The following is a 461,373-nucleotide window of genomic DNA, read 5'->3' as shown; positions in this document are numbered from 1 at the left end:
AGTATTTACTACGTTCTGGTTGTTGCTGGCATGAGCGGAACCATGGGTAGTGTGGCGCTCTCCTTCTTCTGGGAAAAAATTACAGGAATGAAGACTAATGCAAACCAATAAATTTCGGTTTAGCCAGCGCAGTGAGAACAACTTGAAAGGCGTTAACCCGGCATTAGTGAAAATCGTTCGCCGTGCCTTGGAGTTATCGCCTGTTGATTTTGGTGTAACTGAGGGGCTCCGAACTGTTGCCCGACAAAAAGAGTTGGTAGCCAAGGGTGCCAGCCAGACCATGAATAGTAGGCATATTACTGGCCACGCTATCGACGTATTTGCTTACCCTACCGCAAGTGGCTCATGGGAATGGAAATACTACGAACAGATAGCGACGGCATTCAAACAGGCCGCTAAAGAAGTTGGCGTTCCTATTGAGTGGGGCGGCGACTGGAAGACACTAAAAGATGGGCCTCACTTCCAGCTACCACACAAAGAATATCCGGCATGAATCGGGTAACGGCAATACTCATCGCTATGCTGTTTTTGCTTTCATTCGGTGTCTACTACTACCAAGACGCATACAGTAAAGCTGAACACAATTTGACGCTGGCGAAAGACACAATCACCGACATGCAAACACGTCAGCGTGATGTTGCCGCGCTTGATTCGAAATACACGAAGGAACTAGCTGATGCTAAAAGCAAGCTTGATGATTTGCAGCGCTGCGTTGCTGCTGGCAAGTGCGGGTTGCGTGTCAACGTCGTCAAGCAAGCCACCGCCACCTCCGGCATGGATGATGCAGCCAGCGCCCGACTTACTGACTCCGCTCAACGGGATTATTTCACTCTCAGAGAGCGAATCGGAATTGCAACCAGCCAAATAAGCGGCTTACAGGACTACATCACTAACGTGTGCCTGGCTAAGTAGAATTCCCCCAACAAGGAATAGATAGCTTCTCTCGATGGAGGTGATCGCCTGTTTCACAGGGCCATTCTTGCTGACTGGTAAGCCGTAAGTGGTGTAGCAACGCCGAGAGGAGTAGCAAAGCCGCGAACAAAGAACATGAAGGCTCAGTTTAACGACTGGGCCTTTTTTATACCCGTAATACCCCGCGCACCGAAAGCGCAATAACCCACCGAAGAACCTGTTTAGGAATGAAGCCTGTGGATCCCAGCATGACTGGCGAGTCTCTTCGGGCTGCTATCCATTTCGGCAGGCTTCATCTCTAAAAAGGTAATCGCCATGCAATATCCAGTTAATGACCAAGTAATGTCTATGACCAGCATTGAAATAGCTGAGATGGTAGAAAAGCGACATGACAATGTTAAACGAACTATCGAAACGCTGATTGAAAAGGGCGTGATAGCTTCTCCTCATTTTGAGGAAAAGCCCACAGCAGGACGGCCATTGTCTATTTACGTTTTTGAAGGTGAGCAGGGGAAGCGAGACAGTATTATTGTTGTCGCCCAACTATCACCAGAATTTACCGCCAAGCTAGTAGACCGCTGGCAAGAATTAGAAAAGGCTGCAAATCAACCCATTCGAATACCTCAATCTCTGCCAGAAGCCTTACGTTTGGCCGCTGACCTAGCCGAGCAGAAAGCCCAACTAGAAAACAAGTTGGCTATTGCCGCTCCAAAGATTGATTTCGTTGATAACTACGTCAATGCATCCGGTTCATTTGGTTTCCGTGAGGCTTGCAAGCTACTGAAGGCGAAAGAGCCAGATTTCAGGGCGTTCCTGATTGCTTCGAATGTTATGTATGTTCTTGGTGGAAAGATGACACCTCGCGCTCCGCATATTGATGCAGGCCGATTCACTGTAAAGACAGGTGAGAACCTTAACAACGGGCATGCATTTACCCAGGCTAAATTCACACCGAAGGGTATTCAGTGGATAGCGGGGTTGTGGGCATCGTGGCAGTTGAATAATCAAGCCGCATGACTCCTTGAAACCAAGGAAACCAAGGTTGAGAGCCACTTTCACAACGGCTCTCAATTTATAAAACTCTGCAAAAGGTTCTCACAAGTGCCTTTGACAGAATCTTATAGATGTTTTCACATGTCTAGGTGTCGGCCAATCAGCGGCTGAGACTTTACCAACCAGCGGAATATTCTGTTATGGCTAATTCAGACACACAAATGAAGCGGCCATATCCGCCATTGTCATTCGTCAATGAGTTCAGACCGCACATTGAATTAGTCCCCGCCACTGAAGTTCTTGAGTGGGTTAACAGCCAAATACTCAGTGACGAAGGCGAGCTACACAATCCCGACCACGGACACTTAATTGACGCTGACATAAAAATCATGTGGGCATCATCTGCGTTTGAAAAGCAGGGTAGAACTGTTCTTGGTCAAGCTGAGCAGGTAGCAATGAGAGCTGGCGGCTGGCAAAAAGCCCGAATGGAACAGCAGATGTACGAATGGTTCGGCGATGTACCGACATTCATCATTACCCTGGCTGCGGATTACTGTGCTCAATGTTCTGACCTTGAGTTCTGTGCGCTGATAGAACATGAGCTTTATCACATCAGTCACGCAAAGGACGAATTCGGAGCACCCAAGTTCAACAAAGAAGGGCAACCGACATTGAAACTTCGCGGACATGACGTTGAAGAGTTTGTCGGTGTAGTTCGCAGATATGGTGCGAGCATTGAAGTACAAGAAATGATTGATGCGGCAAACAAACCTGCGGAGGTAGCCCATCTTAACGTTGCCAGGGCGTGTGGAACATGCCTGCTGAAACTGGCCTGATTAGTTACATTACGTTAGTCATGGAGGATGCCAATGGCTGCACTAAAACCAGAGGTCAAAGCCTTCATCGTTCAAGCCTTGGCCTGCTATGACACTCCATCGCAAGTGGTCGCGCAGGTGAAACAAGAATTCAACCTCACCTTGACTCTTCAGCAGGTTTCTTCATACGACCCGACAAAGGCCATCGCGAAGAATCTGGGGCAGAAATGGATAGACCTATTCAACTCAACTCGCACTCGATTTCAAACCGAAATATCTGATATTCCAATCGCTAATAAAGCGTACCGGCTCCGCGCCTTGAATCGTATGGCGGCGAGCACTGAAAAAATGAAGAACTTCGGAATGACCGCCCAGCTAATGGAGCAGGCCGCGAAAGAGGTTGGCGATGCGTATACCAATAAACAGAAAGTTGAGCACTCAGGTGGGATGTCTATTAGCTCAGTAGCATCAGTAATGGATGAGATAGGAGATGATGACCTGTAAGGGGTGGCTGTGTTAACTGATAAACAGAAAAAGCTGCTAAAGGACAGGTTCTGGCGTCTTAATCACCTCTACAAAATCAAAGATAAGAACGGAAAGTGCGTCACTTTCAAAATGACTCCTGAACAATTGGAGTATTTCGACGGTATGCACGACCGAAACGTGATCCTAAAGGCAAGGCAATTAGGTTTCACGACAGAGGTTTGCATCATCCAGCTTGATCTCGCACTGTTCCATAAAAAAGAATGTGCACTTATCGCTCACTCCCTTCCCGATGCAGAGCGCCTGTTTCGAAATAAAACCCAGTACGCCTACCGGCTTTTACCGGATGATATTAAGCGAGCAAATCCTTTAACCAAGGAAACGACGAGCGAATATGTGTTTGATAAAGGTGGCAGCGTAACGGTATCCACATCGTTTCGTGGCGGTACGCTATACAGCTTGCATGTTTCGGAGTTTGGCAAGATATGCGCGAAGTACCCAGAGAAGGCCAAAGAGATAGTAACTGGAGCCTTTGAAGCTGTGCCGCTGGGTGGAAAGATAACCCTTGAGAGCACCGCCGAGGGACGCGCTGGCTATTTCTACGATTACTGCCAGGATGCAGAGAAATCGCAACTCCAAGGGAAGGAACTTTCAAATCTCGACTGGAAGTTCTTTTTCTTCTCATGGTGGAAGAATCCACAGTACGCAATCGACCCGGTTGAGGCTTTACCGCAACGCCTTGTTGATTACTTTGCTGAGATGGAAGCTAAGCACTGCGTTCATCTTAACGAGCGCCAGAAATCCTGGTACTACGCCAAAGAAAAGACACTCGGCGATGACATGAAGCGGGAATATCCCACTATCCCAGCCGAAGCATTCCAACAGTCTGTTGAGGGTGCTTACTACGCCAAGCAATTCCGCTGGCTTTATACCAACAAGCGGATCTGCAAATTACCTGATAACTCACATCTGCCGGTTCACACGTTCTGGGATATCGGCGTGGGCGACTCCACAGCCATCTGGTTCGTGCGTGAAGTTGGCGAAGAGTTCCATGTCATCGACTACTACGAAAACTCCGGTGAAGGTCTACGGCACTATATGAAGGTGCTGAAAGACCGCGGCTATACGTATGGCGATCACTGGGGTCCGCACGATATCGAAAACCGTGAATTCGGCTCTGATGCCAAGTCTCGCAAAGAACTGGCGCGGGAAGGCTATGAAATCGATGGGAAAATTTACTCCATGACATTCAAAGTGGTGCCGAAAACTGGCGTTGATACTGGTATCGAGTCAGTGCGTGAAATTCTGCCTAAGTGTGTCTTTGATGATGAGAAGTGCGCAGAAGGTATAACTCACCTCGAAGGATATCGCAAGGAATGGGACGACAGGCGCGGTTGCTGGAAAGACAAGCCACTTCACGATCACACCTCTCACGGCTCTGATGGATTCCGTTACTTTGCTGTAGCGAAGAACAACAAGCGCCAAGAAGCATTCAGTATTAACATGAGAACCGCATTCTAATGGCTAATAACGACATCACATTTATCCGGCCTGAACATGGGGCCGCAAGCCCGTTATGGGAAACGGTTCGCGATGTTTGTCGTGGGCCAGATGCGGTTAAACGTAGACGGCATAAATATCTGCCAAAGCTTGACCCAACAAACAATAGTGAAGAGAACAACCGGCGCAATGATGACTATCTTCGCCGTGCTGTCTTTTATGCGATTACCGGTCATACCAAAAATGGATTGATTGGTATGGCATTTCGTCGCGACCCAACAGTGACTATTGTCGATAGGATGGAATATCTGAAAACCAACGCCAATGGCGCGGGTATCAGTATTTATCAGCAGGCGCAGTCAGTTCTTGAATCTGTATTAGAAGTTGCCAGAGAAGGGTTATACGTCGATTACAGCGCTGATATGAAAGGGGCCATCATTCTTAATTATCGCGCTGAGGACATTATCAACTGGCGAACTGAGCGGATAAATGGGCGTGATAAACTGGTTTTGGTCGTGCTCCGTGAGTGTGTTGAAGAGCCGGATGGCTACGGCTTCAAGGATCGCATTCAATACCGTGAGCTGGCGATGGACGGTGGTCGGTTCGTGTGTCGCGTCTGGCGTAACGTAGGGCCGAAAAAGAGCGGCGTATATGTCGTTGATAGCGAATATTACCCAGTGATTCAGTTTGGCGGAGCCTGGGATGAAATACCCTTTACCTTTGTTGGCGCGCAAAACAATGACCCATCAATTGATGAGTCACCGTTATTGGCACTGACTGAAATCAATCTCGGCCATTATCGTAACTCGGCCGACTATGAAGATAGCCTGTTCTTTTGTGGGCAGGTGCAGCCGTGGATCAGCGGATTAACCGAAGAATGGCGTGATTGGTTGCAAAAGGCCGGAATTGCTCTTGGCTCTCGTTCGCCAATATTACTGCCAAAAGATGGCGCATCAGGATTTAACCAGGCGCAGCCGAATATGATTGCCAAAGAGGGGATGGATTCAAAGCGTGACTACATGATCTCTCTTGGCGCTCGATTGGTTGAGCAAAATAGCGCGGTAAAAACAGCAACGCAGGCAACGGGTGACCAGGCGGCATCTACCTCTGTTCTTGGCATCTGTTGTGCCAACGTTTCAGAGGCCTATACGCAAGCGCTGCTTTGGTGTGCGAAATACATGGGGAATAAGGGCGCAGAGGTTGCGTATTCCATCAGTCAGGAATTTATTCAGCGCGTTGCCGACTCAGGGATGTTGGCTGCGATTGTTGCAGCGTGGCAGAGCGGTGCAATTCGTGACGCGGATATGATCCGGGCAATGCAAAAGCTGGATATTATCGACCCCGAATCTAATCCCAATGATGTTCTGGACGAATTGAAAAATCAGAGTCCCAGCCTGACAGGTGGCTAAATGGCAACGATTAACGAAAGGCTGCGTGATGAAGCAATAGCACATAGTCTGTTTCAGTCCCGTTATGGTGCTGGTGTTGCCCGTAAAATGGTTAAAGTACTTAACGAGAGCGACGCAGAGCTATCGGCTCGTCTTATCGTGGCACTTGATGATGTTAATCCAAACAGTGTCACCGTGAAGCGCTTAGAAGGCTTGCTGGTTAGTGTTCGTCAAGTGAACAAGCAATCTGTTGATGCGATGTATGCATCTCTGTCCGACGAGCTGCTGGACTTTGCGAAGCATGAGGCAGGTTATCAGCTTAGTTTGTTTGACTCCTTATTACCGGGGCTAGTTTTAAATCGGTTCCCGCTAGCATCAATCACTCAAGAGCAGGTTTACGCCGCTGCAATGGCTCAGCCGTTCCAAGGGCGATTGTTGCGAGACTGGGCTGAGAATATCGAAGCCGATCGGATGAAACGTATTATCAATACGGTGAAAAACGGTTACCTGGCTGGCGATACTGTTGAACAGATGGCGCGGAAGGTACGCGGTACAAGAGCAAGAAGCTATCAAGATGGCGCAATCGAGGCGGGACGGAAGAATGTTACCGCGGTGGTGAAAACGGCCGTCACTCATATGGCAGCCGTAGCGCGGGATAAATTTGCTGAGAACAACAGCAATATCATTGATGCTAAGCAATGGCTCAGTACCTTGGACAATAAAACCTCTCACGATTGCATCATCCGTGATCGGCTCAAATACACACTAGAAGGTAAACCCATTGGTCACAAGGTTCCGTATCTTCAGGGGCCAGGCCGCATTCATTTCTGTTGTCGCTCGATGGAAACCTTAATCACCAAATCATGGCGTGAGTTGGGGGTCGATATCGACGAAATGGATGAAGGCACTCGCGCTAGCATGGATGGACAAGTTCCAGCGGGAACTACCTATAGTGAATGGTTGCAACGGCAATCTTACCGCCGACAAGTTCAGGTTCTGGGCGAGACTCGCGCCAGACTGATGAAAGATGGCGGCATGCGAACTGATGAATTTTTCACTGATAAAGGGGAGTGGCTGACGTTACAGCAGCTTCGCGATATTGACGGTCGGGCATTCTCTGATGCAGGCCTGTAGAAAACTACGCTCTAACAATTACCGCCAACGGTAAAAAACTGAGTTATCCAAAATATGAGCCTCGCCATCGTGCGGGGCTTTTTAATGGGCTAGGCCCAGCAATAAATCCCAAGGGGACAGCATGCTATTCCGAAATATCGCACGTAAATATTATGCCGAGGCTAGTGAAGGTGGCGAAGGTGGTGGCGGGCCAGCCGCAACTATCACACCAGAGATTCAGGCATTGATTGATGCCAGGGTTAATGAATCTGTCACTGGACTCAAAACCAAAAATAGCGAATTACTCGGCAAGCTCAAAGAGCAAGGCGAGAACCTGAAACGCTATGACGGTATCGACCCGGACGCGGTGAAAACTATCCTGCAACGATTCTCTGACGACGAAGAAGCCAAGCTGATCGCCGCTGGAAAGATTGATGAGGTACTGGATAAACGTACTGAGCGATTACGGGCTGATGTTGATAAAAAACTCAAAGTTGCCAATGACCGCGCTGATAAAGCCGAAAGTTTCAGCAAAAAATTCAGTGACCGGGTGCTTGGTGATGCCATTCGCTCCGCCGCATTGAAAACTGGCGCATTGCCGGGTGCTGCTGACGACATCATCCTGCGCGCAAAAGGCGTATTTACTCTCAACGATGAAGGTGAGGCCGTCGCCGTTGATAAAGATGGTTCAGCCCTACTGGGAAAGGATGGGAAAACACCACTCACCCCGCACGAATGGGCTGAATCACTGAAAGATGTTGCTCCGCATCTCTGGCCGCAGGCTGAAGGCACCAACGCTGGCGGTCATAAGCAGAATGGCGGAGCACTCAAACGATCAGCAATGACCGCAGCCCAAAAGGCGGAATTTATTCGTGCTAACGGGCAGCAGGCATTCTTAAAACTTCCGAAAGAATAAGGATTTATAATTTATGACCACAACCGTTAACTCTGACCTGATCATCTATAACGATCTGGCTCAGACATCCTATCTTGAGCGCCGACAGGACAACCTTGACGTGTTCAACGCCTCTTCAAATGGCGCGATTGTGCTGGATAACGCCTTGATTGAAGGGGATTTCCGTAAACGTGCTTTCTATCAGCTTGGTGGCAGCATCGAGCACCGTGATGTTGATTCAACTGGGAAAGTCACAGGCAAGAAAATTGGTGCCGGTGAATCAGTTGGCGTTAAGGCTCCGTGGAAATACGGCCCTTACCAGACGACTGAAGAGGCATTTAAACGTCGTGGCCGTGACGTGTCTGAATTCTCCGAAATTGTGGGCGTAGATGTCGCCGACGCTTCACTGGAGGGGTTCATCAAGTACGGCATTCAGGCATTGAGCGCTTCCATTGGTGCCAACCCAGACATGGTTGTTACTGCCAACATTGAAGTTGATGGCAAGAAAACCCTGACCAAAGGTATGCGCAAGTACGGTGATCGCTTTGGCCGTATCGCGCTGTTTGTTATGCACTCATCCACCTACTTTGACATCATTGATCAGGCGATTGCAGCCAAGATTTATGAAGAGGCTGGTGTTGTAGTGTATGGCGGTCAGCCTGGTACATTAGGTAAGCCGGTTCTGGTTACCGATACTGCGCCAATTGATGCCATCTTTGGGTTGTTGCCGAACGCGGTGGTTATTACCGAGTCGCAGGCTCCTGGATTCCGTTCATACCCAATCAACGATGAGGAAAACCTCGGCGTTGGTTATCGCGCAGAAGGGACAATTAACATCGACTTGCTGGGCTACAGCTGGGATGAAACCAACGGCGGCAAGAACCCGAGCCTGACCGAAATTGGCGCAACCAATAGCTGGAAAAAACATGCAACCAGCAACAAAGTTACCGCAGGTGTGATGATTAAGCTGATTGCTGAAGATGTGGCGGCAACAGGGGTCACTCTGAATAAATCAACAACTTCATTGGTTGTTGGTGCAGATGAAACTCTTGTTGCTACCGTTGCGCCATCTGATGCAGCCAATAAAGCCGTTATCTGGACCTCATCCGCTGCTGCAAAAGCCACAGTTGATGCAAATGGTAAGGTGACTGCTGTTGCCGCAGGAAGCGCAACTATTACCGCTAAGTGCGTGGACGGCAACTTCACTGCGACTTGCGTAGTGACTGTTACGGCTGCTTAAGTTGGATAACTATAGGGGCTTAGGCCCCTTTTCTATTGGAGGATAGGATGTTAGTAACCGATCCAACCTCACCAGATTTTAACAGCTATGCATCACTCGAAGATTTAGTCGCGTTCGCTTTGGCGCGCGTAGTTAACTTACCTTCTGAAACAGAGTCATTACTGATTAAGGCGATGGACTACCTGAACGGGCTTAATTGGTATGGAAGCAGAACCAAACTAACCCAGCCATTACCCTGGCCGAGATCGGGTATCACTTTCGACGGATTTAGTTACCCATCAACTAATATCCCTCCACAACTTATTACAGCGCAGTGCATGCTTGCCGTGGAAGCTATTGAAGGAGATTTACTGGGTTCGAATAGAGAGGCGGCAATAAAGTCTGAGGCTGTATCAGGAGCTGTGTCGATCACTTACGCTGTATCTGATGCCGAGTCATTCACTCCCAATTATCCGGCCGTGATGGCAATTCTACGCGGGTTTGCTGCGGGTAACGGCTTTGCTATTAACGCAACAGCGAGGCGTTTATGACTGCAAAACTTAACATTGTTCAGTTTACCAGAGACGACAAAGCTGAACACAACAAAGCCAATGTCATCAGATTACTAAAAGAAGCGCTAGCGTTTGCCGAAAATGGCAGCCCCCAGAGCCTTGCGGTGATAATGATCAGCAATGGCGATGTTATGGATTGTTATCACCATGGTGGCGCGCCATACATGATGGTGGGTGCGATTGAATCACTTAAAACTGGCTATATTCACGCTCAGATAGAAAGGCGATGATATGGCTATCAATTACCCACGAATGCGAGCGACAGCAACACGATTGATTACCGAGAATGGAGCGACCTACCAACTATCTCGCGGTGGTGGCGTCGAGTTCGTCGGCGGTGTTGAAGTGGAAATCCCTCTGGAAACATCTTCCATTGTTGGTGTTATTTCCAGTTACTCTCCCGGCGAGATTGATGGCACCTTAATCCAGAACGGTGATGTGAAAATGTCGGCTACGGCTGATGTGGAAATTCGCATCGGCGATCTGATTATGATTGATGGCAAAAAACACCGAGTCATTAAACCTAATCCAGCAAAACCCGCCGCACTGCTGATCTGCTACAAACCACAACTGAGGGCGTGATATGGCTGAAAACTCCAGCTTCATGGCTTCGATTAATGCGTTTATTGAAAAGGGTAAACGCAATCAGGAATTGGTGGTTCAAAAAGCAGGGATCAAAATTCTTAATCGGTTAGTCACGATGTCTCCAGTTGGTAACCCTGACTTATGGGCAACCAACAACACTGCCGTTTCTTATAACGATGCTGTTTTCGAGCATAACGAAGAACTAAAGAAAGATTCAGCTAACTTAACCAAAACAGGGCGACTGAAAAAACGGGCTAGGGTGACTGATAGCATGGATGTCAAAGCACCTGCTGGCTATACCGGTGGGCGATTTAGAGGTAATTGGCAGGTTGGCCTAGATGTTCAGCCTGACGGTGAGACAGGGCGTATCGATAAAAGTGGCAATATGACAATGGCTGTGGGCAATTACATGCTTGAGCAGTTCAAGGTCGGCACCAAGGCTATCTACTTCACCAACAACGTCCCTTACGCTTACCGGCTTGAATTTGGTCATTCATCACAAGCCCCAAACGGGATGATCCGCATAACCGCCGAGGACGCTGTTAAATACTTTACTGAAGCAGCTAATGAGGTGAATAAGTGAGTACTCAACGAATCACGGTATTGCTGGAGAAACGGCTTGGCGAATGGGCGGCGATTAAAGGCATTCCGTTGGCTACCGAAAACGTTAGCTTTGATGATACTGGTGATATGTATCTGCAATCGCATGTCATGCCAGCCACAACAGACACTATCGATTTAGCGCAGGCTTCCCGCGTATTCAAAGGTGTGTATCAGATTAATATCAACGCCAAAGCAGGTAGCGGTAAATCAAAATCACATTCCATTGCTGCTGAGTTAATAGAATTGTTTAACCTCAATACTGAGCTTACAGACGGGGTGGTAACCTGCTATATCAACAGTGTTCCCAGCCAGTTTCCCGGCATTACTAACAACACCACATACACAACACCAGTCAGCATGAGCTATCGCGCTGACGTCATTTAAACCTCAATCAATCCCACATCACCGGCCTATGCCGGTTTTTTTATATCCAAAATCGGAGAATTACCATGGGCTTTGCTCTACCTAATGGCGCGGGTATTTACCTGGCTAAAACATATGAAACCGAAGTTGCGGTAACGGCAGTTTCCAATGCTGTTGATGCAGTTCTGACGGTAGCAACGGGGCATGACATTGCCGAGGGCGATATTGTGCAGCTAACCTCAGGCTGGGCCGCGTTGAATGACTTGGTTGCAAAAGTAACAGCATCCACCGCGACTACTTTAACGCTCGGCTCTATTAACACCTCGAACACCGATCGTTTTGCCGCGGGTGGTGGTGTGGGTACGGTTAAGAAGGTCGAAAGTTGGATTGAAATCCCGCAGATCACCGAGGTATCGAACAGCGGTGGTGATCAGCAGATGATTCAAATTCAGTTTCTTAGCGATACTCGTCAGCGCAATCTCAATACGTTTAAGGCGGCTCAATCTCAAACCCTGACGTTGGCGCATGATTCCAGTATGCCTGTTTATCCGGTGCTACGTGCTGCGGATGAGTCAGAGCAAACACTGGCAACCTACATGTATGTGCCTAAAGCCAAAGAGAACCGCTACTCGTCGGTGAAAGTGTCCTTTAACGATATTCCAACTACGGCGATCAACGCCATTGAGACGGTTGCTGTGGTGCTTAACCTGCAATCGCAAGCGACGACTTTCTACAAGTCTAGTGCACCAGTGGCTGTTACTGGCGTCACTTTGAATAAAACTACTACCACTCTTGCCGTGGCTGCCACTGAAACCTTGACGGCAACCGTAGCGCCAGTAAACGCAACTAACAAATCAGGCGCTTGGTCATCATCAGCACCAACCAAAGCTACCGTTGACCCGGTAACTGGTGTTGTGACTGGCGTCGCTGCTGGCAGTGCCAATATCATTTACACCACCGCAGATGGCGCGAAAACCGCTACTTGTGCCGTCACCGTCACCGCATAAGGAACATGAACCATGGCAGTAAAATTCACCCTGGTACCGTCACCAACATTTAAAGCAGATGTGAAAATCCCTCGGGCCGGTCTGGATGACGGCGAGTTAACGTTTACCTTTAAGCATTTGCCGCTTAATGAAGTATCGAATATCGAGAAAGCAGAAGGGCAAACAGGGTTAGATTTCGCAGAGAAAATTATCCAAGGCTGGGCGCTTCCCGACGCATTCAACCGCGAAAATCTGGAAGTGCTTGCGAATAACTACCCGAAAGCTATCGAGAATGTAATCAGTGCGTTTTATCGCGAACTGCTTGGTAACCGCGAAAAAAACTAACCTCGGTTGCCACAGCCCTCTATACCCCTGAACCCACCCGCGAAGAATTGGCAGGCAACGGCCTGACACCTGATGATTTCGACGATGTGATTATCGAGATATGGCCGGATGTTTGGCCTGCTTTCAATGTGATTAGAGCAATGTCCACGCAGTGGCGTACCGGCATGTCTGGGCCTACTGGGTTGGACTACGGCTGCCTATCACAAGTCATGGATTGGGTGGGTGTAGAGAGCAAAGCAACCGTGTTTGATGACATAAGGCACATGGAGAGCGTTGCGCTGTCCGTTATTCACAAGCGGAGCAAGTAAATGGCAGATATCGCAACAATCGTACTAAACGTAAACACGTCTAGCCTGGAGCAGGGTGATAAAGCGTTAGACCACTTCGGGCAAACAGCGGAGAAGGCTACCAAACAAGCGGATGGCTTGAATGAGTCCAATACTAAGCTGGCTTCATCTTATGATGAGGCCGCTAAGTCCCTAGCTAACAATTACAAAGCGACAACCGATTATAACGAAAGCGTTGAGCGTAGCGCCAAATCTTCAAAAACGGCCACTGCCATTATTGAGGAGCAAAAGGCTGGGTTAAGCGCGCTACTAGATAGAATCAATCCAACTAACAGAGCATTTTCTGAGCTGGATGAAATATCTAAAAAACTAAGAGCTGCTAAAAATTCTAATCTGATAAATTCAGAGGAATTTGAGCACTACAACTCAATTCTATCCACGACAGCAGATAGGATAAGCAAAGTTGCTGATGCACTAACCGAAGAAGGCAGGGCTGCCACTGCTCAGGCAGCGGCAGACAGAAAGGCCACTGAAGCAAAAGAGGCTTTTCTTGCCAAATTGCGCGATCAGAATGCTTTGTTCAAAGCATCTGCTTCTGATTCAGCCACCTATCGTGCGGCGCAGTTAGGCATTACAGCCGAAGCTGCTCCAATGATAGCCGCCATCAAGCAACAGGAAGATGCCACCCGCCGCGATGCGGAACAAAAGAAATTAGCCGCAATTGCAGCTCGCGGATTAAAGGAATCAATCAAGCAACTTGAAGCTGAAGAACGGGCTGCCACACAAGCAACTAAAGCTCAGGAGGCTGCGGATATTTCTGCGGCAGCCGCTAAGGCGAATTTTGTTCAACGCTTGCGGGAACAAGTGGAGCTGCAAGGGAAAACGGCTTCAGAGGTTCAGGCATATAAAGCTGCGCAAATGGGGGTTACAGAGCAAGCCGCGCCATTCATCGCAAGACTGAAAGAGCAGGAAGATGCCTGGAAGAAAGGTACTGTCTCTGCTGGTCAATATCGTATGGCTATGCGCCAATTGCCCATGCAATTCACGGATATCGCCACCTCAATCGCCGGTGGTATGCCGTTGTACATGATCGCCATTCAGCAGGGCGGTCAGATTAAAGATAGTTTTGGCGGTATTGGTAATGCCAGCAAGGCGCTATTGAGCCTGATCACTCCGATGACGGTAGGGCTAGTTGGCGCGGCGGCCGTAGTCGGGGGGCTGGCGCTCGCTTACTACAAAGGCGCGGCAGAAAATGAGGAGTTCAATAAGCAACTCATCCTTACTGGTAATTATGCAGGACGAACAGCCTCACAGCTTCAGGATATGGCTAAAGGGCTATCTAGTAATGGGTTAACACAATCAGCACTTTCCGCCGCCATGGCAAAAGTGGTCGGCACCGGTTCGTTTGATTCTTCACAAATTGAGATGGTTACCCTGGCTGCCGCCAAGATGGAACAGGCAACCGGCCAATCCATTGATGCAACTGTTAATAACTTTAAGCGCCTTCAGGATGAACCGTTAAAGGCAGCAAAAGAGCTTGATGATCAGCTTCACTACCTAACTGCTTCCGAATATGAGCAAATCTCTGCGATGGAGCGCTCAGGAAACACCATTGGCGCAGCTAGAGTAGCGATGGAATCGTACTCTAAAGCAATGCGTGAAAGGGCTGATGAGGTTGTTAATAATGTCGGCTATATGGAGAAGGCGTGGTTAGGTCTTAAGGGTGTTGTTCTTTCGACGTTTGATGCGATGGCTGACATCGGGCGAGATAAGTCCCTTGATGATCGGTTGGCTGATGTAAATGCCCGAATGGCAGAAAGTCAGGCTAATCCGGGGCGTTATGACAACAATAAACTTGCCGCCGAAAAAGCGCTGCTTACCGAGGAAAAATATCAGAGAGATGTCGCGGCTGCCCGAAAGAAAGCCAACCAGAATGCTGAGGAACTGGAGAAGAACAGCCTGCGGGTTATGGATGGTTACCGCGACCAATACGCAACGCGAGAGCAGCAACGGACAAAGGAACAACAGAAGTTTAATCAAATTGCGTACCGGTTCAGCGCTGAAGAACAAGCACGTATCCGTTCTGAGATAGATGCTAAATATAAGGACAGAGCGACACCAAAAGGTCGCGCAGCCGCAGCTTATCAAGACGATGCAGCCACCAAAGCATTGCTTGATAGTGAAGCGCGAATCGCAGTTTTAAGAGAACAGTCAAAAGTAACTGAATCAATGACGGAGCAGGAAAAGCAACTTTCGTCATTCACTCAGAAAATCGCTGACCTGAAAAGCAAAACCATCCTCACTGCTGACCAAAAATCACTTCTGGCCCGTTCTGGTGAAATCACTGCCAGTATGCAGCTTGAGGCCCAACTTTCACGCGAAAACGTTGAGCGCAAGAAGGCCACTGAAGCCCTGAAAAAGATGGAAGAGTACACGGCTTCTATTGCAGCAAAGAATAAGCAGAACCAAGATCGCTTTGGTCTGACTTCTAAGCAGGCAGGAAGGGTAGATCAGGAAGCTCAGCTTGATAACACTTTCCGTAAGGATACCAAGGGCATCAATGATGCTGAACAACTGGCGAAAATCACAGCAGAGTACAACAAGGCAAAAGCTGAGTTGCATGCTGGATTTGAACAGGAGGATTTGAATGAAGGTGACTGGTTAGCGGGTATGACTCAGGGGCTAGAACAGTACGGTGAAACCGCCAATAACGTTTTCTCTGCTACCGCGCAACTGGCCCAAACCACAATGGGTAGCATGACATCCATGGCGACCCAGATGATGACAACCGGCTCCGCTAACGTGAAGCAATTTGCGACCAACTTCCTGACCAGCATTGTCGATATCATCAACCGGTTACTGATTGCCCAAGCCATTCAGGCTGCTATGGGCTGGATGAGTGGCGGGGCATCGGCTGGCGCAGGCGCAGCGGCCAATAGTTCATTCTCCGGTGGGGCGTATAACAACCTCACATTTGCCTATGACGGCGGATACATTCCGCAATATGACCGTGGTGGCTATACTGGTGACGGCGGTAAATTCGAACCGAAAGGCGTGGTTCATGGTGGGGAGTTTGTCTTTACCAAAGAAGCTACAAACAGAATTGGTATCGATAATCTCTACCAGATGATGCGGGGCTATGCCGATGGTGGGCTGGTCAGTAATGCGGTAACTGCCACCGCGCCAATGCTTGGCATGCAGGGCGGCGGTAATAACATTACTGTTGGTATTGGTGATGTAGTCATCATGAGCGATAGCCAAAAAGAAAATAATGCTTCAAATTCACAAGATATTGGTGCCGGTATACAGAAGCAACTAAAGCCAGCAATAGTGGCTACTATTAGTGAGCAACTGAGAATACCTGGCACTCCATTATGGATGGCTATGAATGGTAATAGATAACGAATTGAGGGAATTATGAATTTAAAAGCAACAAATTTCAGAATGTATTCAGCAACACCTGAACAGAGTGCGTCTGTAGTTGTCAGTGTTGACGTTTTCCATGATAACGATGATGACTCCATCATGGGGAGGCACATCAACCTTCCATTTAATCCGAAAGATACATTTGAGTCAGTCGGCGACAAAGCGATTGCTATTGTTAAAGCCGAGCTATTGTCCCTTGCGAAAGATATAACTAAATTTGAGTAATAGAGTTGCGTTGATCTTATGTAGCCGCCAATGTGCGGCTTTTTTATTGGGGTATATATGGCGATTGAAACATTTCTTTGGCGAACGCAGGGTGTTCCTGAAGGTAGCTTTAACCAGCGAGTCAGGACTGCTCAGTTCGGTGATGGCTACAAGCAAGTCGCTGGTGATGGAATCAACCCTGAAACGCAGTCATGGCCGTTGACTTTTCAGGGTTTGGAAAAAGACATGATGCCAATCCTGGCGTTTGTTCGCAGGCATACCACCAAGTCCTGCCAGTGGACTGCACCCTATGGGGTTGTTGGCCTGTGGCGCGTCACTGCTGACTCTATCAAGGCCGTTCCAGTTGGCGGTAATGTTATGTCTGTCTCTTTCACTTTCGAGCAATCTTTCAAGCCTTAATATCGAGTAACCCAATATGGCAATTAATACTGACTTGCAACGACTGGAGCCGGGTAACCGCGTTCGCCTGTATGAAGTTGATGGTTCTAAGTTTGATGGGCCATTGTTGCGTTTCCATGCCGATACATTACCCCATACCCCAGAAGAGATTGCGGCGGCCGGTGGCGACGAAACCAAACTACCAGCTAAATCTATCTGGTGGCAGGGAGAAGAGTATTCAGCATGGCCGGTACAGGTTGAAGGCATTGAGATGTCCAGTGATGGGCAGAGTGCACAGCCAAAGTTATCGGTAGCGAATCTTGATGGGAGCATCACCGCGCTGTGCCTTGCATTTGACGACATGGTGCAGGCCAAGGTTATCGTTCACGACACATTCAAACATTATCTGGATACGGTGAATTTCCCTGATGGCAATTCTGAGGCTGACCCGGAACAGGAGAAAGTACAGGTTTACTATATTGACAGTAAATCGACAGAAACTAATGAAACTGTTGAATTCTCTCTTTCCAGCCCTGCGGATTTGCAGGGACTGCTTATCCCCACCCGACAAATTCACTCACTCTGCACCTGGTGTATGCGCGGTGATTATCGCTCAGGCAATGGCTGCGATTATGCCGGAACGCTTTATTTCGACGTGAAAGGCAATCCGACAGATGACCCGAGCAAAGATAAATGTTCAGGGCTATTGGTCGATTGCAAAAAGCGATTTGGTGCCGACAACCCGCTGTCGTTTGGTGGATTCCCCGGCTCAGCTCTAATCAAGAGGTAGTCATGAGAGACAAAACGATTAAAGCGATATTGGCCCACGCCGAAGCGGAATACCCGAAAGAGTGTTGCGGGGTTGTGGCGCAGAGGTCGCGAGTAGAGAAGTATTTTCCTTGTATTAATCTGGCTGCAAACCCGATCGAACAGTTTCACCTCGACCCTGAAGGTTATGTAGCGGCAGAAGATTGGGGGACCATCACAGCAATTGTACACAGTCACCCAGATGCCACTACTCAGCCATCCGAATTGGACATGGCCCAATGCGATAATAACGAACTACCCTGGCACATTGTGAGCTGGCCCGAGGGGGATTTACGGACTATCCAGCCGCGCGGGGACCTTCCGCTAATTGGTCGTCAGTTCGTCCTAGGCCATACAGATTGCTGGGGCTTGATAATGTCCTACTTCAAGAAAACGCATGGCATTGAGTTGAAAGACTATCGCGTTGACCGGCATTGGTGGGAGTCAGGCACAGAAAACTTCTATATGGATAACTGGTATGAATGCGGTTTCCGTGAGTTCAGTGGCTCAGCGCAACCCGGCGACCTGATCATCATGCAAGTCTCAGCCCCAGTAGCTAATCATGCGGGGATTTTGCTGGACGATGGGATGATGCTGCACCACCTATACGGACAGCTTAGCCAACGTGTGCCTTATGGCGGCTACTGGCAGGAAAGGACGGTTAAGGTGGTTAGAATTTTGAAAAAAACTTAATTCTTACATCATCACATTGTAGGTATTAATAGTTTAAACCGTATTGCTATCACAACTGATTATATGTACTGTATATAAATACAGTTAATGTATTCTTCTTGATCAACTCATCTCTAAGCTAGTAGATTGTTCTAAACAAAGCCACTGCTAGGGATATTAAAGTGCTTTCAAATTTAGAGCGTTGGGTTTCATTTTATGACTTTTCAATCAAAGCAAGTCATGACGAAGGGCCTGATATCCCTCTCGTTCAGATCATTCCAAGAGTTGACGCTCTTTTCAAAAGAGGGGCAGCAGTTAAGCTTTATAATTTAAATACGCGAGCTTTGAGGATTTCAGGATGGGATCATGATGAAGAAAACCAAACATTAACTATCCTCATGCAACTTTGCGATCAACGAGTGGCAGACCCTGTATTTGCTCAGCTTGAAAATGGGCAACTAAGAGTAGAACCAAAGCTTGCTGGCGAAGGTATTGCTGTTTCAGCACATTTTATTGTTAAGACCATTCCTAACATAGATTCGGTCGATCACTACACCGCTCTTGTGGAGTGTGTGCCCGGAATAACAAAAAGTGTTTTTGAGCCTTTCTTGAATGCGATCTTCCGTAGTGCTTATGAAAATGAGGAATTTATCAGCGAGGTGAGTCGAAGAACTTATAAGTTACGTCCAAATCTTAACGTTATATCTCATGGGGCACAAACATTAGATGAAAGTTTGGCGGGTTCTAGGCTACAGGGAATAAGGCTTATTAGTACAAAAAAAGTAAAGGAAATGGATAAAAATCCGTATACAGATGTTGTTGAGAAAGCCATAAAGTTGAAAGTGGTAAAGCAACCTGGTAGGACTGGTCGGCGTCGTTTGATTGCCACATTGAGAGAAAGGGGCCGACGAGAGGGATTTAACAAATTGAGTATCAGTTTTTCAAAAGAAGGTCGGCAATCAAGCATAGATCTTGATATTTTAGAGGATGCCGCCACTAAATTATTCACTAAAACAGAAAAAGTAATCCTCCCTGATGGTATTGGGCAGTGTGAGCCTGTAATTCATGAGGATTTAAAAGCAAGGATGACTGTAATATTACTGACTTAAGTGCAGGAGCATTAAATGAAATTGCTAGCGCCACTAAATTATTTGAGAATAAAACATGCGGAGAAGCGTCGTTATGACTTCCTGTATCCTCTCATTGGTGCTGTCGTTGTTACTCTTTGCTACTGGTTAATGAGCCATCCATTCAGCATCTTTGGTAAGGCGGGGTTAGTTACGCAAGTGAATGGTTTGCTTCAAGTGCTAATTGGTTTTTACATTGCAGCATTGGCAGCTATTGCCACATTCTCTAATCCTACTATTGACCAACTAATGGCTGGAGATCCTCCAACGATTAAAGAGCGATTTCGTGGGCGCTTGGTTGAAGTTGAATTAATTAGGCGAAGGTTTCTATGCTACTTGTTTGGTTATCTAGCCTTGGTCAGTTTTATCGTGTTTTCTTTTGGTGTATCAGTATCACTGATAAGTGAAAATCTATTAAGTTTCATTCAGAACTCAGGATTATCTAACTTTATGATATTATTTAAAATATCATTTGTATTTGTATATACTTTTGTTCTGTTTAATGTTGTGACAACGACATTACTTGGTTTGTATTACCTGGCGATTAGAATTCACCAAGGCGACCACTAAACCCGCTCCGGCGGGTTTTTGCATTCTAGCCCACTCAGGTGGGCTTTTTGTTGTTACCTTTTTCCATATGTTCGCCGAGAAGTTTTATGAGTCGAAGATTATGCTCCTCAGTTTCTCTTAGAAGCACCGCAGCAAAAGGGTCCTCTTCCTCTAATTTTTTAAGGTAAGCCATTTTTTCGTCTAAGGTTTGGCTAATATTTAGTTCTTCCTCGTATCTACCAAATCTTTCAGTGTCAGCGTTTAGTTGCTCATCAGCCAGTGCATCCTGAAGTATCTGAACAATTTCAGAATTCATTGATCTGCCATTTTTCTTAGCTCGACCTGCTATGGCATCACGCATTCCGTCAGGCATCCTGACCGTAAATCGCTCTATAAAGTTTGGGTCATCTTTTTCAGTCATTTTCAGGGGCCGTAATTATTTATATAAAACACGGTAGCATCATATTGACATTACCCACAATGACATCATAATGATGTCAGGCATCAAAATGATGCTATCTGAAAGAGGAGAAAGTAAATGCAAGATGTTCTTTATACCGGGCGTAAGAACGATAGCTTTCAGCTTCGCTTGCCTGAGCTAATGAAGGAAGAAATTCGCCGTATGGCTGAAATGGATGGGATTTCTATCAATTCTGCGATTGTGCAGCGTTTAGCGCGGTGTCTGCGTGAGGAAAGGTCGAGTGCATCATCAAAATAGTGAAGCCCTAACTACTTGCAATAGTCAGGGCCTCGATTTGTCAGCAACCTTAAGCGAGTCAACCGACATGAAAAGTATAGCGAATAATCAACTGACATTCCATAGCACTACTTTCTCTTATATGGAAATGGCGGGGCAAATCTGGCTGACGGCGGCAGAAGTTGGGCAGGCTTTAGAGTACGCGGATGATAAAGCTATTCACCGAATTTTCAATCGCCACTCTGATGAGTTCACGACACAAATGACAGGGGTGGTCAGGGTGACCACCCCTGGCGGGATGCAAGATGTACGGGTGTTTTCCCTGCGCGGCGCTCATCTGATCGGTATGTTTGCAAGGACAGCTAAGGCCAAAGAGTTTCGCCGTTGGGTTCTGGACGTATTGGATAGCCAAATATCCACATTTCCAGTACCGGAGAAGCGCCAATTCACAGATGAAGAATTATGCACTCTCTGCTGGTTGTGGAGAAACGCGGTTTCGATGATCAGTAATTCCGCTGATGTTTATCCAATTTTACGCGCAGCAGAACACCGGCTAGCTGGTTCAGTATACTCAGCGGCCCATGAATATCCTCGCAACACCAACAAAGTGAGAGCGTTACTTGAGCGTGAGACGGCGCACATAAAAGCGGGACCGTTCACTGATGATAATTGGCGGGTGCTTAACCGTTTGAGGGTGGGGCAGTTGCTTAACTAACTTTGCCGGAACACAGGCAATAAAAAACCGCCAGTTAGAGCTGGCGGTCATGTCAAATAAAACTGTGAGGTCTTTAATGACTGATTTAACTTTAGCAAATAAATCTCTGCCTGTCATCGCTGGTGTTGAGATTAACACTGATACAGAAGGGCGCTTTAACCTGAACTCGTTACACAAGGCCAGTGGTAAGGGTGAAGATAAATCACCTAGCCAATGGATGCGTCGGGCTACTACTAAGGCACTGGTTAATGAGCTAAGTGTAAATTCGCACTTAGGTTATGAAGTAATCAAATCAGTTAAAGGTGGCATCGCTCCAGGCACCTTCGCCCACGAACTTCTTGCTGTCGAATATGCTGGGTGGATTTCACCATCATATCGCCTGAAGGTTAATCAAACTTTCCTCGACTACAAGGCAGGAAAACTGAAACCAGCATTCGACCCGATGGCAGCATTAAATGACCCTGAGTTTTTGCGCGGCACATTACTGACCTACAGTGAAAAGGTGATCGCGCTAGAACATAAGGTAGAAGAAATGACGCCGGATGTTGAAGCCCTGGAGCGAATTGCTAAGTCAGATGGTGCTCTGTGCATTACCGATGCTGCGAAAAACTTACAGGTACAGCCTAAATTCCTTTTTCGCCTGTTGTCAGAGAATCGCTGGATTTACAAACGACTTGGTAGCAAAACTTGGGTCGGATATCAGGACAAAATTCAGTCGGGATATCTGGAGCACAAAGTGCATACAGTAGTTCGCAATGATGGCAGCGAGAAAGTGACAGAGCAGGCTCTCGTTACCGCTAAAGGACTTACCAAACTTTCCAAGATGCTTGGCATCAATGGTGTAGCAGCTTAAATAGCACCAAAATAATTTAAAGAGTAACCAAAACCCAACCCACTTAACTGTGGGTTTTTGCGTTGCCTTGCAGCATCCCCCTGCTATCATGTAACGAACTGTTACTCATGGAGGGTAAACGATTGGAAATTATCATAGCGGCGATTTTTCTTGGGTTAATACCGGCGATTATAGCAAATAGTAAGGGGCGATCATTTGGCCTGTGGTGGCTATACGGGGTTTTACTGTTTATTGTGGCTCTGGTTCACTCAATAGTTATGAGTGCCGACAATAAGACAATAGAACAGAAACAAATAGACAACGGAATGAGGAAGTGTCCGTTCTGTGCTGAGTTAATCAAACCTGAAGCCATGAAGTGCAAACACTGTGGGAGTGAGGTTAAACCAGTAGATGAAAATATCACCTCAAATTTAGAATACGGATTTAATCCATCCAATCTACCATTTGATTCTTTCTTCATACGTAGAAAGGTTGGATTTGATGTTAATGATCATGCAATTATGGAAATGGTTAATAAACTAAAAAGGGTAAACCCAGGTGTTCACCCTATGAATATTCAGACCCGATATGCTAATGACTTGGATAAATTAAAAAACAAACTACCTAGCAGTATTAGGGATGAGTTTGAAACTAGATACAAACACTGGCTGAATAGCTGAATAGCTGAATGAAATTATGAACATATCCAACCACCTTCGGGTGGTTTTTTATTATCTGGAGAAAAGTAAATGACGGTATTTGCACAAGAGATAATGACTCCAATCAAATTAAGTGGGTCATTAGCCACGCGGTTTGGTCGAAATCATCAGCGCTTGATTAGCCACACTAAGGAGGCGTTTAAGGCATTAAGCGTAACTATTCCCGGCTTTGAGGAATATCTGATTACCGCCAAGAAAAGAGGGTTAACGTTCGCCATCTTCAAGGGTGGTAAGAATATTGGTAAGGATGAATTAGACTTAGCCAGTGGCGGGCAAGAGATACGAATAGTACCTGTAATTATTGGCAGCAAAAAGGCGGGTGTTTTTCAAACAATCTTAGGTGCTGTTCTCGTCGTCGTGGGCGCTGTCATGACGGTAATGTCTGGCGGCACGGCAAGTCCATTAGCTATGGGCTTTTTCCAAGTCGGTGGGGCAATGATGCTCGGCGGTGTAGTCCAAATGCTTTCCCCCCAAGTAGGCGGCCTTGCATCCAGGCAATCACCGGACAACAAGCCAAGCTATGCATTCGGTGGCCCGGTTAACTCTACGGCTCAGGGTAACCCGGTGGGCGTACTCTACGGCAAGCGTAGAATTGGCGGAGCGGTTATATCTGCGGGTATTTATGCTGAAGATCAAATGTAAGAGTGGTTACATTAATTAACGCCGAAAGGCAGGAGTGAGTTATGACGCAAGAACAACGAATTGAAGCGCTAGAGCAGCAGGTGTCAGACATGCAACGGCAGATCACTAGCATCCAAGAGGCAATAATTCATTATCAAGATTCAAATCAGGCCAATTTTAACGATATAAATGCGGCCATATCTCAGGCCGCGATAAGCACAAGCATTTACAGTATGAACCTAGGGATTAATTTCGATTCCCAAGTTTAAGATTAGACACCCATTGCTGTACTGACTCAGATTTAATATCGGAAAGTTCATTTATTAGCTGTTCCCTTTCCTGTTCGCCTAATTTATAAGCGATAGCCAACATAATTAGCTTTATATTATTTAACTCATTAGCTATCTCAGATGTTTTGCCTGTTTTTGAGCTTAATTTAATTATCAAATCTCTAAATCCTAGCATTTTTATTTCCTTATCCCAGAGTAAATCAGCCATTCCTCCGATAGATAAACACTCAAGCCGCGCATGGCTAGAGTAGGCTGACCTTACACAATAGAAGATCAGCCGGTAATCTCCATTGAGTTGATCAATAAACACGCCAATGCCCACGAAAAGTGGGTTTTTTTATGGGTGAAATATGGCACGTAAACAGATTAAAGGCCGTAAAGGTGGGAGTAGCAATGCCACTACACCTGTGGAATCTCCTGATAGTATTCAATCAACAGCGAAGGCGAAGATACTTCTTGCGCTTGGTGAAGGGGAGTTTGCAGGCGGTTTAGACGGGACTAACATATATCTTGATGGCACCCCAATTAAAAACCCCGACGGTAGCAGTAATTTTACTGGCGTAACATGGGAATATCGGGCTGGCACCCAGGCTCAGGACTATATTCAGGGCATGCCGAATGTTGAGAATGAGATAACAGTTAATACAGAACTGAAATCAGATACGCCATGGGTTCGCTCTGTCACCAATACGCAATTGTCTGCTGTTCGGGTTCGCTTTGGCTGGCCCTCATTACAGCGCCAGGCTGATAACGGTGATGTTGGCGGTTACCGTATTGAATATGCGATTGATGTTTCTACCGATGGCGGAGCATATTCGACACTGCTCAATACTGCAATAGATGGCAAAACGACAACGCTTTACGAGCGCTCGCATCGAATCAATTTACCCAAAGCCACAACTGGCTGGCAGATCCGCTCGCGACGCATCACGGCGAACGCTAACTCTGGCCGTATTGCAGATAGAATGAACACAGAGGCTATTTCTGAAGTCATTGATGCCAAGTTGCGCTATCCGAATACTGCACTTCTTTATATCGAATTTGACGCGACTCAATTCCAGAATATACCCGCAATTTCTTGCGAGCCAAAGGGTAGGGTAATCCGCGTTCCGACGAATTACGACCCTGGCACCCGGAGTTACTCCGGCGTTTGGGATGGTTCATTTAAGTGGGCATATACCAATAACCCTGCCTGGGTATTTTACGACATTGTATTAGCTGAACGATTTGGGCTTGGGCTACGCATAGATTCAACGCAGGTTGATAAGTGGGAACTATACAGAATAGGGCAATATTGTGACCAACTGGTCCCCGATGGGCGCGGTGGTAGCGACACAGAGCCGCGCTTTATCTGTGACGTGTATATTCAATCCCAGGCTGAAGCATTCACCGTGTTGCGTGATTTGGCTGCTATCTTTCGAGGAATGACCTATTGGGGAAACAATCAGCTTTGTGCTTTGGCCGACATGCCACGTGATGTGGATTATATTTTCACGCGAGCTAACGTTATTGATGGTCGTTTCACCTATGGAGGTGGATCTGAGAAGAAACGTTACACGACAGCCATGGTTAGCTGGAGCGACCCCTCAAACAATTTTCAGGATGCAATAGAGGCGGTGTCAGATAATGATTTGGTTCGTCGCTACGGCATCAACCAGATAGATATGACGGCGATCGGCTGCATCAGGCAGACGGAAGCCAACCGGCGAGGTCGCTGGGCATTATTGACCAACAGCAAAGACCGGATAGTAAACTTCAATGTGGGGCTGGATGGTGCAATTCCTTTACCCGGTCACATTATTGGCATTGCAGATGAAATGCTATCTGGTAGAAAAACGGGCGGTCGTATTAGTGCCGTTTCTGGTCGAAACATTACCTTGGATCGCATTGCTGATGTGAATGCTGGGGACAGGTTGCTTGTTAACTTATCGAGCGGGGTATCTCAAGCTCGCACTGTTCAATCAGTTAATGAAGAAGTAGTTACCGTCAGCGTGGCATACAGCGAAACGCCAGTTGCTGAGAGTATTTGGTCTGTCGATGCAGATGATTTAGCCATTCAGCAATATCGGGTTACCGGTATTTCTGACAACGATGACAACACGTACAGTATCTCGGGTGTTCAGCACGACCCTGATAAGTATGAGCGAATAGATACGGGGGCTCGCATTGATGAGCGGCCCATCAGCGTAATCCCACCTGGCGTTCAGCCGCCACCAACGAATGTGGTAATCGATAGCTTCTCCGCGCTTTCACAAGGGCTCGCAGTAACTACCTTACGTGTTACATGGGAACCAGCAGCCAGTGCAATAGCATACGAGGCAGAGTGGCGACGCGATAACGGAAATTGGATATCAGCACCACGGACATCGGCACAAGGCTTTCAAGTCGAGGGGATATACGCTGGGCAATATCAGGCTCGCGTTCGCGCTATTAACCCCTCGGATATATCCAGTATCTGGGCTAATGCACAAGAAACCACATTAAATGGCAAAGAGGGCAACCCTCCGATGCCAGTGGGTTTCGCAGCCACCGGCATTCTCTTCGGCATCACCCTGAACTGGGGTTATCCAGAAGGGGCAGAAGATGCGCTAAAAACCGAGATTGAATATAGCCTGTCTGCTGATGGCACTGATCCATTATTGTTGAGTGATGTACCACATCCGCAACGAAACTACACTATGCAGGGATTAAGGGCGGGGCAAGTGTTCTGGTTCCGCGCGCGGATAGTTGATAAATCAGGTAATCAGTCGCCCTGGATAGATTGGATTCGTGGCATGTCCAGCAACGATACAAGCGCCATTCTCGAAGCGATTGGCGATGATTTCATTAATAACACCGTGGCGGGTCAGCAACTTCTTAATGATGACTTCATGAATGCTGAAGGTATTCTTGAAAATGCTGTCGCTAATAATAAAGGTATTGTGCAGCAATGGGCGCAATACGGAGAGAATAAAGCCGGTGTTATCCACTTAACCACCACCGTGGCTGATGCTGAACGGGCATTCGCTGAGTTTGAAACACTCGTTACAGCAACATTTGAGGGCCAGACCGCCGCGATTGACCAGAAGATGACGGCCGTTGTTGATGCTGATGGTGCCAGTGCAACTTACAGCTTGAGAGCGGGACTAAATTATAACGGTCAATTTGTCAGTGCTGGCATGGTAATCGGTGCTGAGTTTATTAATGGTGTAGCTAAATCCTCAATTGGCTTTACTGCTGATCAATTCATATTGCTCTCCGGCCCAACTGGTAATTTATTTTCGCCTTTTGCAGTGGTAAATGGTCAAGTATTCATGAATGACGCATTTATCGCAAAGGCATCAATTGGTCGAGGAAAAATAACAGATACCCTTGAATCAGATAATTATGTTCAAGGACTGTCTGGTCTAAAGCTAGATTTTAAAAATGGCAATGCTGAATTTAATAGTGTAAATCTCAGGGGGAATATAACTATGGATAATACGATTAATGGGATTCGTACTATATTAGATTATCGCGGACAAAGAACATATCACGCTAATGGGCAACCAGCATTAATAGCAGGTTACTTCTAATGGCGGAGCCTATTTTATATGTATCCCCCAGTGATGGGGGTAAAGGCGTATATATGACCTCTGGCATGCGTATGCTGTCCTATCTGGGGTATTACGATAACACTGTAAAGGATGGAGACACGACAAGATACCAAGATATTCCCAACTATAGAGGCGGGGAAATATGCATTGTACCCACTGATTTCGGTGGAGTGTTAAGCCCCGCTGGATCATCAACTTCTTTTGGGTGGTGGGTGACGGGGTATTATATGTCAGGTACGCGTTTACATCTTTCATTAAATACGTCTCCCATGGGATGGGCTAAGTTTTCAGCATTTGAGGTGTTGCCACCACAGGCTTTCGGAAGTTACGGTCTTTACATGCAGAACTCTACCAATGTCATGGCAATAACAGACAGTTCAGCATTGGGTTTTTGCACATGGCGTGGAAATGTAACGATAAACGGGTCGTGGGCTGTACCAGCAGGAGTTATAGCGCGAGATAATGCTATGGTTTTTGCTAATTGGACCGACTCTAATGTTTCTTTATATTATGATTCAGTAAATAAAGTAATAAATTGCTATCAAATAAACTCTACCGGTACAACGAGTAGTGGCTCAGTAAATGCCAATATTTGTGTATTCACTAGTGGTTTCTTCCCTCAACAACCCGACCCAGGTACGGCGGGATTGGCTATTTTCAACGTGAATGGGCAGTGCACATATTCGTCGCGGTACGCGCCTATGATACTTGCTGGATTTACATCACTGAGCAATCAAGCAAACGCGTGGGTAGACACCGGAGTAGCTCGCCCAATGATACCACTTCCAAGCGCTGGCGGACTTCCTGCGGGTAATGTGCAGAGTGGGAATTACAGGGCGTGGTATAGGTCTGCAATGAGGATGTCAGGGGCAAGCATAACTGCTGGCGCTGGGGCATATGTAAACAGCTCTAACACAGTTGATGCGCCCAGCGGAATATGCCCGATAAGGATGCCTGTGCTGGACACTAACACCTACTTTTAAACTGATTTAGGGAAATATTATGGCTTGGTACAGGTCAGGTACAGTCACGTCAGTGGCGGGGACAAATATTATTACGGGTACAAGTACTCAATGGAATAATCCAATATTTGGCATTGCTTCGGGACAAATGATTTTTGTTCCCGGGGCGGGTCAGGTTGTTATATATGAAATACTGGCAGTAGATAGCGATACTAAAATAAGAGTAACAAAAAATATAGCATCAGCAATCACCAGCTCTGAATACGCAATTGTCACGACCGTATCAAATTCAATGTCAGATTTAGCGCGGCGTACCGCCGTGCAACTGGCTCTATATCAAGGCTTGCTTGAGGATTGGCAGCTAATAACTACCGGAACCGGTAACGTGAGTATTATTGCGCCAGATGGTTCAACTGTTGTTATTCCTTCATTGACTCAAATATCACAAGATGTAAGTAATAAAGTTAGCCAACAGCAATTATCTGCGATTGGCATTGGGCTGCCAAATCAGCCGACTATTGAGAATTTTGACTGGCAGACATTTGTATACTCGTCTGGGGCTAATTACTTATCAAACTCAGGGAATTGGGTAAATACCCCGAGCGGGGTTGTATACGGAAATTATACGATTGGCATGACAGTAAATTACATTACTGGAAGTAATGTTAGTGTTACTTTAAGGCCAAATACAGTGAGCAATACTAACTTTAAAGTATATGAAGTTATTTCCTCTGGGATTGCAGGGTCAAGGACGTTTATAGTAAGGGAAATACCAACATCAGCCAACCCTATCCCAATCACCGGTGGGGGTCATGGCGCAACTACTTTAGCGGGGGCACAATCTGCGCTTGGAATAGTTGCTGATGCATTCGGGGCAAGCCAGGTTGCAAACACCGCGTGGATTAATGCGACCTTGCAAAATGGATGGTCTGCCGCGTCAGGGGGGAGGGCTGTATATCGCAAAGTTCTGGGTATAGTTTTCATTCACCTTAATCTTGTTCCCGGGACAGCTACTGACGGCACAGTATTATTTACCCTGCCTGATGGTTATAGGCCTGCATTTGCTACATCATTACTTTCTTTTGCGGCCTCATCTTCGGCACCGTTGCCCGCGAGAGTGAATATTCAGCCAAATGGACAAGTAACTATAACGCAAACAGCGGCCACATATGGCGTCACTATTATGTCCAGTTTCACAATTCAGTAGGATAAATGAATGCAAAAAGTTAATGAAATCACGGCGGATGGGTTCTATATCTGCGACCATATTGAAGGTGAGTTGCCATCTAATTGGACAATCGATCTTGCTGGGGATGGTTATTACAAAGCTCAATATCAAAATGGGTCACGCGACCCAGAAACGGGTGAATGGACAGGCGGAACGTGGGTGGAGACAAGCGGCCCATCGCCTGAAGATATCGAGAATGCAAGAGAGTCACTTATTGCTATTGCTAACGCTGAAAAATCATCACTAATGTCGCATGCATCTAACGTGATTGACGCGATAATAGATGAGATCGAGGGGTTGGAGGATAGCGATGATGTTGTACCGGATAAACTGCGCACTGATTTGAAAGTATGGAAACAGTATCGTGTAAAAGTGAAGAACATCGATGTTTCCCTGGTGCCAGATATTGAGTGGCCAGTAGCGCAGGATTGATGGGTGGGCAGGAATGTCTATTGTGGTGGTATATTGATGAATGGGCATATGAGGGGCAAAAAACTACCACAAAGTAACTCAAAGCAACATGCTCATTGAATCAGTTTGCAGTAATACATTGCTAAAACCTTAGATACAACTTAACTCACCGTAACATATTGATTTATGTTGGCACATACCTAAAGAGCAAGACTTGGCAAAGTTTTATTGCTAATTTATTTAGGTTTTTATAAATAGTTCCGAGATGGTTAATTTCATAATTTACGAATAGGATGCTTACCATGATGATTTACGTGCAACTTTCTGATGGAACCCCAAAAAGATTATTTAGTATATTTGGTGGGCCTCAGCCTGATTGGGGGGGCGATGGTTATGTAGAATTAGATATTGACCCTAATACAGCATATGCACTTAATGACTATTATAATCCAGCCGATAATAAATTTTATGTAGACACCGATTTTATACATTTATCTGGATGGATTGACCCGGTAAAGATATATAACATCGCACTTGACGGACTAAACTCAAATGGCGCGATTGCTTTCGGAGCTGTTTTAACACCAACCTCTGATTTTGGTGCTCAGACGTGGTGGTGCCAGTGCGACGAAGCAAACAGGTATCATGCAGATAATACTTTTTCAGCCCCATTGCTTACATCAATGGTTTCTGCTTCCAATGGTGAATTAACTTTGAATGATTTAGTTCAAAGTATCCTTACGAGCGAAGCGGATTGGAAAGTAGCGGCAGGTAACATTGCATGGCAGATTTATAATAAAAAATTAACCCTACAATATTTACGCGATGAGGTGATTGCAGGAACAAAAACAATTGAGGATATCCAGAATTTTGATTGTAGCATCATCATTCCACAGTTGAATTAACCTTCATGGCAATAATTTAATAGTTTATCAAAATGAGATCAAACCGGGCTTAATGGCCCGGTCTATTCGTTCGCATGGATAGTGGACAGGGATGCCCATTGAGATGGGTGTGGGGATAGAGACAAATTTGGGACTATCATTGCTTTTCATCGTGTACCAACGTTTGTCATCTTTTTGCATCTTGGGACGTGTGAGCGGCGGTTGATGCGGTAAGTTACTGGTTTAAATGGTAGTTCTATGCACTCTTAATCAATTGGTCGCAGGTTCGAACCCTGCACGACCCACCAACAAAATCAATAAGTTACACTAAATTTCATATGTTTTATTTATATTTTCGTGCCATATTTGTATCGGTAATATTTAATATTCCATCTGTTTATTTTATATGCTGGATTAAATTGATAGGTTAACCACGAACAAGCCTTATTAGTATCTCAATATCTTCTCTCAGCCTATTTCTTATGATATATAAATAGTAAATCTCGATTTAAATAATTGACTTTTTTATGTATATCTTAACCAGGAATATGGGTAAAACACGTTAAAACCCAAATGTTAATTGAGTAAATAAAGTTGAATAAACATCAATTATGATTATAGGCTTGCGCTGAATAGTTTTATTTTCTCCGTAGTTGTGATAATCGTAATGCTTTATTCACTAACATTGCACAATAAAAATCTCAATTTTCCATAATATCCAGGGGCCGTGATATGAGAGGTCTGTAAACAGTAAATACCTATGGTGGTCGAAAGCGGAAATCGCTCAAACGTTTGATACTACCTTTCCTGAGAATATTCTTTCGACTTTAGGCTAAACGTCGAGGCGTAATGGCTGTATGACTGCCATGTAGGGTGAGGATCAATGAGTCAAACAATTATTTTTTTGCGTATTAATACGACAATTTATTGTACTTTTTACCCGAGATAAAACAAAAGAGCCGCGCATTAGCGAGACTCTTTTAGTGGTTACTGAAAAATAAAATTGATGGTTCCAGCAACCAGTAGCAGAAATACAGTATATTGTAAGTAGTACGCAGACATTGCTCTCATTTCTTCCTCCTTGCTGTTATGGTCTTTAATCAAGCAATATTTGCGCCATATCTAACTAATTGAAAAATAGTTTATTTTTATTATGGATAACTAAATTAGTGCCCCTATTTAGGGAGTCGGCACCATTTAGGAGCATATCGGGTATATCTCTCCTGGCAGATTTATTGTTTAGGCATTTAGTTTTGATTTGATTAATTATTAACACGACGACTTACTGGTGCTTTGAGAAGTGTAATAACACATGACATTAACTCTTAGAAAAAGGGTTTTTTTTAGTGCGTAGCTCTAATTTATGCATGTACATGGATGAATCGGCGGCGGCGAGTAGTTCATTAATCGGTGTATCTTTCTCTAAATTGCAATTAGCGTACCCCACGCTAAAATCAATATTATAACCACGCAATTCTTGGCTATTGCGTAATTCTAACGCATTCTTAAAGCGGCTTAATATTGCTGGCATATCACTACAACCTGATGCCGTGAGTAATGTGACAAATTCGTCGCCACCCAATCGGGCGACAACATCTGTGTCACGGAAGAAAAACTGTAACTCCTCAGCGAAAGTCACTAATGCCTTATCACCTTCAGCATGACCATAACTGTCATTTATTTCTTTAAAATCATTTAGATCAAAGAAAATCAAAGTGGCAGGAATATTATTATGTGAGCAAAATGTTAATGCATGCTGAGCCAGAATTTCAAAGCCTCGACGGTTGGTTAACTGTGTTAGTTCGTCAATAGTTGCTAATTGAACGGCAGCAATTTCTTGCTCAGCCATTTTCGCTAAGTCACATAAAAGTTGTTGGTCGTATTCATCTAAAGAGCGCGGTTTAAGATCGATAATACAGAGTGTGCCAAGTTTACTGCCATTGGGAACAACCAGCGGACAACCCGCATAAAAACGAATGCCAGGATCGTCGGTAACGAGTGGGTTGTCACTAAAACGAAGGTCGTTAAGGGCATTGGGTACCAAAAGGATATCGTCACCTAAAATCGCATGACCACAAAAAGATATATCCCTGGGGGTTTCGCTGGTTTCCAGTCCGGGATGTGATTTAAACCATTGCCGGTTTACGTCGACGATAGATATAAGCGCTATTGGCACATTAAATAAACGTTTAGCTAAGCGGGTGATACGATCAAAGCGTTCTTCGGGAGAGGTATCGAGAATATTATAAGAGCGTAATGTAGCAATTCTCTTAGCCTCATCTTGAGGTATCGGGGGAGCTTGCATATTCATCGTCTCCTGTTACTTGTCTTATCCACTTAGCGCGAAGTGTCGCTAACAAAGATTAGCAGTAGTGACCAAAGACTACTGGGTGTGGCTACAAAACAACATCAAAAATAAATTTAACGCATTGAAAAATAGTTATTTTCTCATCAGTGAGATGACATTTTACAGACGTAAAACTCAATCCAAGAAGCTATTTATCCGTATCACAAATTACCAACTGTGGATCGGGTAGCTTTTATTACCATCAGTCTCAATTCCCAGGCCAAATGATCGCTTGTGCTGCAATTATCGTCTTTTTCTCTGGGTCATAAGCGATTGATTGTGAGCCGTATAATACATAGCCAAGCTTCAATTGATCAGACACTCGGTGACAAAATGATGAATCATCTGGTCCGGTAATCAGCCGGTATATTGGTAATCCATCTGGCGGCACAGTGTTCATATACATCCCCCATTTTGTTGATTAGTCGTGTGTATGCTTTTGTACATTCTCTCTGGCTGCGGCTTTGGCTTCTTCAGCCAACTGTTCAATTTGCTCTTCGGTAAGTTGTTCTGAAGCTTCATGAATTTTAGCCAAACCTTCATTAACTGTTGTTTCTTCGTGATTTTTATTAGACATAATGGATCCCATACAGCGTTGCATTTAATTTATACTATAGGTCATTTAACCCTATTAAGGGGTTTTATAATGAGTTAGTGGTTTTTAGGCTCGCCGAGTCAATATCAAACAGGCGCTGGGGGAGTAAACCTCCCCAAGAGTCACGAGTTGATGCAGGAATTTTTAATAAAAACCATCCCGATTTCTATTCAGGTTTCTTCGCAGAAAGTAAAAATAGCATAGGGCGTTCTTTCTCTTCATCCAATTCAGGATAATCTATAATTTGCTGTGTTGTTGGTCCCCATTCTTCGACATGCGTAATTATAAAACCTTGTTTTATCAAAAAATTAATATAAGTCCCTAATGTCCGATGCTGCTTGATAACGCCTTCTGCCAACCAGTTTGTTATACGTTCCCCTTCCGCCTGATAACTGTTCACCGGCCAGGATTTTTGCCCATTATCGGCAATTAACCAACCAGGTTGCTTTGCTGCGGTAAAGATAGGGTGTTCGGCGGAAAAAACAAAACTGCCCCCAGGAGTTAGTGCTTGATAAATCGTGGCAAACAGTGCTGGCAGTGCTTTTATATAATGCAATGTGAGTGAGCTATAGGCTAATTGGAACAGCTGTGGTGGTAGATGCAAATGTTCCAGGTCTTCCTGACGGTAAATAATGTTTTCGTCAGTGGTCATCTCTTTAGCGTGGTTTAACATTCGCGTTGAAACATCCAGACCTAAAACTTCGCTGGCACCTTGCGAGCGTGCGTAGCGACAAAACCAGCCATAGCCACAACCCAGATCTACAACTTTGCTTCCTGACAGCGACGGCAGCATCTGGCGAATGGCTTCCCATTCTGGCGCGCCAGCCAATCCATCAACTGAACGGGGAAGTTGTGCATACCCTGAAAAAAATGCCTGATTATCATAAATATTCTGAGTCATTTCTCTTCTCCTTTAAATTAACTTTTTACTCCTGAATAAAAAACATCGACAGTTTAGCACTAATGAAAAGATATTGAATATATCAGAGCAGCCGCCAAATGTTATTCCTTTGTTATAAATACAAATGACTGAGATTAGCTAAAGCGATATTGAGATGTAATAACGGATAGTTAAAACTATTTAATATGGAGTGCGGAGTAAATTAATATTATGCGGATTCTGTTATTTATTGAGAAATAGCCTAAACTTTATACAGTACGTGTTGACGGACTTCGTTAACCGTTCGGGAAGGGTCACCTTCTGTTTGGTGTTGCCAAAGACTGATAAAGCGTGAATATACTGCGAGAGCAGGTAGCCACTATGCCAGATTAAGGCACTTTATCCCTGATTAGATGCTTCTCTTGAAGGAGATAGCGATGACTCCCGTACAAATACTGATTATTCTGGTGCTAACACTTTTTGCATTGTACCGCCAGTCGGTCAGCCACGAGGTGTCTTTAGGCCCCGCCCGTTTTAAATGGGCCTGGGTTTACGGGATGGTCGGCCTGGTAGTCGGTGGAACATATATGCCCGCTACGATGACTTCCTGGGTAGTTTTAGGTAGCGGAGTTTTATTTAGTATTGTTGTCGGTGTTTTGCAAGGTCGCCTTATAGAGATTTGGCGTGAACCTGATGGACGTATTTTTTGCAAGGGAACACCACTGACGATAACTTTATTTCTGCTATTGGTTGGTTCTAAATGGATTATAGGGACACTGCAATATCTTTATAATCAACCAACGGAACAAGGCGGGTTTGGTGAAATCCTGATCATGATTGCAGTCATGGCAGCATTTCAGGTCGAGATTGTCAGACGACGTATTCGGGTTTTATACCCGGATAACCCCGTTGATTCATTACCTGAAGGGCAGTAACAACGTTTATTTCAGCTAACAGCCGAGGACTGGCTGCTAGCTGAATATAAAGGACTCATAGACATCTTCGAAAAACGTGATCAGTCGACAATAAAAAGTCTGGCCCCTGAGATTGTAGATGAACGATGTGCTTCGGCGCCATCGGCAACCTGATAACTCATACCTGCCTTCAATATAAAGCTTCGCCCATCGTCCAATTCAGTGCTTAGTTCGCCTTCAAGGCACAGCAATATATGCCCTTTAGAACACCAATGGTCAGCTTTGTATCCAGCACTGTACTCAACCATACGGACTCTAACACGACCAAAAAGTTGTGTTCGCCAGTAGGCAACCCCTTGCTCCCCCTTATGCTCAGTTGTTTCTATTTCTGACCAATCGGTGATACCGAAGGGGATATCCACTATTTTCATTTAAATTACCTCTTTTTAATGCTGGCCGACCTTACATTAACTCACTATTAAAACGAATACACAGTCTATTACCTTATTGCCAATCCAACTTTTATAAAGTGGGCCATACTGTGAGATATACGGTTAAATGGAGTTATCAAGCCTATGAATAATCCCACAATCTTCCAGTTTTTCCATTGGTACTATCCTGATGGCGGTAAATTATGGCAGGAGGTCTCAGATCAAGCCGCACATATTAGCCAACTTGGAATTAATATCGTTTGGCTTCCCCCCGCATATAAAGGTGCCTCAGGAGGATATTCTGTAGGATATGACACCTATGATTTGTTTGATCTGGGGGAGTTTGATCAGAAGGGGACTCAGTCGACTAAATATGGCGACAAAGAAGGATTACAGAATGCGATTAACCGATTGAAGGAGAATGGCATAAAAGTTCTTTTTGACGTCGTATTCAATCACAAGATGGGGGCGGATGAAAAAGAACAGGTCAGTGTCCGTAAAGTTAATCCTGATAACCGGACTGAAATGGACGATGATATTATCGACGCCCTTGCCTATACCCGTTTTACGTTTTCTGGCCGCAATGAAACTTATTCATCCTTTGTTTGGGATAAACAGTGTTTTACCGGTGTTGATTATATTGAAGAACCCTCAGATGAGGGGGTTTTTAAGATAGTAAACGATTATAGCGATGAGGGATGGAATACAGAGGTTGATGATGAGTTAGGTAATTTTGATTATCTGATGGGGGCGGATATTGATTTCCGTAATCCTGCCGTTATGGATGAGTTAAAATATTGGGGAAAATGGTTACTGGAGTCACTGCCAATTGATGGTTTTAGATTGGATGCAGTAAAACATATCCCAGCATGGTTTTTTAAAGCATGGATAGAATATATACAAAATGAAACAGAACATGATTTACTGATTATTGCGGAGTATTGGTCCCCTGATATCGAAAAATTACAACAATATCTGGCACGGGTAGAAGGCAATGTAATGTTGTTCGACGTTGCTTTACATCACAAGTTTCACGAAGCGTCGAAACAGGGCGAAGATTTTGATTTAACGCAAATATTCAATGGCTCATTAATTGAAGTTGACCCGTCACATACCATTACGTTGGTGGCCAATCACGATACTCAGCCACTTCAGGCCCTGGAAGCACCTGTAGAACCTTGGTTTAAACCTTTGGCTTACGCGTTGATCTTAATACGAGAACAAGGTATTCCCTGTGTTTTTTACCCCGATCTTTTTGGTGCCAATTATGAAGATAACGGTGAAGATGGGGGGACTTATCAGATAGAGATGCCGGTTGTTGCTGAATTGGAGAGGCTAATTCAAGCCAGACAACGCTTCGCTCATGGCGCACAAACCGATTATTTTGATGATAAAAACTGTATTGCTTTTGTTCGTGCTGGTACGGCGGAGGCACCCGGTTGTGTGGTGATTCTTTCGAATGGCGCAGAAAGTGAAAAAACAATCGTCCTTGGTGAAGGTTTTGAAAATAAAGAGTTTGCTGATTACTTAGGTAATCGTCAGGATATTATTACTACAGATGAAGATGGTGGGGCGACATTTCCTGTTAATGGCGGGAGTATTAGCCTTTGGGTACAGAAAGAACTTCTGTAATCCGTATAATGAATATGTTCTTCAGAGAAGATGCCATATCATCTTGAGCTAGGCACTAAGTTGCTATGATTCACACAACTTAGCGCTTAGTCATTATTTCCTTAGCTTAATGATGGCTGATTAATTTGAAAGAAACGGATAATCTGGCGCAACTCCGCGCCTTGCTCCGTTAATGATTGTGCGGCGGCGGCGGCTTGTTCAACCAATGCGGCATTTTGTTGCGTAACTTGATCCATCTGTTCTACAGCGATACCGATCTCTTGAATACCAATGTGTTGCTCGTGTGATGCCGTCGATATCTCGCCAACGATATGAGCAACTTTCCCCACCGAGTCGACTATCTCGCCCATCGCTTGACTGGCATGGTCAGCGCGTTCTGAACCCGCATTAATTTTCTCAACCGTACCAACAATTAATTGCTTTATCTCTTTGGCTGCATTTGCACTTTTCTGTGCCAAAGTGCGTACTTCGCTTGCGACAACGGCAAATCCCTTACCTTCGGTGCCCGCTCGGGCGGCCTCAACTGCAGCATTTAACGCTAATATATTGGTTTGGAAGGCAATGCCTTCAATAACAGCAATAATATCGACGATCTTCCTTGAGCTTTTGGTGATTTCTTGCATACGAAGTAGCATTTCATCAACAATAATTCCGCCTTCTGTGGCGGTTGCTGCTGTATTAACCGCTAACTCACTTGCTTGCCGTGCATTCTCCGCATTCTGACGTACGGTTTGGGTGAGTTCCTGCATATTTGCTGAGGTTTGAATCAGAGAGGATGCTTGTTCCTCGGTACGTTGTGATAAGTCAGCATTACCCTGAGCAATCTGATTCGACGCCACAGAAATTGATTCGCTCCCATGCATGATCTCATTAATCGTTTTCTTCAACTGCCGGTTCATGATATTCAGGGAAGCCAGTAAGCTATTATTATCACCTGGGCGAAGTTTTATTTCAGTGGATAAGTTTCCGGCGGCGATATGGCCCATAATAGCCACAGCATAGGCCGGTTCCCCTCCCAATAAACGAGAAAAGTTGCGGGCAATCATGACAGCAAGCAGTGCAGAAATGAAAACAGCAAAGAGCAATAAAGCGATAAGTACGTTTTTGGCAGTATTAAAGCTTTGTTGACCATCCGTTGCAGCTTGTTCCCCACCTTGAACTTCCAGCACGACTAATTCAGCGAGGTCTTTCATCAACTGTGTGCGATATTTTCTTGATGTATCACCACTAACTTTAGTGGCTTCAGCTAATTGATTATTATTAACCGCATCAATAACGAGACTGTTTGCCTGAGAAAAGTGGTCAAAATCTGACATTATTATCTTGAATAGTTCGGAGTGATTGTAACCTTCGGGTAATTTCAGAAATCTATCTTGCGCGGCACGAAAGTTGTCTACGGCTTGTAATATCTCCAGACGGTGTCCTTCGCGCTCTTTTTCTGTCGATGAGGCGATATACTGAACCTGCTGCAGGCGCAATTCGGCTAAAACGCCTCGCATCTCTAATGCATAGCGAACACCCGGTAACCAACTGTCGCGATAGGCTTCCAGCCTGGCGTTATTACTGCTTAACTGTGATAGTGCCACAGCACCTAGCAATAACATCATAACAATAACAACCGAAAAGCCTGAGAGTAACTTTGTCAAAATGGATAGGTCGGAGAACTTTTTCATGAACATTACGTATATTAAATAAGAGGTGCAATGTATAACGGCAAATAAAATGAATTCTTGATGTAATAAAACTACTTAATTTGATTTTTTAAGCATTTTATTTGAATGTACAAAACACAGGATAATGTTGATTTTTGAGCTGAATTTATCATGTTTTAGATAAAGTCATAGATGATTTGTCTTATAATTTAGTTATCGCTTTATCTTATGCTATTTAATTGTGGATGTTCAATACGGTTCTTTTTTTAAATTAACTATTTATTAACTTCATTTCTGCTGTTTATGATGTTTTTAGACTGACATTTTATGTTTTCTGCATTCCTTTTTTTCTTGTAAGTGGGTCTTAATGGTTTTTAAGGAGTGTGCTAAGCTCGGACTATCAAAACTTTAGGTGGTTAATCATGGTCTTTGTCATTCTTTGGTTTGCTATTGCAGGATTAAGTGAGTACTTAGTCTGGGGATCTCCACTCTTGGCGGTGTCTCTGGCCTTGCTTTTTGTGGTGCTCGGCGGGTACTGGGTTTACAGAGTCAGAAAAATTCAAGTAAGTGATATACCTTCTGATGAAGTCAGATCAAAATCTATCAGTAATTTGAATCTCACCTTCTCTGTGGCGCTGTTGGCTATTCATGCGCTTGTTTTATTACTATTGCGCTGATAATGGTATGGTTTTCGTTAACTATGCCATTGGTTCCAGGCAGCTATAAGTATCCAGGCGGCGATGGCCCAACATAACACAGCCGCGGTCAATGCGAGTGGTAGGCGTAAATAGTCAATTAAAAAATAAAGCGATATCAAATAGATAAAGTAGGGAATGATAGCCCATAAACCGAATATAATTGTTATGCGCAGTGCTTCGATATTGCGCTCATGGCCAACAATATAGTGTGCGATGAGGGCGAAAGTAGGGAATAACGGGATTAAACCAGCAATATAGTAATTGCGCGTCTTCGATAATAGCCCAATCAATACCACAACTATGGCGCCGATCAGTGCTTTAAGTAACAGTCCCATCGCAATCCCGAAAAATTTAAAAAAGCTGCCAATAGAATATATTTCAATGAAAAACAAAGAAATTCCTATATATGGCAGCGGAGCAAAATAAGACTCTATATCTTGATAAGCTATTGACGATAGCCGTTCTTGATTTGTGCCAGGGTATTGGTGAAAACTTCAGCTTGAGCAGTGTCTTCGATACCGGCAATGGAACGTTCGATATTTAAGATTACTTTCCCAGCATCGGCTTGGCCGATCGCTTTTAGCAATAGAGTCAATGTTGCTTTCAAACATGCAACTTCATTTGCTAAAGTTTCTGGGTCAGCAGAAGTGGTAAAGTCTGGATTACTCATTTTTTTCCTGAAGTGATAGCTTACCTGTGAACAAAGTGATGTGGGCTAACCCAGTATCGCAGTGAACATTCGCGGCATTATTAAACAGTTATAGCATTATATCATAAACTGATGGTCAGCTTTGATAACATGTGCTTAATCTTTAGTTTGTGGCGCAAAATGTGGTCGAAGGCGAGCAGGGGATAGGTATGTCTGGAAGATGCTTCCTCTGACTATGTAAGTATTATCTTAATTAAGTGAGTTTTGTTCATAAAAATCATACCATTTCTGAATGAGTAATTTTGTGTCAAAAATCACTCATTTTGAGCGTGAATAAGAGATAAACAATAAATAAACAAAACTAAGAATAATTCCTATGCCGCAAAATTAGAACGGAAATAGCCGATCCTGTGTGGTATCAATATGTTGTGCTTTTTCATGTAAAAATAAGTTTCGGGATGTCAGCAATTACTGTTTGCATGAATAGCAGTGTAATGCCAAGAAAACTCTTAAAAAAACTTTTCTTTTTTATCATGTCGTTAATTGATATGTCAGCGATTTTATGTACATAGTCGAAATGATGATAAAAATAATATCTGTCAAACAATATAGATATGAATTTGCAATTATTCTGTATTCATTCTTTGGTCGAAAACAAGTAATATCATTGTCGTAAACAAAGCGTGATTAGGTTACTCCCTTATTTTTGGAGAATTTTCTTTGATTAGCGTTCTTCTTGTTGATGACCACGAACTGGTGCGCGCAGGGATTCGACGCATTCTTGAAGATATCAAGGGTATCAAAGTAGCGGGCGAGATGCAGTGTGGTGAAGATGCGGTAAAATGGTGCCGTAGCCATGTTGTTGATATCGTTTTGATGGATATGAATATGCCCGGTATCGGCGGGTTGGAAGCAACTCGTAAGATTTTGCGTTTTTCTCCAGATACTAAAGTTATCATGCTAACCATCCATACTGAAAATCCGCTGCCCGCAAAAGTCATGCAGGCTGGTGCCGGTGGGTATTTAAGTAAGGGGGCAGCACCTCAGGATGTTGTTACGGCTATCCGTGCGGTTCATTCGGGGCAACGCTACATTGCTTCTGATATTGCGCAGCAGATGGCCTTGGGTCAGTTAGAGCCTCCAGCCGAAACGCCTTTTAGTTGTTTGTCAGAGCGTGAGTTACAAATTATGCTCATGATAACGAAAGGCCAAAAGGTGAACGACATTTCGGAACAACTTCATCTGAGTCCGAAAACGGTGAACAGCTATCGCTACCGGATGTTTAGCAAGCTTAATATAAGTGGTGACGTTGAATTGACCCATCTGGCCATTCGCCACGGTCTGTTTAACGCGGAGACGTTGTCTAATAGTGACTGATTGTTTCGATTCTAAAGAGTTTTTGAAAACTGTCACCAGCCAACCTGGTGTTTACCGTATGTATGATAAGACGGGGACAGTTATTTATGTCGGCAAAGCAAAAGACCTCAAGAAACGTCTGACGAGTTATTTCCGTGCTCAGGTTGCCAGTCGAAAAACAGAGACCTTGGTTAAGAATATTGCTCAAATTGATGTGACCGTGACACATACAGAAACGGAAGCACTGCTGCTTGAGCATAACTATATCAAGCTTTATCAGCCTCGTTACAACGTACTGTTGCGTGATGATAAGTCATATCCTCTTATTTTCTTGAGTGCGGATACTCACCCGCGCTTAGCTATTCATCGCGGTGCTAAGCATGAGAAGGGTGAGTATTTTGGCCCGTTCCCGAACTCTTATGCTGTCCGCGAAACCTTGGCATTATTGCAAAAACTTTTTCCAGTAAGGCAGTGTGAAAACAGTGTCTACCGCAATCGTTCACGGCCTTGTCTGCAATATCAGATTGGCCGTTGTTCAGGCCCTTGTGTTGCAGGTCTTGTGAGCGATGATGAGTACCAACGCCAGGTTGATTATGTGCGTTTGTTCCTCTCGGGCAAAGACCAACAGGTACTGACACAACTGATTTCCCGGATGGAGGAAGCCAGTCAATCGTTGCATTTCGAAGATGCGGCGCGTATTCGAGATCAAATACAAGCAGTAAGGCGAGTTACTGAACAGCAATTCGTTTCGGGCGACAATGAAGATCTTGATGTTATCGGTGTGGCGTTTGATGCCGGGTTAGCTTGTGTCCATGTGCTATTTATTCGACAAGGGAAAGTGCTGGGAAGCCGGAGTTACTTCCCGAAAGTTCCTGCTGGGACTGAGCTCAGTGAAGTCGTTCAGACCTTTGTTGGGCAGTTTTATTTGCAAGGAAGCCAGGGGCGAACGCTCCCAGGTGAGATCTTGCTGGACTTTACCCTAGAGGAAAAGGATCTGCTGGCTTCCTCTCTTTCTGAGTTGGCCGGAAGAAAAATTCAGATCCAAAGCCGTCCTCGGGGGGATCGAGCGCGTTACCTTAAACTTGCGCGCACAAATGCCTCTACTGCGTTGATTACTCGTTTATCGCAGCAATCAACAATACATCAGCGAATGAAAGAGTTAGCCAAGATTCTTAATCTTGATGAGATCAATCGTATGGAATGTTTTGATATCAGCCATACGATGGGAGAGCAGACTGTCGCGTCTTGTGTCGTATTTGATGCAAATGGTCCTGTACGTTCGGAATATAGACGCTACAATATTAGTGGCATAACGCCCGGTGATGATTATGCGGCGATGTCTCAAGTGCTTAAACGTCGATATGGTAAGTCATTAGATGACAAAAAAATTCCTGATGTTATTTTCATTGACGGAGGGAAAGGCCAACTGTCTCAGGCTTTTGACGTGTTTGCTTCTCTCACCGTTGAGTGGGATAAGCAAAAACCATTATTGGTCGGCGTTGCTAAGGGAAGTGATCGAAAAGCGGGGCTGGAAACATTGTTCCTGGAGGCGCAAGGGGAGGGGTTCTCGTTGCCACCAGATTCACCAGCATTGCATTTGATTCAACATATCCGAGATGACTCGCATAACCATGCTATCACCGGACATAGGCAGCGTCGTGCTAAAGTAAAAAATACCAGTGCATTAGAAACGATAGAGGGAGTTGGCCCTAAACGGCGGCAAATTTTGCTGAAGTATATGGGGGGACTGCAACCTTTACTGAATGCTAGCGTCGAGGAAATTGCAAAAGTGCCGAGTATTTCACAAGCATTGGCAGAAAAAATCTACAATGCATTGAAACACTGAGGCTAATGTTGCACCATACTCATAATATCCACCCCAGCCAGATAGTTATCGTAGCATTATGCAATTGAATATACCGACTTGGCTTACCCTGTTTCGTGTTGTACTCATCCCATTCTTCGTTCTGGCGTTTTATCTGCCATTCGTTTGGGCTCCGATGGTTTGTGCCATCATATTTGTGTTTGCAGCAGCAACCGATTGGTTTGATGGCTTTTTAGCGCGCCGCTGGAAACAAACTACCCGTTTTGGGGCTTTTCTTGACCCTGTGGCGGATAAAGTTATGGTTGCCATCGCATTAGTGTTGGTCGCTGAGCATTATCATGTCTGGTGGATCACTCTACCGGCGGCAACTATGATTGCCCGTGAAATCATCATTTCTTCCCTGCGTGAGTGGATGGCTGAAATCGGTAAGCGCAGCAGTGTTGCGGTGTCATGGATTGGTAAAGTGAAAACCACGGCTCAAATGGGTTCGCTGGTTGGCTTACTTTGGCGCCCAGACCATAATGTTGAGCTCGCCAGCTTTGTTCTTCTCTACATTGCTGCGGTACTGACATTCTGGTCAATGTTTCAATATTTAAACGCCGCCTGGAATGATTTGCTCGAACCTTGATCGAAGCGCCGCAAAAAGCAGCAAACGAACACATTAGTCAGATAATTTTATTGACTCATTGCGTCAGGTAAGTAGAATGCATCGCATCAGACGGCAGCAACGAAATGTCGAAAGATAGCAAAAGAATCAGTAAGTTCTGATGTTGCGGGAATAGCTCAGTTGGTAGAGCACGACCTTGCCAAGGTCGGGGTCGCGAGTTCGAGTCTCGTTTCCCGCTCCAAATTAGTAGGTTGGCTTAAGGCGAACCTCAGCTGTAAAGGCAAAGAAGAATAAGGCGCGTTGGCAGAGTGGCCATGCTACGGATTGCAAATCCGTCTACCTCGGTTCGACTCCGGGACGCGCCTCCAGTTTTCCAGAGCCCGGGTGGTGAAATCGGTAGACACAAGGGATTTAAAATCCCTCGGCTTATGGCTGTGCGGGTTCAAGTCCCGCCCCGGGCACCATGGAAAATATTCTAAGTAAAACAAAGTAGTATGAGTATGTCGTTAACCGCCGAGAGGCGGTTTTTTTGTGCCTAAAATCACCTTTCATAATATCTCTTCATAATATTATTTCTGCTTTACTGGTCTCCTACCGCTGGCACTATCGCAATTTTACGATCATATCGTGCTGTTTGAGCTGCATTCTTGTGTCCTGATATCGCCTGTTTGTCACTGAGTGAACCCTCAAGATCAGAAACCCCTTTAGCTTTCAGGTCATGGAAGGTGAAATTAAAATCCAGCTCAGGGTGCGCTTCTTTTGCTGCTTCTTTGGCTTTGCGCCATCGACTATTAAAACCGTCGCGTGTATACCGCAGTCCCGTTCGTTGGCGAATGATGTAGATACTGCTGATACCCGGCTGTAAGGACAGGGACTCAGCCAGCGCGATAGCGTCACGTAATCGCTCCGACCATTCCTTGATTTGTTTTGCCCCTGTCTTACCCTGCCTGATGTATATACCTGACTCTCTGAATTGATCCTTGCGTAATGAAAGCACATCAGCCTGTCTTGCGAGGCACAAGTACGCTACCTGAATTCGTTGGTACCACTTGGGGCGATAGTGGGTTGTATGCCCTAGCTCTTAAGCGTGAGTTGCGGATCTGTAAGGGGCGGCTCGATGAGGTTATTAGCTGGCGGCAGAACGCCACCCGGAAGCAATGAAAAAGGATCGGACATTAACGTTATATAAATGGAGTTAATAACTTGTAAATAAAGGCTTGATAGCGTCAGCTTTTAACTGTATAAAAAAACAGGTCATTAATTTATTGTTAAGTACAATACGTTAATAATTAGAAAGATAATTAATTCACAAGGAGTGATTATATGGTAGTTCGCTTATCTGCATTAATTGTTGCTTTGACTGTATCGTTCTCTTCGGTTGCAGCAACTTCACAAGAAGATATCCAAGGAGCTAAGGTAGTGACTATGGCTACCGAAACAATATCCGGCCATCTTAATATTGCAAATGGCCGTAACTGTTTGGATGAGAATACCCAAGGTAAGCCCACCTTGTTAGCCTGTGATAGCGTGGCAAAGGCCAGTTCAGAAAAAAACACCGTCCATTACATCGTGTTGAAAAGTGGGCAGTGTTTGTCAGATGAAGGTGGCTCAACTCCGGTCATGGCAACCTGTGATTATCAGAACACAAAACAACAGTGGAAAGCTCTTCAAGGTGTTGGTTCGGATGTGCGAAATGTGGCGTCAAATAAGTGCCTGACAACTGCAGGGTTGGACAAGTCGGTGACGATGGCTACATGTGCTGGCCTGCCAGCTCAGAATTGGAAATTACCTCAGTAAAGTAGCATTACAGGTGGCATTCCTTGAGTGCCATCGATAATGGTGCGGATATATAAGATTTTCCTTAATTTAATGCCATTACCAATGGAAATAAGAATTATTATTAACAGCGGTTAAACAAACCAACTTATTTGATTGATTAGTGGACTTGATGAATTAATGATTAGGGTGGCTATTGCAGGTTATTAAAAGCAATCGTCGCATCGTCCGTCACTTTAGGCGGCTAATCATGGAGGAAGTTACGATGAAAGATATGTTAAAAGGCTTACTGTTAGTTAGTGTTATGTTGCTATCTGCGGGTGCTATGGCTGAAGAATGTAATCCATCCAGCAAGTGGTGGCCGTATTGTAATGATCCTGCAACGGGGCCTGATGTTGGCACTCCTGAACATGGACACTGTCAAGCTAACGGCGGATGCACTAATAATTAAATAGTTGAAGATTCCCTATATTGGGAGTCACATTTTATGTGTTAAATATTATTATCAAACCGCCTACGGCGGTTTTTTATTGGAGTAAACAAATGACCAAACCAGATTGGGAGGCCATCGAATCGGCGTACCGAGCTGGCTTGATGTCATTGCGTGAAATAGCCTCACAACACAAATGTCTTTGCCAGCGAGGGCGTGAGCGGCTTATCGTTGGCCCACATATGGGCCTCAGCCATGGTGTCAGCCAACATTTGCGTGGTACGGATGTAGTTTTCAAAGGCAAATAGCGGATAATCAGAGCAGGAGCGGGAACCCAAGAGGCGATAGCCATTTTTACGGATCAGGGTGGTAACATTTGTTATGGTGCCGGATTGCTACGCGCGGGCAGGTGATGGGGGCTGTGTGAGGGATAGCACAAAATAAGGTGGCACTATTACTGATTAAGTAATAGTGCCACTATTTATAGAAACAAATAAGGATGATTACATACTCGGCGCTGCACTTTTGTATTTTGCGTCAGGCGTCGGTTTTGCACCTAATGAACGACGGAACTCGTCAAGAGACATACAGGCACATATATCCCCATTTTTATTGACGCAAGCCACTTGCGCATAATCCGTTACCCCCAGACCACCCGAACTACCAGGATTACCACCTTTTTTAAATGCGATAAATGCTTCGACATAAATAATAAAAGCTCTTATGCCTTTACCATTTTTGATGACCTCATCTAGGGAGACTCCGGTTCTACCAGAGAAATAGGTTTGTGCCCATAGTGAAAATTCACCTGTGTAGAGCATGCCGCCATAAATCAGGAAATGATGACCATCAATTGCGGATAGAGCGCTTTGAGCCTGTTGATAATTAATAAACTTTGTTTTTTCGGATTCTAAGTCGGCCTTACTTCTTTTAAATTCAATTAATACCCATTTATTGCCCTGAGTAAATATATTGTCACCGGCTTTCTCGTGATTGCCATCTAATGGGGCTATAGCAGCTGTGTCACTCAAATATTTAGCCACGAAATAGTATTCAACGGTTTTTTCCCACCATATCATGGTGCCAGCGGTTTTATCTTGCCCGAACATTACAGCTCCTATTGCTGTTATCTGGATGATAAATATAACTATACATCTATTTTGGCAGCGTGTATTAACGGTATTTCTTGTGAGCTATTCTATGACAAGTGGCCAAGTGGAAACGATATAACCTTGATTCACCGCTTCAATCAAAAGCCACTGCGGTAGTTCGGGTAATTCAATCAGCGGCCAGTTTTCCGCTGTCGGCCATGCGCCGAGGCCGACGGCGGCGGGAAGTCATCAGAGAAAATGCCACGCAGCACAAAGGCTGTATCCAGTTCGTCACCGAGGGACAATATCAACACCTACTCACCCTCGGACGGTGCTCACCATGATCGCGATTGACCGGCGCGCAGCGTCAGCCAGTTTAACTAGCCGGTGGTATTGTCTCCTGTCGCCACGCGGCGCAGGACTTGGTCGAGATCGACCGCGGCCACTGTACCAATACGGATCAGGTTGTGCAGCAGGCGCAGAATTTCAGTGATTTGGATTTGAGTTTGCATGGGGGAAGCATGCTATCGGAGATGGTCTTCTTCAATCTGATAGGGTTGTAAGAGCTATAGCACAACAAATTTTGAAATAACTTGCTAATCACTAAATTGATAGTAATTTATTATCGATAAATTTTCAGTATCACATTTTTTATAGCTATCTTTATTTCTGGGACAATATAATAGAAGAAAAAGAATTCTTTAGTCATGGGGATGTATGGGTTACAAATGCTTGTTTACGGTAAGCGGTGCCACTTATGCAATGAATGGCGTTACATCAGTTAAAAAACTATAGACAAAGTACTCAAAGGTAGGCTCGGTTATTTTAGCTATTATTGGCGCTCTAGTTACATTTAACACTGGTGGTGAGGTTAGGATTATTGGAATATTAATTTTATTAACTGATGTCTTTTGGTTTAGAAAAATAAAACTAAAATATGTTGTCGTAAGAAAATACGATATTTTGCCATGACAACTCTGCAATAGTATTCACACTTGTTCAGTGGTGGCAATATATTAAAAAACATTTCACTAATGATGTAATAAAGCCTCAAATATTGTTATTGTCAATAAGATAGTGATTAATTTGACTAAATCGGATATTCCCATTGCCTTTAAATCATGAAACGTGAAATCAAAATCCAATTCAGGAAATGTCTTTGCGGCCAGTAATTTTGCATTGCGCCACCGACTATTGAAACCATCTCTTGTGTAGCCATGCCCTGACTTTTGCTGCAGTACATAAATACTGCTCACTCTTAGCGCTATTTCTATTTCATCGGCAATCTTGATGGCCTGCTGTAATCTTTCTGTCCATGCCTTGATCTGTTTCTTGCCTAGAAATGGATCCGGCAATAATGAAGTCAGAAATTTATGATAAAAGTGTCGGTGCGGCCGCAAAAAGTGCATTAGTGTGATAAGAATTGTTTGTGCAGTAGTGCCTAGCCAGCCAAATAAACCTCGCTTCGGTGGGGTTTTGTCGTTTTTGAACTTGGATTGGTGGGCTGAATAATCTGAAAAGTAACCTTGTTGATGGCGTGCTTATAAATTGATGCGTAGAATTCGCTCTGTAACCGCCACTAGCTCAGCTGGATAGAGCCGATAACCATAGTTGTTGTAGGTGCGAGGTTCGAGACCTCGGTGGCGGGCCAAATTTCAGCCCTTAGCTTAACGGTAGGGGCTTTGCCATTTTGTGAGTCATGCCCACTATAAAGTTGGTCATGTTTACTGTTTGTTTATAATTACAATGTAAATTATACGGTGCTGTGATAGTTACCTTGGTGCAAGGATTGCATTATCATTGGTACGGTTACAGGGTCAGCTATCACAGCACCAAATTTAAAGCCTCAGCTAATCGCTGGGGCTTTGTCATTTCTGGAGCTTGATAATGGATAAAAATAACCCCTCGATGTTCTGATATTTCGTCAATGAAGTAGTTTCAGATAACTTGATTAATAATGTTGTATAAAAAAACACCATTTATAAGAATGAGTGTTAGGACGTTATCTGAAAAAACCTACTAGAGAATATGATGAAAGCAAATATCGGTGGCTAGTTTGAGATTTGTGTTGCAGGCATGTATCGGGCACAAAAATTCTATGAAGCGGTCTTTAACACTAAACTAGAGAAACTGGGCGATGGTGAGACGGAGTATTTAATGTTTCCTTATAAAGAGGGGACTGAAGGGATTAGTGGGGCATTGGTAAAATGAAGGGTGTTACACCAGGGCCAGTGGCACGGTAATTTACCTGATATGTGATGATTGCTCGGTGGAAGAAGGTAGAGGAAGTGATTGTCCGGTTTTCAATACAAAAGGCCGCCACTAGCATCTAATTACTTGTAGACATGATGTTTCGTGGCGGAAGCAAGACCTAATCCATAACCTTTTACAGGGTCTCATAGCTTGCTTACAGGTTGACAGACATGAAAGCGCTGTGGATTTGGCACTAAAATGATTGATCAAAAAGTGATCAATTACAATTGATTTGAAATGACATGCATCACATAACCACAAGTATGCTCGCTAACTCGCTTATTTATATAACGAGGCCCACACAAGGTATGGGGAAGCAAGTAATATATGCAGAATACTTATTTTAACGTTGGTTTCTCAATGGCTGTTTGGGAGCATAGAAGGATTTCAACCTTCTCTTTAGCACTGCAAGCTGGAGGGAGGTTAAATCAGAGGATCATCATTTAATAATCATCCTCAACGTCTTTAGCTGCCGAGCGAAGAATGAGCCAGACTATCACCGCGATGATCACAACAATACCGGCTATTATCAACGTTATCTTCAATTCCAAAATTGCCTTATTCAAAGTGTTATTAATACTCATCGCGGTTGAGTAACTAATAAAATAGCGTATAACGCTCGACATTGCTGGATTGAGCGCTTTCTCCGATCAATTAAGTTATGTGATAGCGCTGGCAGGGATGCTAGCAGATATTAAAAGCATAATCGATATGCAACATAGTAATTAGGAGTATTGTTTAGTGGCGATGGTGAGTGTCAAATTTAATGCACGAAAACAGTGCATATCATCAGTAGATAGCCATTCTGATTAAATAGAAACCTTTATTTTATAAATTATTTGCCATGATAGACAGCTTCAATATTGTAACCATCTGGATCAAGAACAAATGCAGCATAATAGTTTTCATGATAATGAGGACGGTAGCCAGGCTCTCCATTCGATATTGCACCAGCTTCCATGGCAGCATTATAGAATTGATTGACCTCATTTTTGCTTGCAGCACGGAAAGCGATATGGCTTCTTGGGGTATAAGGTTTACCTTCCATTACCCAAAAGTCACCGCCGGGATCATCCCCATTGGCTGAAATTTTCACACCAAAACCACAGGCATCACCAAGGTTTAGACGTATCTCGTAATTGAGAGGTGCAAGCGCTACACTGTAAAAATCTTTACTTATTAATATATTAGTAACGTTAATCCCCGTATGGTCTATCACTCTTTATCCCTTCTATTAAATGCCAGCCATTAATCTCATTCGAGTATAGCTCACACAGAACATCTTATAATTTGATGCTAATCTCAATCCTTATTAAGACATTGCATAACTTGCAGCCACGCTGTTTCTGTTTCTTTTCCCAGTTGTTGGAATACCTGTCGTAGCAGTTGCATTTGTGTCTCTGTTAATTGAGATTCAAGCTTTTTACCGGCGGGGGAGAGAGATAACTGCCGCACTCTTTGATCATATTCGGCGGTGGTAACCGTGATTAGCTCCATTTTAACTAATTGTTTTAATGGTGCATTAAGCGCTTGTTTGCTGATTTTCAGAATTCCCAACAAGGCATTGATGGCGATATCAGGATTGTGTCCGACAAAGTACAGGATGCGGTGGTGAACCCGACCTAATCCTCGCTGAGCCAGTAATTTATCCGGTAGTTCAGTAAATGTCCGATAACCAAAATAGAACTGTTCGATGGCTTGATGCAGTCGTTGGTCTTCCTGTTGCGGGACGTTTTTGGAGGTTGCCATCGGATTTTTATCACAAATTAAAAAATAATTAGGTCAATACTATTGACGTAATCAGCCGTCCATTTTACTGTCCATAAAGGTCAAATATGTTGACCTTTATGGAAGGACTGCCATGAATAAGACTGTAGTGGATCAGAATAATCGATTTTCCTCACGGCTGCACGATCTTCACCCCTCGCCTATACGGGAAATACTCTCTGTTATTGAACGGCCTGGGATGATCTCATTTGCTGGCGGCTTGCCTGCGGTTGAAAGTTTCCCCCACTTGCACCTGGAAGGAATGCCGCAATCGATGTTGCAATACGGGGCCAGTGAAGGGGAAACAGAATTGCGCAGGCATATTGCGCAGAATTTATGTAGGCGCGGTTTATCTTGCACTGAGGAGCAGGTCCTGATTATTTCAGGCTCGCAACAAGGAATTGATCTGGTCGCTAAATTATTTATTGATGCAGGAACACCTGTCGCTGTTGAGTCGCCCACTTATTTGGCGGCATTGCAGGTATTTCGGTTCTTCGGGGCACAATTTGTGGCTTATGATTCGGCACAACCTGATATTGATAAACTCAAAACAGAAAAGCCTGCTTTTGCCTACAGCATCCCAACTTTTCAGAATCCAAGTGGTCACTGTCTTGATAGTACGCAGCGGGCCACATTAGCAAAGGCGTGTGATGACCTTATGTTGCCGCTGTTTGAAGATGATCCCTATCATGACCTGGTCTATGATCCGTGTGAGCGAAAGCCGGTATGTGCCTTATTACAGCACGCACCGTGGATTTATCAGGGGTCCTTTTCTAAAAGTTTATCCCCGGCATTGCGGTTAGGCTATCTGGTTGCTTCGTCAGAGTTAATTCCTTATCTGACACGGCTAAAGCAGGCGGCTGATCTACACAGTAGCCGAATCAGCCAATGGCTGGTATTGCAACAGCTAGGTGCCGCCAACCATGCTGAACATATGGACCAACTGGCCACATATTATAAGAGTCGTCGTGATGCATTTGAGATCTCTTTACAACGCCATTTTGGTTCTCTTGCCACTTGGGAGAAACCTGCCGGTGGGTTATTCTTCTGGCTCACACTTAATCATTGTATTGATACTCGTAAACTATTGCCTAAAGCACTCGAAAAAAATATTGCATTTATGCCGGGCGAATCGTTCCTGCCATATCCGTCAGAGGGCTGTGGCCAGTTACGACTTAACTTCAGTCATGCAACAGAAGAACAAGCTGATATTGGTTTACAGACGTTAGCTGCTTTGGTGAGAGAAGATTGTTAATATTCTAAAATAGCTTACAAATAGAATGGCGAGAGCCGCAATAATAGAGAAAATTAATTAATAGGCGGGAGTCTTTCCCGCCAATATATTTTTGTTATTAAATATGTCTATGTGAAAGGATGTTCTTTCTTTAGAATTTTATCAATTATATTTAATACGCCAGAGTCGTTATTTGATTCGGCCTGATACTTTGCTACATTCTTAATGTTGTCTGGAGCATTTGCCATGGCATAACCAAAGCCGGCGTACTGTAACATTTCAATATCATTGCCACCATCGCCAAAAGTTACGACTTGTTGATCAGTTACATCCCACATTTTTTGGAGTAGTTTAATACCATGGGCTTTATGAATTCCGGGTATTATAAGGTCTACAGAACCATGTCCACTTGATACCGGGGTCACTATATCTGCGAGTTCTTGCTCGATAAATTTCATAAAGTCTACCAGTTTCTCATTGGGTAAACTTATCGCAAATTTGAATGCAGACTCTGTTACTTGATCTAAGTTATCGATAATTTTAAGGCGATGGTAGTATTTACTCATTGTAGTGTAGAAATAATTATCTGAAGAGCTCAACATGTAAGCGCCATTTTTGCCACAAACAATGACATCAAGATAGGGTATTGGTAGTAATGTTTTTAGCACTTTATTACAATCTTCATCAGAGATTGAACCGCAGAAAATTTCAGTATTCTTGTTACTGACATAAGCCCCATTTTCAGCAACAAAAGCGATTTCATTGGCAATCTCAGGGAAGAATGAAATTAGCTGATAATATTGATTACCACTGGCAACAACAAATTTTATTCCATTTTCTTTTAGTTGTGAATATTGTGTAATAAACCGTTCCCTATCAAAACTCATCTGATCATTGAGAAAGGTTCCATCCATATCAACAGCAATGATTTTAATGCTCATACAATTTCCCTCTTTAACATCTTGGTTTGATAGAGAATATCTCGGCATAGTATACCTAAAAAAAAGCTAGCATAATTTTGCTAGCAGGTAAAATTACCATACTCAGTCACACTTTTATCTTCAAAAAACAGATTGACCCACTATCCACCGGCTTTATTTATCGGTAGATAAATGTTTAGTCACTGGAATATTTCAGTTTGAATGCCCCAACTGCTATGACAATAAATGTCAGGGCAACCACTGTGAATGCAGTGTAGAGGTCAGTTATATGTGCAATAAAACCGATCAGTGCCGGCCCCCCTAAAATACCGAAATAACCCAGCGTTGCGACCATGGCTACCGACATGTTCACGGGCATTACACTTTCCTGGCCAGCCAGCGTGATAAGTACCGGAACAATATTAGCTGCACCTATTCCTACCAGTGCAAAGCCAAATAACGTAAATTTCCAGTCAGGTATTATGACGGCAATGGCATAGCCGGTCATGGCGATGATACTGCTAAAAATCAGTACATGCTTGCGTCCCAAAATACTGACAACTTTATCACCAGTGAAACGCATTACAGACATGGTGCCACCGAAAATAGCAAACCCCCAACCGGCATGTGCTATGTCAAGGCCACGGTCATTGGTTAGAAATACGCCACTCCAATCTAATACTGCACCTTCCGCCATAAAACAAATCATGCACATAAGTGCCGTTAATATGAGCCTGAAGTTTGGGCGTGGTTTTATTTTTGGCTGTTGATTAGGTTCTTTATGATCGCCAAAAGGGATTAATTCCTTGAAAACGACTGAGGTAATTATAGCCATTATCACGACGGCAATCAGTGTTACGGGGAGGGGCATTAAGCCAAGAGTAAATAATATTGCACCGCCGCCAGCACCCGCAATTGAACCAATGCTGAATAAACAGTGGAAACCTGACATCAGTGGTTTATCCGAGGATTGTTCAACCAGAGAGCCTTGGACATTAACCGCAACGTCGACTAAACCAATGCCTGCGCCAAAAAAGAACAGACATAGTGCCATCAAAGGGAACTGATCAATAATTGCCAATGTGGGCAGGAAAACAGCGCTAACAACGATACCTAATAGTATTATTCTTCTACAGCCGAAGCGGCCAATCAGTTTGCCAGAGAATAGCATTGCCAGTAGGGAGCCTGTTCCCAAGCAAAGTAATAACATCCCCAAAGAGCCTGCATCAAAATGAAGTCTATTCTGTGCATAGGGCACCAACGATGCCCAAAGGCCCATAGCAAATCCAGCGACAAAGAAGATAGAGCGCGTAGATGTGCGTGTAGCCGGTGTATCCAGAGGGTAGTCGACGACATGGCTAGACATTTAAGCACCTTTCTCTGGTAAGTGGCAGCGAGCAAGTAATAAGTATAGTCACTTTATAAAAGACTTATATTAAGTTGTGAAATATACAGTGGGTACCTGGCTTGTCAAGAACATTTTTGCCTATCAAGGTGGTTTGCCGACTAGAGAAAAGGGCATACGACGGTTAGGATAGCCTGAAGGTGGGAGAGGGGGCTCTAGAAAAAGTTTCTCATCATAGATACCGCTGAATACTAGATCTCAAATACTCGAAAATTATTATAGGCATCAAGAGTGTATTCTGATATTCCATTGTGATAATCGTACTTAATGTTGTCGCGATAGACAAAATGGGGTATGTGTTTGCAATCAAATTTTTTGAGTAATTGAGCAGATAATTCTGCAATACAATTTTGACTGATATGTTCTCCTGAGATGGCTATGGTTGCAGGGTTAATCATGGCGATCAACGATGAAGTAATATAAATAAGTCGTTGTTGCACCAGTTCATGGTGAGAATTTATATTAGTCCCTAGATTGTCATAAAATGGCAGTTGCGACACTTCACCTGCAAATTGACTTGCACCACGTAGCATTTTACCTGAAATAACAATGCCACAGCCGGCACAATGTCTTGGTGGCATAAAAATATAGGCGATAGGTTCCTTTATATTACGGCAGTGATTACGATAAAAACCAAATGCGGTATAATTCATGTCATTCCCCACCTGAACAAAAATACCGAATCGGTTACTTAATAATTCAGTGATTGCCAATCCCTCCAAGCGGGTAATATCGCAAGTAAGTATTTTTCCATCCACAATGACACCGGGCAATCCTAGCCCTATTGCTTTGATATTATTGTATTTATCTGAAAATTCTTGAATTTGCGCGAGCAACATATCTTCAGTTAAATCAGAATATATTTTATCGTACTCAACAATGATTTTGCCATCTGCAGACCTTAGGGATGACGATATAACGCCGGAGGTATCGCTCCCTTCAATATAAATACTTAATATGCTAAAGTAATTTGAGTTGTATATATAGCGCTTTGCTGGTCGGCCACCACGTGATTCATCAATAGATTCTTCAATGATTTCGCCCTTTGAACATAATTCATTCAAAATGGTGCCACATGTTGCCAAGCTTAATCCAGTTTGAGCAGATATATCGCCTTTGGTTGCGGATGACAGCGATTTTAATGTGCTTGCAACCAACATAATATTTTTTTGTTTCATCTGCCGGGTGGTATTAAGCGGTACAGTAGTCATTTTCTTCACCAAATATTTAATTGAAATGAATATAACATGTTCGTATTTATGAAGAAATAATTATCATGGCATTTATCCGTATGGTTGTGGTGATTAAACTTTGCTATAAATGAGTACAGTTGTCGAGCTATAACCACCAGTGGTATTTTCTGTTTTCGTGACTCTCGCGTTTCACGATATTGATGCTTTAGAGGCTGCCTTGTAAAGGGACTATTTGATGGAACCATTACTGACGGATCGTTTGCTATTAATACCTTTAACCCTACAGGATGCTGACCAGATACAGCTAAAATTTCCGGTATGGGAAGTGGTGAAGTATTTAGATGCTTCTGCCGTACCTTGGCCTTACCCAGCCGATGGTGCCCTGACCTTTGTCCGTGATATTGCATTACCTAAGATGCAATGTGGTAGCCGTTTTTTCTGGTCAATCAGGCCGAAGGTTTCACCAGAGACCTTGATTGGTGTTATTAATTTGGCCTGTGATACAGACGATCACCGTGGCTTTTGGTTAAGCCCTGTGTGGCAAGGGCAGGGGTTAATAACGGAAGCCAGTGATGCAGTCACTCACTTCTGGTTTACACAATTGGACCAGCCTTATTTACGAGTGACAAAGGCCGCACCGAATAAGGCGTCAGCCGCCATATCACGTAAAAATGGTATGCGTTTGGTTGCAACGCAGGAGCGAGACTACGTTAGTGGGCATTTCCAGACGGAAATATGGGAAATCAGTCGCGAAGATTGGTTGAGAAATAAGCGCTGAACCATGGCATGCCAGCTTTGAGGTTATTAATGAGACTAACCGAATGAATAAAATCTGTGGTTGGGCGACAGACTCTTGTTGATAGGGTTGCTAACATGGTGCATATACCGGACAAAGGAGGAGTACAACGATGGAAAATCGCATCACTTTAGCGCGAGTTTACGATGTTCAGCCGCCATATCAAGCCAATACCTTTCTGACTGATCGGCTGTGGCCGCGAGGCATTAGCAAAACCCGGCTGTTAGGGGTGGTATGGTTAAAAGAAGTGGCGCCGGAAAATGCATTACGAAAATGGTTTCATCAATGTTTAGATTGGCCAGAGTTTGTGGTGCGTTATCAGGCCCAGCTTGATAGCTCAACGGCCTGGCAACCTTTACTAGACGTACTGAAACAACAGCCAATTACGTTGCTGTATGGCAGTCGCGACACGCAACAGAATCAGGCGGTAGTGTTACGTGATTTTCTGCTTAGCAAGCTATAGTATTTTCTCTTGTAATACCCATACTGCGGCTTCAACCCGCGATTTCAGCTTCATTTTTTTCAACAGATGTTTGACATGAACTTTAACGGTGCTCTCTGCAATCAGCAATTTCCGGGCAATGGTTTTATTCGGTAACCCTTTAGCGATCAGCTTCAATATGTCGCGTTCACGTGGGGTGAGGGTGTTAATATCGCGCTCATTATCAGACCGATTCTCGCGGAGGTTGATTGCCAGTATCGACATCAATGCGTCGCTGAGAACCATTTGTCCTGCTGCTGCATCATACAGTGAGACCAGCAAATCTTCAGGGTCCATATCTTTTAGCAGATAACCATCGGCCCCGCGTTTTAAGGCACTGATGACATCATCCTGATGGTCAGAAACGGTAAACACCACAATTCGCCCGGATAGTGGCTGCTGACGCAATCTATCCAGTGTTTCCAATCCATTCATGCCCGGCATGTTTAAATCCAGCATGATCAAATCAGGATCAAAATTGGTGGCGAGAATAATACCTTGAGCACCGTTGCTGGCCTCACCTGCGATGGATAACCCAGGTGCCATGCTGATTAATTGCTTAATACCGTGCCTTAGCATCGGGTGGTCATCAATCAACAGGATGGTCGCGGCGTCTTGTTCACTCATGAATAGTTCCTGTAGCTGAGAGGGTAAATACCTCGAACGGAAGGGTTGATCGATATTCTTCCTCATCCTTGACTATTACCCCATAACCAATAGGGAGTACCCCCTAATAGTCAACGGGTGTATTACTCGGTTTCAAGAAAACATTCACATCGGCAACTAAATGAAAAGAGGCTCTTTTTTACCAGTAAACCTACTACCCACAAATGATGTATGGGTATTGTTAGCTAAAAGTTAACTTCACATCCTCTTGATGTAAATCAACTTTGAAATAGCCTCTGGTGCCTAGGGTGACGCATTACTTCCCGTTTGTGGTCACCCTGACTGAGGTTTTTATGTCGCACTCTCCGACACCATTAACTAACTCATCATCTTCCGCTATCCCGGCAAAGTTAGCCGGTGGTCAATCAATACCGCAGTGGTACCCGGAAGATCCACAGTTCTGGCAACAGGTAGGGCATAGTGTTGCCCGGCGAAATTTGTGGATTTCAGTACCAGCATTGTTACTGAGTTTCTGTGTCTGGATGCTGTTTAGTGCGGTCGCAGTGAATCTGAATAAAGTGGGCTTTAACTTCACCACCGATCAACTGTTCATGCTGACAGCATTACCCTCAGTATCGGGGGCACTGTTACGTGTTCCATACTCGTTTGTCATACCGGTCTTTGGTGGTCGTCGCTGGACGGCTATTAGCACATTGTTTCTGGTTATCCCCTGCCTCTGGTTAGGTATCGCGGTACAGGACAGCGCCACCCAGTATGGAACATTTGTATTGATTTCATTGTTGTGTGGTTTTGCCGGTGCGAACTTTGCCTCTAGCATGGCTAATATCAGTTTTTTCTTCCCGAAAGCCAAGCAGGGGGGGGCGCTGGGCCTCAATGGGGGATTGGGGAATCTTGGCGTCAGTGTGATGCAACTTATCGCCCCTATGGCTATTTCGGTTGGGGTGTTCAGTGCCTTTATGGGCAGTGGCTATCCACAAGCGGATGGTAGCCAGCTCTGGTTGCAAAACGCAGCCTATATCTGGATCCCCTTTTTGCTGATATTCAGTGTGGCGGCCTGGTTTGGTATGAATGACTTGTCTGCTGCAAAAGCGTCGATTATCCAGCAATTACCGGTCCTGAAACGTGGCCATTTGTGGATTTTGGCGGTGTTATATCTGGCAACTTTTGGTTCATTTATCGGTTTCTCAGCCGGATTTGCCATGTTGGCAAAAACACAATTTCCTGATGTTGTCATCCTGCATTACGCTTTCTTCGGCCCGCTATTGGGCGCACTGGCTCGTCCAATGGGCGGTGCGCTCTCTGATCGCTTTGGCGGCATTCGCGTCACCTTCGTCAATTTTATCCTGATGGCAATATTTGCGGCATTACTCTTCCTCACCTTACCGGGAACCAATGTTAATGGCTCCTTCTTTGCCTTTTTTGGCGTATTCATGCTGCTGTTTCTGACTGCGGGACTGGGCAGTGGTTCAACGTTTCAGATGATTGCGGTGATCTTTCGCAAGTTAACGGTCGATCGAGTGACCCTCGCGGGTGGTAGTGATGAACAAGCGCAGCATGATGCCGTCAGAGAGTCAGCGGCGGCACTGGGTTTCATCTCAGCCATTGGCGCTATCGGCGGTTTCTTTATTCCTAAATCCTTTGGTACCTCGCTGGCCCTAACCGGTTCACCGGCCGGCGCGATGAAGCTATTCGTGGTTTTTTATGTGGTTTGCGTATTGATCACCTGGTTTGTCTACGGGCGCAAGCTTAACGCGGGTATGGCGACCAAAAAACCACGTTGACCGGTACGGTCCAATAAATAAGCAACATTGAGCAATGTTAATCCACTTATAAAAATAAATAGGGCCGTTATGTCCCCAATCAGGAGGTCTCCCGATGAGCAAATTTCTTGACCGATTTCGTTATTTTAAACAACTTGCCGAGCCTTTTGCACAAGGCCATGGCCAGACACTGGACACCAATCGTGATTGGGAAGATGGCTATCGTAGCCGCTGGCAGCATGACAAAGTGGTACGTTCAACTCATGGTGTGAATTGTACGGGTTCATGTAGCTGGAAGATTTATGTCAAAAATGGGTTGGTCACTTGGGAAACCCAGCAAACTGACTACCCGCGTACCCGCCCGGATTTACCTAATCATGAACCCCGTGGTTGCCCTCGTGGGGCCAGCTATTCCTGGTATTTGTACAGTGCTAATCGGCTGAAGTACCCGATGATGCGCAAGCATCTGTTGCAATTGTGGCGTGCTGCCAAAGTGCTGCACAGTGATCCGGTGGAGGCATGGGCTTCAATTGTTGGCGATAGCGTACAATCAAAGGATTATAAACAGGCTCGTGGCCGGGGGGGCTTTGTCCGTTCGACCTGGCAGGAAGTGAATGAACTGATTGCCGCCGCTAACGTCTATACCGCCAAACAGTATGGGCCGGATCGGATTATCGGTTTTTCACCGATTCCAGCGATGTCGATGGTTTCCTACGCGGCGGGCGCGCGCTATCTATCACTGATAGGCGGCGTTTGCCTCAGTTTCTATGACTGGTATTGCGATTTGCCTCCGGCATCACCGATGACCTGGGGTGAGCAAACTGACGTGCCAGAATCCGCTGACTGGTACAACTCATCCTATATTATTGCCTGGGGTTCCAATGTTCCGCAGACCCGCACACCCGATGCCCACTTCTTTACCGAAGTCCGTTACAAAGGGACCAAAACTGTAGCGGTGACGCCGGATTATGCAGAGGTCGCTAAACTGTGTGACCAATGGCTGAATCCGAAACAAGGAACAGACAGTGCCATGGCTATGGCAATGGGGCATGTGATCCTCAATGAATTCCATCTACAACGACAAAGCAGCTACTTTGTTGAATACATGCGTCAGTACACCGACATGCCGATGCTGGTATTACTTGAACCTCGTCATAGCGGCGATTATGCCGCCGGGCGGTTACTGCGCGCCGCCGATCTGGTGGATAATCTGGGAGAGGAGAATAACCCAGAATGGAAGACCATTGCCATTGACGCTAACAGCGGGCAGTTGGTAGCGCCGCAAGGGTCTATCGGTTATCGCTGGGGTGAAAAGGGTAAATGGAACCTTGAGCAGCGCGAGGGCAAAACGCAGCAGGAAGTCTCATTACAACTCAGTTTATTGGGTCAACATGATGCTATTGTTAATGTCGGATTTCCCTACTTTGGTGGCGAAATCAGTGAGAATTTTCAAAGTGTTGCGCTAGAGGAAATACTGCAACACAAGTTGCCAGTAAAACGGTTGCCATTAGCCGATGGCAGTGAAGCACTGGTGACCAGTGTTTATGACCTGATGATGGCAAACTATGGCCTGGATCGTGGTTTGGCTGATGACAACTGCGCCAGCAGTTATGACGATATAAAAGCTTACACTCCTGCCTGGGCTGAAAAAATTACTGGCGTTGCACGTCAGGATATTATCCGCATTGCGCGTGAATTTGCAGATAACGCCGAGAAAACCCATGGCCGTTCGATGATTATCGTCGGGGCCGGTATTAATCACTGGTATCACATGGATATGACCTACCGTGCACTGATTAATATGCTGATTTTCTGCGGCTGTGTCGGGCAAAGTGGCGGCGGTTGGGCGCACTATGTGGGGCAGGAAAAACTGCGACCACAAACCGGCTGGTTACCTTTGGCATTTGGCCTCGATTGGCAACGTCCACCGCGCCATATGAACAGTACGTCATTTTTCTATAATCACTCCAGTCAGTGGCGTTATGAGACCGTCAGCACCACCCAATTACTCTCTCCCTTGGCCGACAGTTCGCGCTTTAGCCCAAGTCTGATTGATCTTAATGTGCGCGCTGAACGTATGGGGTGGCTGCCTTCGGCCCCGCAACTGAATTGCAATCCATTGACCCTTGCCGCCAGCGCACAACAAGCCGGTCAAACACCGGTAGAATATACCGTCGATAGCCTTAAAAACGGGTCACTGAGATTTGCCGCTGAACAGCCAGATGATCCACAAAACTTCCCGCGAAACTTGTTTGTCTGGCGTTCCAACCTACTGGGTTCTTCCGGCAAAGGGCATGAATATATGCTCAAGTATTTGTTGGGTACGGAAAATGGTATTCAGGGTAAAGATTTGGGCCAGCAAGGTGGGGTGATGCCGGAAGAGGTTGAATGGCAGGAACAGGGAGGCGAAGGCAAGCTGGATTTAGTCGTGACATTGGATTTCCGCATGTCTAGTACGTGTCTCTATTCAGACATCATTTTACCCACCGCAACCTGGTACGAAAAAGACGACATGAATACCTCGGATATGCATCCGTTTATTCACCCGCTGTCTGCGGCGGTAGATCCTGCCTGGGAGTCTAAAAGCGACTGGGATATCTACAAAGATATTGCCGAAACCTTCTCTCGAGTTTGCGTCGGCCATTTAGGTCAGGAAACCGATGTAGTGACCTTACCCATCCAACATGATTCGCCAGCCGAACTGGCACAGCCATATGGTGTAAAGGACTGGAAAAAAGGTGAATGTGAACTGATACCGGGCCAAACCGCGCCGCACATTGTGGTGGTCGAGCGCGATTACCCAGCAACCTATGCTCGCTTTACTGCCTTGGGTCCCCTATTGGATAAATTAGGTAATGGCGGCAAAGGGATTAACTGGAATACCCAGACTGAAATTGATTTCCTCAAAAAACTTAACCATACCCAGCCTGACGGCCCTGCCGCCGGACGACCAAGAATTGATACTGCTATTGATGCCGCAGAGGTGATTTTATCCTTGGCCCCTGAAACCAACGGTCAGGTGGCGGTAAAAGCCTGGCAGGCTTTGGAACAACTTACCGGTCGCCAACATGCTCACTTAGCTCTGAATAAAGAAGATGAAAAAATTCGTTTTCGCGATATTCAGGCGCAACCACGCAAAATCATTTCCAGTCCAATCTGGTCCGGCTTGGAAGATGAGCATGTTTCCTATAATGCTTGTTACACCAACGTTCATGAGTTGATCCCGTGGCGCACCCTTTCAGGCCGGCAACAACTTTATCAGGATCATGAATGGATGCGTGCTTTTGGTGAGAGTTTGTTGTGCTATCGCCCGCCAATAGATACTCGTGCCGCCCAACCTTTGCTTAATAAGAAGCCGAACGGTAACCCAGAGAAAGCACTTAACTTCCTGACACCCCATCAGAAGTGGGGCATTCACTCAACCTACAGTGACAACCTGTTGATGCTGACACTGTCGAGAGGGGGGCCTATCGTTTGGTTGAGTGAAGATGATGCCAAAGATCTGCTGATAGAAGATAACGACTGGATTGAGGCGTTTAACAGTAATGGCGCATTAACTGCTCGTGCCGTCGTCAGCCAGCGAATTCCGTCAGGCATGACCATGATGTACCACGCACAGGAGCGCATTATTAATATCCCCGGTTCTGAAATTACCGGCCAACGTGGCGGTATTCATAACTCAGTCACCCGTATCAGTCCAAAACCAACCCATATGATTGGCGGATATGCGCAATTAGCCTACGGCTTTAACTACTACGGCACGGTAGGGTCCAATCGCGATGAGTTCGTGGTGGTGCGCAAGATGAATAAGATTGATTGGCTGGATGACGAACAGCAAAACCAGAGCAAAACCGGGGGCAAACTATGAAAATCCGTTCACAAGTCGGCATGGTTCTGAATCTGGACAAATGTATTGGCTGTCATACCTGCTCAGTAACCTGCAAAAATGTTTGGACCAGCCGCGAGGGTATGGAATATGCCTGGTTTAACAACGTGGAAAGCAAACCGGGGCTGGGTTATCCGCACGATTGGGAGAATCAGGATAAATGGAAGGGGGGCTGGATCCGCAAGATTAATGGCAAATTGACCCCCCGTATGGGGAGCCGAGTCGGGGTCCTCGCCAAGATATTTGCTAACCCTGATGTACCAGCATTAGATGATTATTACGAACCCTTCGATTTTGATTACCAGCACTTGCACAACGCACCGGCTGGAAAACATCAGCCGGTAGCTCGCCCACGTTCGCTGATTACCGGTCAACGAATGGAGAAAATCGAGAACGGCCCTAACTGGGAAGAGATTCTGGGCGGTGAGTTTTCTAAGCGATCTAAAGACCAGAACTTCGCCCATATTCAGAAAGAGATGTATGGGCAATTTGAACATACCTTCATGATGTATTTGCCACGTTTATGTGAACACTGCCTTAACCCCGCCTGTGTCGCAACTTGCCCCAGTGGGGCAATTTATAAACGGGCTGAAGACGGTATTGTGCTGATTGATCAGGATAAATGCCGGGGCTGGCGTATGTGTCTGACCGGTTGCCCGTATAAAAAAATCTATTTCAACTGGAAAAGCGGCAAGTCGGAGAAGTGTATTTTCTGCTATCCACGCATTGAGTCCGGTGAACCGACCGTTTGTTCAGAAACCTGTGTGGGGCGCATTCGTTATCTGGGGGTACTACTGTATGACGCGGATGGCATTGAACAAGCCGCGGCTACTACTGATGAGAAAAACCTCTACCAACGGCAAATGGATATTTTCCTCGATCCCCATGATCCGCTGGTGATTGCCGAAGCGCAGAAACAGGGGATTCCCTTAAGTGTCATTGAGGCCGCCCAACGCTCCCCGGTTTACAAAATGGCAGTGGAATGGAAATTGGCACTGCCGTTGCACCCCGAATACCGGACCTTGCCGATGGTATGGTATGTCCCGCCGTTGTCACCGATTCAGTCTGCGGCAGACTCTGGCGCGCTGCCCCACAGCGGGGTGCTACCGGATGTGGAAAGCCTGCGTATCCCGGTTCAGTATTTAGCCAACTTACTGACTGCTGGTGATACTCAACCGGTATTAATGGCACTGAAACGGATGCTGGCAATGCGCCACTATAAACGGGCTGAAACCGTTGAGGGTAAAACTGATCTCAGTGCACTGGAGGCCGTGGGGCTAACAGAGGCGCAAGCGCAAGAGATGTACCGCTATCTGGCGATTGCTAATTATGAAGATCGCTTTGTCATTCCATCCAGCCACCGTGAAATAGCCCGTGACGCTTTCCCGGAAAGTAAGGGGTGCGGCTTCAGTTTCGGCGATGGTTGCCATGGCAGTGACAGTCGTTTCAATTTGTTCAATAGCCGCCGCATTGATGCCGTTGATGTCACACGTAAGACTGACCAGGGGGCCATTCATGATTAGTTTGAGAATCATTTCACGTTTGCTGGAATACCCAGATATTGATCTGTGGCAAAACCGGCAAGAAGTTGTTGAGGCGCTCGACAGCGCCGACGAACTCACGACGGAACAGGTTCATCGGCTCAGGCAATTTATCAATACATTATGTCAGAGCGAATTGCTTGAGTGTCAGGCTAGCTATTGTGGCTTATTTGACCGGGGGCGAGCCACCTCACTGTTGCTATTTGAACATGTGCATGGTGAGTCGCGCGATCGTGGTCAGGCCATGGTGGACCTCATGGCACAGTATCAACGTGCGGGGTTAGTGCTTGACTGTAAAGAGTTGCCTGATTTCCTGCCACTTTATCTTGAGTATCTGGCTAACCAGCCAGTGCAGGATATCACCTTGGGTTTGCAGGATATTGCACCCATTTTGGCGCTGCTGGGGGCACGTTTACATCAGCGGGATAGCGACTATGCCCAGTTGTTTGATCTGCTGTTAGTGCTGTCTGGCAGTGCTATTCGCAGTGAAAATCTTGGCGATAAAGTGGCGGGTGAAAGCCGGGATGACACCGCCAAAGCACTGGATGCGGTATGGGAAGAGGAGCAAGTGAAATTCCTCGGCACGCAGGGGTGTGCATCAGCTCAGCAGGGGATGCCCCCCAAACACCTTGCCGATGCCGTACTACCACAATATCTCAGTATTCAGTCTGCCTCAGAGGGCAAAAAAGTCGTTCAGTCCCATGTGGTGACGGACCGTAAAGGAGCCATCTTATGAGCTTTTTGAATAAATTCTTTTTTGATATTTATCCTTACATGGCAATGGTGATTTTCTTTGTGGGCAGTTGGTTGCGTTACGACTATGGGCAATATAGCTGGCGAGCAGGTTCCAGTCAGATGTTAGATAAGAAAGGTGTATGGCTGGCATCTAATTTATTCCACATCGGTATTCTGGGGATATTCTTCGGCCATGTGCTGGGTATGCTGACGCCACATTGGATGTATGAATCGTTCTTACCGATAGAGATAAAACAAAAAATGGCGATGATTGCTGGCGGTGCCTGCGGTCTGATGATGTTAGTCGGTGGTGTAATGCTGCTACACCGCCGCTTGACTAATTCGAGGATCAGGGCAACCAGTACCCGGGTAGATATTCTGATTCTGATATTGCTGGTGGTACAAGTTAGCTTGGGGCTACTGAGTATTCCGTTTTCTGCTCAACATATGGATGGTAGCGAGATGATGAAATTGGTCGGTTGGGCGCAGTCAATTGCGACTTTCCGCACCGGAGCATCGGCCTATCTGATAGATGTAGCCTTGATTTTCAAGTTGCATATTGTCTTGGGATTGACCCTTTTTGTTTTATTCCCGTTCTCACGCTTGGTACATATCTGGAGCGTACCCATCGAATATTTAACGCGCCGTTATCAACTGGTGCGTAACCGCCACTAAGCGTGTCGATTCAGCCCGTAGGTCTCTCTATCAACCTACGGGCTAACGATGGGCTTTAACCGGTGGAGTTTTGTTCGCGTAACTTAGCCAGAGCCACTTCTGAAGCGTTTATATCTTCCTGCGGGCGCTGTTTGGGCATTGTATCTACCGGTGCGGCAGCTACCTCAGTGGCGCGCTTACGTAAACTAAACCAACCGGCAACCAATAACACGGCCACCACCGGCAATGTGGCGATAGTCCAGGTTCCATTCGGATAGTCGAAAGCCATCATCACTAAAACACCTGCCAGGAAAAACAGTGTCAGCCAGGATGTGACCGGCGCACCGGGCATTTTAAAGGATACGGGTTTTGCTGTTCCCTGCTTTATTGCCTGACGTAATTTCATCTGACAGATAATGATGAATGCCCATGAGCTGATAATACCCAAAGAGGCAATATTAAGAACGATTTCAAATACCTGTGATGGTACCAGATAGTTAAGTAGCACGCCGAAGACATAAATACCCACGGTAACCAATATGCCGGCGTAGGGAACAGATTGTGGGCTCATTTTGGACATGAATTTAGGTGCTGAGCCACCCATGGATAATGAGCGCAGAATACGACCTGTCGAGTAAAGGCCAGAGTTCAAACTGGAAAGTGCGGCAGAAAGTACCACGATATTCATGATGGTCCCGATATAGGGGACGCCTAAGTTACTAAAGAAGGTGACAAAAGGGCTTTGGCCGGCCTGATAGGCATTCCATGGCAGCAGACACACCAGTAGCACCACAGAACCGACGTAGAATAGGCCAATCCGCCAAATCACACTATTAATTGCCTTTGGCAGCATCTTTTCCGGGTCTTTACATTCACCGGCCGCCGTACCAATTAATTCAATACCGGCAAAGGCGAATATCACCCCTTGAACCAATATCAACGCGGGTAACAACCCGTGGGGGAACAATCCGCCATTATCGGTTATCAGGTGTATACCGGTGGGATGCCCGGCAACACTTTGCCCTGTGCCGAGAAAGATCACACCCACGACCAGAAAGATAGCAATGGCTGCGACTTTGATCAGTGCAAACCAAAATTCCATTTCAGCAAACCATTTAACGCCAATCATATTCATGGTGGCAACAATTGAGAGCGCACCCAGTGCAAATAACCACTGCGGAACATCAGAGAACGTCCCCCAATAGTGCATATAAAGGGCCACCGCAGTGATATCGACAATCCCGGTCATGGCCCAATTAAGGAAATACATCCATCCGGCAACATAGGATGCTTTCTCACCGAGGAATTCGCGGGCATAAGAAACAAAGCTGCCACTGGTTGGGCGGTGCATAACTAATTCACCGAGCGCTCTAAGAATAAAAAACGAGAAAATCCCACACACCAGATACACCAAGGCCAGTGCGGGGCCAGCCATTTGCAAGCGGGCGCCGGTGCCTAAAAATAACCCCGTACCAATAGAGCCACCGATAGCGATCATCTGGATATGACGTCGGCCCATACTTTTGTGGTAGCCAGTATCATGAGAGTCTAGCCAGCGTTTTTTGGCGGCGTGATGGGTCTTTGCAGTGTGTTTTCCTGACATCATAGCTTTCCCTATTTTCCTGTCTGTCGTGCAATCATCGTGAATGTATTACAGCAACTGATTGCTAAAGGTTAATGCATAAATAGCGTCTTAGCGCCTTCGATTATTATGGTTTCTATTGCTGCCACTGGATTCTGGGAGGGCATGCTATCGTTTCTATCGTGATGAGGCAAAAAAAATATTCACTTATAAATTATTTTTTTTGTTCTATTACCGGAATCAGTAATTGCAAATGAAAGGTTAAATTATATACAGGAAAAATGTTTTTATGGTAATGTATTACTTATGCTTATAGGGCGAAATATCAGTATTTCTTAACTCATTGTTACATTTATGAAAGTAGAATTTTTTTGGATCGGAGTTATAGATTGGCTGTATATTATTCAACGATAAACCCTTCTTAGATTGAGTGTATTTATTAAGATTATTGCTTCACATAAAATTGCAATTTATCTTATTATAGATAAAAATAATATATTGTTTTTCTAAGTGTTAATTTTAAAATTTATAATTTATTTTTGTGTAGCGCAGTTAATATTTACGATGATATTTATCAAGCAATTAGATTGTTGTATTAACGTGACTCAATCTAATAGGTAAGTTGCAGAAACTCTTATTCGAATAGCCTCGACTTAGTGCTGTGCATAAAGCGTACTGCGTAAGATGCAATATGAGATCTAACACACAGTTTTCCGAGAATGATATTGCATTTTCTCACCTTCAATGATGATACTAATAACGCAATAGTTATATTTATTGCCATAATTTTATTGAGGCGTGTTACTGGTAAAGCAGGCAAGACCAAAATAAAAGTGTCCCCCGTTCGCGGGTGCATTTTTGTTTTGGTCTTTTTTTTTGTTTTTTTTAAGTGATAAATTCAGGGGAATAGCGATGGATTACCAGCAGTTAGGATTGAAGATCTTAGCGTTGATCGGGGGGAAGCGTAATGTCAGTAAGTTAACACATTGCGCCACCCGCTTGCGTTTTGAGTTTAACGATGACACTAAAGTTGATGCTAAACAGATTGAAAAACTGGAGGGTGTGATCAGTGTGGTCGAGCGAGGAGGCCAGTTTCAAATAGTTGTCGGCAACAACGTGCAGCAAACCTATCGGACGATATTGAAAGAGATTGGCAGTGTGCCAACAGCAGAGAAGCAGGGCAATAAAAATAAAACCAAAAATGGTATTTTCAGCCAGATAATCAGTGTGATTTCTACCACCTTTACCCCTGTCATTCCGGCTATTACCGGAGCCGGGATGATTAAGGCGTTGCTGGCAATTTTGAAACTCACCGGTGTGATTACAGCTAGCAGTACCACTTATCAGTTGCTCGATACCATTGCGGATGCGGCATTCTTTTTCCTGCCGGTTCTGCTGGCATATGGTGCCGCGATTAAGTTTGAATGTAATCCTATTTTGGCAATGACGATTGCCGGGGCACTGTTACACCCTAATTTGGCACAAATGTTGGTAAAAGGTGACGCGGTTAGTTTTATCGGTATTCAGGTTAGATTGGCTGATTATGCCGGTTCGGTATTACCGATTATCTTTACCGTTTGGTTGATGTCTTATGTCGAGCGCTTTGCCGAGCGAATTTCGCCCTCGATGATTAAATTTTTTACCAAGCCAATGATTATATTATTGATTACTGCTCCTTTGGCATTAGTCGTGATCGGGCCATTTGGTATCTTTCTTAATGATATGGTGGGCAGTGGTGCTGCCATTATAAACACGAAAGCCAGTTGGCTTATTCCCATGTTAATGGGGGCGCTGCAACCCTTCTTGGTTATTACGGGCACGGCGTGGGCCATGACCCCGATTGCAACCATGCAATTGACTAAGCAAGGCTATGAGATGATCAATGGCCCCGGTATGTTGGCATCCAATATTGCTCAGGGGGCGGCGACACTCTGTGTCGCCTTCAAAACAAAGAATAAGAACTTGAAACAACTGGCATCTTCAGCAGGCTTCACTGCACTTTTGGGGATAACCGAGCCGTCATTATATGGTGTGACCCTGAAGCTGAAACGCCCGCTGGTGGCGGCAATGATCGGCGGGGGCTGCGCTGGTGTTTATGCGGGGTTAAGTGGTGTGGTGCGTTACGCCTTTGTATCACCAGGGCTTGCTGCATTACCGGCGTTTATTGGCGAAAACCCAATGAACATTGTGCACGCATTAATAACCTGCGTTATTGCTATTGTGGTCACTTTCGCCCTGACCTGGGTATTGGGCTTTGAAGACCCGGTAGATGAACAATCGCAAGTTGATGAAAGTGATAACGTTCCCTTGTCTGCCTCTGTGGCGAGAACTACGGGGACAGCGGTTCAGGCAGCAGTCATAAGTAGTCCATTAAGCGGAAAATTAATCCCATTAGGCCAGGTTAACGATGATGTGTTTTCTCTGGGATTGTTGGGGCAGGGGGTGGCTATTATCCCTGATGTGGGTGAAATGCGCGCCCCAGTAACAGGTGAAATTATGACGTTCTTACCCAGTAAACATGCCGTCGGAATTAAATCAGACGACGGGGCTGAGGTTTTGATTCATATCGGTATTGATACCGTCAACTTAAATGGTCAGCACTTCAGTTCGACGCTGCAAGTGGGGGATCGTGTCATGGTGGGCGACCTACTGGTGAGTTTTGATATCACCGCCATTACTCAGGCAGGCTACGATATCGTCACACCGGTATTGATTGTAAACAGTGATGCGTATTCGCAGGTTAGCAGTGTAGCTTGCGGGCCAACTCAGTTTGGTGAGCCGATTATTACTCTGGGTGCACGTGGTTAGGGGGCGGTTATGATTTATCAACAATTACAGAACTTCCCAGCAGGATTTCTCTGGGGCGGTTCCACCTCTGCCTATCAGGTTGAAGGTGCTTGGGATGAAGACGGTAAAAGTCCATCGATCATTGATATGTGCCAGCATCCAGCAGGGACGGCAGATTTTAAAATCGCCAGTGACCACTACCATCACTATAAAGAAGACGTTAAGTTATTTGCCGAATTAGGCTTAAAGGCATACCGATTTTCTGTCGCCTGGACCCGCATTATCCCTGATGGTTCGGGGGCGGTTAATCCTGCGGGGATCGCGTTTTATCAGAATTTGATTGATGAACTTAATCATTACGGCATAGAGCCAGTTGTCACACTTTACCATTTTGATTTGCCCTATTGTCTGGAGCAGCAGGGTGGTTGGGGGCATCGCGCCACGATTGATGCCTTTGTTGAATACGCCAAAGTGCTCTTTAGCCATTTTGGTAGCAAAGTAAAATATTGGCTGACGATTAATGAGCAGAACACCATGATCCTCCATCCTGGGGCAATTGGTACTCCGCCCAATGGTCAATTACCGGATAAAAAATCCTTATATCAGCAGAGTCACCATATGATGTTGGCACAGGCGCAGGTGATGGCGTTGTGTCATCAAATGTGCCCGGAAGGTAAAATTGGTCCGGCGATAAATACCACATCGATGTATCAGGAAACCTGTGCACCACAAGATGCTATCGCAGCCCATAACTGGGAAACATTACGCTGCTGGAGTTTTCTCGATGTGGCGGTGTATGGTCGTTACAATGCGTTGGCGTGGCGTTATTTGCAGGATCGTGGATTAGCGCCCACGGTGGAAAGTGGCGACAGTGAAATCCTGTCACAAGGGCGGCCGGATTTTGTCGCGATTAACTATTATTCGACGGCGACTATTGCTGCCAGCCGGGGCGATGCCTCAGATATCACGGCCCGTGCCGGAGATCAGCAGATCATGTTGGGTGAACCGGGAGTGTATCGCGCAGCAGAAAATCCGTTTGTGGATAAAACCCGCTATGGCTGGGTGGTCGACCCCATTGGTTTACGTCTCACGTTACGTAGGACGTATGAGCGCTACCATCTGCCCATCCTGATTAGCGAAAATGGTATTGGCGCACCGGATTCGCTGCAAAGCGACGATCAGGTTAACGATGACTATCGTATTGATTTTCTGCGTAAACATATAGAGCAAATGCAGTTGGCTATCAGTGATGGCGTAGAGCTAATGGGATACTGCCCGTGGTCTGTTATTGATGTTGTCAGCACGCATCAGGGCTATGGTAAGCGCTATGGCTTTATTTATGTCAATCGGACTGAACATGATTTACTCGACCTAAGGCGTATAAAAAAAGCCAGTTTTACCTGGTATCAACAAGTCATTGCCTCAAATGGTCAGTATCTTTGACCGTAGTTTGATATTCTGGGCGGTAGAGAACCGCCCATGGCACATGAACAGTTGGCATACTAGACAGCCCGGTAGACCGGGCTAATCATGATATAAAGTCATTGCGGCGCAAAGACAGGGGTGGCTAGAAAAATGGATGTCATTAAAGTATTGAATAACAGCCTGGTCTTATCTGTCGATGCCAACAATAATGAAGTTATTGTTATGGGGAAAGGTATTGGATTTAATAGCAAAATTGGTGATGCGATTGATGCTGGGAAAATAGAAAAAGTCTATGTGATACAAAACACTCAAACCAGTAGAGAATATGTTAGGTTGATCGAAAATACGCCAGAAGAGTATATATCTTTGGTGCAGAATATTATGAGTGACGCCAATGCCAGCCTGAAGGGAAAGCTTAGTGAACAGCTATTTTTTACTCTAACGGACCATATTACCTTTGCCATCGAACGTTTTCACAAAGGGATTTCAATCCAAAATAGATTGTTATACGAAGTAAAAAGATTTTATCCGCATGAATTTTCCATTGCGCAACAAGCAGTTAAATACTTAAATGAGAAACTCAATATTCAGTTACCTGAAGAGGAAGCGGGAAATATAGCTTTCCACTTGGTTAATGGTCAAACTGATATTCAGAGTATGGAAAGTACACTGCTCTCAGTTAAGATGTTGAAAGACATATTTAATATTATAAAATACCATTTTAATGTCGTAATTGATCAAGACTCGCTAAATTACCAACGCTTTTTGACGCATATGCAATTTTTTATCCAGCGAATGATTGAACGTAACCAGATAGAAACCAAAGATGACTTTATTTTTGAACAAATGATCCGCGAGTACCCTGGTGAGTACCGTTGCAGTATGTTAATCGGTGAATACATCAAAAACCTGCTCAGTATTACTCTCTCAAATGACGAAATGTTGTACTTAATCATTCATTTAGTTCGTATTGCAGGCTCGTCAATAGATGAAGAGTAGCACCAAATAACAACAGGTGGTATTTCAGTATAGGTTTGTCTGTCAGCGACAAAAAAGTATAACAGACAAATCTCACATCCTTCAGATTATTTAATTACAAAACACCAAGTTAAGTTAATTAAAATAAACTTGACGATAGCCTCGCAATTACAATACATCGTTGCACCTTAACTGTTCTTTTATTTTAAATAGAGTGGTAGTTTGCCATTCTATATTCACATTTGAATTTTTTTGTGTTGTTTTTAACATCAATAATAATTTTTAAGTGCCAGGTTGGTCGATGCCTCATTGAGATACATCAGTCAAAAAATATCAAATCACTATAACCGGCTAAAGCATTAGATCCGTTACCTCCCGTTCCTTAGGTGCTACCCAATAGTAGGTCTAAAATGAAAAAAATAAATCAGGATGTCGTGCTTACCCCCGTCGAACAGATTGACATGTCGGGGAAATCTGCAATCAAGAGAGTTATTACACACTTAAATCAGATGAACATAAATACTATGCCAATGGCATTATTTATGACTATTTCAGCTATTGTATTCATTTCGGCTTATGCCAGTTATTTACCCAAAAATATGATTGGCGGGCTGGCTGTAATCATGACGATGGGTTTTGTTTTATCACATATCGGCCGCCACATACCGGTGTTGAAAGATATCGGTGGGCCAGCAATTTTGTGTTTAATGGTACCCTCGGTTTTGGTTTATTTTGGTATTTTCCAAACCAACACCTTGGATACTGTCCACTTGCTGATGAAAGAGGCGAACTTACTCTATTTTGTTATCGCCAGTCTGGTGGTCGGCAGTATTCTTGGGATGAACCGCGTGGTGCTTATTCAGGGAATGACCCGGATGTTTGTCCCGCTAGTGGTGGGAACCATTACGGCGGTGGTTACGGGGTTGCTGGTGGGTAAATTATTTGGTTTTACTCTTTATCACACCTTCTTCTTTATTATTGTACCTATCATCGGTGGCGGTATTGGTGAGGGCATCTTGCCATTGTCGTTGGCTTACTCGGCTATCCTTGGTCAGGCTCCTGATGTGTATGTGGCCCAACTGGCACCGGCTGCGGTGGTGGGGAATATTTTCGCTATTATTTGTGCCGGGGTGCTGGCTCGTATTGGTCTGCGTCGCAAGGATCTCAATGGCGAGGGGATGTTAATTCGCTCGGCACAAGATAATGCGGTATTTACCGCCCAGGAAGGGCCAAAGCAAGCCGATTTCCAACTGATGGGCGGTGGGTTATTAATGACCTGTGCTTTCTTTATTGTCGGGGGCTTATTTGAAAAGATTGTCCACATTCCCGGCCCGGTGCTAATGATTTTGATTGCGGTGATGTGTAAATATGCGCAGGTTATTCCGTCGAAAATGGAACAAGGTGCGCACAGTTGGTATAAATTCGTCTCCACCACACTGGTATGGCCGCTGATGATTGGATTGGGGATGCTGTATGTTCCACTGGAAAGTGTCGTCGCCGTATTCTCTGTCGGTTATGTGGTGGTGTGTGGTGCGGTGGTGTTGTCGATGGCCGCAGTCAGTTTTATTATCGCACCCTATCTGAATATGTATCCGGTTGAAGCGTCGATCGTCACCAGTTGCCACAGCGGGCTAGGTGGCACCGGTGATGTTGCTATTCTCTCTGCCTCGAACCGAATGTCACTGATGCCATTTGCCCAGATAGCAACCCGTATCGGCGGTGCGTCCACCGTCATTGGGGCTACGTTACTGTTGGGTTGGATTATGTAAATAACTGCCCGATAAGACTGAGGTCATCAGCGGCATCCCTGAGCAAATGCCGCTGGTTTTTTATCAGGACAGTTTCTGTGCGTGCTGGTTGATAAAAACAGCTTCGAGGCAGTGCGGCTCATTACTGGCAATACTGCTTTAAGACTTCTTGCTGGCTGGGTAGCAACTTGTAGAGATAAACTGGCCGACCGGTCGCACCGTAAAGTACCTTAGTGCTTAAAACGTCGGTATCAGAAAGGTAAATCAAATATTTGCGACAAGAAACCCGTGAAATACCAATGGCGTTCGCCATTTGTTCGGTTGAAAATTCCCCATCCTGCATTTCCTGAATCCATTCACACACCGTGCGCAGTGTTTGTGCTGTCAGCCCCTTGGGTAGCTTCTTGCGCTCAGTTGGCGTCGCATTGCTACGCCGCAGTAATGAGTCGACATCTTCCTGAGCACAATATTCACGTTGCCCCAGCAAACTCTGTTTTTCCCGGTAAGTGGAGAGTGCCTCTTCGAAACGCGAAAACTGGAAGGGTTTAATTAAATAGTCCACTACACCGTATTGCAGCGCTTTCTTAATGGTATTCACATCGGTGGCAGATGAAATAACAATCACGTCAGTATGTTCGCTGAATTCACGCAACACTGGCAGCAAATCCAAGCCATTGTCTTGGCGCATAAAAACATCTAATAACACCAGGTCAATGGGGTGTTCTGTTGTCATCAAATGCTCTCTGGCTTGCTGTAAACTGGACACTGTACCGCAGCAGTTAAAGCCTGCCACTTGGCTCAGATAGCACTTGTTCAGCTCAGCTACCATTGCATCATCATCTACTATCAATACATTAATCATGATTTACCGCGCTGATGTTGTTTGAAGGAATGTCATTCGGTGTGATGTCGTAAGGAAGGCTGATAAAGAACTGGGTAAAAACGCCCGCTTCAGAATCAAATTCTATATTGCCACCAATACTCTCTAAACTCTGACGCACCAGGCTCAAACCGATACCGTGCTCATTTCCTTTAGTGGAAAAACCATTATCAAAAATACGGCTTTGCAATTCTGATGCGATACCCGGCCCATCATCGCTGACAACACAATGTAGCCGGCCATTTTGATAGTGGAAGCTGACATTGATCTCCCGTTGACTCAGGCTACCAATGGCGTCCATGGCATTCTCGATTAGATTACCCAACACCGTAATCAAAGTGGTGGTCACTTGCTCATTATCGGTATCGGGGAGCAGGCTTTCGTCACTGATGGATAGGGTTATCCCCAAATCGCGCGCACAGTTAATTTTCCCCAACAGGAAACCGGCTATCACCGGCGATTTTACTTTACGCAACAGCGATCCAATTTCTGCCTGATAATTATTGGAGGTTTTAACGATGTAATCTTCAAGTTGCTGATAATACTTCATATGCAACAGACCCAAAATGACATGAAGTTTATTCATAAATTCATGTGACTGCGCCCGTAACGCGTCTGCATAGTGCACCATACCGGTCAAGCGTTGCATCAGTTGGCTCACTTCAGTTTTATCGCGGAAGGTGGCAATAGCACCGATAATATCGCCTTTTACTATTACCGGCACGGTGTTGGTCAGTAATATGCTGCCATTAAAGTTTATCTCTTCATCACGGCGAGCGATGCCCGTTTCCAATACTTGCTGTAAGTACAAGCGCACCGGCCAATATTTGCTGGCATTACTTAATAATAAGTTCTCCATCGGCCCACTTTGTTTAAATAAGCGCTTTGCTTCATGGTTAACGACGGTAATGCGTGAGTTGGCATCAACCGCAATGACGCCTTCCTTAATGGATTGCAACATGGCGTTACGCTGTTCGAATAAATTAGATATTTCATACGGCTCGAAACCTAGCATAATTCGTTTAAGCGCTTTGACTAAAAACCAGGTGCCCAAGGAGCCAATCAAAGCTCCGAATAATATGGTCCAGGGAATGGTCCAGCGAGTTTCGCTCACTACCGAATCGATACTGGTCAGTGAGATACCAATGGCGACCACCCCTAACTGTTTGCCGTGCGGCTCATAGACCGGAATAAAAATACGTAATGCTTGCTCAAGGACGCCACGGTTTATCGCACTGTTCTCTTTCCCCTCAAGCGCAGGTTGCAGATCATTACCGATAAAGTGTTGACCGATCATTTCAGGATTAGGGTGTGAATAACGGATGCCTTTCATATCGGTAACCACGATGAACAACAGACCATTGGCTTTCTGAACTTCACTGGCATAAGCCTGAATCTGCCGTCCGGCAGCCGGGTCACTCAATCCGTTAATAATCGTGGGCGAGAACGATAATGTACGTGCTACGGCAACGGCCTTGTCTTGCAAACTATCCTGTGCCATTTGACTGAGCTGAATAAAGAACAGAGTGTGAACCACCAACAGCACCGAGACAATGACCCCAGAAACCATCAAGGTAATCGTGGTGCTGAGCCGTAACGGCACTTTTTGCTTTGCTGCCGTTGTTGCGTTGTTCATGTCATGCTCCAGAGACACTGACCAGTGTGATGCATCGACCGCTAGATTGAGGTAATAGGGGTGGGTGAATCAGCGGTAAGCTAAATAAACGGGTAAACTCAATTACCCTATAGTTTACGCCGTTTATTTATTAGGATGCTAAGACTTAGAATTACTTTAACTACATAACGATTTATATAATTATTCAAACTGAATGCTGTCAGGCGGTTGTCCCATTTGCCGCGCAAGGAACCGCTACAAGCGGTTTTATCATCAATTTGCCAAGCGCGGGACGGAGGCGATGATCAATTCAATCTCTTTATCGGCCAACTCGTCATGGGCCGCTGCCGATAAACTGCTATCAGTGATAACCACATCAAAATCAGTTAATGGTAATGCCAGATAGGTGGCTATTTTGCCGTATTTTGACGCATCAGCCAGTAGCACGCGCTTACTGCTGACTTCACAGACTGCCCGTTTGACCACCACCTTATCTTCGTCTGGCGTAGAGATACCCCGCAATCCCCAGCAGGACGCGGAAATAAAAGCGATATCGATGGACAAGTTTCGTAGGGCGCGGGCTGCTGCCTCACCGACACATGAGCGGTTTTCACGACACAGTGTGCCGCCGGAGTGAATCATTCTGCATTGGCAGGATTCAATCAGAAAGTTGGCGATCACAAAGTCATTAGTCACCACCAATAAATCATCTCTGGCTTCCAATTGGCGCGCCAATGCCAGTGTCGTTGTTCCCGCATCAAGATAAATACAGCTATTACGTGGAATATGCAGTGCGGCTGACATGCCAATGGCATTTTTCTGGCTGCTATACATCAGTGTCTTATCCAGATGCGAGGGTTCTGCGGCCAGCCGCTCGGTGGAACGCACCCCACCTGACACTGATAGCACTGCGCCTTGCTCTTCCAGCTTCTGCACGTCACGGCGAATAGTCATGTGTGATACGCCTAAACGATCAGTCAGTTCAGCAATGCTAACCACTCCACGTTCGGCAACCAGTGCCAGTATCTGTTGGTGACGTTCAACCGGTATCACGTTAACTCCTCGCCAAATTCACCCACTTGCGGGCTATAGGATGGTAATTAATGTGATTATACGTCAAGAGTGAAAATTTCTTTCTCATTTTTTAACGTAAATGTTACGCAGCGCGGTGAAATGGGTGATGTTACGGGTAAAAAAAGGCGGTAAAAATAGCTAATCGATTAATTTTGCTGCTGAATGCAGGGGTGAGCTACTGAATGGGTAAATGTGAAATGATGTGATTTAATGATTTTTGGTGTTAATTGTTGTGATTTCACTCACGATAACAGCCCTTACCTCCGGCTATGCTTAACATAAGAAATCAAATTATCACCAAAATTAACACGGAGAGAATATGACTCACGCAGAAACACTATCAGTATGCGTTATCGGGCTAGGCTCTATGGGAATGGGGGCCGCACAGTCTTGTATTAAAGCCGGGCTACAGACCTACGGCGTTGATCTTAATCCGCTGGCACTGGAAACCTTACGAAAAAATGGCGCGATAAGTGCCCAAGTCAGCGCGGATGATTTTGCCAAAAAATTGGATGCCGTTGTGGTGCTGGTGGTGAATGCTGCCCAAGTAAAACAGATTCTATTGGGCGAGCAGGGGTTGGCGGCCAAATTAAGGCCCGGCACTGCCGTTATGGTGTCGTCAACTATCTCAGCCCAGGATGCCAAATTGATCGAGCAAGGGCTGTTGGCACATAACCTCATTATGTTGGATGCGCCAGTATCGGGCGGCGCAGTTAAAGCTGCTGCGGGTGAAATGACGGTAATGGCCTCCGGTAGTCGTGCTGCTTTCGAAAAGTTACAGCCAGTATTAGACGCGGTAGCCGGGCAGGTTTATCGCATCGGTGATGAAATTGGCCTGGGCGCAACCGTGAAAATTATCCACCAGTTGTTAGCCGGGGTCCATATTGCTGCCGGTGCCGAAGCGATGGCTCTGGCCGCGCGCGCGGGGATCCCGTTGGATACGATGTATGAAGTTGTCACCCATGCCGCGGGTAACTCGTGGATGTTTGAAAACCGTATGCGCCATGTCGTAGATGGTGATTATTCGCCCAAATCGGCGGTAGATATTTTTGTAAAAGATTTAGGGCTGGTGACCGATACCGCCAAAGCGCTGCACTTTCCTCTGCCATTGGCATCAACTGCCTTCAACATGTTTACTTCAGCCAGTAACGCCGGTTTTGGTCAGCAGGATGACAGCGCGGTAATCAAGATTTTCAGTGGTATTACCTTGCCTGAAAAACAGGAGAATATCTGATGCGACTCGGTGTAATTGCGGATGATTTTACCGGTGCGACCGATATCGCCAGTTTTCTGGTGGAAAATGGTATGTCGACGGTGCAAATCAATGGTGTGCCTGATGCCGATTATCATGTGAATGCCGATGCGGCAGTGGTCAGCCTGAAATCACGATCTTGCCCAACGGCAACTGCGGTGGCGGACTCACTGGCGGCCCTGGCATGGTTACAAACGCAGGGCTGCCAACAATTCTACTTCAAATACTGCTCAACCTTCGACAGCACCGCGCAAGGCAATATTGGCCCGGTCACTGATGCATTACTGGATGCACTGGGTCAGCAACAAACCATCATCTCTCCGGCGCTACCGGTGAATGGAAGGACGGTATATCAGGGCTACCTGTTTGTGATGGGGCAACTGCTGGCGGAGTCGGGAATGCGTAATCACCCAGTGACGCCGATGACAGACAGCAATCTCTTGCGGCTGATGGACGCACAAGCGCGCGGTCGCAGTGGATTAATCAACAGTACAGTGATGGACCAAGGGGTTCAGGCGGTGAGATCACAGCTCGCTCACCTAAAGGAAGAGGGCATACGTTATGTGGTGCTGGATAGCTTAAACGAGAGTCACTTGCTCACGCAGGGTGAAGCAGTACGCGACATGGTACTGGTGACCGGGGGATCCGGCTTGGCCATCGGTCTGGCACGGCAATGGGCTGGTGATGAGTCCCATCAGCCGCAAGCCACATCTGCTGGTGCACCACAAGGCAAACTGTGTGTGGTGCTGTCGGGGTCATGCTCGGCGATGACCAACCGTCAAGTGGCTCGTTATGCACAACAAGCGCCTAGTCAATCGGTAGATATCGCCCGTTGCCTAAATGAACCTGAATCTTATGCTGAAGAGTTATGCGCGTGGGTAATGGAAAATGCGGGCGGTCCGTTGGCACCGTTACTGTATGCCACCGCTGAACCCGAGGTGTTACAAAAAATTCAGCAGCAGTGGGGGGCGGCTGCCAGTAGTGAGGCGGTAGAGCGGCTGTTCGGTACCATTGCACACCGTTTACAACAACTTGGCTTCCAGCGTTTTATCGTGGCTGGTGGCGAAACCTCAGGGATTGTTGCGCAGTCACTGGGTATTCAAGCTTTCCATATCGGCCCGGCAATCTCACCGGGAGTACCTTGGGTAAAATCCACAGATCATCCGGTTTCACTGGCGTTGAAGTCAGGTAATTTTGGTGACGAAAACTTTTTTGCCAGAGCACAAACGGAGTTCGCAGTATGAATGAGCAGCAAGCGCGGGAAGAGATGGTTAAGTTAGGCGCGTCCTTTTTCCAACGGGGCTACGCCACTGGCTCTGCGGGAAATCTGTCAATGAAACTGGCTGATGGCACATTATTGGCCACACCAACAGGTTCCTGTCTGGGTGAACTGCATGCGGAACGGTTATCAAAAGTCAGTTTGGAAGGTGAATGGATCTCAGGTGATAAACCGTCAAAAGAGGTCAGTTTTCATCGCGCAATCTATCTTAATAACCCTGCGTGTGAAGTGGTTGTTCACCTCCATTGCCTCTATCTGACAGCGCTTTCCTGCTTACAAGGGCTGGATAGCCGTAATGCCATCAAGCCCTTTACACCTTATGTGGTGATGCGGGTCGGCGATGTCCCAGTGGTGCCATATTATCGTCCAGGTGACACACGGTTGGGTGAAGAGTTGGCAAAGCTGGCACCCCATTATCGTGCTTTCCTGCTGGCAAATCATGGCCCGGTTGTGGTGGGTAAAAGCCTACGGGAAGCCGCTGATAATATGGAGGAGCTAGAGGAAACCGCTCGTCTGATATTTACGCTGGGTGACCGACCTATTCGCTATTTGACTGATGACGAAATTGCAGAGTTAAGGAGTTAAAGATGCCTAAGTTTGCGGCTAATTTATCAATGATGTTTACCGAGGTTCCTTTCCTGGATCGCTTTAAGGCGGCCAAAGATGCCGGTTTCAGTGCGGTGGAATTTCTATTCCCTTACGACTATCCGGCGGCACTTCTTGCACAGACACTGGCAGAAAACAGTTTGCAGCAAGTGCTGTTTAATACCGCACCTGGAAATACCAGTAGCGGTGAATGGGGGCTGACGGCACTACCTGGCCGGGAGCAAGAGGCGCGCCGCGATATAGATTTGGCGTTGGAATATGCATTAGTGCTGGGGTGCCCGTCAGTCCATGTGATGGCCGGTGTGGTGCCGGTGGGGGCTGATCGTGCAGTTTATCAGCAGACATTTGTTGAAAATATTCGCTATGCGGCTGACCGCTTTGCCGAACATAATATTAAGGTAATGATTGAGGCGTTAAACCCGAAAATAAAACCTAATTATCTTTTTTCCAGTCAGTATCAAACCTTGGAACTGGCTAATGTTATTGACCGCCCTAATGTATTTACCCAATTGGATCTCTTCCATGCGCAAATAGTGGATGGCAACCTCAGTCAGTTAATTACCTCTTTAGCTGGGCGCTATGGCCATATTCAAATTGCCTCGGTACCGAATCGTCATGAGCCAGATGAAGGGGAGATTAACTACCCGTACTTATTCGATCTACTCGATAGTATTAACTATAGCGGCTGGATTGGTTGCGAGTATCAACCACGGGCTAATACGATGGCAGGCTTAGGCTGGATAAAACCTTACCAATCATAGCTGCTGTCATCGAACACTTCACCGGGTTGTTTGAATCACAGAAATAATAATTACAGAGTCGAGAAAACATCGTGATGTCGTTTGGCGGCCGCGCGCTATTTCTTCGTTACTCGCATTAGGCGGGTGTGGCTCAGAATAAGATTAATAGAAAAGTGCCAATAAGCACATAACAAACAACCTATGTAATATTTTTTGTTATCGAGGTTTAAATAATGTCTACCTCCCTACTGCTGACTATTGCTGTTGCCAGCGTTTTACTTTTATTAATATTAGTCATTAAAGCCAAGGTCCATCCCTTTGTTGCGTTATTGGTTGTCAGTCTGTTGGTTGCAATAGCAACAGGTATTCCGGTCAGTAATATCATGAAAGTGATTATGTCCGGTATGGGCGGATTGCTTGGTTCGATAACCATAATTATTGTGCTTGGGTCAATGCTGGGAGGGCTGATTGAAGCCTCCGGTGGTGCGGAATCTCTGGCTCAACGATTTACTGGCTCATTGGGGATCAAGCGCACGGTCATGGCATTAACCCTGACTGCCTTTATTTTGGGGATCCCGGTATTTTTTGAAGTTGGCTTTATCATTGTTATCCCGCTTATTTATGGTTTCGCTAAAGTTGCTAAAGTATCACCCATTAAATTTGGCCTACCTATGGCCGGGGTCATGCTAACAGTACATGTGGCCTTGCCAACTCATCCGGGAGCAGCGGCGGCGGCTGGGCTATTGGGTGCGGATATGGGGCGGCTAATGATGATTGGCATCCTTATCTCTATTCCAGTCGGGCTGATAGGGTATTGGGTCGCGAAGAGTATGAATCGGCGTAACTATGCGCTTTCAATTGACGTTTTGGAGCAGTTGCAGTTGGCAAAACCTGAAACCGGGATTGCTGCTGAACCGGCGAAGGATATTCGTGACCGAATCCCGGGGGCGGGTTTAATTGCTTCACTTATCATTATTCCCATCGCCTTGGTCATGCTAGGTTCGTTGGCTGCTACCGAGTTGCCTGAAGAGAGCTTGCTGCGGGAGGTTATCGTGCTTATCGGTACGCCCGCCATTGCATTGTTAATTGCTCTGGGGTTAGCAACCTATCTGTTGGGTATTCGCCGTGGCTGGGGCAAGGACAAAATAGAACAGATTATGGGGGATGCTATTCCAACGTCGGCGGCGGTCATTATGGTTGCTGGCGCTGGTGGCGCTTTTGGTAAGGTTCTGGTTGAGTCTGGTGTTGGCAAAGCATTGGCGGTTTCACTGGAAGCTATCCACTTGCCTTTAATTCCCGCGGCTTTTCTGCTCTCGCTGGCATTACGTGCTTCTCAAGGCTCGGCTACCGTGGCAATCCTGACTACCAGTGGTTTGCTGACCCAAGCGGTTACCGGGCTTGATAGCATGCAGTTAGTATTGGTGACCCTTTCGGCGTGTTTTGGTGGCTTGGGGTTATCCCATGTTAATGATGCTGGATTTTGGGTGGTAACACGTTATCTGGGGCTTTCCGTCGCTGATGGATTAAAAACCTGGACAGTATTGACGACGCTGATGGGGCTAACCGGATTTGCTTTGGTATGGTTGGCATGGGTCTTGGTATAAAGAACAGCAGTCGATAGGAATAAACTAATAATAAGAGTCCACAGGCCAGGCGGATTCTTATTACATTCACTTTCCCTGTGGCGATTATTCCCCAACACTTTGCCAGTAATCACTCACTATTATGCTAATTTAATGTCAGCTTACCTACTAATCTACTACCGCTAATTAAATCATTCCTACGTCGTTACGCCTATCACATATCGCTAATGTCATGATACTGCAATAGTATCGTTGTTCTCTCGTCTGACCAAAAATAATCAATCTTATTGAAAACAACTGATATACAGCTTTCTAAACCTAAGCTATCTTAGCTTAAGAATTTCATGATTAATTGATAAAACCAAAGGTGAAAGAAGCCAGGATTCATTATTACCATTTTATATAAATTAAAATGTGAAAGTATTACTGTCGCCTAAAATAAGTGGTAGAGGCAAAAAAAAGACAGAAAAATAAACAAAAGGTAAACGGGAGGTAGCGAATATGCCTACAGATGATAGCAAAAATGGAATTATCGACTACGTATCCACCGGGCATCTACCTGACCCAGACACTGTGGTTAAATTGGTGCAAGAAGCTCATAAACGTTTTGGTGCAGATACCGAAGGTGTAGTTTCTAGCGTTTATCCTGCATTGGAACGCGTTTCGCCGAATCTGTTTGGCGTCTGCATGGTTGGCACCAACGGTAAAGTGCATTCTGCCGGTGATGTAGATGTTGAGTTTACCATCATGAGTGTCTCCAAACCCTTTGTGTTTGCGCTGGTTTGTCAGGCTATCGGAGCCAAAGTTGCACGTGAAAAACTGGGCGTGAACAGCACCGGTATGGCATTTAACTCCGTTACTGCGATTGAACGCACGCCAGATGGCCGCACTAACCCGATGGTGAACTCCGGTGCGATTGCCACCACCAGTCTGGTACCTGGATCAACCAGTGATGAGCAGTGGAAATTTATCTATGACGGATTGTGCCGTTTTGCCGGACGCAAGCTGACACTAAACGAAGAAGTGTATCAATCTGCTTGTGAAACCAACTTCCGCAACCGTGGTATCGCTAATGTGCTGCATGGTTATGGCCGTCTGGGGTGCGATCCTCTTATTGCTACCGACTTATATACCCGCCAATGTTCGCTGAATGTCAGCGCCAAAGATCTTGCGGTGATGGGCGCGACACTGGCTGATGGTGGGGTTAACCCACTGACTCGCGAGCGGGTGGTGGACAACGATGTATGCCATTACGCATTAGCGGTAATGGTAACAGCAGGGTTGTACGAAACGTCTGGTGACTGGCTTTATGACATTGGTCTGCCGGGCAAAAGCGGTATTGGTGGTGGAATTGTGACGGTGTCACCTGGAAAGGGGGGGTTAGGGACGTTTGCACCGCTACTCGACAGTGCGGGTAACAGCGTTAAAGGGCAACTGGCTGCCCGGTTCTTATCACGTAGTCTTGGGATGGACATGTTTGTTTCTGAGCCTTACACCGAAAAGAGTTGAGTTACACGATCTGAGCATTGCGCTGACAGTCATATTGTTTCGTGTGCAAGGTTGATTTAAGAACGAGAGTACTTGGTAGACGAAATTATCTCGCAAGCCAAAGGGCTCGAAAACAAGAATACATGTCAAAAGGACAGAGAATTTATGGCGAATCAATCAACTCACCGCGCTGGCGCGGAAGTTAAAGAATCCTGGGTGCCGATGATAACCATCGCATTAGCCCAGATTCTGATGTCATTCAACGTTGCTTCCCTACCGGTCGCATTGGGTGGGATGGTAAAAAGTTTTAATGTGCCACCCACCACGATCGCCACCGCGATTGTTATGTACTCATTATCTGTTGCGGGCTTCGTGATGTTGGGCGCCAAACTCAACCAACGTTTTGGGCCGCTGGTGGTATTTCGCAGCACAGTACTGCTGTTTGGTATCGCGCAGGTCATGATGACATTCAGCCCGAATGTTACTGTAATGATCAGTGCGCAAGCATTAAGTGGCTTGGCGGGGGCGGCTTTGGTGCCAGCTCTGGTCGCTTTGATTGCTGAAAACTACCGTGGTACACAACAGGCGACGGCGCTCGGTGCTTTAGGCTCAGCTCGAGCCGGTGCGGGTGTCGCGGCGTTTCTGATTGGTGGTGTCCTGGGTACCTATATCGGCTGGCGTCCAGCGTTCGGTATTTTGATTGTGTTATCGGCCGTGATCTTTGTGCTGAGTTTCCGATTGAAATCTGATAACGGTCGTCCTGAAGTGGGCATCGATGTGTTTGGGGTGGTACTGGCGGCATCGGCGATTATTCTGCTGTCGTTTGGTTTTAATAACCTGAACCGCTGGGGCTTCGGTCTGGTGCGTGATGGTGCGCCCTTTGATTTGTTAGGCTTCTCACCCGCGCCCTTCATGATTGTATTGGGTATTGTGCTGGGTCAGGCGTTTGTGGTTTGGACCCGTCGCCGTCAGGAACAAGGTAAAACACCGTTACTGGCACTGGAAGTGATTACCTCATCTACGGAAAAAGCGGCAGTATTCGCTATGTTTGCTGTGGTCGCACTGGAAGCGATGTTGAACTTCTCAGTGCCGTTGTATATCCAGATAGTGCAGGGCAGTACCCCGATGGCCACAGCGATTGCCATGATGCCATTTAACTTGTCAGTGTTCTTCTCCGCGATGCTGATAGTTCGTTTCTACAAGAAATTGACACCACGCAAAATTGGCCGTTATGGTTTTATCACCTGTACCATAGCCCTGTTGTGGTTGGCATTCGTGGTGCGCAATAACTGGAGTGAGTTCGCGGTACTGTTCGGTCTGGTGGTATTCGGTCTGGCACAGGGCGCATTGGTGACCTTACTGTTTAACGTATTAGTCAGTGCATCACCGAAAGAGTTGGCAGGCGATGTTGGTTCGTTGCGTGGTACGACTAACAACCTGGCAAATGCTATCGGTACTGCGGTTGCCGGTGCTTTGTTGGTCGGTTTGCTCAGTGCTAACGTGCTGCGTGGTGTGGCTGAAACGCCAATTCTGACGCCAGAAATTCAGGCTCAGATCAATATGGACAGCATCAACTTCGTCAGCAATGACCGCCTACAAGGTGTGTTAGCTCAGACGACGGCGACACCGGAACAAGTTGCCGAAGCGGTGCGAGTCAATGAAGAGGCGCGTTTACGAGCGCTGAAATTTGGCTTACTGATTATGGCGTTGCTATCACTGCTGGCTATCTTCCCAGCAGGCCGCTTGCCTGATTACTTACCGGGTGAATTGCCTGCGGATAATCTGGATCCTAAAGCCCGCAAATAACATGCTGTATTGATAGAAGAAAACGCTAAAAAGAACCTGGCAGTGTGCTGCGAAAACAGCCACTGTCAGTGTTCAACCCGCTTTAAATCCCATCAGCTATAATCTCATCGACAGTGCGCCTTGTGGCGGCGCTGATGACTGATGCTCGTTTTACAACTTCAATATCGTAATCGCCGCGAACTGCAAGTGATGCATAAACTCACGCAGGATCAGCAGGCGTGCGGCAAACACATTATCTGCCGGTATCCCTTCAGAGGCTGCGGGTCTACCCATCATTACCGCCGCCAGCCTGTCAAACACCCGCTCTACCGCCTCAAGTGATAAGTGCATTTCGCTCTGTAAAGGCAAACCCGCGAGCAGAGCTATCTCGGCTATCTCGCTATCGGTGGTGACTAATTGCGAGGTTTTATTCAGCGCAGGGCTAATACGGATAACTTCATCTTCAACCACCATAATGGCGGTTTCCATCTCATCAGCCGTTGGCGGATTGTGGCGGAAATAGCGCTGAGCTGTATGGGTATCACCCACGGTAAGTGGCCATTGAGCACCAGTCGGGTCAATAATTACCGTGCTTGCATCACGACCAATATGCAGCAGGGTGATGACCTGCGCGCTATTACTGAGAGATGCGCGGATAGTTTCATATTCGGTCTGAATGCTATGCATTATCTACCACCTAAAGGGCTAGCGTTACTCAATTAATCCATGTGGAACAACCAAATTACCCCGGAAAACCTGCGGATTTACATGTTTACCCGCGCGGGCATCAATTAAGTCGACCACCTTTCTCGCCAATGTTTCTAATGAATACTCGATTGCTGGCACTGCTGGGATACCGGGTAATTGCACTGAACCATCCAGGCTGAAAACCATCACTTTATCAGGAACGGTATGCTTGAAGACATGCAATAGCGAGATGGCCTTTTGCGCTTCGATTTCATCCATTACCAACAGCGCATTAAATTGTGCACCGTTATTCAATAGTGTCTGCAACGCCTCTGAAGAGGAGTGAACGTTACCCATCACTAAACTGCGGTTATAGGGAATCAGGTAATTCTCCAACGCCCGTTGATAACCCAGTAGCGTCTGTTCCGCCACCGTGCCAGAGGCATGATTTAACAGCGCAATATGTCGGCGGCCCTGACTGACCAAATAGTGACAGGCAGTTTCTGCTGCGAATGAGTGGTCGAATAAAATACTGTTAGGGGTAGAGGACTCAAGACAATCAATCATGATGATATTTTCATCATGAGATGGCAGCGCAAAGCGTGCGCCGATGATGATAATGGCATCACACAAACCATTGGCGAGCTCAGCGACAGCATTTGCTACCCCGATGCTATTGTCGGCAAAACGCAGTAATAAATGCTTTTGATGCTGGCTAAACTGTTTTTCCAAGGCAAACAGATAACTGGTTGTTTGCTGAATGTGTTCAGTAGCGCAAATCACACCGACACACCCGGTTGACTGTGCAGTCAGAAACTGGGCGATGACATTCGGTTTATAATTCAGAGTCTCAACGGCCTTCATCACCGCCAGACGGCTCTCTTCCTTGACGCCGCGTGTACCGCTTAACACCCGGGACACTGTAGCTTTAGATACGTTGGCTAACCGCGATACATCATTAATAGTCGACATAACTTCACTCCACTTTATCTGATCAATGGCCAGAGGGCCTGGTCAGTTCCCTATTTCCTTGGTTCCAGTCTTACTGCATCTATTCTATACCGCGATCATCATAACGGAAACCGTTGTTACCAAGGAGTATCCAATAAAACAGCTCCCAGTGCTTAGCTTTTTGTGACGTCTTTCACAACTGCATATCTTTCAGTGGTTAAATATTTGAGCGCGCTCTCATATCTATTCTGTTTGCATGGAAACCGGTTTCCATTTTGTTTCCAATGAGGCTCAATATGACAAAATTACTCTGAGGCGATACGTAATGAAAAAGATAATGTTGTGCTGCTCCGCCGGGATGTCTACCAGCATGTTAGTGAAAAAAATGTTGGCTGAGGCAGCAACGCGCGGACTTGAGGTTCAGATTGATGCTTTCGGTGCCAGTGAATTCAATGAACAGTTCAGCCGCTATCAGGTTGTGCTATTGGGACCACAGGTGAAATATATGCAACGTGATTTGGCGGCAATCGCTGAGCCTTTAGGGATCCCGGTGATGACTATCGACATGATGGATTACGGTATGCAACGCGGTGATAAGGTGCTCGACTTCGCCTTATCTCTTATTAATGCAGTGAAATAAAAGGTATCTGCCATGAGTTCTCTTTACCAAGCAATGGTTGGAATGATAGAGCAAACCATTACGCCACTGGCTGGGCGGCTGGGGCAACAAAAGTACATAATCGCCATTCGTGACGGGTTTACCTCGGCACTGCCGTTTATGATTATTGGTTCATTTATGCTGGTGTTCATTTTTCCGCCGTTTTCTGCGGACACCACATGGGGTTTTGCCCGTGGTTGGTTAAACTTCTCAAGTACCTATCGCGAGCAATTGATGCTGCCTTTCAATCTCAGCATGGGGGTGATGACCTTCTTTATCTCGGTGGGGATTGGTGCCAGCCTTGGGCGGCAATATAAGTTGGACCCAATCATGACCGGTCTGCTGGCATTGATGTCCTTTTTGCTGGTAGCAGCACCTTATGCTGATGGGCACATTTCAACCCAATATTTCTCAGGACAAGGGATTTTCACCGCCATCGTGACCGCGGTGTATTCCACGGAGTTGTATGCATTCCTCAAACGCCACAATATTACTATCCGCCTGCCGAAAGAAGTGCCGACCGGGGTTGCACGATCTTTTGAAATTCTGATCCCCGTAGTGGCAGTGGTTGCGACATTGCATCCACTGAATTTATTTATCGAATCCTCCACAGGAATGATTATTCCAGAAGCGATTATGCACCTGTTGGCACCTTTAGTTTCTGCCTCAGATTCGCTACCTGCCATTTTGTTGTCGGTTCTGTTATGCCAAATTTTGTGGTTTGCCGGTATCCATGGCGCATTGATTGTGACCGGTATCATGAACCCGTTCTGGATGACCAATTTGGCGCTAAATCAAGCGGCTTTAGCTGCCGGAGCGCCGTTACCTCATATCTATTTGCAAGGTTTCTGGGATCACTACCTATTGATCGGTGGTGTGGGTTCGACTTTACCGCTGGCCTTCCTGCTATTACGCAGCAAAGCCATTCATCTGCGTACTATTGGCAAAATGGGGATAGTCCCAAGCTTCTTTAATATTAATGAACCGATTCTGTTTGGTGCCCCCATCATCATGAACCCGGTGTTCTTCCTGCCTTTTATCTTCGTTCCGATGATCAACGCTACATTGGCCTATATCGCGACCAAATTGGGGTGGATAGCGCAAGTTGTGTCATTAACCCCGTGGACGACGCCTGCGCCAATTGGTGCTTCCTGGGCTGCCAATTGGGCGTTTAGTCCAGTAGTTATGTGTCTGTTATGTATGGTGTTCTCGGCGGTGATGTACTACCCATTCCTCAAAGCTTATGAGCGCAGCCTGCTGAAAGCCGACCAGGAAAAAGAGCAACAACTGAGTTTTGCTGAGTCAGCCGAAACCCGCTAAGTCGTGATTAGATTAATCTTTATGGAGAGTATGATGAAGTATCAATTTCCACATGATTTTTGGTGGGGCAGTGCCAGTTCAGCCCCGCAAACCGAAGGTGAAAGCTTGAGTGGTGGTAAAAGTGCCACTGTCTGGGACACTTGGTTTGACAAGCAACCGGGGCGTTTTCATCAGCAGATTGGGCCGCAACAGACATCAACGTTTTATCAACATTGGCAGCAAGATATTGCTTTATTGAAACAGTTAAATCACAACAGTTTCCGTACCTCCATCTCATGGGCGCGACTGATCCCCAACGGACGAGGTGAAGTGAATCCGCAGGCAGTGGATTTTTACAATGGTGTCATTGACGAACTGCTGGCACAGGGGATAACCCCATTTATCAATCTGTTTCATTTTGATATGCCAACAGTCATGCAGGAGTTGGGGGGGTGGGAAAGCCGCTATGTAGTGGACGCCTATGCTGAATATGCCGATACCTGTTTTCGTTTATTTGGTGACCGGGTACAACATTGGTTTACCTTCAACGAACCAATCGTGCCAGTCGAAGGTGGCTATCTCTACGATTTCCATTATCCGAATGTAGTGGATTTCAAACGGGCGGCCACGGTGGCTTATCACACCGTGCTGGCTCATGCTTTGGCGGTGAAAAAATATCGCCAACGTGAGTTAGGTGGTGAGATTGGCATTATTTTAAATCTCACGCCGTCGTATCCGCGTTCTGAAAATCCTGCGGATGTAAAAGCGGCTAATATCGCCGACTTACTTTTTAATCGCAGTTTCCTCGATCCAGTATTACGCGGCGAGTATCCGGCTGAGCTGACGGCATTACTGAAAGATTATGATCAGCTGCCTGCCTGCCAACCTGGAGACAGTGAATTAATTGTTGAGGGTAAAGTAGATTTACTCGGTATCAATTATTATCAGCCACGTAGAATTAAATGCCGCGATAGCCGGGTTAATCCAGAAGCCCCCTTCATGCCAGAATGGCTGTTCGATTATTATCAGATGCCAGGCTGCAAAATGAACCCGCACCGGGGTTGGGAAATTTATGAACCCGGTATTTACGATATCCTAACCAACTTACGAAAAAACTACGGCAATCCGCGCTGTTTTATTTCAGAAAATGGTATGGGTGTCGAAAATGAACAGCGATTCAGCCGCAACGGTCAGATAGATGATAGTTATCGTATTGAGTTTGTTTCCGAGCATTTAAAATGGGTTCACCGTGCTTTGGCGCAAGGGAGCCATTGCCTTGGTTATCATATGTGGACGTTTATTGATAACTGGTCATGGTGTAATGCCTATAAGAATCGTTATGGCTTTGTTCAGTTAGATTTGAAAACGCAGCAACGTATCGTGAAAAAAAGTGGCGAATGGTTTGCGGCAACGGCAAATAATCAAGGTTTTGATGAGGTAGAGCGAAATGATTGATTTGGAAGAGGCCGTAATGGAGATTATCGTCAATGCCGGTCAGGCCAGAAGTCTTTGTTTTGAGGCATTGCGAGCCGCCCGTGAAGGTGATTTTGTTCAAGCGCATGCACTGTTATCAGAATCGGATGGCTTTACCAAGGCCGCACATCGGATGCAAACCAAGCTTATCGAACAAGATGCCGGGGAAGCCAAAACACCGATGACACTGATTATGGTCCATGCTCAAGATCATTTAATGACATCGTTATTAGCCCGTGAATTAACCAATGAATTAGTATTATTATATCAGCGAGGATAAATCGCCTTGGGTAAATGAAATTCATTGTGTAAGTCAAAGAAATATTTAAATTAACTATTGCACTGAGGTCAAATATGAATATTTAACCATGGCTGGTTATTTGCCAAAAAGATACTTCTGGGTATAAAAATAAATAAATCATTAACTCTTTAAAAATGGGTGAGCTGAGTATCGCCTTTATTTTGAGAGCCTAATACTTTACTTCACATTATCCTAAATAGAGATGGTTATTATGAATAAGTTTATACTGGTTGGACTTACCAGTCTTTTATCATTGCCTGTATTCGCTGAAGTGTCCTGGGAGACCCCACAAGGGAATCTGAAATTATACGGTGATGTTGAGATTAATATGGATGCTGCCAGTAAAAGTGGGCAGCTCACTTCTCTACGCACCAGTGCAAATAAAGACTGGAAAGCGGGGAGTAGAGAGCAATGGGATATTAATGGCAGAATACTGATCGGTCTGGATGGTTATCGGCGTATGAATAATGGCAATTTCGCAGGTTTCACTGTACAGCCACTGGCTGATATTGGTGGTCATATGAACCTCGATGATGCAGCCTTCTTCTTTGGTCATGAGAAAGATTGGAAGGTGAAAGTCGGTCGCTTTGAAGCCTATGATATGTTCCCACTGAATCAGGATACGTTTGTCCAACACTCAGGTAATACTGCGAATGATCTTTACAGTGATGGCTATGGTTACATCTATATGATGAAAGAAGGCCGTGGGCGCAGCAACAATGGGGGTAACTTCCTGGTCAGTAAAACTCTGGGTAACTGGTATTTTGAAGTTAACACCATTCTAAAAGACGGAACCACGTTATTTGCCAATAATACTTATCATGGTAATACGCTGGAAAATGAAAAAAATGTGGCGTATGTTCGTCCGGTGATTTCGTGGAAACAAGATAGCCTTTCTGCGGCTATAGCAATGGAAAGTAACGTTATCAGTAATGCCTATGGTTATCGTGATGATCAGGGCCAGTTTCAGGACCAATCGAAACGTAATGGCTATGGGGCAACATTCACTTGGAATAATCAGGATAAAGATCCTGACAATGGTATTGTCGCTAATCTGAGCTCAGCTTATATGGATGCAACCAATGAGAAGAACTTCAGTGCCGGGGCTAATATCTTATGGCGAAACTTTGAAATTGGTTATATTTACGCACACAATGATATCGAATATTTCAACAGTGCAAATGCAGGGATAGTTACCTCGGGGATATTAACCTCGCCTGATAAATATGATGTTCACACGATCCACACCTCCTATAAAATTGCCAATATCATGGATATGAATAACTTTAATTTATATCTTGGTGCTTACTGGTCTAAATTGGAAGTGTCACCTGACAATAAAGTGGTTAATGCTGAAAACGATGACCGCTACGGTGTACGTGCCAGATTTAAATATTTCTTCTAATAGATTACTGGCGACCACATGAATTAAATTAGTTATTTAATATTTTACTCAGATTAAATTTCACTTAAATAAATGCCTGTCTGCGGAATTAGGTTATGCACGCCTGTGGTATTTCCGCAGCAGGCCAGGTTGTTTTCTACTCTTGTCCCCCTCAGAACCAGCGAATAAAAAACCTTCTATTTGAATTATTTTTGCACTTTCCTAAGAAGAAATTGCGTAGTGCGCCGCATTTTTAAACAAAAATTCAAGAAACTAAATATTTTTTGATGCGGATCAAGACACATTTCCTTTGTTTAGTGTTAATGTTAATAAATCTCATTATCAACTTCATGTGCGTTACTCATATTATGCGAACTTGGCACAAACTCTTTCTGCTTTGCTGCTGTTGGTGGCTATCAGCCTCATTAGCCTGGGCTGCGACGGATTACCCGCAGTTGGTTAATGATATCCAATCCCGTCTCGATAAAACGTCTCAGTTGTACCAACAACAGAACAATGATGAAGCCCGTACTACGGTGCAGATGGCGTACTTTGAAGTTTTCGAAAACCTCGAAGGCCCGATTCGTATCAATATCTCTGCCCAGAAGAGTTATCAGATGGAAGCCGCTTTTGGTGAAATCCGGCGCATGATTGGGGAGGGCAAGCCGCAAGCGGAAGTTGATAATAAAATTAATTGGCTTAAAAGTGAACTCACTGCGGTACTGCCTATACTGACCGATGGGCATAAACTTAATGCAGAACAGCAACATGCAGCTTATGAAAACAGTGAAATTGCACTGTACTGGCAGCAGAGTTTCAAGATCATTGATGACTTACTGGCACAAGCCATAAGCGAATATCAAGAAGGGAAGTTCGCCGCGGCCAGCGAAAGCGTGCAACAGGCTCATTATCAGGGTTTTAAAAACTCTGAAATGGAAATGTCAGTGCGGGGCAATCGTTCCGCACAAGCAGCAGCGGCAATTAACCAACAATTTGCCGCATTAATCGATCTCACTCGCAAGCCAGACCAAATAACGGAAGTTGCCTATCGTGTCACCGGTTTACTACAAACTATCGAAGACACCCTTCCAGGCTTACCCACAACGCGTGAACAGCAACCCGTCACCGCAGATCAAGCCAACGTTGGGCAATCTTCGGCATCGGCTGCTAGTTCTGACGGACAAGCTAATGCCGATTGGGCGGCTGTTTCCAGTAAGATAAATCAGGCCATCAGCGATGCTATTAGTCAGTACCAAAAGGGGCAGACTACACCGGCAATGATGGCTGTGCAGGATACCTACTTTGATTTGTTCGAAGCCAGTGGCATGGAGAATAAAGTTGGTTCACGTGATGCTGCATTTAAATCGACGTTAGAGGGGCATTTCACTCGTTTAGTCAGCCTGATGAAAGCCGGTCAGCCAGTCGAACAGTTACAAGCCGAAGCCGTCGCGTTGCAAAAGGATTTGGCCAGTGCTGTAGAGATGCTCGGTGGGGGGGATGAAACCAACTGGAGTCTGTTCATCTACAGCCTGCTGATTATTGTGCGTGAAGGGCTGGAAGCTTTACTGATTGTTGCCGCGATAGTGGCTTATCTGGTGAAAAACAACCATCAGGATAAATTACCGCTCATTCGTCAATCCGTTGTAGTGGCCTTAATCGCCAGCGTGCTAACCGCTTTCGTCTTCCAGTGGTTATTTGCTAATTCAGGGCAAAGTCGTGAGTTATTAGAAGGTTTCACCATGATGATTGCCGTGGTGATGCTGTTCTCAATGAGTTACTGGTTATTGTCGAAGACTGAAGCACGGCAATGGAAAGCTTATCTCGAAGGGAAATTTTCTAAATCACTCAGTAGTGGATCGATGGTCGGGTTATGGCTGACAAGCTTCCTGGCGGTGTATCGCGAAGGTGCTGAAACTGTACTGTTCTATCTGGCCCTGATGGGCGATGCCAGTACCACTAGCGGCCACTTGTCGATTCTGGCAGGTTTTGGCGTTGGCTGTGTATTCTTGCTGGCAGCTTATCTGGTCATGCGCTTTACCGTAGTCAAATTGCCACTCAAACCCTTCTTTATGTTTACCGGTGGCTTTATGTACCTAATGGCGTTTGTATTTGCCGGTAAGAGTGTTCTTGAACTAATTGAAGGTAAATTGTTTGAGCCGACATTGCTACCGGGCGTACCTGAAATCAGTTGGTTGGGGATCTATCCATATCTGGAAACATTGATTCCTCAAGGGATATTACTGATTGCTGCGCTGGTTGCTCTTTGGGTAATGCAACGGCGTGGTCGTACTGTCTCAGCGTAATGGTCCGGCATGATGCCGGTGTGAATAACGACAATGTAATTATCATTTGATACCAGAGGGTGTGCTACATGACCATGAAGAAAACGATTATTGCCAGCAGCATTATCGCCAGCATTTTTGCAGCGCCTGCTGCTTTCGCCTTTAAAGAGTATCCGGCTGGCGAGCCTATCAAGATCAACGATATGGAAATTGCTGCAGTTTACTTGCAGCCAATCGATATGGAACCGCGTGGCATGGGTTTGCCTGCCGCGAAAGCTGACATTCATCTGGAGGCAGATATCCATGCCACCGAAGGCAATAAGAATGGATTTGGTGCCGGTGAGTGGATGCCGTACCTGACTATCGCTTATACCTTGGTGAATACGGATACTGGTACCAAACAAGAAGGCACATTCATGCCGATGGTTGCCAGTGACGGTCCACACTACGGTGCCAATATTAAAATGATGGGTGTAGGTAACTATAAAGTTACTTACCATATCAGTGAGCCATCTAAAGCCGGATTACATCGCCATACTGATAGCGAAACGGGTGTTGGCCGCTGGTGGAAACCGTTTGATGTGAGCTATGACTTTAAATATACCGGTTTGAATTGATAACAATGGCCGCGATGACTAAAACAGTTATCGCGGCTTTTTCTTAATGCTGGATGGTCAGCGCGTTTTTATCCGCGCGATGTAAAAGCTGATCAGTGATAACTGGCAGGTGTTGTGATTATCTTGCCCAAGGTGTGTGCTAATGAGTTATTTTTTTGTTTCCGTGCTACAAGCCTTTTTACCGGTAGCGTTGTTATTGGGGTTAAGTTGGGCATTCAGGCCAGCTCCTGCATTGAACCGGGTGGTATGGATAACGATACTCATGGCTATCTTGGGTATTTGGGCCGGTACCCATTACCCAAAATCGCAGCAATTGCAGTTAGTTCTGGCGGGGGGGCAACTTCTCGCACTGCTGTTATTCTTGTTAAGTCAATTTACGCTCCGCCGATCGTTAGGTTATGTCTGGCAAGCCCTGTTGGTATTGGGCGCGGCATTCAATTGGGGTAATAACCCGAATCTCGGTGCCTTTACCAATACCCATGTCATCAACACCGATTTACTGCTTAATTTGGCGGCTATTGTCGTGGCATTTGGCTGGGTGATTTTCAGTGCCGTATTATTGCTGATGATGGTCAGGCAATTGCCTCGTTGTCGTTGGCCACTATTGATACTGATAACGGTATTACTGATTTTGCCACTCAGTGGCGACGGCATTCTGTTATTAATGAAGTTACAGGTTGTGCCACTGACCAAATCACTACTCAGTTATGTCGCTTTAGTTACCAATGGGCATGCCTGGTTGAGTTACATTTGTGCGCTGCTTCTGGCATTTACGACGCTGTGTTACTTGATACCGTTACGGAATTCCCGCCGGATCGTCGGTGAAAATTCAGACCCGATTGCTCACCGTAAAGCATTAGCTGATTACCGTAATGTACGCCGAATCTTTGTTTTTTCCTTGCTGGCATGGGTAATAGCCGCAGGTGCTCAACTCTACTGGGATAAAGTCGCTTCTCAACCGCCCCAGTTGTCCGAGGCTTTACCCGTGACACTCTCGGCTGATGGTTTAGTCCGTATTCCAGTAGAGCAGGTACGTGATGGTAAGTTGCATCGTTTTGTCTGGGTCGCCGATGATGGTAAAGCAGTACGTTTCTTTATTATTAACCGTTATCCCGATCGTCTGCGCCTGAGTGTGGTTTTCGATGCCTGCTTGTTGTGTGGTGATCAAGGGTATGTCATGGAAGGCAATCAGGTCATTTGCGTTGCCTGCGCCGTGCATATTTTCATTCCGTCGATCGGTAAAGCAGGGGGCTGTAACCCGATACCGTTGGAGGGGTGGAAAAGTGACGATAAAGAGTTAGTCATTCCCAAAGCCTCTTTGGAGGCGGGTGTCAATTACTTCACCACGGTAGTAACGCTTGATGTAATTGATCCGGTTGATAAAACTCGCCTCACCAATCAAAAGGCCGAATATAAGTACAGTTATGGCGAGAATACCTATTTCTTCTCATCTGAGGCGAATTACAACCGTTTCCGTGAACACCCGGAGCAGTTTGTGACGCCGGTTGCCAGTAGTGAAGACAGTGACACGCAGGAGAATCCATAATTATGTTATGGCGCATGCTCAAGCAGTCTTGGTTCAGGAATGTCCGGCGTAAATCCCTGGCGGTATTTACGGTCTTCCTTGCTGCCGGACTCATCTCGTCATTGTTGGCGGTATCGATAGATATTGGCGATAAAATGTCACGTGAGTTGAAGTCTTATGGTGCCAATATTTTGATTGAACCTGCTGGGCAGGTGGCACTGCCGTCATTATTCGGCGAGCAGAGTAACCCACTTACCGGGCAGGATTTCCTCGATCAAGCTGAGTTACCCAATATCAAAGATATTTTTTGGCGTAACAATATTGTCGGTTTTGCGCCATTACTGAGCGGCGAAACTGATGTTAAGGGGCAAATTATTCCGCTGCTGGGGACCTATTTTAATCAGCCGGTTGATGTACCCGATGAAGAGGACTATCACACTGGTCAGCAAATTATCAGCCCGTATTGGCAGGTTAGTGGTAACTGGCCGCAGGAGCCAGTTAAAGCCGATGCGACAACGGCTGAGGCATTGTTAGGTAAACAACTGGCACAGCAAACTGGTTGGAAAGTCGGTGATGAGTTGCACCTCAACGGTGCCTCTGGCCCACTAACGGTGAAGATAAGTGGGGTGCTGAGTAGTGGTGGTGAAGAAGAGAGCCGCCTGGTATTACCCCTAAGCGCAGTGCAATCACTCCTCGGCTTGCCAGGAAAAATCCAGGCAGTGCGGGTTTCAGCATTGACTGTGCCAGAAAATGAGTTGTCGCGTAAAGCGCGCGAAAACCTTGAAGCCCTTAATGCCGAAGAATATGACCTGTGGTATTGCACTGCTTATGTTTCTTCAATTGCACACCAATTGGAAGAGGCTATTTCTGGCTCCGTAGTGCGGCCAATTTGGCAAGTTGCTGCATCTGAAGGGGTGGTGATTGAAAAGATACAACTGCTGTTGGCGGTGGTTACGCTGGCGGCGTTGATTGCTGCGGCAATGGGGATTGCATCGCTGATGACCAGCACGATTATGGAACGCGCGAAAGAGATTGGTTTGATGAAAGCATTGGGGGCGCGTCAGTGGCAAATTTTGATGCTGTTTTATCTTGAAGCAGCAATCAGTGGCTTGATTGGTGGTCTGGCAGGCTGTTTGGCTGGCTGGGGCTTGGCAAAAACCATTGGCCTGATGTTGTTTGGCGCTCCACTCAGTTTTGCCTGGATGGTGGTGCCCTGTGTGCTGGTGATATCCGTGTTGATTGCCGTCATAGGTACCTGGTTCCCTGCCCGGCGTATTGCCAGTCTCTATCCGGTGGAGGTGCTTTATGGCCGTTAATCATCGGGCAATTCAGCATAAAGGCAGTAATAGTATGTTCTGGCGATTAGTATTACGTGCACTGCGCCTGCGGATGCAACGGGTCAGTGTGGTATTTGCCGCACTCACTGTTGGTGCAGCGATTGTCACCGCAATGTCAGCAGTTTATTTCGATATTAATGCCAAAATGAGTCAGGAGTTACGAACCTTTGGTGCCAATTTCTATATCGGCCCAGGGCATGGTAACTCTTTTGAACAACAGCGATTTCAGCCAATTATAGATGCGGCACCCAAAGGGCTTATCAATGCTTCCAGCCCCTATATTTATGGTATGGCCCGCACCGAATTGGAAAAAGTGGTGCTGATGGGGGTATGGTTTGAATCCCTACAACAGCTCGTTCCCTACTGGCAAGTCACCGGCAACTGGATCGGCGTCAGTTTTGATGATCGCAATGCCATGATTGGTGTCAAACTTGCCGAACGCTTGCACGTCAAAGTAGGCGATACCATTACATTGGTGAATGGAGCGACTCGCCAGCGTCTTCAGGTCAAAGGTATTGTTGAAGCGGGTGACGCCACGGATAACATGTTAATCGTCAATCTTGAACTGGCACAAAAATGGCTCAATCAACCGGGGCATATCAGCAATGCGCTCCTTAGTGTCAGTAATGATGTGGGGCAGGTTGAAACATTTGCCAGCCGCCTGCGTGAGCAATATCCCGATCTTGAAATTCGGCCAATCCGTAAGGTTTCGGCTTCTGAAGGACAAGTGCTTGATAAAATAAAAGGGCTGATGGGGCTGGTCTCGGTGGTGATCCTCATTTTGTCATCACTGTGCGTTAACACCACCTTAATGGCGATAGTGGGTGAGCGTTCAAAAGAGTTCGCCTTGCAAAAAGCATTGGGTGCCAGTGGTGCCGATATTATTCGTCAGATGCTGACTGAAACACTGATTATATCGCTGGCTGCCGCAGTCTGTGGTGCTTTGCTTGGGTATGTGTTGGCGCAAGTATTGGGCCAGACGGTGTTCAGTGCGGCAATCGCTTTGCGAGCACCAGTACTGCCATTGACCCTGATATTGTCATTGTTAGTCGCCGCCGTGGCGGCCATTGTTCCCACCCGTCGGGCTATTCATATCGAACCCGCTAAAGTCCTGAAAGGAGAGTAGCAAATGACATCGCCATTAACACGGGTGAAACCTGAATACACCGCGGATGCCGTCATTGAAACCCGACATTTATATAAGCGTTTTGGTCAAGTTACAGCGCTGGAAGACATTAATATTCGCATTAATCGTGGTGAGTTTGTCGCGATTATGGGGGCGTCCGGCTCAGGTAAAACAACATTAATGAATATCCTGACCTGTCTGGATACCGTTAGCGAAGGGCAGGTGTTACTTGACGGTATTGATGCCGCAGGCTTAGACGAAGAAGGCCGCAGGCAGTTTCGGGCTGACAAGATAGGGCTGGTTTTTCAACAATTTCACCTGATTCCTTACCTGACTGCGTTAGAGAACATTATGTTAGCGCAGCATTATCACAGTGTGGTTGATGAAGACGCCGCGCGGCAGGTTTTAGAACAGGTCGGGATGACACCACGTATGGGGCATCTGCCTAGCCAACTCTCTGGTGGTGAGCAACAGCGAGTGTGTATTGCACGTGCGCTTGTTAATCAGCCCCCTATCATTTTTGCTGATGAACCGACCGGCAACCTTGATGAAGAGAATGAACAGCGGGTGCTGGATCTGCTAAACCATATTCATCGTCAGGGTAGAACCATTGTCATGGTTACCCACAATCCAGATTTAGGGTGTGTTGCTGATCGGATAATCCGGCTCCAGCACGGTAAATATCTTAATGAAGAGAGCCGTCATCATGTGGCGTAATCGGTTAAAAGTTATCGGCATGTGTGGTGTGTTATTGCTACTTAGCGCGTGCAAACAAGAAGAGTTGGTGGTGGGTGAAGCGGCCCCGCAATTGGCAGCTTATGACCTAAAAGGCAAGCCGGTGGCACTTGATCAATGGAAAGGTAAGCAGGTGTACCTCAATTTCTGGTCAGCTAGCTGTGGCGGTTGTCTGGCTGAAATGGCGGCACTGGATAAACTGAGTCAGGAATATCGGGATGATATCGTGGTTGTGGCGATTAACACCGATCCTGAACAGGTGGATATCAATCCGGTGTTGGCACAGCGGAATATTAGTTATCCGGTTATTCGTGATCAATTAGGTATCACACAAGAACGCTACCAGGTTATTGGCACCCCGACTTCTTTTCTGATTGACCGCAGTGGTAAAGTGACGCAATTGCATCAGGGCGCGCGTAATGAGCAGGCGCTGGTTACGTTGTTCCAACAATGGGCGGCGGGTGCATAATGAAAGCAGTGCTGTTGTTAAGCGTGGGTGTCCTGCTGCTCAGTGTCACGGCTCAGGCGGCCACTGACGGTGAGCATATTTATAAACAAACCTGTTCAAGTTGCCATGGGCGTTCGGCTGATCGCAAAGGCTTGGATAAGGCACCGCCACTGATATCGTTATCGCGTGATGAAATTGTTGATGGTCTAACTGCTCGCCGCGATGGCAAGATTGTTGGCCGGGGTAATAAGGCCAAAGCACATCTGACGGATGACGATATTCAAAAACTGGCCGACCATATCGAAAACTTAAAAACGATTAAACACACAATGCCTTGATGTAATATTATCTTTTATTTCAATTTGTTGATTGATTTAAATAAACCAAATCTCGTGCCGAATTTGTTTGTTCCGACGGCTTCATTTGATAATGTTAATGCTGTATTATATGTTGCATATTAAATACATCTTTAAGTTATCTGAGGAATATCAGTATGGGAAATGCATCAGCACTGCTGTGTTATAAAGAGTTACCTGTCTGGAATAGTACCGCTGTACCGGCGATGTTCCGGGAAAAACACAATACCAAGGCAGGTACTTGGGCCAAACTGACCATTCTAAACGGGGAGATGGATTTTCTGATCCTCGATGAAGCGGGGAATACTTTGGCGAGGCATAGCTTCTCTTGTGAGCAGCAGCCACCCTTTATAGAACCCCAAGTCTGGCACCGTATTGCCGCATGTTCAGATGACCTGCAATGCCAACTCAGTTTCTATTGCACGGCAGAAGATTTTTATCATAAAAAATACAATTTAACCCCGACGCACTCTGAAGTCATTGAAGCCGTGAAAATGGTTAAACCGGGTAAAGCATTAGATTTAGGTTGTGGTTCTGGTCGTAATTCTTTGTATTTGAATTTATTGGATTTTGATGTCACGGCGGTAGACAAAAATAGCGATAGTATCCATAATTTACAGCAGATTATAGTACAGGAAAATCTGCAAAATATTACCGCCAGCACTTACAATATTAATGAAGCCAGTGTGGACAACCGCTATGATTTTATTTTATCGACTGTGGTCCTGATGTTCCTACAACCGGAAAGAATTCCCTCTATTATTAATAATATGCAGGAGTGTACCTTGTCCGGTGGTTATAATTTGATTATCTCTGCCATGTCTACGGATGACTTCCCTTGTACTGTGCCGTTCTCCTTTACATTAAAGTCGGGTGAGTTAAGCCATTACTATAAAGATTGGGATATTATTAAGTACAACGAAGATGTTGGGCAATTACATAAGACCGACGCCGAAGGTAATCGGATAAAACTGCGCTTTGCGACACTATTGGCGAAAAAACGGTAATTGCACCGTAGGTACCTAACCTGCGACTTAGTTGGGTTTAATACAGCATATTAAATCGCGGGTAATTTAACCGCCGCGGGGGGTAAGTTGGGTTCTTTACGCAAACAACTGACAATATAATCAATAAATACGCGCAGCTTGGGGGGTAAATAGCGGGTTGGCGGGTAGAGTAACCATAAGCCACCGCTGTACGAACTGATAAAGCGCCATTCTGGTAATACCGGTACTATCAGTCCCTGTTGCAATGCTGTTCTGGCCGTAAAATAAGGTAGGCTGCCGATACCTATATGCTGCAAGACAGCATCTAGCCTGACACCGGTATGGTTAGCTGCGTAGCGGCCCCGTACCGCGACAGTTACCGCTTTGCTACCTTGACGGAATTTCCAGCGGGCGTCTCCCGGCGTCTCTCCGAGATAAATACAGCTATGGTGCGCTAAATCATGAGGATGCAGGGGAACCTCATGGGCGGCGAGATATTCGGGTGTGGCGCACAACAAATGTTCGATAGTCATCAATTGCCGGCCAATCATTCCAGCAGGGGGTTGGTCAGTAATACGAATTGCCAAATCGATATTTTCATCAATTAAATCAACGTAGCGGTCATCTAAGATCAGTTGTACATCTATTTTACTGTGGCGGCGCAAGAATTCAGGGATATGCGGGTGAACGACAAAACGGCCAACCGCTTTTGGTACACTGATACGAATAAGCCCTTCCGGTTCCAGATTGTACTGGCCACTGACTTCCATCACTGAATTGGCTGCACTAAGCATCGCATGACAGCGTTTAAAAACCTCTTCGCCACTTTCGCTCAATCGCAATTTACGCGTAGTTCGTTGCAATAAGCGCGTAGCCAGCGCTTTTTCGAGTCGGCTGACGCTACGGCTGATTGCTGAAGGTGAAACGCCTAACTGGCGTGCAACTGCCGAGAAACTGCCGGTTTCTACCACTTTAACGAAAATAGCCATTTCGCTTAGCGGAGTCAGAGGCGTATTTATGCTCACAGCGCAACAGTCCTTTGAGGTTATGACGGATTATCACGATAGACTGACATTAATATAATCATAATGGAAATGATAAAAGGATAATGATTGTGACTACTCGTCTATTTTTTGATAACGATACGCTGGCTACGGATGTAAATGTCCTGAGTTGTACTCCTGATGGTGAGCGATTTGCTTTAATATTGCAGGCTACTATTTTCCATCCACAAGGCGGTGGGCAACCTTGCGATACCGGTATGATTGGCGGCAGCCCGGTATTACATGTGGTGCAGCAGCAACATCAATTAGTTCATTATGTGGCGCTGCCCGTTGCATTAGGGATACAACCTGCGTGTATCGACAGTGACCGGCGTTTTCTGAATGCACGCATGCATTCCGCTGGGCATATCATTGGCAATATTGGCGAAAGTTATGGCTGGTTGCCAATAAAGGCACATCACTGGCCGGGTGAGGGCCGAGTCTCATTTAAACGAACTGAAAATCCGCATCCAATTGATATTAATACTGTTCAGATAGCTTTAGAGCAGTTTATTCATCAGGATTTAGCCCGACAGACGTTGATCCAGGGTGATTTTCGCGAAATCGGATTTGGTGAATTGCCCGCGTATGCCTGTGGCGGAACACATGTTAGTTCGCTGCGCGATGTGGGAAAGGTTGTTGTTCAGTCCATTTCGGAGAAAAAAGGAGTGATGTCGGTGAATTACACGATTGATTAGTCGGTAATAAATTGTCCTGGCTCTGCACCTGCAACTTCAATGACTTTAGGTATATTATTCAGATCACAGATAAAATAAGCCTTGAAGGAAAGTTTGGTGAATAAAGAAAAGATTGCGCATTTAGACGCGGTAAGCCGCAAAGCCCGTACGGTAATGGAGCGAGAAGGGCTTGATGCTCTGGTGGTCACCGTCTGTGATAATTTCTACTATCTCACTGGGTTCGCCAGCTTCTTTATGTATACCTTCCGCCACACTGGTGCGGCGGTGGTGATTATGTTCCGTGATGCAGCAATTCCTTCGCAAATCATCATGAATGAGTTTGAGGCAGCCAGTGCCCACTTTGATATGCCGAATATGGTGCTAAAAACCTTTCCGGTGTGGGTCGATGTCGACTCTCCACGCAATCCCCTTAATCATCAGACCAAGCGTGAGCGGCCGATTGGCCCGCCAGTTGAAGCTGTTTTTAGTTTAGTCAAAGCAGCGCTTGAGGACGCCGGGGTGCTGGGTAAGACCATTGCCATTGAATTACATGCCATGTCTAACGGGGGAAAAGGTGTTCTGGACAAAGTAGCGCCAGGGCTGAAATTGGTTGATTCAACGCCGTTATTTAATGAAATCAGGATGATCAAAAGCCCGTGGGAGATTGAACATCTGCGCAAAAGTGCTGAGATAACCGAGTTTGGTATTGCCCGTGCAGCGAAAGAAATTCGCGTCGGTTGTACTGCGGCACAATTGACGGCGGCATACAAAGCCGCAGTAATGACGTTCCCGGAAACGAACTTCTCCCGTTTCAATCTTATTTCGGTTGGCGATAACTTCTCGCCTAAAATGCTGGCGGATGACACCCCAGCTAAGCCGGGAGACTTAATTAAGTTTGACTGCGGTGTGGATGTTGCAGGTTATGGTGCCGATCTGGCGCGAACTTTTGTTCTGGGGGAGCCGGACCCACTAGCAAAGCAGATATATGACACCATTAGAATCGGTCATGAACATATGCTCTCAAGGGTGGCACCGGGGGTTAAATTAAAAGATGTTTTTGATTCCACCATGGACGTCATTAAAAAATCGGGCTTGCCACATTATAATCGTGGTCATCTAGGGCACGGTGATGGTGTATTTTTGGGATTAGAAGAAGCACCTTTCATCAGTACATTAGCGACTGAAACGTTCCAGCCTGGGATGGTGTTAAGCCTTGAAACACCCTATTACGGTATTGGGATCGGTTCGATTATGTTAGAGGATATGATTCTCATTACTGATAATGGTTATGAGTTTTTAACTAAACTCGATCGCGGCTTACAACGTTGTGACTAATCTGCGCTGAACATCTCACTTTATGTGAATTAAATTCATCTTGCAAAATAGACTCTAGCTATTTTAGCTGAGCCTATTTTTCTTAGGTCAAAATCGTATATGACAAACATTCAAATAGTTATAAAAATTATTCATATAAAATAATGAGTTAAATTGTAGAAGTGTTTTAATAGTTTGGTTACGGGCATTTTGGCAGTAAGACCTGATTTTCAATCAGTTCATTCTTAATGATAACGGTAGTGATAATCTACTATTGCTAATAATAGCGGACTTATTTTCTAGTTATAAGATAAATAATATTTTAGATATTAAAATTAAAAGTAGTAAAAAAAACAGGCTAAAACAGCCCGAAAATCAAATCGTGCTACCCTTTTGCAGACGACTGTATCGCAGGATTCCCTTAGTGAAAATATTTCGTCGCTAAATTTTGCCTTTTTAAAGAGTTTTCTTCTAAGATTAATCTTAATTTCATTAAAACTAACCGCTATAACACATTTTCACCTCTATTAATCGCTGGAATAACAATATTCTATAATAATTCGACAACAGTATTTTCTTTCAACTATCCTATGTAACATGCTGTAATACATTCTAAGGACTTCATTTCATCATAATTCCATAATGAAAAATGGATGTTCGTGAAGTAGCTTTCCTTGATCATCAAACAAGTTGCTGGCTTAAGGGTTATATAATGTATAACGCATTTACAGCACTACTGCGCCCGTTGCACCGGCACAGAATAACTTTATTAGCGCTATTAATTTCCGGCCTTTCAGTTAATCCAGTTTTGGCAGATACACAGTATGATTCGTTAATCATCCAAGCCAGATCAGGAGATACCGCGCCGGTCCTTGACTACTTACAAAAAGAATCCAAATCTGGCCCTCTCAATAGTGGGCAGGTAGACGACTGGCTACAAATAGCCGGTTGGGCAGGGCGTGATCAAGAGGTCATTGACGTTTACGAAAGATACCACTCTTCAATGAATCTCTCTTCGCGGGGCTTAGCGTCAGCAGCGCGTGCATATCGCAATGAAAAACGTTGGGATCAGGCGTTGGCATTGTGGCAAAGCAGTTTAAAGAAAGACCCAACCAACCCAGATCTTATCACTGGCATGATAATGACTCAGGCGGATTCCGGGCGCGGTGGTGAAGCTTTACAGCAAGCGAAAGACCTGGCTGCGCGTGACCCTTCTGCAAAAAACTATATGACCCTCTCTTATCTTAATCGGGCAACCAACCGCAATTACGATGCTTTACAGGCCTCGAGTGAGGCGGTACGACTGGCACCGGAATCTGAGGAAGTATTAAAAAATCACCTCGAGATTCTGCAAAGAAACCGTATTGCCGATCCTGCGTTGCAGCTTGCCAAAGAGAATCCAAAATTAGTGACCGCAGAGCAATATCGGCAACTTGAGCGAGATGCTGCAGCGGAACAAGTCCGTATGGCGGTACTACCAACACGCAGCGAGACGGAGCGATTTTATATTGCTGATCAAGCGTTGGCTGATTATCAGGATTTGTTAGCCCGCTGGAGCAAAGATCCCGAAGCGCAGGCCGATTATCAACGTGCTCGTATCGATAGATTAGGCGCGTTATTGGTTCGCCGTAATACCGAACAACTCATTAAAGAATATGAAGGCATGGAAGCCGAAGGCTACAAGATGCCGGATTATGCACGTCGCTGGGCGGCATCTGCTTATATCGATCGCCGGATGCCAGAAAAAGCAGCGCCCATCTTGACCAGTTTGTATTACGCCGATGGCAAAACATTCCGTAATAGCGATGATTTACTTGATGCAGATGATCTCTATTATTCGTTGAATGAAAGTGAACAATTGGATAAAGCACATCAATTCGCTAAAAACTATAGCGAGCAAACGCCGTATCAGGTTGGCGTTTATGGTCTGCCAGGTAAAGAGCCGAATGATGACTGGATGGAAGGGCAGACTCTGCTGGTTCAATCCCTGGTAGCACTCAATGATCTGCCTGCGGCGCAGAAAAAACTGGAAACGCTATCCAGTACTGCTCCTGCTAACCAGAATTTACGTATTGCTCTGGCCGGTATCTATTTGGCAAAAGATTTACCACGTAAATCTGAACAAGAATTGAAAGCAGTAGAGTCATTGGCGCCACGCAGTCTTATTCTGGAACGTGCACAAGCTGAAACTGCGATGGATTTGCAGGAATGGCATCAGATGGAGTTACTCACTGATGATGTGATTACCCGTTCTCCTGAAGATGTTCCCTCTCAGGAGCTCGATCGTCAGCGCAAAGTGCATAACATGTATGAATTGCGTGTAACCGGGAATCGAACTATTTCTTCCAACAGCCCAATCAGTGGTAACAAGGATTTTGGCGTTGAAACCTTGCTGTATAGCCCCCCGATAGCTGAAAACTGGCGGGTATTCGGTGGTGGCAGCTACGACAATGCGCAATTTGAAGAAGGAAAAGGCATTAATCGTGCGACACGGCTAGGGGGCGAGTGGACATCCCGTGACCATTGGGTTGAGGCTGAAGTGAATAATCAGAATTACGGTTTTGGTAACAAAACCGGTGCTCGGTTATCGACTTGGTACGATTTTAATGATCACTGGCGCGTTGGCGGGCAGGTTGAGAGACTGGCCAAAGATACCCCATTGCGGGCATTAAAAAATAATATATCCGCTAACAGTGCGTCAGCATATGTGTTCTGGAAAGCAGATGATCGGCGTGATGCTGAAATTAGCGTGACACCGTCACGTTTCTCTGACGGCAACAACCGTTGGGAATACGAGTTCAACGGACGCCAGCGTGTCTGGACGGGCCCTTACCTGACGGCAGATCTTAGCTTAGGGTTAGCGTCGAGCCATAACACCAAAGAGGATGTGATTTACTATAACCCGAAAAGTGATTTCACTTACGTCCCTGCCATTACCCTAAACCACATTATGTATCGCCACTATAAAACCGTCTGGAGCCAACAAATTCAGCTCGGTGTTGGCGGTTATTGGGAGAAAAACTTCGGTAATGGTCTGGTAACCACGGCAGGTTATGGGCAACGCATTCAATGGAATGATGTCGTGGATACTGGGATAGCAGTGACCTACGATAAGCGCCCCTATGATGGTGTCCGTGAGCACGATCTCTCGCTCGCTTTCGATTTGAATTACCGTTTCTAAGGGATCAGCGCCATGGCGAAGATACTATTTTTTATACGAATACTTGTAGTAGGAATGATAACGGTGCTGGCCTCGGTGTGTTATGCAGAGAAACCGGTATTCGTTCCACCCGCTGAGCGGGCATTGCCGCTAAGTGAAAGGCCGTGGCAAAAAAATACCTTTGTGGTTATTGCTTATCACGACGTTGAAGATGAATCCGCAGACCAACGCTATCTGTCAGTAAGAAGCAGCGCATTAAGTGAACAATTGGCCTGGCTAAAGGATAATCGTTACAACGTGGTGTCTGTTGATCAGATTTTAGCGGCCCGTAATGGTGGCGCACCGCTGCCTAATAAAGCCATTTTACTGACCTTTGACGATGGGTACAGTAGTTTTTATAACCGTGTTTACCCATTGTTAGAAGCCAATAATTTGAGTGCAGTACTGGCTCCAGTGGGGACTTGGATCGATACGCCACCGAATAAGAAGGTGGATTTCGGTGGTTTAAGTACTGATCGCGATCGTTTTCTTACCTGGAAACAGATCAGCGAAATGGCTAAATCAAAACTGATTGAAATCGGTGCACATACTTACGCTTCCCATTACGGCGTGATAGCAAACCCGCAGGGGAATACCGAACCGGCAGCAGCCAACTTGATTTATGACCCTAAAACGAAAAAATATGAAACTGAAGCGGCTTTCAAGCAGCGGATGGAAAAAGACGTTACCTTGATAACTCAGCGTCTTATTCAGGCAACGGGCAAGCAACCGAGAGTCTGGGTTTGGCCATACGGTGCAGCCAATGGAACCGTGTTAAATATCTTACGCCAACACGGTTACCAGATGGCTATGACACTGGAGCCCGGTATTGGTAACGTCAATGATCTGATGAATATACCGCGTATCTTGATCAGTAATAATCCGTCGTTGAAAGACTTTGCCCAGTTGGTTACCTCTGTGCAGGAAAAAGACATCATGCGGGTGGCGCATGTTGACTTGGATTATCTCTACGATCCAGACCCGGTACAGGAAAAGGAAAATCTCGACAAACTGGTACAACGGATTTCTGATTTACGCGTCACCACGGTGTTCCTGCAAGCATTTTCTGATCCGAAAGGGGATGGCAATATTCGTCAGGTATACTTCCCTAACCGTTGGATACCAATGCGCCAGAACTTGTTTAACCGCGTTGCCTGGCAACTAGCATCACGCCCTGATGTGGATGTTTATGCCTGGATGCCGGTGTTGGCATTTGAGATGGACCCGTCGTTACCACGGATTAAGCGTATTGACCCAAAAACAGGGAAAACCAGTATCGATCCGGATCAATATCGTCGCCTATCGCCATTTAACCCGGAAGTCAGACAGCGCATCATCGATATTTATCGCGATATGGCCTATAGCGCACCGATTGACGGGATTCTCTATCATGACGACGCGGTAATGTCTGATTTTGAAGATGCATCGCCGGATGCTATCCGTGCATATGAGAAAGCCGGTTTCCCAGGTTCGATTGCTACCATACGCCAAGACCCGGAAACCATGGCCCGCTGGACGCGATATAAGAGTAAATATCTGGTTGATTTTACTAATGAGTTAACACGTCAGGTGCGTGATATCCGTGGTCCACAAGTAAAATCTGCCCGTAATATATTTGCTATGCCGATCTTAGAACCGGAAAGTGAAGCATGGTCTGCGCAGAATCTTGATGATTTCCTGGCTAACTATGATTGGGTTGCCCCGATGGCAATGCCGCTAATGGAGAAGGTGCCGTTATCAGAGTCTAATGAGTGGCTATCGCAATTAGTTAATAAAGTTGCAGAGCGCCCTGGGGCCCTGAATAAAACCGTATTTGAACTGCAATCGAAGGACTGGACCAAGCCTGAGGGCAGCAATGCCATCAGCGGCCCGATACTGGCGGGATGGATGCGCCAGTTGCAGTTAAATGGCGCGCAAAATTTTGGTTACTATCCGGATAACTTTATCACTGGCGAACCACCGCTAAAAGATGTCCGCCCTGTGCTATCTTCTGCCTGGTACCCTTTATATGATCGATAGAATTATTGCGTTACTCATCCTATGCCTAGTACTGAGTATACCTGCGGGTATGATCCTGCTCTTTACTGGTGATGTGTTGCTGAATTTTGTTTTCTTCTATCCGCTCTTTATGTCCGGTATTTGGATAACCGGTGGTGTCTATTTTTGGCTACGCCGAGAAAGACACTGGCCGTGGGGCGATGATGTTCCCGCACCGGAGCTAAAAGGTAATCCGTTAGTGTCTATTTTAATCCCTTGTTTTAATGAGGGAGAGAATGCGCGGGAAACCATTCACGCGGCATTGGCACAGACTTACACCAATATTGAAGTGATCGCCATTAACGATGGCTCCAGTGATGATACTGCACAAGTGCTGGATGGCCTGTTGGCTGAGGACTCGCGGTTGCGTGTTATTCATCTGGCTCATAATCAGGGTAAAGCTATTGCTCTGCGTATGGGAGCAGCAGCGGCACGTAGTGAATATCTGGTATGTATTGATGGTGATGCCCTACTGGACAGCAAAGCGGTGCCTTATTTGGTCGCGCCGCTGATTGCGAATCCACGCACGGGTGCGGTTACCGGTAACCCGCGAATCCGTACGCGCTCAACGTTGGTTGGCCGTGTGCAGGTTGGTGAGTTCTCTTCTATCATCGGGCTGATTAAACGGACACAACGTGTCTATGGTCAAGTTTTCACCGTCTCTGGTGTGGTTGCTGCGTTCCGTCGCCGAGCACTGGCGGATGTGGGCTACTGGAGCCCGGACATGATCACGGAAGACATCGATATCAGTTGGAAATTACAAATCAGGCACTGGTCAGTATTCTTTGAGCCTCGCGGTTTGTGCTGGATTTTGATGCCGGAAACCTTACGTGGTTTATGGAAGCAACGTTTGCGTTGGGCGCAGGGCGGGGCTGAAGTTTTCCTGAAAAATATGTTTAAGCTGTGGCGCTGGCGTAATCGCCGCATGTGGTTACTGTTTCTTGAATATTCACTGTCGATAACCTGGGCGTTCACTTACCTGTTCAGTATTATCCTGTTCCTACTGGGATTGGTTATTACTTTACCGCCAGGTATCCATGTACAAACAGTCTTCCCACCGGCCTTTACCGGGATGGTACTGGCGTTGACTTGCTTGATGCAGTTTGCGATAAGCTTGGTCATTGAACGGCGCTATGAGCCTAAACTGGGTAGTTCACTGTTTTGGATTATCTGGTATCCCATGGTCTACTGGATGCTGAGCTTGTTCACCACAGTGGTTTCGTTCCCCAAAGTCATGCTCAATACCAAGCGTAAACGTGCGCGTTGGGTTAGCCCTGACCGTGGGATCGGGAGGGTTAAACCATGAGTGCACCTCTTATTCACACTGAACAGCGGCTGATACCGCGCTGGATCGACATTATTATCACGGCATTGGCCTGGATAGGTTTTATCTTTCTGTTCGTGAAAGGTTTTCTCGACATGATTGGTAGAGCGCCGAATATGGGGCCGATTCCGTTCAGAATGTATATTATTAGCGGCCTGACAACCTTGGCATTGTATGCGGCGATTGCGGCATTCAATGCCGTGGTAATCATCGTCTGGGCTAAATACAATCAGGTGCGTTTTCAGGTAGAACGTCGTGGGCATCGACCACATCTGAATGATGATGAGTTGGCTAGCAGTATGGAACTTTCAGCGGAGGTGGTGGCTCAGCTTCAAGCGGGTTCCTGTCTCACGTTATATAATGATGAACATGGGCAATTACTGGACGTCAAAGAAGGACTACAGCTTCCCACCGTTGCACCGGTAGTTAATCTACGCCGGGGGTGATGGGCCATCATCTCTGAATACCTGATAGTAAGTTATTCTGTACTTATATCGGGTATTCAGACCCTGCTTGCTATTATTTCAGCTATTTCCCGCCAAAAAACGTCACTTTGTTTTGCCATTCTTGCCTTATATATTGCTATGATTTGGCAGGAATTACCGCGCGTGAAATCATTGAGTATCGTAATAATTGATATTCCTCTGCCAGTTGTGTTTAAAAGGAGCATACAGTGAAGCAAAACTATTTTGGGCAAACTATCGGCACTGAATTACCGCATTGGCAATCAGCGCAGCAACCTCAGCGTGAGATTTTACCCGGCCATTTTTGCTATCTCGCGCCAGTGAATGCAGACAAGCATGAAGCGTCGTTATATCAGGCGTATCACATGGCGAAAGAGGCCGATGACTGGACTTATTTTTATTGTGAACGACCTGAAAATGAAGCTGATTTTCATCTCTATCTGCAAACCCTGATCAATGCACCGGGGGCTGTCCACTATACGGTTATTGATGCACAGACGGGCCTTGCATTGGGGACGGTTGGCTTACAGCGAATTGATGAGAATAATGGTGTTATCGAGATAGGTTCAGTGAATTGGTCGCCACGTTTAAAACGTAACTCGGCAGGGACAGAGGCAATATATTTACTATTACATTATGTCTTCGATAAATTAGGTTATCGGCGCTGTGAGTGGAAATGCGATTCATTGAATGAACCCTCAAACTCTGCTGCGTCTCGTTTTGGTTTTCAGTATGAGGGCCAATTTCGTCAGGCGATTGTGACTAAAGGGCGCAATAGAGACACCAATTGGTATTCCATAACTGATCGTGAATGGCCATTAATTAAGCAGGCATTTAATGATTGGCTGGCTCTGGAGAACTTTGATAGTGAAGGCCGACAAATAGCACGTTTACAGGATTTAAGAATCAGCCGTTAGAGAGGATCTGGTTAATTACATTTGAGTTTATTCTATTGTATTAATGATGTTTTTTTATTTTCGTCTTTACTTATAACCCAAATAAAAAAGGTAAAGGCGAAATTACGAAGCTCGTTTGATGCAGGGAGTAAAACAGGGCTTAATAGTATAGCGCGATGCAAAAAATAATCAGAGCAAAAAATGAGCAAATAAAAAAATTATATTTTTTTACATTTTGAGATCGCGAAACTTAAGAGTGTCATTATACTGTAATCATCTGGCGGTATTTTTCACACGGTGCATAGCTTAGGCTGTTGTTTATCACTGCGGGGATCGCTAATGCTAGAGTCCATGATTGGGCTGTTAAGACAAGACCACTGTTTTACCCAAGCAACTCGTTGTTACGAGGGCTCCCCCTCCGACTCTCATTTTCCAGCAGTACTGTCATTATCTATCCCTGATATATTTTTGTCTCCAGCGTTATTGTTTCAAGTATTCATGTCACGTAATAACTCCCTTGCGATATCGTTCTCACCCCAGACCTGTTTTTACCCAAGTCATTTTGGGGCCTGGGTGTTGACGCTACTCGCATTTTTCATTGGCTATTATTGGCTGCGAAGGAAGCCAAAAACCTCATCCGTATGTGAAACATATACCCAAAGTAATTCGAGTTGCAGGAAGTCAACACACATGCAGCTTGAAGTATGACGGATATAATCGCGCAGGCAACCGCTGCTGCGGTAGGTGAAACAAACTGTAAGGTGCCACTATGGGAAGACAGAAAGCAGTGATCAAAGCTCGTCGTGAAGCGAAACGCGTAATTAGACGTGATTCACGTAGCCATCGTCAACGTGAGGAAGAAAACGTGACATCGTTAGTGCAAATGGGCGGTGTTGAATCAATAGGTATGGCACGGGATAGCCGTGATACCTCCGTTATTCAGGCGCGTACGGAAGCTCAAGGTCATTACTTATCAGCCATAGACAATAAACTGCTCATCTTTGCGACCGGCGAAGCTGGGTGTGGTAAAACCTTTATCAGCGCGGCTAAGGCCGCAGAAGCACTGATTCACAAAGAAGTTGATCGGATAATTGTGACGCGACCTGTACTACAGGCTGATGAGGATCTGGGGTTCTTACCTGGTGATATCTCTGAGAAGTTCGCGCCTTACTTCCGCCCGGTGTATGACATTCTGCTGCGCCGGCTCGGCTCGTCTTTCATGCAATACTGCCTGCGCCCAGAAATCGGCAAAGTGGAAATTGCGCCTTTCGCCTATATGCGCGGGCGTACCTTTGAGAATGCGGTAGTGATCCTCGATGAGGCACAAAATGTAACCGCCAGCCAAATGAAGATGTTCCTAACCCGTCTCGGTGAAAATGTTACGGTCATCGTTAATGGCGATATCACCCAATGCGACCTTCCGCGTGGTGTGAAATCAGGTCTCAGTGACGCGCTGGAGCGTTTTGCTGAGGATGAAATGATTGGTATCATCCGCTTTGATAAACAGGACTGTGTCCGCTCTGCACTCTGCCAACACACTCTAAATGCCTATTCATAACTCAGTGTTATGAATGGATGACCCGATAAAAAAGGGCAAGCGCGATAAACGTTTGCCCTTTGCTTATCCCTTGGCGGGCATGAAGTTACAGCATGATAGTCATCATATAAGCGGCAAATAGCGCCAGATGGGCGGTACCATTAAGTACGTTGGTTCTGCCGGTGGAAAATGATATTTGCGACAAAATCAACACGCTGACCATCACCACGATATGTGGCGCTTCCAGACCAAAGTTCAACTCTTGCCCGGTGATTACCGCAATCAAGGTAACCGCAGGAACGGTCAGTGAAATGGTTGCCAGCACTGAGCCGAAGAACAGGTTCATCGCACGCTGTACCTGATTAGCCAGCACCGCTTTTAACGCCCCTAATCCTTCAGGGGAGAGGATTAGCAGAGCAATCAGGAAACCGGTAAATTTAGCCGGTGCATTTAACTCAGTAAGCAGTGCTTCTAATGGGTTGGCATCAAATTTGGTAACGGCTATTACTGCTATTAAATGAATTAACAACCAAAATGTGTGCCACAAGCTACTGTGTGAGGATGGCTTACCATGGTGAGGGTCACTCGGGTCGTCACCTTCATCCTCATGTTCATACACAAATAGACTTTGGTGCGTTTTGGTTTGAATCAGCAGAAAAACACCGTACATCGCGGCTGAAATTGCTGCGACAACCAGTGATTGAGCCACGCTAAAGTTGCCGCCGGGCAGGGTACTCGGTAGCACCAACACAATGATAGCCAGCGGGAATATAGCCATCAGATACTGTTTAATGCCTACCAGATTGACATGCTGGGTAGCAAATTTTCGACCGCCGAGCAGCAAGGAAACACCGACCAATCCACCAATCACAATCATGATGATTGAATAGAGCGTATCGCGCATCAGGGCGGGTGCGGCATCACCTGTTGCCATCATGGCTGAGATCAAACTGACCTCAAGCACAACAACCGACAGACTGAGGATTAAAGAGCCATAGGGTTCTCCCAGGCGGTGTGCTAATACGTCGGCATGGCGCACTACGCTAAAAGCACTGCTCAGGATACCCACAAGTGCGATCAGGTTGATAACAATAACAGCAGCAAAATTGCTGGTATCACCCCAGATATTAAGAATGACCAATGCAATGATCGGCAGGATGAGGGAGTATTCGTGATGGCGAGATTTAGATCGGCCAGGATCATTTTGCGACTTCATTTCGAGAGCGCTCCTAATAACTTTACTGCATTAAACGGGCATTAGAGCCATTTAATGATAATTAAGTGCCATATTGTAGGCTAAGTAGCTTTAAGACTAACAAATAACAGGGAATTGTCGCAGAAAATTTACAAGGTTTTAACTGGAAAGGGTAAAAAAAATAGCTATGAAAACGGACACTACAGGGTAATGTCCATTGATTTTACAGATATTAATTAATCTTACTCGTCAATATTGTCCATAACTTCATGGCGCTTATGGTGATAATCTTCTTCATTCAGCCCTTCGCGCCAGTAGGGTACAGCATAAAGTTGCTGCCGCTCACACCCTTTTTCTCGGCGCAGATAACGGCGCAATTGCACCACCATGCTATCTTCTCCAGCCAGCCAGAATGTTGACTCTTCCATCAGCAGATTCAGCGCACAGAATTGGGTTATCACATCACCTGTTTTTTCCGTACCCCCAATGACCCAACTCAGTTCCAACCCGGCAGGTTTAATCAGATTCAATACATCTTGCGGGCTATCTACACGGATGATGGCATGGCCTTCGGCATTTGCAGGCAGGGTTTCCAGTAAGGCGGCAATAGCGGGCAGTGAGGCGGGGTCACCCACTAGATAGCTGTATGCCGCTGCTGGCAACATAGTTTCCGGTCCACCAGGATTGGTAATCCCTAACCAATCACCGACTTTGGCATTGCGGGCAAAATCGACCGCCGGACCACGGTGATCATGAATAGCAAACTCAATATCCAGCTCACTCAGTTCTGGGCGAGAAGCACGAACAGAATAGGTTCGAACAATCGGACGGACCTCGGCGGCAGGCCAGATTGGACCTTTTTCACCAAGTACTGGCAGTTCCGGCTGAGTTTGGCTCGCCAAAGGTAGGAAGATTTTCAAATGAGCGCCCGCGCAATCAGACGGGTAATTCTGCAATGTCGGGCTATGGAAGGTGATTCGACGTAAATGCGGTGAGGTATCCACTATCTTTTTCACCTGAATCAGACGCGGTGGAACTGGGCGATGTGTGGGTTTTGCTGCGGTTGATCCTGTGGTCACAGTTTATCCTTCTTATCCTATGATGTTTTATTCTTGGTCATCAGCCAGCAGAGGTTGTGGCTTATAAAGGGATAAACTATAACATCAACCAATGTTAATGATAATTATTTGCATAAAAAGAGTGCGATAGGCTGCAACGGCGCATTTGCCCCACAGATATGTAGGGCAAGATGAATTGATTGCTTAATTGATGGGTTTTACAATTGCCGTTCGACGGAAATGCAATCTTAAACGCAACATAGTGACCAGTGCGATAACCATCACGACCATTGCAGCCAGCGGAAGTTGCTGTAATTGCAGACCAAAAGCCAGCAAGGTGCCACCGAACCAGGCGCCCAATGCATTACCTAAATTGAACGCGCTTTGGTTAAAGGTTGATGCCAGATTAGGGGCGTCACGGGCCTGATCCACTACTAATAGTTGTAACATTGGGCACAAGGCAAAAGCCACAATACTCCAGATAAACAATGTCAGTAGTGCCGGTAAATAGAAACCAATGGTGTAATGCAGCGCCAGCAGGATAGCTATCAGTATGGCGATTAGTCGGGTCATGGATCCCACCAGGTTTTTGTCGCCTAAACGACCTCCCATCACGCTGCCGATGGACAACCCAACCCCAAGAATCAATAACACCACAGTAACGCCATGTTCAGAAACTCGCGTCACCTCACGCAATAATGGTGCAATATAAGTGAAAACAGTAAACAGGCTGGCATTGGTTAATACTGATAGCAGTAAGGCGGTTTGCACTTTTTTCTGCATCAGGGTTTTGAATTCCAGCTTAGGACTGATTCTCTTCATCGGAATATTATTCGGTAACCAGGCGATTACCGCGATGATAGCTACAATACCAATAGCACTGACACCCCAGAAAGCGGCTCGCCAACCAAAAGCTTGTCCAACTGCTGTACCTAATGGCACACCAAGTACATTTGCCAGTGTGACACCCATAAAGACTAATGCTATTGCCCGCGCCCGGCGGTTAGGTTGGACCAAATCAGTGGCGACCACCGATGCCAAACCAAAGAAAGTGCCATGGCAGAGCGCTGCAATAATACGGGCAGCCATCAATAAGTTATAGGTTTGTGCCAATGCACACAGGACATTGCCAATAATAAACAGGACAATTAAACCCAAAAGTGTGGATTTACGCGGGATTCGCGCCGTTGCAATAGCCAATAAAGGTGCGCCGATTACCACACCCATGGCATAAACAGAAACCAACATCCCGGTTTTAGGGATACTGACCCCCAAGTCATGGGCAACTTCCGGCAATAACCCCATAATTACAAACTCGCTGGTACCAATGCCAAAGGTAGCAATGGTGAGTGCGATAATAGCCAATGGCATGAGTAACTCCTGAACAGCCTTACATACATAAAAGGCTGAATAACATCAATGTCAACTCACTCCCTGGCATGAATATGAAGGAGATAAAGTCTTGGCAGATGAATTTTATTAAGCGATTTTAGCACCGAGCCAAAAGGGCGTCTAACGGCAAAGTACGATCCTCTGGGTAACTGACGCATCAGTAGGGGAGTCGGCGCTCTACCGGCAATACCAATAGCTCTGGGTATATTAAAAAGTAATTAAATATAGCTGATTTTAATTTCTCCCCCAAAATTAGAAACCCCTCTATTTCCCCTATCTTTTTGATAAATTGGGTTATTTCAATTTTTACCACCATAGTATAGTGATTTACGTATGCCATAAGCTTTACTTAGCACAAAAAAACATAAGCAACGGTTTTTTTGTATTTGTTGGTGGCCATTTTCCCCCGTAAATCTATCTACCAAATAGAGTGAAATCAAAAGGGGCTAAATGTGAATTTCCAGCAGCTTAAAATTATTCGGGAATCAGCCCGTTGCAACTATAACCTGACCGAAGTGGCTAATACTTTATTTACCTCACAATCGGGTGTTAGCCGGCATATTCGCGAACTAGAAGAAGAATTGGGTATTGAGATCTTCGTTCGACGAGGAAAACGGTTGCTCGGGATGACTGAACCGGGCAAGGAGTTGCTGACAGTAGCCGAACGCATGCTGAATGATGCTAATCAAATCCGCCGTCTGGCTGATGTATTCAGCAATAATGATAGTGGACAGTTGCATATTGCTACCACACACACTCAAGCTCGCTACAGTTTGCCTCGGGTGATTAAAGAATTCCGCCTGTTATACCCGCAAGTTAAGTTAGTTATTAGCCAAGGGAACCCGCAAGAGATTGCAGCCATGCTGCATTCCGGTGAAGCGGATATTGGTATTGCTACTGAACTATTAATGAGTGACGAGTCTGTCGCCACGTTTCCTTATTATCGCTGGCACCACGCTATTGTCGTGCCGGATAATCACCCGCTAACACAAGACCCTAATATCACCCTTGAAACGCTGAGTACGTTGCCATTGATTACCTATCGTCAGGGGATTACTGGCCGCTCACGTTTGGACAATGCCTTCAAAAATGCTGGACTGACACCCGATATTGCACTCAGTGCACAAGATTCTGATGTAATTAAGACCTATGTTGAACTCGGCATGGGAGTCGGCATTCTGGCGGATATGTCCTACGAGGCACATCGTGATAAAGGGTTAGTACGACTAAATGCCGAACACTTGTTTGATGCTAATACTGTTTGGCTAGGGCTAAAACGAGGTCAGTTACAACGTAACTTCATTTGGTTCTTTATACAGCTCTGTAATCCAACACTTTCTTTGCATGATATTAAAGAGAAAGTGTTGGCAGAGGCAGCAGATGAGGTGGTGATTGATTACCAGATCTAGCCACGAAGCGGTAGAGATAGGCCATCTGGACAGAAAGCATCAGTCAAGAGAGTCATTATCTGGAGCAAATCGCACCTGAACTTCTGTTCCGCCATCGTCCCGTTGGCGGATGTTACAGTCACCATTCAGGCTATTTGCCCGATCCTGCATAATGATCAAACCGTAATGATTAGGCCGCTCGCTGGCCTGTCCAATCCCACAGCCGTTATCGCGGATGGACATGATGACATCACCTTGCTCAACAGTAACCCTGACTGTGGCCATACTGGCGTGAGCATGCTTATAAATGTTGTTCAGTGCTTCACGGGCAATGTTAACCATATGAATGGCTTGATGGTCGGGGACACAGTCTGACGGCAAGTTAAACTCGAGGGTAATGGGTAAACTGGCTCGCTCGCTGAATTCATTTACCAAAGTCTGAAGTGCCGCTTGTAATGTTGCCTCATTTAGCTTCAGGCGGAAGGTCGTCAGTAATTCACGTAGCTGGCGGTAGGCGATGTTAAGTTCATCGCGCATTTGCTGTACTAAAAGTTTACTGGGTTCCGGCATGTCGGGCGCTTGCATCTGCAAACAACTGATTTGAATTTTGAGGCAGGAAAGCGACTGGGCGATGGAGTCATGCAGTTCCCGGGCAATGGCTGAACGCTCTTCCATCAATAATAATTGCTGCTGATGCCGGGCTTGGCTTTCCAGAGCCAATGTACTGCTCAGTTGCTCCACCAGCATATTGACCAGTTGCTGCTGATCTGAATTGAGTGATTTATCAGTGGGTAGTTTTGCCAGTAGTAACCCATATTGACCAAGCTTATCACTCAGACTCCAACTCAAAGATTCCCGCAAAACAGCACTACTCACTCCGCCAGATGAGCTGCTAATAGTGAGTTGTGCCGGGCTGTTTTGGGGCGGCAGATATTCGCCATCGGCGTTATCAGCGAGATGATCGCGATAAAGATGATTTTCATATAAACAGATCTGCACATTTTCCAATGGTGTCAGTGTTTGTAGCTGCTCGATAATTGGAACTAAGCGCTCGCTTAATGGTTGGTGGGTATGTAATTGACGGCTACTATGATATAGAAAGGCTAATACTTGATTTTTTTGTTGTAAATCAGCGGTTTTTTGAGTAACTCGTTGCTCCAAGTCACTGTATATCAAAGAAAGTTCCTGCGACATTCGATTCAATGCGGTACCCAGCATTCCCATTTCATCTCGTTGATAAGACAGCGTATAGCGTTTGCTGAAATCACCGCGACCAATCGCATTCGCCATGGAGATTAATTGCAGCCATGGACGCAGTATGCGGCGGCGCAAATAATAGATAGTGGCCAATAGTAAACTCATTGTCAGAACAATGAACACCAGTTGAATCATGGTAACCAATAACAAGCGTTGTTCAGTTTTATGGTCAATGGCTAATACCAGAGCATCTAGCTGGTGGACAAAGTCTGCCACGTTGACGGCAACGTCATCGGGATGTTTAGCTTGTAGCAACTGTGGTTTTAGCGTGGTTTGCCAGTAACGCTCTATTTGTTGATATTGGCTGGTTAACCCTTCTCGCTGTAACGCATGTTGTAAGTCGCTACTGGTTTTATCCTGCTCGAGTGCAACCAGGTAGGGCAAATCACCATTATTTAACGGTACCATTGAAAGCAGCCGGTAGCTTTGCATGCGTAGCGAGCCTGCTTTGTTGATGGCATGCGCGTTACCCTGAATACTTTGCGCCATCCATGACGAGATAGTCATACCGGCAAGGCCCAGTAAACCCAGTAGCATCATCAGTAAAGCTATCTGATTAACCAAGGGGATGAGGTAACGTTTCATAACATAATATTCCTTTGACCAATAAACGTGGCAACCTTACCGTATGTTCATCGTGTCATGTAAGCGTTAATGGGACTTCATGCCGGCCGCAGTCATCATCATACGAAACAACATAGAAACTGCGAATAAAGTCAGTACGCTACCGCACCAAATAAGTAACATCCAGCCGATCTTCTTCCACCAAGGCGATTTTAGCTGTTCAGTTGGCTGAAGGGCTGTTTGTGATTTTATCGTTTTATTTTCAGACATATAAGTCTCATGCATACAAATTCTAATATTCACTATAAGAACATATCAGGGCCAGCGAACTAGCCCATGATTGTCATTATCCACTTGGTACTTAGTGGTAACCTTGATCGTGATGGATTTTCCCTCGGAATACGTAGTAGCTCCAGAAGGTGTAAACCAAAATAATAGGAATAATAAAGAGTGCGCCGACCAGCATAAAACCCAGACTTTGCGGCGGAGCTGCCGCTTGCCACAAAGTAATGGATGGCGGAATAAGATAAGGCCAAATGCTAATACCCAAACCGCTATAGCCAAGGAACACCAGCAATAACGTCAATAGGAAGGGGGCATAATGCCCACCCCGTTTAACTGAGCGCAGTAATACCCAACTAGCCAGGACTACCAATAATGGCACCGGTAAGAACAAAAACAGATTGGGTAGCGTAAACCAGCGTGCCGCAATTTGTGGATGTGCAAGCGGTGTCCACAGGCTAATGATGGTAATAACGAGCAGCATTACACATGTCAGTGGTGTGGCTAGCTTATGCATGACCTGTTGCACATGTCCTTCGGTTTTCATAATGAGCCAGGTACAGCCGAGTAGTGCATAGGCTATAACCAGACCGAAGCCGCAAAACAGAGCAAAAGGTGTCAACCAGTCAAATGGGCCGCCACTATAACTCCGCCCCGTTACCGGGAAGCCGTGAATAAAAGCACCGACCACTATGCCCTGAGTAAAGGTGGCAATCAATGACCCACCGATAAAGGCTTTATCCCAGATATGCTGTTTTTCAGCGCTGGCTTTAAAGCGAAATTCGAAGGCTACGCCACGGAAGATCAAACCCAATAACATTAGGGTAAGAGGAATTGCCAGTGCATCCAGAATAACTGCATATGCCAACGGGAAAGCACCTAATAAGGCCGCCCCTCCAAGAACCAGCCAGGTTTCGTTACCATCCCACACGGGGGCGACGCTGTTCATCATCAAGTCCCGATCACGGCTGTGTTTTACCAGTGGAAACAGGATCCCGATACCCAAATCAAAACCATCCATCACTACATACATCATGGTACTGAAAACGATAATGACAAACCAAATCAGTGGAAGATCGATACCCATAATTAGCTCCTGCTTTGGTGGTTGTCAGAACTAAATGACTCACTTACTGCCGACAGTGGCCGTGATGGCGTATTCGGCTGACCGGGTCCGCCGGGTTGTTGCTGGGTACCTTCATGCGCTTTTGGCCCTTTACGGATAAGCCGCATCATGTAAGCGTAACCAACCCCAAATACCGAACCATAAACCACAATAAAGACCAGCAGGCTGATACTCATATGCATTTCGCCATGAGATGAAACCGCATCACTGGTGCGTTGCAAACCATAGACTATCCACGGTTGGCGGCCGACTTCGGTGGTGAACCAACCGGCCAGAATAGCAATTAAACCCGACGGTCCCATCCACAGCACAAAATAGAGGAAAGGGCGCGATTGGTATAAGCTGCCACGCCAGCGTAGCCATAAACTCCAGATACCGGCCAAGATCATCAACATGCCTAATCCGACCATAATACGGAAGGACCAGAAGACAATGGTTGAGTTCGGACGATCTTCCACTGGGAAAGATTTCAATGCTGGGATCTGTTTTTCTAAGCTGTGAGTGAGGATCAAGCTGCCTAAATAAGGAATTTCCAGCGCAAAATGGGTTTTCTCCTGCTTCATGTCTGGCCAACCAAACAGAATGAGTGGCGTGGGTTCTCCGGGCTTGTTTTCCCAGTGCCCTTCAATCGCCGCAATCTTAGCCGGTTGATATTCCAGTGTATTCAAGCCATGGGCATCGCCAATAACCGCCTGTAGTGGGGCAACGATCAACGCCATCCACATTGCCATTGACAGCATTTTCCGCATCGCGGGTGTATCCCGTTTACGCAGTAAATGCCAGGCGGCAGAGGCGCCGACAAAGAATGCCGATGCAAGGAAAGCAGCCGTGGACATATGCAGTAACCGATAGGGGAAGGATGGATTGAATATCACTTTCAACCAATCGACAGGCACCACTTGCCCATTAATAACTTCAAAGCCTTGGGGGGTTTGCATCCAGCTATTGGAGGCGAGTATCCAGAAGGTAGACATCAACGTGCCTAATGCCACCATGCAGGTTGCAAAGAAATGCAAACCCGGCCCAACGCGGTTCCAACCAAAAAGCATCACCCCGAGGAAACCGGCTTCAAGGAAGAACGCGGTCAGTACTTCATATGTCAGCAACGGGCCGGTGATACTGCCGGCAAATTCTGAAAAAAAGCTCCAGTTAGTGCCGAATTGATAGGCCATGACCAAACCAGATACCACACCCATACCAAAGTTAACGGCAAATATTTTTGACCAGAAATGATAGAGGTCGCGGTAATCCTCATTTTTGGTTTTTAACCATAAACCTTCTAACACCGCAAGAAAACTGGCCAACCCAATAGTGATGGCTGGAAAGATGATATGGAATGAGATGGTAAAAGCGAATTGGATTCTGGCCAACTCTAGAGCGGTTAAGCCAAACATAGTGACCTCGCTGCAAACATGGTGCTGCCTCATTAATCTATAAAATGAATCACGCCGGTATTAGTTATCCCGATAACAGGTAGTGACAACAGGCGATTATTTGGCGGAGTAAACTTGGCAGTTAGTTAACCATAAGTTAAAGTGGCTATAATAGTGACAATTAATTCAATCTTACCTATAACAGTTGGCTTATGACTCGATATGAACAGTTAGCTCAGCAAATCCGGGCACAAATACAATCCAAGGTCTGGCAGGCGGGTGACAAGCTGCCTTCGTTGCGGGAAAGTTGTAAACAATCAGGATTAAGTCTGATGACCGTAGTGCAGTCCTATCAGCTATTAGAAAGCCAAGGTTGGATCGTGGCCCGGCCGCAGTCGGGATATTATGTTGCTTCACGGCCGACACAATTACCCCAGCCACAGCGAGGGAAAAAACTGCATCTGGATGAACAGGTAGACATTAATGCCTTTATTTTTGATGTACTACAGGCAGGGAAAGACCCAGCAATAATGCCATTTGGCTCGGCATTTCCCGATCCGAGTTTATTGTTACAACCCCGATTATCACGGGCGCTGGCCAGCGTCGCACGTAAGATATCACCACAAAGCTCTGTGACTAACTTACCACCGGGTAACGAAAGTTTGCGGCGCAATATAGCTCAGCGTTATGCCGCCAGTGGAATGAATGTCTCCCCTGAAGAAATTGTTATCACTGCGGGTGCGATGGAATCACTAAGTCTGAGCTTGCAAGCGGTTACGCAGCCCGGAGATTGGGTAGTGATTGAGTCACCCGCATTTTATGGTGCATTACAGGCGATCGAGCGTTTGCGGCTAAAAGCGATTGCCATTACAACCCACCCACAACAGGGTATGGACCTCGATGCGCTCGAACAGGTGATTAACCAATACCCGATCAAAGCTTGTTGGCTGATGACACATTTTCAAAATCCATTGGGTTGCACGATGTCCTGGCCGCAGAAAGAACGGCTCGTAGCCCTGCTACAGCAGAATAATATCTCGTTGATTGAAGATGATGTTTATGGTGAGTTGTACTTTGGTGCGGAGCGGCCGTTGCCAGCCAAAGCACTCGATCAGCATCGGCAAATTCTGCATTGCTCATCGTTTTCTAAATGCCTGGCGCCGGGATTCCGTGTCGGTTGGGTCGCAGCAGGGGAACATGCGCAGCGAATTCAGCACTTACAACTGATGAGTACGGTTTCGGCCAGTGTGCCGACTCAGTTAGCGATTGCAGATTATCTCAGTCAGGGGGGATATGACATTCATCTGCGCCACCTGCGCCGCTTAATGGAACAGCGGCTCAATACGCTGCATCAGGCGGTTATTGAGCATTTTCCTAAAAATGTCAAAATCAGCCATCCTGCGGGGGGATATTTCCTTTGGCTGGAGTTGGAACCGCCGTTTAATGCCAGTGAGTTATATCGGCGGGCGTTGGCGCAGGGGGTTAGCATCGCGCCGGGGAGAATGTTTACCACGGGCAGTCAGTTTGATCACTGTTTTCGCCTGAATGCTTCGTTTGCCTGGTCGGAACAGAGCGAACAAGCCATCCGCATACTGGCGCAACTGATTAATCAACTCACCAGCGTCATAGATAATAGCCGCTCGCGTCGATAACCATCTAATTTCCGCTATGAGTATATTTACCTGGCTCCAGAAAATGGAGCTATAACAGCATTATCTTCTGCCGCTATTTCTGCAATATCCCTCATTCCATTATGCATAAACGGAGTAAATCCTTTCGTATCACCGGCCTTGTTAGCAGGAGAAATGCACTTAATTGATGCATTCACTGCCCATTTATAGGGCGTTGGAAAGCTTAATTGTTATTTTTGTGTTGCTGTAATGTGATCTGACAGAGCAAAAATCAAAATTGATGTCAAATGCATATAATTTCTACTCAAACCCACGAAAATGGCTTTTCTCTTCGCTAAAGTTCAGTATGAATGCGAGTGTTTTGCATAACTATGCAATTTAAATTATTGTTTTAATGGAATTTGTACATTTTATTCACATTGTGACTGGTGTGGCATGAAAGCTGCTGTACACTTTATATCAGGTGAATATATTTCATTCTTTATTGTTAACAGAATAAGAGATTTTTGTTGGGGTATGGTGACCTCAAACGATGACTCTCTCAACCCCATATTTACGCTGATCAAAGAGGCCACTATGGAACACCCAATCCCCGTTACCCGACAGTCTTTTGATGAATGGATCGTGCCAACCTATGCACCAGCAGATTTTATTATCGTGCGAGGGGAAGGCGCGACACTGTGGGATCAGCAGGGCAAATCTTATATCGATTTTGCTGGTGGTATCGCCGTAAATGCCTTGGGACATGGGCATCCGGCAGTAAAAGCAGCACTGATTGAGCAGGCAGAAAAAGTATGGCACTTGGGTAACGGCTATACCAATGAACCGGTACTGCGCCTGGCAAAACAATTGATTGATGCCACTTTCGCCGAGAAAGTTTTCTTTTGTAACTCTGGGGCTGAAGCCAATGAAGCGGCACTGAAACTGGCCCGTAAATATGCGTTGAATAATTTCGGTAATAAGCCAGGGCTTGCCGGCGAAAAGAACCAGATTGTGGCATTCAGGAATGCATTTCATGGCCGGACGCTGTTTACCGTTTCTGCGGGCGGGCAGCCGAAATATTCGCAAGACTTTGCTCCGCTACCGGGGGGGATCAGCCACGGTATTTTCAATGATATCGCCTCAGCGGAGGAACTGATTAATGACCGAACCTGTGCTGTCATTGTGGAACCGATTCAGGGGGAAGGTGGTGTGCTACCCGCTGATAGCGAGTTCTTACATGGCTTGCGAGCTTTGTGTGATCGTCATAACGCATTACTTATTTTTGATGAAGTACAAACCGGGGTTGGCCGTACCGGAGAACTTTATGCCTACATGCATTACGGTGTAACGCCTGATGTGCTGACCAGTGCCAAAGCACTTGGGGGCGGCTTCCCGATTGCGGCAATGTTAACGACGACCAAATATGCCAGCGCACTTAATGTCGGCAGTCATGGTACTACCTACGGCGGTAATCCACTGGCTTGTGCCGTGGCGGGTACTGTTTTGTCTCTTATCAACACACCAGAACTCCTCGCAGGCGTAAAAGAGAGGCATCAGTGGTTCTTGGCTGGATTGGCTGAAATAAACGCCCGCCACAAAGTCTTTTCTGAAATCCGTGGGCGCGGGTTGCTGATTGGCTGTGTGCTTCACAAGGATTATGACGAGAAGGCCAAAGAGATTGTTCAGGCTGCCGCACAGTACGGGCTTATTGCTTTGATTGCGGGTCCGAATGTGGTGCGTTTTGCTCCGTCCCTGATTATTTCTCAACAGGATATTAAAGAGGGCTTAGCCCGGCTTGCCATGGGTATTGAACAGGTTTGTCGACAGGTTAAGTCATAACATTGATGCAGTAAGCAAGGGACCTTGACTATGATGATAGTTCGCCCGGTAGAACGCCGTGATCTGGCCGATATCCTTGAATTGGCAGGTAAAACTGGCGTTGGCATGACTTCACTGCCACAAAATGAAGAACACCTCGCCGCTCGAATTGAGCGCGCGTTAAATACCTGGCAAGGTTCTTTGGCTGCGGGTGAACAGGGCTATTTGTTTGTTCTGGAAGACAGTGAGCGAGAAAAAGTGGTGGGCGTTAGTGCTATTGAGGTGGCTGTTGGTTTGCATGACCCTTGGTATAACTTCCGTGTCGGCACGTTGGTTCATGCATCCAAAACACTCAATGTGTACAAATCGGTACCGACCCTGTTTTTAAGCAATGATCACACTGGGTATAGCGAACTCTGTACCTTGTTTCTCGATCCTGAATACCGTAAAGATAAAAATGGCCCCTTCTTATCAAAAGTACGTTTTCTCTTCATTGCCGCATTCCGCCAGTATTTCTCCCGCAAAGTGATTGCGGAAATGCGTGGCTATACCGATGAACAGGGGCGTTCGCCATTTTGGGAAAATGTGGGGCGGCACTTCTTTGCCATTGAATTTGCTAAAGCTGATTATCTCAGTGGTACTGGGCAGAAAGCGTTTATTGCTGAATTAATGCCAAAACACCCGTTATATGTGGATTTTCTGGCAGAAGAGGCGCGGGCCGTCATCGGGCAGGTCCATCCACATACGGCTCCCGCACGTGCAGTGCTGGAAACCGAAGGCCTGCAATATCAGGGATATGTGGATATCTTTGATGGCGGTCCAACACTGGAGGCCAACACAGATGAAGTGCGGGCGGTGCGCGACAGCAGTAAGCGAATCGTGGTTATTGATGACATCGATATTGACCCGAGTGGCACTGCCTATTTAGTGGCTAATGACAGCTATCAATATTTTCGCTCAATATTGATTACTACTCATCTTTCAGACGAGCTACTGCATTTAACGACTAAAAATGCGGCAGCGCTGGGTGTCGTAGCCGGTGATACGGTTCGGATAGTCAGCCTTTTTGCCCCGGAGATTAAAAAATGACTCACCCAGCACTGTTTATTCAAGGGGAATGGCGCACCGGTAACGGCGCGCATTTCGACAAACTTGACCCCATAGATAGGCAATTATTGTGGCAGGCGCGCGCCGCAGACAGCCATGATGTCGCAATGGCTTGTCGTGCGGCACGGCAGGCTTTCCCTGCTTGGGCGCGTACATCGCTGGAACAGCGGGTCGTGGTGATACAGCGTTTTGCTGCATTACTTGAGCAGTATAAACAGCAACTGGCCTGCACTATCAGTTTGGAAACCAGTAAGCCACTCTGGGAAACACTGACAGAGGTGCAAGCAATGATTGGCAAAGTGGCTATCTCGTTGCAAGCCTATCAAAGCCGAACCGGGAGTAGCCAAACACCGATGGCTGATGGTATGTCCGTGTTACGACACCGTCCCCATGGTGTATTAGCAGTATTTGGCCCTTACAACTTCCCAGGGCATCTCCCTAATGGGCATATCGTTCCTGCATTGCTGGCCGGTAACACGGTGGTATTTAAACCCAGTGAGCTAACACCAAAGACGGCAGAAGAAACCGTCAAATTGTGGCAGCAGGCAGGTATGCCTGACGGGGTATTAAACTTAGTACAAGGTGGGCGTGAAACAGGCGAAGCCCTTGCTGCGCAACATGATATTGATGGTTTGTTGTTTACCGGTAGCGCCCATACCGGTTATCACTTGCATCGCCAACTGGCCGGCCAACCGGAAAAAATCCTGGCACTGGAAATGGGTGGCAATAATGCATTGATTGTTGAGCAGATAGCAGACTGTGATGCGGCAGTAAATCTTGCTATTCAGTCGGCTTTTATCTCAGCCGGTCAACGCTGCACTTGTTCGCGCCGTCTACTGGTTAAATCTGGCGCTGAAGGCGATGCATTTTTACAGCGTTTTGTCGCTATTGCCAAAGCCCTGCGTATCGGGCGCTGGGATATGCAGCCAGCACCCTTTATGGGAGCGGTGATTTCATCACAAGCAGCAGAAAAAATGCTGGCAGCGCAACAACATTTGCTGGATTTAGGTGGCAAGCCATTATTAGCCATGACCCGCCCAGATAGCCAAAGTGCAGTGCTGACGCCGGGGATCATTGATATTACTGGTATCAATGTCCCTGACGAAGAGTATTTCGGCCCACTGGTCAGCGTTATTCGCTATGGCGATTTTACGCAAGCATTACACATTGCTAATCAAACCAGGTTCGGTTTGGCGATAGGTCTGGTTTCTGAGGACCGGCAACAATTTGAACAACTGTTATTGGAAGCCCGAGCCGGTATTGTTAACTGGAACAAACCGTTGACCGGCGCATCAAGTGCTGCACCCTTTGGCGGGGTTGGGGCATCAGGTAATCATCGACCAAGTGCCTTCTATGCTGCCGACTATTGTGCCTGGCCAATGGCATCACTCGAAAGCGAAAGTTTGACGCTACCAGCAACATTGTCGCCGGGTATCTCTTTCGATTTGCCCGATAGCCATTGAGCCATGAATGGAGAATACGATGGCAGGATATGAGGTTAATTTTGATGGATTGGTTGGGCTGACACATCACTATGCTGGATTGTCATTTGGTAATGAAGCCTCTACTGCGCATCAAAACAGTATTTCCAACCCTCGCCTGGCTGCGCGGCAGGGGTTGCTGAAAATGAAAGCATTAGCCGATTTAGGTTATAAACAAGGTATTTTGCCACCACAGGAGCGACCAGCCATAGGCGTTTTGCGTCAGTTGGGCTTTAGTGGTTCAGATGAACAAGTATTGAGTGAAGTGGCACGTAAATCTCCACGTCTATTATCTGCGGTAAGTTCCGCATCATCAATGTGGACGGCGAATGCGGCGACGGTCTCACCTTCTGCGGATAGCGCGGATGGGCGAGTGCATTTTACTGTGGCCAATTTAAATAACAAATTTCACCGTGCAATTGAGGCCGAAACCACGTCGGCTTTACTCAAAGGCGTTTTTAATAACCATCGTCACTTTGTTCATCACGATGCACTACCTGCTGTGGAATTGTTTGGTGATGAAGGTGCGGCTAATCATAATCGTCTGGGGGGAGAATATGGCTTGCCAGCGGTTCAGGTCTTTGTTTATGGCCGCAACGCACTGGAAAACGGAGTAAATCCTAGCCGATACCCTGCTCGCCAAACGCGAGAGGCCAGCGAAGCAGTGGCTCGACTGCATCAACTGGCACCAGACCGAACTGTTTTTGTGCAACAGAACCCCGCAGTGATCGACCAAGGGGTTTTTCACAATGATGTCATCGCTGTCAGCAATCAGAATGTGTTATTCCATCATCAGCATGCATTCATTCCTGGCATTCAAGCTATGGATGAGATTCGCCGTAAAATGGGTAGCATTGAACAACAGTTGATCAGTATAGAGGTCCCTGACGCGCAGGTGTCGGTTGCTGATGCAGTATCAAGCTATCTGTTTAACAGCCAGTTATTGAGTAAACCGGATGGTAAAATGTTGTTGGTTATTCCGCAGGAGGCACAAGAAAACCCGTTCGTGTGGCGATATCTGTCGGAATTAATCAATAGCGGTGGTCCGATTGACAGTGTCAAAGTATTCGATTTACGCGAGAGCATGCGTAATGGGGGGGGGCCTGCTTGCTTACGCTTGCGTGTTGGCTTGACCGATACAGAGTTACAAGCTGTTAATAGTCGAGTAATGATGACACCGGCGCTGTTTGTGACGCTGAATAATTGGGTCGACCAACATTATCGTGATCATTTGCAATTTAAAGACTTGGCTGATCCGCAGTTATTACAAGAAGGGCGGCAGGCATTGGATGAATTGACACGGATACTTAATATTGGCTCGGTATATCCGTTCCAGCAGAATTAGAAGGAACGATGATGCTAGATTTCCTGGCGATAACACTCTCGGGCCATCCGCCAGAACAGACCCGTGGCGCGACGCTGAGTATCGAGTGGCAATGGCTCGATGACGGGATACTGATGTTGACACCTTCTGGCAATTACACCCAGTCAGTGGTGTTATCTGCCGGTATCCACGGAAATGAAACGGCCCCGATTGAGATTTTGAATCAATTGGTGTCAGATTTGTTAGCAGGTGAATTAACGCTGGCCGTCCGTTTGTTAGTCATATTTGGCAATCCAGCGGCGATAAGCGCCGGCAAACGTTTCCTCTCAGCAGATATCAACCGTATGTTTGGCGGGCGGCACCGGCGTTATCCTTCCAGTAATGAAACCCGACGGGTTGAAATTATTGAGCAAGCTGTGTCGGCGTTTTTCCGAGCAGAGAGTCAACTGACGCGCCAGCATTACGATTTACACACGGCAATTCGTGAATCTCATCATACTCGATTTGGATTGTTGCCTTATCAAACAACACCCTATAGCGCAGTAATGCTACGGTGGTTACAAGATATTCAACTGGATGCATTAGTGATGCATACCTCGGCAGGGGGGACCTTTGCTCATTTTAGTAGTGAGCACTGCCAGGCCGCAAGTTGTACGCTTGAGTTGGGAAAAGCGCTACCATTTGGCGAAAATCAGTTGGCTGAATTTACGCATATAGTCGGGGGATTACGTTCATTAGTTAGTGGGGAACCATTGCCTGTACAACCCTCAGGAGGAATGGTGTTTTATCGCGTGGTGAAATCACTGCTAAAACAACATCCTGATTTTAAACTGTGGGTTGACAATGATACGGTTAATTTTACTCGTTTTAAGCAAGGTACACTGCTGGCGGAGCAATCCGGTGAGTATTACCGTGTTAAACATGAAGATGAGTGGATCTTGTTTCCAAACCCTCAGGTAGCCCTTGGATTACGTGCAGGGATTATGTTGGTACGAATGGATAAGAGTGAGGTACCAACGGTATAAATAAGGCCGTGTTACCAATACCGCCATAGATAGTTACTTGAGGTAATATCACCACCAGAACTACAACTTAAGCCAAATTTTAAGTGGTATATTGTTTCTAACCTATAGGAAATGAGCTTTTAGCTATGGAAGTTCATTTTTTATGCATTAAATTAAAGTTTTTCTTATTGCGATTTTTATAAAAAATACACTTCCAATGAAAATACCGATAATTAATAACCAAACAAAGTCATACTTTCTATAACCCTATTAACGTCCCTAATGTTTAATTTTTATGTTATTGCACCAAAGGTGACATGACATTACTCTCTATTTGTACTTTAAATAGTCATCTAATTACTTTAGATATATAAAAAATCGCATTGGAACTGTGATATTCGATCCATTTCACAAATATGATATCCGAATAGAACAAAAAAGAAACAAACTGAAATTTTTTCGCACCATTTTGGTGCTTATGCACTATTTTGGTTATATATAATTACCTAAAAATAAATATAATCAATCAGTTACGGAAAGTTCCATTAAACACATTTTGTTACAATTGATTACCTGTTTATACCTATGTTTCTACAAGTTTACCGTTTTAACTTTTTGTGCTTAATGCTAATGTCTCTTCGCTTTACAAGACAGGTAACTATAAAAAATTAAAAACTAACTTTTATGAGGCTGAAAATTTAATTCAGCCCGATGGGTTTGTTTTATTAAAATTTAAAGGAAAATTAATGATGAAGCGCAGTTTACTGGCCTTGGCGGTCACCTTGAGTATCGTTCCTACTCTTTCAAATGCAGCAGAGATTTATAATAAAGACGGCAATAAGCTGGATCTTTATGGCCGCGTAGCCGCTAAATATCTTTTCTCAAACCATAATAACGCTGACGATACCTATGTGCGTTTCGGTTTTAAGGGTGAGACACAGATTAATAGCCAATTGACCGGTTTCGGCCAGTGGGAATATAACGTAGCCGCTAAAAATGCAGAATCACAGGGCGACAAAGGCAATAAAACCCGCTTGGGTTTTGCTGGTCTAAAATTTGCTGAGTTTGGCTCTTTCGATTACGGCCGTAACTATGGTGTAGTTTATGATGCGCTGGCCTATACCGATATGCTGCCAGAGTTCGGTGGCGACTCAATCGCTTATACCGACAACTACATGACAGGTCGTTCTACTGGTTTGGCAACTTACCGTAACTCTGACTTCTTCGGCCTGGTTAAAGGTTTGAATGTTGCAGCTCAGTATCAAGGTCGTAATGACGATGGAGATACCACTAAGAATGAGCGCGCAATCCAGAAGGCTAATGGCGACGGTTTTGGTTTGTCTGTTGATTACCAAGACATCGAAGGCAGCGGTATCGGCTTTGCGGGTGCATACTCTTCTTCCAATCGGACCTTAGGCCAAAAAACATTGGCTGACAGTGCGACAGGGGATAAAGCTCAGGCTTGGGCTACTGCACTGAAATATGATGCAAACCAAGTTTACATCGCAGCAATGTACGGCGAAACGCTGAACATGACGCCATATAAAGCACTGATTGCGAATAAAACCCAGAACGTTGAATTGGTCGCTCAATACCAGTTCGAAAATGGCATTCGCCCGTCCATCGCTTATGTCCAGTCTAAAGGTAAAGAACTGGCAGTTGTTGGCGATGCAGATTTGCTGAAATATGCTGAAATCGGTGTGACTTACTATATTAACAAAAACATGTTTGCCTATGTTGACTACCAGATTAACTTACTGGATGAAGACAACAATCCACTGGGCCTGGGCACTGATGATACTGTTGCAGTTAACTTGACTTACCGTTTCTAAGTTAACTTAGCAGTAATTATTACCCTTTTCTGTGTCGGAAATAGGTGAATTAAAAAGGCGGGATTAACCCCGCCTTTTTTGCATTTATTACCGACTGAAAACTCAGTGAGTGGAATGTTACGTTTCAGCGTTGATAGTGCTGTTCACCCCATGACAACATGATATGAATTAACTGTTCGAGTAACTGCTGCAAATGCGTGGCTCGCTCAGGTCGGTAGTGATAAGGCTCAGTTTCAGACATATAGTTTAACTGGGATAATTCCAGTTGCACGGCGTGTTGCTGATTCTGGGGCAGACCATATGCCCGAGTTATATGACCACCTTTAAAGCGCCCATTCAATATATGGCTGAAGGTGGATTGATGTTGACAACATTCAATTAATTGCTTGCTTAATGATGGGTCACAACTGACACCACTATTGGTACCAAAATTCAAATCGGGTAATTGTCCTTCAAATAATCTCGGAATAACTGATGCAATTGAATGTGCATCTAACAGCAATGCATAGCCAAACTGTGCTTTAAGCCGGTCCAATTCGGATTGAAGTTGCTGATGATAAGGACGCCAGATATGTAACAGGTAAGATTGACGCTCCTGCGGCGACGGTGTTTTGTCTGAGATAAAACAAGGTCGCCCATCGAACAACGTTTCGGGGAATAAGCCAGTTGTTGCTGTGGTATACAGTGGTTGATCGTCCTCTGGGCGATTAAGGTCAACGACTAAGCGAGAGTAATTACCTATTAGTAAGCTGGCCCCCATATTTCGGGCAAAATCATAGAGACGAGGAATATGCCAATCAGTATCTGATAAAGGGCGTGCGGCAGCTGTTAGGCCAGCCTCCACCACGGGGGTTAGTCGGGTGCCGGCATGAGGAATGCTGATTAATAAAGGCAGTTTACCGGAGTGAAAACTTAACGGGTCAGTTAGATTCATGGGCGAACCTCTCCTTGGAAAACGACAGTTGCAGATAATTGGCCACCTAGCCAGTAAGCTAATTCGGCCGGGCGGGATAGTGGCCAATGGACCCAATTTGCCAGTTTGCCAATTTCCAATGTGCCTTGAGTCTCTTGCAGACCAAGTGCCTGAGCGGCATAGCATGTGACACCCGCCAACGCTTCTTCCGGTGTCATACGGAATAAGGTGCAAGCCATATTGAGCATCAAACGCAAAGAGAGTGCAGGGGAGGTTCCTGGGTTGGCATCGCTGGCCAAGGCCATTGGCACACCATACTGGCGAAACAGTTCAATGGGGGGGCATTGTGTTTCACGTAGCAAGTAATAAGCACCTGGTAGCAATACCGCCACAGTACCCGCATGGCACATGGCTTGAACATCTGACTTCGTGGCATATTCAAGATGATCGGCCGACAATGCATTAAATTTTGCTGCAAGAGTACTGCCACCAAGTGCCGACAGTTGCTCGGCATGCAGTTTGACCGGCAAACCGACTTTCTGGGCGGCCAAGAATATGCGCTCGACCTGTGCCGGTGAAAATGCCAGGTGTTCACAAAATGCGTCAACGGCATCGGCCAACCCCTCTTCAGCTACCCGAGGAATGACGGTATTACAAACGAAATCAATGTAGTCGTCTGCTCTGCCGGCAAACTCAGGTGGTAAAGCATGTGCTGCCAAACAGGTTGTTTTAACTGTAATGGGGAGTAATTCACCCAAACGGCGGGCAACCCGCAGCATTTTTATTTCACTTTCAAGACTAAGGCCATAACCGGATTTTATCTCTATGCAAGTCACGCCCTCGGCAAGAAGAGGTTTCAGCCGAAATAAAGCTTGTTCGAGCAATTGTTCTTCACTGGTATTCCGTGTTGCCCTAACCGTCGAGATAATCCCACCACCATTAGCGGCAATCTCTGCATAGCTGACCCCATTAAGGCGTTGCTCAAATTCAGCACTGCGATCACCGCCAAAGACGAGATGTGTATGGCAATCAATTAAACCAGGGGTAATCAGGCCACCTTGAAAGACGATCTCACGTGAGGCATGGAGTGCTGGTAACTCTTTATGTGGCCCAATCCAGACTATTTTACCGCCTGTGACCGCTATTGCTCCTTGCGGTATCAGATGATATTCCCCTCCACACATGGTCACGATATCGGCACCGTACCACAAACTGTCACAGTGAATTACTGACACCATCTCACTCCTTCAAGCTATACCCTTTATACCCGACGCCACAGCGCTATTCACTGATTGAATCACTGGCGTAAGTCAGTGCTCCGAAATTGATTTGTTGCTATAGCGTTAATGATGGCGAGTACACAGCGAAATTAAGTTGTATATACAATCATGGACAACCTAGCGCATAAAGTCACTATCAGCAAGATAGAGATTTAAACAATTGCGTAACACTTCGCAGTTCTCACAGAGAAATAAAATTGATCAGGACGTCACGGTGCCTTGTGGGGTAAAACGACCATAGAGTTGATAGCGTGAGCCTGGATACAGTAATTGCGCCGCAGTGACGACGACTTTTCCATACCAGGTTCTTCGGCGAATCAACAGACAAGGCTCATGCTCATCCAATTGCAGCAGTTGTCGCTCAGTCTGGCTCGGGATCACGGCTTCAACAATATGTTCACCTTCAGTCAGAGGCGCGGCTTGTGTGAGATAGCTGTAAGGAGTTATGTGATTGAAATCCTGCTTCATATAGTCGGGGGCCGTGCTTGGGTTAACACAGCGATTTTCGACTTGAACAGGGAAGTCATTCTCATAATGCACAATTTGCGAGTAGAACAACTGTTGACCGGGCAGGATCCCCAACGCTACCGCTTCTTCAGGGGTTGCCGGGCGAGCTTCTAGTTGCAGAATTTTACTGCTGTGGCGATGACCTCGAGCGGTTATCTCGTCAGCAATGTTATGAACTTCAAGTAAGGCACTGTGCGCTTTTGCTTCAGCAACAAAAGTTCCCACGCCTTGCATACGAATAAGGAAACCTTCATTGGTTAATTCACGTAACGCGCGATTGATGGTCATACGGCTGACCCCCAGCTCAGCAACGAGCTCGCTTTCTGAGGGAACGCGTTGATGGGGCTGCCAGACCTCGCTTCTGATCTGGTGGATAATGGCCAACTTAACCCGTTGATAAATTGGCGCAGGAGTATCGTCCATTGCGGCACTTAATTGTAAGACTTTTTGTTGTTCCGCCACGGCGTTAACCTCGTCAAATAAAAAGTTTATATGCTAAGTCTACGGTTGAATTTAGCGTATGTATATGTATATACAAGTGAGTGGTTTAATTAATTGACGCCGCTGCTGCTTAGCGCGTTTGACTCTGAACAAAATATTGGGATATCGCTATGCCAGTTTATTTTACCGAGCGTGCTTTCTTACCGAGTGGATGGGCAGATAACGTACAAATTACTGTTGACGAACAGGGGTATATTCAGCGCATTGTGACCGGCAGCAGTGGTACTGGTTGTCAGGTTTTATCCGGCCCAATAGTACCAGGCATGCCGAATCTTCACTCCCATGCCTTTCAGCGCATGATGTCTGGATTAGCCGAAATCGCCGGTAACCCACAGGATAGCTTCTGGACTTGGCGAGATCTGATGTATCGACTGGTACAGCAATTAACACCGGAAGATGTTGGTGTGATTGCCCGTCAACTGTATATCGAGATGCTGAAAGGTGGCTATACGCAAGTCGCAGAGTTTCATTATTTACACCACGATCCCGACGGTAATCCATACAATTGCCCAGGTGAAATGACCGCTCAACTGAGTCAGGCCGCGCAAGAGGCGGGTATCGGGATGACATTGTTACCCGTATTGTACAGCTACGCGGGGTTTGGTGCTCAGCCTGCTCAGCAGGGGCAGCGCCGTTTTATTCAGAGCACCGATAGCTATCTCAAACAGCAGCAGGTTATTAGTAAACAATTGGTTAATCAGCCATTACAAAACCAAGGTTTATGTTTTCATTCTTTGCGCGCCGTAGAACTCAGCCAAATGCAGGAGATCCTACAAGCTTCGGATAATCAATTACCGGTACATATTCATATTGCTGAGCAGCAAAAGGAGGTCAACGACTGTCTGGATTGGAGTGGGCAGCGCCCCGTTGCATGGTTGTATAACCATTTGTCAGTCGACAGCCGCTGGTGTCTGATTCATGCGACACATCTTGATAAATCCGAGCTTGTTCGTTTGGCAGAAAGTCAGGCTGTGGCAGGATTATGCCCGACTACCGAGGCTAACCTTGGTGATGGTATTTTCCCTGGGGTCGATTATCTGCATTATCAGGGGCGGTGGGGTATCGGCTCAGATAGCCATGTTTCATTGGATGTGGTGGAAGAATTACGTTGGTTAGAATATGGTCAGCGCCTGCGTGATCAACGCCGCAATCGTCTGACGAGTGAGCAATATCCTGCCGTGGCTGATTTGCTTTATAGCCAAGCTTTAGCGGGAGGACGACAGGCTTGTGCCAGCAAAATTAGTCAGTTAACCGAAGGCTACCGCGCTGACTGGTTAGTATTGGATGGCGATGATCCTTATATTGCTGGTACAAAATCGGCATCTTTGTTGAATCGGTGGTTATTTGCGGGGGGCAAATCGCAAATTCGCGATGTTTATGTGGCAGGCAAAGCGGTAATAGTGGATAGATATCATCCAATGCAACAGCAATCTGCACAGGATTTTCTGACGGTATTGAAAGCCTGTCAACAGGAGGTCTGATGAGCTTTACCCTTTTTGATTTTGCCAGCTTACCCGTTAGCCGTTGGCGAAATGGCGGCGGCGAAACCCGTGAAATAGCATGTTGGCCCGTTGGTGGAGATGATTTTGCCTGGCGTGCCAGCATTGCTACAATCGAACAGGATGGCCCGTTTTCAATGTTTTCGGATATCGATCGGTCAATTACGCTGCTATCAGGTGAAGGGGTTGAACTATCCAGCCCAGGCTGGGAGGCACATACTCTTTCCAAGCCGTTGCAGCCGTTTGCTTTCCCCGGTGATATCCCTATTCATGCGCGTTTATTAGGGGGGAGTAGTCAAGACTTTAATATTATGACGCGGCGCGGTTGCTGGCAGGCATCGGTATCGTCGGTGAGTTCGGCACAAAAACTCCCTGTTTCCCATAGTGGATTGATCTACGTTGTGAAGGGAAACTGGCTTGTTTGCCATACCGAAACACACCAACTTACTGCTTCGCAAGGCTGTTGGTGGTTGCCTGCAATTAAGGGAGGGCAATTACAGCCTCTTACTGCGGATAGCCATTTGCTATGGGTTGATTTATTTCCTTGGCGGTAAAAGGGAATGTTTTTTGTAATTTTCATTACAAACCAAAGTGATGCAATTCTTTGGGGTTACTTTTTCACATGCAAGACTGCTATAACTGATGCTCACATAGATACTGTGGGCATCACCGCTATACCTGTTACAATTTCCCTCTGCCACACAAACTGCAACTAAGAAGATTTCCTCATTGCCAAGGCATGTGCTTGGTTACTCGATAGTGTTCAAATTACCAGCATTTGTTAGATCCATGTCATAGTTTTGTTATTTGCTCTGCGCAAAACACACATTTCGGTTGTTTGGTATTAAAAATTTCAATAATCTTAATTATGAAATAAATATTTAAAAAAAGAGGTGATAGATGGAAGAATAGATAATAAAAAACTAACCAATTGTTTTATATTGATTATTTGTGAATTTCAAGCCGGGAATGGGGCGTTTGCATTCACGGAAGTGCATTGAAGTGCCTAAAATAACTATTTTTATCTTCTGCGAGTCATGCAGTTATAAAAAAATATTTTCAATAAGCAGGCGCTGAGATGTTAATGCATTCCACTTTTGAAGGGTATAGTTCATGAAGCTGAAAAAAATCATTATCGCCTCACTCGCTATTTGTCTGTTGCCATTGGGTGCTTATGCTAAAGATCTTAAAATTGGCGTTTCCATGGCTTACTTCGATGATAACTTCCTGACAATATTACGTCAGGCTATGCAAAACAAAATGAAAGAAGAAGGGAATGTCACTGGGCAATTCGAGGATGCAAAAGGGGATATTGCCCAACAAATTCAGCAGGTAGAGAATTTTGTCAGTCAAGGGGTCGATGCCATTATTCTGAATCCGGTAGATACTCAAGGTGTAAAGCCAATGATCAAATTAGCTGAACAGGCGAAGATACCATTGGTTTTTGTGAATCGCCGTCCTGAAATAACGTTACCAGCTGGTATGGCCTATGTGGGATCAGATTCTGAGCTTGCAGGTCGTCTACAGATGGAGGAATTAGCGAAGCTGATGGGGGGGAAAGGTAACGTAATGATCCTGATGGGGGAACTCTCGAGTGAGGCTACTCGTGATAGAACTCGGGGAGTAGAGAAAGTTGCAGCTCAGTATCCAGATATTCATATCATTGATAAGCAAACTGCAAAATTTTTCCGCAAAGAAGCGGTAGACGTTACCACTGATTGGGTTTTGTCTGGGCAACAAATAGATGCCATTGCATCAAATAATGATGAAATGGCCATTGGGGCTATTTTAGCCTTAAAACAAGCGAAGAAAAATGGCGTAGTAATTGGTGGCATTGATGGCACACCCGATGCGCTTGAGTTTATTAAGAAAGGCGATTTGAATGTCAGTATTTTCCAAGATGCTAAAGGTCAAGGAGAAGGCGCTGTAGAAACTGCGATTAAATTAGCCTCCGGCCAGAAAGTTGAAAGCAGTGTTATGATTCCTTATCAACTCATCACTAAAGATAATTACCAAGACTTTGCTAATAAAAATAAAAAGTGAAAACAACCTTTTCCCCTGGCTAATAGTTAATTATAAAAACACAGAAATAAGTTAACTTTTCAAGTCAAATTTTTATACATGAAAAATCAAATATTCATTAAATATATTTTAATGGATAGGTGGTGCCGTATTTATTGTTATCACTTTTTTGATAAGTACGGCGCTTACCCACTGAGCGTATTATGATGACCAAGGAGATGATGATATGTATCCTTACATTCTCGAGGCTGAAGGCATCAGTAAGCAATTCCCTGGTGTCAAGGCATTGAATAAAGTGGGCATTAAAATAAAAGCAGGAAGTGTCCATGCATTAATGGGAGAGAATGGCGCAGGAAAATCGACCCTGATGAAATGTTTGATAGGAATATATCATCCTGATGAAGGCTCAATAAAAGTAAAGGGCGAAACGGTTAGCTTCAGTGATACATTAGATGCACTCCATGCTGGTATTGCAATGATTCATCAAGAGCTAAATTTAGTCCCGCATATGACGGTGGCAGAAAATATTTGGTTGGGGCGAGAGCCCGTTCATTATGGTTTTGTTAACCACGATTTGCTCAACAGCAAAACCAAGGATTTATTAAAGCATTTAAATATAAAATTGAAACCAGATATGCTGGTTGGTGAATTGAATATTGCTAGCCAACAAATGGTAGAGATTGCTAAGGCTGTTTCTTATGATGCAGATGTTTTAATAATGGATGAACCGACATCAGCGCTGACCGAAGGTGAGGTTTTTCATCTGTTTGCGATTATTACTGAGTTAAAAGAGCAAGGGAAAGGCATTATCTATATCAGCCATAAAATGGATGAAATATTCGAAATTACTGATGAGGTAAGTGTTTTCCGCGATGGCATGTTTGTTGCCACAGATAAAACGGAAAACCTGACAAAACAATCATTAATCACCATGATGGTCGGTCGTGAACTTACTCATATGTTCCCAAAATTTAATAATAATATTGGTGAAGAAGTTTTGCGAGTTAATGAGTTACGGCGAGATGGGTTATTTCGCAATATCTCATTTTCCGTAAAACGAGGCGAGATATTGGGTGTTGCTGGTTTGGTTGGCGCAGGTCGTAGTGAGGTTATGGAAAGCTTATTTGGTATGCATCCTGCGGACAGTGGTGAAATTTTTATCGATGGTCTGCCAGTCAATATCGACTCCCCATCAAAGGCTATTGAACAAGGATTGGCTTTTCTTACCGAAGACCGAAAGAAGTCAGGGTTATTCTTAGTCTTGTCTGTGGTTGAGAATATGAGCATCGTAAATCTTTCTGAGTACATTAATACAAAAGGTTTTGTCAGTCATGGACAAATGGCTCAAGACTGCATGGAGCAGATTAAAAAATTAAACATCAAAACACCTACGATGGATCAAATAATTAATAATTTAAGTGGCGGTAATCAACAAAAGGTGCTCATAGCACGCTGGTTATTAGCTCAACCCAAAATACTTATTCTGGATGAACCCACTCGAGGTATTGATGTTGGGGCAAAATCAGAAATTTATCGTTTAATTAGTGAACTGGCGAACCGTGGTGTAGCCATTATTTTAGTTTCCTCTGAGCTACCTGAAATTCTTGGTATGAGTGATAGAGTTATGGTCATGCACAGCGGACACATCACTGGAATATTAGACAAACAAGATGCTAGTCAAGAAAAGATAATGGCCCTGGCCTCAGAATAATTACTGGAAGGTAACGATAATGAGTAATGTTAAATTTGCTAAATCATTAACGGTTGAGTCAACAAAAACACATTCATTCATGTCTGGATTTAAAGGGAAATTACCTAAAGATACCGGTATTTTTATTGTCATGATCGGTATTGCATTGATTTTTGAGTTCCTTGGCTGGTTTATTCGCGATCAATCATTTTTATTGAATCCTAATCGGCTATTATTGATCGTTCTGCAAGTGGCTATTATAGGTATCATTGCCGTCGGAGTGACACAAGTTATTATCACTACCGGCATTGATCTCTCATCCGGCTCTTTAATTGCATTAACGGCTGTTGTCGCGGCGAGTCTGGCACAGACATCAGAAAGTATTTCACCTATGTATCCGCACTTATTGGATTTACCCGCGGCTATCCCTATTATTGCAGGCATAGGGGTCGGGATACTGTGTGGATTTATTAATGGTTTCTTGATAACCCGTACAGGTATTCCTCCCTTTATCGCTACATTAGGAATGATGGTTTCTGCCAGAGGACTTGCCCAATATTACACTAAAGGCAATCCGGTAAGTTTTCTCTCCGATGATTTTACCGCGGTTGGGCAAGGTGCTATGCCCGTTATCATTTTTTTGGTTATTGCGGTGATATTCCATATTGCACTGAAACACACCCGTTATGGTAAATACGTCTATGCCATCGGCGGGAATATGATTTCAGCAAAAGTATCAGGCATTAACGTTAATAAATATCTGGTAACGGTTTATACCATTGCCGGGGGATTAGCTGGCTTGGCGGGCGTGGTTTTGGCCGCCCGGGTGAGTAGCGGGCAATCAAGCATGGGCCAATCTTATGAATTGGATGCGATTGCGGCTGCCGTTATTGGTGGTAGCAGCTTGATGGGTGGGGTCGGTCGTATCACCGGTACAGTAATTGGCGCCGTAATCTTAGGACTGATTAAGAGTGGTTTTACTTTTATTGGTGTGGACTCCTACATTCAGGACATTATCAAAGGCATCATTATTGTCAGTGCCGTCGCCATAGATATGCATCGTAACCGCAAGAAGCGCTAACCGCAGTCGGCGCGATTAAACCAGTAGCACTAACAGCCTATCATTCTGCTGTTGAGTGCTACTGGGGTTTGAGGCCAAATCACGCAGAAAACATACTAACATCGGAGCTAGTTTTTATTTCAGATAATTTTTTATAGGATGATGTATCAGTTTTTACTAATGCATTGGCTTACAGATAGTCACCGTTTAGCGAAAATAATCCAATAAATCAATTAACTCTGTTCTAGAGTATTACAATTCCATTTGTCACTCACGGCGTTGCTTTACTGTCATAAATACGCCTCCACACCCAGCTTAGCATCTTGGCGGTATCACCCGACTCAGGCAATTGGGTAATTTCTGGTGCTGCTGCCCAGTGGCCACTTTCATCTATGCCAGCAATGTCATAGCGGAAAAAATAATCGGGCTCTAACCCCATTCGCAGATCTGCAAGGGTCAGCCGAAGCTCGCCATCCTCACGTCGCTGAGCGTGAGCGGCGATAAACCCATGTGTGAACCACAATAGACGTTTCAACTGCGGTACGGATGTCAACTGCGCCAACGCCTGGTTGTCGCTTTCGTGAAAAGTAAATTGCATCGCTCCCCGATCCGCGACAAGGGATCGGTCACCGAGCCAGTAGCCATCCGGTACCATCACAATCACCCGCCAAGCCAGCGTGTTGAACGGAAGCGGTGTAGAAAAACGCGGGGCATTCTGCAAGTTCAGAACAGCCAGGCTTTGCGAGGCTACCCGGTCAACCAGAGATTTGGCGGCAACACTCCAAGCCAGGTAGGCCGAGCTCACGAGCAAGCCTGCTACCAACCAATTGTGTGCCGCCCTGTCTCGGCCTGAGCCACTCGTTTGCTGCGCAGTTTTATGTGGTGAAAGCTGCCAGGCAGCCATAACCCCTATCAACAACGGCACTGTATACAACGGATCAATGACGAAGATTGTCGCCCACATGACGGGTGGGGTCTTCATGGGCCATAGCACCTGCGTACCGTAGACGGTAAAGGCATCCAGCAACGGATGTGTTATCAGGGCCAGCCAGATCGCCAACAGCCACCGCAATGGGGCACCTCGAACCAGCGAACTGCGAGACTTGAGCAAGAGCCAAAGCAGCAATCCCAACAACGTTAGCATCAAGAGTGAATGCGATGGACCACGGTGCCAGGTCACTTCTGTAACCACATCACTGCTGAATACTTTGAACCAGAGCACGTCCAGATCGGGCAAAGTACCGAGAACTCCACCCGCCAGTATTGCCTGGCGTCGATGATGTGGGGGGACAACAAGTGCGGCGACACTGCTGCCAAGAACAATCTGAGTTAATGAGTCCATGGCAGATTCCAACGGCTTGGTTTACTGATCTGTTGGGCATCTTGTGCTTTTATCCATCGGTCATGCAGCCATTGTTCCGTTTTGCGGCGAGCGAGCAGGGTTGCCCATTCCAGATCGCGCTCGAACAGCATCGGTTTCTCATCGCTACCGATGATGACCCAGAACCAACGCCCATCAGCCAGATTGCGTGCCTTGAATTTTAAACCGGTGAGTTGGACGGTCTCGTTACGGCCTGGGTGTGATAAGCGAATAGGTTCATCATGGAGAGTAACAGACGCTCTCCCTAGGCTGGTCAGCAAGTCGGGCGCAGCCTTACGCAAGAACTCTGCCGCAATCTGCTCAGCGCGCTCACGAGACGGTAACGGTTTCCCCACTAGGTCGAGCGAGATGTTGGCAAAACCCTTGAGTGTGCCATCGGCGGCGATCACCGTACTAAAGTGTTCTCCCTCCAGGAAGGCATTGCGCTCATCGCGCCTCTCGTAACGGCTGAGTGCGGCGGGTTGACCATCCAGAGTGACCGAACGCTGACTGGTTTGATGATGAGTATCTGGGATGCTGATCGGGTTATCTCCAACCGCACCGGAGGCTGTTTGCAACGCGAAAGCAGACAGAGCAGCGGTAAGCCCTAGACTGATGCGGAACACCAGGATCCAACGGCAGGAAGTCAGAACTGAAGAGAGCGAAGAACGGATAGAATTCATGATTTCCTCGTGGATGAAGCAAGCGATGCACTGCCCGCAACGCAGACAGTGGCCAGTAAAAGTGCCACCGCAAGCCCCACCAATAGCGGGACGAAACCGGGCACCCAGGACACGATAAATGGACCGATGCTGGCACCGATAAACAGGACAAAACCATTGAGGGCCATGCCCGCTGCGCGGTTAGGTACCGCCAGATCACCAAACTGGGTGATCATTGCCGGAATAGCGAGAGCGACGCCGACCACGAAGACCAGACTCCCAATGGCAATACCGGTCAGCGATTGCGCTAACACAGCCTCTAGGGCCAAGCCCACGGCCGCAACCAGATAACCTGCACCCGCAACGCCCGGCATCCCGATCCGAGCAGCAAGCGGCCCGACCAGCAAGGCGATGAACATCCCTGGCAATCCAACCAAGCGCAGTGCAATGACTGTGGCAGGAGAAAGGTTCAAGCCCGCCAGATGCGGCCCCAACGCCGTATACATCGCAACGAAAGACAGGAGAAGTGTGATGTGTGCAAATGACAGCAGCAGAATGGCAGGCCGCACGGCAATTTTGCCCAATGCTACGAAACGATGGCCCAGATGACCCTCAACGATAGTGCGTGCCGGTTCCTTTATCATCAACGCAATTAATGGAAGCATGACCACAAGACCGCCTCCCGTGGTCAGAAATACCCAGAACCAATCCCATCGTAACGCCACCCAGGCCGCGAATACTTGCCCAAGGATGCCGGCCACGAGGAAAGACGTAGACATGGCCCCGATGGCGGTTGCTCGGTGACGTATCCGCACCGCTTCAGCAAGATAGGCCAGTGCTACCGGGGCAAAACTGGACGCTGCCAGCCCCTGTAACATCCGAAGTCCCGCCAACCATGGCAACGAAGGCACGAAGGCGCAGGCAAGTGTGGCAATCGACAGGGCGCTCAGCCCCATCAGCATCACTGGCCGACGACCATACTGATCCGATAACGGCCCCCAGAGCAGGAACCCGCCAGCATAGGCCAGGCTGAAACAAGTGGCCAGCGCGAACGAGACAGCCCCCGGTGTTGCCGGGCTGAAAGAGTGACCGACGTACGTCAGCAAAGGGATTGCCAGGTAAAGCTGGGTCAGCACCAACAGGGCGACCGAGACCAGTAGCGTGACACCTGGCCCACTCGCGTAATGAGCTGGTCTGAGGTGAGGGGGCTTGCTGAAGGTCTCATCAGCCAAGCCTGAGAATTGCGTATTTTCAGCCATGGAACTCTGCTTCCGATATCGGTACAGCACCCCCAACGATGACGGAATGTACCTGACGTGCAGTATGCAGTTCCCAGAATTGGTCAGCGATGTCCATTGGGGCGACGGTATCACTTTTACCCACACCGCCCGGTGTTCCCTCAACGAAGCCGTTGACGATCACCTCACCGACATGAATGTCATGTGACGCGAGGGTATGCGCCAGAATATGGGTAGTTTTACGTTGAGCTGCAACGCTGATGGCAATCGCAGCATAATCGATGGCGAACGCATTGATTTGTGGGTCATCGAGCGCCATGACGCCGCTGGTAACCAATACGGTACCTTTTGATGCCGCAAGGTCGTTCCTGCTCTCTTGTACGGCGGTGATGTAGCCAACAACGCGAAGATCGAAACTCTTGCTCAGATCTGCGGGCTGAGTGGACAGCAGGTCACCTTCGATATCGAGAAAAACGTTCCAGTGCAGGATACCTATAGGCCCCATTATCTCATGTACGTCCGTGACGGCATGTCGAATCGCTTTAACATCGCTAAGATCGGCTGGGAAAGCGCGAGCCTGGATGCCTTCGGCGGTCAATTCCGTTACCGCATCAGCGAGACGCTGAGCATTGCGCGCAATCAAGGCTACGGGATGACCCGCCTTACCAAAACGGCGAGCGACTGCATGGGAAATACCCGGGCCATATCCACAGATGAGGATGGTGTTTTTCATAGTTCAGACTCCGATTATAAAGTAAAATTAAAACTCCAACGTTTTAGTTGGAAATAACTATAGTATGATTACGTGACAGCAACAACCTATAAATGAGAGAGAAGAAAAATGGCTTGGGATACTGAAGGGACGAAACGCAAAATTCTGGATGCGGCGATGACCGAATTCGCCCGACTCGGACCCGATGGCACTACCCTTGAGCGGGTTGCCAAGTTGGCCGGGGTAAACAAGGAGCGTGTTTATAATTACTTTGGCGATAAGCGAGCGCTGTTCTCAGCCGTATTACGTAGTGAGTTGGCCAAGGTGGCATCGGCGTTGCCCATTACATCCTTTGCGGTTGAAGATATTGGCGATTACGCTGGCCGTGCCTACGATTATCACCTCGACAATCCTGAACTGAGTCGGCTCATGCGCTGGGAAGGGTTGATATTCAGTGATGAGGTGCCGGACGAAGAACAGCGACGCGAATACTATGGATACAAGATTCAGGCCGTGAGCGATGGGCAGCGCGAGGGAATTGTTACCCAAGCCATTGGAGCAGATCATCTGGCTTTTTTGGTGTTAGCTTTGGCCGGATGGTGGTCTGCCGTTCCACAGGTCGCGCGCATGTTAACGGGACCAGATAGCGCAGAAGAACATGCCAGACGGAGATCCTCTGTCATAGAAGCTGCCCGACGTCTGGCGTCTGCCCCATAAAGTTATTCGAACGCTAGCTTTTGCGTACTGTGGACGAACTCAGAAAGAACTAGAGGCAATGTAAGCCTAAATAGCGGCCTTAACTTTCCTCTCTAAACGGAAATCAGGGGTTCTCGACATCCCGGTTTTGCCATAACCCGCTTTTTTGTTAATAAGAATACTAGCCATGTCTGATTTCATTCGTGGTTTTCGCCCTGACTTAATTTTGGTAGCCATTGCGGCGGCACAACGGCCATTTTCCCTCTCCAGGATACGTCGATGCTCGGCCTCAGCGACGGCAGCTAATATCTGGTGGCCTACTGTACAAGCGCCTATTGATTAGCGTATGTGTAATAGTATAACATTACATTCGTGCTATCCAATAAGGAGCTATAGATGTCTAAAAAATATAACTGCCTATCCATAATTGCATTGAGTGTTTGTGTTTCATTGATCAGTTTTAAATCATTTGCGCATGGTAAACATAGCCACTCACATGAGCACCATCAATCGGATGCTGCACGCACAGCAAGTGAAGGCATCTTTGTAGACAAAGATGTTAAGGATAGGGGGCTGAGTGATTGGGATGGGGTCTGGCAATCGGTTAATCCCTATCTGTTAAAAGGGGATCTGGATTCGGTACTCGTTAATAAAGCGAAAAAAAATAAAGATAAAACGGTTACAGAATACCGAGAGTATTACCGCCGGGGCTATCATACTGATATCATTATGATTGGCATAGAGAATAACACTATTGATTTTCACACCTCAGATGCCGTTAATTCATGTAAGTATAGCTACTCTGGCTTTAAAATAATGCACTATGACTCAGGGAAGAAGGGAGTACGCTATTTATTCGAATGTAAAGATGCTAACTCAAAAGCACCAAAATTTGTCCAATTCAGTGACCATATAATAGAACCACAAAAATCCCATCATTTTCATATTTACACGAGCAATGAGTCGCATGAAGCATTGTTTAAAGAAATGGATAACTGGCCAACGTTTTATCCAATCACATTAGGCAAAGATGAAATAGTTCACGAGATGTTGCATCACTAAAGTTAGTGTTGTCGATTATTTCCAGTAAGAGAAGACCATGCATCCGCATGGTCTTTTTGTATGTTATTCAAGCGAGCATTTGGGTCGATAGGCCAAACATTGACCGATTTGATTTTGTATTCGTCGCAGATGAGTGACGCACACAGCTACATACACCCGCTATTCTCATGGTTATCCGGTAGGATGCATGGCGACTAAATCTCAAAATGTGATATTTATAAAACATCTTTTCATTAAAATTGAAATTTTGTTTTTAGAGTGCTATGTTCTGCACAGTCAAGTCTAACTATCACACCCAATGGGCCACAGCTCATTGGCGCAAAGGAGAGAACATAATGAAAATTGCACTGATGATGGAAAACAGTCAGGCAACTAAAAACGCCATCATTCTGAAAGAGCTGAATGCTGTAGCCTCGGAAAAAGCGTACCCGGTATACAACGTGGGCATGAGTGATGAAAACGACCATCACCTGACTTATATTCATCTGGGGATCATGGCCAGCATTCTGCTCAATTCTAAAGCAGTGGATTTTGTGGTTACTGGCTGTGGTACAGGCCAAGGCGCAATGATGTCGTTAAACATCCATCCAGGTGTTGTATGTGGATATTGCATCGATCCTGCTGACGCTTTCCTGTTTGCTCAGATCAATAACGGTAATGCATTGTCACTGCCATTCGCCAAAGGTTTTGGCTGGGGTGCTGAATTAAATGTGCGTTATATCTTTGAAAAAGCGTTTACTGGCGTGAAGGGGGAAGGTTACCCGCTGGATCGTAAAGAGCCGCAGGTACGTAATGCGGGTATTTTGAACCAAGTGAAAGCTGCGGTAGTGAAAGAAAACTATCTCGATACACTGCGCTCTATTGACCGTGAATTAGTGAAAACCGCAGTAAGCGGTGCACGTTTCCAGCAGTGCTTCTTTGATAACTGCCAAGTTGAAGAGATTAAAGCTTTCGTGAAAGAAGTACTGGCGTAACGATAGCCTCGAGTGTTGAAGAATAAAACAAGGCTCCTGAACAGGAGCCTTTTGCTTATTTGATTCCGCTAGAACACTTAACGACTACTTACACCGCGGTCTGCTAACACTTAGGCGCTGCCCCTTGTGGTGGCAGATAGCGTAGTGGATCAAGTGCGGTTGCTCGGTAACGGATTTGGAAATGCAACATTATCGTGTCTGTTCCGGTGCTGCCCATCGTGGCTATTTTTTGTCCCGCTTTCACATCTTGAGCATTGTTCACTAGCATGGTGTCGTTATGGGCATAAGCGGTGATGAAATCCTCACCGTGTTTAATCATTATCAGGTTGCCATAACCACGTAACTGATTCCCGACATACACGACTCGCCCTTTGGCCGACGCGTAGATTGGCTGCCCACGTTTAGCCGTAATATCAATGCCTTTATTACCACCGTCGGCGTTGGAGTAGCGCGATATTATTTGGCCACTGGTCGGCCAGCGCCAGCATCGATTAGCACCCGGTGGTGGTGTCGATGCAGCGAGTACAGTATTTGAGGATTTACGCTTCGTTGATGCCAGTCGCCCGGACGCCGCAGAACTGCTGAGCTGAAGTTTTTGCCCAACCTCAAGTCTATAGGGGGGGCGGAGCCTGTTGATGCGGGCAAGGTCACTCACTTCGCTATCACTGATCCATGCAATAAAATAAAGTGTGTCACCTGACTTAACGGTATACGATTTATCGTTATAACTGCCTTTTGGCAGTTTGGTGTAGTCACGATTGGATTTGTTTGAGCACCCAGCCAATAGCAAGACAACCATTGCGTATACCGCCAACCATGGCCACAACTGCATTCTACTTTTAGTGTTCAAAACTTTTCCTTTATCGCCGTGATATCAAACTCCCTCAGCCAACTATATTAACATTTGAACTATAAGGTTCAAAAGCCTGTGTAAGATTATCGTTTAGGATTGGTGGTAATTGGCAGGCTAAAATGGCTCACAATTTCTTGTGAGACGGGGGAAACCCATAGAATTGTGTAGATTAGTGGCTTCTTACGTATTACCGCTTTCCAATGGAGTGCAGCACTCTGGCAGAGAGTCGCCTTTGCTGCTTACGGTTTACTAGCCATGATAATGATGGGCTGAAAGGCATGTAATATTTATAACTATTAATATACCTAAGCCTACTTATGTCTTTGCTATGAATTATCTGTTTGTTATTAAATTAACTTCATTCAATAAGTATTAATATATCTATAAATCAAAGTGTTTTTTAATTGGCTTTTATTAAACTACATTTTTTAAATGTTGACGATCAATGCGAGAAATATACTGACTTTCTGTGTTGCTTGTCTGGCATTTTTATTCTAGATTTAAACTGAAAACAATATAAGACATGGTGGTTGATTTATATTTAATTATTAGCTGACTTGTTTTTATTCTTTGTGAAAACTATGGTGCTAAATTTAAACTAAATAAATAGGGTGTTTATTATGTCAGATAATATGGATTGTTTGTTTTTAGATTCTCGTTTTGGATCATTACAAATGAGTTACTCAATTGATAAAAAACAAATTCCGCTTCAATCACATCTAATAGATTGTTTTTAATTATCTTTTAATAATCTAATTATGAGGTGAGTTTATGCAGAACAATAACGTATCAACCAAACGCAGCCCGTCAATAAAAAAACTGGGCATTATGACACTAGTGGTAATGAATATTGTGGCAGTGGTCAGTCTAAGAGGGTTACCTACCGAAGCGGAGTATGGATTAAGTTCTATTTTTTACTATCTGTTTGCTGCTGTATTCTTCTTGATCCCGGTCTGTTTGGTGGCGGCTGAATTGGCAACCGGTTGGCCGGAAAAAGGCGGAGTATTTCGCTGGGTAGGCGAGGCTTTTGGCCCGCGCTGGGCATTTTTAGCCATGTTTATGCTGTGGACTGAGGTGACGGTATGGTTCCCTACTGTCCTGACGTTCGGTGCGGTTTCATTAGCTTTTATTGGCCCCGACCAGACATGGGATCAAGCACTCGCGGCCAATAAATTCTTTGTGCTCGGGATTGTGTTGTGTATTTATTGGTTTGCGACCTTTATTGCCTTTAAAGGGGTGGAAACCTTTGCCAAGGTCTCTAAATGGGGGGGATTGATAGGCACCATCATTCCGGTAATTATCCTGATCATATTAGGTTTTTCATATTTGATTGGTGGAGGTACCTCGCAAATAGAGTTGTCATGGGATAACGTTGTTCCTGACTTTTCTAATTTCGATAATGTGGTTTTAGCCGCCAGTATCTTCCTGTTTTATGCTGGGATGGAGATGAATGCCATCCATGTCAAAGATGTAGAGAACCCGCAGAGAAACTATCCCATCGCTATTATGTTGGCTGCTTTAGGGACTGTACTTATTTTTGTCTTGGGCACGTTAGCCATAGCTTTTGTGATCCCCGAGTCTGATATCAATCTGACGCAAAGTTTGTTAGTGACTTATTACGACCTGTTTAAGTGGGCCGGTATCGAATGGCTAGGGCCGATAGTGTCATGCTGTCTGGCTGTGGGGGTATTAGCAGGTGTAGTGACATGGGTTGCCGGGCCTTCATCCGGGTTATTGGAAGTGGCTAAGGCCGGATACTTACCGCGCTGGTGGCAGAGTATCAATAAAAATGGTATGGCGACGCATATCCTATGTGTTCAAGCACTTATTGTTACCTTGCTATCTATCTTGTTCGTGGTACTTCCCTCAGTTCAATCGGCCTACCAGATATTGAGCCAATTGACCGTCATCCTGTATCTCATTATGTACATGTTGATGTTCAGTGCGGCTATCTACCTGCGCTTTAGTCAACCAAACCGACCACGGCCTTATTGTATATCTGGCGGTAATGCAGGGATGTGGATTATTGGTGGTACAGGGCTACTGAGTTCGTGTATTGCTTTCATCTTTAGCTTCATTCCACCTAGCCAAATTGTGGTGGGTAGCCCCAAGGAGTATGTCGCTATTTTGATCGCATTAGCCTTGTTCTTCTGCATGGTACCTTTGGTGATTTATGCACTGCGCAAACCTCATTGGCGTGATGAAAACTGTGATTTTGCCCCTTTTACCTGGGAGCGAGACCGTGGGCATCCCGGAATCCCGACCACTAGTGCAATTCATACCAGCGATGCAGTAGCAAACAGGTAATACCCATAAATTGGCTATCGGCATTATCAATCAAAATCATAGATCCGTCATATGTCAGTGAGCTTTTCAAAAAAAACATTATGACTGCAATGCCTAACAGGCTAACGTCTTCTATTTATATCAACACCCGCTTTTGGCTGTGAATTCACTCGATGGATGCATCACATTGGTTAGATCGCTCTGCGTTTTCCATGAATTGGCTGAGCATAAAATCTTAATGAAAAGCCCTGAGGGGCTTTTCATACATACGCATCTGCAAACTGTTAATTACCACATCAAATCATCGGGCACTTTGAAATCGGCATACGGATCTTCTCCATCTTGCTCTTCCTGACTAAGCGCACTATTTAATACAATACTGTTCGCATCTCGCTGCGCAATTTTATCGGCTACGCTCGCGGGGATAATAGCGTATTCACTCTCGCCACTGTTCTCAACAACCAGACGAGCAATGGCGAGACGACCACTAATCAGCTGAGCTTGAGTGAGCTTATCCACAACTATTTTTTTAATTAAATTATTATCTGTGAAGTTAAAACCAATATTGCCTTTTGAAATATCGATTCTGTTCATTTCAATGAGCTGTTTCACCTGAGCTTTATACTCTTTAGATAAAGCCGCTTGTTTTTGTTGTTCGCTTAGTTGTTTATCACGCTCAAGTTGTTCTTTTTTATTTTCATCCACAGCCTCTCTTGCCTCACGAGCCTGAGCTCGTGATTTCTTAGCTGTTCTTTGGACTTTGGCCATTTTTTTGCTGGTCACTAATCCAGCTTTTAGCATCTGCTCTTGTAAGGTGAGTTTTGTCATCTTCGTTCCTAAACCAGTTGAATAATTTGTGGGATTATACCTGTAATTTTTGAGTCTGTTCCAGATTGCAGGACCTGATCACGGTATTACTTGAGTTTGGAGGGGGTTATCAGAGGCTGGTGGGACCTGCTCTCAGGATTCGCCAGTCGGTTTAAAATTCGGTATCATCCGCTCCCACTCTTCATCCGGGTAGCCTGATGTCTAAGATAATCGATACCTTTATTGCCCCGCCGTGTCATGACAAGATAGAGACTCTCTATCAGGACGATCACCTGGTTCTTATCAATAAACCTGCGGGGCTGCTTAGCCTCTCGGGGAAAAATCCGCAAAATCTGGATTCGGTGCATCATCGGTTAGTACAGATATTCCCCGGCTGTACCCTGGTTCATCGCCTGGATTTTGGCACTTCCGGGCTGATGGTGATTGCCCGCAATAAGGCTATAAATGCCACCCTCTGTCGACAGTTCAGCCAGCGCACCGTGACCAAAGTGTACAGCGCACTGCTCTGCGGACATCTGGATGACAACGAAGGGATGATAGACGCAGCGATTGCCAAAGACCCGGCACTGTTCCCGCTGATGTCGATTTGCCCAATCCACGGCAAGCCGGCTCGCTCCTACTATCGGGTCGTGGAGCGCTTTTATCATGAGTTGGAAGATGGGACGTTACTGCCATTAACTCGGGTACAGCTAACCCCAGAAACCGGGCGTACTCATCAACTCCGCATCCACTGTCAGCAGTTGGGCCATCCCATTTTGGGCTGTGACCTGTATGGCGGTCGCCTGCTGCCAGGTACCGAACGGACTCCACGGCTGATGCTGCACGCCAGTGAGTTGCATTTTGTTCATCCCATCAGTGAAGAGTGGGTCAAAGCCCATAATTCCAGCCCGTTCTGAAAGCGAAAGTTTCTATTACGATGCCACCCGGAGTATCTCCCCCATCTTATTTAAACGGGTATTACCTGTTGTTCTGGTCACATGTGTGCTGAAAGTACCGCTCCAGCCGAGGCTTTTGCGTCGTTGACGCAACGAGTGCAATGTCATTGGGCCGCATGGATTATCACGACCCGGAAATAGGTGCAGCCGATATCCTGTCAAACTATGGCGCGTTCTGAGCATTTTGACGGTTTGAAAGGGAAGGGGAATAGCATGTTATCTGCGGATTGTTATCCACATACTTATTTTAAACTGCGCTTTCACGAGACAAGATGAGACATTATGAAATGAAAAATCCACGCAAATGCGTGGATTTAATGGTATTTGTTATTTTTCATGAGACTCAGTGAATCCTCATGAAACAACAAAAATGATTTAGACGTTGAACAAGAAGTTCATCACGTCGCCATCTTTTACGATGTAATCTTTACCTTCTGAACGCATTTTGCCGGCTTCTTTCGCGCCTTGCTCACCCTTGTAGGTGATAAAGTCCTCGAAAGCGATAGTTTGTGCGCGGATAAAGCCTTTCTCGAAGTCGGTGTGAATTTTACCGGCAGCTTGTGGTGCAGTTGCACCTATCGGGATGGTCCAGGCACGCACTTCTTTTACACCGGCAGTAAAATAGGTTTGCAGGTTCAGCAATTCATAACCGGCACGGATCACACGGTTCAGACCGGGTTCTTCAATACCTAACTCAGCCATAAATTCAGCGCGGTCTGCATCTTCCAACTCAGCAATATCAGACTCAACTGCGGCACAAACGGCAACTACCACAGAACCTTCCGCCGCAGCGATGGCACGCACCTGATCCAAATATGGATTGTTTTCAAACCCATCTTCATTGACGTTAGCAATGTACATGGTTGGCTTCAGGGTGAGGAAGCTCAGATAACGGATGGCGGCTTTATCTTCAGCACTCAGGTTCAACGCACGCAGCATGCCAGCATTTTCTAAATGTGGCAGACATTTTTCCAGCGCTTCCAGTTCCGCTTTAGCGTCTTTATCACCGCCTTTAGCTTTCTTCTGAACACGATGCATTGCGCGTTCACAGGTTTCCAGATCGGAAAGTGCCAGTTCAGTGTTGATGGTATCAATGTCATCAACGGGATCAACTTTACCGGCAACATGGATGATGTTGTCATTTTCAAAACAACGTACCACATGACCAATTGCTTCAGTTTCACGGATATTGGTCAGGAACTGGTTACCCAGGCCTTCGCCTTTGGATGCACCCTTAACCAGGCCCGCGATATCGACGAATTCCATCGTCGTTGGCAAAATACGCTGAGGTTTAACAATCTCGGCCAGTTGGTCCAGACGCGGGTCCGGCATTGGCACCACACCCGTGTTGGGTTCAATGGTGCAGAACGGGAAATTAGCTGCTTCGATACCCGCTTGTGTCAACGCGTTGAACAGGGTGGATTTACCAACGTTAGGCAGGCCCACAATACCGCATTTGAATCCCATGTTTTATATCACCTTAAATAACTTAAAAATCAACTCGTTAGGGTTAACGTGCTGATGTAATCAAAATTTATGTCGCCATTATACACATTCTGACGATTTATCTCGATCATGCTGTTTCGTCGCCGCAAGGGAACATGCTGTGAGAGCGAGTAGGTGATTGATTTTTCTAACTCTGTGTCCGAGATCACGCTTATGCCATCTTAAGTTTCCTGATAAATGTCCGATAACTAGTTATTACAGTCCGCATACTGAATTTGGGTAATTCCAATGGAAATGAGTATCTATAAATGGCTGATCGTCATCTTGTTCGGGGGGATGGCGGGTATTGTGGGAATGCGTTTTCTTACCGCAGATGTTGAGCCTGCCGCCCCCTCCTTTGCCGAGTTGGTTGATCAATATGGGGTGGAAATTGAAAGTCACTCGGGCAAGAGCGTTAGATATGTGGGGTACAAAAAAAATACCCTTTATGAAGATTTCGACAGCATCCAGTTGAAATTTACCGCAGTAACCGACAAGTTTGAACGCAGCCACGACTTATCGCGCAACAAAGGAAAGGCATCAGATTGGGATTCGCTTTTTTGTAGCGATAAATTGAGTGATATTGCGGGCGAATATGATGGTAAAAGCAACAATTTTCTCGGGCGGGTGAGGGTGATATTTTCAGGTGTGGTATTGACCGGTGAGGGACAACAGGGGATTAATGCGCTGTGCAACAAAAATGAATAACAACTAATACAGGCACCCCGGCTTATGTTCGTTAGCCGGGGAACCGGGCCAGTATTATACGCCGGCCTTAAAGGAATGCAGGCGATTCATTGCCTTAGTGATGTCTTCTTTTAGCAGTATTTCAGTACAGCGGATAGATTCATCAATAGCCTCGTCAATTAAGGTTTGTTCACTGATTGGTGGCTTACCCAAAACAAAACCGGTGACTTTACTTTTATCACCCGGATGGCCGATGCCGATGCGCAAACGATAGAAGTTAGGGTTATTCCCCAACCTGCTCTGAATATCTTTCAGGCCGTTATGGCCACCGTTACCGCCACCTAGCTTTAATTTAGCCACGCCCGGCGGGATATCCAACTCATCGTGTGCGACTAAAATCTCTTCCGGCAGAATACGGTAAAACCCAACCATTGCGGCTACGGCCTTGCCACTGAGATTCATAAAGGTAGAGGGTACCAACAAGCGAACGTCTTGGCCTGCCAGATTTAGCCTTGCAGTGTAGCCGAAGAATTTACCCTCTTCTTTCAGTGGTTGATTATGGCGCTGCGCCAATAAATCCACATACCAAGCACCTGCATTGTGGCGAGTTTGGGCATATTCAGCGCCCGGATTTGCCAGCCCAACGATTAATTTAATACTGCTCACGTCGCCATTCGCTATAACTAAAGGAATTAAAGTGCCATAGTTTACCTGTCATAGCGCGTAATAACAAAACTGCTAGCATGAATTTATTTAGAGTGAATAGTTCAAGATGTGAATAGTTGCCTGTATGTATAATTCAAATTCAGTGCCAAATGTCTGGATTATGTAAAGATTTGTTGGAATATATTTGCCAGTTGTGATCACAAGCGCAATACCTTCCTCGCAAGCCTGACTATACTTAGTTATTAAGTGGACATGAATAATCGCATTAAGCAAGCAGTTTTAGCGTTCGGCTCAGTGGTTATTTATTGGCAACCTAGGTGGAGGTGGCATATGAAACGTAAAAGCGCAGCAAGGGTCGGTAATGTGCTGATGGGATTAGGTTTGGTTACCATGGTCGTAGGGGTAGGTTACTCAATCCTGACAGAGGTATCCCAACTGGGTCTACCGCAATTCTTTGCCCATGGTGCCGTGATGAGTATTTTTGTCGGCGCACTGTTGTGGTTAGTTGGCGCGCGTATCGGTGGGCGTGAGGAAGTTGCGGATCGTTATTGGTGGATTAAGCACTTTGACAAGCGTTGTAATCGCAACCAGCGTCACTCCTAGCGAGCAAGGCATCATTAGCGACTAATTACAGCGAAGCGGCAAACATAGACCTGTTTTCTTGGCTTTTTAATTGAGCTGATGTGCAGGAGGGGTAAATGACGGCTCAACGAGCGATAAAACAAACACCTATTGATCAAGAACTCAGCGATCGAGAGTAGAAAACCCGTTGTCGCATCTGCTTCAACGGGTTTTTCTTTATCTGCTTCAATTTATGCATTGCATAGTATCAATTCGTTATGAACCCCATTCGTGATGCCCACCAAGTGACCTATCGCGAAAATAGCTTAATGGCTAACTGCGGCCAGATAGCACCGCAGGGATATCCACAACCTAATACTGATTAATGCTCAAACATCGCAGAGATGGACTCTTCATTGCTGATACGGCGGATGGCTTCAGCCAACATGCCTGACAGGGTCAGAGTACGCACATTTTTTAATGCCTTGATTTCAGCTGACAACGGAATCGTGTCACAAACAATCACTTCATCGATAACAGAATGTTTGATGTTTTCAACCGCATTACCAGAGAAGATCGGGTGAGTCGCGTAAGCAAATACACGCTTGGCACCACGTTCTTTCAGGGCTTCCGCTGCTTTACACAATGTGCCACCGGTATCGATCATATCGTCAACTAACACGCAGTCACGGCCAGCAACGTCACCGATGATGTGCATCACCTGAGAAACGTTAGCACGTGGGCGGCGTTTGTCGATAATCGCCATATCAGTATCGTTCAGCAGTTTTGCAATGGCTCTGGCGCGAACAACGCCGCCGATGTCTGGAGAGACAACAATTGGGTTTTCCAGATTCTGCTGCAACATATCTTCCAGCAGGATTGGGCTACCAAATACGTTATCAACCGGAACATCAAAAAAGCCTTGGATCTGTTCAGCATGTAGATCCACTGTCAATACGCGGTCAACCCCAACACTTGAGAGAAAATCGGCAACAACTTTGGCAGTGATCGGTACACGGGCAGAACGCACACGGCGATCCTGACGAGCGTAACCGAAGTAAGGAATAACAGCAGTAATACGTCCTGCGGAGGCGCGACGCAGGGCATCAACCATGACAACCAGTTCCATCAGGTTATCGTTCGTGGGTGCGCAGGTGGACTGGATGATGAAAATATCACCACCGCGTACATTTTCGTTGATTTGCACGCTCACTTCGCCGTCGCTAAAACGACCTACAGCGGCGTCACCAAGACTGGTGTACAAACGGTTGGCAATACGTTGTGCTAGTTCCGGGGTGGCGTTACCAGCAAAAAGCTTCATATCAGGCACGAGAAGAACCTCAGGCATGCGTCCAGAGAAGATATTGTCATATCAGTAATCAGGGGCGATTATTCATACTGATTGCAATATACATACGGGTATTTAAAGCCAAAACACGGTGAATAACCGTCATCATTCAAATTACAGGTGTGTCGACTGTTCTCGTTCACCCGCATCACTTACTCATGTAAGGTTATCGGGATTCGCTCGTTTGCCGCTTTCCTGCATCTTGAAATCTATTGGGTACAAAACAGCATTATGAACCGGCTTTCAATCAAATGAGACAGGTATTTTCAGAACCCAAGGTTAGTAGAGCCATTACATCGACCTTACATAACGCTGTAAATCGTTATCTGCACTCACAACTTTCAATTTTCCCAGAGCGCGCACGATGCAGTGGCGAAACATTTACACCACGAGCAACAAAACCATGCAACCACTCCGGGGCAATACTTAACACCTGTCGGGCCGATGCCTCAGTGTCGAATTCTGCAAACACACAAGCACCGGTTCCGGTAAGGCGTGACGGAGCGTATTCTAACAGCCATGAAAGAGCCTGTTCAACCTCGCGAAAACGTTTTCTTGCGATCGGTTCGCAATCATTTGCGTACGGAGTGCTTAAAAGCGCCGCCAGTGGGCGAACTGGCGTATTTCTTTTTAATTCAGGATCAGAAAAAATAATTGGTGTTGGGATGCTTACACCGGGGTGTACCACCAAATACCACTTCTCTAAAGGCTCCGCAGGTTGCAATTTTTCGCCAATTCCCTCAGCAAAGGCAGCATGTCCACGAACGAACACCGGCACATCGGCACCTAATGTTAGGCCAAGAGTGGCCAATTTCTGATCAGAGAAACCACATTGCCACAGTAAATTGAGTGCAACCAGTACCGTAGCGGCATTAGATGAACCACCACCCAGTCCTCCCCCCATTGGTAGGCGTTTATCAATACTGATATCTGCCCCACGAGGTACTTTTACCGTGCCGGGCTGTTGTTGTGGCAATTGTTGTTGTAGAAATTGTTGTTGTAGCAATCGCGCCGCGCGAATTATCAAGTTCTGTTCGTTTTCTACGCCTGCAACTGGCGTTAATAAGCGAATCTGATTGTCATCTCGCGGCACAATAGTTAGCTGGTCGCCATAATCGAGAAACTGAAACAGGGTTTGTAAGTCATGATAACCATCGGCCCGTTGCCCGGTGATATAAAGAAACAGGTTTAATTTGGCCGGTGAGGGCCAGACATGTTGCTGCGTGCTAACCATGTTATTTGACAGTCCAATTATCCATTTTTAGCTTAATTCGCTGCCCGCCCTGGCTCAGTTCCATGCGGCTCGGCAATGCTGGCGTCACTTGAGTGTTGTATTCCTGATAATCAACCACCCACGTCATACCATTTTGTTTATAAGTCACTTGCTTCAAACGGTACTTATCATCAAGGATGAAATCAGTGGTATCACCGGGTAACCCTAAAATCCACTGACGTAAGCTTTCCAATGGAATGGACATCCCCGTCAACTTTTGAATCATTTCTTGTGGGTCATCACTGACATAGCGTTTGCCTTGATTATCGGTCAACTGGGTAACGCCTGGTTGTACCACCAATTCCAGTTCTGTGCTGCCCAATGGGTTGGTCAGCAGTAGGCGATAGCGCTCAGGTGTAGTTTGTTGCCAGAAAAAGCGCGCATAGACTTTTTGTTTTTCAGAAATATACGCAAAGGCACCCCGGGTCTGGAATTGGCTCAATTGCTGTAATTGTTGCTCATGTTGACGCCACTGTGGCGATGTCGGACTGGTCGCCGGACCGGTCGGTGGCGTGGTGCTACAGGCTGCTAGCAACAGCGTTGCTAAAGGGAGCAGGCGATAAAAACTGATTTTATACATCGACATATGGCTATAAATCCTATCGGTCGCACGGATATCATTGGCGACGCGTCTTTGATGAGGTCATGTTACCGATAAATAATAATTTTTGATAAAACAAATTATTTGATACCTAGCTAATTGGTATCTGAGGTGCTCACGCTAACGGGCTGAAGGCTGAGCGTCAATATCTTGTTCTATTTTGTACAGGGTTTACGCAATATTGTTGTACAGCAGATAACCAATTTCTGATCATAATTTATGATAATACTTAGGATATTGCACTGTGACTTTTATTGAACCCGCGCATCAAGTAGAATGCGGTTCAGACGAGAATCCATACTAACATCAGTATTACTCGAAGCCGTTCTCATGACTCTGCTTGCATTAGGCATTAATCACAAAACTGCGCCTGTATCTTTACGTGAACGAGTGAACTTTTCACCGGAATCTATCGACCAGGCGCTTGTCAGCTTGCTCCAACAGCCGTTGGTGCAGGGCGGTGTCGTATTGTCTACGTGTAACCGAACTGAGTTGTATCTCAGCGTAGAGCAGCAAGATAATCTGCATGAACAACTTATTGCCTGGCTTTGTACCTATCACAAACTCAGCCCGGACGAAGTGAAAAAAAGCCTGTATTGGCATCATGGTAATGATGCCGTCAGTCATTTGATGCGTGTTGCCAGCGGGTTAGACTCACTGGTATTAGGCGAACCCCAAATTTTGGGGCAGGTGAAAAAGGCCTTTGCTGAATCTCAGCGTGGTCAATCGCTGTCTGGCGAGTTGGAGCGGTTGTTCCAGAAATCTTTCTCGGTTGCCAAACGGGTTCGGACAGAAACAGATATTGGAGCCAGTGCCGTTTCGGTTGCTTTTGCTGCCTGTACTCTGGCACGTCAGATATTTGAGTCGCTTTCTGAACTGAATGTGCTGTTGGTGGGGGCTGGGGAAACCATTGAGCTGGTGGCTCGTCATCTGCGTGAGCATCAAGTCAAGCATATGATTATCGCTAACCGTACCCGTGAGCGAGCTCAAGTGCTGGCGACAGAAGTGGGGGCCGAAGTGATTACTTTGCCGGAAATTGATGCTCGATTGGCCGATGCCGATATTATTATCAGTTCAACGGCCAGCCCATTGCCTATTATTGGTAAGGGAATGGTCGAACGTGCTCTGAAAAGCCGCCGCAATCAGCCAATGCTGTTTGTCGATATCGCCGTACCACGGGATATTGAGCCAGAAGTGGGTAAACTGTCTAATGCCTATTTATACAGTGTTGATGATCTGCACGCGATTATTCAGCACAATATGGCACAGCGTCAGGCCGCTGCGGTGCAGGCCGAATCAATAGTACAGCAGGAAAGCATGAATTTTATGGCCTGGCTACGTGCGCAGGGGGCGGTTGAAACCATTCGTGATTATCGTTCTCAGGCCGAACAGGTTCGTAGTGAGATGACCGCTAAAGCATTGGCCGCCATTGAGCAGGGTGCCAATGTAGAACAAGTGTTGAATGAGTTGGCCCATAAGCTCACTAACCGCCTGATTCATGCTCCTACCAAATCCCTCCAGCAAGCCGCCAGCGATGGCGATATGGAGCGGTTGCAATTATTACGCGACAGCCTTGGGCTGGATCAGCATTAGTTTCCTCTAATTACAGGGTTTAAAACCACGGATGAAGTCTTCTATTGTTGCCAAACTGGAAGCGTTACAAGAGCGTCACGAAGAAGTGCTGGCGTATCTTGGCGATGCCAGCGTTATTGCCGATCAAGACCGTTTCCGCGCGTTGTCACGTGAATATGCGCAATTAACGGATGTCACCCGCTGTTTTAAAGAATGGCGCAGCGTGCAAGATGATCTCGAAGCCGCAGAAATGATGCTGGAAGATCTTGAAATGCGCGAAATGGCTCAGGAAGAACTGAAAGAAGCAAAAGCGCGCAGTGAAGAGCTGGAACAGCAGTTGCAAGTGTTGTTGCTCCCTAAAGACCCTGATGATGAGCGTGATTGTTTTCTCGAGATTCGTGCCGGGACCGGTGGTGATGAAGCGGCTATTTTTGCTGGTGACATGTTCCGTATGTACAGCCGTTATGCCGAAGCACGCCGCTGGAAAGTTGAAATCATGAGCGCCAGTGAGGGCGAGCATGGTGGCTATAAAGAAGTGATTGCCAAGGTCTCTGGTGATGGGGTGTTTGGTCAGTTAAAATTCGAGTCAGGTGGTCACCGTGTGCAACGTGTACCCGAAACCGAATCACAAGGCCGTATTCATACCTCTGCCTGTACCGTCGCGGTAATGCCTGCCATTCCTGAAGCTGAGATGCCGGAAATCAATGCCGGTGATTTGCGTATTGATACTTTCCGCTCGTCTGGTGCCGGTGGTCAGCACGTTAACACCACCGATTCGGCAATCCGTATCACCCATATTCCAACGGGCTTGGTGGTGGAGTGTCAGGATGAGCGCTCGCAACATAAGAACAAAGCCAAGGCGATGTCGGTGTTGGGTGCACGTATCCGTGCCGCAGAAATGCAAAAGCGCCAATTGGCAGAAGCTTCCGAGCGCCGTAATCTGCTTGGTTCAGGTGATCGCTCTGATCGTAATCGTACCTATAACTTCCCACAGGGCCGAGTGACCGATCATCGCATTAACCTGACCCTCTATCGCCTAGATGAAGTGATGGAAGGCAAACTGGATATGCTGATTCAGCCGATTGTGCAGGAATATCAAGCCGACCAGCTCTCTGCGTTGTCAGAGCAAGATTAATGGACTATCAGCAGTGGCTGTCGTTAACGGCAGCCCGTTTCAGTCAGAGTGACAGTCCAAAGCGCGATGCCGAGATTCTATTGAGTTTTGTCACCGCAAAGGCGCGTACCTATGTGTTGGCTTTCGGTGAAACTAAGCTGACAGCCGATCAGTTACAGCGATTGGAACAACTGGCAACCCGGCGTGAGCTGGGGGAACCTATTGCTTATCTGGTTGGGGAGCGCGAATTCTGGTCATTGCCACTCAGTGTTTCCTCCGCCACTCTTATTCCACGCCCTGACACCGAATGTTTGGTTGAACAGGCGTTGGCACATCTGCCAGCCACTCCTTGCCATATTTTGGATTTGGGTACCGGTACCGGTGCTATTGCTTTGGCGTTAGCCAGTGAGCGGCCAGATTGTGCTGTGGTGGGTGTGGACATCCAAGCCGACGCTGTTGCACTGGCTCGCCATAATGCAGAAAAGCTGGCCATAGATAATGTACATTTCCTGCAAAGTAGCTGGTTTGACGCGGTCGACGGACAATTTACGCTGATTGTTAGCAATCCTCCTTATATTGATGCCGATGACCCGCATCTGAACGAAGGTGATGTCCGCTTTGAGCCTCACAGTGCGCTTGTCGCACCTGCCGAAGGGATGGCTTCACTGGACGAGATTATCCGTCGTGCGCCGGCTTATTTAGAGGCGGGAGGCTGGTTAATGTTGGAGCATGGCTGGCAGCAAGCCGATGCAGTACAGAAATTACTTAAAAACGCCGGATTTAGTGCTGTAATGACGTATAAAGATTATGGTAATAATGATCGTGTTACTTTGGGGCAATGGATCGGCTAATCAAGAAAAATCTGATTTTGTGCGGCATTTATTCGGCAACAAATAAAAAAAACGATAAATATTTAACATAGATAAGGAAGCGAGAGTCATGTGGGTTGATTATATCGCCATGAAGTATTTACATTTACTCACAGTAGTTATCAGTATTACGCTGTTTGTATTACGTTTCTTTTGGAAATGTCGCGGTTCGGCTATGATGGATAAGCGCTGGGTAAAAATAACGCCACATATCAATGATACGTTGCTATTTGTCAGCGGTATTGTACTGATTTTTATCACCGGATTTTACCCTTTCAGTCCGCAAGGAACATGGCTGACTGAAAAGCTGTTTGGCGTTATTATCTATATCCTGCTTGGCTATGTCGCATTAGGTAAGCGAACCCGCAGCCAGAATCGTCGCTGGCTTGCTTTCATACTCGCATTGGGTTGCCTGTATTTGATTGTCAAACTGGCAACAACTAAATTACCACTGCTGATGGGATATCTATGAGTAGCATTGCTGATTTCGAATTTAACAACGCGTCCCTGTGTGATGGGGTGTTATTGGTTACCCAGGAGATTCGACAGAATTTTCCACTGGTTGATGTACGCAACCAATTACAACAGCTCGTTGATGATGCCCGGGCTGCGATGCCCGCCAATCTCAATCAGGATCAGCAATTAGAAGTGCTTATTGATCTGTTTTACCGTAAATGGAAATTTGGCGGTGCTGGTGGCGTTTATCGCCTGTCAGACGCTATCTGGCTTGATAAAGTGTTGGATAAACGTCAAGGGACGCCAGTATCGCTGGGCGTCATTTTCCTGCACATCGCCCATCAACTGGATCTACCTTTGATGCCAGTTATCTTTCCAACTCAATTAATTCTTCGGGCTGATTGGTTAGATGAAGAAATGTGGCTGATTAATCCGTTAAACGGTGAAACGCTTAATGAACATATGCTAGAAGTGTGGATTAAGGGCAACCTGGGTTTGAGCGCCGAACTGGAAGATGAAGATCTGGAAGAAGCGGAAAACACCCTGATTGTTCGTAAAATGCTTGATACATTGAAAGCGGCATTAATGGAAGAGAAGCAGATGGAGTTGGCATTGCGCGCCAGTGAAGCGGTATTGGCTTTTGACCCCGATGACCCCTATGAAATCCGCGACCGTGGCTTGATTTATGCCCAACTGGATTGCAACCATATTGCTATCTCTGATTTAAGCTATTTTGTTGAACAGTGCCCGGAAGACCCGATTGCTGAAATGATAAAAATGCAGATCCACTCCATTGAGCAACAGCGGGTGACATTGCACTGATCTCTTTTATACCGCGGTTGTATGGTAGCCATGTCTTGCGGCATAACCGTGGTAATTAATCTCGATTTACCCTTTATAAAGGTATTAGTATGAAACAGAAAGTGGTTAGCATTGGCGATATCAACGTAGCGAACGACCTACCTTTCGTGCTGTTCGGCGGCATGAATGTGCTTGAGTCGCGCGACCTGGCAATGCGCATTTGTGAACATTATGTCACGGTGACCCAAAAGTTGGGCATTCCTTATGTGTTTAAAGCCTCGTTCGACAAAGCCAACCGTTCTTCAATTCATTCTTACCGTGGTCCCGGTTTGGAAGAGGGGATGAAAATCTTCCAAGAGCTGAAACAGCAGTTTGGTGTCAAAATCATCACCGATGTGCATGAAGCCAGCCAGGCAAAACCGGTGTCCGAAGTGGTTGATGTTATTCAATTACCGGCATTTTTGGCGCGTCAAACTGATTTGGTTGAAGCTATGGCCCGCACTGGCGCGGTTATCAACGTGAAAAAACCGCAGTTTGTCAGTCCTGGGCAGATGGGCAATATTGTCGATAAATTTAAAGAAGCCGGTAATGATCAAGTGATCTTGTGTGATCGCGGCAGTAACTTCGGTTATGACAATCTGGTGGTTGATATGTTAGGTATCAACGTTATGGTCCAGGCGACTGGCGGTCATCCAGTTATTTTCGATGTGACTCACGCATTACAATGCCGTGACCCGTTTGGCGCAGCCTCCGGTGGCCGTCGTGCTCAAGTAGCTGAACTGGCGCGTGCTGGCATGGCCGTTGGTTTGGCAGGGTTGTTTATCGAAGCGCACCCAGAGCCGAACAGCGCCAAGTGTGATGGTCCGTCAGCTTTGCCATTAGACAAACTAGAACCGTTCCTGGTGCAGATGAAAGCTATCGATGATTTAGTGAAGAGTTTCCCGGTGCTGGATACCAGCAAGTAAAAAGTGTTCGCCGGTAATATTTGAATAAAGAAAAGGCAGTGTAGGTAACTACACTGCCTTTTTTGAAAACCGTAATACTCATTCAAAGGGACTAACCTCTTACGCGTAAAGCCTCCAGCGCTTCTGGCAGTGACCCATAAAAACTCAACTTGCCTTCAATGGGCTGCACTCTGGCTCTTGCCAGCGTCTTCAGCGGCTGGAAAGGAATATCCGTGATAACGAGCTGTTGTTGCTCGCCCAGCGCCTCTGTGAAGCGTAGGAACGCATTTAGGCCACCGGCATCCAGAACCGGTACTGCATCCCACTGCAAAATAATGGTTTGATAATTCTCACAACGGCTGAGTAACTCATTAAATATCCGCTCTGCGGCAGCGAAAAACAGTGGCCCGTTCACTCGCAATACCAGCGTATGCTCATCAACAGCCGCGGGTATCTCACTCAGGCGCGTCATGCGCGCAATACGCCGCATAAACAGCAGTGAGGCCAACACAATACCCACTGTGATTGCAATCACCATGTCAAATAATACCGTCAGGCTCATGCACAACAACATCACAATAATGTCATCTTTAGGCGCTCGGCGCAGGAGGTCAACGACTTTATGTGCCTCACTCATGTTCCAGGCCACAATCAGTAGCAGAGACGCCATCGCAGCTAAAGGCAGATAAGACAACATCGGTGCCAGTACCAGTAACGCCAGTAAGACCAACAGTGCGTGGATGATGGCTGACACTGGTGAGGTTGCACCTGCGCGAACATTAGCCGCAGAACGAGCAATGGCGGCAGTCGCAGTGATCCCGCCAAAGAATGGCGCAATGATATTCCCCAGTCCCTGACCGACTAACTCACTGTTGGAGTGATGCTTTTGTCCTGTCATACCATCAAGTACGACGGCGCAGAGCAATGACTCAATTGCGCCCAGCATTGCCATAGAAAAGGCTGCGGGCAGTAATGCAGAGAAGGTTGCCCAGTTCAATACAAATGGCTGACTATTGGCGGCAGGTAAATTCCACGGCAAGACAAATTGCGGCAGGATGGGGGGAATACCGTGGCCTTGGGTGCCATCGGCCAGTAAATAGCCAAAGCGCGAGCCGATAGTCGCCACTTGATGATCAAATAGCGATAACACCGCCATGACGGCAGTACCCGCAACCAATGCCGGTAAGTGACCCGGTAACTTTAATTTTAACCGTGGCCAGAGTATTAATACCAGCAGAGTGACGGTTGCAATTAGCGTATCACTGAGGTTGATGGTTGGCATTGCTTGAGCCAACGCGGCAACTTTACCAGCATAATTTTCCGGCACTTCTGTCAGGTGCAGGCCAAAGAAATCTTTCACCTGCATGGTGGCAATGGTGATACCAATACCTGAGGTAAAACCGAGGGTGACGGACAGCGGGATATATTCAATCAATCGGCCAAGTCGCCCTAGGCCCATAAATAATAAAAATATACCGGAGATCAGTGTAGCCAGCAGCAAACCCGCTAAACCAAACTGCTGTGATACCGGATAGAGAATAACCACAAAAGCGGCAGTGGGGCCGGATACGCTATAGCGGGAGCCGCCGGTGACCGCAATAACAATACCGGCAATAGCGGAGGTATATAAGCCGTATTGTGGTGGGACACCACTGGCAATAGCCAGTGCCATCGCCAGTGGGATAGCAATGATACCGACAGTGACACCGGCAATTATATCTTTGAGAAGTCTTTGAAGTGTATAGGTTTCTCGCCAGCAAGCGTCAATAAGCGCGCTGAACGGCCTAATGCCGTTAATTCCGTGCGTTTTCATCTAAGGTGCAAACCAAATAAAGAAAAGACAAAATAAATGGCGGGCCAGTAAGGGTCCGTCTCGAGTAGCAGAACACAACGATACGCCAATTAGGTGACTAAGATCTAGATGTATATCAATCTCAGTCGGAAAATTAGATAACTGTCGGTTTTATAAAGAGGGTTAAATGAACGGATTCATGGTGGACCAGTGCATTCCTCCCCTGAATAAATGAAAAGTGGTTATTATCCCCACTAGCGCCTTCTTTTAGACCCAAGTATCGGAAATTGAAAAATAAGCATCCAAACTAGGGCTGCATCCTGTGTGCGAAATCGAAAGGGGGGTGATTAGGCGACATCTTGTTACATGAATTGAGGGATTGGTCCCATAGTGAAATTATTCAGGAATAAAACCTGTCTCACAGCTAAGATTTGAGTTAGAAACTATGGCTATTAACCATGCTTAATGTTTAGGATTTCCAATGAATATATTCGACGTAAAACGTTACTTAATGTTAGTTGGCAATAAGACAAACCAATGTCAGCCAAAATCCTCGCTGAGAATTCAAAGGATTAATGCTACGCCATGAGCGAATTAGAATCTCTATCGACACTATACCGAGATGCTTGTGTCACCTATGCGACGCTCTCAATCAGTTATTTTGCCTTAAGTAAGAACAGTGCTTTTTCTTACAATGGGGACGTCTGGAAACGTATTCTATTTGGTGTCGCATCGGGACTGGTTTCACTTTATCTGAATCAGGACCAGTGGGTGATTTCAGGTGCGTTTTTCTATAGTTTCGAGTTGATTCCGATTATTTTGGTCACTTTCTATGGTGGTTGGTTAAGTAGCTTGACGGCATTGCTGATTAATTTTGCTTTCACAGGCTGGTTTACCCTCGACAATATTCTTATAACAATAATATTTATTCCGCTCATACTGTCACGAGTCTGGGAGCGAAAAAGCAATCGTATTTTTTATACCGCAATCCTCGCTATTGCGATTTATCGTATGGTCGTTGCTGTATTAGTTGCCCCGCATATTTTGACCTGGGCCCAGGTGATAGTATATCAACTGATTTCCGCGCTCTGTTTGGCTATTTGCTACCATGCACTGAATTTTAAAGAGCGTCATATCTCCGCCTATTTTTCGATGAAAAACCGGGCGAATATTGACAAATTAACCCAGCTAAATAACCGGGCAAGTATTGATTATCGATTAACGGCAATTCACAACAGCCGTCAGGCGTGTGGTTTAATGATTCTGGATCTGGACCATTTTAAGTCGGTGAATGACAGCTATGGTCATGACGGTGGTGATTTACTTCTAACAGAAGTGGGGAAGCTGCTGACGTCAATCATTCGCGATGAGGACTTTGTTGGCCGTTATGGCGGTGAAGAGTTTATTGTTATAACCCGCCGCCACGAACCACAAACGATTAAAGCGGTTGCCGAGCGAATTCTCCAACAAGTTGAGAATCTCGCGGTGGTTTTACCTGACGGACGTAAAATAAAGGCCACCATCTCGATTGGTGCGTCTCTTTATTTGCCTGGAATGTCGATGCTAAAAGCATTAAAAATGACGGATGAAGCACTTTATCAGGCGAAGAAACAAGGGCGCAATCAAGTGGTTTACAGCCGATTAATGCCATTTTCCCCATTGGGAGACCGCATAGATAAAGAGGGGCGCCGCCGTAAGTTGTAGAAACACCTTGGTGGGAATCACGAAAAAGGCTCTGACTTTCGTCAGAGCCTTTTGCTCGAATATGGCGGTGAGAGAGGGGTTCGAACCCTCGATACACTTACGCGTATACACACTTTCCAGGCGTGCTCCTTCAGCCACTCAGACACCTCACCGTTTGTTACCGCGCTAAGCACGGCAACGGGGCGGTACTATAGGGACCAGCAGGCAGATGGTCAAGCAGTATTTACCCGTTGCCATTCATCTGGTTATTCTGCATGCATATAGCGTAAATCACCGGCAAATTATAAGCAATCAACGCCAATTTTTCGCCTGCAGTGGTGAATCAACCATCACATAATCGGCACCGAGATCTTTAGCTAGCTGATAATCTTTTGCAGAGTTTATGCCAATCAGCAAAATTTTTGCATCTTCGCTCTGCTTGAAACAGTCCATTGCCTGTTGATTCCAAACCAATTGGGTCCGGGTTGTTCCTTTACCCAGGGTGAATTTCTCGACGACCTTTACCTCACGTCTTAATTCAAAGGCATAATGTCTATTCTGGTTGCTAATGAATGAATTACCCTTGTTTTTGGCTATTATACATTCATCTGCCATCACCGCAGTAGCTAAAATTTTACGGGTTTTATTACGTGTCTCGAATTTACTTATATAATCAGGTAGCGCATCAAGATATTTTTTCTCAGTAGAATAGAAAACAATGCGGTCAGGTGAGAGAATGCTTTCTCTCATTTCTGTTATGGCATTCGCTATTATTTTTGGATCTACATCAGGAGACTTAATATCTATAGTGAATCTTGCTTTTGGGAACGATAATAAAATATGATGTAATGAGGGGATCTTTACCCCCCATCCGCGGAATGTATACTGATCGTCACTTTTAAAGTGATAGGCCGCATCTAATAACTGTAATTCTTGCCAAGAGTGGTCAGAGACCAGGCCGCTGCCGTTAGTCAATTCGCTCAAATCTTTGGGCCGATATAGTACTAAAACACCATCTTTACTAAGTTGAACCGAGACCCAAATAATATCAGCATTATTTGATAACGCTTTACTGATGGCATGTCGAGTGTTCTCTGGGAAATCGGCTGTTCCTGCACGATGAGCAACGATTAACGGCGAGGCTGATAGGGGGTTAACACACAGGGTGAATAATAAAGAAATAAAATAAAATCGCTTATTTTTCATTTGATACCTCGATATGGGTTATTTCGGATTTATAATATTCCTTATCTTGTAACATGTAATATTGAACTGGAAATAAACCAATTAGTAATAGAGGCATTTAATAAAGTGATTATGTTTATACCCGTCATACTTCAAGCTGCATGTGCGTTGGCTACGCTCAATAATCTGAATCACTTACAAATGTAAGCCCATCGGGATTAATGAGCCTCATCCTTGAGGCTCACCCTACGGGCTAGCATAAATGCTGTACAAATCGGTTCCCGACCGATTTGTATTTCGTTTGCCGTCTTCCTGCAACTCGAATTATTTTGGGTATATATGTCTGAAACGATATTTGGCAGGAAATAAAGCTATCTAAAGGCGAAAAAAAACGGCAATCGGGTTAACAGGTTCAGGTATGAAACCAGACATGTTATCGATTGCCGCTTCGTTTGTCGTAGAAACCAAGGTTCATCTACAGACTAAATATGGCGGTGAGGGAGGGGTTCGAACCCTCGATACGCTTACACGTATACACACTTTCCAGGCGTGCTCCTTCAGCCACTCAGACACCTCACCGTGTTACAGCTATCAACTACGCTAAACGCTGTCGACCGGCGTAATGTAGGCAAAAGTGTGCCCAGCGTCAACCCTCTTATATTGGCTTTGTTACTGTTTAGCTAAAGTTACAGCAGTTTGCTGATTTCATCGTCATTTCTTGCGGGTAACACTTGCATCTGACCGTTAATCGCGGAAATCTATCAGGTACTTTCGCAAGGAGTTGGCAAATAATGAATATTATTTTTTATCACCCGTTTTTTGAAGCAAAACAGTGGTTGTCAGGCATACAATCTCGCTTGCCCACGGCGAAAATCAGGCAGTGGCGACGTGGTGATACACAACCAGCGGATTATGCTCTCGTCTGGCAGCCACCACAGGAAATGCTCGCCAGACGTGTTGAACTGAAAGGCATTTTTGCTTTAGGGGCGGGGGTCGATGCTATTTTGGATCAAGAGCGCCGCTCTCCGGGCACATTGCCAACCGGAGTGCCGCTGGTACGATTAGAAGACTCTGGTATGTCATTGCAAATGCAGGAGTATGTGGTAGCCGGTGTATTGCGATATTTCCGCCGAATGGATGAGTATCAACTGCAACAACAGCAGAAAGTGTGGCAACCGCTGGAGCCGCATCAGCATGATAAATTTACCATAGGTATTCTTGGGGCGGGGGTATTAGGTAAAAGCGTGGCCCACAAATTGGCTGAGTTTGGTTTTACCGTGCGTTGTTGGAGCCGTACACCAAAACAGATTGAGGGTATAACCAGTTTTGCCGGCAAAGAGAAACTATCGACTTTCCTGCAAGGGACACAATTATTGATTAATTTGCTGCCCAATACGCCCGAAACTGTCGGTATCTTGAACCAATCGCTGTTTTCACAATTGAATGCTAACGCTTATGTGATCAATATTGCGCGTGGTGCACATTTATTGGAGCGTGATCTATTAACTGCAATGAGTGTTGGGAGCGTTGCAGCGGCGACATTGGATGTATTTGCTGAGGAACCCTTACCGTCAATGCATCCTTTCTGGAGTCACCCACGCATCACTATTACACCGCATATTGCAGCGATAACCCTGCCGGAGATAGCGATGGATCAGGTAGTTGCCAATATTCAAGCCATCGAAGCGGGGAGAGTGCCAGCGGGCCTGGTCGATGTGGTACGAGGTTACTGATTTACATACTGACTCGGTTCGATGAGATATAGCGATAGCCCTGCAAGTAAGGGCTTTTAGCGCTGTTGATGAGAAGAATTCCTGCTATCATTAGCAGTCTATGCTTTACCTGCAAAAAAGCCATCCTGCCTTAAAAGACTTTGTGGAGTAGTCATGTATCCTGTTGATTTACATATGCATACCATCGCCAGCACCCATGCTTACAGCACCCTGCACGATTACATTGCCGAAGCTAAGTTAAAAAATATTAAGCTGTTTGCCATTACTGACCATGGCCCGGATATGGCTGATGCCCCGCATTACTGGCACTTTATGAACATGCGTGTCTGGCCACGGTTGGTAGATGGTGTGGGTATTTTGCGCGGTATTGAGGCTAATATTAAGAATTTGGACGGTGATATCGATTGTACCGGCCCGATGCTTGATGCCATCGACCTGCTAATTGCCGGCTTCCATGAGCCTGTATTCCCGCCTCAAGACAAAGCTGCCAATACTCAGGCAATGATTGCGGCCATGGCACAGGGGAATGTGCACATCATCAGTCATCCCGGTAATCCTAAATATCCTGTTGATATTCCAGCTATTGCTGAGGCAGCGGCAAAATACAATGTGGCGTTGGAGTTGAATAACTCGTCCTTTACGCATTCACGCAAGGGCAGCGAAGCGAACTGCCGGGCGATTGCTGAAGCGGTCCGTGATGCCGGTGGCTGGTTGGCATTAGGTTCTGACTCCCATATTGCCTATTCATTGGGGACTTTCGAACATTGTGAGCGGATTATTGCTGAGGTGAATTTCCCGCCAGACCGTATTTTGAATGTTAGCCCGCGCCGCTTACTGAATTACCTTGAGCAGCGTGGCCGCCCGGTAATCCCTGAGTTGGCTGATTTATAATATAAAGTATGTGACATTGTCACTTGTGGTTTAAATATTCATAAGAAACAGGAAGATGTAAATGAATGATTTCTCTCTGGTGTGCCGGGTTCTTGGGTCACTATTTTATCGCCAACCACAAGATCCGCTACTGGCCCCCCTTTTTGCGCTGATAAGTCAGGGCAAATTAGAGCAGCACTGGCCACTGGAACAAGGTGAGCTGCTGGCGCGTTTGCAACAAGAGTATCAGCCACCGGCGGTGGTCGCTGATTATAACGCGTTGTTCGTCGGCGATGATCGTAGCGTGTCACCTTATGGCAGCGATTATGAGGATGCTTGCCCAGAAGCTGAGGTCAGAGCGTTTTTGCAACAACGAGGGATGCCGCTGGGCGATGGCCCAACTGATCATTTTGGTGGGTTATTATTGGCAGCCTCTTGGTTGGAAGACCAAGCCGCAGAGGATGAGATTGCGGCTCAAACCGCACTGTTTAACGACTATTTACTGCCCTGGTGTGGTCGCTTTCTTGGCAAAGTAGAGGCCCACGCTAACACCGGCTTTTATCGGACGTTGGCTCAGTTGAGCCGCGAAGCGTTACAGGCGATGTGGGATGAGTTGTCTGAAGATACTTTGCCGAATTAAGTAACCCTCTTTGGATTAATGAGCCTCATTCTTTGAGGCTCACCCTGCGAGCCAGCATAAATACGGTTCAAACCGGTTCCCGACCGATTTGTCATTCGTTTACTGCAACGGCAATGACATTTGGTATCAGTGACGATGCAGCAAACGATAGCCTGTAAACCTCGCAGTGCAGCTAGTCAGTCAGTGGGATGACTAACTGGCCTGGTTTCACTTCTAAACCTTTTGCCAGCTTTTTCGCCATCCCTTCAGCTTTACTCTTTTCACTGTCCAACACATAGACCGGTTGCTGATTAAAGTAGGATTTCAACGACTGATTCAGATAAGGGGTCAGTGCTTTCATCACTGAATCCATTTTTTCTGGCTTAACGGTATAATCAGTCAATTCCATATCTTTTAGGAAGATAGCGCCTTTCTCACGATCGAATGTCGGTTGCGCTTTTAGTGTCAGCGTCATATCCGCACTTTGTGGGCCAAGGATCGAGGTAATGTCTACTTTGGCATTACCGGTTAAGGTCACTTTACCAGGCTCAGTACGGCCAATCTGGCTCTGCAATTGCGTCAAGATAATGTGGGCGTCAACCAGACCGGGTATGCCAATCTGCTTTTCATAGTTATTGTGTTTTTGCAGATATTCATTGATTTCCTGTTCGCTCAATGTGTATTGAGTTAATTGGTTACAGCCGACCAGTGTCGTGGTCACAATCAGCGCAGCAGCGCCCCACATTAATGTCTTCATCAAAACCTCATAGCAATATTTACTAAACAAACAAGATGGCGCATCACATCAAACCAGACAAACAGGCCAATAGTAACCGGTTAATCCACTGTTTTGTATTATTAACCATATTTGTTCAACCAAGGTTCAGTATTGCGGACAATAATGCGGCGGTGGGGGGCATCTGCCAATCGGATAACCCCGAATCAACGTTGGTTTGAAAAGAGAATAAAAAGATGCCAGAGAGGCTTGGCGACTCTGGCGCTAGTGCTAACGACAGAATAGTGCTAACTGCCGCTTAGCATGGCAGACTCGATACGGCGCTGATTAAACTGCCAGTAAAGCCCGGCCAGCGTAATTACCCCAATAACGCCCAGCAGGAACCAGGGTAACTCCGGCATTTCCAGCGTTCGGCCAGTATCGTACATCCAGCCGCCACCGGTATAGCCTAATGCTCCTCCCAACGCCAGCCCCAGACGGCTAAAGCCCATATAGCTGCCACGTGCGCGCGAGTCGGCCAGCGAAGCTCCCAGGGTTTCACGTGCGGGTTCAGCGATAATTGAACCTGTATAGAAGAAGCAAATGAACATAAACAGTGTTTGCAGGTGGGAAATCAAGCCGATCGGAAACAGGCTTAATGTCATGATTAATAGCCCAAACATGAGGCGCTGTTCGAGGCGAAAACGTTTCTCGCTCCAGCGAGCAAGTGGGTAAAGCAATGTCAAAGAAAGCGCGGCCTCAATGGCGTACATCCATTTAACGGCAGCAGGAGACCCCGCAATCTCATTTACCACGATCGGCAGCATGAGCATCACCTGTACCGACAGCATGTAATAGCCTGTTAGTGTCAGGACATAAGTCACAAAGCGGCGATCACGTAGCACCCGCATTAAACCTTCTTTCATTGGCGCACGCACGGTAGAAATGCGATACGCGGGCAGCAACCAAAGGTTCCAGCCTGCCGCCAAAATGAAGATTACCGCGCCAGTCCAACAGACAAAATGGAAGTCGTATTGCAGTAACCAACTGCCGATTAATGCGCCGATCACCGCACCTGCACTGTCTTGCATCATCAGCAGGGAGTAAAAACGGCCACGTTCATGGGGGCGGGTTAATTTGATAACCAAAGCGGTACGCGGCGGATCAAATAGGGTGCCACCTAAGCCAGATAGCGCACAAGCCAGCAGGAGTATCCAAGGTTCATCGGCCATTGCCATAAATGCAAAGCCAGCAGCCCGCATTAGCATGCCGGTAACAATCATTGGCTTGGCACCAAAACGGTCGGCAATGGCACCACCAAAGATGCCTAACCCTTGTTGGACAAGTTGCCTTAGCCCCAAGGCCAGGCCAACGAGCACCGCAGCCCAACCCAGTTGATCGACAAATCGGATAGAGATGAGTGGGAAGACAACGAAAAAACCCAACACAACTAATAAGTTATCAAGCAATAAAAAATACTTACCCAAGCTCCGAGCTTGCGATACCAAGGCCATGCTTCACCGTCAGAAATTAAATAAGGAGGGAATAAAAAACACGCTTATAGTTTGTACCCAAATTGCTAGAAACGATAGAGGGTAGATTGATAATATTTTTTTATCGTCAATACGTTACCTCATCGATTATTCATAATAAAATGCTTATTCACCGCTTTAACTACGTGATTTCATTGTGTCCTCGTGTGCAAAGTTTGCAAGGGCGGTTTTACGCAGGGTATGGGCAACAGGTATATTGAAGTAAAAGATTGTCGCTAAATTAAGTACAGAGTGCAGCCCAAGGGGAGCAGATGTTCGGCTATCATTCAGCAACACCTAAAATACGCCTGACGACGGACCGCATGTCATTGCGGTTGATTCATGAACGTGATGCCTACCGCATGGCTGAGTATTATGCTGAAAATCAGGTATTTCTCAAACCATGGGAACCCGTGCGCGATCAAAGTCATTGCATGCCTTCCGGTTGGCAGGCGCGGCTGGGTATGATCATGGAGCTACAAAAGCAGGGGAGCGCCTACTACTTTATTCTGCTGGACCCCGAAGAGAAAGAAGTGCGCGGAGTGGCTAACTTTAGCAATGTACTGCGAGGTTCGTTCCATGCCTGTTTTCTGGGTTATTCATTAGGTGAGCGCTGGCAGGGTCAGGGTTTAATGTTTGAAGCGTTGCAGCCGCTGATTCGCTATATGCAGCGGCAGGAACGGATGCACCGTATCATGGCTAATTATATGCCGCACAATCATCGCAGTGGCAATTTACTGGCACGCCTTGGATTTGAGCGTGAAGGTTACGCCAAGGATTATTTACTGATTGATGGTCAGTGGCGCGACCATGTGCTGACTGCTTTGACTAATAAAGAATGGACGCCAACTCGCTGAGGTCAGGATGAAACACAGTTTAAATGCACAGGAAGCCAGAGTTATTGGCTGTTTGCTAGAAAAACAAGTGACAACACCGGAGCAATATCCGATGTCGCTCAATGGCGTGACCGTCGCCTGTAACCAGAAAACCAACCGTGAACCGGTGATGGAGTTATCCGATTCGGAAGTCCAGCAGACACTGGATTTCTTGCTGAAAAAACACCTTATTCGCACCCAGAGCGGTAACCGAGTAATGAAGTACGAGCACCGTTTTTGCAACTCGGAATTTGGCAACCTAAAGTTCTCACCTGCTGAGTTGGCGGTGATTACCACGCTATTATTGCGTGGTGCACAAACACCAGGAGAGCTGCGTACTCGCACTAACCGGATGTATGAGTTTGCCGATGTTACTGAAACAGAAGAGGTATTGAACCAACTGGCAATCCGCGAAGATGGGCCATTTGTGGTGCGTTTAGCCCGTGAACCGGGTAAACGTGAAAGCCGCTTTATGCATCTTTTTAGTGGTGAGGTGGCCCCGGCCTTGGCAATAGCAGAGAGTGCTGAAGGAGAAAGCAGCGCCCTTGAGGAGAGAGTTGCCCAACTTGAACGGCAAGTGGTCGCACTGACACGTCGGTTGGATGAAGTATTGATTCAGTTGGATGATTAATAAGGATCCTATGAAAAAGCTACGTATTGGTATTGTCGGTTTGGGCGGTATTGCACAAAAGGCCTATTTACCTATTTTGACTCAAGCACGGGACTGGCAACTGGTTGGTGCGTTCTCCCCCAATCAAATCAAAGCACAACCTGTGTGTGACAGCTATCGGATGCGCTATTTTTCTCGATTAGATACGTTAGCTGCTGAATGCGATGCTATTTTTGTTCACAGCAGTACTGCCAGCCATTTTAAGGTGGTCAGTGAACTGTTGCAGGCAGGGATTCATGTTTATGTCGATAAACCGCTGGCCGAAACACTGGAGCAATCCGAACAATTGATAGCACTGGCCGCGAAACGGCACTTGGCACTGATGGTCGGGTTTAACCGACGTTTTGCTCCGCTATACCAACAACTGAAACAACAAGTCATTCACCCGGCATCGCTGCGGATGGAGAAACATCGCCAGAACAGTGTGGGGCCGAATGATCTGCGCTTTACCTTGCTTGATGATTATCTGCATGTGGTGGATACCGCTCTGTGGCTTGGTGGCGAAGCGGCAAAGCTGCTGAGTGGAACGCTTCAGACAAATGCGTTGGGACAGATGCTGTATGCAGAACACCATTTTCAAGCGGGCAATGGTCTGATAACTACCAGTATGCACCGCCACGCAGGGACCCAGCGGGAAAGCGTGCAAGCCGTCAGTACGGCTGCCTGTTATCAGGTTAGTAATATGAGCCACTGGCAGCAGGAGTCGGATGGGCAGGTGATAAGTTTGCCGGTAGCCAGTTGGCAAACCACCATAGACCTGCGAGGCTTTACTGGGGCAGTGCAGCATTTTATTGATGCAGTAAGCAACCAAACGGCACCACAAGTTTCGGGTGATGAAGCTATTTATGCGCAGCGAATGATAGAGCAAATTTTACAGCAGGATACTGTTCAATAAGTCGATAATGCAAAGCAAAATGGCGCAAAAAGCGGGCTAAGTCAGTAATTTGTTACACCTTGCGATGGATATTCATCGCCGGATACGTAGACTGGCGGCTGTGTTCACACCGTTTCAGGGGCACCTTAATTTCGGTACCTCAACAATTGGGTAGAAGCGACGCCTGCTAATTGCAGGCGTTGATATTTACGGCGAATTAAAAACAGATCGGAAAACAGATCAGAACCCCATATCAGACAACCTATGAATCTACTGAAATCACTGGCAGCCGTCAGTTCCATGACCATGTTTTCCCGCGTATTAGGCTTTGCCCGTGATGCGATAGTGGCGCGGGTTTTTGGTGCCGGGATGGCAACGGATGCCTTCTTTGTGGCATTTAAATTGCCTAATCTATTGCGGCGAATATTCGCGGAAGGGGCATTCTCACAGGCTTTTGTCCCCATACTGGCCGAATATAAAAGTCAACAGGGCGAGGAGGCAACCCGCACTTTCATTGCTTACGTCTCTGGTCTGTTAACCCTGATACTGGCAGTAGTGACTGTTTTGGGGATGTTGGCCGCGCCTTGGGTGATTTTTATTACGGCTCCCGGCTTTACTGATACACCTGATAAGTTTGCGTTAACCTCCGCGCTGCTGCGAGTGACTTTCCCTTATATTCTGCTAATTTCGCTGGCCTCCTTAGTGGGGGCGATCCTTAATACCTGGAATCGTTTTTCTATTCCTGCTTTTGCGCCCACTTTCCTTAATATCAGCATGATAGGTTTTGCGCTGTTTGCCGCACCCTATTTCAATCCACCAGTCATGGCGCTGGCCTGGGCGGTGGTGGTTGGCGGGGTGCTGCAATTAGGCTATCAACTCCCTCATCTGAAGAAGATTGGCATGTTGGTGCTGCCACGGTTATCACTGCGAGATGCTGGCGTCTGGCGAGTTATGCGCCAAATGGGGCCGGCGATCCTTGGTGTGTCAGTCAGCCAAATCTCTTTGATTATTAATACCATTTTTGCTTCATTCTTGGTGTCAGGTTCCGTTTCCTGGATGTATTACGCTGACCGTTTGATGGAGTTTCCGTCGGGGGTGCTGGGCGTGGCGCTTGGCACGATTTTATTGCCCTCACTGGCAAAAAGTTTCTCCAGTGGCAATCATGATGAATATTCCCGACTAATGGATTGGGGACTAAGGTTATGTTTCCTATTGGCGTTGCCAAGTGCTGTTGCATTAGGGATTTTAGCTAAACCGTTGGTGGTGTCATTATTCCAATACGGTAAATTCAGTGCTTTTGATGCGGCAATGACGCAACGGGCGTTAGTGGCCTATTCCATTGGTTTAATGGGGCTGATTGTAGTGAAAGTGTTGGCACCCGGTTTTTACTCGCGTCAGAATATTAAAACGCCGGTGAAAATTGCCATTATCACACTGATATTGACCCAAGTAATGAACCTGATATTCATCGGGCCGCTCAAGCATGCTGGGTTATCACTCTCTATTGGGTTGGGGGCCTGCCTTAATGCCAGCTTGCTATATTGGCAGCTGCGTAAACAGAAAATATTCCAGCCACAACCGGGTTGGGCCGTATTTCTAACCAAGCTGGTTATCGGTGTTGTGGTGATGTCGGCCGTGTTACTGGGGCTGCTCTGGGTGATGCCTGCGTGGGATGTGGGGGGGATGGCCTATCGCTTGTTACGGTTGTCTGCTGTCGTTGCCGCAGGGGTGATTGCCTATTTTGCCGCGCTGGCATTACTCGGATTTAAAATTCGGGATTTTGCCCGCAGAACATCCTGAGTCAATCAATCCAAATATAATTATAGATTAAATAAATAATCTAACCAAAGCCCCGATATTTCTCGGGGCTTTTTTTATCTTTTAACGACGCTGTTTTATTGGTTTACATAATAAAAATTTTATTTCTATTAAATAAATGCATCTAAATCGACTAATTATATTACTAATCATTAAAAAGCATCTCATTAGCTTATCATGTACTTTATTGGGCTTGGGTATTATGTATTTTGAATGGGTGTTGATATGCACATCAATTTAAATAAATTCGTTCATATTGACCTTTCACAGTATGTGATTCAATTCGTCTTTATGTTTATGAAATATTTAAAATGTACACTCAAGGTATTTGATAAATGCTTATTATACGGCTATCTATTTTAATCGCTTTTTTCATTTGTAATATTGCCCAGGCAGATAAGACTGACTTGATCGAAAATGATAAAAGAAAACAGTGCCTGGCAATGTCAGGAATTTTTGTTCAAGGGAATACACTTATTTCATTAAAGGATATAGAACGACTCATTAATATCGAAAATGACTGTATTACAAATAATGATATTAACACTCTGGCTAAAGACATTACCAAAGAGTATATAAAAAAAGGCTATATTGCTGCTCGCGTCAAATTTATACCTATAAATGCGCAGGGACAGCTTGGGCTGCGTGTGACTGAAGGTATTGTTGAAAGAATTGCCGGTGGGGATAAACGAACAGATCACAAAATGCTATTTCCTAGCGTGGTGGGTAAACCACTCCAGGTAGCACAGCTTGATCAAGCCATCGATCAGGCCAACAAATTGCAATCTAACCAAGTTACTCTGGATATATTACCGGGCAGTAATGAAAATGGCTCAATTATTCTGATAAAAAACAAACCGTCTACGTCATGGCACTTATCAGGTTCAGTCGATAATTATGGTTATAAAAATATTGACGAGTGGAAGAAAAAAATATCTTTTACCCTGGATAGCCCACTCGGACTGTCAGATGTGATCAGCATTAGCCTGAATAGAACATTAGACAGCCAAAGAGTACGTTATAAAAATGAAACTACTCTATTTTATTCAATCCCTTATGGTGCTTTTACATTTAGTGCTTTTATCAACCAAATGCAGTATAGGCGCTATGAAACACTGACTTACAATAGGGTTAAACTTCATGGGGATGTAAGAGACATTAATTTTCGCTCTGAATATACATTTGATCGCAGTAAAAACAAGATAAACACACTCAGTGTGCAGTTAAAAAACAAGAAAATAAATACCCGTTTTAATGATAAGAAAATCGAGGTAAGTAGTTACCAATTGACTACGCTGCAACTTGGTTTAAATCAATTATTCATTATGCCCACAAGTGCAATTAATATTAATTCTTATATAGAAAGAGGTGTGCCATGGTTCACTAATGATAAAGTTCGTGGTCATAAAAAGGTGTTTAAAATAGATAATGGATTCACAAAAGGAGGTGTCAATTTTAATTTAAATTACGGCTTTCTGGTCCTTAATTCACGGTATCAACTAAACAGTATTTTATCCGGACAATATAGTCATGGTCAATTGCCTGGCTCGGAGGAATTCAACATAACAGAACGTAATGCTATTCGCGGATTTAGCCGGGGAGCGAGTAAAGGGCAATTAGGTTGGTATACAAAAAATACACTTTCACGACATGTATCGAGGGCCAATTTAACCTTTATACCTCGCGTGGGTATAGATGTTGGGCGGGTATTGCAACGTGATAATAAACAAGGCTGGCAAAGCAACGCCGGTTTGAGTGCCGGAGTCACGCTTTACTACAAGAAGGTAAATCTTGATGTCGAGGTAAGTCGTGGTTGGCTGTTATCAGATAGTTCCGGCCGTAAAGAACCTGTCCAGATATTAGGTCGGCTAAGCTACGCATTTTAATATTAATACAATATTGATTAAAAAATTAATAAGGGTAATAACTCATGAGAAAAAAAGAATTTAAACTTTCACCAGCAGGAAAATTAACCGTTCTATTGGCGATGATGCTAACGCCAATATCTGTTATTCACGCAGCGGAGTCGAGTCTGGCAGCGACAGCAGGGGCGCATGGCCCTGATATCCATGTTGCTACCAATGGGGTGCCAGTGATTAATATCGCCCCACCTTCGGCATCGGGAATGTCTCACAATCAGTATGAGGCGTTCAATGTAGGCCGTGAAGGAGCGGTATTTAATAACTCCTTGGAAAGTGTTAATTCAAATGCGGGGCAACTCGGTGCCAACCCCAATCTGCAAGGCAACGCAGCCAGTTTGATTCTAAATGAAGTGGTTGGTCGTAATGCCTCGCTGTTATTGGGGCGGCAGCAAGTTGTTGGTATGGCCGCTGACTACGTTCTGGCAAATCCGAATGGTATTAGCTGTGATGGGTGTAGCTTTGATCCTAATTTCAATCAGGTAACCCTGGTGGTGGGTCAGTCGGTGGTAAATAACGGGGCATTACAGCAATTTGATACTGCAAACAACACACAAAGAATGACAATAAAGAACACCGCTGCCACCGATCTGGCTAATGTATTGACGTTAATTACCCCGACTATCGATGCTGACAGTGCTATTCGGGCGGCTAAGGATGTTAATGTTATTGTTGGGCAAAACAGGGTTTCTAGCCAAAATGAAGTACTCCAGTCTGATACTACAGAAGCCCACGAGACTATGATTGACGGATATTTCCTTGGCAGCATTGCGGCAAATCGTATTCAACTCATCGATACCCGTAAAGAGAGTGGTTTGACATTGGTGGGGGATATCACTGCCCAAGAGGAACTAAATATCAATGCAGCGGGCACCATCTGGCTACAAAGCGATGTTGTAAAGGGAGAATCTATTGATCTACAAGCCAAGAATATAATCATGGCTAAAGACCCTGTATCCACAAAAGGATCGAATAAAACAGACGAACTTATTTTTGTGGACAGCAGTAATATTAACATTACCGCAAGCGAAAATAACCAATTAACCGGTGTTACATTTAGGGCACATGATGTATTAGTCAAAGGCTCTACCGTAATCATTGAGGGTTTGGCGCGTGAAAAGAAAACCATTATAGATTCAGATAAACAGGGTGATGGCATTGGTGATAAAATTACCGAATATACTCAAAGTGTGAAGAAATTCGACGAGAGTTTAATACTCGGTATCGATAGTTTAAATATTGAGGCTACTGATGGAGATTTGGTTATAAAAGGCACGAATCTAAAAAGTGGCGGTGACACAAAATTGGATGCAAGTCGTGATTTGCTTCTCAGCGGGCATATTGGCAAGGAAACGACTGATAAATTAGTTGTAATGAACGATCTGGGGGGGGATCTAAAAAATGGCAATACAAGAGAATTAATTACATTTGAGACGTTAGGTAAAACAAATATATATGCTAATGGAAATGCTGAGTTGAAGGCTGGGCGGAACATCAATATTGCTGGCGTGAAAGTTAATGTAGATGGCTATCTTAAATTAAATAGTGGTAATAATATTAGCGTAAATCCACAAAAAATTGAAAATTCCAAAGTGAGTTATACGGGCTTTACTCAATGGGACGCGTTAGGAGGCAGTGAAAGAGATTCAGATAAAAAATATACTTATATCAATGAACCGTCAGAGTTATCTAGCAACAAGGTTTATATCAACGCCAATGAAAATATTTCTATTATTGCTAGTAAAGTTAATGCGTTAAATGATACATCGATTAAAGCGTCAGGCGATCTGATTTTGGCAGGGGTACTTAATAAAACAAGCGAACGCTCTAGCAAAGAAACAGGTGTTGCATTTAATATTATCATAGATTCTAACAACAAGAAGAACAGCAATGAGCGTTTTATTGATACTGAGATAACATCAGGGAACGGCGTTGCTTTAGATTCAAATAATGTCTTTATTGATGGTGCATTGGTTAATACTCGCGGTAAATTAGACATCGATGCCAAGGGTAACTTCGTTGTCACGGCAGCTCGCCAACAACAACAAAGTGATGAACAAGACAGTCGTCTTAGTTGGGAATGGTTCGCTAAGAAACAGAAAGATAAGCAATACCGGGCAGGGTTTGAAATTAAACATGTTAATAACAAAGAAAAAAACAGTAAAACAAAGAGTCATTTTGCCACATTAATGGGAAAGACAATCAATATTAATGCGGATAAAGACATTAGGTTTTACGGTACTGCGATAAAAACAAATCAGGGGGACTTGGCGTTATCGGCTAAAGAAGGGATCCAGTTCCTGGCTGCAATTGATTCCAATATGACGGATAAAGAGCGTACCATTTACTCCGGTGGTGCACATTATGATGGCGGAATAGATAAATTTGGTAGTGGTGTTGAAGGTAAATATAGTAATAATAAGAGCCATGAGCTAACTAATACCAGTATTGGCGCAAAGACTGATATAAATGGAAATATGACGATTACTGCTGGAGAGGATATCACTCATCAGGGCGCTCAGCATCAGGTTAGTGGGAAATATTATGAAAGAGCGAAAAATATCTATCATATGGCCAGCAATGATAAAACTATCAGTAACAGCACTGAAAAAGAAATTAAAGCAGGGCTAGGTTTTAATATTAATTACAGTAAATATACCCGGCAAATAGAAAAAGTCATAAAGGACCCTGCGAATGTACTTCATCATTTAGGCGGCACAGGGAGTATCAAAGGAATTTCAGATCCTAACGTTGGTGTGGATATCTATGCCAGTGGTGGTAAGACGACTAAATCAGGTCTCAGCTCATTGGCTTCAGTAACAGAAATAGCCGCCGCAGATATTACTTTGCTTGCCAGAGAAAATATCATTGATGATGGCACACAGTATCACGCCAAGGGTATTAATAAGCAAGGCGGACTGTTTAGTTTGGACGCAGGCCATCATTTCAGTCATGCAGCAATAAACTCCAGTCAAAATAATATTGAAAATGAGAAGGGGGAAGGCGCGATTCGGGTCTCAACCATGACAGGTAAAGACATAAAAGTAGCATTATCAGCCGCAGGCGAGACGTCTGAAAAAGATAGCGCGAGCAGCGTGTTGTTACCCTCATCTATTAAGGCGGGTAGTAATGTGCTGATTAACACAATTGGCAATGCCTATTATCAAGCGACGGAAATCTCTTCTGAGCAAGGGGGGATTCATATTAAATCTGGTGGGGATATACATTTTGATCAGGTCATTGATAACCGCAGTAATAACGCCACAGGCACTCATGGGAAAGGTAAATTAGCCGTAGGCGGTGGTGTGGGGTCTAAAGAGTTGCGCCTTGAATTGGGAGGAGGTTACCAAAAGAGTCATGGACATGAGTCAAATGCTAAAGTGGGTCAAATAAAGGCACGGCATGCTGTCACTTTAGATGCGAGTAACATTACTCTCATTGGGACTAAAATAGGTAATGAAAAAGCCAAGGTTGGCAATGTTCAGATGATGGCAGGTCAAAAATTAATATTAGGAGCCTCGCTGTCAGACAGCGCTAATAATGGTCTTAAAGCCGGTGGGAATATCAGAGTCGGAGGTAAGGTCGCCGCTTCTGAGACTGATAGCAGCAAAATGGGTTTCATTGGCGGTGATGGCAATGCAGATAAAGTCAATGAATCCAAAGTGGTCCGTAAAGGAATGAATATATACAGTGCCGGGGTGGTTTCATTGCAGGCGCACAGTGATGATAATCAGGCGATTTATACTCAAGGGCTACAGGTTGATGCAAAAAAAATGGATATCAATACCAATCAAGGGGGCATATTGATGGAGTCTGCGCTAACTGTGTTGCCAAAAGATAATTGGAACTTTGATATTAATGCCGACTTAGTGCTAACCGGTAAGTTTAATAAAGACAGCAATGGTCTTGTTGATAAAAATAGTAGCAGTAAAAGTCATTATACTGGTGCAGGAATAAAAGTGGCTGTCGATAAGCAAGATGTCGTTGAGCACCAAAACACCCATATAAAGACGGGCACTTTCACACTCAAAAGTCATAAAGATACCCGCATGTTGGGTGCTGATGTCTCGGCAGATATCGCACTCGTTGATGTCGGTGGTGATCTCAATATAGAAAGCCGGAAAGATAAACAAGATATCACGGAGGTATTGGTCAATTTTGCCCTGAGTCATACAAATGATAAAAATAGCAGTGTGATCAGCAATCTATCGAAAATTGGCACCAAGCGCTTTGAGGGGGAAATTAAGAATGTGTTAACCAAGGGTATTAATAAAATGGGTACCGCATACAATAAAAAATTTCCGGCCAAAGATACCATGGGAGGTGTTAGTTTTAGCAAAGATAAGCAAACTGTAGCATTGCCGCCACTATCAAACAAAACTCACTCACGAAACCTCGCAGATAAGACGGCCCGTTTTCTTGGCGATAAATTTAAAACAGGATTAACCGGCCCTGCTGGATTCGCAGGCCATGCTAATTTAGATGTCAATATAGTTAAAAATGATGCCGTCGATCATCTGTCAGGTATTTTTGCGCAAAAAATCGCTGATATTAAGGTGTTAGGAAAAACGACATTGATCGCCGCTCAAATAAATAACGCGGAGAGTAAAGTTATTGCTAATATCAAAGAACTGCACGTGGGGAATATAAGTAATAGCTATCATCAGGGTGGTGGTGGTTTTAATCTTGCATCTACTATCCTGGGTGTCGCCCGTGGCACCCTCGCTGATGCAGATTCAGGGAAAAAGTTACTGATACGCGCACCCTATAATACTAACAAGAATAACAATATTCAGGGCGGAATTTTTAATTATTCAAGCGGAGAGTTTATTATGCCTGACGTCCCTGAGAGTAATTAGCGGTCGGTGATTTAATCTGCTGGCTCGTATTATAACAAAGGCACCTAAAGGTGCCTTTTCACTGATATACCCGCCGCCCTGTATTTTGCCGGGCGACGAGAATCGAGAATATAGATGTAGCTACCAATTACATCCGTTCTACCGTCTGAATACCTAAAGTATCCAGACCTTGCTTCAGTGTTTTTGCTGTCAGCATCGCCAGTTTTAGGCGGCTTTGGCGGATCTCTTCACTTTCTGCATTCAGGATCTGGCAGTGTTCGTAGAAGCTGGAGAACAAGCCTGCTAAATCATACAGGTATGAACACATCACATGTGGTGTGCCTTCACGGGCCACCGTGGTGATGACCTCTTCAAACTGCAACAGGCGGGTAGCCAGTGCTGCTTCACGGTCTTCAGTGATAACCAATGGCAATGTCAGGTTGCTTTCATCAATACCGGCACGCTTAAATACTGAAACCACGCGGGTATAAGCATATTGCATATAAGGCGCCGTGTTACCGTCCAGTGCCAGCATGTTATCCCAGTCGAAGATATAGTCAGTGGTGCGGCTCTTAGACAAGTCGGCATATTTCACCGCACCAATACCAACGGCGTCCACCACCTGCTTCAGTTCATCTGCGGGCATATCAGGATTTTTCTCGGCAATCAATTTGCCGGCACGCTCGATAGCTTCATCCAATAAATCGGCAAGCTTCACTGTACCGCCGGAGCGCGTCTTAAACGGTTTACCGTCTTTACCCAGCATCATGCCAAACATATGGTGCTCAAGGGGTACTGACTCAGGAACATAACCGGCTTTACGAACGATAGTCCAGGCCTGCATCAGATGCTGGTGCTGACGGGTATCGATGTAATACAGCACGCGGTCTGCGCCCAAGGTTTCATAGCGATATTTGGCACAAGCGATATCTGTGGTGGTGTAGAGGTAACCGCCATCCTTTTTCTGAATGATGACGCCCATTGGCTCACCATCTTTATTTTTATACTCATCCAGATACACCACGGTTGCGCCTTCGCTTTCCACCGCCAGCCCTTTGGCTTTCAGATCAGCAACAATACCCGGCAACATGGCGTTATACAGGCTTTCACCCATTACATCATCTTTGGTCAGTGTGACATTTAACCGATCGTAGGCAATCTGGTTTTGCGCCATGGTGATATCCACCAACTTGCGCCACATCTGACGGCAATACTCGTCACCGCCTTGCAGTTTCACTACATAAGCGCGGGCGCGTTGGGCAAACGCTTCATCTTCGTCATAGGTTTTCTTGGCTTGCTGATAGAAAAGCTCCAGATCCGATAAGCCCATATCACTGGCATTTTCGTTCTGCATCTTTTCCAAATAGGCAATCAACATGCCGAACTGGGTTCCCCAGTCACCCACGTGGTTAGCGCGAATAACATTGTGGCCCAGAAACTCTAAAGTGCGCACCGCTGCATCGCCGATGATGGTTGAACGCAGGTGGCCGACATGCATCTGTTTAGCCACGTTGGGTGCCGAGTAGTCAACCACGATAGTTTGCGGTTCTACCGGTGCAACACCGAGTTTCGGTGCCGTCAGCGCATGTTCTACTTTTTCTGCAACCCATTGGCGGTCCAGAAAAATATTGATAAAACCGGGGCCGGCAATCTCAACTTTGCTGGCAATGCCTGAAAGATCAAGCAGCTCGATGACTTTTTCTGCCAGTTGCCTTGGTTGCATGCCAAGTTTTTTGGCAACGGCCATTACACCATTAGCTTGATAATCGCCAAATTGAGCTTTAGCAGATTGGCGAACCTGAGCTTCGCTATCTGCTGGAGCACCTGCTGCAATCAGCGCCTGGCTGACTTTATCTGAGAGAAGAGCCTGAATATTCACCGGGTTACCTTAATTACGCACAAAAGACAGATTAATGACGCACAAGAAAATCTCTGTGCCAGTTAATTCAAACAAGGCCAAAGCCTTTCACCACAAAAATGATGGGCGGCAGAGCCGTCTGGCAGAGGGTTAGTCACAAGATGGCAGGATTTATACCATATTTGACCCTCGGCGTCAGCATCAGGCCAGTGGTTGTCGCTAATCTCATGGCTAAATAGATTAACCGGTTATTTTATTAGCAATGGCGAATGCGAAAGAACAAAACGGTTAGATTAAATATGGCTGATTAGCGGTAATAACGGTAGATTATGGCCGCGTTACTGCCCGCAATAACAATTCAAAAGGAGAGCCGGATGCGTAGCCTGAAAGATATTGCCGAATTACAGGACTTATTTACTGACTTACCATGCTTTGAGCAAAAACTGGCTCGCTTCGCCACGCGATTGAATTTGGATTTAATGCAATTTAGCGCTGATCATATTTCGTTACGTTGCCACCAAGTCGAAACCGCGCAACGTTGGCGCAGTGGGTTAGCGCAGTGCGGTGATTTGATGTCCGAGACACTGATTAATGGTCGGGTGATTTACCTGTTCGACTTGGCTCAACCTCTGGTGGTCGGGCCATGGCTGATCGATTGCGTGGAATTACCCTATCCGGGGAAAACGCATTACCCCCATCAGGGATGGGAGCATATCGAGCTAGTCTTGCCAGGGGACCCGCATACCTTGAGGTCACGTGCTCGTGCTTTATTGCCAGCCACATTACCGGAGGGTATCAGCGAGAAATTCAGTTCTCCACAAGGGGAACATGAGCGCTTAGCCAACCCGACACTGGCGGTGAGTGATGGTGAGATAACCATTAAGTTCCATCCCTATACTTTGCGGCAAATTATAGCCAGTGAGCGCAATATTTAACGTTAATGGGTTATTTATTTTGATAGCGACTTTCACTTATGGTTATCACTGTGACTGACATCTACTCATAGATTTAAAATGAGTGCCATAGTAAACGCTTAAGTATGTGTTATTAGTTTCTGTTTTTACTTGAGAGCGATCTTCGCTATTTATTCAACAGGTAAATTATTTAGTTCTTATTTATATGCCCGTAAGTAAGCGGGTATAAATACTGTCGCAGTGGCGTTCGTCAAACGGGAGAGAGAATGACTATATTGGAAATTTGTTGCTATAGCGTTGATTGCGCGCAGATAGCAGAAAAGGCAGGAGCCGACCGGATTGAATTGTGCTGCGGTCAGTCCGAAGGGGGCTTAACACCCAGCGTTGGTACATTAATGCAAGCCAATGAAACTGTTACTATTCCGGTGCATCCTATCGTAAGGCCTCGAGGTGGCGATTTTTGTTATAGCAATAATGATTTTGCAATCATCAAAAATGATATCGCGCGAATCCGTGATATGGGATTTGCGGGCGTAGTGGTTGGTGTACTGGATACCGACGGCCACATTGATATGCCACGGATGCGGGAGATAATGTCCATCAGTGGCCCATTGGCGGTCACTTTCCACCGGGCATTTGATATGTGCCAGAACCCAATGATTGCCTTACAGCAATTAACTGACCTGAATGTGGCGCGGATTTTAACCTCGGGCCAGCAGCCAAATGCTGAGCTGGGGTTGGCGTTATTAAAAGATTTGCTTGCTGCAACTCAGGATAAAGGGCCGGTTATCATGGCGGGCGCTGGGGTTCGTTTGACGAATATGCAAAAGTTTATTGATGCCGGTATCCGTGAGCTGCACAGCTCTGCCGGGCGGGCGGTCCCATCGACGATGAAATATCGCAAAGCGGGCGTCACTATGTGTGCTGACAGTGATGTTGATGAGTTTGCCCATTATTGTGTTGATGGTGATGTCGTTGAGGCAATGAAGAGTTTATTAGTGATGGGCCGCCCTCTTTCACAAAGTGCCTAGCTCTTTCAAGCGTGCTGCCAACCGTTGTACACTGCCCCGGCCAATTACGCCGGGGCTGCCTTATTATGGCTTACGCGCGATTAATACCGCTCGGAGGGGAGCAGGGTAGCCTTCTACCGTTTTACTCGGGTCATGTGGGTCAAGAAACTCGGCTAACGATTCGCTGGTCATCCAGTCAGTACGGCGTTGTTCATCGGTGGTGGTCAGCGCCATATTAGCGATCCTGACATCGACAAACCCACACTTTTCCAACCAGGCTTTCAATGCCGGTGCCGATGGAATGAAATATACGTTGCGCATCTGAGCGTAACGGTCACCCGGGACTAACACCTGTTGGCTATCGCCTGCAACGACTAAGGTTTCAAGTACCAGTTCACCGTCGCTGACCAACTGATTTTTGAGCTGATAAAGGTGGTCCAAAGGTGAGCGACGATGATACAGCACCCCCATCGAGAATACGGTATCAAAGGCTGCAAGTTCCGGCAGCTGTTCGATACCCAGTGGCAACACATGCGCTCGCTGATCCCCCCCTAGCAGTTTACGAATAGCTTCAAATTGGCATAAAAACAGCTGCATTGGGTCGATACCGACGGCCAGATGGGCACCTTCGCCAATCATGCGCCACAAATGATATCCACTACCACAACCGACATCCAAAATGCTACGGCCAGCCAGTGGGCTAATATGCGGTAACACCCGTTGCCATTTCCAGTCAGAACGCCATTCAGTATCAATATCCAGCCCATATAGCGAGAATGGGCCTTTGCGCCACGGCATCAGCGCACGCAACATATTCTCCATCCCTTCCCGCTGACCGGCAGAGATCGGGGGGGACATTTCGGCCCGTACACCGTCACGCAAATCCAAGGTGGTCGGTGTAAGTAACGGCAAATGCTCTACTGCATTAAACCAGGTTTTAAATTTGCCGTGTAACGACTCACGCTGCCAGGCACTGAGCTGAGCGGGCAGGGTATCTAACCATGGGCTTAACGGGCCTTTGGCAATCAGCCGGTAAAAATCGCCAAATTCAATCATTGCGCCTCTCCTGCTTTCAGGGCGATCAGAGAACCAAAGTTAAAGCATTGAAACCAGACTTCTGCGTGTTCAAAACCCGCCTGATGCAAGCGTTGTTTATGGGTTTCAACCGAGTCGGTTAACATGACGTTCTCCAGCATGCTGCGTTTCTGACTGATTTCCAGTTCGCTATAGCCATTAGCGCGCTTAAAATCGAGGTGCATATTGAACAGTAATTCGCCAATATCGTTATCTTCAAAATTGAATTTTTCGGATAACACCAGAGCACCTCCCGGGCGTAACCCTTGGTACACTTGGTTAAGTAGCCGCTGGCGATCTGCCGGTTCAAGGAATTGTAGGGTGAAGTTAAGCACCACCATGGAGGCATTTTCCAGCCGAATATCCAGAATATCGGACTCGACAACCTCCACCGGCGTTTCCGCCCGAAAAGCATCAAGATGGCGGCGACAACGTTCGACCATTGCCGGCGAGTTATCCACGGCAATAATTTTGCAACCTTCAGCCTTAATATTACGGCGCATTGACAGGGTGGCCGCACCCAGCGAGCAGCCGAGATCATAAATCTGGCTGTGAGGCTGCACAAAACGTTCCGCCAACATGCCTATCATCGAAATAATATTGGAGTAACCAGGGACCGATCGCTGGATCATATCGGGGAACACTTCAGCAACTTTTTCGTCGAAGGTCCAGTCACCTAACTTGGCAATAGGGGCAGCAAATAGGCTGTCACGCAGTGGCTCGATAGCCCCAGCCGGATGGCGTTGTGCGTCGTTTTGAGATTGAGTGTCGCGATTTGGCATGACTGTCATTGGCATTAACAAGAAATTTAAGGCGCATATTATAACAGAAAACCAAACGCATTAGCGTGATAATGCGTGAGAAGAGGGCTGATAGACACAGATGAGCGTGAAGGCGGTAGTCAGCCGCCCAAACTAATAGAACTCCGGCGATGGGGACCTCGCAACGGAACAAGCGATAAGCCTATCAGGTCAGACTGAAAATCTGATCCCAAGGCAAGTAGTAAATATTAGCTATAACCATTAATACCAAAGAAACATAGGTGGCACTCATCCCGGAGCGACGCCAGCGAATTTCGCGATGGCGTAAACCATAATAATGTAGCAGGCGGCCAACTATCAGCATTAATCCACAGATATGGATCATCCACGTTTCAGCACCGTTCATCTCCATCATAATGAGCAAAATGACAGCAATAGGGATATATTCTACGGCGTTCCCATGTACCCGGATAGCGGTTTGTAATTCATAAAAACCGCCGTCGCCATAAGCTACCCGGTACTGGTTTCTCAATTTAACCACATCAAATGAAAGCTTTATCAATAACAGTGCGCCCAACACGACATAAAGCGAGCTAACCATTTTCAACTCCATTGCCCAACCATAGACTGGCGGAATAATGATAACCGCCTGTTGGGTCACTGTCGCTAGAAAAATCGATGGATTGTCATTTCTTGAGGTTCAGTTTAGTGTTTGGAAAGATGAGCTTAAAACAACGTCACTTGTTCAGGCCAGTCAGGTGCGGTTGCTAGCGTCGGTATGCGTGCTGCCAACTGTTGCCATAGCTTTTGTGCTTGCTGCGGCGAGTCACTGTTATCTGGTGTGTGAATGAATAAATAAGGCTGATATTGCTGTTCCCACTGTGGCAGCCTTTGTAACCATGGCGAAAATAGAGCCAAATTATCATCTATTTGGTCGCCACCAATAAATCGCACCAAGGGATGACTGCCAGTGACGACGGCATGAACAGGGAGGCGGGGTTTCTTGCTTTGTGCATCCCGTACGGCCGCAGTTGCCGGTTTGGCGGCATGAATAGCGCGGCTATCTAATATTACCCGATTGATTGACCGTTGGTGCAAACCTTGATTGAGCGCCAACTCAGCAGCACCTTTGGCAAAAAACTCAGGATGACGCACTTCGACCCCATAATTGAAGCCTGCGGGCAATTTATCGAGAAATTGCCACAAATGGTTCAACGCATTAGGCCCAAATGCTGCGGGCAACTGTAACCACAACTGGCCAATGCGTTCATGCAGTGGAGCCAAACAGTGATAAAAAGCCTGTAGATCTTGCTCACATTCGCGCAAAGCCGCCTGATGGCTAATCGTCGAGGGGAATTTAAAGCAAAAGCGGAAACTGTCCGGCGTCATATCACGCCAGCGCTGTACTATTTCCAGCCGTGGCAATGCATAAAACGTGGTATTCCCTTCAACACAATTAAAGTAGCGGCTATAGTCAGCTAAATCCTTGATACCCAGCCGGTTCCAGGTTGGATGTTGCCATTGCGGCAGTCCGATATACATATTTTACCCTTCTTACTTGGCGCTACAGCGTTGTTAGCTGCACTCATTCACCCGAATCACTGACTAATGTCAGCTCATCGGGATTCATTCATTTGCTGCCTAGCTGTAACACCAATTAATTTGGGTAAACTTTTATCACTTGGCGCTACAGCGTTGTTAGCTGCGCTGACGTTATAGCGTTACGCGTTAAGGGCCGCAAGAATTTCGCTACTGCTGCGCACGCGGGATATCCGCGGGAAAATATGGGTAAATGCGAACTGCTGCATCTCGCTGCTCGCCGTACTGCAACCATCTTCGGCAATCACCAACTCATAACCGTGCTCCCAAGCGGCACGAGCTGTTGATTCCACACCGATATTGGTGGCAATCCCCGCCAATACGATGGTCTTTATGCCGCGTCGGCGTAATTGTAAATCCAAATCTGTGCCGTAAAATGCGCCCCACTGGTGTTTAGTAATTTTGATATCTTGATCAGCCACCGCGAGTTGTTCTGGGAACGTCCACCATGAGTCTGGCAACCCACCCTCGGGGGCAGGACTTGGCTGATCTACGGGCTGTTTTAGTGCCTCGGCGAAGGAGTCAGACCAACCCACTCGCACTAAAACCACCGGAGCACCCAGCAGGCGAAACTGCTTTGCCAATTGTGCGTTGGTGGCGATGACCTGTTCAGCCCTATAGGGGCCTTTGGCAAAAGGTAAGATCCCTTGTTGTAGGTCAATCAGTACCAGTGCGGTGGTTTTTGCATCAAGTTTCATTCTGTTACGCCTCAATATCATTATGCGAAAGTCTGGATGAGCGGTTCCACCTGCTGACCCGTTGTTGCTAGCATATGTTATCGGGCGGTCCTTGTGAGGGGATAAATTTGTTAAATGATGTGTTAAAACATCGCTGAAAGGGATTTTGTCATGCCTGAGCTGTGCGTTCGCTCTTATCTATACCATGAAATTCCTTTATAATGGCCCCCATTTTTCAAGACTCTTTAATCCAAAACACCTAAGAAAACAGTCGCACGGACAGTGCATAACGCGTGTGGCATCGGCTGAGTAAAAGGATATTGTATGCGTACTGAGTATTGCGGGCAGTTGAATCTGTCCCATGTGGGCCAAAGCGTTACACTTTGTGGTTGGGTTAACCGTCGTCGTGACCTCGGTGGTCTGATTTTTATTGATATGCGTGATCGCGAAGGCATCGTTCAGGTATTTTTCGATCCAGACCATAAAGCCGCTTTTGAACAGGCTTCAGAGTTGCGTAATGAGTTCTGTATCCAGATTACCGGCACCGTGCGTGCGCGCCCAGATAGCCAAATCAATAAAGATATGTCGACGGGGGAAGTGGAAATCTTTGCCAATGCGCTGAATATCATCAACCGTTCTGAGCCGTTGCCACTGGACTCTAATCAGACCAACACTGAAGAGCAGCGTCTGAAGTATCGCTATTTGGATTTGCGTCGCCCGGAAATGGCCGATCGCCTGAAAACCCGTGCAAAAATCACCAGCTTTGTCCGTCGCTTTATGGACAGCCATGGTTTTCTCGATATTGAAACCCCAATGCTGACCAAGGCAACGCCAGAAGGTGCGCGTGACTATCTGGTGCCAAGCCGGGTACACAAAGGCAAGTTCTATGCATTGCCACAATCACCACAACTGTTTAAACAGTTGCTGATGATGTCTGGCTTTGACCGTTATTATCAGATCGTAAAATGCTTCCGTGATGAAGATTTGCGTGCTGACCGCCAGCCTGAATTCACCCAAATCGATGTTGAAACCTCTTTCATGACCGCCGATCAAGTGCGCGAAGTGATGGAGAGACTGGTGCGTGAATTGTGGCAGGAAACCAACGGTGTCGAGCTGGGTGATTTCCCGGTGATGACTTTTGCTGAAGCTATGCGTCGTTTCGGTTCTGATAAACCAGACCTGCGTAACCCAATGGAATTGGTGGATGTTGCGGATCTGGTTAAAGAGGTTGAGTTTAAAGTCTTCTCTGGCCCGGCAAATGATGTCAAAGGTCGTGTCGCTGCACTGCGTGTTCCCGGTGGCGCACAGGTTACCCGTAAGCAAATTGATGAGTACGGCCAGTTTGTCAACATCTATGGCGCGAAAGGCTTGGCATGGTTGAAAGTCAATGACCGTGCAGCCGGCGTTGAGGGTGTACAAAGCCCCATTGCGAAATTCCTCACTGCAGAGGTGCTGGAAGCCATTCTGGCTCGCACTCAGGCTGAAAGCGGCGATATCCTGTTCTTTGGTGCCGATAGCAACAAAATCGTCACTGACGCGATGGGTGCATTGCGTCTGAAAGTAGGTCGTGATCTGGAACTGACCAAACTGGGAACATGGGCGCCGCTGTGGGTGGTTGACTTCCCGATGTTTGAAGATGATAGCGAAGGCGGCCTAACGGCGATGCATCATCCGTTTACTGCACCAAAAGAGATGAGCCCAGAGCAATTGGCTGCGGCACCGACTACGGCTATCGCCAATGCGTACGATATGGTGATTAACGGTTATGAAGTAGGTGGCGGTTCCGTGCGTATTCACCGTACCGAAATGCAGCAACAGGTGTTTGGTATTCTGGGTATCAATGAACACGAGCAGCGTGAGAAATTTGGCTTCCTGCTGGACGCATTGAAATATGGCACACCACCACACGCAGGTCTGGCTTTCGGTCTGGATCGTCTGGTGATGCTGCTGACCGGTACTGATAACATTCGTGATGTCATTGCTTTCCCGAAAACCACTGCGGCGGCTTGTCTGATGACCGATGCGCCAAGCTTTGCTAATCCTGCTTCTCTGCAAGAGCTGTCAATCAGCGTAGTGGCGAAGAAAGGGGCAACAGACGTAGCGGAAGAAGAGAATAAGTAATGAATTATATATACCCAATAGATTTCAAGATGCAGGAAGGCGGCAAGCAAGAGAATCCCGGTGAGCTTACACCGGTAAGTGATTCGGATGATTGAGCGAAGCCAACACACTTGCAGTTTGAAAGATGACGGGTATAAGCGCCCAGAATCAATACTGGCGGTGATCTACGCCAGATCCAGTGGTCGGGTGTTGATGTTGCAACGGCGTGATGATCCTGATTTTTGGCAGTCGGTGACCGGCAGTCTGGAAGAGGGGGAAGCGCCGCGGCAAACCGCACAGCGCGAAGTAAAGGAAGAAGTCGGCATTGATATACTGGGTGAAAACCTTGATCTACTCGACTGCCTGCGTTGTGTGGAATTTGAACTCTTTGTGCATTTGCGCCGTCGCTATGCGCCGGGTGTTACGCGGAATAAAGAACATTGGTTCTGTCTGGCGTTACCCGAAGAGCGGGATGTGGTTATCACCGAACATCTTGCCTACCAGTGGTTAGATGCTGCAGATGCCGCAGCATTAACTAAATCCTGGAGTAATCAGCAAGCGATTGAAGAGTATGTTCTTTATTCAAGCTAGTATTTTTGGAGATACTTATTTATGGCAGGTCATAGTAAATGGGCCAACACAAAACACCGCAAAGCGGCACAGGATGCTAAGCGCGGTAAGATTTTCACTAAAATTATCCGTGAGCTGGTGACTGCGGCACGTCTGGGTGGTGGTGATCCCGGCGCAAACCCACGTTTACGTGCGGCCATCGATAAAGCGTTATCGAATAATATGACGCGTGACACCCTGAACCGCGCAATTGCCCGTGGTGTTGGTGGTGACGAAGATAACAATATGGAAACCATTATTTACGAAGGCTACGGACCTGGCGGCACTGCCGTGATGGTTGAATGTCTGAGTGATAACCGTAACCGTACCGTATCTGAAGTCCGCCATGCATTCACTAAGACCAGCGGTAATTTGGGAACCGATGGTTCTGTTTCCTATCTGTTTACCAAAAAAGGCGTCATTTCTTACGCACCAGGTCTGGCTGAAGATACCGTGATGGATGCGGCATTGGAAGCGGGTGCCGATGATATCGTGGTATATGATGACGGTGCTATTGATGTGTTCACTGCTTGGGAGTCATTGGGCGCGGTGAAAGATGCTTTGGATGCAGCGGGTCTGGTGGCTGAAGGTGCTGAAGTTGCGTTGATTCCATCAACCAAAGCGGATTTGGATGCAGAAACCGCACCAAAACTGCTGCGTTTGATCGATATGCTGGAAGATTCTGATGATGTGCAAGAGGTTTACCATAACGGTGAAATCTCTGATGAAGTGGCGGCAACATTGTAAAACAGCGTCATCTCATCCGGTTGTTCAATGAGTTATGTCATTCTCACTGGCCGCATTCTGTGGCCAGTGTTTTTAGAGGCACCCCCGGTATTGCACAGGTACGGTGCCTTTGCTCATTAATGTTACTCAACATAATATTAATGAGAAGCAATGCAGCGAATAAGGTAAAAAACTGGTATGGCGATCGTATTAGGCATCGATCCCGGTTCTCGTGTCACCGGTTATGGCGTTATTCGCCAGCAAGGCCGTCAGCTCACTTATCTGGGCAGCGGTTGTATCCGCACTGTTGTTGACGATATGCCTACTCGTCTGAAGCTAATTTATGCTGGTGTGACTGAAATTATCACTCAGTTCCAACCTGATTTTTTTGCTATTGAACAAGTGTTTATGGCGAAAAACCCGGATTCGGCGTTAAAGCTGGGGCAAGCACGCGGCGCTGCAATTGTTGCTGCGGTAAACCTGAATTTACCGGTTTCTGAATATGCAGCCCGCCAGGTAAAGCAAACTGTGGTGGGAACCGGGGCGGCAGAAAAAAGTCAGGTTCAACATATGGTGCGTTCACTGTTAAAACTGCCAGCGAATCCCCAGGCCGATGCGGCTGATGCATTAGCTATTGCGATAACCCATTGCCATCTTAGTCAAAATACCTTGCGATTGGGGAATGACCAAATGACATTGGCGCGTGGCAGAATTCGCTAACCCATTACCAGACGCGAACAGGTTAACAGTTATTGTTGGCTGGATATCCATCCAGCCTTTTTTATGCTATAAACAGCCATTATGTTTATACCCGACCGCGGGTAAACGAGGAGAGAGTCAACGTGATAGGGCGCCTCAGAGGTATCATTCTGGAAAAACAGCCACCGTTGGTGCTGTTGGAAACAAACGGTGTTGGCTATGAAGTCCAATTACCAATGACCTGCTTTTATGAGCTGCCGGACTTGGGGCAGGAAGCCATTATCTTTACCCAATTTATCGTGCGTGAAGATGCTCAGCTTTTGTATGGCTTTAATGATAAGCAGGAGCGGGCGCTGTTTCGCGAACTGATTAAAGTTAACGGTGTTGGTCCTAAACTGGCGCTGGCCATTCTCTCCGGCATGTCTGCGCAGCAATTTGTGGCCGCGGTTGAACGGGAAGACATTACCACTTTGGTTAAATTACCCGGTGTCGGCAAGAAGACGGCCGAACGGCTGGTGGTGGAAATGAAAGACCGCTTTAAAGGTCTGAATGGCGATCTGTTCAATAATACCGGCGATATTCAGTTGCCCGCCAGTTCATCGCAAACATCGGATGCCGATATTGAGGCGGAAGCTGCTTCGGCACTGGTTGCTTTGGGCTATAAACCACAGGAAGCCAGCCGTTTGGTGAGCAAAATTGCTAAACCGGGTGCTGACTGTGAAACCCTGATCCGCGACGCTCTGCGTTCCGCATTATAGAGTGAGTCATACAGGATGATTGAAGCAGACCGCCTGATATCGGCAGGTATTATCAGTGATGAAGAGAGCATTGATCGGGCTATCCGACCAAAGCTATTGGCAGAATATGTCGGGCAGCCCCACGTCCGCGAGCAAATGGAAATCTTCATTCAGGCGGCAAAACAGCGTGGCGACGCGCTTGATCATGTCCTGATTTTCGGCCCGCCAGGGCTGGGTAAAACCACATTGGCAAATATTGTTGCTAATGAGATGGGGGTGAACCTGCGAACTACCTCCGGCCCGGTCTTGGAAAAGGCCGGTGACTTAGCGGCGATGCTGACCAATCTTGAACCACACGATGTCCTGTTTATTGATGAAATCCATCGATTATCGCCGGTTGTAGAGGAGATCCTCTATCCGGCAATGGAAGATTATCAATTGGATATCATGATTGGTGAAGGCCCCGCCGCCCGTTCAATCAAACTTGATCTGCCGCCATTTACCCTGATTGGTGCCACCACTCGCGCCGGTTCATTGACCTCTCCACTGCGTGACAGGTTTGGTATTGTGCAACGCCTGGAATTTTATCAGGTGGCAGATTTAGAACATATTGTCGCGCGCAGTGCCAAGTGTATGGGGTTGGAACTGACGCCAGAAGGGGCTCATCAACTGGCGCGTCGTTCAAGAGGGACGCCACGTATCACTAACCGTCTGCTGCGCCGGGTGCGAGATTTTGCTGAGGTCAGAGCCGATGGCGCGATTAACGGCGATGTGGCGATGAAAGCGCTAGATATGCTTAATGTCGATGCCGAAGGGTTTGACTTTATGGACCGTAAGCTGTTGCTCGCCGTGATTGACAAGTTTATGGGCGGTCCGGTAGGGCTGGATAACTTGGCCGCCGCGATTGGCGAAGAGCGGGAAACGATTGAAGACGTACTGGAACCTTATTTGATCCAACAAGGTTTTATTCAACGCACACCACGTGGGCGAATTGCCACCAATCATGCTTACAAACATTTTGGGATTACCCGCGAAGAGTAAATTTTTTGATGCAGGGCTGAGCCAATGCCAGCCCTGATGGAGTGATAGTCAGGCGGTTGCTTGTTCGCCGACAGGTATGTTAATCATTCGATTAAGCCATGGAATGAGTAGCGCCATAACCAGTGCAATGGCCAGTGTGGCGATGCCAATTTTGCCAAAAACATCGGTATAGATAGGCAGTGTTTCGAGTGGGTCTGTTATCCCTTCTGGTGTCGCGGTAAAGGTGGCAACATAACCGCCAATCAGGAACGATGCGGCTTGCGTCAGGAACCACATCCCCAGAATAAAGCCCATCAGATATTGCGGTACCAGTGCCGCCACCATCGCTAAACCTAAAGCACTGATCATCAATTCCCCCAGGCTCTGGAATAAGTAAACCAGAACGATAAACCAAGGTGATGTCAGACCTTGTGCATCAGCAAACCACATCCCCGCGGCGGCCGCTGTCAGAAAACCCAGTGAACATAAAAACATACCTAAAGTAAATTTGGCCGGCATCGATAAGTCACGGTTTTTACTGCCCAGGCGGGTATAAATTGAGGCTAAAATCGGGCTGGCCACCACTACCCAGAATGGATTTAGTGCCTGGAAACTCACCGGATTGATAGTGAAACCAAGAATTTCATGATGAACATTATTGATGGCGAAGAAGTTGAGTGACGTCGGCATCTGTGCATACAGCACGTAGAAGACGATAGCTTCAATCATCAGAATAAAAGCGACATACATTTTATTGCGGCCTAATTTATCCTGCTTAAATGCTTCTTTGAAAAAGATAAATACCACAATCAACGATAAGACGATCAGCACCAGATTGGCAATCACCACATGGTTCATTAACCAAGCACAGAGACATATCATCACCGCACTACCAGCCAGTACCAGTAGCAAGTTTCGCCAATTTAACGGTTTAGCATCAGGCTCGGAACCGATATGACTCACCATATGGCGGCAGCAGAAATAGACCAACAAAGCAAAAATCAAACCAATACCGCACAAATAATAGGTCACGGTATAACCGAAGCGTTCGGCAATAACCGGAGCCAATGACAGTGAAATTAGGGAGCCGATATTGATCGACATGTAAAACAAGGTGAAGGCCCCATCAAGGCGTGGATCTTTGGGGAGATAGCATTTTGACAATAGGCTAGCCGGATTAGCTTTAAACAAACCATTACCGACAGCAATGGTCCCCAAAGCAAAGAAGATTAGATTTGGGTTATATAGTGATAAACCGGTAGCAAAGTATCCGAGAGCCAGCACGATAGCGCCTAATACCATGGTGCGTTTAGTGCCTAATAAATGGTCGCCGACATATCCACCAATCGAAATCAGGCCATAAACCAAAGCGGCAAAAGCCCCAAAAGTGACAAACGCTTGTTCCTGTGAAAACCCTAACTGCTTTACGAAGAAAACAGCAAGAATACCTTGAACACCGTAATAACCGAACCTCTCCCATAGTTCGACAAAGAAAATCATGAAGAATGGTTTGGGTTGCTGAAGTAAACCAGTGGGTGTGGATCTATCCATGAGAACCGCCTCTGCGGAATAATCATTCTGCGTAAATTGGGAGCATACAAGCCCATGCAGAAATGAAAGAGGTATCTGCATAACCATTATATTGCTCATTGATTTGAGTGATAGGCAGGGTATTACACTGCAATTTTATTGTATTTGTGGTTGATCACACTAATTAAAATATAAAATACAGAATTGATGATTGTTGGAATATTTAGCAATAGACGCTAATCGTGAACGAGGTTATTGCTATTAGTGGCGGGAGTTAATGGTTTGAGAACATTAATGGTAAGGGTGGATAGGGGGTTTATTACTCTAACCCCCCTTTAATCGAGCAATTATCCACGCGCCTTTTGTGACAGGCTGAGTACAAACATGACCGCCGCACAAAGTACCACTGAAGGCCCAGCGGGGGTGTCATAGAAAGCAGAGAATGTCAGACCACCGGTCACGGCAACAATACCGATACCGATGGCAATTCCAGCCATCTGTTCGGGGGTTCGGGCAAAACGACGAGCTGCCGCAGCAGGAATGATTAGCAGTGAGGTGATAATCAGCGCGCCAACAAACTTCATCGACAGCCCGATAGTCAGTGCGGTGACCAGCATTAGCAACATCCGTACCCGTTCTAGGTTGACCCCATCAACATGAGCCAGCTCCGGGCTAACCGTCATTGACAGCAGTGCCCGCCATTGCCAACACAGCACCGCTAACACCACAATAACACCTACGGCAATCAACCAGATATCACTCAGTGTTACGGAAAGCAGATCACCAAACAGATAGGCCATTAAATCGACCCGGACATTATGCATCAGACTCACGACCACCAGGCCCAGTGATAATGCGCTGTGAGCCATGATCCCCAGTAGCGTATCGACTGCTAACTGTGGGCGGCGTTCTAACCACACCAAAATCACGGCTAATACCATGGTCATTACAATCACGGCATAAAACGGATTCACATTTAGCAGTAAACCAAAAGCAACACCCAGTAAGGAGGCATGGGCCAGAGTATCACCAAAATAGGACATTCGACGCCAAACGACGAACGACCCCAGCGGGCCGGCCGCTGTTGCCAATAATACTCCTGCTAACCAGCCAGGTAGCAATAATTCAATCATGCCTCACGACTCCCGCTGTTCTTCAAAATAATCTTTCCGTGCAAATCGTGTCGATGATTATGGTGGTGGCGATAAACCGCTAGCTGCTCAGCGCCACGATTGCCAAACATGGCAATAAATTCAGGATGAGTGGAAACAACCTCTGGTGCACCAGAACAGCAGATATGTTGGTTAAGGCATAATACTTCATCAGTTTTGGCCATCACTAAATGCAAGTCATGGGAAACCATCATAACAGCACAGCCTAACTCTTTACGCAGTTGCTCGATTAAGTCGTATAGCGCTAATTGCCCATTAACATCAACACCTTGCGTTGGCTCATCCAGTACCAGTAACTGCGGTTTGTTCAGTAATGCACGGGCTAACAGCACGCGTTGGTTCTCACCGCCAGACAGTCTTTGCATGGGTTGGTCTAATAAATGTGCTGCATGCACACGCTTGAGTGCCGGCAGGATATCCGCCTTTTTGACACCCGGTTTCAAACGCATAAAACGGCTTACAGTGAGCGGTAATGTGGCATCCAAATGAAGTTTTTGCGGAACATAACCGATGCGTAAGCCCGGCTGACGGACAAGCGTGCCGCTGGTGGGAGGAATCAGCCCCAGTACCACGCGAACCAGCGTCGATTTACCGGCACCATTTGGCCCAAGCAGGGTGAGAATTCTTCCCGGTCGCAGTGAAAGGGAGATATCGTTCAGTACCCGCCGGCTACCAAAAGTGACGGATATATTATGTAGAGTTACCAATGTGGACATTATGATTACGTTTGCAGAACCGAGTGAATGTTATAATATTACGCTTTACCCAACAAAACGTCGAGAATTCGTATTATGTTACATAAAAAAAAATGGCTAAAGCGGGCAATGCTAGCCAGCGCAATTTTAATTGCCAACCCATTTAATATTGCCTCAGCGGCGGTCGTTACATCAGTACGGCCATTAGGTTTTATTGCCTCTGCCATTGCCGATGGGGTGTTACCAACGGAAGTATTATTGCCCGATGGTGCATCGCCACACGATTATGCGCTTCGTCCGTCGGATGTCCAGCGGTTACGCAGTGCCGAGCTGGTTATTTGGGTCGGACCAGAAATGGAAGCATTTTTAACAAAACCATTGACACAAGTTGCTGATAATAAAAAGATTGCACTGGCTGAGTTACCTTCAGTTACACCTTTATTGATCAAAGGTGACGAACATGATGAACATGAAGGTGAAACCGCAGGGCATGACCATGATCATGCTGAAGATAATCACAGTGACGAGCACCATCATGGCGAGAACAACATGCATATTTGGTTGTCGCCAACGATTGCGAAACAATCTGCAATCGCTATTCACGACAGATTATTGGAACTTATGCCACAAAATAAGGACAAATTAGATGCAAACCTGCGCCGATTCGAGGATCAACTAGCGCAAAACGAAAAAAATATTGCTACTATGTTGAAGCCTGCCCAAGGTAAGGGATATTTCGTCTTTCATGATGCCTATGGCTACTTTGAAAAACACTTTGGCTTGAGCCCGTTAGGGTATTTTACAGTCAATCCCGAAATACAGCCTGGTGCGCAGCGTTTACATCAAATTCGAACACAGTTGGTTGAGCATAAAGCGGTATGCGTTTTTGCTGAGCCACAATTCAGGCCGGCCGTCATTAATGCCGTTGCTAAAGGAACAAATGTGCGTTCAGGCACCTTGGATCCCTTGGGCAGCGGTATCGTATTAGGCAAGGACAGCTATGTGAACTTTTTGTCTCAGTTGTCGAACCAATACGTGAGCTGCCTGAAGTAAGATTAAAAGGATACTCATAAGTGCAGCAGATAGTCCGAACTATCACCTTGGCGTATAACAATCTCCCTCGACCCCACCGTATTATGCTGGGGTCGTTGACTGTAATGACACTGGCCGTAGCTGTTTGGCGGCCTTTTGTTTATCACCCCGAGCATGAACCTGTCGCTAAGAGCGTGGTATTAGATACCAGCCAAACCCGCATTTTATTACCTGAAGCCAGCGAACCCATCGATCAGCCCACGCCTGATGATGAAATTCCACAAGATGAGCTAGATGCCAAAGATGTTAGTGAAACCGGTGTTCATGAGTATGTGGTTTCAACTGGGGATACCCTGAGCAGCATTCTTACCCAGTACGGCATTGATATCTCTGATGTGTCGCTGTTGGCGACGCAAAACCGTGATCTGCGTAATCTGAAGATCGGGCAGCAAATCTCTTGGACCGTCAATGATACCGGTGATTTACAGAGCTTGACTTGGGAAGTTTCTCGTCGTGAAACGCGGACTTATGACCGTGTTGGCAATAATTTCAAAGAGACCAAAGAGCTACAAAAAGGTGAGTGGAGCAACAAGGTTCTGACGGGTCGCCTTGATGGCAGCTTTGTCACCAGCGCCAGGAAGGCAGGCTTGACGGCTTCCGAGATTCGCGCGGTCACTAAAGCATTACAGTGGCAGCTTGACTTCGCCAAACTGCGTAAAGGTGATCAATTCTCGGTTTTGATGTCACGTGAAATTCTTGATGGCCGCAGTGAGCAAAGCCAGCTGGTCGGGGTGCGTATGCGTTCCGGTGGTAAGGATTACTACGCTATCCGTGCCGATGACGGTAAATTTTATGACCGGCTTGGTTCTGGCCTGGCCCGTGGTTTCATGCGTTTCCCTACCATGAAGCAATTCCGGGTGTCGTCAAACTTTAACCCACGCCGCCTAAACCCGGTAACCGGGCGTATTGCCCCGCATAAAGGTGTGGATTTCTCTATGCCTGTCGGGACGCCAGTGCTCGCCGTCGGTGATGGTGAAGTCGTGATCGCAAAACGCAGTGGGGCTGCGGGTAACTATGTTGCTATCCGCCATGGTCGCCAATACACCACCCGTTATATGCATCTGAAAAAGTTGTTGGTCAAGCCAGGTCAAAAAGTAAAACGTGGTGATCGTATCGCATTGTCAGGTAATACTGGCCGCTCTACTGGTCCTCATTTGCACTATGAATTCTGGATGAATCAGCAAGCCGTTAATCCATTAACCGCTAAATTACCGCGCTCAGAAGGCTTGAGTGGTAAAGACCGCAGTGAATATCTGGCTATCGCCAAGCAGGTCATTCCGCAGTTACAACTGGATTAACCGCTATCCAGTAACCACTATCTACCGGAGTGTTATACCCAGACAGTGGAGTTGCAGGGGGCAGCAAACCTACGAATCCCAATGAACTTAGGTTAAGTGATTCGGGTGAGTGGGAGTAGCTAGCAACCCTGCGGCTTCAAGGATGAAGGGTATACTATTATTAGCCCACAGAATTCCAAGAGTTCCCCCATGCATAAAGATAAACATGACGCCGCTGGCTTTATTCCGGTATTTAAGAAATCTTTCCTCCACCCACGGTTTTGGGGGGTATGGTTGGGGGCCGGTTCTATGGCCGCGATGGCTTATGTGCCACCGAAATTCCGCGATCCTTTGTTAGCAGGGATTGGCCGTCTGGCGGGCAAGTTTGCCAAGAGCGCCCGTCGTCGCGCGCGGATTAATCTTCTTTATTGTATGCCAGAGCTGCCGGAAGCTGAGCGCGAACATATCATTGACCAGATGTTTGCCACTGCGGCGCAACCGTTGATGATGATGGCAGAACTGTGCTTTCGTGAACCGAAGAAAGTACTCTCTCGGGTTCATTGGCACGGTTTGGAGATTCTTGACGAGTTGCAGCAGCAGCAGCGTAATGTCATTTTGTTGGTGCCACATGCCTGGTCGATCGATATACCGGCAATGCTGCTCGCAGAACAGGGCAAACCAGTTGCCGGTATGTTCCACCATCAGCGCAATCCGCTAGTTGATTATTTATGGAATAGTGCCCGTTTGCGATTTGGTGGGCGAATTCATGCGCGTGAAAGTGGCATCAAGCCATTTATCAGTTCAGTGCGCCAGGGGTTCTGGGGCTACTATTTGCCGGATGAAGATTATGGCCCTGAGCAAAGTGAATTTGTTGATTTCTTTGCCACCTATAAGGCGACCTTGCCAGCAGTGGGGCGTTTGATGAAAGTATGTCGTGCGGCAATCGTACCGATGTTCCCAGTCTATAATTATCGCGAACACCGCCTTGATATCTATATTCGTCCACCGATGGATGATTTGGCTGATGCTGATGACGCCTATATTGCCCGCCGTATGAATGAAGAAGTTGAGTTGTTGGTCAAACCCAACCCGGAGCAATATACCTGGATTCTTAAGTTGTTGAAAACCCGTAAAGAGGGTGAGATAGAGCCTTATGTTCGTAAGGATATTTAACAGTCGCTATCGTGATTAAACATAAAAAAGCCCGCACATTTTAGTCGCGGGCTTTTGCATTTATTGGCTACAGCAAACTACTCAACACGTAGGATGCGGCTGGTATTGGTCGTACCAATAGTCCCCATCACATCGCCCTGCGTTACAATAACCAGATCACCTGAGACCAGGAAACCTTTATCTTTCAGTCGGCTGACAGCTTCACTGGCCGCCAGAACACCATCAGTATGGGTATCACAATAAACTGGCGTGACACCACGGTAGATTGCCGTCAGATTTAAAGTATGGTCATGACGCGACATCGCAAAGATAGGCAAACCGGAGCTGATACGGGACATCATCAGTGCCGTACGGCCAGATTCGGTCATGGCGATAATGGCCGTGATACCTTTCAGGTGGTTTGCTGCATACATGGTCGACATCGCGATAGCTTCTTCGACATTGTCGAATTGCACATCAAGGCGGTGTTTAGACACATTGATACTTGGGATCTTCTCCGCACCCAGACAAACTCGTGCCATAGCAGCAACAGTTTCTGCTGGATACTGACCGGCAGCGGTTTCTGCTGACAACATAACAGCGTCAGTACCATCTAGCACGGCGTTAGCAACGTCCATCACTTCCGCACGGGTTGGCATCGGGTTGGTTATCATTGACTCCATCATTTGAGTCGCGGTGATAACCGCACGGTTAAGCTGACGAGCACGGCGGATCAGTTTCTTCTGAATTCCCACCAGCTCTGGGTCACCAATTTCTACCCCCAAATCACCACGGGCAACCATCACTACATCAGAGGCCAGGATGATATCATCCATAGCTTCATCGGTTGCAACCGCTTCAGCACGCTCAACTTTTGCCACGATTTGTGCATTACAGCCAGCATCACGCGCCAAACGGCGGGCATAATGCAAATCTTCGCCAGTCCGTGGGAACGAAACAGCCAGGAAGTCCACCCCGATTTTAGCGGCGGTAATAATATCGGCTTTGTCTTTTTCTGTCAGCGCTTCTGCCGACAGACCGCCACCGAGCTTATTAATGCCCTTATTATTGGAGAGAGGGCCACCGACAGTAACTTCGGTGAACACTTTCATGCCCTGGACTTCAATGACTTTTAATTGTACCCGGCCATCATCCAGCAGCAAAATATCACCAGGAACCACATCAGCGGGTAGGCCTTTGTAATCGATACCGACTTTGTCTTTATCACCTTCGCCTTTTGCCATATTGGCATCGAGCAAGAATTTATCATGTACGTTAAGGAATACTTTGCCTTCCTTAAAAGTAGATACCCGGATTTTAGGACCTTGCAAATCGCCAAGAATAGCAACATGGCGCCCTAATCTTGCAGCGATCTCACGGACTTTATTGGCCCGCAACTCATGATCTTCGGCGCTACCATGGGAAAAATTCAGGCGGACTACGTTAGCACCAGCAGCAATAATCTTTTCCAGATTATTGTCGCGGTCGGTAGCCGGCCCCAGTGTAGTAACAATCTTGGTCCTTCTGAGCCGTCTGGACATCTCTTACTCCGTTGACTGATGAAGCATGGTGTTGTTAAAACAGCGGATAATGAATCCGATAGTAAAATGTAATTAAGATCAAATTTTACGACGACATGCGATACGATAACCCTGTTTTACCACACAGCGCCATGCATGTTATCCGCTTGCGGATGTAAAACGATTGATGCATAAATGGCCCCATCCGAGCACCACCAATACATCAATGACAACATTACAAAAGCGAGCTATTTACCCCTTATCGGTTTTGGTAACGTTTACCGCCGCCATACAAGGACTATTTTCCAATAATACGTCAAATTATTACTCCAGAAGATGCGCTAACACAAAACAAAGCGACTTCTGCCCTTGACGTTATTCACCGCTGTTGACGCGCGGCGAACCTTTATCAAAGCGCGATTCTTTCAAGGCGTCTTTCACACGTTTCAGGTTATCCCTGAATTTTGCTCCACGCCGTAGGGTAAACCCGGTTGCCAGCACATCAATTAATGTCAATTGAGCAATACGGGAGACCATCGGCATGTACATATCAGTATCTTCCGGCACATCCAGCAGCAGTGATAGTGTTGCTTCATTTGCCAGCGGTGTATCACGCGAGGTGATAGCAATCACTGTGGCATCGTTTTCACGGGCTAAGTGGGCCAACTCGACCAGGTTTTTCGTCCGGCCAGTGTGAGAGATCAATACCACTACATCACCCTCACTGGAATTCATACAACTCATACGTTGCATAACGATGTCATCGAAATAAATTACCGGAATATTGAAACGGAAAAATTTATTCATCGCATCGTGAGCAACCGCGGCAGAGGCGCCAAGGCCAAAGAACGAAATTTTCTTCGCCTGAGTCAGTAAATCTACTGCCCGATTAATGGCCGCAATATCTAAATTGTTTTTCGCCATATCCAAGCTGGCCATGGTCGATTCGAAAATTTTTGTCGTGTAAGCAGCTACACTATCATCTTCTTCGACATTGCGGTTCACATAAGGTGTGCCATTTGCCAGACTTTGCGCCAAATGCAGTTTAAAATCAGGGAAACCTTTGGTGTCCAGTCGGCGGCAAAAACGGTTAACCGTCGGTTCGCTAACGTTCGCCATTTTGGCTAGTGTCGCGATACTTGAATGGATGGCAGTTTGTGGGGAGGCGAGGATCACCTCGGCGACTTTCCTTTCTGATTTGCTCAGGAGGTCCAGACTATTTTGGATATTTTCCAGCGTATTCATATATCGAGAGTCACCCATGGGTTTTACCGATTTCATTTAAAGGAGAAATCTATGCCGGTTTAATGAAAATATACTACGAGCTGGGACCCGTTGGCAGTGGCATAGGGTGGGAAGTAAGGTTTTTTCACCAGAATATGACCTGTGTCTAATTTTCATAATGGTAAATAGTTGTCAAAAACGTCATAAAATTACATTTTAAAGTTGCACGGCCTGATTTGGCGCGGCTTGGCACCCTGATGGATGTTTTTTAACCTTTTTTGCTCTGCTTTTATCTGGGTTTACTGGCTATAGTCAAAGAGAGTACATTAGTAATGTAAGAAAATTACAAATATCCTGCAACGAGGAGAATAACATGGCGGTAACTAATACAGCCCAGGCAGCCCAGGCGTGTGATCTGGTGATTTTCGGCGCTAAGGGAGACTTGGCTCGCCGGAAACTGCTGCCTTCCCTTTACCAATTAGAGAAAGCGGGTCACATCCACCCAGATACTCGCATCATCGGCGTAGGCCGTGCCGAGTGGGACAAAGACGCGTACACAGCCGTGGTAAAGGAAGCCCTCGATACCTTTATGAAAGAGAAGATGGATGATGAATTGTGGCAAAAGCTCAGTTCTCGTCTCGACTTCTGTAATTTGGATGTCAATGACAGCAAACACTTTGCCAAATTGGGCAAGATGCTGGATCAAAAAAATCGTACCACCATTAACTACTTTGCCATGCCGCCCGATACGTTTGGTGCAATTTGTAAAGGATTGGGCGAAGCAGGGCTGAATAAAGAGCCTGCTCGTGTGGTAATGGAAAAACCGTTAGGGAAGGATTTGGTCTCTTCTCGGGTGATTAACGATCAAGTGGCAGAATATTTCAACGAGTGTCAGGTTTACCGTATCGACCACTATTTAGGTAAAGAGACAGTACTGAACCTGTTGGCTCTGCGTTTTGCTAACTCACTGTTTGCTTCTAACTGGGATAATCGCACTATTGACCATGTGCAGATCACGGTTGCCGAAGAGGTCGGGATTGAAGGGCGCTGGGGCTATTTTGATGAAGCCGGCCAGATGCGTGACATGATCCAGAACCATCTGCTGCAAATCCTGACCATGATTGCCATGTCACCGCCAGCAGATCTCAGTACTGACCGAATTCGTGATGAAAAAGTGAAAGTACTGCGATCATTGCGCCGTATCGACCACACCAATGTGCGGGAAACCACAGTACGTGGTCAGTATACCGCCGGTTTTGTCCAGGGTAATAAAGTACCCGGCTATCTGGAAGAGGAAGGGGCGAATAAGAACAGCAACACTGAAACGTTTGTTTCTATCCGTGTCGATATTGATGACTGGCGTTGGGCTGGGGTGCCGTTCTATTTGAGAACCGGCAAACGCCTGCCAACAAAATGTTCTGAAGTGGTGGTTTACTTTAAAAATCCGGCACTGAATCTGTTCCGCGAGTCTTATCAGCAATTGCCTCAAAACAAGCTGACGATCCGCTTGCAACCGGATGAAGGTATCGAGATTGAAGTGCTGAATAAAGTGCCAGGTCTGGAGCATAAACACCGTCTGCAAACCACAAAGCTGGACCTCAGCTTCTCCAAAACCTTTAACGAGCAGCATATTGCTGATGCCTACGAACGTCTGTTGCTGGAGACCATGCGTGGTATTCAGGCACTGTTTGTGCGCCGTGATGAGGTTGAGGAAGCGTGGAAATGGGTCGATTCCATTATGGATGCATGGGCGGCTGATAATGACGCACCTAAGCCATATCAATCTGGAACCTGGGGGCCGGTGGCATCCGTTGCCATGATTACCCGCGACGGTCGTTCATGGAATGAGTTCGAATAAATATTTAGGTTATGACTATACCCTAAATAATTCGAGTTGCAGGAAGGCGGCAAGCGAGAGACAAATCGGTCGGGAAGCGATTTGAACAGTATTTATGCTAGCCCGTAGGATGAGGCTCATTAACCCCGATGAGCTTACATCAGTAAGTGACTCGGGTTATTGAGCGTAGCCAACGTACATGCAGCTTGAAGTATGACGGGTATATTCCCGATAACAGCGCCTCACCTAGGCGCAATAATAAAGAGTCGTTAGCTGGCTCGCATTGTGATTCTTTATGGCAGACAGAAGCAGGAATACATGTTCTGCCTGCCATATTTCAACTGGCACCCTCGGGTGAGTACATGCCAATCGGCATAAGTGGAGATAACAACTGATGAAAAGCTGGAAAACGAGCGCAGAACAGATCATGACCGCAGGCCCCGTGGTCCCGGTGATTGTGATTAATAAGCTCGAGCAGGCGGTACCGTTGGCAAAAGCCCTGGTGGCTGGCGGTGTTCGGGTGCTGGAAGTGACGTTGCGCACCCCTTGTGCTGTTGAGGCTATCCGTGCTATCGCAAAAGAAGTTCCTGAGGCGATTGTCGGCGCAGGTACTGTGCTCAATCCACAGCAGTTGGCTGATGTGGTTGAGGCTGGCGCGCAATTTGCTATCAGCCCAGGGCTGACTGATGAATTACTTAAGGCAGCCACTGCAGGCTCAATCCCATTAATTCCTGGGATCAGCACCGTTTCAGAACTGATGCTGGGTATGAGTTATGGCCTGCGTGAGTTTAAATTCTTCCCGGCAGAAGCTAACGGTGGTGTTAAAGCATTGCAAGCCATCGGCGGCCCATTCTCGCAAGTGCGTTTCTGCCCAACCGGCGGCATTACCCCGAATAACTACCGTGATTACCTGGCGCTGAAAAGCGTATTGTGTATTGGCGGTTCATGGTTGGTTCCGGCAGATGCGCTGGAAAAAGGGGACTACGCTCGTATTACTGAATTAGCCAAACAAGCCGTGGCGGGTGCAACAGCATAAGCTGTTCTAACCTCCTGAACTGACGAGATAATTCGCATAATCTCGTCAAACTATAAACCTCTGCCATGCAGGGGTTTTGTTTTTTTAGAACCACTAACTTATTATTTTATAATCTCTTTTTTTAAACTATTTATAAAATTGATGGTTTGCTTTATAAAATTGGCTGTGGTAAAAATACAGCAGTGAATTATTCCATTTTGATGAGGGTTTTAGGCGTATCACACTAGGTTTGGCAAACAAGTATGTAGCTAAAGCATGTGTGGCTAAAAAAAAGAGATATATTATGATTAAAACTAATGGAATTACTTTCAAACCTTCTGCCTGTCAACTTTTCCTGTCAGCCATTCTGGCCAGTGAGCATCACTGGTGTAGCGAGCTGTAGCGTCTTTATTCTTCCATCTTAAATACCCGTCATACTTCATGCTGCATGTGCGTTGGCTGCGTTCAATCACCCGAATCACTTACTGATGTAAGCTCATCGGGGGTCTCTTGCTTAGCGCCTTCCGGCAATTCGAATTATTTAGGGTATAAAAAAGTTTATACGCCAAGTGAGTTTCTATTTCTTACGGCCTGCGCATGTCTATTCCTTGTGAATAGGGCATCAAATTAGGATAACCGTAACAAATAGACCTTAGCGTGCGTTTTACCCGTCACTTTTCAAATAGCAGGGATGTTGGCCACTTATTACTCGGCCGTCCATGGGCCTCGCCTCTTTGAGGTCGCTGCTTGCACTTTGAAATCGATAGGGTAGCTGTGTTAGGAGAAGAATGATGATTTATTGGATATTTTTAGGTTTAGCGATTGTCGCAGAAATTATCGGCACGTTATCAATGAAATATGCCAGTGTCAGTGGTGAAATGACCGGGCATATCGTGATGTATTTTATGATAACCGGTTCATACATTTTACTGGCTCTGGCAGTGAAGAAAGTCGCGCTAGGCGTGGCCTATGCCCTGTGGGAAGGGATTGGCATCCTGATTATTACTGTGTTTAGCGTGCTGTGGTTTGATGAAAGCTTATCACCACTGAAAATTGCCGGTTTAGTGACCTTGATCGGCGGCATAATGTTAGTGAAGTCAGGGACGCGTAAGCCGAAGAAACCAAGCAGTCCGCACAACAATTCAGGTGAGCAGCATGCAACAGCTTGAGTTTTACCATATTGCGTTTCTGATTTTGGCGGTCATCCTGGAAATCATTGCCAATATCTTGCTGAAAATGTCAGATGGTTTTCGCCGAGTATGGTTAGGCATATTATCACTGCTGTCAGTGTTAGGGGCATTCAGTGCTTTGGCACAAGCAGTGAAAGGCATTGAATTATCAGTGGCTTATGCCTTGTGGGGCGGGTTCGGTATTGCCGCCACCGTGGCCGCAGGTTGGATTTTGTTTAATCAGCGACTGAACTATAAAGGCTGGATCGGCCTGATTTTGCTACTGGCTGGCATGGTGATGATTAAGCTGTCCTGATATCCCCTTTGTACTTGAAGCTGCAGGGGTGTTGGCTGCGCGCGCAAACCCGAATCACTTACCGGTGTAAGCTCATCGGGAATTGTTTGCTGGCAGCCTACCTGCAACTCCAATTACTTTGGGTATATCGAGTGACAGTTTTTAATCGAAGCTGATAAGCGGGGAAATGTACTGAATGGGTCCTTATTTGTTTAAAATACAAGGGGCGCGAGCCGTCAGAGTGCCCATCAGTGCAGTCGCCCCGCAGATCGCAAAATCAAATAGCCGCAATAATTTTGATTTCAACTTTGTACTTCGGATTCATCAATTTGGCTTCGACGGTACAACGCACTGGCGCATTGCCATCAACCACCCAGGCATCCCACGCCGCATTCATCGCCGCGAAGTCCGCACTGTCTGCCAGAAAAATGGTGGCATCCAAAATACGGCTTTTATCTGAACCGAGCTGATTCAACATCATATCTATTGCAGCCAGTGTGTTGGCAGTTTGCGCCGTGGCGTCTGCATCCAGATTTTCCGGTACGCTGGTGTAATAGATAGTGTTGTTAAATACCACAGCATCTGACCAACGTTTTTCTGGATTAATTCGTTCAATACTCATTTTCACTCCCTTGTGTGAATGTCAATGTCAGTTATCAGTAGTAGGGTAGCATAGCTTATGATGAGAATGTGTGGTCGCGGGGCGATAGGCTTGGCATAATCACCGCTGATTTCGCCCGGAAGAGAACGCGTGACAGACGATTTTGCAACAGATGGCGCATTAGCGCAGGCCATTACAGGTTTTAACCCCCGAGAGTCTCAGCGCCGAATGGCGGCGGCCATCAGTGAATCTATTGATGCCAAACAACAATTGGTGGTAGAGGCAGGTACCGGTACCGGTAAAACATTTGCCTATTTGGCGCCCGCACTGCGTGCTGATTGCAAAGTGATTATCTCCACAGGTTCGAAAGCGTTACAAGATCAGCTCTATTCGCGTGACTTACCCACGGTAGCGACTGCTCTCAAATACAAAGGGAAGCTGGCCTTATTAAAGGGGCGCTCAAACTATCTTTGTCTGGAACGACTTGAACAGCAATCATTGGCCGGGGGTGAATTAGCCAGTGAGACATTGGTTGATTTGGTTCGTTTGCGTGGCTGGTCAGCCGAAACCATCGATGGTGATATCAGTACCTGTGGCCAGGTGGCTGAGGATAGCTTTGTCTGGCCGTTGGTCACCAGTACCAATGATAACTGTCTGGGTAGTGATTGCCCGCTGTATAAAGATTGTTTTGTGGTCAAAGCCCGCCGTAAGGCGATGGATGCAGATATAGTGGTGGTGAACCACCATCTGTTCTTGGCGGATATGGTGGTGAAAGAGAGCGGTTTTGCCGAACTGATCCCCACCGCAGATGTGATGATTTTCGATGAAGCCCACCAGATCCCCGATATTGCCAGCCAATACTTTGGTCAGCAACTGACCAGTAGACAACTAATGGATTTGGCAAAAGATATTATTATTGCCTATCGCACCGAAGTGCGTGACTCCGCTCAATTGCAAAAAAGCGCCGACCGTCTGACGCAAAGCACGCAAGATTTCCGTCTGGTGCTCGGCGACCCGGGATATCGCGGCAATTTACGTGATGTACTGGAACAACCGGCGATTCAGCGGGCGTTGCTGTTGCTCGATGATGCGCTGGAGTTGTGTTATGACGTGATGAAGCTTTCCCTTGGCCGTTCAGCCATGCTGGATGCTGCTTTTGAACGTGCAACGGTGTATCGCAACCGCCTTAAGCGTTTAAAAGATGTCACTACACCCGGCTACAGCTATTGGTATGAGTGTAATTCACGCCATTTCGTACTGGCGTTGACACCGTTGTCGGTTTCTGATCGTTTTCGTGAGCTGATAGAAGAAAAACCGGGAAGCTGGATTTTTACCTCTGCCACACTGTCGGTTAATGATCAGTTATCACATTTCACCTCAAGGTTGGGGCTAACGAACGCCAAAACGCTACTCCTGCCCAGTCCGTTTGATTACGCCAATCAGGCATTACTCTGTGTGCCACGCAATTTGCCTTCGGCAAATGAACCTGGGGCTGCCCGTAAACTGGCGGTGATGCTAAAGCCACTGATTGATGCCAATAAAGGGCGTTGCTTCTTTTTGTGTACCTCACACCAGATGATGCGTGGTTTAGCCGAAGAGTTCCGCGCCAGCATGACGCTACCTGTTTTGGTGCAAGGCGAAACCAGCAAGGGGCAGTTGCTGGCACAGTTTGTAGCAGCAGGCAATGCACTGCTGGTGGCGACCAGCAGTTTCTGGGAAGGGGTGGATGTGCGGGGCGACGCGTTATCTTGTGTCATCATCGACAAATTGCCGTTTACCTCACCGGATGACCCTTTGTTGAAAGCCCGCATCGAAGATTGCCGTCTACGTGGTGGTGACCCGTTCAATGATGTGCAATTGCCTGATGCCGTTATTACCTTGAAACAAGGTGTGGGGCGTTTGATTCGTGACATCGACGATCGCGGCGTGCTGGTTATCTGTGATAATCGCCTGGTGATGCGCCCTTATGGCGCGATGTTCCTTAATAGTCTCCCGCCAGCACCCCGCACCCGTGATTTGGCGAAAGCCATCGCTTTTCTCAAGCAACGCGATTAAGGGAAAAGCGAGGAGGGGTGTGCTATCATGCGCGCCCTGTATTGAATTCATACTCTTTTCCTGCCGAGGTTGGCATGTCCACGCGAATTTTAGCGATCGATACCGCAACAGAAGCATGTTCTGTTGCATTGTGGAATAACGGCGAAGTTCAGGCGTTGTTTGAGCTTTGTCCACGGGAACACACCCAACGAATCTTACCGATGGTGCAGCAAGTACTGGCTGAATCAGGTTTATCACTGACGCAACTCGATGCATTGGCCTTTGGCCGTGGCCCTGGTAGCTTTACCGGTGTCCGTATTGGTATCGGTATTGGTCAGGGATTGGCTCTGGGCGCAGACTTACCAATGATAGGTATTTCCACCTTACAGACCATGGCTCAGGGGGCATTCCGTCTGACAGGCGCGTCTCGCGTATTGGCTGCGATTGATGCCCGCATGGGGGAAGTCTATTGGGGTGAGTTTGAGCGTGACGCACAAGGCGATTGGCTTGGTGAACAGACTGAGGCAGTAATGACGCCGGCACAAGTCTTGGCACACGCGCCATCACTGAGCGGCCATTGGGCCACAGTAGGCACTGGCTGGCAGACGTATCCTGATCTGGTTAGCAGCGATAACGTGGTGCTGGCTGACGGGCAGATGCTACTGCCGCAGGCAGAGGATATGTTGCCACTGGCATTATCATCATGGGCGAACGGGCGGATAGTGAGTGTGGAAAATGCCGAGCCAGTGTATCTGAGAAATGAAGTGACCTGGAAAAAACTGCCAGGCCGTTAGAACTGCACTGCGCCACGGAAATGTGAAAAATTAACGATATAGCAACTTGTCATCCTGTTTAGAGTCTAAAATATTCAGATAGCTATAGATATGATAAGGAGCAGCACACTATGGCGATAAATACGTCAACAACTCAATCTATAAAGAATAGAAGCCGTAAATGGACGTGTGGCTGGCTAGGATTGGGCGTTTTGCTTCTGTCCGGCTGTGTTACTGTCCCGCCTGCTATTCAGGGTACCACTGCGACGCCGCAGCAAAATCTTAATTTGGTTCGAACCGATCCGAAGGTCTTTATAGGCCAGGAGGCGCGTTTTGGTGGGACCGTCATCAATGTGGCCAACGAAGCGCATCGCACCCGGCTTGAAATTGCCAGCGTACCCTTAGACTCGGGTGCCAGACCTATTTTGGGGGAGCCGTCGCAAGGGCGAGTGATAGCCTATGTTAATGGTTTCCTTGAGCCAGTTGATTTTCGTGGTCACCTGGTGACCGTGGTTGGGCCGATTACCGGTGTTGAAGCCGGTAAAATTGGGATGACGCCGTATGACTTTGTGGTGATAAATGCCACAGGTTACAAACGTTGGAATCTTGCACAACAAGTGATGATGCCACCGGCAATGGGCCCGTGGGGTTACCACAACCCTGGGATGTGGGGGCCGGGATGGGGTGGTTGGTACAACCCGGGACCAGCACAGATTCAAACTATTGTTACGGAGTAGGTAGTCTGACCGGTTTCAATTGCTGCCAGATGTTAGGGTGTAATGGCATGAAGGGCGCTGAATTCAGCGCCTTTTTTACGTCGATAAAACATAAAAGATTATATAATCAAAGAGTTATAGTTTTAAATGTTAAAAATCGCCTGTAATATTTTGATTTTATTGAATTTTAATGGGCGGCATTGTCTGCCTTAGTTATTTTTGAGATCTCGGCGCCAGAAAATAGTGACGTATATCCCAACCTCAAAATTGTTTGAAAGCAAACTGGTAAGCTGAGTTAAAATATTGTTAAAGTTCTGGTGTGAATTTGCGTCTTACTCTGGCGATCAATAATAATTTCAGGAGTGCTACCTTGGAAAAAGTATGGCTAAAGCGTTATCCGGCAGATGTCCCCGCAGAGATTGACCCGGATCGCTATTCTTCTTTGGTGGAAATGTTTGAGAACGCCGCACTGCGTTATGCGGACCAACCTGCGTTCATCAATATGGGGGAGGTGATGACCTTCCGTAAGTTGGAAGAGCGTAGCCGTGCTTTCGCCGCCTATCTACAGCAAGGTTTAGGGTTACAAAAAGGTGACCGTGTCGCCTTGATGATGCCCAACCTGCTGCAATATCCCATAGCTTTGTTTGGTATTTTGCGTGCGGGTATGGTGGTGGTGAATGTTAACCCGCTGTATACCCCGCGCGAGTTAGAGCATCAACTGAATGACAGCGGAGCTGTGGCAATCGTTATTGTCTCCAACTTCGCTCACACGCTGGAAAAGATCGTTTTTAAAACCCAAGTCAAACATGTCATCTTAACTCGCATGGGTGATCAGTTGTCGACGGCCAAAGGGACGCTGGTTAATTTCGTGGTGAAATACATCAAGCGACTGGTACCGAAATATTATCTACCCGATGCTATTTCGTTTCGCACTGCGCTACAAAAAGGTCGCCGTCTGCAATATGTTAAGCCGGATATTATCAATACTGACCTGGCATTTTTGCAATATACCGGAGGTACGACGGGGGTGGCGAAAGGCGCAATGCTGACACACCGCAATATGCAGTCGAACCTGGAGCAGGCGAAAGCGGCTTATGCACCTTTGCTGCAACCCGGCCACGAGCTGGTGGTCACGGCGCTCCCCCTCTATCACATATTTGCTTTAACCATGAACTGCCTGCTGTTTATTGAGTTAGGTGGGCGCAGTTTATTGATAACCAATCCGCGTGATATTTCGGGAATGGTAAAAGAGCTAAGTCGTTATCCATTCACCGCCATGACGGGTGTAAATACGTTATTTAATGCTTTGTTGAATAATGAAGAGTTCACCAAGTTAGATTTCTCCACACTGCGCCTTTCTGTGGGTGGCGGCATGCCAGTGCAGAAAGCGGTTGCTGAACGATGGGAAAAACTGACTGGGAAACATCTGCTGGAAGGTTATGGTTTGACCGAGTGCTCGCCGTTAGTGACGGGTAATCCTTATGATTTGAAACACTACAGTGGCAGCATTGGTCTGCCTGTCCCTTCTACCGATGTTCGGCTGGTGGATGATGAGGGTAACGAAGTTGGATTGGGTGAACCGGGTGAACTATGGGTGCGTGGTCCACAAGTTATGTTAGGCTATTGGCAGCGGCCAGAAGCGACGGATGAAGTGCTGAAAGACGGTTGGCTGGCAACTGGCGATATCGCAACCCTTGATGAACAAGGTTTTTTACGTATCGTTGATCGTAAAAAAGATATGATTCTGGTCTCTGGTTTCAACGTCTACCCCAATGAGATTGAAGATGTGGTAGCGTTACATCCGAAAGTGCTGGAATCTGCTGCGGTTGGCGTGCCTAATGAGGTCTCTGGCGAGACGGTAAAACTGTTTGTCGTGAAAAAAGATGCCTCACTGACACCTGAAGAGCTGCTAACCCATTGCCGCCGCTACCTTACAGGGTATAAAGTACCGAAAATAGTAGAGTTCCGCGACGAGTTGCCGAAATCGAATGTCGGCAAAATTTTACGTAGGGAACTGCGTGACGAACAAGTTAAGGCTAAAGGTAGCAACCAAGACGCAGCCTAACTTAACAGCGTCACTCAATCATCATCAACAACGCCGGTCATCGCCGGCGTTGTTGTGTTTGTCATAGACTAACGACCAAGAGAATCACGTTTTGAATTATCAGTTGATCACGACCAATAGTGCGTTGCAGCAGGTCTGCGAACAAGCCCGGACACATGCTCATGTCGCGCTGGATACGGAATTTGTCAGAACGCGCACCTACTATCCTCAGTTGGGCCTGATTCAACTGTATGACGGTGAACAACTTTCACTCATAGACCCCTTGCCCATCACTGAATGGCAACCTTTCAGTGAGCTACTGCAAGATTTGAATGTGGTGAAATATCTGCATGCTGGTAGCGAAGATCTCGAGGTGTTCTTAAATGCCTTTAGCCGGATGCCAACGCCGATGATTGATACTCAGGTATTGGCGGCATTTTCTGGCCGAACCCTGTCTTGCGGTTTTGCCATGCTGGTAAATGAGTTTGAAGGTGTTGAGCTAGATAAAAGTGAATCACGTACCGACTGGATTGCCCGTCCACTCAGTGAAAAACAGTGTGATTATGCCGCCGCTGATGTTTTCTATCTGTTACCTTTGGCAGCTAAATTAGTGGAAGCCACCGAAGCTGCTGGGCGAATGGATGCAGCGATAGATGAATGCCAACTACTGTGTCGCCGTCGCAGTGAAACACTTGACCCTGAGCTGGCCTACCGTGAGATAACCAATGCCTGGCAGTTACGTGGCCATCAGTTGGCATGTTTGCAGAAGCTGGCGGCATGGCGCTTGCGTCAGGCGCGTGAGCGTGATCTGGCGGTTAACTTTGTCGTGCGTGAAGAGAATCTGTGGCAAGTCGCCCGTTATCAGCCAACCTCGCTGGGTGAGTTAGATTCCCTTGGCCTGAGTGGGCAGGAGATTCGCTATCATGGGCGTACCTTGTTGGCGCTGGTGGCTGAGGGGAATGCTGTAACGGAAGAGCAGTTGCCGCAACCGGTAGCTAACCTGATCGACCAACCCGGCTACAAGAAAGTCTTTAAAGATATTAAAGCGTTGATCCAGTCAGTCAGTGAACGTAGTGGACTGAGTGGTGAGTTACTGGCGTCACGTCGTCAAATAAACCAATTACTCAGTTGGCATTGGAAACTAAAATCAACTGACACTCAGCCTGAATTATTAAGTGGCTGGCGGGGCGATTTGTTGTCTACGGAATTGGCTGAGATTTTGAAACAGTATTAATCGATATTCAGAGTGGGGTGGGCTTCACTCTGGGTGTTTCAATTTTAATTCATAAGTACTTTATGACTAATTGAAATAGAGATTAAGATTTTTCTTGTTTCAGTGACAGATATATTGAATAGCACAATGGGCTGGATATATATACAGTTAACTAAATGAAAGTACCCCCTGTAAATAAATACAGGGGGTAGTTATTGCGAAGAAATCATTTAGGCGTTTCTTCCGTTTCCGGTAATGTCACGTTAAGTTCAAGTACCGAAATATCATCCCCTTTCTGCTCGAATTGCACATGCAGCATTTCAGGATCGATCTGTATATATTTACAAATAACCGCCAAAATATCGCGTTTCAAGTCAGGCAAATAATGGGGCTCACTGTCCCCACGACGACGCTCAGCGACGATAATTTGCAGCCGTTCCTTGGCTATATTGGCTGTCGGTTTTTTGCGGGACAGAAAAAAGTCTAACAAAGCCATGGTTTATCCCCCAAAAAGGCGTTTCAGGAAGCCCTTCTTCTCTTCTTCGATGAAGCGGAAGGGGCGTTCTTCTCCTAGCAAACGGTCAACGGTATCGTCATAAGCTTTACCGGCATCTGACTCTTTGTCCAGAATCACTGGCTCGCCTTGGTTCGAGGCGCGCAATACAGATTGATCTTCTGGAATAACGCCAACCAGTGGGATCCTCAGAATATCGAGGACATCTTCCATGCTAAGCATATCGCCGCGATTAACACGCCCAGGATTGTAGCGGGTCAACAGCAGATGTTCTTTAATTGGATCCTGGCCATTCTCTGCGCGGCGCGACTTGGAGGACAGTATCCCGAGGATGCGGTCAGAGTCACGAACCGAGGAGACTTCAGGGTTAGTGGTAATAACGGCTTCGTCAGCAAAATAGAGCGCCATCAAAGCGCCGCTTTCGATACCCGCAGGGGAGTCGCATACCACAAACTCGAAATTCATATCGCCAAGATCGTTTAAAATCTTTTCAACACCCTCTTTGGTCAGGGCGTCTTTATCGCGCGTCTGAGAAGCCGGTAAAATGTACAGATTATCTGTACGCTTATCTTTTATTAATGCTTGGTTCAAAGTGGCATCACCTTGAATCACATTAACAAAATCATAAACTACCCGGCGTTCACATCCCATGATCAAGTCTAGATTCCGTAGGCCGATATCGAAATCGATAACGACGGTTTTTTTACCTTTTTGGGCCAAGCCGGTTGCGATAGCCGCGCTTGATGTGGTCTTGCCAACGCCCCCTTTACCCGATGTAACAACAATAATGCGTGCCATGAAATGGATTCCTTGTCAAAAGGGCTTAATTTAAAGGTTGTATAGTTAATGCGTTATCCAGCAGATGCAGACGTGCGGCCTGACCAAAATACTCACGCGGGATCTGGTCACTTAACCAGTACTGCCCCGCGATAGAGACGAGCTCAGCGCCTAAATGTGTGCAAAAAATCTGGCATTGGGCATCCCCGGATGCACCTGCTAGCGCACGGCCTCGCATCATTCCATAGATATGAATATTGCCGTCGGCAATTAATTCAGCACCGGCACTGACACTGCTGATAACAATCAAATCGCAATTACGGGCATAAATCTGTTGGCCGGAACGGACAGGTGTGTTGATGATACGTGTCTTGGTCGGCGCGTTTTCCGGCGGGCTGATAACGGGCTCGGGTACCATTTTCTGGCCTTTACCCTCACTCAATAACGGCAAACCTGCACGTGATATCGCCCGTTTTTGACGCTCATCCTGACAACCACTGATGCCAACAATACGCAGACCTGCTGAAGTGACAGCCTGTTGGAGATCTTTCCAGTTAGCACCGTTTGGTAACGTTGCAACGTTAATCACAACAGGGGCGTTTTTCAGGAAAGCGGGGGCTTGATCCACCTTTTCCTGCAATGCCTGACGGATTACCTCCGGTCGTGAATCGTGTAAATGAACGACCGATAGGGTAAAACTACTGCCTTTTAACTCAATTGGCGATTGTGACATCTATCCTGACTCAGTTTCAGCTACGTTTAATCCCCAAAATACCACTCGGGGTACAATATTCTGATGTTCCCAAGCATGTTATAGGTAATATAAAGATAAATCTATCCGTATCAATATATTGAAATCTTAAGGTCATAATGACTTCAATCTGACAAGAAATTACAGCATAACTTCCGCTTATTCGCTAGCCCTGACCTGCCTATATTTGGCGGTTATCACTCCCACCGTTAAATTGTGTATTTTTTCAACAAGCAAACATGCTGATGGCGGGTTTGACGTCGCCCATAAAAGTGACCATTTTTAATCAGAGATGAGTCATTTTTTTATCAGATGAAGTTGTTTTTTATAAAATAGAGTAATGACTCACCATTATTATCACTTTCAAGATGATGAAATAGAGATATTGAGTGTGGTTATTATCGACTTAGTGAAATACCTCACACTATTATTTCAGAGAAATCTCACCCAGTAATCTGTGTATCACCACATTGCCGCTGGCATGGGTAATTAAAGCTGAGTGATAAATGGCACTAATCAGTGCTATTTTTAATGATTCTATATTGAGAATGATAATCATTTTGTGATATTTTGCGGTTTCTGCATCAATCTATCTGAGGAACATCAACGATGAAAAGGAATTTCATCCCACTATCATTTATCTGTGTTATGGCTTTACCTGTTGCATTTACTGCATGGGCTGACTTTGGCTATCACGCCGAAATCCCAAAAGACAGTAAGGTTCCCACCGATTATCTTGAAAAACGTAAGGCGCTTGGATCGGTGGCGACAAGTGCTGAGTCATGGCAAAAGCAATTGGATGAGGAGAAAGCGCGGATAGATGCCGAAGCGGCAAAACGGGAAAACGAAAAGCAGGCTAAATGCCAACAGCAAGAACATTACCCAGCTCGGCGCGCCGAAAATGATAAACGTCAATATGCTGTATCTGATCCCTGTGCTAGCAGTATAGGCATCAATATCTATTGATATCCCAAGCATCTGAGCCAGGCTAGCGTGTTATAATACTATGCTAACTATACCCGTAATACTTCAAGCTGCATGTGCGTTGGCCGCCTTCTTGTAACTCGAATGATTTAGGGTATATACAGTCTCATTATTGAATTTATCAAATAGAGTCCAAACATGCTGTGTGCTATCTATAGAAGCCCGAAACGGGATCAAACCTACCTATATATTGAAAAGAAAGATGATTTTTCCAGAGTGCCGGCTGAATTACTTACCAGTTTTGGCAAGCCGCAATTTGCGATGCTGCTTTCATTAAATGAACGCAAAACGTTGGCGACAGCGGATGTCGAGAAGGTAAAAAGTGCACTCATTGAGCAGGGTTTTTATCTGCAAGTCCCACCGCCACTCGAAAGTTTGTTGAAAATGCACTTGGGCGATACTACCGTATAACGTTGATTTTCATCAAAACTGCCTACCGTGATGGCATCCATCACAACCCTAAGGTGGATGTCCATGTATCAGCCCCGGTTGATTTTATATTTCCAGCTTCCTCTCTGGTTGTTGTTTTACACAGGAATGCGTCGATGAAATTGTCAATGATTGCAGTTGCTCTGGTGACGCTCATCTCAGTGGGATGTGCCAATAAAAATGCTGCGGCCCCGATTGCGGCACCAACACCAGCAACCGCGCCACCAACCATGCTGGATTCACCACCGGCTGCGGCCAAGAACAGTACTAAAATGACATTATCCCAGCAAGGGCGTGATCCAGCGCAGTTTCCTGCTTATGTCGAACAATTAAAGGCCCAAGCTCGTGCAAAGGGGATCAGCGAGGCTACGCTTGATAAAGCGTTTGCCAATATTCATTTTGTTGACCGAGTCATTCAGTCAGACCGCAATCAGTTAGAAAAGAAAGTCACACTGGATGATTACCTGACCAGAGTTCTGACAGAGGCGAAAGTCGCGCAAGGTAAAGAGATTTATCAGCGCTATCAGCCTCAGTTATCACAAGTTACTGCGCGCTATGGTGTGCCTGAGCGTTACATCGTGGCGCTGTGGGGCATGGAAAGTGGGTTTGGCAAGTTTCAAGGTAAAGAGGATGTCATCTCTGCCTTATCCACCATGGCATTTGAAGGGCGGCGTGAGGCATTCTTCACTAAAGAGCTGATAGCTGCATTGCAAATCATTCAGCAAGGCAAAGTTGATGACCCCGAGTTGAAAGGATCATGGGCTGGTGCGATGGGGCAGAGTCAATTTATGCCTAGCTCTTTCCTGACCTATGGCGCTGACGGGGATGGCGATGGGAAAATTGATATTTGGAATAATATCGATGATGTCTTTGCTTCGACAGCTAACTATCTGTCTACTGAAGGTTGGAAACCGGGTGTTGATTGGGGCCAGGAAGCGACGCTGCCCGAAGGATTTGATATTAAGCTGGCGGGCTTAAAAGACAGCCAAGCCAAAAGCGTCGCCCAATGGCAGCAACTCGGGGTAATGGCGATACCCGGCGGTAACTTTGCCAACTCAGATCTCCGGGCTTGGGTCATCGTACCTGATGATGTGCAAGGGCGGGCGTTTCTGGTTTATGATAATTTTCGTACCATTATGCACTGGAACCGTTCTTACTATTTCGCTATTAGTATTGGTATGATGGCAGATAGCGTAAGTCAATAATGTCTGCGAACACCTAATCGTGGTATGACTTGGTTGTGTCGCTGCGGCAAGAGCCAATCAAGATGTAAATTCAGACAGGATGTTAATTCAGGAGAGGCAGTATGTATCAACATAGAGACTGGCAAGGGGCTTTGCTGGATTTTCCAGTGAGTAAAGTGGTTTGCGTTGGCAGTAACTATGCCGAACATATTAAAGAGATGGGGAGTACTGTGTCAGTTGAACCGGTGCTGTTTATTAAACCTGAAACAGCGCTATGTGATATTCGCCAGCCGGTATCGATCCCGAAAGAGTTCGGTGAGGTTCATCATGAAGTAGAATTAGCCGTTTTGATCGGTACTCCGTTAAAACAAGCCAGTGAAGACCGAGTGGCACGCGCAATCGCCGGTTACGGTGTCGCATTGGATTTGACACTGCGTGAGCTGCAATCTGGCTTGAAAAAGGCTGGTCAGCCGTGGGAGAAATCGAAAGCATTTGACGGTTCTTGCCCGATTTCCGGTTTTATACCGGTGGCGGAGTTTGGTGATGCGCAACAGGCTGACTTATCGCTTATCATTAACGATGAGGTCCGTCAGCAAGGCAACACGCGTGATATGATCACCCCCATCATTCCGCTAATCAGTTACATCAGCCGTTTCTTTACTTTGCGTGCTGGCGATATCATTCTGACGGGCACTCCACAGGGCGTCGGGCCGATGAAATCAGGCGATATGCTGAAAGTTATGCTAAATGGTAAAACGTTGAGTACCCGCATAATCTAAGAGCATCGCTGCCGCTTATGCCATCAGGCTGGGCGGCAACACTTGCATCTGACCGCCAAAGCGTCTATAACGACCCGCTCATTTATTCACACCGGATACCGATATGTCACAACTTCCTTTTTGGCAACAAAAAACACTCGCTGAAATGTCAGATAGTGAATGGGAATCACTGTGCGACGGATGCGGCCAATGTTGCTTGAATAAACTGATTGATGAGGACACGGATGAAATCTATTTCACCAATGTGGCCTGTGATCAGCTCAATCTCAAAACCTGCCAGTGCCGTAATTATGAGCGCCGCTTTGAATTAGAAGAAGACTGCATCAAGTTAACCCGAGAGAATTTGGTAACGTTTGAGTGGTTGCCACCCACCTGTGCTTATCGGATGGTGGGCGAGGGGCGTGGCCTGGCGAGTTGGCATCCACTGTTAGCCGGTTCAAAATCTGCGATGCACGGTGAGCGGATCTCGGTACGCCATATTGCCGTACGTGAGAGCGAGGTTATCGACTGGCAAGACCACATTTTGAATAAACCGCAGTGGGCCAGATAACCATTGATATATATGTAATTTATATTGAAGCCTCTCAGACAACAGATGCCTATTCAGACGCCAGATATGGCATACTAACGCCGAAATTTAACCAAGAAACTTAATAAAATGAAATATTCAACGTTGGCCGCTGTTATCATCGGCATATCTGCTACTTTAGGTAGCATTTCGCACCAGGTTCAGGCCGCTGGGGCCTCATTGATAAATCTTGATTGTAAATTGAAAGAGGGAGGCAGCCTGACCGCAGTGTTAGACGGCCCGAATCAGCAATTGACCATTGATAAATCAGTGTTCCAGTTTGTAAAAGTTAATCCAGAAGGTCAGGGCGAGGCGTTAATATTCCAAAATGCCAACAGCCAGGAGCAAGTTATTGCTTCTCTCAATATTTCCGCGCTGCCAATCCGTTTGGCGGTGGTTGATGGTGAGCAGGCTAATCAGTACATTTGTACCCATACCACAGCTTAACTAGTTTATAATCGAATTAAAATGAGGCTGCCTTATGGTGGCCTTTTTTCGTTGTATGACCATTTATGGCTGTAAATTTGATTAAACCACTGGATGGATTAGTCCTTAGTCGACGCTGAAGTTACCCACAAAGTAGTAATGTGAGTCCTCCATCTGGAGAGTTAAATAGCTTGATTGATAACACCGCGATAGTTTCTGCTTCTGCAATTATTGAGAAGGGTGCGGTGATTGGTGCGAATGTACAGATTGGTCACTTTTGTTACATTGGTTCTCAAGTCACTATTGGTTCCGGCACGGTGCTTAAATCGCATATTGTAATTAATGGTATTACCGAGCTTGGATGTGACAATAATATTGGACAATTTTCCTCTATTGGAGAGGTTAATCAGGATCTTAAGTACCAGGGGGAGCCTACCCAGGTTATCATTGGCGACCGCAATTTGATTCAGCAAAATGTCACGATACACCGTGGCACGGCTCAAGGACACGGTATAACACGTATCGGTAATGACAATAGTCTGATGAATCATGTGCATATTGGCCATGACTGCATTATCGGTAACCACTGCTTATTGGCGTCGAATGTAGGATTAGCCGGACATGTAGAGGTCGATAATTTCGCCATTATCTGCGCGGCCAGTGCTGTGCACCAGTTTTGTGTTATTGGCACCCATGCCTTGGTCAATGAAAGCGCCTGCGTGGTGCAGGATATCCCCCCTTATGTGATTGCGGGGGGTAATCGTGCCGTGCCGGTGGGTATCCGAGCAGCAGGAATGGGGGACGACTGGTTGAACAGTGATGATTGCCAAGCGGTTCAAAACGCCTATCAGCTTATTTACCATACCGGTAAGTTGGTGGCGGATGTCAGTCAGGACATTGAGGTTTTGGCCAGAGAATGGCAAATACTTCAGTCTTATAAATCTTTTTTCTCTCGCTCAGCGCGCGGGATCATCCGTTAATGCACTGTCATCCAAAAGAAATGGCACCCTGAGGTGCCATTGTCAGATAAAGATATGTTTGAAATTATCGACTAAACAGGTCACGTCTTTTCGGTTTAACGAATTGGCTGATCAGCACCAATACGCCAATCAATAAGTATGCAGCAAAGATACCGACCAACCATTGCGGCATTTCTAATGACATAAATGCCCATTGTTTTACCGAGCAATCACCACTGGCAACAAAAATAGCGGGCAGCCATTTGTCTAGTGGCAGCCATGACGGGAAGCTGACAAAGAAATCACAGGTCGTGAACGGTGAAGGATGGAGTTGCAGCATAGTGTGTACCCAGGCTAGCTGAACACCGCGCCATGCGCTGTAGATCCAGATAAAGATTGCCAGGTAGCGCAAGGGCGATTTAGGTGCAATGGCACCCAACAACGACGCACCGAGAATACCGAATAACGCAGCACGTTCGTAAATACACATTACACAAGGCTGTAACAACATCACGTGTTGAAAATAGAGTGCGACCAATTCTAGTGCAAGTGCAGTCAGGGCCATTAAAAGCCAAGCACCGCGCCCTTTAGAGCAGCGGTTAAGGAATTGCAACATATCTTTATTTTCCATGCAGTAAGCAATTGTACCGGCAGTGTAAACCAATTCATCTTTGCTGCCAGCCACCCAAAGGTAAAATTAGGCAAAAATCAGCTCTTTCTCGCGCGTGACAAGTTATCACAAGCCTGAATTTTACTTTGGGTGAGATATTTGGTTTGTTTTGCCAGCCCATAATCCCTCGAAGCTAATAACAGCCCCCGCGGCGACCAAAAGTGTAGGGCTGGCAGATACTATAATGCAAGCGATCAATGTGTGATGCTAGCTCCGGCTGCCAGATGAGGCAAACTTATCCAGCCACTTTGCATCATCCATTCGGTTATTGGCACTAATAAGTACTCCACGCCTAACAGACCGACGAGGGTCATCACAATAGTATAGGGGAGTGCCATATACACCATGCGCCCATAAGAAAGACGAATTAAAGGGGCCAGCGCGGAGGTTAGCAGGAACAGAAAAGCGGCTTGGCCGTTCGGTGTGGCAACTGAGGGGAGGTTGGTCCCGGTATTGATGGCAACAGCCAATAACTCAAATTGCTGAAGCGAAATAATACCGTGCTCAAATGCAGTGCGCGCCTCATTGATATAAACCGTACCGACAAATACATTGTCGGATACCGAAGAGAGTAAGCCATTAAACAGATAAAACAGTGATAACTGTGCTGATGGTGAAGATTGTAAAACAAACTGAATAATCGGTGAGAAGAGGCTCTGCTCAATAATGACGGCAACCACGGCAAAAAACACCGTGAGTAGGGCAGTAAAAGGCAATGCCTCCTGAAATGCCTTACCCAGTGCATGTTCATTGGTAATTCCGCAGAGGGAGGTGGCGAGTATAATCACCGATAATCCGACCAAGCCTACCTCGGCTAAATGCAGGGCCAATGCGAGCACCAACCAAACACCGATCAAGGCCTGAATCAGAAGCTTCACTTTCTCTTGCTTGCTCCGTTTCGCACTGGCTTGTTGATCATAGTCAGTCAAAACCTGACGAACGCGCTCGGGAAGCTGTGCACCATAACCAAACAGTTTAAAACGTTCTACCAGCAGACAAACCAATAATCCGCAACACAGGACGGGTAACGTCACGGGCAGCATGCGAATAAAGAAGTCGGTAAAGTTCCAACCGGCACTCTTAGCGATAATCAGGTTCTGCGGCTCGCCAACCATGGTCATTACGCCACCCAGCGCAGTACCCACACCCGCATGCATCATCAGGCTACGCAAGAAAGCGCGGAATTGCTCCAACGTTTTACGGTTTTCCTGATTATCGATCCAACTGTCGTCGGTGATATCTTTATCGGTATGGTTTGATGCAACATGATGATAGATAGTATAAAAACCAACAGAAACACTGATAACCACGGCGATTACAGTTAAGGCATCAAGGAATGCCGAAAGGAAGGCAGAGGCGACACAGAAGGCTAATGAAAGAACGATTTTTGAGCGAATGTTCAGCAGCAGTTTGGTAAATACAAACAGTAATAACTGCTTCATGAAATAGATACCTGCCACCATAAACACCAACAACAGCAGCACTTCCAGATTATTAGCAATTTCTTCTGCCACCTGATGTGGGCTGGTCATACCGATGGCAACGGCTTGAATGGCCAATAAACCCCCCGGTTGCAGTGGGTAACATTTTAGCGCCATAGCCAGTGTAAAGATAAATTCGACCACCAACATCCAGCCAGCAATAAATGGGCTGACAAAAAAGAATACCAGTGGGTTAATAATGAGAAACCCGATAATTGCCAGCTTGTACCAATCAGGTGAATTCCCCAGAAAATTCTTGAGTACAGCTTGTCTAATGGTCATATCCATTGTGAGTTACAGTCTCCTTATTAAAATTATTATGGTGCAATTACTGCCTAAAGTTACATTTTACCTTACGTCATTGCTCTAAAAGCAATACGTATAATCTGTACATCATTCCATCTGCGCAATTTTTGCAACTTTATGACTACTTTCACCATTTGTTCGGTCCTGATGCTATGTCACGATAGCGTCGTCTGGTATGATGAGCGCACTAAATTGCTGATATGTATCGCTACGGAACGTCAAAAATATGGTTATAAAGGCGCAAAGTCCTGCCGGTTTCGCGGAAGAGTATATTATTGAAAGTATTTGGAATAATCGCTTCCCTCCAGGCACTATTTTGCCCGCGGAGCGTGAACTTTCAGAGCTGATTGGAGTGACTCGCACTACATTGCGTGAAGTGTTACAACGCTTAGCCCGCGATGGCTGGCTCACTATTCAGCATGGTAAACCGACGAAAGTAAACAATTTTTGGGAAACGTCTGGTCTTAATATTCTGGAAACACTGGCGCGACTTGACCACGACAGCGTGCCACAATTGATAGACAACTTACTGGCAGTCAGAACAAATATCGCTACCATCTTCGTTCGCACGGCAATCCGTAATCATCCAGAGAAAGCACAGGAAATCCTGGCACAAGCTCAAACAGTTGATGATCACGCCGAGGCTTTCACCGCACTGGATTACGGTATTTTCCGTGGTTTGGCTTTTGCTTCGGGTAACCCTATTTATGGGTTGATCCTAAATGGCATGAAAGGGCTTTATACCCGGGTTGGGCGTTACTATTTCTCGAATCCTGAAGCCCGTAAGCTGGCACTGACTTTCTACAGCAAACTGTCAACGCTGTGTGATGAAAAAGCCCATGATCAGGTGTCAGAGTGCCTGAGAGCATACGGTAAAGAGAGTGGTGCTATTTGGCACAGCATGCAGGGCACGATGCCAAGTGATTTGGCCGAAGCACGCCGTTAGGCGAATATCGCGTAAAATTGCAACGCAAAAGGGGCATTAAATGCCCCTTTTTCATGGCAAGATGTAGCGCAATAGCTCGCGCGGTTATCCACCTCGTCTGCCCTGTGCTAGAGCTTATTGGCTCTTGGCGGCACGCTGTCGAGTAGCTCAATCGAGCCATCGTCATTCAGTTGTTCCATATGAATATCAAACCCCCATAGCCGGTGAATATGTTTCATCACTTGCTGACGGCTCTTATCCAGTGGTGCCCGATCATGAGGAATATAGCGCAGGGTCAGGGAGCGGTCTCCGCGCAGATCAACGTTCCATACCTGAATGTTTGGTTCGTGATTACTCAAGTTATATTGAGCAGACAATTCATTACGTATAGCCCGATAACCTTCTTCATTATGAATGGCTGAAATCTCCAGATAGTTATGCTTATCATCATCCAGCACGGTGAATAGCCGGAAGTCACGCATTACTTTCGGTGATAAGAACTGGCTGATGAAGCTTTCATCCTTAAAGTCGCGCATGGCAAAATGCAACGTATCCAACCAATCTTTACCGGCGATATCCGGGAACCAATAATAGTCCTCCTCAGTCGGTGATTGGCAAATACGCTTGATATCTTGGAACATGGCAAAGCCAAGGGCATACGGGTTAATACCGTTGTAATAAGGGCTGTTATACGGCGGTTGATACACAACGTTGGTGTGGCTGTGCAAGAACTCCATCATAAAGCGGTCAGTGACCTTACCCTCATCGTACAGATGGTTAAGAATGGTGTAATGCCAGAAGGTGGCCCAACCTTCATTCATCACTTGTGTCTGTTTTTGTGGATAAAAATATTGGCTGACTTTGCGGACTATTCGCAGCACTTCGCGTTGCCATGACTCCAGCAGCGGAGCATTTTTCTCCATGAAATAGAGCAGGTTCTCCTGCGGTTCACTGGGATAGCGTTGAGCCTGGGCTTGGACTTCCCCTCGATCCTTGCGCGGTAGGGTTTTCCACAACGAGTTGACCTGACTTTGCAGATACTCCTCGCGGCTTTTCTGCCGGGCGGTTTCCTCCACTAAAGAGATCTTTTGCGGACGTTTATAGCGGTCCACCCCATAATTCATCAGGGCATGACAGGAGTCGAGTAGCCGCTCTACTTCTTCCACCCCATAACGTTCCTCGCATTCACTGATGTAATGACGAGCAAACAACAAATAATCCACTATCGAACTGGCATCGGTCCAGGCTCGAAATAAGTAATTATTCTTAAAGAAAGAGTTATGTCCATAGCAGGCGTGAGCCATGACTAAGGCTTGCATGGTAATAGTATTTTCTTCCATTAAATAAGCGATGCAAGGATTGGAGTTAATCACAATCTCGTACGCTAATCCTTGCTGACCGTGCTTATATTTTTGCTCTGTTTCGATAAATTTCTTACCAAAAGACCAATGGGTATAGTTGATAGGCATACCGATACTTGAATAGGCATCCATCATCTGTTCGGAGGTAATAACCTCTATCTGGTGGGGGTAAGTATCTAGCCGGTAATGTTTTGCCACCCGGTCTATTTGGTCCAGATAGACCTGCAACAATTCAAATGTCCAGTCTGGGCCGTCAGTCAGGCGCTTATCTTGCGCGGTTTGTTTCGGTGTTGAAGTTGTCATAGCGCATCCTCACGGTTTTATAACCCTGCAAAATACTGGTCACTTCAATAATCCTAGCTCAAGATTAACAAGTTGAGGCATGGCAAGACCTTATGTCAATGAATATCCGCCATCTTTCAAACAACAGGTAGGTTGACTGCCGGTTCGTGCCAGAATCATTGCTGTCGTATCAGTCTGTACGATTAATTAGATTTTATAGATTATTATTCTGATTTATTGGTCTAATTATGGAATATAAAACTAGTAAAAGAGTCTTACACAACATGCCAATTATTCATGCTGCTAATTGTGGGTATTATGGCGCTTTCTCTCCTTTTAGACGTTTAATTGGGCAAAAATAGCATCTTATCGCTATTTTCCTAACGCTATTGAACTGAAAAGTAATTGCATTGTAAATTAATTGTGAATTAAGTCACGACCTGGCATTAATATGTTGGCTAGATTTTTCTGCTGAGTTAATTTTCTGTCAACAGAATATTATGCTTTAGGTGTTGTTTGGGGGGAGGAAGGTATGCGCATTGTCATTTTAGGAAGCGGTGTGGTGGGGGTAGCCAGTGCCTGGTACTTAGCCAAAGACGGGCATGATGTTACGGTGATTGACCGTCAGCAGGGGCCCGCGCAGGAAACCAGTGCCGGTAACGCAGGTCAGATATCGCCGGGATATGCGGCACCTTGGGCTGCGCCTGGGGTTCCTCTGAAGGCCATTAAATGGATGTTCCAACGCCATGCGCCGTTGGCAATCCACCTTGACGGCAGCAGCTTCCAGCTACGCTGGATGTGGCAGATGCTGAGAAACTGCGACACTTCCCACTACATGCTCAACAAAAGCCGTATGGTGCGTCTGGCAGAATACAGTCGCGACTGTTTAAAAGAGCTGCGTGAAGACACCGGTATTCAGTATGAAGGCCGTCAGGGGGGAACACTGCAACTGTTCCGTACCGAACAGCAATTTGATAACGCCGCCAAGGATATTGCGGTGTTAGATGATGCGGGGGTGCCATATTCACTGCTAACGGCTGATCAACTGGCAACAGTGGAACCGGCATTGGCGAAAGTAGCACATAAACTGACCGGTGGTTTACGTTTACCTAATGATGAAACCGGCGACTGCAAACTGTTTACTGAACGCTTAGCCCAAATGGCCGAGCGGGCTGGGGTTAAGTTTGTGTTCAATCGCTCGGTGGATAAATTGCTGGTGGACGGTGACCAAATCGCCGGTGTGCTGTGTGGCGACGATATTATTAACGCTGATGCCTATGTAGTGGCCTTCGGTGCTTACTCTACGGAGCTGTTAGCCGGGCTGGTCTCGATTCCTGTTTATCCACTAAAAGGTTATTCACTCACTATTCCTATTACAGATCCGGCCTCGGCACCTTTCTCCACCGTGCTGGATGAGACCTACAAGATTGCCATTACGCGCTTTGATGACAGGATTCGGGTTGGGGGGATGGCGGAAATCGTTGGATTTAATACTCAATTGGCACCAGCACGTCGTGAGACGCTGGAAATGGTGGTGGGTGATTTGTACCCTCATGGGGGCAATATCAGTCAGGCCACGTTCTGGACCGGGCTGCGCCCGATGACACCTGATGGTACGCCCATTGTCGGGCGAACCTCGCTTAAGAATCTCTATCTGAATACCGGCCATGGCACCTTGGGCTGGACCATGGCCTGTGGGTCGGGTCAATTATTGGCTGATATTATGTATGGGCGTCGCCCAGCGATTCTGGCGGATGATTTATCTGTCGCGCGTTATAGCGCGGGCTTTCGGCCACTGAATATCACGCCTTTACACGACATTCACCCTGTGCGCTAAAAGGCGCCGATTGATCATTACAGCCCACTGGCGGGCTGTAAATAATTGAATACCGCCCAAGAAGGAAAAAGCATGCCTCGCCCGATATCCGCTACGCTTCATTTATCTGCCTTACGCCATAACCTCAGTATTGTTCGCCGTCTTGCCGGGGCCGCTAAAATTTGGTCAGTGGTAAAAGCCAATGCCTACGGCCATGGTCTGGCCCGCATTTGGCAAGGGCTGGATGCAACCGATGGTTTTGCGTTATTGGATTTAAATGAAGCGATAATGTTGCGTGAACAGGGCTGGCAAGGGCCAATTTTGCTGCTTGAGGGGTTCTTTCGTGCGCAAGATATAGTCCTGATCGACCACTACCGGTTAACCACCGTGGTACACAGTGACTGGCAGCTTGACGCCATCAAAGCGGCGCGGCTGAGCACACCACTCGATATTTATTTAAAACTTAATAGCGGCATGAATCGCTTAGGTTTTCCCATCGGGCAGGCAGAGGCCATCTGGCAATGGGCTAACAGTATAAATAACATCGGCAAGGTGACGCTAATGAGCCACTTTGCCAATGCAGATAACCATATTGGTGCCAGCGAGCAATTCACGCAGATTCAGCAGGCCAGTGGGCATCTGGTGGCTGCGCGCAGCTTTGCCAACTCGGCGGCAATATTGCGCAATCCTGAAACCCACTTTGATTGGGTGCGGCCAGGTATTATCCTCTATGGCGCGTCACCCAGTGGTGATGTAAGCGATATCGCTGGCATTGGATTGCGCCCGGTAATGGAGCTGCACAGCGAAATTATCGCCATACAGACGCTCTCAGCAGGGCACAGTGTTGGCTATGGCAGCCGCTACAGTGCCACAGGCACACAGCGCATCGGTGTCGTCGCCTGCGGTTATGCTGATGGTTATCCACGGCTGGCTCCCAGCGGCACGCCCATCAGGGTGGATGGCATACTGACTCATACGGTGGGGTCGATTTCAATGGATATGCTAACCGTAGATTTGACACCCTGTCCGCAGGCGCAAATGGGGAGTAAAGTTGAGATCTGGGGGGATAATCTTCCTATCGATGATGTGGCGGCGGCGGCAGGCACCGTGGGGTATGAGTTGATGTGTGCACTGGCGAGTCGCGTTAGCGTCATCACCGAGCGCACTTAGGTTGTTTTTAGTTTATTTTCTGCAAGTTACCACGGACATGCTTACTGGCACGGCGTGCCTGCCAAGCCAGTAGACACCCTGCCAGCATTACGATGGCGAGTGATAATTTAGGCTCAATTGGTAAGGACATTGCCAGCAAGCCTAATCCAGCTCCCCCGGCCATTTGCACAAAACCCACCAGCGCGGAGGCGACACCGGCTTCATTGGCATAGGGCTCCAATGCATAACTGGTGGCTGGCCCCATCATAAAGGCTAAACCGGCACAGGCACTGGCAACGGGTAACATATACACCAGCCAGTGTTGCTGTATTTCTGCCGACAGTTGCGTCAGACCAAATAATAACCCTAGACACCCCAGCGCCATCAACAGGCTGCCGGTCATCAGGCAGGTAGGGCGGCCGATTTTTTGGATAATACGGTTAGCAATAAAACTGACCGCCATGATCCAAAAGCCATTGGCACCGAACACCAGTGAGAACTGTAATGGACTGAGTCCTGCGCCCACCATCAATACGTTGGGTGCCAGCGAGACATAAGTTAAGGCCATGCCCATAGCGCCCGCGTTCACCAGTGCGAAAATCAGAAAACGGTCATCACGTAAGATGCGCAGATAGTTCTTTATCGGCAAGCCCTTAACGGCTTGGGTACCCGCTGGCCGTGTTTCTGGCAGGAAGATAATTATCAGAATTAATACCAGCAAGCCATATAACGCCAGGAACCAGAATGGGGCGCGCCAGCCAAAGGCTTCCGCCAATAAACCACCGAGCAAGGGGGCCAATGCGGGTACGATATTTAACGTCCCATTAAGGAAACCAAAAGCGCGCGCGGCCTCATTACCGTTGAGGCGGTCACGCACCCCACTGAATGCCACCACCGCAGTACAGCAAACAGCGACACCTTGTAACAGGCGAGAACTGACAAACATCAGCGGGCTGACTGCCAGTGCAGCCATCGCGGCCCCCAGCATGTAGAGAATAATACCGATGATGGCTATGGGTTTACGCCCATACTTATCGACTAATGGCCCAGCAATCAGCTGACCAATACCCAGTACCAGAATAAACAAGGCAATAGTGGATTGAATCAGCGACTCGCTACTGTTTAGCCCCTTGGCTATCGCGGGAATCGTGGGTAAGTAGAGGTCGATGCCCAATGGGCCGAGCAGAATCAGGCTTAACAGCAGAAAAAGAAATTTTTGCATAACAAAAAAACAACATCCAGATTGCAAAGGCGACAAGAATAAAGAATTTATCGACGAAAGAAAAGGTTAGCCATAGCCAACCAAACGATAGTGACAATGTCACCTATTGGTGTTCTAAATCGACTAATAGGGTACTACAACTAATAATTAATCTCTTGTTATTGATTAGCTACTGCTACTAGTCGTGCGATGCTCTAACCACTGTTCTAGTTTCACGGCAGGTAATGCCTCGGAAAAAAGAAAACCTTGGCCTATTTGATAACCTTGGCGGCTCAATAATGTACGTTGCGCCTCGTTTTCTACCCCTTCGACAATCACTGATAGTTGCAAACTTTCACCAATACGGATCACCGCCTCACTTAACGTTCGGCTGGTTTCGTCATGCTCAAGATCATGGACAAAACTTTTATCCAGTTTGATTTCATCAAGATCCAAATGGCGCAGATAACTCAGACTGGAATAGCCGGTACCAAAGTCATCCATTGATAAACGCACGCCCAGTCGATGAATTTTTTCTATAGTGGCAAAAATCGCCGGATTATTTGCAATTAATATGTCTTCGGTGATTTCCAGCGTGAGATCCTGCGGCGGCAAGTGGTAATGCTGCAAGATATGTAAAATCATGTCCGGCAAGCCTGGATTATGGAAATTGGTCGGCGATAAGTTCACTGAAACCGAGGGCACATCAATACTCCGTAAACGCCAGTCCGCCAACTGTTGACAAGCCGTCTCAATCGCCCACAGAGCCAGTTCGTTGATCAGCCCGCACTCTTCAGCAATAGGAATAAAACGCTGTGGAGGAATGTTCCCCAGTATGGGGTGAACCCAGCGACTAAGGGCTTCCACACCATATAGGTGCCCATCTTTTAACATCACTTGTGGTTGATAAAATAACTCAAGAGACCCGATATGAAATGCATGACGCAGAGCATCTTCCATATCCTGGCGCTGTTGATTGAGATTATTCATCTCTGCACTGAAGAAATTGAAATGACCATGTCCCATATTCTTGGCTTTATGCATGGCAATGTCGGCGTGATTCATCAGCGCATCCATTTCTAAACCATTCTCAGGATACAAACTGATCCCGACACTGGCCGAAGGAATAATATTGACGTTGGCTATCTGACAGGGCTGAGACAGCAGACTGAGCATTTTCTCAACTTTCACGGTAGCCTGCTGCATGGTGCAGGGGGCTAAAATGATAATAAACTCGTCGCCCGATAAGCGGCCGATAATGTCACTTTTTGGCATGTCGTTGCGCAACCGTTGGGCAATCAAGGCAAGTAATTCATCACCGGCGGCCAGGCCGAGTGAATCATTAACTTGTTTAAAACGGTCCAGATTAATGATTAATACTGCCAGTGTGTAATCCATTTCAGCGGCAAGGGCGATAGCTTGTTTGGCATAAACCAGAAACTGAGTGCGGTTAGGCAAGCCAGTCAGGGAATCATAAAAAGCCAAATGCTGAATTTGCTGACGTGATTGCTCCCGTTCCATCGCCAATGAGCACAAATTTGCGATTAATTTGACCAACTGATGGTGGAACTCGCTGGGGCCTTGCACTTCTTTGTAGTAAAAGGCAAATGTGCCCAGAACATCCCCCTGGCTTGACAGAATAGGCGTCGACCAACAAGCTAACAAACCATGGGGTAGAATTAGGTGCCGATAGTTCTCCCATAATGGGTCAGTGGCAATATCATGGACTTCAACCGGTTCTTTACGAAATGCGGCGGTGCCACATGAGCCAGATACCGGGCCAATAGGCACACAGGCCAGCGCCGCAGTATAAATCAGGGGTAGGTTGGGTGCTGCGAGATGGCTGAGGTAGTTGTGCCCGCTGGCTTGCAAAATACTGGCGGTCACCTCGGGGGCAATCCGCTCAACTTCGCGGCACAGCAAAGACATCACTTCTTCCAGTGGCAGCTCTTTAACCAGTGCTTCCAGCACCTTATATTGCAACACTTCATACATTTTGGTCAGCGTGATATCAGTCAACACACCAATGCTATAACTCGGTTTACCCTGCTCATCAACTAGCGAGTTGATAATGGCGGAACACCAATGCGGCTGTTTGTCTTTGCTGTAGAATAACTCTTTGGGTAGTAATTGCTGATGTGAATTTGGCGAAGTGGAATCAATTAACCCCAGTTGTTCAGGATGTGCACTCTGGAGTAAATCGACCATGCTCTGGCCCAGAGCCTGTTCGGGTGTATAACCGAATAACTTAGTAAAACCTTGATTAATATAAACTGCTTGTTGCCCGTGATCACTATTAGCGGCAATAAACATTGCGCTGTCGCTGCGATCAGTTAATTGGGTTAAAAGTTCTACCCACTCTTGAGTGGCTTTTTGTTGCTCAATTAAAAAAGTAATGTCCTTAGCAATTTTCACCATCCGGGTAACGCTACCCCCTGGGCCTGGTACCGGTTGATAGATGGCGGCCAGCCAGACCGTGGATCCGTCTTTGTGCAATCGTTCAAAACGGCCCTCAACGGACTTCCCCGCCAGTAAAGATTTCTTCAGTGTCTGATACTCGTCGCTACTGGCATATTGTGGATGGCAAAACATAAGATGATGTTGACCAATGACTTCATCACGTTGATAGCCAAAATAATCAAGGTAGTTTTGATTAACCGCAATTATGCGACTGTTGAGATCAAACTCAATGATGGCTAATGAGCGGTCCAATGCACTTAATAACGCACTACTTTCGTCGTATTCAGACTGCGTGGCATCCTGCGATGCTGCTGTTTTTTTGGGCTTCATGATGAATTCCTATGTAAAAGAAGCGCTTGGCAGTCGTATTACGTAAATGAATTACCACTGTAACCATTGGATAGCACTATTTTTAAATAAATAAAATAGGATAAATGACAAATATTCCAATACGAATTAATAGCATCAAGATTAAAAAAATACGGCCGTCTTATTTAAGCTGGTGGTATTTCAATACATCGCTCTGTGTCCACACCATGAACATCATTGTGTTAATCAGCCAGTGATAAATAGAGGAATAAGTAATATTAAGTTTAGTCGATATCCAGATAGCTAAATGTGGGATTGATTGCTGGCACGTGACAGCAATCAATCTATTTCCGACTAAGGTCTATTTTTAAACGGTGGGATGCTTTGCTGGAAGGTAACCGGCCATTACCTGACAAAAACCTCGTCAGGCAATGGCGGATAGATAAAGGGTTATGAGTGGGTATCCATTGAGCCAAAACGACCGCCGTTAAAATCAGCGATGGCCTCGATTATCTGCTGCTGAGTGTTCATCACAAATGGCCCGTGACCGATAATAGGTTCATCAATCGGCTCACCACTCAGTAGCAACAGCACTGCATCATTATTGGCCTCAATAGTTACATTGCTGCCAGCCGCATCCAGTAATACCATTTCGGCATCGCGGGCAACGGCATCGCCATTGACCAATACGGTACCACGCAACACAATTAATGCCGTGTTCCAGCCAATAGGCAGTGAAAATTCCGTACTTTTACCCTGATTCAGCCGTATATCCCAGACGTTTAGTGGTGAGAATGTCTGAGCAGGGCCATTTTTACCTGCATACTCACCGGCTATCACCCGCAGGCTGCCAGCATCTTCAGCTAGCACTACCTGAGGAATAGTTTCACTGCGAATGGCCTGATAACCAGGATCTGCCATTTTGTTTTTTGCGGGCAGATTGACCCACAATTGCACCATTTCAAAGGCACCGCCACGTTGTGCGAACATATCTGAATGAAACTCTTCATGCAGAATCCCGCCACCTGCCGTCATCCACTGCACGTCACCAGGGCCAATAACGCCGCCTTTGCCGGTGGAGTCCCGATGTTCAACTTCGCCGTGATAAACGATGGTGACAGTTTCAAAACCACGATGCGGGTGTTGCCCGACCCCCCGGCGATGTTTGGTCGGGGTAAAATCCATCGGCCCGGCATAGTCCAGCAGCAGGAACGGGCTGAGCTGTTTACCATGGCTTTGATATGAAAACAGTGAGCGAACCGGAAAACCATCTCCCACCCAATGCTGGCGAGGTGCGCGATAAATACCTTGAACTTTTTTCATCGTAAACTCCTTACAAACATCATCAATGAGGTATTGCAGCCCGGTACAACCTCTGGCCGGGCTTCATGTTGGATAAAGTATATAATTAGGATAATTTAAGCAGTAGATAGCAAAATTAGTTATCACTGTTCTATTATCAGAACAATGATGACGTTATCTTTGGCAAGTAATACAGAGGCAGGTTATGCAAGATCTTAATGATCTCTACTATTACGCAGAAGTGGTGGAACACGGTGGATTCAGTGCTGCCGCGCGGGTATTGGGTTTGCCAAAATCAAAACTGAGCCGACGGCTGGCATTGTTGGAATAGCGATTGGGCGTGCGTTTAATTCAGCGTTCAACCCGCCGTTTTGCGGTTACCGAGGTGGGGCGTACCTACTACGAACACTGTAAAGCGATGCTGGAAGAGGCCAACGCCGCTCAGGAATCAATTGACTTAACACGGGCAGAACCCCGTGGTGTGGTGCGCATCACCTGCCCAGTGGCGCTATTACAGGCCACAGTTAGCACCATGCTGGCGGATTTCATGGTCAGTTGTCCTTTGGTGACGATTTATCTTGAATCGACCAATCGACAAGTGGACCCGATTGCTGAAGCCATTGATATTGCCATTCGGGTTCGGCCACCGCCGTTGCAAGACAGTGATTTGGTGTTGAAGGTGTTGGGTAACCGTTGTCAGTGTCTGGTGGCCAGCCCGGATTTGGTGGCACGACAAGGTATCGTCAATGTTCCGGCAGATCTGACTGGCTGGCCAAGTCTTGGCTTGGGCCGCGCGCCCCAAGAATTTATCTGGCATTTAGCCGGACCAGAGGGCGCGCATGCCGCGATTTATCACCAGCCCAGATTGGTGACGGCCGACATGACAACGCTTCGTAGCGCAGCACTGAGTGGTGTCGGGGCAGTACAGCTCCCGGTTATGATGGTGGCAGATCAACTGATGGCCGGAACGCTGATTCGCTTATTACCGGATTGGGTATTACGCCATGAGATTATTCATGCGGTATATCCATCACGGCGGGGATTACTGCCGTCTGTTCGCAGTGTGCTTGATCATCTGGCGTTGCGGTTTAGCCAACTCGAAGACCAATAGCCAAGCCTTTGCATAGCTGAGCCGCGGGTAACGCGGCAAGTTATACCGACTCAATGCTTGTGGCGGTGATGTGAATCCGGGTAATGCGGGTGAGAGTGTGCCAGTGGCTGATGTTGATGGCGATGCTTATGCGCCACACCGACTGTCACAGGGAAATCATGTGCATGTTGATGATGTGCGTCATGGTGATGTTCATGTTCATGCAGCAATTCATCATGGATATGCTGATGGGCATGCTGTTCAGTGAGATGCAATGCGATCCCTACAGCCATCAGGAGACCCGCCACGACGAGTGGTATAGTGACAGTGTCACCCATAATAACGGCCAATACAGCCCCTAAAAATGGGGCAATAGAGAAATAAGCACCAGTACGAGCAGTGCCAAGATGGCGCAGGCCGATAACAAAGAGTGCCAAACTCACGCCATAGGCAAAAAATCCTACCAGAAGGGCACCGGCCAGATTTGTCAGTGGTGGCAATGTTGCGCCGAGGACAAAAGCCAGCCCGAGATTGACGATACCGGCAACCAGTCCTTTGACTGACGCAATCCAGGTGGCATCCGTCAATGAAACCTTACGGGTCAGATTGTTATCAATCCCCCAGGCAAAGCAAGCACCCAGAATTGCCAGTGTTGGCCACCATCCGGCAAAACGCGCTTCACCCGGCCAACTTAAAATAGCTGCACCGGCCACAATCACTATCATGCCAAGGGCGATGCGACGGTCAAAATTCTCTTTAAACGCGAACCAGGCCAGTAGGGCGGTAAATACCCCTTCGGCATTAAGCAATAATGATGCGCCAGATGCAGGCATACCCGTTAGCCCTATCATCAGCAGAACCGGGGCAACAATCCCTCCAGCCGTAATGGCACCAATAAACCACCGCCGTTCGTTGCGAGGTAGGCTCACGGCTGTTGCTTGGGTGAGCAGACGATAGAGCGCCAGACCGGCACCTGAGCCAAAATAGAGCAGGCCCGCCAGTAGCCATGGACTGACCGTATTGAGTAACTGTTTTGCCAGCGGGGTTCCGGCACCAAACAGCACCGCAGCACTTAATGCGGCTAATACACCGGGCTGTCGTAATCCATCATGCCATTTCATCGATTCAACTCTGAAAATAAGGTCGTAGTGGCAATTTTAGCCCATGAAAAAGCCGGGAAACCATTCCTGTCATGGAAAAAGTTGACCGGCTAATTTTAGTATTAATTATCAACGGTTTGTTTGTGGAACAACTCACGGAATACCGGGTAGATATCTTCAGGTTCTCGGATGTGTTGCATGGCAAAGTTGTCAAATTTTGCCTGTAAGTCTTCATATTCCCGCCACAGAGTCTGGTGTGCGCGCCGGGTTATCTCGATGTAGCTATAGTAACGCACCATTGGCAGGAGCTTTTGGGCCAGTAACTCATGACACAGTGGTGAATCATCGGCCCAGTTATCGCCGTCTGAGGCTTGGGCTGCATAGATATTCCACTGCGTTGGGTCGTAACGTTCCTGAACCACTTCTTCCATCAATTTCAGGGCACTGGAGACAATTGTTCCGCCGGTTTCCTGCGAATAGAAGAATTCTTGCTCATCAACTTCTTTCGCTTGAGTATGGTGACGGATATACACGACATCAACGTTTTTATAGGTACGGCTCAGGAACAGATAAAGCAGGATGTAGAAGCGCTTTGCCATGTCCTTGGTGGCCTGATCCATCGAACCTGACACATCCATCAGGCAGAACATCACCGCCTGGCTGGATGGCTCAGGACGCCGTTCATAGTTCTTATAACGTAAATCGAAGGTATCGATAAACGGAACCCGCGCGATTTTTTGCTTTAATTCAGCAATGGCTTTACGTACACGTTCTTCTTCCAGCAATTGTGCTGGTTCCGTGTTTTCCAGTACGTTCAGCGTTTCTTCCAATTCGCGTAACTCACGGCGCTTACTGGCTGTCATGGCGGTACGACGCGCCAGTGAGTTTTGCAGTGAGCGCACCACGCTGATATTGGCGGGCACGCCATTCGAGGTATAACCCGCACGATGGGTTTTGAATTCGGTCAACTGCTTATACTGATTTTTCTTCAGATTGGGCAGCGCAAGGTCTTCAAACAGTAAGTCGAGGTATTCATCTTTGGAAATCTGAAAGACAAACTCATCCTCGCCTTCACCGTCCTGACCGGCATTACCCTGACCACTGCCGCCGCCTCCACCGCCACCTTGAGGGCGCTCCACTCGGTCATTGGTGACAAAATGGTCATTGCCAGGATGTACCCGGTGGCGTAACCCACCACGGCCCTGATGGAACATCGGCTCATTGATATCATCAATAGGTATCGAAACTGACTCGCCGCTCTCAATATCAGTAACTGATCTTTTATTGATGGCATCGGCAATCGACTGTTTAATTTGCGACTTATAGCGGCGCAAAAAGCGCTGGCGATTGACCATGCTCTTATTCTTGCCGTTAAGTCGTCTGTCAATAAAGTAGCCCATATATCCCCCAAACGACTTTGTCACTGTCCCTGCATCTTTCACGCGGTAGCTGTGTTGGCTGCCATCACTCACCCCAGTCACTTAGTAGACTAAGCTCCTGGGGCTTCGTTCAGTTGCCGCCTTACTACAACGTGAAATCTATTGGGTCTATACCTACGATTCCGTAGTGAATCGGTAAATGGGTTATGACGATTTTCTCACCCGCAGATACCATTCACACAGCAAACGAACTTGCTTACGGGTATAGCCTTTCTCCATCATCCGATCGACAAAATCATCATGTTTTTTCTGCTCATCCGTTGAGGTCTTGGCATTAAAGGAGATAACCGGCAGTAACTCTTCGGTGTTAGAGAACATTTTCTTCTCGATAACCGTGCGCAGCTTCTCGTAACTGGTCCAGTTTGGATTACGGCCATTGTTATTGGCTCTGGCACGCAACACAAAATTGACGATTTCATTACGGAAATCTTTCGGGTTGCTGATACCCGCCGGCTTTTCAATTTTCTCCAGTTCAGCATTCAGTGATTCACGGTCAAACAGTTGCCCGGTGTCAGGATCACGGTACTCTTGATCCTGAATCCAGAAATCGGCGTAGATAACATAACGGTCAAAAATATTCTGACCATACTCAGAGTAAGACTCCAGATAGGCGGTTTGAATCTCTTTACCAATAAATTCAGCATATTTCGGGATTAAATAGCCTTTCAGGTGTTCGAGATATTTCTCCGCAACATCTTGTTGGAATTGTTCGCGTTCGATCTGCTGTTCCAGTACGTAGAACAGGTGCACCGGGTTAGCAGCCACCTCAGCGTGGTCGAAGTTAAATACTCTGGAGAGGATTTTAAAGGCAAAACGAGTAGAAAGGCCGTTCATACCTTCATCAACCCCAGCGTAGTCGCGATATTCCTGATAAGACTTGGCTTTAGGATCGGTATCTTTCAGGCTCTCACCGTCATACACCCGCATCTTAGAGTAAATACTGGAGTTTTCTGGCTCTTTCATCCTTGAGAGAATCGAGAAGCGTGCCAGCGTTTCCAGCGTGCCAGGTGCACAAGGCGCATGGGTCAACTCACTGTGATTTAACAGTTTGTCGTAAATCTTGATCTCTTCTGATACCCGCAGGCAATAAGGCACTTTGACAATATAAACACGGTCAAGGAATGCCTCATTATTCTTGTTATTACGGAATGTTACCCACTCGGATTCGTTAGAGTGCGCGAGAATTATACCGCTGAATGGCAGGGCGGATATCCCCTCGGTTCCGTTATAGTTCCCTTCTTGTGTCGCGGTCAGTAGTGGGTGCAGCACCTTAATTGGGGCTTTGAACATCTCGACGAATTCCATGATCCCCTGGTTAGCACGGCATAAAGCACCGGAATAACCATAAGCATCGGGATCGTTTTGGGCGTGATTTTCAAGTTTACGGATATCAACTTTACCGACCAGTGCCGAGATATCCTGGTTGTTTTCATCACCGGGTTCGGTTTTCGCTATCGCAATTTGTTCAAGGATAGAAGGCCAGACCTTGATAACTTTGAACTTGGTAATATCACCGCCAAAATCGTGCAGGCGTTTTGCCGCCCATGGCGACATAATCGTACCGAGATAGCGGCTTGGGATACTGTATTCTTTGGCCAGAATCGCCGCATCTTCCTGCGGATTGAACAGACATAACGGGTGGTCATTGACCGGGCTACGTTCACCGTTAGCACTTAAAATATAGATAGGCACCCGTTGCATCAGGGCTTTCAGTCGTTCAGCCAATGATGACTTACCACCACCCACGGGACCCAGCAAATACAGGATCTGTTTCTTCTCTTCCAGCCCTTGGGCGGCGTGTTTGAGATAGGAAACGATCTGCTCTATGGCTTCCTCCATGCCATAAAACTCTTCAAAAGCAGGGTAGCGAGCGATAACCCGATTAGAGAACAGTCGAGACATGCGGGACTCAAGCGCGGTATCGACCATGACTGGCTCACCAATAGCCATCAGCAGACGCTCAGCCGCATTAGCATACGCGCTGCGATCTTGCTGGCAGATTGTGAGGAACTCCTGGAGTGTGAACTCTTCGTCCTTGGCCGCCTCATAGCGCTGGCGATAGTGATCAAATATGTTCATAGCGATGCCCGTCCTGTTTGAATGGTTGGGAACATAAAATAGTAGTAGCGCTTTATTGGGTTAAAATTTTGAAACTACTACCTTATTGTTATGGCCGTGTCTCCTCCAAAGGTCAAGTTAAGCCAGACCACAGATTTGCCACCCCTCAAACAATAAATAACCATTATTTGGTAATTAAATCTATTTATTATTAGATTGGTAGTGTTTTGTATATGATTGCTTGAACTTATCTATTTGAATATCTCGATATTTTATTGTAATCAAATCTACGTAAATTTTTAGGTTGTCAGCCTCTTGGTTATCGGCGATAAGTTATACAAGCAATATCGATATCTGGCTGACATGTGTAAAGATTTCGCCACGGGCAACCAATTGATTTACACTAAGTTAACTAATTATTTTGTTACCAATGGGATTTAATCCGTGAAAAAACATTCTTTAAAAGCCAAGCAAATAAAAACACTGGCTGCTTTAGCAGTCGCTACGGCCGTTTGCATGCCGACGGCAATGGCAGGGACCTGGTCTTTGGGGGCTTCTGCGTTAATCAGCCCAGACCCTTATCGGGGTAAGAATGACCGTGTCTATCCGGTACCTATCATTTCTTATGAAAGCGATAATTTCTACTTCCGTACCTTAGCTGCGGGTTATTACCTGTGGAAAGATGACAATAATCGCTTATCAATCGATGCTTATTACTTACCGCTGCACTTTACGCCAGGTGACAGTGATGATCAGCAGATGAAGCAGTTGGATAAACGCCGCAGTACCATGATGGCGGGGATGTCATATTCTCATATTGAGGATTGGGGGACGTTGCGCGCTATGTTCTCTGGCGATGTGCTGGATAATAGTGGTGGTTTTATCGGCGATTTGGCTTACCTTTACCGCTTTAACGTCGATAGCTGGACGCTGACGCCGGGGGTAGGTTTTAACTGGAACAGTGGTGATCAAAACAGTTATTACTATGGCGTGAGCGGTGCTGAATCTGCCCGTAGTGGCCTGGCGCAATACAACCCAAGTGATAGCTGGTCGCCATATCTTGAGTTGTCGGTGAACTACAACATCAATCCGAATTGGAATGCGTTCTTTACCGGCCGCTATGTGCGCCTGGCCAGTGAAGTGAAAAATAGCCCAATGGTTGATGCATCTTACAGCGGCGTGTTGTGGACTGGCGTGACCTATACTTTCCGCTAATTAATGACGCGGTAATGTTGAGCCATAAAAAATGGGGCATAGCGCCCCATTTTTGTGCCTAACGACATCTGGAACGTTAGCTATTTTTACGGCTACGGATGGTCATGGCAAGACGCGCCGGGGCGTCAAGTGTTGCCACCAACGGCTTATTCACTCGCGCTGTTTCCACGCAAACCATGGTTTTAAAACCCTCGTTTGGCATATCAACCATGCTACTAGACAACTCTGCACCTGGATTCCATGCCACTACATCACTTTGGTGATGATGATGTACTTCAATGGTGCGTTTGAGCGCCGCATCTTTGATCAAGCTATAGGCTTCGGGTTGTGTGTAGATACGGTCAGTCTGGCCGTTGAACACTAAATCGCCTTGTTGTGTGGCATCGGCAATTTTTAGCACTTTATCGAAGTATTTCTCACCCAGGCCACTGACTTTAATCTGGTCGATGTCGCCAATCTGGAAGTAAGTATGTAGCGCGGCTACTGCCTGATAATCACCGTGTGATTCCAGCTCCATTTCGCACTCATCACCTAGCTTGAAGCGGGCAATCAATGTGAAGGCATGCGGCCAGTATTTACGGGATTCATCACTGTCTTCCAGTGTGAAGGTCAGGATAACTCCATTCTCGTTTTCATCATGGGCACTGAGAGTCCATGGTAGTAGACGGGCAAAACCATGAGAAGGTTGTGCTGATGGACCAAACCAAGGCCAACAGATTGGCACGCCACCACGAATAGCGACGCCATCTTTAAACGGCGTGTTATTGCTCAGCCAAATGATAGGTTGCTCACCGCTAGGTTGATAGGCCAGCAAATGAGCGCCTTGTAGGCTTACTGCGGCACGCACCTTCGGATGAGAAACCACCACTACCGGCAATTCATCCAGTTGGCGTTGGCTGATGTAAGGCGAAATTTGTTCAACAACAGGTAGGGTGAATACTTTCTCGTTCATTCGTTTGGCCTTATGGGAAAGGGAGCAGGGATCCTTTGAATTTCAGACTCTCGATAATATCACAGGCTGTAAATCTTGTAGCAAATGGACGACACCATAGTGGTGAATCATTGATATTGCGCAATTTATTATAGCTACAAATAAAAAAGCCACCCGAAGGTGGCTTTTGGCAGAAATCTACATCAATCCATTATTACTTGGAGATGTGAGAGATCAGGTCCAGAACTTTGTTTGAGTAGCCAGTTTCGTTATCGTACCAAGAAACCAGTTTCACAAAGTTGTCGTTCAGCGCGATACCGGCTTTAGCATCGAATACTGAAGTCAGTTTTTCGCCGTTGAAATCGGTAGAAACAACGTCGTCTTCGGTGTAGCCCAGAACGCCTTTCAGCTCGCCTTCTGAAGCCGCTTTGATAGCAGCACAGATTTCTTTGTAAGAAGCTGGTTTTTCCAGACGTGCAGTCAGGTCAACAACTGAAACGTTAGGAGTAGGAACGCGGAACGCCATACCTGTCAGTTTGCCGTTCAGTGCTGGGATAACTTTACCAACTGCTTTAGCGGCACCAGTAGAAGAAGGGATGATGTTCTGGGATGCGCCACGACCGCCGCGCCAGTCTTTATGAGACGGGCCATCAACAGTTTTCTGCGTTGCAGTAGTTGCATGCACAGTGGTCATCAACGCTTCAACGATACCGAACTTGTCGTTGATAACTTTAGCCAGTGGAGCCAGGCAGTTAGTGGTGCAAGAAGCGTTAGAAACGATTTCCTGACCCGCGTATTCTTTGTGGTTGACGCCCATAACAAACATAGGGGTGTCATCTTTAGAAGGACCAGTCAGAACCACTTTCTTAGCACCGGCAGCGATGTGCTTACGTGCTGTTTCGTCGGTCAGGAACAGGCCAGTTGCTTCAGCAACAACGTCAACGTTAACTTCGTTCCACTTCAGGTTAGCCGGATCTCTCTCTGCGGTAACACGGATGGTTTTACCGTTAACAACCAAGTGGCCGTCTTTTACTTCTACAGTACCGTCGAAACGACCGTGGGTAGAGTCGTATTTCAGCATGTACGCCATGTATTCAGCGTCCAACAGGTCGTTGATTGCAACGATTTCGATGTCAGAACGTTCCTGAGCAGCACGGAAAACAATGCGACCGATACGGCCAAAACCGTTGATACCTACTTTGATAGTCATATATTCCACCAGCTATTTGTTAGTGAATAAAAGGTTGGTTGTAAAATTACAAAAACCTTGCCGAGCGTCAAGCGGAATCGTGTCAATTATTGCTACAAATCAAACCAACGACGTTAGATCGAACATTAATCACGCGTTTCCAGATACGATTAGCCTCATTTTTATATTGGGGCGAATTATTCAGTTTAAAGTGAGAATCGGTAATATTTGCGATTTTTATCGCATTTATACCCAAAATGATTGGCGTTGCAGGTAGGCAGCTAGCGAACGAATCCCGATGAGCTTACATTAGTAAGTGATTCGGGTGAATGAGCGTAGCTAACAACCCTGCCGCGTCAAGTATAAAGGGTATATGCGGTTGTCACTTTGATGGCATACAGTTTAGGACAATTTTAACTGCTTTGTTGTTAATTTTTTGTTATTATTAAACGTTGTTTTCGTTGACTTTATTCCCTGCCAGAGAACCGCACAAATGGCTAAAGAACTGAACTCTACACCCGATATTGAGAAACTGTCCGATATTCAGCGTCATGTCACCCAGCAGCGCGGGACAGAAGCCCCGTTTAGTGGCAAATTGCTGCATAACAAACGCGATGGCATCTATGAGTGTCTGTGTTGTCATCAACCTTTGTTTATCTCAGAGTCGAAATTTGACTCTGGCTGTGGTTGGCCGAGTTTTTACCAACCTATCAAAGATGACTCTATCCGCTATATTGATGATAATTCACACAATATGATTCGAGTTGAAATTCGTTGTGGTAATTGTGATGCTCACTTAGGCCATGTTTTCCCCGATGGGCCGCAGCCTACGGGCGAGCGCTATTGCGTGAACTCGGCGTCATTGAATTTTGTTGATGACCAGAATGGCGAGCAGATTGCCGGTTGATACTCAACGATTATGCATGTTGAAAAATCGATTCAGCTTATTATTCGTTTTGCTAAGGATACTTTGATGGAGCTTGAAGACCTGATTTCAGTGATGACACCTGAAATTTATCAACGTTTGATGCAAGCGGTTGAGTTGGGTAAATGGCCGGATGGTGTGGCACTGACACCTGAGCAGAAAGAGAATAGCCTGCAAATGGTAATGCTATGGCAAGCCCGTCACAATGAGGATGCTCAGCATATGAGTATTGGCACTGATGGCCAAATTGTGATGAAAACCAAGCAAGAATTGAAACAGCAATTCAGCCAGCCAACATTGGTAAAACTGAAGCCAGAATAGGGCTGTTACCCACAAGATTTATCAAAATCAACGGAGCCGGGTGAGGCTCCGTTGGTGCTATTTTTATTGCCAGTTATTTGCTTGCTGAATCTATTTCAGCCAGCCACTGTGCCAGTGTTTGTAAGCTTGCCCCTGCTTTATGCATCGTATTTAGGGCGTGTTGACTGTCATGCGGTTGTAGGTTGACCCCGCGACAACCGTCACTGATGACCGTTGTTTGATAACCCAGAGCTAATGCATCCAAGACGCTATATTTCACACAATAATCAGTTGCCAGCCCCATAATGAACAAACGATCTATCCCTTGCTGCCGTAACCACTCATCCAAAGGGGTTTTTGCTCGCCGACCATTGTCAAAAAAAGCGCTGTAGCTATCAATATCAGGATCTTGGCCTTTGCGGAACGTGGCATCAATTGCGTGTTGTTTCAATTGCAGATGTAAGGCGGCCCCTGGCTCATTTTGCACACAATGCACTGGCCACCAAACTTGTGGTAACCCATCCAGCTCACCTACGGTACCCGATTCCGCATTTGAATTGACGGCAAAGCTGCGGTGCCCGGCAGGGTGCCAATCCTGGCTGGCAATAATAGGTATCTTTTTGCTAAGGCAGGCATCAATAGCTTGATTGGCAATGGCAATAACCTGATCACCCTCAGTAACAGCCAGCGCCCCTCCCGGACAAAAGTCATTTTGTAAATCAATTAAAAGCAGTGCCGCATTCATTGATATTCCACCGGATCAGTTAGTGTCAGTGAGTTCACCACGCAGGTTTTGTTGCATTAACCGGCGAATGTCTTCAGGGGTTAAAGATTGACTCAATAAATAATGTAGTTTTGTCAGTGCGGCCTCGACCGTCATATCAAAGCCACTGATAACACCGGCGTGGGCCAATGCATTACCGGTTGCATAGCCTTCCATATTGACTCTACCGGAAATACATTGTGTCAAATTGACTACCACAATACCTCGCTCGCTGGCATTTTTTAACTCATCCAGTAACTCGGCTTTTTGTGGTGCGTTTCCCACACCATAAGAACGTAAAATGAGGGCTTTAACGGGCTGCAACAGGAAGTTGCGCACCACCGCGCCGGATATCCCAGGATAAATAGTCACCACACCGATCGGTTGAGGGGTGATGTTATGGACAATCAATGGCCCATTATTGGCTGGTGACTCGACCGACACCATACGCCGAATATGAATACCAGCCTCAAGCAGTACTGACAGATTCGGGGAGGCAAAAGCATCAAAACCATCAGCATGGGCTTTAGTGGTGCGATTGCCACGGAATAATTTGTTGTTAAAGAACAGACTGACTTCATTCACTGGGTGGTTCGCGGCCAGATAGAGGGCGTTAAGCAAGTTGGTTTGCCCATCAGAGCGTAACTCTGCCAACGGGATCTGAGAGCCGGTAACAATCACTGGCTTGGCCAGATTTTCTAACATGAATGACAGGGCCGAGGCTGTAAATGCCATGGTGTCTGTGCCATGTAAAATAACAAAGCCGTCGTATAAGTCGTAGTTTTGCTCAATATCGTTGGCAATATGCTGCCAGTCCTCGGGTGTCATATCTGAGGAGTCAATTAATGGCGCATATTCATGGATAGTGAAATCAGGCATTTCGGGACGATGGAACTCAGGCATCAGCGCAAGTTGGCGTTGCAGATGGCCGGATACGGGGATGTATCCATGTTCCGAGCGCTGCATACCGATGGTACCGCCAGTATAGGCAACATAAATAGATTTCTTCTGCATAAGCATGAGGGCCTGAAAAGTAGTACTGAATAAGATGAGTGAATTATAGGGAGACTGACGAGGAAAAAAAGCCCGGCGGGTGCCGGGCGGAGTATTTTGATTAATTTTCTAGCGGACATCACCACAGGTTAGGCATAACGCATAGCGATTCTGCGGGTCATTCAATGTACTGAGTAAACTTGGCTGCTCTTTCACGGCTTGCGCCATAGCAGATAGCGGGGCAGGTATCCAAGCCTGAATGGCGGCGGGTAACATGGCCTGTACCGATGCGCTCATTTGGCCGAAAATCAAGTCACTAAGACTCGGCTCATCAACAAACCAATTCAACTGCCAGGTTTTCAGTTGTGCCAGCTCCGCGACCTTCTTCACCGCGTCATCAAAGTCACCTAACTGATCCACCAGACCGTTACTTTTAGCATCAATCCCAAGCCACACATGGCCCTGTGCGATTTGATCCACTTGTTCAGGGGTTTTATGACGTGAAGTTGCGACCAGGTCAATAAAGGTCTTGTAGCCATTTTCGATATTAATTTGCATCATCTGCGAAAACTCAGGCGGCAAGTTTTTAGTAATCGAAATATCGGCTAATGGCGACGTGGCTACGCCGTCAGTATGAACACCAATACTTTCCAGTGAATTTTGGAAGGTATTAATCACGCCGAAAATACCAATCGAGCCGGTAAGGGTGCTCGGGCTGGCAACGATATAGTTAGCGGGTGTGGAGATCCAATACCCACCCGATGCCGCCATTCCCCCCATCGATACCACCAAGGGTTTATTGGCTGCGCGTAACGCCGCTAATTCTGAACGAATCAACTCAGAGGCGCTGACACTGCCCCCAGGGCTATTTACTCGCAGAATTACGGCTTTAATTTTTGGATCTAAACGCGCCTGGCGAATCTGTGCTGCCAGCGAGTCGCCACCCACGTTGCCCGGAGTTTGCGGACCATCAATGATGGCGCCGTTAGCAAAAATAACCGCTATCTGCTCGCCCTGCTGTGGTGTAGGTACCGGTTGATAGTCATAAATACTGACGTAATTAAAGTCGTTATTCTTTTTATCCCAACCAAAGGTTTTAACCAACTCGGTTTCTACCTCAGGGCGTGACGCTAATGTATCCACCAGTTTATTGTCCAGCGCATATTTTGCCGGAGAACCGCCAGCGGCTTGCAACCCACTGATAACACCCGCGGCACCTGGGAACAGTTGCTCTGGCGTTAACTGCCGGTTGGCAGCAACAGCAGTAAGATAATTTTGCCATAACCCACCAATCCAGCGGCTGTCTGCTTCACGTGCAGCCGGTGACATATCATCACGAATCATCGGTTCAACCGCGGACTTGTAGGTGCCAACCCGGAAGATATTAGTGGTGACTTTAAGTTTTTCCAGCAACGATTTGTAATAGAGGTTATTACTGGCGAAACCATGCAGATCGACCGCCCCTTGTGGCGATAGATAGATTTTATTAGCAAAGCTGGCTAAATAGTATTGGGTTTGATTATAGCTATCGCCAATTGCATAGATTGGCTTACCGCTGTCACGGAATTCCCGCAGCGCTTTACCTATATATTGCAATGAAGGTTGGTCGGCACCGGTAAAATCACTCAGTGACAGCACCAAACCGGTAATATTTTTATCGGTTTTTGCCAGACGAATAGTTTCGACAATATCAAACAGCGAGTTTTCCTGTAGGCGATTACTGGATGCCCCTAAGAACTCACGCCCCAATTGACGTAATTTATTGTTTACCGCGGGCTGATCAACCACCACGCCACTTAAATTTACCAGCAGCGCGCCTTTAACCGGTTCTGCTGGTTTACTTTGGAACTGAAGGTAAATACCCACACCGACTAAAATTAACAGTATTAAGAACAGATTAAGAATAAATTCCCTGACGAAATTAAGCAGACGCCAGGTCCACTTGAAAAAGCCAGCAATAATTCGCCACAAAGTGCGCATGTTATCTCCAACAAAACCGGGCAAGTACGGTTATCCTAATGACCTGACGAACAAATGTCAGCTTTAAATCACTGTTAAGCCTAGCCGAAAGGTCAACACTGGCAACAAAACGACAACTTATGCTACCGTGCTGAAAATGAAAATCGTTATCAGGAGAGAATGATGGATGCGTTAGAACTGTTACTTAACCGCCGTTCGGCGTCCCGTTTGACCACCCCAGCCCCAACGGGTGAGGCATTGGATCATATTATCCATGCGGGCATGCGGGCACCTGACCATGGCACATTGCAGCCATGGCGCTTTATTTTGATTGAAAATGAGGGGCTAGAACGTTTTAGTCAATTGTTACAACAAGCAGTGCAACATGATGGTGCTGATGACGCCGTATTGGAAAAAGCAAAACAAGCGCCGTTTCGTGCGCCGCTGATTATTACCGTTATTGCTCATGTCACTGAAAACCCCAAAGTGCCCAATTGGGAACAAGTGGTTTCCGCCGGTTGTGCGGTACAAGCGATGCAAATGGCCGCACTGGCTCAAGGCTTTAATGGTATCTGGCGTACCGGCTCCTGGACCCATCATCACGTGGTTCGTCAGGGGTTTGCCTGCCGTGAACAAGATGAAATAGTCGGCTTCCTTTATCTCGGCACACCACAACTGAAATCAGCGACGAAAGTGACCCCACTGGATTACACCACTTTTGTGAGCTATTTCTGATAGTTATATGGTCTATAATCAATAGGTTTCAAGGCGGCAGCGAAGAAGCAAATCGCTTGGGGCCGTCTTGAACATCACAGCTTATGCACTTTTATAGGAACTAAGCTGTGTTTTCGTCTGCTTTGTGACCAACCTATCTGCCCGACAGCGGCCTCTACTTACCAAGCCACGCCATAGGCGCTACCATAGGCAGTCTGGATACTAGGCCTACGAGCATAATTCCTCAATAAACTGCTTATTACTGACCATCACACGGGAGAGTGTTATGACACCGCCAGCGATACGTCTTACCCAATACAGCCACGGAGCGGGGTGCGGTTGCAAAATTTCGCCCAAAGTTTTGGATAAGATATTGCATACCGATCAGCAGAAGCTTCTTGACCCCCGGCTGTTGGTGGGGAATGAAACGCGTGATGATGCAGCAGTTTATGATATTGGCGGCGGTGTTGGCATCATCAGCACTACCGACTTTTTTATGCCGATCGTTGACGATCCCTTTGATTTTGGCCGAATTGCAGCCACCAATGCTATCAGTGATATCTATGCGATGGGGGGTAAACCCATTATGGCGATTGCCATCCTGGGCTGGCCGATAGATAAACTGGCACCTGAAGTTGCCCAACAGGTTATCGAGGGCGGGCGCTATGTTTGCCAGCAGGCCGGTATTTCTCTGGCAGGGGGGCATTCCATTGATGCGCCTGAGCCGATTTTCGGTCTGGCGGTCACCGGAATCGTCAGCACTGAGCAGGTTAAGAAAAACAGTGCCGCACAGGCTGGTTGTAAGCTATTTCTGACCAAACCGCTGGGTATTGGTATTCTGACGACGGCAGAAAAGAAAAGTAAGTTGCGACCTGAACATCAAGGGGTAGCAACAGAAACCATGTGTCAGTTGAATAAATCAGGGGCGGACTTTGCCAGTATTGCCGGTGTCACTGCCATGACCGATGTTACCGGGTTCGGCCTGTTAGGGCATTTAAGCGAGATTTGTCAAGGGTCCGGTGTTCAGGCCAAATTACATTTCTCGGCTATACCGCGATTACCTGCGGTTGAAGAGTATATTGCTGCGGGTTGTGTGCCGGGGGGAACTGGGCGTAATTTTGACAGTTATGGCCATCTGATCGGCGAGATGACCGAGTTACAGAAAACGTTATTGTGTGACCCACAGACTTCCGGTGGTTTGTTGTTAGCCGTATTGCCTGAAGCGGAGGCTCAGGTGCAGGCTATTGCGGCTCAGCACGGTATGACGCTCAGTTCTATTGGCGAGTTGAGCTCTGTGGATAACCGCCGGGCGTTGATTGAGATTACAGAATGACCTTTTCTTTGATGCATTTTTGCGGTGAATGATGCGACTTTTTATTGCTGAAAAACCCAGTTTGGCGCGGGCGATTGCCGATATTTTGCCAAAGCCGCATCGTCGAGGCGATGGATTTATTGCCTGTGGCAGTGATCAAATGGTGACTTGGTGTGTGGGTCACTTGCTGGAACAGGCCCAACCTGATGCTTATGACAGCCGCTATGCACGTTGGTCGTTAGCTGATTTACCTATTATTCCTGAAAAATGGCAACTACAGCCTCGGCCCTCGGTCAGTAAGCAATTGAATGTTATCAAACAACTTTTGCAACAGGCCGACGAAGTGGTGCATGCCGGTGACCCAGACCGCGAAGGGCAACTGTTGGTTGATGAAGTATTGGATTACCTCGATTTGGTGGCAGAGAAGCGGCAAAATGTCCGCCGTTGCCTGATTAACGATCTCAACCCGCAGGCAGTGGAGCGTGCGGTGGAGCGTTTGCGTTATAACCGCGAGTTTATCCCGTTATGTGTTTCGGCATTGGCCCGCGCCAGAGCCGATTGGCTATATGGCATCAATATGACCCGTGCCTATACTATTCTTGGGCGTAATGCAGGTTATGATGGTGTTTTGTCAGTAGGGCGGGTACAAACGCCGGTATTAGGCTTGGTTGTCCGCCGTGACGAAGAAATTGAAGATTTTATTCCCAAAGACTTTTTCGAAGTTAAAGCCCATATTGTCACGCCTGCGGATGAGCGTTTTATTGCCCTATGGCAGCCGAGTGATTCTTGCGAGTCATATCAGGATGAAGAAGGGCGCTTGTTGCATCGGCCACTGGCTGAACATGTGGTTAATCGCATCACGGGTCAGCCTGCATTTGTAACTTCCTATAATGATAAACGGGAATCAGAAACCGCACCGTTACCCTTTTCCCTTTCGACATTGCAGATTGAAGCTGCTAAACGCTTCGGTTTGAGCGCTCAGCAAGTTCTGGATATTTGTCAGCGTTTATATGAAACGCACAAATTGATTACGTATCCGCGTTCAGATTGCCGATACCTACCAGAAGAGCATTTCGCTGGGCGTCATTCGGTATTGAATGCCATCAGCATTCATCAGGCTGACTTATTGCCGTTGGAGGTAATGGACAGTGATCGGCGTAATCGCTGCTGGGATGACAAAAAAGTCGATGCCCACCACGCCATTATCCCAACAGCACGGGCCAGTAAGGTGAATCTAACCACTGATGAAGGCAAAGTTTACCGATTGGTAGCACAGCAGTATCTGATGCAATTTTGTCCAGATGCACAATTTCGTAAATGTGTCATTGAGCTCGATATTGCTGGCGGCAAGTTTGTCGCTAAGGCCCGTTTTCTGGCGGAGGCGGGGTGGCGTACCTTGCTTGGTAGCAAAGAGCGCGATGAAGAAAATGAAGGCTCGCCGTTGCCGGTGGTGGAGAAAGGTGCTGAATTATTGTGTGAGCGGGGTGAGGTTGTTGAACGGCAAACTCAGCCGCCACGACCATTTACCGATGCCAGTTTATTATCAGCGATGACCGGAATCGCGCGGTTTGTGCAGGATAAAGAGCTGAAAAAAGTGTTACGTGCAACAGATGGGTTGGGGACTGAGGCAACACGAGCTGGGATTATTGAGCTACTTTTCAAACGTACTTTTTTATTCAAAAAAGGGCGTTATATTCATGCAAGCCCTGCGGGAAGAGCATTGATTCACGCGCTGCCTGATATTGCTGCACGGCCCGATATGACGGCCCATTGGGAATCGACACTGACACAAATCAGTGAGAAAAATTGTCGTTATCAGGATTTCATGCAGCCACTGGTGGCAACATTGCAAGATTTAATCAGTCAGGCAAAACAAAATCGTTCACCTCAGGTTTTTCGCGGGTTGCCAGCAGCACCGTCTGGGGCGATAAAGAAACGTAAAAAAGCACCGTCCAAAACCAAGGATAATAAGTCATGAGAATATTGTTATTGCTAGGTTGTATTGGTTTTGCCTCGCTTATTTCTGCTGCGGCGATGGCCAATCGTAACAATGTCGATGTTGTTGTTCCTTTGCCACCTGAAATATGGAATAACTCATCAAATCGCAACACGAATAATAATCCGTGCACTCGCTGTTGTGTCTATCAAAATCAGAATTATTCTGAAGGTGCTGTATTGCGAGTTGAAGGTGAAGTGTTGCAGTGTGTGCGTGATAGCAGTGTGATCGGTACCAATCCATTGATTTGGAAGCGGTTGACCAGGTAACAGGCTAACGTTTCTGGGCAATAAACGCATCTAAAAGCGGAACATCGGCGGGTGCCAGAGGGTAACGGTAAGCCTCCTCTGGTGCCAACCAGACCACTGCGGAGTGACAATGCAATGCTAGCTTGCCGCTGAAACTCTCAACGAGCCAGGCATGCAATCTGATGGTCTGTTTATCTGAATCCCATTGGTTGGTGGCGATATATCGGGTCACTGATGCCTCAATATTTAACTCTTCGGCCAGTTCACGTATCAGAGCCTGAGGTTGGTTCTCTCCCGCCTCAACTTTCCCTCCAGGAAACTCCCACAAACCGGCCTGATCACGGCATGAGTCCCGCTGAGCCAGCAGAATCTTACCATTTTGTTCAATAATGGCGGCGACAACATCAATCATTTTTTGTTTACCCAGCTTTGGTCGCGTATTGGTAAGTGGTAGGCCCATTTTGATAGGGCCTCCACTTATGTCATCAGAGCGCGAATTCAGACCATACTGGCGCGTGGTCTGAGGGTTTTTCCATGCCGCGAATTGCATAATCAATTCCTGTCGCAACGCAGCGGGTAGCCAGTGGCTGACTTGCCAACAATAAATCTATACGCAGGCCTCTATTCTCATCAAAACCACGGGAGCGATAATCAAACCACGAAAATTGATTGTTACACTCAGGATTAGCTGCACGGAATGTATCAACCAGCCCCCAGTTTTGTAAACGTTCCAGCCAGGCACGCTCTTCAGGCAGAAATGAACACTTACCTGTGCGCAGCCAACGTTTACGGCTCTCTTCGCCAATACCAATATCCAGGTCAGTTGGACTAATATTTAAATCCCCCATAATCAGTACCTGAGCATCTGCTGAAAGTTGTTGTTCCAGATATTGTTGTAAGTCAGCATAAAAACGCTCTTTTGCTGGGAATTTTATGGGGTGATCACGGCTTTCTCCTTGGGGGAAATAGCCATTAATAACAGTGAGAGGACCATTTGGCGTTGCAATATCAGCCATTATAATACGACGTTGAGCATCTTCTTCATCAGTAGGGAAGCCACGACGAACAGCCAATGGTTCATTTTTGGTTAACAGCGCCACACCATAATGACCTTTTTGCCCATGATAAAAAACGTGGTAACCATGCTGACTGACATCCTCAAGGGGAAACATATCATCATGTACTTTCGTTTCCTGAAGGCCGATAACCTCTGGTTGATGTTGCTCGATTATCGCCGCTAGTTGATGTGGTCGAGCACGTAGGCCATTGATATTAAAAGAGACAAACTTCATGGTTAGCACCGTTTATTCGATAAAAATGATTTCAGATATTAGCAGATACTGAATAAAAATGTAACGCACAGGTAAAGAATAAAGAAATTGGATAATACCGATTGATAACGAAAGTGAAATAAAATAATACCAATGAATTTAGTTGGTAATTCTATTTGCCATTTATAGCTATTAAAATTTAAGTCGCCATTCAGATATCTATTTATGCTTTAAATTAATTATCTGGAAGTGACCACTATTAAAATAAAACGTGAACGGTGGTTTTGTATTTGTAAATATCAATTGTAAATTCAAATTATATATTTTTTGTGAATGTAGTGCAGGGTTATTAGCGGTGTAACCACCTTGAAAGTTAAAGGGTGAAAATATCGTTTTTTTATTCTTTGCAATGGAGTTATTCATTTTAACTACCAGAGCTATCCGATTCCAGCTACGTATGTTAACTGATTTTGTAACGGGGTGGATAAAAAATAGTTATTAAATATCATAGAACTACGAATGGTTGTCTGTTAGAAATATGTGTAATGTTGAGATGCTAATAGACAGAGTCTTACAGTTTTTTCGTAAAAAACGACATCAAAGTATTAATTTCTACGCAGTAATAAATTTTTATAATTTACCTTTCAATTATTTTAAATGCAATTTATATAATAAACTTATTTAATGTTGAATGTTATCTACAGCTAGCCTTGTGCATGTTGACATGCCTGTCATTTTTTCTGATAAATTTTTACGCAAAGGATTAGTGAATTATGTTTCTATCTCGAAAGCTAGAGGCTTTTATGGCCGTAGTCGAAAATGGCTCGCTGAGTAAGGCCGCAAGGGTGATGAACAGGACTACACCTCCGGTAGCAAAGTCGATCAAAGACTTTGAAAATATAATAGGAAAAAAACTTTTTAAAAGAGAGAAATTTGGTATGAGTTTAACAAGGGATGGTGAGATTTTATATAATGATCTAAAAGATTTATATCAGCAAGAAAAAGAAATCACAAAAAAACACCTTACTGGGCACGTATCGAATGTCATCAATATTTACTACGATTGGGGTAAAAGTGAGAACTTGACAAAACTCTATCGGGAGGCAGAAAAGAATAACATTCAAGCTAATATAATTAAATTTTACTATGAAAATATTGATGAAATTGGAGACTATGATGGAAATTCACTTATCCTGTCATCAGAAAAAATCTCTAGCGAAAGATTTACGTTGTTAAATGAAGTGCCAGACAGTGGTTTCGGTATCTATGGACGCAAAGATATAATAAATGAAAGTCAAGATATTATAAATATTCTCCACAAGAATGTTTGGTTGTGCAACCCGACACTATATAGAAGTGACTTTGTTAAGAATCTTGAAGAATCAGTTAAAAAACAACATGATAAAGTTAGTGTTAGGCAGGTGGATAACCTGGCTTGCTGCCTAAACTTTATTTACTCTGGTCGCTATATATGTATTACAGATTCAATAATGGATGATTTTAATGGTGATTCTAAACTGGATTTTATAAATTTAGCCAGTTTTGAAAGTGAGAATAAGTTATATTTTTATAAATCACGCTCACATTCAAGTGTATTAAATAGACTTATTGAGTACATTCATACGATGGTATAAAACTATCTAGACTATTAGCCGGTTGTATCGCTACCCTCGGCGACCTTCCCTGATGGCAATATCTTTGATTTTTATTGTTTTTATTGGATTAGAATAACTCTAGGAGATGGTGGTGGGGGAAGGATTATTCGTCACTGCGTTCCTCACCCTTCGGGCCGCCGCTGCGCGTCGTTGTCTCGCTACGCTCGGCGCGAACCTTGTCGAAGGTTCTTACCTTCCCTGATGGTAATATCTTTGATTTTTATTGTTTTTATTGGGTTGGAATAACTCTAGGAGATGGTGGTGGGGGAAGGATTATTCGTCACTGCGTTCCTCACCCTTCGGGCCGCTGCTGCGCGTCGTTGTCTCGCTACGCTCGGCGCGAACCTTGTCGAAGGTTCTTACCTTCCCTGATGGCAGTATCTTTGATTCTTATTATTTTTATTGGGTTGGAATAACTCTAGGAGATGGTGGTGGGGGAAGGATTCGAACCTTCGAAGTCGATGACGGCAGATTTACAGTCTGCTCCCTTTGGCCGCTCGGGAACCCCACCACTGGCCTAACTGCTTATCAATACTGTCTTGGTAAGCGGGGCGCATCATATCAAATGAAGCGCCCCTGTAAAGACTTGAAATGAAAAAAATAAGTTGTTCGGTGCTTTTTTGTTCTTGACGATGTTTATCTGGGCAAAAAACATCTGTTTATTGCGCGCTTACAGGATAACGGTGCGGTTACCGTAAACAAAAACACGTTGTGCTAAAACACGATACAGAGCACGGCTCAGAACGTTTTTTTCCACATCTCGCCCGGCTCGCATCATATCTTCAGCCGTGTACGAATGATCGACGTGAATAACATCTTGCATGATGATTGGGCCTTCATCCAGGCTATCGTTTACATAGTGAGCCGTGGCACCAATAATTTTCACCCCCCGCTCATAAGCCTGGTGATAAGGGCGAGCACCGATAAATGCAGGCAAGAATGAGTGGTGGATATTAATAATCTGGTAAGGGAAGTGTTGAACAAAGGCTGGTGTTAGCACCCGCATATATTTGGCCAGAACCACGTAGTCTGGTTGGTATTGTTCAATTTGCTCAATCAGACGTTGGTCATGTTGATCACGAGTCAAACCTTCGTGGCTGATGAGATGGAAAGGGATATCAAAGCGCTCCACTAAATTCTGTAGTGCATCATGATTGCCAATCACCGCCGCAATTTCAACATCCAGACCACCATAGGCACTCTTCATTAATAAGTCGCCGAGGCAATGTGCTTCTTTGGTGACCATAATGACAATACGGCGACGCCCTGCGGTATGTAATTCGCGGTTGGTGCCTTCGGGTAAAGCATCATCTAAGTCTGCCAGCAGGGTAGTATCGTTAAAAATACCTTCAAGCTCTGTACGCATGAAAAAGCGGCCAGTCAGATGATCAACAAATTCATTATTCTGCACGATATTCAACTGGTGCTTGTAACAAATATTGGTAATTTTTGCGATTAAGCCTTTAGCGTCAGGGCATATAGTGCGTAACACTTTCTTTTGTACATTCTGGTGTGGCATAAGGTGGTAAATCCTGTCTTAACAGTACTTGATGTTATGTAAATGTTTGATGCTACGGTCCGTAATGAAACGATTTTACTGTTAATGCCCGCAGCATTTCTTATATTTTTTCCCTGAACCGCAAGGACAGATATCATTTCTACCCACCGACGGCCGGACTCCGTCGATATAGTACCAGTGTTCTTTTATTCGAAGGAAGCGGGAACGTTCATGCATTGTGCTTATCTGCATATTATTTGGATCAGTAAAGCGGGCAATGAACTCAACAAAGGCTTCGTCATCATGACTGCCAGTAGTTTCTGCAATAACTGTTAATCCGTGCCATACAGTATTGGTGAAGCTTTGAATTATTCCATCTCGCCATTCTTGTGCCTTGCAGTCTGGATGCCAGGTTTTAATCAGATAGTCCGCATCCTTTTTTACATAGGCGCTATAGCGTGAGCGCATCAGTATTACAGGTTTGGCCGCAACTTGCGTGTTAAGGATATAAGGCGCACAGCATCGTTGATATTCAAAGCTGCTGCCACATGGGCACTGTTCTGACAAAATTTCTCCGAAAAACCAATAATGCCATCTTATCTGCGAATGAATGGTCAGCAACAGAAGAAGGCGGGCAATCAAATAGGGGCAAATAGGGCCTTATCTTACCTAATCACGGGATGAGGTTCAAAGTTGATAATTTTGCGCGGGATATGGGGTGAACTTAAGTTTTGTGATGTTGCTCACAAAAATAGTTGACCGGCGTTTCATTATGGAGTAACTTAATAACTGTGATGTGTATCACATAAAAATAATGATATTTACAGGAGCAACCCATGAAACTGATCAATAAAGTTATCGCTATGTTCGAAAAAATGAGTGTCTCATTTGGTACTATTAACGGTTAATTATTTCCTAAATAATCCGTAAGAATTCATAATATTCTGAGAAAGGTCGAGTTATAGTTAATAACACTATAGCCCACGAGAGCTAACGGTGAAATGACAGCATGTAACGCGATTATCTATTTATTGAATCTTATATTACTAGATAATATTAAATATTTTAATTTGTCTTAACTCCGAATATTTACTCTGAATAGCCACTACTATAGTGGCTATTTTGCTGTGTTATGTCGAGTGTCAAAGCAATAAAGTCAAAAATAGCAACGGTTACTGAATGAACTGAGTGCTACCTCTCTGTTTTATCTTTTACTTAGTGACAACTAGCCACTGTTTTTACCATATAGAAACTAAGTGGGTCGTATTGATAACAACCAAATTCAGACGTAAATTCAAAGCCTAATCGCTGGTACAGTTTTACCGCTTCAGGTTGATGAATCCCTGTCTCCAAATAAACATATTTTAAATTCAAAGAGATAGATTTTTCGAGCAGTGCTGTAACTAGCATTGACGCAATGCCATTACCTCGGCAGTCAGGGATGACAAAAACGCGCTTAATCTCAGGATATGTACTTTCGGGTTGGAAAAGAATGGCGCATCCCACAGCGCGACCTTGTCGTGTTGCAATATAAACGAATGTTTTTTTCTGAGCCATACTCTCAATCGACTCTGTATGATTACTTTCAGCCGGATAGAGTGCTTCTTGATACGCATCTAATTGAGCAATTAATGCAATAAGATCTGGATTAAATAGATCGGTTTGGCATATTTCAATATTCACAGTATATCCTTCCACTTACAGCCTATATCTTAGTAATGAAATGTAAACTATTTGTATCAATTTACCAGAAGGATAAATGTTAACTATAGTTCAATCAGTAGGGTTATAGCACTGGCGAGTAAATATGGATTTTTCCTCTGAGTGAGCGCTAAGTTGTTGCGTGCTAGCGTTAAGAGCCAAGCGGCAGTGTCGATAACAAAATCAGAGTCTGATTTATTTAGTTGAGCGGTAAAGTGCCAAATTGATCGAAAATGGACGAAATAAAAATGAGAAAAATTAAGATTGGACTGGCACTTGGCGCGGGTGCCGCGAAGGGATGGGCACATATCGGGGTCATTAACGCGCTAGGAAGAATGGGCGTCAAAGTTGATGTTGTTGCCGGTTGTTCGGTTGGTGCCTTGGTTGGTGCAGCGTATGCCAGTGATCACCTGAATGTGATGGAACGCTGGGTTCGTTCGTTTAAATATTGGGATGTTATTCGATTGATGGATTTCTCCTGGCGTCGTGGCGGATTACTGCGGGGTGAGCGGGTTTTTAATGCTGTAAACCAAATAATTGAAGTGCAGGACATTACTGAATGTAAATTGCCCTTTGGGTCTGTTGTAACCAACTTAACGACGGGCCGTGAGTTATGGCTTACTGAGGGGGATATTAAACAGGCAATTAGGGCTTCATGCAGCATGCCTGGATTGCTTTCTCCTGTCCGCTTCGGTAGCTATTGGTTGGTTGATGGTGCAGTAGTCAATCCTGTTCCTATTTCTTTGGCAAGAGCAATGGGCGCTGACATTGTGATTGCCGTTGATTTGCAACATGATGCACATCTGATTCGGCAAGATCTGTTTTCCTCACAATCATCTCCTGAAGGTAAACCCCCGGAGATGCCAGCAAGTTGGCATTTGCGCTTAAAAGCACGAATAACCAATATGTCAGGTAATCCAACGATGGCCGTTCCCAGCGCCATGGAGATAATGTCTACCTCAATACAGGTATTGGAGAACAGATTAAAACGTAACCGTATGGCAGGAGATCCTCCCGATGTGTTGATCCAGCCCTACTGCCCACAAATATCAATGCTGGATTTCCATCGGGCGGATGAAGCCATTGCCGCTGGACAATTGGCTGTGGAGAAAAATATAGAGCAGTTACGTCCTTTGGTAAGGGGCTGATGAGTAACAAATGTGTGTGAGTAAAGCAGTACGTAACAATTTCAGACAAGCACAAACAGCCATTTTGGGCCACTATTACGTTTAAGGTTAGCAAGAGAAGCAGTACATGGAAAAACCATTAGCAGGTAAAAATATTTTAGTCGTCGAGGACGAAACGGTCTTCCGTACTGTAATCACTGAGTTTCTAAGGGCACTCGGTGCGGCAGTCCAGCAGGCAGAAAATGGCCTGGAGGCGTTAGAGCAGATTAAGGTCCAATCACCTGACCTGATACTCTGCGATCTCGCTATGCCTAAGATGGGAGGGATCGAGTTTGTTGAGCGTTTACTCATGCAAGGAGTAAAGATCCCTATTTTAGTTATATCGGCTACTGATAAGATGACTGACATTGCTAAAGTCATGCGTATGGGCGTGAAAGACGTACTGTTGAAACCGATCGTGGATTTAAATCGGTTACGTGAAGCGGTGCTGGCATGCCTTTATCCCATACTGTTTACCTCTCATGCAATTGAAGAGACAGAACTTATTCAGGATTGGGATGCATTACGTAAGAATCCTCATGATGCAGCGCAGTTACTTAAGCAATTGCAACCACCGGCACAGCAAACCATTGCACACTGTCGGGTAAATTACCGGCAGTTAACGATGGTCGAGAAACCGGGATTAGTCCTTGATATCGCTGCATTATCAGATAAGGACCTGGCATTTTATTGTCTGGATGTCACCCGCGCCGGGGATAACGGAATTTTAGCCGCACTATTATTACGCGTGTTATTTAACGGGATTCTTCAAGAGCATTTGGCACATCAACAACAGCGTTTACCGCAGATGTCAACGTTACTTAAACAAGTTAACCAGTTACTAAGACGTACTCATTTGGATGGGCAGTTTCCTTTGCTCGTTGGTTATTATCATGTGGAATATAAAAATTTAATTCTGGTTTCGGCTGGTCTTCACGCGAATGTTAGTGCGGGTAAAAATCAGATTCAACTTAGTAATGGTGTGCCTTTAGGTACGTTAAAAACAGCACATTTAAATCAAATTAGTCAGCGTTGTGAAGCATGGCAATGCCAGGTATGGGGAGGAGGGAGTCGATTGAGGTTGATGCTTTCAGCCGATGAATAGTTTATATTTTGAAAGTATTACTCAATAAATAGTTCACGTAATTTATGTATCTTGCTCACTTATTCACTGCTATGACCCTCCAAGTCTCAATGGTTCTATAACGAATCTACGAAATAAACCTCATTTGTTTCAATCAATGAGTATGCCCGAGATGTAAGAAATATCGGTTGATATACTTTCCTCCTTACTTGTGGCTGAAAATTTTCAGTTAACTTTTATTATTCGCTGGCAATAAGGTTGGCTACCTCAGGCTAAATTAAGGTTAGGTCTTGATAATGGTCGGCGGTGTGTCTCTTATCGAATTCCAACTTGAGGATTGATTGCATGAAAGTGACGGTTTTTGGTATCGGTTATGTAGGACTGGTTCAGGCAGCAGTACTTGCCGAAGTTGGTCATGATGTCCTGTGTATCGATATCGACGCAAACAAAGTTTCCGACCTACAAAAAGGCCGTGTCGCTATTTTTGAACCAGGATTAGCGCCATTGGTAAAAGAAAACTACGACGAGGGCCGGCTTCGATTTTCAACAGATGCCGAAGCCGGTGTTGCTCATAGCACGATTCAGTTTATTGCGGTTGGTACTCCTCCTGATGAGGATGGTGCGGCTGACCTTAAATATGTGTTAGACGTTGCCAGCACTATTGCGAAATATATGGATGCGCCTAAAGTTATTATCGATAAATCAACTGTGCCAGTGGGTACCGCGGATCAAGTGCAGCAAAGGATTAAAGCGATTTTACAGCAACGTGGACAAGATATAGCTTTCAATGTGGTATCGAACCCTGAATTCTTAAAAGAAGGCGCTGCTGTTGCTGACTGTAAGCGGCCTGAGCGTATCGTTATCGGAATTGATACTGATGATAATGGTGTGATTGATTTAATTAGCGAACTATACGAGCCATTCAACAGAAATCATGACCGCATGTTAATTATGGATGTCCGCAGTGCAGAACTGACCAAATATGCAGCAAACGGTATGTTGGCAACCAAAATCAGTTTCATGAATGAAATTGCTAATATCGCAGAGCGGCTCGGTGCCGATATCGAAAAAGTACGCCAAGGTATTGGCTCAGATTCTCGCATTGGCTACCATTTTATTTATTCTGGTTGTGGCTATGGCGGTTCCTGTTTTCCAAAAGATATCCAAGCATTAATTCGTACCGCAGAAAATTGTGGCTATCAGCCGCAACTGTTGCGTGCAGTGGAGAGAATCAATAACGAACAAAAGTGTAAGTTAACTGAATTTATTCAATACCATTTTGATTCGCAGCTTGCAGGGAAAACATTTGCACTCTGGGGATTAGCATTCAAACCCAATACAGATGATATGCGAGAGGCCCCCAGTCGGATTTTGATGGAGGCTTTATGGCGTGCTGGCGCTATTATTCAAGCTTATGATCCAGAGGCAATGGATGAAGCTCAGCGTATTTATGGTGCAAGGGATGACCTAAAGTTAATGGGGACAAAAGAATCAGCGCTACAAGGGGCGGATGCTCTGATTATTTGTACTGAGTGGCAGAATTTTAGAGCACCTGATTTTGATATGATCAAGCTCCGATTAAAACAGCCGGTTATCTTTGATGGGCGTAATTTGTACGATCCAGAACGGTTAAATAGCCGAGGTTTTACCTATTATGGGATTGGTCGGGGTACATCGATTAATCGAGCGTAATAAGTTCTAAAGATGATTTTATGTGTTGGGTACAAAACTTAATTAGTTTCTGTTTTGTGCTCAATCTTCATGCCGTAGGGCGGGGGTGACACAACTCTTTCACTCCAAGATTCTCATATATCACAATATTATGGGAAATTTAGTCAGTTATATCGATTATTGTATTGTTATAAATTAGCAGAGCATTCTTATAGATTTACAAGCACAGTGATAACTAAGGGGTATTTATCGAATGCGATATGTTTAGGTTAGGTGCTCCTTGGCAATTGTATGTTAATTCAACAGCCGTATTGATAAGGATTTCAACTATGATTGCAGGGCAAGAGGGAGGTAAAAAAATACCCCCCGTATAATAGGAGGGTACTTTTATCATAATAGTAAATTAACTAATACTATTACAGCAGGAAATCATCCAGTGATTTACCTTCGTCTTCAATGGCTTTCTTAATCACTGCTGGAGTACGGCCTTGGCCTGTCCAGGTTTTAGTTTCGCCATTCTCGTCTACATACTTATATTTAGCTGGGCGTGCAGCACGCTTAGCTTTAGTTGTAGCTTTAGTTGCACTCATAGTTTGCAGCAGTTCATTTGGATCAATACCGTCTGCAATAAGCATTTCACGGTATTGGCTCAATTTACGTGTGCGTTCTTCAATTTCAGCTTGTACTTGAGAATCTTCTTCGCGGCGTTCGTTAACGACCACTTCAAGCTTCTCCAGCATTTCTTCTAAAGTTTCAAGAGTGCATTCACGCGCTTGTGCACGCAGAGTACGGATGTTGTTAAGAATCTTTAACGCTTCGCTCATTGTCCTGGTCTCAAATTATAATTGGTGGGGGGGCGTCTGGATAATAATAGAGTGCTATTTTAATTTCTGCAATAGACAATTTGATTAGCATCCTCGAATTTACGTATTTTATTAGCGAAAAGTTGCTGCTTGCTACTAATAAGCGATGGCGGTTTGTTATTCTCCGTAGTGTTTTTAACGTAAAAGTTCATTTTGCTCGCTAATGACCCTACGCGAAAACATGATTTTCTCACTAAGTTATAAGTTTGCTTTATATCAATAAAGCAAAAATAGACGACTTATCGTGCTAGCGTGTGCAATAACTGATCATGCAAAAAGTGCGATATTGATATAGCTACGATGAAAGATTGAGTAAGGGAAAAGCATGCTGTATTGGTTTTGTCAGGTTCTGACAATATTTGTTATCACTATTTTACCAATTAACCATGGTAATACATTACTTGTATCATTAATGAACCAATCGCGGTACATCCTATCCGACCCTATTGCTATCCCACTCACCTAATCTGGTTAATGTTCAAGCAGCATACGTTCGCTGTATCAATATTGTGAGATTGGTCATGTAATGTACCTAATAATAGCAAGGTGCTTCAAATGAAAGTGTCGGCAGCTACATTAACGCTACCATTACTTAATATAGAAAACAGTAATATAGAGAAGTAGTCTGCTCCTCGTTAAGTCTGAATTTATGATAAACTTGATACTCGTTGTCATTGTGACCATTTATTATACCACTGGAGTTACGGGCCCATGGCTCAACTTTATTTTTATTACTCTGCGATGAATGCAGGGAAATCCACCGCGCTGTTGCAGTCTTCTTATAACTACCAAGAGCGGGGCATGCGTACCTTGGTGTTTACAGCAGAGATAGATAATCGCTTTGGTGTCGGGACTGTCAGTTCGCGTATTGGCCTGTCCTCACAGGCGCTGCTTTATAATAGTGGAACTTCACTATTATCCATTATTGCCACTGAGCATCAGGAAAAGCCTGTTCATTGTATCTTGCTAGATGAATGCCAATTTTTGACCAAAGAGCAAGTTCAGCGATTGTGTCAGGTGGTGGATGAACTGCATATCCCGGTATTGTGTTACGGTTTGCGTACCGATTTTCTCGGCGAACTATTTCCCGGTAGCAAATATTTGTTGTCGTGGGCTGACAAATTGGTTGAACTGAAAACAATTTGTCATTGTGGCCGCAAAGCAAACATGGTGCTGCGGTTAGACGAACAAGGCAGAGCTGTGCATGACGGCGAACAAGTCGTTATTGGTGGTAACGAAAGCTACGTTTCTGTTTGTCGCCGCCATTATAAAGAGGCGATTAAAGCGGCTTCTCTCCAAAATCCTTCCTAGATACTCATTGTCCACCAAGGATGCCTCACGGGATTTCTTATTGAAGCTGTGGGGTAACCAACCTTTTGCTGAGTTTACGCCATATTAAGCCATACAGCTTTATCCCTCGTATTTATGCGGGATGAAAAGCCTTGGTTTAACGTTATATCCTGGACTGGGTCATTATTTTGGCTTTATCGCCACATTTTCTACAATCTTACAAAATTAATAAAAGACACGATGTTGATCCTAATGTCTCCTTAATCAATAGCCGATTCGGGGGATGACGTTATAACGCATTAGCTTGGGTATAGCAGGGGTTGGTGGCGATGTGGCAAGCCGTATTGAGATTAGTCCGGGGATTAGATGCGTGGTCCGTAGGAACGGACTATGGCGATTTGAGCGGTTATATACCAAATGTTTTTAAGTGTGCTTATAAAAAGAAACCCCCAACAGCAATGGCAATTGGGGGCTATATCTTCTGTTGTGTAACCCCCAGCTATAAATGGGGGTTACACATTAAGATTACTATTATTTCTTGGCTTTCTTTTCAGTTTTTGGTGCAGGAGCTGCTGTAACAGCAACTTCTTCACGGTCAAGTTCTTCGCTAAATTCGCGGCCGTAATAAGTATCCATCAAAATCTGTTTCAACTCAGAGATCAGTGGGTAACGTGGGTTAGCACCGGTACACTGGTCATCAAATGCATCTTCAGACAGTTTGTCTACTTTAGCTAAGAAATCAGCTTCTTGAACGCCAGCTTCACGAATTGATGCTGGGATACCCAACTCTGCTTTGATTTCATCTAACCAAGTCAGCAGTTTCTGAATTTTCTGTGCAGTACGGTCGCCCGGAGCACTCAGACCCAGATGATCTGCAACTTCAGCATAACGACGGCGCGCTTGTGGGCGGTCATATTGGCTGAAAGCAGTCTGCTTAGTTGGGTTGTCATTCGCGTTATAGCGAATAACGTTAGAAATCAACATGGCGTTGGCTAAGCCATGCGGGATATGGAACTCAGAACCCAGTTTATGGGCCATTGAGTGGCAGACACCCAAGAAGGCGTTAGCAAAAGCGATACCCGCGATGGTTGCGGCATTATGTACACGCTCACGAGCCACTGGGTTTTTAGCACCTTCATTGTAGCTGGCTGGCAGGAATTCTTTCAGCAGTTTCAGCGCTTGCAGAGCCTGGCCGTCAGAATATTCATTCGCCAATACAGAAACATAAGCTTCCAGAGCATGAGTTACTGCGTCCAGACCACCGAAGGCACATAAAGACTTAGGCATATTCATGACCAGGTTGGCATCAACGATTGCCATGTCTGGAGTCAATGCGTAGTCAGCTAATGGGTATTTCTGGCCTGTTGCATCGTCGGTAACTACCGCAAATGGTGTCACTTCTGAACCGGTACCTGATGTGGTGGTTACCGCGATCATTTTCGCTTTCACACCCATTTTCGGGAACTTGTAAATACGTTTACGGATATCCATAAAGCGTAGTGCCAATTCTTCGAAGTGGGTTTCAGGGTGTTCGTACATGACCCACATGATTTTGGCTGCATCCATCGGTGAACCACCACCCAGCGCAATGATCACGTCTGGTTTGAAGGAGTTCATCTGCTCGGCACCTTTGCGCACGATGCTCAGGGTAGGGTCCGCTTCTACTTCGAAGAAGACTTCAGTCTCGATACCGTGAGATTTCAACACGCTGGTGATTTGATCGGCATAACCGTTGTTGAACAGATAGCGGTCAGTCACGATGAAGGCACGTTTTGCACCGTCAGTTGCCACTTCTTCCAACGCGATAGGCAGAGAGCCACGACGGAAGTAAATAGATTTCGGTAGTTTATGCCACAACATGTTTTCTGCTCGCTTAGCCACAGTTTTCTTGTTGATCAAGTGTTTCGGCCCAACGTTTTCAGAGATGGAGTTACCACCCCATGAACCACAACCTAGCGTCAGAGATGGCGCCACTTTGAAGTTGTACAGGTCACCGATACCACCATGAGAGGCAGGGGTGTTGATTAGAATTCGGGCGGTTTTCATTTTATCGCCGAAATACTTAACGCGTGCAGGTTGGTTATCCTGGTCGGTATACAGGCAAGATGTATGGCCGATACCCCCCATTTCTACCAGTTTTTCCGCTTTATCAACTGCGTCTTCAAAATTCTTCGCACGATACATCGCTAAAGTAGGCGACAGTTTTTCGTGAGCAAATGGTTCTGACTCGTCAACAACCTTAACTTCACCGATAAGAATTTTGGTGTTGCTAGGAACTTTAATGCCAGCCATTTCAGCAATTTTAGTTGCTGGCTGACCAACGATAGCGGCGTTTAAACCACCATTTTTCAGAATGATATCCTGAACTGCTTTCAGCTCTTTACCTTGTAACAGGTAGCCACCATGGGAAGAGAAGCGCTCGCGAACTGCGTCGTAAGCTGAATCAACCACGATGATAGATTGTTCAGAGGCACAAATCACACCATTATCAAAGGTTTTTGACATCAAGATAGATGCAACAACACGTTTAATATCAGCGGTTTCGTCAACCACAACAGGAGTGTTACCTGCACCAACACCGATAGCCGGTTTACCTGAGCTATAAGCTGCTTTAACCATGCCTGGGCCACCGGTTGCCAGAATCAGGTTAATGTCAGGGTGGTGCATCAGTTGGTTAGACAACTCAACTGTTGGCGCATCAATCCAACCAATAATATCTGCTGGCGCACCTGCGGCAATAGCGGCTTGAAGCACGATATCTGCAGCTTTATTGGTTGCGTCTTTAGCACGTGGATGTGGAGAGAATACGATACCGTTACGCGTTTTAAGGCTAATTAATGCCTTGAAGATAGCGGTAGAAGTCGGGTTAGTTGTTGGCACGATACCGCAGATTAAACCAATAGGTTCAGCGATAGTAATTGTACCGAAGGTTTTATCTTCTTCTAAAATGCCACAAGTTTTTTCATCTTTGTAGGCATTGTAGATGTATTCAGAAGCAAAGTGATTCTTGATCACTTTATCTTCAACAATACCCATACCTGATTCCTCTACCGCCAGCTTGGCCAGGGGAATACGGGCATCCGCTGCAGCCAGAGCTGCGGCACGGAAGATTTTATCAACCTGCTCTTGAGTAAAGTTGGCATACTCGCGCTGGGCTTTCTTGACGCGTGCTACTAGCTCGTTAAGTTCAGCGACATTCGTTACAGCCATAATGCTCTCCTGATAATGTTAAACTCTTTTAGTAAATGAGCTGTTGAAGCAACTAGTATAGTCAGGCTCTAGTATGCCGTAAGGTCAAATAGAGCTAGTTTTATAGCTTACTTTCCCATTTTTTACCGCTGATTTACTGAAAGAGCTTTTGTTCCACTAAGAATAAGATGAGGGGGAAAATATCATTTTCAACCTTTATACTCTGTTTCTCAGTGAACTTACTCTCTACCACTGCTCAGAGCTTAACTATTCTTAGGTATGTTTTTCGTGATTTAAATCACAAAATCGTCAAGCTGACACCATTCAGCAATTATTTGTTGAGAGTAATTATCATTAACATGAATAAATTGATAATTCATGACGTTAAAGCTTCATTAACACCACAGGACATTAACAAGAGTTATCATTTTAAACGGTAAAAATTTACCTTGTATAAATGCTGTTTTATTACATAGATTCCTATGACTAATTCCATTACATTAGCGCGCACATCTGTAGAAGAGCGCCCTAAGGGTGATTTTTAGTGAAAAGAACTGTGGTCAGAGGCTTGAATAATGCAGGTGCCATTCTGCATGGTTGCGACATTATTTTTGTCGCGAATTTTCCAGGCACGGGCCATAAGGTGTGTTGTCTTGGGGCATTAAATTATAATGGCCTGTTATCTGTGACGTTTTTATCAGCTATTGCGCGGAGTGATGTGTGAGTCAATCATTGTTGGACCTTTCAGGTTACATCAAGTTTTTTGTTGGCTTATTTGCACTGGTAAACCCGGTAGGTATATTGCCGGTATTTATCAGTATGACCAGCTATCAGGCAGCGGCTGGGCGGGATAAAACTAACCTGACAGCTAACCTGTCAGTGGCGATTATCTTGTGGATATCCTTGTTCTTGGGGGATGCCATTCTGAAAATTTTTGGTATTTCCATCGACTCATTCCGTATTGCCGGTGGGATTCTGGTCGTCAGCATTGCGATGTCGATGATCAGCGGCAAACTCGGTGAGGATAAGCAGAACAAGCAGGAAAAAACCGAAACGGCGGTCCGTGAAAGTATCGGTGTTGTGCCACTCGCATTGCCCCTGATGGCAGGGCCAGGTGCCATCAGTTCAACAATTGTTTGGAGTTCCCGCTATCACAGCTGGCAGAATTTGTTAGGCTTGACGGTGGCTGTGGCCTTGTTTGCGTTCTGTTGCTGGTTGCTATTCCGGGCGGCTCCGCTGCTGGTTCGGCTGTTAGGGCAAACCGGTATTAACGTTATAACGCGTATTATGGGGTTGTTGCTGATGGCATTAGGCATCGAGTTTATTGTCACCGGTATCAAAGCGATTTTCCCCGGATTACTTTAATCTATCCCCATATCCCACGGTATGTAGGTCACCGGTATTATTACGGGTGACCTTTGCTGTTTTTCAGCCTGGTATTTAAATATCTAAGCATTATTTTAGTGCAGAATATGTATGTAATTTAATCTATTGCACTTAAATGCTGCAATAATGCTATCTCTATAAAGATAATTTGGCTTAAGGCTTATTTACTCATCTTTAATAAATCATTCAGTGACCCTCAGAGTAAACTAAATACGCTATTTGTTGTTAAAATGCTCACATCATTCTGTAGGGCTTGTGCGGAATTTATCTAGGTGTTATTAGTGATTACTCTGTAATCAGTAGGTGTTTATTCTGGTATTAGTGCTAATGTTAACTTTATGTTTCTAGAACGGCTTTTTTGACATTTTTTTTGCTGTGAATTTAAATTTTAAATGATTTTTTTTGAGCTAAATCATATAGATGATTATTTCTTAGGCGACTAATTAAGATAGGTAATATCGTTAGTTACTCTGTAGAAAAGAGAATTGCTTAACATTTCTGTAAAATTTATTGGCGTCAGATTTCGGGTTCTGTTAGTTTTCGGACAACTTCCCGACAAGAGATTTCTTGTTTTTTAATGAAACTAAACCGAATTTTGATTTTTGGAATAGTTATTGCTAGTCGTTGTGGGCAGCAGATTGACGTAAACCTTGAGAAAAACATCACGAAATCTCGTAAAAGGGCGGTTTGAAATGCAAATAAAGTTTAAGCAACCACCACTGGCAATAATTGGCGCTATTCTGGGTTTGTCATTTTCGGCTGTATCAATGGCGGCGGCAGTTCCGGCCAGTGTGGCATTAGTGATAGATCAGAGTATTACCATTAATAATGGTTCCGAGGTTGCCTCATTAGACCCGCATAAGGTTGAAGGCATTCCTGAAACCAATATTATTCTGAATTTATTAGAAGGTCTGGTGAGCAATGATGCTAATGGGCATATAATTCCGGCAGTTGCCATACGCTGGGATAATGACGGTTATAAAGTCTGGACCTTCCATTTGCGAGATAACGCCGTGTGGAGTGATGGAACTCCGGTCACTGCTCAGGATTTTGTCTATAGTTGGCAGCGTTTGGCTAGCCCTAAAGTGGGTTCACCTTATGCCAGTTATTTGCAGTATGCCCAAATTGAGAATGTTGACGAGGTATTGAAAGGGACCAAAAAACCGGATGAATTAGGTGTTAAGGCATTAGATAGCAAAACCTTGCAAGTGACGCTAACGGAACCGGTTCCTTATTTTATCAGCATGTTATCTCACACCTCGATGAAGCCGGTTAAGCGTGAGGCTGTTGAAAAGTATGGTGATAAATGGACTCTACCACAAAATTTTATCGGTAATGGCGCTTTTCAGTTAAAAGAATGGGTGGTTAATGAGCGGATTGTGCTGGAGCGTAGCCCGACTTACTGGAATAACAACGAAACGGTCATCAATAAGGCGACTTTTTTACCGATAACGTCAGAAGTCAGTGATATTAATCGCTATCGCAGCGGCGAAATCGATATGACTAACAGTGCCATTCCCCCGAATTTATTTGCCAAAATGAAAAAGGATCTGCCATCGCAGGTTCATATCAGCCCATACCTCTGTACTTTCTATTACGAAATTAATAATAAAAAAGCACCATTCACTGACGTCAGAGTGAGAACGGCAATTAAATTAACGCTGGATCGCGACATTATTGCGACTAAAATTATGGGGCAAGGGCAGATCCCTGCCTATGGCTTTACCCCGACATTTACCGCAGGGGGTAATTTCGCATTGCCAGAATGGGCCAACTGGACTCAAGAACAACGCAATGCAGAGGCGAAAAGAGTGCTTGCCGAGGCCGGTTTCAATGCCCAAAATCCATTAAAGTTTACGTTGCTTTATAACACCTCAGATCAAAATAAGCAGCAGGCGATTGCCGCTGCCTCTATGTGGCAGAAAAACTTGGGTGCTACCGTTACCTTGCAGAATCAAGAATGGAAAACCTCTCTAGAAAGCCGCCATCAAGGGCAATTTGATGTTGCCAGAGCAACATGGTGTGGTGACTACAATGAGCCGACCGCTTTTCTGAATATGCTGCTATCGGATAGCAGCAATAATACTTTCTTCTATAAAAATCCAGCATTCGATGCGCTGTTAGCTAAAACGCTGACGACTTCGAGTGTCGAGGCGCGCGCTGCTTTATATCAACAGGCAGAGAACTTATTGGATAAAGATTCTGCAATGGTGCCGGTCTATTATCGAGTCAGTGTTCGACTTATTCGGCCAACTGTCGGCGGATTTACCGGTAAAGACCCACAAGATTTAGTGGATTTAAAAAATCTTTATATGCGTAAGTTGCAGTAAATATTAAGTTATAAAAGTTTATCGCAGCAAAACAGACTTATATGTCAATTGTTCACAAGCGAAAATCGCGGTGGCATGACAGCAAATAAGAGACAGACAAGGTAATAGGGATGTATAGCACAGTACCGATTTTAGTCTGATGCTAATACATATAGGGCATTACATGGCCGGGTTCGTTCCCCGCGCAATGTGATTTAAAGATACCTTTTAAAGGTGAAGCTTGCTCAGTCTCTGAGCGACGCAATAATAAAATCTGGAGTAGATATCAGCATGACCAACATCACAAAGAAAACTTTCCTGGCCGCAGGTATCGCTGCTGCTATGGGTATGATGGCTGTGGGAACTGCCTTTGCCGCCAATGTGCCGGCAGGTGTACAACTGGCCGAGAAACAGGTTTTAGTTCGCAATAATGGTTCCGAACCTCAGTCACTGGATCCGCATAAAATTGAAGGTGTGCCTGAATCCAATATTTCGCGCGATTTATTGGAAGGGTTGGTTATTAACGATCCAAACGGCAAGATTCTGCCTGGTGTCGCTGAAAGTTGGGATAACAAAGACTTTAAAGTTTGGACTTTCCATCTGCGTAAAGATGCTAAATGGTCAAATGGTGACCCTGTAACAGCACATGATTTCGTTTATAGCTGGCAACGTCTGGCGGACCCTAAAACAGTTTCTCCGTATGCGAGTTATGTACAATATGCCCATATCGCGAATATCGACGATATTATTACCGGCAAAAAATCACCTGATACCTTGGGTGTAAAAGCGTTAGATGACCATACTTTGGAAGTCACGTTGACCGAACCTGTTCCTTATTTAGATAAACTGTTAGCTCATCCATCCATGTCTCCAGTTAATAAAACTGTGGTTGAGAAGTTTGGTGAGAAGTGGACTCAGCCACAGAATTTTGTCGGTAATGGTGCCTATAAGTTAAAAGATTGGACCGTTAACGAACGTATTGTGTTAGAACGCAGCCCAACCTATTGGGATAATGCGAAAACAGTTATCAATCAGGTTACTTACCTGCCAATCTCTTCTGAAGTGACTGATGTTAACCGCTACCGCAGCGGCGAGATCGACATGACCTATAACAACATGCCGATTGAATTATTCCAGAAACTTAAAAAAGAGATCCCACAAGAAGTTCATGTTGACCCGTATCTGTGCACCTATTATTACGAAATCAATAACCAAAAAGCGCCATTCACCGATGCACGTGTTCGTGAAGCACTGAAACTGGGTATGGATCGCGATATCATCGTGAACAAAGTGAAAAACCAAGGTGATTTACCTGCCTATGGCTTTACGCCTCCGTACACCAGCGGTGCAGAATTGACCCCACCAGAATGGTTTGGCTGGACCCAGGAAAAACGTAATGAAGTGGCTAAGAAGTTGCTGGCTGACGCTGGCTACACACAAGATAAACCACTGAAATTTAACCTGTTGTATAACACATCTGATCTACACAAAAAATTGGCTATTGCGGCAGCATCTATTTGGAAGAAAAATCTGGGTGTTGACGTTAAGCTGGAAAATCAGGAATGGAAAACCTTCCTTGATACCCGCCATCAAGGCACTTTCGATGTAGCGCGTGCTGGCTGGTGTGCTGACTATAACGAACCGTCGTCATTCCTGAACATGATGCTATCTGACAGCAGCAATAACACGGTGCATTATAAGAGCCCAGCCTTTGATAAGTTGATCCAAGATACGCTGAAAGTAAAATCTGAAAAAGAGCGTGCCGGTTTGTATCAACAAGCTGAGGTATTGCTGGATAAAGATTCTGCTATTGTGCCGTTGTTCTACTATGTGAATGCCCGCTTAGTGAAACCTTATGTCGGTGGATATACCGGTAAAGACCCACTGGATAATATGCACGTAAAAGATCTTTATATTATCAAGCACTAATATATTAAGGGCAGCAGCTGAATTAGCGTGCTGCCCTTATTGCGTTGATAATATAAAGTCGCAGTAAGAGGCTAAAGGTACAGGCAATGTTAAAATTTATTCTACGCCGCTGTCTGGAAGCGATTCCGACACTTTTTATTTTGATAACCATTTCATTTTTTATGATGCGTCTCGCCCCAGGAAGTCCGTTTACTGGCGAGCGTAATCTTCCTCCTGAAGTTATGGCCAATATTGAGGCAAAATATCACCTCAACGACCCGGTTTATAAACAGTATTTCAACTACTTGGGTCAACTTGCGCATGGCGATCTTGGGCCTTCGTTTAAATATAAAGATTACACTGTGAACGATCTGGTGTCTGCATCGTTTCCCGTCTCTGCGAAGCTTGGTTTTGCAGCATTTTTACTCGCAGTAGTATTAGGAGTTAGTGCTGGGGTCATTGCGGCACTGAATCAAAATACCAAATGGGATTATACGGTAATGGGCTTTGCCATGACTGGGGTGGTCATCCCGAGTTTTGTGGTCGCCCCCTTATTAGTGTTGGTTTTTGCCATTATATTGAAATGGTTACCGGGTGGTGGTTGGAATGGCGGAGCGCCGAAGTTTATCATTTTGCCGATGGTCGCGCTGTCGTTGGCTTATATCGCCAGCATTGCACGTATTACCCGTGGCTCAATGATTGAGGTTCTTCACTCTAACTTTATCCGTACGGCGCGAGCGAAGGGATTACCACTGCGGACCATCGTATTACGCCATGCATTAAAACCGGCGTTGTTGCCTGTTTTATCCTATATGGGACCTGCGTTTGTAGGGATTATCACCGGTTCGATGGTTATTGAGACCATCTTTGGTTTGCCGGGCATTGGTCAGTTGTTTGTCAACGGAGCGTTAAACCGCGATTACTCTTTGGTGCTGAGTTTGACCATTTTAGTCGGCGCTTTGACTATTTTATTCAATGCGATTGTTGACGTGCTGTATGCCGTTATCGATCCTAAAATCCGTTACTAGCACTGGAGCACGCCAATTATGTTGAGCAATAAAAATAGCGAAGCTCTGGAAGTTTTCAGTGAAAAACTGGAAGTTGAAGGGCGCAGCCTTTGGCAGGATGCCCGCCGTCGTTTTGTTCATAACCGCGCGGCGATCACCAGTTTGGTGATCCTAATGTTAATTACCCTATTTGTTATTTTGGCGCCGATGTTAGCGCAGTTTACTTATTCAGACACGGACTGGGGCATGATGTCAGCCGCCCCGAATATTGAGTCTGGGCACTACTTCGGTACTGACTCTTCTGGTCGGGATCTGTTGGTTCGTGTTGCTATTGGTGGTCGGATCTCATTGATGGTGGGGGTGGCTGCGGCGTTGGTTGCTGTGGTTGTCGGCACCTTGTATGGCTCTTTATCGGGCTATCTCGGCGGGAAAGTCGATTCACTGATGATGCGCCTGTTGGAGATTCTTAACTCATTCCCCTTCATGTTCTTCGTTATTCTGTTAGTGACCTTCTTTGGCCAGAATATTCTATTGATATTTGTGGCGATCGGTATGGTGTCCTGGCTGGATATGGCGCGTATTGTTCGTGGACAAACATTAAGTTTGAAACGGAAAGAGTTTATTGAGGCCGCATTGGTGGGCGGTGTTTCCACACGTAATATCGTATTGCGTCATATCGTTCCGAACGTGTTGGGTGTGGTGGTGGTGTACGCTTCTTTACTGGTTCCCAGTATGATTTTGTTTGAATCTTTCCTGAGTTTCCTCGGCTTAGGCACCCAAGAACCCTTGAGTAGTTGGGGCGCATTGCTAAGTGATGGCGCCAACTCCATGGAAGTGTCGCCATGGTTGCTGATGTTCCCTGCCGGTTTTCTGGTAGTGACCTTGTTCTGTTTCAACTTTATCGGCGATGGCTTGCGTGATGCCCTCGATCCGAAAGATCGCTGAGGAGTAGCACTATGACGACTATTGATAATCGGTCTGCTGTTCAGCAATCGGCATTGTTGGAACAAAATAGACAGTTGGAACAAAATATCCTGCTGGATGTAAAAGATTTAACCGTGACTTTTGGTACGCCAGATGGTGATGTAACGGCAGTTAACGCCCTTAATTTTGATCTGCGTGCGGGTGAAACATTAGGCATTGTAGGTGAGTCTGGCTCAGGGAAATCGCAAACAGCTTTTGCTTTGATGGGGTTGCTGGCCAGTAATGGCCGGATAGGGGGGTCTGCAAAGTTTAATGGCCGCGAAATCTTAAATCTGCCGGAAAAACAGTTAAACCGTTTGCGGGCTGAGGAAATCTCGATGATATTCCAAGACCCAATGACCTCGTTGAATCCTTATATGCGTGTTGGTGAGCAGCTAATGGAAGTGCTGCAACTGCATAAAAAGATGAGTAAAAGCGAAGCATTTGAAGAGTCAATTCGTATGCTTGATGCGGTAAAAATGCCAGAAGCACGTAAGCGCATGCGCATGTATCCCCATGAGTTCTCTGGTGGTATGCGTCAGCGGGTAATGATTGCAATGGCGCTGTTGTGCCGCCCTAAATTATTGATTGCCGATGAGCCAACAACGGCACTTGATGTCACCGTTCAAGCACAAATCATGACGTTGCTGAATGAGCTAAAGCATGAATTCAATACCGCGATTATCATGATCACCCATGACCTTGGCGTCGTTGCCGGAATCTGCAATAAAGTTCTGGTGATGTATGCAGGTCGAACGATGGAGTATGGTCAGGCCCGCGATGTGTTTTATCACCCAAGTCACCCTTATTCTATTGGTCTACTGAATGCGGTTCCTCGTCTTGATGCTGAAGGCGAATCTCTTATGACGATACCGGGTAATCCGCCGAATTTATTGCGCTTGCCGAAAGGTTGCCCATTCCAACCGCGTTGCCAATATGCCATGGATCGCTGTGGCGTGGCCCCGCCATTGGAGCATTTTGGTGATGGCCGTTTACGTGCCTGTTATAAGCCAGTAGGGGAACTAGTATGAATGCCATGACTGAGAAGAAAGTATTGCTAGAAGTGGCTGATCTAAAAGTCCATTTTGATATTCAGGATGGCAAACAATGGTTCTGGCAGCCATCAAAAACACTAAAAGCTGTTGATGGTGTAACATTGCGCTTGTATGAAGGCGAAACCTTAGGTGTGGTTGGCGAATCTGGCTGTGGCAAATCAACATTCGCCCGTGCCATTATTGGTTTGGTGAAAGCGACCAGTGGCAGTGTTTCATGGTTAGGTAAAGATTTGCTTAGCCTGAGTAATGCACAATGGCGCGCGACCCGTAGTGATATTCAGATGATATTCCAGGATCCACTGGCTTCACTAAACCCGCGTATGACCATCGGTGAAATCATCGCTGAGCCGCTGCGAACTTATCATCCCAAAATGTCGCGTCAAGAAATTAAAGATAAAGTTAAAGCAATGATGCTTAAGGTCGGCTTGTTGCCTAACTTGATCAACCGATATCCCCATGAATTTTCGGGGGGGCAGTGTCAACGTATTGGTATTGCTCGTGCATTGATTCTTGAACCGAAGCTGGTTATCTGTGATGAACCGGTCTCCGCGCTTGATGTGTCAATTCAGGCGCAAGTGGTGAACCTGTTACAGCAATTACAGCGCGAAATGGGCTTGTCACTAATATTCATCGCCCATGATTTAGCGGTGGTGAAGCATATTTCTGATCGGGTTCTGGTGATGTATTTAGGCCACGCAGTGGAGCTGGGGACCTACGATGAGGTTTATCATAATCCACAGCATCCCTATACCAAGGCGCTCATGTCGGCGGTACCTATCCCTGATCCTGACAAAGAAAGGGCGAAAGTGATTCAGCTACTGGAGGGGGAACTGCCTTCACCGATTAATCCGCCATCAGGCTGTGTATTTCGCACTCGTTGTCCGATTGCCGGGCCGGAGTGTGCGAAAACCCGCCCACTGTTAGAGGGTAGCTTCCGCCACGCGGTATCTTGTCTGAAAGTCGATCCGCTATAACATTCTGATAGTGATTGTCCAAAAGCAAAACCCTCGTCAGAGAAATGACGGGGGTTGTTATGATTACGGTATTAGCAGCCATGGGGGAAGGGACGTGTAACGATCACTCTTTCCACAAAATATGGCAAAGTTTATGGTCTTTTTCGCGGCACAGAAGAACTCGCGCAAATACATCATTAATCTCTTCACCATCACTATCAGCAAGGCCGATAACAACTTCGGCGAAAAAATCAGGGTTTAAATCAAAATCGACATGTTCTTGCCAATCTTCGGCTGGATCAAATAACTCCGCACCGCCACGCTCTTCAAACTGAAGGTTAAACAATAAAATATCTGCCGGATCGAGATTGTCCCCCGCCAGCTCCAGAAAGATATCGTAAGCCTGTTCCAGTGTTTCATCTTCAGTCAGGCGGTTATTGAGATCCATTAAGCTTGGCTCTTGTCTATTCTGGTCCATTTGCCGATTCCCATTTGTTATTTGCAGATTGCGCTCATTAAAACATTCTATATGCCGCTTTTACAATTATTATGCTATCTGAAGTCAATAACTCAGAGAATCTACAATAGGCATACCACCAGCCGCCTCAGTTATTACAGTAACGGGCTGAAAAAGTAGAATAATCGTTCAGTAACGCGATGCCAGAGAGGGCGTTTATTCCACAATTCACCATCTAACAGTACCGAGCGGGCAATGTAGTCGTCCTGAACTTGCGCCAAATCTGCACCAAAACCATCATCATCAATGACCAGCGTGATTTCAAAGTTCAACCATAAGCTGCGCATATCCAGATTGACCGTACCAACCAAACTTAGTTGACCGTCGACCAGCACACTTTTGCTGTGCAATAGGCCACCTTCAAACTGATAAACTTTAACGCCCGCTTCCAACAATTCTGAGAAGAATGCCCGGCTAGCCCAACGGACCATCATCGAGTCGTTGTCTCGAGGAACAATAATGCTGACATCAACACCACGTTGTGCTGCGGTACAGATGGCATGCAGCAGGTCATCGCTAGGTACGAAATATGGCGTCGTCATGATTAACTGCTCACGGGCTGCATACACCGCCATTAATAATGCCTGATGAATCATTTCCTCAGGGAATCCAGGGCCAGAGGCAATAACCTGAATGGTATGACCGCTCTCTTCTTCAAACGGCATGATATTAGTATCAGGCGGCGGGGGTAGAATACGTTTGCCGGTTTCAATCTCCCAGTCGCAGGCATATACGATACCTATGGTGGTGGCCACCGGGCCTTCCATCCGTGCCATCATATCGATCCATTGACCTACGCCGGCATCTTGCTTGAAAAACCGAGGATCAACCATATTCATGCTACCGGTGTAAGCAACATAATTATCAATCAACACAATTTTACGGTGTTGACGCAAATCCATTCGGCGCAGAAAGACCCGGAACACATTGACTTTGAGTGCTTCGACCACCTCAATCCCAGCATTGCGCATCATCGCCGGATAGGGGGTGCGAAAGAATTGTTGGCTACCGGCGGAGTCCAGCATCAATCGGCAATGAACACCTCGGCGCGCTGCCGCCATTAACGATTCGGCAACTTGATCAACCAAGCCACCAGGCTGCCAGATATAGAACACCATCTCGATATTGTGACGGGCCAGTTCAATGTCACGTACCAGTGCTTTTAATGTGTCATCGGTGGTGGTCAATAACTGTAATTGATTACCTTTAACGCCGCTGATGCCTTGGCGGCGTTCACATAATTGGAATAATGGGGTAGCGACTTCGCTATTTGAAGTGGCAAAAATGTGTTGGCAGTCTTTCAGTTCACTTAACCAGCGAGCAGTGGATGGCCACATCGCTTTTGCTCGCTCAGCACGGCGCTTGCCGAGATGAAGTTCACCAAATGAGAGATACGCAATTATCCCAACTAACGGCAGAATATAAATAACCAGCAGCCATGCCATAGCCGAAGGAACGGCTCTGCGTTTCATCAGAATACGCAATGTTACCCCGGCAATAAGCAACCAATAGCCAAAAACCGAGAGCCAACTGATTACGGTATAAAATGTTGTCATAAGGGCGGAAGTCCTGTTCACAAACGGTCACTAAAGAGTGTACGCACAGTATTGCAAAGGCGAAACCTTTAATCAGATATATTACTGGATAAAATCTTTTAAGCTAAAGGACTTGCAACGGGTAATTAAATATTTAACGGGATTTTTTTAATCTTCCCACGCTGAGCTAAATAAGCTATTTGGACTAAACCCACGATTTCGCCGTGCAGCGGCTTGGCTCACAAGATGAAAGGTTTATAATAGCCCAGTTCTCAGCTTTGGAAGAATTGTTTCATGAGACGGAGTAAGAATGAGGTGGGCCGTTGGCGTATGCTGCGGCAAAATCAGCGCCGAAGAAATCGCTGGCTTGAAGGTCAATCACGGCGCTATCGCCATATCTATTGTGTCAGGCAGCTCCACGAGCATCAGCATCGTCGGGCGCTATTTTTCACTGTAGCTTATGAATGGTAGTCCGCTGTGGTAGTAATAAAAACAGTCTCTTTATGAGGCTGTTTTTGTTTTAATCATAGTAAACACTGAGCTTTTATTAACTTCCCACCACAAAATATCTCATATTATACTTGCCGGAACTGAGCTGTTGCAGATGAACTTGTCAATAATTTGTTGCTGGCGTTAAATTCTGGAATGATATTTTCTACTTTAAATAGTGTTTTTCTTCGCAGAAAAATCACTCCTATCCTAAATTATCAAAATGCGATAATTCTGATGTTACTACTAATAATAAAAGGTGCAGAATAGTCATTTATAAGTTTATTTCACATCAGAATGACATCGCGCTACCATATATATTAGGTCGCTTCGTTCTAATCATTCAGTTTCAGGGGTGTTACTGTTTGGTTGTTCGAAGCGACCATTCTCCTATGAAATAAATGATTATGAAATAATAACATTGATAATCATCATGATTAAATAATACTTTCTTATCTATCAATGGGTTGATCAGAGTGGTTGCTACTTTTGGGAATCTCTTATATCGTTTTTAGTGATCAATAATAAAAAATTGATCAATTTTATCAATTGATCAATACTGCTGTTCTAATCAAATAAAAGGGTTTTACTGTGGATAGCAGGCTAAACATTGCAGTTGATTGCACTTTTATCTGTGAACCAGTTTACTGGCAGAATGGTAAGTTATTTGCTGTGGAGTTATTGAGTCGGTTCACAACGGCCTCTTTTAAATCGCCTATTTATACTGAGCGCTTCCTTCATCAACTTAATGCTCAAATGAAGGCTAAGCTGCTGTTTGACCAATTATGTGCGGTAAAATCACAGCAGAAATGGTTTATTGACCAACAAATAATACTCTCAATTAATATAGATTTTGATATGGCTCAGACGGTGCTGTATGACGAAGATGTCATATCATTGTTAGCTATGATGCCCTTTATCCGGCTAGAAATAATGGAGAGTTTTCCCAATCTCAGCGATGGGCCGAAGAACACACTATTAAGTAAGCTGGCTGAACGATATTCATTATGGTTGGACGATTTTGGTAGCGGTAATGCTCACCTGGCGGCCGTTGCCAGTGGGTTCTTTGAATGTGTCAAAATTGATAAGCACTTTTACTGGCAATGGGGGGGAAGTGCCACGTTCGATAACCTGCTGACACGACTTCGTGAGCACTGCCAGTGCGTGATAGTTGAGGGGGTAGAAACTCATCAACAGCTTACTCAGTTATCTGATCTCGGGGTGGATGCCATGCAAGGTTATCTATTTAGTTCATTTCCGTTGATTGAGGTGGAGAAGTTGTCGCTCGAATAAAGCTAAATTTTTCCGATAGGACATCAACTTAGGGTACTTTTTGTAGTGGATATCACAGTTATATCTGGCTGATGAGTGGATGATAGAGTCCCTATTTCGGTAAAGGCTATAGTTCATGTCTCAATATAAATTAGCTAAAACAGTATTCTTCGGGGATTTAAAAGTTAGCACCGCACTTTATAAGTACGAGATTTATTGTGAAGAATCTGAGCTGGTATACCATGCTGCTATTTATTCTGAGCAAGTCATTGCTGCTGGCAAACACACTTATCCGGTTTGGGTAAGAAAAGACCATATGATTTTAAAAGCACCGGCGCATATGCTGGATAAAGCAGTTGAGGCATGCGAAGAGCATTGGCTGAAGCACTACAAAGCTTAAGGCGGCGTTAACGTCTTTGTTCTGGCTGGTAGTATAAAATCAAATACGCCTGTATTCAGGCGTATGATCAAGTTGACTATTGTTTACCACCACAGCGCAAAACAATCTGTGTGGTTAATCAAATAACTCTGAGAGGAAACTTTTCTTTTTGTAGTGTTTAGGCTTTGCATATCCGTGATTATCGCGTTCACGTTCTCTGGTGTCAGAGTATGGCGCTGATGTTGATGTCGGTGTACTTTCAGCCGATTTTTCAATGATTTTATCCAGTTCTCCGCGATCCAGCCATACACCACGGCAGTTAGGGCAATAATCGATCTCAATGCTCTTACGTTCAGACATCACCAGTTGGGTATCTTTGCATACTGGACACTGCATAGTCTTCATCTCCGCATTTAACAAAATGACTCAACGTCACGATAGAAAAATCGATATCTGATTAGACAATGATTCTCAGTAATTATAAGTAAAGATAATTAAATACATGTAATCGCCTGACGAGATGGCTACATGCAACCGACTTTGCCTATGGCCGGATAGATGTCAGACATCTGTAGTGATTCAGAATACCCGTTTATAGGGTTTTACAATAACCGACTGATACACACCAGCCGCGCTATAAGGGTCTTGTTCCGCCCAGTATTCAGCCTCTTGTTGCGAGGCAAATTCGGCGATAACAGTCGATCCAGTAAATCCGGCAGCACCGGGGTCTGCGCTATCAATGGCTGGGTTCGGGCCTGCTGTCAGTAGGCGACCTTGATCCTGCAATACTTGCAGGCGGGCCAGATGTGCAGGGCGAACGGATAAGCGCTTATCAAGTGAATCAGGGACATCCGTTGCAAAGATTATATAAAGCATGTTTCACCTTTAAAATTATCATACCCGTCATACCCGTCATACCCGTCATACCCGTCATACCCGTCATACCCGTCATACCCGTCATACTGCAAGCTGCATTGGCTGCCTTCCTGCAACTCGAATTATTTAGGGTATATACCTCAATATGATGATTTGTATTCGTTGCGCCATAACACCATGTTCTATCCATAAATTCAATAAGGTGCAGAAAGGGCGGCATCTAAAATTCTCAGATGAATACACCGGTAGTTAATAATGAAATAAAATGATAACTAAGCGTAACGAGAAAGTATTATTTGGTTGATATTGCCGTTTAAAGCATCATTTAAGGCTGTTGAGGAAGATTGTTTGCGGTTGCTTATTGAATATGATTGCTATTTGCATTTACACTTAGCTGCATTAGAGGACATTGAATTATTATGCAGCTAAATAAATTTTTCCTGGGTCGACGGCTTACATGGCCAATCGTATTTTCAGTTGGTTTACATGGCAGCGTAGTTGCGGCATTACTGTACGTTTCTGTCGAGCAAATGAAGGTACAACCTGAAATAGAGGATGCACCGCTGGCCGTTACGATGGTCAATATAGCGACCTTTGCCGCACCACAACCAGCGGCGGCGGAGCCACAGGCCGAACCGGAACCCGTTGAAGAAACACCGCCAGAGCCTGAGGTGTTGCCAGAACCTGTTCCTGTACCGATTCCTGAACCGGTGAAGCCGAAACCAAAGCCCAAGCCTAAACCGGTGAAAAAAGAAGTTAAAAAGCCGGTAGTGAAAAAGACCGAAGCACCACCGGATGACAAGCCGTTTAAATCTGATGAGCCAGCACTGGTTGCCAATAATGCGCCGGTAAAAGCCGCGCCGAAAGCGTCAGTCCCGGGGGCATCAACCACGGCTGGGCCAAGAGCCTTGAGTAAGGCGAAGCCAACTTATCCGGCAAGGGCACTGGCTTTGGGGGTCGAAGGGCAGGTTAAGGTCCAATACGATATTGACGAAAATGGTCGTGTCACTAATGTGCGCGTTTTGGAAGCGACGCCGCGTAATACCTTTGAGCGTGAGGTGAAGCAAGTGATGCGTAAATGGCGATTTGAAGCGGTTGCGGCTAAAGATTATGTCACCACCATTGTGTTCAAGATCGGCGGCAATATGGAAATGAACTAAGGTTATTATGATATTACTCAGTCTGCTATTGAGTAATCAGCAAATATCATAATAAGAAAAGGGTCGCTGTTATACAGGGCGACCCTTTTTTTGCGTCAGGACAAACTTGGCCAACGGTTATTGCGTTGCGCCAACCTCGAAATTCCCTCTGCCGTTAGGTAGCGCACGGGCTTTACCGGCATCATCCACCGCTACATAGGTAAATACCGCTTCAGTGGCACGATAGCGCTGCCCGATTGGCTCAGAAGAGACCTTTTTCACCCAGACTTCAATATTGATGGTAATTGAGCTACGGCCGGTTTTAATACAGCGGGCATAGCAACAAACCACATCGCCCACAGCGACTGGCTTGAGGAAGGTCATCCCATCCACCCGAACAGTGACAACTCGCCCTTGAGCTATCTCTTTGGCCTGAATGGCTCCGCCAATATCCATTTGTGACATTAACCAACCGCCAAATATATCACCATTAGCATTAGTGTCTGCGGGCATTGCAAGGGTACGAAGTACCAATTCACCATTAGGTAATGATTGCTCACCGCGAGGTGATAATTGTTCCTGAGTCATCTCTGCCTACTTCTAAAAGTAAATCTATTCACCTGGAATGGCTCACTGAAATTTCAATAAGCGCAAATATACCAACGTCATTGAGGCCGCAGGGCGATGCCTGTCTGCAGTCTCAATGACGTTGGGAGCTATTATTTAAGATTATGACTTTTTCTGTTCTTCCGGCATATGCCGGTAAATATAAACGCCACTGATCAATGTGAATATCAGGGTGAGTGCGGTTAAACCAAAGACTTTAAAGTTTACCCAAATATCTTGCGGTAACCAGAACGCGACATAAATGTTCAGCAGGCCACAAGCTAAGAAGAACAGCGCCCATGACATATTCAGTGTTGACCATACCGCATCTGGTAGCGTTAGCTCTTTACCCAGCATGCGCTGAATCAATGGTTTTTTCATAACCCATTGGCTTATTAACAAAGCAACAGCAAACAGTGCATATAACACCGTCACTTTCCATTTAATGAATAAGTCGCTGTGGAATGTGAGCGTCAAGGTCCCGAATACCAGCACCATAACAGCGGTAACTAATGTCATCTTTTCTACTTTACGGTACTTAACCCAAGTAAAAGCTAACGCGAGTAGTGTCGCGACAATCAGTGCCCCTGAGGCGACAAAAATGTCATACATCTTGTAGAAAACGAAAAATACGACCAGCGGGAGAAAATCTAAAAGTTGCTTCATGAATCAATCCATCATTTGTACACAGCCCGACTATACCGGATTCAGTGGTGTGAGGGTACCAGCGGTAAAATACTATTATCCTTAATTATCCGTCGGAATGCGCGCTCTGCCAGTGGAATTTGCAGAAACTTACGATAAACAAGTAACAGATTTTGTCAGCATATTGCCAGTAGTGCGTTAACCCAGCATGATGAGTAATAATTATTGGGTTAGGTGTTGTGGAGTAAATATGCAGAGAAGATCACTTCGGTACTGGATGCCGGGTTTGACCCAATTGATGGCGTATGAACGTGAATGGCTCAAACCCGATGTCAGGGCGGGTCTATCCGTGGCCGCAGTCGCATTACCTATTGCTATTGCTTATGCTGAATTGACGGGGGTTAGTGCCGCTGTTGGTTTGTACTCCTGTATTTTGCCGATGATTGCCTACGCTTTCTTTGGTTCATCGCGACAATTAATCGTCGGACCTGATGCGGCAACTTGTGCGGTGATTGCCGCTGTGGTCGCGCCACTGGCTGCGGGGAGCAGTGAGGTGCATTGGCAGCTCACCATCATGATGACATTGATGATGGGCACATGGTGTCTGGTGGCCAGTCGTTTCAAACTGGGGGCTTTGGCTGATCTATTATCTCGGCCAATATTGACCGGGTTACTTAATGGGGTGGCAATTACCATTATTGTCGATCAGCTCGGTAAGGTTTTTGGTTTTATGACCCGCCCCCCACAACTGATTGAGCGGGTACTGGCATTACCCCATAATTTAATTAATAGCCATTTGCCCACCGTCGCCATTTCACTACTGACTTTTGTGGTGCTGTATGGTGTTAAGTGGTTACGACCAAACTGGCCTGCACCGCTGTTGGCGATCGTCATGGCGACCTTTGTTTCCTGGGCTGCCAATATGCAGCAATTTGGTGTGGCGGTGGTCGGCGGGTTCGATGGTGGCTTGCCAATGGTGCATTGGCCTGATTTCCAACCCGGCCTGCTGCGCGATATGGTTATCCCGGCACTTAACCTGGCCGTGGTCAGTTTTGTTAGCATGATGCTGACCGCGCGTAGTTTTGCCGCCAAAAATGGTTATGAGGTGGATGCCGATGTAGAACTGCGCGCCTTGGGTATTACCAACATTGTTTCAGCGCTATCACAAGGTTTTGCTATCAGTGGGGCCAGTACCCGTACAGCCGTAAATGACGCCAATAATGGCAAAAGCCAGTTGGTTTCTATTATTGCTGCGTTGATGATTGCGATGGTGTTGCTGTTTTTAACCCGACCGTTGCAATTTATCCCGATCGCAGCGCTGGGCGTGGTGCTGATTTATGCTGCCTGGTCACTGCTGGGATTCAGGAGTTTATGGCAATTACGTAAACGTAATACTCAGGCTTTCTATTTAGCGATATTTACTTTTGTCAGCGTAGTATTGGTCGGCGTGATTAGTGGTATTGGATTGGCGGTACTATTGGGGCTATTGCAGTTCCTGCGCACGGTATTCCGCCCAACAGAACAGTTATTAGGGGTTAATGCTGATGGTATGATCCATTCAATGCGTAGCGGCAATGGGATCAAACCTGTACCCGGCGTGATGATTTATCGTTTTAATTCACCTCTGACCTATTTTAACGTGGCGTACTTTAAGCGGCGGATTTTGAATTTGGTTGACAGCACCCCCCATCAGGCAGATTGGGTGGTTATTGATGCGGTTGCCAGTTTTACCTATGCCGATATTAGTGTTCTATCGGCGATTGATGAGCTTAAACGTGACCTGAAGCAACGCAATATTAAGTTGATACTGGCGGGAAGACGTACCGAACTAACACGCTGGTTTAGAGTTAATAAATTGAAAAGTCAGGATAATGACCTAATTCTGGTACCGGATCTCTATCTGGCACTAAAACTGATTCAAAGTAAGCAGCGGGTGGCAGAGAAACAAGAACCAGAGATAGGTGCCGAGCCTGAAGTTAGTGCATAGGTATCAATCATTGATGAACAAAAAGGGCCGTAATGGCCCTTTTTGCTTTTACTTGGCGGGGTACTTACTCCGCTGGAGTGGCAGGGCGCAACAACATATATAAACGGAACAAATACACCAGCAATAATGCAGAAACCAGATTGCTAAGCGCACTTAAAATAATAGTCGCAATCGGTGTTGGCAAAATAGTCAGGTGGCTTACCAGATACAACAGAATCAATTTGGCCGCTATCCACAGCATCATCGCAGGGATGATTAACCGCACATTGGCAAATGCCAATTTAATACTGACTCTTATGGCCGAGAAAACACCTACTTTCTCTGTGGTCACGATGATCGGTGAGAGTGATAACGCGACAGCAATGACCACACCAGGCACGATAAATATTGTTAATCCTAACTGAATCAACAAAGTACCGATAAACATCAGCAGCAGTAAGCGAGGCAAGATCGGTACTGAAATACCAATAGCTTGCAATGCACTGACCCGACGGCCCATCGATACCATAGAAATCAGGGTTAGCATTCCACCGACTAATAACACGTTACCGACTAAGGCAGAAAAGGTCGCCGCCGCAGAGACTTTAAGCAGCACCATCTGCTGCTCCGGTGTCATCTGCGATACTATCTCACTGATACTGACACTTGCTGATGACGCAATATCACTGTCCGCAGCACTTAAAATACCCAGTTGTTCAGCATCAGGGATAAATGCCTGATTCAGCATGACGGTAATGAACGCAGTCAGTAAAGCCAGCAGCAGGATTGCCGGCAGTTGATTACGTAAAAAGTTAAAACTGTCACGGTATAAACTGTTAGCCGTGATAGGCATGAAAGCTCCTTGGGATCGAAAAAATAGCGCTAGCCGATGATTATACCTTGTTATGAGGCGCTGTGGGATCCTGTCATTAATCTAGCAGTGATTTCTTCTAATCTGATTACCTCGACGTTATCAATAGCTAACGGTGGTAACCCATAGTGCGCACGGGCGCGGTCACAGTGCGGATTATGAATTCCGGCATCCCCTGAGCGTTCAAATTCATAACAGGGTGGTGGGCGGTCGCCATAAATTGTACAGGAAACAGTGTGACCGACTTCACCTTGAAGTGCACTGCAACGGGGGGATTTACAGTTAGTACCGGACATACAGCTTATAAAGGGTGTGACTTGTTCGGTCATGGCGTTGGGCACTGTACCGCCTCCCTCTTTGGCTTCAGCCCAATAGAACGACACTCTAAAATAGGCGCAACACGCACCACAGTTCTGACACGGATTAATTTCAGCGTTCATCTTGAATCTACTGCTCCTTACAAAGTAAACAGCCAACCGATCGCGATTTCACACATACAACATCCAAGCATAGCAGCATGACAACAGTTCCATTTTTCATCAATGACTGTCAGCACAATTTGCGGCTAAATGGTTTTTATGATCCAGATCAATTTCAATATTATTAAGGAATTAAATAACCTTACATAAAATAGGATTTATTTAATTTGTTACCAAAGATGTGATCTCGATTGGATCATGAATACTCATTTATGGGTATATTTTGCTCGCGAATATACCTACAAATGGAATGGATAATGAAAAAAGTCACTTTGGCATTGTTAGCTGTAGCAGCTCTGGCTCCCATTGCGGCAAGCGCGCATCAAGCAGGCGATTATATTTTCCGGGCAGGGACAGCAACAGTCAGACCAAATGCCGGGTCTGATGATGTATTAGGTTACGGTTCCTTCAAAGCGGATAACAATACTCAGTTAGGGCTGACCTTCAGCTATCTGATTACTGATAACATCGGTGTAGAATTGCTGGCTGCTACGCCGTTCCGCCATAAAATTGGTCTGGAGGCAACCGGTACCATTGCTGAAGTTAAGCAATTGCCGCCAACCTTAATGGCGCAATACTATTTCCGCGATAAACAAGACAAACTGCGCCCGTATCTGGGTATCGGCCTGAACTACACCACCTTCTTTGATGAGAAATTTAATAACACAGGGCAAGGTGCCGGTTTGACGGATTTAAGTGTTAAAGATTCGTGGGGTATTGCTGGGCAAGCGGGTATGGACTACATGGTCAGTGAAAACTGGATGCTGAATATGTCGGTCTGGTGGATGAATATCGAAACTGACGTGAAATTCAAAGCCGGGGGTGAAGAGCAAAGTATTCATACCCGTCTTGATCCATGGGTGTTTATGTTTGGCGCGGGCTATCGTTTCTAATTACCCTTCGCTCTTGCCGCTGCAGGGGGGTTAGCTGCACTCACTTACCCGAATCTCTGACCTGAGTCAGTTCATCGGGATGCGTTTGCTGGCCGCCTACCTGCAACGGCAATAACTTTGAGGAATCTCTGATGTGATTGCGGGGGCCTACAAAGGAGGCGCGAAGAGCGCCTCCGAACAGGGGATTATTTGATTTGCATTCTATCACTAACAGATTTCACCCCAGGTACGGTACGGGTGATCTGTACTGCACGGTTTGCATCCTGACGCGAACTAACAAAGCCGCTTAACTGGACCCGTCCTTTAAAGGTCTCAACACTGATTTCAGTAGATTTAAGATTCTTCTCACCCAGTAACGCCGATTTTACCTTGGTGGTCACCACAGTATCATCCAGATATCCACCTGTGCCTTCAGATTTAGGTGTTGGTGCACAGGCTGCTACTGCCATTGCCATGATTACTACAATACATAAGGCTGAAAGGGTCTTAAAAAGCTTCATAAATTACTCTCCATGTTTGCCAATAATTTAACAGGACATTACGAAAAAAATAACTTGTTGAAAGCGTTATTAACACATATTGACGTCGTGCTACTGATCACTCATCGCATCCAAAATGTAAAGAAATGCTTAGGGCGTTACATAATTATTGGTTATGAATAGTGTTAATTCAAATTTGCAGCAGATATATAGCATGGCAGGTGAGAAGTTCGAGCGAATATAGCGCCTGATCGGAACCGACAATCAGGCGCTGGTGGTGAGATTAACCGCGAGTTGCCGCTTTCATTTCAGTCACAAAACGCGACAACTGGGCTAACATCTCAGCGGGCTGTGAGACATTATTTTCAATGATTTTTACAATCGCGGAGCCTGAAATCGCACCGGCCGCACCGGCTGCCAGACTGGTCTTCACTTGTGCTGGCTCTGAAATACCAAAACCTTGTAGTGCTGGGGCGGCATTATATTCACGCAGTTTATCAATCAGATGATTCAGCGCAAGCTGACCGTGATTCTCAGCACCGGTGACACCCGCACGTGACAATAGATAGGTGTAACCACGGCCATGAGAAGCTATCTCGCGCAGTAAATCATCGTCCGCATTGGGTGGGCAGATAAAGATAGGCGCAATCCCATGGCGCAGTGCCGCTGCGCGGAACGGGGCTGACTCTTCAAAAGGTACGTCAGCAATGAGCACTGAATCGACACCGACAGCAGCACAACGCTGGTAGAAACTATCAATTCCATTGTGGAATACCAGATTTGCATACATCAGTAGGCCAATGGGAATCGCGGGGTGTTTTTTACGGATTTCCGCCAGCATTTCAAAGCAGATACCGGGTGTCACGCCAGCGGCAAAAGCCCGCAATGCTGCATTTTGAATGGTTGGGCCATCTGCAAGTGGATCAGAGAATGGTATACCCAGCTCCAACGCATCGGCACCTGCGGCAATTAATGTATCAATAATCTCTAAAGATAGAGCCGGTGTTGGATCCCCTAGCTGTACGAAAGGAACAAATGCCCCTTCTTTTTTGGCTGCCAACTGATTGAAAAGTTGCTGATAACGCTCCATTAAATCTCTCCCCGTGCTTTCAGAATATCGTGAACGGTGAAAATGTCTTTATCACCACGCCCGGACAGATTCACTACCAATATCTGTTCTTTTTCCGGCGACGCTTTAATCATTTTTAAGGCATGGGCCAAGGCATGGGAGGATTCCAGTGCTGGAATAATCCCCTCTTTGCATGACAGCGCTTTAAAGGCATCGAGTGCTTCGTCATCGGTAACGGAAACATAATCAGCACGACCAATGCTATTTAAATAAGCATGCTGTGGCCCTACGGATGGGAAGTCTAACCCCGCAGAAATTGAGTAAGATTCTTCGATTTGGCCGTCACTGGTCTGCATCATCGGCGATTTCATACCGAAATAGATGCCTACTTTACCGTGTTTGAGTGGTGCACCGTGCTGGCCGGTTTCAATACCCAGCCCTGCCGGCTCAACACCAATCAGAGCAACACCTGGCTCATCGATAAAATCAGCAAACATACCAATCGCATTCGAGCCGCCACCGACGCATGCCAGCACCACATCCGGCAGACGGCCTTCCCGGGCTAACATCTGCGCTTTGGTTTCTTCGCCAATCATCCGTTGGAATTCACGCACGATAGTCGGATAAGGGTGTGGGCCTGCTGCGGTTCCCAACATATAGTGGGCGGTTTCGTAGCTGCCAGACCAATCGCGCAGTGCTTCATTACAGGCATCTTTCAAGGTGGAAGAACCGCTGTGCACTGGGATCACTTCAGCCCCCATCAGGCGCATACGGAACACGTTGGGTGACTGGCGCTCAATGTCTTTGGCACCCATATAAATACGGCATTTCAAGCCGAGCAGGGCGCAAGCCAGTGCTGACGCTACCCCATGTTGACCTGCGCCGGTTTCCGCAATGATTTCGGTTTTACCCATGCGTTTGGCCAATAAGGCCTGACCCAAAACCTGATTGGTTTTGTGCGCGCCGCCGTGCAGCAGGTCTTCACGTTTCAGGTATAACTTGGTTTTTGTCCCAGCGGTCAAATTCTGACACAGGGTTAGCGCGGTCGGGCGACCAGCATAGTTCTTTAACAGATCCTGAAATGCTGCCTGGAACTCAGGGTCCAGTTGAGCACTGACAAAAGCCTCTTCCAGTTGCTTCAATGCTGGCATCAAAATCTGCGGCACATACATGCCACCGAACTCGCCAAAATAAGGATTAAGTGTGGTCATTTTTCTGTCCTATGGGGTTACTAAAGTGTGTCCATGAATCATGAATAAAGTTAGCCAGCAAAATTATCCATCAGTAAGCGCGTAACGTCTGGAATACAGCGGCGATCAGTTGTGGATCTTTGATGCCGGGGGCACTTTCTACACCGGAATTGAAATCAAGACCGGCACAACCCAGTTGGGCTGCTGCACAACAGTTGTCAGCGCTTAGCCCACCCGCCAGCAGCACATTATCCAGCGGTTGACCGGCCAGTAATGACCAGTCAAAGCGTTGACCGGTGCCACCGTTGCCGTGGTCCAGAACATAACGCTCGACATGCTGTGAGTTGCGTTGCGGTACACTATCGTCAACACGCAACGCCTGCCAAATTTGGCAACTGGCAGGCAGTATCGCCCGCAGTTGATTGATATAGCTCTGATCTTCTTGCCCGTGCAACTGCACTGCCACCAGCGACAGGCGCTCGGCTGTTTGCTGCACAGTTTCAATTTTGGCATCACGGAATACGCCAACATACTTCAATGGTGCGCCGCTAATCACAGTCCGTGCTTTGGCGATATCCACATAACGCGGTGAACTGCCAACAAAGATTAAACCACCATAGACGGCACCTGCTTGATAAGCTGCGGCGGCATCTTGAGCGCGGGTCAGGCCGCAGACTTTATTTTCACCGAGTAACACACGGCGCACCGCAGCATTGAGATCGGGTTCAGACATCAACGCGCTGCCAATCAGGAACCCGTTGGCAAAGTGACTCAGTTCGCGCACCTGTTGGTAATTATTAATACCTGACTCGCTAATAACCGTGACACCTTTTGGCAGCCGTGGGGCCAGTTCGCGGGTGCGATCAAGGCTTATCGACAAGTCACGCAGATCCCGGTTATTAATACCGACCACTTTGGCACCCAATGCTATTGCCCGATCCAGTTCTTCAGCATTACTGGCCTCGGTCAACACCCCCATATTTAGGCTGTGTGCTACGGCGGCCAGTTGGCGATAGCTGTCATCATCGAGCACCGATAGCATCAGTAAAATGGCGTCAGCCTGATAAAAACGCGCCAATTGAATCTGATAGGCGTCGATAATAAAGTCTTTACACAGCACCGGCTGAGTGACGGCAGCACTGACGAGTGGTAAGAAATCAAAGTTGCCCTGGAAGTACTTTTCATCGGTTAATACCGAGATGGCCGATGCATAATTTTTATAAACTGCTGCAATGTCTGCCGGATTAAAGTTCTCGCGGATAACCCCCTTAGAAGGGGATGCCTTCTTACATTCCAGAATAAAAACGGTCTTACTGCCTTGCAGCGCGTGATAAAAGTCGCGCTGGCTCAGGGTAATATCGTTTTGAAAGCTAGCCAGAGGCTGTTGCAATTTCCGAGCGGCAACCCAGATTTCCTTATCGTGCACAATGTGGTGGAGCACGGTTTTATTAAGCCCAGTTTCCTGCATGATTTATCCTCTCGCCGCCAGAGCGGTAACACGATCAAAAGCCTGACCGCTGTGAATCATTTCCAATGCCTGCTGTGCGTTATGGCGCAGGTTTTCCTGACCGTGCAACTTCAGCAATAACGCCACGTTAGCCGCAACGGCTGCGGCGTGTGCCGGTTCACCTTTACCTTGTAACAACCGTGCTAAAATGTCACGGTTTTCTTCCGGTGCGCCGCCTTGTAACGCGCCCAGTGAATAACGGTTCAGACCAAAATCTTCCGGTGCTAATTCATAGCTTTCGATGCTGCCGTTATTCAGCTCAGCAACCTGAGTCGGTGCATGAATCGCCACTTCATCCATTCCCCCACCATGTACCACCGCAGCACGCTGGTAACCCAACACTTGTAGGGTTTGCGCGATGGGTAATACCAACTCAGGGCTGTAAACACCAATCAGCGCCAACGGCGGGCGAGCCGGATTGATTAATGGCCCCAACACATTAAACAGGGTGCGGGTCTTCAACTGCTGGCGAACCGGCATCGCGTGGCGAAAGCCAGTGTGATACTGCGGCGCAAACAGGAAACAAACCCCTAACTCATCCAAGGCTAATCTGGATTGTTCCGCGCTCATGTCCAGGCGAATACCAAATGCGGCCAGCAAGTCTGATGAACCGGAACGGCTGGAAACACTGCGATTGCCATGTTTGGCCACTTTTACGCCACAACTGGCGGCAACAAAGGCGCTGGCGGTAGATATATTGATACTGTTAGTGCCGTCACCCCCGGTACCAACGATATCGGCGAACAGGTAATCCGGGCGCGGGAAGGGCTGTGCATCCGCCAATAAGGCTTGCGCGGCACCCGCTATTTCGGCGGGTGTTTCACCGCGTACTTTCATACTGATTAACGCCGCCGCCAATTGGCTCGCTTCCAGTTCACCTCGCACGATAGAGCTAAACAGGATTTGGCTTTCCGCTTGGGTCAGGGATTTAGCCTGAAACAGTTTTTCCAATAATAATTCTTTTGATAATAATAAGTTTTGCATCTTATAGTCCTTAATTACACCCTACCCAAAGAACATGGTGTTACAGGTGACAGCATGCGAGTAACGAATGTAGCTAACACCGCTACAGCTTCATGTGTGGAGGGCATAATGCCCAGTCCAGCGTCTGCTCAAGCAAACGGGCACCATGGGTGGTTAAAATAGATTCCGGGTGGAATTGGTAGCCACACACCCGATGTGCGTCATGGCGCACCGCCATGACCATCTCACCAAAACGGGCGTTAACGGTTAATTCTGTTGGGATATTGCTGCCCACTAATGAGTGGTAGCGGGCTACTGGCAGCGGATTCGGCATGCCTGCAAACATAGCTTGTCCATCGTGTTCAATGGCCGAGGCTTTGCCGTGCAGTATCTCTCCGGCCTGTCCTACATGGCCGCCATAAGCTTCGACAATGGCCTGGTGGCCAAGGCAAATACCGATAATCGGTAACTGGCCGCGTAGACGTTGCAATAATTCGGGCATACACCCCGCCTGTGCCGGTGTGCCAGGGCCGGGTGAGAGCATCAGCACCGGTTGTTCGAGTTGTTGCAAGCGGGCGATAATGGTATCGGCGGCGATTTGGTTACGGTAAATCACCACCCGATGGCCACTGGAGCGTAATTGGTCCACCAGGTTGTAAGTAAAGGAGTCAATATTATCGAGCAGCAAGATATCAGCCATTAGAAGATCTCCCTGGCATGGTGTGCGCTAGCAATTGCCCGCAGAACCGCACGTGCTTTATTGCGAGTTTCATCGGCTTCGGCCTGTGGAATGGAGTCAATCACCACACCGGCCCCCGCTTGAACCGTGGCGACACCGTCTTCGACATAAGCTGAGCGGATAACAATGCAGGTATCCAAATCGCCGTGTGCGGTAAAGTAACCTACCGCGCCACCGTAACTGCCCCGACGTGCGCCCTCACTGCCAGCAATCAATTGCATAGCGCGGACTTTCGGTGCGCCGCTCAGGGTGCCCATATTCATACAGGCTTGATAAGCATGCAGTACATCCAGATCCTGACGCAGCGTGCCCACTACGCGCGAGACCAAATGCATCACAAAGGAATAGCGGTCAACTTTAGTTAAATCGGCCACATAGCGGCTACCCGGCTCGCAGATGCGGGCTAAATCATTACGGGCTAAATCCACCAGCATCAGATGTTCAGCCAATTCTTTATGGTCAGTGCGCATCTCCAGCTCAATACGGCTGTCTAAATCACGATCCAATTCACCATTGGCACGGCGGCCACGCGGGCGCGTACCGGCAATCGGGTAAATCTCAATCTGGCGGTTGGTGGCGTCATATTTCAGCGCACTTTCCGGTGAAGCACCAAACAGGGAGAATTCGTTATCCTGCATAAAGAACATATACGGGCTGGGATTATGGTCTTTCAATGTTTGGTATGCCGCCAGTGGTGAGGGGCAAGGCAGTGAGAAACGGCGCGAAGGAACAACCTGGAAAATTTCGCCTTCTCGGATTGCTATCTGCAATTGGGCCACCACTGCACCGTACTCTGCGTCTGATTGGTTACACTGTAACGCCATCTCAGGCACTGACTGGGCAGGGATCGGTTGTGGTGCTTGCTGTAGCTGGTGGCTAACTTGTTCTAACCGCTGGGTCAGACGCAAATGTTCGCTAGCGTCGGCGGTAAACAAACTGGCTTGCAACTGCGTCGAGCGATGCTGATGATCCAATATCAACAAGGTTTCGGCTAAATAGAAGCAGAAATCTGGGCAACGTTGGTCCTGGCGCAGCGGGGGTAAATTTTCAAAACCCGCCACCAAATCGTAAGCGAATAGACCACCAATGAATACGGCCTCCCGCTCAGCTTCGGGTGCATCGACCAGTTTTAGTAGCAAACGTAGCGCATCAAAAACCGACAATGACTGTAAACGAGAGTCTTCATCTTGCACTTCGTTAATGATAGGGAAGGTTAATTCACGGCCATTCGGGCGCACTTGAATCTCTACTTGTGGCGGTAACGCAGCATCTAACAGCGGTAATAACGACGCGCCATTGCGACTGAGTGCTTCAATCGTGACTTTCTGCTCAAGGGCGGTAATACGTAAAGCGCTATCAATAATCAGCAGGCTTTTTAAGTTCTGTTTACTGGTCACTTCTGCGGATTCAAGCAGCAGAGTGGCTGGTCGTGCGCCGCAGAGCTGGTGAAACAGCGCGGTTGGGTCATCGCGGTAACACGCCGGGGTGCTCAGTAACTGTAATGTGGGGCGCGAAGTTTGCATCATTTATCTTTCCTGAAAAGTGATTACGCCGAAATCTAACCATAAAAAAGCCCGCTATTAGCGGGCTGAAGCAATCTGCATTGTCTGGTGACTGATATGCGTGATTACATCGCCCGAGAGAGGGAGATGTGCCACCAACGCAGTAAGGAAATCAGGGAAGTTTTCATTATCAGTCACTACTCTCTATGATTGCATTCAGTTTATTCCCCTTGCCCTTGACGCCGTAGGGGGTTAGCTACGTTCACTTGCTGTTTACTCAGACGTTTAAGTGCCCTGTGAACTTGTGTACTAGTTAACTGGTTCATGAGGTAAATGTCAACCCTTGATTGATTGTTTTCTAACAAAGTCTGTGCGGTTATCTATTTCACTTTAATTTCGATACGGTGGCAGAGCACGACTAAGTTTGATTAACGTTAGTGTGTTATTAACAGGTATGATAGCCCGCCACGCTTTTTCGGATTTTTGTTTTGGTTAATAAGACCATTTTGATAAATAAACCTGTTTTGACTGATAACACCACCTTATCTGATAGGGCTGATGCCACCATATCAACGGCCTTTACACTTTATGATTTGCATAGCCATACCACTGCGTCGGACGGCTTGTTAACCCCTTCGGCACTGGTAATAAGAGCAGCGCAGATGCGGGTAGGTGTTTTGGCTATTACCGATCACGATACCACCGCAGGGTTGGCTGAAGCCGCCGCCACCATTGCCCAGCAACAATTGGCACTACGGCTTATCCCTGGGGTGGAAATTTCTACATTATGGGAAAACCACGAGATCCATATTGTGGGATTAGGTATTGATACCCAGCATGCCAGTATTGGCAAATTATTGAGTGAGCAGTCCAACTATCGCTATATTCGGGCGCAGGAAATAAGCGCGCGACTGGAAAAAGCGCGTATTCCCGGTGCCTGGGACGGAGCTAACCGCTTGGCGGGGGGCGGACAGGTAACCCGTGGGCATTTTGCCCGCTATCTGGTGGAGTTGGGGTTGGCGAGTAACGTTGGGCAGGTTTTTAAAAAGTATTTAGCCAAAGGCAAGACCGGTTATGTCCCCGCACAATGGTGTACAATAGAACAAGCTATTGAAGCAATTAAGCAATCTGGTGGGCAAGCGGTACTGGCGCATCCGGGTCGTTACGATTTAACCGCCAAATGGTTGAAACGTTTATTAGCCCATTTTGCCGAGCATGGCGGTGATGCCATGGAAGTTGCCCAGTGCCAACAAGCCCCCCATGAACGAGCGCAGCTTGCACAGTATGCGCGCGACTATAATTTACTGGCATCCCAGGGATCTGATTTCCATCAGCCTTGCGCCTGGATTGAATTGGGCCGCAAATTGTGGCTGCCCGCAGGGGTGGAACCAGTATGGCGTGATTGGCCTGTAGAGCCAGCTAACGCGAACGTTGAATGATGAGGTAGTGTCATGAGTCAATTTTTTTATATACACCCGGAAAACCCTCAGCCGCGACTGATCAACCAAAGTGTTGATGTGTTACGCAAGGGCGGGGTGGTGGTTTATCCGACAGATTCTGGTTATGCCCTTGGCTGCCGTTTAGAAGATAAAGCGGCAATGGAACGTATTTGCCGTATCCGTCAATTAGATGGTAATCATAACTTCACACTGGTGTGCCGTGATTTGTCGGAGTTATCGACTTATGCATATGTTGATAATTCAGCGTTTCGACTTATCAAAAATAATACCCCGGGTAATTACACCTTTATATTGAAGGCGACGAAAGAAGTTCCTCGGCGTTTGATGAATGACAAACGTAAAACTATTGGTTTACGTGTGCCTTCTAACCCTATTGCGCTGGCGTTGCTGGATGTATTAGGCGAGCCTTTGATGTCGACGACATTGATGCTACCGGGTAATGACTTTGCTGAATCCGACCCGGAAGAGATCAAAGACCATCTCGGTAAGCAAGTGGATTTAATCATCCATGGCGGTTCATTAGGGCAGCAACCCACTACAGTTATTGATCTGACTGATTCCTCTCCTGAAGTTATTCGTGAAGGAGCGGGTGACGCCACGCCGTTCCGCTAAATATCTTTAATATCTGGGGTGTTGGATACGGCATAACCGAAAGGTACCGGTATCCAACCCAGATGACATGCTCAATCACGGGTGTTAGAAGGCATATTTCACACTAAGCCCGCCAGCTACACCTTCGCGTTTTCCGCTGTAACCTGACAGTTTCAGGTCCATAGACAGATTCTTTTCTTTAGTCGGTGTGATACGAATGCCCACTTCACCAATGCCCGTGCTCCCTTTAATGCCCGCAGAATCGATATTATCCCCATCGATAGTCCCCTTGGCTTTACCATCAAACTCATATTCATAGGCAACCCCGCCGATAACATCCAGTTTAGGTGTGGCATGATAGGTAACAGTAACGCCGGTATTCACACGCTGTGAGTTCAACGCCGAAAACGTCAGCTTCTCACCCTGGGAATTGGTGACACTGTCACTGCCCACTCGAGTCGACAGGATACTGGCATGGGTGTCTAGTTTCACCGCCGGCGTCATGGCATAGCGATAGCCGGTTTTCAGCTGCCCGCTGACATAAGGTGACGCGCTGTCATAATGGCTCGCAACCCCGCCATTCACACCGAAATCAGCAGAAGAAAAGTCGCTAGATACCCGCCCTGCACGCAGAGAACTGTTGAGGTAAATAGCGTCAGTGAATGCATAGTTGGCAATAATACCTGCACCTTTATAGTCGACATTTCCGTTACTTTTTACACTGGCCAATCCGCTAAAATCATTATAGGCGTCATAGCTACCCCAGCCGGCTTCAAACAGGCCACCGAGGGTGAGTTGCCCCAGATTCTTGGTGATACCTGTGGTCAAAGCGAAGCTATCCATATCAATGTGGGAACCGGTGTTGTAACGGCTCTTGCTGCCGGAGGTAAGACCAAACAGTGCCACCCCATTATCATCACGGTAAAGTTGTGCTGTATCCAACCCGGCAAGCAGGTCGCTGCCTTGATTGATTAAAAACATGCCTGGCAGACGGCCTTCCAAATAGGCTTTAGTCTGTGGGTTTGCGTCAAAACCGGTGGTCGGGCCGTTTTCCCGGCTTAATTGGGTTACGCTATCTAACGACGCTTTTACTGCATCATTTTCCCGATACACTCTGATATCCGCCAGTTTTGCCGTACCAATTGTGACTTTTTGCGTGTTATTTAACGTCGGCTCACCCCCGGTGACATTTGAGATAAGCGTAATAGCATCACCCTTGACCAGGTTGCTGTCCTTACTGATACCGGTCACTGCAATAGCCGCATTGTCGATATTAGCCGCGTTAGTCAGTGCAATCAAAACATCATTATTTTTAATATTGTTGTTCAGATAGAAATTATAAAAGGCAAAATTACCGATCTTATTCAGAGTGATAGGGTTGGCGGAAAAATTAAAAGTATTGCCGGTGAAAGCATCACCATATGAGGTTGCGATACCGTCGAACATATCCGCATATCCCCCCCATATTTCACTACTATTAGCGTTAAATACCGGAGCGCCTGACAGCGTAATGGTGTTATTGATTGCAGTGGCATTCTCGGGGGTTGGTGCGCCACCAAAGCTTGAGGCATAACCGCCATAAATAAGGCCACTGAATACACCGCCATTCAGCGTAAGAGTGTTGGCATTACTTTTCACACTGATACTGCTACTTTCTCCTGGGGTTATTTGGTCAATCATGGTGATAGCTTCTGCGTAGCCACCATAAATAGAACCAATAAAGGAACCATCATTAATAACAATTGTATTGCCACTGCTTGAGGCGCTGGCGTTCGCCTGAGTTTTATCTACGCTGTTAGCGCCATAGGCAAAAGCAAACACATTGGTATAGGCATATCCACCATGCACAGGGCCACTAAACGAACCGCCATTAATCGTAATGTTATTGGTATCACTGGTGGCGCGCGCATCAGCCAAACTTCTGGCGATGCTGCCAGTACCGTAGGCGTTTGCCAAAGCATTGCCATTGCTAACAGAATAACCGCCGTAAATATCACCCTTGAACACACCATTGTTAATAATGATCGTATTCATATTACTGCTGGCGTTTGCATAGGCATCACTTTCGGCAATGTGACTTATCGCCATAGCGCTTACCATGGCATCGCTATTGGCATCGGCACTGGCATAACCGCCATAAATATCGCCGTTAAATAAACCATTATTGACGACAACCGTATTATTATTACTTGCCCCATTAGCATCAGCACGGCTCATAACCGCATCAGTATTACTTACGTTAGACGTTGATGCGACAGCATCAGCAGACCCGCCAAGAATAGATTGCAATGTGGCGGATGCGGGCGTATCGACAGTAACAGTATACCCGGAGGCATCGGTGCTCTCTGAACCCTGCGCCAATACGCCGATAATATCAGTACTTGAGGCTGTAGTGACCGTGCAGGCACTATCAGCCGATGTTCTGGCGGGGTCGTTACACTCAATAGCATAAGCACTGGAGGCCGCACCAGTCATTAACGTTGCCATCAGGCAGCGGGTAATAATATTTAATTTTTGGATTGTAATAGGTTTCATATAGATGAATACATCCTGGTGATAATAATGATTACAAGAAAGATAAAATCGAAATAAGAAAACGGAATAGAAATAAGAAGTGAGAAATTGAGAAAAGAAAGGCTTGGTTTTTAATCGGGTTTAAACTCGCCTTATCGAGTTAGAATTAGCACTGCAGATGGCAGTTGATGGAGTACATCTTAAATTGATTTAGATCACAAAATAATTAGACAGGCATCCAATCGGTGTAGGATTATTCTTGTATTGCACGATTTTTATCCATTTTGGACATGGCACTGTGGATCTCTGGGTAAGTGAAAAGGGTGGTCAGACACTTTTTGAATCCTTGAGTGTGAAATTAGTGTAATATGTCGGGTCACGAACCAGTGTGTGAGGCCGCCTGCACCCTTTTTAGTGCGCCATGCTGTGTTCTAAAATGTATTACATTCAGTGAGTTTCGCTTGATTGCGAGCTTAACTTGTTGATTACAATATATAATTCGACGCCTGTGAAGGCGATCAAGATAAATTTTTATTGTATTAAAAACAATTGGTTACAGAAGCCCTGATTCAGTGTGTTACCTCCGGTATGACAGCACTTATAATCATCCACTTTGCCATTTTTTAGTACACAAAAAGATTAACCCCCCTCCATTTTGGCCTCTTTTAAAAGGGGCTACTCTCCTTACTTTCTTGCCTTAAAAATATCGTCTTGGTGTCCTACCTTCTAAGCAAAGCCTTATCAGTCAAATTATCAGCATTTATGATTTTGAAATATCGTGACCTGTTTACAGCGCGTAGAAAGCCCGTACAGAAGAGTTGGTGTATGGCTGTGGGTATGTATGACTAAGCCCCGTAAGGGGCCTTAATACAAGGGTTATCAAGGCGCTAGCATGGTGTGATTAGATGATGAAGGAAGTGTAAGTACTATCAACTGTTTGTTGGTCTAATCCAATGTAACGCATAGTGATAGCTGGGCTGCTGTGGTTAAGCACCTTAGCGATGGTTTCGATATTTATTCCCGAGTTGAACATTACCCATCCTCTCGTTTTCCTCATGCTGTGAGTGCCTAAAGCAATACCTATAATCTCACCTATCTCTTTGAACTTTCTAGAGACGTTCTCCCTGCTTATAGGCTTCCCTTTGGCTCTATTAGTAGACACTTCAAATAGGTATACATGAGTAGGGTTGGCAGCTTTGCGACGCTTTACGATGGCTTTAGCCTTGTCGTTTAACACGATGTGACGAGGCTTGCTGGTCTTCCCTTCAATGATAACCAATCTATCTCCTTGTACGTCTGCATAAGTCAGAAATAGCAGGTCAGATATGCGTAAGGCTACCTGTAGGCCAAAGTTCCAGATATCGGCATAGGTTTGATTACCATGCTTTAGGAGTAGTTCGCCTACCTGTTCACATTGTTCGCTGGTTTTTACTGCATCAACGAGGTTCATCTAGCCACTTCCTTTTGTTTACTGGGTTTTCTAAGTCACAGAATATTTAGTATGAAGTCAGTTTAATCTAAATGATGGGATAGTCAATGATTACGTATGTTTTCTATATCACAGAATACTAATGTGTGACTTAGACATAACATCTAAACACCTCTTTGTTATGTGTTATAAGTGAGAATGCATATCAACAACAGACAATAATAAAATTTTTATTTGTAATTCATTTTTGCATGGTTTTGAGGGGTTAAGAGGGATATTCGCTTAGTTAGTTTATTTCTACAGTATTATGCAGGTCAGATAGTGCAGGGCTTACAGAGGTATACAGCCTTATACGAACTGTGTAATCACTGCCTAACCAGGCAAATCATTACATCATCATTACCGGTTATTTAAGGCTATATAAACCCTAGATTAACTGTTGTTTTTGATCAGTATAAACAATCAAATAAGACAGTGCGATATTTACATATTATAGAGCCTATAAAGGCAAAGATTAGATTATAAAATAATAAAACGACATACTTATAGTACTTATCGGTGTGTCGTTACTCACTCCTTAAACATCCCATTCTTACACCGATAAAACGATCTACTATAGACTCTTACAGAGTCAGGAATAAAACGCACTACTATAAGAGTAATGGCTGAAAGAGTGATACTCACTCGGTTAGAGTGTTCACAGCCATAACAGATAAATGTGTTCCAGTAACGCTGTACCAGCTATACACCCAATCTAACTGGAAAGGGATAATCTAATAGGCTTTTAGAAGAACGTTTTTAATAATAAGAAGAAAGAACAATAATCTTAAGCCTATGTACTAACAAACCTAAACCATGCAAGATTTTAATAAAATACATATATGTGCAACCTACGGTTAGCTAAAAAGCTTGCACAGTGAATAGAAGAGACACGAGACCAAGAACATTGCATGTGTAATGATAAAGATATTACATATGTGATGGTTTGGTTATCGAGTGTTACCTTATCATTAAAAGAGTAAGGGACATGGGTTATCGTGTTCATTAATCATTTAATTATACGGTTACAGTTAGTAGGGTGTTCGGTGTGAGCGTAGCGAAAGAAGACCCTATATAGTAGATCGTTTTATAACATGAGTCTGAGGTTAGCATGAGAAGCGATAAGCTTAGAGTGATTAACTCAGTAAACGAATGTTAGAAGGAATCGATAGTCAGAGTGTCAGAAAGACAGTCGGGATGTCGATTTATTCTTATCTCTTATAGTAGATCGTTTTATAACATGAGTCTGAGGTTAGCATGAGAAGCGATAAGCTTAGAGTGATTAACTCAGTAAACGAATGTTAGAAGGAATCGATAGTCAGAGTGTCAGAAAGACAGTCGGGATGTCGATTTATTCTTATCTCTTATAGTAGATCGTTTTATTAAATGACAGAGAGACAGGCTACAACCTTATAGATAACCTTACAGACAGTCTTACAGATGGTTTATCTAATATGCAAGGATAGAGGCACGAGTCTCGTGTGATTTTGCAAGCTGTGAGCCGTTTAAATCAATAATCCACTGTGACCTACAGCCTATCTACATGAAGGGCTAAAACGCAGGAGAATTACAAGGGAAAGGAACCTTAATTTTAATTGTAAAGAATCTGGACTTTTGTATAAGAAAACTGCTATCATGAGAAGTATTGAATAGGGTAAAAATAAATACCTCAACCCTATTGCAATGTTTATGGAAAACATATATACTAGAGATATAGGGTAAGTAAAATTACTCTATAATACAGAAGAACATTATATGAGACTGGAAAGCCTAAAGGCATCCGGTCTTTTTTTTATCTAAAAAATCAGGAGGCAGTATTAACAAAAATAATATTAAAGTAGATAAAGCAGATAAACGAGTTCGTTTTCCAGATGTACAAGCAGTTGTAGAAGCATTAAAAGATGGAACTATTTGCAGGAATGCCGTGTATCTAAGGGGCAATCATTGCAAACAGTACACTGAAAAAAGAAAGCATATGTATAAACTGGCTCTTAAAATGTACGACATTTACATTCTAGAACAAGAATTAAAACTTTTATTACTAAAGGAAGACAAACAATAACAATAAATAGGAGGAAGATTGGCAAGAACTAAAGGAGCAGTGAGAAAAGCAACAGATAATAGATTCACCAAAGAGTATATTTCTTCCTTTTGGGAATATGAAGAATTACCAAATTGGATTGATGATTGTATTTGTGGTGCATTAGGGCAAGCAGGGAAGGATACACGATTATCTCCCATTAGATTTTTCAGGGCATTACAGACACTTGATGAAATTGATACACTAATTGTTGGAAGTTATCTTAATAAAAAGAAAGAGTTTTTTGGTGATAAGCCACTCAGCAAAAGGACTATTGAGTACTACACAAAAATACTAAGAACCGCATCAGATGCTATAGCACATCACAAACTGAATCCAAATAACAGTAAGTTTGGGGGAAGCCGTGGTTCTCGTCTTGAACAACAAGCTATTACACCACCAGAGATTGCTATGCAACAGTCAGTAAGTTCTTCTGTTAAAGCCTCTGATGATGAAATGCATAAGCTACATATTTTGAGTATTAAGTGGAGTGCTCCGGATTTATCAGAGGTATACACTAAAACTCATGGCTCCTTAACTTACTCTATGCAAGAGCCAGCTAAAGTAAACCCATTGATTGGAGTTGTCTTTACAGAAGAAGAGAAAGAGCATATACGCAACTTGGCATTAACAGGAAAAACAAAAGAAATAAAAGCTTACATTGATAAATTAAATCAAGAGTATTTACAAGAAAGTATAGCAGCGTAGATTATAACTATATTATCTCATAGGGGGTGTTATTAGTAGAACTGTAAGCATTGAACGCAAACAGAAATATATTGATTGTGTAAATAACCAAATAAAACAACCAAACTCCTTGTACTATGCACTGACCAGTTTAGAGATAAAGCACATAAAGAATAAAAGAAAGAAACCTTTAAAAATCACTCAAGACTCTGTGGATTATATTGAGGGTGGTTACTATCAACGAGATTTTGCCAATATACCTCATATGGGTTGGTTATATTTCAATAAGCGCGACCAGTACGAGTTAAACGAGCATCAGGCTGGTATGTGGGTTCCAGTTCACGAATAGAGGGATTACTAAATGAAGAAGAAATTAATTATAGAATTGGAAAGTTATCAATATCAACTACTACTAAAAGAATGTAATGCTCGTGGGTGGTCAATTGCAGGATATCTGATTTGGATAGCCCAACAGGAATCAAAGAGAATTGAACAGGGGGTTAATTGAAGATACTGACTTTGTTTTTCCTGCTTACTTTGACGGTTGTAGCTTTACCACTTGTTGCCCCAGCATTGATTATTCCACATCTACCAGCCGCAACGATGGTAATAACTGCAATAGCACTCCTATGATGTGATTCCTCGTGGGATTTTGCAAGCTGTGAGCTGTTTAAATAGAAAACCTAAGCTACCCTATGCCTTATGGTGTACTCATCTAAAACACCGTGTTCGCTCCGCGAATGCTAATAGTTATTAGCACTCACTTAGTGAGCATCGTGTTTATCACGTCAGAATGCGGTGTTAACAATAACAATAATAAAAATGCTCACTAATGTGAGTGCTAATAGTTATTAGCATTTGCAGAGCAAACAATAAAAGGAAACTACTTATGATGTACTTTTTGAAAAAACAGAAACAGAAGAGATTATTGAAGAAAGTAAATAAGGAAATCACTGAATTAGAATCTGTCTACCTTGATTTAGATTACTTCACCAGAGACGATATAAATATTATTGAGCTAATGCAGTGGACTGAAGCTAAATTAGACGCTATGGCAGTGGCTATTGAACCAAATGAAGATTTTATTATGGAGCACCACCCTGAGATTATTACTAGAGCTAATAGGGTTTCACATATTGCACTTAAATGTGGAGAGGCCGCTGTAAAAGAGTTCCAAGATGAGTTAACAGGGCTGGGTAATATCTTTGCATAAGAAGAATATTAAAATAAATAAGAAATAGTCAAGAAAAACCACCACAATATATTGCGGCCCACTACCGAATTATGGTATAATAGATTATAGAGGGATGATTTAAAACTAAAGTTCACACCACGTAAAATAGCCGAAAATTATCTCCTTAATAATTATCTTATTGGTCTTCGATGATTATGCCTAAATCTAATGTTTATCTGTAGACAAATCCTTGTGGCCTCAGCAACCGCACTGCTACAGATGCACATTTATTAAGTGTTCTTATATGTCCTACTAAGAGAATATTTAATAAATGTACTCACGTTCATTGCTTCCATCTGACTTCTTGTTTACTTCCTCCTTGTTATTGTTTGTTTGTGCTTAAAGATAAAGGTTCTATCGCTGGATGTGATAGAGCCTATTATTTTATATCTACACTGCGGGAATATATAGTCAAGAGAATTCAGTAAGTTATAACTTCTCATTTTAAACAAGCAAAGTAAACAATCTAACTATCAAAGTAACTTTCATACACTTTCAAATGCTTCTTGTCGTTGATTTGACTATTCATGATTATTGTATTCTCTAAATCTAATACATCTTATTAAGTCAACTCAAGGGGCATTTCAAAGTGCTATAACAAATATAAGGAATAACCTATGGCAAACGATATTAAAAAATTCAAGATTACTTATTTTTCAGATAATGCTGAGCTTCTTAATAAGATGTATATGGTAGCACAGCAATTTGATATTAAAGCTGATGAATACGGTGAAAAGGGTCTCATGAAAAGCAGTGCTGTTATATTGAATGAAGACCATGAAGATTTTGAAGTAAACAAAGCTCTTGAAGTAAACAAATCAGCACGGCAAGAAAGTAATGATCAGCTTTTACAAGCTATTAAAGCAAAATACAAACAATAACAATAAAAGGAAATAATAATAATGACTATTCCAGCATTTAAAGAAATTAAAAATGAAGGCGACGTCCTCGCGTATCAGGGCGATGATGTGTTCAGTAAGGGTTTTCATACCTTTAGTAATCTTGCAGTAGATGCCGAACCCGGCAGTGTGATTAAAGCAGATGGTTCTGCACTGGTAGCCGCCGCAACCACTGGCGATGTTGTAGTTAGCCTCGATTATGCAAAAGCAGGTAGCAATGTACGAATCCGTACTGTTGGCGTACTAGCTGTTATTAAAGAGGGTTCTCTTATCGTTGCAACAGGTGGGCTTGCTAACGCTAAGCAATTGATCAGTGCAAGCGGCTTTGTTCGAATTCAATAATAAAACAACAACAAACAATAAAATTATAATAATAAGGAAAAATAATAAGATGCCTATTCTATCATCAATGAATTCACAGACACCAAATAATGTAGTAGACCTATCCAGTTCGTTTCATCTGATTCCTAGCCCTAATTACTTGTTGCAGAATTTGAAACTGTTCTCATTTGATCCGTCTACTACACGCTCTACCAGCTTGGACTACCTCGTAGAAACTAACAATTATGTTGATCGAGAGACTACCCGATACGGAACTGATCAAAACACCTCTATCCTGCCAAAAATGACCAACTATGAGATTGAAATCCCTCACTATTATCGTCAAAATGAGGTCACGCCAGAGGCTTTCCAGTCACGTCGCCGGTTTGGTAGCAGTGCCGAGTTAGACGCCAATAGTGTGGTAATTAGCTATCTTGAAGCTCACTCAATTGCTTATCATGCAACTCGTGAACGTTTGTTAGCGAAGGCTTTATTTAAGAATACTGTTGATGCAACTAATACCCGCAACCCAAATATTAATTGGGAAGATACTTTTGGGTCACAACAGCAGGTTGATACTGTTGACTTGGCAAATGCTAATACGGACGTACCGGAGTTCCTAGATTCTGTTATGGTTAAACTGCGTAGTGCATTGGGGTCATTAGCTGTTAGCCAAACGGATACCCTTGTATTCTGTGGCTCAAGTTTCTATTCCAAAGTCCGATTCCACCCATCTGTAAAAGAATTATATACGTTCACCTCTGCGGCTGATAATGGCAACAACATTATCACTAATTATCGCGAGGCTGGTGCATTACCGGGTATCTCCATGTTCAGATTTTTCGATATGACTTTCATTAGGGTTCCGGATGATAGTGTTTATTCTGTAGGTGCAGATGAGGCTTATTTTGTACCTAAATTCTCAGAACTGGCTAACCCATTCCGTGCAATTTATGGCCCAGCTTCACGTCATATGGATGTAGCTCAAATGGCACCACAGGAAGTATTCAGTTATCAGAATTATGATCAGATGAAAATGGTCTCCATTCATAATGAATATAGCTTATTGCCCGTCAGTCAATTACCGAGTGTGGTAGTTAAAGTTACAAACACAACAGTGTAATATGGGTTAATTGAGAGGGCTAGTAATAGCCCTCTATCTCACTCTATTCATTGCACTGTTATTTTATTGGGGATTCTATTTATCTCCGATATTCCTTTTACTAATTATCCAACTTATAGAAAGATAGAGGGTTAAACAATTATGATTGTCACACTTGAACGAAGCGATTCACAACGGGTAATTAAGCGATTAAGCAATGCACAGGTTTTAGATATTTTAAATATTAGACAACTTGCAAAGTTATTTGGTATGTCAGAAAGCACCGTTCATTGGCGCATGAAAGAACAGAAAATGACATTGGAGGACGCTTTGACAGAACCATTGCAATCTAAGTAATAAAGCTCAGCCTAATAGCTGGGCTTTTTTTTATCTGAGAAAAACAATAATAAAAGGAAGATAAACAATGAGTGTAAACATTCAAGCAGCCGTATTAACTAACATGGTTAAATGGAAAAATGATAACGCCTCTCTTAAAAAGATTAAAGACGAGATGAAGAAACTAAAAGCCTCTTCTTCAGGTATTTTAGGTAATTCGATTACTCCCAAGTCGGCTGCTAATAGTGTCAAGATGGCTAAAGAAGCGGCACAGCAGCAAGTAAGCGCGATGAAGCGCGTGTACGGTAGTGCTGGAGTAAAGGGTGGCTTAGGTACTGGGGTACTGGGCAAACCGTCAAAAGACTGGTTAGCTACGTCTCTAGCGCAGACTAAAGCAATGGAACAGACAGGCAAAGCTCAACAAGCACAAACTCAGGCAACTAAAGAAGCAGCTAATGCTGAGAAGCGCAAAGTCCAGTTAAAGCGGCAATCAGAATTAGCACTGAAGAAAGAAATTAGCGCGACTATGAAATTACGGGATGCAACGTTTACTATCTCTCGCATGGAACACCTGAATGTTGCCCAACGTTATAAATCAATCCAGCAAGCAAAGCTCCTGAGCCAAGAATACAAAAAAGGGAATTTAGACCTCAGTGAGATGAATCAACAAATGCGGTTTCTGGTAGCGAATACCAGAAAAGCTGAGGCACAAGCCCGTAGACTCAAACGAGAGACAGCCAAAACTAAAGCACAAGAAGGCCGTAAAGGTGGGGGTGCTCTATTAGGTGTAGGTTTGGGTGGGTATGCTGCCGCTGGCGCTGTAGGTGGTGCTTATGCAGCGTACAGTGGGGCTTCTGGTAGTGTGGATAGAGCTAAACAGATTAACAAACTCACTAAAGCTGGTGCTGACTCATACGAAGCTCAGGCATTGCAGAGACTCGTGCAATCCAAAGGGATTGATGCAAATTTAGAGAATGTTTACCAAGACCTACAAGAAAAACTAGGCGAGTTGGTAAGTCAAGGAATCATAGACCGCCGCTCTGGGAAAATAAAAGGCGGTGGCGAGCTATCTGACGTAGCGTCAGACCTCTTTCTACCGTTAGGTTATACCCTAAAAGATATCGCTAAAATGAGTAGCTCCGAGTTCATTGTGCAGATGCAGCTTAATGGCAAGCAGCTTAAAAAGAGTGCGGCAGAAATGCGCTATTACGAAGAAACAGTTAATGACCTTAGTCGTATATCAGGACTCTTTGCCAATAACGGTGATGAAGTCATCGAGACCATTATTGATATGAAGGCTAAAGGCCAACTGCTCTCTGATGAGCAGTTGGCGAGTCTAACCAAACTACGTGAATGGGGTATCGCAGTTAGTTATGCTTCACAAACCCTAAGCGATAAATTCTCAGTAGCCCTTAGTAGTGCGATGGGCGGGGCCGATGGTCTAGCGGAAGCTATGCGCCAATTAACCCCACTAGTAGAAGCTTTAGGGAAAGCCGTGGCCCACATAATCAAGCTTACTGGTTTCTCAGTTACTCAGCTGGCAGAGCCAAAGACAAAAGCAGAATTATTCCAAAGTGTAAAAGAGCCAGAGAAGAGATTGAATTCCAACTCGAGCTTACTAATGGGGCATACGGCTTGGGAGCTATTGAAGAATCAGTTTAAAGATAGCAAGCCAGCAATGGTGCCTACACCCCCAGCAATGTTATCTCCTACACCGTACCAGCCAAGCTCTGCATATGCAGCACCTAAGCAAACAATTAACGTCATGCCAGCCCCTGTAAGCCTGAATATCAATGGTGAAGAGTTGAAAGGCGTATTCAATCTGGTAGCAGATAACAAAATTCAAGAATATAACAACAACACCATGAATGATTTACTTTCAAGTTATCCTGCGCGGTGATTTATAAATAAACAGGGCGGGGTTAATCCCCGCTTTTAATCTAATGTTGTTATTCGATACAATCCACCACAGGAAGCAGGTCTTTTATCGGTGGTGCATGAACATATATGTTAGTTAATCCAAGGCTACGAGTCCGGCTATGACCTACAACAAATTGCACAAGAGTATGATTCACTATTGTCGTTATTGCTTTGCTTATAAATGTATGACGTAGTGAATGAATCCGTCTTTTTAAACCAAACTCATCATGATCAGGGATCTTTAGTTCTCTCATGATATTTACCCACGTTTGAGTAATAGTTGTGTAGTCTGGCAGGTCACTAAAAACAAGATCATTACTGGATAAGGTCGATATATGTTTTAGTAATAACGGTTCTATCAATTTATGTACGGGTACATTACGTTTTGCATGTTTCGATTTTCCCCCTGTGATAGCAATATAGTATCTACCAGTATCATCATTTTGTTTTATGTGTTCTTTCTTGATATCTGCTATTTCGCCCCTACGAGCACCAGTGTAGATTAAGGTAAGGAAATATAATTTTAGGCGGTCATCGCAAGGTAATGCATTGAAATACATCTTTAGTTTGCACATTTCTGTTTCAGAGTAATGCCCACCTCTATTTGGTTCTATCTTGTAATTAATACCCTCTGTGGGGGCTTTCAATAAAATATCTTTTTGCTCTACTAAAAATGTGCTGAATAATGACCTCCAGATTTTGAGGTGTTTATGCACATGTTCACTTGAGATAAGATCATCTTCTGGAACATCATAATTTACGTCTTGTGTAAGATTAATACACTCTTCAAGAGTCATTCTACTGTACGGCTTTATGGTGCGTGATGGCAGGTTCTTAACCACTTGCAGTGCATCGCGTATATGCTGCTTGGTTATTACATCTACTGGAATATCTCCCACAACCAGCAGCAAAACCTCGTAGAACCGTTGATTTTCTTTAGCTACAGGTAACCGCCAATGATTTCCCTTTTCTTCAACAAACATTTTCCAAGCTTCTGATAGCTTGATTGCTGGATTAATGCTTAATTCTTGGTTGCTTGTTACAGGGTCACGTTTTATTGAATTGTGGCTTAAATGTGATTCTGTAGATAACTGAGATTTCAGCGAGTTGACTAACTGTTCATACTTAAGAAAATCACCATTATAGAAGGCTTGGTATGCCTGATATACCTTACTCTTAGACATACCTAACTTAGTGGACGCTTCAGAAATTTCGTTAGATAAAGACGATGGGTCAATGTTCTGATGTTGAAAGTGATTTTTGATAAGGTTTACTGTGCCGTCGTTACCTTCAAACACCCATGATTGAGCAGCCCTAGCATACCCATGTGCCCCGCCTGCCGTATCCTCTGGCTTGATAATTGGTGTTCCCATCTCTTTTGCTAGTTTGCCGAGTTGAGGGATGTATTCAGCTTCAATTATATCAGCCTCAAGCGTTCGAAATAGAAAAGTGTCTAAATCTTGTTTTGTCAGGTCTGTCATGCCATTTAACTTGCTCTTAAAGGCTTCTACGGGCATAGCACCGGATTGTACTAATGGAATATATGGCGATATTCGCGACATCATTGCTTGGGCTTGACGCAGGCTGTCTGTCCCTAAAGATAACCGTATGGATTTAGTGGAACCTTTCATCTTAAAATTAGTGTAATATGTCTGACCTCGAAGCATCAGGTGTGACAGTTGGTGTGACACTTTATTTGACATGCTTTATTCCAAAAGGTTTTACAATCCAATGAGTTGATGTGCAACATCGCGTAACTTGTTGATGATACGATTATATACGACGCCTGTGAAGGCGACATTAGAGGTTGCTCAATGAGCGAGAAGTCAGAAAACCAAAAATTACCAAACTCAAAGCCACAAAGCCCTAAACCGCAGGGCGATAAAATTGTGGGTGAAAAATTACAGAAAGTCTTGGCACGTGCCGGTCATGGTTCGCGTCGGGAAATCGAAACTATTATCCAACAAGGCCGTGTCAGCGTTGATGGTAAAATATCAACGCTGGGTGATCGTGTTGAAGTCACTCAGGCCACCAAAATTCGCCTCGATGGTCATCTTCTTTCTATTAAAGAATCTGAAGAGGCTGTTTGCCGTGTTCTGGCGTATTACAAGCCGGAAGGTGAACTCTGTACCCGTAATGATCCCGAAGGTCGCCCAACAGTATTCGATCGTTTACCTAAACTGCGCGGTTCGCGCTGGGTGGCGGTAGGCCGTCTGGATGTTAATACGTCAGGGTTATTATTGTTCACCACTGACGGTGAACTTGCCAACCGTCTGATGCATCCAAGCCGTGAAGTTGAACGCGAATATGCCGTGCGGGTGTTTGGTCAAATCGATGACGAAAAAATCAAACAACTTAGCCGTGGCGTGCAGTTGGAAGATGGTCCAGCGGCTTTCCGCACCATTAGCTTCCAAGGCGGAGAGGGGATTAACCAGTGGTATAACGTTACGTTGACCGAAGGGCGCAACCGTGAAGTTCGCCGCTTGTGGGAAGCTGTTGGCGTGCAGGTTAGCCGCCTGATTCGTGTGCGTTATGGCGATATTAATTTGCCGAAGGGCCTGCCACGAGGTGGCTGGACCGAATTGGATCTGAAGGCAACCAACTACTTGCGTGAGTTGGTCGAATTGGATTCTGAAACTGTCAGTAAACTGCCTGTTGAGAAAGACCGACGCCGGGTTAAAGCCAATCAAATCCGTCGTGCGGTTAAACGCCACACTGAAGTCGCTGGCCGTCAGGTCGCGGGTCGTCAAGGTTCTGCTCGTAAAAGTTCTACTCGTCAAAATACGGGTAATGCAGCGCCAGCAGCAACGACTGCTCGACGCGGATCTAACAAGCGCGGGTAATTTGTCTAATGGGGAGGGAGCATTTTCTCCCCATCATTGATTTTAAGCATTCACATCCCTCCGTCAGCTATTGTGTTTCTTCCTGAAGTATAAAAAACCACCATCCATCTATTGGATAGTATAATATTTCTATAATAAATGTTTTTACCACATATACACACCGTCAACCACGATGAGATACCGCTAGTCTCTAAATATTCGGCGTGACTATATTGCTCTTGGGGAATACCCCTCGGATTTAAAATCTCAGGAGCATTAATATGAAAAAGTCTCTGTTAACGACCAGCGCGGCTATTTTATTTGTCGTCGGCACCGGATTCTCATCTGTAACTTATGCTTGTGCTGGGCCTCACTCTTACTCTCACTATGGTGACAATTGCCAAAACACGTGTGGTTCGCTCCCTAAACCATTGAAAAAAATCTGCTATTTTGACAGCACACAACACCAAGCGCAGTCGTCAAGCCAAGTGGTCCCTGGGATGGCAACACTAACTCCCGCCATTGGGACATTGACCCCGTCAAAAATACCCATGATCCCTCTAGAGAAGTAATTTGGAAAACTGAGTTTGCCAAAAGGGGCCGTAAGTTTAGATCTCATTATATATAGCGAAAAATGCCGCAGATATTGCCTCTGCGGCATTTCATTGGTTTGCATGAATACTGCGAATTACCAGTCAATACCTTGTTGTGCTTTAATTCCGGCATCAAAAGCATGTTTGACCGGGCGTAATTCACTGACGGTATCGGCCATTTCCAACAAATCGCGGTGGCAGCCACGGCCAGTAATAATCACGGTTTGATGGGCAGGGCGCTGTTTGAGGGCGGTGATGACCTCATCAAGTGGCAGATAGTCATAGGCGACCATATAAGTCAGCTCATCGAGCACCACTAAATCCAGGCTTGGGTCTGCCAACATGCGCAAACCGTGCTGCCAAACACCTTGGCAGGCGGCAGTGTCAGTTTCTCTATTCTGAGTATTCCAGGTAAAACCGGTCGCCATAACCTGAAATTCGACCCCATGCTGTTGCAGCAGGTTTTTCTCACCGTTAGGCCATTCACCTTTAATAAACTGAATCACCCCCGCTTTCAGACCATGCCCGACTGCCCGGGTCACAGTGCCAAATGCTGCAGTGGTCTTACCTTTACCGTTACCGGTAAAAATAATCATGATACCGCGTGTTTCTTGTGCTGCCGCAACCCGTGATTCAACCTTTTCTTTTATTTTTTGTTGGCGCTGCTGGTGGCGTTCTTCAGACATAACATGTTCCTTTATTCTGCGGGGCCGGCTTTACGGCCGGGTTGTGCATCGAAACTGATGCCGGTTTTTCTACGGCTATCATCGCTCATGAGATAAAGATATAGCGGCATAATATCAGCAGGTGTTTTTAATTTAGTTGTATCTTCGTCAGGGAAGGCGGATGCCCGCATCTGAGTTCGGGTGCCGCCCGGGTTAATACAATTCACCCGCAAATTGCTGTGTTTATATTCTTCTGCAAGCACTTGCATCATGCCTTCAGTGGCGAATTTGGATACGGCATAAGCGCCCCAGCCGGAACGACCCTGGCGACCCACGCTAGAACTGGTGAATACCAGCGAGGCGCTGTGAGATTTCAATAGTAGCGGTAAAAGTGCTTGGGTAAGCATAAATGTCGCATTTACATTCACTTGCATCACGTCCTGCCAGACGGCTATATTTTGCTGCGCCATCGGAACTATATCACCTAATAAACCGGCATTATGCAACACACCATCCAGATGTGAAACATGCTGACTTAGGGTGTCTGCCAGCTGCTGGCAATCTTGTTCCGATGCATGTAATAGGTCAAGTGGCAGTGTTACAGCGGGCAACCCTTGAGCCTCAGCTATCTGTTGTTGTACCGCCATTAATTTACTTTCAGTCCGGCCAACTAACACCAGACGAGCACCAAAACGGGCATAGGTCAGTGCCGCTTCGCGACCAATACCATCGCCTGCTCCCGTCACCAGTATAGTGCGGTTATTGAGCAGATCGTCTTTAGGTTGATAATGCATAGTTATTCCTCTTACTGGCGGCGGATATTTTATTCAGGCATGCCGCTATATCTCTTACATTCTTATATTTAAGCGAAACCAATGCAATTTTTCATTTGCGCAAGACGGCAGCTTACGGGTTCGCTAGAATGCAGATATCTCTCTAATAGCAGATGAATAAAGGCGGTATTTGTGGAGTTAATTTCTCTGTACGGACTGTTTCTAGCCAAAGTAGTGACGATTGTGGTCGCCATTGGTGCGGTAGTGTTACTGGTTGTCAGCCAAGGGATGAGAAAACAAGGGCAACGGGGTGAATTGAATCTGGTTGATTTGGGTGAGCAATATAAGGAAATTCAGCGGGAAATGCGGCTAGCGCGCATGAGCCATGCAGAACAAAAAAACTGGAGCAAAGAGTTTAAGAAGCAGCAAAAAGCGGATCAAAAGCTGAAGAAACAGCGCGCCAAAGCCGGTGCGGTGGCAGCGGTAAAACCCTGCCTATATGTAATTGATTTTAAAGGTAGCATTGATGCACATGAAGTGACGTCATTGCGAGAAGAGATTTCTGCGGTTCTGGCGGTTGCTAGCGCGCAAGATGAAGTGCTGCTGCGACTCGAAAGCCCTGGTGGCGTAGTGCATGGTTATGGTTTAGCCGCCTCGCAATTGGAGCGCTTGCGCCATAAAGGGATTCGCCTGACGGTGGCGGTCGATAAAGTAGCTGCCAGTGGGGGATATATGATGGCTTGTGTGGCTGATCGTATTATTAGTGCGCCCTTTGCTATTATTGGCTCTATCGGTGTTGTGGCCCAAATCCCGAACTTCCACCGCTTGCTGAAAAAGAACGATATTGATGTAGAACTGCATACTGCTGGTGAGTTTAAACGCACACTGACATTATTTGGTGAGAATACTGAACAAGGGCGCGAGAAATTCCGTGAAGATCTGAATGAAACGCACCTGTTATTCAAACAGTTCGTACAGCAACAGCGGCCCTCTTTGGACATTGATGCGGTTGCGACCGGTGAACACTGGTTTGGCACCCAAGCGAAAGAAAAAGGGTTGGTTGATGCCATTGGTACCAGCGATGATTTATTGATTGCTGAAATGGATAATCATGAAGTTATCGGTGTGCGTTATTCGCGACGCAAACGTCTGATGGATCGTTTTACCGGCAGCGCGGCAGAAAGCGCTGACCGTCTATTATTACGCTGGTGGCAGCGCGGCGAAAAACCCCTTTTATAATCTGAGAGCATAGGGTTTTTAGTGAAGGAAGGCAGGGGGCTTAGCCCCCTGTTATTTGTGGCTCAATGGCGAAATTAGCCATGTAATAATGGGAGGAGTCACCGGCAATTAATCGATTAAATGGTATTTAGCTGACAAAACATGAGCCAAATGTTTAAACATATTAAATACTGCGGTTGTTTTCGCTGTCGGTAAACCGTCTGCATCCAAGAAAAACTCGCCGCGAAATACCAATACTGGCCCTTTTTGCTCAACCTCAGTTGCCTGCATCCCATGCATATAATCTTCGTGCTGGCGAATAATCTCATTAGCCTCTGCTAATAATTTATTACGCTCAATCGGTGCTGTGTTTCCGTGCATTATATCTCCTTACTACAATGTAATTTCTCTCACTATTGTACTGCGGGTTAGCATTTGTTCGCAAACCGGCTAAGGTTTATTCGAGCATCTGGCTGTTTTGTAGCCGTGATTGGATAAATTCATATTCCTCGCTAATTAGGTTGCGTAGCGCTTTTTATCAGGTACAGTGTGGGATTTTATACTATTAGGTGGAAGGTTTTGTTGACGCCATGAGGCAGAATTCGCTGCTGTAGTGCTGGGTGTAGGCAAAAATTTTTAGGGATCGAGGGGTCGTCAGGTAAGACTCGGCAGGCGCATTTATGGCTCCGATCAAAAAAACAGGTTGATCTCCTGAGAAAGTACCGCAATATAAAAAAGAGATTCAGAATGCCGCGGTACGGCAAGATAAAAACCTTCTTTTAGAAGAAATAATTTAGGTAAAGGTCATTATGGGTAAAGCCCTCGTAATAGTTGAGTCCCCGGCAAAAGCCAAAACTATTAATAAATACTTAGGGAATAACTACGTGGTTAAGTCCAGTGTCGGTCACATTCGTGATTTGCCGACCAGTGGATCAGCCAGTAAGAAGAGCGCTAACTCAACTGAAGATAAAGCCAAGAAAACCGACAAGCCCAAGACTAAAGTAAAGAAAGACGAAAAGGTTGCGTTAGTGAACCGTATGGGCGTCGATCCTTATCATGGCTGGAAAGCGCAGTACGAAATTTTGCCCGGCAAAGAAAAAGTGGTTGCCGAGCTGAAAGCATTAGCCGAAAACGCTGACCACATCTATCTCGCAACCGACCTTGACCGCGAAGGAGAGGCAATTGCCTGGCATTTGCGGGAAGTGATTGGTGGTGATGATAAGCGCTTTAGCCGTGTGGTTTTCAACGAAATCACCAAAAATGCCATCCAGCAGGCGTTTAATCAACCGGGTGAATTGAATATCAACCGGGTTAATGCCCAGCAAGCTCGTCGCTTTATGGATCGGGTTGTGGGTTATATGGTCTCCCCGCTGCTCTGGAAAAAAATTGCCCGTGGCCTGTCTGCCGGTCGAGTGCAATCAGTGGCAGTGCGCTTAGTTGTTGAGCGTGAACGGGATATCAAAGCATTCGTTCCCGAAGAGTACTGGGAGCTGCATGCTGACTTGCTGGCGAAAGGTGAAGTTCCGATTCAAATGGAAGTCACCCATGCCCATGACAAGCCGTTTAAACCGGTAAATCGCGAACAGACGCATGCTGCACTGAAATTACTGGAAAATGCGCGCTATAAGGTGCTGGATCGTGAAGATAAACCGACCAGTAGCAAGCCCGGCGCGCCGTTTATTACCTCCACCTTGCAGCAGGCTGCCAGTACCCGTCTGAGTTTTGGTGTGAAAAAAACCATGATGATGGCGCAGCGCTTGTATGAAGCAGGTCATATCACCTATATGCGTACTGACTCCACCAATTTAAGTCAGGATGCGCTGACCATGGTGCGTGATTATATTGGCGACAATTTCGGTGATAAGTATCTGCCATCTGCGCCTAATCAGTACAGCAGCAAAGAAAATTCGCAAGAAGCGCATGAAGCTATTCGCCCTTCAGATGTGAGTGTGATTGCTGAGCAGTTAAAAGATATGGAAGCCGACGCCCAGAAGCTGTACCAACTGATTTGGCGTCAGTTTGTGGCTTGCCAGATGACACCAGCTAAGTATGACTCCACCACGTTGACCGTTCAGGCTGGCGATTTCCAACTGCGGGCGAAAGGGCGTACTCTGCGCTTTGATGGTTGGACTAAGGTGATGCCTGCGCTACGTAAAGGCGATGAAGACCGCACTTTACCGGTAATTGAAGTGGGCAGTGATCTGGATTTGCAAAAACTTATCCCAAGCCAACACTTCACCAAGCCGCCAGCACGTTACAGCGAAGCATCACTGGTAAAAGAGTTGGAAAAACGGGGTATTGGCCGTCCATCCACATATGCATCAATCATTTCGACCATTCAAGATCGTGGTTATGTGCGGGTAGAAAACCGCCGTTTCTATGCCGAGAAAATGGGTGAAATCGTTACTGACCGGTTAGAAGAAAACTTCCGCGAATTGATGAATTACGATTTTACCGCGCGCATGGAAAGTGGCCTGGATCAGGTTGCCAACGATCAGGCCGAGTGGAAAGCTGTACTGGATGGTTTCTTTGCCGAATTCAGCGAACAGCTTGAAAAAGCAGAGAAAGACCCTGAAGAGGGCGGTATGCGCCCGAATCAGATGGTGATGACCAGCATCGACTGCCCAACCTGTGGCCGTCAGATGGGGATTCGTACCGCCAGTACCGGTGTGTTCCTTGGGTGTTCTGGTTATGCATTGCCACCTAAAGAGCGCTGCAAAACCACGATCAATCTGGTACCCGAAGCTGAGATTCTCAATATCCTTGAGGGTGATGATGCGGAAACTAACGCATTACGCGCCCGCCGCCGTTGCCAGAAATGTGGTACGGCAATGGATAGCTATCTCATCGATAACCAACGTAAATTGCATGTTTGCGGTAATAACCCTGCGTGTGATGGTTATGAGATAGAAGAGGGCGAGTTCCGTATCAAAGGGTATGAAGGCCCGATTGTTGAGTGCGAAAAATGTGGTTCTGAAATGCATCTGAAAATGGGGCGTTTTGGCAAGTACATGGGCTGCACCAATGACGAGTGTAAGAATACCCGTAAAATCTTGCGCAGTGGTGAAGTCGCGCCACCTAAAGAAGATCCGGTACCGTTGCCAGAACTGCCTTGTGAGAAGTCAGATGCCTATTTCGTGTTGCGAGACGGTGCTGCAGGCGTGTTCCTGGCTGCGAACACCTTCCCTAAGTCGCGCGAAACCCGTGCGCCGTTAGTCGAAGAGTTAGTTCGCTTCAAAGATCGTTTACCTGAAAAATTACGTTATCTGGCTGATGCGCCTGTGGCGGATAAAGAAGGTAATAAAACCATGGTACGTTTTAGCCGTAAAACCAAACAGCAGTATGTTTCATCCGAGAAAGATGGCAAAGCCACGGGTTGGTCTGCTTTCTATATCGATGGAAAATGGGTTGAAGCGAAAAAATAAGTGGTTAAACCGATCGGAGTACACTTAAGCCTATAGTGCGGTACTCCGGTACCACAACAAAAAACCAGCCTCAATGGCTGGTTTTTTTATTGGGCTAATCTACTCAAGTGCTTTATAGTCTTAGTTAATCCGCTAAAGTTATTACACTTTGGCTACTGTCTGCATTTATCAAAAAATACTATTATTTTTAGGCTGATGTACTGTAATACCAAGTAAGAAGGGTATATACAGTTAGCGATGAAATGATATAGTAGTTATATAAAATATTTTCTTATCACCTAATGTTATTATAAGGTCAATACTGACCAGCTTCGCACCATGCAGTTTACGGGTTTTAGTTAATAACTTCTCGGCATACCGGGTGATACCGATATACCAAACTGTGGCGTTCCCACAGTGTTCAACCTAGGATGGTATCGATATGAAATTGCAGCAGCTCCGTTATATTGTTGAGGTGGTCAATCATAACCTTAACGTATCGTCCACCGCAGAAGGACTGTATACCTCGCAGCCGGGGATCAGTAAGCAGGTCCGAATGCTGGAAGATGAGCTGGGTATCCAAATTTTTGCCCGCAGTGGCAAACATCTCACGCAGGTGACCCCCGCAGGGCTGGAAATCATCCGTATTGCCCGTGAAGTCTTATCCAAAGTAGATGCTATCAAAGCCGTTGCCGGTGAACATACCTATCCTGATAAAGGTTCGCTGTATGTAGCCACTACCCATACTCAGGCGCGTTATGCATTGCCGAATGTGATTAAAGGTTTTATCGAGCGCTACCCGCGTGTGTCGCTCCATATGCATCAAGGCTCGCCGACCCAAATAGCCGAAGCGGTTTCTAAAGGGAGCGCTGATTTTGCTATCGCCACTGAGGCGCTGCATTTATATGACGACCTGATTATGTTGCCGTGCTATCACTGGAACCGTGCTGTGGTAGTCAAGCCTGATCATCCTTTAGCAGGTAAAACCCACGTCAGCATTGAAGAGCTGGCAGCATACCCGATTGTGACTTATACCTTTGGTTTTACTGGCCGTTCTGAGCTGGATACTGCGTTTAATCGTGCTGGTCTGACACCGCGCATTGTGTTTACCGCGACAGATGCCGATGTGATTAAAACCTATGTGCGATTAGGGTTGGGTGTGGGGGTTATCGCCAGTATGGCAGTTGATCCGATCCAAGATCCTGATCTGGTGATAGTTGATGCCCGTGATATCTTTACCTACAGCACCACGAAAATTGGTTTCCGCCGCAGCACTTTCCTGCGCAGTTATATGTATGACTTTATTCTGCGTTTCGCCCCACATCTGACCCGTGATGTGGTGGATAAAGCGGTTGCCTTGCGTTCTAATGATGATATCGAGGCGATGTTTAAAGACATTAAATTGCCGACTAAGTAATTTATAAAGAAATAAAAGCCATCTCTTTTTCGTGATGGCTTTTCCATAACAGAACTAATAAGTAAAAATTCAAAAGCCAATAGTCACCTCTCCTGTTAATTTGTTTATGAAAATAATGGTGTTATTTTTATAAATACTTTCAGGGGAATATATGTCTTCAACATCTTGTCCATTATTAAGTAATACATTAACTAATGTGTTTTCATTTCATGATGATGTCTATGCCGGAAGTGAAATTTTTAATATAAAAATGGGTGAAGAACAGTTTTTTTTAGAAAAAAAGAATGGAATTAATAAAGTATTAGATGAATTATGTAAACATGGGTGGGTTAATCCATCTGCAAATTATCATGACACAAACCTGCACAATTTACTGAGTTCGTTGGTTGAGACCCCACTGGCAGAAACGATGATAGGTTTCGATAACGCACTGAAATGTGGTTTGCCGCCTGGTTATAACCCAACTTTCTGCTTTGAGAGAAATGGTCAATCTGGTGTGAAGATGCATTATGAGGTGATCCACAGTAAAGAGAGCTGTAATCTTTTTAAATTGACGGGTGAGTTTCTGTTTGATAAAGATTGTCAATTAAGTCATGAAAAACCTTCAATTTCTATTGAATTTTTCCCTCAATGCCCTACGGTGTTAGAAGAGGCTCTGGACTCCAGAACGGTAATAAAGAAATTTTTAGATTGGCTAATGAATTTATTCAATTTAAATGGTTTTGTGTTGGCAAATACTCAATCTGATGTAGATATGGCAAAAAATATTGCGGTGAGCTTTTCAAATATAAATAAGGATGATAGTAATTATTGCGTAATGGAAAATAGATTGAATAAAGAACGAGCAGCGCGTGAAGAACAAGCAGATGATTTTAATAAATCATTGCAATCCATTATTAAAGGGTTTGATGAAATAACTCATTATATAAACAATGAATTAGCTGAGTGTAGTGATAATAAAATTGAACAAATGATAACAAACTTTTCTGGCGTTCTTAAAAATGAGATAGAGAATGATGAGAAAGGTCTTAAACAACTAGAAAGTTATTCAGTTAAATTAACTCAAGATCCTGGAGAGATAGAAGAGATAGAAGAGATAAATGATGGATTAGTGTCTCAGCAGGAAGATGATTATGAATGGGACGATTATGGTTTCAATAATGTAAATAACCCTGTCCATAAATCTGAGTAATTGACACAAATTGGCCATCACCATCGTTTACACCTATCGCTGCCAGTAATTGCCATTGTTGCCAAAATGTTAATGTTTCTTTGTGTTATATTTAATTCAGACCTCATAATTACAAGGGAATAGCCTTGTTGGGATGAATGCTGTTTTAGAGCACTTATAAGAAACAATGGAGGCGCTATGTCGTTGGATCTGCGAAAAACGAGTATGGCCAAGTTGGTCGCTCTTAATCATGAATATCACTACTACAGCCTGCCGCAACTGGCGGCAGTGCTGGGGGATATTGACCGACTGCCGAAATCACTGAAAGTGTTGCTGGAGAATCTACTGCGTCATCTGGATGGCGAACAGGTTCAAGAGGATGATTTAAAAGCCATTATTGATTGGCAGCTCACCGGGCATGCCAGCCGGGAAATTGCTTACCGGCCTGCGCGGGTATTAATGCAGGATTTCACCGGCGTACCAGCGGTAGTCGATTTGGCTGCGATGCGTGAAGCAGTCAAACGGCTGGGGGGCGATGTGGCGCAGGTTAACCCATTGTCACCGGTAGATTTGGTTATCGACCATTCCGTCACTGTTGACGAGTTTGGCGATAAAGCCGCTTTTGGCGAGAACGTCCGGCTCGAAATGGAACGTAACCACGAGCGCTATATCTTCCTGCGTTGGGGGCAGAAAGCCTTTAGCCGTTTCCGTGTGGTACCGCCGGGTACCGGGATCTGCCATCAGGTTAACCTTGAGTATTTGGGGCAGACGGTTTGGCATGAACAGCAGGGTGGGCGGGAGGTCGCTTACCCCGATACGTTAGTGGGTACCGATTCCCACACCACCATGATCAATGGCTTGGGGATACTCGGTTGGGGCGTTGGTGGGATTGAAGCGGAAGCCGCAATGCTGGGCCAACCTGTCTCAATGCTGATTCCCGATGTGGTCGGCTTCAAAATGACCGGTAAGATGCGTGAAGGGATCACTGCCACGGACTTGGTGCTTACCGTAACGCAAATGCTGCGAAAACATGGGGTAGTAGGCAAATTCGTTGAGTTTTATGGTGATGGTCTGGCGGATTTGCCACTGGCAGATCGCGCGACTATAGCCAATATGTCGCCTGAGTTTGGTGCTACCTGTGGTTTCTTCCCGGTGGATGACGTGACGCTGGGGTATATGCGCTTAAGTGGCCGCAGTGATGAACAGATAGCCTTGGTTGAGGGCTACAGTAAAGCACAAGGGTTGTGGCGTCATCCTGGTGACGAGCCAATTTTCACCAGTCAGCTCTCATTGGATTTGAGCACAGTGGAAGCGAGTATGGCTGGGCCGAAGCGGCCACAAGACCGGGTCGCTTTACCCAAAGTGCCCTTAGCCTTTAAAGCGTTTGAAGAACTGGAAATTAATAGCAAAAAAGATAAAGTTGACCATGTTAGCTTCACGCTGGAAGGAAAAACGCACGAGTTGGCATCTGGCGCGGTGGTGATTGCCGCGATCACCTCATGCACTAATACTTCGAATCCCAGCGTACTGATGGCAGCCGGTCTGTTAGCTAAAAAAGCGGCAGAAAAGGGGCTAAAAACCAAACCATGGGTGAAAACTTCACTGGCACCAGGCTCTAAAGTGGTGACTGAGTATCTCAATGCCGCCGGATTAACCGCTTATCTGGATAATTTGGGCTTTAATCTGGTGGGTTATGGTTGTACCACCTGTATTGGTAACTCTGGCCCATTGCCTGATCCAATAGAAAATGCCATCAAAGTCGGGGATTTGACCGTCGGTGCGGTGCTGTCCGGTAACCGAAACTTTGAAGGGCGCATTCATCCTTTAGTAAAAACCAACTGGCTGGCTTCGCCGCCGCTGGTGGTGGCTTATGCTCTGGCCGGTAATTTGAATGTCAACTTGGCACAAGAGGCGCTCGGTAACGACCCTGACGGCAAGCCGGTTTATCTAAAGGATATCTGGCCTAGCGGATTTGAAATCGCTAAAGCTGTCGAAGAGGTTAAAACTGAGATGTTCCGTAAGGAATATGCCGCCGTATTTGATGGCGATGAAGAGTGGCAGTCGATTCAGGTTAATAGTACACCAACCTATGATTGGCAGAGCGATTCCACCTACATCCGTTTGCCTCCTTTCTTTAGTGATATGAAAGCGTTGCCTGATCCGGTTGAGGATATTCACCATGCACGTATTTTGGCGATTTTGGCTGATTCTGTCACCACAGACCATATTTCTCCCGCCGGTAATATCAAGCTTGATAGCCCTGCGGGCCGCTATTTACGTGATCGTGGGGTCGAGATTAAAGAGTTTAACTCCTACGGTTCCCGTCGTGGTAATCATGAAGTGATGATGCGTGGGACGTTTGCCAATATCCGTATCCGTAATGAGATGGTCCCGGGGGTTGAAGGGGGTGTCACTCGTCATATTCCGTCACAAAATGAGATGGCTATCTATGATGCTGCTATGCGCTATCAGCAGGAGAATGTGCCATTGGCGGTGATTGCCGGTAAGGAGTATGGATCCGGTTCGAGTCGTGACTGGGCAGCTAAAGGGCCAAGATTACTGGGGGTGCGGGTAGTGATTGCTGAGTCATTTGAGCGTATTCATCGCTCCAATCTGATTGGGATGGGTATTTTGCCCCTCGAGTTCCCAGCAGGGGTTAATCGCAAAACTTTGGGGCTGACGGGTGATGAATCCATTAGCGTCAGTGGGTTACAAAAACTGTCCCCAGGGCAGAAGGTGGCAGTGACGATAACCTATGCTGACGGGCGGCAACAAACGGTAGATACCCACTGCCGTATAGATACAGGTAATGAATTGGTTTATTTCGAAAATGGCGGCATTTTGCATTATGTTATCCGCAAAATGCTGTAGTTATTAGAATGTTGTCGTTATTAGAATGGCATAGCCATTAGTGACAGTGTCACTACGGTGCTTGTTCGATAAAAAGGGTGGTTGAGAAACCACCCTTTATTGTTCTTGAACGCGGCTAATTATTTGGTCAGCAGATGGCCCATTTTGGCCGCTTTGGTGGCCATATACTGTTCATTCTTGGGATTTTGCCCGACAATCAATGGCACCCGCTCAACGATATTAATCCCCGCCTCGGAGAGAATCTCAACCTTCTTCGGGTTATTGGTTAGCAAGCGCACGGCTTTGACGCCCAGTAATTTATATATATCTGAGCATAAGGTGAAGTCACGTTCATCGGCGGCAAATCCGAGTTGATGGTTAGCTTCCACCGTATCAAAGCCCTTATCCTGTAACGCGTAAGCGCGAATCTTATTCAGCAAACCAATATTACGGCCTTCCTGACGATGATAAATCAACACACCGCGCCCCTCTTCGGCAATGTGCGCCAATGCGGCTTCTAACTGAAAACCACAGTCACAACGCAGGCTAAACAAAGCATCACCTGTCAGGCACTCAGAATGAACACGGGAGAGCACTGGTTTATCACCACTGATATCACCAAATATTAAGGCCAGATGATCATGGCCAGAGGCTAACTCTTCAAAACCGACCATCAAAAAATCACCCCAAGGCGTGGGTAACTTGGCTTCTGCTACACGTTTAAGCTGCATCTTACTGTTCATATTATAACTTCAGACCTTAAGGATGTTATCGCGCATCCTGATGTGGATACCCGCTTTAACCCGTTATATCCCTTCATCTTAGGGCATAGGGTTAAATAAAAAGTTTCTCTGCGATCATTATTAGCTATATTGCCATAACTTTTGGCTCACTGCTGTTCAACAAAGCAGCGAAAAGGAAAGAGAAAATGTCTGACGAGAACATATTTGGGTAATAACATAATTTTGTTTGTGTTATCAATGATTAATGGGACTTATACTGTGTGGTTATAGCCGCTGTACAATTCGTGCTATCACCATGGAAAAGACGATATAGACATCATGTGTAACCAAGGGCCCCAGATGTGGAATATAGCGAAACGAATCACTGTCGGAACACTTATCTTACTCTTACCCACCCTTGTTATCTGGCTTTCTGGTTGGCAGTGGCAACCCGGCAGTAATAATGTTTGGTTGAAAAGTGTGTTCTGGGTGACTGAAACGGTCACTGCGCCATGGGGAATCTTGACCAGTGCGTTGCTCAGTTGCTGGTTTTTATGGTGCCTACGGTTTCGGATTAAGCCCGCGATAGGGTTGTTGGTCCTGATGGGCGGCGTAATTCTTGTCGGTCAGGGTATAAAATCACTGATTAAAGAGCAGGTACAAGAACCTCGTCCATTTGTCGTCTGGCTTGAGGCAGAACATCATATTGATAATCGCTTTTTCTATTCGCTTCCCCGTGCTGAACGCAGTGAGTTGGTCAAACAGCAACTACAGAGCCAAACCATTATTCCGCCGTGGTTGAGCAGTCATTGGCAGTTTGAAACTGGCTTTGCTTTCCCCTCAGGTCACACGGTTTTTGCTGCCAGTTGGGCATTGTTGGCGGTAGGCATATTGTGGCCACGGCGACATTATAAAACCGTCATTTTGCTAATGATATGGGCGCAAGGTGTCATGATGAGCCGGTTGGTATTAGGCATGCATTGGCCACGGGATCTGGTAGCCGCAGCACTTATCAGCGGGTTATTGGTCGCCATTGTGTGTAGCTTAGTACAACGTTGGTTCGGCTCGTTAGCCATTTTGCCACAAGAACAGCGCGAGATAGAAAAACGTGAGCATGAGGAAAATTGAGTGATTAGTTATTATTCTCAGCCCAGTCGCTTAAAATAATATCAATTAGGTGCCCAATCGGCGCTTTATCTTGGTGCAGGGTTTCTTTGCTGGGTAAGGAAGTGCTAATTTATCAAGTAAGGGCGCCACATTTTTGGCATAATTCATCAGGTTGATTCGGCCTTTAGGAAAAAACGTGAAATATTTGCTGATTTTTTTGTTAGTACTGGTGATTTTCGTGATTTCAGTCACGTTAGGGGCAAATAACGATCAAGTCGTTACCTTTAACTATTTATTGGCTCAGGGCGAATATCGGGTATCTACGTTATTGGCAACGCTTTTTGCGGCGGGCTTGGTACTTGGGTGGGTTATTTGTGGGCTTTTTTATCTGCGAGTTCGAATTTTACTGGGGCGCGCAGAGCGGAAAATTAAACGTCTTGAGTCACAGCAAGAGCAGCCTATTGAATCCAGTGCGGCTGTTTCCACACCTGCTGTCAGCAAGGAATAATTTTCTATGTTAGAAATGCTGTTTCTGCTGTTGCCCGTCGCTGCCGCCTATGGCTGGTATATGGGGCGTAGAAGCGCTCAGCAGGATAAGCAACAGGATGCTAACCGCCTGTCTCGTGAATATGTGGCAGGGGTTAACTTCCTTCTCTCTAATCAGCAGGACAAAGCGGTTGATCTGTTTCTTGAGATGTTGAAAGAAGACAGTTCGACCGTTGAAGCGCATCTGACATTAGGGAACTTGTTCCGTTCTCGTGGTGAAGTTGACCGCGCTATCCGCATTCATCAGGCGTTGATGGAAAGTGCTTCTCTGACCTTTGAACAACGATTGCTGGCAATTCAGCAACTTGGTCGTGATTATATGGCCGCGGGTTTATATGATCGGGCAGAGGATATGTTCAATCAATTGGTTGAAGAGCAAGATTTCCGGCTCGGGGCACTACAGCAGTTATTGGTTATTCATCAGGCCACCAGTGATTGGAACAACGCGATTGAAGTGGCGGAAAAACTGGTCAAGATGGGCAAAGATAATCAGCGGCTGGAGATAGCGCATTTCTATTGCGAACTGGCGCTGCAAGCCATGGGGAGTGATGATTTAGAGAAAGCAATGGGGTTGCTGAAGAAAGCGGCTATTGCGGATAAGCAGTGCGCCCGTGTCTCCATCATGCAAGGTCGGGTGCATATTGCCAAGGGTGAATATGCCAAAGGCGTAGAGGCGCTGGAGCGTGTGCTGGAGCAGGATAAGGAAGTGGTCAGCGAGGCATTACCTATGTTGAGCGATTGCTACCAACATCTACAACAGCCCGAGGCGTGGGCGAATTTCCTCAAACGCTGCGTTGAAGATAATACGGGTGCTACGGCTGAACTAATGCTGGCCGAAATACTGGAACAGCATGAAGGCCGTGATGTGGCACAAACCTATATCAACCGCCAGTTACAACGCCATCCCACCATGCGTGTTTTCTATCGATTAATGGATTATCACCTGGCAGATGCAGAAGAAGGGCGAGCGAAAGAGAGCTTGCTGTTGCTGCGAGACATGGTAGGAGAACAGATTCGGACCAAACCCCGTTATCGCTGTCATAAATGTGGTTTTACCGCGCACTCTCTGTACTGGCACTGTCCATCATGCCGAGCCTGGGCTTCGGTTAAGCCGATCCGGGGATTGGATGGGCAGTAAACGTTTCTATTGTCAGAGGTATCGCGACAGTCATCGGGTGACCTGAGCCACCCGATAGTTTTTGATGAAGTATTGTGGTGTTATCTTTATTTTTTCTTCTGAGGCGCTTTCACACCGTCTTTCAATAATTGTCGCAGTTTCTTCAACTCTTTTTGGCTTAACGGCTGCTCTGAAATCTCTTCTACACCTTGGCTATCAATCTCACCTTGATGCAACTTGGCATCTTTGCGGCTGGCTTTACTACTTTTAACATCAACCTCAAAGCTCTTTTCTAATCTTTCGCACACTTCGGTACTCAGGGAAAACTGTTTTTCTAAGGCAGCAGCCTTGATTTTCTCTTTTAATTCCAGAGGGATTTTAATGGTTAAGGTAGATATTTCGCTCATCATATAACCTTTAACTTAGGAGGAAATACCAAGCTAAGCGAGGGAAGCGAAACTGTCTAGGGGATAACACAACTGTCACAAAAAATTCACATTAGCCACGGCAAAAAGAGCGCAAATGCGCTCTTAGAAAGAGATAAAGCGTTAACCGGAGAGACGGGTATTAACGATAGATAATGGCGGTACCGTGCATTTTGTTATTGCCGGTCGCAGAGGTTATCAGGAAAGATTTTGCACCGGCAGCTTTGGCTTGCTGCGCCAATGCATTTTCTAACTCGGTCAAGGTAGTTGCATTACTGGCAGAAATCACGCCAGCTTCATTCAATCCTGCTGATTGATTAGTTTGTATTTGAGTGGCGGCGACGCTAGCAAATGATGCGAGAGACAGAATTAATGCCGGGGCGATGAATTTAATGCTTTTCATGTGAAACTCCAGTTTCTAGTTTATTATATTGAATAATTGATATTTTTTACTTATTCAGTAGACAATTACTGTCTGGCGATGGAGTGAATGATACAGCATTAATATTGAATGAGAATCACAAATAACTGAGCATCTAAATCAAAATATTTGATTGAGAATTTACGTTTCTTGAAGCTGATTTACTTAATGGCAGGTAAGCACAATCTCACTGCTTGACGTAAATTGACCCTCTGCGGCAATTACGACCCATAAACAGCAAGTATTGGTGTCGCTCGATAGCTGTAATTTCAGTAGAGCAGCCTGTAGAATATGAGCGTTATCATTACTTATTGACTGAAAAGGGCTTAAAAATGACGTCTGCAACTAAAACTAATAACAGTGGCCCGATATCTTCTCCGATCATTGTCGCGTTGGACTATGCCAATAAAGACGCTGCGTTAGCCTTTGCTGATCGTGTTAATCCGCAAGATTGCCGGTTAAAAGTGGGCAAGGAGATGTTTACCTTATATGGCCCTCAGTTGGTCCGTGATCTGCATGCGCGTGGTTTTGAGGTTTTCCTTGATCTGAAATTTCACGACATTCCCAACACCACCGCTAAGGCGGTGAGTGCGGCAGCTGAGCTTGGGGTGTGGATGGTCAATGTCCACGCCAGTGGTGGTGCACGCATGATGACTGCCGCCAAAGAAGCTTTATTGCCTTATGGGCACCAGGCACCCCTATTGATTGCTGTTACGGTGCTCACCAGCATGGATGGCGAAGATTTACGTGATATCGGTATTAACATCAGCCCGGCAGAACATGCCGAACGGTTAGCGAAACTGACATGGGATTGCGGTTTAGAGGGGGTGGTGTGCTCCGCCCATGAAGCTGTGCGCCTCAAGCAGGTTTGTGGCGCTGATTTTAAACTGGTTACCCCAGGTATTCGCCCGCAGGGCAGTGAGGCCGGTGATCAGCGCCGTATCATGACTCCTGAGCAAGCCGTCTCTGCTGGGGTGGATTATATGGTTATTGGGCGTCCGATCACCCAATCTCCTGACCCAGAAAAAACACTGAGTGAGATTCTGGCATCATTGAGCAAGGTGGCATAATGACGAATTATAATAGCCGTTTGGTGTATTCAACTGACTCGGGGCGTATCAGTGAGCCTGAGCTAAAACCCGCGCGGCCAAAAGGGGATGGTATTGTTCGTATTCAGCGCCAAACCAGTGGTCGTAAAGGAAAGGGCGTGTGCCTGATTACCGGTGTTGATGGCAGTGATGAGGTGCTGGATAAACTGGCAGCAGAATTGAAGAAGAAGTGCGGTTGCGGTGGCTCGATTAAAGACGGCATTATTGAAATTCAAGGAGATAAACGCGATCTTCTTAAGCAACTGCTCGAAGCCAAAGGGATGAAAGTCAAACTGGCGGGTGGCTGAGAATAATTTACAGTTTCATTTATCAGTTTTCCCCTAATTAATTGACGTTGCAGGTAGGCAGCAAGCAAACGAATCCCGATGAGCTTACACAGGTAAGTGAGCGTAGCTAACACCCTGCAACGTCAAATCATACCGATAACATTATTTGCTGACTTGGTGCCCGATAACCCCACCAACCGCCGCGCCACCTAATGTCCCCAGCGTACTGCCGGTCAACACCGCACCACCTACAGCACCAGCACCGGCACCGATTGCGGTATTGCGGTCACGTTTGGACATATTAGAACAAGCAGACAGGGACAAGGCCAGTGTTAGCGCCAAGGCGGCAGTGGCAAATCGTTTATTGATTATCATCATCATAATTCTCCTGACGTTGGCTAAGTACGGATAGATCAGGTCATATAGTTTGAATCTATCTATCCTGATGTATCCGTGCAAAATTGAAATTACCTAACTAAGTATAGGCGTTGTAGCAATTTTAGCCGAAGTCTCATTTTGTTAGTGTTTAGAATAAAAATCGTCGTTTAGATTTAAATTCAGAATTAATGCTAAAAACTCGTTTTGTCACCAATAGAAACTAGTATAAATATCCGCGAATCATTTAATAGGTAAATAGTCCTAATTTGATCTGACAAGACGGGGAATTAGGGATTGTCTGAGACTAAAGGCACGATTAACCCATTGTCAGTGCTAAATAAAATATGACGTTCTGCTATGTGTACCTCGCAGACTGTACTTTCCAGCCGATCTGCACGCAGTTTATAGCCATTTATCCCATACCGGTTCTTACCTGTGGCGCTGAAAATGAGAGAAATTCAGTCATTCAGGATACGACGATGCTCAACGAACTGAAGCAACAGGTACTGGCCGCCAATCTGGCGTTACCTCGCCACAATTTGGTCACATTCACTTGGGGCAATGTCAGTGCTGTCGATAGACAACATGGGTTACTGGTGATTAAGCCTTCCGGTGTGGAATATGACGTGATGACACTGGACGATATGGTGGTGGTAGAGCTGGAAACCGGCAAAGTGGTGGAGGGCAGTAAGAAGCCCTCATCGGATACTGATACTCACCGGGTGCTTTATCTTAATTTCCCGCAAATTGGCGGCATCGTTCATACCCATTCACGCCATGCAACCATTTGGGCCCAGGCTGGGCTAGATTTGCCTGCGTGGGGTACCACTCACGCAGATTACTTCTACGGCACCATTCCCTGTACCCGGTTGATGACGCAAGAAGAGATTGCTGGCCGCTATGAATGGGAAACCGGCAATGTCATCGTTGAGACATTCCATCAACGGGGCATTAAACCAGAAGATGTGCCTGCGGTTTTAGTCAATTCACACGGTCCGTTTGCCTGGGGGACCAGTGCGGATAATGCCGTACACAACGCGGTTGTGTTAGAGGAGTTGGCTTATATGGGGATTTTCTCACGCCAATTGAACCCGCAACTTGGTGATATGCAACCGCAACTGTTGGATAAACACTATTTACGCAAACACGGTAAAAATGCCTATTACGGGCAATAATCGCTGTTTGGGCCTCTCGTTGAGAAGGTGACCCGTGTTCAGTCTTGCACGGGTTTCTCCAGCCATAGCACGGAGTCAGTGATATCGAGCATTTTTGCTTCGACCTGTGCAATGGCATCATTGATACCTTGATTGTAATAATGCGCGCCCAGCTCACGACTGATGAATTCCAGTAAAAATTCCGCATCAAAATCTTCCAGCTCAATACTCAGGTTCTGCTCCAGATAATCCTGAATTTTACGTGCCATCCGTTGAGTCTGTTCACGCGTGAAGGTGATGTCCGCCATTATTGCTGTTACTCCGTTATGAATGTTGTTCCTCTTATTCGCTGAGGATATCGACTTGAATGCCTTGTGCCGTTAATTGCTGCTGATAACCTGCGGGCAGGCGGTTATCGGTAATGACCCGGTTGATGGACGATAATGGCATCAGTGAGTTCTGATGCACCTGACCAAATTTTGATGCATCGGCCAGAATGATATTTTCAGCGCCTTTGGCTAACACACTATTAATCACATCGGCGCGTAACATATCGCGCCCGGTAAAACCGGTATCTGCCTGATAACCGTCGATACCGATAAACGCCTTGCTGAAATGCACATGGCGCAAACAAAGTTGCGTCAATGGGCCAACCATACTGTCACTTTTTTTCTGATAAATTCCGCCTAGAAGAATCACTTCACAGGAAGACTCTTTCAATTGTCTGGCGATATAACCACTCACCGTCACCAAGGTGATACCAGGGCGTTGTGCCAAATGATGCGCCAACAGGGCGTTGCTACTGCCGCTTTCGATAAATACCGTCTCACCTTCATTGACCAGTGAAGCGGCGTGATTAGCCAATTTTTGCTTCATGGCAAAGTGAGTCATCATGCGAACATCGACATCGTCACTCTCAAGAGCGACGGCTGAACCATGCACTCGTTTGAGCAAACCTCTCGTCTCTAGCTGATTGAGATCCTGACGGATTGTCACCTCAGAGACCTGCGTTTCCTGCGCCAATTCACTGACACTGACTCGTTGCCGGTCGTTTACCAACTGTAAAATTATTTGCTGTCTTGGGTTCATGGCATTCCCGATAATAAAGTGTGCTGAAAATTGAACCAGCCAACGTGGTGGTAAAAGTTCGCCGGTTCACAACAACATCATAATGATAAATAATACCTTAAATAGTAGGGATAACACCCTGTGTTACTAAGGGAAAAGTGAGGCAAGCCACAACTCTGTCTTACAACGCTATCATCGCATTTTTTGCAGTATGTAAAATACATTGCTTTTGATTGAAGTTTAATTTGCTTTCGAATGAAAGTATTTTGATAAAGATCACATTATCGATTCATGATTGGTCTATGATTGCGGCTGATGATTGGTGGTAAATCCATTTGCTTAACTGGCTTATTTGTTTAACCAGTCTGGCTGCTTACATAATCCAAACCGGAGGTTCTTATGGAGCTTTATCTTGATACCGCAGATGTAGCTGCAGTAAAACGCCTGGCGCGCGTACTGCCATTACAAGGTGTCACTACCAACCCGACTATTTTGGCCAAAGCGGGCAAGCCTATCTGGGAGGTGTTACCTGCGCTGCGCGATGCTCTGGGCGGTACCGGTAAACTTTTCGCACAAGTGCTGGCCAGTGACAGCGAACTGATGGTGTCTGAGGCAATCATGCTATCAAAGCGCGTCCCCGGTTTGGTTATCAAAATCCCCGCCACCGCAGAAGGATTGGCGGCTATTAAGCAATTGAAAGGGATGTCTATTCCGACATTAGGTACCGCCGTATATGGTGCCGGGCAAGGGCTGCTGTCTGCATTGGCGGGGGCTGAATATGTCGCACCCTATGTTAACCGACTGGATGCACAAGGCGGTGATGGCATTGCGATGGTCCGTGAGTTACAGCAATTGTTAACCTTACATGCACCGGGCGCGAAAGTATTGGCGGCCAGTTTCCGTACGCCACGTCAAGTAGTAGATTGCCTGTTGGCGGGCTGTCAGTCGGTCACCATTCCGGTGGATGTAGCAGAGCAACTTATCAGCGCGCCTGCGGTAAAAGCGGCAGTAGAACAATTTGAACAAGATTGGCAGGGCGCATTTGGCTCGCCAATCTTGAGCTAGTTGGTGGTGCCTGCTGTTCAAACGGAAAATAAAAACGCCCTGTGAAACATCAACAGGGCGTGACAATGTCACTTTATGATTCAGCTTGCTAGTTTAACAAGGGCATTTCCCCAGTTTGCCGGCCTCACTGGGGAAGCGGGCATTCAGACAATAATGGTGGAATTCCCGTTCGGTCATCGGTGTAGTGTCAGGATGATGTCGGCGCATATGATTAACATAATTGCCGTAATCCTGTACTCCCACCATCAGTCGAAAGCTTTGTGCCACGCGGTGTGCGATAAGGCACAACCAAGCCCGTAGATGAGTCGGGCGGACAGCCACAGGAACCAACGGTACACAACGCGTAATCTGGCGCGGCGTGGTTGCTAACCCTGTTCGGGTACGAAACGGTATACCTGCATTAGCCACGGGCAACCTCCTCACGGAAGACAATTTCAGTCTCATGGGTGGTCGGTTTGCTGGATTTCAGCGCACGACGGACCACAAAGAAAGATGAAATCAGCATGGTCACTGCCACCAGCATAAAGAAGGCACATAAGGCGGCATTGATCTGGTTATTGAACACAATAGTTTCCATGTCTTTAATGCTCTTGGCGGGAGCAATCAGAACGCCTTGCTCAACACCGGCAGAGAATTTCTTCGCTTGAGCCAGGAAACCAATACTCGGTTTTTCATGGAAAATCTTCTGCCAGCCCGCGGTCATTGAGGTAATAAACAGCCAAATTGTTGGCAGGATGGTTACCCAAGCATAGCGTTGCTTCTTCATTTTAAACAGGACGACAGTCCCTAAAATCAGCGCCATCGATGCCAGCATCTGGTTACCGATACCGAACAGTGGCCACAAGGTATTGATCCCCCCTAATGGGTCAACCACACCTTGATAAACAAAGAAGCCCCAGCAGGCGACCGCCACTGTGGTGCCGGACAAGTTACCCAACCATGAGCGGTTATTTGCCAGGCTCGGCACTACGACACCCACCAAATCCTGCACCATAAAGCGACAGGCTCGGGTACCGGCATCCACGGCGGTCAGAATAAACATGGCTTCAAATAGAATGGCAAAGTGATACCAGAAGGCCATCATATTGCGGCTATTAAATATCTCACTGATAATATGCGCCATCCCAACGGCGAAAGTGGGGGCACCACCCGCACGGGATAAAATGGAGTTCTCGCCAACATCTTTGGCAATCATGGCCAGGGTTTCTGGTGTGACTACAAATCCCCAACTGCTAATGGCCAGAGAGGCGCTTTCTACTGTGGTGCCAATCAACGCTGCCGGAGAGTTCATGGCGAAATAGACACCGGGATCGATAACCGAGGCACAAATTAGCGCCATGATGGCGACAAAGGATTCCATCAGCATCGCGCCATAGCCGATAAAGCGGGTGTGACTTTCACGCTCAATCAGTTTTGGTGTAGTGCCACTGGCAACCAAGGCGTGGAAGCCCGAAATGGCCCCGCAAGCGATGGTAATAAACAGGAACGGGAACAGGCTACCGGAGAATACCGGGCCGCTACCATCAATAAAACGTGTGACGGCAGGCATTTTCATTTCAGGCATGGCAAAGACAATACCAACGGCCAAACCAATAATGACGCCGATCTTCAGGAAGGTCGACAGATAGTCCCTTGGCGCCAACAACAACCACACCGGTAGCACTGAGGCGATAAAACCATAAATAACCAGCACCCAGGTCAGGGTGGTGCCGTGTAAGGTAAAGAATGGTCCCCAATAAGGGTGAGCCGCGATATTGCCGCCGTAAATAATTGCGGACATCATCAGTACGAAACCAATTAAGGATACTTCCGCGATTTTCCCCGGGCGGATAAAGCGCATATAAACGCCCATAAACAGTGCTATCGGGATAGTCGCTGCAATGGTGAACAGGCCCCATGGGCTGTCAGCCAAGGCTTTAACCACCACTAATGCTAGCGCGGACAAGATGATAATCATCACCCCCAGCGCGCCCAGCATAGTGATAACCCCGGCAAAAGCACCCAACTCTTGTTTTGCCATCTCCCCCAGAGAGCGACCATCGCGACGGGTAGAGATAAACAGGATCAAGAAGTCCTGTACTGCACCGGCCATCATTACCCCGACCAAAATCCAGATAGTCCCCGGCAAGAAGCCCATCTGTGCGGCCAGAATTGGCCCAACCAATGGCCCGGCACCGGCAATCGCCGCAAAGTGGTGACCGAATAGTACCCATTTATTGGTCGGGACATAATCCAAGCCGTCATTGCGCCGCTCAGCAGGTGTCAGGCGCCGGTCATCCAACTCAAACACATTCTTGGCAATAAATAGGCTGTAAAAGCGGTAAGCGATGCTGTAACACGCCACTGAGGCGATCACCAACCAGATGGCATTGACATGCTCACCGCGGCTGAGTGCCAGCATAGCAAAGGCAAATGCACCAATTAACGCCACGGTCAGCCATATGACGACAGTCTTGACGTTCTTCATGGGTAACGACTCCTTGTTATGAGGAAAATTTAACAGTTATCAGCATCGGTTTTGGAAAAAAGATACAAACCGTTAGTTAACATAGGAGCTTTAATGTGAAAGAAAAGGTGCGAAAGTGAAAAGTGTGATCAATAAATTACTTTAACGTAACGTTCAGTAGTATTTGCTTACATTTTGTGACGCTGAGAGCGCTAAACTGGAGGGAACATCAAGTGGGATTGACGGGGGGCAATTGAAAAAGCCGTGGGATGTTGTGTATCACCACGGCTTAATGTGTTTTTTCTAAATATCAAACCACCGGGCGGGCCACCACATTGCGAGTTTCCATGCGAACCTCGGCAATGCGCACTTCGATTTTATCGCTTTGGCTATAAACCGTTTCACCTTTAATTTGCACGGTACCTGTTTCCTGACTGCATACCATCTCATCACGTACTGCATGAATAAACGGTGCAGGGATAAAGGCCACGGCGCCATTATCCAGCAAACGAACACGCAGACCACCACGGGTAACATCAATAATTTCCGCAGGGAAACGGGTATCAGTACCCGCTTGAGGCTGTAGATAACGGGCATACAACCAGTCACCGACATCGCGTTCGGCCATGCGATTCAGACGACGACGCTCAGCCAATTGAATCGTTATCTCGTCTTGTGGTTTCTCCGCTTGCTGGCCGGTAATAATGGCTTTGAGCAGGCGATGATTGACCATATCACCGTATTTACGAATAGGTGAAGTCCAGGTGGCATACGCCTCTAGCCCCAAACCAAAGTGTGGGCCAGGAACGGTACTGATTTCAGCAAAGGTCTGGAAGCGGCGGATACGGCTGTCGAGGAACTGGGTTGGCAATGCATCAAGATGACGGCGCAACTCACAGAAGCCTGGTAGGGTCAGTAGAGCCTGTGGGTCAGCCTCGACACCATTGGCCTGCAACACGGTCGCTGCCTGTTCAACCAATGCCGGATCAAAACCGGTATGTACGTTATAAATGCCAAAGCCCAAATTATCGAGCAAAGCAATAGCAGCGCAGACGTTGGCGGCAATCATGCACTCTTCAACAATACGGTTAGCAATACGGCGGTGCTCAACAATGATATCCAGCACCTCGCCTTTTTCACCCAATTGGAAGCGGTAATCTGGACGGTCTTTAAACACCAGGGCATGTTCTTGACGCCAGTTGCTACGCGCCTCGCACACCCGTTTCAGCAATAGAATTTGCTCGGCAATATCCGCATCCGGTGGCTGCCAACCTGTGTTGCCGTCCAGCCAGTCAGAAACCTCGTCATAAACCAGTTTGGCTTTGGACTCGACCCAGGCGGCAGAGAAACGAATATCATCACTCAGCGCGCCATCAGCGGCGATAGTCACACGGCACACTAATACCGGGCGGCGCTCATTTGGCCGCAAAGAGCAGAGGTTGTCAGACAAGTGGCGTGGCAGCATCGGAATGTTGAAGCCAGGCAGATAGTTAGTAAATGCACGTTTACGGGCGATTAAATCCAACTCACTGTTTTCATCGACATAGGCGGTTGGATCAGCAATGGCAATGGTCAACAACAGGGAACCGTCACCGTTGTCTTCCACATACAGCGCATCATCCATATCTTCGGTGCTGTTGCTGTCGATAGTAACAAAATGGAGCGCCGTCAGGTCTTCGCGTACTAAGGCGCTATCATGTAAGGTAGATTCAACCATAACCGGGGCTTCACGCTCCAGATTATGGCGAGCTAATGTTACCCACCACGGCACGAAATGATCTTCACCATTGGTAATAAATGCCGTCAAATCAGCATTAAAAGCACGATCGCCTTTTAATGGGTGACGGCGCATTTCAGCCACCGCCCAATAACCGTTCTGGAAGTCGTGGGTTAACTCACGGGCTGGACGACATTGGATGGCATCACGCAGCAGCGGGTGGTCAGGCACGATAGACAGACGATCATCTTTTCGTTGGACGCGACCGACAAAGCGGGATAAAAACGGCTCGACCAATGTTTCTGGCTCAGCAATTTCACGATCTTTATCCGTGTGCAAGGTGGCAATAATCCGATCGCCGTGCATGACTTTCTTCATCTGTGGCGGCGGAATAAAATAACTTCTCTGCCCATCTACCTCAAGAAAGCCAAAGCCTTTCTCAGTACCTTTAACCACGCCTTCAACGCGCGGGGTCTGAGTGTGAAGTTGCTGTTTTAGCTGCGCCAGCAGCGGGTTATCTTGAAACATATCGTCCAGTAAATGGTGTAGTGAGTGGGTTTAATCCGGCTGACAGTTTTACGCGAATCAGCCCCATCGGGCAAGCGGCATATCACGTTGGAGGGGAATTCCTTGTTAAAGGTATGGGCATATCCGTTGCCCATGATTGCCAGCCCTGGCAACAGCCAGAGGGCCGGCTTTAGCTAACAAACTCAGGCAATGCGCTGTGACAATGGTGGTTGCCAGCGTCGAATGGTCACTGGCACTGATTTTGACGTTGGGGTGTGGGTTTGATCACCAAAGCTGGATAAGGGCACCAGTGGGTTGGTTTCAGGATAGTATGCGGCGAGATTACCGCGCGGGATATCATAGCTCACTAACTTGAATCCACTGACTTTACGAGTAATCCCATCATTCCATAAGGTTTCTATTTCCACTAGCACGCCATCTTCTAAAGCTAACGCGGCCAAATCTTGTGGATTAATGAACAAAACTTCTCGCTGACCATAGACACCCCGGTAGCGATCGTCGAGACCATAAATGGTGGTGTTATATTGATCATGAGAGCGCAATGTTTGTAACACAAACGGGGCCGCCCCCCCTGCAATCGGCGGGAATAGACTCTCTGGCAGGGGCGCTGCGCAAAATTCAGCTTTACCACTTGGGGTAGCAAAACGCATTTCAGCGGCGGCACTACCCAGATAGAAACCACCGGGTTGATCACAACGCGTGTTGAAATTATCAAAGCCCGGTATGGTGGCGGCAATATGATCACGGATCAGATTGTAGTCAGCGGCCAATGCCAGCCAGTCCAGCTTTGCACCATTAACCTTTTTGTTAGCGAAAACCGCATTGGCGATGCCACAAACAATGGCGGTTTCGGCGTGCTGGGTATCCGCCAGCGGCTTCCCGACACCTTCAGATGCGTGCACCATACTGAAAGAATCTTCTACCGTAATGAATTGTGAACCACTGGCTTGCATATCGCGCTCGGTGCGGCCCAGTGTCGGCAAAATCAAGGCATCAGTGCCGGTTATCAGGTGACTACGATTTAGCTTGGTACTGATATGAACGGTCAATTCGCAACTGCGTAATGCTTGTGCGGTGCGCTCAGTATCCGGTGCCGCCGCCGCCAAATTCCCGCCAAGGGCAATCAGCACTTTTACTTCACCGCGCAACATCGCCTCGAGAGCTTCCACGGTGTTATGACCCGCACTTTGTGGTGGGGTGAAACCAAAATGGTCGGCCAAACGATCCAGCATGGCTTTTGCGGGTTTTTCATCAATGCCCATCGTGCGATTACCTTGCACGTTACTGTGACCACGTACCGGACATAACCCCGCGCCGGGTTTGCCTAACTGACCAAACAACAGTTGGAGATTAGCCAGTTCCCGCACCGTTATCACTGAATGTTTATGCTGAGTGATCCCCATCGCCCAGGTGATGATAATGCGCTCGGCATGTTGATAAATATCAGCGGCATGGCGAATTTGCTCTTCACTCAGGCCCGACTGTTGGGTGATCTGCGCCCAAGAGGTGTTATCAACGGCCGCCAGATACGCCGCTATACCTTGTGTATGTACCGCAATAAAGGCTTGATCAAACAAACCTGATTCCCCTTGCGCCAATTGATGGCGATGGGTTTCCAATAAGGCTTTTACCATGCCGCGCACCGCCGCCATATCACCACCCAAATTAGGTTGAAAATAAGCAGAACTAATAGGGGAGGATTTTGGTGTCAGCATCTCAAGAGGATTTTGCGGATCGGCGAAACGCTCCAAACCGCGTTCACGCAAGGTATTGAAGCTAACAATACGTGCACCGCGATCTTTGGCATGACGAAGGCTGTGTAGCATGCGGGGGTGGTTAGTCCCCGGGTTTTGTCCGAAAACAAAAATAGCATCGGCCAGTTCGAAGTCCTGCATCTGAATGGTACCTTTACCAACGCCGATACTCTGCTTTAATCCGGTACCACTGGCTTCATGGCACATGTTTGAGCAGTCCGGGAAGTTATTGGTCCCCAACATGCGGCCAAATAACTGATAAAGGTAAGAGGCTTCATTGCTGGCCCGCCCGGAGGTATACAGCTCCAGCTGATCGGGGTTATCCAATCCATTAATATGCTGAGCGATCAACGCCAAAGCATCTTCCCAACTGATGGGTTGGTAGCGGTCAGTTTGTGGGTTATAACGCATCGGATGGGTGAGTCGCCCCTGGTACTCAAGGAAGTAGTCACTCTGCTGGCGCAATGTGGTCAGACTGTGTTCGGCAAAGAATTGGGGTTCCACCGCTTTGCGGGTTGCTTCCCAACTGACCGCTTTAGCGCCATTTTCGCAAAAACTGAAGGTGCTGTGATTATCGTCGCCCCAGGCACAACCGGGGCAGTCAAAACCTTTTACCTGATTGACCCGCAACAAATTGCGAATATTTTTCAACGCTTGCTTGCTGTCCAGGACAAAGCGGGTGGTTGCTTCGAGAGAACCCCAGCCACCAGCTGCGCCGGTATAGGGTTTTATTGCTGATTTAAATTTCATAATGATACGCCGCAGGTGTCTTTTTTGTTTCAAGCAGGTAACAAAATCATTAACTGTTTGAGTCTGTTTTGTCACAAGTTTAGTGGCGCGGCGGTATGGCGTCTAATCGAATACCGCAATCGCGGCATAGAGGGGGTTTATCGTGGTTGATAACATGCGGTGAGACGCGCCAGAAGTGTATCGCGCTCACTGCATAGAGTGGCAGCGTGATGTATCAGCATTCTTATCGTCGGCCGGTGCTCACCGCCACAGGTATTTACTGAGCGTGGTCAGTGAATTAATGCTCGGGGTAGACCTTCTCTTTAAACTCACACAAGTCTTCAATAATGCACGAACCACAGCGCGGTTTACGGGCAATACAGGTATAGCGACCATGCAGGATCAACCAGTGGTGGCAATCAAGTTTAAATTCAGCCGGAACCACCTTGAGTAGCTTGGCTTCAACCTGATCTACATTGCTACCGGGAGCAAAGCCAGTGCGATTACAGACACGGAATATATGGGTATCTACCGCGATTGTGGGCCAACCAAAGGCGGTGTTCAACACCACATTGGCTGTTTTACGCCCCACACCGGGCAGCGCTTCGAGTGCTGCTCTGTCTTCAGGCACCTCGCCATTATGTTTTTCCAGCAAAATACGGCAGGTTTTAATCACATTTTCAGCTTTGGTATTAAACAAGCCGATGGTCTTGATGTATGCCTTCAGGCCATCGACACCCAGGTCAAGCAGGGCTTGCGGGGTATTAGCCACCGGATAAAGTTTGGCAGTGGCTTTATTGACGCTGACATCGGTGGCTTGTGCCGAGAGCAATACCGAAATAAGCAGTTCAAAAGGTGAGGTGTAGACCAGTTCAGTGGTTGGATGTGGATTGTTGTCCCGCAGACGGGTCAGAATCGCGACACGTTTTTCTTTATTCATAAGGCTTTCCCGGCATCTCCATCCTGAAGTTGCGGCGCAGTTGCTACTACTTGTGCTTTGCGCGCTTTTATTTTTTCGTCAATGACATATTTACCGGCCAGCAGTAATCCCAAACCAATAAAGGCACCTGGCGGCAGCATTGCCAGCAGAAAAGGGCTATCCAGATGCAGAATTTCGATACGCAGCACTTTTGCCCAGTTACCTAACAGCATATCCGCGCCATCAAACAACGTACCGTTACCCAGGATTTCACGCAGTGATCCCAGTACAAATAACGCGCTGGTTGCCCCTAGCCCCATAGCCAAGCCATCGAGTGCCGATAACCCCACCGGATTCTTGGCCGCGTAAGCTTCCGCCCGGCCAATCACAATGCAGTTAGTAACAATCAATGGAATAAATATCCCGAGGGATTGATATAACCCAAAGGCATAAGCGTTAATCAGCATTTGCACGGTACTGACCACGGAAGCAATGATCATCACATAGATTGGAATACGAATTTCATTTGGCACCCAGCGGCGCAAAGCCGATACCGCGGTATTGGTACATACCAATACCAGCGTGGTAGCTAATCCCAAACCGAGGGCATTGGTGGCGGTAGAGGAGACCGCCAACAACGGACATAGCCCCAGTAGCTGCACTAGCGCTGAGTTATTCTTCCATAACCCCTGCGCTAACAGATTTTTTGCTTCACTCATTGCCGTTCTCCACAGCCTGGCAGGCTATCAAGCCTTGCTGGCAAGGTTTCCAAATACAGCGTGGTGCTTTTCACCGCCCGCACCACTGCTCTTGGTGTAATGGTGGCGCCGGTAAATTGATCAAAGGTACCGCCATCTTTTTTTACGGCCCAGCGTTTGTCTTGTTCACTTGCTACATGTTGGCCGCTGAAATGGCTAATCCAGTCAGAGATTCTAATATCAATTTTATCACCGAGACCGGGGGTTTCGTGATGTTCTATCACCCGACTGCCCAGCACATTACCGTGGAAATCTGCACCGACTAACAGTTGGATAGCGCCGGAATAACCATCGGGAGCGGTGGTTTCAATCGCGGCAGCCACGGGTTTATTCGCCAACCGGGCCAGATACAAGCGATGAGGCGACAGGTTACCCAACGCGGCATCAGTGACAACGTAACATTCTGCTTGCATATCGTTGTCATAATTTTCAGCCGGGACAACCTGATCCAGCAACGCTTTTTGTTGCAAAGCGGCTTGATGGGCGATGGTTGACTCTGTCAGTGAGTTAACCACCGCCGTCAATCCGGTAGCACCGGCGGCAAACAGCGCCAAAGTAATGCCGTGACGCTTCATGGTTTTTAGCATAACGGCTCCTTATTTACCGGCACGGTTGTGACCATAAACCCGAGGCTGGGTATAGTGGTCAATCAGTGGAACAGTAATATTGGCCAGCAGTACGGCAAAGGCAACCCCGTCAGGATAGCCACCATACACCCGAATTAACCACACCAGAATACCGATTAATGCGCCGAAAATCAGCCGGCCACGGGGCGTGGTGGAGGCACTGACCGGATCGGTGGCAATAAAGAACGCCCCCAACATGGTGGCACCGGAAAACAGGTGCAACATCGGCGGGGCAAAACTTTGCGGGGCAACTATCCAACTAATTGCGGCACAGCCAGCCAGTGCCAACAAGAAACTGACCGGAATGTGCCAATGAATCGCTTTACGCCATAGCAGCAATAAGCCGCCCGCCAGAAAACCGAGATTGATCCATTGCCAGCCTACCCCCGCCAGCGTTGCGGCAAAAATGGGCTGTTGCAGAATTTGATCTACGGGTTGTGAGCGTAGGGCGGTTTTAAAGCTATCAAGCGGTGTGGCCTGACTGACACCGTCATAACTCATCTGGAGTTGATGAATATCAGCGCCACTGTGGGTATATCCGGTAAAGATAATTAAAAGAGAGTCATAAAACCCCACCGGTGCAGCTTGTAATGGCAGCGGCGGTAACCAACTGGTCATTTGTACCGGGAATGAAATAAGCAGAACAACATAACCCACCATGGCCGGGTTGAACGGATTTTGTCCCAAACCACCATACAGTTGTTTAGCGATGACGATAGCAAACAGCGTACCCAACACAATCATCCACCAAGGGGCCAATGGGGGCAGGCTTATCCCCAGCAGTAAGCCGGTGAGCAGGGCGGAGTTATCTTGTAACCGCATCAATACGGGCTGTTTGCGTAACTGCAAAACGGCCCCTTCGGCTAGCATGGCGGTAACCATTGCCAGTGCTACCTGAATCAGGTTGCCATAACCAAAGAAGTAGGTCTGAGCAATAATGCCCGGAATGCAGGCCAGAATCACCAGCAGCATGATGCTACGGGTACTACGTTGATTGTGCGTAAAAGGGGAACTGGCTATTTGCAACCCTTTGTTCTGGGTCGATGCTGCTGGCCTGAATTTCATGAAATTACAACCATATGTCGAATGCTTAACAGAGTTCTTAAACGCAGTTATCGCGCTGGCAAGTCAATACTTGCGGGCATCGATACACTCAGCCGTCAGGGGGATAATATTTGTGCCGCATTCTACCCTATTCAGACAAAGTGTAATACGCCTTAATCATAGGGTTATTATCCATAATGTGTTGAAATATTAAGTAAGCTGCAGCATTTAATAAATCAGGCTAATCTAAAAATTTAACTTGCAATTTATATCGCGATGGTAACAAACATATAGCAAAAACGGGTTTTTGTGCGGCTTGTGGGTATTAGGCTTTGGTCTCAGATAAATAGATTTAACTCTTTGTTTTAATGGGTTTGTTTTTGTTTTATCTGTAGCTAATCAACTGTAAGTTAACGATTTATTAACTTGTGAAATTAGATTTGAGAAAAGCGTTGGCATAATGATAGATTAATGTAGTATGCACTGTAATTATATATTTAAAGAACAATAAGATGATAAACGAAGACATATTGTTTATAGAAGAATTAATTGAGTGGATTGAAATCAATTTAGAAAAGAGGCCCACACTGGACGATGTGGCGAAGATTTCTGGATATTCAAAATGGCATCTACAACGGAAATTTAAAAGTATTGTGGGGGTACAATTAGCCTCCTATATACGTGGCCGGGTACTGACTCGCGCAGCGGTTGCATTGCGCATTTCACGCCGTCCTATCATTGAAATCTCTGATGAGTTGGGTTTCGATTCGCAGCAAACCTTTACCCGTACATTTAAGAAGCGTTTTGGTGTTACCCCAAATAGTTTTCGTCAAATGGAACACTGGGATGTGCAAGGGATGATTCCCCGTTTCGGTTTTTGTGAAAATTACACCCCAGAAATCAAACGGATATCTTTACCACCGCGAGAATTGGTGGGCTTTACACGGCGGCTGGATTTTGACGAACACAACCATTGTAGTGGTCAACACTCCTCCTGTATGGCTATGAAAGATGAAATTCTGCTCGATTTCTTTAAGGAAGTTAATTTCTCATGCCAACGGGTGTACTCGCTGTTTTCTGCCAAAGAGTGTCAACAAGGGCAAAACAGTGTGAATTATTCGACTGCGATTGATAAAGACAAGCGGCATGAAATCCAGGGGCTGCGTGAGGTTGATCATATCTCTATTCCGGCGGGGGAGTTTCTCTCCATATCCCACCAAGGTAGTGCCAAAGAGTGTGTGAAATTCTCAATTTATTTGTTTAATGAAGTGCTGCCAAAATTACGCGAAGAGTTTGGTGGTGGTATCGAAATGGAAGTTATTGAGATAGACAGTTGTCACGCCGAATCAAAAATGCGTGATATCTCGGTGGTTTATAACTATCAGATGTTGACGAACTGATGTACTGCCGCAGTGGCAGTGCGTCAGTTCAGTGTGTTACCTCTTAATCTGGGTTAGCAGTTTGTGCGGCTTTCTTGGCTTTGACCCGGGCAATGGCGGCAGCTACAGCGGCTTTGCGTGGATCTACTTCTGATTTTTCATGTTCATGCGTCACAACCGCGGGCTCAAGCTGTGTTTGTGCGGCTTTCTTGGCTTTGACCCGGGCAATGGCGGCAGCTACAGCGGCTTTGCGTGGATCTTCTTCTGGTTCTTCATGTTCATGCGTCGCAACCGCGGACTCAAGCTGTGCTTGTGCGGCTTTCTTGGCTTTGACCCGGGCAATGGCAGCAGCTACAGCGGCTTGGCGCGGATCAACCGACGACGGTGTTGACTCATCGGAGGCGACAGTCAGCTGTTTTTCTGCCTGACGTGCTCTGGCCTGTGCTTTACGTGCTTCTCGAGCGGCAATAACGGCACTGTTATCCGGTGCTTGCCCTGCGATCACGCTGATAACCGCGTCGGCATTCTTATCCTGGCGAGCTAATCGACTGACAGCGGCTTCAACCTTTTGCTGGTCAGCATCAGTCAGCTTGACCGCGGCTTGTTTATGGCGCAGTTCACGCGCATGCTTTTCTCGTTCCAACCGCGCTTGTTTGGCCTCAAAACGTGCTTTGGCTTCCGCTGCTCGGGCATTTTCCTGATCGAGGGCGCGGATTTCTGCTTTTTCCTGACGGTAATACTGTACTAATGGGATATTGCTCGGGCATACATAGGCGCAAGCACCACATTCAATACAATCGAATAAGTTATGATTGCGCGCTTTCTCGTGTTCTTCACCTCGACTGAACCAATAGAGCTGTTGGGGCAATAAACCTGCTGGACAGGCATCAACACATAAGCCACAGCGAATACAAGCTTGTTCCGGTTCAGATAGCCCCATTTCGGCTTCGGTCGGCGCTAAAATACAGTTACTGATCTTAACGATCGGTACATCCAAACTTGGCAAGGTAAAGCCCATCAGCGGGCCACCCATGATCACCATCGGTTGGTGCTGAGGCTGAAATCCGGCCAGTTTCAACAAGTGCAATACCGGTGTCCCAATTCTGGCCCAGAAATTGCCTGGGTTTGCTAATGCATCACCAGTGAGTGTCACGACTCGTTCAATTAATGGCTCATCGTCGATAATCGCTCGCTTAATGGCAACTACTGTACCCACGTTTTGCATCAATACCCCAATGGATGAGGAGTGCTTGCCGAAAGGCACCTCTTTACCAGTCAGGATTTTGGTGAGCTGCTTGGCACCCCCGGACGGATATTTAGTTGGTACAACCCGCAACTGGATCTCGTCATGGCCCTGTAATACATGTTGTAAAGCCGCAATGGCGGCGGGCTTATTATCTTCAATGCCAATCAACACCTGCTGTGGTTGCAGCAAATGTCTTAGAATATCAATACCGGCGACCAGTTCCTGCGCGTGCTCCTGCATTAACCGATCATCGGCAGTGATATAAGGCTCGCATTCAGCCGCATTGATAATCAGGGTGGTAACACTGTTCACGCCACCTTGTAATTTACTGGCGGTCGGAAAGCCTGCGCCGCCCAAACCGGCGATACCCGCTTGATGAATACGATCCAGTAACGCTGCGGTATCTCGCTGTAAATAGTCGGCCCACGGCTGTTGCTCACGCCAACGGTCTTCGCCATCCGGGGTAATATGTACACACAACTCAGCCAACCCGGAGGGATGTGCAGTGGTATGCGGGGCAATAGCCGTAATAGTGCCAGAGGTGGGGGCATGTACTGGAACTGTGCGGCCACGGCCCACGGTCAGTGGCTGGCCCTTTAATACTTGTTCACCGGTTCTGACGCGCAGTTCACCTTCTGGCCCCAGATGTTGTTGCAACGGAATGATCATTTGCTCAGGCAAGGATGCGATGCGCATTGGCACCGTGCTGGATTGCAACTTCATTTCCGGTGGATGGATACCCCCGTCAAAATCCCAGATATTGTCGTGTTGGCGGGCAGTAAACAGCTTAAACATGTTGCTCCACATCTATCATTTTCACTGGAATCATCTGTGAGGCCACTAACTGGCTGGGAAGATTTTTGACCGGAATAGTGCTCAGATCCCACTTCCAGTTAGCGGTGGTGGTGGCAACCGGAATCATTTCAATACAGTCTGTCGGGCAAGGGGCAACACAAAGGTCGCAGCCGGTACACAGGTCTGGCAATACGGTATGCATAGCTCGGGTGGCACCCACAATGGCATCGACAGGGCAGGCCTGAATACATTTTGTGCACCCAATACAATTGGCTTCATCAATAAAGGCCACTTTACGCTGTGGATGAGCCGCCGCTTCGTCACCCTCTAGAGGTTGTGGTTCAACCGCCAGCAGTTCAGCCAGCTTAAGCATCACTTGTTCGCCACCCGGTGCGCACTTATTGATTTTCTCCCCCTGAGAGGATACAGCTTCTGCATAGGGCCGACAGCCAGGGTAGCCACATTGACCGCACTGGCTTTGCGGCAAGATTGCTTCTACTTGCTCAACCACGGGGTCTTGATCAACCTGAAAACGGCGAGCAGCAAAACCAAGCACCACGCCTGATATCAGCGCCAATGTACTTAATGCACCTACGGCAATCCATAACGACATCATTAGAACTTCACCAACCCGGTAAAGCCCATAAAGGCCAATGACATCAAACCTGCTGTAATCAGGGCGATAGAAGACCCGCGGAATGGCGCAGGAACGTCAGCCACCGCCAACCGTTCGCGAATAGCAGCGAATAACACCATTACCAGAGAGAAACCAGCTGCGGCACTGAAGCCATAAACCGCCGATTGCATAAAATTATGAGATTGATTGACATTAAGCAACGCGACACCCAACACAGCACAGTTAGTGGTGATCAGTGGCAGAAATATCCCCAGCAAACGATAAAGTGCCGGGCTGGTTTTGCGTACCACCAATTCGGTAAATTGCACCACGACGGCGATGACTAAAATAAAAGCCAATGTGCGTAAATACACCAAACCAAGCGGCAGCAAGATAAAGCTGTTTACCATCCAGGCGCAAACAGAGGCCAATGTTAGTACAAAGGTAGTTGCCAGCCCCATACCAATAGCGGTCTCCAGTTTTTTGGCGACCCCCATAAACGGGCACAGGCCAAGAAATTTGACCAGCACAAAGTTGTTTACCAATACAGTACCGACAAACAGGAGCAGGTATTCAGTCATTACGAAGCCTAAAAAAATAAAAGCCGCCTATTATCCAAAATTGGCGGCCTGACGACAACAGATGAAGTGCAGGGTTATTACGATTTACTGGCTATTTTAGGGGGAAAAGGTGCGCAATCCCATTAAAGTTCGGTAAAAGTATGCTTCACGCGTTGAGAACGTTTGATGTAAGGCACAAAAACAGCGGCGGCCAGCAAGGGCCATCCCAGAGTGCGTAAGGCAATATCATCACTGATCGGCGAGAAAGCAAAGGCCTTTAGTGCCAGTAGCACGGTTAACAATAACCAAAGAATAAACCATTTCGGTAGACGACGTGAGCGGCTGCAAAACAACCAGATGACCCATAATGTATAGGCCCACATCACCAAGGTTGTTATCACCGAGAAATACCATTGTAGGGTAAATGCCTGTGAGTTGGTCACCAGATACTCTCGTGACTCTGGGGTGAAGATGGCCATGGCATACAGTACTAGCATCAGGCTAGCGCTGAGCAGTGTGACGATCAAATAAGCCAGTGGGGCCAATAACCAGCCGCCAATGCGCTGATATTCCTGCGGTTGAGACATAGTGAACCTTAGTAATCTATTAATAAGGAGTGATAACCATCTGTCGCTATCACTTCTTTGTATGATGCTAGCTTAACCCGCAAATGTGTCCTTCGTCATCTATATCAATATGGTAATACGCCGGTTGGGTACCCAACCCTGGCATGGTCATGATATTTCCAGTGTAGATACGAACAAATCCGGCACCTGCCGACACGGCACAGGCCGTTACAGGCAATACAAAATCATGTGGGACGTTCTTCAGGCTAGCATCGGCACTGATAGACAGGGGTGTTTTGGCGATGCACAGCGGCAAATGGCCGAAACCTGCTGCGGTTATCTCATCAAGTTGTTGGCGCGCTTGAGGCGTAAATGTCACATCGTGGGCGCCATAACGCTGTGCCATAACCTGTAACTTGCTCTCCAGTGTGGCGCTGTCTGGATAGGGTAACGTCGGCTCAGCGCCCTGAGCGCAGGCAGTTATCACTTGTTGAGCCAGTGCGGTGGTCCCGGCACCTCCCAGGGCAAAAGCGTCACTGATTTCACAAGCAAGTGCGCCGGCAGATAAAGCATAGTCGGCTAAAAATCTCAATTCTTCGGGGCTGTCGTCGGGGAAGCGATTAACCGCAACCACCACCGGCAAACCGTAACTTTTCGCGTTATTTATGTGCCATTTCAGATTGGCGCAACCTTGATTGAGCAAGGGAATATTGCTATTGAGGATCTCGGCAGGTAGTGGCTGACCCGGCTTAATATCATACGCGCCACTATTGGCTTTCAGGCTACGCAGTGTCGCCACCAAAACCACACAAGCGGGGGCAATACCGGATTGGCGATACTTAATATTAAAGAATTTTTCCATCCCCATATCGGAACCAAAACCCGCTTCGGTTACCACATAATCCGCTAATTGTAAGCCCAACCGGTCTGCCAGAACCGATGAGTTGCCGTGGGCGATATTGGCAAAAGGGCCTGCATGGATCAGTACCGGGGTGTGTTCACTGGTTTGCATTAATGTTGGATGAATAGTCTCTTTCATTAGCACGGTCATGGCACCGGCGACGCCCAAATCTGTTGTGGTTATCGGTTCGCCGTGGGTGGAGTGAGCCAAAATAACCCGGCCAATGCGTTGTCGCATATCTTGCAGGTTTTCTGATAAGGCCAAGATAGCCATCAATTCAGATGCAGCGGCTATTTCTACATGGTCTGCCCGCTCCACACCGTGGGTACTTTCGCCGATCCCCACACGAATATGGCGTAGCGCCCGGTCGTTGTGATCAACCACGCGTGGCCAGAGGATCCGCTGCGGGTCAATATTCAGTAACGGTAATCCGGTTTGTTGACTAAACGCCAGCCCCAAGCGTTGCTCATGGTACAACCGCGCATCCAAAGCGGCGGCGGCCAGATTATGTGCAGCACTGATGGCATGGATATCACCTGTGAGATGCAGGTTCAGTTTCTCCATCGGTTGCACCTGTGAAGCACCGCCACCCGCAGCACCCCCTTTCACACCAAAGACCGGGCCAAGACTGGGTTGACGGATACAGGCAACACAACGGTGACCTAATCGGTTGATCCCCTGACTTAAGCCAATCGTTGTTACGGTTTTCCCTTCGCCTAACGGCGTTGGGGTGATACTGGAAACTAAAATCAGTTTGCCTTGCGCACGACCAGGCTGGATCGCCCGGATATCAACTTTTGCCATATGATGCCCATAAGGGATGACATCATCGGTGCTAACACCTAATTGCTGAGCAATATGCATGATTGGCAACATTGCTGGGTGACGAATAAAATCTGAATGAGGGGGGAGGTCATCGGCAGTCGAAGGCATTGTCGGTGTCATGGCGAGAAAAAGTCCTGTTATCAGTGATAAAACGGCGGCAGCCAACCACTATGGCTATAAATCACCGCAAAATTATCACATAAAGCGATGAATAATTGACGATACAAATCAATAAATGTGAAGTGACCGAGGTTAAGTGTCCTACCATAGATATTCTTAATATTGGCGGCCTAATATGTCTAATTTATATCGCTCCATTGTGAATTAAAATTCACAAACATAACGAAACTAAGGTGTTTTGAGTTATCAAAAGTTATAAATCCTTACGCGATATGAACGATATATAAAAACCATTCTATGATACCAGCGTTATATGTTTTTAGACTTGTTCAGGCGATTATCTGTTTCTTATGTTAACAGATGTTCCTAATAATTTAGGTAATCTACTCTATGGAAAACCACGTTCATTCCTCATTGGTCTGCGCTGCTCGATTACTCCGTCTGGCGGGGTTGAATTCAGACACTGTTGAGGATTTTAGCCACAAAAATGCTATCGGTTGTTGGACCATGGCCACACGTGCATCATTGCAGCGCTATTTAGCGCAATTTTCACATACCACAGCAGCTCGCTTCAAAATCATAAAAAAGTCATTAAATAATATTAAACCAGAACAATTGCCACTTGCCTTTCGCGATATGCAAGGCAAATTTATCTTATTGGCACGTATTAATGAAAAGCAGGTGCTACTGCAACATGCAGATAGCGGGAAGCCAGAAATAATAACTTATCAAGAGCTTACGTCGATTTGGAGTGGTGTCATCATTTGTTGTAGCCATTCGCGTTTCAATATTCGCTGGTTTGTTCCCGTATTACTGCGCCACCGTAAATCATTGATTCAGGTATTGGTATTATCAATGTTATTACAGTTTCTGGCCTTGATTTCTCCTCTTTTCTTTCAGGTTATTATGGATAAAGTGCTGGTCCATAATGCACTCACAACACTTGATGTGTTAATTATTGTGCTATTAGTCGTAGGCATATATGAAGTCGTATTAAAATTACTGCGAGAATATATTTTCACTCACACGACCACTCGGGTTGATATTTTATTGGGCGGCAAGCTATTTAACCACCTAATCAAATTACCACTAAGTTATTTTAAGCAACGCCATGTGGGCAATATTGTCGCTCGAGTGAAGGAGCTGGACAATATTAGAGAATTTATTACGGGATCCGCACTGACGCTATGTGTTGATGTGGTTTTTACCCTGGTGTTGTTTATTGAATACATTGCGCCAATGTCATCGTATTTTGGTATTAGGAAACGGGCAAGTATTGGAACAAGGCAGTCATCAGGCGCTACTTGCTCAGGAAGGAGCCTATGCACGGTTGTGGCGGTTACAAACTGAGTAATGCATCGCGACAGTGGGTTATTAATCTCGCTTAGAATAACGCTGGGTGAGAATCTCTCACCCAGCTATCACCAGCCATACAGTGCGTGATTACAACTTGTCACCGTTGGTTTTAATCACCCCTTGATACCAGAAGAAGCTTTTTTTACGCTGACGTGCCAGTTGTTTCTGATGGTCGACATAAACAAAACCATATTGCTTCTGGAAGCCATTCAACCAACTGAGTAGATCGATAAATGACCACGGATAGTAACCACGGACATCTGCACCTTGCTTGATGGCATCTTCAATTGCCACAATATGCTGACGCAGGTAATCAATCCGGTCATCATCAACCACTTCGCCCTCAATGATTGGGTCTTTAGCACCCAAGCCATTTTCAGTGATATAGATAGGGATGTCACCATAGCGCGCCTTGATATTCATGATACCTTCGGTAAGGCCCTGCGGGTAAATCTCCCAATCCCAGTCGGTATAAATCCCGTTAGGATTGCGGACAAATTTAAACAAATCTTTGAAGCCGAACTCATTCCCTTGTTGATGACCGGAACCTTTTTCACCTGAGGTGTTCATGGTCAGATGCGTTTCTTGGTTATTGGCAGCAATAGTTTCACGCTTATAGTAGTTCAACCCAATAAAGTCACAGATATTGTTACGTAACAGAGCATCATCATCGGGGGCGAATTGTGGAACACCCCAAATGGCCTGGGTCTGTGCCAGCAATTCAGCTGGATACTCACCTTTTAACACTGGATCATATAACCAATGGGTAAAGATCCCTTCAGCTAAGCGAAATGCGGCGATATCTTCGGCGGAATCACTCAGTGGCGTGTTGGTTTGCAGGACATTCACAAAACCTATTGTCCCGTCGATACCGCTGGCACGAAATGCTGCAACCGCTTTGGCGTGAGCGACAAAAACGTGATGGCAGGCTTGGATAGCACGGGCAGGATTCTGGACGCCCGGCGGATGACCGCCAGTAATATAGCCAAAACCAATAAAACAGATGGTCTCGTTGAACGTTGACCAGAGCTTGACCCGATCACCATAGTGCTGATAACACAAACGTGCATATTCTTCAAAAGCATCGGTGGTGCTGCGGGTTTCCCAACCCCCTTCATCTTGCAAGGCTTGTGGCAAATCCCAGTGATAGAGCGTAATCATCGGCTCGATGTTGTGTTCCAGCAATGCATCGATCAATTCACTGTAGAATTTAACTCCCGCGGCGTTCACCTCCCCACGGCCTGTTGGCAACAAACGCGGCCATGAAATTGAAAAACGATAACTTTTCATGCCCATCTCCGCCATCAGAGCTACATCTTCGCGGAAACGATGATAGTGGTCGACAGCAACATCACCATTGGTTCCCTGATAGGTGGTTCCGGGCAGATGTGCAAAAGTGTCCCAGATAGAAGGACCTTTACCATCAGTATCATAGGCACCTTCAACTTGATAAGCGGCGCTGGCGGCACCCCACAGGAAATTTTTCGGGAAAGCAGACATAAAATCACTCTCATGTAATGGATAAAAAGGGTGTTTGATAAAATCTCTATCCTCAGTGTATTAGGGAAAACGTTATTTATGCAACCGGTTTCTGTAACCGGTTTCTGTGATGCTAAATTGAGTGATTGAACGGCAATAAAACGACAGCGATATACAAGACACCAATCACAAAACCGTAAACAGTGCCTAAACGAGGTGAAGACAAGATGGGTCATTGAATACCACTGTGTATATAATCAGTGTTTCGCAAATTAAGATTTTTTGTTGAAGAAGGAAGAATGATGATCACTCGGCTTGCTATCTCTGGCTACCGTTCGTTACGCGATGTGGTACTTGAATTGGGGCAATTGAATGTCATTACCGGCGCGAATGGCAGTGGCAAGTCCAGTCTTTATCGAGCGCTCCGGTTGCTGTCAGATATTGGTCAGGGGCAGGTTATCCAATCATTGGCGGCGGAGGGCGGTTTACAATCAACCCTCTGGGCGGGGCCCGCGTCGTTTTCCCAGTCGATGAAATCAGGAGAACAACCGATTGAAGGTACCACTCGCCATCATCCCGTGAGCCTCAAATTGGGCTTTGCTGGCGCGGACTATGGTTATGCTATCGATCTGGGTCTCCCCACACCGCGCAGGTCATTTTTTGCATTGGATCCTGAAATCAAGCTTGAAAGCCTGTGGTGTGGCGATACCCTGAACAATAATGCGCTTTTTGCTGAGCGGCGAGGCCCGCGGGTTCGCATCCGTGATGAGCGCGGAATTTGGCGCGAGTCATATCACGGGTTAGCGGCCTATGACAGTATGATGACCCACAGCACAGACCCCCGTGATGCCCCAGAGATTCTGCTTATGCGCGAACGGATGCGGGCCTGGCGTTTTTATGACAATCTGCGTACCGACCGTCATGCGCCAGCTCGCCAGCTTCAAGTGGGGACTTATACACCGGTACTGGCCAGCGATGGTGCGGACTTGGCCGCAGCGTTACAAACGATCAGAGAGATCGGGGATACAGATGCACTCACGCATACCATTACAGATGCTTTTCCCGGAACTACGTTGGCTATTGAACCCAATTTTGAGTTGCTGTTGTCACAGCAAGGTTTGTTAAGGCCACTCAAGGTCGCAGAGCTATCAGACGGTACCTTACGTTATTTATTGCTGGTGGCGGCATTGCTATCGCCACGACCTCCCGAAATGATGATCCTGAACGAACCCGAAATCAGCCTGCATGTTGATCTGTTAAAACCATTAGCGCGGTTGATTGGGCAGGCGGCACAACATACCCAGGTGATTGTGGTGTCCCATGCCGCTGAACTGGTGGCGGCGCTACAGCAGGAAAGCCACTGTCGCCATATCTTGTTGGATAAACAGTTAAGTGAGACAACGATACAACAAGAGGCCACACCTCATTGGTTATGGGCAGCACGTTAGCGGCAGTGACTGCGATGTTGAAAACATATAGGGCTGTTAAGCTCCTCAGACTGCTGACAAACTTCGACGACACGAGCTCTGGTGGGGAGAATAGGCAGAAGATATTGTATCCGTGGCAAGGATGGTGCGGTTCGAGCCTAAATAGGTGCTTATTATGCGCGGAGAAGATGGCGTCTTTACGATCTGCTGGTTTTTCACCGTGGCGGACAGGTTGTCATTAAACTCAGGGGCCGTTAAGCCCCTGGATAGCATGTTTAAATCAATTGATTTATTTAAATCACTAAGTCTATTTAAATTACCAGGTCTATTTAAATCAACAAATTAAATCGCTGTATTAGCCTTAACTCAGCGATTTAGATGGTAATACACTTCGTTCCAGCGGATTTCATTTTTAAATGCAGGAAGCGTCGTATCATTGTCGATCAACAGGAATTCAATACCGTGCATCTCGGCATACAGGCGCAATTCATCCACCCCGACGGCTTGAGAGAATACCGTGTGGTGCGCGCCACCGGCGATAATCCAAGCTTCAGCAGCCGTTGCCAGCGACGGCTGAGCTTGCCAGATAGCACGGGCTACCGGCAGTTTAGGTAAGGGGTGCGGCTGTTCGACAGTATCGACGACGTTGACCAATAAGCGGAAACGGTTCCCCATGTCAATTAAACTGGCATTCAGTGCCGGGCCTGCCGGTGTAGAGAAGATCAAGCGCGCCGGATCGGCTTTACCACCGATACCTAAGTGTTGTACATCCAGCAACGGTTTCTCTTCTTTGGCGATAGAGGGACACACTTCCAGCATATGAGAGCCAACCACTAAATCATTGCCTGGTTGGAAGTTATAGGTGTAATCCTCCATAAACGAGGTGCCACCTTTCAGGCCAGTGCCCATTACTTTCAGAATGCGCAGCAACGCGGCAGTCTTCCAGTCACCTTCACCGCCAAAACCGTAACCTTGTTGCATCAGTCGTTGCACTGCCAGCCCCGGTAACTGCTTCAGGCCATACAGATTTTCAAAGTTAGTGGTAAAGGCTTTAAAACCACCTTGTTCTAGAAAACGCTTCATGCCTAATTCAATACGGGCCGCATCCAGCAAATTTTCACGTTTATTGCCGTTCAGTTTTACCGCATCAGTGAAGCGGTAAGTGGCTTCATACTCTTCAACCAAGGTATCAATATCACCTTTGCTAACGGCATCCACCACCGTGACTAAATCACCGATCCCATAGGCATTAACTGAGTAACCAAACTGGATTTGAGCAGCCACTTTATCACCGTCGGTTACTGCCACTTCGCGCATGTTGTCGCCAAAACGTGCCACTTTAAGCTGTTGGCTTTCTTGTTTGGCTGCCGCTACTCGCATCCATTGACCAATACGTTGATGCGCTGCTTTATCCTGCCAATGACCGGTTATCACGCTGTGTTGTTGGCGCATCCGCGCGCCGATAAAGCCAAACTCGCGGCCACCATGGGCGGTTTGGTTCAGGTTCATAAAGTCCATATCCATGGTTTCCCACGGGATCTGCGCATTAAACTGAGTGTGGAATTGCAATAAAGGTTTATTCAGAATACTCAAACCACCAATCCACATTTTGGCGGGAGAGAAGGTGTGTAACCACGTCATTACCCCGATACAGGCGGTATCATAGTTCGCCTCACGGCACAGTGCAGTTATCTCATCCGGTGTGGTCACCAACGGTTTTAGTACCAGTTTTATTGGCAAGCCCGCTTCACTATTCAGGCTGCTAACCACCTGATGGGCATTATCCATAACTTGTTGCAGGGTTTTCGGACCATACAGGTTCTGGCTACCAATGACAAACCACACTTCTGATTGCTTGAATACGTCCATCTGATACTCCGTTTAATAAATTGTTATAAAAAATATATTTATAAATCAGTTTGATCGCCAAGATCAGTGTGTCGTCTCGGTCATTGGCGCAGGTGTATCGGTTACTGGCATATAGTGTGGTTCTGCTGACAGACACCACTGTTGATAGCGCTGATAAAGTTGCTGATAGCGAGCAACCTGGCTGGCGTCAGGTGTCAGAGTGCGCTCAATCTTACAGGCCATCTGACGCTGCGCAGCAGGGACATCGCGATATATTCCTGCGGCCACGGCGGCAAAAATTGCCGCTCCCAGCGCGCAACATTGATCAGAGGCAACAATTTGCAGTGGTCGATTCATCACGTCGGCACAAACTTGCATGATAACCGGTGATTTACGCGCAATACCGCCCAATGCCAACACGTTCTCAACCGGAATATCCTGCTGTTCAAAACACTCCATGATAGCGCGCGCACCAAAAGCGGTTGCTGCGATAAAACCACCAAATAGAGTAGGGGCATCGGTTCCCAAATTCAGATCGGTAATAACCCCTTTTAAACGTTGATTAGCATTCGGCGTACGGCGACCATTAAACCAATCCAATACCACTGGCAAGTGATCCAGTGAAGGGTTCTTTGCCCATTCAGCGGTGAGTGACGCGAGGAGGGTAGATTCAATCTGCTTTAACTGGGGTTGCAATTCGGGTTGTGCCAAGGCGGCCTGACGTAATGGCCAACTCAGTAAACGACTGAACCAGGCATACATGTCACCAAAAGCTGACTGACCTGCCTCCATACCAATCCAGCCGGGTACCACACTGCCTTCAACCTGACCGCAAATACCGGCAATGGCGCGCTCACCCACCAACTTGTCATCGGCAATCAGAATATCGCAAGTGGAGGTACCAATAACTTTGACCAAGGTATAAGGTTGAGCACCTGCGCCCACGGCACCCATATGGCAATCAAACGCGCCACCAGAGAGCACAACACCGGTCGGTAGCCCCAAACGCTCAGCCCATGCGGTAGTAATTAAACCCACCGGCCGTTCAGCCGTGTAGGTATCAGTAAACATAGGGTATGTAAGGTCGTCTACCAGACGGGTATCCAGTGCCGCCAGGAATTCACGCGGTGGCAATCCCCCCCATGATGGGTGCCATAAGCTTTTATGGCCCGCGCTGCATCGCCCCCGTTGAATATCCTGTGGGGCGGTGGTGCCGGATAACAGTGCCGGTACCCAATCACACAACTCAATCCACGACACCGCTGCATCACGCACGGCGGCATCGGCGCGTGTCACGTGCAGGATTTTTGCCCAGAACCATTCAGAAGAGTAGACACCGCCAATATAGCGGGAATAGTCGGCAAATTCGCCACTGCGACATAAGCGATTAATCTCTTCCGCTTCTTCTATAGCCGTATGGTCTTTCCACAGCACAAACATCGCATTGGGATTATCTGCAAATTCAGGGCGCAGTGCCAATACCTGTCCTTGCTCATCAATCGGCGCGGGTGTTGAGCCCGTGGAGTCAACACCAATCCCGACGATTTGCAGGCGCTGCTCTTCTGACAGGCGGCTGACGACCTGACGGATCGCCTGTTCCATGGCTTCGATATAGTCCAGTGGATGATGGCGAAACTGATTTTGTGCGGCCTGACAATAAAGGCCCTGCTGCCAGCGAGGGTAGTAGACAACTTCGGTATCGATCTCGGTGCCATGTTGACAATCTACCGCCAATACCCGGACGGAATCGCTGCCAAAATCTAATCCAAGCGCTATAGCTTTATTGGTTAATAAAGGACGGTCCGCCGATACAACGCTGGTTGTCATAGTGGTTGCTCCTAACATTTGCAGAAAACAGGAATTCATTGCCAATAACCATAGGAGTGAGTGACAGCAAGATGTGAGGAGCCGATGGCTGGAAGTATGTACTTTTCTGCTTCCTACAGTGTTTTTGTGATGTCAGTCAAAAGTTAGAGAGAGGTTAAATTTGCTGAATATATGGATAAATAAACTGTAATCCCTGGATGTGATAGCGCTCTACATTCTAAAGCATAATTAACGTTAAAACTGTCAGCGTCTTACCGGGTGTGGTGAGGTTAAGTGGCTTTCAATAAAGCATTCAACCGCACTAAAACTGAAAAATAACATTGATAACGTTTCCACTAAAAATCAGATGATTTGGGTGGTTGACGATTAAATAAACAAAAATCATCTCTTCCTACAAAAATAGTTCGGAGAACACTATACATAAATTAACTAAGGCGCTGGCAGTCGTTGGGTTAGCGGCAGTTATGTCACATTCAGCTATTGCCGAAAGCATGAAGTTGGGTTTTCTGGTAAAGCAGCCTGAAGAACCTTGGTTCCAGACCGAATGGAAGTTTGCAGATAAAGCAGGGAAAGATTTAGGTTTTGAAGTGATAAAAATTGCAGTGCCCGATGGTGAGAAAACCTTGAATGCTATCGATAGCCTTGCCGCCAGTGGTGCGAAAGGCTTTGTTATCTGTACACCAGACCCGAAACTGGGGCCGGCCATCGAGGCGAAGGCGCGCAGTTATAACCTGAAAGTGATCGCAGTAGACGACCAATTTGTGAATGCCAAAGGCAAACCGATGGAAAGTGTTCCATTAGTCATGATGGCGGCGACCAAAATTGGTGAGCGTCAAGGACAGGAACTGTGGAAAGAGATGAGTAAACGCGGCTGGCAACCGGGTGAAACGGCGGTAATGGCGATCACTTCTGATGAACTGGACACGGCTCGCCGACGTACCAGTGGGTCAATGGACGCGCTGAAAGCCGCAGGGTTCCCAGAAAAGCAAATCTATAAAGTACCGACCAAATCCAATGATATCCCTGGGGCATTTGATGCCGCCAACTCCATGTTAGTCCAGCATCCTGAAGTAAAAAACTGGCTGATTGTCGGCATGAATGACAACACCGTGTTGGGTGGTGTCCGGGCGACAGAAGGTCAGGGCTTTAAAGCACCCAATGTGATTGGCATTGGTATCAATGGCGTTGATGCAGTCAGTGAACTGTCCAAAGGCCAGGCTACCGGTTTCTATGGCTCTCTGTTACCAAGCCCGGATATTCATGGTTATAAGAGTATCCAGATGCTGAATGACTGGGTGACCAAAGGTGTTGAACCACCGAAATTTACTGAAGTGACTGATGTGGTGCTGATCACCCGGGATAACTTCAAAGTCGAGTTAGAGAAGAAAGGCTTGATGTAATTCCGTTATACCCAACGTCATGGGCGTGGCGGCTAACCCTCTGGCCGCGTCAAATTCGAAGGGTATACACGCTATGGCGCACGGGGGCAGGCTACGGCTTGCCCCAATGGACCACACAGACGGGTGGTACCGTGCGACCCAAACTTTATAAGGAAGCCATCATGTCAGCACTCCATTCTGCGTTACAAGCCGAGCTGGAAGCCGAACAGTCACCTTATCTGGCTTTTTGTGGCATTGGAAAAAGTTTCCCCGGTGTTCAAGCGCTGGATGATATCAGTTTTACCTGTCAGGCCGGTCAAATCCATGCCCTGATGGGAGAGAATGGCGCGGGGAAATCAACCTTGTTGAAAATTCTCAGCGGTAACTACTCACCGACTCAGGGTGAAATTCACATTAAGGGCAAAGTGGTTAATTTTGCCAATACCACCGATGCGCTTGATGCCGGTGTCGCGATCATTTATCAGGAACTGCATTTGGTGCCGGAAATGACGGTGGCAGAAAATATCTATCTGGGCCAATTACCTACCAAGATGGGCATGGTTGATCGCAAATTATTGCGCTATGAATCCAGTTTGCAGCTCTCACATTTGGGGCTGGACATCTCCCCCGATACCCCACTGAAATATCTCTCCATCGGCCAATGGCAGATGGTCGAAATTGCCAAAGCGCTGGCCCGTAATGCCAAAATCATTGCTTTTGATGAGCCGACCAGTTCGCTCTCTGCCAGAGAGATAGAACAACTGTTCCGGGTGATCCGTGAATTACGCGCCGAAGGGCGGGTCATTTTGTATGTATCACACCGGATGGAAGAAATCTTTGCACTGAGTGATGCCATTACGGTGTTTAAAGATGGCCGGTATGTGCGCACGTTTGACGATATGACCCAGGTGAATAACGACTCGCTGGTACAAGCCATGGTTGGGCGCAATTTGGGTGATATTTATGGTTATCAGCCGCGTGAAATAGGGCCAGAGCGTCTTACATTGCAAGAGGTGAAGGCGATTGGGGTGAAATCGCCAATAAGTCTGACCGTCCATCAAGGGGAGATTGTTGGCCTGTTTGGTTTGGTGGGGGCGGGGCGCAGTGAATTACTGAAAGGGTTGTTTGGTGGCACCAGGCTTAGCAGTGGTCAGGTTTTGCTGGATGGCAAGCCACTGACGATTCGTTCACCCATCGATGCCATCACCGCCGGGATCATGTTATGCCCGGAAGACCGTAAAGCAGATGGCATTATTCCGGTTCATTCGGTACAGGACAATATCAATATCAGCGCACGGCGCAAAACACTGACGGCTGGCTGTTTGATCAACAACCGCTGGGAGCAGGAGAATGCGGCACTGCGTATTCAGTCTTTGAATATCAAAACACCCAGCCCTCAACAACTGATTATGAATTTGTCCGGCGGCAACCAGCAGAAAGCCATTTTGGGCCGTTGGTTATCCGAAGATATGAAAGTGATCCTGTTGGATGAGCCAACTCGAGGTATCGACGTTGGGGCTAAACATGAAATCTATAACGTGATTTATCAACTGGCGAAACAGGGTATTGCGGTGCTGTTTGCGTCCAGTGATTTGCCAGAAGTTCTTGGGCTGGCTGACCGAATCGTGGTGATGCGGGAAGGGGCAATCTCTGGTGAGTTAGACCACGGTTCTGCCACTGAAGAACAGGCGTTAAGTCTGGCGATGCTACGCACCCCGAATATTGCTACTGATGCCGCGCCTGCGGTTGCTTGATTGTGAAGGAGTTATCCATGTCCAGCGTTACTTTGAGTTCTGATAAGAAGAACCCGGCATCAACTGAGTTAAAAGGTGGAGCACACAATAGTCAGTCGCAACCACCACAAGATACACCCGCTAAAAGTGGACTAGGACTATCCCGTATTTGGGATAGCTATGGGATGTTGGTAGTTTTCGCGGTGGTATTTATTGGTTGTGTGATATTTGTGCCTAACTTTGGCTCCTTTATCAATATGAAAGGGTTGGGGTTGGCTATCTCGATGTCGGGGATGGTGGCCTGTGGCATGCTGTTTTGTCTGGCATCCGGCGATTTTGACTTATCCGTCGCCTCAGTCATTGCCTGTGCGGGGGTAACGACGGCAGTTGTTATCAATATGACCGAAAATATGTGGCTGGGGGTAGGCGCCGGTTTGTTACTGGGCGCGCTATGCGGGCTGATCAATGGTTTTGTGATTGCCAGATTGAAAATTAACGCCTTGATCACCACGTTGGCGACGATGCAGATTGTTCGCGGCCTGGCCTATATCATCTCTGATGGTAAAGCGGTGGGTATCGAGGATGAGCGTTTCTTCGCATTGGGTTATACCAATTGGCTCGGTTTGCCTGCTCCTATCTGGATTACTATTGCCTGTCTGGCCTTGTTTGGCTTCTTGTTAAACAAAACTACCTTTGGCCGCAATACCCTGGCTATCGGGGGCAACGAAGATGCGGCGCGCCTGGCGGGGGTGCCGGTAGTTCGCACTAAAATCATCATTTTTGTCTTATCGGGTTTGGTATCGGCGGCGGCTGGGATCATTTTGGCATCACGGATGACCAGTGGTCAGCCAATGACGTCGATTGGTTATGAGCTGATTGTTATCTCGGCCTGTGTGCTGGGGGGCGTGTCACTGAAAGGTGGGATTGGTAAGATTTCCTATGTTATCGCTGGTATCTTGATTCTGGGGACAGTGGAAAATGCCATGAACCTACTCAATATCTCTCCGTTCTCCCAATATGTGGTCCGTGGTTTGATCCTGCTGGCAGCGGTTATCTTCGACCGTTACAAACAGTTGGCTAAACGGACGGTATAAGTTGCACGGTGACAGAAAAGTCCATAAAAAGCCTATCTGGCTCACAGTTCTGTAATCACTATCGGGCAGCGTGAATTCTGCCCGATAAACTGAAATAAGCACATGTGTTTGCACGCCAATCAGATCAGGACTCCAAGGAGGCTAAATGTACCATCGAATGGTTCAGGAACCGCAACCCAATCCCTTGTTACCCGGCTATACCTTTAATGCCTATCTGGTAGCAGGATTAACCCCGATTCTGGCCGATGGACCACTCGATTTTTTTATCGATAGGCCAGGCGGCATGAAGGGCTATATCCTGAATCTGACCATTAAGGGGCAAGGTAAGATTTTTGACGGTGAGAATACCTTTTACAGCAATCCAGGTGATTTGCTGCTCTTTCCCCCTAAGGCATCACACTATTATGGTCGCTCACCGAACAGTGATTGTTGGTATCACCGTTGGGTCTATTTCCGGCCACGGGCATACTGGGCGGACTGGTTGGAGTGGCATAGCAAAACGCATGAAGTTGGGCGGTTATCTTTGCCTAACAACAACTTATTACTGGAATTTGATCGCCTGTTTGCCAATATTGAACAGACGCAAAAATCAGGACGGCGTTTTGGCGAAGAGTTGGGTATGAATCTACTTGAGCGCTTACTGCTGCGCGCAATGGAAGAAGATCCTCTTAGTCCACAACGCATTATGGACCCTCGAGTGATTGAAGCGTGCCAGTTTATTACCGGCAATTTGGCCGGTGAGCTGCGTATTGACGAAGTTGCACGTCATGTTTGCCTGTCTCCGTCACGTCTGGCACATCTGTTTCGTGAACAAGTTGGTATCAATATATTGCGTTGGCGTGAAGACCAGCGGGTTATTCGGGCTAAGTTATTACTGCAAACCACGCAAGAACCGATTGCCACTATTGGTCGCGTGGTGGGTTACGACGATCAACTCTATTTCTCCCGCGTTTTTCGTAAGCGTGTTGGTGTTAGCCCCAGTGATTTCAGGCGTCGTAGCATTGAAACCAATTACCCGCAACGCAGCCTCCGACAGCCAGAATGGCGGGATAATGCTGAGGCCATAGTGCGAATTTAGTCTCGCCACTGACATTCAGCCAAAAATTACCTCTTGTCGCGGGAATCATCATGGTGTCAAATCGATTGATCGACTGATATCAATTGGCAAATATGCTGCGCGAGAGGAAATATAATGGCTGAAAAAATCAAAGTGGGTTTACTGGGCTATGGTTATGCCAGCAAAACGTTCCATGCGCCGCTGATTATAGGCACTCCGGGGCTAGAGCTGGCAGGGGTTTCCAGTAGTGATGCCAGTAAAGTACATGCTGACTGGCCGACAATGACGGTGGTTTCTGACCCCCAAACGTTATTTGATGATCCTTCAATCGATCTTATCGTGATTCCAACCCCGAATGACACTCACTTCCCGCTGGCTCAGCAAGCACTGGCTGCCGGTAAACATGTGGTGGTGGATAAACCGTTTACCGTGACACTGTCACAAGCAAATGAATTGAAGAAACAAGCAGATGAGGCCCACTTATTGCTTTCAGTGTTCCATAATCGCCGTTGGGACAGTGATTTCCTGACGCTGAAAACACTGCTGGCTGAAGGCTCACTGGGGAATGTTGTCTATTTCGAATCTCATTTTGACCGCTATCGCCCGGAGATCCGCCAGCGTTGGCGTGAACAAGCCGGTGCGGGCAGTGGCATTTGGTACGATTTAGGCCCACATCTGTTGGATCAGGCGCTACAACTGTTTGGTTTGCCACAGACGCTAAATGTTGATTTAGGGATGCTGCGCCCCGGTGCGCAATCTGTTGATTATTTCCACGCGGTTCTTAGTTATCCGGGGCAACGGGTAGTGTTACACGGTACGGTGTTAGCCGCAGCAGAAACTGCTCGTTATATCGTGCACGGCATGCAGGGGAGTTACATTAAATTTGGTCTGGACCCACAAGAGGACAGGCTGAAAGCGGGTGAACGTTTGCCACAGGCAGATTGGGGCTACGATATGCGCGATGGAGTAGTGACACTGTCACATGATGGCATCCTCGCTGAGAAACCACTACTGACGTTGCCGGGTAATTATCCTGCTTATTATGCGGGGATCCGTGATGCCATTTTAGGTACTGCTGCCAACCCAGTACCCGCCTCGGAAGCGATAAAAGTAATGGAATTAATTGAACTGGGCATTGCCTCTGATCAACAGAAAAAAACGCTGCCGGTATCGCCAGCAAGTTGATTTTGCAGCCAAATACGCTTATTTGATAGAAACGATAGCCAAAGTCACTGGCGTTGTAGGTAGGCTGCCAGCAGATTTGAACACTACTGGCAGCGGTCTCACCGAGGCAAGGCCTAAGGATGGGCTGCACAACGCAAACAGCTACCCCCTCTGCAACGTCAAGAACCAAGGTTATATTGAAGGAATACAGTGGCATGTCATGGTTACAACGCTTACGGATAGATAAATTTTTATTAGTGCTGATTCTGGTCGTTATTATTGCTTCTATTTTCCCTTGTGAAGGGGAAGTTAAGGTGTGGTTCGAACACCTGACGACCGCGGCCATTGCATTATTATTCTTTATGCACGGTGCCAAGTTATCCCGCGCCGCCATAGTTTCAGGCATGGGGCATTGGAAACTGCATCTGGTGGTGTTTCTCAGCACCTTTGCCTTATTCCCGCTGTTAGGGTTGGGAATGAATGTGTTGGTACCTGGCGTGTTAACACCAACACTGTATCTGGGTTTCCTCTATTTGTGCGCGTTACCTGCCACGGTTCAGTCAGCTATTGCCTATACCTCCGTCGCGGGAGGTAACGTGGCGGCGGCAATTTGTAGCGCCTCGGCATCCAGTATTTTGGGGGTTTTCCTGTCACCGCTGCTGGTGGGCATGTTGATGCATACCCAAGGGGGTGATACCGACACGTTGCATGCGATAGGTTCTATTATCATGCAACTGATGGTGCCATTCATTGTTGGGCATTTATCGCGCCCACTGATAGCTAAATGGGTTGAGCGCCATAAAAAACTGGTTAATATCACTGACCGGTCATCTATTCTATTAGTGGTGTATGTCGCGTTCAGTGAAGCCGTGGTGCAGGGGATTTGGCATCAAATTGATGGTTGGTCACTGCTGGCAATTCTGGTCTGTTCGATGGTGCTATTGACACTGGTATTAGTCATTAACACCATGGCAGCCCGCTGGCTGGGCTTCAATACTGCCGATGAAATCACCATTGTGTTTTGCGGATCGAAGAAGAGCCTCGCCAATGGTATCCCGATGGCTAACGTGTTGTTTCCCGCCTCAGTAGTCGGTGTGATGGTATTACCCTTGATGATATTCCATCAGGTTCAATTGATGGTATGTGCCGTCCTGGCACAGCGTTACGCGAAACGCGTCGCCAGAGAGCATGCCGAGGCGACTGAATCTTTGGCGACGGCGGCGCGGGCAGAAACTAAGTAGCCGGTTGCGATCTGCAATAAAAAACGCCGCTACTTCTATGAAATACCGGCGTTTTTAGTTAATCCCTGACCGATTTAGCCACGGATTTTGTCGCGCAGTGCCTGTTTTTCCTGCTCGGTGATAAATGCCATCGTCAGGCCATTTTGTTGTGCCTGGCGGATTTCTTGCGCTGTTAGGCCTGCAGCAGGTGCGGCAATGTGATATTCATTAGCAATTTCAATCCCTTGTACCGCCGGGTCATCGGTGTTGATCGATGCCATTACGCCATGGCGCAGGAAGGTTGCCAGCGGGTGAGTAGCTAACGAAGAGACGGTACTGGTCTGAATATTAGAGGTCAGGCAGGATTCGATCCCAATGTTGTGTTCAGCCAAATAATCCATCAATTTGCTATCTTCAATGGCTTTCACACCGTGACCAATACGTTCAGCACCTAACTCACGGATAGCTTGCCAGATACTTTCTGGGCCAGCGGCTTCACCGGCATGGACGGTAATACGCAGGCCCGCATCGCGTGCGCGATTAAAGTGACTGCGGAACAAACCGCCAGGGAAGCCCAGTTCGTCACCGGCCAGATCCAACGCAGTAATCCCCTCGCGATGTGCCAGTAAACCATCAAGTTCTTGCAAACAAGCTTGTTCACCAAAAGTGCGGCTGAGGATCCCAATCAGGCGGATATCAATATCAAAATCACGACAACCGGACTGCACCCCATCAATGACGGCCTCGACCACACCGGCGACCGGCAATTGGTGTTTCATTGCCATATAGAAGGGTGAAAAACGCAGTTCGGCATAATGCAAACCGGCATTAGCGGCATCTTCGACATTCTCGTAGGCCACACGGCGGCAAGCATCAAGTGAGGCCAACACCGCAACCCCCCAATCCAGCTTTTGCAGGAAGCTGACTAGATCTGGCTCAGTTTTAGTGATTTGCACATGCGGGCGCAGTTCGGCTAGTTCATCAGCCGGCAGGGCCAGATTAAATTGGCGACCCAGGTCCAAAATAGTTTGCGCACGGATATTGCCATCAAGGTGGCGGTGAATGTCGGTCAGGGGGAGGCGGGGATCAATCATGCTGTGCACTCACTTTTTATCAGAAGTAGATTCTTGTAGGTAAAGTGCAGAACATTATAAAAACAAATGAATGAAAATATCCACTGCGTTGCATAAAAAAGTGACATAAATCACGAATTGGCATGGGCGGACAATATCGCCCGCCCATGACGCCGGCTTTAATTTCAACTATTTATTGCGATTCAACTGCGACCAATCTTTTCTCGGTTCGCACTACCAGCAGATAAGTGAGGATAAATGACAGGCCGAGCGACAAGGTGACACCTAATAGGATGTAGATAAAGTAAGGGCCAATATAGGCCGGTAAGCTGAATATACTTGATAAAATATAGCCGTACAGCCTTACGCCGAAAAAGGCGATAAATGCAGAGGCAATCGAGCTGCTTATCGTCGTGGCAATAAAGGCTTTTTTGTATTTGGTTAGCACCCCAAACAGTGCGGGTTCTGTAATGCCCAATAAGCCAGAAACGGCGGCAGACAGCACCACGGTTTTTTCTTGCCGGGTTTTGACATGGAAATAGATAGCAAATGTTGAACCCGCAATGGCCATGTTTGCCATAAACATCATTGGCATTAACATATCAAAACCTTTGTCGGTAAAGTTTTGCAATGCAATGGGGGTCATGGCGTGATGCATTCCGGTAAGAATAGCAATCGGGCGAATGGCACCGACGATAAAACCAGCAAATACCGATGAGATATCAAATAATCCCTGAATACCGAATGCCAGCAGTTTGCCTAAATAAATGCCGGCCGGGCCGATAAACGTCAATGAAACCAATGCGGTGATAAAAAGGGTTAGTGTCGGGGTAAATACTGTTTTCAGCACATCGGGCATAATTTTATCGACCCAACGGTGAATATAACTCAGCGCCAGAATTGAGAAAATAACGGGGATAACACTGGCAGAATAGTTAAATACCGATACCGGCACGATATCCATAAAATAGATGACACTCACCGCGCCCGGGGTATGAGTGGCCAGCGCTTTGGCGGCATCAATGAGTGTGGGATACATCAGGCAGGCTGCCACCGCCGCTGCCAGATATTCATTAGTTTTAAATATCTTAGCCGCAGAAACGGCAAGGAAGAACGGCAGGAAATAGAATACCCCGCTGGCAATTAAATCGATAATCATCACGGTGTCGCTTTTGGCTGAGATGATTTTTAAGGCGATCAACCCTGCCAGTAAGCCTTTAATCATCCCCGCCCCGGCAATCGCCGGAACGATAGGGCCGAATACCCCAGAAACGGTATCCATAAACAGTGAAACCAGACTTTTCCGTGCTTTAGGTGTTATTGCCGTAGTCGCGCTTGAGGGAACATTCTCATCAGGTGACATATTATCAACAATATCTTGATACCAGGCATTTACCTGTGGGCCGATAATGATTTGTACTTGATCACTTTGATTTTGCGCACCTAATACACCGGGTAATTGTTTGATTTTCTGCCATTCGACTTTACTATCATCAATTAAATCAAAACGCAGCCGTGTCATACAATGCCAGACTTTATTTATATTATCCTGACCACCGACCAGTTTAATTATTAACTGACATACCTCAGTCCTTCCCATAAAACCCTCGCACCTGAGCCATTATTTTTATTCACTGTGAATGATAATAAGTTTACTGAAAGTTAAAAACAAACCAATAAATCATGGGTTACATCACATTATTCGATGGTTAGGGTGTTCTTAGATGCTTTTTCTATTAATTGGTATGGTTTTTTGCGGTAATTTGCGTAATTCACGAACCAAAAAAAACATTTAAATTTTAGGTTTACAAGGTCAGTGTAAATAAGGTGAAATTAGCGAATACGTCATACGAATTTATTTATTCATGCATCATTGGTTGCCACGTTGAAGAGTCGCAATCTGAGTGTTGTAAAGGAGCATTGCATGCAACCCACGTTGATAACTGGCATTGAATGTCAGATAACCCGGCCCGATCGCCATAATTTAGTTGTGGTTAAGATTGAAACTAATAAAGGGATTGTTGGCCTGGGTTGCGCCACATTTCAGCAGCGCCCCCTTGCCGTTAAAGTGATGGTGGATGAATATCTCCGGCCACTATTACTGGGGCGTGACGCTAATAATATTGAAGATTTGTGGCAGATGATGATGGTCAATGCCTATTGGCGAAATGGGCCGGTGATCAATAACGCGATTGCCGGGATTGATATGGCATTATGGGATATTAAAGGCAAGCTGGCGGATATGCCGCTCTACCAACTGTTTGGTGGCAAATCTAAAGATGCCATTGCCACCTATAGTCATGCCGCCAGTGACTCACTGGATGGGTTGTATGTTGAGGTGGATAACTTGCTGGCGCAAGGTTATCGGCATATCCGCTGCCAGTTGGGGTTCTATGGGGGGAATGCTCAGGATCTGCATGCGACCCGCCAGCCAACAATCGGCGCATACTACGATCAAGACCAATATATGGATAACACGTTGGCGATGTTTAAAGCGCTACGCGAAAAATACGGCAATCAATTCCATATTTTACATGATGTGCATGAGCGCTTATTCCCACAACAAGCGGTTCAATTCGCCAAGCAGTTAGAAGCTTATCGCCCTTATTATATTGAAGATATTTTGCCGCCGAATCAGAACGAATGGCTGGAACAGATCCGTAATCAAACCGCGGTACCACTTGCTACGGGTGAATTATTTAACAATCCGGCAGAGTGGAAAGACTTGATAATCAATCGCCGGATCGACTTCCTGCGTTGTCATGTATCACAGATTGGCGGAATTACCCCGGCATTAAAACTTGGCAGCTTCTGTCAGAGTTTTGGGGTTCGCCTGGCATGGCATTGCCCGCCAGATATGACACCGATTGGTGCTGCGGTTAACACCCATTTAAATATCTATTTGCACAATGCAGCAATTCAGGAGTTCGTGGCCTATCCGGCGAATACCCTGAGTGTATTTCCGGGCGCCGTTCAGCCGACAGAAGGCTATTTGTATCCAATTGAACAGGCGGGGATAGGTGTTGATTTTGATACTCGTTTAGCCGATGAATTCCCGGTTGTTTATCGGCCTCATGAATGGACACAAAGCCGTTTGCCTAACGGAACAATTCATACACCATAGTGGGTCTGAGCTGATTCAGCTCTGGCGGAACTTCAGGTTATCCTGATTAAACGGAATAATATAGGTGCAGGAATAGTCGATATCCACGATATCACTGAATGTGTATACGCGGCCATCCTGCAAAATGCCTCGGTTCAGGATATGCATGGCGGCAATACCTTTTTTGCATCCAAGCAGTTCAGCTTGTTCTTTATTGATATTAATCGCCTGATAATGGGTTAATGCATGGGACAGGCGATAGCCTTTGCTGAGAATATATTGCTGTATCGAGCTTTCAATGACTTTTTGGTTCAAATCAGGGAAAGCGGAGACTGGCATGCGCGAATTTTCGATTTGAACCTTACGATTATCAATGTAACGCAAACGTGAGAATGCCCAGATAAAATCATCCGCGCTAAGGTTAAAGATCTGTTGTTCTTCATTATCAGGGCGGCGTTTATGCAGATTAATTAAACGAAAACTGATTTGGTTAAATTTCTTTTCGGTAATTGAATTGTATACCAGTGGGTTATTACCCACGCCGGGATTAATGAAGATCCCAGCACCTTGCACCATATGCACGGCACCAATGGCTGCCAGCTTCTCTAACGCTTTGCGTATGGTAAAACGTGACACGCCATATTCCTCTGCTAACTGGCGTTCCGGCGGCAATTTCTCAGGTAATTTCTCGCCAGACTGATACATTTTACTCAGCAAGTCCTGAGCAATAAATTCTTTCTTTTTCATTTGGTTGTCCAGCACAGATAAACCTAGCCGCGTGATAGTAGTATATCGATTATTGACGTTATCGGCAGCGGGAAAGATGAGATGGGGAGGGGGAGAAACGCCACTCAAGGCATCAAGTGGCGTAATACACGATGCTGTTTTACTTAACTGCCGTTATTGCCCTGCAAAAAACGAATAGCGTTAATCAGCTTATCCATACCGGCTTCGACCTTGCTGCGGGAACAGCCTACATTCAGACGTAAAAAGCCACGCCCCTCTTCGCCATAGGTAAAACCGGGCATAATGGCGACTTTCTCTTTCTCAATCAGCACCTCTTGCAACTGATGGTCATCAATGTTCAAGGGGCGTAGGTCTATCCATGCCAGATAGGTTGCTTGCGGTGGCTGCCAGTTTAATGCCGGGAACGCCACATTAAGGCGCTGTGCCACATAAACCAGATTGGCTTGCAAATAACTGCGTAGCTCATCCAACCATGGTTGCGCCTGCTGGTAAGCCGCAATGTGCGCCACAATGGCCAGTACCGCCGGAGAGGATAGTCCATCACGGCCTTTCAACATTTGAGTGTAGATATCACGGGTTTCACTGTCACTGATAAAACCGTATGCACCGGTTAAGGCGGGGATATTGAATGTTTTGGAACCCGAGGTCAGCAGCGCCCACGGAGTCTGACCTACCTCACTCCAAGGGGTATGCACCTGATTGCCCCAGGTCATATCCATATGGATCTCATCGCTGATAACGCGGACCTGATGGCGTTCACACAGTTCGGCCATTTGCGCCAGCTCCTGTGGTGTCCAGACTTTCCCTGTTGGATTATGCGGACTACACAACAGCAGCACTTTCGTCTGTGGCCGCGCCAACAGTGCCTCCAGATGTGCCATATCACATTGCCACTGGTTATCTACTTTGTGCAGCGGGCAGCTAAGTAGCTGGCGCTGATTACCGAGAATGACTTTATAGAAGGCGTCATAGGCAGGGGTGTGGGTAACGACGAAATCACCGGGCGCAGACCAACAGCGGATTAGCTGAGCGACCATATAGATAACTGACGGGCCGTAGACCGCCATTGAGGTATCGATATGGCAATGAAACCGTTGCAGATACCAATGACGAATTGCACCAAGGAAATCTTCATGCTGCCAGCGGCTATAGCCCAACACACCGTGGGCTATCCGCTGATTCAGCGCTTGCAGAATCACCGGTGCGGTAGGGAAGTCCATATCAGAAATGGTAAAAGGCAACAGGTCAGCAGCACCAAAACGGTCGGCAATATAATCCCATTGGGTACACCAAGTGCCGTGACGATCGACAGGCGTGGAGAAATCAAACATCAGCATCTCGCTTATCAAATATACCCTTGGTCCTTGAAGTTGCGGGGAGTTTCGGCACCTGTTACTCGGCCCATCCCTGGACCTCAGGCGAGGCCGCTGCAAATCACGCTCAAATCGATTCCCGACCGATTTTTCATTTGCTGTGGCCTACCTGCAACGCCAATAACCTTGGGTATAATTTTTCATGTAACTGGTATTTAGGTAACGGCGCTTAGCGAATTACCGTCCTAAGGCGTCGCAAACTGAGTACTGCTTATCAGTGAGTCTAATTCATCTTTCACCGATTGCACTTGTGGACCAATAACAACTTGCAGATTATGGTCATTCAGTTGAATAACGCCAATGGCGCGGTTGGCTTTTAACGCCTCTTTATCCACCAAACTCATATCTTTAACTGACATCCGCAAACGGGTAATACAGTTATCCAGCGAGACAATGTTATCTGCACCACCCAGCGCATGAAGAATAGCAGGGGAGTTATAACCGGATTTACCGGTTGCAGCGCCATAAGTGGCTTTTTCTGCATTGCTGCTAGCGGTGGTTTCGCTTTCGCGGCCTGGTGTTTTGATATTGAAGTGCTGAATAGCAAAACGGAAAATCATGTAGTACGCCACGAACCAGATCCCGGCAACCACTGGCACCCAATACCATTTAGTCGCAGTGCCATGCAGAATACCAAATACCACGAAATCAATGATATTACCGTCGGTATTACCAATGGTGACACCCAGCAACGCCATCACAGTAAAGCCCAAACCGGTCAGGATCGCATGGATCAAATACAGGAACGGTGCTACAAACAGGAACAGGAATTCAATCGGTTCGGTGGTACCGCCAATCACACAAGCCACAACACCGGAAATCAACAACCCTTTAATTTTATGTCGATTTTCAGGCTTGGCACAGTGATACATGGCTAGCGCAGCACCCGGCAGGCCACCGAGGAAGGCGGGCATTTTGCCTTGAGATAGGAAGCGAGTCGCACTTTCTGAGAAGCCGGTGGTGGTTGGACAAGATAACTGAGCCTGGAATATTGTCAGTGCACCACTCACGCTGTGACCACAAACATCCATGGTTCCGCCCGCTTCAGTAAAGCGGATCAATGCCACCAAAATATGGTGCAGGCCAAACGGCAGCAATAGACGTTCGCCACTGCCGAAAATCATCGGCCCGAACATGCCGGCACCGTTAATCAGGCGACCCAGACCGGTGATGCCGGCGGCGAAAAATGGCCAGATCAGCGGGATCAACAACCCCACCAGCCCGAGCACTACCGTCGTCACTATCGGCACAAAGCGAGTACCGCCAAAGAAGGCTAATGCATCAGGTAAGCGAATGGTGTTGAAGCGTTCATGCAGTAAATAAACAATGACCCCGACAATCACCGCCCCCAGAATCCCGGTGTCGATCGACTGAATACCTAAAATATTTTGAATATTATGGGTTTTCAGGACTAATGGATCGGTGGTTGGCAACACACCGCTGGTGGTGAGGTAAAAGTTGGTCGCCAGATTCAGCACGGCAAAGCCGACGAAACCAGAGAAGGCGGCTACACCCTTATTTTCGCGCGCCATACCCAGCGGGATAGCAATGGCAAACATTACGGGCAGGAAACTAAAGGCAAATGAACCCACCTTGCTCATCCAGGTAAATAGTAGCTGGAAGGCAGGATGACCAATTACCGGTAATAGGGTGATGACATCTTTACTGCTGAGTGAACTGCCGATACCCAGCATGATCCCACAGAAGGAGAGCAAGGCGACCGGCAGCATGAAGGTTTTCCCTAAACTCTGGAAAAACTCCCACAGCGTAATTTTTTGTTTTTTTACCGCTGACATAGTGACTCCTGTTTTTCAAAACGCCTGATGTTAAAAATGTCTGCTCTAACCACCGCGCTTCTTAATACGGTGTGTTTATCGATAAATGGCGACTATTTCGCCTCCCTGTCTGGAGGTTAAACAAGATAAAACGTTTAACCCAGATAATATGAGTGATATGTCACAATTACTGATCCTACTTCTGTATTAGAGTAAATCATTAGATTAAACGTTTAACTTGGCTTGTTTATCCGCGGGTATGACCATTAAAAAAATCACAATTACCGATGTGGCTAAGTTTGCCGGCGTCTCAGTGGCGACAGTTTCATTAGCTATAAGTGGCAAAGGGCGTATCTCTGGGGCAACCGCTGACCGGGTCAATCAGGCAATCGAACAGTTAGGTTATGTGCGTAACCGCCAGGCGGCACAATTACGCGGTGGTGAGTCCGGCGTGATTGGCTTGATTGTGCGCGATATCGGCGATCCGTTTTATGCCGCAATGACGGCGGGTTTGAGTGAAGCAATTGAAGCCGAAGGCAAATTGCTGTTTCTGACGCAAAGTGGTCGCGAGGGCAAAGGTCTATTGCGCTGCTTCGATACCCTTATCGCTCAGGGTGTTGACGGCTTGGTCCTCGGCGGGGGAGCTAAACGTGAGATGGGATTGCAGGAGAAGGCGGCAGAGCATGATATCCCATTGATTTGCGCGGCACGGTCGAATGTGTTGGAAGGTGTGGATGTCGTGCGCCCTGATAATATGCAGGCGGCTAAAATGGCCACTGAGTTTTTGATTGGCCGTGGTCACCGGCAAATTGCCTACCTTGGCGGGCACTCGCATTCATTGACGCGGGCAGAGCGCTTGGGAGGCTTCTGCGCCACCTTGGTTCAATATGGCCTGCCATTTCGTTCTGAATGGGTGGTTGAATGTGACGGGCAACAGCAGGCGGCGGCAGATGCGGCAGAAGAGCTGCTACGTTATCACCCCAATGTCAGTGCCATCATTTGTCATCAGGCATCAGTGGCATTGGGGGCTTACTTTGGTATCTTACGCACCGGCCGGACTATTGGTAGTGCTGGTGTAGACACCTATCTGGATCAACAAGTGGCACTGATTGGTTTTGGTGACGTGCCGGCAGCCGAATTAACCGAACCACCACTCACCTTTATCACCAGTTCCGCCAGAGAAATTGGTTACAGTGCCGGGCAGCGGTTACTCCAGCGTATTGCCGGTGTTGACCTGCAACTGCAAAATGTCATATTACCGCCGGTGTTGATCCGCCGAGGGTCTGCTTGATCATGCCTGATCTTGGGGGTTATTCATTAACGCCAAAGCATCGACATCGCCCGCGGTAATCAGATGCAGGTTGCGGCTGATATCTTCTATCGGCCAGTCCCACCAAGCAATAGCCTCGAGTTTAGCTATCGTTACTGGTGGGAAGCGGCTCTTAATCACGGTTGCCGGGTTGCCCCCCACAATGCTATAAGCCGGTACATCACGCGTCACTACCGCTCGTGATGAAATGATGGCACCATTGCCGATGGTCACACCTGGCATGATAAGTACGTCATAACCAATCCAAACATCATTTCCAACGCAGGTATCGCCTTTATAGGGCAGTTCATCCATTGATGGCGTGACGCGCTCCCAACCATTGCCAAAAATATTGAAAGGATAAGTCGAAATACCTGAAATTTTATGATTGGCGCCATTCATGATGAATTGAACCCCGCGTGCCAGCGCGCAGAATTTGCCAATAATCAGTTTGTCACCAATAAACGGGTAGTGATAGAGCACGTTGCGCTCAAAGTTTTCCGAATCTTGTGGATCGTCGTAATAGGTATAATCCCCGATAATAATATTCGGGTTGTTCGTTGTATTTTTGATAAAGCAAACCTGCGGAAAGCCTAGCATAGGGTGCTTGCAGTCGGGGTTGGGGCCGGTCATAAGTTTATCTGTCATTGCAACCTCCTGCGTACTGTTTGGATCCAGAGATAAAAAAACGGAGCCATCAGGCTCCGTTCTATGTGTTATTACTGCGACTTATTGCAACAACTATTGTGCCGGAACCGCAGGTTCTGCTGGGGTTGCTGGCATCTCTTCTGGTGCGCTGCCGGTGTCTTCTTCAGCAGGTGCCCCGCCAAACATACCAAACAGGCCAACAAACTCTTGCAGTGACATTTTCTGGCCATTCAAATTGACCTGATTATCAGCAAAATGGAAGCTGCTGCTGATAACATCATCTTTGGTGGTGGTCAGTTTAAACATCTGGCCCATAGCGGCAATGCCTTGAACCTGTTGTTGTGCCAGCTTCTGAGCTTCTTCCGGGCTGTAGCCTTGCAGGCGTGCGGCCTGGGTCGTCAACTCAGTTGCCATTGGCATCGGGATAGTCAGGGTTGCGTCAACTTTCTTCACTGACTGTGCTAACAGGGGTTCTGCACTTGCTTTAGTCTGCGCCGGATCAACCAAGTCGATATTCAGGGTAAAGGTACTTTCCCCTTTAGCGTTTTTCCAGCTCAGTGGCGCAATGCTCACGGTTGGATTGCCTTTTAACAGCCCTGGAAGATTGGCAATTAACATCTCAGTCATTTGCTCTTGATAGGCAACAGGATCGAGATTTTCACCAGCCTGAACGGCTTTCAGCACTTGTTGATTATACGCGCTGGTAAACTGCTTCAGGTTTTGGCCATCAAGCTTGTCAAAGGCAAAGGCTAATTTACCGGAACCGAAATCATTACCCTGAATTTTTAATGCATCGAGGGTGTAGCTCAGTTTGCCGTTCAGGTCTTTATCCGTTTCACCCAATTGGGTATTAAGGTTAAAGCCAACCAGTGTTGCCATCTCTTTGCCATCAAGACTGAAACCAATTTGCTTGATAGCGACTTGCTGATCACCAATGCTGAGATCAAATTTACCCATTTTGCTGTCACTTTTCAGCGTCAGGCCCTGCACGCTGAATTGTTCCAGTTGGTCCCACTGATTTTTGCTGGTGAAGACGATATTCTCGCTGCTACCACTCATCTTCACATTACGCATATCGCGCGAAACATCGGCATCAATAGTAGCACCAGAGAATTTCATGCTGGTGGTATTTTGCTGATAGTCGATAGGAATAAAGGTAATGGCGGAAGAGGTATCACCGCTGTATGAAATGCGTGAATCCGCAGTAAACGGTGATTGGCCCTTGGTAACATCAAATAGCTTTTTCAATGCAGGGGTATTGGCAAGTTCGGTATGTACCGATGCCATGCTCGGGATCAAATTGAATTTCTTCAACTGCGCGAACGGGAATGGGCCGTGATCGATAGTTTCGATAAAAGCGATTTCATCACCGTCTTTTAACGCTTTTTCACCCACGACACTGCTATCTGCTTGCAGCACATAGCGAACCTGGCTACGGAACAAACCACGTTGGTAATCTGTATAGGCGAGTTTGACACCGGCTTTAGGCAGCAATGTTCTGATCTGCCCGTTTGCGGTGTTAACCAGCTCGCCCATCCGTTGTTCAATCAGTTTGCCGGTATACCATGAGGCTCCAGTCCATGCTGCGCCAAGTACGACAATGACGCTGACAGCCACTAACGATTTTTTCATTGTTCTGTTCATCCTTTTCTAATACACCAAATTCACTATGTTGAACGCGGTAATGAGTTGCTGGTGAAAAACCACCCAAGAGAATGCCTGAAAAACAGTATTCACCAAATTAATATAGGCATAGATTAACCGGACACAAATATTATTGCGACGATAACTATCCTGAAACGGCAAGTGCGAGTTCTGCGTAATAGCAAAACCCCGTCATTGCGACTATAGAATCTATCTATCACGACAGCAAAAAGCCAGTTATTGACAACAAAATGAGTGACTTCGTTCAGTCTGCGTTGTAAACACGCGCAATAGAGCCAATTCCTTGCACTGTAACCGGTGATTCATTCGCCGGGATAAAACAGGATTCGCCTGGTTGTAGTGTTATTTCCTGCTGCTGTTTTTTCAATACCGCCTGACCCTGAATACAAAACACAATTGCCGCACTAGGTTGTGCCAACACTTGAGTCTCGGCCGTTACTGTATGCAGTGAAAAAGCAAAATCCTCAACAGGGATAGGGAAGGCCAGTTCATTGCCTTGCTGTTTTGGCGTGGTCAGCAGAGTATCAGCCGGTTTGGGGATAAATTGCAGATTGGCCATCAGTTCGGGAATATCGATAAACTTGGGTGTCAGGCCCGCGCGTAATACGTTATCGGAGTTTGCCATCACCTCTAGTGCCACGCCGTTGAGGTAGGCGTGCGGTGTTTCAGCATACAGGAACATGGCTTCACCCGGTTGCAGGGTCACGACATTTAGCAATAAGGGGGAGAACAAGCCGCTGTCATCAGGGTAAAAACGCGAGATACTGCGGATGGTATCCCAAGGTTCACCTAACTGGTTATTTAAGGCTGCTTTCAAAATTCCCAGCGCGAGCGTTTTTGGGTCACCAGCCAAACTCAGCAAACTGGCAAACAGAGCCGCTAAGTGTTCAGTATCCGGTTCGCGCAGGAATGTGGCGATATCGGGATGCGCTGCCGCCAAGGGGTGGAGTAATGCCTGAATATCTTCCAGTGTACGGAAACCATTCATAGCCTGAAAGGGTGTTAGCGCATAGACCAGCTCCGGCTTATGGTTGGCATCTTTATAATTTCTTTCGCCAGCATCCAGTGGGATACCCGCCTGATTCTCTTTGGCAAAACCAATTTCGGCGGCGGTTTTACTGGGATGAACCTGAATCGATAACGGTTGTGCCGCACAAAGTACTTTGAACAGGAATGGTAGCTCACCAAAACGGTTGAAAACATCATGGCCCAGATTAGCATCGGGATCTTGTTCGATCACATCACGCAATGAATGCCACTGGCCGTTAGCATCTGCCACCTGTGAGCTGCTCTTCGGATGCGCACCCATCCACAGTTCAGCCATCGGTTTCCCCTGTGGATTTGCTATGCCATAAAGCTGAGTGAGGGCGTCAGTACTGCCCCAAGCGTAGTTTTGCACTGCATTCTTCATCTTTTGCATATTTACATTCTGCCGTTTGTTAAGGGCCAAATTAAGGGTTACACACAAATCAGTTATTTTATATGACTAATCGCGCCTGGCCCTGCCGCCCAATAAAATTGTCCCTTAGTAAACAATGGCGCTACGGGGGTTGCAAGTAGTAATCGGAGGGTGGGGGGCCAATTGAACGAAAACGGGCACTACCGCCGTTTAATGTCGCGAAGAGGGCGTAACATCGACGCCCCTATTTAGGAAAGTGAGAAAACCGCTAAGGTAAATACGGCGAAAATCACCGAGCAAAAGATAGCGCTTGCCCTTGCCATCCAGTGGTACGCAGGAATTGTTCCCAGGTTAAACTGGCCGGATTTACTTGTCGGCTCCAAAGCAGATCTCGCTCTTTACGGAAGTAACCGTACTCTACCGTATACTCAGCCATACCGATTACCTCATCCACTAATCCCCCAATGCTGGAAAATGTGGGGAAGTGTTGACATAGCTCCTCACGTGTAAACGCCGAGCTGTAGCGGGCTTTTTTCCCCGTGACACGGCTAAACGTTTCAACCATCTCTTTGGGTGAAATGATCTCCCCGATAACAGGCAAAGATTGGCCCGCGTACAGGTCCTTATCATCAAAAATCGCTAACACCGCTGGGCCGGTCGCTGTCAATGGGTCGACAAAAGGTGCGCAAAAATCTTCAGGTAGATAGAGAGGAAAGACTAAAGTATCTCCTTCCATTCGTGGCTGATAGAACTCAAGTAGATTAGTGTAAAAAAACGCCATGTAGATAAATGAACTGGTGACGGGCAGTGTACGAATGTAGCTCTCAACCCGGCTCTTATCGGTAAAGTGTGGCACCCACTTTTTCCCTTCGGTAATCTTTTCTACGTTTTCCAGACTAGAGAATACAATATGTTTTACCCCCGCTTCGACGGCGGCATCTGCTATTTGTTTACCTAACGCTGTTTCGTGTGTTTCCGCGTGGCTTGCCTGCGGCGTGATAGCGGGCGTCATCAGAAACGCGCCATATGCCCCTTTAAATGCTTGAACAAACGTCTCTTTATGGCCCAACTCTAGCGGCACTGCCATGAGTTCTGCACCCTGAAGCGCCAGCTCTTGCGCTTCAGGGGAATCTACCCGCCGCGTTAACGCGCGTACTCGGTAGCGCTGACTCTCTAGTAGCGTGCGCACCACACTACGCCCTTGTTTACTCAATGCACCCACCACTGTGATGAGTGGTTTGCTATTCGATAACATCAACTGTCTCCTGATCATCCCTACAACATGAACTTGCATTATGATGACGGCTGAGGGATAAGAGAAATCGATTGTTTTATATTAAGGAATCCACCAAATGGATACCACACGGATAGACCTAAACCTGTTGGTCACCCTGGAAGCTTTGCTTGCTGAACAGAATGTAACGAAGGCCGCAGCGCGACTTAATCTCAGCCAGCCCGCAGTTAGTGCGCAACTGAATCGCTTGAGAGAGGTATTTGACGACCCTTTGCTGGTTCCTGCGCGACGGGGGATGACGCCGACTGCAAAAGCGCTGGAGTTACTTACTCCGCTGCGTGCGTCTTTGGACCAACTGCGCCGCACGCTGCAATCGCACAAGGATTTTTATCCCGAGCGGGCTCAACTGACGGTCACCATTGCTGGTACTGACTACATACAGGCTGCGGTCGTCATGCCGCTGGTTTTGGCCTTACGGCAAAGATCACCGGGGGTCCGCATTGCCGTTCGTCACTATAATCCGAGCCAGTTGGAACAACAGTTGGCCAGTGGCGAGGTTGATATAGCGGTTATTACACAAGGTGCCTATCATGCGCGTCTAAGAGCACGCCATTTGTTCGATGAAACTTATGTACTCATCGGGCGGAAGGACCACCCGGGGCTTAGAGACAAGTTAACAATGGCAGATTTTAGCCAACTAGAGCATGTCATTGTTTCACCTTCTGGGGGCAGCTTCACCACACCAATAGACGATGCTCTGGCGGCATTCGGATTTCAACGTAATGTTGTTATGTCGGCAGCGTCATTCCTTTTTGTTCCTGAGATAGTCGCCACTAGCGACCTTGTTGCTTTAATTCCACGGCGATTGTGGCAAGTGCAGGGGCAGCCGGATCGATTCACGATGGTTGAGGTTGGCTGGCTTGCGGAGCAATTTGATGTCAGCTTAGTTTGGCATGAGCGCAGTCATAGTCATGCTGGCCATGGTTGGATCCGAGATTTGATGGTTGAACTGAGTGGTCACAAGGATGAGTGTGCTAATTAGCGGTGTGTTTTAGCCGCCGGCTCGTTATGAGAATATTGATCACAAAATGATATAAATGCGAATCAATCGCATAAAGGTGACAGCAAATGTGCCATGATAGTTGTCATGTCGCCAGTGAGACTGGTATGACATACCTCAACCGTTCAGTTCTACATGCTAAGGAGACCGTGATGGCGACCACCCGCAGTGAAAAAGACTCTATGGGGCCTATCGATGTACCAGCAAATCAATTATGGGGCGCACAAACCCAGCGTTCACTGGAACATTTCCGTATCTCGCAAGAAAAAATGCCGACGGCACTGATCCATGCTCTGGCACTGACCAAACGGGCAGCGGCGCAGGTCAACATGGATTTAGGGCTACTACCAGCCGAACGGGCAAAGGCCATCATGCGCGCCGCAGATGAAGTTCTGGAAGAGTGTCATCCGAGTGAGTTTCCACTGTCTATCTGGCAAACCGGGTCTGGTACCCAGACCAACATGAATATGAATGAGGTTTTGGCGAACCGTGCCAGTGAGTTGTTAGGTGGCGAGCGCGGAAACAATCGGTTAGTACATCCTAATGATGATGTAAATAAAAGCCAAAGTTCAAATGATGTCTTCCCAACGGCGATGCATGTTGCTGCGGTTATCGGGTTGCGGCAACATTTGTTACCGGAACTCAAAACATTGCAGGAGACTCTGGCACACAAAGCGGACGCCTTTCGCGATATCGTGAAGATTGGACGGACGCATTTGCAAGATGCTACGCCATTGACCTTAGGGCAGGAGATATCAGGCTGGGTGGCGATGCTATCTCACAGCGTGCAGCATATTGAAGCGACTATTCCTCATCTGTGTGAGTTGGCGTTAGGGGGGACGGCGGTAGGAACCGGGCTGAATACGCATCCAGAATATGCCGTGCGAGTAGCCAAAGAGATTGCGGCGCTTACCCATCAACCATTTATCACTGCGCCTAATAAGTTTGAGTCATTAGCGGCTTGTGATGCATTAGTTCATGGTCATGGGGCTTTAAAAGGACTTGCGGCTTCATTGATGAAAATTGCCAACGATGTGCGCTGGTTGTCCTCCGGCCCTCGCTGTGGCATTGGTGAAATCGCGATTCCTGAGAATGAACCGGGCAGTTCAATCATGCCTGGCAAAGTGAATCCGACACAGTGTGAAGCCATGACGATGTTATGCGCACAGGTTATGGGTAACGACGTGGCCATCAATATTGGTGGAGCATCCGGTAATTTTGAGTTGAACGTCTTCCGCCCGTTGGTGATTCATAACTTCCTGCAATCAATTCGTTTGCTGGCCGATGGTATGCGCGGTTTTAATGAACATTGCGCGGTGGGTATTGAGCCAAATCGTGACCGTATAACGCAGTTACTGAATGAGTCTTTGATGTTAGTTACCCCGTTGAATACCCATATTGGTTATGACAAAGCTGCCGAGATTGCCAAAAAGGCCCATAAAGAAGGGCTTACACTCAAAGCTGCCGCCTTGAAATTAGGCTATCTGACCAGTGAACAGTTTGATGAATGGGTCAAACCGGAAGATATGGTTGGCAGTATGAAATAACGGCCAGCCAAACAAACGATTAACGCCGGTCCTTATGACTGGCGTTTTTTACGGATAAAAAACCGGTGTTATCAACCGTCAAACTCAGATCTCCGTTTTCTATACGGCAGCGACTATCAGCAATACAACTTGTCTAAAGGAAACATCGATGGATGAGAACCATAAAGAATTCAGCAGGGAAAGTTTTATCGTTACGACAGACAAATCTCGCTTCGATATTCATGCTATGCACGCATTTTTAACATGCTCTTCCTGGGCTCCAGGAATTGATCTGGAAACGGTCAGACTTTCCGTTAAAAATAGCCTTTGTTTTGGACTGTTTGATGGAAAAAGACAGATTGGGTTTGCCCGTCTGGTCACTGATTATGCCACTTTTGGCTATTTATGTGATGTGTATGTGCTTGAAGAGTACCAGGGATTGGGTTTAGCAAAGTGGCTGGTCGAATGCAGTCAGGCTCATCCGGTTACAACCAGCCTTAGACGGATTATGCTCGTTACGGACACTGCCGCTTTCCTTTATAAAAAGACTGGTTTTCAGGCGATCAATCGTCACGACTTTGTATGGCAGATAAACCGTCCAGATATCTATCTTAAAAAATGTATATGAATTCGTTATGGTTATTGCCCGTACTGGAATTGATCTTGGCAACGCATTATTTATTCAACGTCGATATACAGATGCAGCCTTGGCACCAGTAACCGCAGAGGTTTGGCATCCGGCTTATATTTATGCTTAATTTGGTTGATATCGTAGTCTATTAACTCACCTAACTTAGGCAATTCCGCCGCTGATTGTACCTGGCAAAAAGCAATTAACGGCATAGGGCAGGGGTGCTGCACTTGCTTTTGCTGTTCCTGATACCAAACTCGTGCGATAGGCTGCACTTTTACTGGCCGCTTAATCTTCAGGCGGGTATTTTCAGGTAAACGTTTTACATCATTAATTTCCAAGCTAATTAATTCCATCCACTGTTCGCGGCTAAAAGGCGGCACCGCGCGCCCGGCATTAAGGCTTTTATTCAGTTGAACTAAGATCTCTTCACGGGTGACATTCTTAATTATATGTTTGTTGGCCCAGCCGAAACGCACAGAACTAGGATTGATGAGTGGAGTAATGGTGCGGTAAGTATTTAAGGTAATCAGACCATGCAAATGGGTATGCACAAACTCGAAACGTTGCTCACTCGGTAAGCCAGACTCGACGGTTATGATATGTTCCAACTCATTTTTCAACTGATTAATCTGAGCAATAGTATTTTCACATTCCCCCAGTTGCTTATCACTCACGCTGAAACACAGTACCCCGGGTAAGCGCAGGGCCGCTTTACTGCTCGCATTTTGCCCCTGATGATGAATAAACAACCGCTGGTAATGTTGTAACCCCAGTTCTTTTGCTTTATTACCGACTTTTGCGGTAACGCTGATTTTCTCAATAGGTTGATGTTCGGTACCTTTTTCAATTTCAGGCAGCGAAAATACACGGGCTGCGAGTAGGGGGAGCGCATTAAGTTGCTGGTGGAGATGATCTAATGCAATTTCCAGTGCAGCAAAACTGCCATTCATTCGCTCAATCAAATCATACTTAGCCATTATCTTTTCCAATTAAGCTGATTTTAGTTACAACATACATTGTGTCATATCAGTAAAAACAGCACCATGAAAGCCTGTTGTTAACTTTAATAAAGGGGATATCTATTCGTAATGGCAAAAGATTCAACAGCACGGTTTTTCAGGGTGGATTTACTGGTGGGTTAATATTTATTATCTTGAGTGTCAATTTTACGCCACTTTAACGTAGGAAATAATGTTAATTCAAAAGATAGATCAGACCACACTATCCGGGTGGGTAAAACTCCGTACACAGCTCTGGCCCCATCATGGTGGTGATGCGCATCATCATCATGGTGAAAACATAATTTTTTGTTCTGATAAGCTAATTTCATTTGTTGCTATCGCTGACTCAGGCGATATCGTCGGATTCGCAGATGCTTCACTTCGGCATGATTATGTCAATGGTTGCAATAATACGCCGGTCGTCTTTCTTGAAGGAATATTCGTTGTTGATACATACCGGAGAAAGGGAATTGCTGCACAATTAGTGACTGCCATACAAGCTTGGGGGCGAGTAAAAGGTTGCAACGAATTAGCTTCCGATACCGATACCGATAACATTGCATCACAGAAAATGCATCAGTCATTAGGTTTCCAAGAAACGGAACGCGTGGTGTTCTTTAAAAAAAATATCAGATCTTAGATAGCGGGGCATTAATATCAATACCCCATACAGATAATCAGGATAGGTGCGCTAAAACAATTTTGGTGGCCGCAGCTAAAACGTCACGACGTGGTTCTGCTTCTTTCTTAAGCTGCGTAAAGTAAACCACTAAAACCAGTGGCGCACCTTTCGCCGGCCATAACACCGCGACGTCATTTGTCGTACCATAATCACCACTGCCGGTTTTATCACCAATAACCCAATCAGTCGGCGCACCTGCACGGATAGTTGCCGCTCCCGTGGTATTTCCTTTTAACCACAAGGCTAACTGCTCCCGTTGCGGTGCAGCTAGGGCATCTCCCAGTACCAACTTGTTGACACTGGCTGCCATAGCCGCAGGTGTTGTGGTATCTCGAGGATCATTTGGCAAAGCAGTATTTAACTCAGGTTCCCAACGATCCAGTCTGAATGTCTGATCACCAATACTACGGGCAAACTGGTTAACCGCCTCGAGTCCCCCCAACTGTTTGATTAACAAATTGGCTGCCGTGTTATCACTATACTGAATAGTCGCTGCGCACAGTTCTGCAACCGTCATCCCTTGTGCTAAATGTTTGCGCGTAATCGGTGCATAATCGAGTAAGTCACTTTCACGATAAATAATGTGTTTACTGAGTAGATTTGGCTGAGATTGGCTATGACCCAACACTGCGGCGGCCAACATTAATTTGAAGGTACTACAGAATGGAAAGCGCTGGCCGCCACGATAGTGAACTTTGGTGCCCTTGTCGGTATTGATTAACGCCAATCCTAAACGGCCATTTGACGATTTTTCAAGTTCAGCGAGTTGATTATCTAATGACATTTTCGCCCCAGCCGCCCAGGATGGTAGTGTAAAATTGAGCAATGGCACGGTGAGACCGGCTAATAATAGCGAACGCCGCAACGGTGAATGTTTCATTCCTGAATCTCGCAAGTGGGAAGAAAAATTTGCCTCTAAACACATGGCGCAGATAGGCAAATTGTTAAGAATTTTCATCAGGCAGTTTACAGTAAGTTATATCAAATAGGGGAAGGGAAAAATTTAAACAATGCCGCATATCGAGGAAATTGATGCCGTGTTACATGCCGCAGGCCGCGATAAACAAGGCTAAATGCCATTCAAAGTGACATATTAGCCTTGTTGGGGGCAGGTAGCTCAAATATTAAGCCAATGCTTTAGCTTTCAATTGCTGGTATTCGCTTTCAGTTATCGTGCCTTCATCCAATAATTTCTTGGCATCAGAAATCTGTTCTGCTGGTGATTTCCCCGCAACCTGGCGGATATAATCATTGGTATCAGATACCGACTTCTGTACCGTAGCGCGATAACGCTGCGCCATGCCTTTCCCTCGGGTAATGAGATACAAAAGAGACGTGAGGAGCGGGATGAAAAGCAGAAATACAATCCAGATTGCTTTATAAAAACCGCCTAACTCATGATCACGGAAGAGGTCAGAAATGACTTGAAATAGAATCAGTAAGTAAGCAATAAAGAAGAAAATTGAAAACGTTGTTACCAGTATGTCCCAAAGCGTAAGAAAGTGACTTGCCATATGTTCTCCTGAAAAAAATAAATTAAGGAAATATTTTTCGTAAAATCCCTAAATACGTTAGATACTTAATTTACACGCTAACTAGCAGTAATCCTGTATTAAGTTTCATATTAATAATAGATACATAGGCGACAGGACGTCAAATTATAGTTTGGCGCCGAATAGATCTTATCTCGATAATTAAAGATTAAATTCGTGCGGCTTCTGGCAATTTACGTAATCGCTGCCCGACATACAGTGCTAGCAGTAGCAGCGTCGCAATAAACCCCACCACCCCAGTCCAGCCTAAATTAAGCCAGAAAATGCCCCCCAATGTTCCCGCTACGCTAGAACCGGCATAATAGCAAAATAGGTAGAGTGATGAGGCTTGAGCTTTAGCGCGACGAGCGCGGCGCCCAATCCAACTACTGGCAACCGAGTGAGCAGCAAAGAAACCGGCTGTAAATATCATCATGCCGAAAAGAATCGTAATCACCGGGGGGAAACTGGTAATAATAACACCGGCCAGCATCATACTTATTGCGGCTAATAATACCGGCCCACGACCATATCGGCTGGTGAGCGAACCTGCTTTCGGTGAACTATAAGAACCCGTCAGATACACTATCGATAATAATCCCACCACTGCTTGACTCATATAATAAGGCTGAGCCAACAAGCGGTATCCAATGTAATTAAATAAGGTGACAAAGCTGCCCATTATCAGAAAACCTTCGGCAAACAGCAGTGGTAAGCCTGGGTCACGCCAGTGCAGCTTGAAATTAATCACCAGTGTTCTAGGGCGTAACGACGTTGGGCGGAAATGTTTAGACGGCGGGAGAATTCGCCAAAACATGCAAGCGGCAGCTAAAGCAAACAACCCAATAACCGCCAGTGCAATACGCCAGGAAAAGAAGTCACTCAACACCCCCGTCACCAGGCGGCCACTCATCCCTCCAATGGAATTGCCGCTGATATACAAGCCCATGGAGAGTGCGACAAAACTTGGATGAATCTCCTCACTGAGGTAGGTCATGGCCACAGCAGCAACGCCGCTTAAGGACAGACCAATCAATGCCCGCATCAACAAAATCCCTTGCCAACTGGTCATAAAGGCACAAATTAAAGTACAGATAGCCGCCAGCATTAGCGCAACGACCATGACCGACTTACGTCCAATGGCATCGGAAAGTGGACCGGTAAACATCAGGCCAAACGCTAACATGCCGGTGGCGGCTGAAAGCGATAAGCTGCTGCCCGCAGGTGAGATATTAAAGTCTTGAGATAACAGTGGCAGGATGGGTTGTACACAATAGAGCAGGGCGAATGTAGCTAATCCTGCTGAAAAGAAAGCCAGTGTCACACGGATAAATTCTGGTGTACCACGTTGAATATATGGCCGTTTAGTTAAACGTGTAACCTCGGGAAGCGGAACTAACGAAGTTGCACCATCGTGTGCTGCGGATGTCGGCGCTACGGTGGTCGTAGTGCGCAAAGAGGTGGTCACGGTATTTCCTTATCAATAACCCAATTAAAGACTGTCTGTTTCGATTTAGCCACTATTTAGCTTAATGAGAAGAGCATAGAAATAGCTGAGTTTTTTGTCTAATATATTAATTATTATAAATGAGACTTTAAACATATCAATGGAGCGCAATGAGTATTGAACTCAGACATTTACGTTATTTCATTGCCGTAGCAGAAGAATTGCACTTTGGTAGGGCGGCAGAGCGCTTGCGCATTTCTCAGCCACCACTCAGCCAGCAAATTCAGAGTTTGGAAGAGCAAATTGGTGCCCGACTCTTGGCGCGTAACAACCGTAATGTCAGCCTGACCCAAGCCGGCTCCTTGTTTTTAAAGGAGTCTTACCAAATTTTAGCCCAAGTGCATTCGGCAGCGGAAAAAGCGGGGCGTTTGCATCGCGGAGAATCCGGCGAACTGACTATCGGTTTTACTTCATCGGCACCTTTTATTAGCACGGTATCTAAAAATTTACAGGCATTCCGGCAACTGCATCCTCAAGTGCATATCAAAATGCGGGAAGTTAACAGTAGACAGCAAATTGAACCTTTACTGGATGGGCGGCTTGATCTTGGCGTAATGCGCAATACACGATTGCCGGAGGCACTGCAATATCGTCTGTTGTTACGTGAACCTTTGGTTGCCGTTGTCCACGAAAAAAGCCCCTTAGCGGCTTTACCTTCGGGGAGTGTTAAATTTAGCTCACTGGCAGAACAACCCTTTGTTTTCTTTTCGCGTGAAGTGGGTACTGCCCTGTATGATGAAATCCTCGCACTATTAACCCGCGCGGGTATCACGCCTTATATTACGCAAGAAGTAGGAGAGGCGATGACCATCGTCGGTTTGGTGTCCTCTGGTTTGGGCGTGTCGATACTGCCTGCCTCATTTACCCGAGTAAAAGTGGATGGGGTGAAATATTTACCTTTGGCTGAACCTGATGCCACCACCGAAGTGTGGTTGGTTAATCATAAACATCGGCCAGTAACCGCCCCAGCAGAAGCGTTGATTCGCTTGATGGTTAAGGATACTCAAGCGACGCCAGCCAACTGACTCCGTATAAATAACCAGCAGTAAAGCCAGGAAAACCGGTGATTATGTGCAGTAAATCACATAACTAATCAAATAGTTGACGGCATATACTAAAAGCCCCAACATAGCCGATAATCTTTATTTAGAAGCGCGAAAAATACTCGGTTGGCAGAGAAGGAGCCGGTTCAGTGATAACGGATGGACAGCCTGGGCACATTGATCAAATCAAGCAGACCAATGCAGGAGCCGTTTATCGGCTGATTGATTTGTTCGGCCCAATATCCCGTATTGAACTGTCTAAACGGGCGCAACTGGCCCCGGCCAGTATCACGAAGATTGTGCGGGAACTGGTTGAGGCTCATCTGGTCAAAGAGACCGAATATCAAGATATTGGCAGCCGTGGGCGGCCTGCCATTGGTTTAGTTCTTGATACCGAAGCTTGGCATTATGTCTCTGGGCGTATCAGTCGCGGTTCTATTACTCTCGCCTTGCGTGATCTCAGCAGTAAACTGGTGGTTGAGGATCAAATTCCGTTACCGGATAGTCATCCTGAACCGCTACTTAATCGTATTCTCAATGAAGTTGATCAATTCTTTATTCGGCATCAAGACAAGCTTGAGCGGTTAACTGCGATTGCAATTACTATGCCTGGCATCATTGATGCCCCGGCGGGTATTGTGCATAAAATGCCGTTTTATGATGTTGATGAGATGCTGCTTGGCCCAGCACTGGAACAGCGCACGGGATTACCTGTCTATCTACAACACGATATTTGCGCCTGGACGATGGCCGAAGCACTGTATGGTGCTTCACGTGGCTGTCAGAATGTCATCCAAGTGGTGATTGATCATAACGTCGGTGCTGGTGTTATCACTGCCGGAAGGGTATTGCACGCAGGTAGTCGTAGCGTAGTGGAGATTGGTCATACTCAGGTGGATCCCTACGGCAAGCGCTGTTATTGCGGTAATCATGGCTGCCTTGAGACAGTTGCCAGTATCGAGAATATGTTGGAAATTGCCCAGCAACGATTAAATGGTTCAATGAGTTCGCTATTACACAGTTCTCCACTGAATGTTGAATCTTTATGTGATGCGGCGCTGGCGGGCGATCAGTTAGCTAAAGATATTATTCTGGGCGTTGGCCACAGTGTTGGCCGAATTATTGCCATTATGGTCAATTTATTTAACCCGGAAAAAATTCTGGTCGGTTCCCCATTAAATAAAGCCGCATCTATTCTACATCCGGCAATTGCGTCATGTATTCGTCAACAAGCACTACCTGCTTACAGTGAGAATATTCTGGTTGAACCTACAGCATTTTTTAATCAGGGCACAATGCCAGGAGCTGCATTAGTAAAAGAAGCGTTATATAACGGTTCATTATTGGTGAAGTTGCTGCAAGGGTAAGGTATTAACACTAATAATTATGGGTTAATTATTAGTGGGTATGTACGATGTATTCCTCCTATTATTTGGTGTTATCCGTTAAAAACCTCTCTCAGTTCGGCAAAACCTTGCGCTAACGCAAGCTGTCTGTTGTCGGCATCGCCTAGACTTTTATCCATGTTGCCAATTTCGCTAATGTTAGGCGGAAAGACTTGAGTCTAAGTGGCCAGATTGCGGAGTATTGTTATGTTAACGCGTGTATTTGTGACGGGTACCGACACTGCTGTCGGTAAAACCGTGGTGTCACGGGCCTTACTTCAGGCCTTAAGCCAAAATGGCAGAACAGCGGTAGGCTATAAGCCGGTAGCGACAGAAAGTAAAGAGACACCTGAAGGGTTGCGTAATCAGGATGCACTTATTTTGCAGGCTTCATCCTCTATAAATTTGGATTATCAGGAAGTTAATCCATTCCCGCTGCAAGGGGATGTTATCCATGCCTGCACGGATACGCTGATTAATTACGGTGCAATGACCGAAGGATTACAACGTTTATCCGCCAAAGCCGATACGGTTGTGGTCGAAGGTTGTGGTGGCTGGAAAGTTATGATGAATGACCAGCGTTTCTATTCTGATTGGGTGATACAGGAACAATTGCCGGTTATTTTAGTCGTCGGAATTAAATTAGGTTGCATCAATCATGCATTATTAACAGCACAAGCCATTATCAACGATGGATTACCCTTATTGGGATGGGTCGCAAATCGAATTAATCCCGGATTAGCTCATTACGCCGAAACAATTGCTATGCTACGCGAACGGTTACCTGCGCCACAATTAGGGCAATTACCTTATCTTCCTCATCCAGAAGAGAAGCCGCTGGCGAAATATTTAGATTTGACGGCGATCGGCTGATCATCTATTTATCCCTTTGGGCTGATTAAATTAATAGTGGCTATCCACTATTGCATTAGTTGCCTATTTTAGCGTGAATGATATACCGAAATCGGACGCAACCATCGGGCTATTGTTGTTGAAATAACACAGGATAATAGTAATCCTGGGAGTAGGGTGTATTCGCCCGTCATTTCGCAAACCATTAATGCCGCCATGATAGGGGCATGAGTGGTCGCAGCCAATAGAGTCGCCATACCGGTCAGTGCCATCAACAACGCAATATTGTCACCAAGAGCTGGCCACCAGGCAAACATCTGCCCACATAACATGCCTAACGCGGCCCCAACAAACAAGGTCGGGGTGAATACCCCGCCCGGAGCACCTGAACCGCTACTGGCTAATACAGCCAACAATTTGCATATCAATATACCTGCAATCAATAAAACCCCTGGCGGAGCTGTCAACAGTGACTGCACCACACTGTAGCCATTGCCCCAGACCTCAGGGAAAATCAGCGATAATAGCCCGACAATTATCCCCCCCAGCGCAAGCTGTAATGGGGGAGAAAGATTCAGCGAGCGGAAAGCATCGCCACTGGCGGCCATCCCTTTTAAAAACAAGGGGCCACAGAAGCCAGCCAGCAAGCCTAATAGTGCCATCAGTAAATATTGTATTGGCCACGGTGATGGTAGCGCTTGCACTTGATAAAGGGTTTCCTGGCCACCGTGTAGCAGGTTGGTGGTGAGCAATGCACTGACTGCAGCGATCACTACTGGCCCAAGTGAGGCCAGCATCAACGTACCAAACAGAATTTCCGCAATAAATAGACTGCCCGCCAGCGGCGCATGATAGGCGCTGGCCATCCCGGCGGCGGCACCACAGGCAACCCAAAGCTTCCATTCGTTAGGTTTGGCATAGCGCTGAGCAAAAACGGACGCAAACAAAGCGGCCAACAGCACCATTGCCCCTTCGCGACCAATCGCACTGCCGCTGGAGACCACGAGTAATGAAGCGAGAGACTTGACCAGACTGGCGGAAACATCTAACCGGCCATCACCGATCTCGATGGCCTCCATATAATCAGTTGGCGCACTGGGCTTTTGTTTTCGGTAACGCTGGTATCCCCATAAAAGAGCACCGGCGGCCAAACCACCTAATGCGGGGGTTAATGCGCGTCGCCAGCCAGTAATAGAAGAGGCAGCGGCTACCAGACTGCCATCAGTTCGGGCAAATAACAGCCACTCCAAGCCCAACATTGCTTGATGGAATAACCAAACAATCAAGGCTGCCATCATACCCAGCATGATCGAAATCAGTAGTCGACGCAGCATGGCGCGATAGTAATACAGGTGGGCAGGCCGTTTCATGCAACGCTACTGACTGACATAGTGAGGTAAACCCCATACTTTGGTGATTGATAGGTAAGTTGACGGAGAGTGTGTTACTTGTCATCGATTGTTACTTGCCATCAAATGAATGACCAGTAAAAATTGAGAAATGCAGAAATAAATTATTGATAAAACAAAAGGGTGCACCGAAAGGCACACCCAGACCGGTGACGGCGAAATTACTCGCTGTCGGTTATGCGGGTATAAACAATTTTCTGGCTATCATTTTCGCAATGTCCAACCACCTGACCGCCAGCTTGCTGAACTTGATCATTAGGAACGATATCCAGTTTAAAGCCGGACTCAGGCACCCCATTATTGATAATCTTCTGCGTGATATCTGCTTTCACACTTTCACAAGATGCCAGAGCAGCCAAAGGGGCCAGCGATAACAACAATGTACTGATAATAAGCGTTTTTTTCATCATAAAATCCTTATGTGGATGAATAGCTTGCCTAACATATTGATTCTTAAACCGTGCCTAAAGGATAGTCCAGATTCTCATAACCTCAAGTAAATCTGAGCCATAGCCACCCATTACGGATTAATCTGGCGACCTGATAGCCGATCCAGACAGCGCTGCGTGTTAGGCTCCCAATAGGCGTTCAAATTTTCACTGCGGTCGCAGTTGTCTTTCGCATCTTCAGCCCGATCAAACTTATCAAAGTTCTTTTCAACCCGGGTATTAACTTTATTGCGCAGACGATGAGTATCATCCCATTGCTGTTGGCTTTGGCGAGCCTGTTCTTTGGACATCGAATCATTACTACCACCAACAGAAACACAAGTGCTGCCTTGGGTGCAATTGGTCGCCTGTGCCAGGGCCGGTGTTTGCCAGGCAAGCATAACCAAAGCTAGCGGTAGAAACGCACGCGTCAGGCGTGGCAGGCTAGTTATTTTCATCGTCTTAAGTCCTTTATTAGTCGGTGATGTTAAATCATCATGTGGTTTACTGGCACGCTATCAGCGGATAAAAAATTATATCATTGCTTTCGGTATATAAACCAGTCAGCGACAGGTTTGTCGGGAATATGTAGAGTAACCTAATGTTAATTTTAAACATTTGCCTCAGAGGTAAGATGTTGCTGGCAATATCAAGAGATCAGAACATGTTAAAGACGTCGTTACTGTTTTTTGTTACCGCACTGGCTGAGATAATTGGCTGTTTCTTGCCCTATTTGTGGTTACGTAGAGGAGGCCCTCTCTGGTTATTACTGCCCGCGGCGGCCAGTCTGGCAATGTTTGTCTGGTTATTGACACTGCATCCCGCTGCCAGTGGGCGTGTTTATGCGGCATACGGTGGGGTTTATATCGCGACAGCGCTAATTTGGTTACGGGTAGTGGATGGCGTGAAACTTTCACTGTTCGATTGGGTCGGCGCAGGGGTCGCTCTGATTGGGATGCTGATTATTGTTGCGGGCTGGCGAGTAAATTAAGGGTGGGGCGGTGATAGCCCCCTCGTTTTCTTTATTGTACTAAATGTGATTATGATGATATTAATTAAAACTGACAAGCAGCCATTGAGATTATATATAATAAATTTTCGACTATATTTTTAGTTGATTTGTCTTTTGGTATGCATATGGATAAAATGCCTAAACGGAAAAATTTTTATTACAGTGATTTCGTTAAAACCATCACTTCAATATGATAGCATCCATCAAGCTTCATGCGGCAATGAATATTTAAATTTATTATAATGGGTTTATTTATAATTATTTTCCTAAATAATATTAGGGCAGGATTAATTCACTTAAGATTAATAAATAGTAGATAACTAAAGTGCCTTCGAGACCATCTTGATATCGCGGATTCTGTTGAGTATACTTTATAGGGTTGCACTCAATGGTCACATTCTTTTTTATTAAAAATAACTTGAGAGGCTGAACTGATCATGGATGAAAAAAATAAGCCATCGGATTCAAAAAATTTAGTCGTAAAATCCTTAAATTCACTGCCGCTGATTTCCATTATGGAACACAGCCATGAACCGTGGGTTGTGAGAGATTGCCAATCGCGTTACGTGTACGTAAATCAAGCCGGTCTGGATTTTTTAAATTTACCTGCTGGTTTTGATATCGAGGGACGGTTAGATAACGAATGTCCGGCTGATTGGGCGGAGTTTGCTGAACAATATCAAGCGAATGATAGAAAAGCGGAAAAAAGTGGAAAACGTGTGGCTATTATTTCAACCAATTTTTATGGCCGAGATAGAATACTAGAACCCTACTATTTACCCAGGTTTCCTATTTACAATAAAATCGGTGAATGTATAGGAACATTAACAAATGCCAGCAAATTAAATTTTATTTCTCTTTCTCAATATATAGACCGCCGTACACCTTCAGTATTAACACTTACCCCGCCAACAGATCTGTTTAGTGAAAAAGAACTTGAGATAATCTTTTTCATATTACAACCTATGACTACTAAGATGGTAGCGAAAAGGCTTTCTTTATCACACAGAACAATAGAAAATAGATTAGGTATAATGTACGAAAAATGCGGTGTTGGTTCTATAAATATGTTTAGAGAGTATTGTGGGAACTTAGGTTTTGATTTATATATCCCCCCTAAGTTTGTAAGACCCAATGTTCAAAATCAGAGTTAATTTTATATTAAAAACACCCAACGCCAAGCATGCTGATAATTGTTGCGGACTGGCGGATAAATTAAGGGTGGGGCGGTGATAGCCCCAGCCCAATTTTACCCAATAACGCCTGATATTAACCTTCGCGATGAATACTCAACCCAGCAAAAGATTGACTGACCGGCATCATCTCCAGTGAGTTAATATTGACCCGTGCTGGCAGCGTAGCAACCCAATAGACGGCTTCAGCGATATCCTCAGGTATCAGTGGATTAGCGCCATCGTAGGTTTTATTGACTTTATCGCCATCGCCTTTAAAGCGAACTGCTGAGAATTCAGTGCCACCGACCATACCAGGCTCAATATCCGTCACACGAATATGTGTACCGTGCAAGTCAGCACGCAGACCCAGACTAAATTGTTTCACAAACGCTTTCGTGGCTCCGTAAACATTACCACCGGCATACGGCCAGTTGGCGGCAGTAGAGCCGATGTTAATCACGTGACCAACATTACGTGCCACCATTGCGGGCAATAATGCTCGAGTCATATTCACCAAACCTTTGGTGTTGGTGTCAATCATCGTATCCCAGTCTTCAACATTAGCTTTATGTGCAGGTTCCAACCCCAATGCCAAACCGGCATTGTTAACTAACAGATCGATATCTTTTAGTTCGGTAGGTAGCTCATCGATAACTTGCTGAATAGCCGCCCGATTCCGTACATCTAAACGTACGATATGTAACTGCTCACCCAATTCGTCCTTCAATTCTTCCAAACGCTCCTGACGACGACCTGTCGCGATAACCTGATGACCGTGGCTAATAAACTTTCGAGCGATTGCCTCACCAAACCCTGAGGTTGCACCAGTGACGAAAACGATCATACACATTCCTTATTTTTAGTTGCTAAAAATATAATTGATATGATTAACATACTCTTAACTACAGAAGGAAGCTATTCCGGCATAGTCCACTACACATTTTAGCGTCGTGATGGTTTCTTACGTACTTCATCGCCCGCATCACCGCTAAGGGTTAATGTATCTACTAACGATAGTAATGCGACCAGCGCGATAACCACAAATGCTATCTGGAAATTCTCCAATGGGATCACACCTGCGCGATGGGGGTGAAACCACTCAGCTATCCGCAGCGCTAAGGCTCCGATGGCGATGCCGAGGCCAATTGCCATCTGTTGCGCCATATTAGATAGCGTATTGGCACCGGCCATTTTCGGACCAGGCACTTCAGAAAAAGCCAGCGTATTGAACGCAGTAAACTGCATTGAACGCGTCAATCCGCTGATAAATAACAACACAATAATCAGCGTTGTTGGTGTTTCTGGCGTGATAAACGCACAGGCAAAGATAGTCGCGGCATTGAGTAAACCATTAACCAATAGTGTAGGGCGGAAATGAAAGCGATAGAGGATAGCAGAGGTAAAAGGTTTCATTACCAGGTTACCAGCAAACACCGCCAACACTAACAAACCGGCATTAAAAGCGCTCAGGCCAAAACCTATCTGAAATAGCAACGGCAGCAAGAAGGGAACAGCACCAATAGCCATTCGGAATAAACCGCCACCCCAGATAGTGACGCTGTAACTTTTTATTTGCAAAGCCCACAAATCAACCAATGGGAATGCCTGATGTTTTGCATGATACACCGCCAGTGAACCTAGTATCAGGCTGCCTGCAATACAGAATAGTGGGATTAAACGTGACAAGTTTTGATGATTAAATAATTCCAGACCAAACATCAGGCTAAAACAAGCAGCGCCGGTTAACAGAAAACCAAGGGTATCAAAAGGCGTTTCTTTCTGTGGCGACTCCTGCGGTATTAACCGCCATGCAAGCCATAACCCAATGATCCCCAATGGAACATTTAATATAAATATCCAGTGCCAAGAAGCATAGGTAGTAATAAAGCCCCCCACAGGAGGTCCGAGTATCGGGGCTACCAATCCGGGCCAGGTAATGGTGGCGATGGCTTTGATCAGATCAGGTTTGGCCGTATTACGTAATACAATGAGCCTACCGACCGGGACCATCATCGCACCGCCAAAACCCTGCAAAATTCTTGCGGCAGTAAATGTCATCAAATCAGTGCTTAATGCACACAGCACTGATGCTAATGTGAAAATAATCATTGCGGCAGCAAAGATATTACGAGCGCCACAGCGATTGGCAATCCAACCACTGGCAGGAATAAAAACCGTCAGTGTCAGAATGTAAGCAGAAATACCAATATTCATATCAATGGGATGTACTGCAAATGCCGTCGCCATCTGCGGCATGGCGGTGACAATAACTGTCCCATCGAGATTTTCCATAAAGAAAGCGCCAGCAACCAATAATGGCAGAGCGGAATTGCGCACTATCGATTGGCTCATCATTCGCACCAGTGGGAGTTGTGGTAATTTACTGATTTATATTGGAATAGATAATTTAAGTTGGCTACTGGAATCACGTTTCAGATCCACAAGATTTTCTGACATATTTCGAGCATACCGGATCTAGATAGGATTAAAAAGGGGGGTTATTGGTGACGGTGTAACAAAAAAATAGGCAATCAGGGAGATTTGCCATCTAATAAAATGGGCTGTCACTTCACAGCCCATTCTGATATTACCGAGCAAACTATCATGGTTATTTTTTCTTATAAACATCAGCAGTAGCATGAATTTTTGTGTTGGTATTTGCTGATGTTACAACAAAATAATCCCCACCAAGCTCATCAGCCTTTTTAGACAATTCTTCCTTAGCATCACTTGGCGCTAACTCGCCAGCAGTAACAATATTGCCGATTTTTTCGTATTGACCTGGGCTTTTACTCAGTTCGTCTTTAGTTAACAATTCGGCGGCGATGGCACCGGAAGAGAATGCCCCTAAAAGAACTAATGTTGTCATTGCTTTAAATAATTTCATAGTATCCTCTCATCAATAATATTTACGGTTATGTGAAGCCTTATTCCAGTGGAAAGGTAAGTATTGTTCTCATTGCGGGTTTTATCCAGTGGATCGGCTGCTTTTAGGATTTTTGCACATTCGGGCAAGGATCATCGTCAGATTGAACATATAAGATAATTTGCTTAAAATAGATAAAAAGGTGATCGTGATGAATATGAATTTTTACCTCTGTCCGCTGTTGCTCCATCCCCGAATAACTGAATGCAGTGATTATTTGAACGTGTAGTCACTGCCACGAAATTAAAATGTTCCGTGGCTTTCTTTTTGAAAGGGAAAAGTCATGAAAGAGAAACATTGGTCAAGAGTGGAATATCTCCATCTCACTGTTAAAAATCCAAATATTGAAATCAAAGGCCAACATAGCTACTACAGCGATAGCTGGGATCAGGGATTTGAAAGATCTGTCGTTCGATACCTGCATGGGGATACCATCAGTCAGGAATGGGAGCCGCTTGGGCATACAGACAGGCTTATCATCGGAGATTATGTCTGTATTGCGGCTGAAACAGTTATCTTGATGGGAGGTAATAACAATCATTGTACTGATTTTATTAGCCTTTATCCATTTATGAGCATGATAAAAAACTCATATCAGCACCGGGGGGACACAGTGCTGAACGATGGCTGTTGGCTCGGTATGCGTTGCATGATTATGCCTGGAATTACGGTCGGTGAGGGTGCCGTTATCGCGGCTGGGAGTGTTGTTACAAAAGACATTCCGCCATACGCTATTGTTGGTGGCAATCCGGCACGCGTTATTAAATTTCGTTTTACACAAGATGTCGTAACACGCATTCTAAATTTAAGTATTTACGACAAATCTGAAGACGAATTAGCCCGGTTAATTCCCATACTCAGCTCTGATGATATTTCCGTATTGGAAGTCGCGTTAGCAAAGTGAAGTGCCTTAATATCGTATTTGAACAATGATCCAACCACAGCACTGGAAGACGATTCCAGTGCTGTTTTTAGTAGAACGTAGATAACTCAAAAGGCCCAGCCAAGGATAGTTGAGTAATTAATGACGGACCGTAAAATATGAAGCGTGAACTACGCCAGCGCAATGGTACAAGATGTTCGTGAGTACGGAACAACTGTCAGGAGCTTGGCAAGTACACTGGATTGAAGATTGAATAGTACAACCTGAGCAGGCAAGTTTCCCCTGAGCTGGCGTACCAACGAAGAGATTTAAATAATCAACAACCACATACATGATAAAGCCTAAACCCTCAGATTCTACCTAACACCACCTTGGTGCGCATAATGTATATTATGTTAAATTGATTAGAGCAACCCATAACTTCATGGTTATCTGTGCCACCATCACAAATCCGTCAGTTACCTTTGATGATGCCCCTCTCTATTTTGTTATGATCTTCATTGTTCATTGCAGATTTTGATGAATGTTCGTTATGTTGTCAGGAGTGATTTCTCATGTATTCACTCCCCAACCTCTGTCGACATTATCAGTTTCAGGAAATAATTCTTTACTGCCTCATCACCATCTTTAATGGTTTGCGAACCTAAAATTATTTATGTCATTATCCCAAGGTTATTATTTATTAACTAACTCGCCATAATGCACCGCTAACCAGATAGTCGGTCCATTCGGATCGGTCCATGCAACTCGATGCCGGCACTGGGCTGGAATATTAACAAAATCCCCGGCGTGTAGTTCACGAACGCTCGGTTCATCTGCAAAATGCAAACATGCTGATCCCTGTACAACCATCACCCACTCACTTTGTGGCTGACAATACCAGAAATCTGGCGGACTCGATTGCCCGGTTGATATTATGCGTTCAATATGGACATTTGGCTGAGATATCAACTCTTCAAAAGTTTCTGATGCCGCCTGTCTCGCCGCGTCTGGGAAGTTAGTAAATATATTTTCCGTCATATAAAATAATTCCTCTATTCGTTAGCTGAAGATCCGCGCAGGTCTGTGTGACTATGGGAACGATGTGCGAGTATCCACAGCAATGAGTAAAATCAAATTTCATGTATTTGGATACAAGAATCGGATGATTTGAATATAATTTGCTCGAAGGAATAATAAATAAGGCACCATTGAATACTGACTCAGATATTAAGTACAATCCCTGTTAGCGTTAGTTAAGGCTCAACTGGTCTGTTTAGCTCCGGTTTATGCCTTTTAACACCATTAACAGTAAGATAAAGAAGAAGTTATCAATAGAAGAATTAAATAAAACAATTGAAAACTTAAACAAACAGAGGACAAAAATGTCCGTATTGTCTATTTTTGCCACTGATGACCATAGCCGCTGCTTGCACTTTAGCAGAGGATAGTCGGTTTCTTTGCCAGGCAATTACCAAAAACTGGAGAGTATTATCGCCTGTTCTCATCGCTTTCACTCTGTAACTAAAGTTACACCGCGGGGTGCACTTCTCGCTTGTACTCTTTTACTTGCCAGTTGCTCCTCCGAACCGCCGAGGTCGCTCGTCACCCCGCTACCTTCGGTGGCTAAAGTTCAGCAGAGTCAGGAGCCGGTGCGCGGTGTCTGGCTGGCGACTGTTTCCCGCCTCGACTGGCCACCGGTAGCGTCAGTCTATGCCAGCAGTTCTGCTATCCGCATCAGCCAGCAGCAGCAAGCACTGACCGATAAGTTAGATAAGCTAAAAACTCTCGGTATCAACACCGTGTTCTTCCAGATTAAGCCTGATGGAACTGCACTGTGGGCATCAAAAATTTTGCCATGGTCAGATATGCTGACGGGCAATATTGGTGAGGATCCTGGATACGATCCCCTGCAGTTTATGCTGGATGAGGCGCACAAACGTGGCATGAAAGTCCATGCTTGGTTCAATCCCTATCGGGTATCTGTCAATACCAAGCCGGCTACTGTTACAGAACTGAACCGTACATTGTCGCTACATCCGGCCAGCGTATTTGTGCTACATCGCGACTGGGTCCGCACCGCAAACGAGCGTTTTGTCCTCGACCCAGGTATCCCTGAGGTACGGGACTGGATCACCAGTATCGTGGCCGAAGTCGTTGCACGTTATCCTATTGACGGTGTGCAATTTGATGATTATTTTTATGCCGAGTCAGCAGATTCAGCCCTGAACGACAGCCAGACATTCAAAGAGTATGGTCAATTATTTGAATCAAAAGCGGACTGGAGACGGCACAACACTCTGCAACTTATTCAACAAGTTTCACGCACTATCAAGCAATTGAAACCCAACGTTGAATTCGGCGTCAGCCCTTCTGGTGTCTGGCGTAACCGTTCACACGACCCAGCAGGTTCCGACACGCGAGGAGCGGCGGCATATGATGAAGCTTATGCAGATACCCGCCTCTGGGTACAACTGGGATTACTGGATTACATTGCTCCGCAGCTTTATTGGCCCTTCTCACGCCAAGTAGCCCGTTATGATGTGCTAGCCAAATGGTGGGTTAGCGTGGTGAAACCCACAAAAACACGGCTCTATATTGGTATTGCCCTGTACAAAGTGGGTGAACCTTCAAAAAATGAGCCTGAATGGTCGAATAATGGGGGCGTGCCAGAGCTGAAAAAGCAGCTCGATTGGAACGAGTCAGTACCACAAATCACCGGAACGATTCTGTTTAGAGAGAATAACCTCAACCAACCACAGACCCAAGAAGCAGTCAGTTACCTTCGAAGCCGCTGGGGTGGTTAACTAAACTATTTAGGCAATTATTTGGCTCAGCCGCTGTATCCCTGCTACGATTTCCGCAGGTGAATGAGCGGCAAAACCTAATAAAATAGCCTGTTCTGGCGAATTTGTTTGGCAATAACGAGAAAGTGGTTGTGCCCCTAGCCCAATTTTACGACATTTATCGATAATATCTTGCTCTTTTAGATTGTCTAATAACCAGCAGACAATATGAATACCTGAATCAGCAGGTTCAATCTTAAAACTATTTGGCAGATATCGTTGTATGGCGTCTATTATTACTTTTTTACGTTCGTAGCAGGCTTTTCTGACCCGTCTCACGTGGCGGGCGTAATGACCATCAGAAATAAAAGTGGCCAGTGTAGCTTGTTCTAAATAAGATGTACGCGTATCTGCATAGTATTTAGCGAGCTTAAATGACTCAATGAGATTATTCGGTATCACCAGGAAACCTAAGCGAAATTCGGGGAACATCATTTTTGAAAAGGTTCCGGCATAAATTACTCGTTGTTGTTTATCCAACCCCTGAAGAGCTTGTATCGGCGGAGCGGTATAGCGGAATTCACTATTATAGTCATCCTCAAAAATCCACGTTTTATTTTCAGCCGCCCAGTCAAGTAAAGCCATCCTCCTCGATAAACTCAATGTTCCTCCCAGCGGAAATTGATGTGAAGGAGAAGTGAAAATCATTTTGGCATTTGGCCAGCCCCTGATGCCATAGGAAATATCCATACCGTCTTTATCACTGATTACAGGGCAAATTTTGGCACCCATGGCAGTAAATGCACCTAAAGCACCATCATATCCTGGCTCATCCAGCCAAACTTCATCGCCCCTTTGCAACAGAACTTGTGCCGCCAAATTCATCGCCTGTTGAGTCCCATTAACAATGAGTATTTGGTCTTCATTACAATTTAAACCACGTGTGGTTCGAACATAATCAGATATTGCCATCCTTAATGGCTGAAATCCTAAAGGTTCATTTAATTGCCCAATCTGTTGGCGAAACTGCCGCCACGCTCGCCCTAATAACCGCCCCCAAAGTTCATGGGGAAATAAATCTGTACACCCTATTCCAATACTAAAAATTCGATTTTGTCCGGTATAAGGTGAGGATTTATCCCAAATTGAGGACATTATTTTCATTTGCGGATTAATATTGAGTTCGATGTTTTTATCATCAGCACATTGGTGTTGGGAAGTAGCTTGTATATGAATCATTTCATCAGGAATAATGGATGAAACATAAGTACCCGCGCCCTTCTTGGTAATTAGATAACCTTCATCAATCAAGCGTTCGAAACCCGAAATAACCGAATTCCTGGAAATTGACATCATTTCAGAAAGCGTTCTGCTGGAAGGAAGTTTAGTTCCCGACCTTAATTGCCCATTGAGGATCAATTCTTTTAGCGCATGATGAAACTGCTCTTTAATTACGCCTTTCTTAAGCAATAAACTGGGGAAGTTGGCATCGTTCTTTTTCATTGTAAAGTGGATCCATTAAAAATGAAGAAAGTGTACCTTATGTAAGACCACTATAAAAACTATGATTCAATCTCTAAAGGCTTATATTTCTATTTATGAATACAAGAGGTTGATATGATTGATAATATGCATACTATTTCAGTGAGCCCAGTACAAGCAGATGATTACGCTAAATGGCTGCCCTATTGGTTGGACTACCAGCAATTTTATAACGTTGGGTTGCCGGAAGAGACAACGCTTGTAACATGGAAGCGTTTCTTTGACGCAGAGATCCCGATGTATTGTGCAGTTGCGCGAGAAGTTTAGAATGTCTGTTTGTTGCACAGAATCCCAAGATAAACAGCTTATTGAATATGTGAAGTAACAGGCTAATTTGCTCGATTATATTGGCATACTTAATCGAGCAAATTGACAGTTCAGACGCAATTAACGCGATTGCTGAGAAACCCAGCGTCATTCAATAGAGAATGCCCGCTGAATGTCTGATTATTCAGCTACACGTCTGCCCTGCTCATCTACCAACCGTTCACCATCTTCCTTGGTGAACGAACCACGTTGCGCATCGGGCAAAATCTCCAACACCACCTCAGAAGGTCGACACAGCCGGGTACCCAGTGGTGTGACAACAATCGGGCGGTTGATCAGGATGGGATGCAGTAGCATAAAATCAACCAGTTGGTCATCGCTGAAGGTGTTTTCTGCCAGACCTAATTGCTCATAAGGCTCGACGTTTTTACGTAATAACGCCCGAACCGTGATCCCCATATCTGCGATCAATTTTACCAACACCTCACGACTTGGTGGTGTCTCCAGATACCGAATAAGCGTGGGCTCAGTGCCACTGTTGCGAATTAACTCCAGCGTGTTACGCGATGTGCCGCAGGCCGGATTATGATAAATAGTCACATTGCTCATTTGGGTGATCTCTCATTGAAACCCCAGCCGGCATTGCCTTCTGGAGGGTAAATAATAGTTATTGCATCATTGATAATCGCAGCGCCAATGCTGCCAGCGTGACCAACAGCACCGGGATCGTCATGACAATGCCCACCCGGAAATAATAGCCCCAGGTAATGGTCATATTCTTTTGTGACAGTACATGCAGCCACAATAAGGTCGCCAGGCTACCTATCGGGGTGATTTTTGGCCCCAGATCACTGCCGATAACGTTGGCATAAATCATCGCTTCCTTGATCACGCCGGTGGCAGAGCTGCCATCAATCGATAGCGCCCCCACTAACACGGTCGGCATATTATTCATGATGGAAGACAGGAACGCCGTCAGGAACCCGGTACCGAGCGTAGCCACCCATAATCCCTGCTCCCCCAGTTGATTCAACAAGGCGGAAAGGTAATGAGTCAGTCCCGCATTCCGCAGGCCATAGACTACCAGGTACATACCCAGTGAGAATATAACGATTTGCCATGGCGCACCACGTAGCACCTTGCCGGTGTTGATGGCATGTCCTTTCTTCGCTACGGCAAACAATATCAGCGCCCCCACGGCGGCGACCAAACTGACGGGCACACCAAGTGGCTCCAGGCCAAAGAAACCCAACAGCAGCAGCAGCAGCACCAACCACCCGGTTTTAAAGGTGTTGATATCGCGGATGGCCTCTTTTGGTGCCTTCAACAGCGACAGGTCGTAAACGGCAGGAATATCTTGGCGAAAAAACAGATGCAGCATGACCAGCGTCGCCGCAATGGCGGCCAGGTTAACCGGCACCATCACTGCCGCGTATTCAGTGAATCCAAGATTAAAGAAATCAGCTGAGACAATATTGACCAAATTCGAGACGATAAGTGGCAAGCTGGCTGTATCGGCAATGAATCCGGCTGCCATCACAAAAGCCAACGTAGCACCACGGCTGAAGCCCAGCGCCAACAGCATCGCAATCACAATCGGTGTCAGGATCAGCGCGGCACCATCATTAGCGAACAGTGCTGCCACTGCTGCACCTAATAAGATGATGTAAGTAAACAGCAAACGGCCACGGCCATTGCCCCAGCGGGCCACATGCAGTGCGGCCCATTCAAAGAAACCGGATTCATCCAACAGCAGACTGATGATGATCACGGCAATAAAAGTCGCGGTCGCATTCCAGACAATCTGCCACACCACAGCAATATCACCCATGTGAACCACACCGGTCAGTAACGCCAGTCCCGCACCGAGCAGCGCACTCCAGCCAATTCCCAACCCTCTGGGTTGCCAGATAACCAGCACAATAGTCAGGACAAAAATAGCACCTGCCAACAACATACCGCCCCCGAAAGGCAAGAGTTCTCTCCTGCCCGGTAAATTTTAATGGATTAAACATCAACGGCCAGATGAGCTAGACCATCCTTCCTGCTATCTGCTTTCTCTTCCAATCAAATATGTAAATTCATATATGATTAGGCAAATTTTTACTGTATTAGCGGCAAATTGCCTTACCGCCCGAGGCTACATTACCGCTCGCCAGCAAAACGATTTTATCTCGTTGGCTAAGATAGGCCTGCTCAATCACCGTGGCCGCCCAAGCTGGGATATGTGGTGACAGACGATAGTGAATCCACTTCCCTGCACGGCGATCGAGTAAAAGTCCAGATTCTCTCAGCATTGCTAAGTGTCTGGAGATCTTGGGTTGAGACTCATCCAATGTGTCACAAAGCTCGCAAACACATAGCTCGCCCGACTCTCGCAACAGCAGGATGATATTCAGACGTGTTTCGTCGGACAGATTTTTGAAAAGCTGTAATGGCGTGAGTGTAATCATGGGATCTCCAAGACTGAATACTGAGGTTATCTTAGAAGTCTTGGCGTTAAAGTCAATTATATATTCGTTTTACCATATCTGTCTTCATCGTCACCGATTACAATTTTTGTGTTGAAAGTCATGTCCCCTGGCCGCTCATTGGGTCTGGATGATAAGAAAGTCACTTTTATGGCATGAAACGGGCCATTCTAATGAGAAAATTCTTATTAATCTGGAACAATTTGCACCTGTTGTTTAGTATGTCGCTATCCTGTCTACGCTATCAGCAAATCCAATATTTATGAAAAAACTCATTAAACGGCTGGAGATCATTAAAAGTGCTATTGAGCTTGAAGATGAGGATATTATCCGACAACAACTGCCTTATCTTAAAAGCGAATCCCAGGACGCGGTGCTGGCTTTTATTGCCATGGAAATTGAACAAGGGAAATTTACGCATGCGCTAGACGCAATTGCAGCCTGGCTGGCGAGTAAACAAGCGGTTACCCAGTGGCAAGACCTTGAATTGGCCGCCTGTAAAATGGAGCTAAAAGCACTGGAGGAACAGTTACGCGAGTTAATCGATAAACGTAACGAGCGGGTTCAGTTGCTGGATGACTTTAATGATCTCTATCTGGTGCGCCTTGGCCCATTGATGAATAAAATCCTCCAGTTACGTAAACAGTTGGCGGAATGTACTCTGCGTAAAGCAGAGGCCGAAGCCCGGCGCAGGGAACGCGATTATCGCAACTGCCAGCAGTATATATCTCAAGCCATTGATGAACTTGCCGCGTTAAAACAGCGCTGGTTAGCGCTCTCTGCTATGTCGAGTGAAACCATTGAGATACGACAACAGATTCAGCAGCAAACGGATTTAATCGCCGCACTGCTGGCGGAAATTAAAGAGCTGGAAAAGGGTTTTTGTACCCGCAATACTGAGTCAACCCGTAAAGCTCGGGAAGAAGCGAAAGAGAAGTACGAGAGCTATCAGGAGCAGCAAAAAGATGCCGAACAGCGGCATAGTAATGAACAAAAACTCTCAGTTGATCAGCGCCAAGAGCTAAAACGCCTGTGGCGGCAAGCCAGTCGACTCTGCCATCCAGATTTAGTCGCCGATGAGTTTAAAGAGAAAGCACATCAACTGATGGTCCAGCTCAATCAAGCCCGCCAACGGGGAGATTTCCCCGCAATTAACGCGTTACTCGAGAGTTTAAAACGTGGGTTTGAACCGCTAATGGCAAGTGATTGTATTGACGATCTTGAACGGCTGCGCAGAAAAATTAAGCAGGTCAGAGATCAAATTGACGTGATGTTGCGTGAACTGGAAGCATTAGAGGATGAAGACTCTTGGCAGCTTGTCACCTCTTTGTCCGATAAAGATAACTGGTTCAAAGAACAAGAAAACGTATTATCAAAAACGCTAAAACTGCTGGAGCGGCAAGTTGAAGAAGCATCAAAGGTACTGTATGAAATTTGAGTGACCTCATGCTTACTGGTAATGCTCTTTTGGCCTACTGCCAACTGTGCCCGGTCCATGCCTGCCGCTTAACAACAAATATTATCCCTGTTATCTTTTATTATTGATGCATAATCACTATGCGTATTATTAAGTTCGTATTCATTCTGAAATAAGGTAATCAATGATGAAAGATAACGAATACCAGCCTCCAAAGGTCTGGACGGAAAATAACGAGAGTGGCGGTGTATGGTCCAAAATCAACCGCCCAACGGCAGGTGCACGTCATGAAGCGGTCCTGCCTGTTGGCAAACATCCGTTACAGCTTTACTCCATGGCGACACCCAACGGCCAGAAGGTCACTATTCTGCTGGAGGAGTTATTGGCGCTGGGCGAGAAAGGCGCAGAGTACGATGCCCACTTGATTCGAATAAGTGAAGGCGACCAGTTCTCAAGTGGTTTTGTCGCAGTGAATCCTAATTCAAAAATCCCCGCGCTGATGGATCACTCAACGCCGACTCCGGTGAGAGTTTTTGAGTCCGGTGCTATTTTGCTTTATCTGGCGGATAAGTTCGGCCATTTCCTGCCAAAAGATCACGCACAGAGAACGGAAGCACTGAACTGGTTATTCTGGCTACAGGGCGCGGCACCTTATTTAGGCGGGGGTTTTGGTCATTTTTATCATTACGCACCGGTAAAAATCGAATACGCAATTGACCGTTTTACCATGGAAGCTAAACGCCAGCTTGATTTGCTCAATACTCAGCTCAAAACACATGAGTATATTGCAGGGGATGAATATTCGATTGCCGATATCGCCATCTGGCCGTGGTATGGCAATTTGGTTTTAGGCTTGCAATATGAAGCCGGGGAATTCCTGGATGTTAAATCCTATACCCACTTGATACGTTGGGCGGAGAATATTGCGAAACGACCAGCCGTGCAACGGGGGCGTATCGTCAATCGGACCTGGGGAGAACCAAATGAGCAGTTGCCTGAGCGCCACGACGCATCAGATTTCGATCACTTATAGCTCATAAGTGATAAAGTCAATTCGACTAGAAAAAGGCGATAAACTCTGTTTACGCCTTTTTCTAACTCGAGTGACTACAGCTACTGTACCCCATCAAAATGGAGAAACAATAGAGCCAATACGCTGGCAGAAATCATCGTAAGCATCGCCCAGTTTTTCAAACAATTTACTGATGTCATTTAAGTGTTTCATTGGCTGTTCCTCTGAGAACGTTGAGATTTATTTGTGTGATCTGCATCACTAAACAAAGTTTACTATTTTTAAAACATCATTTCAATATTTTTGTGATTTGAGTCACAAAAATAGTAACTCTGCATAATGCTCATGATTATTGAGCGACACCTTCCCCGCCCGCAAGCCACAGAAACTCTTCTAGCGAGATTCAGATATAGATATTTATTCATAAAAAATGCGTTTTTTTTCATACAACCCACCAGATCGTGATCGTGATCTCATTTTAAACACAGCAAGAGGATTATAAAGAAACGCAAGATTGATAAATATGAAACATTGTTTCATTTAAATGAAGGGATGCAAATGGAAAAGAAAATAACCATCAGGCACACGGTTGCATACGGCAGTGCAAACCTGTTGGGCAGTGGTGCATTGGCGATCAGTGGCGCGTGGCTTATGTATTTCTATACCACGTTTTGTGGACTTTCTGTCGTTGAGGCTGCCGCCATATTCTCTCTAGCCAGCATTCTTGATGCCATCAGTAACCCTATCATGGGCTACATCACCGATAACTTTTATAACACCCGCCTTGGCCGCATGTTTGGACGTCGTCGCTTCTTTATCCTCATCGGTATTCCGCTGGTCTTGTTCTATCCCCTACTTTGGGTGAGTGGTTTTGGCTTTTGGTACTACTTGATAACTTATGCCATGTTTGAATTGATCTACACCTCGATCATGGTGCCATACGAAACGCTAGCCACAGAGATGACAACCGATTTTGCTAAGCGCTCCAAGTTGACGGGATCAAAAGCGATATTCGGAAAAGTTGCCAACTTTATGGCGGCCTTTATTCCAGGGCAATTTATTGCGCTCTATGGCAAGGATTCTCCGGCCCCCTTCCTTTATACCGGCATCGCATATGGAGCTATCATGTGTTGTGCCATGATCTTCCTGTACGTTTCTTCTTGGGAGCGCCCGGCCAGTGAAGTGGTCAAAGAGACCACCAGTAGTTTGTTTCAGGCGCTGAAAAAAATGTGTATTGATATGGCGTCAACATTTCGGCTCCGTATTTTCCGTAAACATTTAGGGATGTATCTATTTGGATTTGGTGCCGAGTGGTTATTCGCTTCCTCATTCACCTACTTTATCATTTTCGGTTTACGCCAAAGTGCTGTTCTGGTGTCGCAACTCAATAGCTTCAGTTCGATTATGCAACTGATCTCGACCGCATTCTTTATCGGCATCTGTGTGAAAATGGGCTTTGCCCGTCCTTTCCGTATTGCATTGCAGGTGGTGATTGTCAGTGTTTTTGCCTATGCCGCGCTCTATTTTACCGGTTGGTCTGACACGACCACTGTCATTGTATTATTCGCAATCACCGTTGTTTTTGGTCTGAGTACCGGCGGTATTTATTATATTCCCTGGACCGTTTATACCTTCCTCGCTGATGTAGATGAAGTTCTCACGGGGCGTCGGCGTGAGGGTCTATATGCGGGTGCAATGACATTCGCTGGCAAAATGGTTCGTTCGGTTATTGTGTTTGCGATGGGCTGGACACTCAGCAGATTTGGCTTTGTCTCTGGTCAGTCGGTGCAGCCAGAAACCGCGGTTCAGGCGATTGTTGGCGTCTTTGCCATCGGCGTAACCGCGCTGGCATTAGTGGCAATTTTTTATACCACACAGATGAAACTCGACAGAAAGAGTCATATGGTTCTGTTGGCAGAGATTGCCCGGATTAAGGCCGGTGGTACGATAGCTGACATTGCTGCTGGCCCCCGCGCAACGATTGAAGAACTGACGGGTTGGAAATATGAACAATGTTGGGGTAATAACCCGCTTGGTCAAAAGAAACCGACAGAAAAATTGACTGAACTGACATCAGAGGACTGATGGCTACTGTAGATTCAGGGACCGTATCATGAAAACGCTCGTGGGGAAGTGGCAGGTATCGCTTCTGAGGAAGAGGGAATTGTCATATTTGAAGATGCATAATCACAAAAGGGGAAAAATCGTATTCTGGATATTCCACCAGAGTAATTACATCAACGAGTCCCCTTCTTTGTCGGCACCTCTTCGATGGTTGAGGATGCCGAACGTTTCATTGCCGAAAATCCTGATTCCTTATCCGGTTAATGCTCATTTACCCAGGCACGTCACTAACCGTTAGATAAAATGGACTGTTGGTGACGGCGGCCTCCTATCGTTTTATGCCGAGCCGTTTGGCAAGACGATGGAGGTTGCCTGCGTCAAGGTTTAGCGCACGAGCAGATGCCGACCAATTCATCCCATGCTCCTGAAGAACCTGCATGATAACCTGCCGCTGAAAATCACGGGTCGCCGCTTGCAGGTCTACAGGCGCGCTACCTTGGTCCTCACTGACTGATATCGGTGAAATACCCGGTATAGTGGTGACTGTAATATTAAATAAGTCAGCATGCAGTTGCGCAGATTCTGTCGCCGGTTGTGAGGCACGCGCTAATACCGCAGCACGATAAATAGCATGTTCCAATTCACGCACATTTCCGGGCCAACTGTAATTCTCTAGCAAGGTTAGTGTGGTTGCCGGGATGCCCAACTGCTGAAGCCCCAGTTTCTTTCTTATCCGCTCCACAAAAAATCCTGCTAACAGGACAATATCCCCTTTCCGTTCCCGTAACGGTGGAACATGTAACGGGAATACACTCAAACGGTGAAACAGATCAACGCGAAAGTGCCCTTCGATAACTGCTTGTTTAAGATCACAATTGGTAGCAGCAATAATACGCACATTCACCCGCTTGGTACTGTCGTCACCGACGCGCTGTAAGTCGCCGTACTGAATAACACGGAGTAATTTGGCCTGAAGTACCAAAGAAAGCTCGCCTATCTCATCAAGAAATAGTGTGCCATTGTCGGCAATTTCGAACTTACCGGTTCGGTCATGTATTGCACCGGTGAAAGCCCCCTTCACATGGCCAAATAATTCGCTCTCCGCCACATTCTCGGGCAAGGCGGCACAGTTTAAATAGATTAATGCCTTCGCAGCTCTGGGTGATAAATGATGAATTGCCTGAGCAACCAACTCTTTACCTACCCCCGTCTCTCCAGTGATTAGCACATTCAGTTCTGAACCTGCTACCACCCCTATCTCATGTTTTAGTTGCAGTATCAACGGTGACAGGCCAATCATCTCGTCTTCCGAGCTTGGTGTGGCTTGTTTTTGGATGCTTAATGAGCTAACCGTAGGGAGCGCTTGCTTCTCCAACACATCGACTAAAAGTGCATTATTCAATGCCGAGGCCGCTAATACGCCAATCAGTTTAAGCTCTTCATCACTGAATCCATCAAATTGCAGCGGGTTCATACTGTCGAAAGTTAATGCACCAATAAGTGTTTGATCAGCAAACAAGGGCAGACCAATACAGGCATGGACTTTTAGCTCATCATGGCCCGGGATCAGGCCGTCATAGGGATCAGGCAGATGGCTGTCAGTCGGGAAACGGACCACATTCCCTGCCCGGGCAATGGCCTCTAATCGCGGATGGGATGACAACGAAAAACGCCGCCCCAACACATCAGGCGATAAACCATCAATGGCCAAGGGGCGGAACAATTGATGTTCATAACGTAAAAGTGCCGAGGCATCGCATTGCAGTAATTGCCGCAAGCTACTGACTAACGTCTGAAAACGATCTTGCCCTGATAAGCCGCCCTGTAGCTCAATGGCTATTTTGGCCAGTGACTGAATGGATAAACTCATATTTTGTCATTCCGACATAGTGTTAGTCATTATGACAATGACACATCAATGTCATAATGACTAACTTTAATTTTTATATGATTAAAATCAATACTATAAATCATGGCACGCTATTTGCTCTCTAAGGTGAGGTAAATCATTTATTTTAGTTGAGGAACGGTTCATGGCGATTCAAGTTAAGAATAATATCAAATGGGTTGGGCAACGTGATTGGGAAGTGCGTGATTTCCATGGTACTGAGTACAAAACCCTGAAAGGGACCAGTTACAACAGCTATTTAATCTGCGAAGAAAAGAACATTCTGATCGATACAGTTGATCAGAAATTTGATCGAGATTTTGTTGCCAATTTAGCACGGGAGATCGACTTAAATGCGCTCGACTATATTGTTATCAATCATGCCGAAGAAGACCATGCCGGCGCATTAACCGAGTTAATGGCGCGTATCCCCAACACTCCGATTTATTGCACCGCCAATGCTATCGACTCAATCAACGGACATCATCATCATCCTGAATGGAATTTCATTACAGTTAAAACAGGCGATACCTTAGATATCGGCAACGGTAAGCAATTGATCTTTGTTGAAACGCCGATGCTGCACTGGCCTGACAGCATGATGACTTACATCACGGGTGATGCCGTGTTGTTCAGTAATGATGCTTTCGGTCAGCACTACTGTGATGAGCATCTGTTTAATGACGAGGTCGATCAGACCGAACTTTATGAACAGTGCGCTCGCTATTATGCCAACATTTTGACCCCTTTCAGCCGCTTGGTAACACCAAAAATCAATGAAATTCTTGGTTTCAATCTGCCAGTATCAATGATTGCCACCTCCCATGGCGTGGTATGGCGCGATAATCCAACCCAAATTGTCACGCAATATCTGGCTTGGGCGGCAGATTATCAGGAAGACCGGATAACCATTTTCTATGACACCATGTCAAATAATACCCGCATGATGGCCGATGCTATTGCTCAGGGTATTCACGATACCGACCCCGGTGTGGCAGTGAAGATCTACAACATTGCCCGCCATGACAAAAATGAAATCCTCACCCAGGTCTTCCGTTCTAAAGGCGTTTTAGTGGGTTCTTCCACCATGAACAACGTCATGATGCCAAAAATCGCCGGGATGCTCGAAGAACTGGCCGGATTACGTTTCCGTAACAAAAAAGCTGCGGCATTTGGCAGCTTTGGCTGGACTGGCGGTGCGGTTGACCGCATTCAAACTCGCCTGATGGATGCCGGGTTTGATATCTCCCTCTCCTTAAAAATGAAATGGCGGCCTGATACTGATGCTTTAGCAGAGTGCCGTGAACATGGGCGTAAAATTGCCCGTAAATGGGCACTTCATCCATTGGAGACCCCCCATTTATCTGAGGTTGACGACGTTATCGCCCTCACTCAAGAAAAGGTCCGCGCCGAGAAACAGAATCTGGGTATTTCAATGCAATGCAGTGTTTGCCAGTGGATATATGACCCAGCACTGGGTGAGCCTCTTCAAGAGGTTAAGCCAGGAACCTGTTGGGAAAATGTCCCCGATTTCTTCCTCTGCCCAGAGTGTGGCTTGGGCAAATCTGTGTTCGATCCACTGTAATGGAGCATGTTATGACAGATAACATTATTATTGTGGGTTCAGGTTTTGCCGCCCGCCAAGTGGTTAAAAACATCCGTAAACTTAACCCACAAGTGCCAATCCAGATGATCGCCGCTGACAGTGGCGTGGATTATAATAAACCTGATTTAAGTCATGTATTTAGTCTTCAGCAGAGCGCTGACGATCTCACCCGGTTGTCGGCCGAGAAGTTTGCAGAAGAAAATAATCTTACTTTGCATACAGCGATGTTGGTCACCGCCATTGAGCGGCACACTAAACGCGTTTTTTGTGGTGATCGGGGATTTAATTACCATAAATTAGTGCTGGCTACCGGGGCGTCTGCACTGGTTCCGACCGTGCCCGGTAGCGAGATGATCGTTACATTTAATAGCCAAAATGAATACCGGCAACATCAAGATAGGTTGCAAAAAGCATCGCGTGTTTTAGTGCTGGGCGGCGGGTTAATCGGGACGGAGTTGGCAATGGACCTACAGCGTTCTGGTAAGCAGGTGATTCTGGTGGATAAGGCACACAGTTTGCTAGCCTCTGTGATACCAGTGGAGATCAGTAGCCGCTTACAACAGCGCCTCAGCCAAAGTGGTGTTACTTTGGTGTTTAATAATGAATTGCTCAGTGTGACAAAAGTCACCAACGGCTTGCGAGTAGAACTTCGCGCGGGTCAAACGTATACCGTTGATGCTGTTATTGCCGCGATTGGTTTAATGCCGGAAACTGCCCTCGCCGCTGCCGCAGGTCTCGATATTGGGCGTGGTATTAAGGTCAATAATCAGTTGCAAACGGTTGATCCAGATATCTTTGCCGTGGGTGATTGTGCCGAGGTCGAGGGGAAAGTACTGCCATTTTTGCAGCCCATATTAGTGGGAGCCATGACACTGGCAAAAAATATTCTAGGGGGAGCCGCGTGTCTCACCCTGCCGCCGATGTTAGTTAAAGTCAAAACACCTGATCTACCGCTCTATTTCGCTGGCGAAACCAACCGCGAGGATCTCCACTGGGAAATATGCCTGACAGCGCAGGGGATAGTGGCGCGTGGCACTGATAACTCACAGCAATTACGCGCGTTCGTCGTCAGCGAACAACAGACCCAACAGGCTTTCCCCCTGTTACGTGAACTGAGTGTGTAACATTAATCGTGCTGCGCTATAACATCACAACGCTAACCCCCCGCCACCTGCGTAGGGGGTTTTGCCTGCAATTTTCATCACTTCTGCCCCCAACGTGACAAAAGGTGCCCGCCGACTGGCGTAGATAATGCCGCCAGCCTGAGCGCGAACCGCTTTTACCGTATCGGTGAGCGGATCAATAATTTCAGCTACCACTTCATCTTTCCCAACCCATTCACCCGGCTGGCGTAATAACAGCAGAATGCCACTGGCAGGTGCTGTCACTATCTCACCCGCCGTAAACGGCAACAGGGTGACTTCCCGCTGCGGAATAACCAAAGATTGCCCTTTGACTGCGCCACGGTACTGCAAATAGTGATAAAGACGCTCGGCATCAGCACTGGCCAACGCGTGGCTAACATCCTGTTGACCCCGTAATTCTAGCGTCACCGCCATGCAACCCGGTTCAAGCTTTAACGCCGGATAGTGCGCCGCTAACCGGTGCCATGGCAAGCCGCAAGCCTCATCAAAGGATCCACCACCGCTATCTTGCGACAGTAATACGGTGCCAATATCTAAGAACCGTGCCAAGGTTTCGGCGGGTTCACGCCAGGCAGGATCAGCGTACATGTGCAAAATAGCGTGATCATCACAATGCAGATCCAGCACCAGGTCCGCATCACAAGCCAGTCTTAATAAGTGTTGGCGCAGCGCTGCAACTTCACTGCTGGCAGGCAAATCCTGCAATGCCTCAACCATGGCAACTCGCACTTGTTGCTGTATACCAACACTATCAGTGAGCGGCCGCGATGCCAGCCGCGTTTGTACCCCTTGCGCCAGATCAGGGAAGTCACGGTTGAAATTGCGCCCACTGCCCAGATCAAAACGGCCGATACCACTATTAAGGAGCACTTGCGCAATACCTACCGGGTTGGCAAGCGGCACAATAATTATTTCGCTCTGAATTTCACCGCGCCGTTCCGCCTGACTCAGTAATCTTTTAAGATAATGTAATACCAGCATGCCGGGCAGTTCATCAGCATGCAGGCCAGCTTGTAGATAGATTTTCTCACCAAAACCTTGCTGGCCGAAATGAAAGCTGGTTAATTGACGCTGCCCACCTAGGGCATGTTCAGGTAACTTATGATTATTGATTTTCATTGGACGTCCTATCTGTGGAAAAGAAAGCCCGGCTTGACCGAATTGACAAAAAAATCCTTGAAATACTGAGCCAGGATGGTCGCATCTCTTATCAAAAGCTCTCTGAACAGGTAAACCTTACCGCTCGCCCTTGTCTGGAGCGCGTGCGGCTACTGGAGCGTGCCGGTATTATCCGCGGTTACAGCGCGATTATTGAGTTGCCGGAACCTGCACATGCTTTTGTTATACAAGCACAAATTGCACTGGCCGACCATGGGCACTCGCAGGCGGCATTCGAACAGGAAGTGTGCAAAACGCCGGAGGTGCTGGACTGTTGGTTGGTCGGTGGCAGCTTCGACTTCCTGGTGCGCATTGGCTGTCGTAACATGGAACACTACCGGTTACTGGCTGATAGTTGGCTGACCAGTAAAAAATTCCGGGTCGATAAAATTGTCACCCTGACGGAATTACAAACCATCAAACGCACTTAAATCCGCAGTGCCCGCACGGGATACTTAATCGTGACGGGCAAAAGCCAGCCAGCGCCGTTCTGCACGTGAAAATAGGTAAATCAGCATAAAAGTGCATAACAGATAGAGCGCCGCCGCCATCAGGAACGGGATGAACGGGGAATAGGTTGCCGCATAGAACGAGCGCGCCACGCCGGTAATATCCAATAGCGTTACGGTACTGGCAAGCGAGGTGGCGTGTAGCAGGAATACCATCTCGTTATTCAGCGCTGGGATACCGCGCCGCAATGTTGCGGGCAGTACCAACCGGCGAATAATCTGCCACTGGCTCATGCCAAAAGCTTCGCCAGCCACCCACTCCTGACGTGGAAACGTCACCATCATTCCCGCCAATAATTCTGCCACATAAGCACTGGTATTCAGCACCAGCGCGAGCGTGGCACAGAAAGTGGCATCACGGAACAGCAGCCAGAACGGTTGGTCGTCCTGCCAACCCAACTGCACGATGTCAAACTGTGACAAACCGTAGTAGATCAGCATTAATTGCAGATAGAGCGGCGTGCTACGGAAAAAATAAGTTACGCTGCGGATGAACCAAGAGAGCGGCCGTGGGCCAAAAGCTTGCCCAACTGCCATCAGTAGTGCCAACAATAAACCCGGCACCACGGACAGTAAAAACAGCTTAGCGGTCATGGCCAACCCGGTAACATCCGACCCGTCGCTATACAAAAATGTCGGTGCAGCCTCCAGCATGGTTTGCAGATTCATCCTTGCCTCGCTGCACTAGAGGTTGACAGCGCATAGCGCCGTGAAAGCAGACTGAATCCCCAACTAGAAAGCGCGGTGATGACCATGTAAATCATCGCCACCAGGAAGTAAAACAAGAACGGTTTTTGTGTCGCCCGTCCTGCCTGTTCAGCCAGCCACACCATATCTTCCAACCCCAGAATGGATATCAACGCCGACGCTTTCATTAAACCAAGCCAGTTGTTATTGATCCCCGGAATGGCAAAACTGAGCATCTGTGGCAACATAATGCGCCGGAATACCTGAGCAGGACTCATACCGTAAGCTATTGCGGCCTCCAACTGACCACGATCAACGGTTTGAAATGCGCCCCGGAAGGTTTCAGTGTAGTAAGCGCCGAATACAATACCAATGGCCAACACGCCAGAGATAAAAGTGTTGAAGCGAACCGGCCCCACGCCCAATAAACTGAGGAACCCATTCACCAGCATTTCGCCACCGAAAAATAGCAGCAACATAATCACCAGTTCAGGAATACCTCGCACCAGCGTGGTGTATCCGGTTGATATCCAGCGCAACCAGCGCGGACCAAACAGTTTGATAACCGCATTGATCAACCCAAGTACCAGTGCCACCGCGAGTGACAGCAGCATCACACACAGTGACAACCCCGCCCCCTGTGCCAGTAAAGGCAAATATTCGGCTACCATTATTGGCCCCCTGTCGCTGAAAAACCGGTGCCGGGCGCGTTAGTCATCGGCCCGGCGGGTTTACATCACAAAAAATGGTGGAGCACTCAGTTGCCGTAAATATCGAAACTGAAATATTTTTTCTGAATGGCGTCATAAGTACCGTCAGCACGGATCGCCTTAATTGCTCCATTCAATGCATCGCGTAACGCTGGATTATCTTTACCGACGGCGATACCCACATCAGATGAGATAGTTTCGTCTTGGATAACTGGCCCGGCAAAAGCAAATTTCTGCCCACGCGGGGTATCAATAAAGCTACTGGCAGCCTGAATGTTATCTTGTAGCGAGGCGTTGATGCGCCCAGACAGCAGATCCAGATAGACATTGTCCTGATTGGCATAAGAGACGATTTTCACCCCTTGTCCACCCCAGTGTTTTTTCGCATAGGTCTCATGGATTGAGCCGGTTTGCACACCCACGGTTTTGCCTTTCAAACTGGCGGTGTCCGGTAACAGCGGGCTGCCTTTGCGCGCCACCAATTGTGCGGCACTGCGATAGTATCGATCCGTGAAATCCACTTCTTTTTTGCGCTCTTCAGTAATGGTCAGCGACGCAATAATTGCATCGAACTTACGGGCATTAAGTGCCGCGATCATGCTTTCAAACGGTTGTTTAACGAATACACACTTCGCATGCAGGTTTTCACACAAGGCATTCGCGATATCGATATCAAAGCCGGTGATCTCGCCACTGGGAGAAAGAACATCAAAAGGTGGATAACCCCCGTCTACACCAAAGCTAATAGTGTCAATGGTCTGAGCCGCCACGGGCGCGGAAAGTATCAGGCCGGTCAATATTGCAGCTAATGTCTTTTTCATGGTTAAGATCCCAATATTGGCAAGTAATAGAAACCGCAAAGATTAGAAACGAAGCGAGAGGCAGGTCAAGCCGCCATCCATTTTTTTAAATTCACTGGTATCAAGTTGAATAATTGGCATTCCCAGCTTTTCAATTTGCGCCAACGTGTAAGGATACCCTTGCGGTGTAATCAACGTATCATTGATCCACAAAGTATTACCGGCGTAAGACTCATCTTCAGGAATAACAATGGTATTAAACCGAGAAAACGCAGGATGGTGCTGATAATCCTCGGTCAGCAACAAGGTGTTACGCCCAACATAGTTAACAATCGACTTCAGGTGTAACCCCGCACTCACTGCTATTGGCATTACCCGATAGCCATAGCGCGCGACCGCGGCGGTAAACTCGCTGATCCCGACTTCATCAGTGCGTGAAGTCAGGCCGATAAAAAATTGTTTATCCACCAACAGCACATCACCCCCATCAAGATGGCCTTGCTCGCTCATTCGAAAGACCGGGCGGTCGGTAAATAGCGGCTCGATAGTCGCCACTTCGCCTTGGCGGCTGGGTGCCCCAGGGTGGGTTATCACCGCCAGTTCCGGCATGACGACGGCAGTATCCTCAACAAAGTGCGCATCAGGGAATGCCGGTGCTGCCGGTAAAATAGTCACTTTCAGGCCAAGACGGAGCAAGGTATCAACGTAGGCCAAAAATTGGTGACCCGTCACAGCAATATCTGGGGCGCCCAATTGGGACGTGGTCTGGCCGCTACCACAGGTAGCCGCCGGCAGTCTGGCAATGGCTTGAGTAAAGTGCATAGGCGAGTCTCTTGATTGAGTGTTGCAAAAGTGTTGATCTGATTATTAAACAGATACTGTTACCAATCAGGTTGAATCAGCTATCACTGCCATACATTTACGCTGTATATGACTCTCTCTGCGACCTATTCAGTTGTCAGATGAAAACCATAGACAACCCGCTTTAGCTATATACTATTTGATATAACTTATCGGGCAGTATCCGAGACAGGCAAGCTACCCTTCCTGTCTCTGCGCGCGTAGCGTGCTAGCGAACCTAAGGAAACCGAATGAAAAAGTTAATCATGGTGATGATTACACTATTGCTGATTGCCTGTGCAAATACCGGTCATGTCGGCGTGAGTGGGGGTTCGGGCGGAGTATCGAGTATCAGCATTGGCACCGGCATTCGCCGGTAATACAGGCAGGTGTTTTCAGTCCCTGCCTTACCAGTATTGACTGTAAAATTGGCTGTCAGCTATCTGTTTTTCAGGACTGGAGCATCCTCGGAAAAACGTGCTGAAATAGCATCCCGTTCATAACCTTGCCGCTCAGTCAAAATGGTATATAACTCAGGGCGGCGACCATAGATCCAGCGCCGTCCAGTACTGAGTGGGATCAAGGAGAGATCCAGCTCAGCGCACACCATCATGTCGGCGGCCTCCCAGGTTTCATTGATGATGCGACCATACGGGTCCAGTATCATCGCATTACCGGTGCGCACTTCATCATCATCGGCCCCAATACCATTACTGAACAGAATAAATAAACCATTATCATGTGCCCGGGCTGGTAACCAGCGCATCAGCCATTCCCGGCCATTGATACCACGAATTGCCGCGGTTATTTCTTCTTTTCGTTCAACACGTTGTTGCCACAGTTCGAGTGGAATGGGCTTCATGCCATAAGGGCTACGGGAGTGAGTTCCACCGGTTTGGTGTGGTGCCAATAATATATCCGCGCCCAGTAAGGTGGTAGCGCGAACATTCTCCACCAAATTGTTATCCCAGCAGATAAGTATGCCCACTTTGACCCCCCAAGGGGTGTCAAACACGGTGTAAGAATCGCCGCTGCTAATGGTTGGATGCTCAAAAGCATGCAATTTGCGATGAGTGTGCCAGGTGCCATCAGGCATGCAAGCAACATAGGCGTTATAGAGTCGCCCGTCATCTGCCCGCTCAATCAGACCCACACCAATAAGCATTTGATATTTAACTGCTAACGCACGAACCAAGGCGATTGATGGACTGTTTCCTATCGATTCCGCCAGTGCATTGACTTGCACCGCAGTCAACTTAGGGACATGCCAGTATCCAGTGATACACATCTCTGGAAAGGCTAATATTTTGATGTTTTGCAGGGCTGCCTGCTCGATAAACTTCTCAATAACCAACAGATTATATTGTTTGTTATTGGCCTGATGCTGGAACTGCACTGTTGCTGCTGTTATCAATGGTAATTCAGTCACATTATCCTCCTAGGGCATCTACCGCTGATTTTTATCATTGGCATTACAGCAGCCGTATTGATAACTTTATAATGAATGATTTTCCTTTATCGATTACCAATTGGAATGTAACAGTGAATATTAAGTTGCTAAAAGCCTTTGTTATGCTGGCACAGAAAAGCAATTACAATGAAGCTGCACAGGCGCTTTGTATCACGCAACCGGCCCTGTCTAAGCAGATTAACTTATTGGAATCGATGCTAAATCTTCATCTGTTCTCACGCGGGCGTCATGGTGCGCTACTGACCCCTGGCGGCCAACAGTTGCTGGCAGAGGCGGAGAAAGTGATTAATCAGTCTAATTTTTTTCTACAACATGCCGCCAGAGTGGCCAAGGGCATTGAAGGGTTTATATCGATAGGTTTTGGATTGTCGACTTTCTATACTGCTCCGCACTGTATCGCCAAATTCAGAGAGCAGTTCCCTGGCATTGCCATTACGTTGGAGGATATCCCCTCGGCACAGCAATATGCATTATTAACCCACGGTGAACTGCAAATAGGATTTGTTCGAGTGCCGCCCAAGGCGCCGTTACATTATCATCCCTTATTTGACGATCGCCTGGTGCTGGTAACCCCGCAAGATAAGGCACTAACACTCGACGAATGGTTAAAACATCTGCCGTTACTGCGTTTATATACCGAGCGTGGGCGCGGGCTAAATGCACAAATTGACCTGTTCTTACAGTCAAATCAACTCTACGTGCCAGCGATGCAAGAAGTTGAGGATATCCAGACCATACTCGCACTGGTGATTGCCGGTCTCGGCGTGGCATTACTGCCGCAGAGTGTGGTGCATATCGCGCCCCCGACGATGAATATTATTGCGCTCAGCGGTGACACCCTCAGTTGGCAAGTGGGTATCGCTTGGAATAATACTATTCCTGATTTGGTGCGGGACAATTTTATTAAGATGGTCATCGAGCATAACCGGCAAAACATCGATTGATACTTTGCCGGTTTATGGCGCGATGAGATTAGCGGAACGGCGGCTCGTTAAAGGTGCGCAGTTTGCGTGAATGCAGTTGATCACCCTCCGCGCGCAATAAATCTATTGCCCGAATACCAATCTGCAAATGCTCAGAAATAGCACCTTCATAGAAATGGTTAGCTTGCCCCGGCAACTTGATTTCGCCATGTAACGGTTTATCTGAAACACAGAGCAATGTGCCATAAGGCACTCGGAAGCGATAACCTTGAGCTGCAATGGTGGCACTTTCCATATCGACGGCAACTGCGCGGCTTAAGCTAAAACGCAGTGCTGACGCAGAAAAACGCAACTCCCAGTTACGGTCATCAGAAGTGACTACCGTCCCAGTGCGCAACCGCTGTTTGACTTCAACGCCTGGCATGCCACTCACCGCTTTGGTGGCGTCGTACAATGCCCGCTGTACCTCAGCAATACTTGGGATCGGGATATCTGGCGGCAACACCGCATCCAACACATGATCATCACGCAGATAGGCATGAGCCAGCACATAATCGCCGATGGCCTGACTTTCACGCAATCCACCACAGTGCCCAATCATCAACCATGCATGAGGCCGCAGTACCGCCAGATGATCACAAATAGTTTTGGCATTGGATGGGCCGACGCCAATATTCACCAAAGTAATGCCATGACCCCCTTCTGTAATTAAGTGATAGGCCGGCATCTGATGTTTTTTCCATGCCAGATCAGAGGTGGTCTTTTCAGGATCAGCATTTTCAGCCGTTATGTAGCTGCCACCGGCACAGGATAAGGCTTTATAAGGGCTGGCGGGGTCGAGAATCTGCTCACAAGCCCAACTGACAAACTCATCAACATAGCGGCTGTAGTTAGTGAAAAGGATATAAGGCTGAATATGTTCTGCGGGGGTGCCGGTGTAATGTTTTAGCCGCGCCAGTGAAAAATCAGTCCGCAAGGCATCGAAATGCGATAAGGGAAAATCAGCGGTGGCAGTATCAATACCATCAGTAATGCCATCACCGATTTTTGCCAAATCCGTGGTTGGGAAGTGCTGAGCAAGGCCCGCCGTCATTGACCGGTCGAGAATGAGGTCAGAACCGTCGATCACAAAAGGATATGGCATTTCTTGTTGTGACGGTGTCACTTCAAACACCGCGCCGTACTCACTTTCAAGCAAGGTGAGTTGCTCTGTCAGATAGTCCCGAAACAATGTCGGCCGAGTAACCGTGGTACTGTATTGCCCGGTCCGTGAGAAACGCCCATAAGCACGGGTACGCTGGTGGTCGCGGAATCTTCCGTCCCAACTGACACTGAGCTGTGGATATGAGAACAAACCCTTAGCCCTTTCACCAACATCCGGCAGAGCGCCATCGCGAATAAAAGCGCTAATAGCATCACGTAATGCCGCAAGTGCGGACTCGTATAGCGTCTCAAGCCTATCAATCGCTTCGCTGGCTGATAGGTGAATGGTATTTTGTGATTGATTCAAGATCTCTCCTTTCAATACGCGTAAAGGCGGTGCTTAGCTTACTCAATTAACCGACGCAGAAACATAGTAAAAAACACGGTTTTACTGTCCATCGACGTAATGTGCCCTGTAATGAACATTTTGCCGTTACAGGTCAAATATCCAAACACGCGTTACACCAAAAACCTCCATTCATTGAAAACAAGAGGACATTTTGCCACTTATTCCGTCGTTTGATTCCCCTTCACCAACACTAAAGTATAGGTTGTCGCAGATAACACATTATTTTCTGCCTTGGGCAACACTATAAAGGTCTCTTTTGCGTGGCAAAATCATTTTTACGCAGTGGTAGTTTGGACGACATTCTGGCGTTAGGCGAAAACGGGCAACCGGTTTATGCCTCTGCACGGCAGATAAGAGAGGCATTACGCCTTAAAAAACAGCAACATATTGCTGACTGTCTGGCCATACCTCAACTTAATGAACGCGGCGACCGCATAGATTGGTATGCCCCCATTGAAGGCAAAGTGACCTCATGGCTGGCAGCCAGCAGTGTTGAGCGCAAGGCAGCGGTTAAGCAGTTGTCAGCCTGTCTGGCAAGTGCCAATGACTTGTGTCAGCGGGCGCAAAAATCAGATAACGCCGCACAGCGGCTATTTGGCGTACTGTTGGCCAAAACAATGCAATTCCCCGATCAAAATCACGTTTATTTAGTGGCAGGCAAACCCGTACTGACCTTTTGGGGATTTGTCAGCCCGGATAAAAAAACACGCATTGACCCACTCGATTGTCTGCGCCAGACCACCGAAGTTTACGAGCCGATTGAACCTATTATCGCTACCATTGCGGCCCCAATGCCCACGCTGCCTGCCGCTGCTGTCATTGAGTTAGCGCCTCAGGCCGAAACTACGTTGCTGCCCCCGCTGCCGGAGCCTGTCGCAGAGGTCACCCCGCCATCAAAAGCAGTAAAAAAACCAACACGTTGGCTACGATTTAACTGGATGTTACCGGTGTTGGCGCTAATCATCGCCTTGATAGTGCAATTCAGTGGTGGAATGCCGGAAAATGCCGCTGCCGCCCCGGATGTTAAGCCCACTGTCCTCGAAGATAAATCAGCCACTGAAGATAGAGCCCTGTCAGTTAAAGACCTTGCACCGGTAACCACTGCACCTGTTGCTCAAATTATCCAGCCCACAATTGCATCACAACTGCCGTTGAATAATGCCACCGTCGTGCCTGCATCAGCTATCGCGGAACCGACCGCCGTCGCATTGCCGACCACCGTTGAGAGCAAAAGTGCGCTGATACTCCCTTCAGATGCCGTCAAAGTGGGATCGACTACATTCCTTAATGGAAACTGGCGGGTCAGCCCGGATATTAAAACCGCCCAAACCGGTAAAGCACCCAGCCTGAAGTATCAAATTAAAAACGGTAAAGGTACGGTGAAAATCACCCACGGGGATAACGTGACTTGCCGCGCAAATATCACTGCTGGTGTAATGAAGTCAGGCAATTTGGTAATCAATAGCCGCTATAGGGCGCAGTGCAGTGATGGTTCAAAATATCAAATGCCTGAGATCGTCTGCAAACAAGGCGTGAGCGGGATTGCAGATTGCAAAGGCCGTTACGATGCCAATACGACCCTTCCAATGACGATGAAGCGTGAGACTAAATAATATTATGCTGGCAACGATCACGGATTTAAAACAGAAAATTACGCTTATTCAGGACAGCGGCATTCAGTTTCTGGACTTCGCTTTAAAGCCCCAATTAGATACTGAGCTGCCAAATAAATTCGTCCGCAAAAGCGCTAATGGCCCACTATTACGCCTGAATTACCATCCACATAACGGTAAATATTCGCTAATGGTACCCGGCTCAGCCCCAGAGATTGTTAAACCTGAATTTAGTATTCCATTGGAACAATCGCTAAAACTGCTGAACAAGATTTGGTTGCCGCTGCCCTTCTTGCGTTTTAATCCGCCGCGCACCTTCGTTAATGGGCCTGATAACTGGGCCAGAGTACAGATTTTAGTGCTAGATTCGCCAGATCAAGATGGCAATACTTTACGTGTCACCATGGCATTTGATACCAAAGTCTATCCTGAAGGTGATGCTAATGAGTATTTGGCACCTAATGAAAATGATGTCAAAACCGGATTAAGTTTCGCCCTGGCCTACCACAATGAAGAATTGGCAGAATTCCTTGATTTAACCTGGGTTGACGGTTGGTTGCGGGAAGTTTTTGTTCAACAGGCATCAGAGCAGGAAGAACGCACCGAAAGGCATATCAGTGTGTCGCTGCGCGAATTCGAATATCAGGCGCACTATCTTAATTTGCTGGAGTTACTTGGCAGCCAAATTGGTGTGCTAGAAATAAAAATCAATACCAGCACCCTACAAGAACCTACCGTTAATGTTGATTTGATCCTCGATGTCGGCAACTCGCATACCTGCGGCATTTTGGTGGAAGACCATGCCGATGAAAGTAATGGCCTGAAACAGACTTACGAATTACAAATTCGTGATTTAAGCGAGCCACACTATCTGTATAACGAACTGTTTGAAAGCCGGATTGAATTTGCGCAAGCGAAGTTCGGCAAACAGAATTTTTCGGTGGAAAGTGGCCGTGACGATGCCTTTATCTGGCCTGCGATTACCCGTGTTGGTCGTGAAGCCAGCCGTATGGCACAGCACCGTTTAGGCACCGAAGGGTCTACCGGCATTTCCAGCCCCCGCCGCTATCTGTGGGATGAAGAGACCTATACTGCGGGCTGGCGCTTCAACGAGACCCAAACCACGCTAATACATGAACCGCTGGCGACGGCGTTGCCGCTGACCAATCTGGTCAATGATGACGGCCAACCGCTCTATACGATGCCAGTAGATGAACGGCTCCCGGTATTTTCACCACATTATAGCCGTAGTTCATTGATGACATTTATGTTGTCGGAACTATTGGCGCAAGCGCTGATGCAAATCAACAGCGCGGCACAACGTTTGAAAATGACCCATGCCAATGCGCCACGGCAATTACGCGCCATTATCTTAACGCTGCCGTCCGCCATGCCAAAACCGGAGCGCGAGATATTCCGCCGCCGGATGAATGAAGCCATTGCCTTAGTTTGGAAATCTATGGGTTGGCATCCGGCAGATGATAACTTTGCATCCACCCAAGGCCGCGCCAAAAGCCAGGTTCCAGTACCAGATGTACAGATGGAATGGGATGAAGCGACCTGCGGTCAGATGGTTTATCTGTATAACGAAACTCAAGTTAATTTCGGTGGCCGTACCGCAGCCTTTTTTGCCAGTATGGCACGACCCGATAAACAGCCGGAAGCTGGGGATGTTGCCGGGAAAACCTTACGTATCGCCTCTATCGATATTGGCGGTGGCACCACCGACCTGGCAATTACGCAATATTGGCTGGATGATGGTATTGGCAATAATGTCAAAATCAGCCCGCGCCTGTTATTCCGTGAAGGGTTTAAAGTGGCCGGTGATGATATTTTGCTGGATGTTATTCAGCTCTATCTTCTACCTGCCCTCCAAGCTCGCCTTAAGAAAGCTGGCGTCACCAATACTGATGCCTTGCTGGATAAATTATTCGGCAATGATGGCCGCATGGATGGGCAATCAGCCCTGCGTCAGCAAGCCACATTGCAGATATTTATGCCCGCAGGCCGGGCTATTCTGGAAGCCTACGAGAACTTTGATCCCCTGGATGCCAGTGCAGAAATAGACGCTAATTTTGGCGAGCTATTGCCCCAATTACCGACGCAGAAAGTCCTTGATTACATTAACAGCGAAGTTCAGCGTGAACTAGCAACAGATGCTGGCGGGTTTGATATTTTGCAGGTTCCGTTAGTATTAAAGCTAAGCAAGTTGCACGGTGAGTTTTTATCTAACCGAATGAGTATTACGCAAAACCTGCGTTCACTGTCTGAAGTGGTATCACTCTATTCTTGTGATGTGCTGTTATTGACTGGCCGCCCTTCACGCTTCCCCGGCATTCAGGCACTATTTCGCCATCTGCAACCTCTGCCCAACAATCGTATTCTCTCGCTGGATGGATATCACACCAGCGATTGGTATCCGTTTAACAAGCATGGTCGCATTGATAACCCAAAATCGACTGCCGCAGTGGGGGCAATGCTATGTTTACTGGCACTGGACTTACGGCTGGCCGGTTTTTACTTTAAAGCCGGTGATTTCCAACCTTATTCAACCATACGCTACCTCGGGATGTTAGACAGCAGCGACGCACTGACAGAAGAGAATGTCTACTATCGCGATATCGATCTGGATAGCAGCAATTTTGCCTTGCCATCCGACGCTCATTTTCAGGTTAGAGGGTCGTTGTGCCTTGGCTTTCGCCAGCTCGATAATGACCGTTGGCCTGCCTCGCCGCTTTATACCTTATCCATTGTTGATCAGGAACTGGCGCGCAAAGTCGCGGGTGACAGCGTATTGCATGTCAGACTGAGATTAGCAAAGGGCGACAAGCAGAATGACGATGGTCAGGAGCGCTTTGAGATAGCGGATGCCGTATTGCAAGATGGGAGCCGTGTGCCATCCCACCACCTGCGCCTCAAGCTCAACACATTAGCCAGCAACGGTTCAGGATCAACCCATTATTGGATTGATAGTGGGAGTGTATTTAGAAAATGAAATCATTAATCACCCAACAGCTCAATAACCAGCTTGAGCAGGTCACACAAGGTATTGATCAAACAATTGATTGGATTAACAATGTGCGCCAACACGCCATTCGATTGGATATTGAAGCCGATCTTCTCACCATCAAACTGCGTCGCCATCGCAATAAAGCACGTCAACTAACGGAAACATCCTTAACCGGCATGAGCATTGGCTTTTTTGGTCAGTCATCTGCCGGGAAACAGCACCTTATTTCAGCGCTGGCGGCGGATGAAAATGGCCGCTTGGAAACCACCCTTGGCGGGAAAACTCTCGACTTTTGGCAACAAATAAAACCGGGCTATCAGGCCAGCGGGCTGGCAACACGTTTTAGCCAGCAAGCCGTTAGTCATTCCGAAAGCCATCCGGTACGGCTTTCTCTTCTCAGTGAAGTGGATATTGCTAAAATAGTTGTGGGTGCTTTTCTACTGGATAACCCTCAAGGCCCCCGTCATCAGGATGGACGAGAGCATTCGCTGGATGAACAGCATATTACTGACCATCTGCAACAGCTCGTTATGCGCAGACAACCGATCGCCAACGCAGGTATCAGCAGTGATGATGTCATTGGGCTGTGGGATTATCTGGTTCGTCATGACGCCCCGCGCCAGAGAAAACTGGAAACTCATTTCTGGCCGGTGGCCATTGAACTGGCTCCTTATCTGAGCATTGATGATCGTGCCCTTTTGTTCTCATTACTGTGGACAGAATTACAGCCATTGACCGATGCTTACCGCCATTTTGCCTATACTTTGCAACATCTGGGCGGCGCGACTCAAGTACTGTCACCACTAAGCGTATTAGTGGACGATACCCTACTGCCCGCCAATGGCGTTATGAATGTTGCGACACTCTATTCTCTGAACACACCCGCGGATAGCCACATTCAAGTTATACCCTTAGTTGATGACAATGCGACTGATTTAGTGACGTTGTCACTTGCTGAGCTAACTTTTTTAGCTGCCGAGTTACATATCCCGCTGACCACATCTACCCGTAAAAATGTATTTGAATCCATTGACTTGCTAGATTTCCCTGATTTTACTGAGCCATTCGATACACCAGAATACCTTGAACATCCTCCTTATCCGCAGGCCGTTTTGCTATCTCAAGCTAAAAATGCCTATTTGCTTGACCGCTACACGGATAAACAGCAGATAAACCTGCTATTAGTCTGTAATGCGGCGGGTAAACGCTCAGAAGTCAAAACTGTCAGTAAGGCACTGGATTATTGGGTTAAGCAAACACAGGGGGAAAATGTGCAGGTGCGTTCCCGTCGCAATCCTGGGTTAATCTGGGCATTAACACCTTTTGATCAACGGGTTACCGCGGACCCACAGTTGGCTGGTGCGAAAAATTATGACGAAGCGGTACAACGTCATGTGGGTAATCCTGGTGATAGCTGGGGCTCCATGCTGGCATTGGACACTCGTGGTGTTGAACGAATGGTCACTTATCTGACCCAAGAGATCCGTCGTGATATCAAAACAGAACGGATAACCGAACAACTTCATGAGTTACAACGAGAATTGACCGATAATCTGCTTGCAGGCTGGTATCAGCCAGCAAACAGCGAATTGCAACAGAAACAACGTATTGCTGAAACCTTACTCAAAGCCTTACAAACGCGAACCGGCTTACACGGCGAGTTATTAGAGCGACTGCTGCCCTCTCGTGATGAGTTACGCGGTTTATATCTACAACAGCAAAACCGTGCGGCTGAATTGATCACCCCAGCGACCCATAGCGAACCTTTTAGTATCGGTATCGATATCGACTTATTCAGTGATCAGCCCGAATCCGCGGCATTTCAAACCACGGTAACACCTGCGATAAGCCATGATTATGAAACAGCCTATGCCGCAAGTGTGCAGCGTTATTGGATAAATCACCTGCGACAACTGCCCGATAACGGCCCATTGATTGAACTGCTCGGTATTGCCAAACCCACCATTGAATTGCTGGTTGCAGAACTGATTACCGCCAGTATCCGACTGGATATCGCCGGGCAGTTAATCACGATACTGGCAGACAGTGAGCAAGTTGGTCTGCACCGTGAAACCAAAGCCGATCGTCAGGTATCGCGTGCGTTGACGGTATTGGGCGATTTTGTTGCCTGGCTTGGTTTCTTACAAATAGAGGAAAACCAGCGCCCTGATAGCCGTATTAATCGGGGAAATAAGATTTTTGCCCAACCACCTAAATCAGTATCGCCGTTGGGGGCATCACAGCGATTGACCAAATTGGCATTGACCCCAACCAATAATACTGCATTTTATATTTATGATTGGCTGGTTGGCTTAGGTGAAATGATTATTCACAACCAGGGTTATTCTGCCAGCAGCGAAATAAACTTGCAGAATCGTGAACAATTAGCGGCAATATTCTTGCTGATTAATCCGCAATTCAGGCCGTAAACCATCAGTAATATATCCGTTATTCCCCGTTGAGTCGGGGGAGTAACGGATACCACCATACTGAACTCAACCCATTGGTTCTAAATCACTATCTCCGACCGGCAATGCCCTAAGTACCACAATGCCTGGGGTTTTCTTCACATATTCCAAGAAAGGTGAGTCGACAACTTTATTGTTCCCTTTCATTGATGATGCATTACGGAACATCGCGCCTTTTGCTGTCCTGATAAATATTCCTGTATGGGTGACATCCAGACCTAAAATAGGGGTGTAAATGCCGATATAATCCCCATTTTTTAACTCCGCGACTACCGCATCATTAATAAACTCAGCCGGAATATAAACAATATTACGCTCAATAGCACTCAGCCCGGGGATAAACTCGCCACCCTCTTTTTTCTGATTCAGATTTTTGAGAACAGTGTGGGTATGAGTACTTATTTGTGCAGTAACATCTTGTGCGTTTAAAGGGGATCGCTGTGACCAGTCAGTAAAGAAATGTTTTCGGTGCAAGTAGCTGACATCAGCATCAACATATCTTGTTCTGATAACTTGCTGCACAAACTCCGCCTTGCTTCCTGATTTTCGCAAGGCTTCAACATAATCCAGGTAGGTGAAGCAGTCCAATCCACGGAAATCGACCACTAACTGTTCCGGTTGCGTTAGCGAACCAATGAGTACATTTGCCTCATAAGGTGTACCTAAAAACTCAGCAGATATATTCGCAATAGCATCACCCTTATTGCTATAAGGTGCTGTTTCTAATTTAGCTTCTATAATACTGGTGATACGATTTGCGGTGTAATTATCAATGCTGACCGTTTCGGGAGGGGGTTGTTTCGCACCACATCCTGCGATAACAGCAATGAGAACCAAAGATAACGATTTATGCATAAGTCCCTTCTATGCCTTATCAAGCGGCTATTCCATACACTCCAAGAGTTTTACTTTAATGTTTAAATTTTAAACAAGGTATCAACAAGAGCAGATTAGCCTGTGTTGATAGGCTATCTGAGTGCTGACACCTCATGCTATATGATAAAAAACCTTATCTTGCTAAATCGCTAACCAAACATCTATTAATTACTTTAATTTTCAAATAATTAAACAAAAAAATATTTAACTACCGCGTCCAGCCACACCAGTAACGTTGTGATCCGCCTCAGATTTTTGCATTGTTATCATTCTGATTGCTTGTGCCTTTTGGCGAATCGTGTTTATCTTTTAAGGCTTATTACACTTATTGATGAGATACCTCGTGAACTATTCCACTGCCACCTTCAGTCTACAAAATACTGCGTATGTTAACGCAGTGGTAGTCGTACGCGTGCTAGTGGTGGTGGTCGGCAGCGCGCCGTAACGGGTACCGAATCCAGAAAGATTCCCAAACCCCGCCGGCGCCAGCCGAGCGGGGTTTCTTTTTAGCCCCACTCTGTTAACCGCCGGCCCTGATGAAGGATATAACCATGCGTTATACAGGCGCCCAATTAATAGTTCGCTTGCTCGAGCAGCAAGGTATTACCACGGTCGCAGGCATTCCCGGCGGCGCAGCGTTACCGTTGTATGATGCTCTAGGGCAAAGCCGTATTATTCGCCATGTGCTGGCACGACACGAACAAGGTGCTGGCTTTATGGCTCAAGGCATGGCCCGCGCCACCGGCCAAACCGCAGTCTGCTTAGCCTCCAGCGGCCCTGGGGCAACCAATCTGGTCACGGCAATTGCCGATGCCAAACTCGACTCTATTCCACTCGTGTGTATTACAGGTCAGGTTTCCTCCTCAATGATTGGCACCGATGCTTTTCAAGAGGTTGATACCTATGGCATATCGATACCTATCACCAAACATAATTATTTGGTTCGCGATATCAGCGAATTGCCCCGGGTGATCCCGGCGGCATTTCGCATTGCCCAGTCTGGGCGGCCCGGTCCAGTATGGATTGATATTCCCAAAGATGTGCAAACAGCAGAAATTGAGCTTGAGAGTTTGCCGCTACCAGGAGTTGCCGATGAACCTTGCCCAATAGACCCACAAGCTATCGCGCACGCCGCTCAAATGATCAACCGTGCGGCACGGCCTGTGCTCTATCTGGGGGGAGGAATCGTTAGTTCGCAGGCACACCAACAAGCAATACAACTGGCTGAACAGGCTGGACTGCCAACTACCATGACATTAATGGCACTGGGTACCATGCCCGTTGACCACCCATTATCCTTGGGAATGTTGGGAATGCATGCAGCACGCTCAACCAATCTGATCATGCAACAAGCTGATTTATTGATCGTACTTGGGGCGAGATTTGATGATCGTGCTATCGGAAAAGCAGAACAATTCTGCCCTGATGCCAGCATCATTCATATTGATATTGACCCGGCTGAATTAGGCAAAATCCGCCGACCACACCTGGCGATGAATGCCGACATTAAGCAGGTATTAACCCACCTGTTGCCTTTAGTTGAAACTCGTTCACGCAGCGAATGGCGCTCAACCGTCAGTGATATGCAGCGCGAATTTCCGTTCAATCAACCCAACAGCACCAACCCACTGTGCCACTATGGTTTGATTCGCGCGGCGGCCGAAGCGCTGGATGATGACACCATCATTACCACTGATGTGGGACAACACCAGATGTGGGTAGCGCAGGCTTATCCGTTGCATCGCCCGCGACAGTGGTTAACGTCTGGCGGACTGGGCACCATGGGATTTGGTCTGCCCGCTGCCATTGGTGCAGCACTGGCGAAACCAGAGGCAAAAGTAGTGTGTTTTTCTGGTGATGGTAGCCTGATGATGAATATTCAGGAAATGGCGACCGCCGCTGAAGAGCAGCTGAACGTTAAGATTATTTTGATGAATAACCAATCATTGGGTTTAGTCCATCAGCAACAGGAACTGTTCTTTGGTAAACGTATTTTTGCAGCCGACTACCCGTATCGCACAAACTTCATCCATATCGCAGAAGGGTTTGGTTTCTCCACATGTGACCTCAACACAGCCAGCGACCCTTATGCTGCCTTGCATGAAGCCTTAAACCGCCCAGGCCCAGTATTGATCCACGCACTGATTGATGTAGATGAAAAAGTGTATCCGATGGTGCCACCGGGTGCTGCAAATATCGATATGATTGGAGGGGAGTAATATGACGACTCAACAAATGGCAGGACAACCAGCACCAAACCTATCGACATCTGCGCAGGTGACACTGTTACTCACAGTACGCAACCACCCCGGGGTGATGTCTCATATTTGTGGGCTATTTGCCCGGCGCGCATTTAACGTCGAGGGAATTTTGTGTATGCCGTTGGCTGGCGGTGACGAAAGTCGCATTTGGCTGCAAGTCTTGGATGATCAGCGATTACTGCAAATGATAAGCCAGTTGGAGAAACTGGAAGATGTGCTCCAGGTGCGCCGCTTCGGGCCTGAAATGCCTATTTTTGACCAAGTAGAAGACTTAATTGCCAATCAACGGTGACGTTGTCACTAGCATTGAATTACGTTAGATGGCAGACCTTAGTTGTAAACCCGCACTTCCGCTTACTGGCGGCTGTGCGGGCTAGCTCAATTTTAGGCTGGATTAATAGCAAATAGCGTTTCTATCTCAATATTTATCTCAGGTGAGAATAAACCTTTAACTTCAACCAAAGAACTGGCTGGCAAGTTTGCACCATAAAATTTATACATAACATCACGCAAGGTACTTAGCTGCGAAATGTCCGTCACAAAAATCGTTATCTTAATAAGATCAGCAAAACTGCTATTTTCAGCCTGCACAATACTAGCGATTTGATGAAAAATCTCTGTAGCTTGTTCGGCCATACTTCTCCCTTGTGCAATGGTACCGAACGCTGTCATACCTGAAATATAAAGCAATCCATTGTGCTGCACGCTATGAACGTAAGCCCCCGCAGGGTTAGCAAGATGAGGATAATTCTTACGAAGTAACGTCATATTTAAAATTCCTCTTTAAATCTATTGAAAATAAAATCTTGCACTCACCCCGTGGCTACGGGCCTTCCTTCAGAATTAATATAGTCAAGATTTGCAACTAATATACGAGCATAGATAACCGGCTGTTATCGATAATATACCGTTAACAGCCTTTTAAAATCAGATAGGAGGTTAATTAGGCCAAGAGTAATTTCTGTAACTCTGCCAGCGAACTGACTTGGTAACGAGGCGCAATATTATCATCCGGTACACTGCCGTGCATATTAAGCCAGCAAGTATCTATCCCTGCATTAATACCACCCTGAATATCAGAATGCAGATTATCGCCCACCATTAGAATATGCTCTTTGGCCGGATTATTCATTAAATTGAAAGCATGCTCAAATATAGCCACATCCGGTTTGGCCACCCCGACTTGTTCAGAAATGATCAGCGGAGAAAAGACATTTTTCAGACCAGTACGTTCCAAACGTATCGTTTGTAGCTCGGTAAAACCATTGGTAATAATGCCCATATTCACTTTACCACTCAAGGCATCAACCAACTCACGGGCCCCCGGTAGGAGTGAACAGATATCCGCCATGGCGACTAAAAACTCACTGTTCAACCGGGTAGCTGCCACCCCCAGTTTCTCTGCCCACATCTCAAAACGGGTGTTTTGTAATTCGCTGGCGGATATTTTTCCATCTTGATAATCAACCCACAGCGGTTTATTAACCAATTGATAATAATCGAAATCTTGCACGGAAAAATCCACATTAAAGCGAGAAAACATCAGCTTTAACCCTTGATATGCATCAAAGTGAAATAGTGTCTCATCCGCATCGAACAGTATCCATTGGTATTTCATCACGACTATCTCTCTGACATTATTAGGCGCGCTATGGTAGCGATTATTAGCATTCAGCTCAAGTTACACCGCGGCGATACCTGGCTAATCATATTAATAGTGCTGCCGATATATCACGGTTTATTGCGATAACTTCTTCACCGGTTACCAAGGGGGCATCAAACGCCGATAATACTTTGCGGTTGATTTCAATCAGCGCGTCGTCAATTTTGATTTCCATATCTAACGCGATATCTGCTAATTTTTCTCTTTCCCAAGAGTCGCGGGAAATCAATAATTTCAAGAAAGTCACGATACTATCGGGCAAATTAGCACTAATTGCTGCTATTGATTGTGGATTAATATCTTCCTGAGTCGATACCTCAGTATTTTCAGTAACAAACAGACTCTCCAGCAACACCACTAATTCCTGGCTTTCATTTTTTAACAGATTAATACGGTCTGTATCATTAATAACTTCAGCGGCTTGAGACGGCAGACTCAGTGTCATCGGGGTTGCACGGCTATCAAGATCGCTATAAACCAATTTGCTGTCTAAGGCAAAACGCTTATATACCCGCTCAAGAAATTTCACTTCTGGTGGCGTAATGGTTCCCTCTACCTGAATCAAATGTGCCAAAAAGCGAGCAATGGCCCGACGGTTCTCCAGTGAGAGCGGCTCAAGATTATTTTTCAGGGCCAGCAGGGTATTATTTTTCCTGATACCGGGTTGGAGATAAGCTTTCAACCGCATACGCTGACCGGGGCTAAGATAACCCCAGGCATCAATATGTCGGGTCAATATCATAGATTCTGGCTCACCGATACGCCCATCGATCATCACCGCTGCGCAAGCCAACTCCACCGCAAGCATGGTCACGCGGTATGCGGCAAAGGTGGCAGATTCAGCCACCATTGACTCAATAGGGAACAGTGCCACAGTATCTTGCAAAACAGGTGTGCGGTTATCTGCTCTGACATCAGGTTCAATACCCACTTGCAGTGATGCTAATGCAAAGGTTAATGCCATAACCTGACTGCGGGATAAACGCTCTAATGGCTTGGTGTCGCACGCCGTACTGAGCCGAAGAAAAAGCTCATCCAGCGTTACCATCAACAAGCCATAACCCACTCTCGCTTTGATACTTTCTAACTCTGTTTTTAATGCTGCTGACCACAACGGCATCGGTAATAATAGTTGCCCTTCCAGTGACATTTTTTTCTTTGGATTAACACTGGCAAAACGGTTATAGATATCCAGGTCATGCTGGCAAGATTCAAATATTGGCCTCAGTTTATCCCTATGCGCTTTACACACAGCCACATTCGGCAGTTCCCCCATCTGCTGAAAGAACTCTTGCCCCATTAATCCCGCAGATGCAGGGCGATAAAATATCAGTAACTTGGTTTTATTTATGGGTAATAAAAATCCGTCTCCATACTGCTCACGATAACGCTGCTGAAAAAGTGAGGAGAAAATATCAGCACAATGTGCCATTGAGATATTCTGATTTATCGCCGGATCAGCCTCGCCCCAGGCGAGCGCCCAGGCGGCAGGCAAAGGTTGCTGGTCGACAGCCAACTGCCCTAAACCAACCAGTAGCGCCAACGGAAGTTCTGTTGATGCCTCGCGGGTTAATGGGGGTGGAGAGAGATAGAGTTTCTCTTCTATATTCACTCGAGATATATAAACCAACAAGTTCTGCGCATAATGATTAAATGCGTTATTTTTCCCATAAATATTTAGCAGGCGATTAATTTCTTCTTCAAGAACAGGAAGTTCTTTTTTCGCTACCGGATCAATCGCAGCATCGATTAAAATCCGATGTTCCAAACCATAGAAGAATAGGAAGACGTAACCAATATGCGCAGTAGGTGATTTACGCCCATCTGCAAGCCATTGTAAATAAGCTCTTCTCGCTTGCGGCGAACATGTCGAGTAATCAGGCGCATTATCAATCAGCGGCAAGGAGATATCTATTTCTTGTTCTGCCACATCCATCGATGGGTTAATAAATGCAGGTTCCGCACCAGTGCGATTACTTTTGTATTTATTACCAATGTAAATCATGCCATCGGGTAAATTTATTCCAGCCACAACCGCCAACTCTCCAGGACGTAACCAGGAAGCGCGGGCTAAAGATCCTCGCGAGGTCTCGGGTTTTTTAGTCGCGGGTTTCTTCATTTCATCAACTGATGGGGTCTGATTTGCGCTGCTACCTTCAATGCTATTTTCGGGTTCAAGCTGTGAAGGGGTAATAGGATAATCGCCAAGATCAGGTATCGCTGCAGTTTTCTGCATGTCCGCGCTAATAGATGAGGCGACAGACCGCTTAGTCCCTTTAAGATTTTGCCAGACAAAATACATGCATAAGATAGCCGCACTCAGTGCAATCCACACTTCTCTTGGGATACCTGTAATCAGCCCTAAAACGACTATTAGTAGGATAACCCAGCCGGTACCGGTAGATTTTCTCTTCGCCACGATGGTTTATATGCCCCTATCTTAAAATAGTAATTTTTATTCTGCCTTTAATGGCGATTTTTAATAAATAACTCTTTTCACACACGGTTTTTACACAAATAAACCACGGCAAAAAGCCGTAGAGAAAACCTGTAAATTTAACTTAAGTGCAATTTACAGGTTAAATAATAAGTCAGTGTTTTAATTTAATGCATCTGCCCACCATAACAACAGGCCAGAATGCACAATAAATCAATTATGCCAGTTGATTATGCATTCAGCTAGCAAAGACTATGCAACCATTGGATAAACTCCACCGCTCTTGGTTTGTCCAGGGTTCGCTTGGGGTAAATTAGATAATAAGGTTTTGTAACGGGTAATTTATGTTCAGACAACTGAATTAAACACCCTTCATCTAATTCTTTTTTAATCAAATGTTGTTGGCCCAGTAAAATACCGTTCCCCGCCACGGCCGAATCAATTGCCATGGAGGTTAAGTTGTAGATTGGCCCTCGGTTGGGAACACACTCATCTAGTTTTGCTGACAGCAGCCATTCATGCCAATCAGGTAAGAACTGCCCTTCTTTGCCCCAATCAACATGTATCATCGGGTAGATAATGTTGTGTTTGCCATCAAGCCAAGGGGTAGTTAATAGCAGTGGGCTTGCAACCGGAAAAACCCAATCCTGAAATAGCATTTCTTTCTCTTGTTGGGGATAATGTTCATCACCAAAAGCCAGGTAAAAATCTGCCGCAGTACGGTTGAAATCAACCACCCCGTGAGTAGCATGAATCCGAATATCCACATCGGGATATTGGGCTAACCACTGTTTGAGACGCGGATTAAGCCATCGACTCGCTAGGGCGGGCAGTGCTGAGATATTTAATGATATATTGCCTTTATCCCGCGCCATACTCTGTTGGGCCATCCGTAATGTTTCAAATGCCTGCTGTACATAAGCTAAATAGGCACTGCCCTGCGAGGTCAGTTCAACGCCTGATTTCGAACGGGCAAATAATTGAATCCCCAGATGTTGCTCTAACTGACGTATTTGCTGGCTAACCGCCGCTGGCGTTAATGATAACCGGGCCGCCGCACTGGCCAGACTGCCGGTATTAGCGGCTGTCTCGAATGCTAAAATGGCGGTTAACTTTGGCAAACGAACAGCCTTCAAACTATTCATAACAGCCCCCCTTATCCATAACGCATTATATTGATACCGATAGCCAAACTTAACCTAACAGTAACGTTTTATTGTTATTCCAGTTACAACTAATCCTATACAGTTAGGAACAGAAACCAAGCAACATTTAGCATTACTGGGAGGATATATGCAGCAGCTCAGCGAAATTATTAATATGGAAGCCAACCCAATCAACGATGTCATGTTCATCACACAGTGCAAGAACACGTTAGAAACATACGGCGCCTTGGTACTATCAGGCTTCTTGCAGCCCCGCGCACTGAGTAGTATTCAACAAGAAGGCGTCAGTCATAAGCATCGAGCTTACTATGCCGCTAATCAGCATAATGTTTATCTGACCAAAACCGATCCCGCCTTCCCTGCTGGTCATCCCCGTAATCGGTTGGTTACTTCATCAAAAGGCTGTATTACTGACGAAGAAATCCCTACCGATTCCGCATTACGAACGCTGTACAATGCGCAAGATTTCCAAGACTTCTTGTGTGCCGTATTAGATGAAAAACAACTCTACCCTTACGCCGATTCACTTTCTTCAATTAACTTGCACTACGCCAGTCAAGGCCAAGAGTTAGGTTGGCATTTTGACAATTCATCATTCGCCATCACCTTATTAGTACAAAAACCGCAAGCGGGTGGCGTCTTTGAATATATTGAAGAGATGCGCGATGCCGATAAAGGAGAGATGAATTACTCAGGAGTGGAACAACTGTTAAACCAACAGGTCACACCTAAAACATTGCAAATTGAACCGGGGGACTTAGTGCTATTTCGTGGAAGAAATGCGATTCACCGGGTCACGCCGACCCAAGGGAATATCACACGAATGCTGGTAGTGTTAGCCTATAATGCTCAACCCGATATTGCGCTATCCGAGACAGCCAGAATGACTTTTTACGGTCGTATTTAGTTTTCAGTGGTTTGGCATTTACTTAACGGCTCTGCGGGCGTCCTTGCCCGCTAATAACATAGCTATTCTCTGCCAGCATACAACATTAAACCACTCCGGTGGTCACGCTGAAATGGCGGCTCTCTCCTGGCGATAACATTATTAACGTCCCCTTTTCTTTCGCCGCCATATACCCTTCCGGGCGACAGGTTGCAGGTAAAATAAATGCAGCCACTTTTTGATCGCCATTATGTAAAATCCAACGAGTAGCATAATTAAACTGCGCGGTGGAAAAACGAGTCACAAAACGATGCCCTTGCGGGGACAACATAAAGAATTCTGCATTATCAACATATTGTGCAAGATTATCGGCAAAAAATACAATTTCTGGATCGTAAAACTCCGATTCATTTAAATCGGTTAATCCCTGAGTTCTTTCCCGTAATTGTTGGGTGTAGTGCAACCATTGCGGGGTTGGGTGTACATGTGCCGGTACTGTCTCACGCAATTTCAGTGCTGAACCGGGTAAGTTTTGACGGAAAGTGGCCCCAGGAATATAGGTGTAATTCATATGACACATATATTGCAGAGGCATCGGCATACTGGATAAGTTAGTCACCTTCATCTCAATATCGAACTGCGCACTACCGGCCCTGAGCCTAACCAGCGGTTGCGCGCAATAATGATCACCGAACCCTTTCACATATTCCACACTGCCCGTGACGGCAAGTGTGTCGCCGTCAATAAGGAGCCAAGCGTAGTCCATTTCAGCACAAGGCATCTCGCCGTGTAATACATGGTCGTCCTCAGGCGATGGACAACCATTACGGCGCAAACCCGAATGGAAAGCAAAACAACCGTAGGTATCAACAATGTTCTCTCCACGCTTAGGTTGAGAGAACATATTTTCCATTTTCAGGTTATGCCCATCAAATTCCGCATCCCAAATCATTTGGCCGTAATAAGGTAAAACGGTCAGGTACCCACGAGAATTAACAATTTTCAGAGCTTCAATACCTGAGGCATATTTAAAACTGATAACAGTAAAATCACTACTGCTATAGATCTCTTGCTCCTGAAGACTGAACTGTTCACGGATTAGCGTTATTTTGGCGGTCATTTATTGTTACTCCCGGTTCAATTAAGACTCATTATTTGCCAATGTTGCCGCACTTGTCCGTTGTTTATTGCGCAGTTCACCCCAAAAATAGAAACCAACATAGGCGAAACACAATAATGAGACAAAAAATGCATGTTGCATTGAACCAAGATGGTCAGAGACAAACCCTTGTAATGCTGGTACCACTGCAGCCCCCACTATCGACATCACAATAATGGCCCCGGCCACTTCGGTATATTTGTTGTCAACTGTATCCAGGGTGCCTGCATAGATAGTCGCCCAGCAGGGCCCAAACAAGACGCTAACAAATACGGCTGCATATACCGCCGTAAAGTTGGGTACGGTTACGACATAAAGCAACGTTAATGCACCTAAAATAGAATAGGCAATTAACACTTTTTCGGCTTTAAATCGTGTCATCAGGAAGTTGGCCACAAACTTACCAATGAAGAAGCAAATAAAACTGTAAATCATAAAGTTCGAGGCATCTCGTTCATTAGATGCGCCCAGGTTTAAGGCCAGGCGAATCGTAAAGGACCATACTGCGACTTGCATACCCACATAGAGGAACTGCGCCGCAATGCCTTTTTTAAAACGACTGTTCCCAGCTAAATATTTCAAGGTTTCTTTTAATGACGGTGAAACCACTTTTTTACCGCTATCACCTTGTGGTTTGCAATGAGGATAACGAGTAATAACAAATAACAGCATAACCAGCAGTAGAACGAAAATCAGATATTTATAAGGCTCCAATGTATGTTCTAACATCGTAAGACGAAAAGCATGAATCTGTTCTGGCGTCATCGCGGCCATTTGGTTGTGTAAACTATCACCTTCCTGAAATACCAAGTATTTACCGAGTACTATCCCCATCAATGCACCGATCGGGTAGAAAGTTTGGCTGATATTAAGCCGTAAAGTGGCATAGTCTTTATGACCAATCATGGAGCTGTAGGTATTAGCAGCAGTTTCAAGGAAACTTAAACCAATAGCGATGGCAAAAATAGCGGCCAGAAACATAGTATATGTTGCCATATGGGAAGCAGGATAAAACAACATACATCCGATAATATAAAGTGTTAACCCAGTTAATATAGCAACTTTGTAGCTGCTTTTTTTGATGACCAAAGAGGCAGGAATAGCAATCAGAAAATAACCGCCATAAAAGGCACTTTGTACCAGTGCACTGGCAAAATCACTGAGTGCAAATACGCTTTTAAATTGAGTAATTAAAATATCATTCAGACTGGCTGCACATCCCCAGAGCGGGAATAAGCAGGAAAGCAAAATAAATTGGAATAACGGTGTTTTATTTAAATAGCCATCTGGCAGTTGAACGGTATTAAGGCGCATTTTATTTTCCTTGGTGTAGGGTCTTTAAAAAATCAATAAATTGCGACGCATCAGGATAAGAACGTTGGGTTCCCTTTCCTGTGACACTGTAGGCTGCAAAAGCAGAAGCCATTTCCATCGCTTTTAATATATTGCCGTGCTGGACATATTCATGAGCAAAACAACCAATGAAAGCATCACCTGCGCCGCTGGTGTCGATGGCGTGGACACTAACCGGTGGCACATGGTTAATGTGTTCACCGTGCATCCATAATGATCCGCGATGCCCCAAAGTAATGATCAGGTTATGTAACCCTTTATCCAATAAGCTGCGCCCTGCACGGTAAATGTTATCCAGACTATCAACTGGCATTCCGGTCAGAATCGCGAGCTCAGTTTCATTTGGCATAAAGAACTCGCACTGACATGCATAGCCGATATCCAATGCTTTAGATGCGGGGGCTGGATTAAGAATGACTTTAATCTGGTGCTGGCGGGCAAAGTCGATAGCGGCGTAGACCGTTTCCAGCGGAATTTCGAGTTGTAGAATAATCAATTGGCAAGCTTTGAGCGCATCAGCAGCAGCATCGACATCCGCGGGTAACAAATGATTGTTAGCGCCTTTGATAATCAAAATTCGATTTTGTGATGATTTATCGACGAAAATCGGAGCCACACCACTCGAGGCCCCTGTAACTGCTTTTACATACTGGGTATCAACCCCAGCTTTTTGTAGATTCCTTATGGTATTTTCCGCAAATAGATCATCACCAACCCGAGTGATCATCATCACATTGGCACCTAACTTGGCAGCGGCAACCGCCTGATTGGCCCCTTTACCGCCGCACCCAATTTCAAAATTCGGTGCCTCCAATGTTTCCCCGACTTGCGGCATTTCATCAATATAAGTGATCAGATCAACCATGTTGGAACCAATTACTGCAATATCCATTGTTAACCCCTTTATTCTAATTTTTACCACGCAATGTTATTGCAATAACATTATCAGCTGACAAATATTATGTGTGTGACAAAGATCGCAGCAATTTAAGTACACAGCACGCGAAAGACAGGAGTTTGGCATGAATTAAAATGTTATTATTATAACAATTGGTAAGAAATGATAATGTAAATCAGTGATATTTAGAGGATGGATATAATCGTAGCTAACAGAAACTAAAAATCCCGGCCATTATTGCACCGGGATTATTCAGCGAATTGTGCTGTAACAGGTGTATCGTGACTTATTTAATCGCCATAGCATCACGCATGGTAAAGAACAGGTCGGTTTGGTCTGTTAGACCAACCACATTTGCCGCATGTGGTCCGTAAGCTGCTATGCGCAATTGGGTACCCGTGTGCCCTTGAGAATCATCTTCAGAGTTGCCATAGCTTATCGCCATAACTGCGCCATCTTTCGTGGTTAACGCTTGTGTTAAGCCAGGAGCTTTTGCATCTGCTTCAATAATTTGACTGGAATGCGCGTGATCTGCCGTCACAATAACCAAGGTATTACCTTCTGCACGCGCAAACTCCAGTGCTTTTTGTACTGCTTCATCCAAATCGACAGTTTCACCGAACTGACCACAAGGATTCGCCGCATGGTCTTGTTTATCAATGGATGCCCCTTCAACCTGTAAGAAGAATCCTTTTTCGTTATGTTTCAGCAGGTCAATTGCTTTTTCAGTCATCACTGCCAAGGTTGGAATATCTTTAGTACGCTCGGCATTGTTTTCACAAACTACCGGCGGCTTATCTAAATTGCCATGATAAGACGCTTTCGGCCCCTGCCAACGTACTGGCATGTTACCTGGGCTAAATAACCCTAATAGCGGTTTTTGTTGGTCTGCCTGCTTTATTGCATTCAGATCGTCAAGATTTTCGACAATAACATAACCTCGAGCCAAGGCTTGTTCACGCAGAGATTTATCTTTCCATTCACCGGCTTTAGCGACTTGGCTGAATGATTTAGCGCCACCACCCAATGTGACATCCGCGCGCCCGGCAATCATCTGCTCAGTAATTGAACCGCGCCCACCCTTTTCCAGCGCATTGCTACTGCACTTCTCGCTTGTTTCCTCCGGGCCATAGCATTTTCGCCCAGTTACGTGAGCAAACTGTGCCGCAGGAGTGGCATCTTGCAGTTCAGCAGTTGAAACGTTACCAGTTGCTTTACCGGCTTTCTTCGCTAACTCCAACAAGGTGACGTGATCTTTTCCGAACACATCAACACCCAGCGCGCCGTTATACGTTTTTACACCTGAGGACCAAGCTGTTGCGGAGGCAGCTGAGTCAGTCACGTAATCCGGTTTTTGCGTTTTCTTATCTAATGAGTAGTGCGTGTATTGCCCTGTCAGTGGTAACGCATCAATTCCTTTAAAGAAACCACCGGCCCCCATAGCATAGTTACGTGCTGAGGTGATTTCTGAATCGCCCATACCATCGCCAATCAGTAAAATGACATTCTTTACGGTTTTATTGGAAAGCGAATCACGAAGAGCCTGTGTCTGATCACCGGTCAAACGTCGTGCCCCACCAAATTGAGTGATATCTCCCTTGGCGCTACGGTCATATAAGCCAGTGGCGGAAGCAACAGCATTCGGTGTAAACAATGAACTGGTGAGTATCAGAGTGGATAACGCTATGCCGGACAAAGTGGATACGCGGTTCTGCATCGGTATAATTCCTTGTTGTAAAACAGTAATACAATTTGTATTGATTGGTTACAACGGATACTAGAACAAGCGAATGACGCTTTTATGACAGTCGCGATTAATTGTTATCTCTGACAATGCAGGCTCCCCTGACCTTTCCACGCGTTCACCACAGGCTAAATCAGGCCACCGTTGGCGCGTAAAACTTGCCCATTAATCCAGCCACCGTCTTTTCCAACCAGAAAAGCCACGGCTGCTGCAATATCCTCTGGCGTTCCTAATCTTTCTAGTGGCGCCATTTTCGCCATTTTTTCAATTAATTCGGGTGATTTACCATCAAGGAAGAGCGAGGTTGCCGTCGGCCCAGGAGCCACAGCATTAACGGTGA

At 46.3% G+C, this 461,373-nt stretch carries 410 protein-coding genes, 7 tRNA genes, 2 other RNA genes, 10 pseudogenes and 1 other annotated feature (2 of these 430 only partly in view); of the genes and pseudogenes, 247 read left to right on the top strand and 182 right to left on the bottom strand.

The window, feature by feature from the left end; genetic code table 11:
* From V2A84_RS09505 to V2A84_RS09380, 26 genes are all read left to right on the top strand, one after another.
* Window positions 1-111, top strand: the final stretch of a protein-coding gene (locus tag V2A84_RS09505; RefSeq protein WP_050126525.1) for a phage holin family protein. It extends 210 nt beyond the left edge of the window; only the last 111 of its 321 coding nucleotides appear in the window; the start codon falls outside the window, past its left edge; its stop codon occupies window positions 109-111.
* On the top strand, window positions 98-493 hold the full coding sequence (locus tag V2A84_RS09500; RefSeq protein ID WP_442848743.1) for a M15 family metallopeptidase: 396 nt from the start codon (window positions 98-100) through the stop codon (window positions 491-493). Before V2A84_RS09505 ends, V2A84_RS09500 begins: the two co-directional genes overlap by 14 nt.
* Window positions 490-912: a lysis protein gene (locus V2A84_RS09495; protein WP_442848742.1), complete on the top strand. Its 423-nt coding sequence runs from the start codon at window positions 490-492 to the stop codon at window positions 910-912. Before V2A84_RS09500 ends, V2A84_RS09495 begins: the two co-directional genes overlap by 4 nt.
* A gap of 315 nt (window positions 913-1,227) precedes the next feature.
* Window positions 1,228-1,929 carry a phage antirepressor KilAC domain-containing protein gene (locus V2A84_RS09490; RefSeq protein ID WP_442848741.1) on the top strand — a complete coding sequence of 234 codons (702 nt, stop codon included), beginning with the start codon at window positions 1,228-1,230 and terminating at the stop codon, window positions 1,927-1,929.
* A 197-nt stretch (window positions 1,930-2,126) separates the two neighbouring features.
* Window positions 2,127-2,741, top strand: coding sequence for a putative metallopeptidase (locus V2A84_RS09485; RefSeq protein WP_050148836.1), 615 nt, complete (start codon window positions 2,127-2,129; stop codon window positions 2,739-2,741).
* A gap of 33 nt (window positions 2,742-2,774) precedes the next feature.
* The gene (locus V2A84_RS09480; protein WP_442848740.1) at window positions 2,775-3,224 is read left to right on the top strand and encodes a DUF2280 domain-containing protein; all 450 of its coding nucleotides are present in this window, start codon (window positions 2,775-2,777) and stop codon (window positions 3,222-3,224) included.
* A gap of 9 nt (window positions 3,225-3,233) precedes the next feature.
* The gene (locus V2A84_RS09475) at window positions 3,234-4,724 is read left to right on the top strand and encodes a terminase (RefSeq protein WP_442848739.1); all 1,491 of its coding nucleotides are present in this window, start codon (window positions 3,234-3,236) and stop codon (window positions 4,722-4,724) included.
* A complete protein-coding gene (locus tag V2A84_RS09470; protein WP_442848738.1) occupies window positions 4,724-6,112 on the top strand; it encodes a DUF4055 domain-containing protein in 1,389 nt (462 codons plus the stop codon). Before V2A84_RS09475 ends, V2A84_RS09470 begins: the two co-directional genes overlap by 1 nt.
* A complete protein-coding gene (locus V2A84_RS09465; RefSeq protein ID WP_442848737.1) occupies window positions 6,113-7,225 on the top strand; it encodes a hypothetical protein in 1,113 nt (370 codons plus the stop codon).
* A 121-nt stretch (window positions 7,226-7,346) separates the two neighbouring features.
* A complete protein-coding gene (locus V2A84_RS09460; RefSeq protein ID WP_439326314.1) occupies window positions 7,347-8,120 on the top strand; it encodes a hypothetical protein in 774 nt (257 codons plus the stop codon).
* A gap of 13 nt (window positions 8,121-8,133) precedes the next feature.
* Window positions 8,134-9,339: a major capsid protein gene (locus V2A84_RS09455; RefSeq protein ID WP_046051392.1), complete on the top strand. Its 1,206-nt coding sequence runs from the start codon at window positions 8,134-8,136 to the stop codon at window positions 9,337-9,339.
* A 47-nt stretch (window positions 9,340-9,386) separates the two neighbouring features.
* Window positions 9,387-9,869, top strand: a complete 483-nt coding sequence (locus V2A84_RS09450) for a DnaT-like ssDNA-binding protein (protein WP_442848736.1) — start codon at window positions 9,387-9,389, stop codon at window positions 9,867-9,869.
* On the top strand, window positions 9,866-10,120 hold the full coding sequence (locus tag V2A84_RS09445; RefSeq protein ID WP_442848735.1) for a hypothetical protein: 255 nt from the start codon (window positions 9,866-9,868) through the stop codon (window positions 10,118-10,120). The genes V2A84_RS09450 and V2A84_RS09445 overlap by 4 nt, the downstream gene beginning before the upstream one ends.
* Window position 10,121: 1 nt before the next feature.
* Window positions 10,122-10,472, top strand: a complete 351-nt coding sequence (locus tag V2A84_RS09440) for a hypothetical protein (RefSeq protein ID WP_442848734.1) — start codon at window positions 10,122-10,124, stop codon at window positions 10,470-10,472.
* 1 nt (window position 10,473) lies between these two features.
* Window positions 10,474-11,058 (top strand): hypothetical protein, encoded by a 585-nt coding sequence (locus tag V2A84_RS09435; protein WP_042569849.1) that lies wholly within the window; start codon window positions 10,474-10,476, stop codon window positions 11,056-11,058.
* Complete coding sequence (locus V2A84_RS09430) at window positions 11,055-11,462, top strand: DUF4128 domain-containing protein (protein WP_442848733.1); 408 nt, start codon at window positions 11,055-11,057, stop codon at window positions 11,460-11,462. The genes V2A84_RS09435 and V2A84_RS09430 overlap by 4 nt, the downstream gene beginning before the upstream one ends.
* Before the next feature lie 65 nt (window positions 11,463-11,527).
* Window positions 11,528-12,448, top strand: coding sequence for a phage tail tube protein (locus V2A84_RS09425; protein WP_442848732.1), 921 nt, complete (start codon window positions 11,528-11,530; stop codon window positions 12,446-12,448).
* 12 nt (window positions 12,449-12,460) lie between these two features.
* Window positions 12,461-12,772: a phage tail assembly chaperone gene (locus tag V2A84_RS09420; RefSeq protein WP_049678892.1), complete on the top strand. Its 312-nt coding sequence runs from the start codon at window positions 12,461-12,463 to the stop codon at window positions 12,770-12,772.
* A 47-nt stretch (window positions 12,773-12,819) separates the two neighbouring features.
* Window positions 12,820-13,080 carry a DUF1799 domain-containing protein gene (locus V2A84_RS09415; RefSeq protein WP_019082949.1) on the top strand — a complete coding sequence of 87 codons (261 nt, stop codon included), beginning with the start codon at window positions 12,820-12,822 and terminating at the stop codon, window positions 13,078-13,080.
* Window positions 13,081-16,461, top strand: coding sequence for a phage tail tape measure protein (locus V2A84_RS09410; RefSeq protein WP_442848731.1), 3,381 nt, complete (start codon window positions 13,081-13,083; stop codon window positions 16,459-16,461).
* A gap of 15 nt (window positions 16,462-16,476) precedes the next feature.
* Window positions 16,477-16,710, top strand: coding sequence for a hypothetical protein (locus V2A84_RS09405; protein WP_046051385.1), 234 nt, complete (start codon window positions 16,477-16,479; stop codon window positions 16,708-16,710).
* Between the two features lie 57 nt (window positions 16,711-16,767).
* Window positions 16,768-17,109: a phage tail protein gene (locus tag V2A84_RS09400; protein WP_265535808.1), complete on the top strand. Its 342-nt coding sequence runs from the start codon at window positions 16,768-16,770 to the stop codon at window positions 17,107-17,109.
* A gap of 16 nt (window positions 17,110-17,125) precedes the next feature.
* Window positions 17,126-17,878 (top strand): phage minor tail protein L, encoded by a 753-nt coding sequence (locus V2A84_RS09395; protein ID WP_442848730.1) that lies wholly within the window; start codon window positions 17,126-17,128, stop codon window positions 17,876-17,878.
* A gap of 2 nt (window positions 17,879-17,880) precedes the next feature.
* Window positions 17,881-18,588 (top strand): C40 family peptidase, encoded by a 708-nt coding sequence (locus V2A84_RS09390; protein ID WP_442848729.1) that lies wholly within the window; start codon window positions 17,881-17,883, stop codon window positions 18,586-18,588.
* 161 nt (window positions 18,589-18,749) lie between these two features.
* Window positions 18,750-19,676 carry a hypothetical protein gene (locus V2A84_RS09385; RefSeq protein WP_442848728.1) on the top strand — a complete coding sequence of 309 codons (927 nt, stop codon included), beginning with the start codon at window positions 18,750-18,752 and terminating at the stop codon, window positions 19,674-19,676.
* A 15-nt stretch (window positions 19,677-19,691) separates the two neighbouring features.
* The gene (locus V2A84_RS09380) at window positions 19,692-20,264 is read left to right on the top strand and encodes a hypothetical protein (RefSeq protein WP_048901756.1); all 573 of its coding nucleotides are present in this window, start codon (window positions 19,692-19,694) and stop codon (window positions 20,262-20,264) included.
* A 34-nt stretch (window positions 20,265-20,298) separates the two neighbouring features.
* On the opposite strand, the gene V2A84_RS09375 is transcribed toward V2A84_RS09380, so the two are convergent.
* A complete protein-coding gene (locus V2A84_RS09375) occupies window positions 20,299-20,664 on the bottom strand; it encodes an Arc family DNA-binding protein (RefSeq protein ID WP_420071973.1) in 366 nt (121 codons plus the stop codon).
* Between the two features lie 117 nt (window positions 20,665-20,781).
* On the opposite strand from V2A84_RS09375, the gene V2A84_RS09370 reads away from it, so the two are divergent.
* From V2A84_RS09370 to V2A84_RS09345, 6 genes are all read left to right on the top strand, one after another.
* Window positions 20,782-20,961 carry an Arc family DNA-binding protein gene (locus V2A84_RS09370; protein WP_049678886.1) on the top strand — a complete coding sequence of 60 codons (180 nt, stop codon included), beginning with the start codon at window positions 20,782-20,784 and terminating at the stop codon, window positions 20,959-20,961.
* Window positions 20,962-21,028: 67 nt separating this feature from the next.
* Window positions 21,029-21,655, top strand: a complete 627-nt coding sequence (locus tag V2A84_RS09365; protein WP_080984655.1) for a P22AR C-terminal domain-containing protein — start codon at window positions 21,029-21,031, stop codon at window positions 21,653-21,655.
* Window positions 21,656-21,731: 76 nt separating this feature from the next.
* Window positions 21,732-22,508: a phage antirepressor KilAC domain-containing protein gene (locus tag V2A84_RS09360; protein WP_442848727.1), complete on the top strand. Its 777-nt coding sequence runs from the start codon at window positions 21,732-21,734 to the stop codon at window positions 22,506-22,508.
* Between the two features lie 107 nt (window positions 22,509-22,615).
* Complete coding sequence (locus tag V2A84_RS09355) at window positions 22,616-23,167, top strand: zinc ribbon domain-containing protein (RefSeq protein ID WP_442848726.1); 552 nt, start codon at window positions 22,616-22,618, stop codon at window positions 23,165-23,167.
* A 69-nt stretch (window positions 23,168-23,236) separates the two neighbouring features.
* Window positions 23,237-23,848, top strand: a complete 612-nt coding sequence (locus V2A84_RS09350; protein WP_442848725.1) for a tail assembly protein — start codon at window positions 23,237-23,239, stop codon at window positions 23,846-23,848.
* A 41-nt stretch (window positions 23,849-23,889) separates the two neighbouring features.
* Window positions 23,890-24,096, top strand: a complete 207-nt coding sequence (locus tag V2A84_RS09345; protein WP_050158294.1) for a hypothetical protein — start codon at window positions 23,890-23,892, stop codon at window positions 24,094-24,096.
* Here the strand turns inward: V2A84_RS09345 and V2A84_RS09340 are convergent.
* Window positions 24,074-24,325 carry a hypothetical protein gene (locus V2A84_RS09340; protein ID WP_442848724.1) on the bottom strand — a complete coding sequence of 84 codons (252 nt, stop codon included), beginning with the start codon at window positions 24,323-24,325 and terminating at the stop codon, window positions 24,074-24,076. The genes V2A84_RS09345 and V2A84_RS09340 overlap by 23 nt on opposite strands.
* A 142-nt stretch (window positions 24,326-24,467) precedes the next feature.
* Here V2A84_RS09340 and V2A84_RS09335 point away from each other — a divergent pair, with 142 nt between their 5' ends.
* From V2A84_RS09335 to V2A84_RS09315, 5 genes are all read left to right on the top strand, one after another.
* Window positions 24,468-27,671, top strand: coding sequence for a host specificity protein J (locus V2A84_RS09335; protein WP_442848723.1), 3,204 nt, complete (start codon window positions 24,468-24,470; stop codon window positions 27,669-27,671).
* On the top strand, window positions 27,671-28,675 hold the full coding sequence (locus V2A84_RS09330; protein WP_442848722.1) for a DUF6453 family protein: 1,005 nt from the start codon (window positions 27,671-27,673) through the stop codon (window positions 28,673-28,675). The genes V2A84_RS09335 and V2A84_RS09330 overlap by 1 nt, the downstream gene beginning before the upstream one ends.
* Window positions 28,676-28,694: 19 nt before the next feature.
* The gene (locus V2A84_RS09325; RefSeq protein WP_442848721.1) at window positions 28,695-29,861 is read left to right on the top strand and encodes a hypothetical protein; all 1,167 of its coding nucleotides are present in this window, start codon (window positions 28,695-28,697) and stop codon (window positions 29,859-29,861) included.
* Window positions 29,862-29,870: 9 nt separating this feature from the next.
* Complete coding sequence (locus V2A84_RS09320; protein ID WP_442848720.1) at window positions 29,871-30,314, top strand: tail fiber assembly protein; 444 nt, start codon at window positions 29,871-29,873, stop codon at window positions 30,312-30,314.
* A gap of 281 nt (window positions 30,315-30,595) precedes the next feature.
* Window positions 30,596-31,198: a hypothetical protein gene (locus V2A84_RS09315; protein ID WP_442848719.1), complete on the top strand. Its 603-nt coding sequence runs from the start codon at window positions 30,596-30,598 to the stop codon at window positions 31,196-31,198.
* 1,297 nt (window positions 31,199-32,495) lie between these two features.
* Here the strand turns inward: V2A84_RS09315 and V2A84_RS09310 are convergent.
* From V2A84_RS09310 to V2A84_RS09295, 4 genes are all read right to left on the bottom strand, one after another.
* Window positions 32,496-33,488: a sensor domain-containing diguanylate cyclase gene (locus tag V2A84_RS09310; protein WP_102970429.1), complete on the bottom strand. Its 993-nt coding sequence runs from the start codon at window positions 33,486-33,488 to the stop codon at window positions 32,496-32,498.
* 244 nt (window positions 33,489-33,732) lie between these two features.
* Window positions 33,733-33,924: a DUF1737 domain-containing protein gene (locus V2A84_RS09305; RefSeq protein WP_083159121.1), complete on the bottom strand. Its 192-nt coding sequence runs from the start codon at window positions 33,922-33,924 to the stop codon at window positions 33,733-33,735.
* Window positions 33,925-33,945: 21 nt separating this feature from the next.
* Window positions 33,946-34,113 carry a hypothetical protein gene (locus V2A84_RS09300; RefSeq protein ID WP_372569050.1) on the bottom strand — a complete coding sequence of 56 codons (168 nt, stop codon included), beginning with the start codon at window positions 34,111-34,113 and terminating at the stop codon, window positions 33,946-33,948.
* Between the two features lie 172 nt (window positions 34,114-34,285).
* A complete protein-coding gene (locus V2A84_RS09295) occupies window positions 34,286-35,020 on the bottom strand; it encodes a class I SAM-dependent methyltransferase (protein WP_083159120.1) in 735 nt (244 codons plus the stop codon).
* Between the two features lie 416 nt (window positions 35,021-35,436).
* On the opposite strand from V2A84_RS09295, the gene V2A84_RS09290 reads away from it, so the two are divergent.
* Window positions 35,437-35,934 carry a hypothetical protein gene (locus V2A84_RS09290; protein ID WP_083159119.1) on the top strand — a complete coding sequence of 166 codons (498 nt, stop codon included), beginning with the start codon at window positions 35,437-35,439 and terminating at the stop codon, window positions 35,932-35,934.
* A gap of 80 nt (window positions 35,935-36,014) precedes the next feature.
* Here the strand turns inward: V2A84_RS09290 and V2A84_RS09285 are convergent, their stop codons facing one another.
* Window positions 36,015-36,344: a DHCW motif cupin fold protein gene (locus V2A84_RS09285; protein WP_083159118.1), complete on the bottom strand. Its 330-nt coding sequence runs from the start codon at window positions 36,342-36,344 to the stop codon at window positions 36,015-36,017.
* 144 nt (window positions 36,345-36,488) lie between these two features.
* Between V2A84_RS09285 and amyA the strand changes: the two genes are divergently transcribed.
* Window positions 36,489-37,976: an alpha-amylase gene (gene amyA, locus V2A84_RS09280; RefSeq protein ID WP_083159117.1), complete on the top strand. Its 1,488-nt coding sequence runs from the start codon at window positions 36,489-36,491 to the stop codon at window positions 37,974-37,976.
* Window positions 37,977-38,077: 101 nt separating this feature from the next.
* On the opposite strand, the gene V2A84_RS09275 is transcribed toward amyA, so the two are convergent.
* Entirely contained in the window at window positions 38,078-39,649 is a 1,572-nt protein-coding gene (locus tag V2A84_RS09275) for a methyl-accepting chemotaxis protein (protein WP_083159116.1), read from the bottom strand.
* 401 nt (window positions 39,650-40,050) lie between these two features.
* On the opposite strand from V2A84_RS09275, the gene V2A84_RS09270 reads away from it, so the two are divergent.
* Window positions 40,051-40,305: a hypothetical protein gene (locus tag V2A84_RS09270; RefSeq protein WP_083159115.1), complete on the top strand. Its 255-nt coding sequence runs from the start codon at window positions 40,051-40,053 to the stop codon at window positions 40,303-40,305.
* Between the two features lie 17 nt (window positions 40,306-40,322).
* Here the strand turns inward: V2A84_RS09270 and V2A84_RS09265 are convergent, their stop codons facing one another.
* A complete protein-coding gene (locus tag V2A84_RS09265; protein WP_083163697.1) occupies window positions 40,323-40,661 on the bottom strand; it encodes a GlpM family protein in 339 nt (112 codons plus the stop codon).
* Between the two features lie 110 nt (window positions 40,662-40,771).
* Complete coding sequence (locus tag V2A84_RS09260; protein WP_083159114.1) at window positions 40,772-40,996, bottom strand: DUF2594 family protein; 225 nt, start codon at window positions 40,994-40,996, stop codon at window positions 40,772-40,774.
* 699 nt (window positions 40,997-41,695) lie between these two features.
* Between V2A84_RS09260 and uvrY the strand changes: the two genes are divergently transcribed.
* The 6 genes from uvrY (at window position 41,696) to V2A84_RS09230 (ending at window position 45,227) form a co-directional block, all read left to right on the top strand.
* Window positions 41,696-42,352: a UvrY/SirA/GacA family response regulator transcription factor gene (gene uvrY, locus V2A84_RS09255; RefSeq protein WP_083159113.1), complete on the top strand. Its 657-nt coding sequence runs from the start codon at window positions 41,696-41,698 to the stop codon at window positions 42,350-42,352.
* Window positions 42,345-44,177 carry an excinuclease ABC subunit UvrC gene (gene uvrC, locus V2A84_RS09250; protein ID WP_083159112.1) on the top strand — a complete coding sequence of 611 codons (1,833 nt, stop codon included), beginning with the start codon at window positions 42,345-42,347 and terminating at the stop codon, window positions 44,175-44,177. The genes uvrY and uvrC overlap by 8 nt, the downstream gene beginning before the upstream one ends.
* A 58-nt stretch (window positions 44,178-44,235) precedes the next feature.
* Entirely contained in the window at window positions 44,236-44,784 is a 549-nt protein-coding gene (gene pgsA / locus V2A84_RS09245; RefSeq protein WP_083159111.1) for a CDP-diacylglycerol--glycerol-3-phosphate 3-phosphatidyltransferase, read from the top strand.
* A 144-nt stretch (window positions 44,785-44,928) separates the two neighbouring features.
* Window positions 44,929-45,004 (top strand) — tRNA-Gly (locus V2A84_RS09240).
* A gap of 53 nt (window positions 45,005-45,057) precedes the next feature.
* A tRNA-Cys gene (locus V2A84_RS09235) sits at window positions 45,058-45,131 on the top strand.
* Window positions 45,132-45,141: 10 nt separating this feature from the next.
* Window positions 45,142-45,227, top strand: a tRNA-Leu gene (locus V2A84_RS09230).
* Window positions 45,228-45,343: 116 nt separating this feature from the next.
* Here the strand turns inward: V2A84_RS09230 and V2A84_RS09225 are convergent.
* Window positions 45,344-45,799, bottom strand: a pseudogene (locus V2A84_RS09225) (tyrosine-type recombinase/integrase); the annotation flags it as partial.
* Between V2A84_RS09225 and lysC the strand changes: the two are divergent.
* The 3 genes from lysC to V2A84_RS09210 all read left to right on the top strand — a co-directional run bounded on the left by lysC (window position 45,751) and on the right by V2A84_RS09210 (window position 46,990).
* Window positions 45,751-45,924, top strand: a complete 174-nt coding sequence (gene lysC / locus V2A84_RS09220) for an Rz1-like lysis system protein LysC (protein ID WP_420073916.1) — start codon at window positions 45,751-45,753, stop codon at window positions 45,922-45,924. The pseudogene V2A84_RS09225 and the gene lysC sit on opposite strands and share 49 nt — an antisense overlap.
* Window positions 45,925-46,086: 162 nt before the next feature.
* Window positions 46,087-46,560 carry a ricin-type beta-trefoil lectin domain protein gene (locus V2A84_RS09215; RefSeq protein ID WP_083159110.1) on the top strand — a complete coding sequence of 158 codons (474 nt, stop codon included), beginning with the start codon at window positions 46,087-46,089 and terminating at the stop codon, window positions 46,558-46,560.
* 244 nt (window positions 46,561-46,804) lie between these two features.
* Complete coding sequence (locus V2A84_RS09210) at window positions 46,805-46,990, top strand: hypothetical protein (RefSeq protein WP_083159109.1); 186 nt, start codon at window positions 46,805-46,807, stop codon at window positions 46,988-46,990.
* 170 nt (window positions 46,991-47,160) lie between these two features.
* Here V2A84_RS09210 and V2A84_RS09205 read toward each other — a convergent pair.
* From V2A84_RS09205 to V2A84_RS09185, 5 genes and pseudogenes are all read right to left on the bottom strand, one after another.
* A pseudogene (locus V2A84_RS09205) lies at window positions 47,161-47,346 on the bottom strand (phage tail protein); the annotation flags it as partial.
* A gap of 126 nt (window positions 47,347-47,472) precedes the next feature.
* Window positions 47,473-48,078, bottom strand: coding sequence for a hypothetical protein (locus V2A84_RS09200; RefSeq protein ID WP_083159108.1), 606 nt, complete (start codon window positions 48,076-48,078; stop codon window positions 47,473-47,475).
* Window positions 48,079-48,162: 84 nt separating this feature from the next.
* A pseudogene (locus V2A84_RS09195) lies at window positions 48,163-48,282 on the bottom strand (phage tail protein); the annotation flags it as partial.
* Window positions 48,276-48,572: pseudogene (locus V2A84_RS09190) on the bottom strand (phage baseplate assembly protein V); the annotation flags it as partial. The pseudogenes V2A84_RS09195 and V2A84_RS09190, both read right to left, overlap by 7 nt.
* Window positions 48,573-49,091: 519 nt before the next feature.
* A complete protein-coding gene (locus tag V2A84_RS09185; protein WP_193784672.1) occupies window positions 49,092-49,415 on the bottom strand; it encodes a hypothetical protein in 324 nt (107 codons plus the stop codon).
* A 218-nt stretch (window positions 49,416-49,633) separates the two neighbouring features.
* On the opposite strand from V2A84_RS09185, the gene V2A84_RS09180 reads away from it, so the two are divergent.
* A tRNA-OTHER gene (locus tag V2A84_RS09180) sits at window positions 49,634-49,711 on the top strand.
* 1,437 nt (window positions 49,712-51,148) lie between these two features.
* Here the strand turns inward: V2A84_RS09180 and V2A84_RS09175 are convergent.
* Both V2A84_RS09175 and V2A84_RS09170 read right to left on the bottom strand, forming a co-directional pair.
* Window positions 51,149-51,532, bottom strand: a complete 384-nt coding sequence (locus V2A84_RS09175) for a VOC family protein (protein WP_193784671.1) — start codon at window positions 51,530-51,532, stop codon at window positions 51,149-51,151.
* 83 nt (window positions 51,533-51,615) lie between these two features.
* On the bottom strand, window positions 51,616-52,062 hold the full coding sequence (locus V2A84_RS09170) for a MarR family winged helix-turn-helix transcriptional regulator (protein ID WP_083159106.1): 447 nt from the start codon (window positions 52,060-52,062) through the stop codon (window positions 51,616-51,618).
* 112 nt (window positions 52,063-52,174) lie between these two features.
* On the opposite strand from V2A84_RS09170, the gene V2A84_RS09165 reads away from it, so the two are divergent.
* Window positions 52,175-53,335 carry an aminotransferase-like domain-containing protein gene (locus tag V2A84_RS09165; protein WP_083159105.1) on the top strand — a complete coding sequence of 387 codons (1,161 nt, stop codon included), beginning with the start codon at window positions 52,175-52,177 and terminating at the stop codon, window positions 53,333-53,335.
* Between the two features lie 107 nt (window positions 53,336-53,442).
* On the opposite strand, the gene V2A84_RS09160 is transcribed toward V2A84_RS09165, so the two are convergent.
* From V2A84_RS09160 to V2A84_RS09150, 3 genes are all read right to left on the bottom strand, one after another.
* The gene (locus V2A84_RS09160; RefSeq protein ID WP_442848718.1) at window positions 53,443-54,255 is read right to left on the bottom strand and encodes a Cof-type HAD-IIB family hydrolase; all 813 of its coding nucleotides are present in this window, start codon (window positions 54,253-54,255) and stop codon (window positions 53,443-53,445) included.
* Window positions 54,256-54,430: 175 nt separating this feature from the next.
* Window positions 54,431-55,600, bottom strand: coding sequence for an MFS transporter (locus V2A84_RS09155; RefSeq protein WP_442848717.1), 1,170 nt, complete (start codon window positions 55,598-55,600; stop codon window positions 54,431-54,433).
* A gap of 230 nt (window positions 55,601-55,830) precedes the next feature.
* Window positions 55,831-56,850 (bottom strand): ROK family protein, encoded by a 1,020-nt coding sequence (locus V2A84_RS09150; RefSeq protein WP_442848716.1) that lies wholly within the window; start codon window positions 56,848-56,850, stop codon window positions 55,831-55,833.
* 217 nt (window positions 56,851-57,067) lie between these two features.
* On the opposite strand from V2A84_RS09150, the gene V2A84_RS09145 reads away from it, so the two are divergent.
* The gene (locus tag V2A84_RS09145) at window positions 57,068-57,610 is read left to right on the top strand and encodes a GNAT family N-acetyltransferase (RefSeq protein ID WP_442848715.1); all 543 of its coding nucleotides are present in this window, start codon (window positions 57,068-57,070) and stop codon (window positions 57,608-57,610) included.
* A gap of 130 nt (window positions 57,611-57,740) precedes the next feature.
* Window positions 57,741-58,091, top strand: a complete 351-nt coding sequence (locus tag V2A84_RS09140) for a DUF488 domain-containing protein (RefSeq protein WP_372558818.1) — start codon at window positions 57,741-57,743, stop codon at window positions 58,089-58,091.
* Here the strand turns inward: V2A84_RS09140 and narL are convergent.
* A complete protein-coding gene (narL, locus tag V2A84_RS09135) occupies window positions 58,086-58,736 on the bottom strand; it encodes a two-component system response regulator NarL (RefSeq protein ID WP_442848714.1) in 651 nt (216 codons plus the stop codon). The genes V2A84_RS09140 and narL overlap by 6 nt on opposite strands.
* Window positions 58,737-59,068: 332 nt before the next feature.
* Here narL and V2A84_RS09130 point away from each other — a divergent pair, with 332 nt between their 5' ends.
* From V2A84_RS09130 to narI, 5 genes are all read left to right on the top strand, one after another.
* Window positions 59,069-60,517, top strand: a complete 1,449-nt coding sequence (locus V2A84_RS09130; RefSeq protein ID WP_442849122.1) for a NarK family nitrate/nitrite MFS transporter — start codon at window positions 59,069-59,071, stop codon at window positions 60,515-60,517.
* A gap of 94 nt (window positions 60,518-60,611) precedes the next feature.
* The gene (locus V2A84_RS09125) at window positions 60,612-64,364 is read left to right on the top strand and encodes a nitrate reductase subunit alpha (RefSeq protein ID WP_442848713.1); all 3,753 of its coding nucleotides are present in this window, start codon (window positions 60,612-60,614) and stop codon (window positions 64,362-64,364) included.
* Complete coding sequence (gene narH, locus V2A84_RS09120) at window positions 64,361-65,905, top strand: nitrate reductase subunit beta (RefSeq protein ID WP_372569085.1); 1,545 nt, start codon at window positions 64,361-64,363, stop codon at window positions 65,903-65,905. Before V2A84_RS09125 ends, narH begins: the two co-directional genes overlap by 4 nt.
* Window positions 65,898-66,659, top strand: coding sequence for a nitrate reductase molybdenum cofactor assembly chaperone (gene narJ / locus V2A84_RS09115; RefSeq protein WP_083159098.1), 762 nt, complete (start codon window positions 65,898-65,900; stop codon window positions 66,657-66,659). Before narH ends, narJ begins: the two co-directional genes overlap by 8 nt.
* Window positions 66,656-67,333, top strand: a complete 678-nt coding sequence (gene narI, locus V2A84_RS09110) for a respiratory nitrate reductase subunit gamma (protein ID WP_372569086.1) — start codon at window positions 66,656-66,658, stop codon at window positions 67,331-67,333. The genes narJ and narI overlap by 4 nt, the downstream gene beginning before the upstream one ends.
* A gap of 55 nt (window positions 67,334-67,388) precedes the next feature.
* Here narI and ansP read toward each other — a convergent pair whose 3' ends face one another.
* Window positions 67,389-68,918: an L-asparagine permease gene (ansP, locus tag V2A84_RS09105; RefSeq protein ID WP_442848712.1), complete on the bottom strand. Its 1,530-nt coding sequence runs from the start codon at window positions 68,916-68,918 to the stop codon at window positions 67,389-67,391.
* 888 nt (window positions 68,919-69,806) lie between these two features.
* Between ansP and V2A84_RS09100 the strand changes: the two genes are divergently transcribed.
* The 4 genes from V2A84_RS09100 (at window position 69,807) to V2A84_RS09085 (ending at window position 75,853) form a co-directional block, all read left to right on the top strand.
* Window positions 69,807-71,702 carry a beta-glucoside-specific PTS transporter subunit IIABC gene (locus tag V2A84_RS09100; protein ID WP_442848711.1) on the top strand — a complete coding sequence of 632 codons (1,896 nt, stop codon included), beginning with the start codon at window positions 69,807-69,809 and terminating at the stop codon, window positions 71,700-71,702.
* Window positions 71,703-71,711: 9 nt separating this feature from the next.
* Window positions 71,712-73,124: a glycoside hydrolase family 1 protein gene (locus V2A84_RS09095; RefSeq protein WP_442848710.1), complete on the top strand. Its 1,413-nt coding sequence runs from the start codon at window positions 71,712-71,714 to the stop codon at window positions 73,122-73,124.
* Between the two features lie 132 nt (window positions 73,125-73,256).
* Entirely contained in the window at window positions 73,257-74,105 is an 849-nt protein-coding gene (gene licT, locus V2A84_RS09090; protein WP_372569090.1) for a BglG family transcription antiterminator LicT, read from the top strand.
* 389 nt (window positions 74,106-74,494) lie between these two features.
* The gene (locus V2A84_RS09085) at window positions 74,495-75,853 is read left to right on the top strand and encodes a 2-hydroxycarboxylate transporter family protein (RefSeq protein ID WP_083159093.1); all 1,359 of its coding nucleotides are present in this window, start codon (window positions 74,495-74,497) and stop codon (window positions 75,851-75,853) included.
* 121 nt (window positions 75,854-75,974) lie between these two features.
* Here V2A84_RS09085 and dcuR read toward each other — a convergent pair whose 3' ends face one another.
* From dcuR to ygbI, 3 genes are all read right to left on the bottom strand, one after another.
* Window positions 75,975-76,694: a two-component system response regulator DcuR gene (gene dcuR, locus V2A84_RS09080; RefSeq protein ID WP_083159092.1), complete on the bottom strand. Its 720-nt coding sequence runs from the start codon at window positions 76,692-76,694 to the stop codon at window positions 75,975-75,977.
* Window positions 76,687-78,348: a sensor histidine kinase gene (locus tag V2A84_RS09075; protein WP_442848709.1), complete on the bottom strand. Its 1,662-nt coding sequence runs from the start codon at window positions 78,346-78,348 to the stop codon at window positions 76,687-76,689. Before V2A84_RS09075 ends, dcuR begins: the two co-directional genes overlap by 8 nt.
* A gap of 252 nt (window positions 78,349-78,600) precedes the next feature.
* Entirely contained in the window at window positions 78,601-79,380 is a 780-nt protein-coding gene (gene ygbI / locus V2A84_RS09070; RefSeq protein ID WP_083159090.1) for a DNA-binding transcriptional repressor YgbI, read from the bottom strand.
* 340 nt (window positions 79,381-79,720) lie between these two features.
* On the opposite strand from ygbI, the gene ltnD reads away from it, so the two are divergent.
* The 7 genes from ltnD to V2A84_RS09035 all read left to right on the top strand — a co-directional run bounded on the left by ltnD (window position 79,721) and on the right by V2A84_RS09035 (window position 88,155).
* A complete protein-coding gene (gene ltnD / locus V2A84_RS09065; RefSeq protein WP_083159089.1) occupies window positions 79,721-80,635 on the top strand; it encodes an L-threonate dehydrogenase in 915 nt (304 codons plus the stop codon).
* Window positions 80,635-81,897, top strand: a complete 1,263-nt coding sequence (gene otnK, locus V2A84_RS09060; RefSeq protein ID WP_372569092.1) for a 3-oxo-tetronate kinase — start codon at window positions 80,635-80,637, stop codon at window positions 81,895-81,897. The genes ltnD and otnK overlap by 1 nt, the downstream gene beginning before the upstream one ends.
* Window positions 81,894-82,517, top strand: a complete 624-nt coding sequence (otnC, locus tag V2A84_RS09055) for a 3-oxo-tetronate 4-phosphate decarboxylase (protein WP_083159087.1) — start codon at window positions 81,894-81,896, stop codon at window positions 82,515-82,517. The genes otnK and otnC overlap by 4 nt, the downstream gene beginning before the upstream one ends.
* A 2-nt stretch (window positions 82,518-82,519) precedes the next feature.
* Window positions 82,520-83,299 carry a 2-oxo-tetronate isomerase gene (gene otnI / locus V2A84_RS09050; protein WP_083159086.1) on the top strand — a complete coding sequence of 260 codons (780 nt, stop codon included), beginning with the start codon at window positions 82,520-82,522 and terminating at the stop codon, window positions 83,297-83,299.
* Between the two features lie 212 nt (window positions 83,300-83,511).
* Window positions 83,512-84,882 carry a GntP family transporter gene (locus V2A84_RS09045; RefSeq protein ID WP_442848708.1) on the top strand — a complete coding sequence of 457 codons (1,371 nt, stop codon included), beginning with the start codon at window positions 83,512-83,514 and terminating at the stop codon, window positions 84,880-84,882.
* Between the two features lie 480 nt (window positions 84,883-85,362).
* Window positions 85,363-86,370 (top strand): glutaminase A, encoded by a 1,008-nt coding sequence (glsA, locus tag V2A84_RS09040; protein WP_083159084.1) that lies wholly within the window; start codon window positions 85,363-85,365, stop codon window positions 86,368-86,370.
* Window positions 86,371-86,514: 144 nt separating this feature from the next.
* Window positions 86,515-88,155, top strand: coding sequence for an MFS transporter (locus V2A84_RS09035; protein ID WP_083159083.1), 1,641 nt, complete (start codon window positions 86,515-86,517; stop codon window positions 88,153-88,155).
* Between the two features lie 150 nt (window positions 88,156-88,305).
* On the opposite strand, the gene V2A84_RS09030 is transcribed toward V2A84_RS09035, so the two are convergent.
* Together V2A84_RS09030 and V2A84_RS09025 are read right to left on the bottom strand one after the other, a co-directional pair.
* Window positions 88,306-88,821 (bottom strand): hypothetical protein, encoded by a 516-nt coding sequence (locus V2A84_RS09030; RefSeq protein ID WP_083159082.1) that lies wholly within the window; start codon window positions 88,819-88,821, stop codon window positions 88,306-88,308.
* A gap of 24 nt (window positions 88,822-88,845) precedes the next feature.
* Window positions 88,846-89,793 carry a LacI family DNA-binding transcriptional regulator gene (locus V2A84_RS09025; protein WP_083159081.1) on the bottom strand — a complete coding sequence of 316 codons (948 nt, stop codon included), beginning with the start codon at window positions 89,791-89,793 and terminating at the stop codon, window positions 88,846-88,848.
* Window positions 89,794-90,097: 304 nt separating this feature from the next.
* Between V2A84_RS09025 and V2A84_RS09020 the strand changes: the two genes are divergently transcribed.
* The 14 genes from V2A84_RS09020 to tehB all read left to right on the top strand — a co-directional run bounded on the left by V2A84_RS09020 (window position 90,098) and on the right by tehB (window position 104,320).
* Window positions 90,098-90,412 (top strand): PTS sugar transporter subunit IIB, encoded by a 315-nt coding sequence (locus tag V2A84_RS09020; RefSeq protein WP_042569652.1) that lies wholly within the window; start codon window positions 90,098-90,100, stop codon window positions 90,410-90,412.
* 12 nt (window positions 90,413-90,424) lie between these two features.
* Window positions 90,425-91,750, top strand: a complete 1,326-nt coding sequence (locus V2A84_RS09015; RefSeq protein ID WP_083159080.1) for a PTS sugar transporter subunit IIC — start codon at window positions 90,425-90,427, stop codon at window positions 91,748-91,750.
* 33 nt (window positions 91,751-91,783) lie between these two features.
* Window positions 91,784-93,184, top strand: coding sequence for a glycoside hydrolase family 1 protein (locus tag V2A84_RS09010; protein ID WP_083159079.1), 1,401 nt, complete (start codon window positions 91,784-91,786; stop codon window positions 93,182-93,184).
* Window positions 93,177-93,482: a PTS lactose/cellobiose transporter subunit IIA gene (locus V2A84_RS09005; protein ID WP_083159078.1), complete on the top strand. Its 306-nt coding sequence runs from the start codon at window positions 93,177-93,179 to the stop codon at window positions 93,480-93,482. Before V2A84_RS09010 ends, V2A84_RS09005 begins: the two co-directional genes overlap by 8 nt.
* 223 nt (window positions 93,483-93,705) lie before the next feature.
* Complete coding sequence (locus V2A84_RS09000) at window positions 93,706-94,908, top strand: carbohydrate porin (protein ID WP_442847885.1); 1,203 nt, start codon at window positions 93,706-93,708, stop codon at window positions 94,906-94,908.
* A gap of 347 nt (window positions 94,909-95,255) precedes the next feature.
* Window positions 95,256-97,190, top strand: a complete 1,935-nt coding sequence (locus V2A84_RS08995) for an FTR1 family iron permease (RefSeq protein ID WP_442848707.1) — start codon at window positions 95,256-95,258, stop codon at window positions 97,188-97,190.
* A 68-nt stretch (window positions 97,191-97,258) separates the two neighbouring features.
* Window positions 97,259-97,786 carry an iron transporter gene (locus V2A84_RS08990; RefSeq protein WP_083159075.1) on the top strand — a complete coding sequence of 176 codons (528 nt, stop codon included), beginning with the start codon at window positions 97,259-97,261 and terminating at the stop codon, window positions 97,784-97,786.
* Between the two features lie 142 nt (window positions 97,787-97,928).
* Window positions 97,929-99,332: a Fe-S-containing protein gene (locus V2A84_RS08985; protein ID WP_083159074.1), complete on the top strand. Its 1,404-nt coding sequence runs from the start codon at window positions 97,929-97,931 to the stop codon at window positions 99,330-99,332.
* A gap of 2 nt (window positions 99,333-99,334) precedes the next feature.
* Window positions 99,335-100,627: an ABC transporter permease gene (locus V2A84_RS08980; protein ID WP_083159073.1), complete on the top strand. Its 1,293-nt coding sequence runs from the start codon at window positions 99,335-99,337 to the stop codon at window positions 100,625-100,627.
* A gap of 34 nt (window positions 100,628-100,661) precedes the next feature.
* The gene (locus tag V2A84_RS08975) at window positions 100,662-101,774 is read left to right on the top strand and encodes an ABC transporter permease (protein WP_193784820.1); all 1,113 of its coding nucleotides are present in this window, start codon (window positions 100,662-100,664) and stop codon (window positions 101,772-101,774) included.
* Window positions 101,775-101,777: 3 nt separating this feature from the next.
* Complete coding sequence (locus tag V2A84_RS08970) at window positions 101,778-102,491, top strand: ABC transporter ATP-binding protein (RefSeq protein WP_083159071.1); 714 nt, start codon at window positions 101,778-101,780, stop codon at window positions 102,489-102,491.
* A gap of 19 nt (window positions 102,492-102,510) precedes the next feature.
* Window positions 102,511-102,978: a TlpA family protein disulfide reductase gene (locus tag V2A84_RS08965; RefSeq protein WP_193784819.1), complete on the top strand. Its 468-nt coding sequence runs from the start codon at window positions 102,511-102,513 to the stop codon at window positions 102,976-102,978.
* Window positions 102,978-103,295: a c-type cytochrome gene (locus V2A84_RS08960; RefSeq protein WP_083159069.1), complete on the top strand. Its 318-nt coding sequence runs from the start codon at window positions 102,978-102,980 to the stop codon at window positions 103,293-103,295. Before V2A84_RS08965 ends, V2A84_RS08960 begins: the two co-directional genes overlap by 1 nt.
* Window positions 103,296-103,450: 155 nt before the next feature.
* A complete protein-coding gene (gene tehB / locus V2A84_RS08955) occupies window positions 103,451-104,320 on the top strand; it encodes an SAM-dependent methyltransferase TehB (RefSeq protein WP_083159068.1) in 870 nt (289 codons plus the stop codon).
* A gap of 50 nt (window positions 104,321-104,370) precedes the next feature.
* Here the strand turns inward: tehB and V2A84_RS08950 are convergent, their stop codons facing one another.
* Window positions 104,371-105,324 carry a LysR family transcriptional regulator gene (locus V2A84_RS08950; protein WP_083159067.1) on the bottom strand — a complete coding sequence of 318 codons (954 nt, stop codon included), beginning with the start codon at window positions 105,322-105,324 and terminating at the stop codon, window positions 104,371-104,373.
* 89 nt (window positions 105,325-105,413) lie between these two features.
* On the opposite strand from V2A84_RS08950, the gene V2A84_RS08945 reads away from it, so the two are divergent.
* The 9 genes and pseudogenes from V2A84_RS08945 to phoH all read left to right on the top strand — a co-directional run bounded on the left by V2A84_RS08945 (window position 105,414) and on the right by phoH (window position 116,811).
* The gene (locus tag V2A84_RS08945; protein WP_083163690.1) at window positions 105,414-106,040 is read left to right on the top strand and encodes a hypothetical protein; all 627 of its coding nucleotides are present in this window, start codon (window positions 105,414-105,416) and stop codon (window positions 106,038-106,040) included.
* A gap of 96 nt (window positions 106,041-106,136) precedes the next feature.
* Complete coding sequence (locus V2A84_RS08940; protein WP_083159066.1) at window positions 106,137-107,354, top strand: M24 family metallopeptidase; 1,218 nt, start codon at window positions 106,137-106,139, stop codon at window positions 107,352-107,354.
* 691 nt (window positions 107,355-108,045) lie between these two features.
* On the top strand, window positions 108,046-110,514 hold the full coding sequence (gene pgaA, locus V2A84_RS08935) for a poly-beta-1,6 N-acetyl-D-glucosamine export porin PgaA (protein WP_442848706.1): 2,469 nt from the start codon (window positions 108,046-108,048) through the stop codon (window positions 110,512-110,514).
* Window positions 110,515-110,526: 12 nt separating this feature from the next.
* On the top strand, window positions 110,527-112,551 hold the full coding sequence (pgaB, locus tag V2A84_RS08930) for a poly-beta-1,6-N-acetyl-D-glucosamine N-deacetylase PgaB (RefSeq protein ID WP_442848705.1): 2,025 nt from the start codon (window positions 110,527-110,529) through the stop codon (window positions 112,549-112,551).
* On the top strand, window positions 112,541-113,875 hold the full coding sequence (pgaC, locus tag V2A84_RS08925) for a poly-beta-1,6-N-acetyl-D-glucosamine synthase (RefSeq protein ID WP_083159063.1): 1,335 nt from the start codon (window positions 112,541-112,543) through the stop codon (window positions 113,873-113,875). The genes pgaB and pgaC overlap by 11 nt, the downstream gene beginning before the upstream one ends.
* Window positions 113,872-114,339, top strand: a complete 468-nt coding sequence (pgaD, locus tag V2A84_RS08920) for a poly-beta-1,6-N-acetyl-D-glucosamine biosynthesis protein PgaD (protein WP_083159062.1) — start codon at window positions 113,872-113,874, stop codon at window positions 114,337-114,339. Before pgaC ends, pgaD begins: the two co-directional genes overlap by 4 nt.
* A 227-nt stretch (window positions 114,340-114,566) precedes the next feature.
* Entirely contained in the window at window positions 114,567-115,274 is a 708-nt protein-coding gene (locus V2A84_RS08915) for a GNAT family N-acetyltransferase (protein ID WP_083159061.1), read from the top strand.
* A gap of 318 nt (window positions 115,275-115,592) precedes the next feature.
* Window positions 115,593-115,900, top strand: a pseudogene (locus V2A84_RS08910) (hypothetical protein).
* Window positions 115,901-116,022: 122 nt separating this feature from the next.
* Entirely contained in the window at window positions 116,023-116,811 is a 789-nt protein-coding gene (phoH, locus tag V2A84_RS08905) for a phosphate starvation-inducible protein PhoH (protein ID WP_032906294.1), read from the top strand.
* A gap of 85 nt (window positions 116,812-116,896) precedes the next feature.
* Here phoH and chaA read toward each other — a convergent pair whose 3' ends face one another.
* The 3 genes from chaA to V2A84_RS08890 form a co-directional block, all read right to left on the bottom strand.
* Window positions 116,897-118,006 carry a sodium-potassium/proton antiporter ChaA gene (chaA, locus tag V2A84_RS08900; RefSeq protein ID WP_083159060.1) on the bottom strand — a complete coding sequence of 370 codons (1,110 nt, stop codon included), beginning with the start codon at window positions 118,004-118,006 and terminating at the stop codon, window positions 116,897-116,899.
* A gap of 221 nt (window positions 118,007-118,227) precedes the next feature.
* A complete protein-coding gene (locus V2A84_RS08895; protein WP_083159059.1) occupies window positions 118,228-119,064 on the bottom strand; it encodes a siderophore-interacting protein in 837 nt (278 codons plus the stop codon).
* Window positions 119,065-119,247: 183 nt separating this feature from the next.
* Window positions 119,248-120,414 carry an MFS transporter gene (locus V2A84_RS08890; protein WP_083159058.1) on the bottom strand — a complete coding sequence of 389 codons (1,167 nt, stop codon included), beginning with the start codon at window positions 120,412-120,414 and terminating at the stop codon, window positions 119,248-119,250.
* A 473-nt stretch (window positions 120,415-120,887) separates the two neighbouring features.
* On the opposite strand from V2A84_RS08890, the gene cbl reads away from it, so the two are divergent.
* The gene (cbl, locus tag V2A84_RS08885; protein WP_083159056.1) at window positions 120,888-121,844 is read left to right on the top strand and encodes an HTH-type transcriptional regulator Cbl; all 957 of its coding nucleotides are present in this window, start codon (window positions 120,888-120,890) and stop codon (window positions 121,842-121,844) included.
* Between the two features lie 39 nt (window positions 121,845-121,883).
* Here the strand turns inward: cbl and narX are convergent, their stop codons facing one another.
* From narX to V2A84_RS08865, 4 genes are all read right to left on the bottom strand, one after another.
* Window positions 121,884-123,665, bottom strand: coding sequence for a nitrate/nitrite two-component system sensor histidine kinase NarX (gene narX, locus V2A84_RS08880; RefSeq protein WP_083159055.1), 1,782 nt, complete (start codon window positions 123,663-123,665; stop codon window positions 121,884-121,886).
* A 66-nt stretch (window positions 123,666-123,731) separates the two neighbouring features.
* Window positions 123,732-123,914, bottom strand: coding sequence for a DUF2474 domain-containing protein (locus V2A84_RS08875; protein ID WP_227746537.1), 183 nt, complete (start codon window positions 123,912-123,914; stop codon window positions 123,732-123,734).
* A gap of 91 nt (window positions 123,915-124,005) precedes the next feature.
* A complete protein-coding gene (gene cydB, locus V2A84_RS08870; protein WP_083159053.1) occupies window positions 124,006-125,013 on the bottom strand; it encodes a cytochrome d ubiquinol oxidase subunit II in 1,008 nt (335 codons plus the stop codon).
* Window positions 125,014-125,015: 2 nt separating this feature from the next.
* Window positions 125,016-126,446, bottom strand: a complete 1,431-nt coding sequence (locus tag V2A84_RS08865) for a cytochrome ubiquinol oxidase subunit I (protein ID WP_083159052.1) — start codon at window positions 126,444-126,446, stop codon at window positions 125,016-125,018.
* 191 nt (window positions 126,447-126,637) lie between these two features.
* Between V2A84_RS08865 and V2A84_RS08860 the strand changes: the two genes are divergently transcribed.
* From V2A84_RS08860 to V2A84_RS08830, 7 genes are all read left to right on the top strand, one after another.
* Window positions 126,638-128,077, top strand: a complete 1,440-nt coding sequence (locus tag V2A84_RS08860) for an aminotransferase-like domain-containing protein (RefSeq protein ID WP_442848704.1) — start codon at window positions 126,638-126,640, stop codon at window positions 128,075-128,077.
* Window positions 128,078-128,632: 555 nt separating this feature from the next.
* The gene (locus V2A84_RS08855; protein ID WP_102970427.1) at window positions 128,633-129,877 is read left to right on the top strand and encodes an aspartate aminotransferase family protein; all 1,245 of its coding nucleotides are present in this window, start codon (window positions 128,633-128,635) and stop codon (window positions 129,875-129,877) included.
* Window positions 129,878-129,907: 30 nt separating this feature from the next.
* On the top strand, window positions 129,908-130,945 hold the full coding sequence (astA, locus tag V2A84_RS08850; protein ID WP_083159050.1) for an arginine N-succinyltransferase: 1,038 nt from the start codon (window positions 129,908-129,910) through the stop codon (window positions 130,943-130,945).
* Complete coding sequence (gene astD / locus V2A84_RS08845; RefSeq protein ID WP_372569107.1) at window positions 130,942-132,426, top strand: succinylglutamate-semialdehyde dehydrogenase; 1,485 nt, start codon at window positions 130,942-130,944, stop codon at window positions 132,424-132,426. The genes astA and astD overlap by 4 nt, the downstream gene beginning before the upstream one ends.
* A 19-nt stretch (window positions 132,427-132,445) precedes the next feature.
* Window positions 132,446-133,789, top strand: a complete 1,344-nt coding sequence (astB, locus tag V2A84_RS08840; protein ID WP_442848703.1) for an N-succinylarginine dihydrolase — start codon at window positions 132,446-132,448, stop codon at window positions 133,787-133,789.
* An 11-nt stretch (window positions 133,790-133,800) separates the two neighbouring features.
* Window positions 133,801-134,793 (top strand): succinylglutamate desuccinylase, encoded by a 993-nt coding sequence (gene astE, locus V2A84_RS08835; protein ID WP_102970424.1) that lies wholly within the window; start codon window positions 133,801-133,803, stop codon window positions 134,791-134,793.
* Between the two features lie 725 nt (window positions 134,794-135,518).
* Window positions 135,519-136,604, top strand: a complete 1,086-nt coding sequence (locus tag V2A84_RS08830; protein WP_083159048.1) for a porin — start codon at window positions 135,519-135,521, stop codon at window positions 136,602-136,604.
* A 124-nt stretch (window positions 136,605-136,728) separates the two neighbouring features.
* Here the strand turns inward: V2A84_RS08830 and hutG are convergent, their stop codons facing one another.
* The 3 genes from hutG to hutC form a co-directional block, all read right to left on the bottom strand.
* Window positions 136,729-137,538 (bottom strand): N-formylglutamate deformylase, encoded by an 810-nt coding sequence (hutG, locus tag V2A84_RS08825; RefSeq protein ID WP_083159047.1) that lies wholly within the window; start codon window positions 137,536-137,538, stop codon window positions 136,729-136,731.
* Window positions 137,535-138,755, bottom strand: a complete 1,221-nt coding sequence (hutI, locus tag V2A84_RS08820) for an imidazolonepropionase (protein WP_372569110.1) — start codon at window positions 138,753-138,755, stop codon at window positions 137,535-137,537. Before hutI ends, hutG begins: the two co-directional genes overlap by 4 nt.
* 243 nt (window positions 138,756-138,998) lie before the next feature.
* Complete coding sequence (gene hutC, locus V2A84_RS08815) at window positions 138,999-139,766, bottom strand: histidine utilization repressor (protein WP_083159045.1); 768 nt, start codon at window positions 139,764-139,766, stop codon at window positions 138,999-139,001.
* Between the two features lie 149 nt (window positions 139,767-139,915).
* On the opposite strand from hutC, the gene V2A84_RS08810 reads away from it, so the two are divergent.
* The 5 genes from V2A84_RS08810 (at window position 139,916) to V2A84_RS08790 (ending at window position 146,097) form a co-directional block, all read left to right on the top strand.
* On the top strand, window positions 139,916-141,286 hold the full coding sequence (locus V2A84_RS08810) for a formimidoylglutamate deiminase (RefSeq protein WP_083159044.1): 1,371 nt from the start codon (window positions 139,916-139,918) through the stop codon (window positions 141,284-141,286).
* Complete coding sequence (locus tag V2A84_RS08805; protein WP_083159043.1) at window positions 141,286-141,858, top strand: HutD/Ves family protein; 573 nt, start codon at window positions 141,286-141,288, stop codon at window positions 141,856-141,858. Before V2A84_RS08810 ends, V2A84_RS08805 begins: the two co-directional genes overlap by 1 nt.
* A 559-nt stretch (window positions 141,859-142,417) precedes the next feature.
* Window positions 142,418-143,347 (top strand): sugar ABC transporter substrate-binding protein, encoded by a 930-nt coding sequence (locus tag V2A84_RS08800; RefSeq protein WP_083159042.1) that lies wholly within the window; start codon window positions 142,418-142,420, stop codon window positions 143,345-143,347.
* Window positions 143,348-143,552: 205 nt separating this feature from the next.
* Window positions 143,553-145,037 (top strand): sugar ABC transporter ATP-binding protein, encoded by a 1,485-nt coding sequence (locus tag V2A84_RS08795; protein ID WP_083159041.1) that lies wholly within the window; start codon window positions 143,553-143,555, stop codon window positions 145,035-145,037.
* A 19-nt stretch (window positions 145,038-145,056) separates the two neighbouring features.
* Window positions 145,057-146,097 carry an ABC transporter permease gene (locus tag V2A84_RS08790; protein ID WP_083159040.1) on the top strand — a complete coding sequence of 347 codons (1,041 nt, stop codon included), beginning with the start codon at window positions 145,057-145,059 and terminating at the stop codon, window positions 146,095-146,097.
* A 250-nt stretch (window positions 146,098-146,347) separates the two neighbouring features.
* Here the strand turns inward: V2A84_RS08790 and V2A84_RS08785 are convergent, their stop codons facing one another.
* From V2A84_RS08785 to V2A84_RS08770, 4 genes are read right to left on the bottom strand one after another with little or no spacing between them, the layout of a single operon-like run.
* The gene (locus tag V2A84_RS08785; RefSeq protein ID WP_083159039.1) at window positions 146,348-147,418 is read right to left on the bottom strand and encodes a metal-dependent hydrolase; all 1,071 of its coding nucleotides are present in this window, start codon (window positions 147,416-147,418) and stop codon (window positions 146,348-146,350) included.
* Window positions 147,406-148,119, bottom strand: a complete 714-nt coding sequence (locus V2A84_RS08780) for a hypothetical protein (RefSeq protein WP_227746536.1) — start codon at window positions 148,117-148,119, stop codon at window positions 147,406-147,408. The genes V2A84_RS08785 and V2A84_RS08780 overlap by 13 nt, the downstream gene beginning before the upstream one ends.
* On the bottom strand, window positions 148,116-149,357 hold the full coding sequence (locus tag V2A84_RS08775; protein ID WP_442847878.1) for an MFS transporter: 1,242 nt from the start codon (window positions 149,355-149,357) through the stop codon (window positions 148,116-148,118). Before V2A84_RS08775 ends, V2A84_RS08780 begins: the two co-directional genes overlap by 4 nt.
* Complete coding sequence (locus tag V2A84_RS08770) at window positions 149,350-150,069, bottom strand: SDR family NAD(P)-dependent oxidoreductase (protein ID WP_083159037.1); 720 nt, start codon at window positions 150,067-150,069, stop codon at window positions 149,350-149,352. Before V2A84_RS08770 ends, V2A84_RS08775 begins: the two co-directional genes overlap by 8 nt.
* 108 nt (window positions 150,070-150,177) lie before the next feature.
* Between V2A84_RS08770 and V2A84_RS08765 the strand changes: the two genes are divergently transcribed.
* The 4 genes from V2A84_RS08765 (at window position 150,178) to V2A84_RS08750 (ending at window position 152,780) form a co-directional block, all read left to right on the top strand.
* A complete protein-coding gene (locus tag V2A84_RS08765; RefSeq protein ID WP_042569675.1) occupies window positions 150,178-150,765 on the top strand; it encodes a TetR family transcriptional regulator in 588 nt (195 codons plus the stop codon).
* Window positions 150,766-150,931: 166 nt separating this feature from the next.
* On the top strand, window positions 150,932-151,087 hold the full coding sequence (locus V2A84_RS08760; RefSeq protein ID WP_193784669.1) for a hypothetical protein: 156 nt from the start codon (window positions 150,932-150,934) through the stop codon (window positions 151,085-151,087).
* Window positions 151,088-151,140: 53 nt separating this feature from the next.
* Window positions 151,141-151,806, top strand: coding sequence for a metal-binding protein ZinT (zinT, locus tag V2A84_RS08755; RefSeq protein ID WP_083159035.1), 666 nt, complete (start codon window positions 151,141-151,143; stop codon window positions 151,804-151,806).
* Between the two features lie 335 nt (window positions 151,807-152,141).
* Entirely contained in the window at window positions 152,142-152,780 is a 639-nt protein-coding gene (locus V2A84_RS08750; RefSeq protein ID WP_005185124.1) for an RpiB/LacA/LacB family sugar-phosphate isomerase, read from the top strand.
* A 103-nt stretch (window positions 152,781-152,883) separates the two neighbouring features.
* Here V2A84_RS08750 and actS read toward each other — a convergent pair whose 3' ends face one another.
* On the bottom strand, window positions 152,884-153,612 hold the full coding sequence (gene actS, locus V2A84_RS08745) for an amidase activator ActS (protein WP_193784817.1): 729 nt from the start codon (window positions 153,610-153,612) through the stop codon (window positions 152,884-152,886).
* A gap of 792 nt (window positions 153,613-154,404) precedes the next feature.
* On the opposite strand from actS, the gene gadC reads away from it, so the two are divergent.
* The gene (gadC, locus tag V2A84_RS08740; RefSeq protein ID WP_102970423.1) at window positions 154,405-155,940 is read left to right on the top strand and encodes a putative glutamine/gamma-aminobutyrate antiporter GadC; all 1,536 of its coding nucleotides are present in this window, start codon (window positions 154,405-154,407) and stop codon (window positions 155,938-155,940) included.
* Window positions 155,941-156,207: 267 nt separating this feature from the next.
* Here the strand turns inward: gadC and V2A84_RS08735 are convergent, their stop codons facing one another.
* A complete protein-coding gene (locus tag V2A84_RS08735) occupies window positions 156,208-156,747 on the bottom strand; it encodes a DUF2058 domain-containing protein (protein WP_083159033.1) in 540 nt (179 codons plus the stop codon).
* A gap of 197 nt (window positions 156,748-156,944) precedes the next feature.
* Between V2A84_RS08735 and V2A84_RS08730 the strand changes: the two genes are divergently transcribed.
* A complete protein-coding gene (locus V2A84_RS08730; RefSeq protein WP_083159032.1) occupies window positions 156,945-157,643 on the top strand; it encodes an RluA family pseudouridine synthase in 699 nt (232 codons plus the stop codon).
* Window positions 157,644-157,682: 39 nt separating this feature from the next.
* Here V2A84_RS08730 and V2A84_RS08725 read toward each other — a convergent pair.
* Window positions 157,683-157,898 (bottom strand): annotated as a pseudogene (locus V2A84_RS08725) (tyrosine-type recombinase/integrase); the annotation flags it as partial.
* Between the two features lie 159 nt (window positions 157,899-158,057).
* Window positions 158,058-159,149 carry a redox-regulated ATPase YchF gene (gene ychF / locus V2A84_RS08720; RefSeq protein ID WP_083159031.1) on the bottom strand — a complete coding sequence of 364 codons (1,092 nt, stop codon included), beginning with the start codon at window positions 159,147-159,149 and terminating at the stop codon, window positions 158,058-158,060.
* Between the two features lie 267 nt (window positions 159,150-159,416).
* On the opposite strand from ychF, the gene V2A84_RS08715 reads away from it, so the two are divergent.
* Entirely contained in the window at window positions 159,417-159,875 is a 459-nt protein-coding gene (locus V2A84_RS08715; RefSeq protein ID WP_102970422.1) for a hypothetical protein, read from the top strand.
* Between the two features lie 54 nt (window positions 159,876-159,929).
* Here V2A84_RS08715 and pth read toward each other — a convergent pair whose 3' ends face one another.
* Window positions 159,930-160,520, bottom strand: a complete 591-nt coding sequence (gene pth / locus V2A84_RS08710) for an aminoacyl-tRNA hydrolase (RefSeq protein WP_083159030.1) — start codon at window positions 160,518-160,520, stop codon at window positions 159,930-159,932.
* 330 nt (window positions 160,521-160,850) lie between these two features.
* On the opposite strand from pth, the gene ychH reads away from it, so the two are divergent.
* Window positions 160,851-161,123: a stress-induced protein YchH gene (gene ychH / locus V2A84_RS08705; protein WP_083159029.1), complete on the top strand. Its 273-nt coding sequence runs from the start codon at window positions 160,851-160,853 to the stop codon at window positions 161,121-161,123.
* Window positions 161,124-161,463: 340 nt separating this feature from the next.
* Here ychH and prs read toward each other — a convergent pair whose 3' ends face one another.
* From prs to lolB, 3 genes are all read right to left on the bottom strand, one after another.
* Window positions 161,464-162,411 (bottom strand): ribose-phosphate diphosphokinase, encoded by a 948-nt coding sequence (gene prs / locus V2A84_RS08700; RefSeq protein WP_004390739.1) that lies wholly within the window; start codon window positions 162,409-162,411, stop codon window positions 161,464-161,466.
* Window positions 162,412-162,751: 340 nt separating this feature from the next.
* Entirely contained in the window at window positions 162,752-163,663 is a 912-nt protein-coding gene (ispE, locus tag V2A84_RS08695; RefSeq protein ID WP_083159028.1) for a 4-(cytidine 5'-diphospho)-2-C-methyl-D-erythritol kinase, read from the bottom strand.
* Window position 163,664: 1 nt separating this feature from the next.
* A complete protein-coding gene (gene lolB, locus V2A84_RS08690) occupies window positions 163,665-164,288 on the bottom strand; it encodes a lipoprotein insertase outer membrane protein LolB (protein WP_083159027.1) in 624 nt (207 codons plus the stop codon).
* A gap of 345 nt (window positions 164,289-164,633) precedes the next feature.
* On the opposite strand from lolB, the gene hemA reads away from it, so the two are divergent.
* From hemA to kdsA, 6 genes are all read left to right on the top strand, one after another.
* Window positions 164,634-165,896 carry a glutamyl-tRNA reductase gene (gene hemA / locus V2A84_RS08685; protein WP_083159026.1) on the top strand — a complete coding sequence of 421 codons (1,263 nt, stop codon included), beginning with the start codon at window positions 164,634-164,636 and terminating at the stop codon, window positions 165,894-165,896.
* A gap of 31 nt (window positions 165,897-165,927) precedes the next feature.
* Window positions 165,928-167,010: a peptide chain release factor 1 gene (gene prfA, locus V2A84_RS08680; protein ID WP_005185162.1), complete on the top strand. Its 1,083-nt coding sequence runs from the start codon at window positions 165,928-165,930 to the stop codon at window positions 167,008-167,010.
* A complete protein-coding gene (gene prmC / locus V2A84_RS08675) occupies window positions 167,010-167,840 on the top strand; it encodes a peptide chain release factor N(5)-glutamine methyltransferase (RefSeq protein ID WP_442848702.1) in 831 nt (276 codons plus the stop codon). Before prfA ends, prmC begins: the two co-directional genes overlap by 1 nt.
* Window positions 167,841-167,928: 88 nt before the next feature.
* Window positions 167,929-168,330 carry a SirB2 family protein gene (locus V2A84_RS08670; protein ID WP_005185164.1) on the top strand — a complete coding sequence of 134 codons (402 nt, stop codon included), beginning with the start codon at window positions 167,929-167,931 and terminating at the stop codon, window positions 168,328-168,330.
* On the top strand, window positions 168,327-169,136 hold the full coding sequence (sirB1, locus tag V2A84_RS08665; protein WP_083159024.1) for an invasion regulator SirB1: 810 nt from the start codon (window positions 168,327-168,329) through the stop codon (window positions 169,134-169,136). Before V2A84_RS08670 ends, sirB1 begins: the two co-directional genes overlap by 4 nt.
* Before the next feature lie 89 nt (window positions 169,137-169,225).
* On the top strand, window positions 169,226-170,080 hold the full coding sequence (kdsA, locus tag V2A84_RS08660) for a 3-deoxy-8-phosphooctulonate synthase (RefSeq protein ID WP_005185168.1): 855 nt from the start codon (window positions 169,226-169,228) through the stop codon (window positions 170,078-170,080).
* A gap of 91 nt (window positions 170,081-170,171) precedes the next feature.
* Here kdsA and dauA read toward each other — a convergent pair whose 3' ends face one another.
* The gene (dauA, locus tag V2A84_RS08655) at window positions 170,172-171,872 is read right to left on the bottom strand and encodes a C4-dicarboxylic acid transporter DauA (protein ID WP_083159023.1); all 1,701 of its coding nucleotides are present in this window, start codon (window positions 171,870-171,872) and stop codon (window positions 170,172-170,174) included.
* Between the two features lie 564 nt (window positions 171,873-172,436).
* On the opposite strand from dauA, the gene V2A84_RS08650 reads away from it, so the two are divergent.
* Complete coding sequence (locus V2A84_RS08650; RefSeq protein ID WP_083159022.1) at window positions 172,437-173,555, top strand: GGDEF domain-containing protein; 1,119 nt, start codon at window positions 172,437-172,439, stop codon at window positions 173,553-173,555.
* A gap of 62 nt (window positions 173,556-173,617) precedes the next feature.
* Here V2A84_RS08650 and V2A84_RS08645 read toward each other — a convergent pair.
* From V2A84_RS08645 to V2A84_RS08635, 3 genes are all read right to left on the bottom strand, one after another.
* Window positions 173,618-173,707: transfer RNA gene (locus tag V2A84_RS08645), tRNA-Ser, on the bottom strand.
* Window positions 173,708-173,846: 139 nt separating this feature from the next.
* On the bottom strand, window positions 173,847-174,740 hold the full coding sequence (locus V2A84_RS08640; RefSeq protein WP_083159021.1) for a glycerophosphodiester phosphodiesterase family protein: 894 nt from the start codon (window positions 174,738-174,740) through the stop codon (window positions 173,847-173,849).
* Window positions 174,741-175,208: 468 nt separating this feature from the next.
* Window positions 175,209-175,298, bottom strand: a tRNA-Ser gene (locus tag V2A84_RS08635).
* A 212-nt stretch (window positions 175,299-175,510) separates the two neighbouring features.
* Between V2A84_RS08635 and ghrA the strand changes: the two genes are divergently transcribed.
* The 3 genes from ghrA (at window position 175,511) to V2A84_RS08620 (ending at window position 177,962) form a co-directional block, all read left to right on the top strand.
* Window positions 175,511-176,452, top strand: a complete 942-nt coding sequence (gene ghrA / locus V2A84_RS08630) for a glyoxylate/hydroxypyruvate reductase GhrA (protein WP_083159020.1) — start codon at window positions 175,511-175,513, stop codon at window positions 176,450-176,452.
* A gap of 153 nt (window positions 176,453-176,605) precedes the next feature.
* Entirely contained in the window at window positions 176,606-177,343 is a 738-nt protein-coding gene (locus tag V2A84_RS08625; RefSeq protein WP_083159019.1) for a phosphatase, read from the top strand.
* A 61-nt stretch (window positions 177,344-177,404) separates the two neighbouring features.
* On the top strand, window positions 177,405-177,962 hold the full coding sequence (locus V2A84_RS08620) for a TorD/DmsD family molecular chaperone (RefSeq protein ID WP_083159018.1): 558 nt from the start codon (window positions 177,405-177,407) through the stop codon (window positions 177,960-177,962).
* A gap of 172 nt (window positions 177,963-178,134) precedes the next feature.
* Here V2A84_RS08620 and V2A84_RS08615 read toward each other — a convergent pair whose 3' ends face one another.
* Together V2A84_RS08615 and mdtH are read right to left on the bottom strand one after the other, a co-directional pair.
* Window positions 178,135-178,698, bottom strand: coding sequence for a lipoprotein (locus tag V2A84_RS08615; RefSeq protein ID WP_083159017.1), 564 nt, complete (start codon window positions 178,696-178,698; stop codon window positions 178,135-178,137).
* 266 nt (window positions 178,699-178,964) lie between these two features.
* Window positions 178,965-180,170, bottom strand: a complete 1,206-nt coding sequence (gene mdtH, locus V2A84_RS08610) for a multidrug efflux MFS transporter MdtH (RefSeq protein ID WP_083159016.1) — start codon at window positions 180,168-180,170, stop codon at window positions 178,965-178,967.
* Window positions 180,171-180,460: 290 nt separating this feature from the next.
* Between mdtH and rimJ the strand changes: the two genes are divergently transcribed.
* From rimJ to V2A84_RS08580, 6 genes are all read left to right on the top strand, one after another.
* Window positions 180,461-181,045 (top strand): ribosomal protein S5-alanine N-acetyltransferase, encoded by a 585-nt coding sequence (rimJ, locus tag V2A84_RS08605; protein ID WP_083159015.1) that lies wholly within the window; start codon window positions 180,461-180,463, stop codon window positions 181,043-181,045.
* A gap of 7 nt (window positions 181,046-181,052) precedes the next feature.
* The gene (locus V2A84_RS08600; protein WP_083159014.1) at window positions 181,053-181,694 is read left to right on the top strand and encodes a YceH family protein; all 642 of its coding nucleotides are present in this window, start codon (window positions 181,053-181,055) and stop codon (window positions 181,692-181,694) included.
* Window positions 181,687-182,628: a Gfo/Idh/MocA family protein gene (locus tag V2A84_RS08595; protein ID WP_442848701.1), complete on the top strand. Its 942-nt coding sequence runs from the start codon at window positions 181,687-181,689 to the stop codon at window positions 182,626-182,628. Before V2A84_RS08600 ends, V2A84_RS08595 begins: the two co-directional genes overlap by 8 nt.
* 243 nt (window positions 182,629-182,871) lie before the next feature.
* Window positions 182,872-184,407: a murein biosynthesis integral membrane protein MurJ gene (gene murJ / locus V2A84_RS08590; protein WP_005185199.1), complete on the top strand. Its 1,536-nt coding sequence runs from the start codon at window positions 182,872-182,874 to the stop codon at window positions 184,405-184,407.
* Window positions 184,408-184,760: 353 nt separating this feature from the next.
* The gene (locus tag V2A84_RS08585; RefSeq protein ID WP_083159012.1) at window positions 184,761-186,311 is read left to right on the top strand and encodes a ShlB/FhaC/HecB family hemolysin secretion/activation protein; all 1,551 of its coding nucleotides are present in this window, start codon (window positions 184,761-184,763) and stop codon (window positions 186,309-186,311) included.
* Between the two features lie 44 nt (window positions 186,312-186,355).
* Complete coding sequence (locus tag V2A84_RS08580) at window positions 186,356-191,203, top strand: hemagglutinin repeat-containing protein (protein WP_102970421.1); 4,848 nt, start codon at window positions 186,356-186,358, stop codon at window positions 191,201-191,203.
* Window positions 191,204-191,330: 127 nt separating this feature from the next.
* Here V2A84_RS08580 and argS read toward each other — a convergent pair whose 3' ends face one another.
* Window positions 191,331-193,061: an arginine--tRNA ligase gene (argS, locus tag V2A84_RS08575; protein WP_083159009.1), complete on the bottom strand. Its 1,731-nt coding sequence runs from the start codon at window positions 193,059-193,061 to the stop codon at window positions 191,331-191,333.
* A 353-nt stretch (window positions 193,062-193,414) separates the two neighbouring features.
* On the opposite strand from argS, the gene V2A84_RS08570 reads away from it, so the two are divergent.
* Entirely contained in the window at window positions 193,415-193,975 is a 561-nt protein-coding gene (locus V2A84_RS08570; protein ID WP_083159008.1) for a VOC family protein, read from the top strand.
* A 245-nt stretch (window positions 193,976-194,220) separates the two neighbouring features.
* Entirely contained in the window at window positions 194,221-194,985 is a 765-nt protein-coding gene (cutC, locus tag V2A84_RS08565) for a copper homeostasis protein CutC (protein WP_083159007.1), read from the top strand.
* 63 nt (window positions 194,986-195,048) lie between these two features.
* Here the strand turns inward: cutC and cmoB are convergent, their stop codons facing one another.
* From cmoB to V2A84_RS08540, 5 genes are all read right to left on the bottom strand, one after another.
* Window positions 195,049-196,020, bottom strand: a complete 972-nt coding sequence (gene cmoB / locus V2A84_RS08560) for a tRNA 5-methoxyuridine(34)/uridine 5-oxyacetic acid(34) synthase CmoB (protein ID WP_102970420.1) — start codon at window positions 196,018-196,020, stop codon at window positions 195,049-195,051.
* Window positions 196,017-196,820, bottom strand: coding sequence for a carboxy-S-adenosyl-L-methionine synthase CmoA (cmoA, locus tag V2A84_RS08555; RefSeq protein WP_102970419.1), 804 nt, complete (start codon window positions 196,818-196,820; stop codon window positions 196,017-196,019). The genes cmoB and cmoA overlap by 4 nt, the downstream gene beginning before the upstream one ends.
* 184 nt (window positions 196,821-197,004) lie before the next feature.
* The gene (locus V2A84_RS08550) at window positions 197,005-197,400 is read right to left on the bottom strand and encodes an MAPEG family protein (RefSeq protein WP_083163679.1); all 396 of its coding nucleotides are present in this window, start codon (window positions 197,398-197,400) and stop codon (window positions 197,005-197,007) included.
* A gap of 125 nt (window positions 197,401-197,525) precedes the next feature.
* Window positions 197,526-198,341 carry a DUF72 domain-containing protein gene (locus V2A84_RS08545; RefSeq protein WP_083159006.1) on the bottom strand — a complete coding sequence of 272 codons (816 nt, stop codon included), beginning with the start codon at window positions 198,339-198,341 and terminating at the stop codon, window positions 197,526-197,528.
* 179 nt (window positions 198,342-198,520) lie between these two features.
* Window positions 198,521-199,096 carry a hydrolase gene (locus tag V2A84_RS08540; RefSeq protein WP_153046284.1) on the bottom strand — a complete coding sequence of 192 codons (576 nt, stop codon included), beginning with the start codon at window positions 199,094-199,096 and terminating at the stop codon, window positions 198,521-198,523.
* Between the two features lie 303 nt (window positions 199,097-199,399).
* Between V2A84_RS08540 and aspS the strand changes: the two genes are divergently transcribed.
* The 6 genes from aspS to ruvB all read left to right on the top strand — a co-directional run bounded on the left by aspS (window position 199,400) and on the right by ruvB (window position 204,987).
* On the top strand, window positions 199,400-201,196 hold the full coding sequence (gene aspS, locus V2A84_RS08535; RefSeq protein WP_083159004.1) for an aspartate--tRNA ligase: 1,797 nt from the start codon (window positions 199,400-199,402) through the stop codon (window positions 201,194-201,196).
* Between the two features lie 87 nt (window positions 201,197-201,283).
* Window positions 201,284-201,766 (top strand): dihydroneopterin triphosphate diphosphatase, encoded by a 483-nt coding sequence (nudB, locus tag V2A84_RS08530; RefSeq protein ID WP_102970418.1) that lies wholly within the window; start codon window positions 201,284-201,286, stop codon window positions 201,764-201,766.
* 21 nt (window positions 201,767-201,787) lie between these two features.
* Window positions 201,788-202,531 carry a YebC/PmpR family DNA-binding transcriptional regulator gene (locus V2A84_RS08525; protein WP_442848700.1) on the top strand — a complete coding sequence of 248 codons (744 nt, stop codon included), beginning with the start codon at window positions 201,788-201,790 and terminating at the stop codon, window positions 202,529-202,531.
* Between the two features lie 177 nt (window positions 202,532-202,708).
* Window positions 202,709-203,230: a crossover junction endodeoxyribonuclease RuvC gene (ruvC, locus tag V2A84_RS08520; protein ID WP_005185237.1), complete on the top strand. Its 522-nt coding sequence runs from the start codon at window positions 202,709-202,711 to the stop codon at window positions 203,228-203,230.
* Window positions 203,231-203,352: 122 nt separating this feature from the next.
* On the top strand, window positions 203,353-203,967 hold the full coding sequence (ruvA, locus tag V2A84_RS08515) for a Holliday junction branch migration protein RuvA (RefSeq protein ID WP_083159002.1): 615 nt from the start codon (window positions 203,353-203,355) through the stop codon (window positions 203,965-203,967).
* A 15-nt stretch (window positions 203,968-203,982) separates the two neighbouring features.
* Window positions 203,983-204,987, top strand: coding sequence for a Holliday junction branch migration DNA helicase RuvB (gene ruvB / locus V2A84_RS08510; RefSeq protein WP_083159001.1), 1,005 nt, complete (start codon window positions 203,983-203,985; stop codon window positions 204,985-204,987).
* A gap of 48 nt (window positions 204,988-205,035) precedes the next feature.
* Here the strand turns inward: ruvB and dtpB are convergent, their stop codons facing one another.
* From dtpB to znuC, 3 genes are all read right to left on the bottom strand, one after another.
* The gene (gene dtpB / locus V2A84_RS08505) at window positions 205,036-206,517 is read right to left on the bottom strand and encodes a dipeptide/tripeptide permease DtpB (protein WP_083159000.1); all 1,482 of its coding nucleotides are present in this window, start codon (window positions 206,515-206,517) and stop codon (window positions 205,036-205,038) included.
* Between the two features lie 326 nt (window positions 206,518-206,843).
* Window positions 206,844-207,629, bottom strand: a complete 786-nt coding sequence (znuB, locus tag V2A84_RS08500; RefSeq protein WP_083158999.1) for a zinc ABC transporter permease subunit ZnuB — start codon at window positions 207,627-207,629, stop codon at window positions 206,844-206,846.
* The gene (gene znuC, locus V2A84_RS08495) at window positions 207,626-208,384 is read right to left on the bottom strand and encodes a zinc ABC transporter ATP-binding protein ZnuC (RefSeq protein WP_083158998.1); all 759 of its coding nucleotides are present in this window, start codon (window positions 208,382-208,384) and stop codon (window positions 207,626-207,628) included. Before znuC ends, znuB begins: the two co-directional genes overlap by 4 nt.
* Window positions 208,385-208,459: 75 nt before the next feature.
* Here znuC and znuA point away from each other — a divergent pair, with 75 nt between their 5' ends.
* From znuA to lpxM, 3 genes are all read left to right on the top strand, one after another.
* Window positions 208,460-209,416, top strand: a complete 957-nt coding sequence (gene znuA / locus V2A84_RS08490; protein WP_083158997.1) for a zinc ABC transporter substrate-binding protein ZnuA — start codon at window positions 208,460-208,462, stop codon at window positions 209,414-209,416.
* Window positions 209,417-209,436: 20 nt separating this feature from the next.
* Window positions 209,437-210,753, top strand: a complete 1,317-nt coding sequence (gene mepM / locus V2A84_RS08485; RefSeq protein WP_102970417.1) for a murein DD-endopeptidase MepM — start codon at window positions 209,437-209,439, stop codon at window positions 210,751-210,753.
* 189 nt (window positions 210,754-210,942) lie between these two features.
* Window positions 210,943-211,905 carry a lauroyl-Kdo(2)-lipid IV(A) myristoyltransferase gene (lpxM, locus tag V2A84_RS08480; protein ID WP_083158996.1) on the top strand — a complete coding sequence of 321 codons (963 nt, stop codon included), beginning with the start codon at window positions 210,943-210,945 and terminating at the stop codon, window positions 211,903-211,905.
* 77 nt (window positions 211,906-211,982) lie between these two features.
* Here the strand turns inward: lpxM and pyk are convergent, their stop codons facing one another.
* Both pyk and V2A84_RS08470 read right to left on the bottom strand, forming a co-directional pair.
* Window positions 211,983-213,425 carry a pyruvate kinase gene (gene pyk, locus V2A84_RS08475; RefSeq protein WP_083158995.1) on the bottom strand — a complete coding sequence of 481 codons (1,443 nt, stop codon included), beginning with the start codon at window positions 213,423-213,425 and terminating at the stop codon, window positions 211,983-211,985.
* Window positions 213,426-213,779: 354 nt separating this feature from the next.
* Window positions 213,780-214,667, bottom strand: a complete 888-nt coding sequence (locus tag V2A84_RS08470; RefSeq protein WP_372558924.1) for a MurR/RpiR family transcriptional regulator — start codon at window positions 214,665-214,667, stop codon at window positions 213,780-213,782.
* Between the two features lie 334 nt (window positions 214,668-215,001).
* Between V2A84_RS08470 and zwf the strand changes: the two genes are divergently transcribed.
* The 4 genes from zwf to mdtI all read left to right on the top strand — a co-directional run bounded on the left by zwf (window position 215,002) and on the right by mdtI (window position 218,965).
* Window positions 215,002-216,486, top strand: coding sequence for a glucose-6-phosphate dehydrogenase (zwf, locus tag V2A84_RS08465; RefSeq protein WP_083158993.1), 1,485 nt, complete (start codon window positions 215,002-215,004; stop codon window positions 216,484-216,486).
* Window positions 216,487-216,859: 373 nt separating this feature from the next.
* Window positions 216,860-217,501, top strand: coding sequence for a bifunctional 4-hydroxy-2-oxoglutarate aldolase/2-dehydro-3-deoxy-phosphogluconate aldolase (locus V2A84_RS08460; protein WP_083158992.1), 642 nt, complete (start codon window positions 216,860-216,862; stop codon window positions 217,499-217,501).
* A 770-nt stretch (window positions 217,502-218,271) separates the two neighbouring features.
* Window positions 218,272-218,649: a multidrug/spermidine efflux SMR transporter subunit MdtJ gene (gene mdtJ, locus V2A84_RS08455; RefSeq protein WP_193784816.1), complete on the top strand. Its 378-nt coding sequence runs from the start codon at window positions 218,272-218,274 to the stop codon at window positions 218,647-218,649.
* Window positions 218,636-218,965, top strand: coding sequence for a multidrug/spermidine efflux SMR transporter subunit MdtI (gene mdtI / locus V2A84_RS08450; protein WP_005163022.1), 330 nt, complete (start codon window positions 218,636-218,638; stop codon window positions 218,963-218,965). Before mdtJ ends, mdtI begins: the two co-directional genes overlap by 14 nt.
* Before the next feature lie 256 nt (window positions 218,966-219,221).
* On the opposite strand, the gene V2A84_RS08445 is transcribed toward mdtI, so the two are convergent.
* On the bottom strand, window positions 219,222-219,566 hold the full coding sequence (locus V2A84_RS08445) for a RidA family protein (protein ID WP_083158990.1): 345 nt from the start codon (window positions 219,564-219,566) through the stop codon (window positions 219,222-219,224).
* A 129-nt stretch (window positions 219,567-219,695) separates the two neighbouring features.
* Between V2A84_RS08445 and V2A84_RS08440 the strand changes: the two genes are divergently transcribed.
* From V2A84_RS08440 to rnd, 5 genes are all read left to right on the top strand, one after another.
* A complete protein-coding gene (locus tag V2A84_RS08440) occupies window positions 219,696-221,600 on the top strand; it encodes an ATP-dependent DNA helicase (protein WP_102970416.1) in 1,905 nt (634 codons plus the stop codon).
* 74 nt (window positions 221,601-221,674) lie between these two features.
* Complete coding sequence (tsaB, locus tag V2A84_RS08435) at window positions 221,675-222,373, top strand: tRNA (adenosine(37)-N6)-threonylcarbamoyltransferase complex dimerization subunit type 1 TsaB (protein ID WP_420073102.1); 699 nt, start codon at window positions 221,675-221,677, stop codon at window positions 222,371-222,373.
* A 110-nt stretch (window positions 222,374-222,483) separates the two neighbouring features.
* Window positions 222,484-223,089 carry a Slp family lipoprotein gene (locus V2A84_RS08430; protein WP_372569132.1) on the top strand — a complete coding sequence of 202 codons (606 nt, stop codon included), beginning with the start codon at window positions 222,484-222,486 and terminating at the stop codon, window positions 223,087-223,089.
* 349 nt (window positions 223,090-223,438) lie between these two features.
* Complete coding sequence (gene fadD / locus V2A84_RS08425; RefSeq protein ID WP_083158988.1) at window positions 223,439-225,133, top strand: long-chain-fatty-acid--CoA ligase FadD; 1,695 nt, start codon at window positions 223,439-223,441, stop codon at window positions 225,131-225,133.
* A 91-nt stretch (window positions 225,134-225,224) separates the two neighbouring features.
* On the top strand, window positions 225,225-226,346 hold the full coding sequence (rnd, locus tag V2A84_RS08420) for a ribonuclease D (RefSeq protein ID WP_442848699.1): 1,122 nt from the start codon (window positions 225,225-225,227) through the stop codon (window positions 226,344-226,346).
* 205 nt (window positions 226,347-226,551) lie between these two features.
* Here the strand turns inward: rnd and minE are convergent, their stop codons facing one another.
* The 3 genes from minE to minC are packed head-to-tail and all read right to left on the bottom strand — an operon-like array spanning window position 226,552 to window position 228,349.
* The gene (minE, locus tag V2A84_RS08415; protein ID WP_002211180.1) at window positions 226,552-226,821 is read right to left on the bottom strand and encodes a cell division topological specificity factor MinE; all 270 of its coding nucleotides are present in this window, start codon (window positions 226,819-226,821) and stop codon (window positions 226,552-226,554) included.
* A 3-nt stretch (window positions 226,822-226,824) separates the two neighbouring features.
* On the bottom strand, window positions 226,825-227,637 hold the full coding sequence (gene minD / locus V2A84_RS08410; RefSeq protein ID WP_005190923.1) for a septum site-determining protein MinD: 813 nt from the start codon (window positions 227,635-227,637) through the stop codon (window positions 226,825-226,827).
* Window positions 227,638-227,662: 25 nt separating this feature from the next.
* Entirely contained in the window at window positions 227,663-228,349 is a 687-nt protein-coding gene (minC, locus tag V2A84_RS08405) for a septum site-determining protein MinC (RefSeq protein ID WP_442848698.1), read from the bottom strand.
* Between the two features lie 627 nt (window positions 228,350-228,976).
* On the opposite strand from minC, the gene V2A84_RS08400 reads away from it, so the two are divergent.
* From V2A84_RS08400 to lpxA, 7 genes are all read left to right on the top strand, one after another.
* The gene (locus tag V2A84_RS08400) at window positions 228,977-229,333 is read left to right on the top strand and encodes a hypothetical protein (protein WP_193784668.1); all 357 of its coding nucleotides are present in this window, start codon (window positions 228,977-228,979) and stop codon (window positions 229,331-229,333) included.
* Window positions 229,334-229,489: 156 nt separating this feature from the next.
* On the top strand, window positions 229,490-229,762 hold the full coding sequence (locus V2A84_RS08395; protein ID WP_083158984.1) for a YcgL domain-containing protein: 273 nt from the start codon (window positions 229,490-229,492) through the stop codon (window positions 229,760-229,762).
* Window positions 229,763-229,896: 134 nt separating this feature from the next.
* Window positions 229,897-230,985 carry a lytic murein transglycosylase gene (locus V2A84_RS08390; RefSeq protein WP_193784667.1) on the top strand — a complete coding sequence of 363 codons (1,089 nt, stop codon included), beginning with the start codon at window positions 229,897-229,899 and terminating at the stop codon, window positions 230,983-230,985.
* A gap of 101 nt (window positions 230,986-231,086) precedes the next feature.
* Complete coding sequence (locus V2A84_RS08385; RefSeq protein WP_083158983.1) at window positions 231,087-231,743, top strand: fumarylacetoacetate hydrolase family protein; 657 nt, start codon at window positions 231,087-231,089, stop codon at window positions 231,741-231,743.
* A 103-nt stretch (window positions 231,744-231,846) separates the two neighbouring features.
* Window positions 231,847-232,293, top strand: a complete 447-nt coding sequence (locus V2A84_RS08380; RefSeq protein ID WP_005190942.1) for a YcgN family cysteine cluster protein — start codon at window positions 231,847-231,849, stop codon at window positions 232,291-232,293.
* 108 nt (window positions 232,294-232,401) lie between these two features.
* Complete coding sequence (locus V2A84_RS08375) at window positions 232,402-232,758, top strand: hypothetical protein (protein WP_083158982.1); 357 nt, start codon at window positions 232,402-232,404, stop codon at window positions 232,756-232,758.
* A gap of 170 nt (window positions 232,759-232,928) precedes the next feature.
* Window positions 232,929-233,717, top strand: coding sequence for an acyl-ACP--UDP-N-acetylglucosamine O-acyltransferase (gene lpxA, locus V2A84_RS08370; protein WP_083158981.1), 789 nt, complete (start codon window positions 232,929-232,931; stop codon window positions 233,715-233,717).
* A 64-nt stretch (window positions 233,718-233,781) separates the two neighbouring features.
* On the opposite strand, the gene dsbB is transcribed toward lpxA, so the two are convergent.
* Both dsbB and nhaB read right to left on the bottom strand, forming a co-directional pair.
* The gene (gene dsbB, locus V2A84_RS08365) at window positions 233,782-234,312 is read right to left on the bottom strand and encodes a disulfide bond formation protein DsbB (RefSeq protein WP_032907594.1); all 531 of its coding nucleotides are present in this window, start codon (window positions 234,310-234,312) and stop codon (window positions 233,782-233,784) included.
* Between the two features lie 248 nt (window positions 234,313-234,560).
* Entirely contained in the window at window positions 234,561-236,135 is a 1,575-nt protein-coding gene (nhaB, locus tag V2A84_RS08360) for a sodium/proton antiporter NhaB (RefSeq protein WP_083158980.1), read from the bottom strand.
* A 244-nt stretch (window positions 236,136-236,379) separates the two neighbouring features.
* Between nhaB and fadR the strand changes: the two genes are divergently transcribed.
* Window positions 236,380-237,099: a fatty acid metabolism transcriptional regulator FadR gene (gene fadR, locus V2A84_RS08355; RefSeq protein WP_083158979.1), complete on the top strand. Its 720-nt coding sequence runs from the start codon at window positions 236,380-236,382 to the stop codon at window positions 237,097-237,099.
* A 107-nt stretch (window positions 237,100-237,206) separates the two neighbouring features.
* Here the strand turns inward: fadR and V2A84_RS08350 are convergent, their stop codons facing one another.
* The gene (locus V2A84_RS08350; protein WP_083158978.1) at window positions 237,207-238,742 is read right to left on the bottom strand and encodes a SpoVR family protein; all 1,536 of its coding nucleotides are present in this window, start codon (window positions 238,740-238,742) and stop codon (window positions 237,207-237,209) included.
* A 511-nt stretch (window positions 238,743-239,253) separates the two neighbouring features.
* Here V2A84_RS08350 and V2A84_RS08345 point away from each other — a divergent pair.
* Together V2A84_RS08345 and dadX are read left to right on the top strand one after the other, a co-directional pair.
* Window positions 239,254-240,558, top strand: a complete 1,305-nt coding sequence (locus V2A84_RS08345) for a D-amino acid dehydrogenase (RefSeq protein ID WP_083158977.1) — start codon at window positions 239,254-239,256, stop codon at window positions 240,556-240,558.
* Between the two features lie 72 nt (window positions 240,559-240,630).
* Entirely contained in the window at window positions 240,631-241,707 is a 1,077-nt protein-coding gene (gene dadX, locus V2A84_RS08340) for a catabolic alanine racemase DadX (RefSeq protein ID WP_372569135.1), read from the top strand.
* 7 nt (window positions 241,708-241,714) lie between these two features.
* Here the strand turns inward: dadX and V2A84_RS08335 are convergent, their stop codons facing one another.
* From V2A84_RS08335 to V2A84_RS08325, 3 genes are all read right to left on the bottom strand, one after another.
* The gene (locus V2A84_RS08335; protein ID WP_083158975.1) at window positions 241,715-242,908 is read right to left on the bottom strand and encodes a Bcr/CflA family efflux MFS transporter; all 1,194 of its coding nucleotides are present in this window, start codon (window positions 242,906-242,908) and stop codon (window positions 241,715-241,717) included.
* Between the two features lie 165 nt (window positions 242,909-243,073).
* Window positions 243,074-245,677: a bifunctional diguanylate cyclase/phosphodiesterase gene (locus V2A84_RS08330; RefSeq protein ID WP_083158974.1), complete on the bottom strand. Its 2,604-nt coding sequence runs from the start codon at window positions 245,675-245,677 to the stop codon at window positions 243,074-243,076.
* 429 nt (window positions 245,678-246,106) lie between these two features.
* Window positions 246,107-246,979 carry a pirin family protein gene (locus tag V2A84_RS08325; protein WP_083158973.1) on the bottom strand — a complete coding sequence of 291 codons (873 nt, stop codon included), beginning with the start codon at window positions 246,977-246,979 and terminating at the stop codon, window positions 246,107-246,109.
* Between the two features lie 184 nt (window positions 246,980-247,163).
* Between V2A84_RS08325 and V2A84_RS08320 the strand changes: the two are divergent.
* A pseudogene (locus tag V2A84_RS08320) lies at window positions 247,164-248,069 on the top strand (LysR family transcriptional regulator).
* Window positions 248,070-248,119: 50 nt separating this feature from the next.
* Here V2A84_RS08320 and V2A84_RS08315 read toward each other — a convergent pair.
* From V2A84_RS08315 to yeaG, 3 genes are all read right to left on the bottom strand, one after another.
* The gene (locus tag V2A84_RS08315; RefSeq protein ID WP_083158971.1) at window positions 248,120-249,169 is read right to left on the bottom strand and encodes a DMT family transporter; all 1,050 of its coding nucleotides are present in this window, start codon (window positions 249,167-249,169) and stop codon (window positions 248,120-248,122) included.
* 101 nt (window positions 249,170-249,270) lie between these two features.
* Window positions 249,271-250,548 carry a YeaH/YhbH family protein gene (locus V2A84_RS08310; RefSeq protein WP_083163664.1) on the bottom strand — a complete coding sequence of 426 codons (1,278 nt, stop codon included), beginning with the start codon at window positions 250,546-250,548 and terminating at the stop codon, window positions 249,271-249,273.
* A 183-nt stretch (window positions 250,549-250,731) separates the two neighbouring features.
* A complete protein-coding gene (gene yeaG, locus V2A84_RS08305; protein ID WP_083158970.1) occupies window positions 250,732-252,666 on the bottom strand; it encodes a protein kinase YeaG in 1,935 nt (644 codons plus the stop codon).
* Between the two features lie 423 nt (window positions 252,667-253,089).
* On the opposite strand from yeaG, the gene V2A84_RS08300 reads away from it, so the two are divergent.
* Window positions 253,090-253,860, top strand: a complete 771-nt coding sequence (locus V2A84_RS08300) for a MipA/OmpV family protein (RefSeq protein ID WP_083158969.1) — start codon at window positions 253,090-253,092, stop codon at window positions 253,858-253,860.
* A 76-nt stretch (window positions 253,861-253,936) separates the two neighbouring features.
* Here V2A84_RS08300 and V2A84_RS08295 read toward each other — a convergent pair whose 3' ends face one another.
* Window positions 253,937-254,812, bottom strand: coding sequence for a D-hexose-6-phosphate mutarotase (locus V2A84_RS08295; RefSeq protein WP_083158968.1), 876 nt, complete (start codon window positions 254,810-254,812; stop codon window positions 253,937-253,939).
* A 193-nt stretch (window positions 254,813-255,005) separates the two neighbouring features.
* Entirely contained in the window at window positions 255,006-256,001 is a 996-nt protein-coding gene (gene gapA, locus V2A84_RS08290) for a glyceraldehyde-3-phosphate dehydrogenase (protein ID WP_032819960.1), read from the bottom strand.
* Window positions 256,002-256,473: 472 nt separating this feature from the next.
* Between gapA and msrB the strand changes: the two genes are divergently transcribed.
* Both msrB and V2A84_RS08280 read left to right on the top strand, forming a co-directional pair.
* Entirely contained in the window at window positions 256,474-256,887 is a 414-nt protein-coding gene (msrB, locus tag V2A84_RS08285; RefSeq protein ID WP_083158967.1) for a peptide-methionine (R)-S-oxide reductase MsrB, read from the top strand.
* A gap of 66 nt (window positions 256,888-256,953) precedes the next feature.
* Entirely contained in the window at window positions 256,954-257,226 is a 273-nt protein-coding gene (locus V2A84_RS08280) for a YeaC family protein (protein ID WP_083163662.1), read from the top strand.
* 73 nt (window positions 257,227-257,299) lie between these two features.
* Here the strand turns inward: V2A84_RS08280 and pncA are convergent, their stop codons facing one another.
* From pncA to sppA, 3 genes are all read right to left on the bottom strand, one after another.
* Window positions 257,300-257,950, bottom strand: coding sequence for a bifunctional nicotinamidase/pyrazinamidase (gene pncA, locus V2A84_RS08275; protein WP_083158966.1), 651 nt, complete (start codon window positions 257,948-257,950; stop codon window positions 257,300-257,302).
* Window positions 257,951-257,965: 15 nt separating this feature from the next.
* Window positions 257,966-258,982 (bottom strand): asparaginase, encoded by a 1,017-nt coding sequence (ansA, locus tag V2A84_RS08270; RefSeq protein WP_083158965.1) that lies wholly within the window; start codon window positions 258,980-258,982, stop codon window positions 257,966-257,968.
* Window positions 258,983-259,090: 108 nt separating this feature from the next.
* Window positions 259,091-260,941 (bottom strand): signal peptide peptidase SppA, encoded by a 1,851-nt coding sequence (gene sppA, locus V2A84_RS08265; RefSeq protein WP_083158964.1) that lies wholly within the window; start codon window positions 260,939-260,941, stop codon window positions 259,091-259,093.
* Between the two features lie 162 nt (window positions 260,942-261,103).
* On the opposite strand from sppA, the gene V2A84_RS08260 reads away from it, so the two are divergent.
* The 4 genes from V2A84_RS08260 to V2A84_RS08245 all read left to right on the top strand — a co-directional run bounded on the left by V2A84_RS08260 (window position 261,104) and on the right by V2A84_RS08245 (window position 265,211).
* Window positions 261,104-261,655 (top strand): NAD(P)H nitroreductase, encoded by a 552-nt coding sequence (locus V2A84_RS08260; RefSeq protein ID WP_083158963.1) that lies wholly within the window; start codon window positions 261,104-261,106, stop codon window positions 261,653-261,655.
* 265 nt (window positions 261,656-261,920) lie between these two features.
* Window positions 261,921-262,967, top strand: a complete 1,047-nt coding sequence (gene selD, locus V2A84_RS08255; RefSeq protein ID WP_083158962.1) for a selenide, water dikinase SelD — start codon at window positions 261,921-261,923, stop codon at window positions 262,965-262,967.
* 31 nt (window positions 262,968-262,998) lie between these two features.
* Window positions 262,999-264,924 carry a DNA topoisomerase III gene (locus V2A84_RS08250; RefSeq protein ID WP_193784666.1) on the top strand — a complete coding sequence of 642 codons (1,926 nt, stop codon included), beginning with the start codon at window positions 262,999-263,001 and terminating at the stop codon, window positions 264,922-264,924.
* Window positions 264,921-265,211, top strand: coding sequence for a DUF1496 domain-containing protein (locus V2A84_RS08245; protein ID WP_083158960.1), 291 nt, complete (start codon window positions 264,921-264,923; stop codon window positions 265,209-265,211). The genes V2A84_RS08250 and V2A84_RS08245 overlap by 4 nt, the downstream gene beginning before the upstream one ends.
* Before the next feature lie 4 nt (window positions 265,212-265,215).
* Here the strand turns inward: V2A84_RS08245 and V2A84_RS08240 are convergent, their stop codons facing one another.
* Window positions 265,216-265,602: a pyrimidine (deoxy)nucleoside triphosphate diphosphatase gene (locus V2A84_RS08240; RefSeq protein WP_083163659.1), complete on the bottom strand. Its 387-nt coding sequence runs from the start codon at window positions 265,600-265,602 to the stop codon at window positions 265,216-265,218.
* A 73-nt stretch (window positions 265,603-265,675) separates the two neighbouring features.
* Window positions 265,676-266,482, bottom strand: coding sequence for an exodeoxyribonuclease III (gene xthA / locus V2A84_RS08235; protein WP_083158959.1), 807 nt, complete (start codon window positions 266,480-266,482; stop codon window positions 265,676-265,678).
* A gap of 752 nt (window positions 266,483-267,234) precedes the next feature.
* Here xthA and V2A84_RS08230 point away from each other — a divergent pair.
* Window positions 267,235-268,095 carry a LysR family transcriptional regulator gene (locus V2A84_RS08230; RefSeq protein WP_083158958.1) on the top strand — a complete coding sequence of 287 codons (861 nt, stop codon included), beginning with the start codon at window positions 267,235-267,237 and terminating at the stop codon, window positions 268,093-268,095.
* A gap of 107 nt (window positions 268,096-268,202) precedes the next feature.
* On the opposite strand, the gene V2A84_RS08225 is transcribed toward V2A84_RS08230, so the two are convergent.
* The 6 genes from V2A84_RS08225 to V2A84_RS08200 all read right to left on the bottom strand — a co-directional run bounded on the left by V2A84_RS08225 (window position 268,203) and on the right by V2A84_RS08200 (window position 271,297).
* Window positions 268,203-268,329: non-coding RNA, RtT sRNA (locus tag V2A84_RS08225), on the bottom strand.
* Window positions 268,330-268,372: 43 nt separating this feature from the next.
* Window positions 268,373-268,499: non-coding RNA, RtT sRNA (locus V2A84_RS08220), on the bottom strand.
* A 43-nt stretch (window positions 268,500-268,542) separates the two neighbouring features.
* Window positions 268,543-268,627, bottom strand: a tRNA-Tyr gene (locus V2A84_RS08215).
* 159 nt (window positions 268,628-268,786) lie between these two features.
* Window positions 268,787-269,635 carry a formyltetrahydrofolate deformylase gene (purU, locus tag V2A84_RS08210; protein ID WP_083158957.1) on the bottom strand — a complete coding sequence of 283 codons (849 nt, stop codon included), beginning with the start codon at window positions 269,633-269,635 and terminating at the stop codon, window positions 268,787-268,789.
* Between the two features lie 81 nt (window positions 269,636-269,716).
* Window positions 269,717-270,181: a YchJ family protein gene (locus V2A84_RS08205; RefSeq protein ID WP_083158956.1), complete on the bottom strand. Its 465-nt coding sequence runs from the start codon at window positions 270,179-270,181 to the stop codon at window positions 269,717-269,719.
* Between the two features lie 648 nt (window positions 270,182-270,829).
* On the bottom strand, window positions 270,830-271,297 hold the full coding sequence (locus V2A84_RS08200) for a GNAT family N-acetyltransferase (protein WP_083158955.1): 468 nt from the start codon (window positions 271,295-271,297) through the stop codon (window positions 270,830-270,832).
* Between the two features lie 266 nt (window positions 271,298-271,563).
* Here V2A84_RS08200 and rssA point away from each other — a divergent pair, with 266 nt between their 5' ends.
* The 3 genes from rssA to V2A84_RS08185 all read left to right on the top strand — a co-directional run bounded on the left by rssA (window position 271,564) and on the right by V2A84_RS08185 (window position 275,257).
* Window positions 271,564-272,463: a patatin-like phospholipase RssA gene (rssA, locus tag V2A84_RS08195; RefSeq protein WP_083158954.1), complete on the top strand. Its 900-nt coding sequence runs from the start codon at window positions 271,564-271,566 to the stop codon at window positions 272,461-272,463.
* A 106-nt stretch (window positions 272,464-272,569) separates the two neighbouring features.
* Complete coding sequence (gene rssB, locus V2A84_RS08190; protein ID WP_083158953.1) at window positions 272,570-273,586, top strand: two-component system response regulator RssB; 1,017 nt, start codon at window positions 272,570-272,572, stop codon at window positions 273,584-273,586.
* Between the two features lie 324 nt (window positions 273,587-273,910).
* Window positions 273,911-275,257, top strand: coding sequence for a UDP-glucose dehydrogenase family protein (locus tag V2A84_RS08185; RefSeq protein WP_083158952.1), 1,347 nt, complete (start codon window positions 273,911-273,913; stop codon window positions 275,255-275,257).
* A 395-nt stretch (window positions 275,258-275,652) separates the two neighbouring features.
* On the opposite strand, the gene hns is transcribed toward V2A84_RS08185, so the two are convergent.
* Window positions 275,653-276,060: a histone-like nucleoid-structuring protein H-NS gene (hns, locus tag V2A84_RS08180; protein ID WP_083158951.1), complete on the bottom strand. Its 408-nt coding sequence runs from the start codon at window positions 276,058-276,060 to the stop codon at window positions 275,653-275,655.
* A gap of 750 nt (window positions 276,061-276,810) precedes the next feature.
* On the opposite strand from hns, the gene V2A84_RS08175 reads away from it, so the two are divergent.
* Window positions 276,811-277,410, top strand: a complete 600-nt coding sequence (locus tag V2A84_RS08175; RefSeq protein WP_083158950.1) for a thymidine kinase — start codon at window positions 276,811-276,813, stop codon at window positions 277,408-277,410.
* Between the two features lie 510 nt (window positions 277,411-277,920).
* Here V2A84_RS08175 and adhE read toward each other — a convergent pair.
* Window positions 277,921-280,599, bottom strand: coding sequence for a bifunctional acetaldehyde-CoA/alcohol dehydrogenase (gene adhE, locus V2A84_RS08170; RefSeq protein WP_083158949.1), 2,679 nt, complete (start codon window positions 280,597-280,599; stop codon window positions 277,921-277,923).
* A gap of 699 nt (window positions 280,600-281,298) precedes the next feature.
* Here adhE and V2A84_RS08165 point away from each other — a divergent pair.
* The 7 genes from V2A84_RS08165 (at window position 281,299) to oppF (ending at window position 290,180) form a co-directional block, all read left to right on the top strand.
* Complete coding sequence (locus tag V2A84_RS08165; protein ID WP_050101351.1) at window positions 281,299-281,943, top strand: YchE family NAAT transporter; 645 nt, start codon at window positions 281,299-281,301, stop codon at window positions 281,941-281,943.
* A 713-nt stretch (window positions 281,944-282,656) separates the two neighbouring features.
* Window positions 282,657-284,294: an ABC transporter substrate-binding protein gene (locus tag V2A84_RS08160; protein ID WP_372569140.1), complete on the top strand. Its 1,638-nt coding sequence runs from the start codon at window positions 282,657-282,659 to the stop codon at window positions 284,292-284,294.
* A gap of 270 nt (window positions 284,295-284,564) precedes the next feature.
* Window positions 284,565-286,202, top strand: a complete 1,638-nt coding sequence (oppA, locus tag V2A84_RS08155; protein ID WP_083158945.1) for an oligopeptide ABC transporter substrate-binding protein OppA — start codon at window positions 284,565-284,567, stop codon at window positions 286,200-286,202.
* Window positions 286,203-286,288: 86 nt separating this feature from the next.
* A complete protein-coding gene (gene oppB, locus V2A84_RS08150; protein WP_083158944.1) occupies window positions 286,289-287,209 on the top strand; it encodes an oligopeptide ABC transporter permease OppB in 921 nt (306 codons plus the stop codon).
* Between the two features lie 15 nt (window positions 287,210-287,224).
* Window positions 287,225-288,133: an oligopeptide ABC transporter permease OppC gene (oppC, locus tag V2A84_RS08145; protein ID WP_083158943.1), complete on the top strand. Its 909-nt coding sequence runs from the start codon at window positions 287,225-287,227 to the stop codon at window positions 288,131-288,133.
* 11 nt (window positions 288,134-288,144) lie between these two features.
* On the top strand, window positions 288,145-289,182 hold the full coding sequence (locus V2A84_RS08140) for an ABC transporter ATP-binding protein (protein WP_083158942.1): 1,038 nt from the start codon (window positions 288,145-288,147) through the stop codon (window positions 289,180-289,182).
* Complete coding sequence (oppF, locus tag V2A84_RS08135) at window positions 289,179-290,180, top strand: murein tripeptide/oligopeptide ABC transporter ATP binding protein OppF (RefSeq protein ID WP_083158941.1); 1,002 nt, start codon at window positions 289,179-289,181, stop codon at window positions 290,178-290,180. The genes V2A84_RS08140 and oppF overlap by 4 nt, the downstream gene beginning before the upstream one ends.
* Before the next feature lie 103 nt (window positions 290,181-290,283).
* Here the strand turns inward: oppF and V2A84_RS08130 are convergent, their stop codons facing one another.
* Window positions 290,284-290,607: an HI1450 family dsDNA-mimic protein gene (locus tag V2A84_RS08130; protein WP_032819973.1), complete on the bottom strand. Its 324-nt coding sequence runs from the start codon at window positions 290,605-290,607 to the stop codon at window positions 290,284-290,286.
* A 164-nt stretch (window positions 290,608-290,771) separates the two neighbouring features.
* Entirely contained in the window at window positions 290,772-292,232 is a 1,461-nt protein-coding gene (gene cls / locus V2A84_RS08125; protein WP_083158940.1) for a cardiolipin synthase, read from the bottom strand.
* Between the two features lie 273 nt (window positions 292,233-292,505).
* Here cls and V2A84_RS08120 point away from each other — a divergent pair, with 273 nt between their 5' ends.
* From V2A84_RS08120 to V2A84_RS08110, 3 genes are all read left to right on the top strand, one after another.
* Window positions 292,506-292,682, top strand: coding sequence for a YciY family protein (locus V2A84_RS08120; protein WP_442848697.1), 177 nt, complete (start codon window positions 292,506-292,508; stop codon window positions 292,680-292,682).
* A 609-nt stretch (window positions 292,683-293,291) separates the two neighbouring features.
* Window positions 293,292-293,993 carry an EAL domain-containing protein gene (locus V2A84_RS08115; RefSeq protein WP_083158939.1) on the top strand — a complete coding sequence of 234 codons (702 nt, stop codon included), beginning with the start codon at window positions 293,292-293,294 and terminating at the stop codon, window positions 293,991-293,993.
* Window positions 293,994-294,108: 115 nt separating this feature from the next.
* Window positions 294,109-294,372 (top strand): hypothetical protein, encoded by a 264-nt coding sequence (locus tag V2A84_RS08110; protein ID WP_083158938.1) that lies wholly within the window; start codon window positions 294,109-294,111, stop codon window positions 294,370-294,372.
* Between the two features lie 114 nt (window positions 294,373-294,486).
* Here V2A84_RS08110 and V2A84_RS08105 read toward each other — a convergent pair whose 3' ends face one another.
* On the bottom strand, window positions 294,487-294,747 hold the full coding sequence (locus tag V2A84_RS08105) for a TFIIB-type zinc ribbon-containing protein (protein ID WP_083158937.1): 261 nt from the start codon (window positions 294,745-294,747) through the stop codon (window positions 294,487-294,489).
* A 183-nt stretch (window positions 294,748-294,930) separates the two neighbouring features.
* Entirely contained in the window at window positions 294,931-295,227 is a 297-nt protein-coding gene (locus tag V2A84_RS08100) for a YciI family protein (protein WP_372569142.1), read from the bottom strand.
* 419 nt (window positions 295,228-295,646) lie between these two features.
* On the opposite strand from V2A84_RS08100, the gene tonB reads away from it, so the two are divergent.
* Window positions 295,647-296,387, top strand: a complete 741-nt coding sequence (gene tonB, locus V2A84_RS08095) for a TonB system transport protein TonB (protein ID WP_372569143.1) — start codon at window positions 295,647-295,649, stop codon at window positions 296,385-296,387.
* Between the two features lie 117 nt (window positions 296,388-296,504).
* On the opposite strand, the gene yciA is transcribed toward tonB, so the two are convergent.
* On the bottom strand, window positions 296,505-296,954 hold the full coding sequence (gene yciA, locus V2A84_RS08090; RefSeq protein WP_050110472.1) for an acyl-CoA thioester hydrolase YciA: 450 nt from the start codon (window positions 296,952-296,954) through the stop codon (window positions 296,505-296,507).
* Window positions 296,955-297,095: 141 nt separating this feature from the next.
* Entirely contained in the window at window positions 297,096-297,638 is a 543-nt protein-coding gene (locus tag V2A84_RS08085) for a septation protein A (protein WP_083158934.1), read from the bottom strand.
* A gap of 229 nt (window positions 297,639-297,867) precedes the next feature.
* Between V2A84_RS08085 and V2A84_RS08080 the strand changes: the two genes are divergently transcribed.
* A complete protein-coding gene (locus V2A84_RS08080) occupies window positions 297,868-299,604 on the top strand; it encodes a SulP family inorganic anion transporter (RefSeq protein WP_083158933.1) in 1,737 nt (578 codons plus the stop codon).
* A gap of 64 nt (window positions 299,605-299,668) precedes the next feature.
* Here the strand turns inward: V2A84_RS08080 and V2A84_RS08075 are convergent, their stop codons facing one another.
* Window positions 299,669-300,436 carry a YciC family protein gene (locus tag V2A84_RS08075; protein WP_083158932.1) on the bottom strand — a complete coding sequence of 256 codons (768 nt, stop codon included), beginning with the start codon at window positions 300,434-300,436 and terminating at the stop codon, window positions 299,669-299,671.
* A gap of 50 nt (window positions 300,437-300,486) precedes the next feature.
* Window positions 300,487-300,894 carry a YkgJ family cysteine cluster protein gene (locus tag V2A84_RS08070; protein WP_193784665.1) on the bottom strand — a complete coding sequence of 136 codons (408 nt, stop codon included), beginning with the start codon at window positions 300,892-300,894 and terminating at the stop codon, window positions 300,487-300,489.
* Between the two features lie 296 nt (window positions 300,895-301,190).
* Between V2A84_RS08070 and ompW the strand changes: the two genes are divergently transcribed.
* Window positions 301,191-301,826: an outer membrane protein OmpW gene (gene ompW, locus V2A84_RS08065; RefSeq protein WP_083158930.1), complete on the top strand. Its 636-nt coding sequence runs from the start codon at window positions 301,191-301,193 to the stop codon at window positions 301,824-301,826.
* Window positions 301,827-302,011: 185 nt separating this feature from the next.
* Here the strand turns inward: ompW and V2A84_RS08060 are convergent, their stop codons facing one another.
* The 8 genes from V2A84_RS08060 to trpL all read right to left on the bottom strand — a co-directional run bounded on the left by V2A84_RS08060 (window position 302,012) and on the right by trpL (window position 309,463).
* Window positions 302,012-302,326, bottom strand: coding sequence for a BON domain-containing protein (locus V2A84_RS08060; protein WP_083158929.1), 315 nt, complete (start codon window positions 302,324-302,326; stop codon window positions 302,012-302,014).
* Window positions 302,327-302,588: 262 nt separating this feature from the next.
* Window positions 302,589-303,395, bottom strand: a complete 807-nt coding sequence (gene trpA, locus V2A84_RS08055) for a tryptophan synthase subunit alpha (protein WP_083158928.1) — start codon at window positions 303,393-303,395, stop codon at window positions 302,589-302,591.
* A complete protein-coding gene (gene trpB, locus V2A84_RS08050) occupies window positions 303,395-304,585 on the bottom strand; it encodes a tryptophan synthase subunit beta (RefSeq protein WP_083158927.1) in 1,191 nt (396 codons plus the stop codon). The genes trpA and trpB overlap by 1 nt, the downstream gene beginning before the upstream one ends.
* Before the next feature lie 70 nt (window positions 304,586-304,655).
* Window positions 304,656-306,032, bottom strand: coding sequence for a bifunctional indole-3-glycerol-phosphate synthase TrpC/phosphoribosylanthranilate isomerase TrpF (trpCF, locus tag V2A84_RS08045; protein ID WP_083158926.1), 1,377 nt, complete (start codon window positions 306,030-306,032; stop codon window positions 304,656-304,658).
* A 3-nt stretch (window positions 306,033-306,035) separates the two neighbouring features.
* The gene (gene trpD, locus V2A84_RS08040) at window positions 306,036-307,055 is read right to left on the bottom strand and encodes an anthranilate phosphoribosyltransferase (protein WP_050073272.1); all 1,020 of its coding nucleotides are present in this window, start codon (window positions 307,053-307,055) and stop codon (window positions 306,036-306,038) included.
* An 82-nt stretch (window positions 307,056-307,137) separates the two neighbouring features.
* A complete protein-coding gene (locus tag V2A84_RS08035) occupies window positions 307,138-307,734 on the bottom strand; it encodes a glutamine amidotransferase-related protein (protein WP_083158925.1) in 597 nt (198 codons plus the stop codon).
* Entirely contained in the window at window positions 307,734-309,296 is a 1,563-nt protein-coding gene (locus tag V2A84_RS08030) for an anthranilate synthase component 1 (protein WP_083158924.1), read from the bottom strand. Before V2A84_RS08030 ends, V2A84_RS08035 begins: the two co-directional genes overlap by 1 nt.
* Window positions 309,297-309,337: 41 nt before the next feature.
* Window positions 309,338-309,439: a sequence feature (Trp leader region), on the bottom strand.
* Window positions 309,401-309,463: a trp operon leader peptide gene (gene trpL / locus V2A84_RS08025; protein ID WP_002227930.1), complete on the bottom strand. Its 63-nt coding sequence runs from the start codon at window positions 309,461-309,463 to the stop codon at window positions 309,401-309,403. It overlaps the preceding feature by 39 nt.
* 300 nt (window positions 309,464-309,763) lie before the next feature.
* Between trpL and rnm the strand changes: the two genes are divergently transcribed.
* Window positions 309,764-310,714: an RNase RNM gene (gene rnm / locus V2A84_RS08020; RefSeq protein ID WP_442820910.1), complete on the top strand. Its 951-nt coding sequence runs from the start codon at window positions 309,764-309,766 to the stop codon at window positions 310,712-310,714.
* A 12-nt stretch (window positions 310,715-310,726) separates the two neighbouring features.
* Window positions 310,727-311,347, top strand: a complete 621-nt coding sequence (locus V2A84_RS08015) for an L-threonylcarbamoyladenylate synthase (protein WP_005191561.1) — start codon at window positions 310,727-310,729, stop codon at window positions 311,345-311,347.
* Window positions 311,348-311,431: 84 nt separating this feature from the next.
* Here V2A84_RS08015 and V2A84_RS08010 read toward each other — a convergent pair whose 3' ends face one another.
* Together V2A84_RS08010 and V2A84_RS08005 are read right to left on the bottom strand one after the other, a co-directional pair.
* Complete coding sequence (locus tag V2A84_RS08010; protein ID WP_102970414.1) at window positions 311,432-313,861, bottom strand: autotransporter domain-containing protein; 2,430 nt, start codon at window positions 313,859-313,861, stop codon at window positions 311,432-311,434.
* An 880-nt stretch (window positions 313,862-314,741) separates the two neighbouring features.
* Window positions 314,742-315,290: a tyrosine-type recombinase/integrase gene (locus V2A84_RS08005; RefSeq protein WP_442848696.1), complete on the bottom strand. Its 549-nt coding sequence runs from the start codon at window positions 315,288-315,290 to the stop codon at window positions 314,742-314,744.
* Window positions 315,291-317,388: 2,098 nt separating this feature from the next.
* On the opposite strand from V2A84_RS08005, the gene V2A84_RS08000 reads away from it, so the two are divergent.
* From V2A84_RS08000 to V2A84_RS07965, 8 genes are all read left to right on the top strand, one after another.
* Window positions 317,389-318,096 carry a hypothetical protein gene (locus V2A84_RS08000; protein WP_420074033.1) on the top strand — a complete coding sequence of 236 codons (708 nt, stop codon included), beginning with the start codon at window positions 317,389-317,391 and terminating at the stop codon, window positions 318,094-318,096.
* 340 nt (window positions 318,097-318,436) lie between these two features.
* Window positions 318,437-318,583 carry a hypothetical protein gene (locus V2A84_RS07995; protein ID WP_420074032.1) on the top strand — a complete coding sequence of 49 codons (147 nt, stop codon included), beginning with the start codon at window positions 318,437-318,439 and terminating at the stop codon, window positions 318,581-318,583.
* A 381-nt stretch (window positions 318,584-318,964) separates the two neighbouring features.
* A complete protein-coding gene (locus V2A84_RS07990; RefSeq protein ID WP_442848695.1) occupies window positions 318,965-319,288 on the top strand; it encodes a hypothetical protein in 324 nt (107 codons plus the stop codon).
* Window positions 319,289-319,926: 638 nt separating this feature from the next.
* On the top strand, window positions 319,927-320,190 hold the full coding sequence (locus V2A84_RS07985; RefSeq protein WP_442848694.1) for a hypothetical protein: 264 nt from the start codon (window positions 319,927-319,929) through the stop codon (window positions 320,188-320,190).
* A gap of 21 nt (window positions 320,191-320,211) precedes the next feature.
* Window positions 320,212-320,550, top strand: coding sequence for a hypothetical protein (locus V2A84_RS07980; RefSeq protein ID WP_442848693.1), 339 nt, complete (start codon window positions 320,212-320,214; stop codon window positions 320,548-320,550).
* A gap of 49 nt (window positions 320,551-320,599) precedes the next feature.
* Entirely contained in the window at window positions 320,600-321,652 is a 1,053-nt protein-coding gene (locus V2A84_RS07975; protein WP_442848692.1) for a major capsid protein, read from the top strand.
* 141 nt (window positions 321,653-321,793) lie between these two features.
* A complete protein-coding gene (locus V2A84_RS07970; protein ID WP_442848691.1) occupies window positions 321,794-321,988 on the top strand; it encodes a hypothetical protein in 195 nt (64 codons plus the stop codon).
* Between the two features lie 67 nt (window positions 321,989-322,055).
* Complete coding sequence (locus tag V2A84_RS07965) at window positions 322,056-323,867, top strand: hypothetical protein (protein WP_442848690.1); 1,812 nt, start codon at window positions 322,056-322,058, stop codon at window positions 323,865-323,867.
* Between the two features lie 49 nt (window positions 323,868-323,916).
* On the opposite strand, the gene V2A84_RS07960 is transcribed toward V2A84_RS07965, so the two are convergent.
* Window positions 323,917-325,590 carry a tyrosine-type recombinase/integrase gene (locus V2A84_RS07960; protein WP_442848689.1) on the bottom strand — a complete coding sequence of 558 codons (1,674 nt, stop codon included), beginning with the start codon at window positions 325,588-325,590 and terminating at the stop codon, window positions 323,917-323,919.
* Window positions 325,591-325,701: 111 nt separating this feature from the next.
* Here V2A84_RS07960 and rluB point away from each other — a divergent pair, with 111 nt between their 5' ends.
* Window positions 325,702-326,730, top strand: coding sequence for a 23S rRNA pseudouridine(2605) synthase RluB (rluB, locus tag V2A84_RS07955; RefSeq protein ID WP_102970413.1), 1,029 nt, complete (start codon window positions 325,702-325,704; stop codon window positions 326,728-326,730).
* Between the two features lie 667 nt (window positions 326,731-327,397).
* On the opposite strand, the gene cobO is transcribed toward rluB, so the two are convergent.
* Together cobO and V2A84_RS07945 are read right to left on the bottom strand one after the other, a co-directional pair.
* Window positions 327,398-327,988, bottom strand: coding sequence for a cob(I)yrinic acid a,c-diamide adenosyltransferase (gene cobO / locus V2A84_RS07950; protein WP_083158920.1), 591 nt, complete (start codon window positions 327,986-327,988; stop codon window positions 327,398-327,400).
* Between the two features lie 11 nt (window positions 327,989-327,999).
* Window positions 328,000-328,761: a YciK family oxidoreductase gene (locus V2A84_RS07945; protein ID WP_083158919.1), complete on the bottom strand. Its 762-nt coding sequence runs from the start codon at window positions 328,759-328,761 to the stop codon at window positions 328,000-328,002.
* A 171-nt stretch (window positions 328,762-328,932) separates the two neighbouring features.
* Here V2A84_RS07945 and sohB point away from each other — a divergent pair, with 171 nt between their 5' ends.
* Window positions 328,933-329,979, top strand: a complete 1,047-nt coding sequence (sohB, locus tag V2A84_RS07940) for a protease SohB (protein WP_083158918.1) — start codon at window positions 328,933-328,935, stop codon at window positions 329,977-329,979.
* 108 nt (window positions 329,980-330,087) lie between these two features.
* Here sohB and V2A84_RS07935 read toward each other — a convergent pair whose 3' ends face one another.
* Window positions 330,088-330,339 carry a YciN family protein gene (locus tag V2A84_RS07935; RefSeq protein WP_083158917.1) on the bottom strand — a complete coding sequence of 84 codons (252 nt, stop codon included), beginning with the start codon at window positions 330,337-330,339 and terminating at the stop codon, window positions 330,088-330,090.
* Window positions 330,340-330,767: 428 nt separating this feature from the next.
* On the opposite strand from V2A84_RS07935, the gene topA reads away from it, so the two are divergent.
* The 4 genes from topA to acnA all read left to right on the top strand — a co-directional run bounded on the left by topA (window position 330,768) and on the right by acnA (window position 338,821).
* Window positions 330,768-333,383 carry a type I DNA topoisomerase gene (gene topA / locus V2A84_RS07930; protein ID WP_083158916.1) on the top strand — a complete coding sequence of 872 codons (2,616 nt, stop codon included), beginning with the start codon at window positions 330,768-330,770 and terminating at the stop codon, window positions 333,381-333,383.
* A 421-nt stretch (window positions 333,384-333,804) separates the two neighbouring features.
* Window positions 333,805-334,779: an HTH-type transcriptional regulator CysB gene (gene cysB, locus V2A84_RS07925; RefSeq protein ID WP_005191584.1), complete on the top strand. Its 975-nt coding sequence runs from the start codon at window positions 333,805-333,807 to the stop codon at window positions 334,777-334,779.
* Window positions 334,780-334,930: 151 nt separating this feature from the next.
* Window positions 334,931-335,971, top strand: a complete 1,041-nt coding sequence (locus tag V2A84_RS07920; protein ID WP_083158902.1) for a hypothetical protein — start codon at window positions 334,931-334,933, stop codon at window positions 335,969-335,971.
* A gap of 177 nt (window positions 335,972-336,148) precedes the next feature.
* Window positions 336,149-338,821, top strand: coding sequence for an aconitate hydratase AcnA (gene acnA / locus V2A84_RS07915; protein WP_083158901.1), 2,673 nt, complete (start codon window positions 336,149-336,151; stop codon window positions 338,819-338,821).
* Between the two features lie 119 nt (window positions 338,822-338,940).
* On the opposite strand, the gene ribA is transcribed toward acnA, so the two are convergent.
* Window positions 338,941-339,531: a GTP cyclohydrolase II gene (gene ribA, locus V2A84_RS07910; protein WP_083163652.1), complete on the bottom strand. Its 591-nt coding sequence runs from the start codon at window positions 339,529-339,531 to the stop codon at window positions 338,941-338,943.
* Between the two features lie 351 nt (window positions 339,532-339,882).
* On the opposite strand from ribA, the gene pgpB reads away from it, so the two are divergent.
* The 3 genes from pgpB (at window position 339,883) to lapB (ending at window position 342,313) form a co-directional block, all read left to right on the top strand.
* Window positions 339,883-340,650 carry a phosphatidylglycerophosphatase B gene (gene pgpB / locus V2A84_RS07905; protein WP_083158900.1) on the top strand — a complete coding sequence of 256 codons (768 nt, stop codon included), beginning with the start codon at window positions 339,883-339,885 and terminating at the stop codon, window positions 340,648-340,650.
* A gap of 175 nt (window positions 340,651-340,825) precedes the next feature.
* Entirely contained in the window at window positions 340,826-341,137 is a 312-nt protein-coding gene (locus V2A84_RS07900; RefSeq protein WP_005191595.1) for a LapA family protein, read from the top strand.
* 6 nt (window positions 341,138-341,143) lie between these two features.
* Window positions 341,144-342,313 carry a lipopolysaccharide assembly protein LapB gene (gene lapB / locus V2A84_RS07895; RefSeq protein WP_083158899.1) on the top strand — a complete coding sequence of 390 codons (1,170 nt, stop codon included), beginning with the start codon at window positions 341,144-341,146 and terminating at the stop codon, window positions 342,311-342,313.
* A gap of 86 nt (window positions 342,314-342,399) precedes the next feature.
* On the opposite strand, the gene V2A84_RS07890 is transcribed toward lapB, so the two are convergent.
* Window positions 342,400-342,699 carry a hypothetical protein gene (locus V2A84_RS07890; RefSeq protein WP_193784662.1) on the bottom strand — a complete coding sequence of 100 codons (300 nt, stop codon included), beginning with the start codon at window positions 342,697-342,699 and terminating at the stop codon, window positions 342,400-342,402.
* Between the two features lie 160 nt (window positions 342,700-342,859).
* Entirely contained in the window at window positions 342,860-343,120 is a 261-nt protein-coding gene (gene bhsA / locus V2A84_RS07885) for a multiple stress resistance protein BhsA (protein ID WP_083158897.1), read from the bottom strand.
* 350 nt (window positions 343,121-343,470) lie between these two features.
* Here bhsA and pyrF point away from each other — a divergent pair, with 350 nt between their 5' ends.
* Both pyrF and yciH read left to right on the top strand, forming a co-directional pair.
* Window positions 343,471-344,208: an orotidine-5'-phosphate decarboxylase gene (gene pyrF / locus V2A84_RS07880; protein ID WP_083158896.1), complete on the top strand. Its 738-nt coding sequence runs from the start codon at window positions 343,471-343,473 to the stop codon at window positions 344,206-344,208.
* The gene (gene yciH, locus V2A84_RS07875; RefSeq protein WP_083158895.1) at window positions 344,208-344,534 is read left to right on the top strand and encodes a stress response translation initiation inhibitor YciH; all 327 of its coding nucleotides are present in this window, start codon (window positions 344,208-344,210) and stop codon (window positions 344,532-344,534) included. Before pyrF ends, yciH begins: the two co-directional genes overlap by 1 nt.
* A gap of 141 nt (window positions 344,535-344,675) precedes the next feature.
* Here yciH and osmB read toward each other — a convergent pair whose 3' ends face one another.
* Window positions 344,676-344,891 carry an osmotically-inducible lipoprotein OsmB gene (osmB, locus tag V2A84_RS07870; RefSeq protein WP_083158894.1) on the bottom strand — a complete coding sequence of 72 codons (216 nt, stop codon included), beginning with the start codon at window positions 344,889-344,891 and terminating at the stop codon, window positions 344,676-344,678.
* Between the two features lie 479 nt (window positions 344,892-345,370).
* Here osmB and araD point away from each other — a divergent pair, with 479 nt between their 5' ends.
* On the top strand, window positions 345,371-346,066 hold the full coding sequence (araD, locus tag V2A84_RS07865; RefSeq protein WP_083158893.1) for an L-ribulose-5-phosphate 4-epimerase: 696 nt from the start codon (window positions 345,371-345,373) through the stop codon (window positions 346,064-346,066).
* A 38-nt stretch (window positions 346,067-346,104) separates the two neighbouring features.
* On the opposite strand, the gene V2A84_RS07860 is transcribed toward araD, so the two are convergent.
* Together V2A84_RS07860 and V2A84_RS07855 are read right to left on the bottom strand one after the other, a co-directional pair.
* Window positions 346,105-346,353 (bottom strand): DUF2164 domain-containing protein, encoded by a 249-nt coding sequence (locus tag V2A84_RS07860; protein WP_005191610.1) that lies wholly within the window; start codon window positions 346,351-346,353, stop codon window positions 346,105-346,107.
* A gap of 34 nt (window positions 346,354-346,387) precedes the next feature.
* Window positions 346,388-347,134, bottom strand: a complete 747-nt coding sequence (locus tag V2A84_RS07855) for a DeoR/GlpR family DNA-binding transcription regulator (protein ID WP_083158892.1) — start codon at window positions 347,132-347,134, stop codon at window positions 346,388-346,390.
* Window positions 347,135-347,512: 378 nt separating this feature from the next.
* Between V2A84_RS07855 and fsa the strand changes: the two genes are divergently transcribed.
* A complete protein-coding gene (gene fsa, locus V2A84_RS07850; protein ID WP_083158891.1) occupies window positions 347,513-348,178 on the top strand; it encodes a fructose-6-phosphate aldolase in 666 nt (221 codons plus the stop codon).
* 93 nt (window positions 348,179-348,271) lie between these two features.
* Here the strand turns inward: fsa and V2A84_RS07845 are convergent, their stop codons facing one another.
* The 8 genes from V2A84_RS07845 to rsxD form a co-directional block, all read right to left on the bottom strand.
* Window positions 348,272-348,586 (bottom strand): YbdD/YjiX family protein, encoded by a 315-nt coding sequence (locus V2A84_RS07845; RefSeq protein WP_083158890.1) that lies wholly within the window; start codon window positions 348,584-348,586, stop codon window positions 348,272-348,274.
* Complete coding sequence (locus V2A84_RS07840; protein WP_083158889.1) at window positions 348,579-350,645, bottom strand: carbon starvation CstA family protein; 2,067 nt, start codon at window positions 350,643-350,645, stop codon at window positions 348,579-348,581. Before V2A84_RS07840 ends, V2A84_RS07845 begins: the two co-directional genes overlap by 8 nt.
* 289 nt (window positions 350,646-350,934) lie before the next feature.
* Window positions 350,935-352,869 carry an exoribonuclease II gene (locus tag V2A84_RS07835; protein ID WP_442848688.1) on the bottom strand — a complete coding sequence of 645 codons (1,935 nt, stop codon included), beginning with the start codon at window positions 352,867-352,869 and terminating at the stop codon, window positions 350,935-350,937.
* Window positions 352,870-353,051: 182 nt separating this feature from the next.
* On the bottom strand, window positions 353,052-355,373 hold the full coding sequence (locus tag V2A84_RS07830) for an FdhF/YdeP family oxidoreductase (protein ID WP_083158887.1): 2,322 nt from the start codon (window positions 355,371-355,373) through the stop codon (window positions 353,052-353,054).
* A gap of 277 nt (window positions 355,374-355,650) precedes the next feature.
* Window positions 355,651-356,292, bottom strand: a complete 642-nt coding sequence (gene nth, locus V2A84_RS07825) for an endonuclease III (RefSeq protein ID WP_372558991.1) — start codon at window positions 356,290-356,292, stop codon at window positions 355,651-355,653.
* Window positions 356,289-356,990: an electron transport complex subunit E gene (locus tag V2A84_RS07820; protein ID WP_083158885.1), complete on the bottom strand. Its 702-nt coding sequence runs from the start codon at window positions 356,988-356,990 to the stop codon at window positions 356,289-356,291. Before V2A84_RS07820 ends, nth begins: the two co-directional genes overlap by 4 nt.
* Window positions 356,987-357,616, bottom strand: coding sequence for an electron transport complex subunit RsxG (rsxG, locus tag V2A84_RS07815; protein ID WP_083158884.1), 630 nt, complete (start codon window positions 357,614-357,616; stop codon window positions 356,987-356,989). The genes V2A84_RS07820 and rsxG overlap by 4 nt, the downstream gene beginning before the upstream one ends.
* A 9-nt stretch (window positions 357,617-357,625) precedes the next feature.
* Window positions 357,626-358,720: an electron transport complex subunit RsxD gene (rsxD, locus tag V2A84_RS07810; protein ID WP_193784661.1), complete on the bottom strand. Its 1,095-nt coding sequence runs from the start codon at window positions 358,718-358,720 to the stop codon at window positions 357,626-357,628.
* A gap of 491 nt (window positions 358,721-359,211) precedes the next feature.
* Here rsxD and V2A84_RS07805 point away from each other — a divergent pair, with 491 nt between their 5' ends.
* On the top strand, window positions 359,212-360,099 hold the full coding sequence (locus V2A84_RS07805; RefSeq protein WP_083158883.1) for a helix-turn-helix domain-containing protein: 888 nt from the start codon (window positions 359,212-359,214) through the stop codon (window positions 360,097-360,099).
* A gap of 43 nt (window positions 360,100-360,142) precedes the next feature.
* Here V2A84_RS07805 and rsxC read toward each other — a convergent pair whose 3' ends face one another.
* The 5 genes from rsxC to V2A84_RS07780 all read right to left on the bottom strand — a co-directional run bounded on the left by rsxC (window position 360,143) and on the right by V2A84_RS07780 (window position 365,707).
* Window positions 360,143-362,119: an electron transport complex subunit RsxC gene (gene rsxC / locus V2A84_RS07800; RefSeq protein WP_083158882.1), complete on the bottom strand. Its 1,977-nt coding sequence runs from the start codon at window positions 362,117-362,119 to the stop codon at window positions 360,143-360,145.
* Window positions 362,112-362,735, bottom strand: coding sequence for an electron transport complex subunit RsxB (gene rsxB, locus V2A84_RS07795; protein WP_083158881.1), 624 nt, complete (start codon window positions 362,733-362,735; stop codon window positions 362,112-362,114). The genes rsxC and rsxB overlap by 8 nt, the downstream gene beginning before the upstream one ends.
* Complete coding sequence (rsxA, locus tag V2A84_RS07790) at window positions 362,735-363,316, bottom strand: electron transport complex subunit RsxA (protein WP_442848687.1); 582 nt, start codon at window positions 363,314-363,316, stop codon at window positions 362,735-362,737. Before rsxA ends, rsxB begins: the two co-directional genes overlap by 1 nt.
* Window positions 363,317-363,438: 122 nt before the next feature.
* The gene (locus tag V2A84_RS07785) at window positions 363,439-363,882 is read right to left on the bottom strand and encodes a DUF2569 domain-containing protein (protein ID WP_372558995.1); all 444 of its coding nucleotides are present in this window, start codon (window positions 363,880-363,882) and stop codon (window positions 363,439-363,441) included.
* A gap of 67 nt (window positions 363,883-363,949) precedes the next feature.
* Complete coding sequence (locus tag V2A84_RS07780; RefSeq protein WP_083158879.1) at window positions 363,950-365,707, bottom strand: formate--tetrahydrofolate ligase; 1,758 nt, start codon at window positions 365,705-365,707, stop codon at window positions 363,950-363,952.
* A 390-nt stretch (window positions 365,708-366,097) separates the two neighbouring features.
* On the opposite strand from V2A84_RS07780, the pseudogene V2A84_RS07775 reads away from it, so the two are divergent.
* Window positions 366,098-366,931: pseudogene (locus V2A84_RS07775) on the top strand (ABC transporter transmembrane domain-containing protein); the annotation flags it as partial.
* Between the two features lie 219 nt (window positions 366,932-367,150).
* Here V2A84_RS07775 and V2A84_RS07770 read toward each other — a convergent pair.
* Window positions 367,151-368,563: a GH1 family beta-glucosidase gene (locus V2A84_RS07770; RefSeq protein ID WP_083158875.1), complete on the bottom strand. Its 1,413-nt coding sequence runs from the start codon at window positions 368,561-368,563 to the stop codon at window positions 367,151-367,153.
* A 281-nt stretch (window positions 368,564-368,844) separates the two neighbouring features.
* Here V2A84_RS07770 and V2A84_RS07765 point away from each other — a divergent pair, with 281 nt between their 5' ends.
* The gene (locus tag V2A84_RS07765) at window positions 368,845-369,990 is read left to right on the top strand and encodes an AAA family ATPase (RefSeq protein ID WP_083158874.1); all 1,146 of its coding nucleotides are present in this window, start codon (window positions 368,845-368,847) and stop codon (window positions 369,988-369,990) included.
* Window positions 369,991-370,335: 345 nt separating this feature from the next.
* On the opposite strand, the gene araA is transcribed toward V2A84_RS07765, so the two are convergent.
* Window positions 370,336-371,838, bottom strand: a complete 1,503-nt coding sequence (gene araA, locus V2A84_RS07760; RefSeq protein WP_442848686.1) for an L-arabinose isomerase — start codon at window positions 371,836-371,838, stop codon at window positions 370,336-370,338.
* Window positions 371,839-371,901: 63 nt separating this feature from the next.
* Complete coding sequence (locus V2A84_RS07755; RefSeq protein WP_372569172.1) at window positions 371,902-373,644, bottom strand: ribulokinase; 1,743 nt, start codon at window positions 373,642-373,644, stop codon at window positions 371,902-371,904.
* A gap of 416 nt (window positions 373,645-374,060) precedes the next feature.
* On the opposite strand from V2A84_RS07755, the gene V2A84_RS07750 reads away from it, so the two are divergent.
* The 6 genes from V2A84_RS07750 to V2A84_RS07725 all read left to right on the top strand — a co-directional run bounded on the left by V2A84_RS07750 (window position 374,061) and on the right by V2A84_RS07725 (window position 381,312).
* Window positions 374,061-375,044 carry an arabinose ABC transporter substrate-binding protein gene (locus V2A84_RS07750; protein ID WP_083158872.1) on the top strand — a complete coding sequence of 328 codons (984 nt, stop codon included), beginning with the start codon at window positions 374,061-374,063 and terminating at the stop codon, window positions 375,042-375,044.
* A gap of 161 nt (window positions 375,045-375,205) precedes the next feature.
* Window positions 375,206-376,777, top strand: a complete 1,572-nt coding sequence (araG, locus tag V2A84_RS07745) for an L-arabinose ABC transporter ATP-binding protein AraG (protein ID WP_102970411.1) — start codon at window positions 375,206-375,208, stop codon at window positions 376,775-376,777.
* Between the two features lie 17 nt (window positions 376,778-376,794).
* On the top strand, window positions 376,795-377,850 hold the full coding sequence (araH, locus tag V2A84_RS07740) for an L-arabinose ABC transporter permease AraH (RefSeq protein ID WP_102970410.1): 1,056 nt from the start codon (window positions 376,795-376,797) through the stop codon (window positions 377,848-377,850).
* A 145-nt stretch (window positions 377,851-377,995) separates the two neighbouring features.
* The gene (gene araC, locus V2A84_RS07735; protein WP_083158871.1) at window positions 377,996-378,928 is read left to right on the top strand and encodes an arabinose operon transcriptional regulator AraC; all 933 of its coding nucleotides are present in this window, start codon (window positions 377,996-377,998) and stop codon (window positions 378,926-378,928) included.
* A 114-nt stretch (window positions 378,929-379,042) separates the two neighbouring features.
* Complete coding sequence (locus V2A84_RS07730) at window positions 379,043-380,092, top strand: oxidoreductase (RefSeq protein WP_442848685.1); 1,050 nt, start codon at window positions 379,043-379,045, stop codon at window positions 380,090-380,092.
* A gap of 194 nt (window positions 380,093-380,286) precedes the next feature.
* A complete protein-coding gene (locus V2A84_RS07725) occupies window positions 380,287-381,312 on the top strand; it encodes a bile acid:sodium symporter family protein (RefSeq protein WP_083158869.1) in 1,026 nt (341 codons plus the stop codon).
* Window positions 381,313-381,386: 74 nt separating this feature from the next.
* Here the strand turns inward: V2A84_RS07725 and add are convergent, their stop codons facing one another.
* Together add and V2A84_RS07715 are read right to left on the bottom strand one after the other, a co-directional pair.
* Window positions 381,387-382,385, bottom strand: coding sequence for an adenosine deaminase (gene add, locus V2A84_RS07720; RefSeq protein WP_083158868.1), 999 nt, complete (start codon window positions 382,383-382,385; stop codon window positions 381,387-381,389).
* Window positions 382,386-382,557: 172 nt separating this feature from the next.
* Complete coding sequence (locus V2A84_RS07715) at window positions 382,558-383,964, bottom strand: PTS transporter subunit EIIC (RefSeq protein WP_083158867.1); 1,407 nt, start codon at window positions 383,962-383,964, stop codon at window positions 382,558-382,560.
* A 324-nt stretch (window positions 383,965-384,288) separates the two neighbouring features.
* Here V2A84_RS07715 and V2A84_RS07710 point away from each other — a divergent pair, with 324 nt between their 5' ends.
* Window positions 384,289-385,488, top strand: coding sequence for an enolase C-terminal domain-like protein (locus V2A84_RS07710; protein ID WP_083158866.1), 1,200 nt, complete (start codon window positions 384,289-384,291; stop codon window positions 385,486-385,488).
* Between the two features lie 15 nt (window positions 385,489-385,503).
* Here V2A84_RS07710 and V2A84_RS07705 read toward each other — a convergent pair whose 3' ends face one another.
* From V2A84_RS07705 to malX, 3 genes are all read right to left on the bottom strand, one after another.
* Window positions 385,504-386,214 (bottom strand): GntR family transcriptional regulator, encoded by a 711-nt coding sequence (locus tag V2A84_RS07705; RefSeq protein ID WP_083158865.1) that lies wholly within the window; start codon window positions 386,212-386,214, stop codon window positions 385,504-385,506.
* A 143-nt stretch (window positions 386,215-386,357) separates the two neighbouring features.
* On the bottom strand, window positions 386,358-387,545 hold the full coding sequence (locus V2A84_RS07700) for a MalY/PatB family protein (RefSeq protein ID WP_193784660.1): 1,188 nt from the start codon (window positions 387,543-387,545) through the stop codon (window positions 386,358-386,360).
* A 227-nt stretch (window positions 387,546-387,772) separates the two neighbouring features.
* Window positions 387,773-389,383, bottom strand: a complete 1,611-nt coding sequence (malX, locus tag V2A84_RS07695) for a maltose/glucose-specific PTS transporter subunit IIBC (RefSeq protein WP_083158863.1) — start codon at window positions 389,381-389,383, stop codon at window positions 387,773-387,775.
* Window positions 389,384-389,621: 238 nt separating this feature from the next.
* Between malX and malI the strand changes: the two genes are divergently transcribed.
* Entirely contained in the window at window positions 389,622-390,653 is a 1,032-nt protein-coding gene (gene malI / locus V2A84_RS07690; protein WP_083158862.1) for a Mal regulon transcriptional regulator MalI, read from the top strand.
* Here malI and vat(F) read toward each other — a convergent pair whose 3' ends face one another.
* The 4 genes from vat(F) to V2A84_RS07670 form a co-directional block, all read right to left on the bottom strand.
* Window positions 390,654-391,319: a streptogramin A O-acetyltransferase Vat(F) gene (gene vat(F) / locus V2A84_RS07685; RefSeq protein ID WP_083158861.1), complete on the bottom strand. Its 666-nt coding sequence runs from the start codon at window positions 391,317-391,319 to the stop codon at window positions 390,654-390,656.
* Between the two features lie 93 nt (window positions 391,320-391,412).
* Complete coding sequence (locus V2A84_RS07680; RefSeq protein ID WP_083158860.1) at window positions 391,413-392,951, bottom strand: YdgA family protein; 1,539 nt, start codon at window positions 392,949-392,951, stop codon at window positions 391,413-391,415.
* A 277-nt stretch (window positions 392,952-393,228) separates the two neighbouring features.
* Window positions 393,229-394,404, bottom strand: a complete 1,176-nt coding sequence (gene manA / locus V2A84_RS07675) for a mannose-6-phosphate isomerase (protein WP_083158859.1) — start codon at window positions 394,402-394,404, stop codon at window positions 393,229-393,231.
* A 268-nt stretch (window positions 394,405-394,672) separates the two neighbouring features.
* On the bottom strand, window positions 394,673-395,638 hold the full coding sequence (locus V2A84_RS07670) for an NmrA/HSCARG family protein (RefSeq protein WP_083158858.1): 966 nt from the start codon (window positions 395,636-395,638) through the stop codon (window positions 394,673-394,675).
* 97 nt (window positions 395,639-395,735) lie between these two features.
* Here V2A84_RS07670 and V2A84_RS07665 point away from each other — a divergent pair, with 97 nt between their 5' ends.
* From V2A84_RS07665 to V2A84_RS07655, 3 genes are all read left to right on the top strand, one after another.
* Window positions 395,736-396,659: a LysR family transcriptional regulator gene (locus V2A84_RS07665; RefSeq protein ID WP_083158857.1), complete on the top strand. Its 924-nt coding sequence runs from the start codon at window positions 395,736-395,738 to the stop codon at window positions 396,657-396,659.
* A gap of 170 nt (window positions 396,660-396,829) precedes the next feature.
* A complete protein-coding gene (fumC, locus tag V2A84_RS07660) occupies window positions 396,830-398,224 on the top strand; it encodes a class II fumarate hydratase (RefSeq protein ID WP_442848684.1) in 1,395 nt (464 codons plus the stop codon).
* A gap of 148 nt (window positions 398,225-398,372) precedes the next feature.
* Window positions 398,373-398,831, top strand: a complete 459-nt coding sequence (locus V2A84_RS07655; RefSeq protein ID WP_083158855.1) for a GNAT family N-acetyltransferase — start codon at window positions 398,373-398,375, stop codon at window positions 398,829-398,831.
* A gap of 50 nt (window positions 398,832-398,881) precedes the next feature.
* Here the strand turns inward: V2A84_RS07655 and tus are convergent, their stop codons facing one another.
* Window positions 398,882-399,814 carry a DNA replication terminus site-binding protein gene (tus, locus tag V2A84_RS07650; RefSeq protein WP_083158854.1) on the bottom strand — a complete coding sequence of 311 codons (933 nt, stop codon included), beginning with the start codon at window positions 399,812-399,814 and terminating at the stop codon, window positions 398,882-398,884.
* 214 nt (window positions 399,815-400,028) lie between these two features.
* Here tus and aac(6') point away from each other — a divergent pair, with 214 nt between their 5' ends.
* Complete coding sequence (aac(6'), locus tag V2A84_RS07645; RefSeq protein WP_442848683.1) at window positions 400,029-400,478, top strand: aminoglycoside 6'-N-acetyltransferase; 450 nt, start codon at window positions 400,029-400,031, stop codon at window positions 400,476-400,478.
* Window positions 400,479-400,515: 37 nt separating this feature from the next.
* Here aac(6') and bla read toward each other — a convergent pair whose 3' ends face one another.
* The 3 genes from bla to V2A84_RS07630 form a co-directional block, all read right to left on the bottom strand.
* Window positions 400,516-401,400, bottom strand: a complete 885-nt coding sequence (gene bla, locus V2A84_RS07640) for a class A beta-lactamase (protein ID WP_083158852.1) — start codon at window positions 401,398-401,400, stop codon at window positions 400,516-400,518.
* A 244-nt stretch (window positions 401,401-401,644) separates the two neighbouring features.
* A complete protein-coding gene (locus V2A84_RS07635; protein WP_083158851.1) occupies window positions 401,645-402,034 on the bottom strand; it encodes an SHOCT domain-containing protein in 390 nt (129 codons plus the stop codon).
* 187 nt (window positions 402,035-402,221) lie between these two features.
* Entirely contained in the window at window positions 402,222-403,520 is a 1,299-nt protein-coding gene (locus V2A84_RS07630) for an MFS transporter (RefSeq protein ID WP_083158850.1), read from the bottom strand.
* 149 nt (window positions 403,521-403,669) lie between these two features.
* Between V2A84_RS07630 and V2A84_RS07625 the strand changes: the two genes are divergently transcribed.
* The 3 genes from V2A84_RS07625 (at window position 403,670) to bioD (ending at window position 406,860) form a co-directional block, all read left to right on the top strand.
* Window positions 403,670-404,584 (top strand): LysR family transcriptional regulator, encoded by a 915-nt coding sequence (locus V2A84_RS07625; protein WP_083158849.1) that lies wholly within the window; start codon window positions 403,670-403,672, stop codon window positions 404,582-404,584.
* Window positions 404,585-404,751: 167 nt separating this feature from the next.
* The gene (gene mlc / locus V2A84_RS07620) at window positions 404,752-405,969 is read left to right on the top strand and encodes a sugar metabolism global transcriptional regulator Mlc (RefSeq protein WP_083158848.1); all 1,218 of its coding nucleotides are present in this window, start codon (window positions 404,752-404,754) and stop codon (window positions 405,967-405,969) included.
* Between the two features lie 225 nt (window positions 405,970-406,194).
* Window positions 406,195-406,860 (top strand): dethiobiotin synthase, encoded by a 666-nt coding sequence (gene bioD, locus V2A84_RS07615; RefSeq protein ID WP_083158847.1) that lies wholly within the window; start codon window positions 406,195-406,197, stop codon window positions 406,858-406,860.
* Between the two features lie 68 nt (window positions 406,861-406,928).
* Here the strand turns inward: bioD and clcB are convergent, their stop codons facing one another.
* From clcB to V2A84_RS07600, 3 genes are all read right to left on the bottom strand, one after another.
* Window positions 406,929-408,209 carry a voltage-gated ClC-type chloride channel ClcB gene (gene clcB, locus V2A84_RS07610; RefSeq protein WP_083158846.1) on the bottom strand — a complete coding sequence of 427 codons (1,281 nt, stop codon included), beginning with the start codon at window positions 408,207-408,209 and terminating at the stop codon, window positions 406,929-406,931.
* A 200-nt stretch (window positions 408,210-408,409) separates the two neighbouring features.
* The gene (locus tag V2A84_RS07605) at window positions 408,410-408,655 is read right to left on the bottom strand and encodes a DUF1161 domain-containing protein (protein ID WP_083158845.1); all 246 of its coding nucleotides are present in this window, start codon (window positions 408,653-408,655) and stop codon (window positions 408,410-408,412) included.
* A 113-nt stretch (window positions 408,656-408,768) separates the two neighbouring features.
* The gene (locus tag V2A84_RS07600) at window positions 408,769-409,134 is read right to left on the bottom strand and encodes a DUF1283 family protein (protein ID WP_083158844.1); all 366 of its coding nucleotides are present in this window, start codon (window positions 409,132-409,134) and stop codon (window positions 408,769-408,771) included.
* Window positions 409,135-409,340: 206 nt separating this feature from the next.
* Between V2A84_RS07600 and V2A84_RS07595 the strand changes: the two genes are divergently transcribed.
* Complete coding sequence (locus V2A84_RS07595; RefSeq protein WP_442848682.1) at window positions 409,341-409,667, top strand: YnfA family protein; 327 nt, start codon at window positions 409,341-409,343, stop codon at window positions 409,665-409,667.
* Between the two features lie 458 nt (window positions 409,668-410,125).
* Complete coding sequence (locus V2A84_RS07590) at window positions 410,126-410,842, top strand: helix-turn-helix transcriptional regulator (RefSeq protein ID WP_372569184.1); 717 nt, start codon at window positions 410,126-410,128, stop codon at window positions 410,840-410,842.
* Between the two features lie 115 nt (window positions 410,843-410,957).
* Here V2A84_RS07590 and ydfG read toward each other — a convergent pair whose 3' ends face one another.
* The 3 genes from ydfG to yahO all read right to left on the bottom strand — a co-directional run bounded on the left by ydfG (window position 410,958) and on the right by yahO (window position 413,750).
* Window positions 410,958-411,707, bottom strand: coding sequence for a bifunctional NADP-dependent 3-hydroxy acid dehydrogenase/3-hydroxypropionate dehydrogenase YdfG (ydfG, locus tag V2A84_RS07585; protein ID WP_050085366.1), 750 nt, complete (start codon window positions 411,705-411,707; stop codon window positions 410,958-410,960).
* Between the two features lie 98 nt (window positions 411,708-411,805).
* Entirely contained in the window at window positions 411,806-413,215 is a 1,410-nt protein-coding gene (locus V2A84_RS07580) for an MFS transporter (RefSeq protein WP_102970409.1), read from the bottom strand.
* A 256-nt stretch (window positions 413,216-413,471) separates the two neighbouring features.
* Window positions 413,472-413,750, bottom strand: a complete 279-nt coding sequence (yahO, locus tag V2A84_RS07575) for a DUF1471 family periplasmic protein YahO (protein WP_083158840.1) — start codon at window positions 413,748-413,750, stop codon at window positions 413,472-413,474.
* 322 nt (window positions 413,751-414,072) lie between these two features.
* Here yahO and V2A84_RS07570 point away from each other — a divergent pair, with 322 nt between their 5' ends.
* The gene (locus V2A84_RS07570; RefSeq protein WP_442848681.1) at window positions 414,073-414,693 is read left to right on the top strand and encodes a CatB-related O-acetyltransferase; all 621 of its coding nucleotides are present in this window, start codon (window positions 414,073-414,075) and stop codon (window positions 414,691-414,693) included.
* A 654-nt stretch (window positions 414,694-415,347) separates the two neighbouring features.
* Here V2A84_RS07570 and V2A84_RS07565 read toward each other — a convergent pair.
* A complete protein-coding gene (locus V2A84_RS07565; RefSeq protein ID WP_442848680.1) occupies window positions 415,348-415,692 on the bottom strand; it encodes a cupin domain-containing protein in 345 nt (114 codons plus the stop codon).
* 452 nt (window positions 415,693-416,144) lie between these two features.
* On the opposite strand from V2A84_RS07565, the gene V2A84_RS07560 reads away from it, so the two are divergent.
* Window positions 416,145-417,458, top strand: a complete 1,314-nt coding sequence (locus V2A84_RS07560; protein ID WP_442849121.1) for a glycoside hydrolase family 10 protein — start codon at window positions 416,145-416,147, stop codon at window positions 417,456-417,458.
* Window positions 417,459-417,467: 9 nt separating this feature from the next.
* Here the strand turns inward: V2A84_RS07560 and pdxR are convergent, their stop codons facing one another.
* A complete protein-coding gene (gene pdxR / locus V2A84_RS07555; RefSeq protein WP_372569187.1) occupies window positions 417,468-418,940 on the bottom strand; it encodes a MocR-like pyridoxine biosynthesis transcription factor PdxR in 1,473 nt (490 codons plus the stop codon).
* 114 nt (window positions 418,941-419,054) lie between these two features.
* Between pdxR and V2A84_RS07550 the strand changes: the two are divergent.
* A pseudogene (locus V2A84_RS07550) lies at window positions 419,055-419,240 on the top strand (GNAT family N-acetyltransferase); the annotation flags it as partial.
* Between the two features lie 186 nt (window positions 419,241-419,426).
* On the opposite strand, the gene arsC reads toward V2A84_RS07550, so the two are convergent.
* From arsC to V2A84_RS07535, 3 genes are all read right to left on the bottom strand, one after another.
* Window positions 419,427-419,855, bottom strand: a complete 429-nt coding sequence (gene arsC / locus V2A84_RS07545; protein ID WP_442848679.1) for a glutaredoxin-dependent arsenate reductase — start codon at window positions 419,853-419,855, stop codon at window positions 419,427-419,429.
* 58 nt (window positions 419,856-419,913) lie between these two features.
* Complete coding sequence (locus V2A84_RS07540) at window positions 419,914-421,203, bottom strand: arsenic transporter (RefSeq protein WP_442848678.1); 1,290 nt, start codon at window positions 421,201-421,203, stop codon at window positions 419,914-419,916.
* Between the two features lie 154 nt (window positions 421,204-421,357).
* On the bottom strand, window positions 421,358-421,699 hold the full coding sequence (locus V2A84_RS07535; RefSeq protein WP_102970408.1) for a metalloregulator ArsR/SmtB family transcription factor: 342 nt from the start codon (window positions 421,697-421,699) through the stop codon (window positions 421,358-421,360).
* 280 nt (window positions 421,700-421,979) lie between these two features.
* Here V2A84_RS07535 and V2A84_RS07530 point away from each other — a divergent pair, with 280 nt between their 5' ends.
* The 4 genes and pseudogenes from V2A84_RS07530 to V2A84_RS07515 form a co-directional block, all read left to right on the top strand.
* Window positions 421,980-423,155: a DNA repair protein gene (locus V2A84_RS07530; RefSeq protein ID WP_083158832.1), complete on the top strand. Its 1,176-nt coding sequence runs from the start codon at window positions 421,980-421,982 to the stop codon at window positions 423,153-423,155.
* Window positions 423,156-423,321: 166 nt separating this feature from the next.
* Window positions 423,322-424,167 carry a glutathione-dependent disulfide-bond oxidoreductase gene (yghU, locus tag V2A84_RS07525; RefSeq protein WP_442849120.1) on the top strand — a complete coding sequence of 282 codons (846 nt, stop codon included), beginning with the start codon at window positions 423,322-423,324 and terminating at the stop codon, window positions 424,165-424,167.
* 537 nt (window positions 424,168-424,704) lie between these two features.
* Window positions 424,705-426,231 (top strand): MFS transporter, encoded by a 1,527-nt coding sequence (locus tag V2A84_RS07520; RefSeq protein WP_372569192.1) that lies wholly within the window; start codon window positions 424,705-424,707, stop codon window positions 426,229-426,231.
* 111 nt (window positions 426,232-426,342) lie between these two features.
* Window positions 426,343-426,474: pseudogene (locus V2A84_RS07515) on the top strand (class 1 fructose-bisphosphatase); the annotation flags it as partial.
* 64 nt (window positions 426,475-426,538) lie between these two features.
* Here V2A84_RS07515 and norR read toward each other — a convergent pair.
* Window positions 426,539-428,080, bottom strand: coding sequence for a nitric oxide reductase transcriptional regulator NorR (gene norR, locus V2A84_RS07510; RefSeq protein ID WP_372569193.1), 1,542 nt, complete (start codon window positions 428,078-428,080; stop codon window positions 426,539-426,541).
* 163 nt (window positions 428,081-428,243) lie between these two features.
* Here norR and norV point away from each other — a divergent pair, with 163 nt between their 5' ends.
* Both norV and norW read left to right on the top strand, forming a co-directional pair.
* A complete protein-coding gene (norV, locus tag V2A84_RS07505) occupies window positions 428,244-429,683 on the top strand; it encodes an anaerobic nitric oxide reductase flavorubredoxin (RefSeq protein ID WP_442848677.1) in 1,440 nt (479 codons plus the stop codon).
* Between the two features lie 11 nt (window positions 429,684-429,694).
* Window positions 429,695-430,828, top strand: a complete 1,134-nt coding sequence (norW, locus tag V2A84_RS07500) for an NADH:flavorubredoxin reductase NorW (protein WP_083158827.1) — start codon at window positions 429,695-429,697, stop codon at window positions 430,826-430,828.
* Window positions 430,829-430,852: 24 nt separating this feature from the next.
* Here norW and V2A84_RS07495 read toward each other — a convergent pair whose 3' ends face one another.
* Complete coding sequence (locus tag V2A84_RS07495; protein WP_083158826.1) at window positions 430,853-431,968, bottom strand: succinylglutamate desuccinylase/aspartoacylase family protein; 1,116 nt, start codon at window positions 431,966-431,968, stop codon at window positions 430,853-430,855.
* A gap of 14 nt (window positions 431,969-431,982) precedes the next feature.
* Between V2A84_RS07495 and V2A84_RS07490 the strand changes: the two genes are divergently transcribed.
* Window positions 431,983-432,438, top strand: a complete 456-nt coding sequence (locus V2A84_RS07490) for an Lrp/AsnC family transcriptional regulator (protein WP_005184236.1) — start codon at window positions 431,983-431,985, stop codon at window positions 432,436-432,438.
* A 24-nt stretch (window positions 432,439-432,462) separates the two neighbouring features.
* Here the strand turns inward: V2A84_RS07490 and V2A84_RS07485 are convergent, their stop codons facing one another.
* The 4 genes from V2A84_RS07485 to V2A84_RS07470 all read right to left on the bottom strand — a co-directional run bounded on the left by V2A84_RS07485 (window position 432,463) and on the right by V2A84_RS07470 (window position 435,535).
* The gene (locus tag V2A84_RS07485) at window positions 432,463-433,185 is read right to left on the bottom strand and encodes an ABC transporter permease (protein ID WP_083158825.1); all 723 of its coding nucleotides are present in this window, start codon (window positions 433,183-433,185) and stop codon (window positions 432,463-432,465) included.
* Window positions 433,182-433,874, bottom strand: coding sequence for an ABC transporter permease (locus V2A84_RS07480; RefSeq protein ID WP_005184240.1), 693 nt, complete (start codon window positions 433,872-433,874; stop codon window positions 433,182-433,184). The genes V2A84_RS07485 and V2A84_RS07480 overlap by 4 nt, the downstream gene beginning before the upstream one ends.
* A gap of 86 nt (window positions 433,875-433,960) precedes the next feature.
* Entirely contained in the window at window positions 433,961-434,734 is a 774-nt protein-coding gene (locus V2A84_RS07475) for an ABC transporter substrate-binding protein (protein ID WP_083158824.1), read from the bottom strand.
* A gap of 42 nt (window positions 434,735-434,776) precedes the next feature.
* Window positions 434,777-435,535, bottom strand: coding sequence for a dimethylarginine dimethylaminohydrolase family protein (locus tag V2A84_RS07470; protein ID WP_442848676.1), 759 nt, complete (start codon window positions 435,533-435,535; stop codon window positions 434,777-434,779).
* 269 nt (window positions 435,536-435,804) lie between these two features.
* Between V2A84_RS07470 and V2A84_RS07465 the strand changes: the two genes are divergently transcribed.
* Window positions 435,805-435,933, top strand: a complete 129-nt coding sequence (locus V2A84_RS07465; protein ID WP_265331623.1) for a hypothetical protein — start codon at window positions 435,805-435,807, stop codon at window positions 435,931-435,933.
* Between the two features lie 59 nt (window positions 435,934-435,992).
* On the opposite strand, the gene V2A84_RS07460 is transcribed toward V2A84_RS07465, so the two are convergent.
* Window positions 435,993-436,982, bottom strand: a complete 990-nt coding sequence (locus V2A84_RS07460) for a nitrilase family protein (protein ID WP_083158822.1) — start codon at window positions 436,980-436,982, stop codon at window positions 435,993-435,995.
* Between the two features lie 113 nt (window positions 436,983-437,095).
* On the opposite strand from V2A84_RS07460, the gene V2A84_RS07455 reads away from it, so the two are divergent.
* Window positions 437,096-437,968 carry a LysR family transcriptional regulator gene (locus tag V2A84_RS07455; protein ID WP_083163631.1) on the top strand — a complete coding sequence of 291 codons (873 nt, stop codon included), beginning with the start codon at window positions 437,096-437,098 and terminating at the stop codon, window positions 437,966-437,968.
* Between the two features lie 28 nt (window positions 437,969-437,996).
* Here the strand turns inward: V2A84_RS07455 and V2A84_RS07450 are convergent, their stop codons facing one another.
* Entirely contained in the window at window positions 437,997-439,457 is a 1,461-nt protein-coding gene (locus V2A84_RS07450; RefSeq protein ID WP_442848675.1) for an AMP nucleosidase, read from the bottom strand.
* A gap of 302 nt (window positions 439,458-439,759) precedes the next feature.
* Here V2A84_RS07450 and V2A84_RS07445 point away from each other — a divergent pair, with 302 nt between their 5' ends.
* The 3 genes from V2A84_RS07445 to V2A84_RS07435 are packed head-to-tail and all read left to right on the top strand — an operon-like array spanning window position 439,760 to window position 446,551.
* Window positions 439,760-441,112, top strand: coding sequence for an SrfA family protein (locus V2A84_RS07445; protein ID WP_442848674.1), 1,353 nt, complete (start codon window positions 439,760-439,762; stop codon window positions 441,110-441,112).
* A gap of 4 nt (window positions 441,113-441,116) precedes the next feature.
* A complete protein-coding gene (locus V2A84_RS07440) occupies window positions 441,117-444,107 on the top strand; it encodes a virulence factor SrfB (protein ID WP_442849119.1) in 2,991 nt (996 codons plus the stop codon).
* On the top strand, window positions 444,104-446,551 hold the full coding sequence (locus V2A84_RS07435) for a putative virulence factor (protein WP_083158818.1): 2,448 nt from the start codon (window positions 444,104-444,106) through the stop codon (window positions 446,549-446,551). Before V2A84_RS07440 ends, V2A84_RS07435 begins: the two co-directional genes overlap by 4 nt.
* Window positions 446,552-446,617: 66 nt before the next feature.
* Here the strand turns inward: V2A84_RS07435 and V2A84_RS07430 are convergent, their stop codons facing one another.
* Window positions 446,618-447,445 carry a DUF1460 domain-containing protein gene (locus tag V2A84_RS07430; protein ID WP_083158817.1) on the bottom strand — a complete coding sequence of 276 codons (828 nt, stop codon included), beginning with the start codon at window positions 447,443-447,445 and terminating at the stop codon, window positions 446,618-446,620.
* Between the two features lie 364 nt (window positions 447,446-447,809).
* Between V2A84_RS07430 and V2A84_RS07425 the strand changes: the two genes are divergently transcribed.
* From V2A84_RS07425 to ilvN, 3 genes are all read left to right on the top strand, one after another.
* Window positions 447,810-447,911: an ilvB operon leader peptide IvbL gene (locus tag V2A84_RS07425; protein ID WP_227746532.1), complete on the top strand. Its 102-nt coding sequence runs from the start codon at window positions 447,810-447,812 to the stop codon at window positions 447,909-447,911.
* 106 nt (window positions 447,912-448,017) lie between these two features.
* A complete protein-coding gene (ilvB, locus tag V2A84_RS07420; RefSeq protein WP_193784659.1) occupies window positions 448,018-449,685 on the top strand; it encodes an acetolactate synthase large subunit in 1,668 nt (555 codons plus the stop codon).
* Between the two features lies 1 nt (window position 449,686).
* Window positions 449,687-450,019, top strand: coding sequence for an acetolactate synthase small subunit (gene ilvN, locus V2A84_RS07415; protein WP_193784658.1), 333 nt, complete (start codon window positions 449,687-449,689; stop codon window positions 450,017-450,019).
* 92 nt (window positions 450,020-450,111) lie between these two features.
* Here the strand turns inward: ilvN and V2A84_RS07410 are convergent, their stop codons facing one another.
* The 4 genes from V2A84_RS07410 to V2A84_RS07395 form a co-directional block, all read right to left on the bottom strand.
* Complete coding sequence (locus V2A84_RS07410) at window positions 450,112-450,495, bottom strand: RidA family protein (protein ID WP_420072830.1); 384 nt, start codon at window positions 450,493-450,495, stop codon at window positions 450,112-450,114.
* 175 nt (window positions 450,496-450,670) lie between these two features.
* A complete protein-coding gene (gene yjjG / locus V2A84_RS07405) occupies window positions 450,671-451,345 on the bottom strand; it encodes a pyrimidine 5'-nucleotidase (RefSeq protein WP_083158814.1) in 675 nt (224 codons plus the stop codon).
* A gap of 88 nt (window positions 451,346-451,433) precedes the next feature.
* Entirely contained in the window at window positions 451,434-453,809 is a 2,376-nt protein-coding gene (locus V2A84_RS07400; protein ID WP_420072829.1) for a tellurite resistance TerB family protein, read from the bottom strand.
* A gap of 260 nt (window positions 453,810-454,069) precedes the next feature.
* On the bottom strand, window positions 454,070-454,972 hold the full coding sequence (locus V2A84_RS07395) for a LysR substrate-binding domain-containing protein (RefSeq protein ID WP_083158812.1): 903 nt from the start codon (window positions 454,970-454,972) through the stop codon (window positions 454,070-454,072).
* A 148-nt stretch (window positions 454,973-455,120) separates the two neighbouring features.
* On the opposite strand from V2A84_RS07395, the gene V2A84_RS07390 reads away from it, so the two are divergent.
* Window positions 455,121-455,900 carry a HalD/BesD family halogenase gene (locus tag V2A84_RS07390; RefSeq protein ID WP_442848673.1) on the top strand — a complete coding sequence of 260 codons (780 nt, stop codon included), beginning with the start codon at window positions 455,121-455,123 and terminating at the stop codon, window positions 455,898-455,900.
* A gap of 85 nt (window positions 455,901-455,985) precedes the next feature.
* On the opposite strand, the gene V2A84_RS07385 is transcribed toward V2A84_RS07390, so the two are convergent.
* The 5 genes from V2A84_RS07385 to V2A84_RS07365 form a co-directional block, all read right to left on the bottom strand.
* The gene (locus V2A84_RS07385) at window positions 455,986-456,999 is read right to left on the bottom strand and encodes an aldose 1-epimerase family protein (protein WP_083158810.1); all 1,014 of its coding nucleotides are present in this window, start codon (window positions 456,997-456,999) and stop codon (window positions 455,986-455,988) included.
* Between the two features lie 21 nt (window positions 457,000-457,020).
* Window positions 457,021-458,352 carry an L-fucose:H+ symporter permease gene (fucP, locus tag V2A84_RS07380; RefSeq protein WP_083158809.1) on the bottom strand — a complete coding sequence of 444 codons (1,332 nt, stop codon included), beginning with the start codon at window positions 458,350-458,352 and terminating at the stop codon, window positions 457,021-457,023.
* Between the two features lies 1 nt (window position 458,353).
* Complete coding sequence (rbsK, locus tag V2A84_RS07375) at window positions 458,354-459,283, bottom strand: ribokinase (RefSeq protein WP_083158808.1); 930 nt, start codon at window positions 459,281-459,283, stop codon at window positions 458,354-458,356.
* Between the two features lie 292 nt (window positions 459,284-459,575).
* The gene (gene phoA, locus V2A84_RS07370) at window positions 459,576-461,006 is read right to left on the bottom strand and encodes an alkaline phosphatase (protein ID WP_102970406.1); all 1,431 of its coding nucleotides are present in this window, start codon (window positions 461,004-461,006) and stop codon (window positions 459,576-459,578) included.
* A gap of 155 nt (window positions 461,007-461,161) precedes the next feature.
* A protein-coding gene (locus V2A84_RS07365; protein ID WP_083158807.1) for an SDR family oxidoreductase crosses the window boundary here: on the bottom strand, window positions 461,162-461,373 show its end. 529 nt of this gene lie beyond the right edge of the window; the window shows 212 of its 741 coding nt (coding positions 530-741); its start codon lies off the right edge, out of view; the stop codon is at window positions 461,162-461,164.

This window comes from Yersinia sp. 2553 StPb PI (assembly GCF_052217105.1).
GTDB lineage: Bacteria > Pseudomonadota > Gammaproteobacteria > Enterobacterales > Enterobacteriaceae > Yersinia > Yersinia enterocolitica_E.
The sequence above is the reverse complement of the archived record's forward strand: the minus strand, read 5'-3'. Positions and strand labels throughout refer to the sequence as shown.

What these genes read in the sequence shown, in the direction of transcription:
- V2A84_RS09500 (WP_442848743.1), top strand. Translation starts at nt 98, where the DNA reads ATGCAAACCAATAAATTTCGGTTTAGCCAGCGCAGTGAGAACAACTTG.
- V2A84_RS09495 (WP_442848742.1), top strand. Translation starts at nt 490, where the DNA reads ATGAATCGGGTAACGGCAATACTCATCGCTATGCTGTTTTTGCTTTCA.
- V2A84_RS09490 (WP_442848741.1), top strand. Translation starts at nt 1,228, where the DNA reads ATGCAATATCCAGTTAATGACCAAGTAATGTCTATGACCAGCATTGAA.
- V2A84_RS09485 (WP_050148836.1), top strand. Translation starts at nt 2,127, where the DNA reads ATGAAGCGGCCATATCCGCCATTGTCATTCGTCAATGAGTTCAGACCG.
- V2A84_RS09480 (WP_442848740.1), top strand. Translation starts at nt 2,775, where the DNA reads ATGGCTGCACTAAAACCAGAGGTCAAAGCCTTCATCGTTCAAGCCTTG.
- V2A84_RS09470 (WP_442848738.1), top strand. Translation starts at nt 4,724, where the DNA reads ATGGCTAATAACGACATCACATTTATCCGGCCTGAACATGGGGCCGCA.
- V2A84_RS09465 (WP_442848737.1), top strand. Translation starts at nt 6,113, where the DNA reads ATGGCAACGATTAACGAAAGGCTGCGTGATGAAGCAATAGCACATAGT.
- V2A84_RS09460 (WP_439326314.1), top strand. Translation starts at nt 7,347, where the DNA reads ATGCTATTCCGAAATATCGCACGTAAATATTATGCCGAGGCTAGTGAA.
- V2A84_RS09455 (WP_046051392.1), top strand. Translation starts at nt 8,134, where the DNA reads ATGACCACAACCGTTAACTCTGACCTGATCATCTATAACGATCTGGCT.
- V2A84_RS09450 (WP_442848736.1), top strand. Translation starts at nt 9,387, where the DNA reads ATGTTAGTAACCGATCCAACCTCACCAGATTTTAACAGCTATGCATCA.
- V2A84_RS09445 (WP_442848735.1), top strand. Translation starts at nt 9,866, where the DNA reads ATGACTGCAAAACTTAACATTGTTCAGTTTACCAGAGACGACAAAGCT.
- V2A84_RS09440 (WP_442848734.1), top strand. Translation starts at nt 10,122, where the DNA reads ATGGCTATCAATTACCCACGAATGCGAGCGACAGCAACACGATTGATT.
- V2A84_RS09435 (WP_042569849.1), top strand. Translation starts at nt 10,474, where the DNA reads ATGGCTGAAAACTCCAGCTTCATGGCTTCGATTAATGCGTTTATTGAA.
- V2A84_RS09425 (WP_442848732.1), top strand. Translation starts at nt 11,528, where the DNA reads ATGGGCTTTGCTCTACCTAATGGCGCGGGTATTTACCTGGCTAAAACA.
- V2A84_RS09420 (WP_049678892.1), top strand. Translation starts at nt 12,461, where the DNA reads ATGGCAGTAAAATTCACCCTGGTACCGTCACCAACATTTAAAGCAGAT.
- V2A84_RS09410 (WP_442848731.1), top strand. Translation starts at nt 13,081, where the DNA reads ATGGCAGATATCGCAACAATCGTACTAAACGTAAACACGTCTAGCCTG.
- V2A84_RS09405 (WP_046051385.1), top strand. Translation starts at nt 16,477, where the DNA reads ATGAATTTAAAAGCAACAAATTTCAGAATGTATTCAGCAACACCTGAA.
- V2A84_RS09400 (WP_265535808.1), top strand. Translation starts at nt 16,768, where the DNA reads ATGGCGATTGAAACATTTCTTTGGCGAACGCAGGGTGTTCCTGAAGGT.
- V2A84_RS09395 (WP_442848730.1), top strand. Translation starts at nt 17,126, where the DNA reads ATGGCAATTAATACTGACTTGCAACGACTGGAGCCGGGTAACCGCGTT.
- V2A84_RS09390 (WP_442848729.1), top strand. Translation starts at nt 17,881, where the DNA reads ATGAGAGACAAAACGATTAAAGCGATATTGGCCCACGCCGAAGCGGAA.
- V2A84_RS09380 (WP_048901756.1), top strand. Translation starts at nt 19,692, where the DNA reads ATGAAATTGCTAGCGCCACTAAATTATTTGAGAATAAAACATGCGGAG.
- V2A84_RS09375 (WP_420071973.1), bottom strand. Translation starts at nt 20,664, where the DNA reads ATGACTGAAAAAGATGACCCAAACTTTATAGAGCGATTTACGGTCAGG.
- V2A84_RS09370 (WP_049678886.1), top strand. Translation starts at nt 20,782, where the DNA reads ATGCAAGATGTTCTTTATACCGGGCGTAAGAACGATAGCTTTCAGCTT.
- V2A84_RS09365 (WP_080984655.1), top strand. Translation starts at nt 21,029, where the DNA reads ATGAAAAGTATAGCGAATAATCAACTGACATTCCATAGCACTACTTTC.
- V2A84_RS09360 (WP_442848727.1), top strand. Translation starts at nt 21,732, where the DNA reads ATGACTGATTTAACTTTAGCAAATAAATCTCTGCCTGTCATCGCTGGT.
- V2A84_RS09355 (WP_442848726.1), top strand. Translation starts at nt 22,616, where the DNA reads ATGGAGGGTAAACGATTGGAAATTATCATAGCGGCGATTTTTCTTGGG.
- V2A84_RS09350 (WP_442848725.1), top strand. Translation starts at nt 23,237, where the DNA reads ATGACGGTATTTGCACAAGAGATAATGACTCCAATCAAATTAAGTGGG.
- V2A84_RS09345 (WP_050158294.1), top strand. Translation starts at nt 23,890, where the DNA reads ATGACGCAAGAACAACGAATTGAAGCGCTAGAGCAGCAGGTGTCAGAC.
- V2A84_RS09340 (WP_442848724.1), bottom strand. Translation starts at nt 24,325, where the DNA reads ATGGCTGATTTACTCTGGGATAAGGAAATAAAAATGCTAGGATTTAGA.
- V2A84_RS09335 (WP_442848723.1), top strand. Translation starts at nt 24,468, where the DNA reads ATGGCACGTAAACAGATTAAAGGCCGTAAAGGTGGGAGTAGCAATGCC.
- V2A84_RS09330 (WP_442848722.1), top strand. Translation starts at nt 27,671, where the DNA reads ATGGCGGAGCCTATTTTATATGTATCCCCCAGTGATGGGGGTAAAGGC.
- V2A84_RS09325 (WP_442848721.1), top strand. Translation starts at nt 28,695, where the DNA reads ATGGCTTGGTACAGGTCAGGTACAGTCACGTCAGTGGCGGGGACAAAT.
- V2A84_RS09320 (WP_442848720.1), top strand. Translation starts at nt 29,871, where the DNA reads ATGCAAAAAGTTAATGAAATCACGGCGGATGGGTTCTATATCTGCGAC.
- V2A84_RS09315 (WP_442848719.1), top strand. Translation starts at nt 30,596, where the DNA reads ATGATGATTTACGTGCAACTTTCTGATGGAACCCCAAAAAGATTATTT.
- V2A84_RS09310 (WP_102970429.1), bottom strand. Translation starts at nt 33,488, where the DNA reads ATGAATATGCAAGCTCCCCCGATACCTCAAGATGAGGCTAAGAGAATT.
- V2A84_RS09305 (WP_083159121.1), bottom strand. Translation starts at nt 33,924, where the DNA reads ATGAACACTGTGCCGCCAGATGGATTACCAATATACCGGCTGATTACC.
- V2A84_RS09300 (WP_372569050.1), bottom strand. Translation starts at nt 34,113, where the DNA reads ATGGGATCCATTATGTCTAATAAAAATCACGAAGAAACAACAGTTAAT.
- V2A84_RS09295 (WP_083159120.1), bottom strand. Translation starts at nt 35,020, where the DNA reads ATGACTCAGAATATTTATGATAATCAGGCATTTTTTTCAGGGTATGCA.
- V2A84_RS09290 (WP_083159119.1), top strand. Translation starts at nt 35,437, where the DNA reads ATGACTCCCGTACAAATACTGATTATTCTGGTGCTAACACTTTTTGCA.
- V2A84_RS09285 (WP_083159118.1), bottom strand. Translation starts at nt 36,344, where the DNA reads ATGAAAATAGTGGATATCCCCTTCGGTATCACCGATTGGTCAGAAATA.
- amyA (WP_083159117.1), top strand. Translation starts at nt 36,489, where the DNA reads ATGAATAATCCCACAATCTTCCAGTTTTTCCATTGGTACTATCCTGAT.
- V2A84_RS09275 (WP_083159116.1), bottom strand. Translation starts at nt 39,649, where the DNA reads ATGAAAAAGTTCTCCGACCTATCCATTTTGACAAAGTTACTCTCAGGC.
- V2A84_RS09270 (WP_083159115.1), top strand. Translation starts at nt 40,051, where the DNA reads ATGGTCTTTGTCATTCTTTGGTTTGCTATTGCAGGATTAAGTGAGTAC.
- V2A84_RS09265 (WP_083163697.1), bottom strand. Translation starts at nt 40,661, where the DNA reads ATGGGACTGTTACTTAAAGCACTGATCGGCGCCATAGTTGTGGTATTG.
- V2A84_RS09260 (WP_083159114.1), bottom strand. Translation starts at nt 40,996, where the DNA reads ATGAGTAATCCAGACTTTACCACTTCTGCTGACCCAGAAACTTTAGCA.
- pgsA (WP_083159111.1), top strand. Translation starts at nt 44,236, where the DNA reads ATGCAATTGAATATACCGACTTGGCTTACCCTGTTTCGTGTTGTACTC.
- lysC (WP_420073916.1), top strand. Translation starts at nt 45,751, where the DNA reads ATGAAAGCACATCAGCCTGTCTTGCGAGGCACAAGTACGCTACCTGAA.
- V2A84_RS09215 (WP_083159110.1), top strand. Translation starts at nt 46,087, where the DNA reads ATGGTAGTTCGCTTATCTGCATTAATTGTTGCTTTGACTGTATCGTTC.
- V2A84_RS09210 (WP_083159109.1), top strand. Translation starts at nt 46,805, where the DNA reads ATGAAAGATATGTTAAAAGGCTTACTGTTAGTTAGTGTTATGTTGCTA.
- V2A84_RS09200 (WP_083159108.1), bottom strand. Translation starts at nt 48,078, where the DNA reads ATGTTCGGGCAAGATAAAACCGCTGGCACCATGATATGGTGGGAAAAA.
- V2A84_RS09170 (WP_083159106.1), bottom strand. Translation starts at nt 52,062, where the DNA reads ATGGCAACCTCCAAAAACGTCCCGCAACAGGAAGACCAACGACTGCAT.
- V2A84_RS09165 (WP_083159105.1), top strand. Translation starts at nt 52,175, where the DNA reads ATGAATAAGACTGTAGTGGATCAGAATAATCGATTTTCCTCACGGCTG.
- V2A84_RS09160 (WP_442848718.1), bottom strand. Translation starts at nt 54,255, where the DNA reads ATGAGCATTAAAATCATTGCTGTTGATATGGATGGAACCTTTCTCAAT.
- V2A84_RS09155 (WP_442848717.1), bottom strand. Translation starts at nt 55,600, where the DNA reads ATGTCTAGCCATGTCGTCGACTACCCTCTGGATACACCGGCTACACGC.
- V2A84_RS09150 (WP_442848716.1), bottom strand. Translation starts at nt 56,850, where the DNA reads ATGACTACTGTACCGCTTAATACCACCCGGCAGATGAAACAAAAAAAT.
- V2A84_RS09145 (WP_442848715.1), top strand. Translation starts at nt 57,068, where the DNA reads ATGGAACCATTACTGACGGATCGTTTGCTATTAATACCTTTAACCCTA.
- V2A84_RS09140 (WP_372558818.1), top strand. Translation starts at nt 57,741, where the DNA reads ATGGAAAATCGCATCACTTTAGCGCGAGTTTACGATGTTCAGCCGCCA.
- narL (WP_442848714.1), bottom strand. Translation starts at nt 58,736, where the DNA reads ATGAGTGAACAAGACGCCGCGACCATCCTGTTGATTGATGACCACCCG.
- V2A84_RS09130 (WP_442849122.1), top strand. Translation starts at nt 59,069, where the DNA reads ATGTCGCACTCTCCGACACCATTAACTAACTCATCATCTTCCGCTATC.
- V2A84_RS09125 (WP_442848713.1), top strand. Translation starts at nt 60,612, where the DNA reads ATGAGCAAATTTCTTGACCGATTTCGTTATTTTAAACAACTTGCCGAG.
- narH (WP_372569085.1), top strand. Translation starts at nt 64,361, where the DNA reads ATGAAAATCCGTTCACAAGTCGGCATGGTTCTGAATCTGGACAAATGT.
- narJ (WP_083159098.1), top strand. Translation starts at nt 65,898, where the DNA reads ATGATTAGTTTGAGAATCATTTCACGTTTGCTGGAATACCCAGATATT.
- narI (WP_372569086.1), top strand. Translation starts at nt 66,656, where the DNA reads ATGAGCTTTTTGAATAAATTCTTTTTTGATATTTATCCTTACATGGCA.
- ansP (WP_442848712.1), bottom strand. Translation starts at nt 68,918, where the DNA reads ATGATGTCAGGAAAACACACTGCAAAGACCCATCACGCCGCCAAAAAA.
- V2A84_RS09100 (WP_442848711.1), top strand. Translation starts at nt 69,807, where the DNA reads ATGGATTACCAGCAGTTAGGATTGAAGATCTTAGCGTTGATCGGGGGG.
- V2A84_RS09095 (WP_442848710.1), top strand. Translation starts at nt 71,712, where the DNA reads ATGATTTATCAACAATTACAGAACTTCCCAGCAGGATTTCTCTGGGGC.
- licT (WP_372569090.1), top strand. Translation starts at nt 73,257, where the DNA reads ATGGATGTCATTAAAGTATTGAATAACAGCCTGGTCTTATCTGTCGAT.
- V2A84_RS09085 (WP_083159093.1), top strand. Translation starts at nt 74,495, where the DNA reads ATGAAAAAAATAAATCAGGATGTCGTGCTTACCCCCGTCGAACAGATT.
- dcuR (WP_083159092.1), bottom strand. Translation starts at nt 76,694, where the DNA reads ATGATTAATGTATTGATAGTAGATGATGATGCAATGGTAGCTGAGCTG.
- V2A84_RS09075 (WP_442848709.1), bottom strand. Translation starts at nt 78,348, where the DNA reads ATGAACAACGCAACAACGGCAGCAAAGCAAAAAGTGCCGTTACGGCTC.
- ltnD (WP_083159089.1), top strand. Translation starts at nt 79,721, where the DNA reads ATGACTCACGCAGAAACACTATCAGTATGCGTTATCGGGCTAGGCTCT.
- otnK (WP_372569092.1), top strand. Translation starts at nt 80,635, where the DNA reads ATGCGACTCGGTGTAATTGCGGATGATTTTACCGGTGCGACCGATATC.
- otnC (WP_083159087.1), top strand. Translation starts at nt 81,894, where the DNA reads ATGAATGAGCAGCAAGCGCGGGAAGAGATGGTTAAGTTAGGCGCGTCC.
- otnI (WP_083159086.1), top strand. Translation starts at nt 82,520, where the DNA reads ATGCCTAAGTTTGCGGCTAATTTATCAATGATGTTTACCGAGGTTCCT.
- V2A84_RS09045 (WP_442848708.1), top strand. Translation starts at nt 83,512, where the DNA reads ATGTCTACCTCCCTACTGCTGACTATTGCTGTTGCCAGCGTTTTACTT.
- glsA (WP_083159084.1), top strand. Translation starts at nt 85,363, where the DNA reads ATGCCTACAGATGATAGCAAAAATGGAATTATCGACTACGTATCCACC.
- V2A84_RS09035 (WP_083159083.1), top strand. Translation starts at nt 86,515, where the DNA reads ATGGCGAATCAATCAACTCACCGCGCTGGCGCGGAAGTTAAAGAATCC.
- V2A84_RS09030 (WP_083159082.1), bottom strand. Translation starts at nt 88,821, where the DNA reads ATGCATAGCATTCAGACCGAATATGAAACTATCCGCGCATCTCTCAGT.
- V2A84_RS09025 (WP_083159081.1), bottom strand. Translation starts at nt 89,793, where the DNA reads ATGTCGACTATTAATGATGTATCGCGGTTAGCCAACGTATCTAAAGCT.
- V2A84_RS09020 (WP_042569652.1), top strand. Translation starts at nt 90,098, where the DNA reads ATGAAAAAGATAATGTTGTGCTGCTCCGCCGGGATGTCTACCAGCATG.
- V2A84_RS09015 (WP_083159080.1), top strand. Translation starts at nt 90,425, where the DNA reads ATGAGTTCTCTTTACCAAGCAATGGTTGGAATGATAGAGCAAACCATT.
- V2A84_RS09010 (WP_083159079.1), top strand. Translation starts at nt 91,784, where the DNA reads ATGAAGTATCAATTTCCACATGATTTTTGGTGGGGCAGTGCCAGTTCA.
- V2A84_RS09005 (WP_083159078.1), top strand. Translation starts at nt 93,177, where the DNA reads ATGATTGATTTGGAAGAGGCCGTAATGGAGATTATCGTCAATGCCGGT.
- V2A84_RS09000 (WP_442847885.1), top strand. Translation starts at nt 93,706, where the DNA reads ATGGTTATTATGAATAAGTTTATACTGGTTGGACTTACCAGTCTTTTA.
- V2A84_RS08995 (WP_442848707.1), top strand. Translation starts at nt 95,256, where the DNA reads ATGCGAACTTGGCACAAACTCTTTCTGCTTTGCTGCTGTTGGTGGCTA.
- V2A84_RS08990 (WP_083159075.1), top strand. Translation starts at nt 97,259, where the DNA reads ATGACCATGAAGAAAACGATTATTGCCAGCAGCATTATCGCCAGCATT.
- V2A84_RS08985 (WP_083159074.1), top strand. Translation starts at nt 97,929, where the DNA reads ATGAGTTATTTTTTTGTTTCCGTGCTACAAGCCTTTTTACCGGTAGCG.
- V2A84_RS08980 (WP_083159073.1), top strand. Translation starts at nt 99,335, where the DNA reads ATGTTATGGCGCATGCTCAAGCAGTCTTGGTTCAGGAATGTCCGGCGT.
- V2A84_RS08975 (WP_193784820.1), top strand. Translation starts at nt 100,662, where the DNA reads ATGTTCTGGCGATTAGTATTACGTGCACTGCGCCTGCGGATGCAACGG.
- V2A84_RS08970 (WP_083159071.1), top strand. Translation starts at nt 101,778, where the DNA reads ATGACATCGCCATTAACACGGGTGAAACCTGAATACACCGCGGATGCC.
- V2A84_RS08965 (WP_193784819.1), top strand. Translation starts at nt 102,511, where the DNA reads ATGTGTGGTGTGTTATTGCTACTTAGCGCGTGCAAACAAGAAGAGTTG.
- V2A84_RS08960 (WP_083159069.1), top strand. Translation starts at nt 102,978, where the DNA reads ATGAAAGCAGTGCTGTTGTTAAGCGTGGGTGTCCTGCTGCTCAGTGTC.
- tehB (WP_083159068.1), top strand. Translation starts at nt 103,451, where the DNA reads ATGGGAAATGCATCAGCACTGCTGTGTTATAAAGAGTTACCTGTCTGG.
- pgaA (WP_442848706.1), top strand. Translation starts at nt 108,046, where the DNA reads ATGTATAACGCATTTACAGCACTACTGCGCCCGTTGCACCGGCACAGA.
- pgaB (WP_442848705.1), top strand. Translation starts at nt 110,527, where the DNA reads ATGGCGAAGATACTATTTTTTATACGAATACTTGTAGTAGGAATGATA.
- pgaC (WP_083159063.1), top strand. Translation starts at nt 112,541, where the DNA reads ATGATCGATAGAATTATTGCGTTACTCATCCTATGCCTAGTACTGAGT.
- pgaD (WP_083159062.1), top strand. Translation starts at nt 113,872, where the DNA reads ATGAGTGCACCTCTTATTCACACTGAACAGCGGCTGATACCGCGCTGG.
- phoH (WP_032906294.1), top strand. Translation starts at nt 116,023, where the DNA reads ATGGGAAGACAGAAAGCAGTGATCAAAGCTCGTCGTGAAGCGAAACGC.
- chaA (WP_083159060.1), bottom strand. Translation starts at nt 118,006, where the DNA reads ATGAAGTCGCAAAATGATCCTGGCCGATCTAAATCTCGCCATCACGAA.
- V2A84_RS08890 (WP_083159058.1), bottom strand. Translation starts at nt 120,414, where the DNA reads ATGCCATTGGCTATTATCGCACTCACCATTGCTACCTTTGGCATTGGT.
- narX (WP_083159055.1), bottom strand. Translation starts at nt 123,665, where the DNA reads ATGAAACGTTACCTCATCCCCTTGGTTAATCAGATAGCTTTACTGATG.
- V2A84_RS08875 (WP_227746537.1), bottom strand. Translation starts at nt 123,914, where the DNA reads ATGTCTGAAAATAAAACGATAAAATCACAAACAGCCCTTCAGCCAACT.
- cydB (WP_083159053.1), bottom strand. Translation starts at nt 125,013, where the DNA reads ATGGGTATCGATCTTCCACTGATTTGGTTTGTCATTATCGTTTTCAGT.
- V2A84_RS08865 (WP_083159052.1), bottom strand. Translation starts at nt 126,446, where the DNA reads ATGTTTGGCTTAACCGCTCTAGAGTTGGCCAGAATCCAATTCGCTTTT.
- V2A84_RS08860 (WP_442848704.1), top strand. Translation starts at nt 126,638, where the DNA reads ATGACTCGATATGAACAGTTAGCTCAGCAAATCCGGGCACAAATACAA.
- V2A84_RS08855 (WP_102970427.1), top strand. Translation starts at nt 128,633, where the DNA reads ATGGAACACCCAATCCCCGTTACCCGACAGTCTTTTGATGAATGGATC.
- astA (WP_083159050.1), top strand. Translation starts at nt 129,908, where the DNA reads ATGATGATAGTTCGCCCGGTAGAACGCCGTGATCTGGCCGATATCCTT.
- astD (WP_372569107.1), top strand. Translation starts at nt 130,942, where the DNA reads ATGACTCACCCAGCACTGTTTATTCAAGGGGAATGGCGCACCGGTAAC.
- astB (WP_442848703.1), top strand. Translation starts at nt 132,446, where the DNA reads ATGGCAGGATATGAGGTTAATTTTGATGGATTGGTTGGGCTGACACAT.
- astE (WP_102970424.1), top strand. Translation starts at nt 133,801, where the DNA reads ATGCTAGATTTCCTGGCGATAACACTCTCGGGCCATCCGCCAGAACAG.
- V2A84_RS08830 (WP_083159048.1), top strand. Translation starts at nt 135,519, where the DNA reads ATGATGAAGCGCAGTTTACTGGCCTTGGCGGTCACCTTGAGTATCGTT.
- hutG (WP_083159047.1), bottom strand. Translation starts at nt 137,538, where the DNA reads ATGAATCTAACTGACCCGTTAAGTTTTCACTCCGGTAAACTGCCTTTA.
- hutI (WP_372569110.1), bottom strand. Translation starts at nt 138,755, where the DNA reads ATGGTGTCAGTAATTCACTGTGACAGTTTGTGGTACGGTGCCGATATC.
- V2A84_RS08810 (WP_083159044.1), top strand. Translation starts at nt 139,916, where the DNA reads ATGCCAGTTTATTTTACCGAGCGTGCTTTCTTACCGAGTGGATGGGCA.
- V2A84_RS08805 (WP_083159043.1), top strand. Translation starts at nt 141,286, where the DNA reads ATGAGCTTTACCCTTTTTGATTTTGCCAGCTTACCCGTTAGCCGTTGG.
- V2A84_RS08800 (WP_083159042.1), top strand. Translation starts at nt 142,418, where the DNA reads ATGAAGCTGAAAAAAATCATTATCGCCTCACTCGCTATTTGTCTGTTG.
- V2A84_RS08795 (WP_083159041.1), top strand. Translation starts at nt 143,553, where the DNA reads ATGTATCCTTACATTCTCGAGGCTGAAGGCATCAGTAAGCAATTCCCT.
- V2A84_RS08790 (WP_083159040.1), top strand. Translation starts at nt 145,057, where the DNA reads ATGAGTAATGTTAAATTTGCTAAATCATTAACGGTTGAGTCAACAAAA.
- V2A84_RS08785 (WP_083159039.1), bottom strand. Translation starts at nt 147,418, where the DNA reads ATGGACTCATTAACTCAGATTGTTCTTGGCAGCAGTGTCGCCGCACTT.
- V2A84_RS08780 (WP_227746536.1), bottom strand. Translation starts at nt 148,119, where the DNA reads ATGAATTCTATCCGTTCTTCGCTCTCTTCAGTTCTGACTTCCTGCCGT.
- V2A84_RS08775 (WP_442847878.1), bottom strand. Translation starts at nt 149,357, where the DNA reads ATGGCTGAAAATACGCAATTCTCAGGCTTGGCTGATGAGACCTTCAGC.
- V2A84_RS08770 (WP_083159037.1), bottom strand. Translation starts at nt 150,069, where the DNA reads ATGAAAAACACCATCCTCATCTGTGGATATGGCCCGGGTATTTCCCAT.
- V2A84_RS08765 (WP_042569675.1), top strand. Translation starts at nt 150,178, where the DNA reads ATGGCTTGGGATACTGAAGGGACGAAACGCAAAATTCTGGATGCGGCG.
- V2A84_RS08760 (WP_193784669.1), top strand. Translation starts at nt 150,932, where the DNA reads ATGTCTGATTTCATTCGTGGTTTTCGCCCTGACTTAATTTTGGTAGCC.
- zinT (WP_083159035.1), top strand. Translation starts at nt 151,141, where the DNA reads ATGTCTAAAAAATATAACTGCCTATCCATAATTGCATTGAGTGTTTGT.
- V2A84_RS08750 (WP_005185124.1), top strand. Translation starts at nt 152,142, where the DNA reads ATGAAAATTGCACTGATGATGGAAAACAGTCAGGCAACTAAAAACGCC.
- actS (WP_193784817.1), bottom strand. Translation starts at nt 153,612, where the DNA reads ATGCAGTTGTGGCCATGGTTGGCGGTATACGCAATGGTTGTCTTGCTA.
- gadC (WP_102970423.1), top strand. Translation starts at nt 154,405, where the DNA reads ATGCAGAACAATAACGTATCAACCAAACGCAGCCCGTCAATAAAAAAA.
- V2A84_RS08735 (WP_083159033.1), bottom strand. Translation starts at nt 156,747, where the DNA reads ATGACAAAACTCACCTTACAAGAGCAGATGCTAAAAGCTGGATTAGTG.
- V2A84_RS08730 (WP_083159032.1), top strand. Translation starts at nt 156,945, where the DNA reads ATGTCTAAGATAATCGATACCTTTATTGCCCCGCCGTGTCATGACAAG.
- ychF (WP_083159031.1), bottom strand. Translation starts at nt 159,149, where the DNA reads ATGGGATTCAAATGCGGTATTGTGGGCCTGCCTAACGTTGGTAAATCC.
- V2A84_RS08715 (WP_102970422.1), top strand. Translation starts at nt 159,417, where the DNA reads ATGGAAATGAGTATCTATAAATGGCTGATCGTCATCTTGTTCGGGGGG.
- ychH (WP_083159029.1), top strand. Translation starts at nt 160,851, where the DNA reads ATGAAACGTAAAAGCGCAGCAAGGGTCGGTAATGTGCTGATGGGATTA.
- ispE (WP_083159028.1), bottom strand. Translation starts at nt 163,663, where the DNA reads ATGGTTAGCACGCAGCAACATGTCTGGCCCTCACCGGCCAAATTAAAC.
- lolB (WP_083159027.1), bottom strand. Translation starts at nt 164,288, where the DNA reads ATGTCGATGTATAAAATCAGTTTTTATCGCCTGCTCCCTTTAGCAACG.
- hemA (WP_083159026.1), top strand. Translation starts at nt 164,634, where the DNA reads ATGACTCTGCTTGCATTAGGCATTAATCACAAAACTGCGCCTGTATCT.
- prfA (WP_005185162.1), top strand. Translation starts at nt 165,928, where the DNA reads ATGAAGTCTTCTATTGTTGCCAAACTGGAAGCGTTACAAGAGCGTCAC.
- prmC (WP_442848702.1), top strand. Translation starts at nt 167,010, where the DNA reads ATGGACTATCAGCAGTGGCTGTCGTTAACGGCAGCCCGTTTCAGTCAG.
- V2A84_RS08670 (WP_005185164.1), top strand. Translation starts at nt 167,929, where the DNA reads ATGTGGGTTGATTATATCGCCATGAAGTATTTACATTTACTCACAGTA.
- sirB1 (WP_083159024.1), top strand. Translation starts at nt 168,327, where the DNA reads ATGAGTAGCATTGCTGATTTCGAATTTAACAACGCGTCCCTGTGTGAT.
- kdsA (WP_005185168.1), top strand. Translation starts at nt 169,226, where the DNA reads ATGAAACAGAAAGTGGTTAGCATTGGCGATATCAACGTAGCGAACGAC.
- dauA (WP_083159023.1), bottom strand. Translation starts at nt 171,872, where the DNA reads ATGAAAACGCACGGAATTAACGGCATTAGGCCGTTCAGCGCGCTTATT.
- V2A84_RS08650 (WP_083159022.1), top strand. Translation starts at nt 172,437, where the DNA reads ATGAGCGAATTAGAATCTCTATCGACACTATACCGAGATGCTTGTGTC.
- V2A84_RS08640 (WP_083159021.1), bottom strand. Translation starts at nt 174,740, where the DNA reads ATGAAAAATAAGCGATTTTATTTTATTTCTTTATTATTCACCCTGTGT.
- ghrA (WP_083159020.1), top strand. Translation starts at nt 175,511, where the DNA reads ATGAATATTATTTTTTATCACCCGTTTTTTGAAGCAAAACAGTGGTTG.
- V2A84_RS08625 (WP_083159019.1), top strand. Translation starts at nt 176,606, where the DNA reads ATGTATCCTGTTGATTTACATATGCATACCATCGCCAGCACCCATGCT.
- V2A84_RS08620 (WP_083159018.1), top strand. Translation starts at nt 177,405, where the DNA reads ATGAATGATTTCTCTCTGGTGTGCCGGGTTCTTGGGTCACTATTTTAT.
- V2A84_RS08615 (WP_083159017.1), bottom strand. Translation starts at nt 178,698, where the DNA reads ATGAAGACATTAATGTGGGGCGCTGCTGCGCTGATTGTGACCACGACA.
- mdtH (WP_083159016.1), bottom strand. Translation starts at nt 180,170, where the DNA reads ATGGCCTTGGTATCGCAAGCTCGGAGCTTGGGTAAGTATTTTTTATTG.
- rimJ (WP_083159015.1), top strand. Translation starts at nt 180,461, where the DNA reads ATGTTCGGCTATCATTCAGCAACACCTAAAATACGCCTGACGACGGAC.
- V2A84_RS08600 (WP_083159014.1), top strand. Translation starts at nt 181,053, where the DNA reads ATGAAACACAGTTTAAATGCACAGGAAGCCAGAGTTATTGGCTGTTTG.
- V2A84_RS08595 (WP_442848701.1), top strand. Translation starts at nt 181,687, where the DNA reads ATGATTAATAAGGATCCTATGAAAAAGCTACGTATTGGTATTGTCGGT.
- murJ (WP_005185199.1), top strand. Translation starts at nt 182,872, where the DNA reads ATGAATCTACTGAAATCACTGGCAGCCGTCAGTTCCATGACCATGTTT.
- V2A84_RS08585 (WP_083159012.1), top strand. Translation starts at nt 184,761, where the DNA reads ATGCTTATTATACGGCTATCTATTTTAATCGCTTTTTTCATTTGTAAT.
- V2A84_RS08580 (WP_102970421.1), top strand. Translation starts at nt 186,356, where the DNA reads ATGAGAAAAAAAGAATTTAAACTTTCACCAGCAGGAAAATTAACCGTT.
- V2A84_RS08570 (WP_083159008.1), top strand. Translation starts at nt 193,415, where the DNA reads ATGCGTAGCCTGAAAGATATTGCCGAATTACAGGACTTATTTACTGAC.
- cutC (WP_083159007.1), top strand. Translation starts at nt 194,221, where the DNA reads ATGACTATATTGGAAATTTGTTGCTATAGCGTTGATTGCGCGCAGATA.
- cmoB (WP_102970420.1), bottom strand. Translation starts at nt 196,020, where the DNA reads ATGATTGAATTTGGCGATTTTTACCGGCTGATTGCCAAAGGCCCGTTA.
- cmoA (WP_102970419.1), bottom strand. Translation starts at nt 196,820, where the DNA reads ATGCCAAATCGCGACACTCAATCTCAAAACGACGCACAACGCCATCCG.
- V2A84_RS08550 (WP_083163679.1), bottom strand. Translation starts at nt 197,400, where the DNA reads ATGGTTAGCTCGCTTTATGTCGTGTTGGGCGCACTGTTATTGATAAAG.
- V2A84_RS08545 (WP_083159006.1), bottom strand. Translation starts at nt 198,341, where the DNA reads ATGTATATCGGACTGCCGCAATGGCAACATCCAACCTGGAACCGGCTG.
- V2A84_RS08540 (WP_153046284.1), bottom strand. Translation starts at nt 199,096, where the DNA reads ATGAAACTTGATGCAAAAACCACCGCACTGGTACTGATTGACCTACAA.
- aspS (WP_083159004.1), top strand. Translation starts at nt 199,400, where the DNA reads ATGCGTACTGAGTATTGCGGGCAGTTGAATCTGTCCCATGTGGGCCAA.
- nudB (WP_102970418.1), top strand. Translation starts at nt 201,284, where the DNA reads ATGATTGAGCGAAGCCAACACACTTGCAGTTTGAAAGATGACGGGTAT.
- V2A84_RS08525 (WP_442848700.1), top strand. Translation starts at nt 201,788, where the DNA reads ATGGCAGGTCATAGTAAATGGGCCAACACAAAACACCGCAAAGCGGCA.
- ruvC (WP_005185237.1), top strand. Translation starts at nt 202,709, where the DNA reads ATGGCGATCGTATTAGGCATCGATCCCGGTTCTCGTGTCACCGGTTAT.
- ruvB (WP_083159001.1), top strand. Translation starts at nt 203,983, where the DNA reads ATGATTGAAGCAGACCGCCTGATATCGGCAGGTATTATCAGTGATGAA.
- dtpB (WP_083159000.1), bottom strand. Translation starts at nt 206,517, where the DNA reads ATGGATAGATCCACACCCACTGGTTTACTTCAGCAACCCAAACCATTC.
- znuB (WP_083158999.1), bottom strand. Translation starts at nt 207,629, where the DNA reads ATGATTGAATTATTGCTACCTGGCTGGTTAGCAGGAGTATTATTGGCA.
- znuC (WP_083158998.1), bottom strand. Translation starts at nt 208,384, where the DNA reads ATGTCCACATTGGTAACTCTACATAATATATCCGTCACTTTTGGTAGC.
- znuA (WP_083158997.1), top strand. Translation starts at nt 208,460, where the DNA reads ATGTTACATAAAAAAAAATGGCTAAAGCGGGCAATGCTAGCCAGCGCA.
- lpxM (WP_083158996.1), top strand. Translation starts at nt 210,943, where the DNA reads ATGCATAAAGATAAACATGACGCCGCTGGCTTTATTCCGGTATTTAAG.
- pyk (WP_083158995.1), bottom strand. Translation starts at nt 213,425, where the DNA reads ATGTCCAGACGGCTCAGAAGGACCAAGATTGTTACTACACTGGGGCCG.
- V2A84_RS08470 (WP_372558924.1), bottom strand. Translation starts at nt 214,667, where the DNA reads ATGGGTGACTCTCGATATATGAATACGCTGGAAAATATCCAAAATAGT.
- zwf (WP_083158993.1), top strand. Translation starts at nt 215,002, where the DNA reads ATGGCGGTAACTAATACAGCCCAGGCAGCCCAGGCGTGTGATCTGGTG.
- V2A84_RS08460 (WP_083158992.1), top strand. Translation starts at nt 216,860, where the DNA reads ATGAAAAGCTGGAAAACGAGCGCAGAACAGATCATGACCGCAGGCCCC.
- mdtJ (WP_193784816.1), top strand. Translation starts at nt 218,272, where the DNA reads ATGATTTATTGGATATTTTTAGGTTTAGCGATTGTCGCAGAAATTATC.
- mdtI (WP_005163022.1), top strand. Translation starts at nt 218,636, where the DNA reads ATGCAACAGCTTGAGTTTTACCATATTGCGTTTCTGATTTTGGCGGTC.
- V2A84_RS08445 (WP_083158990.1), bottom strand. Translation starts at nt 219,566, where the DNA reads ATGAGTATTGAACGAATTAATCCAGAAAAACGTTGGTCAGATGCTGTG.
- tsaB (WP_420073102.1), top strand. Translation starts at nt 221,675, where the DNA reads ATGTCCACGCGAATTTTAGCGATCGATACCGCAACAGAAGCATGTTCT.
- V2A84_RS08430 (WP_372569132.1), top strand. Translation starts at nt 222,484, where the DNA reads ATGGCGATAAATACGTCAACAACTCAATCTATAAAGAATAGAAGCCGT.
- minE (WP_002211180.1), bottom strand. Translation starts at nt 226,821, where the DNA reads ATGGCTTTGTTAGACTTTTTTCTGTCCCGCAAAAAACCGACAGCCAAT.
- minD (WP_005190923.1), bottom strand. Translation starts at nt 227,637, where the DNA reads ATGGCACGCATTATTGTTGTTACATCGGGTAAAGGGGGCGTTGGCAAG.
- minC (WP_442848698.1), bottom strand. Translation starts at nt 228,349, where the DNA reads ATGTCACAATCGCCAATTGAGTTAAAAGGCAGTAGTTTTACCCTATCG.
- V2A84_RS08400 (WP_193784668.1), top strand. Translation starts at nt 228,977, where the DNA reads ATGAAAAGGAATTTCATCCCACTATCATTTATCTGTGTTATGGCTTTA.
- V2A84_RS08395 (WP_083158984.1), top strand. Translation starts at nt 229,490, where the DNA reads ATGCTGTGTGCTATCTATAGAAGCCCGAAACGGGATCAAACCTACCTA.
- V2A84_RS08390 (WP_193784667.1), top strand. Translation starts at nt 229,897, where the DNA reads ATGAAATTGTCAATGATTGCAGTTGCTCTGGTGACGCTCATCTCAGTG.
- V2A84_RS08385 (WP_083158983.1), top strand. Translation starts at nt 231,087, where the DNA reads ATGTATCAACATAGAGACTGGCAAGGGGCTTTGCTGGATTTTCCAGTG.
- V2A84_RS08380 (WP_005190942.1), top strand. Translation starts at nt 231,847, where the DNA reads ATGTCACAACTTCCTTTTTGGCAACAAAAAACACTCGCTGAAATGTCA.
- V2A84_RS08375 (WP_083158982.1), top strand. Translation starts at nt 232,402, where the DNA reads ATGAAATATTCAACGTTGGCCGCTGTTATCATCGGCATATCTGCTACT.
- dsbB (WP_032907594.1), bottom strand. Translation starts at nt 234,312, where the DNA reads ATGTTGCAATTCCTTAACCGCTGCTCTAAAGGGCGCGGTGCTTGGCTT.
- nhaB (WP_083158980.1), bottom strand. Translation starts at nt 236,135, where the DNA reads ATGGATATGACCATTAGACAAGCTGTACTCAAGAATTTTCTGGGGAAT.
- fadR (WP_083158979.1), top strand. Translation starts at nt 236,380, where the DNA reads ATGGTTATAAAGGCGCAAAGTCCTGCCGGTTTCGCGGAAGAGTATATT.
- V2A84_RS08350 (WP_083158978.1), bottom strand. Translation starts at nt 238,742, where the DNA reads ATGACAACTTCAACACCGAAACAAACCGCGCAAGATAAGCGCCTGACT.
- V2A84_RS08345 (WP_083158977.1), top strand. Translation starts at nt 239,254, where the DNA reads ATGCGCATTGTCATTTTAGGAAGCGGTGTGGTGGGGGTAGCCAGTGCC.
- dadX (WP_372569135.1), top strand. Translation starts at nt 240,631, where the DNA reads ATGCCTCGCCCGATATCCGCTACGCTTCATTTATCTGCCTTACGCCAT.
- V2A84_RS08335 (WP_083158975.1), bottom strand. Translation starts at nt 242,908, where the DNA reads ATGCAAAAATTTCTTTTTCTGCTGTTAAGCCTGATTCTGCTCGGCCCA.
- V2A84_RS08330 (WP_083158974.1), bottom strand. Translation starts at nt 245,677, where the DNA reads ATGAAGCCCAAAAAAACAGCAGCATCGCAGGATGCCACGCAGTCTGAA.
- V2A84_RS08325 (WP_083158973.1), bottom strand. Translation starts at nt 246,979, where the DNA reads ATGAAAAAAGTTCAAGGTATTTATCGCGCACCTCGCCAGCATTGGGTG.
- V2A84_RS08315 (WP_083158971.1), bottom strand. Translation starts at nt 249,169, where the DNA reads ATGAAATGGCATGATGGATTACGACAGCCCGGTGTATTAGCCGCATTA.
- V2A84_RS08310 (WP_083163664.1), bottom strand. Translation starts at nt 250,548, where the DNA reads ATGGGCTACTTTATTGACAGACGACTTAACGGCAAGAATAAGAGCATG.
- yeaG (WP_083158970.1), bottom strand. Translation starts at nt 252,666, where the DNA reads ATGAACATATTTGATCACTATCGCCAGCGCTATGAGGCGGCCAAGGAC.
- V2A84_RS08295 (WP_083158968.1), bottom strand. Translation starts at nt 254,812, where the DNA reads ATGAACGAGAAAGTATTCACCCTACCTGTTGTTGAACAAATTTCGCCT.
- gapA (WP_032819960.1), bottom strand. Translation starts at nt 256,001, where the DNA reads ATGACTATCAAAGTAGGTATCAACGGTTTTGGCCGTATCGGTCGCATT.
- msrB (WP_083158967.1), top strand. Translation starts at nt 256,474, where the DNA reads ATGGCTAAAGAACTGAACTCTACACCCGATATTGAGAAACTGTCCGAT.
- V2A84_RS08280 (WP_083163662.1), top strand. Translation starts at nt 256,954, where the DNA reads ATGGAGCTTGAAGACCTGATTTCAGTGATGACACCTGAAATTTATCAA.
- pncA (WP_083158966.1), bottom strand. Translation starts at nt 257,950, where the DNA reads ATGAATGCGGCACTGCTTTTAATTGATTTACAAAATGACTTTTGTCCG.
- ansA (WP_083158965.1), bottom strand. Translation starts at nt 258,982, where the DNA reads ATGCAGAAGAAATCTATTTATGTTGCCTATACTGGCGGTACCATCGGT.
- sppA (WP_083158964.1), bottom strand. Translation starts at nt 260,941, where the DNA reads ATGCGCACTTTGTGGCGAATTATTGCTGGCTTTTTCAAGTGGACCTGG.
- V2A84_RS08260 (WP_083158963.1), top strand. Translation starts at nt 261,104, where the DNA reads ATGGATGCGTTAGAACTGTTACTTAACCGCCGTTCGGCGTCCCGTTTG.
- selD (WP_083158962.1), top strand. Translation starts at nt 261,921, where the DNA reads ATGACACCGCCAGCGATACGTCTTACCCAATACAGCCACGGAGCGGGG.
- V2A84_RS08250 (WP_193784666.1), top strand. Translation starts at nt 262,999, where the DNA reads ATGCGACTTTTTATTGCTGAAAAACCCAGTTTGGCGCGGGCGATTGCC.
- V2A84_RS08245 (WP_083158960.1), top strand. Translation starts at nt 264,921, where the DNA reads ATGAGAATATTGTTATTGCTAGGTTGTATTGGTTTTGCCTCGCTTATT.
- V2A84_RS08240 (WP_083163659.1), bottom strand. Translation starts at nt 265,602, where the DNA reads ATGATTGATGTTGTCGCCGCCATTATTGAACAAAATGGTAAGATTCTG.
- xthA (WP_083158959.1), bottom strand. Translation starts at nt 266,482, where the DNA reads ATGAAGTTTGTCTCTTTTAATATCAATGGCCTACGTGCTCGACCACAT.
- V2A84_RS08230 (WP_083158958.1), top strand. Translation starts at nt 267,235, where the DNA reads ATGTTTCTATCTCGAAAGCTAGAGGCTTTTATGGCCGTAGTCGAAAAT.
- purU (WP_083158957.1), bottom strand. Translation starts at nt 269,635, where the DNA reads ATGCCACACCAGAATGTACAAAAGAAAGTGTTACGCACTATATGCCCT.
- rssA (WP_083158954.1), top strand. Translation starts at nt 271,564, where the DNA reads ATGAGAAAAATTAAGATTGGACTGGCACTTGGCGCGGGTGCCGCGAAG.
- rssB (WP_083158953.1), top strand. Translation starts at nt 272,570, where the DNA reads ATGGAAAAACCATTAGCAGGTAAAAATATTTTAGTCGTCGAGGACGAA.
- V2A84_RS08185 (WP_083158952.1), top strand. Translation starts at nt 273,911, where the DNA reads ATGAAAGTGACGGTTTTTGGTATCGGTTATGTAGGACTGGTTCAGGCA.
- hns (WP_083158951.1), bottom strand. Translation starts at nt 276,060, where the DNA reads ATGAGCGAAGCGTTAAAGATTCTTAACAACATCCGTACTCTGCGTGCA.
- V2A84_RS08175 (WP_083158950.1), top strand. Translation starts at nt 276,811, where the DNA reads ATGGCTCAACTTTATTTTTATTACTCTGCGATGAATGCAGGGAAATCC.
- adhE (WP_083158949.1), bottom strand. Translation starts at nt 280,599, where the DNA reads ATGGCTGTAACGAATGTCGCTGAACTTAACGAGCTAGTAGCACGCGTC.
- V2A84_RS08160 (WP_372569140.1), top strand. Translation starts at nt 282,657, where the DNA reads ATGCAAATAAAGTTTAAGCAACCACCACTGGCAATAATTGGCGCTATT.
- oppA (WP_083158945.1), top strand. Translation starts at nt 284,565, where the DNA reads ATGACCAACATCACAAAGAAAACTTTCCTGGCCGCAGGTATCGCTGCT.
- oppB (WP_083158944.1), top strand. Translation starts at nt 286,289, where the DNA reads ATGTTAAAATTTATTCTACGCCGCTGTCTGGAAGCGATTCCGACACTT.
- V2A84_RS08140 (WP_083158942.1), top strand. Translation starts at nt 288,145, where the DNA reads ATGACGACTATTGATAATCGGTCTGCTGTTCAGCAATCGGCATTGTTG.
- oppF (WP_083158941.1), top strand. Translation starts at nt 289,179, where the DNA reads ATGAATGCCATGACTGAGAAGAAAGTATTGCTAGAAGTGGCTGATCTA.
- V2A84_RS08130 (WP_032819973.1), bottom strand. Translation starts at nt 290,607, where the DNA reads ATGGATCTCAATAACCGCCTGACTGAAGATGAAACACTGGAACAGGCT.
- cls (WP_083158940.1), bottom strand. Translation starts at nt 292,232, where the DNA reads ATGACAACATTTTATACCGTAATCAGTTGGCTCTCGGTTTTTGGCTAT.
- V2A84_RS08120 (WP_442848697.1), top strand. Translation starts at nt 292,506, where the DNA reads ATGAGACGGAGTAAGAATGAGGTGGGCCGTTGGCGTATGCTGCGGCAA.
- V2A84_RS08110 (WP_083158938.1), top strand. Translation starts at nt 294,109, where the DNA reads ATGTCTCAATATAAATTAGCTAAAACAGTATTCTTCGGGGATTTAAAA.
- V2A84_RS08105 (WP_083158937.1), bottom strand. Translation starts at nt 294,747, where the DNA reads ATGCAGTGTCCAGTATGCAAAGATACCCAACTGGTGATGTCTGAACGT.
- V2A84_RS08100 (WP_372569142.1), bottom strand. Translation starts at nt 295,227, where the DNA reads ATGCTTTATATAATCTTTGCAACGGATGTCCCTGATTCACTTGATAAG.
- tonB (WP_372569143.1), top strand. Translation starts at nt 295,647, where the DNA reads ATGCAGCTAAATAAATTTTTCCTGGGTCGACGGCTTACATGGCCAATC.
- yciA (WP_050110472.1), bottom strand. Translation starts at nt 296,954, where the DNA reads ATGACTCAGGAACAATTATCACCTCGCGGTGAGCAATCATTACCTAAT.
- V2A84_RS08085 (WP_083158934.1), bottom strand. Translation starts at nt 297,638, where the DNA reads ATGAAGCAACTTTTAGATTTTCTCCCGCTGGTCGTATTTTTCGTTTTC.
- V2A84_RS08080 (WP_083158933.1), top strand. Translation starts at nt 297,868, where the DNA reads ATGCAGAGAAGATCACTTCGGTACTGGATGCCGGGTTTGACCCAATTG.
- V2A84_RS08075 (WP_083158932.1), bottom strand. Translation starts at nt 300,436, where the DNA reads ATGCCTATCACGGCTAACAGTTTATACCGTGACAGTTTTAACTTTTTA.
- V2A84_RS08070 (WP_193784665.1), bottom strand. Translation starts at nt 300,894, where the DNA reads ATGAACGCTGAAATTAATCCGTGTCAGAACTGTGGTGCGTGTTGCGCC.
- ompW (WP_083158930.1), top strand. Translation starts at nt 301,191, where the DNA reads ATGAAAAAAGTCACTTTGGCATTGTTAGCTGTAGCAGCTCTGGCTCCC.
- V2A84_RS08060 (WP_083158929.1), bottom strand. Translation starts at nt 302,326, where the DNA reads ATGAAGCTTTTTAAGACCCTTTCAGCCTTATGTATTGTAGTAATCATG.
- trpA (WP_083158928.1), bottom strand. Translation starts at nt 303,395, where the DNA reads ATGGAGCGTTATCAGCAACTTTTCAATCAGTTGGCAGCCAAAAAAGAA.
- trpB (WP_083158927.1), bottom strand. Translation starts at nt 304,585, where the DNA reads ATGACCACACTTAATCCTTATTTTGGCGAGTTCGGTGGCATGTATGTG.
- trpCF (WP_083158926.1), bottom strand. Translation starts at nt 306,032, where the DNA reads ATGCAGGAAACTGGGCTTAATAAAACCGTGCTCCACCACATTGTGCAC.
- trpD (WP_050073272.1), bottom strand. Translation starts at nt 307,055, where the DNA reads ATGCAAAACTTATTATTATCAAAAGAATTATTATTGGAAAAACTGTTT.
- V2A84_RS08035 (WP_083158925.1), bottom strand. Translation starts at nt 307,734, where the DNA reads ATGGCTGATATCTTGCTGCTCGATAATATTGACTCCTTTACTTACAAC.
- V2A84_RS08030 (WP_083158924.1), bottom strand. Translation starts at nt 309,296, where the DNA reads ATGCAAACTTCGCGCCCCACATTACAGTTACTGAGCACCCCGGCGTGT.
- V2A84_RS08015 (WP_005191561.1), top strand. Translation starts at nt 310,727, where the DNA reads ATGAGTCAATTTTTTTATATACACCCGGAAAACCCTCAGCCGCGACTG.
- V2A84_RS08010 (WP_102970414.1), bottom strand. Translation starts at nt 313,861, where the DNA reads ATGAAACCTATTACAATCCAAAAATTAAATATTATTACCCGCTGCCTG.
- V2A84_RS08005 (WP_442848696.1), bottom strand. Translation starts at nt 315,290, where the DNA reads ATGAACCTCGTTGATGCAGTAAAAACCAGCGAACAATGTGAACAGGTA.
- V2A84_RS07995 (WP_420074032.1), top strand. Translation starts at nt 318,437, where the DNA reads ATGAAGAAGAAATTAATTATAGAATTGGAAAGTTATCAATATCAACTA.
- V2A84_RS07990 (WP_442848695.1), top strand. Translation starts at nt 318,965, where the DNA reads ATGATGTACTTTTTGAAAAAACAGAAACAGAAGAGATTATTGAAGAAA.
- V2A84_RS07985 (WP_442848694.1), top strand. Translation starts at nt 319,927, where the DNA reads ATGGCAAACGATATTAAAAAATTCAAGATTACTTATTTTTCAGATAAT.
- V2A84_RS07980 (WP_442848693.1), top strand. Translation starts at nt 320,212, where the DNA reads ATGACTATTCCAGCATTTAAAGAAATTAAAAATGAAGGCGACGTCCTC.
- V2A84_RS07975 (WP_442848692.1), top strand. Translation starts at nt 320,600, where the DNA reads ATGCCTATTCTATCATCAATGAATTCACAGACACCAAATAATGTAGTA.
- V2A84_RS07970 (WP_442848691.1), top strand. Translation starts at nt 321,794, where the DNA reads ATGATTGTCACACTTGAACGAAGCGATTCACAACGGGTAATTAAGCGA.
- V2A84_RS07965 (WP_442848690.1), top strand. Translation starts at nt 322,056, where the DNA reads ATGAGTGTAAACATTCAAGCAGCCGTATTAACTAACATGGTTAAATGG.
- V2A84_RS07960 (WP_442848689.1), bottom strand. Translation starts at nt 325,590, where the DNA reads ATGTCAAATAAAGTGTCACACCAACTGTCACACCTGATGCTTCGAGGT.
- rluB (WP_102970413.1), top strand. Translation starts at nt 325,702, where the DNA reads ATGAGCGAGAAGTCAGAAAACCAAAAATTACCAAACTCAAAGCCACAA.
- cobO (WP_083158920.1), bottom strand. Translation starts at nt 327,988, where the DNA reads ATGTCTGAAGAACGCCACCAGCAGCGCCAACAAAAAATAAAAGAAAAG.
- V2A84_RS07945 (WP_083158919.1), bottom strand. Translation starts at nt 328,761, where the DNA reads ATGCATTATCAACCTAAAGACGATCTGCTCAATAACCGCACTATACTG.
- V2A84_RS07935 (WP_083158917.1), bottom strand. Translation starts at nt 330,339, where the DNA reads ATGCACGGAAACACAGCACCGATTGAGCGTAATAAATTATTAGCAGAG.
- topA (WP_083158916.1), top strand. Translation starts at nt 330,768, where the DNA reads ATGGGTAAAGCCCTCGTAATAGTTGAGTCCCCGGCAAAAGCCAAAACT.
- cysB (WP_005191584.1), top strand. Translation starts at nt 333,805, where the DNA reads ATGAAATTGCAGCAGCTCCGTTATATTGTTGAGGTGGTCAATCATAAC.
- V2A84_RS07920 (WP_083158902.1), top strand. Translation starts at nt 334,931, where the DNA reads ATGTCTTCAACATCTTGTCCATTATTAAGTAATACATTAACTAATGTG.
- acnA (WP_083158901.1), top strand. Translation starts at nt 336,149, where the DNA reads ATGTCGTTGGATCTGCGAAAAACGAGTATGGCCAAGTTGGTCGCTCTT.
- ribA (WP_083163652.1), bottom strand. Translation starts at nt 339,531, where the DNA reads ATGCAGCTTAAACGTGTAGCAGAAGCCAAGTTACCCACGCCTTGGGGT.
- pgpB (WP_083158900.1), top strand. Translation starts at nt 339,883, where the DNA reads ATGTGGAATATAGCGAAACGAATCACTGTCGGAACACTTATCTTACTC.
- lapB (WP_083158899.1), top strand. Translation starts at nt 341,144, where the DNA reads ATGTTAGAAATGCTGTTTCTGCTGTTGCCCGTCGCTGCCGCCTATGGC.
- V2A84_RS07890 (WP_193784662.1), bottom strand. Translation starts at nt 342,699, where the DNA reads ATGAGCGAAATATCTACCTTAACCATTAAAATCCCTCTGGAATTAAAA.
- bhsA (WP_083158897.1), bottom strand. Translation starts at nt 343,120, where the DNA reads ATGAAAAGCATTAAATTCATCGCCCCGGCATTAATTCTGTCTCTCGCA.
- pyrF (WP_083158896.1), top strand. Translation starts at nt 343,471, where the DNA reads ATGACGTCTGCAACTAAAACTAATAACAGTGGCCCGATATCTTCTCCG.
- yciH (WP_083158895.1), top strand. Translation starts at nt 344,208, where the DNA reads ATGACGAATTATAATAGCCGTTTGGTGTATTCAACTGACTCGGGGCGT.
- osmB (WP_083158894.1), bottom strand. Translation starts at nt 344,891, where the DNA reads ATGATGATAATCAATAAACGATTTGCCACTGCCGCCTTGGCGCTAACA.
- araD (WP_083158893.1), top strand. Translation starts at nt 345,371, where the DNA reads ATGCTCAACGAACTGAAGCAACAGGTACTGGCCGCCAATCTGGCGTTA.
- V2A84_RS07860 (WP_005191610.1), bottom strand. Translation starts at nt 346,353, where the DNA reads ATGGCGGACATCACCTTCACGCGTGAACAGACTCAACGGATGGCACGT.
- V2A84_RS07855 (WP_083158892.1), bottom strand. Translation starts at nt 347,134, where the DNA reads ATGAACCCAAGACAGCAAATAATTTTACAGTTGGTAAACGACCGGCAA.
- fsa (WP_083158891.1), top strand. Translation starts at nt 347,513, where the DNA reads ATGGAGCTTTATCTTGATACCGCAGATGTAGCTGCAGTAAAACGCCTG.
- V2A84_RS07840 (WP_083158889.1), bottom strand. Translation starts at nt 350,645, where the DNA reads ATGAAGAACGTCAAGACTGTCGTCATATGGCTGACCGTGGCGTTAATT.
- V2A84_RS07835 (WP_442848688.1), bottom strand. Translation starts at nt 352,869, where the DNA reads ATGTTTCAAGATAACCCGCTGCTGGCGCAGCTAAAACAGCAACTTCAC.
- V2A84_RS07830 (WP_083158887.1), bottom strand. Translation starts at nt 355,373, where the DNA reads ATGAAATTTAAATCAGCAATAAAACCCTATACCGGCGCAGCTGGTGGC.
- nth (WP_372558991.1), bottom strand. Translation starts at nt 356,292, where the DNA reads ATGAATAAAGAAAAACGTGTCGCGATTCTGACCCGTCTGCGGGACAAC.
- V2A84_RS07820 (WP_083158885.1), bottom strand. Translation starts at nt 356,990, where the DNA reads ATGAGTGAAGCAAAAAATCTGTTAGCGCAGGGGTTATGGAAGAATAAC.
- rsxG (WP_083158884.1), bottom strand. Translation starts at nt 357,616, where the DNA reads ATGCTAAAAACCATGAAGCGTCACGGCATTACTTTGGCGCTGTTTGCC.
- rsxD (WP_193784661.1), bottom strand. Translation starts at nt 358,720, where the DNA reads ATGAAATTCAGGCCAGCAGCATCGACCCAGAACAAAGGGTTGCAAATA.
- V2A84_RS07805 (WP_083158883.1), top strand. Translation starts at nt 359,212, where the DNA reads ATGATAAACGAAGACATATTGTTTATAGAAGAATTAATTGAGTGGATT.
- rsxC (WP_083158882.1), bottom strand. Translation starts at nt 362,119, where the DNA reads ATGTTTAAGCTGTTTACTGCCCGCCAACACGACAATATCTGGGATTTT.
- rsxB (WP_083158881.1), bottom strand. Translation starts at nt 362,735, where the DNA reads ATGATGTCGTTATGGATTGCCGTAGGTGCATTAAGTACATTGGCGCTG.
- rsxA (WP_442848687.1), bottom strand. Translation starts at nt 363,316, where the DNA reads ATGACTGAATACCTGCTCCTGTTTGTCGGTACTGTATTGGTAAACAAC.
- V2A84_RS07785 (WP_372558995.1), bottom strand. Translation starts at nt 363,882, where the DNA reads ATGTCTCAACCGCAGGAATATCAGCGCATTGGCGGCTGGTTATTGGCC.
- V2A84_RS07780 (WP_083158879.1), bottom strand. Translation starts at nt 365,707, where the DNA reads ATGACACCGACAATGCCTTCGACTGCCGATGACCTCCCCCCTCATTCA.
- V2A84_RS07770 (WP_083158875.1), bottom strand. Translation starts at nt 368,563, where the DNA reads ATGTCTGCTTTCCCGAAAAATTTCCTGTGGGGTGCCGCCAGCGCCGCT.
- V2A84_RS07765 (WP_083158874.1), top strand. Translation starts at nt 368,845, where the DNA reads ATGATCACTCGGCTTGCTATCTCTGGCTACCGTTCGTTACGCGATGTG.
- araA (WP_442848686.1), bottom strand. Translation starts at nt 371,838, where the DNA reads ATGGACGTATTCAAGCAATCAGAAGTGTGGTTTGTCATTGGTAGCCAG.
- V2A84_RS07755 (WP_372569172.1), bottom strand. Translation starts at nt 373,644, where the DNA reads ATGACAACCAGCGTTGTATCGGCGGACCGTCCTTTATTAACCAATAAA.
- araG (WP_102970411.1), top strand. Translation starts at nt 375,206, where the DNA reads ATGTCAGCACTCCATTCTGCGTTACAAGCCGAGCTGGAAGCCGAACAG.
- araH (WP_102970410.1), top strand. Translation starts at nt 376,795, where the DNA reads ATGTCCAGCGTTACTTTGAGTTCTGATAAGAAGAACCCGGCATCAACT.
- araC (WP_083158871.1), top strand. Translation starts at nt 377,996, where the DNA reads ATGTACCATCGAATGGTTCAGGAACCGCAACCCAATCCCTTGTTACCC.
- V2A84_RS07730 (WP_442848685.1), top strand. Translation starts at nt 379,043, where the DNA reads ATGGCTGAAAAAATCAAAGTGGGTTTACTGGGCTATGGTTATGCCAGC.
- V2A84_RS07725 (WP_083158869.1), top strand. Translation starts at nt 380,287, where the DNA reads ATGTCATGGTTACAACGCTTACGGATAGATAAATTTTTATTAGTGCTG.
- add (WP_083158868.1), bottom strand. Translation starts at nt 382,385, where the DNA reads ATGATTGATCCCCGCCTCCCCCTGACCGACATTCACCGCCACCTTGAT.
- V2A84_RS07715 (WP_083158867.1), bottom strand. Translation starts at nt 383,964, where the DNA reads ATGGGAAGGACTGAGGTATGTCAGTTAATAATTAAACTGGTCGGTGGT.
- V2A84_RS07710 (WP_083158866.1), top strand. Translation starts at nt 384,289, where the DNA reads ATGCAACCCACGTTGATAACTGGCATTGAATGTCAGATAACCCGGCCC.
- V2A84_RS07705 (WP_083158865.1), bottom strand. Translation starts at nt 386,214, where the DNA reads ATGAAAAAGAAAGAATTTATTGCTCAGGACTTGCTGAGTAAAATGTAT.
- V2A84_RS07700 (WP_193784660.1), bottom strand. Translation starts at nt 387,545, where the DNA reads ATGTTTGATTTCTCCACGCCTGTCGATCGTCACGGCACTTGGTGTACC.
- malX (WP_083158863.1), bottom strand. Translation starts at nt 389,383, where the DNA reads ATGTCAGCGGTAAAAAAACAAAAAATTACGCTGTGGGAGTTTTTCCAG.
- malI (WP_083158862.1), top strand. Translation starts at nt 389,622, where the DNA reads ATGACCATTAAAAAAATCACAATTACCGATGTGGCTAAGTTTGCCGGC.
- V2A84_RS07680 (WP_083158860.1), bottom strand. Translation starts at nt 392,951, where the DNA reads ATGAAAAAATCGTTAGTGGCTGTCAGCGTCATTGTCGTACTTGGCGCA.
- manA (WP_083158859.1), bottom strand. Translation starts at nt 394,404, where the DNA reads ATGCAAAAGATGAAGAATGCAGTGCAAAACTACGCTTGGGGCAGTACT.
- V2A84_RS07670 (WP_083158858.1), bottom strand. Translation starts at nt 395,638, where the DNA reads ATGTTATCGAATAGCAAACCACTCATCACAGTGGTGGGTGCATTGAGT.
- V2A84_RS07665 (WP_083158857.1), top strand. Translation starts at nt 395,736, where the DNA reads ATGGATACCACACGGATAGACCTAAACCTGTTGGTCACCCTGGAAGCT.
- fumC (WP_442848684.1), top strand. Translation starts at nt 396,830, where the DNA reads ATGGCGACCACCCGCAGTGAAAAAGACTCTATGGGGCCTATCGATGTA.
- V2A84_RS07655 (WP_083158855.1), top strand. Translation starts at nt 398,373, where the DNA reads ATGGATGAGAACCATAAAGAATTCAGCAGGGAAAGTTTTATCGTTACG.
- tus (WP_083158854.1), bottom strand. Translation starts at nt 399,814, where the DNA reads ATGGCTAAGTATGATTTGATTGAGCGAATGAATGGCAGTTTTGCTGCA.
- bla (WP_083158852.1), bottom strand. Translation starts at nt 401,400, where the DNA reads ATGAAACATTCACCGTTGCGGCGTTCGCTATTATTAGCCGGTCTCACC.
- V2A84_RS07635 (WP_083158851.1), bottom strand. Translation starts at nt 402,034, where the DNA reads ATGGCAAGTCACTTTCTTACGCTTTGGGACATACTGGTAACAACGTTT.
- V2A84_RS07625 (WP_083158849.1), top strand. Translation starts at nt 403,670, where the DNA reads ATGAGTATTGAACTCAGACATTTACGTTATTTCATTGCCGTAGCAGAA.
- bioD (WP_083158847.1), top strand. Translation starts at nt 406,195, where the DNA reads ATGTTAACGCGTGTATTTGTGACGGGTACCGACACTGCTGTCGGTAAA.
- clcB (WP_083158846.1), bottom strand. Translation starts at nt 408,209, where the DNA reads ATGAAACGGCCTGCCCACCTGTATTACTATCGCGCCATGCTGCGTCGA.
- V2A84_RS07605 (WP_083158845.1), bottom strand. Translation starts at nt 408,655, where the DNA reads ATGAAAAAAACGCTTATTATCAGTACATTGTTGTTATCGCTGGCCCCT.
- V2A84_RS07600 (WP_083158844.1), bottom strand. Translation starts at nt 409,134, where the DNA reads ATGAAAATAACTAGCCTGCCACGCCTGACGCGTGCGTTTCTACCGCTA.
- V2A84_RS07595 (WP_442848682.1), top strand. Translation starts at nt 409,341, where the DNA reads ATGTTAAAGACGTCGTTACTGTTTTTTGTTACCGCACTGGCTGAGATA.
- V2A84_RS07590 (WP_372569184.1), top strand. Translation starts at nt 410,126, where the DNA reads ATGGATGAAAAAAATAAGCCATCGGATTCAAAAAATTTAGTCGTAAAA.
- ydfG (WP_050085366.1), bottom strand. Translation starts at nt 411,707, where the DNA reads ATGATCGTTTTCGTCACTGGTGCAACCTCAGGGTTTGGTGAGGCAATC.
- V2A84_RS07580 (WP_102970409.1), bottom strand. Translation starts at nt 413,215, where the DNA reads ATGAGCCAATCGATAGTGCGCAATTCCGCTCTGCCATTATTGGTTGCT.
- yahO (WP_083158840.1), bottom strand. Translation starts at nt 413,750, where the DNA reads ATGAAATTATTTAAAGCAATGACAACATTAGTTCTTTTAGGGGCATTC.
- V2A84_RS07570 (WP_442848681.1), top strand. Translation starts at nt 414,073, where the DNA reads ATGAAAGAGAAACATTGGTCAAGAGTGGAATATCTCCATCTCACTGTT.
- V2A84_RS07565 (WP_442848680.1), bottom strand. Translation starts at nt 415,692, where the DNA reads ATGACGGAAAATATATTTACTAACTTCCCAGACGCGGCGAGACAGGCG.
- pdxR (WP_372569187.1), bottom strand. Translation starts at nt 418,940, where the DNA reads ATGAAAAAGAACGATGCCAACTTCCCCAGTTTATTGCTTAAGAAAGGC.
- arsC (WP_442848679.1), bottom strand. Translation starts at nt 419,855, where the DNA reads ATGAGCAATGTGACTATTTATCATAATCCGGCCTGCGGCACATCGCGT.
- V2A84_RS07540 (WP_442848678.1), bottom strand. Translation starts at nt 421,203, where the DNA reads ATGTTGTTGGCAGGTGCTATTTTTGTCCTGACTATTGTGCTGGTTATC.
- V2A84_RS07535 (WP_102970408.1), bottom strand. Translation starts at nt 421,699, where the DNA reads ATGATTACACTCACGCCATTACAGCTTTTCAAAAATCTGTCCGACGAA.
- V2A84_RS07530 (WP_083158832.1), top strand. Translation starts at nt 421,980, where the DNA reads ATGAAAAAACTCATTAAACGGCTGGAGATCATTAAAAGTGCTATTGAG.
- yghU (WP_442849120.1), top strand. Translation starts at nt 423,322, where the DNA reads ATGAAAGATAACGAATACCAGCCTCCAAAGGTCTGGACGGAAAATAAC.
- V2A84_RS07520 (WP_372569192.1), top strand. Translation starts at nt 424,705, where the DNA reads ATGGAAAAGAAAATAACCATCAGGCACACGGTTGCATACGGCAGTGCA.
- norR (WP_372569193.1), bottom strand. Translation starts at nt 428,080, where the DNA reads ATGAGTTTATCCATTCAGTCACTGGCCAAAATAGCCATTGAGCTACAG.
- norV (WP_442848677.1), top strand. Translation starts at nt 428,244, where the DNA reads ATGGCGATTCAAGTTAAGAATAATATCAAATGGGTTGGGCAACGTGAT.
- norW (WP_083158827.1), top strand. Translation starts at nt 429,695, where the DNA reads ATGACAGATAACATTATTATTGTGGGTTCAGGTTTTGCCGCCCGCCAA.
- V2A84_RS07495 (WP_083158826.1), bottom strand. Translation starts at nt 431,968, where the DNA reads ATGAAAATCAATAATCATAAGTTACCTGAACATGCCCTAGGTGGGCAG.
- V2A84_RS07485 (WP_083158825.1), bottom strand. Translation starts at nt 433,185, where the DNA reads ATGAATCTGCAAACCATGCTGGAGGCTGCACCGACATTTTTGTATAGC.
- V2A84_RS07480 (WP_005184240.1), bottom strand. Translation starts at nt 433,874, where the DNA reads ATGGTAGCCGAATATTTGCCTTTACTGGCACAGGGGGCGGGGTTGTCA.
- V2A84_RS07475 (WP_083158824.1), bottom strand. Translation starts at nt 434,734, where the DNA reads ATGAAAAAGACATTAGCTGCAATATTGACCGGCCTGATACTTTCCGCG.
- V2A84_RS07470 (WP_442848676.1), bottom strand. Translation starts at nt 435,535, where the DNA reads ATGCACTTTACTCAAGCCATTGCCAGACTGCCGGCGGCTACCTGTGGT.
- V2A84_RS07465 (WP_265331623.1), top strand. Translation starts at nt 435,805, where the DNA reads ATGAAAAAGTTAATCATGGTGATGATTACACTATTGCTGATTGCCTGT.
- V2A84_RS07440 (WP_442849119.1), top strand. Translation starts at nt 441,117, where the DNA reads ATGCTGGCAACGATCACGGATTTAAAACAGAAAATTACGCTTATTCAG.
- V2A84_RS07435 (WP_083158818.1), top strand. Translation starts at nt 444,104, where the DNA reads ATGAAATCATTAATCACCCAACAGCTCAATAACCAGCTTGAGCAGGTC.
- V2A84_RS07430 (WP_083158817.1), bottom strand. Translation starts at nt 447,445, where the DNA reads ATGCATAAATCGTTATCTTTGGTTCTCATTGCTGTTATCGCAGGATGT.
- ilvB (WP_193784659.1), top strand. Translation starts at nt 448,018, where the DNA reads ATGCGTTATACAGGCGCCCAATTAATAGTTCGCTTGCTCGAGCAGCAA.
- ilvN (WP_193784658.1), top strand. Translation starts at nt 449,687, where the DNA reads ATGACGACTCAACAAATGGCAGGACAACCAGCACCAAACCTATCGACA.
- V2A84_RS07410 (WP_420072830.1), bottom strand. Translation starts at nt 450,495, where the DNA reads ATGACGTTACTTCGTAAGAATTATCCTCATCTTGCTAACCCTGCGGGG.
- yjjG (WP_083158814.1), bottom strand. Translation starts at nt 451,345, where the DNA reads ATGAAATACCAATGGATACTGTTCGATGCGGATGAGACACTATTTCAC.
- V2A84_RS07395 (WP_083158812.1), bottom strand. Translation starts at nt 454,972, where the DNA reads ATGAATAGTTTGAAGGCTGTTCGTTTGCCAAAGTTAACCGCCATTTTA.
- V2A84_RS07390 (WP_442848673.1), top strand. Translation starts at nt 455,121, where the DNA reads ATGCAGCAGCTCAGCGAAATTATTAATATGGAAGCCAACCCAATCAAC.
- V2A84_RS07385 (WP_083158810.1), bottom strand. Translation starts at nt 456,999, where the DNA reads ATGACCGCCAAAATAACGCTAATCCGTGAACAGTTCAGTCTTCAGGAG.
- fucP (WP_083158809.1), bottom strand. Translation starts at nt 458,352, where the DNA reads ATGCGCCTTAATACCGTTCAACTGCCAGATGGCTATTTAAATAAAACA.
- rbsK (WP_083158808.1), bottom strand. Translation starts at nt 459,283, where the DNA reads ATGGATATTGCAGTAATTGGTTCCAACATGGTTGATCTGATCACTTAT.
- phoA (WP_102970406.1), bottom strand. Translation starts at nt 461,006, where the DNA reads ATGCAGAACCGCGTATCCACTTTGTCCGGCATAGCGTTATCCACTCTG.